The organism is Streptomyces sp. L2, assembly GCF_004124325.1.
Lineage (GTDB): Bacteria > Actinomycetota > Actinomycetes > Streptomycetales > Streptomycetaceae > Streptomyces.
In genome coordinates, this window is the sequence record NZ_QBDT01000001.1 from 6,674,373 (window position 1) to 7,135,745 (window position 461,373).

General features: G+C 73.1%; 385 protein-coding genes, 3 rRNA genes, 9 pseudogenes and 2 riboswitches (2 of these 399 running past the window's edge). Of the genes and pseudogenes, 187 read left to right on the plus strand and 210 right to left on the minus strand.

The window, feature by feature from the left end; all coding sequences use genetic code 11:
- The 3 genes in view from DBP14_RS29980 to DBP14_RS29990 are tightly spaced (at most 60 nt apart) and all read right to left on the minus strand, a layout consistent with a single transcriptional unit that may run on beyond the window.
- Positions 1 to 974 carry the 5' portion of an MFS transporter gene (locus tag DBP14_RS29980; protein WP_129310391.1) on the minus strand. Its footprint begins 382 nt before the window's first position, so 974 of the gene's 1,356 nt are visible here — the first part of the coding sequence; it begins with the start codon at positions 972 to 974; the stop codon falls past the left edge of the window.
- A 60-nt stretch (positions 975 to 1,034) separates the two neighbouring features.
- Positions 1,035 to 1,805, minus strand: a complete 771-nt coding sequence (locus tag DBP14_RS29985; RefSeq protein ID WP_129310393.1) for a glycerophosphodiester phosphodiesterase — start codon at positions 1,803 to 1,805, stop codon at positions 1,035 to 1,037.
- Complete coding sequence (locus tag DBP14_RS29990) at positions 1,802 to 2,455, minus strand: hypothetical protein (RefSeq protein WP_129310394.1); 654 nt, start codon at positions 2,453 to 2,455, stop codon at positions 1,802 to 1,804. The genes DBP14_RS29985 and DBP14_RS29990 overlap by 4 nt, the downstream gene beginning before the upstream one ends.
- 102 nt (positions 2,456 to 2,557) lie before the next feature.
- Between DBP14_RS29990 and DBP14_RS29995 the strand changes: the two genes are divergently transcribed.
- A complete protein-coding gene (locus DBP14_RS29995) occupies positions 2,558 to 4,066 on the plus strand; it encodes a PLP-dependent aminotransferase family protein (protein ID WP_129310396.1) in 1,509 nt (502 codons plus the stop codon).
- A 200-nt stretch (positions 4,067 to 4,266) separates the two neighbouring features.
- On the opposite strand, the gene DBP14_RS30000 is transcribed toward DBP14_RS29995, so the two are convergent.
- Together DBP14_RS30000 and DBP14_RS30005 are read right to left on the minus strand one after the other, a co-directional pair.
- Entirely contained in the window at positions 4,267 to 5,889 is a 1,623-nt protein-coding gene (locus tag DBP14_RS30000) for a hypothetical protein (RefSeq protein WP_129310398.1), read from the minus strand.
- Positions 5,890 to 5,929: 40 nt separating this feature from the next.
- Positions 5,930 to 6,124, minus strand: a complete 195-nt coding sequence (locus DBP14_RS30005) for a hypothetical protein (protein WP_037742059.1) — start codon at positions 6,122 to 6,124, stop codon at positions 5,930 to 5,932.
- A gap of 264 nt (positions 6,125 to 6,388) precedes the next feature.
- On the opposite strand from DBP14_RS30005, the gene DBP14_RS30010 reads away from it, so the two are divergent.
- Positions 6,389 to 6,781, plus strand: coding sequence for an ankyrin repeat domain-containing protein (locus DBP14_RS30010; RefSeq protein ID WP_129310406.1), 393 nt, complete (start codon positions 6,389 to 6,391; stop codon positions 6,779 to 6,781).
- A gap of 300 nt (positions 6,782 to 7,081) precedes the next feature.
- Complete coding sequence (locus DBP14_RS30020) at positions 7,082 to 8,500, plus strand: HEAT repeat domain-containing protein (RefSeq protein WP_129310408.1); 1,419 nt, start codon at positions 7,082 to 7,084, stop codon at positions 8,498 to 8,500.
- Between the two features lie 371 nt (positions 8,501 to 8,871).
- Here DBP14_RS30020 and DBP14_RS30025 read toward each other — a convergent pair whose 3' ends face one another.
- The 5 genes from DBP14_RS30025 to DBP14_RS30045 all read right to left on the minus strand — a co-directional run bounded on the left by DBP14_RS30025 (position 8,872) and on the right by DBP14_RS30045 (position 13,366).
- On the minus strand, positions 8,872 to 9,741 hold the full coding sequence (locus tag DBP14_RS30025) for a biotin-dependent carboxyltransferase family protein (RefSeq protein WP_129310410.1): 870 nt from the start codon (positions 9,739 to 9,741) through the stop codon (positions 8,872 to 8,874).
- 31 nt (positions 9,742 to 9,772) lie between these two features.
- Entirely contained in the window at positions 9,773 to 10,390 is a 618-nt protein-coding gene (locus DBP14_RS30030; RefSeq protein WP_129310412.1) for an allophanate hydrolase subunit 1, read from the minus strand.
- Positions 10,387 to 11,145 (minus strand): 5-oxoprolinase subunit PxpA, encoded by a 759-nt coding sequence (locus DBP14_RS30035; protein WP_129310413.1) that lies wholly within the window; start codon positions 11,143 to 11,145, stop codon positions 10,387 to 10,389. The genes DBP14_RS30030 and DBP14_RS30035 overlap by 4 nt, the downstream gene beginning before the upstream one ends.
- Positions 11,146 to 11,210: 65 nt before the next feature.
- Positions 11,211 to 12,041 carry a putative hydro-lyase gene (locus tag DBP14_RS30040; RefSeq protein WP_129312155.1) on the minus strand — a complete coding sequence of 277 codons (831 nt, stop codon included), beginning with the start codon at positions 12,039 to 12,041 and terminating at the stop codon, positions 11,211 to 11,213.
- 5 nt (positions 12,042 to 12,046) lie between these two features.
- Positions 12,047 to 13,366: an MFS transporter gene (locus DBP14_RS30045; RefSeq protein ID WP_129310415.1), complete on the minus strand. Its 1,320-nt coding sequence runs from the start codon at positions 13,364 to 13,366 to the stop codon at positions 12,047 to 12,049.
- 126 nt (positions 13,367 to 13,492) lie between these two features.
- Between DBP14_RS30045 and DBP14_RS30050 the strand changes: the two genes are divergently transcribed.
- The 4 genes from DBP14_RS30050 (at position 13,493) to DBP14_RS30065 (ending at position 21,689) form a co-directional block, all read left to right on the plus strand.
- Positions 13,493 to 14,188 (plus strand): GntR family transcriptional regulator, encoded by a 696-nt coding sequence (locus DBP14_RS30050; RefSeq protein ID WP_129310418.1) that lies wholly within the window; start codon positions 13,493 to 13,495, stop codon positions 14,186 to 14,188.
- Between the two features lie 55 nt (positions 14,189 to 14,243).
- Positions 14,244 to 15,770 (plus strand): hypothetical protein, encoded by a 1,527-nt coding sequence (locus tag DBP14_RS30055; RefSeq protein ID WP_129310420.1) that lies wholly within the window; start codon positions 14,244 to 14,246, stop codon positions 15,768 to 15,770.
- A 181-nt stretch (positions 15,771 to 15,951) separates the two neighbouring features.
- Positions 15,952 to 16,830 carry a hypothetical protein gene (locus DBP14_RS30060; RefSeq protein ID WP_129310422.1) on the plus strand — a complete coding sequence of 293 codons (879 nt, stop codon included), beginning with the start codon at positions 15,952 to 15,954 and terminating at the stop codon, positions 16,828 to 16,830.
- A gap of 38 nt (positions 16,831 to 16,868) precedes the next feature.
- Complete coding sequence (locus DBP14_RS30065) at positions 16,869 to 21,689, plus strand: hypothetical protein (protein WP_129310424.1); 4,821 nt, start codon at positions 16,869 to 16,871, stop codon at positions 21,687 to 21,689.
- 87 nt (positions 21,690 to 21,776) lie between these two features.
- On the opposite strand, the gene DBP14_RS30070 is transcribed toward DBP14_RS30065, so the two are convergent.
- Positions 21,777 to 22,310, minus strand: a complete 534-nt coding sequence (locus DBP14_RS30070) for a hypothetical protein (protein WP_129312156.1) — start codon at positions 22,308 to 22,310, stop codon at positions 21,777 to 21,779.
- A gap of 418 nt (positions 22,311 to 22,728) precedes the next feature.
- Between DBP14_RS30070 and DBP14_RS30075 the strand changes: the two genes are divergently transcribed.
- Genes DBP14_RS30075 through DBP14_RS30095 form a run of 5 tightly spaced genes read left to right on the plus strand, consistent with a single transcriptional unit; the run spans position 22,729 to position 30,534 of the window.
- Positions 22,729 to 25,449 carry a nitrate- and nitrite sensing domain-containing protein gene (locus DBP14_RS30075; RefSeq protein WP_129310426.1) on the plus strand — a complete coding sequence of 907 codons (2,721 nt, stop codon included), beginning with the start codon at positions 22,729 to 22,731 and terminating at the stop codon, positions 25,447 to 25,449.
- Entirely contained in the window at positions 25,446 to 25,880 is a 435-nt protein-coding gene (locus tag DBP14_RS30080) for a roadblock/LC7 domain-containing protein (protein WP_129310428.1), read from the plus strand. Before DBP14_RS30075 ends, DBP14_RS30080 begins: the two co-directional genes overlap by 4 nt.
- Before the next feature lie 9 nt (positions 25,881 to 25,889).
- Complete coding sequence (locus tag DBP14_RS30085) at positions 25,890 to 26,285, plus strand: DUF742 domain-containing protein (protein WP_129310430.1); 396 nt, start codon at positions 25,890 to 25,892, stop codon at positions 26,283 to 26,285.
- Between the two features lie 24 nt (positions 26,286 to 26,309).
- Positions 26,310 to 29,948, plus strand: a complete 3,639-nt coding sequence (locus DBP14_RS30090) for a hydantoinase B/oxoprolinase family protein (RefSeq protein ID WP_129310432.1) — start codon at positions 26,310 to 26,312, stop codon at positions 29,946 to 29,948.
- Positions 29,929 to 30,534 (plus strand): ATP/GTP-binding protein, encoded by a 606-nt coding sequence (locus DBP14_RS30095; protein ID WP_129310434.1) that lies wholly within the window; start codon positions 29,929 to 29,931, stop codon positions 30,532 to 30,534. Before DBP14_RS30090 ends, DBP14_RS30095 begins: the two co-directional genes overlap by 20 nt.
- 8 nt (positions 30,535 to 30,542) lie before the next feature.
- On the opposite strand, the gene DBP14_RS30100 is transcribed toward DBP14_RS30095, so the two are convergent.
- Positions 30,543 to 31,733: a lipid-transfer protein gene (locus tag DBP14_RS30100; RefSeq protein WP_129310436.1), complete on the minus strand. Its 1,191-nt coding sequence runs from the start codon at positions 31,731 to 31,733 to the stop codon at positions 30,543 to 30,545.
- Positions 31,730 to 32,176: a zinc ribbon domain-containing protein gene (locus DBP14_RS30105; RefSeq protein ID WP_129310438.1), complete on the minus strand. Its 447-nt coding sequence runs from the start codon at positions 32,174 to 32,176 to the stop codon at positions 31,730 to 31,732. Before DBP14_RS30105 ends, DBP14_RS30100 begins: the two co-directional genes overlap by 4 nt.
- Before the next feature lie 171 nt (positions 32,177 to 32,347).
- Between DBP14_RS30105 and DBP14_RS30110 the strand changes: the two genes are divergently transcribed.
- Complete coding sequence (locus DBP14_RS30110) at positions 32,348 to 32,884, plus strand: NUDIX domain-containing protein (RefSeq protein ID WP_129310440.1); 537 nt, start codon at positions 32,348 to 32,350, stop codon at positions 32,882 to 32,884.
- A gap of 10 nt (positions 32,885 to 32,894) precedes the next feature.
- On the opposite strand, the gene DBP14_RS30115 is transcribed toward DBP14_RS30110, so the two are convergent.
- On the minus strand, positions 32,895 to 35,279 hold the full coding sequence (locus tag DBP14_RS30115; protein ID WP_129310442.1) for a glycoside hydrolase family 31 protein: 2,385 nt from the start codon (positions 35,277 to 35,279) through the stop codon (positions 32,895 to 32,897).
- A gap of 214 nt (positions 35,280 to 35,493) precedes the next feature.
- Between DBP14_RS30115 and DBP14_RS30120 the strand changes: the two genes are divergently transcribed.
- Positions 35,494 to 37,461 carry an acetoacetate--CoA ligase gene (locus tag DBP14_RS30120; protein ID WP_129310444.1) on the plus strand — a complete coding sequence of 656 codons (1,968 nt, stop codon included), beginning with the start codon at positions 35,494 to 35,496 and terminating at the stop codon, positions 37,459 to 37,461.
- 138 nt (positions 37,462 to 37,599) lie between these two features.
- Entirely contained in the window at positions 37,600 to 38,493 is an 894-nt protein-coding gene (locus tag DBP14_RS30125) for a hypothetical protein (protein WP_129310446.1), read from the plus strand.
- 85 nt (positions 38,494 to 38,578) lie between these two features.
- Here DBP14_RS30125 and ptsP read toward each other — a convergent pair whose 3' ends face one another.
- Both ptsP and DBP14_RS30135 read right to left on the minus strand, forming a co-directional pair.
- Positions 38,579 to 40,249, minus strand: a complete 1,671-nt coding sequence (gene ptsP, locus DBP14_RS30130; protein WP_129310448.1) for a phosphoenolpyruvate--protein phosphotransferase — start codon at positions 40,247 to 40,249, stop codon at positions 38,579 to 38,581.
- A gap of 78 nt (positions 40,250 to 40,327) precedes the next feature.
- Positions 40,328 to 40,777, minus strand: a complete 450-nt coding sequence (locus tag DBP14_RS30135) for a PTS glucose transporter subunit IIA (RefSeq protein ID WP_129310450.1) — start codon at positions 40,775 to 40,777, stop codon at positions 40,328 to 40,330.
- A 577-nt stretch (positions 40,778 to 41,354) separates the two neighbouring features.
- On the opposite strand from DBP14_RS30135, the gene DBP14_RS30140 reads away from it, so the two are divergent.
- From DBP14_RS30140 to DBP14_RS30200, 13 genes are all read left to right on the plus strand, one after another.
- Positions 41,355 to 42,882 (plus strand): 16S ribosomal RNA (locus DBP14_RS30140).
- A 290-nt stretch (positions 42,883 to 43,172) separates the two neighbouring features.
- A 23S ribosomal RNA gene (locus DBP14_RS30145) occupies positions 43,173 to 46,294 on the plus strand.
- 91 nt (positions 46,295 to 46,385) lie between these two features.
- Positions 46,386 to 46,502: ribosomal RNA gene (gene rrf / locus DBP14_RS30150) — 5S ribosomal RNA — on the plus strand.
- Together the 16S, 23S and 5S rRNA genes form the textbook arrangement of a ribosomal RNA operon.
- 107 nt (positions 46,503 to 46,609) lie before the next feature.
- Positions 46,610 to 47,218 carry a CDP-alcohol phosphatidyltransferase family protein gene (locus DBP14_RS30155; protein WP_129310452.1) on the plus strand — a complete coding sequence of 203 codons (609 nt, stop codon included), beginning with the start codon at positions 46,610 to 46,612 and terminating at the stop codon, positions 47,216 to 47,218.
- Positions 47,219 to 47,332: 114 nt separating this feature from the next.
- The gene (locus tag DBP14_RS30160) at positions 47,333 to 49,828 is read left to right on the plus strand and encodes a mannose-1-phosphate guanyltransferase (protein WP_129310454.1); all 2,496 of its coding nucleotides are present in this window, start codon (positions 47,333 to 47,335) and stop codon (positions 49,826 to 49,828) included.
- Between the two features lie 147 nt (positions 49,829 to 49,975).
- The gene (locus DBP14_RS30165) at positions 49,976 to 50,893 is read left to right on the plus strand and encodes a DUF881 domain-containing protein (RefSeq protein ID WP_129310456.1); all 918 of its coding nucleotides are present in this window, start codon (positions 49,976 to 49,978) and stop codon (positions 50,891 to 50,893) included.
- Positions 50,890 to 51,222, plus strand: a complete 333-nt coding sequence (locus DBP14_RS30170; protein WP_003988855.1) for a small basic family protein — start codon at positions 50,890 to 50,892, stop codon at positions 51,220 to 51,222. Before DBP14_RS30165 ends, DBP14_RS30170 begins: the two co-directional genes overlap by 4 nt.
- Before the next feature lie 5 nt (positions 51,223 to 51,227).
- The gene (locus tag DBP14_RS30175) at positions 51,228 to 52,121 is read left to right on the plus strand and encodes a DUF881 domain-containing protein (protein WP_129310458.1); all 894 of its coding nucleotides are present in this window, start codon (positions 51,228 to 51,230) and stop codon (positions 52,119 to 52,121) included.
- Between the two features lie 190 nt (positions 52,122 to 52,311).
- A complete protein-coding gene (locus DBP14_RS30180; protein ID WP_206739379.1) occupies positions 52,312 to 53,142 on the plus strand; it encodes an FHA domain-containing protein in 831 nt (276 codons plus the stop codon).
- Between the two features lie 41 nt (positions 53,143 to 53,183).
- Positions 53,184 to 53,930 (plus strand): MerR family transcriptional regulator, encoded by a 747-nt coding sequence (locus DBP14_RS30185; RefSeq protein ID WP_129310462.1) that lies wholly within the window; start codon positions 53,184 to 53,186, stop codon positions 53,928 to 53,930.
- Positions 53,931 to 54,029: 99 nt separating this feature from the next.
- Positions 54,030 to 54,503, plus strand: coding sequence for a bifunctional nuclease family protein (locus DBP14_RS30190; protein ID WP_026253112.1), 474 nt, complete (start codon positions 54,030 to 54,032; stop codon positions 54,501 to 54,503).
- 220 nt (positions 54,504 to 54,723) lie between these two features.
- A complete protein-coding gene (locus tag DBP14_RS30195; protein ID WP_129310464.1) occupies positions 54,724 to 55,368 on the plus strand; it encodes a MerR family transcriptional regulator in 645 nt (214 codons plus the stop codon).
- A 54-nt stretch (positions 55,369 to 55,422) separates the two neighbouring features.
- Positions 55,423 to 56,916, plus strand: coding sequence for a DNA polymerase IV (locus DBP14_RS30200; RefSeq protein ID WP_129310466.1), 1,494 nt, complete (start codon positions 55,423 to 55,425; stop codon positions 56,914 to 56,916).
- A gap of 45 nt (positions 56,917 to 56,961) precedes the next feature.
- On the opposite strand, the gene DBP14_RS30205 is transcribed toward DBP14_RS30200, so the two are convergent.
- Positions 56,962 to 57,333 carry a PRC-barrel domain-containing protein gene (locus DBP14_RS30205; protein ID WP_206739380.1) on the minus strand — a complete coding sequence of 124 codons (372 nt, stop codon included), beginning with the start codon at positions 57,331 to 57,333 and terminating at the stop codon, positions 56,962 to 56,964.
- Between the two features lie 119 nt (positions 57,334 to 57,452).
- A riboswitch (glycine riboswitch) is annotated at positions 57,453 to 57,547 on the plus strand.
- Positions 57,548 to 57,721: 174 nt separating this feature from the next.
- On the opposite strand from DBP14_RS30205, the gene gcvP reads away from it, so the two are divergent.
- Entirely contained in the window at positions 57,722 to 60,607 is a 2,886-nt protein-coding gene (gene gcvP, locus DBP14_RS30210) for an aminomethyl-transferring glycine dehydrogenase (protein ID WP_129310470.1), read from the plus strand.
- Positions 60,608 to 60,688: 81 nt separating this feature from the next.
- On the opposite strand, the gene DBP14_RS30215 is transcribed toward gcvP, so the two are convergent.
- From DBP14_RS30215 to DBP14_RS30255, 9 genes are all read right to left on the minus strand, one after another.
- Positions 60,689 to 61,108: a TOBE domain-containing protein gene (locus tag DBP14_RS30215; RefSeq protein WP_129310472.1), complete on the minus strand. Its 420-nt coding sequence runs from the start codon at positions 61,106 to 61,108 to the stop codon at positions 60,689 to 60,691.
- A 28-nt stretch (positions 61,109 to 61,136) separates the two neighbouring features.
- Positions 61,137 to 62,252, minus strand: coding sequence for an ABC transporter ATP-binding protein (locus tag DBP14_RS30220; protein WP_129310474.1), 1,116 nt, complete (start codon positions 62,250 to 62,252; stop codon positions 61,137 to 61,139).
- Position 62,253: 1 nt separating this feature from the next.
- Entirely contained in the window at positions 62,254 to 63,111 is an 858-nt protein-coding gene (gene modB, locus DBP14_RS30225; RefSeq protein WP_129310476.1) for a molybdate ABC transporter permease subunit, read from the minus strand.
- Positions 63,108 to 63,926, minus strand: a complete 819-nt coding sequence (gene modA, locus DBP14_RS30230) for a molybdate ABC transporter substrate-binding protein (RefSeq protein ID WP_241741069.1) — start codon at positions 63,924 to 63,926, stop codon at positions 63,108 to 63,110. The genes modB and modA overlap by 4 nt, the downstream gene beginning before the upstream one ends.
- Positions 63,927 to 64,115: 189 nt before the next feature.
- Positions 64,116 to 64,511: a helix-turn-helix transcriptional regulator gene (locus DBP14_RS30235; protein WP_129310480.1), complete on the minus strand. Its 396-nt coding sequence runs from the start codon at positions 64,509 to 64,511 to the stop codon at positions 64,116 to 64,118.
- Between the two features lie 67 nt (positions 64,512 to 64,578).
- Positions 64,579 to 66,531: an APC family permease gene (locus DBP14_RS30240; protein ID WP_129310482.1), complete on the minus strand. Its 1,953-nt coding sequence runs from the start codon at positions 66,529 to 66,531 to the stop codon at positions 64,579 to 64,581.
- 335 nt (positions 66,532 to 66,866) lie between these two features.
- Positions 66,867 to 67,397 carry a universal stress protein gene (locus DBP14_RS30245; RefSeq protein ID WP_129310484.1) on the minus strand — a complete coding sequence of 177 codons (531 nt, stop codon included), beginning with the start codon at positions 67,395 to 67,397 and terminating at the stop codon, positions 66,867 to 66,869.
- A 255-nt stretch (positions 67,398 to 67,652) separates the two neighbouring features.
- Positions 67,653 to 67,856 (minus strand): DUF5999 family protein, encoded by a 204-nt coding sequence (locus tag DBP14_RS30250; protein WP_129312157.1) that lies wholly within the window; start codon positions 67,854 to 67,856, stop codon positions 67,653 to 67,655.
- Positions 67,857 to 68,136: 280 nt separating this feature from the next.
- Entirely contained in the window at positions 68,137 to 68,721 is a 585-nt protein-coding gene (locus tag DBP14_RS30255; RefSeq protein WP_129310486.1) for a hypothetical protein, read from the minus strand.
- 564 nt (positions 68,722 to 69,285) lie between these two features.
- Between DBP14_RS30255 and DBP14_RS30260 the strand changes: the two genes are divergently transcribed.
- Together DBP14_RS30260 and DBP14_RS30265 are read left to right on the plus strand one after the other, a co-directional pair.
- On the plus strand, positions 69,286 to 70,815 hold the full coding sequence (locus DBP14_RS30260) for a glutamate--cysteine ligase (RefSeq protein WP_129310488.1): 1,530 nt from the start codon (positions 69,286 to 69,288) through the stop codon (positions 70,813 to 70,815).
- A gap of 394 nt (positions 70,816 to 71,209) precedes the next feature.
- Positions 71,210 to 71,995 (plus strand): type II CAAX endopeptidase family protein, encoded by a 786-nt coding sequence (locus tag DBP14_RS30265; protein ID WP_129310490.1) that lies wholly within the window; start codon positions 71,210 to 71,212, stop codon positions 71,993 to 71,995.
- Between the two features lie 40 nt (positions 71,996 to 72,035).
- Here the strand turns inward: DBP14_RS30265 and DBP14_RS30270 are convergent, their stop codons facing one another.
- Positions 72,036 to 72,848, minus strand: a complete 813-nt coding sequence (locus DBP14_RS30270; protein ID WP_129310492.1) for a PhzF family phenazine biosynthesis protein — start codon at positions 72,846 to 72,848, stop codon at positions 72,036 to 72,038.
- 218 nt (positions 72,849 to 73,066) lie between these two features.
- Here DBP14_RS30270 and DBP14_RS30275 point away from each other — a divergent pair, with 218 nt between their 5' ends.
- Positions 73,067 to 73,711 (plus strand): PadR family transcriptional regulator, encoded by a 645-nt coding sequence (locus tag DBP14_RS30275; protein WP_129310494.1) that lies wholly within the window; start codon positions 73,067 to 73,069, stop codon positions 73,709 to 73,711.
- Between the two features lie 134 nt (positions 73,712 to 73,845).
- On the opposite strand, the gene DBP14_RS30280 is transcribed toward DBP14_RS30275, so the two are convergent.
- Entirely contained in the window at positions 73,846 to 74,274 is a 429-nt protein-coding gene (locus DBP14_RS30280) for an SRPBCC family protein (protein ID WP_129310496.1), read from the minus strand.
- A gap of 203 nt (positions 74,275 to 74,477) precedes the next feature.
- Here DBP14_RS30280 and DBP14_RS30285 point away from each other — a divergent pair, with 203 nt between their 5' ends.
- The 3 genes from DBP14_RS30285 (at position 74,478) to DBP14_RS30295 (ending at position 77,279) form a co-directional block, all read left to right on the plus strand.
- Positions 74,478 to 75,068 carry a Clp protease N-terminal domain-containing protein gene (locus tag DBP14_RS30285; RefSeq protein WP_241741300.1) on the plus strand — a complete coding sequence of 197 codons (591 nt, stop codon included), beginning with the start codon at positions 74,478 to 74,480 and terminating at the stop codon, positions 75,066 to 75,068.
- A gap of 69 nt (positions 75,069 to 75,137) precedes the next feature.
- The gene (locus DBP14_RS30290; protein ID WP_129310498.1) at positions 75,138 to 76,142 is read left to right on the plus strand and encodes an EamA family transporter; all 1,005 of its coding nucleotides are present in this window, start codon (positions 75,138 to 75,140) and stop codon (positions 76,140 to 76,142) included.
- 195 nt (positions 76,143 to 76,337) lie between these two features.
- Positions 76,338 to 77,279 carry an EamA family transporter gene (locus tag DBP14_RS30295; RefSeq protein ID WP_129310500.1) on the plus strand — a complete coding sequence of 314 codons (942 nt, stop codon included), beginning with the start codon at positions 76,338 to 76,340 and terminating at the stop codon, positions 77,277 to 77,279.
- Between the two features lie 95 nt (positions 77,280 to 77,374).
- Here the strand turns inward: DBP14_RS30295 and DBP14_RS30300 are convergent, their stop codons facing one another.
- Entirely contained in the window at positions 77,375 to 78,100 is a 726-nt protein-coding gene (locus tag DBP14_RS30300; protein WP_129310502.1) for a pyridoxamine 5'-phosphate oxidase family protein, read from the minus strand.
- A 35-nt stretch (positions 78,101 to 78,135) separates the two neighbouring features.
- On the opposite strand from DBP14_RS30300, the gene DBP14_RS30305 reads away from it, so the two are divergent.
- Complete coding sequence (locus tag DBP14_RS30305) at positions 78,136 to 79,467, plus strand: aminotransferase class I/II-fold pyridoxal phosphate-dependent enzyme (RefSeq protein WP_129310504.1); 1,332 nt, start codon at positions 78,136 to 78,138, stop codon at positions 79,465 to 79,467.
- Positions 79,468 to 79,713: 246 nt separating this feature from the next.
- Here the strand turns inward: DBP14_RS30305 and DBP14_RS30310 are convergent, their stop codons facing one another.
- A complete protein-coding gene (locus DBP14_RS30310; protein ID WP_206739382.1) occupies positions 79,714 to 80,652 on the minus strand; it encodes a DMT family transporter in 939 nt (312 codons plus the stop codon).
- 74 nt (positions 80,653 to 80,726) lie between these two features.
- Between DBP14_RS30310 and DBP14_RS30315 the strand changes: the two genes are divergently transcribed.
- Positions 80,727 to 81,629 (plus strand): LysR family transcriptional regulator, encoded by a 903-nt coding sequence (locus tag DBP14_RS30315; RefSeq protein ID WP_129310508.1) that lies wholly within the window; start codon positions 80,727 to 80,729, stop codon positions 81,627 to 81,629.
- A 34-nt stretch (positions 81,630 to 81,663) separates the two neighbouring features.
- Here DBP14_RS30315 and DBP14_RS30320 read toward each other — a convergent pair whose 3' ends face one another.
- The gene (locus DBP14_RS30320; protein ID WP_129310510.1) at positions 81,664 to 82,134 is read right to left on the minus strand and encodes a pyridoxamine 5'-phosphate oxidase family protein; all 471 of its coding nucleotides are present in this window, start codon (positions 82,132 to 82,134) and stop codon (positions 81,664 to 81,666) included.
- A 214-nt stretch (positions 82,135 to 82,348) separates the two neighbouring features.
- Between DBP14_RS30320 and DBP14_RS30325 the strand changes: the two genes are divergently transcribed.
- Entirely contained in the window at positions 82,349 to 82,987 is a 639-nt protein-coding gene (locus tag DBP14_RS30325) for a cysteine hydrolase (RefSeq protein ID WP_129310512.1), read from the plus strand.
- A gap of 4 nt (positions 82,988 to 82,991) precedes the next feature.
- Here the strand turns inward: DBP14_RS30325 and DBP14_RS30330 are convergent, their stop codons facing one another.
- The gene (locus DBP14_RS30330) at positions 82,992 to 83,495 is read right to left on the minus strand and encodes a Rieske (2Fe-2S) protein (protein WP_129310514.1); all 504 of its coding nucleotides are present in this window, start codon (positions 83,493 to 83,495) and stop codon (positions 82,992 to 82,994) included.
- Positions 83,496 to 83,609: 114 nt separating this feature from the next.
- On the opposite strand from DBP14_RS30330, the gene DBP14_RS30335 reads away from it, so the two are divergent.
- The 7 genes from DBP14_RS30335 to DBP14_RS30365 all read left to right on the plus strand — a co-directional run bounded on the left by DBP14_RS30335 (position 83,610) and on the right by DBP14_RS30365 (position 89,746).
- Positions 83,610 to 84,374, plus strand: coding sequence for a HipA family kinase (locus tag DBP14_RS30335; protein ID WP_129310516.1), 765 nt, complete (start codon positions 83,610 to 83,612; stop codon positions 84,372 to 84,374).
- Positions 84,371 to 84,820: a DUF3037 domain-containing protein gene (locus DBP14_RS30340; protein ID WP_129310518.1), complete on the plus strand. Its 450-nt coding sequence runs from the start codon at positions 84,371 to 84,373 to the stop codon at positions 84,818 to 84,820. Before DBP14_RS30335 ends, DBP14_RS30340 begins: the two co-directional genes overlap by 4 nt.
- A 146-nt stretch (positions 84,821 to 84,966) precedes the next feature.
- On the plus strand, positions 84,967 to 85,728 hold the full coding sequence (gene fabG / locus DBP14_RS30345; RefSeq protein WP_129310520.1) for a 3-oxoacyl-ACP reductase FabG: 762 nt from the start codon (positions 84,967 to 84,969) through the stop codon (positions 85,726 to 85,728).
- Between the two features lie 13 nt (positions 85,729 to 85,741).
- Positions 85,742 to 86,500 carry an SDR family oxidoreductase gene (locus DBP14_RS30350; RefSeq protein ID WP_129310522.1) on the plus strand — a complete coding sequence of 253 codons (759 nt, stop codon included), beginning with the start codon at positions 85,742 to 85,744 and terminating at the stop codon, positions 86,498 to 86,500.
- 188 nt (positions 86,501 to 86,688) lie between these two features.
- Positions 86,689 to 88,263, plus strand: a complete 1,575-nt coding sequence (locus tag DBP14_RS30355) for an ABC transporter substrate-binding protein (protein ID WP_129310524.1) — start codon at positions 86,689 to 86,691, stop codon at positions 88,261 to 88,263.
- A gap of 106 nt (positions 88,264 to 88,369) precedes the next feature.
- Positions 88,370 to 89,053 carry a uracil-DNA glycosylase gene (gene ung / locus DBP14_RS30360; protein WP_129310526.1) on the plus strand — a complete coding sequence of 228 codons (684 nt, stop codon included), beginning with the start codon at positions 88,370 to 88,372 and terminating at the stop codon, positions 89,051 to 89,053.
- 171 nt (positions 89,054 to 89,224) lie between these two features.
- Entirely contained in the window at positions 89,225 to 89,746 is a 522-nt protein-coding gene (locus DBP14_RS30365) for a tetratricopeptide repeat protein (protein ID WP_129310528.1), read from the plus strand.
- 52 nt (positions 89,747 to 89,798) lie between these two features.
- Here the strand turns inward: DBP14_RS30365 and DBP14_RS30370 are convergent, their stop codons facing one another.
- Positions 89,799 to 90,260, minus strand: coding sequence for a hypothetical protein (locus DBP14_RS30370; RefSeq protein WP_129310530.1), 462 nt, complete (start codon positions 90,258 to 90,260; stop codon positions 89,799 to 89,801).
- A 124-nt stretch (positions 90,261 to 90,384) separates the two neighbouring features.
- Positions 90,385 to 90,897 carry a DinB family protein gene (locus DBP14_RS30375; RefSeq protein ID WP_129310532.1) on the minus strand — a complete coding sequence of 171 codons (513 nt, stop codon included), beginning with the start codon at positions 90,895 to 90,897 and terminating at the stop codon, positions 90,385 to 90,387.
- 121 nt (positions 90,898 to 91,018) lie between these two features.
- Here DBP14_RS30375 and DBP14_RS30380 point away from each other — a divergent pair, with 121 nt between their 5' ends.
- The gene (locus DBP14_RS30380) at positions 91,019 to 91,930 is read left to right on the plus strand and encodes a Gfo/Idh/MocA family oxidoreductase (RefSeq protein WP_129310534.1); all 912 of its coding nucleotides are present in this window, start codon (positions 91,019 to 91,021) and stop codon (positions 91,928 to 91,930) included.
- Here the strand turns inward: DBP14_RS30380 and lnt (DBP14_RS30385) are convergent.
- Together lnt (DBP14_RS30385) and DBP14_RS30390 are read right to left on the minus strand one after the other, a co-directional pair.
- Positions 91,848 to 93,422 (minus strand): apolipoprotein N-acyltransferase, encoded by a 1,575-nt coding sequence (lnt, locus tag DBP14_RS30385; protein ID WP_129310535.1) that lies wholly within the window; start codon positions 93,420 to 93,422, stop codon positions 91,848 to 91,850. The two genes, DBP14_RS30380 and lnt (DBP14_RS30385), sit on opposite strands and share 83 nt — an antisense overlap.
- A gap of 75 nt (positions 93,423 to 93,497) precedes the next feature.
- Entirely contained in the window at positions 93,498 to 93,983 is a 486-nt protein-coding gene (locus tag DBP14_RS30390; protein WP_129310537.1) for a nuclear transport factor 2 family protein, read from the minus strand.
- 92 nt (positions 93,984 to 94,075) lie between these two features.
- Between DBP14_RS30390 and DBP14_RS30395 the strand changes: the two genes are divergently transcribed.
- Positions 94,076 to 94,687: a DUF4291 domain-containing protein gene (locus DBP14_RS30395; RefSeq protein WP_241741070.1), complete on the plus strand. Its 612-nt coding sequence runs from the start codon at positions 94,076 to 94,078 to the stop codon at positions 94,685 to 94,687.
- A gap of 30 nt (positions 94,688 to 94,717) precedes the next feature.
- On the opposite strand, the gene DBP14_RS30400 is transcribed toward DBP14_RS30395, so the two are convergent.
- Positions 94,718 to 96,772, minus strand: coding sequence for a restriction endonuclease (locus DBP14_RS30400; RefSeq protein WP_206739383.1), 2,055 nt, complete (start codon positions 96,770 to 96,772; stop codon positions 94,718 to 94,720).
- A gap of 192 nt (positions 96,773 to 96,964) precedes the next feature.
- Here DBP14_RS30400 and DBP14_RS30405 point away from each other — a divergent pair, with 192 nt between their 5' ends.
- On the plus strand, positions 96,965 to 97,699 hold the full coding sequence (locus DBP14_RS30405) for an SDR family oxidoreductase (RefSeq protein WP_129310541.1): 735 nt from the start codon (positions 96,965 to 96,967) through the stop codon (positions 97,697 to 97,699).
- Positions 97,700 to 97,722: 23 nt separating this feature from the next.
- Here DBP14_RS30405 and DBP14_RS30410 read toward each other — a convergent pair whose 3' ends face one another.
- On the minus strand, positions 97,723 to 97,902 hold the full coding sequence (locus tag DBP14_RS30410) for a hypothetical protein (RefSeq protein ID WP_129310543.1): 180 nt from the start codon (positions 97,900 to 97,902) through the stop codon (positions 97,723 to 97,725).
- Between the two features lie 302 nt (positions 97,903 to 98,204).
- Complete coding sequence (locus tag DBP14_RS30415) at positions 98,205 to 98,687, minus strand: helix-turn-helix domain-containing protein (protein ID WP_129310545.1); 483 nt, start codon at positions 98,685 to 98,687, stop codon at positions 98,205 to 98,207.
- A gap of 142 nt (positions 98,688 to 98,829) precedes the next feature.
- On the opposite strand from DBP14_RS30415, the gene DBP14_RS30420 reads away from it, so the two are divergent.
- A complete protein-coding gene (locus DBP14_RS30420) occupies positions 98,830 to 99,999 on the plus strand; it encodes a thiolase family protein (protein ID WP_129310547.1) in 1,170 nt (389 codons plus the stop codon).
- A 67-nt stretch (positions 100,000 to 100,066) separates the two neighbouring features.
- Here DBP14_RS30420 and DBP14_RS30425 read toward each other — a convergent pair whose 3' ends face one another.
- On the minus strand, positions 100,067 to 100,828 hold the full coding sequence (locus DBP14_RS30425) for a VTT domain-containing protein (protein WP_129310549.1): 762 nt from the start codon (positions 100,826 to 100,828) through the stop codon (positions 100,067 to 100,069).
- A 48-nt stretch (positions 100,829 to 100,876) separates the two neighbouring features.
- Here DBP14_RS30425 and DBP14_RS30430 point away from each other — a divergent pair, with 48 nt between their 5' ends.
- The 3 genes from DBP14_RS30430 (at position 100,877) to DBP14_RS30440 (ending at position 104,117) form a co-directional block, all read left to right on the plus strand.
- The gene (locus DBP14_RS30430; RefSeq protein WP_129310551.1) at positions 100,877 to 101,599 is read left to right on the plus strand and encodes a DNA alkylation repair protein; all 723 of its coding nucleotides are present in this window, start codon (positions 100,877 to 100,879) and stop codon (positions 101,597 to 101,599) included.
- A 341-nt stretch (positions 101,600 to 101,940) separates the two neighbouring features.
- The gene (gene tuf / locus DBP14_RS30435; protein WP_129310553.1) at positions 101,941 to 103,110 is read left to right on the plus strand and encodes an elongation factor Tu; all 1,170 of its coding nucleotides are present in this window, start codon (positions 101,941 to 101,943) and stop codon (positions 103,108 to 103,110) included.
- A 215-nt stretch (positions 103,111 to 103,325) separates the two neighbouring features.
- The gene (locus tag DBP14_RS30440; protein ID WP_129310555.1) at positions 103,326 to 104,117 is read left to right on the plus strand and encodes a fused MFS/spermidine synthase; all 792 of its coding nucleotides are present in this window, start codon (positions 103,326 to 103,328) and stop codon (positions 104,115 to 104,117) included.
- Positions 104,118 to 104,139: 22 nt separating this feature from the next.
- On the opposite strand, the gene DBP14_RS30445 is transcribed toward DBP14_RS30440, so the two are convergent.
- Positions 104,140 to 105,162 carry a hypothetical protein gene (locus DBP14_RS30445; protein ID WP_129310556.1) on the minus strand — a complete coding sequence of 341 codons (1,023 nt, stop codon included), beginning with the start codon at positions 105,160 to 105,162 and terminating at the stop codon, positions 104,140 to 104,142.
- 67 nt (positions 105,163 to 105,229) lie between these two features.
- A complete protein-coding gene (locus DBP14_RS30450) occupies positions 105,230 to 106,183 on the minus strand; it encodes a hypothetical protein (RefSeq protein WP_129310558.1) in 954 nt (317 codons plus the stop codon).
- A 70-nt stretch (positions 106,184 to 106,253) separates the two neighbouring features.
- Here DBP14_RS30450 and DBP14_RS30455 point away from each other — a divergent pair, with 70 nt between their 5' ends.
- The 9 genes from DBP14_RS30455 to DBP14_RS30495 all read left to right on the plus strand — a co-directional run bounded on the left by DBP14_RS30455 (position 106,254) and on the right by DBP14_RS30495 (position 125,959).
- Complete coding sequence (locus DBP14_RS30455) at positions 106,254 to 106,709, plus strand: DUF4442 domain-containing protein (RefSeq protein WP_206739384.1); 456 nt, start codon at positions 106,254 to 106,256, stop codon at positions 106,707 to 106,709.
- A 391-nt stretch (positions 106,710 to 107,100) separates the two neighbouring features.
- Positions 107,101 to 109,023, plus strand: a complete 1,923-nt coding sequence (locus tag DBP14_RS30460) for an RICIN domain-containing protein (RefSeq protein ID WP_241741071.1) — start codon at positions 107,101 to 107,103, stop codon at positions 109,021 to 109,023.
- Positions 109,024 to 109,214: 191 nt separating this feature from the next.
- A complete protein-coding gene (locus tag DBP14_RS30465) occupies positions 109,215 to 116,642 on the plus strand; it encodes a type I polyketide synthase (protein WP_129310561.1) in 7,428 nt (2,475 codons plus the stop codon).
- A gap of 1 nt (position 116,643) precedes the next feature.
- Complete coding sequence (locus DBP14_RS30470; protein WP_129310563.1) at positions 116,644 to 121,671, plus strand: type I polyketide synthase; 5,028 nt, start codon at positions 116,644 to 116,646, stop codon at positions 121,669 to 121,671.
- A gap of 98 nt (positions 121,672 to 121,769) precedes the next feature.
- Positions 121,770 to 122,024: an acyl carrier protein gene (locus DBP14_RS30475; RefSeq protein ID WP_129312161.1), complete on the plus strand. Its 255-nt coding sequence runs from the start codon at positions 121,770 to 121,772 to the stop codon at positions 122,022 to 122,024.
- Positions 122,025 to 122,027: 3 nt separating this feature from the next.
- Entirely contained in the window at positions 122,028 to 122,834 is an 807-nt protein-coding gene (locus DBP14_RS30480) for an alpha/beta hydrolase (protein WP_129310565.1), read from the plus strand.
- On the plus strand, positions 122,831 to 124,015 hold the full coding sequence (locus tag DBP14_RS30485; RefSeq protein ID WP_129310567.1) for a glycosyltransferase: 1,185 nt from the start codon (positions 122,831 to 122,833) through the stop codon (positions 124,013 to 124,015). The genes DBP14_RS30480 and DBP14_RS30485 overlap by 4 nt, the downstream gene beginning before the upstream one ends.
- 125 nt (positions 124,016 to 124,140) lie before the next feature.
- Positions 124,141 to 125,226 carry a class I SAM-dependent methyltransferase gene (locus tag DBP14_RS30490; RefSeq protein ID WP_206739482.1) on the plus strand — a complete coding sequence of 362 codons (1,086 nt, stop codon included), beginning with the start codon at positions 124,141 to 124,143 and terminating at the stop codon, positions 125,224 to 125,226.
- A gap of 85 nt (positions 125,227 to 125,311) precedes the next feature.
- Entirely contained in the window at positions 125,312 to 125,959 is a 648-nt protein-coding gene (locus DBP14_RS30495; protein ID WP_129310569.1) for a DedA family protein, read from the plus strand.
- A 91-nt stretch (positions 125,960 to 126,050) separates the two neighbouring features.
- Here the strand turns inward: DBP14_RS30495 and DBP14_RS30500 are convergent, their stop codons facing one another.
- Positions 126,051 to 126,578 (minus strand): gamma carbonic anhydrase family protein, encoded by a 528-nt coding sequence (locus DBP14_RS30500; RefSeq protein ID WP_129312163.1) that lies wholly within the window; start codon positions 126,576 to 126,578, stop codon positions 126,051 to 126,053.
- 151 nt (positions 126,579 to 126,729) lie between these two features.
- On the opposite strand from DBP14_RS30500, the gene DBP14_RS30505 reads away from it, so the two are divergent.
- Entirely contained in the window at positions 126,730 to 127,494 is a 765-nt protein-coding gene (locus DBP14_RS30505; RefSeq protein ID WP_129310571.1) for an acyltransferase, read from the plus strand.
- Positions 127,495 to 127,559: 65 nt separating this feature from the next.
- Here the strand turns inward: DBP14_RS30505 and DBP14_RS30510 are convergent, their stop codons facing one another.
- The gene (locus tag DBP14_RS30510) at positions 127,560 to 128,417 is read right to left on the minus strand and encodes an EamA family transporter (protein ID WP_129310573.1); all 858 of its coding nucleotides are present in this window, start codon (positions 128,415 to 128,417) and stop codon (positions 127,560 to 127,562) included.
- 109 nt (positions 128,418 to 128,526) lie between these two features.
- On the opposite strand from DBP14_RS30510, the gene DBP14_RS30515 reads away from it, so the two are divergent.
- Positions 128,527 to 129,099, plus strand: a complete 573-nt coding sequence (locus DBP14_RS30515) for an XRE family transcriptional regulator (RefSeq protein WP_129310574.1) — start codon at positions 128,527 to 128,529, stop codon at positions 129,097 to 129,099.
- Between the two features lie 19 nt (positions 129,100 to 129,118).
- On the plus strand, positions 129,119 to 129,682 hold the full coding sequence (locus tag DBP14_RS30520; RefSeq protein ID WP_129310575.1) for a YbaK/EbsC family protein: 564 nt from the start codon (positions 129,119 to 129,121) through the stop codon (positions 129,680 to 129,682).
- A gap of 22 nt (positions 129,683 to 129,704) precedes the next feature.
- Here DBP14_RS30520 and DBP14_RS30525 read toward each other — a convergent pair whose 3' ends face one another.
- Entirely contained in the window at positions 129,705 to 130,805 is a 1,101-nt protein-coding gene (locus DBP14_RS30525; protein ID WP_241741072.1) for a cation diffusion facilitator family transporter, read from the minus strand.
- Between the two features lie 72 nt (positions 130,806 to 130,877).
- Here DBP14_RS30525 and DBP14_RS30530 point away from each other — a divergent pair, with 72 nt between their 5' ends.
- Positions 130,878 to 131,237 carry a metalloregulator ArsR/SmtB family transcription factor gene (locus tag DBP14_RS30530; protein WP_129310577.1) on the plus strand — a complete coding sequence of 120 codons (360 nt, stop codon included), beginning with the start codon at positions 130,878 to 130,880 and terminating at the stop codon, positions 131,235 to 131,237.
- 54 nt (positions 131,238 to 131,291) lie between these two features.
- Here DBP14_RS30530 and DBP14_RS30535 read toward each other — a convergent pair whose 3' ends face one another.
- Both DBP14_RS30535 and DBP14_RS30540 read right to left on the minus strand, forming a co-directional pair.
- The gene (locus DBP14_RS30535) at positions 131,292 to 132,935 is read right to left on the minus strand and encodes an APC family permease (RefSeq protein WP_129310578.1); all 1,644 of its coding nucleotides are present in this window, start codon (positions 132,933 to 132,935) and stop codon (positions 131,292 to 131,294) included.
- A 203-nt stretch (positions 132,936 to 133,138) separates the two neighbouring features.
- Positions 133,139 to 133,546, minus strand: coding sequence for a CoA-binding protein (locus tag DBP14_RS30540; RefSeq protein WP_129310579.1), 408 nt, complete (start codon positions 133,544 to 133,546; stop codon positions 133,139 to 133,141).
- A gap of 144 nt (positions 133,547 to 133,690) precedes the next feature.
- Between DBP14_RS30540 and DBP14_RS37485 the strand changes: the two are divergent.
- The 6 genes and pseudogenes from DBP14_RS37485 to DBP14_RS30565 form a co-directional block, all read left to right on the plus strand.
- Positions 133,691 to 133,990 (plus strand): annotated as a pseudogene (locus DBP14_RS37485) (hypothetical protein); the annotation flags it as partial.
- Positions 133,991 to 134,416: 426 nt separating this feature from the next.
- Positions 134,417 to 134,758 (plus strand): annotated as a pseudogene (locus tag DBP14_RS37490) (hypothetical protein); the annotation flags it as partial.
- Entirely contained in the window at positions 134,755 to 135,297 is a 543-nt protein-coding gene (locus tag DBP14_RS30550; RefSeq protein ID WP_129310583.1) for a histidine phosphatase family protein, read from the plus strand. The pseudogene DBP14_RS37490 and the gene DBP14_RS30550, both read left to right, overlap by 4 nt.
- Before the next feature lie 52 nt (positions 135,298 to 135,349).
- On the plus strand, positions 135,350 to 135,976 hold the full coding sequence (locus DBP14_RS30555) for a YigZ family protein (RefSeq protein WP_129310584.1): 627 nt from the start codon (positions 135,350 to 135,352) through the stop codon (positions 135,974 to 135,976).
- Positions 135,977 to 136,095: 119 nt separating this feature from the next.
- Positions 136,096 to 137,259, plus strand: coding sequence for an exonuclease SbcCD subunit D (locus DBP14_RS30560; protein WP_129310586.1), 1,164 nt, complete (start codon positions 136,096 to 136,098; stop codon positions 137,257 to 137,259).
- A complete protein-coding gene (locus DBP14_RS30565; RefSeq protein WP_129310588.1) occupies positions 137,256 to 140,240 on the plus strand; it encodes an SMC family ATPase in 2,985 nt (994 codons plus the stop codon). The genes DBP14_RS30560 and DBP14_RS30565 overlap by 4 nt, the downstream gene beginning before the upstream one ends.
- Here DBP14_RS30565 and DBP14_RS30570 read toward each other — a convergent pair.
- Positions 140,223 to 140,714, minus strand: a complete 492-nt coding sequence (locus DBP14_RS30570; protein ID WP_129310590.1) for an Lrp/AsnC family transcriptional regulator — start codon at positions 140,712 to 140,714, stop codon at positions 140,223 to 140,225. The genes DBP14_RS30565 and DBP14_RS30570 overlap by 18 nt on opposite strands.
- 93 nt (positions 140,715 to 140,807) lie before the next feature.
- On the opposite strand from DBP14_RS30570, the gene DBP14_RS30575 reads away from it, so the two are divergent.
- Positions 140,808 to 141,284, plus strand: a complete 477-nt coding sequence (locus DBP14_RS30575; protein WP_129310592.1) for a rhodanese-like domain-containing protein — start codon at positions 140,808 to 140,810, stop codon at positions 141,282 to 141,284.
- Between the two features lie 71 nt (positions 141,285 to 141,355).
- Positions 141,356 to 141,871, plus strand: coding sequence for an immunity 21 family protein (locus DBP14_RS30580; RefSeq protein WP_129310594.1), 516 nt, complete (start codon positions 141,356 to 141,358; stop codon positions 141,869 to 141,871).
- Between the two features lie 24 nt (positions 141,872 to 141,895).
- Here the strand turns inward: DBP14_RS30580 and DBP14_RS30585 are convergent, their stop codons facing one another.
- Together DBP14_RS30585 and DBP14_RS30590 are read right to left on the minus strand one after the other, a co-directional pair.
- Positions 141,896 to 143,587, minus strand: a complete 1,692-nt coding sequence (locus tag DBP14_RS30585; protein WP_129310595.1) for a DUF885 domain-containing protein — start codon at positions 143,585 to 143,587, stop codon at positions 141,896 to 141,898.
- 33 nt (positions 143,588 to 143,620) lie between these two features.
- Entirely contained in the window at positions 143,621 to 144,124 is a 504-nt protein-coding gene (locus DBP14_RS30590; protein WP_129310598.1) for an Lrp/AsnC family transcriptional regulator, read from the minus strand.
- Between the two features lie 60 nt (positions 144,125 to 144,184).
- Here DBP14_RS30590 and DBP14_RS30595 point away from each other — a divergent pair, with 60 nt between their 5' ends.
- On the plus strand, positions 144,185 to 145,384 hold the full coding sequence (locus DBP14_RS30595) for a PLP-dependent aspartate aminotransferase family protein (protein ID WP_129310600.1): 1,200 nt from the start codon (positions 144,185 to 144,187) through the stop codon (positions 145,382 to 145,384).
- 81 nt (positions 145,385 to 145,465) lie between these two features.
- On the opposite strand, the gene DBP14_RS30600 is transcribed toward DBP14_RS30595, so the two are convergent.
- Positions 145,466 to 146,731, minus strand: a complete 1,266-nt coding sequence (locus DBP14_RS30600; RefSeq protein ID WP_129310602.1) for a GNAT family N-acetyltransferase — start codon at positions 146,729 to 146,731, stop codon at positions 145,466 to 145,468.
- A gap of 336 nt (positions 146,732 to 147,067) precedes the next feature.
- Entirely contained in the window at positions 147,068 to 148,498 is a 1,431-nt protein-coding gene (locus DBP14_RS30610) for a PLP-dependent aminotransferase family protein (protein ID WP_129310606.1), read from the minus strand.
- Positions 148,499 to 148,545: 47 nt separating this feature from the next.
- Between DBP14_RS30610 and DBP14_RS30615 the strand changes: the two are divergent.
- A pseudogene (locus tag DBP14_RS30615) lies at positions 148,546 to 149,379 on the plus strand (DMT family transporter); the annotation flags it as partial.
- Positions 149,380 to 149,418: 39 nt separating this feature from the next.
- On the opposite strand, the gene DBP14_RS30620 reads toward DBP14_RS30615, so the two are convergent.
- Both DBP14_RS30620 and DBP14_RS30625 read right to left on the minus strand, forming a co-directional pair.
- A complete protein-coding gene (locus tag DBP14_RS30620) occupies positions 149,419 to 150,249 on the minus strand; it encodes an alpha/beta hydrolase (RefSeq protein ID WP_129310608.1) in 831 nt (276 codons plus the stop codon).
- 135 nt (positions 150,250 to 150,384) lie between these two features.
- Positions 150,385 to 151,038 carry an NAD(P)-binding domain-containing protein gene (locus DBP14_RS30625; protein WP_129310610.1) on the minus strand — a complete coding sequence of 218 codons (654 nt, stop codon included), beginning with the start codon at positions 151,036 to 151,038 and terminating at the stop codon, positions 150,385 to 150,387.
- 119 nt (positions 151,039 to 151,157) lie between these two features.
- On the opposite strand from DBP14_RS30625, the gene DBP14_RS30630 reads away from it, so the two are divergent.
- Both DBP14_RS30630 and DBP14_RS30635 read left to right on the plus strand, forming a co-directional pair.
- Entirely contained in the window at positions 151,158 to 152,042 is an 885-nt protein-coding gene (locus DBP14_RS30630; RefSeq protein ID WP_129310612.1) for an RNA polymerase sigma-70 factor, read from the plus strand.
- A gap of 191 nt (positions 152,043 to 152,233) precedes the next feature.
- Positions 152,234 to 152,995, plus strand: a complete 762-nt coding sequence (locus DBP14_RS30635) for a GntR family transcriptional regulator (protein WP_129310614.1) — start codon at positions 152,234 to 152,236, stop codon at positions 152,993 to 152,995.
- Between the two features lie 701 nt (positions 152,996 to 153,696).
- On the opposite strand, the gene DBP14_RS30640 is transcribed toward DBP14_RS30635, so the two are convergent.
- Positions 153,697 to 154,854, minus strand: coding sequence for an ROK family transcriptional regulator (locus tag DBP14_RS30640; protein WP_129310616.1), 1,158 nt, complete (start codon positions 154,852 to 154,854; stop codon positions 153,697 to 153,699).
- A gap of 211 nt (positions 154,855 to 155,065) precedes the next feature.
- Between DBP14_RS30640 and DBP14_RS30645 the strand changes: the two genes are divergently transcribed.
- Positions 155,066 to 155,506: a hypothetical protein gene (locus DBP14_RS30645; protein ID WP_129310618.1), complete on the plus strand. Its 441-nt coding sequence runs from the start codon at positions 155,066 to 155,068 to the stop codon at positions 155,504 to 155,506.
- 90 nt (positions 155,507 to 155,596) lie between these two features.
- On the opposite strand, the gene mug is transcribed toward DBP14_RS30645, so the two are convergent.
- Positions 155,597 to 156,085 (minus strand): G/U mismatch-specific DNA glycosylase, encoded by a 489-nt coding sequence (gene mug, locus DBP14_RS30650; RefSeq protein ID WP_241741073.1) that lies wholly within the window; start codon positions 156,083 to 156,085, stop codon positions 155,597 to 155,599.
- A 74-nt stretch (positions 156,086 to 156,159) separates the two neighbouring features.
- Positions 156,160 to 157,602, minus strand: coding sequence for an adenylosuccinate lyase (gene purB, locus DBP14_RS30655; RefSeq protein WP_129310622.1), 1,443 nt, complete (start codon positions 157,600 to 157,602; stop codon positions 156,160 to 156,162).
- A 145-nt stretch (positions 157,603 to 157,747) separates the two neighbouring features.
- Here purB and DBP14_RS30660 point away from each other — a divergent pair, with 145 nt between their 5' ends.
- The gene (locus DBP14_RS30660; RefSeq protein ID WP_129310624.1) at positions 157,748 to 158,356 is read left to right on the plus strand and encodes a hypothetical protein; all 609 of its coding nucleotides are present in this window, start codon (positions 157,748 to 157,750) and stop codon (positions 158,354 to 158,356) included.
- 79 nt (positions 158,357 to 158,435) lie between these two features.
- Here the strand turns inward: DBP14_RS30660 and DBP14_RS30665 are convergent, their stop codons facing one another.
- The 6 genes from DBP14_RS30665 to DBP14_RS30690 form a co-directional block, all read right to left on the minus strand.
- On the minus strand, positions 158,436 to 159,284 hold the full coding sequence (locus DBP14_RS30665; protein WP_129310626.1) for an SGNH/GDSL hydrolase family protein: 849 nt from the start codon (positions 159,282 to 159,284) through the stop codon (positions 158,436 to 158,438).
- A gap of 450 nt (positions 159,285 to 159,734) precedes the next feature.
- Positions 159,735 to 160,754: a hemolysin family protein gene (locus tag DBP14_RS30670; RefSeq protein WP_129310628.1), complete on the minus strand. Its 1,020-nt coding sequence runs from the start codon at positions 160,752 to 160,754 to the stop codon at positions 159,735 to 159,737.
- Positions 160,751 to 162,094 (minus strand): hemolysin family protein, encoded by a 1,344-nt coding sequence (locus tag DBP14_RS30675; RefSeq protein WP_129310630.1) that lies wholly within the window; start codon positions 162,092 to 162,094, stop codon positions 160,751 to 160,753. Before DBP14_RS30675 ends, DBP14_RS30670 begins: the two co-directional genes overlap by 4 nt.
- A gap of 155 nt (positions 162,095 to 162,249) precedes the next feature.
- Entirely contained in the window at positions 162,250 to 162,675 is a 426-nt protein-coding gene (locus DBP14_RS30680; RefSeq protein ID WP_129310631.1) for a GNAT family N-acetyltransferase, read from the minus strand.
- Between the two features lie 152 nt (positions 162,676 to 162,827).
- Entirely contained in the window at positions 162,828 to 165,395 is a 2,568-nt protein-coding gene (locus DBP14_RS30685) for an FtsX family ABC transporter permease (RefSeq protein ID WP_129310633.1), read from the minus strand.
- Between the two features lie 4 nt (positions 165,396 to 165,399).
- Positions 165,400 to 166,311: an ABC transporter ATP-binding protein gene (locus tag DBP14_RS30690; RefSeq protein ID WP_129310635.1), complete on the minus strand. Its 912-nt coding sequence runs from the start codon at positions 166,309 to 166,311 to the stop codon at positions 165,400 to 165,402.
- A 191-nt stretch (positions 166,312 to 166,502) separates the two neighbouring features.
- Here DBP14_RS30690 and DBP14_RS30695 point away from each other — a divergent pair, with 191 nt between their 5' ends.
- Positions 166,503 to 166,739, plus strand: a complete 237-nt coding sequence (locus tag DBP14_RS30695; RefSeq protein ID WP_129310637.1) for a toxin-antitoxin system HicB family antitoxin — start codon at positions 166,503 to 166,505, stop codon at positions 166,737 to 166,739.
- A 4-nt stretch (positions 166,740 to 166,743) separates the two neighbouring features.
- Positions 166,744 to 167,118, plus strand: coding sequence for a fic family toxin-antitoxin system, toxin component (locus tag DBP14_RS30700; protein WP_129310639.1), 375 nt, complete (start codon positions 166,744 to 166,746; stop codon positions 167,116 to 167,118).
- A 25-nt stretch (positions 167,119 to 167,143) separates the two neighbouring features.
- Here the strand turns inward: DBP14_RS30700 and DBP14_RS30705 are convergent, their stop codons facing one another.
- The 4 genes from DBP14_RS30705 to bioB form a co-directional block, all read right to left on the minus strand.
- Complete coding sequence (locus DBP14_RS30705; RefSeq protein WP_129310641.1) at positions 167,144 to 167,839, minus strand: class I SAM-dependent methyltransferase; 696 nt, start codon at positions 167,837 to 167,839, stop codon at positions 167,144 to 167,146.
- 487 nt (positions 167,840 to 168,326) lie between these two features.
- Positions 168,327 to 169,061 (minus strand): dethiobiotin synthase, encoded by a 735-nt coding sequence (gene bioD / locus DBP14_RS30710; protein ID WP_129310643.1) that lies wholly within the window; start codon positions 169,059 to 169,061, stop codon positions 168,327 to 168,329.
- Position 169,062: 1 nt separating this feature from the next.
- Positions 169,063 to 170,343: an adenosylmethionine--8-amino-7-oxononanoate transaminase gene (locus DBP14_RS30715; protein WP_129310645.1), complete on the minus strand. Its 1,281-nt coding sequence runs from the start codon at positions 170,341 to 170,343 to the stop codon at positions 169,063 to 169,065.
- Positions 170,336 to 171,568, minus strand: a complete 1,233-nt coding sequence (bioB, locus tag DBP14_RS30720; protein WP_129310647.1) for a biotin synthase BioB — start codon at positions 171,566 to 171,568, stop codon at positions 170,336 to 170,338. Before bioB ends, DBP14_RS30715 begins: the two co-directional genes overlap by 8 nt.
- Positions 171,569 to 171,715: 147 nt before the next feature.
- Between bioB and DBP14_RS30725 the strand changes: the two genes are divergently transcribed.
- Positions 171,716 to 172,843: an 8-amino-7-oxononanoate synthase gene (locus DBP14_RS30725; protein ID WP_129310649.1), complete on the plus strand. Its 1,128-nt coding sequence runs from the start codon at positions 171,716 to 171,718 to the stop codon at positions 172,841 to 172,843.
- A 57-nt stretch (positions 172,844 to 172,900) separates the two neighbouring features.
- On the opposite strand, the gene DBP14_RS30730 is transcribed toward DBP14_RS30725, so the two are convergent.
- Together DBP14_RS30730 and DBP14_RS30735 are read right to left on the minus strand one after the other, a co-directional pair.
- Positions 172,901 to 173,125: a DUF397 domain-containing protein gene (locus DBP14_RS30730; RefSeq protein ID WP_129310651.1), complete on the minus strand. Its 225-nt coding sequence runs from the start codon at positions 173,123 to 173,125 to the stop codon at positions 172,901 to 172,903.
- A 10-nt stretch (positions 173,126 to 173,135) separates the two neighbouring features.
- A complete protein-coding gene (locus tag DBP14_RS30735) occupies positions 173,136 to 173,996 on the minus strand; it encodes a helix-turn-helix transcriptional regulator (protein ID WP_129310653.1) in 861 nt (286 codons plus the stop codon).
- A 223-nt stretch (positions 173,997 to 174,219) separates the two neighbouring features.
- Here DBP14_RS30735 and DBP14_RS30740 point away from each other — a divergent pair, with 223 nt between their 5' ends.
- Complete coding sequence (locus tag DBP14_RS30740; RefSeq protein WP_129310655.1) at positions 174,220 to 174,678, plus strand: ATP-binding protein; 459 nt, start codon at positions 174,220 to 174,222, stop codon at positions 174,676 to 174,678.
- 194 nt (positions 174,679 to 174,872) lie between these two features.
- Here the strand turns inward: DBP14_RS30740 and DBP14_RS30745 are convergent, their stop codons facing one another.
- The 3 genes from DBP14_RS30745 to DBP14_RS30755 form a co-directional block, all read right to left on the minus strand.
- Positions 174,873 to 175,346 carry a C40 family peptidase gene (locus DBP14_RS30745; protein WP_129310657.1) on the minus strand — a complete coding sequence of 158 codons (474 nt, stop codon included), beginning with the start codon at positions 175,344 to 175,346 and terminating at the stop codon, positions 174,873 to 174,875.
- Positions 175,347 to 175,349: 3 nt separating this feature from the next.
- Positions 175,350 to 175,573: riboswitch (cyclic di-AMP (ydaO/yuaA leader) on the minus strand.
- 366 nt (positions 175,574 to 175,939) lie between these two features.
- Entirely contained in the window at positions 175,940 to 176,248 is a 309-nt protein-coding gene (locus tag DBP14_RS30750) for a hypothetical protein (RefSeq protein ID WP_129312164.1), read from the minus strand.
- Positions 176,249 to 176,255: 7 nt separating this feature from the next.
- Positions 176,256 to 176,945 carry an ATP-dependent Clp protease proteolytic subunit gene (locus DBP14_RS30755; RefSeq protein WP_129310658.1) on the minus strand — a complete coding sequence of 230 codons (690 nt, stop codon included), beginning with the start codon at positions 176,943 to 176,945 and terminating at the stop codon, positions 176,256 to 176,258.
- Between the two features lie 97 nt (positions 176,946 to 177,042).
- Here DBP14_RS30755 and DBP14_RS30760 point away from each other — a divergent pair, with 97 nt between their 5' ends.
- The 8 genes from DBP14_RS30760 (at position 177,043) to DBP14_RS30795 (ending at position 183,993) form a co-directional block, all read left to right on the plus strand.
- Complete coding sequence (locus DBP14_RS30760; RefSeq protein ID WP_129310660.1) at positions 177,043 to 177,321, plus strand: type II toxin-antitoxin system Phd/YefM family antitoxin; 279 nt, start codon at positions 177,043 to 177,045, stop codon at positions 177,319 to 177,321.
- 301 nt (positions 177,322 to 177,622) lie between these two features.
- A complete protein-coding gene (locus tag DBP14_RS30765) occupies positions 177,623 to 177,925 on the plus strand; it encodes an urease subunit gamma (protein ID WP_129310662.1) in 303 nt (100 codons plus the stop codon).
- Positions 177,926 to 177,935: 10 nt separating this feature from the next.
- Positions 177,936 to 178,247, plus strand: coding sequence for an urease subunit beta (locus tag DBP14_RS30770; RefSeq protein WP_129310664.1), 312 nt, complete (start codon positions 177,936 to 177,938; stop codon positions 178,245 to 178,247).
- Entirely contained in the window at positions 178,240 to 179,961 is a 1,722-nt protein-coding gene (locus DBP14_RS30775; protein ID WP_129310666.1) for an urease subunit alpha, read from the plus strand. Before DBP14_RS30770 ends, DBP14_RS30775 begins: the two co-directional genes overlap by 8 nt.
- On the plus strand, positions 179,961 to 180,647 hold the full coding sequence (locus DBP14_RS30780) for an urease accessory UreF family protein (protein WP_129310668.1): 687 nt from the start codon (positions 179,961 to 179,963) through the stop codon (positions 180,645 to 180,647). Before DBP14_RS30775 ends, DBP14_RS30780 begins: the two co-directional genes overlap by 1 nt.
- A 170-nt stretch (positions 180,648 to 180,817) precedes the next feature.
- Positions 180,818 to 181,495, plus strand: a complete 678-nt coding sequence (ureG, locus tag DBP14_RS30785) for an urease accessory protein UreG (RefSeq protein WP_129310670.1) — start codon at positions 180,818 to 180,820, stop codon at positions 181,493 to 181,495.
- Positions 181,492 to 182,253, plus strand: coding sequence for an urease accessory protein UreD (locus DBP14_RS30790; RefSeq protein WP_129312165.1), 762 nt, complete (start codon positions 181,492 to 181,494; stop codon positions 182,251 to 182,253). The genes ureG and DBP14_RS30790 overlap by 4 nt, the downstream gene beginning before the upstream one ends.
- Positions 182,254 to 182,367: 114 nt before the next feature.
- Positions 182,368 to 183,993, plus strand: coding sequence for an alpha/beta hydrolase (locus tag DBP14_RS30795; protein WP_129310672.1), 1,626 nt, complete (start codon positions 182,368 to 182,370; stop codon positions 183,991 to 183,993).
- Positions 183,994 to 184,060: 67 nt separating this feature from the next.
- On the opposite strand, the gene DBP14_RS30800 is transcribed toward DBP14_RS30795, so the two are convergent.
- From DBP14_RS30800 to DBP14_RS30855, 12 genes are all read right to left on the minus strand, one after another.
- Positions 184,061 to 184,816: a lysophospholipid acyltransferase family protein gene (locus DBP14_RS30800; protein ID WP_129310674.1), complete on the minus strand. Its 756-nt coding sequence runs from the start codon at positions 184,814 to 184,816 to the stop codon at positions 184,061 to 184,063.
- A gap of 114 nt (positions 184,817 to 184,930) precedes the next feature.
- Positions 184,931 to 185,962: a hypothetical protein gene (locus tag DBP14_RS30805; protein ID WP_129310676.1), complete on the minus strand. Its 1,032-nt coding sequence runs from the start codon at positions 185,960 to 185,962 to the stop codon at positions 184,931 to 184,933.
- Positions 185,959 to 186,948, minus strand: coding sequence for a phosphatidylinositol-specific phospholipase C domain-containing protein (locus tag DBP14_RS30810; protein WP_164992438.1), 990 nt, complete (start codon positions 186,946 to 186,948; stop codon positions 185,959 to 185,961). Before DBP14_RS30810 ends, DBP14_RS30805 begins: the two co-directional genes overlap by 4 nt.
- A 170-nt stretch (positions 186,949 to 187,118) precedes the next feature.
- Positions 187,119 to 187,727, minus strand: coding sequence for an HAD-IA family hydrolase (locus DBP14_RS30815; RefSeq protein ID WP_129310680.1), 609 nt, complete (start codon positions 187,725 to 187,727; stop codon positions 187,119 to 187,121).
- Positions 187,728 to 187,786: 59 nt separating this feature from the next.
- The gene (locus DBP14_RS30820) at positions 187,787 to 189,007 is read right to left on the minus strand and encodes a cytochrome P450 (RefSeq protein WP_129310682.1); all 1,221 of its coding nucleotides are present in this window, start codon (positions 189,005 to 189,007) and stop codon (positions 187,787 to 187,789) included.
- A complete protein-coding gene (locus DBP14_RS30825) occupies positions 189,004 to 190,191 on the minus strand; it encodes a pyridoxal-phosphate dependent enzyme (protein ID WP_129310684.1) in 1,188 nt (395 codons plus the stop codon). The genes DBP14_RS30820 and DBP14_RS30825 overlap by 4 nt, the downstream gene beginning before the upstream one ends.
- Positions 190,192 to 190,200: 9 nt before the next feature.
- Entirely contained in the window at positions 190,201 to 191,415 is a 1,215-nt protein-coding gene (locus tag DBP14_RS30830) for a hypothetical protein (protein WP_129310686.1), read from the minus strand.
- The gene (locus DBP14_RS30835; RefSeq protein ID WP_129310688.1) at positions 191,412 to 192,122 is read right to left on the minus strand and encodes an SDR family oxidoreductase; all 711 of its coding nucleotides are present in this window, start codon (positions 192,120 to 192,122) and stop codon (positions 191,412 to 191,414) included. The genes DBP14_RS30830 and DBP14_RS30835 overlap by 4 nt, the downstream gene beginning before the upstream one ends.
- Positions 192,119 to 192,571 (minus strand): RpiB/LacA/LacB family sugar-phosphate isomerase, encoded by a 453-nt coding sequence (locus DBP14_RS30840; RefSeq protein ID WP_129310690.1) that lies wholly within the window; start codon positions 192,569 to 192,571, stop codon positions 192,119 to 192,121. Before DBP14_RS30840 ends, DBP14_RS30835 begins: the two co-directional genes overlap by 4 nt.
- Entirely contained in the window at positions 192,568 to 200,748 is an 8,181-nt protein-coding gene (locus DBP14_RS30845) for a polyketide synthase (protein WP_129310692.1), read from the minus strand. Before DBP14_RS30845 ends, DBP14_RS30840 begins: the two co-directional genes overlap by 4 nt.
- 10 nt (positions 200,749 to 200,758) lie before the next feature.
- Positions 200,759 to 205,408: a non-ribosomal peptide synthetase gene (locus tag DBP14_RS30850; RefSeq protein WP_129310694.1), complete on the minus strand. Its 4,650-nt coding sequence runs from the start codon at positions 205,406 to 205,408 to the stop codon at positions 200,759 to 200,761.
- Between the two features lie 355 nt (positions 205,409 to 205,763).
- Positions 205,764 to 207,176 (minus strand): hypothetical protein, encoded by a 1,413-nt coding sequence (locus DBP14_RS30855; protein ID WP_129310696.1) that lies wholly within the window; start codon positions 207,174 to 207,176, stop codon positions 205,764 to 205,766.
- 565 nt (positions 207,177 to 207,741) lie between these two features.
- On the opposite strand from DBP14_RS30855, the gene DBP14_RS30860 reads away from it, so the two are divergent.
- The 4 genes from DBP14_RS30860 to DBP14_RS30875 all read left to right on the plus strand — a co-directional run bounded on the left by DBP14_RS30860 (position 207,742) and on the right by DBP14_RS30875 (position 211,479).
- Complete coding sequence (locus tag DBP14_RS30860; protein ID WP_164992439.1) at positions 207,742 to 208,842, plus strand: ABC transporter ATP-binding protein; 1,101 nt, start codon at positions 207,742 to 207,744, stop codon at positions 208,840 to 208,842.
- Positions 208,839 to 209,609, plus strand: coding sequence for an ABC transporter permease (locus DBP14_RS30865; RefSeq protein WP_129310700.1), 771 nt, complete (start codon positions 208,839 to 208,841; stop codon positions 209,607 to 209,609). Before DBP14_RS30860 ends, DBP14_RS30865 begins: the two co-directional genes overlap by 4 nt.
- On the plus strand, positions 209,596 to 210,384 hold the full coding sequence (locus DBP14_RS30870) for an ABC transporter permease (RefSeq protein WP_129310702.1): 789 nt from the start codon (positions 209,596 to 209,598) through the stop codon (positions 210,382 to 210,384). Before DBP14_RS30865 ends, DBP14_RS30870 begins: the two co-directional genes overlap by 14 nt.
- A gap of 126 nt (positions 210,385 to 210,510) precedes the next feature.
- The gene (locus tag DBP14_RS30875) at positions 210,511 to 211,479 is read left to right on the plus strand and encodes a cupin domain-containing protein (RefSeq protein ID WP_129310704.1); all 969 of its coding nucleotides are present in this window, start codon (positions 210,511 to 210,513) and stop codon (positions 211,477 to 211,479) included.
- Here the strand turns inward: DBP14_RS30875 and DBP14_RS30880 are convergent.
- Positions 211,449 to 214,043, minus strand: a complete 2,595-nt coding sequence (locus tag DBP14_RS30880) for a helix-turn-helix transcriptional regulator (protein WP_164992440.1) — start codon at positions 214,041 to 214,043, stop codon at positions 211,449 to 211,451. The genes DBP14_RS30875 and DBP14_RS30880 overlap by 31 nt on opposite strands.
- 321 nt (positions 214,044 to 214,364) lie before the next feature.
- On the opposite strand from DBP14_RS30880, the gene DBP14_RS30885 reads away from it, so the two are divergent.
- Complete coding sequence (locus DBP14_RS30885; protein ID WP_129310708.1) at positions 214,365 to 214,583, plus strand: hypothetical protein; 219 nt, start codon at positions 214,365 to 214,367, stop codon at positions 214,581 to 214,583.
- An 83-nt stretch (positions 214,584 to 214,666) separates the two neighbouring features.
- On the opposite strand, the gene DBP14_RS30890 is transcribed toward DBP14_RS30885, so the two are convergent.
- From DBP14_RS30890 to DBP14_RS30930, 9 genes are all read right to left on the minus strand, one after another.
- Positions 214,667 to 217,852, minus strand: a complete 3,186-nt coding sequence (locus DBP14_RS30890; protein ID WP_241741074.1) for a BTAD domain-containing putative transcriptional regulator — start codon at positions 217,850 to 217,852, stop codon at positions 214,667 to 214,669.
- Positions 217,853 to 218,187: 335 nt separating this feature from the next.
- A complete protein-coding gene (locus DBP14_RS30895; RefSeq protein ID WP_129310710.1) occupies positions 218,188 to 218,724 on the minus strand; it encodes an isochorismatase family cysteine hydrolase in 537 nt (178 codons plus the stop codon).
- A gap of 81 nt (positions 218,725 to 218,805) precedes the next feature.
- A complete protein-coding gene (locus DBP14_RS30900) occupies positions 218,806 to 219,642 on the minus strand; it encodes a class II fructose-bisphosphate aldolase (RefSeq protein ID WP_129310712.1) in 837 nt (278 codons plus the stop codon).
- Complete coding sequence (locus DBP14_RS30905; protein WP_129310714.1) at positions 219,623 to 220,555, minus strand: 1-phosphofructokinase family hexose kinase; 933 nt, start codon at positions 220,553 to 220,555, stop codon at positions 219,623 to 219,625. Before DBP14_RS30905 ends, DBP14_RS30900 begins: the two co-directional genes overlap by 20 nt.
- Positions 220,552 to 221,574, minus strand: a complete 1,023-nt coding sequence (locus DBP14_RS30910; protein WP_129310716.1) for an ROK family protein — start codon at positions 221,572 to 221,574, stop codon at positions 220,552 to 220,554. The genes DBP14_RS30905 and DBP14_RS30910 overlap by 4 nt, the downstream gene beginning before the upstream one ends.
- On the minus strand, positions 221,567 to 222,517 hold the full coding sequence (locus DBP14_RS30915) for a sugar isomerase (RefSeq protein ID WP_129310718.1): 951 nt from the start codon (positions 222,515 to 222,517) through the stop codon (positions 221,567 to 221,569). Before DBP14_RS30915 ends, DBP14_RS30910 begins: the two co-directional genes overlap by 8 nt.
- A 76-nt stretch (positions 222,518 to 222,593) precedes the next feature.
- A complete protein-coding gene (locus DBP14_RS30920; RefSeq protein WP_129310720.1) occupies positions 222,594 to 223,499 on the minus strand; it encodes a carbohydrate ABC transporter permease in 906 nt (301 codons plus the stop codon).
- Positions 223,499 to 224,431, minus strand: a complete 933-nt coding sequence (locus tag DBP14_RS30925; protein ID WP_129310721.1) for a sugar ABC transporter permease — start codon at positions 224,429 to 224,431, stop codon at positions 223,499 to 223,501. Before DBP14_RS30925 ends, DBP14_RS30920 begins: the two co-directional genes overlap by 1 nt.
- 44 nt (positions 224,432 to 224,475) lie before the next feature.
- Positions 224,476 to 225,741 (minus strand): extracellular solute-binding protein, encoded by a 1,266-nt coding sequence (locus DBP14_RS30930; RefSeq protein ID WP_129310723.1) that lies wholly within the window; start codon positions 225,739 to 225,741, stop codon positions 224,476 to 224,478.
- A 157-nt stretch (positions 225,742 to 225,898) separates the two neighbouring features.
- Here DBP14_RS30930 and DBP14_RS30935 point away from each other — a divergent pair, with 157 nt between their 5' ends.
- Both DBP14_RS30935 and DBP14_RS30940 read left to right on the plus strand, forming a co-directional pair.
- Positions 225,899 to 226,687, plus strand: a complete 789-nt coding sequence (locus tag DBP14_RS30935) for a DeoR/GlpR family DNA-binding transcription regulator (protein WP_129310725.1) — start codon at positions 225,899 to 225,901, stop codon at positions 226,685 to 226,687.
- 144 nt (positions 226,688 to 226,831) lie between these two features.
- Positions 226,832 to 228,625 (plus strand): ricin-type beta-trefoil lectin domain protein, encoded by a 1,794-nt coding sequence (locus DBP14_RS30940; protein WP_164992441.1) that lies wholly within the window; start codon positions 226,832 to 226,834, stop codon positions 228,623 to 228,625.
- Positions 228,626 to 228,730: 105 nt separating this feature from the next.
- Here DBP14_RS30940 and rocD read toward each other — a convergent pair whose 3' ends face one another.
- The 8 genes from rocD to DBP14_RS30980 form a co-directional block, all read right to left on the minus strand.
- The gene (rocD, locus tag DBP14_RS30945; protein ID WP_129310729.1) at positions 228,731 to 229,957 is read right to left on the minus strand and encodes an ornithine--oxo-acid transaminase; all 1,227 of its coding nucleotides are present in this window, start codon (positions 229,955 to 229,957) and stop codon (positions 228,731 to 228,733) included.
- Positions 229,957 to 230,766 (minus strand): dimethylargininase, encoded by an 810-nt coding sequence (ddaH, locus tag DBP14_RS30950; RefSeq protein ID WP_129310731.1) that lies wholly within the window; start codon positions 230,764 to 230,766, stop codon positions 229,957 to 229,959. The genes rocD and ddaH overlap by 1 nt, the downstream gene beginning before the upstream one ends.
- A gap of 164 nt (positions 230,767 to 230,930) precedes the next feature.
- Positions 230,931 to 231,416, minus strand: a complete 486-nt coding sequence (locus DBP14_RS30955; RefSeq protein ID WP_129310732.1) for an Lrp/AsnC family transcriptional regulator — start codon at positions 231,414 to 231,416, stop codon at positions 230,931 to 230,933.
- A gap of 46 nt (positions 231,417 to 231,462) precedes the next feature.
- On the minus strand, positions 231,463 to 231,666 hold the full coding sequence (locus DBP14_RS30960; RefSeq protein WP_164992442.1) for a hypothetical protein: 204 nt from the start codon (positions 231,664 to 231,666) through the stop codon (positions 231,463 to 231,465).
- 70 nt (positions 231,667 to 231,736) lie between these two features.
- Positions 231,737 to 232,684 carry a cytochrome c oxidase assembly protein gene (locus DBP14_RS30965; RefSeq protein WP_129310736.1) on the minus strand — a complete coding sequence of 316 codons (948 nt, stop codon included), beginning with the start codon at positions 232,682 to 232,684 and terminating at the stop codon, positions 231,737 to 231,739.
- Positions 232,685 to 232,887: 203 nt separating this feature from the next.
- Positions 232,888 to 233,913, minus strand: a complete 1,026-nt coding sequence (locus DBP14_RS30970) for a 6-phosphofructokinase (RefSeq protein ID WP_129310738.1) — start codon at positions 233,911 to 233,913, stop codon at positions 232,888 to 232,890.
- Positions 233,914 to 234,164: 251 nt separating this feature from the next.
- Positions 234,165 to 234,893 (minus strand): glutamine amidotransferase, encoded by a 729-nt coding sequence (locus tag DBP14_RS30975; RefSeq protein ID WP_129310740.1) that lies wholly within the window; start codon positions 234,891 to 234,893, stop codon positions 234,165 to 234,167.
- Positions 234,894 to 234,915: 22 nt separating this feature from the next.
- Positions 234,916 to 236,154 (minus strand): MurT ligase domain-containing protein, encoded by a 1,239-nt coding sequence (locus DBP14_RS30980; RefSeq protein ID WP_129310742.1) that lies wholly within the window; start codon positions 236,152 to 236,154, stop codon positions 234,916 to 234,918.
- 152 nt (positions 236,155 to 236,306) lie between these two features.
- Here DBP14_RS30980 and def point away from each other — a divergent pair, with 152 nt between their 5' ends.
- Complete coding sequence (def, locus tag DBP14_RS30985) at positions 236,307 to 236,864, plus strand: peptide deformylase (protein ID WP_129310744.1); 558 nt, start codon at positions 236,307 to 236,309, stop codon at positions 236,862 to 236,864.
- Positions 236,865 to 236,876: 12 nt separating this feature from the next.
- Here the strand turns inward: def and DBP14_RS30990 are convergent, their stop codons facing one another.
- On the minus strand, positions 236,877 to 237,521 hold the full coding sequence (locus tag DBP14_RS30990; RefSeq protein ID WP_129310746.1) for a TetR family transcriptional regulator: 645 nt from the start codon (positions 237,519 to 237,521) through the stop codon (positions 236,877 to 236,879).
- A 183-nt stretch (positions 237,522 to 237,704) separates the two neighbouring features.
- Here DBP14_RS30990 and DBP14_RS30995 point away from each other — a divergent pair, with 183 nt between their 5' ends.
- The gene (locus DBP14_RS30995) at positions 237,705 to 238,934 is read left to right on the plus strand and encodes an acyl-CoA dehydrogenase family protein (RefSeq protein ID WP_129310748.1); all 1,230 of its coding nucleotides are present in this window, start codon (positions 237,705 to 237,707) and stop codon (positions 238,932 to 238,934) included.
- 82 nt (positions 238,935 to 239,016) lie between these two features.
- Here DBP14_RS30995 and DBP14_RS31000 read toward each other — a convergent pair whose 3' ends face one another.
- From DBP14_RS31000 to DBP14_RS31035, 8 genes are all read right to left on the minus strand, one after another.
- Positions 239,017 to 239,538, minus strand: a complete 522-nt coding sequence (locus DBP14_RS31000) for a cupin domain-containing protein (RefSeq protein WP_129310750.1) — start codon at positions 239,536 to 239,538, stop codon at positions 239,017 to 239,019.
- Positions 239,539 to 239,545: 7 nt separating this feature from the next.
- A complete protein-coding gene (locus DBP14_RS31005) occupies positions 239,546 to 240,760 on the minus strand; it encodes a cytochrome P450 (RefSeq protein ID WP_129310752.1) in 1,215 nt (404 codons plus the stop codon).
- The gene (locus DBP14_RS31010) at positions 240,757 to 241,821 is read right to left on the minus strand and encodes a type III polyketide synthase (RefSeq protein WP_129310754.1); all 1,065 of its coding nucleotides are present in this window, start codon (positions 241,819 to 241,821) and stop codon (positions 240,757 to 240,759) included. The genes DBP14_RS31005 and DBP14_RS31010 overlap by 4 nt, the downstream gene beginning before the upstream one ends.
- Positions 241,822 to 242,013: 192 nt before the next feature.
- Positions 242,014 to 242,247, minus strand: a complete 234-nt coding sequence (locus DBP14_RS31015; RefSeq protein WP_129310756.1) for a DUF6213 family protein — start codon at positions 242,245 to 242,247, stop codon at positions 242,014 to 242,016.
- Between the two features lie 25 nt (positions 242,248 to 242,272).
- The gene (locus tag DBP14_RS31020; RefSeq protein WP_129310758.1) at positions 242,273 to 243,658 is read right to left on the minus strand and encodes an NADP-dependent succinic semialdehyde dehydrogenase; all 1,386 of its coding nucleotides are present in this window, start codon (positions 243,656 to 243,658) and stop codon (positions 242,273 to 242,275) included.
- Positions 243,659 to 243,803: 145 nt separating this feature from the next.
- Positions 243,804 to 244,277, minus strand: coding sequence for an NUDIX domain-containing protein (locus tag DBP14_RS31025; RefSeq protein WP_129310760.1), 474 nt, complete (start codon positions 244,275 to 244,277; stop codon positions 243,804 to 243,806).
- Positions 244,274 to 245,812 carry an ATP-dependent DNA ligase gene (locus DBP14_RS31030; RefSeq protein WP_129310762.1) on the minus strand — a complete coding sequence of 513 codons (1,539 nt, stop codon included), beginning with the start codon at positions 245,810 to 245,812 and terminating at the stop codon, positions 244,274 to 244,276. The genes DBP14_RS31025 and DBP14_RS31030 overlap by 4 nt, the downstream gene beginning before the upstream one ends.
- Positions 245,813 to 245,852: 40 nt before the next feature.
- A complete protein-coding gene (locus tag DBP14_RS31035) occupies positions 245,853 to 246,878 on the minus strand; it encodes an NAD(P)/FAD-dependent oxidoreductase (RefSeq protein WP_129310764.1) in 1,026 nt (341 codons plus the stop codon).
- Between the two features lie 65 nt (positions 246,879 to 246,943).
- Here DBP14_RS31035 and DBP14_RS31040 point away from each other — a divergent pair, with 65 nt between their 5' ends.
- The 5 genes from DBP14_RS31040 to DBP14_RS31060 all read left to right on the plus strand — a co-directional run bounded on the left by DBP14_RS31040 (position 246,944) and on the right by DBP14_RS31060 (position 251,191).
- The gene (locus DBP14_RS31040; protein WP_129310766.1) at positions 246,944 to 247,516 is read left to right on the plus strand and encodes an XRE family transcriptional regulator; all 573 of its coding nucleotides are present in this window, start codon (positions 246,944 to 246,946) and stop codon (positions 247,514 to 247,516) included.
- Between the two features lie 102 nt (positions 247,517 to 247,618).
- Entirely contained in the window at positions 247,619 to 248,584 is a 966-nt protein-coding gene (locus DBP14_RS31045; RefSeq protein ID WP_129310768.1) for an NADPH:quinone oxidoreductase family protein, read from the plus strand.
- Positions 248,581 to 249,798 carry an acyl-CoA dehydrogenase family protein gene (locus DBP14_RS31050; RefSeq protein ID WP_129310770.1) on the plus strand — a complete coding sequence of 406 codons (1,218 nt, stop codon included), beginning with the start codon at positions 248,581 to 248,583 and terminating at the stop codon, positions 249,796 to 249,798. The genes DBP14_RS31045 and DBP14_RS31050 overlap by 4 nt, the downstream gene beginning before the upstream one ends.
- Positions 249,795 to 250,877, plus strand: coding sequence for an acyl-CoA dehydrogenase family protein (locus DBP14_RS31055; protein ID WP_129310772.1), 1,083 nt, complete (start codon positions 249,795 to 249,797; stop codon positions 250,875 to 250,877). The genes DBP14_RS31050 and DBP14_RS31055 overlap by 4 nt, the downstream gene beginning before the upstream one ends.
- 119 nt (positions 250,878 to 250,996) lie before the next feature.
- Complete coding sequence (locus tag DBP14_RS31060; RefSeq protein WP_129310774.1) at positions 250,997 to 251,191, plus strand: hypothetical protein; 195 nt, start codon at positions 250,997 to 250,999, stop codon at positions 251,189 to 251,191.
- A 37-nt stretch (positions 251,192 to 251,228) separates the two neighbouring features.
- Here the strand turns inward: DBP14_RS31060 and DBP14_RS31065 are convergent, their stop codons facing one another.
- From DBP14_RS31065 to DBP14_RS31110, 10 genes are all read right to left on the minus strand, one after another.
- Positions 251,229 to 252,470 (minus strand): phosphodiester glycosidase family protein, encoded by a 1,242-nt coding sequence (locus DBP14_RS31065; protein WP_129310776.1) that lies wholly within the window; start codon positions 252,468 to 252,470, stop codon positions 251,229 to 251,231.
- Positions 252,471 to 252,545: 75 nt separating this feature from the next.
- Positions 252,546 to 252,905: a DUF779 domain-containing protein gene (locus tag DBP14_RS31070; RefSeq protein ID WP_129310778.1), complete on the minus strand. Its 360-nt coding sequence runs from the start codon at positions 252,903 to 252,905 to the stop codon at positions 252,546 to 252,548.
- Positions 252,906 to 253,040: 135 nt separating this feature from the next.
- Complete coding sequence (locus DBP14_RS31075) at positions 253,041 to 254,888, minus strand: complex I subunit 5 family protein (RefSeq protein WP_347239677.1); 1,848 nt, start codon at positions 254,886 to 254,888, stop codon at positions 253,041 to 253,043.
- A 2-nt stretch (positions 254,889 to 254,890) separates the two neighbouring features.
- A complete protein-coding gene (locus tag DBP14_RS31080; RefSeq protein WP_129310780.1) occupies positions 254,891 to 255,238 on the minus strand; it encodes a sodium:proton antiporter in 348 nt (115 codons plus the stop codon).
- Positions 255,235 to 256,122: an MnhB domain-containing protein gene (locus DBP14_RS31085; protein ID WP_129310782.1), complete on the minus strand. Its 888-nt coding sequence runs from the start codon at positions 256,120 to 256,122 to the stop codon at positions 255,235 to 255,237. Before DBP14_RS31085 ends, DBP14_RS31080 begins: the two co-directional genes overlap by 4 nt.
- Positions 256,119 to 256,391 (minus strand): DUF4040 domain-containing protein, encoded by a 273-nt coding sequence (locus DBP14_RS31090; protein ID WP_129310784.1) that lies wholly within the window; start codon positions 256,389 to 256,391, stop codon positions 256,119 to 256,121. The genes DBP14_RS31085 and DBP14_RS31090 overlap by 4 nt, the downstream gene beginning before the upstream one ends.
- Positions 256,388 to 256,699 carry a monovalent cation/H(+) antiporter subunit G gene (locus tag DBP14_RS31095; protein ID WP_241741075.1) on the minus strand — a complete coding sequence of 104 codons (312 nt, stop codon included), beginning with the start codon at positions 256,697 to 256,699 and terminating at the stop codon, positions 256,388 to 256,390. The genes DBP14_RS31090 and DBP14_RS31095 overlap by 4 nt, the downstream gene beginning before the upstream one ends.
- Positions 256,696 to 256,959 carry a monovalent cation/H+ antiporter complex subunit F gene (locus DBP14_RS31100; RefSeq protein WP_129310786.1) on the minus strand — a complete coding sequence of 88 codons (264 nt, stop codon included), beginning with the start codon at positions 256,957 to 256,959 and terminating at the stop codon, positions 256,696 to 256,698. Before DBP14_RS31100 ends, DBP14_RS31095 begins: the two co-directional genes overlap by 4 nt.
- The gene (locus DBP14_RS31105; protein ID WP_129310788.1) at positions 256,956 to 257,429 is read right to left on the minus strand and encodes a Na+/H+ antiporter subunit E; all 474 of its coding nucleotides are present in this window, start codon (positions 257,427 to 257,429) and stop codon (positions 256,956 to 256,958) included. The genes DBP14_RS31100 and DBP14_RS31105 overlap by 4 nt, the downstream gene beginning before the upstream one ends.
- A gap of 225 nt (positions 257,430 to 257,654) precedes the next feature.
- On the minus strand, positions 257,655 to 258,518 hold the full coding sequence (locus DBP14_RS31110; protein ID WP_241741076.1) for a UbiA family prenyltransferase: 864 nt from the start codon (positions 258,516 to 258,518) through the stop codon (positions 257,655 to 257,657).
- A 727-nt stretch (positions 258,519 to 259,245) separates the two neighbouring features.
- Here DBP14_RS31110 and DBP14_RS31115 point away from each other — a divergent pair.
- The 3 genes from DBP14_RS31115 to DBP14_RS31125 are packed head-to-tail and all read left to right on the plus strand — an operon-like array spanning position 259,246 to position 261,889.
- Positions 259,246 to 260,337 carry a 3-oxoacyl-[acyl-carrier-protein] synthase III C-terminal domain-containing protein gene (locus DBP14_RS31115; protein ID WP_241741077.1) on the plus strand — a complete coding sequence of 364 codons (1,092 nt, stop codon included), beginning with the start codon at positions 259,246 to 259,248 and terminating at the stop codon, positions 260,335 to 260,337.
- An 8-nt stretch (positions 260,338 to 260,345) separates the two neighbouring features.
- Entirely contained in the window at positions 260,346 to 260,861 is a 516-nt protein-coding gene (locus DBP14_RS31120; protein ID WP_129312169.1) for an isoprenylcysteine carboxyl methyltransferase family protein, read from the plus strand.
- A complete protein-coding gene (locus tag DBP14_RS31125; protein ID WP_129310794.1) occupies positions 260,858 to 261,889 on the plus strand; it encodes an NAD(P)/FAD-dependent oxidoreductase in 1,032 nt (343 codons plus the stop codon). The genes DBP14_RS31120 and DBP14_RS31125 overlap by 4 nt, the downstream gene beginning before the upstream one ends.
- 27 nt (positions 261,890 to 261,916) lie before the next feature.
- Here DBP14_RS31125 and DBP14_RS31130 read toward each other — a convergent pair whose 3' ends face one another.
- The 3 genes from DBP14_RS31130 to DBP14_RS31140 form a co-directional block, all read right to left on the minus strand.
- Positions 261,917 to 263,602 (minus strand): hypothetical protein, encoded by a 1,686-nt coding sequence (locus DBP14_RS31130; protein ID WP_129310796.1) that lies wholly within the window; start codon positions 263,600 to 263,602, stop codon positions 261,917 to 261,919.
- 73 nt (positions 263,603 to 263,675) lie between these two features.
- Positions 263,676 to 265,307: an MFS transporter gene (locus DBP14_RS31135; RefSeq protein ID WP_164992443.1), complete on the minus strand. Its 1,632-nt coding sequence runs from the start codon at positions 265,305 to 265,307 to the stop codon at positions 263,676 to 263,678.
- An 11-nt stretch (positions 265,308 to 265,318) separates the two neighbouring features.
- Positions 265,319 to 266,257 (minus strand): DMT family transporter, encoded by a 939-nt coding sequence (locus DBP14_RS31140; protein WP_164992444.1) that lies wholly within the window; start codon positions 266,255 to 266,257, stop codon positions 265,319 to 265,321.
- A 182-nt stretch (positions 266,258 to 266,439) separates the two neighbouring features.
- On the opposite strand from DBP14_RS31140, the gene DBP14_RS31145 reads away from it, so the two are divergent.
- From DBP14_RS31145 to DBP14_RS31180, 8 genes and pseudogenes are all read left to right on the plus strand, one after another.
- A complete protein-coding gene (locus DBP14_RS31145; protein ID WP_129310802.1) occupies positions 266,440 to 266,844 on the plus strand; it encodes a hypothetical protein in 405 nt (134 codons plus the stop codon).
- Between the two features lie 73 nt (positions 266,845 to 266,917).
- Positions 266,918 to 267,937, plus strand: coding sequence for a YihY/virulence factor BrkB family protein (locus DBP14_RS31150; RefSeq protein WP_129310804.1), 1,020 nt, complete (start codon positions 266,918 to 266,920; stop codon positions 267,935 to 267,937).
- Between the two features lie 88 nt (positions 267,938 to 268,025).
- Positions 268,026 to 268,895, plus strand: coding sequence for a DMT family transporter (locus DBP14_RS31155; RefSeq protein WP_129310806.1), 870 nt, complete (start codon positions 268,026 to 268,028; stop codon positions 268,893 to 268,895).
- Positions 268,892 to 269,862 (plus strand): annotated as a pseudogene (locus tag DBP14_RS31160) (ABC transporter permease); the annotation flags it as partial. The gene DBP14_RS31155 and the pseudogene DBP14_RS31160, both read left to right, overlap by 4 nt.
- Positions 269,863 to 269,866: 4 nt before the next feature.
- Positions 269,867 to 272,625, plus strand: a pseudogene (locus DBP14_RS31165) (alkaline phosphatase family protein).
- Between the two features lie 181 nt (positions 272,626 to 272,806).
- Positions 272,807 to 274,009 carry an EfeM/EfeO family lipoprotein gene (locus tag DBP14_RS31170; RefSeq protein ID WP_129310808.1) on the plus strand — a complete coding sequence of 401 codons (1,203 nt, stop codon included), beginning with the start codon at positions 272,807 to 272,809 and terminating at the stop codon, positions 274,007 to 274,009.
- 206 nt (positions 274,010 to 274,215) lie between these two features.
- Positions 274,216 to 275,658 (plus strand): iron uptake transporter deferrochelatase/peroxidase subunit, encoded by a 1,443-nt coding sequence (gene efeB / locus DBP14_RS31175; RefSeq protein ID WP_241741078.1) that lies wholly within the window; start codon positions 274,216 to 274,218, stop codon positions 275,656 to 275,658.
- A gap of 234 nt (positions 275,659 to 275,892) precedes the next feature.
- A complete protein-coding gene (locus DBP14_RS31180; RefSeq protein WP_129310810.1) occupies positions 275,893 to 277,746 on the plus strand; it encodes an alkaline phosphatase family protein in 1,854 nt (617 codons plus the stop codon).
- On the opposite strand, the gene lgt is transcribed toward DBP14_RS31180, so the two are convergent.
- The 6 genes from lgt to DBP14_RS31210 all read right to left on the minus strand — a co-directional run bounded on the left by lgt (position 277,712) and on the right by DBP14_RS31210 (position 285,555).
- Positions 277,712 to 278,605, minus strand: a complete 894-nt coding sequence (lgt, locus tag DBP14_RS31185) for a prolipoprotein diacylglyceryl transferase (protein WP_241741079.1) — start codon at positions 278,603 to 278,605, stop codon at positions 277,712 to 277,714. The genes DBP14_RS31180 and lgt overlap by 35 nt on opposite strands.
- A 740-nt stretch (positions 278,606 to 279,345) precedes the next feature.
- A complete protein-coding gene (locus DBP14_RS31190) occupies positions 279,346 to 280,869 on the minus strand; it encodes an aldehyde dehydrogenase family protein (RefSeq protein ID WP_129310812.1) in 1,524 nt (507 codons plus the stop codon).
- Between the two features lie 56 nt (positions 280,870 to 280,925).
- A complete protein-coding gene (locus DBP14_RS31195) occupies positions 280,926 to 282,251 on the minus strand; it encodes a helix-turn-helix domain-containing protein (RefSeq protein ID WP_129310814.1) in 1,326 nt (441 codons plus the stop codon).
- A gap of 78 nt (positions 282,252 to 282,329) precedes the next feature.
- Positions 282,330 to 282,929, minus strand: coding sequence for an N-acetylmuramoyl-L-alanine amidase (locus tag DBP14_RS31200; protein WP_206739386.1), 600 nt, complete (start codon positions 282,927 to 282,929; stop codon positions 282,330 to 282,332).
- A 134-nt stretch (positions 282,930 to 283,063) separates the two neighbouring features.
- Positions 283,064 to 284,077, minus strand: a complete 1,014-nt coding sequence (locus tag DBP14_RS31205) for an acetamidase/formamidase family protein (RefSeq protein WP_129310818.1) — start codon at positions 284,075 to 284,077, stop codon at positions 283,064 to 283,066.
- Positions 284,074 to 285,555: an APC family permease gene (locus tag DBP14_RS31210; RefSeq protein WP_129310820.1), complete on the minus strand. Its 1,482-nt coding sequence runs from the start codon at positions 285,553 to 285,555 to the stop codon at positions 284,074 to 284,076. The genes DBP14_RS31205 and DBP14_RS31210 overlap by 4 nt, the downstream gene beginning before the upstream one ends.
- Positions 285,556 to 285,929: 374 nt before the next feature.
- On the opposite strand from DBP14_RS31210, the gene DBP14_RS31215 reads away from it, so the two are divergent.
- Positions 285,930 to 286,886 carry a DUF4232 domain-containing protein gene (locus tag DBP14_RS31215; RefSeq protein WP_129310822.1) on the plus strand — a complete coding sequence of 319 codons (957 nt, stop codon included), beginning with the start codon at positions 285,930 to 285,932 and terminating at the stop codon, positions 286,884 to 286,886.
- A 33-nt stretch (positions 286,887 to 286,919) separates the two neighbouring features.
- Here the strand turns inward: DBP14_RS31215 and DBP14_RS31220 are convergent, their stop codons facing one another.
- Positions 286,920 to 288,125 carry an ROK family transcriptional regulator gene (locus DBP14_RS31220; RefSeq protein ID WP_129310824.1) on the minus strand — a complete coding sequence of 402 codons (1,206 nt, stop codon included), beginning with the start codon at positions 288,123 to 288,125 and terminating at the stop codon, positions 286,920 to 286,922.
- A 103-nt stretch (positions 288,126 to 288,228) separates the two neighbouring features.
- On the minus strand, positions 288,229 to 289,674 hold the full coding sequence (gene xylB, locus DBP14_RS31225) for a xylulokinase (protein ID WP_129310826.1): 1,446 nt from the start codon (positions 289,672 to 289,674) through the stop codon (positions 288,229 to 288,231).
- 177 nt (positions 289,675 to 289,851) lie between these two features.
- Here xylB and xylA point away from each other — a divergent pair, with 177 nt between their 5' ends.
- Positions 289,852 to 291,018 (plus strand): xylose isomerase, encoded by a 1,167-nt coding sequence (gene xylA, locus DBP14_RS31230; RefSeq protein ID WP_129310828.1) that lies wholly within the window; start codon positions 289,852 to 289,854, stop codon positions 291,016 to 291,018.
- A gap of 189 nt (positions 291,019 to 291,207) precedes the next feature.
- Here the strand turns inward: xylA and DBP14_RS31235 are convergent, their stop codons facing one another.
- Together DBP14_RS31235 and DBP14_RS31240 are read right to left on the minus strand one after the other, a co-directional pair.
- Positions 291,208 to 292,545, minus strand: a complete 1,338-nt coding sequence (locus DBP14_RS31235) for an SWF or SNF family helicase (RefSeq protein ID WP_129310830.1) — start codon at positions 292,543 to 292,545, stop codon at positions 291,208 to 291,210.
- Positions 292,542 to 295,418, minus strand: a complete 2,877-nt coding sequence (locus DBP14_RS31240) for a DEAD/DEAH box helicase (protein WP_241741080.1) — start codon at positions 295,416 to 295,418, stop codon at positions 292,542 to 292,544. The genes DBP14_RS31235 and DBP14_RS31240 overlap by 4 nt, the downstream gene beginning before the upstream one ends.
- A gap of 213 nt (positions 295,419 to 295,631) precedes the next feature.
- On the opposite strand from DBP14_RS31240, the gene DBP14_RS31245 reads away from it, so the two are divergent.
- A complete protein-coding gene (locus DBP14_RS31245; protein WP_129310834.1) occupies positions 295,632 to 295,814 on the plus strand; it encodes a hypothetical protein in 183 nt (60 codons plus the stop codon).
- A 116-nt stretch (positions 295,815 to 295,930) separates the two neighbouring features.
- Here the strand turns inward: DBP14_RS31245 and DBP14_RS31250 are convergent, their stop codons facing one another.
- The 3 genes from DBP14_RS31250 to DBP14_RS31260 form a co-directional block, all read right to left on the minus strand.
- Positions 295,931 to 296,800, minus strand: a complete 870-nt coding sequence (locus tag DBP14_RS31250; RefSeq protein ID WP_129310836.1) for a hypothetical protein — start codon at positions 296,798 to 296,800, stop codon at positions 295,931 to 295,933.
- A 149-nt stretch (positions 296,801 to 296,949) separates the two neighbouring features.
- On the minus strand, positions 296,950 to 297,246 hold the full coding sequence (locus DBP14_RS31255; RefSeq protein ID WP_129310838.1) for a hypothetical protein: 297 nt from the start codon (positions 297,244 to 297,246) through the stop codon (positions 296,950 to 296,952).
- 309 nt (positions 297,247 to 297,555) lie between these two features.
- Positions 297,556 to 298,155 carry a class I SAM-dependent methyltransferase gene (locus DBP14_RS31260; RefSeq protein WP_129310840.1) on the minus strand — a complete coding sequence of 200 codons (600 nt, stop codon included), beginning with the start codon at positions 298,153 to 298,155 and terminating at the stop codon, positions 297,556 to 297,558.
- A gap of 151 nt (positions 298,156 to 298,306) precedes the next feature.
- On the opposite strand from DBP14_RS31260, the gene DBP14_RS31265 reads away from it, so the two are divergent.
- From DBP14_RS31265 to DBP14_RS31285, 5 genes and pseudogenes are all read left to right on the plus strand, one after another.
- Positions 298,307 to 299,167, plus strand: coding sequence for an MHYT domain-containing protein (locus tag DBP14_RS31265; protein ID WP_241741081.1), 861 nt, complete (start codon positions 298,307 to 298,309; stop codon positions 299,165 to 299,167).
- A pseudogene (locus DBP14_RS31270) lies at positions 299,151 to 301,702 on the plus strand (nitrate- and nitrite sensing domain-containing protein). Before DBP14_RS31265 ends, DBP14_RS31270 begins: the two are co-directional and overlap by 17 nt.
- The gene (locus tag DBP14_RS31275) at positions 301,699 to 302,136 is read left to right on the plus strand and encodes a roadblock/LC7 domain-containing protein (RefSeq protein ID WP_129310842.1); all 438 of its coding nucleotides are present in this window, start codon (positions 301,699 to 301,701) and stop codon (positions 302,134 to 302,136) included. The pseudogene DBP14_RS31270 and the gene DBP14_RS31275 overlap by 4 nt, the downstream one beginning before the upstream one ends.
- An 18-nt stretch (positions 302,137 to 302,154) precedes the next feature.
- Complete coding sequence (locus DBP14_RS31280) at positions 302,155 to 302,568, plus strand: DUF742 domain-containing protein (protein WP_129310844.1); 414 nt, start codon at positions 302,155 to 302,157, stop codon at positions 302,566 to 302,568.
- A 145-nt stretch (positions 302,569 to 302,713) separates the two neighbouring features.
- A complete protein-coding gene (locus DBP14_RS31285) occupies positions 302,714 to 303,316 on the plus strand; it encodes an ATP/GTP-binding protein (protein WP_129310846.1) in 603 nt (200 codons plus the stop codon).
- Between the two features lie 9 nt (positions 303,317 to 303,325).
- Here the strand turns inward: DBP14_RS31285 and DBP14_RS31290 are convergent, their stop codons facing one another.
- Entirely contained in the window at positions 303,326 to 303,754 is a 429-nt protein-coding gene (locus DBP14_RS31290; protein WP_129310848.1) for a PPOX class F420-dependent oxidoreductase, read from the minus strand.
- A 92-nt stretch (positions 303,755 to 303,846) separates the two neighbouring features.
- Here DBP14_RS31290 and DBP14_RS31295 point away from each other — a divergent pair, with 92 nt between their 5' ends.
- Together DBP14_RS31295 and DBP14_RS31300 are read left to right on the plus strand one after the other, a co-directional pair.
- Positions 303,847 to 304,260, plus strand: coding sequence for a roadblock/LC7 domain-containing protein (locus DBP14_RS31295; RefSeq protein ID WP_129310850.1), 414 nt, complete (start codon positions 303,847 to 303,849; stop codon positions 304,258 to 304,260).
- Between the two features lie 125 nt (positions 304,261 to 304,385).
- Entirely contained in the window at positions 304,386 to 305,330 is a 945-nt protein-coding gene (locus DBP14_RS31300; RefSeq protein WP_129310852.1) for a DUF6397 family protein, read from the plus strand.
- A gap of 13 nt (positions 305,331 to 305,343) precedes the next feature.
- On the opposite strand, the gene DBP14_RS31305 is transcribed toward DBP14_RS31300, so the two are convergent.
- Positions 305,344 to 306,207 carry an acyl-CoA thioesterase II gene (locus DBP14_RS31305; RefSeq protein ID WP_129312171.1) on the minus strand — a complete coding sequence of 288 codons (864 nt, stop codon included), beginning with the start codon at positions 306,205 to 306,207 and terminating at the stop codon, positions 305,344 to 305,346.
- Between the two features lie 25 nt (positions 306,208 to 306,232).
- Positions 306,233 to 308,746 (minus strand): DEAD/DEAH box helicase, encoded by a 2,514-nt coding sequence (locus DBP14_RS31310; protein WP_164992445.1) that lies wholly within the window; start codon positions 308,744 to 308,746, stop codon positions 306,233 to 306,235.
- Between the two features lie 145 nt (positions 308,747 to 308,891).
- Here DBP14_RS31310 and DBP14_RS31315 point away from each other — a divergent pair, with 145 nt between their 5' ends.
- Entirely contained in the window at positions 308,892 to 309,686 is a 795-nt protein-coding gene (locus tag DBP14_RS31315) for a metal-dependent hydrolase (RefSeq protein ID WP_129310854.1), read from the plus strand.
- A 14-nt stretch (positions 309,687 to 309,700) separates the two neighbouring features.
- Here DBP14_RS31315 and DBP14_RS31320 read toward each other — a convergent pair whose 3' ends face one another.
- The 4 genes from DBP14_RS31320 to DBP14_RS31335 all read right to left on the minus strand — a co-directional run bounded on the left by DBP14_RS31320 (position 309,701) and on the right by DBP14_RS31335 (position 314,439).
- Positions 309,701 to 309,964: a type B 50S ribosomal protein L31 gene (locus DBP14_RS31320; RefSeq protein WP_129310856.1), complete on the minus strand. Its 264-nt coding sequence runs from the start codon at positions 309,962 to 309,964 to the stop codon at positions 309,701 to 309,703.
- Between the two features lie 42 nt (positions 309,965 to 310,006).
- Positions 310,007 to 310,477 (minus strand): DUF5709 domain-containing protein, encoded by a 471-nt coding sequence (locus DBP14_RS31325; protein ID WP_129310858.1) that lies wholly within the window; start codon positions 310,475 to 310,477, stop codon positions 310,007 to 310,009.
- Positions 310,478 to 310,825: 348 nt separating this feature from the next.
- The gene (locus DBP14_RS31330; protein WP_129310859.1) at positions 310,826 to 312,607 is read right to left on the minus strand and encodes an ABC transporter ATP-binding protein; all 1,782 of its coding nucleotides are present in this window, start codon (positions 312,605 to 312,607) and stop codon (positions 310,826 to 310,828) included.
- Complete coding sequence (locus DBP14_RS31335; RefSeq protein ID WP_241741082.1) at positions 312,604 to 314,439, minus strand: ABC transporter ATP-binding protein; 1,836 nt, start codon at positions 314,437 to 314,439, stop codon at positions 312,604 to 312,606. The genes DBP14_RS31330 and DBP14_RS31335 overlap by 4 nt, the downstream gene beginning before the upstream one ends.
- Positions 314,440 to 314,740: 301 nt before the next feature.
- Here DBP14_RS31335 and DBP14_RS31340 point away from each other — a divergent pair, with 301 nt between their 5' ends.
- On the plus strand, positions 314,741 to 315,493 hold the full coding sequence (locus DBP14_RS31340; protein WP_129310861.1) for a L,D-transpeptidase family protein: 753 nt from the start codon (positions 314,741 to 314,743) through the stop codon (positions 315,491 to 315,493).
- 269 nt (positions 315,494 to 315,762) lie between these two features.
- Positions 315,763 to 317,319, plus strand: a pseudogene (locus DBP14_RS31345) (peptide-N4-asparagine amidase); the annotation flags it as partial.
- 81 nt (positions 317,320 to 317,400) lie between these two features.
- Here the strand turns inward: DBP14_RS31345 and DBP14_RS31350 are convergent.
- Positions 317,401 to 317,850: a MarR family transcriptional regulator gene (locus tag DBP14_RS31350; protein WP_129310865.1), complete on the minus strand. Its 450-nt coding sequence runs from the start codon at positions 317,848 to 317,850 to the stop codon at positions 317,401 to 317,403.
- 112 nt (positions 317,851 to 317,962) lie between these two features.
- Here DBP14_RS31350 and DBP14_RS31355 point away from each other — a divergent pair, with 112 nt between their 5' ends.
- On the plus strand, positions 317,963 to 319,780 hold the full coding sequence (locus DBP14_RS31355) for an ABC transporter ATP-binding protein (RefSeq protein ID WP_129310867.1): 1,818 nt from the start codon (positions 317,963 to 317,965) through the stop codon (positions 319,778 to 319,780).
- 51 nt (positions 319,781 to 319,831) lie between these two features.
- Complete coding sequence (gene mltG, locus DBP14_RS31360) at positions 319,832 to 320,719, plus strand: endolytic transglycosylase MltG (RefSeq protein ID WP_129310869.1); 888 nt, start codon at positions 319,832 to 319,834, stop codon at positions 320,717 to 320,719.
- 197 nt (positions 320,720 to 320,916) lie between these two features.
- On the opposite strand, the gene DBP14_RS31365 is transcribed toward mltG, so the two are convergent.
- Positions 320,917 to 322,005 carry an NAD(P)-binding domain-containing protein gene (locus tag DBP14_RS31365; protein ID WP_129310871.1) on the minus strand — a complete coding sequence of 363 codons (1,089 nt, stop codon included), beginning with the start codon at positions 322,003 to 322,005 and terminating at the stop codon, positions 320,917 to 320,919.
- An 81-nt stretch (positions 322,006 to 322,086) separates the two neighbouring features.
- On the opposite strand from DBP14_RS31365, the gene DBP14_RS31370 reads away from it, so the two are divergent.
- Positions 322,087 to 322,509 (plus strand): secondary thiamine-phosphate synthase enzyme YjbQ, encoded by a 423-nt coding sequence (locus DBP14_RS31370; protein WP_129310873.1) that lies wholly within the window; start codon positions 322,087 to 322,089, stop codon positions 322,507 to 322,509.
- Between the two features lie 42 nt (positions 322,510 to 322,551).
- On the opposite strand, the gene DBP14_RS31375 is transcribed toward DBP14_RS31370, so the two are convergent.
- The 5 genes from DBP14_RS31375 to DBP14_RS31395 all read right to left on the minus strand — a co-directional run bounded on the left by DBP14_RS31375 (position 322,552) and on the right by DBP14_RS31395 (position 327,073).
- Complete coding sequence (locus tag DBP14_RS31375) at positions 322,552 to 323,412, minus strand: PIG-L family deacetylase (RefSeq protein ID WP_129310875.1); 861 nt, start codon at positions 323,410 to 323,412, stop codon at positions 322,552 to 322,554.
- Between the two features lie 128 nt (positions 323,413 to 323,540).
- Positions 323,541 to 324,278: a class I SAM-dependent methyltransferase gene (locus DBP14_RS31380; RefSeq protein WP_129310877.1), complete on the minus strand. Its 738-nt coding sequence runs from the start codon at positions 324,276 to 324,278 to the stop codon at positions 323,541 to 323,543.
- A gap of 184 nt (positions 324,279 to 324,462) precedes the next feature.
- Positions 324,463 to 324,678 carry a DUF4177 domain-containing protein gene (locus tag DBP14_RS31385; protein WP_129310879.1) on the minus strand — a complete coding sequence of 72 codons (216 nt, stop codon included), beginning with the start codon at positions 324,676 to 324,678 and terminating at the stop codon, positions 324,463 to 324,465.
- A 169-nt stretch (positions 324,679 to 324,847) separates the two neighbouring features.
- Complete coding sequence (locus DBP14_RS31390) at positions 324,848 to 326,782, minus strand: DEAD/DEAH box helicase (protein WP_241741083.1); 1,935 nt, start codon at positions 326,780 to 326,782, stop codon at positions 324,848 to 324,850.
- Positions 326,783 to 326,869: 87 nt separating this feature from the next.
- A complete protein-coding gene (locus DBP14_RS31395; RefSeq protein ID WP_129310881.1) occupies positions 326,870 to 327,073 on the minus strand; it encodes a cold-shock protein in 204 nt (67 codons plus the stop codon).
- 258 nt (positions 327,074 to 327,331) lie between these two features.
- Between DBP14_RS31395 and DBP14_RS31400 the strand changes: the two genes are divergently transcribed.
- Positions 327,332 to 329,725 carry an NB-ARC domain-containing protein gene (locus tag DBP14_RS31400; protein WP_129310883.1) on the plus strand — a complete coding sequence of 798 codons (2,394 nt, stop codon included), beginning with the start codon at positions 327,332 to 327,334 and terminating at the stop codon, positions 329,723 to 329,725.
- 67 nt (positions 329,726 to 329,792) lie between these two features.
- Here the strand turns inward: DBP14_RS31400 and DBP14_RS31405 are convergent, their stop codons facing one another.
- The 9 genes from DBP14_RS31405 to DBP14_RS31450 form a co-directional block, all read right to left on the minus strand.
- A complete protein-coding gene (locus tag DBP14_RS31405; RefSeq protein WP_241741084.1) occupies positions 329,793 to 331,550 on the minus strand; it encodes a hypothetical protein in 1,758 nt (585 codons plus the stop codon).
- 263 nt (positions 331,551 to 331,813) lie between these two features.
- Positions 331,814 to 332,575, minus strand: coding sequence for a LuxR C-terminal-related transcriptional regulator (locus DBP14_RS31415; protein WP_129312175.1), 762 nt, complete (start codon positions 332,573 to 332,575; stop codon positions 331,814 to 331,816).
- Positions 332,576 to 332,944: 369 nt separating this feature from the next.
- A complete protein-coding gene (locus DBP14_RS31420) occupies positions 332,945 to 334,789 on the minus strand; it encodes a hypothetical protein (RefSeq protein ID WP_129310885.1) in 1,845 nt (614 codons plus the stop codon).
- Entirely contained in the window at positions 334,786 to 338,373 is a 3,588-nt protein-coding gene (locus DBP14_RS31425; protein ID WP_129312176.1) for a DUF5682 family protein, read from the minus strand. The genes DBP14_RS31420 and DBP14_RS31425 overlap by 4 nt, the downstream gene beginning before the upstream one ends.
- A 269-nt stretch (positions 338,374 to 338,642) precedes the next feature.
- Complete coding sequence (locus tag DBP14_RS31430; protein WP_129310887.1) at positions 338,643 to 339,812, minus strand: AAA family ATPase; 1,170 nt, start codon at positions 339,810 to 339,812, stop codon at positions 338,643 to 338,645.
- On the minus strand, positions 339,809 to 340,024 hold the full coding sequence (locus DBP14_RS36455; RefSeq protein ID WP_206739387.1) for a hypothetical protein: 216 nt from the start codon (positions 340,022 to 340,024) through the stop codon (positions 339,809 to 339,811). Before DBP14_RS36455 ends, DBP14_RS31430 begins: the two co-directional genes overlap by 4 nt.
- A complete protein-coding gene (locus tag DBP14_RS31440; RefSeq protein ID WP_241741085.1) occupies positions 340,021 to 345,024 on the minus strand; it encodes a hypothetical protein in 5,004 nt (1,667 codons plus the stop codon). Before DBP14_RS31440 ends, DBP14_RS36455 begins: the two co-directional genes overlap by 4 nt.
- Positions 345,021 to 345,875 carry a DUF4132 domain-containing protein gene (locus DBP14_RS31445; protein ID WP_129310888.1) on the minus strand — a complete coding sequence of 285 codons (855 nt, stop codon included), beginning with the start codon at positions 345,873 to 345,875 and terminating at the stop codon, positions 345,021 to 345,023. Before DBP14_RS31445 ends, DBP14_RS31440 begins: the two co-directional genes overlap by 4 nt.
- Positions 345,876 to 346,009: 134 nt before the next feature.
- Complete coding sequence (locus DBP14_RS31450; RefSeq protein WP_129310890.1) at positions 346,010 to 346,420, minus strand: DUF5997 family protein; 411 nt, start codon at positions 346,418 to 346,420, stop codon at positions 346,010 to 346,012.
- 58 nt (positions 346,421 to 346,478) lie between these two features.
- Between DBP14_RS31450 and DBP14_RS31455 the strand changes: the two genes are divergently transcribed.
- On the plus strand, positions 346,479 to 347,288 hold the full coding sequence (locus DBP14_RS31455) for a LysR family transcriptional regulator substrate-binding protein (RefSeq protein ID WP_129310892.1): 810 nt from the start codon (positions 346,479 to 346,481) through the stop codon (positions 347,286 to 347,288).
- 224 nt (positions 347,289 to 347,512) lie between these two features.
- On the opposite strand, the gene DBP14_RS31460 is transcribed toward DBP14_RS31455, so the two are convergent.
- On the minus strand, positions 347,513 to 348,997 hold the full coding sequence (locus DBP14_RS31460) for an MFS transporter (RefSeq protein ID WP_241741086.1): 1,485 nt from the start codon (positions 348,995 to 348,997) through the stop codon (positions 347,513 to 347,515).
- A gap of 363 nt (positions 348,998 to 349,360) precedes the next feature.
- Between DBP14_RS31460 and DBP14_RS37045 the strand changes: the two are divergent.
- Both DBP14_RS37045 and DBP14_RS37050 read left to right on the plus strand, forming a co-directional pair.
- Positions 349,361 to 349,945 (plus strand): annotated as a pseudogene (locus DBP14_RS37045) (LamG domain-containing protein); the annotation flags it as partial.
- Between the two features lie 193 nt (positions 349,946 to 350,138).
- Positions 350,139 to 350,678, plus strand: a complete 540-nt coding sequence (locus tag DBP14_RS37050) for a hypothetical protein (protein ID WP_241741087.1) — start codon at positions 350,139 to 350,141, stop codon at positions 350,676 to 350,678.
- A 79-nt stretch (positions 350,679 to 350,757) separates the two neighbouring features.
- On the opposite strand, the gene DBP14_RS31470 is transcribed toward DBP14_RS37050, so the two are convergent.
- Positions 350,758 to 351,234: an Lrp/AsnC family transcriptional regulator gene (locus DBP14_RS31470; protein ID WP_129310894.1), complete on the minus strand. Its 477-nt coding sequence runs from the start codon at positions 351,232 to 351,234 to the stop codon at positions 350,758 to 350,760.
- A gap of 233 nt (positions 351,235 to 351,467) precedes the next feature.
- Here DBP14_RS31470 and DBP14_RS31475 point away from each other — a divergent pair, with 233 nt between their 5' ends.
- Together DBP14_RS31475 and DBP14_RS31480 are read left to right on the plus strand one after the other, a co-directional pair.
- Positions 351,468 to 352,961, plus strand: a complete 1,494-nt coding sequence (locus DBP14_RS31475; protein ID WP_129310896.1) for an FUSC family protein — start codon at positions 351,468 to 351,470, stop codon at positions 352,959 to 352,961.
- A 405-nt stretch (positions 352,962 to 353,366) separates the two neighbouring features.
- Positions 353,367 to 354,401 (plus strand): lactonase family protein, encoded by a 1,035-nt coding sequence (locus DBP14_RS31480; protein ID WP_129310898.1) that lies wholly within the window; start codon positions 353,367 to 353,369, stop codon positions 354,399 to 354,401.
- Between the two features lie 81 nt (positions 354,402 to 354,482).
- On the opposite strand, the gene DBP14_RS31485 is transcribed toward DBP14_RS31480, so the two are convergent.
- From DBP14_RS31485 to DBP14_RS31500, 4 genes are all read right to left on the minus strand, one after another.
- Complete coding sequence (locus tag DBP14_RS31485; RefSeq protein ID WP_129310899.1) at positions 354,483 to 355,406, minus strand: hypothetical protein; 924 nt, start codon at positions 355,404 to 355,406, stop codon at positions 354,483 to 354,485.
- A gap of 177 nt (positions 355,407 to 355,583) precedes the next feature.
- Positions 355,584 to 356,567 (minus strand): BadF/BadG/BcrA/BcrD ATPase family protein, encoded by a 984-nt coding sequence (locus DBP14_RS31490; RefSeq protein WP_129310901.1) that lies wholly within the window; start codon positions 356,565 to 356,567, stop codon positions 355,584 to 355,586.
- On the minus strand, positions 356,564 to 357,241 hold the full coding sequence (locus DBP14_RS31495) for a uracil-DNA glycosylase (protein WP_129310902.1): 678 nt from the start codon (positions 357,239 to 357,241) through the stop codon (positions 356,564 to 356,566). The genes DBP14_RS31490 and DBP14_RS31495 overlap by 4 nt, the downstream gene beginning before the upstream one ends.
- 64 nt (positions 357,242 to 357,305) lie before the next feature.
- Entirely contained in the window at positions 357,306 to 358,391 is a 1,086-nt protein-coding gene (locus DBP14_RS31500; RefSeq protein WP_164992446.1) for a sialidase family protein, read from the minus strand.
- Between the two features lie 282 nt (positions 358,392 to 358,673).
- Between DBP14_RS31500 and DBP14_RS31505 the strand changes: the two genes are divergently transcribed.
- On the plus strand, positions 358,674 to 359,270 hold the full coding sequence (locus tag DBP14_RS31505; RefSeq protein ID WP_129310906.1) for a hypothetical protein: 597 nt from the start codon (positions 358,674 to 358,676) through the stop codon (positions 359,268 to 359,270).
- A gap of 232 nt (positions 359,271 to 359,502) precedes the next feature.
- Here the strand turns inward: DBP14_RS31505 and DBP14_RS31510 are convergent, their stop codons facing one another.
- Both DBP14_RS31510 and DBP14_RS31515 read right to left on the minus strand, forming a co-directional pair.
- The gene (locus tag DBP14_RS31510) at positions 359,503 to 361,506 is read right to left on the minus strand and encodes a HEAT repeat domain-containing protein (protein WP_129310908.1); all 2,004 of its coding nucleotides are present in this window, start codon (positions 361,504 to 361,506) and stop codon (positions 359,503 to 359,505) included.
- Positions 361,507 to 361,709: 203 nt separating this feature from the next.
- A complete protein-coding gene (locus DBP14_RS31515) occupies positions 361,710 to 363,380 on the minus strand; it encodes an acyl-CoA dehydrogenase family protein (RefSeq protein WP_129310910.1) in 1,671 nt (556 codons plus the stop codon).
- Between the two features lie 78 nt (positions 363,381 to 363,458).
- On the opposite strand from DBP14_RS31515, the gene DBP14_RS31520 reads away from it, so the two are divergent.
- The 3 genes and pseudogenes from DBP14_RS31520 (at position 363,459) to DBP14_RS31530 (ending at position 369,707) form a co-directional block, all read left to right on the plus strand.
- Positions 363,459 to 364,229, plus strand: a complete 771-nt coding sequence (locus tag DBP14_RS31520; protein WP_129310912.1) for a PaaX family transcriptional regulator C-terminal domain-containing protein — start codon at positions 363,459 to 363,461, stop codon at positions 364,227 to 364,229.
- Between the two features lie 290 nt (positions 364,230 to 364,519).
- Positions 364,520 to 364,774 (plus strand): annotated as a pseudogene (locus DBP14_RS31525) (hypothetical protein); the annotation flags it as partial.
- A 640-nt stretch (positions 364,775 to 365,414) separates the two neighbouring features.
- A complete protein-coding gene (locus DBP14_RS31530) occupies positions 365,415 to 369,707 on the plus strand; it encodes a cation-translocating P-type ATPase (RefSeq protein WP_129310914.1) in 4,293 nt (1,430 codons plus the stop codon).
- Here the strand turns inward: DBP14_RS31530 and DBP14_RS31535 are convergent.
- From DBP14_RS31535 to DBP14_RS31550, 4 genes are all read right to left on the minus strand, one after another.
- Positions 369,678 to 370,385 carry a TetR/AcrR family transcriptional regulator gene (locus DBP14_RS31535; protein ID WP_129310916.1) on the minus strand — a complete coding sequence of 236 codons (708 nt, stop codon included), beginning with the start codon at positions 370,383 to 370,385 and terminating at the stop codon, positions 369,678 to 369,680. The two genes, DBP14_RS31530 and DBP14_RS31535, sit on opposite strands and share 30 nt — an antisense overlap.
- A gap of 222 nt (positions 370,386 to 370,607) precedes the next feature.
- Positions 370,608 to 371,297 (minus strand): HAD-IA family hydrolase, encoded by a 690-nt coding sequence (locus DBP14_RS31540; RefSeq protein WP_129310918.1) that lies wholly within the window; start codon positions 371,295 to 371,297, stop codon positions 370,608 to 370,610.
- Between the two features lie 60 nt (positions 371,298 to 371,357).
- Positions 371,358 to 372,296, minus strand: a complete 939-nt coding sequence (locus DBP14_RS31545; RefSeq protein WP_129310920.1) for a M56 family metallopeptidase — start codon at positions 372,294 to 372,296, stop codon at positions 371,358 to 371,360.
- 206 nt (positions 372,297 to 372,502) lie between these two features.
- Positions 372,503 to 373,069 carry a DUF5134 domain-containing protein gene (locus DBP14_RS31550; RefSeq protein WP_129310922.1) on the minus strand — a complete coding sequence of 189 codons (567 nt, stop codon included), beginning with the start codon at positions 373,067 to 373,069 and terminating at the stop codon, positions 372,503 to 372,505.
- 177 nt (positions 373,070 to 373,246) lie between these two features.
- Between DBP14_RS31550 and DBP14_RS31555 the strand changes: the two genes are divergently transcribed.
- On the plus strand, positions 373,247 to 374,911 hold the full coding sequence (locus DBP14_RS31555) for an FUSC family protein (protein ID WP_129310924.1): 1,665 nt from the start codon (positions 373,247 to 373,249) through the stop codon (positions 374,909 to 374,911).
- A complete protein-coding gene (locus tag DBP14_RS31560; RefSeq protein WP_129310926.1) occupies positions 374,908 to 375,582 on the plus strand; it encodes a MarR family transcriptional regulator in 675 nt (224 codons plus the stop codon). Before DBP14_RS31555 ends, DBP14_RS31560 begins: the two co-directional genes overlap by 4 nt.
- A 38-nt stretch (positions 375,583 to 375,620) precedes the next feature.
- Here the strand turns inward: DBP14_RS31560 and DBP14_RS31565 are convergent, their stop codons facing one another.
- Complete coding sequence (locus tag DBP14_RS31565) at positions 375,621 to 376,013, minus strand: VOC family protein (RefSeq protein ID WP_129310928.1); 393 nt, start codon at positions 376,011 to 376,013, stop codon at positions 375,621 to 375,623.
- A 78-nt stretch (positions 376,014 to 376,091) separates the two neighbouring features.
- On the opposite strand from DBP14_RS31565, the gene DBP14_RS31570 reads away from it, so the two are divergent.
- Entirely contained in the window at positions 376,092 to 376,631 is a 540-nt protein-coding gene (locus DBP14_RS31570) for a GNAT family N-acetyltransferase (RefSeq protein WP_129310930.1), read from the plus strand.
- 69 nt (positions 376,632 to 376,700) lie between these two features.
- On the opposite strand, the gene DBP14_RS31575 is transcribed toward DBP14_RS31570, so the two are convergent.
- Positions 376,701 to 377,384: a glycerophosphodiester phosphodiesterase family protein gene (locus DBP14_RS31575; RefSeq protein ID WP_129310932.1), complete on the minus strand. Its 684-nt coding sequence runs from the start codon at positions 377,382 to 377,384 to the stop codon at positions 376,701 to 376,703.
- A 497-nt stretch (positions 377,385 to 377,881) separates the two neighbouring features.
- On the opposite strand from DBP14_RS31575, the gene DBP14_RS31580 reads away from it, so the two are divergent.
- From DBP14_RS31580 to DBP14_RS31590, 3 genes are read left to right on the plus strand one after another with little or no spacing between them, the layout of a single operon-like run.
- The gene (locus tag DBP14_RS31580; RefSeq protein ID WP_129310934.1) at positions 377,882 to 379,279 is read left to right on the plus strand and encodes a DUF6421 family protein; all 1,398 of its coding nucleotides are present in this window, start codon (positions 377,882 to 377,884) and stop codon (positions 379,277 to 379,279) included.
- A gap of 53 nt (positions 379,280 to 379,332) precedes the next feature.
- Positions 379,333 to 380,079, plus strand: coding sequence for an SDR family oxidoreductase (locus DBP14_RS31585; RefSeq protein ID WP_129310936.1), 747 nt, complete (start codon positions 379,333 to 379,335; stop codon positions 380,077 to 380,079).
- On the plus strand, positions 380,076 to 381,146 hold the full coding sequence (locus tag DBP14_RS31590) for a low specificity L-threonine aldolase (protein WP_129310938.1): 1,071 nt from the start codon (positions 380,076 to 380,078) through the stop codon (positions 381,144 to 381,146). The genes DBP14_RS31585 and DBP14_RS31590 overlap by 4 nt, the downstream gene beginning before the upstream one ends.
- A gap of 280 nt (positions 381,147 to 381,426) precedes the next feature.
- Here DBP14_RS31590 and DBP14_RS31595 read toward each other — a convergent pair whose 3' ends face one another.
- On the minus strand, positions 381,427 to 382,155 hold the full coding sequence (locus DBP14_RS31595; RefSeq protein ID WP_129310940.1) for a lysophospholipid acyltransferase family protein: 729 nt from the start codon (positions 382,153 to 382,155) through the stop codon (positions 381,427 to 381,429).
- 286 nt (positions 382,156 to 382,441) lie between these two features.
- Here DBP14_RS31595 and DBP14_RS31600 point away from each other — a divergent pair, with 286 nt between their 5' ends.
- From DBP14_RS31600 to DBP14_RS31620, 5 genes are all read left to right on the plus strand, one after another.
- Positions 382,442 to 382,879, plus strand: coding sequence for a thioredoxin family protein (locus tag DBP14_RS31600; RefSeq protein WP_129310942.1), 438 nt, complete (start codon positions 382,442 to 382,444; stop codon positions 382,877 to 382,879).
- 157 nt (positions 382,880 to 383,036) lie between these two features.
- Positions 383,037 to 383,546, plus strand: coding sequence for a flavin reductase family protein (locus tag DBP14_RS31605; RefSeq protein WP_129310944.1), 510 nt, complete (start codon positions 383,037 to 383,039; stop codon positions 383,544 to 383,546).
- Between the two features lie 218 nt (positions 383,547 to 383,764).
- Positions 383,765 to 384,550 (plus strand): electron transfer flavoprotein subunit beta/FixA family protein, encoded by a 786-nt coding sequence (locus tag DBP14_RS31610; RefSeq protein WP_129310946.1) that lies wholly within the window; start codon positions 383,765 to 383,767, stop codon positions 384,548 to 384,550.
- A gap of 54 nt (positions 384,551 to 384,604) precedes the next feature.
- Positions 384,605 to 385,567, plus strand: a complete 963-nt coding sequence (locus DBP14_RS31615) for an electron transfer flavoprotein subunit alpha/FixB family protein (RefSeq protein ID WP_129310948.1) — start codon at positions 384,605 to 384,607, stop codon at positions 385,565 to 385,567.
- A 215-nt stretch (positions 385,568 to 385,782) separates the two neighbouring features.
- The gene (locus DBP14_RS31620; RefSeq protein WP_129310951.1) at positions 385,783 to 387,102 is read left to right on the plus strand and encodes an aldolase; all 1,320 of its coding nucleotides are present in this window, start codon (positions 385,783 to 385,785) and stop codon (positions 387,100 to 387,102) included.
- A gap of 421 nt (positions 387,103 to 387,523) precedes the next feature.
- Here DBP14_RS31620 and DBP14_RS31625 read toward each other — a convergent pair whose 3' ends face one another.
- Positions 387,524 to 388,633: a LacI family DNA-binding transcriptional regulator gene (locus DBP14_RS31625; RefSeq protein WP_206739388.1), complete on the minus strand. Its 1,110-nt coding sequence runs from the start codon at positions 388,631 to 388,633 to the stop codon at positions 387,524 to 387,526.
- Positions 388,634 to 388,789: 156 nt separating this feature from the next.
- Between DBP14_RS31625 and DBP14_RS31630 the strand changes: the two genes are divergently transcribed.
- Positions 388,790 to 389,737: an ROK family protein gene (locus DBP14_RS31630; protein WP_129310955.1), complete on the plus strand. Its 948-nt coding sequence runs from the start codon at positions 388,790 to 388,792 to the stop codon at positions 389,735 to 389,737.
- A gap of 264 nt (positions 389,738 to 390,001) precedes the next feature.
- Here DBP14_RS31630 and DBP14_RS31635 read toward each other — a convergent pair whose 3' ends face one another.
- Positions 390,002 to 390,355 carry a hypothetical protein gene (locus DBP14_RS31635; RefSeq protein ID WP_129310957.1) on the minus strand — a complete coding sequence of 118 codons (354 nt, stop codon included), beginning with the start codon at positions 390,353 to 390,355 and terminating at the stop codon, positions 390,002 to 390,004.
- A gap of 185 nt (positions 390,356 to 390,540) precedes the next feature.
- On the opposite strand from DBP14_RS31635, the gene DBP14_RS31640 reads away from it, so the two are divergent.
- From DBP14_RS31640 to DBP14_RS31670, 7 genes are all read left to right on the plus strand, one after another.
- Positions 390,541 to 390,732 (plus strand): hypothetical protein, encoded by a 192-nt coding sequence (locus DBP14_RS31640; RefSeq protein WP_129310959.1) that lies wholly within the window; start codon positions 390,541 to 390,543, stop codon positions 390,730 to 390,732.
- Between the two features lie 143 nt (positions 390,733 to 390,875).
- Positions 390,876 to 391,919, plus strand: coding sequence for an NUDIX domain-containing protein (locus DBP14_RS31645; protein WP_129310961.1), 1,044 nt, complete (start codon positions 390,876 to 390,878; stop codon positions 391,917 to 391,919).
- A 196-nt stretch (positions 391,920 to 392,115) separates the two neighbouring features.
- The gene (locus DBP14_RS31650) at positions 392,116 to 393,930 is read left to right on the plus strand and encodes an ABC transporter family substrate-binding protein (RefSeq protein WP_129310963.1); all 1,815 of its coding nucleotides are present in this window, start codon (positions 392,116 to 392,118) and stop codon (positions 393,928 to 393,930) included.
- A 136-nt stretch (positions 393,931 to 394,066) separates the two neighbouring features.
- Positions 394,067 to 395,053: an ABC transporter permease gene (locus DBP14_RS31655; RefSeq protein ID WP_129310966.1), complete on the plus strand. Its 987-nt coding sequence runs from the start codon at positions 394,067 to 394,069 to the stop codon at positions 395,051 to 395,053.
- Entirely contained in the window at positions 395,046 to 395,954 is a 909-nt protein-coding gene (locus DBP14_RS31660) for an ABC transporter permease (protein WP_129310968.1), read from the plus strand. The genes DBP14_RS31655 and DBP14_RS31660 overlap by 8 nt, the downstream gene beginning before the upstream one ends.
- Positions 395,951 to 397,096: an ABC transporter ATP-binding protein gene (locus DBP14_RS31665; protein ID WP_129310970.1), complete on the plus strand. Its 1,146-nt coding sequence runs from the start codon at positions 395,951 to 395,953 to the stop codon at positions 397,094 to 397,096. Before DBP14_RS31660 ends, DBP14_RS31665 begins: the two co-directional genes overlap by 4 nt.
- Positions 397,093 to 398,154, plus strand: a complete 1,062-nt coding sequence (locus tag DBP14_RS31670) for an oligopeptide/dipeptide ABC transporter ATP-binding protein (RefSeq protein WP_129310972.1) — start codon at positions 397,093 to 397,095, stop codon at positions 398,152 to 398,154. The genes DBP14_RS31665 and DBP14_RS31670 overlap by 4 nt, the downstream gene beginning before the upstream one ends.
- On the opposite strand, the gene DBP14_RS31675 is transcribed toward DBP14_RS31670, so the two are convergent.
- The 3 genes from DBP14_RS31675 to DBP14_RS31685 all read right to left on the minus strand — a co-directional run bounded on the left by DBP14_RS31675 (position 398,127) and on the right by DBP14_RS31685 (position 401,315).
- On the minus strand, positions 398,127 to 399,170 hold the full coding sequence (locus DBP14_RS31675) for a protein kinase family protein (protein ID WP_129310974.1): 1,044 nt from the start codon (positions 399,168 to 399,170) through the stop codon (positions 398,127 to 398,129). The genes DBP14_RS31670 and DBP14_RS31675 overlap by 28 nt on opposite strands.
- A 10-nt stretch (positions 399,171 to 399,180) precedes the next feature.
- Entirely contained in the window at positions 399,181 to 399,897 is a 717-nt protein-coding gene (locus DBP14_RS31680) for an MBL fold metallo-hydrolase (RefSeq protein ID WP_129310976.1), read from the minus strand.
- 62 nt (positions 399,898 to 399,959) lie between these two features.
- Positions 399,960 to 401,315: a dipeptidase gene (locus DBP14_RS31685; RefSeq protein ID WP_129310978.1), complete on the minus strand. Its 1,356-nt coding sequence runs from the start codon at positions 401,313 to 401,315 to the stop codon at positions 399,960 to 399,962.
- 133 nt (positions 401,316 to 401,448) lie between these two features.
- Between DBP14_RS31685 and DBP14_RS31690 the strand changes: the two genes are divergently transcribed.
- Positions 401,449 to 402,690 carry a geranylgeranyl reductase family protein gene (locus DBP14_RS31690; RefSeq protein ID WP_129310979.1) on the plus strand — a complete coding sequence of 414 codons (1,242 nt, stop codon included), beginning with the start codon at positions 401,449 to 401,451 and terminating at the stop codon, positions 402,688 to 402,690.
- A 24-nt stretch (positions 402,691 to 402,714) separates the two neighbouring features.
- On the opposite strand, the gene DBP14_RS31695 is transcribed toward DBP14_RS31690, so the two are convergent.
- Positions 402,715 to 403,170, minus strand: a complete 456-nt coding sequence (locus DBP14_RS31695; RefSeq protein WP_129310981.1) for a nitroreductase/quinone reductase family protein — start codon at positions 403,168 to 403,170, stop codon at positions 402,715 to 402,717.
- A 146-nt stretch (positions 403,171 to 403,316) separates the two neighbouring features.
- Between DBP14_RS31695 and DBP14_RS31700 the strand changes: the two genes are divergently transcribed.
- Positions 403,317 to 404,009: a TetR/AcrR family transcriptional regulator gene (locus tag DBP14_RS31700; RefSeq protein WP_129310983.1), complete on the plus strand. Its 693-nt coding sequence runs from the start codon at positions 403,317 to 403,319 to the stop codon at positions 404,007 to 404,009.
- 37 nt (positions 404,010 to 404,046) lie between these two features.
- Here the strand turns inward: DBP14_RS31700 and DBP14_RS31705 are convergent, their stop codons facing one another.
- Complete coding sequence (locus DBP14_RS31705) at positions 404,047 to 405,084, minus strand: medium chain dehydrogenase/reductase family protein (protein ID WP_129310985.1); 1,038 nt, start codon at positions 405,082 to 405,084, stop codon at positions 404,047 to 404,049.
- A gap of 131 nt (positions 405,085 to 405,215) precedes the next feature.
- On the opposite strand from DBP14_RS31705, the gene DBP14_RS31710 reads away from it, so the two are divergent.
- From DBP14_RS31710 to DBP14_RS31720, 3 genes are all read left to right on the plus strand, one after another.
- Positions 405,216 to 405,914 carry a TetR/AcrR family transcriptional regulator gene (locus DBP14_RS31710; protein WP_129310987.1) on the plus strand — a complete coding sequence of 233 codons (699 nt, stop codon included), beginning with the start codon at positions 405,216 to 405,218 and terminating at the stop codon, positions 405,912 to 405,914.
- 82 nt (positions 405,915 to 405,996) lie between these two features.
- The gene (locus tag DBP14_RS31715; RefSeq protein WP_164992447.1) at positions 405,997 to 407,226 is read left to right on the plus strand and encodes a sensor histidine kinase; all 1,230 of its coding nucleotides are present in this window, start codon (positions 405,997 to 405,999) and stop codon (positions 407,224 to 407,226) included.
- On the plus strand, positions 407,223 to 407,888 hold the full coding sequence (locus DBP14_RS31720; RefSeq protein ID WP_129310991.1) for a response regulator transcription factor: 666 nt from the start codon (positions 407,223 to 407,225) through the stop codon (positions 407,886 to 407,888). Before DBP14_RS31715 ends, DBP14_RS31720 begins: the two co-directional genes overlap by 4 nt.
- 45 nt (positions 407,889 to 407,933) lie before the next feature.
- On the opposite strand, the gene DBP14_RS31725 is transcribed toward DBP14_RS31720, so the two are convergent.
- Together DBP14_RS31725 and DBP14_RS31730 are read right to left on the minus strand one after the other, a co-directional pair.
- Complete coding sequence (locus DBP14_RS31725; protein WP_129310993.1) at positions 407,934 to 408,203, minus strand: DUF6332 family protein; 270 nt, start codon at positions 408,201 to 408,203, stop codon at positions 407,934 to 407,936.
- Between the two features lie 300 nt (positions 408,204 to 408,503).
- On the minus strand, positions 408,504 to 409,994 hold the full coding sequence (locus DBP14_RS31730; RefSeq protein WP_129310995.1) for an MFS transporter: 1,491 nt from the start codon (positions 409,992 to 409,994) through the stop codon (positions 408,504 to 408,506).
- 85 nt (positions 409,995 to 410,079) lie between these two features.
- On the opposite strand from DBP14_RS31730, the gene DBP14_RS31735 reads away from it, so the two are divergent.
- Positions 410,080 to 410,475 carry a MarR family transcriptional regulator gene (locus DBP14_RS31735; RefSeq protein ID WP_129310996.1) on the plus strand — a complete coding sequence of 132 codons (396 nt, stop codon included), beginning with the start codon at positions 410,080 to 410,082 and terminating at the stop codon, positions 410,473 to 410,475.
- A 46-nt stretch (positions 410,476 to 410,521) separates the two neighbouring features.
- Here the strand turns inward: DBP14_RS31735 and DBP14_RS31740 are convergent, their stop codons facing one another.
- Together DBP14_RS31740 and DBP14_RS31745 are read right to left on the minus strand one after the other, a co-directional pair.
- Entirely contained in the window at positions 410,522 to 411,610 is a 1,089-nt protein-coding gene (locus DBP14_RS31740) for a DUF1152 domain-containing protein (protein ID WP_129310998.1), read from the minus strand.
- Complete coding sequence (locus DBP14_RS31745) at positions 411,607 to 413,040, minus strand: radical SAM protein (protein ID WP_129311000.1); 1,434 nt, start codon at positions 413,038 to 413,040, stop codon at positions 411,607 to 411,609. The genes DBP14_RS31740 and DBP14_RS31745 overlap by 4 nt, the downstream gene beginning before the upstream one ends.
- A 291-nt stretch (positions 413,041 to 413,331) precedes the next feature.
- On the opposite strand from DBP14_RS31745, the gene DBP14_RS31750 reads away from it, so the two are divergent.
- The 4 genes from DBP14_RS31750 to DBP14_RS31765 are packed head-to-tail and all read left to right on the plus strand — an operon-like array spanning position 413,332 to position 418,187.
- Complete coding sequence (locus DBP14_RS31750) at positions 413,332 to 414,564, plus strand: ATP-grasp domain-containing protein (RefSeq protein ID WP_164992448.1); 1,233 nt, start codon at positions 413,332 to 413,334, stop codon at positions 414,562 to 414,564.
- A 1-nt stretch (position 414,565) separates the two neighbouring features.
- Positions 414,566 to 415,816, plus strand: a complete 1,251-nt coding sequence (locus DBP14_RS31755) for an ATP-grasp domain-containing protein (RefSeq protein ID WP_129311004.1) — start codon at positions 414,566 to 414,568, stop codon at positions 415,814 to 415,816.
- Positions 415,813 to 417,189, plus strand: coding sequence for an MFS transporter (locus tag DBP14_RS31760; RefSeq protein WP_164992449.1), 1,377 nt, complete (start codon positions 415,813 to 415,815; stop codon positions 417,187 to 417,189). The genes DBP14_RS31755 and DBP14_RS31760 overlap by 4 nt, the downstream gene beginning before the upstream one ends.
- Positions 417,186 to 418,187: a GNAT family N-acetyltransferase gene (locus DBP14_RS31765; RefSeq protein ID WP_129311008.1), complete on the plus strand. Its 1,002-nt coding sequence runs from the start codon at positions 417,186 to 417,188 to the stop codon at positions 418,185 to 418,187. Before DBP14_RS31760 ends, DBP14_RS31765 begins: the two co-directional genes overlap by 4 nt.
- 28 nt (positions 418,188 to 418,215) lie before the next feature.
- Here DBP14_RS31765 and DBP14_RS31770 read toward each other — a convergent pair whose 3' ends face one another.
- Both DBP14_RS31770 and DBP14_RS31775 read right to left on the minus strand, forming a co-directional pair.
- Entirely contained in the window at positions 418,216 to 418,956 is a 741-nt protein-coding gene (locus tag DBP14_RS31770) for a maleylpyruvate isomerase family mycothiol-dependent enzyme (RefSeq protein ID WP_129311010.1), read from the minus strand.
- Positions 418,957 to 419,257: 301 nt separating this feature from the next.
- Positions 419,258 to 420,481, minus strand: a complete 1,224-nt coding sequence (locus DBP14_RS31775) for an MFS transporter (RefSeq protein ID WP_129312179.1) — start codon at positions 420,479 to 420,481, stop codon at positions 419,258 to 419,260.
- Positions 420,482 to 420,706: 225 nt separating this feature from the next.
- Between DBP14_RS31775 and DBP14_RS31780 the strand changes: the two genes are divergently transcribed.
- Positions 420,707 to 421,102 carry a luciferase family protein gene (locus tag DBP14_RS31780; protein WP_164992450.1) on the plus strand — a complete coding sequence of 132 codons (396 nt, stop codon included), beginning with the start codon at positions 420,707 to 420,709 and terminating at the stop codon, positions 421,100 to 421,102.
- Between the two features lie 75 nt (positions 421,103 to 421,177).
- On the opposite strand, the gene DBP14_RS31785 is transcribed toward DBP14_RS31780, so the two are convergent.
- The gene (locus DBP14_RS31785) at positions 421,178 to 421,984 is read right to left on the minus strand and encodes a DeoR/GlpR family DNA-binding transcription regulator (RefSeq protein ID WP_129311012.1); all 807 of its coding nucleotides are present in this window, start codon (positions 421,982 to 421,984) and stop codon (positions 421,178 to 421,180) included.
- A gap of 122 nt (positions 421,985 to 422,106) precedes the next feature.
- On the opposite strand from DBP14_RS31785, the gene DBP14_RS31795 reads away from it, so the two are divergent.
- Both DBP14_RS31795 and DBP14_RS31800 read left to right on the plus strand, forming a co-directional pair.
- On the plus strand, positions 422,107 to 422,988 hold the full coding sequence (locus DBP14_RS31795; protein WP_129311014.1) for an SIS domain-containing protein: 882 nt from the start codon (positions 422,107 to 422,109) through the stop codon (positions 422,986 to 422,988).
- A 22-nt stretch (positions 422,989 to 423,010) separates the two neighbouring features.
- Positions 423,011 to 423,868 (plus strand): class II fructose-bisphosphate aldolase, encoded by an 858-nt coding sequence (locus tag DBP14_RS31800; RefSeq protein ID WP_129311016.1) that lies wholly within the window; start codon positions 423,011 to 423,013, stop codon positions 423,866 to 423,868.
- Here DBP14_RS31800 and DBP14_RS31805 read toward each other — a convergent pair.
- A complete protein-coding gene (locus DBP14_RS31805) occupies positions 423,855 to 424,991 on the minus strand; it encodes a methyltransferase (RefSeq protein ID WP_129312181.1) in 1,137 nt (378 codons plus the stop codon). The two genes, DBP14_RS31800 and DBP14_RS31805, sit on opposite strands and share 14 nt — an antisense overlap.
- Before the next feature lie 82 nt (positions 424,992 to 425,073).
- On the opposite strand from DBP14_RS31805, the gene DBP14_RS31810 reads away from it, so the two are divergent.
- Both DBP14_RS31810 and DBP14_RS31815 read left to right on the plus strand, forming a co-directional pair.
- On the plus strand, positions 425,074 to 425,727 hold the full coding sequence (locus DBP14_RS31810) for an alpha-ketoglutarate-dependent dioxygenase AlkB (RefSeq protein WP_129311018.1): 654 nt from the start codon (positions 425,074 to 425,076) through the stop codon (positions 425,725 to 425,727).
- Between the two features lie 46 nt (positions 425,728 to 425,773).
- The gene (locus DBP14_RS31815) at positions 425,774 to 427,012 is read left to right on the plus strand and encodes an ROK family protein (protein ID WP_129311020.1); all 1,239 of its coding nucleotides are present in this window, start codon (positions 425,774 to 425,776) and stop codon (positions 427,010 to 427,012) included.
- A gap of 163 nt (positions 427,013 to 427,175) precedes the next feature.
- On the opposite strand, the gene DBP14_RS31820 is transcribed toward DBP14_RS31815, so the two are convergent.
- The 3 genes from DBP14_RS31820 to DBP14_RS31830 are packed head-to-tail and all read right to left on the minus strand — an operon-like array spanning position 427,176 to position 429,288.
- On the minus strand, positions 427,176 to 428,084 hold the full coding sequence (locus tag DBP14_RS31820; RefSeq protein ID WP_129311022.1) for a phosphotriesterase: 909 nt from the start codon (positions 428,082 to 428,084) through the stop codon (positions 427,176 to 427,178).
- Entirely contained in the window at positions 428,081 to 428,665 is a 585-nt protein-coding gene (locus tag DBP14_RS31825; RefSeq protein WP_129311024.1) for a DUF4865 family protein, read from the minus strand. The genes DBP14_RS31820 and DBP14_RS31825 overlap by 4 nt, the downstream gene beginning before the upstream one ends.
- A 32-nt stretch (positions 428,666 to 428,697) precedes the next feature.
- Entirely contained in the window at positions 428,698 to 429,288 is a 591-nt protein-coding gene (locus DBP14_RS31830) for a TetR/AcrR family transcriptional regulator (protein ID WP_129311026.1), read from the minus strand.
- Positions 429,289 to 429,453: 165 nt separating this feature from the next.
- On the opposite strand from DBP14_RS31830, the gene DBP14_RS31835 reads away from it, so the two are divergent.
- From DBP14_RS31835 to DBP14_RS31845, 3 genes are read left to right on the plus strand one after another with little or no spacing between them, the layout of a single operon-like run.
- Positions 429,454 to 429,744: an SHOCT domain-containing protein gene (locus DBP14_RS31835; RefSeq protein ID WP_129311028.1), complete on the plus strand. Its 291-nt coding sequence runs from the start codon at positions 429,454 to 429,456 to the stop codon at positions 429,742 to 429,744.
- Positions 429,741 to 430,490: an ABC transporter ATP-binding protein gene (locus DBP14_RS31840; RefSeq protein WP_129311030.1), complete on the plus strand. Its 750-nt coding sequence runs from the start codon at positions 429,741 to 429,743 to the stop codon at positions 430,488 to 430,490. The genes DBP14_RS31835 and DBP14_RS31840 overlap by 4 nt, the downstream gene beginning before the upstream one ends.
- Positions 430,487 to 433,048, plus strand: coding sequence for an ABC transporter permease (locus DBP14_RS31845; protein WP_129311032.1), 2,562 nt, complete (start codon positions 430,487 to 430,489; stop codon positions 433,046 to 433,048). Before DBP14_RS31840 ends, DBP14_RS31845 begins: the two co-directional genes overlap by 4 nt.
- Before the next feature lie 439 nt (positions 433,049 to 433,487).
- Here the strand turns inward: DBP14_RS31845 and DBP14_RS31850 are convergent, their stop codons facing one another.
- Together DBP14_RS31850 and DBP14_RS31855 are read right to left on the minus strand one after the other, a co-directional pair.
- Positions 433,488 to 434,072, minus strand: coding sequence for an ATP-binding protein (locus tag DBP14_RS31850; RefSeq protein ID WP_129311034.1), 585 nt, complete (start codon positions 434,070 to 434,072; stop codon positions 433,488 to 433,490).
- A 206-nt stretch (positions 434,073 to 434,278) separates the two neighbouring features.
- Entirely contained in the window at positions 434,279 to 434,602 is a 324-nt protein-coding gene (locus DBP14_RS31855; protein WP_129311036.1) for a hypothetical protein, read from the minus strand.
- A 306-nt stretch (positions 434,603 to 434,908) separates the two neighbouring features.
- Between DBP14_RS31855 and DBP14_RS31860 the strand changes: the two genes are divergently transcribed.
- Positions 434,909 to 436,033: a PLP-dependent cysteine synthase family protein gene (locus tag DBP14_RS31860; RefSeq protein ID WP_129311038.1), complete on the plus strand. Its 1,125-nt coding sequence runs from the start codon at positions 434,909 to 434,911 to the stop codon at positions 436,031 to 436,033.
- 15 nt (positions 436,034 to 436,048) lie between these two features.
- Here the strand turns inward: DBP14_RS31860 and DBP14_RS31865 are convergent, their stop codons facing one another.
- Together DBP14_RS31865 and DBP14_RS31870 are read right to left on the minus strand one after the other, a co-directional pair.
- Positions 436,049 to 436,513, minus strand: coding sequence for an SRPBCC family protein (locus DBP14_RS31865; RefSeq protein WP_129311040.1), 465 nt, complete (start codon positions 436,511 to 436,513; stop codon positions 436,049 to 436,051).
- A gap of 91 nt (positions 436,514 to 436,604) precedes the next feature.
- A complete protein-coding gene (locus tag DBP14_RS31870) occupies positions 436,605 to 437,429 on the minus strand; it encodes a DeoR/GlpR family DNA-binding transcription regulator (protein WP_129311042.1) in 825 nt (274 codons plus the stop codon).
- Positions 437,430 to 437,796: 367 nt separating this feature from the next.
- On the opposite strand from DBP14_RS31870, the gene DBP14_RS31875 reads away from it, so the two are divergent.
- Complete coding sequence (locus DBP14_RS31875; RefSeq protein ID WP_129312182.1) at positions 437,797 to 440,097, plus strand: hypothetical protein; 2,301 nt, start codon at positions 437,797 to 437,799, stop codon at positions 440,095 to 440,097.
- Between the two features lie 6 nt (positions 440,098 to 440,103).
- Here DBP14_RS31875 and DBP14_RS31880 read toward each other — a convergent pair whose 3' ends face one another.
- The 5 genes from DBP14_RS31880 to DBP14_RS31900 all read right to left on the minus strand — a co-directional run bounded on the left by DBP14_RS31880 (position 440,104) and on the right by DBP14_RS31900 (position 445,234).
- Positions 440,104 to 440,454, minus strand: a complete 351-nt coding sequence (locus DBP14_RS31880; RefSeq protein ID WP_129311044.1) for a hypothetical protein — start codon at positions 440,452 to 440,454, stop codon at positions 440,104 to 440,106.
- A gap of 53 nt (positions 440,455 to 440,507) precedes the next feature.
- Positions 440,508 to 442,943, minus strand: a complete 2,436-nt coding sequence (locus DBP14_RS31885; protein ID WP_164992555.1) for a right-handed parallel beta-helix repeat-containing protein — start codon at positions 442,941 to 442,943, stop codon at positions 440,508 to 440,510.
- A 166-nt stretch (positions 442,944 to 443,109) separates the two neighbouring features.
- Positions 443,110 to 443,715 (minus strand): hypothetical protein, encoded by a 606-nt coding sequence (locus tag DBP14_RS31890; protein WP_129311046.1) that lies wholly within the window; start codon positions 443,713 to 443,715, stop codon positions 443,110 to 443,112.
- A 225-nt stretch (positions 443,716 to 443,940) separates the two neighbouring features.
- The gene (locus DBP14_RS31895) at positions 443,941 to 444,765 is read right to left on the minus strand and encodes an MOSC N-terminal beta barrel domain-containing protein (RefSeq protein WP_129311048.1); all 825 of its coding nucleotides are present in this window, start codon (positions 444,763 to 444,765) and stop codon (positions 443,941 to 443,943) included.
- A gap of 43 nt (positions 444,766 to 444,808) precedes the next feature.
- A complete protein-coding gene (locus tag DBP14_RS31900) occupies positions 444,809 to 445,234 on the minus strand; it encodes a DUF6643 family protein (protein ID WP_129311050.1) in 426 nt (141 codons plus the stop codon).
- 285 nt (positions 445,235 to 445,519) lie between these two features.
- Here DBP14_RS31900 and DBP14_RS31905 point away from each other — a divergent pair, with 285 nt between their 5' ends.
- Positions 445,520 to 446,905, plus strand: a complete 1,386-nt coding sequence (locus DBP14_RS31905) for a TerD family protein (RefSeq protein ID WP_129311051.1) — start codon at positions 445,520 to 445,522, stop codon at positions 446,903 to 446,905.
- Positions 446,906 to 446,961: 56 nt separating this feature from the next.
- Here DBP14_RS31905 and DBP14_RS31910 read toward each other — a convergent pair whose 3' ends face one another.
- Entirely contained in the window at positions 446,962 to 448,137 is a 1,176-nt protein-coding gene (locus DBP14_RS31910) for a glycosyltransferase (protein WP_129311053.1), read from the minus strand.
- Positions 448,138 to 448,194: 57 nt separating this feature from the next.
- Between DBP14_RS31910 and DBP14_RS31915 the strand changes: the two genes are divergently transcribed.
- Positions 448,195 to 448,989 (plus strand): aspartate/glutamate racemase family protein, encoded by a 795-nt coding sequence (locus DBP14_RS31915; protein ID WP_129311055.1) that lies wholly within the window; start codon positions 448,195 to 448,197, stop codon positions 448,987 to 448,989.
- A gap of 83 nt (positions 448,990 to 449,072) precedes the next feature.
- A complete protein-coding gene (locus tag DBP14_RS31920) occupies positions 449,073 to 449,618 on the plus strand; it encodes a hypothetical protein (RefSeq protein ID WP_129311057.1) in 546 nt (181 codons plus the stop codon).
- A 312-nt stretch (positions 449,619 to 449,930) separates the two neighbouring features.
- Here DBP14_RS31920 and DBP14_RS31925 read toward each other — a convergent pair whose 3' ends face one another.
- The gene (locus DBP14_RS31925; protein ID WP_129311059.1) at positions 449,931 to 450,902 is read right to left on the minus strand and encodes an O-antigen ligase family protein; all 972 of its coding nucleotides are present in this window, start codon (positions 450,900 to 450,902) and stop codon (positions 449,931 to 449,933) included.
- 352 nt (positions 450,903 to 451,254) lie between these two features.
- On the opposite strand from DBP14_RS31925, the gene lnt (DBP14_RS31930) reads away from it, so the two are divergent.
- Together lnt (DBP14_RS31930) and DBP14_RS31935 are read left to right on the plus strand one after the other, a co-directional pair.
- On the plus strand, positions 451,255 to 452,865 hold the full coding sequence (lnt, locus tag DBP14_RS31930) for an apolipoprotein N-acyltransferase (protein ID WP_129311061.1): 1,611 nt from the start codon (positions 451,255 to 451,257) through the stop codon (positions 452,863 to 452,865).
- A gap of 81 nt (positions 452,866 to 452,946) precedes the next feature.
- Positions 452,947 to 453,432 (plus strand): NUDIX domain-containing protein, encoded by a 486-nt coding sequence (locus tag DBP14_RS31935; RefSeq protein ID WP_129311063.1) that lies wholly within the window; start codon positions 452,947 to 452,949, stop codon positions 453,430 to 453,432.
- 102 nt (positions 453,433 to 453,534) lie between these two features.
- Here the strand turns inward: DBP14_RS31935 and DBP14_RS31940 are convergent, their stop codons facing one another.
- The gene (locus tag DBP14_RS31940) at positions 453,535 to 454,335 is read right to left on the minus strand and encodes a DeoR/GlpR family DNA-binding transcription regulator (RefSeq protein WP_129311065.1); all 801 of its coding nucleotides are present in this window, start codon (positions 454,333 to 454,335) and stop codon (positions 453,535 to 453,537) included.
- A gap of 288 nt (positions 454,336 to 454,623) precedes the next feature.
- Here DBP14_RS31940 and DBP14_RS31945 point away from each other — a divergent pair, with 288 nt between their 5' ends.
- Positions 454,624 to 456,291 carry a sigma-70 family RNA polymerase sigma factor gene (locus tag DBP14_RS31945; RefSeq protein ID WP_129311067.1) on the plus strand — a complete coding sequence of 556 codons (1,668 nt, stop codon included), beginning with the start codon at positions 454,624 to 454,626 and terminating at the stop codon, positions 456,289 to 456,291.
- 87 nt (positions 456,292 to 456,378) lie between these two features.
- On the opposite strand, the gene DBP14_RS31950 is transcribed toward DBP14_RS31945, so the two are convergent.
- The 5 genes in view from DBP14_RS31950 to DBP14_RS31970 are tightly spaced (at most 26 nt apart) and all read right to left on the minus strand, a layout consistent with a single transcriptional unit that may run on beyond the window.
- Positions 456,379 to 457,836 carry an aminobutyraldehyde dehydrogenase gene (locus DBP14_RS31950; RefSeq protein ID WP_241741088.1) on the minus strand — a complete coding sequence of 486 codons (1,458 nt, stop codon included), beginning with the start codon at positions 457,834 to 457,836 and terminating at the stop codon, positions 456,379 to 456,381.
- On the minus strand, positions 457,829 to 459,148 hold the full coding sequence (locus DBP14_RS31955; protein ID WP_129311072.1) for an NAD(P)/FAD-dependent oxidoreductase: 1,320 nt from the start codon (positions 459,146 to 459,148) through the stop codon (positions 457,829 to 457,831). The genes DBP14_RS31950 and DBP14_RS31955 overlap by 8 nt, the downstream gene beginning before the upstream one ends.
- Before the next feature lie 26 nt (positions 459,149 to 459,174).
- The gene (locus DBP14_RS31960; protein ID WP_129311074.1) at positions 459,175 to 460,245 is read right to left on the minus strand and encodes an ABC transporter ATP-binding protein; all 1,071 of its coding nucleotides are present in this window, start codon (positions 460,243 to 460,245) and stop codon (positions 459,175 to 459,177) included.
- A gap of 5 nt (positions 460,246 to 460,250) precedes the next feature.
- Entirely contained in the window at positions 460,251 to 461,138 is an 888-nt protein-coding gene (locus tag DBP14_RS31965; protein ID WP_129311076.1) for an ABC transporter permease, read from the minus strand.
- Positions 461,135 to 461,373, minus strand: partial view of an ABC transporter permease gene (locus DBP14_RS31970; protein WP_129311078.1) — the end only. Its footprint extends 661 nt past the window's final position; 239 of the gene's 900 nt are visible here — the last part of the coding sequence; its start codon lies off the right edge, out of view; its stop codon occupies positions 461,135 to 461,137. Before DBP14_RS31970 ends, DBP14_RS31965 begins: the two co-directional genes overlap by 4 nt.

A 461,373-nucleotide genomic window follows, 5' to 3' on the forward strand; every position in this document is an offset into this window, starting at 1 on the left:
ATCGTTCGCTTCGCGCCGTACGTCCGGGCCAGCCGGCCCATCGCGAGCGCACCGGCCACCGCCAGGACCTGTACCAGCAGCACCGCCGTGATCAGCGTGGACTGCCCGAGCCCCAGTTCCTCGGAGCCGTAGACCGAGGCCTGGGTGATGACCGTCTGGATGCCGTCGTTGTAGATCAGGTACGCCAGCAGGAAGGCGAGCGTCAGCGGATGCCGGCGCATGTCCCGCACCGTCGCCGCCAGCTGCCGCAGGCCGGGGGAGGCGGCGCCGGCCGCGCGCTCTCCACGCGCGTGGCGGTCGCGCAGCCGCCGTAGCGGCACCAGCGTGAAGGCGCCCCACCACAGACCGGCGGAGGCCAGGCAGATCCGGACCGCCGCCGTCTCGGACAGTCCGAAGGAGCCGTGTGCCGAGTACAGGACCAGGTCGGCGACGAGCACCAGGGAGCCCGCCGCGTAGCCGAACGCCCAGCCGCGGGAGGAGACGGCGTCACGGTCCTCCGGCGGGGCGATCTGCGGCAGATAGGAGTTGTAGAGCATCGACGCCACGGACTGCGCCGCGTTGGCGACGACCAGCAGCACCCCGCCGAGCAGATAGCGGTCGCCGTCCAGGAAGAACATGCCCGTCGTCGCGGCGGCGCCGGTGTACGCCGCGGCCCCGAGCAGCGGCTTCTTGCGGCCGCCGCGGTCCGCCGCCGCCCCCACCAGGGGCATCAGCACGACCGCCACGATCACCGACAGCGACACGGAGTAGGCGAAGAACGAGCCCGCCCGCACCGGCAGACCCAGGGGGTGCACATAGCCGTCGGCGTCCGCCGCCGACTCGGCGACCGAGGTCAGGTAGGGGCCGAGGAACACGGTGAGGACGCTCGTCGAATAGACCGAGCACGCCCAGTCGTAGAAGTACCAGCCGCGCTGTTCGCGCCGCAGTCCGGCGGCCTCGTCGGCCGCCTGTGCCCGCACGGTTTTGGTGTCCACCCGTGCCCTCGCTTCCCCGCATGTGTGCCGTGCGAAGGCGCGGCCCCGGGTCCTGGGCGGTCAGACCCAGACGCCGCGGTCCTCCATGACCTCGCGCAACGTGTCGATGTGATCGGTCATGATGCCATCGACTCCCAGGTCCAGGAGCCGGTGCATCCGCTCCGGTTCGTTGACCGTCCACACGTGCACCTGCAGCCCGCGCGCGTGGGCCGCGCGCACGAAGCGGTGGTCGACCACGGGCACGCCCGACTGCGCCTCCGGCACCTGCGCGGCCACGGCGGACCGGCGCACCGCGGCCGGCAGCCCCCAGGACCGCAGCCGCAGTCCGAGCACGCCCCGGCTGCCGAACGACGTGGCCAGACGCGGTCCGGCCAGCCGCTGCGCCCGCAGCACACGCGCCTCCGAGAACGAGCCGACACAGATCCGGTCCCAGGCGTCCCTGCGCTCGACCAGCTCCAGCAGGGGCCGCAGCGCCGGCTCCGCCTTCACGTCCACGTTCCAGCGCACCGAGGGGAAGGCCTCCAGCAGCTCCTCGAAGAGCGGCACGGGCTCCTCGCCGCGCACGCGCGCGTGCCGTACGACGTCCCACGTCAGGTCGGCGATACGGCCCGCGCCGTCGGTCACCCGGTCCAGGGTGGCGTCGTGGAAGGCGACGAGCCGCCCGTCCGCCGTGGCGTGCACATCGGTCTCGATGTACCGGTAGCCGAGCGCCACCGCGCGCCGGAACTGCGCCGCCGTGTTCTCCAGCCCGTCGGCCGCACCGCCCCGGTGTGCGAAGGCGATCGGACCGGGATGGTCGAGGTACGGGTGGCGTATGAGGGTCGTCGTCACCGACGCAGTATCGCGCGCGCCGGGGTCCGCGCCGCAACGACCGTGCCTCCCGCCCCGGCCGCCGTCGCGGCGAACACCCGCAGGAACAGCTGGGCCAGCGGGCCGATCGACAGCGCGTACAGCAGCGTGCCGACACCGATGGTGCCGCCCAGGAGGAAGCCCGTGACCACCACGACGACCTCGATGCTCGTGCGCATCAGCCGGATCGACCGGCCGGTGCGCCGGTGCAGCCCCGTCATCAGACCGTCCCGTGGGCCCGGACCGAAGCTCGCCGCGATGTACAGGCCGGTCGCCGCACCGTTCAGCACGATGCCCGCCAGCAGCAGCGGGATCCGGACGGCGAATCCGTGCGCGTCCGGGACGAGGGCGAGGGTGCCGTCCATGGAGAGGCCGACCGCGAACACGTTGGAGACCGTGCCGAGGCCGGGGCGCTGCCGCAGCGGGATCCACAGGAGCAGCACGGCCGCCCCCACGACGATGGAGACGACCCCGATCGTCAGGCCGGTCAGCTTCGCGAGCCCCTGATGCAGCACGTTCCAGGGCTCCAGACCCAGGCCCGCCCTGACGAGAAGGGCCGAACTGGCGCCGTACAGCGCGAGCCCGGCGTACAGCTGGATCAACCGTCGTCCGATGTGGCCCTGCGTGGACACGACGTACCCCCCTGGGTGGTGGCGGTGGCCTGACGCATGACACTCTGTGGCTTGGGATGCGATGCCATCCATGGCCAATTCGGGGAAGGTGGACTGATCGTCATGGCGCAGTGGACCTCTGCGGTGGGTGCCGCGCAGCTCGCCCGGCTGCTCAACTCCCAGCAGGACCGTCCGGCCGGCCCGGGCACGCGCCGCCCGCCGGCCTACCGCGCGCTCGCCGACGGCATCCGGCTGCTGGTCCTCGAAGGGCGCGTCCCGGTGGCCGCCCGGCTGCCCGCCGAACGCGAGCTGGCTCTGGGGCTCTCCGTCAGCCGTACGACCGTCGCCGCCGCCTACGAGGCGCTGCGCACCGAGGGCTTCCTGGAGTCCCGGCGCGGCGCGGGCAGCTGGACCGCCGTGCCGGCCGGGAACCCGGTCCCGGCCCGCGGCCTCGAACCGCTGCCCCCGGAGGCGCTCGGTTCGATGATCGACCTGGGCTGCGCGGCCCTCCCGGCGCCCGAACCGTGGCTGACCCGTGCCGTGCAGGGGGCGCTGGAGGAGCTGCCGCCGTACGCCCACACGCACGGCGACTACCCGGCCGGGCTGCCCGCGCTGCGCGCGATGATCGCCGAGCGCTACACCGCGCGCGGCATCCCCACCATGCCCGAGCAGATCATGGTGACGACCGGGGCGATGGGCGCGATCGACGCGATCTGCCACCTGTTCGGGGGCCGCGGCGAGCGCATCGCCGTCGAGTCGCCGTCCTACGCCAACATCCTGCAGCTCATGCGGGAGGCGGGCGCGCGGCTCGTGCCCGTCGCGATGGCGGAGGGGCTCACCGGCTGGGACATGGACCGCTGGCGCCAGGTGCTGCGCGAGGCCGCGCCCCGGATCGCGTACGTCGTCGCCGACTTCCACAATCCCACCGGCGCCCTCGCCGACGAGGACCAGCGGCGCCGGCTCGTGGACGCGGCCCGCTCGGCGGGCACGGTACTGGTCGCCGACGAGACGATGACCGAGCTGTGGCTGGACGACGAGATCGGGCCCACGGGGATGCCCCGTCCGGTGTGCGGGTTCGATCCGGCCGGGTCCACGGTGATCACGGTCGGCTCGGCCAGCAAGGCGTTCTGGGCGGGCATGCGGATCGGCTGGGTGCGGGCGGCGCCGGACGTCATCCGCAGCCTGGTCGCCGCGCGTGCCTACGCCGACCTGGGCACCCCGGTGCTGGAGCAGCTGGCCGTGACCTGGCTGCTGAGCACGGGAGGCTGGGAACAGGCGCTGGAGCTGCGGCGCGGTCAGGCCCGCGAGAACCGGGACGCCCTGGTGACGGCGCTCCGCCGCGAGCTGCCCGGCTGGGAGTTCGAGGTCCCCCAGGGGGGTCTCACCCTCTGGGTCCGCGCCGGGGGGCTGTCCGGCTCCCGACTCGCCGAGGCCGGCGAACGCGTGGGCGTCCGCGTCCCCTCCGGGCCCCGCTTCGGCGTGGACGGCGCCTTCGAGGGGTACGTGCGGCTGCCGTTCACCGTCGGCGGCGCCGTCGCCGACGAGGCCGCGGCCCGCTTGGCCGCCGCGGCCCACCTGGTCGAACAGGGCGCCTCCCCTTCCACCGAGTCCCCCCGCACGTTCGTGGCATAAGGCGGCCGCCGGCCCCGGGCCCTCGTCCGCCGTCGGGTACGGTGCGGGTGCGCTGTGGCTGGTCGCGCAGTTCCCCGCGCCCCTTACGGGGCTACCCAGCTGCGGGCATGCGTGCCGCTGGGGGCGGCACGGGTGGGCGCAGCGGCACTGTGGCAGCGCCGGGAGGAGAAGCCCACCCCCGGCCCACCACGGCGGCAGCGCTATGCGGGTTCCGCGGCCACCGCTTCCGCAGGAACCGCTTCCGTGGCAACCGCCTCCGTAGTGACCGGCGTCGACTCCACCCCCTCCGCGTCCGCCGGCGTCGTGCGCGAAGGCAGCAGCGCCTCCACCGCCTGCCGGTCGGCCTCGCTGGTCGCGTCGTCGTAGGGGTCAGGTGTGCGCGGCACCTGCAGCCGGTGCACGGCCCCGCTGCCCAGCCGCGCGTACCCCCGCCCCGGCGGAACCTGGTCGAGCGGCGTCGTGTGCGGCCGCACCCCCAGCACGGCCCGCACCTGCGCGGCCGCCGCCGGCCCGAGCACGACACGCGCGCGCGTGTGCTGCCGTACCGCCTCGCTCAGCGCCTCCGCGCTGTCGAACTGCTCGGCCACCACCACGGTCACGTTCGCGGCGCGGCCGTGCCGCAGCGGCACCTGCAGCAGCGCCTGCGGATCCTTGCGCCCGTCCGCCGCCGCGAGGTGGGCGAACGCGGTCGGCCGGTCCAGCAGGAGCCACAGCGGTCGTCTGGTGTCCTCGGGCGGCGGATCGCCCGCCTGCCGGGCCTTGTTGACGGCGACGAGCCGGCGCTCGGTCTCGTGCGCGGCCCACTCCAGGCTGGCCACCGCCCCGGCCAGCCCGCACTCGACGGCCAGGACGCCGTCCCGGCCGGTCAGGCACGCGTACTCGCCGGTGCCGCCGCCGTCGACGATCAGCACGTCGCCGTGGTGGAGGGCCTGCAGGGCGATGGAGCGCAGCAGCGTCGAGGTGCCGCTGCCCGGCTGCCCCATGGCCAGCAGATGCGGTTCCGTGGAGCGGATGCCGGTCCGCCAGACCACCGGCGGCACGTCGCGCTGCTCCTCCCCGTAGGCGAGGGGAAGCGTGCGCGGCATCTCGGTGGGGTCGGTGAAGCCGAGCACCGTCTCGCCCGGCGCCGTCACGAAGCGCTGGGCGGCGATGTCGGTGGGCAGCGGGTCGAGGACGGTCACCGTGAGCTGGTTGCCCTCCTCGTCCCACGCGTAGTGGTACTCGCGGCCCCGGCCCGCCTTGGCGGCGAGCAGCTGCTCGACCCGCGCGCGGGCCTCGGGCTCGCCGTCCGGGAAGTACGCCGGGTAGCGGATCACGAGCCGCCCGACGCGCCCGGCGTCGTCGAACTCGTGCTCGGCGAACGCCTTTTCCCACTCCCCGCCGTGCGCGTACACCGGAGCCGGGTCCTCGGCGGTCGAGAAGTACGGGACGAGGGCCTCGTACAGGGACTGGAGCCGCTGGGCCTGCGACTCGTCGGGCCCGTCGGGTTCCGGCGGGGTGCGATCACGCCCCTGCCAGGCCGCCGCGCCCATCACCGTGACGGCGGCGAGCAGCGGACCGTACGGCACCAGTGCCACCACCAGGACCAGCGAGGCCACCAGGAACAGCAGCGGCCCGCGCTTGTCCTTGGGCGTCTCGGCCCATCTGCGCCGCCCGGCCGAGGCCAGTTGGCGCAGCCCGCGCGTGATGGTGATCAGCGGGTGGAGGACGTCGGTGGCGCTGTCGGCCGCCGTCCGGGCCAGCTCCCGGCTCCGGGCGATCTGCGTGCGGGCGGTCTGCGCGCTGCCGTTGCTCAGAATGCGGGGGAGAGGGCGGCGGGCCACGGCTGTCTCCTGTCGGTGGGTACGGGCAGGACGGGCGGTGTCAGAACTTGATTCCGCCGAGGAGGCTCGCCAGGCTCTCGCCTCCGGCCTTGATGCTCGGCGCGATGGCCGTACTCGCCAGATAGAAGCCGAACAGTGCCGAGACCATGGCGTGGGATGCCTTGAGGCCGTCCTTTCTGAAGAAGAGGAAGACGATGATGCCGAGCAGGACGACGCCTGAGATGGAGAGGATCATTTGCGATCTCCTGGTGTCGAGGGGGGACAGTCACCATGAGTTCTTCCAGGATCACAGAATGTATCTATACGACAAAAGGTGCAACTGGGTGATTTCTGCAGGTTTTCCCCCGGTCGGCGCAGTCGTGCGTGGGCCGGTTGAGCAGGGCACTTGCGCCCGGTGGCGTCTGAAGTGATCTTTACCTCCGGCACTTCGGCTCATGTACGACGCGAGCCAGTACCCTGGCGATTCACCCGAACGGTTGTAAGAGAGGCGGACCGGCCGATGAGCGAAGCCCCCGACCCCGAGGTCGTGGAGCTGGCGACCAAGATCTTCGACCTGGCCCGGCGGGGTCAGACCGAGGCGCTCGTGGCGTACGTCGACGCGGGTGTGCCGGCCGGCCTCACGAACGACCGCGGCGACTCCCTGGTGATGCTCGCCGCCTACCACGGCCACGCCGACGCGGTCCGTGCCCTGCTCGCCCGGGGCGCCGCGGCGGACCAGGTCAACGACCGGGGCCAGACCCCGCTCGCGGGGGCCGTCTTCAAGGGTGAGACGGACGTGATCAAAGCCCTCCTGGAGGGCGGGGCCGATCCCGGTGAGGGCACCCCCTCGGCTACGGACACGGCACGCATGTTCGGCAGGACGGAACTCCTGGAATTGTTCGGCGCACACTGATCCGAACGTTCCTACCAGGTACGACACGGAAAACGGGGGAGGCGGTAAAAGGCCGCCGGAAATACGGTCGCGGCAGCGGAAAGCGCCGGTCATCATGGCGATGTGATTCACGGACGCGATGGCTGGGCAGGTGTTGCCGCACCGCGCGGGCCGTGATGCGGTCCGCGAGGGCCACCGACGAGAGGCAGAGGAAGATGGTCTACAGCAAGCAAGAGACGGCGGGCGCCCCGACGTTGTGTCACGCGGCCAGGTAGTGCGTGGTCCCCGGTTGCGTCGACGCTTGATGTGAGGCTGTTTCCCATGTTCGATCCGGTCATAGCGCCCAGCGGAACGCTGCTCGGCCTGCTTCAGCGCGGCCGCGGCGACGGCACGCTGCACGCGCTCACCGCCCCCCGCGCGGAAGCCCTGGCGGCCCTGAACCACTGTGTGCTCCACGATCCACGCCACGACTGGCACGTGGAGAACCGCTCCCTGTACTGCGCGCGGCTCTACCTCGACCTGGACGGCGAGCTGGACGCCATCGAGGCGCACCTCTTCGACGCCGAGGACGTCCTCGACACCGACGAGTCCCGTACCGGCCTCGCCCTCGCCGTTCTCGGGCACCTCGCCTCCTACGGCCGGCGGGACGCGCTCGAACTGCTGCGCAGGTACGCCGCCCATGGCTCCAACTGGGCCTGGGCCCTGGACGAGCTGGCCCTGAGGGACGACGACGCCGCCCTGCGCGCCCTCGCGGCGCCGGTGCTGGCCCGCTTCCCCGCCGATCCCGAGGGCGAGGCCGAACTGGCCGCGGCCGTCCGCGACGCCTTCGAGCCCCGCCCCTGGCGGCTGTGGGCCGACGATCCCCGCGAATCGGTCGCCACGCGCGTGCGTGCCGCCCAGGAGACGGGCAATTTCGACCGCTGGCAGCGTCAGATGCGGCCCACCGGACCGCGCCCTGGCTGGAGCGTGAACGCCGTCTTCGAGTGGGCTCAGCAGGGCGTCGAACGCGGCGCCGCACTGCATGTCCCCGCCGCCCGCTGCCTGGTCGCCGTCGCCGGCCCCGAGGACCGGCCGGAGATCGTCCGGGCCGCCCGGGACGGCAGCGAGGGCGCCCGCTGCACCGCGCTGCGCTACCTCGCCGACAGCAACGACCCCGACGCCCTCGATCTCATCGAGGCCGCCGCGACCAGCGGACCGGCCGGCGTGGTCGAGGCCGCCGTCGACGCCTTCGAACGGATGCGCTGCGTCGCCGCCGTCGACCGCGCGCGCGGGTGGGCCCACCGGCCCGACGCCCTCGGCGCCGCCGCCGGACGCGTGCTCGCCTGCCGCGGCGGAGCCCGGGACAAGGACCTCGTCCTCGCCGCCCTCCGCGAGGCCGTACGGGGCGAGGGCCCCGACGCGCCGACCCTGTGGACCCTCGTCGACGGCGCCGGACGACTCGGCATCGCCTGCGCGGCCCCCGTGCTGCGCCACATCTACCGCGAGACGGCCTCCTCCCACCTCCGCGGCCGCGCCGCCCGCGCCCTGGCCGCCACCGATCCCTCCTTCGCCACCGGCTTCGCCGTCGAATGCCTCTGGGACTGCGAGGAGACCACCCGCGAACTCGCCGCCCGGCACGCCGAGACCGGCGACACCCGCGTCGTCGAACGCCTCCGCCGCCTCGCCGCCGACCCGGCCGAGGAAGCAGAGGTACAGACGGCCGTACGGAGCCGCATCACCCCGGAGGGCCCGGTGTCCTGACTCCGGGAAGCCGCGTGCCGGTCCGCCGTCAGACGCACCGCCGCCCGGCCCGGTCCCGCCGGGCGCTCCGCGGCCCCGGGCCCCGCCCTTACCGGACCCTACGGCGGAGCCGCTCACGAGACGCGTCAGCGCGCGGAGCGGCCCGGCTCCCGTGCGAGCGGCGGCTGCCTCGACGAGGGGCCTTGTCGCCCCGACCGGGCCCAGCGGGGACGCGAAACAGCAGCCAGACGTGACAGCGGGCGAAGGCGGCCCTCGGCCGTATGACGGCCGGGGCGCCGATGCCGCCGGTCGAGCGCGTGCGGCTGAGAACACCGCTCAGCGGTTGCGTCCCGGCCGGATCCGCCACCGTCGGTGAGAGGCCGGGTACGCGCTCAGCGGTGGCGTGCCGCCACGAAGCGGACCGGCGTGCCGGGCACCGCCTGGGCAGCGGCCGCGAGGTCGGCGGGCCGGACCACGGCGATCACCGGGTAGCCCCCGGTGGTCGGATGGTCGGCCAGGAAGACCACGGGGCGGCCGTCCGGCGGCACCTGGACCGCACCGAGCACCATGCCCTCACTCTCCAGTTCACCGGGCCGGGCCCGCTCCAGCGCGGGCCCCTCCGTCCGCAGGCCGATGCGGTTGCTCGCCGACGAGACCCGGTACCCACGCCCGGTGAACCCCCGTACGGCTTCCGGTGTGAACCAGTCGTCGCGCGGCCCCAGGGCGACCCGCAGCACCAGCTCGGCCGGCGGACGCGGCTGCGGCGCGGCGTCCACGCGCGCGGGCGGTCCGGACGGCCTGCCGAGCGGCAGCACCATGCCCTCGGCGAGCGGTGGCGGGCCGAGCCCGGACAGCAGATCGGTGGCCCGGCTGCCGAGAACCGGCTCCACGGCGACGCCACCGGAGACGGCCACATAGGCGCGCGCTCCCGCCGTGGCCGGTCCCACGTCGAGCACCTCACCGGCCGGGACGACGACCGGGGCGCCCCAGGCGGCGGGGCGGCCCCCCACCGTGACGGCACAGGGCGCGCCCCCGACCGCGACGGTCACCGTGGACCGGGGCCGCAGCGCGCACCCGGTGAGTGTCGTCTCCAGCACGGCCGCGTCCCGCGGATTGCCGACGAGCCGGTTCACGAGCGCCGCGGCGGCGGCGTCTAGCGCCCCGGAACGCGGCACGCCGAGGTGCGCGTACCCCGGCCGCCCGCGGTCCTGCACCGTGGTCAGCACCCCCGCCCGTACGACGACGAGCGCGCGGTCGGTCATGCGATCACCACCGCGACCGTGGACCGGCCGGTCATGTCGTCCCCACCGTCACGAACCGCACCCGGGTGCCGGGGGAGAGCAGGGCGGCCGGGGTGCGGGCGGGGTCCCACAGGGGTGCGTCCGTCGTGCCGATCAGCTGCCAGCCGCCCGGGGACGAGCGCGGGTACACGCCCGTGTACGGGCCCGCCAGGGCCACGGCGCCCGCCGGGACCGCCGTACGCGGGGTGGCCCTGCGCGGGACGTCGTACCGCGCGGGCAGGCCGGTGAGGTAGCCGAAACCGGGCGAGAAGCCGCAGAAGGCGACCGTGAACTCGGTCCCCGCGTGGATACCGGCGACCTCGTGCCCGGCCACCTTCCAGTGCGCTGCGACCGCGGCGAGGTCCGGGCCGTCGTAGCGCACCGGGAGTTCGACCAGCTCCCGCGCGCGCGGGGGAGCGGCCGGAACGGGGGAGTCGGTCAGTTCGGTTGTCCAACGGAGCAGGTCGTCGAGGCCGTCGAGCAGCACCGTACGGGCCGCCGGGACGATCTCGCGCACCCTCAGCGAGCCCTCGGCGCGGCGGCGCAGCAGCTCCGCGTGCAGGGCGCGCGCCTCCTCGGCGGTGGCGAGCTCCACGAGCAGCGCGTCGTCGCCGACCGGCAGCGTCCTCATGCGAACGCCTCCACCGTCACGCCCGCCGCCACCAGGTGCTCCCGCACGCGGCGGGCCAGCCGCACCGCGCCCGGGGTGTCCCCGTGCAGGCACAGCGAACGGGCGCGCACCGCGATGGACGCGCCGGAGTGCGCGGTGACCGTGCCGCCTCGCGCGAGCCCCACCGAGCGCTCCACGACGGCCTCGGGATCGCTCACCACGGCACCGTGCCGGCCGCGCGGCACCAGCGTGCCCTCGTCCGTGTAGGCGCGGTCCGCGAACGCCTCCGGCACGGCCGGCAGGCCCGCCTCACCGGCCAGCGCCAGCAGACGCGAGCCGGGCAGCCCCAGCACGGGCAGGCCGGCGTCCGCCAGGCGCACGCCGTCGACCACAGCACGTGCCTGCTCCTCGTCGTGCACCACCCGGTTGTAGAGCGCCCCGTGCGGCTTGACGTACGCCACGCGCGCGCCCGCCGCCCGCGCGAAGACCTCCAGGGCGCCGACCTGGTAGGCCACCTCGGCGGCCAGCTCGGCGGGCGGCACGTCCATCGAGCGGCGCCCGAAGCCGGCGAGGTCCCGGTAGGAGACCTGGGCGCCGATCGTCACCCCGCGTTCCACGGCCAGCTCGCACACCCGGCGCATGGTGGCCGCGTCCCCGGCGTGGAAGCCGCAGGCCACGTTGGCGCTGGTGACGACGGACAGCAGCTGTTCGTCGTCGGTCAGCCGCCAGCGGCCGAAGCCCTCGCCGAGGTCGGCGTTCAGATCGATCGTGCTCATCGGTCTTTCCGTGTCTCCATGAGTCGTGGTCCGTGGTCGTACGGGGGTGACGGCGCCGGCCGGGGTCAGTCCACGCCGACCACCCGGTACTGCTCGTCCCGGGCGTCGGTCAGGAACATCTGGCCCGGCCCGTGGGTGATCGCGAACGGCGGCCGGGAGGCCGTCACCGCCGCCTGCGGGGTCACCCCGCACGCCCAGAACACCGGGATGTCGTCCGGCCCCACGTCCACCGCGTCGCCGAAGTCCGGCCGGCCGAGGTCCGCGATGCCCAGGGCCGAGGGGTCGCCGCAGTGCACGGGGCCGCCGTGCACGGCCGGCAGCAGGCCGCTCTCCCGGATCGCCGCCCGCAGGTGCTCCGGCGGCACCGGGCGCATCGACACCACCATGGGCCCGCTCAGCCGGCCCGCCGGCCGGCACGGCCGGCCGGTCACGTACATCGGCACGTTGCGGCCCTGCTCCACATGACGGATGGGGACGCCCGCCCGGGCCAGCGCCCACTCGAAGGTGAAGCTGCAGCCCAGCAGGAACGACACCAGGTCGCCGCGCCAGTGCGCCCGGACGTCCGTCGGCTCCTCGACGAGCTCGCCGTCCCGCCACACCCGGTAGCGCGGCAGGTCGGTGCGCAGGTCGGCGCCGGGGGCGAGGACGGTCGTGACCGAACCCGCGTCCGTGACGTCGAGGACCGGGCAGGGGCGGGGGTTGCGCTGGCAGAACAGCAGCATGTCGTACGCCCAGTCCGCCGGGACCGCGATCAGGTTGGCCTGGGTGTGGCCCGCCGAGACGCCGGCCGTGGGGCCGGCCAGGCCCGCCCGGAAACGGGCCCGGGCAGTCTGCGGGCTCCACGCGCGCGCGTGCGGGTCGGCGAGGGTCACCGGACGGTCGTCGGTACGGTTCACCCGCGTCACGCCAGTTCCTTCCCGCGCGTCTCCGGCAGCCCGAGCAGCGCCAGGGCCGCGATGCCGTAGCCGATCGCGCCGAAGACGAGCGCGCCGCCCACGCCCCAGCTGTCGGCCAGGAAGCCGACCAGGGTGGGGAACACGGCGCCCACCGCGCGCCCCGTGTTGTAGGTGAAGCCCTGCCCCGTGCCGCGCACCTCGGTCGGGTACAGCTCGCTCAGGTAGGAGCCGAACCCGCTGAAGATGGCCGACATGCAGAAACCGAGCGGGAAGCCGAGCACCAGCAGCAGGGTGTCGGCGCCCTGCGGGATGTTCGCGTACACCAGGACGCAGATCGCCGAGAGCAGGGCGAACAGCCAGATGGTGCGGCGCCGGCCCAGCCGGTCGGTGAGGTGACCGCCGGTCAGATAGCCGAGGAAGGCGCCGGAGATCAGGAAGGTCAGGTAGCCGCCGGTGCCGACGACGGACAGGCCGCGGTCGGTCTTGAGATACGTCGGCACCCAGGTGGCCAGCGTGTAGTAGCCGCCCTGCACGCCCGTGGACAGCAGGCTCGCGAAGACCGTGGTGCGCAGCAGTCCCCGGGCGCCGTCCCGGCCGGGCCGGAAGATCGCGGTGAACGAGCCGCGCCGCGGGCTGTGTTCGCGGGCCGCCGTCGCCTCCGGGGCGTCGTGCACGCGGCGGCGCAGCCACAGCACGAGCAGCGCGGGGAGCGCGCCGGTCCAGAACATGACGCGCCAGGCCAGGTCGTCACCGGTGAAGGAGAAGACCAGCGTGTAGACGACGGCCGCGAGTGCCCAGCCGACCGCCCAGGAACTCTGGACCGCGCCCAGGGTGCGGCCCCGGTGGCGCGCGCTCGCGTACTCGGCGACCAGGACCGCGCCGACCGCCCACTCACCGCCGAAGCCGAGGCCCTGCAGGGCGCGGCAGACCAGCAGCGTTCCGTAGTCGGGCGCGAAACCGCAGGCCACGGTGAAGACGGCGTAGGTGCTCACCGTGATCATCAGCGCCCGGACCCGGCCCACCCGGTCCGCGAGCACGCCGGCCAGGGCACCGCCGACAGCGGAGACCACCAGCGTGACGGTGGTGAGCAGCCCGGTCTGGCCGCTGTCCAGGCCGAAGTAGGCGGAGAGCGCCACCATGCTCAGCGGCAGGGCGAAGTAGTCGTAGGAATCCAGGGCGTACCCGCCGAAAGCGCCGGCGAACGCGCGTCGGCCGCCCGGGCCGAGGGCGCGCAGCCAGCCGAAGGCGCGGTCCTGGTCGGCGCCTTCACCGTGCGCCGGGCGCACGCCGGAGGCCACGGGCGGGGGTGACGGGGTCATGCTCATGGGCACCTCGCAGAGGGGGACGGAGGGTGCTGGGAAACGAGCCGTGCGGAGCACCGTAGAGGATCGTTCAACGATCCTTCAATACCCCTGTTGTTTCGTTCCCGGGTCTGCGCTTGAATTCCGGGCATGGCAGAGCAGTTGACGGAACTGGCCGACGACCGGGCGCTCCTGGGGCGCACCAGCACCGCCGAGCGGGTCTCGGACATCCTCAGGAGCCGGATCGCCGAGGGCTTCTTCCCGCCGGGCACCCGCCTGTCGGAGGACAGCATCGGCGGGGCGCTCGGCGTCTCCCGCAACACCCTGCGCGAGGCGTTCCGGCTGCTCACCCACGAGCGCCTGCTGGTCCACGAGCTCAACCGCGGCGTCTTCGTCCGGGTCCCCACCGTCGAGGACGTCGAGGACATCTACCGCACCCGGGCCCTGGTCGAGTGCGCCGTCGTCCGGGGCCTCGGCGACCCGCCGTACCCGCTGGAGGAGCTGGCCGCCGCCGTCACCGACGGCCAGGTGGCGGCCGCCGAGAATGACTGGAAAGCGCTGGGCACGGCCAACATCCACTTCCACCGCGAGCTGGTCGCCCTCGCCGGCAGCGAGCGCACCGACGAGCTGATGCGCAGCGTCTTCGCCGAACTGCGCCTCGCCTTCCACGTCGTGGACCACCCGCGCCGGCTGCACGAGCCCTACCTCGTCCGCAACCGCCGGCTGCTCGAGGCCCTGGAGGCGGGCGACCGCCGGGAGGCGGAGCGGCTGCTGGAGACCTATCTCGCCGACTCCCTCCAGCGGGTCGTCGAGGTGTACCGGCGCCGGGTGGACGGCACCCCGTAGCGGCACCGGGACGTCGTTTGGGCCGTTGTCAGACCGAGGACCTAATCTGTGCACCGTGACTTCGCCTGCACCGACGGACCGTGTTCCGCCCCAGCTCAGCGCGGGGCCGCGCCCCGCTCCGGGGCCGGCCGCCGACGAGAGGCTGGCGCGGCGGCTGCGCGCGCTCGCCTGTACCGCGCCGCTGCACGACCTCGATCAGCGCAAGGCCAACCTCGCCGGTGAGTACTCGGTCTACGGCATGGCCGAGGTGGCCCTGGCCGCCATCGACCTGGTCACGCTGAACATGGACTTCGACACGGGCGCCGACCACGAGCAGATCGTCGCCCGGCTCATCCCGCGCATCGCCGCCCAGGCCCCGCGGCGGCCCGTCGCCGAGCACGAGCGCGTGGCCCGCTGGGTCCTGGAGAACCTGATCAACGTCGGCAGCGTGGACCGCGGCTTCCGCGCGGTGTACGGCACGTTCGCCCCCGACGGCACCTACGTCCGCCGGGACTACGACTTCAAGCTGATCGAGGAGGTCCCCGGCCCCGGCGGCACGGTCTACCTCCGCACCACCGACGAGGCCGTCAACGTGCTGGTGGGCGCCCTCGACACCGACGTCACCAGCGCCCAGATCGCCGCCGAGGTCAAGCTGGAGGTGCTGATCAGCCGCGGCCGCCTCGCCGACGCCCAGCTCGCCGCCGAACAGGCCCGCTACCGCACCGTGCAGTACTCCGAGACCTTGCGCCGGGCCCTGGACGCCACCCGGCGCAACGTGCGCGCGGTGGACTGGCTCAGCGCCGTCCCCGACATGATCGCCGAGGCCCTGGAACACGTCGCCGACCGGTACCGGCACGAGAACGCGATCCTCACCAACATCCGCAAGGCGCGCGACGAGACGGAGGACCCCGAGCACAAGCGGCGGGCCGCCGAGCTGGTCGACATCGTCAAGGACTGCATCCGCCGCCACACCCAGCTCCAGTCCCGCCTGCTGGAGGCGGGCCCCCTCTTCCGCGCCGAACAGGACCGGCAGGCCTTCGCCACACCCGCCGCGACCTCCGGCATCGACCTGTACGGCCATCTCGTCGCGCCGGCCCTGCCGTTGCCCCTGGAACAGGCGGTCCGGGTCACCGACGCCTTCTTCGCGCGCGGAACCGGGCCGCGCACGCCGGTGTCGGTCAGGGTGAGTGACCTGGTCGGGATACTGCTGACGCCGCCCCAGGAACGGGAGCACCTGGGCGCGGAGATGCCCGAGCCCGACCTCATCGCCACGCCGGACGACAGCCGGTTCAGCGAGGAGCAGCTGGCGTCCGCCATGGAACTGCTGGACCTGCCCGCCGACGCGCCGCGCAGACTGTCCGGGCTGCTCGCCGACGCCCGCGCGCAGGATCCCGACCTGCCCTATCTCGTCGCGCTGCTGGCCGTGCACGCGGCCAGCCCCCCGGTCGGCACCGCCTACCGGCAGGGCGAGGAGAAGCTGCTGTTCGCCGTGGACGACGGCACGGAACTGGACGACCCCGAGTTCGGCGGGGCCGACCTGATCGTCGGCACGGCCCTGCTGGACGCGGCGGGCATGGCGGCCGACCGGACGGAGGCCGCGTGAGGGACCTACCGGCGGCGCCCCCATCCGGCGCCGTACTCAAGACCGCCGCGCCCGCAGCCGGCGCCGTTCCCAAGGCTGCCGCGCCCGCGCCGCGCGCCGTTCCCAAGACCGCCGCGCCCGCGCCCGGCGCCGTACTCAACACCGTTCCGAACACTGTTCTGAAGACCAAGGAGCCCCGGCCGTGAGCGAGCATGTCGAGTGGACTGACACGGAGACGCCGGCGCCGTCGGTGTCCGCCGCCGTCACCCCCGCCGACGCCGCCGACGCGGCCCGGCTCGTCGCCTTCGGACTGCAGCCCAAACTGCAGCCCGCCCGCGACCAGGAGTACACCGAACTGCTCCGCCGCTACCGGGACGACCCCCCGTTCGCGCGGCTCGCCGACGCCGTCGCCGCCGGCCTGGGCCTCGTCGTACTGGAGGTGTCCCCGCGCGCGGGAATGGCCGTGACCGCCGCCGAGGACTCGGTGTTCGCCGTCCGCATGGGCGACTACGCGCGTCGCACCGCCGCCGACTCCGGAGACCGCTTCCTGCACGGCCTGGCCCATCTCGCGGTCGCCGCGCTGGCCTTCCCGCGCCCCGAGGACCTGGCCGACGACGCCTACATCGGCCGTATCACCGTCAACGGCGTCGACGCCTTCGTCCGGCAGGCCTGCCGCCGCCTGGAGGAACGCGCCGAGCAACAGGGCGAGAACACCGACCCCGCCACCGACGCGCCCGGCCTGGAAGCGGCCTGGCGGATCTGGGCGAGACGCAGCGCGACCGGTGCCACCAAGGACGCGCGCCGGCCCGCCGCCTCCACCACCGGCATCGTCGCCAAGGCCGCGGCCTTCCTCACCGACTCCGGCTTCCTGCAGCGCACCGGCGACGACAACGGCGGCACCTACCGCACCACCGCCCGCTACCAGCTCCAGGTCCGCGACATGGCCGGGGCCGCCGCCATGGCCGAACTGCTGGACCTCGGCGTCGTCCCGGTCACCGACGGCACCGCCAGCCTGCTGCCCGGCGAGGACTCCGACGACCTGGACCTGGTGGCCGGCGCCGGACTGCCGTTCCACTCCTGACCCACCGAACGTTTCGACCACACTGACGAGAGTCCGCCATGTACGAGCTGTCCCGGGTCCGCCTCTACTCCATCGGGCCCGCCGGCGCGCGCTACGCCGACACCGTGCTCGACCTGCGCGGGGTCGGCCAACCCGTGCCCGACCCCGCCCCCACCCAGGCGGAGTTCTTCGAGGAGGAGCCGGCCGGCCCGCCGCGCCGCCCCGCGCCCGCGGGCGTGCTGTTCCTGGAGAACGGCGGCGGCAAGTCAGTCCTGCTCAAGCTGATCTTCTCGGTGATGCTGCCGGGCCACCGCAACACCCTCGGCGGCGCCAGCTCCGGCGTGCTGCGCAAGTTCCTGCTGGCCGACGACTGCGGGCACGTGGCCCTGGAATGGCAGCACGTGCAGACCGGCGAGTGCGTCGTCGTAGGCAAGGTCAGCGAGTGGCGCGGGCGCCAGGTCTCGGGCGACCCGCGCAAGTTCGCCGAGGCCTGGTACTCCTTCCGGCCCGGCCCCGGCCTGAGCCTGGACAACCTGCCGGTCGCCGAGTCCACCGCCGTACGGCCGCCCGTCGAGGGCCAGTCGGGCGCCCAGGGCCGGCGGCGCACCATGAAGGGCTTCCGGGACGCCCTCACCGAGGCCGGCAAGGCCTACCCGCACCTGGAGGCGCACTGGGAGGAGATCCACGACCGCTGGATCGAGCACCTCGGCGACCTCGGCCTCGACCCCGAACTCTTCCGCTACCAGCGCGAGATGAACGCCGACGAGGGCGAGGCCGCCGGCCTCTTCGCGGTCAAGAAGGACTCCGACTTCACCGACCTGCTGCTGCGCGCCGTCACCGACACCCGCGACACGGACGGCCTCGCCGACCTGGTCAGCGGCTTCGGCGACAAGTTGGGCCGCCGGGCCGAGCTGATCGCCGAACGCGACTTCACCGCCGGCTCCGCAGATCTCCTAGGCCGGATCGTCGAGGCCGCCGAGACGCGGTCCCGCGCGCGTGACATCCACGCCGGGGCCGAGCGCCGCACCCGCACCCTGGCCCGCAGACTCTCCGCGCGTGCCGTGCGGGAACGGGTGCGGGCCGCCGACCTCGCCCAGCGGGTCACGGCCGCCGCCTACGCCGTCACCCACTCCGAGGGCGCCCGCGAGCGCAGTGCCCTGATCGCCGCCGAACTCGCCTACCGCCACGCCTCCCTGGCGCTGGCCGGCGCCGAGAAGTCCGCCGCCGCGCAGAAGCGGGAACTGGCCGACGCGCGCACCCTGCACGCCGCCTGGCAGGCCGCCGAGGCCGTACTGCGTCACCGCGCCGCCGCCGACCGCGTCGCGCGCGTGTCCGCCGCCATCCAGGAGGCCGAACGCGACGCCGCACCCGCGCTCGCCGCCCGCGCCAAGGCCGCCGTGGACCTCGTACGGGCCCTGCACGCGGCCGCGGAGGGCGCCGAGGCCCTCGCCGACGAGGACGAGGAGCGCTCCGCCGCGCTCCAGGAGGTCAGCGACGCCGCGTACCGCGACTCCACCGCCGCCGCCACCGAGGCGCAGCGCGCCCGCAGCGAGGCCGGGCACCTGCGCCAGCGCCTCACCGAGGTCGAGCAGGAGACGGCGGAGGCGGTCCGCGCGGGCTGGCTCGACGACAGCGCCCCGGACGCCGACCCCGCGCGCGCGGCGCTCGCCGCGAGCGACGCCGAGAAGAGCGCCGTGGCCGCCTGGGACACCGCCCGTGAAGCCGCCCGCAGGGCCACCGAGCACGCGCGTGAGGCGGCCGCCGCCGAGTCCCGCGCGGAGCTGACGGCGGCCCGCGCGTCGGACGCGGCTACGGCCGCCGAGCGGGCCCACGAGGCCGAGCGGCGGCTCGCCGAGGTCCTGGCGGCCGAGGAGCGCCTCGCGGAGCTGCTGAGCCTGCCGGGCGCCCCCGTGGCCGGCCGGGCAGGAGTGCCGGGCCCCCGGACGGCCGGCGACGGCGGCGCGGACCGGGGAACCACAGAGCAGGGCACCGCAGAACTCGATGCCCCGCGTGGAGGGGACGCGGGCGAACCGGCCCCGCGCGCACACGCGAACGCCACGGCCGCCCACGCGCGCGGAGACGCCGGAGCTCAGGGCGGCCCCGCCGCGGACGGCAGCCCGTACGGATCCACCGACGCGGCCCTCGGCGACGGCCCGCTCACCCCCGAGCAGTTGGACCGCTTCGCCGATGAGCTGCGCGACCTGCTCGACGCCGCCGTCACCTCGGCCGAGCGGCACCTGTTCGAGTTGCGTACGGCCGCCGCCGACGACGCCCGCATCCTCGGCGCCCTGGGCGACGGCGGGCTGCTGCCGCCCGGCCCCGACGTGCTGGCCACCGTCGAGTTCCTCGGCGAGCACGGCATTCCCGCGCTGCCCGGCTGGCGCTACCTCGCCCAGGCGGTGGACCCCGCCGACCACGCGCGCGTGCTCGCCGCCCGGCCCGAACTCGTCGACGGCGTCATCATCACCGACCCCGGCACGCACGCGCGTGCCCGCGACGCGCTCAGCGCCGCCGCCCTGCTGCCCCGCTCGGCCGTGGCCGTCGGCACGTCCGCCGCCCTGCTCGCCCCCACCCCGGCACCCGGCAGCGCTCCCGAGGACGTCTTCCTGGTGCCGCCGAACCCGGCCATGCACGACGAGCACGCCGCCGACGAGGAACGACAGGCCCTGCGCGTGCGGGCCGCCGACCGGGACGAGGAGATCCGCACCCTCGCCGCCCGGCTCGGCAAGGACCGCGAGCTGACCGCCCGGCTCACCTCATGGCGCACCGGCTGCCCCGCCGGCCGGCTCGCCGAACTCGCCGAGACCGCCCGCCAGGCCCGCGCGTTCGCCGAGGAGTCCGAGGCCGAACTCGCCGAGGCCCGCACCGCGCGGACCGAGGCCGACGAGGCCGGTGGCGAGGCCGTGCGGATCCGGGACGAGCGCCAGGAAGCCGCGCAGAAGGCCCGCCGCGCCGCCGACGCCCTCGCCGGACTCGCCTTCCGGCTCCGCGAACGGGCCGCTTGGCAGGTCCGGCTCCGTGAACTGGCCGACGAGGCCGCCGAGTCCGAGGACCGCGCCCAGACCTGCCTGGACCGCGCCCGCACCGCCGACGAGGACCGCCGCGCCGCCCAGCGTGCCGCCGACGACGCCCGCCGCACCGCCCGTGCGCTGCGCGCCGAGCGCTCCGAGATCGCCGGCGCCCCCGACGACGTGCCCGACGACGTGCCCGACGACGCCACGGACGCCCCGAAGGCCGCCCTCCCCGCCCTCCGCGAGGCCTACCGGGCCGCCTCCCAGGTGTACGAGAAGGTCGGCGTCGGTGCCGACCTGCGCGCCGAGCAGGCCCGCGCGGAGAGCGACGAGAGCGCCGCCCACGCGGAACTGGACCGGCTCAGCAACAAGGTCCGCGCCCGCGCCGAGCAGCTGCTGCGGTCCCCGGACGGCTCCGACGGCCCCTCCCGGCAGGCGGCGGCCGCGCGCGCCGAGGAACTGGTCCAGCTGTTGGAGACCCGCATGTCCTCCGCGAGCGAACAACTCGGCCGGCTGCGCGGCGAGGCCGAACGGCACGCCCCCGCGGCCGGCGAGGCACACACCGAACTGCCCGACGAACTCCTCCCGCGCGACGCCGAGCACGCCCAGGCCCTCCTGCGCACCGCCACCGCCGAACTCACCGCCCGCACCGAGGCGCTGACCGAGGCCCGCGCCGCCCACACCGAGCTGCTCCAGGCGCACCGGGCCGCCGAGGACGCGGCCGGCGGCTTCGACGAGATCGCCGCCATGCTCCGCGACCTGCTGCGCGAGCACGGCCCCGAGGAGGAGCAGGAGGAGACCGAGCCCTACCCCGGCAGCCCGGAGGAGGCACGGCACTCCGCCGCCGAGGCCCGCCGCTCGCTGCGCGGCTGCGCCGCCGACCTGTCCGCCGCCGAGACGGCCGTGCGCGAGGCGAGCGACGTCCTCGTCCGGCACGCCAACTCCACGCGCTACGAGCAGGTGCGCACCCCCGCCCGGCAGCAGATCCGCGAACTGCCCGCCTCCGCGCTGCCGGAACACGCGCAGAAGTGGGCCGACGCCTTCGCGCCCCGGCTGCGCGTCCTCACCGACGAACTGGCGCAGCTGGAACGCAACCGTGACTCGATCGTGGACCGGCTCCGGGGCCTCGTCGAGTCGGCCCTCGCCACCCTGCGCTCCGCCCAGCGCCTCTCCCGCCTCCCCGAAGGGCTCGGCGAATGGTCCGGGCAGGAGTTCCTGCGCATCCGCTTCGAGGAACCCGACCAGGCGACCCTCGCCGAACGTCTCGGCGAGGTCATCGACGACGCGACCCGCGCCGCGGTGAAGAAGAACTCCGACCTGCGCCGCGACGGCATGTCCCTGCTGCTGCGGGGTGTCGCGGCGGCGCTGCAGCCCAAGGGCGTGGCCGTGGAGATCCTCAAGCCGGACGCCGTGCTGCGCGCCGAGCGGGTGCCCGTCGGCCAGATGGGCGACGTCTTCTCCGGCGGCCAGCTGCTCACTGCGGCCATCGCCCTGTACTGCACGATGGCCGCCCTGCGCTCCAACGACCGCGGCCGCGACAAGCACCGGCACGCCGGAACCCTGTTCCTGGACAACCCGATCGGCCGCGCCAACGCGACGTATCTGCTGGAGCTTCAGCGGGCCGTGTCCGACGCGCTCGGCGTCCAGCTGCTCTACACCACCGGCCTCTTCGACACGACCGCGCTGGCAGAGTTTCCGCTGGTCATCCGCCTGCGCAACGACGCCGACCTCAGGGCGGGCCTGAAGTACATCAGCGTGGAGGAACACCTCAGGCCGGGGCTGCCGCGCGAGGCTTCCACGGAGGAGGCCGCGCACAGCGAGATCACGGCGACGCGGATGTACAGACGACCGGCACCGGGCGCCTCGTAGCGGCGGGGCGCGGCGGGGCGCGGCGGGCGGGTTGGGCCGCGGCGGCCTGCCGCGGCCTCCCGCAGCGGGCCGCGGGGCGCGCCCGTCTCAGGAGTGAGACAGCTGCCCGGAGCCGCCCCGGCGGCGTATCCGCTCCTGCTCCCGCAGAGCGGCCCGCTCCCGGCGGCGGGCGGCGCGCCGCTCCCGGCGCAGCGCGCGGGCCGTGCTGCTCGGCTCGGAGACCACCCCGTACCGCTGGTGCCACACCTGACGGGTCACCCACACGTCGACCGCGGCCCAGGTGGCCACCACCGTGCTGGCCACACCGCTGATCACCATGGGGAACGCCAGCCAGGACCCGGCCATCGTGCACAGGAAGGCCACCACGGCCTGGATGAGCGTCACCGCGGTGATCAGGACGGCCCGCACCGCCGCCGTACGCACCGGATCGGGCATCCGGTACCGCCGCGCCGGCTCCTCCACCCACAACGGCCGGTACCGCTCCCGCTGTTGCTCCCCAAAAGCCCGCTCGGCGGGCTCACACGCCGGAATCTCGCGATCCGGCACCCCCTGGGCCCACCGCACCGTCGAGCGCGCGGCCCCTCCGTCCTCGGGCGCCTCGTGCCGCTGAGCCGTGCCCATCACCTTGTCACTCCCCACCGCCGGAAGACCGCTCGCCCCGGTGTCCGAAGACCCCGACACCCACTGGCTGCCCGGCTTGCGCTGTTTTACGCCGCCGGGATGCGGGATGCGGCTCATGTGGCCGATTCCGCCCCCATTTCCCACAGAGAAGGACGAACGGCACCGTCTGAAGATTCCCGATCGGCGAAAGAATTCAGCCAACTGGCTTTCCATATCAGACCGTCCGGCCGTTTCCAGCCGCCGGTTTCACGGTGACCATCTCCCGCAATGCCCGGACAACTCGCCATCTCTCGCCGCTGTCAAGGACGTTCGCCCGTCGAGCGTGTCTTCGAGATAGCTGTGAGGCGGTAGTAGGCTCGCGCCGTTTGTTGACGAACATGTGCGCCCCCGGCCGGCGGGGGTCGAGCTGGGGGAGGCCATGCGCTTTCGCGGGAAGTCGATCCGCCGGAAGATCGTGGCGCTGCTTCTCGTGCCGCTGGTGTCCCTGACCGCCATCTGGGCCTTCACCACGGTACTGACAGGGCGTGAGGTCACCCAGCTCTTTCACGTCAACCACATCGTCCAGGACATCGGGTACCCCACCGAGGACACCGTTCGCGTCCTGCAGCAGGAACGCCGCCAGACCCTCGTGTACCTGGCCGACCCGCGCGCCGCCGACGCCCTCACCGCCCTGCACCGGACCCGCACGGCCACCGACCGGGCCATCGCCAGGGTCCGCGTGAACGCCAAGGACCACGATGTCCTCGACGGCATGGACGCGGACGACACCGAACGCCTCACCGCCGTGCTGGACGGCTTCGGCGGCCTCGACGCACTGCGCCACAGCGTCGAGCAGGGAACCGTCACCCGCGCCCAGGCCCTCGACCAGTACAACCGCCTCGTCGACCCCTGCTTCACCCTGCTCGCCGCACTCGACGGCGTCGACGACATCGACCTCAACCAGCAGTCCCGCGCCCTGGTCAACATCAGCCGCGCCCGCGACCTGCTCTCCCGTGAGGACGCCCTGCTCGGCTCCGCCCTCGTGGTCGGCCGGCTCTCCCGCGCCGAGACCCGCGACGTGTCCGACCTCGTCGCCCAGCGCCGCCTCCTGTACCGCATCAGCCTTCCGCTGCTGCCGGACACCGAGAGCGAACGCTACGAACGCTTCTGGCGCAATGCCACCAGCACCCAGCTGAGGGCCGCCGAACAGGACGTCATCGGCATCACGTCCGGCACTCCGCACGGCATCACCGCCAAGGACTGGGACACCGCCGCGGCGGCCGTGCTCGACGACCTCGGCACCCTCGACGACCAGGCCGGAGACCGCTTCCAGGACCGGATGCACCCCGTCGGCCTGCGCGTGATCGCCCAGGCGGCCGTCGCCGGCGTTCTCGGCCTGCTCGCCCTGGTCGTGTCCCTCGTGCTGTCCGTACGCATCGGCCGCGGCCTCGTCCGCGATCTGCGGCAGCTGCGCCTGGAGGCGCACGACGCGTCCGGTGTGCGGCTGCCCAGCGTGATGCGCCGCCTCTCGTCCGGCGAGCAGGTCGACGTCGAGACCGAGGTGCCGCGGCTGGAGTACGACCAGAACGAGATCGGCGAGGTCGGCCAGGCACTCAACACCCTGCAGCGCGCCGCCGTCGAGGCCGCCGTGAAACAGGCGGAACTGCGCGCGGGCGTCTCCGAGGTCTTCGTCAACCTCGCCCGCCGCAGCCAGGTGCTGCTGCACAAGCAGCTCACCCTGCTCGACACCATGGAGCGCAGGACCGAGGACACCGACGAACTCGCCGACCTGTTCCGCCTCGACCACCTCACCACCCGCATGCGCCGCCACGCCGAGGGCCTGGTGATCCTCTCCGGTGCCGCACCCTCGCGGCAGTGGCGCCGGCCGGTGCAGCTGATGGACGTCGTCCGCGCCGCCGTCGCCGAGGTCGAGGACTACGAGCGCATCGAGGTCCGCCGGCTGCCGCGGGTCGCCGTCACCGGGCCTGCCGTCGCCGACGTCACCCACCTGGTGGCCGAGCTTCTGGAGAACGCCACCGTCTTCTCGCCCCCGCACACCGCCGTGCAGGTCCTCGGCGAACGGGTCGCCAACGGCTTCACCCTGGAGATCCACGACCGGGGTCTCGGCATGACGGCCGAGGCGCTGCTGGACGCGAACCTCCGGCTCGCCGAGACTCCCGAGTTCGAACTCTCCGACACCGACCGGCTCGGCCTCTTCGTCGTCAGCCGCCTGGCCCAGCGCCAGAACGTCCGTGTCTCCCTGCAGCCGTCTCCTTACGGCGGCACCACCGCCGTCGTCTTCATTCCCGACACGCTGCTCACCGACGAGGTCCCGGACACCAACGGCATCGGTTTCCGTCTCGACCGGGACCGGCCCGCCAAGGAGGCCGAGGCAGCCGGTCGCGCCACCGGCCGGTCCCCGATGCCGCTGCAGCTGCCCGGCCTGCCGGCCACCCTGCTGGACGGCCCGGTCGAGCTGGAGGCCCCCGTCGACCTGGACGCCCTCGACGACTTCCCCGGTGCACTGACCGACGAGGACAGCGAGCGCGGCGGCCTGTTCCGCCCCCGCCGGTCCCTCGCCCGCGCCGACGACCAGCCCGCTCTCCGGGTGAGTGAACTTCATCAGTCCGCTCCCCGGCTCCCGGACGACGGGGCGGCCGGCGAGCGCGGTCCCGTACCGCTGCCCCGGCGCCACACGCCCAAGCTCGTCAGTTCGCACGGCAAGCCCGTCACGGACCAGCGCGCGAGGCGCGGCGAGTCCGAGGAGCCGGCCGCCGGGCCGCGCCGCCCGGACACGGGGGGACTGGCCCCGCTGCCCGCCCGCCGACGAGGCGAGTCCGCGCGGCGCACCGGACCGTCGGACAGGGCGGGGGAGGGGGAGCACCTCCCGGCCACCGGCGGCACGGACGCACAGACCGACGCCGACACCGGCTCGCTGCCCCGGCGCGTACGGCAGGCCAGCCTGGCCCCCCAGCTGAAGCAGGACTCCGAACGGCGTATCGACCCGCAGCCGGGGCCCGCCGACCGTGACGCCGACGAGGTCCGCAGCAGGATGGCCTCGCTCCAGCGGGGCTGGCAGCGCGGCCGCGAGGAGAACGCAGCGGGCGACAGCGCCCGCAACGGCACAGCACCAGGAACGACTAAGGGGGACGGTCGATGACCGCACCGAAGGCGACCGGCCACACGGCGACGAACAGGGGGGAGCTGAACTGGCTCCTCGACGAGCTCGTCGACCGGGTCGCCAGCATCCGCAAGGCCGTCGTGCTCTCGGGCGACGGCCTGCCCACGGGGGTGTCCAAGGACCTGACCAGGGAGGACGGCGAGCACCTGGCCGCCGTCGCCTCCGGTTTCCACAGCCTGGCCAAGGGCGTGGGCCGGCATTTCGAGGCGGGCAGCGTCCGGCAGACGGTCGTGGAACTCGACGACGCGTTCCTCTTCGTGACCGCCGCCGGCGACGGCAGCTGCCTGGCCGTGCTCGCGGACGCCGACTCCGACGTGGGCCAGGTCGCCTACGAGATGACGCTCCTGGTCAAGCGGGTCGGCGTACATCTGGGCACCGCTCCACGCACCGATCTGCCCGCGGGCGGGTAGTGGGATGACATGAGCGGTAACGGTCAGATGGGAAAGCACTGGTTCGACGACGAGGCCGGACCGGTCGTCCGTCCGTACGCCATGACGCGCGGCCGCACCACCAGTGCGGCCCAGCACCGGCTCGATCTGATCGCGGTGGTTGGCACGGAACCGGGCGCGGGCGACCCGGAGGCGAACCATGCGCTCTCCCCGGAACAGGTGGAGATCGTCGAACTGTGCCGCAAGGCGCCGCAGTCGGTCGCCGAGCTCGCCGCGGAACTCGACCTCCCCGTCGGCGTCGTACGCGTGCTCATCGGAGACCTGGTGCACGAGGAACTCATCCACGTGACGCGCCCGGTCCCCCCGGCGGAACTGGTGGACGAGAGTATTCTGCGCGACGTGATCAACGGCCTCCGGGCGCTGTGACCGGCGCGGAAGCGGAGAAGTGACGTGACAGGCTGGCAGTTCTGGGTCGACCGGGGCGGCACGTTCACCGACATCGTCGCGCGCCGCCCGGACGGCCGGCTGCTCACCCACAAACTGCTGTCCGACCGTCCCGCGCGGTACGCCGACGCGGCCGTGGCCGGCGTGCGCGAACTCCTCGACGGCTCCGCGGAGCCCGTCGACGCCGTCCGCATGGGCACCACGGTCGCCACCAACGCGCTGCTGGAACGCAAGGGCGAGCGCACCCTCCTCGTCATCACCCGGGGATTCGGCGACGCCCTGCGCATCGCCTACCAGAACCGCCCCCGCATCTTCGCCCGGCGCATCGAGCTGCCCGAACTGTTGTACGAACAGATTGTCGAAGCCGACGAACGCATCACCGCCGACGGTGCCGTGCTCCGGGCCCCCGACCTGGGCGCGCTGAGGCAAGAGCTCCAGCAGGCGTACGACGACGGGATCCGCGCGGTCGCCGTCGTCTGCCTGCACAGCCACCTCCACCCCGCTCACGAGCAGGCGATCGGCGCGCTCGCCGCGGACATCGGCTTCCCGCAGATCTCGCTGTCCAGCGAGGTCGGCCCCCTGATGAAGCTCGTTCCGCGTGGGGACACCGCCGTCGTCGACGCCTACCTCTCGCCCGTACTGCGCCGTTACGTGCGGCACATCGCCGACGAACTGCACGATGTGCGCCTGATGTTCATGCAGTCCAACGGCGGCCTGACGGAGGCCGGACAGTTCCGCGGCAAGGACGCCATCCTCTCCGGGCCGGCCGGCGGCATCGTCGGCATGGCCCGCATGTCGCAGCTCGCCGGATTCGACCGCGTCATCGGCTTCGACATGGGCGGCACCTCCACCGACGTCTCGCACTTCGCAGGCGAGTACGAGCGCGTCTTCACCACCCAGATCGCCGGAGTCCGGCTGCGCGCGCCCATGCTGGACATCCACACCGTCGCCGCCGGGGGCGGATCCGTCCTGCACTTCGACGGCTCCCGCTACCGCGTCGGACCCGACTCCGCGGGCGCCACCCCAGGCCCCGCCTGCTACCGCGGCGGCGGCCCGCTCACCATCACCGACGCCAACGTGATGCTCGGACGCGTCCAGCCGGCCCACTTCCCGGCGGTGTTCGGCCCGGACGGCGACCGCCCCCTGGACGCCGCCCTCGTCCACGACCGGTTCACGGCTCTCGCACGGGAGATCCGCGAGCGGACCGGGGACGACCGCACCGCGGAACAGGTCGCCGAGGGCTACCTGCAGATCGCCGTCGCCAACATCGCCAACGCTGTCAAACGGATCTCCGTGCAGAAGGGCCACGACGTCACCCGGTACGCCCTCACCACCTTCGGCGGGGCGGGAGGACAGCACGCGTGCCGGGTCGCCGACTCCCTCGGCATCCGCACCGTCCTCGTGCCCCCCATGGCCGGGGTCCTGTCCGCCCTCGGCATCGGCCTCGCCGACACCACCGCCATGCGCGAGCAGTCCGTCGAGGCCACCCTGGACGCCGCCGCCATGCCGGGCATCCGCAAGACCGCCGACGACCTGGAGGCCGCCGCCCGCGCCGAACTCGGTGCCGAGGACGTCCCCGAGGAGCACATCCGGGTCACCCGCCGCGCCCAGCTCCGCTACGACGGAACCGACACCACCCTCACCGTCGGGCTGTCCGAGCCGGACACCATGCTGCACGCCTTCGAAGAGCGTCATCGCGCCACGTACTCCTTCACCCTCGACCGCCCGGTCGTCGTGGAAGCCCTCTCCGTCGAAGCCACCGGCATCACCGAACCCCCCGATCTCTCCGCCCTCGCCCCGTACGAAGGCCGTCCCGCCGCCGCCGACACCGTCCGCCTCCACACCGGCGGCACCTGGCGCGACGTACCCCTCCACCGCCGGGAGGCCCTTCCTCCCGGCGAGACCGTCACCGGCCCCGCGATCATCACCGAGGCCAGTGCCACGACCGTCGTCGACGACGGCTGGCGGGTCACCGCGACCGACGACGGGCATCTGCTCATGGAACGCGCGGCGATTACGCAGAGTTCCGATCTGGGCACAGAAGTCGATCCGGTTTTGCTTGAAGTCTTCAACAACCTCTTCATGTCCATCGCCGAGCAGATGGGCGCCCGACTGGAGTCCACGGCCCAGTCCGTCAACATCAAGGAGCGGCTGGACTTCTCCTGCGCCCTCTTCGACCCCGACGGCAACCTGGTCGCCAACGCCCCCCACATCCCCGTCCACCTGGGCTCCATGGGAGCCGGCGTCCAGGAGGTCATCCGCCGCCGCGGCACCGCGATGCGCCCCGGAGACACCTACGCCGTCAACGACCCGTACCACGGCGGCACCCACCTGCCCGACGTCACCGTGATCACCCCCGTCTTCGACCGCGACTCCGCCGACGCCACGGAGAGTGACCCCGAGATCCTCTTCTACGTGGCCTCACGCGGCCACCACGCCGAGATCGGCGGCATCGCCCCGGGCTCCATGCCGGCCCACAGCCGCACCATCGACGAGGAGGGCGTCCTCTTCGACAACTGGCTGCTCGCCGAGAACGGCCGCTTCCGGGAGACCGAGACCCGCCGCCTGCTCACGGAGGCGGCCCACCCCTCCCGCAACGTCCCCACGAACCTCGCCGACCTGCGGGCGCAGATCGCCGCCAACCGCAAGGGCGTCGACGAAGTCCGCCGCATGATCGCCGAGTTCGGCCTCGACGTCGTCCAGGCCTACATGCGGCACGTGCAGGACAACGCCGAGGAATCCGTCCGCCGCGTCATCGACGCCCTCGACGACGGCGCATACGCCTACGAGACCGACTCCGGTGCCGTCATCCGCGTCCGGGTGAGCGTCGACCGGGCCGAACGCCGGGCGACCATCGACTTCACGGGCACCTCCGCGCAGCTGACCACCAACTTCAACGCCCCCCTCTCCGTCGTCAATGCGGCCGTTCTGTACGTCTTCCGCACCCTTGTCGCGGACGACATCCCTCTCAACGACGGCTGCCTGCGCCCCCTGGACATCATCGTCCCGCCCGGCTCGTTCCTCGCCCCGGAACCCCCCGCCGCCGTGGTCGCCGGCAACGTGGAGACCTCCCAGGCCGTGACCGGCGCCCTCTACGCCGCACTCGGCGTCCAGGCCGAGGGATCCGGGACGATGAACAACGTCACCTTCGGCAACGAACGCCACCAGTACTACGAGACCGTCGCCTCCGGCTCCGGAGCCGGAGACGGCTTCCCCGGCGCCGACGTCGTCCAGACCCACATGACCAACTCGCGGCTGACCGACCCGGAAGTCCTGGAGTGGCGGCTGCCCGTCCGGCTCGACGAGTTCGCCGTCCGGCGCGGCAGCGGCGGCGCCGGCCGGTGGCACGGCGGCGACGGCGCGGTGCGCCGCATCCGCTTCCTCGAACCCATGACCGTCTCCACGCTCTCCCAGCACCGCCGCGTGCCGCCCTACGGCATGGCGGGCGGCGCGCCCGGCGCGCTCGGCGCCAACCGGGTGGAGCGGGCCGACGGCACGGTCACCGAACTCGGCGGAAGCGGCTCGGCGGACGTCGCCCCCGGCGACGTACTCGTCATCGAGACCCCCGGTGGCGGCGGCTACGGCCGACCGTCGCCCGACCCCCATCAAGCAGGAGAAGAGAAGGATGATCTTCGGGCGTTCTGAGCGCGGCACGTCCCCGGTCGAGCCCGTCACGCTCAAGATCCTCGTGGCCGGCGGCTTCGGCGTTGGCAAGACGACCCTCGTCGGCGCGGTCAGTGAGATCAGGCCGCTGCGCACCGAGGAGTCACTGACCGAGGCCGGGCGCCCGGTCGACGACACCGAGGGCGTGGAGGGCAAGCACACCACCACCGTGGCCATGGACTTCGGCCGCATCACCCTGCGCGAGGACCTGGTGCTGTACCTCTTCGGCACGCCCGGACAGGAACGCTTCTGGTTCATGTGGGACGAGTTGTCCGAGGGATCTCTCGGCGCCGTGGTCCTCGCCGACACACGCCGTTTGGAGGACTGCTTCGCCGCCGTCGACTACTTCGAGCGGCGCTCCATCCCCTTCCTCGTGGGCGTCAACTGCTTCGAAGGGGCCGCCCGGTATCCGGCCGAGGCCGTCCGCCAGGCCCTCGACCTGGACGAGAACGTGCCCGTGGTGCTGTGCGACGCGCGTGACCGGGAGTCCGTCAAGGAGGTGCTCATCGGGGTCGTCCAGCACGCGATGGCGTACGCCTCGGAACGCCGTCAGGCCCTCACCAGCTGAGCCGCCGGTCAGCGTACGGCGATCACCGACGAACCGTGCCCGAACAGCCCCTGGTTGGCCGTGAGGCCCACCCGCGCCCCGCTCACCTGCCGTCCGGCCGCGGCGGTCCTCAACTGCCAGGTGACCTCGCACACCTGGGCGATGGCCTGGGCCGGCACGGCCTCGCCGAACGAGGCCAGCCCGCCACTGGGGTTGACGGGTATGCGACCGCCGGGGGACGTCGCGCCCTCCCGGAGCAGCTTGGCGGCCTCGCCCTCGCCGCACAGCCCCAGATCCTCGTACCACTGCAGTTCCAGCGCGGTGGACAGGTCGTACACCTCGGCCAGGGACAGGTCCTCCGGGCCGATACCCGCCTCCTCGTAGGCGGAGCGGGCGATGGAGGCCCGGAAGCCCTCGTCGGGAGCTGCCACCGCCACCGCGGAGTCCGTGGAGATGTCGGGGAGGTCCAGCACCGTGCTCGGGAACCGCGGGGTCACGGTCGCGACCGCCCGGAGCCGTACCGGACGGGCGACTCCGTGCCGGTGAGCGAAGTCCAGGCCGGACAGCACCAGGGCCGCACCGCCGTCGGAGGTCGCGCAGATGTCGAGCAGCCGCAGCGGATCGGCGACCACGGCGGATGCGGCGACTTCTTCGGCGGTGACCCGCCTGCGGTAGCGCGCGTACGGGTTCAGCGCCCCGAATGCGGCGTTCTTCACCTTGACCAGCGCGAAGTCCGCCGGCGTGTCCCCGTGCACCGCCATCCGCCGCCGCGCGTACAGCCCGAAGTACGCCGGGTTCGTCGCCCCCAGCAGACGGAAGCGCAGCCAGTCGGGGTCGTCCGGCCGGTCCCCGCCCGCCGGCCGGAAGAACCCCTTGGGCGCCGCGTCCGCCCCCACCACGAGCACCACATCGGCGAGCCCGGCCAGGATCTGGGCCCGCGCGGTCGCGATCGCCTGCGCCCCGGAGGCGCACGCCGCGTAGACACTCGCCACCCTGGCACCCTGCCAGCCCAGTGCCCTGGCGAACGAAGCACCCGCCACATATCCGGGATAGCCGCCACGCACCGTGTCCGCGCCCACGATCGAACCGACGTCCCGCCAGCGCAGCCCCGCGTCCGCCAGCGCCGCTCGCGCCGCCGCCGTTCCGTACTCGACGAAGCCGCGCCCCCACTTGCCCCAGGGGTGCATGCCCACGCCGAGCACCGCCACGTCCTCCGTCATGCCGTCACCCCCGCGGGCCGCCAGTGCCACGTCGTCCAAGTCGTCTCCGCGTCCTCGTACAGCACGCCGGGAACAGCCTCCACCTCCATGCCCACCGCCAGATCGGCGACGGTGACCCCGGGAACCGCCTGCCCCAGCACCACCATCCGCTCGGCCTCCAGCTCCACCGCGATCAACGCGTACGGCACCCACGGAAGTTCCGGATCGCTCACATAGGGTGACGGAGGGCGGTATCTGCCGTCGGTGTACGACCAGACGCGTCCCTTCCGCGACAGCGGCACCTCCTCCAGCGTGCCCCCCGTGCAGTGCGGATTGCGGCAGTGGACGTCCTCGCGCGGGAAGAACACCGAGGCGCAGGACGAACAGCGGGTGCCCAGGAGCCGGAACTCGTCCCCCTCGCCGGTGAACCATCCGGAGACCGCGGGCGTGCGTGTGCGCGGCAAAGCCCCTCCCTGACAAGCAAATCTGACGGGACGTCAGAAGTGTGCCACGGGCAACTGGAAATGGGCAGACCGTCCCGCCCGACCCCGGCCGCCCGCCCGGACCGGACGCTCTCGACCGGCAGAACCCCGATGACGGAAGACGCCCCTCCTCTGATCGGATACAGTCCGCGCGTGTCCGAAATTCAGCACTCAACGGCCAACTCCGCGCCGAACTCACACTGTTCGAGCTGCGGGGCGCTCTACGGCGAGCGTGTCACCGGCTGGCCCCGCACCTGCCCCTCCTGCGGAACCGTCGCCTACCGCAACCCCCTGCCGGTCGCGGTCGCCCTCCAGCCCGTCTACGACACCAAGGGCACGGCCCTGGTCGTCATCACCCGCACCATCGCACCCGCGCGCGGAGGCACCGCACTGCCCGGCGGCTACGTCGACGACCGCGAGGACTGGAAACAGGCCGTCGTCCGTGAGCTCACGGAGGAGACGGGCATCGACGCGGCCGCCCGTGAGGTGCGCCTCGCCGACGCCATGAGCTCACCCGACGGCCACCTGCTGCTGTTCGGACTGCTTCCGGAACGCCCGGCCGAGGGGCTCCCGCCGTCCGGCGCCACCGCCGAGACCGAGGGATGGCACCTGCTGCGCCGACCGGAGGAACTCGCCTTCCCCCTGCACACCCTCGCCGTGCGGGCCTGGTTCGAGGGCCGCTACGTCTGAGCCCGGCCCCTCAGCCGAGCCCACGCACACGCACCGGGCAGGGCGGCTCCGCCACGCCGTCCTCCCGCTCCCGTGCCACCACCACCCGACGGCCCTCACGACGGGCGACGTAGCGTTCGACCTCCGGCTCGTCCCACCCGTCTTCCGCGCCGCCTCCCGCACCGTCTCCCGCGCCCGGTACGACCAGCCCGCCCCCGGCCTGCCCCGGCTCCGGCGCCCACACCTCCAGCACCGGCCCGCCGTCCTCCCCGCGCACGGGAACGACCGCCCCCGCGCGGGCCAGCACCGGGATGCGCGACAGCGGCGCGTCCACGAGCACCCGCCCCGGCCCCTCGTACGCCACCTCCGTCGCCGTGTCGTACCAGCGCCCCCGCGGGAGGCACACCACACGACGGTCCACTCCCGGACCGAGCACCGGTGCCACCAGAAGGCCGTCACCGAGCAGGAAGGCGTCCTCGCAGTCACGCAGAATCCGGTCCTCCGGAGCTTCCCACCACAGCGGCCGTGCGCAGGGTGCGCCGGTACGCCGGGCCAGGTGCGCCAGCGTCATGAGGTACGGCAGCAGCCGACGGCGTCCGAGCAACGCCACGCGCGCGTGCGCCAGCACATCCGGACCGAACTCCCAGGGCTCCCCGCTCCCCGCGCGCCCACCCGCGTGCGTGCGGAGGAACGGCAGCCACGCGCCGAATTGCAACCACCGCAGGTACAACTCCGGTGACGGACGGCCGTCGGAGCCGCCCACATCCGCCCCCGAGAACGGCACCCCGCACAGCCCGAGCCCCAGCACGAGCGACAGGGACGCGCGCAACGCCGGCCACCCCGTCGCCAAACCGTCCGAACAGGCACCGCCATGGCGCTGCATGCCCGCCCAGCCCGACCGGGAGAACAGGAACGGCCGCTGCCGAGGGGAGGCAGCCCGCAGCCCCTCGTAGCCGGCCCGGGCCATGCAGAGGGCGTACACGTTGTGGGCCTCCCGGTGATCACCACCGCGGCCCTCCAGCGCGTGCCGCGCCGAACGCGGCAGCGTCGACCCACCGAAGGCGTGGAACGACGTCGGCTCGTTCATGTCGTGCCCGAAGCCCGCGACGCCCCGCCCCAGCCGCTCCTCGTACAGACCGCCCCACCAGTCACGTACGCGCGCGTGCGTGAAGTCCGGATACACCGACTCGCCGGCCCGCCCCAGGCCCCGCACTGTCCGCCCCGAGGCGTCCTGCACGAACGCGCCGGCCTCCGCACCACTGTCGTACACGCCGTCGCCGCGGGAGACCGGCACGGCCGGACCCACGGTGGCCACCAGCCGGACCCGGTCCCGGCGCAACTCTTCCGCCAGAAGCGGCAGATCCCCGAAGCGCTCGCGGTCGCCGGGGGACACCGGCCGCCCCACGGGGTGGACGGCGTCCAGATGGACGGCGTCCAGCGGCAGGGCACGCTCCCGGTAGCCCGCCACCATGCGCCGCACCTCCTGCCCGCCGCCGAGACCCCGCCGCGCGTGATGGTGGCCGAACGCCCACGACGGCGGCAGCGCGGCCGCCCCGGTCAGCGACGCCCACGTACGCAGCACACGCGCGGGAGTGCCCACCATGACCCAGCAGCGCAGCGGACCGCCGTCCATCCGCACCTCGCAGCACCCCACCTGGTCGTGCCCCGACCCGGCGCCCTCCTCGCCCTCCCGCAGCGTCACCGTGCCGTCCCACGGGCTGTCGTGGAACACGAGGTGGGCGCCGGCGTCGGCCACCACCAGATGCACGGGCATGGTCACGTACAGCGGATCGTCGCCGCAGCCGAACGCGCGGCCCGGAGCGGCGTTCCACAGCCGGTACGCCCCGGTCCGCAGCCGAGGCCCGCCGGCCCGGCCGCCCAGACCGAAGAACCGGGCGTCCGCCGCCACCTCGGACCGCTGCGTCCATCGCCCCGGACCCCCGCCGACCGGCTCCCACCAACGCGGCGGCAGGTCCCGCCGCAGCACCACCCCACCGGGCGTGCGCACCTCGACCGCACCGTGCCGGGAGACGACCACCGTCACCCGCTCGGCCACGACCCGCCGGCCGCCGTCCTTGTCCGGCTCCAGCACCGCCCGCGGGTCCGGCTCGGGGCACCCGCCGGCGAGCGCGTACGACGGCTCCGCACAAGCCCCGTCCCACCCCCAGAACACGGCCCCGTTGACCGCGACCTCGACCCGCAGCTCGGAGCGGGCGAAACGGATCACGCCACCGCCCGGCCCCGGCTCGGCCTCGACCACCGATCCCGGCACCCGAGCGCGCTCCGCACCCCGCGGCGCCAGCCCCGTGGCGTCGCTCCGCCGCATCCGCCACGCGGCCCGCACGGTGTGCCACCCCCGCGCCGCCCGCCCCGCACCGACCACACCCACCGAACGCACCAGGTCACGACCGTCCATGCCGCTCACCCTGTCACCGCCCGGCCCACGCGCGCGTGGCGTTCAGCAGCCGTTCATCCGGACCCCGCCAAGATCTTCACGACACCGACGATGTGGGATGTGCCCTGGTGCGGAAGTCGATCACGTGGCATCGTCCCTGTCAGCCGCGTCACGCGCACACCCCGGCACGTGCGCGGACCGACGCACACGACGCGCACAGTCCAGGAGCAGCCCGATGTCGACCGCCAACCCACAGCCGCTCTGGCAGCCCGATCCGCAGCGGATCGCGCAGGCACGGATCACTCGGTTCCAGGCCTGGGCCGCCGAGCACCACGGTGCCCCTACGGAAGGCGGCTACCCGGCCCTCCACCGGTGGTCCGTCGACCAGCTCGAGACCTTCTGGAAAGCCGTCACCGAGTGGTTCGGCGTCCGGTTCTGCACGCCCTACGCGCGCGTGCTGGGCGACCGTACGATGCCGGGCGCCCAGTGGTTCCCCGGCGGCACGCTGAACTACGCCGAGCACGCCCTGCGAGCCGCCGGTGAGCGGCCGGCCGAACCCGCGCTGCTGTACGTCGACGAAACCCATGAGCCGACCCCGGTGACCTGGTCCGAGCTGCGCCGCCAGGTGGGCTCCCTCACCGCGGAACTCCGCGCCCTCGGCGTGCGCCCCGGCGACCGTGTCAGCGGTTACCTCCCGAACATCCCCCAGGCGGTCGTCGCACTCCTCGCCACGGCCGCCGTCGGCGCCGTGTGGACCTCGTGCGCCCCCGACTTCGGCGCCCGCAGCGTGCTCGACCGCTTCCAGCAGGTCGAGCCGGTCGTCCTGTTCACCGTCGACGGCTACCGCTACGGCGGCAAGGAGCACGACCGCCGCGAGGTCGTCGCCGAGCTGCGCAGCGAACTGCCCACCCTGCGAGCCGTGGTCCACATCCCCCTCCTCGGCACCCCCGCCCCGGAGGGCGCCCTGGATTGGGCGGCGCTGACGGCGGCCGACACCGAGCCCGTCTTCGAGCCGGTCCCGTTCGACCATCCGCTGTGGGTGCTCTACTCCTCCGGCACGACCGGCCTGCCCAAGGCCATCGTGCAGTCCCAGGGCGGCATCCTCGTCGAGCACCTCAAACAGCTCGGCCTGCACTGCGACCTCGGCCCGGAAGACCGTTTCTTCTGGTACACCTCGACCGGCTGGATGATGTGGAACTTCCTCGTCTCCGGCCTGCTCACGGGAACCACGATCGTCCTGTACGACGGCAGCCCCGGCTACCCCGACACGGGCGCCCAGTGGCGCATCGCCGAACGCACCGGAGCCACCCTCTACGGCACCTCGGCCGCGTACGTCATGGCCTGCCGCAAGGCGGGCGTGCACCCCTCCCGCGACTTCGACCTCTCCCGGGTCCAGTGCGTCGCCACCACCGGCTCCCCCCTGCCCCCCGACGGGTTCCGCTGGCTGCACGACGAGGTCCGCGACGACCTGTGGATCGCCTCCGTCAGCGGCGGCACCGACGTCTGCTCCTGCTTCGCCGGAGCCGTGCCGACCCTCCCGGTGTACACCGGCGAACTCCAGGCGCCCGGCCTGGGCACCGACCTGCAGTCCTGGGACCCGAGCGGTGAACCCCTCGTCGACGAGGTCGGCGAGCTGGTCGTCACCAACCCGATGCCGTCCATGCCGATCCGCTTCTGGAACGACCCCGACGGCAGCCGCTACCACGACAGCTACTTCGACACCTACCCCGGCGTCTGGCGCCACGGCGACTGGATCACCCTCACCTCGCGCGGCTCGGTGATCATCCACGGCCGCTCGGACTCCACCCTCAACCGGCAGGGGGTGCGCATGGGCTCGGCCGACATCTACGAGGTCGTCGAACGCCTGCCCGAGATCAAGGAATCCCTCGTCATCGGCATCGAACAGCCCGACGGGGGCTACTGGATGCCGCTGTTCGTACACCTCGCACCCGGCGCGGTCCTCGACGACGGGCTGCTGAACCGCATCCGGCAGAGCATCCGCGAACAGCTCTCACCGCGCCACGTCCCCGACGAGGTCATCGAGGTGCCCGGCGTCCCGCACACCCTCACCGGCAAGCGCATCGAAGTCCCGGTCAAGCGCCTCTTGCAGGGCACGCCCCTGGCGAAGGCCGTCAATCCCGGCTCGATCGACAACCTCGGCCTCCTCGACTTCTACGAGGAACTGGCCCGCAAGCGCGCCTGAGCCCGCCGGCCCGCCCGCCCCCTCCGCAAGCGGCCCCGGACCCGGCGATGCCGGGTCCGGGGCCGCTCGGCGACGCCGTTGTCAGTGCCCCCGGTTACGGTGAGTGAGCATTGATCGACCGCGCACTTGGGGGAAACCATGGCGAACACCGCTCACGACACCATGCGACGCGTCCTGCGCCGCGAGATCGCCGGCACCATCGGCCTGATCACCGACGAACACGACTTCCACGCCATGCGGCGCTACCGCAGCTTCACCTTCACCGACCACACCACCTACCTCCAGCAGGTCGAGGCCCTCCTCAAAGCCCGCGCCGGCCAGGGCAACCACACCACACTGGCCCTCTTCGACCCCCAGGAGTACGCCGACTTCTGCGCGGCCACCGGCCTCGACCCCGAGGCCTCCACGAGCCGCACCCGCTTCACCGCCGAACTGGCCACCACCGGCGCCACCATCCCCTACGAGGGCCAGCCACTCGCCGCACTCCTCCCCGCCCTCGTCGACGAGGCCGTACGCCAGGCCACCTGGGAGTACGCCACCACCCTCCTGACCCGCCTCGGCCCCTGCCCCAGCTGCGGCGAGGACATCGGCCGCGCCGCCTTCAGCCGCGCCTCCGACATCCTGGTCCGCATCCTCGACACCGCCCCACCCTGCGACCGGCACATCGTCTGCAGCGTCTCCGGACCACCGGAGACACTCCTGTCCGTCCTGAACGCCGACGCCGAGACCGACGGCGGCACCCGCCTCGACGAGGCCGAGACCCTCGAATTCACCAGCGTGCTCGCTCTCGGCCTCGCCACCCGCAGCCCCGGCGGAATCGTCCTGCGTGCCAGCACGCCGCGCACCGCCGACCGCGTCTACGGATGGCGACTGCGCGGCGGCGGACTCGAACCGCTCACCGCCGCCGAGGTCTTCGACGCCTATTGCACCGACGTCGAGACCGGCGAACTCGTCTCGCCGGAACCCGGCGTCGACTACGGCACACCACCCGACCTCGGAGAGGAGAACACCACCCCGGGTCACCGTCACTGAACGCACCCGTGACCGAACGCACCAGGGGCGTCCCACCGAAGGCGGGGCGCCCCTGGACACCGGCACCGCAGGCACCGGCCCGACCTCACTCGCCGGACAGCACCGCCTGCGCGGCACCGCGCGCGTCCTCCGCGCTGTCCGTGGCACGAGCGGCCGCGGCGGCCCGCTCGCACTGCGCCAGCGTGTACTTCGCCAGCGTCGCCCGGACATAGGGAATCGACGCCGCACCCATGGACAGGGAGGTGACCCCCAGACCCGTCAGCACACACGCCAGCAGCGGGTCCGACGCGGCCTCACCGCACACCCCGCAGCTCTTGCCCTCGGCCTTCGCCGCCTCCGCGGCCAGCGCCACCAGGTCGAGCAGCGCGGGCTGCCACGGATCCTGCAGCCGCGACACCGCGCCCACCTGCCGGTCGGCCGCGAACGTGTACTGCGCCAGGTCGTTGGTCCCCAGCGACAGGAACTCGACCTCCTGCAGGATCGACCGCGCGCGCAGCGCGGCCGACGGGATCTCCACCATCGCGCCGAACTTGGCCCGCAGCCCGGCAGCACGGCACGCGTCCGCGAACGCCCTGGCGTCCGCACGGTCCGCCACCATGGGCGCCATGACCTCGAGGTAGACGGGCAGCCCCTCGGCGGCCCTCGCCAGCGCCGTCAACTGCGTGCGCAGGACCTCCGGATGGTCCAGCAGCGTCCGCAGACCACGCACGCCCAGCGCAGGGTTCGGCTCGTCGGCCGGCGTCAGGAAGTCCAGCGGCTTGTCCGCGCCGGCGTCCAGCACCCGCACCACGACACGGCCCTCGGGGAACGCCTCCAGCACCTGCCGGTAGGCGTCCACCTGCTTCTCCTCGGACGGCGCGTTCTTGCTGTCGTCCAGGAACAGGAACTCGGTACGGAACAGCCCGACACCCTCGGCACCGGCCTCCACCGCCGCCGGCACGTCCGCCGGACCACCGACATTGGCCAGCAGCGGCACCTTGTGCCCGTCAGCGGTGGCACCCGGCCCCGTCGAGGCGGCCAGGGCGGCCCTGCGCTCGGCGGCCGCCGCCTCCAACTGCGCCTTCTTCTCCTCGCTCGGGTTCACGAAGATGTCACCGGTGCTGCCGTCGACGGCGATCACCGTGCCCTCGGCCAGCTCACCGGCACCCGGCAGCGCCACCACCGCCGGAACACCCAGCGCCCTCGCGAGGATCGCGCTGTGACTGGTCGGCCCACCCTCCTCGGTCACGAAACCGAGCACCAGGGTCGGATCCAGCAGCGCGGTGTCCGCCGGAGCCAGGTCCCGCGCGACCAGGACGTACGGCTCGTCGCTGTCCGGCACACCCGGCATCGGCACGCCCAGCAGCCGGGCGACGATACGGTTCCGCACGTCGTCGAGGTCGGCCACGCGCCCGGCCAGGTACTCACCGGCACCGGCCAGCAGCTCCCGGTACGCGGCGAACGCGTCGTACACGGCACGCTCCGCCGTACTGCCGACAGCGATACGCCGCTCGACATCCGCCATCAGCTCGGGGTCCTGGGCCATCATGGCCTGGGCCTCCAGCACAGCCTGGGCCTCGCCGCCGGCCAGGTTGCCGCGCGCCATGAGGTCCGCCGCCACGGCTTCCACGGCCTTGCGTGCACGACCCTGCTCGCGCTCCGCCTCTTCCACCGGGATCTGCTTGGCCGGCGGTTCCAGGACCGCCGTTCCCATGTGCCGTACCTCGCCGATCGCCACACCGTGGCTCACACCGACGCCTCGCAGCGTTGTCTCCATCTCACCCGTCTCCGGTAGTGCGGCAGGTCCCGCCGCCGCCGTGGTTGTCCTGGGTGCCGTCGCGAGACGGCAGTGCTGTCAGTTCCAGACGAAGAGCTGGTCGCCGGTCTTCACATCGCCGCTCTCACTGAGGTCGGCGAGGGACTCGGCGGTGGCTTCCAGAGCGACGACGGGACACACCGGCGACTTCCCCGCCGACTCCACGGCGGCCGGGTTCCAGCGCACGACGCTCTGGCCCCGGGCCACGGTGTCGCCCTTGCTGACCAGCAGCTCGAAGCCCTCGCCGTTGAGCTGCACCGTGTCGATACCGAGGTGGGTGAGTACGCCGCGACCGTTCTCGTCGACCACGACGAAGGCGTGCGGATGAAGGGAGACGATGACGCCGGCCACGGGCGCCACGGCCTCGGAGGGCTCACGGACGGGGTCGATCGCGGTGCCCGGGCCGACCATGGCCCCGGAGAAGACCGGATCCGGCACGGCGGCCAGTCCGATGGCACGTCCTGCAAGAGGGGACGTCACGGTGGTCATGGGAAGCCTCCCAAGGAGTGGAGCTGCAGATGGGTCGTCCCTGTTTGTCCCGGACGGCGCACTGAGCAGCAGCGTATGTCATATGAAGTGGCGGTTCCGGATCGAAGCTACCAGCAAGTGGTCTAGACCACCAACCCCGCGGATTTGCACCCACTTCAGCGCCGCGTGTACAGTCGTACTCCTGCTTGAGGGAGAGCGGCGCGATCGAGCGTCCTCGCTCAGCAGCAACCAAACTCGTCAGATCCTATCCGGGGTCACTCTCTGCATGTCCGCAGATGAGTGGTCAGGGAGACGGAAAAAGCCTGGTAGAGTTTGAAACACCGAAGGGAAGCGCCCGGAGGAAAGCCGCGAGAGAGTCTCTCGGGTGAGTACAAAGGAAGCGACCGTTCCTTGAGAACTCAACAGCGTGCCAAAAATCAACGCCAGATATGTTGATACCCCGTCTCCGGTCATCACGACCGGGACGAGGTTCCTTTGAAATACACAGCGAGGACGCTGTGAACGGTCGGATCATTCCTCCGACTGTTCCGCTCTCGTGGTGCTCACCGGCTGAATTAATTTTCTGGCCGAGTAAACATTCACGGAGAGTTTGATCCTGGCTCAGGACGAACGCTGGCGGCGTGCTTAACACATGCAAGTCGAACGATGAACCTCCTTCGGGAGGGGATTAGTGGCGAACGGGTGAGTAACACGTGGGCAATCTGCCCTTCACTCTGGGACAAGCCCTGGAAACGGGGTCTAATACCGGATACGAGGTTCGGAGGCATCTTCGAACTTGGAAAGCTCCGGCGGTGAAGGATGAGCCCGCGGCCTATCAGCTTGTTGGTGAGGTAGTGGCTCACCAAGGCGACGACGGGTAGCCGGCCTGAGAGGGCGACCGGCCACACTGGGACTGAGACACGGCCCAGACTCCTACGGGAGGCAGCAGTGGGGAATATTGCACAATGGGCGAAAGCCTGATGCAGCGACGCCGCGTGAGGGATGACGGCCTTCGGGTTGTAAACCTCTTTCAGCAGGGAAGAAGCGAAAGTGACGGTACCTGCAGAAGAAGCGCCGGCTAACTACGTGCCAGCAGCCGCGGTAATACGTAGGGCGCAAGCGTTGTCCGGAATTATTGGGCGTAAAGAGCTCGTAGGCGGCTTGTCACGTCGATTGTGAAAGCCCGAGGCTTAACCTCGGGTCTGCAGTCGATACGGGCTAGCTAGAGTGTGGTAGGGGAGATCGGAATTCCTGGTGTAGCGGTGAAATGCGCAGATATCAGGAGGAACACCGGTGGCGAAGGCGGATCTCTGGGCCATTACTGACGCTGAGGAGCGAAAGCGTGGGGAGCGAACAGGATTAGATACCCTGGTAGTCCACGCCGTAAACGGTGGGAACTAGGTGTTGGCGACATTCCACGTCGTCGGTGCCGCAGCTAACGCATTAAGTTCCCCGCCTGGGGAGTACGGCCGCAAGGCTAAAACTCAAAGGAATTGACGGGGGCCCGCACAAGCGGCGGAGCATGTGGCTTAATTCGACGCAACGCGAAGAACCTTACCAAGGCTTGACATATACCGGAAACATCCAGAGATGGGTGCCCCCTTGTGGTCGGTATACAGGTGGTGCATGGCTGTCGTCAGCTCGTGTCGTGAGATGTTGGGTTAAGTCCCGCAACGAGCGCAACCCTTGTTCTGTGTTGCCAGCATGCCCTTCGGGGTGATGGGGACTCACAGGAGACCGCCGGGGTCAACTCGGAGGAAGGTGGGGACGACGTCAAGTCATCATGCCCCTTATGTCTTGGGCTGCACACGTGCTACAATGGCCGGTACAATGAGCTGCGATACCGTGAGGTGGAGCGAATCTCAAAAAGCCGGTCTCAGTTCGGATTGGGGTCTGCAACTCGACCCCATGAAGTCGGAGTCGCTAGTAATCGCAGATCAGCATTGCTGCGGTGAATACGTTCCCGGGCCTTGTACACACCGCCCGTCACGTCACGAAAGTCGGTAACACCCGAAGCCGGTGGCCCAACCCCTTGTGGGAGGGAGCTGTCGAAGGTGGGACTGGCGATTGGGACGAAGTCGTAACAAGGTAGCCGTACCGGAAGGTGCGGCTGGATCACCTCCTTTCTAAGGAGCACATAGCCGACTGCAAGCAAATGTCTTGCACGGTTGCTCATGGGTGGAACGTTGATTATTCGGCCGGTACCAGGGTCGAAGGCTTGCCAGTACTGCTCTTCGGAGCGTGGAACGCATGATCTTCGGACAGGGACCGGCCGGGCACGCTGTTGGGTATCTGAGGGTACGGCCGAATACGGCTGCCTTCAGCTGCCGGCCCCAGTGCACTCGAACCGTAAGAGTTCGGGGTGATGGGTGGCTGGTCGTTGTTTGAGAACTGCACAGTGGACGCGAGCATCTGTGGCCAAGTTTTTAAGGGCGCACGGTGGATGCCTTGGCACCAGGAACCGATGAAGGACGTGGGAGGCCGCGATAGTCCCCGGGGAGTCGTCAACCAGGCTTTGATCCGGGGGTTTCCGAATGGGGAAACCCGGCAGTCGTCATGGGCTGTCACCCACTGCTGAACACATAGGCAGTGTGGAGGGAACGAGGGGAAGTGAAACATCTCAGTACCCTCAGGAAGAGAAAACAACCGTGATTCCGGGAGTAGTGGCGAGCGAAACCGGATGAGGCCAAACCGTATGCGTGTGAGACCCGGCAGGGGTTGCGCGTGCGGGGTTGTGGGATCTCTCTTCTGTCGTCTGCCGGCGGCAGGACGAGTCAGAAACCGTTGATGTAGGCGAAGGACATGCGAAAGGTCCGGCGTAGAGGGTAAGACCCCCGTAGTCGAAACGTCAGCGGCTCGTTTGAGAGACACCCAAGTAGCACGGGGCCCGAGAAATCCCGTGTGAATCTGGCGGGACCACCCGCTAAGCCTAAATATTCCCTGGTGACCGATAGCGGATAGTACCGTGAGGGAATGGTGAAAAGTACCGCGGGAGCGGAGTGAAATAGTACCTGAAACCGTGTGCCTACAAGCCGTGGGAGCGTCGGAATGTGCTTGCACATTCTCGTGACTGCGTGCCTTTTGAAGAATGAGCCTGCGAGTTTGCGGTGTGTTGCGAGGTTAACCCGGGTGGGGAAGCCGTAGCGAAAGCGAGTCCGAACAGGGCGCTTCAGTAGCACGCTCAAGACCCGAAGCGGAGTGATCTAGCCATGGGCAGGTTGAAGCGGAGGTAAGACTTCGTGGAGGACCGAACCCACCAGGGTTGAAAACCTGGGGGATGACCTGTGGTTAGGGGTGAAAGGCCAATCAAACTCCGTGATAGCTGGTTCTCCCCGAAATGCATTTAGGTGCAGCGTCGTGTGTTTCTTGCCGGAGGTAGAGCACTGGATAGGCGATGGGCCCTACCGGGTTACTGACCTTAGCCAAACTCCGAATGCCGGTAAGTGAGAGCGCGGCAGTGAGACTGTGGGGGATAAGCTCCATGGTCGAGAGGGAAACAGCCCAGAGCATCGACTAAGGCCCCTAAGCGTACGCTAAGTGGGAAAGGATGTGGAGTCGCAGAGACAACCAGGAGGTTGGCTTAGAAGCAGCCACCCTTGAAAGAGTGCGTAATAGCTCACTGGTCTAGTGATTCCGCGCCGACAATGTAGCGGGGCTCAAGCGTACCGCCGAAGTCGTGTCATTCATACAAATAGCCCCAACGGGTGTATGGATGGGTAGGGGAGCGTCGTCTGCCGGGTGAAGCAGCACCGGAAGGTAGTTGTGGACGGTTGACGAGTGAGAATGCAGGCATGAGTAGCGATACAAACGTGAGAAACGTTTGCGCCGATTGACTAAGGGTTCCTGGGTCAAGCTGATCTGCCCAGGGTAAGTCGGGACCTAAGGCGAGGCCGACAGGCGTAGTCGATGGATAACCGGTTGATATTCCGGTACCCGCTGTGAAGCGTCAAACATCGAGCATCGTGATGCTAAGGCCGTGAAGCCGCCCTTGATCTCTTCGGAGTGATGGGGAGTGGTGGAGCCGCTGAACCAAGCGGTTAGTAGGTGAGTGATGGGGTGACGCAGGAAGGTAGTCCATCCCGGGCGGTGGTTGTCCCGGGGTAAGGGTGTAGCCCGAGTGGTAGGCAAATCCGCCACTCATACAGGGTGAGACCTGATGCCGAGCCGATTGTGGTGAAGTGGATGATCCTATGCTGTCGAGAAAAGCCTCTAGCGAGTTTCATGGCGGCCCGTACCCTAAACCGACTCAGGTGGTCAGGTAGAGAATACCGAGGCGTTCGGGTGAACTATGGTTAAGGAACTCGGCAAAATGCCCCCGTAACTTCGGGAGAAGGGGGGCCACATCCGGTGACGAGTCTTGCACTCCGAGCTGGGGGTGGCCGCAGAGACCAGCGAGAAGCGACTGTTTACTAAAAACACAGGTCCGTGCGAAGCCGTAAGGCGATGTATACGGACTGACGCCTGCCCGGTGCTGGAACGTTAAGGGGACCGGTTAGCTCACTTTCGGGTGGGCGAAGCTGAGAACTTAAGCGCCAGTAAACGGCGGTGGTAACTATAACCATCCTAAGGTAGCGAAATTCCTTGTCGGGTAAGTTCCGACCTGCACGAATGGCGTAACGACTTCTCGACTGTCTCAACCATAGGCCCGGTGAAATTGCACTACGAGTAAAGATGCTCGTTTCGCGCAGCAGGACGGAAAGACCCCGGGACCTTTACTACAGTTTGATATTGGTGTTCGGTTCGGCTTGTGTAGGATAGCTGGGAGACTTTGAAGTCCACACGCCAGTGTGGGTGGAGTCGTCGTTGAAATACCAGTCTGGTCGTGCTGGATGTCTAACCTGGGTCCGTGATCCGGATCAGGGACAGTGTCTGATGGGTAGTTTAACTGGGGCGGTTGCCTCCTAAAGGGTAACGGAGGCGCCCAAAGGTTCCCTCAGCCTGGTTGGCAATCAGGTGTTGAGTGTAAGTGCACAAGGGAGCTTGACTGTGAGACCGACGGGTCGAGCAGGGACGAAAGTCGGGACTAGTGATCCGGCGGTGGCTTGTGGAAGCGCCGTCGCTCAACGGATAAAAGGTACCCCGGGGATAACAGGCTGATCTTCCCCAAGAGTCCATATCGACGGGATGGTTTGGCACCTCGATGTCGGCTCGTCGCATCCTGGGGCTGGAGTCGGTCCCAAGGGTTGGGCTGTTCGCCCATTAAAGCGGTACGCGAGCTGGGTTTAGAACGTCGTGAGACAGTTCGGTCCCTATCCGCTGTGCGCGTAGGAGTCTTGAGAAGGGCTGTCCCTAGTACGAGAGGACCGGGACGGACGAACCTCTGGTGTGCCAGTTGTTCTGCCAAGGGCATGGCTGGTTGGCTACGTTCGGGAGGGATAACCGCTGAAAGCATCTAAGCGGGAAGCCTGCTTCGAGATGAGGACTCCCACCCACTTGATGGGGTAAGGCTCCCAGTAGACGACTGGGTTGATAGGCCAGATATGGAAGCACCGTGAGGTGTGGAGTTGACTGGTACTAATAGGCCGAGGGCTTGTCCTCAGACGCTCGCGTTCACTGTGTTGGTTCTGAAACCACGAACAGCCCCATACCCGCACGAGGGTGTGGTGTGGCGTTCACAGTTTCATAGTGTTTCGGTGGTCATAGCGTGAGGGAAACGCCCGGTTACATTCCGAACCCGGAAGCTAAGCCTCACAGCGCCGATGGTACTGCAGGGGGGACCCTGTGGGAGAGTAGGACACCGCCGAACTCCTTTTGAAGCTCCGGCTCTTGGGCACTGCCCAGGGGCCGGAGCTTTTTTGCGTTGAGGTAGGGTCGGGGAGCATCGTTGGCTCGTTTCGCACAGGAGGCCCCCGGGTGGAGGTCCAGGAGACCCGTGTCCAGACGGACCGGGTCCTCACCATCCCCAACATCCTCAGCATGGCCCGGCTCGTCGGCGTACCCGTCTTCCTGTGGCTGATTCTCCGGCCGGAGTTCGGTGGCCCCAAGAGCGACGGCTGGGCCCTCCTCGTGCTGGCGTTCAGCGGGGTCAGCGACTATCTGGACGGCAAGCTCGCGCGCCGCTGGAACCAGATCAGCAGCCTCGGCCGGCTCCTCGACCCCGCCGCCGACCGGCTGTACGTCCTCTCCACGCTGCTGGGGCTCACCTGGCGGGAGATCCTGCCGCTGTGGCTGACCGCCCTCCTGCTCGCGAGGGAGTTGGTCCTCCTGGTGATGGTGGGCATCCTCCGCCGGCACGGCTATCCGCCGCCGCAGGTGAACTTCCTCGGCAAGGCGGCCACGTTCAACCTCATGTACGCCTTCCCGCTGCTGCTGCTCAGCGACGGCACGGGCTGGATCGCGTCAGTCGCCGCCGTTTTCGGATGGGCGTTCGCCGGATGGGGTACAACCCTGTATTGGTGGGCAGGAGTGCTCTACGTGGTACAAGTCCGCCGTCTCGTTCGTGCGGACGCCATGGCCGATTGAGCTCGGCGATTGTCCGGACGTATCTCTCCGATGGCCTGCCGCGGAAAAGTACGCGACAATCTTGACGGGTGAAGTCGGCTAGACCGTCGTCTCTTGGAGGAGGACGCTTCCGACATGAAGGCCGTCGTGATGGCCGGAGGCGAAGGCACGCGCCTGCGCCCCATGACCTCAAGTATGCCCAAGCCGCTCCTGCCCGTGGCGAACCGCCCGATCATGGAGCATGTGCTACGGCTACTCAAAAGGCATGGGCTCTCCGAGACCGTGGTCACCGTGCAGTTCCTGGCGTCGCTCGTCAAGAACTATTTCGGTGACGGCGAGGAGCTCGGAATGGAGCTCACCTATGCCAATGAGGAGAAGCCACTCGGTACCGCCGGAAGCGTCAAGAATGCCGAAGAGGCGTTGAAGGACGACGCTTTCCTGGTGATCTCCGGTGATGCCCTGACGGACTTCGACCTCACGGACCTCATCAATTTCCACAAGGAGAAGGGCGCGCTGGTCACCGTCTGTCTGACCCGCGTGCCGAATCCGCTGGAGTTCGGCATCACCATTGTCGACGAGGAAGGCAAGGTCGAGCGCTTCCTGGAGAAGCCGACCTGGGGTCAGGTCTTCTCCGACACCGTCAACACGGGCATCTACGTCATGGAGCCCGAGGTGTTCGACTACGTCGAGGCCGATGTGCCCGTCGACTGGTCCGGCGACGTCTTCCCGCAGCTGATGAAGGAAGGCAAGCCGGTCTACGGCTATGTCGCCGAGGGCTACTGGGAGGACGTGGGCACCCACGAAAGCTATGTGAAGGCGCAGGCCGACGTCCTGGAGGGCAAGGTCAACGTCGATATCGACGGGTTCGAGATCTCGCCGGGCGTCTGGGTGGCCGAGGGTGCGGAAGTGCATCCCGACGCCGTACTGCGGGGGCCGCTCTACATCGGTGACTACGCCAAGGTCGAGGCCGGCGCGGAAATCCGCGAGCACACCGTCGTCGGCTCCAACGTGGTCGTCAAGAGCGGCGCCTTCCTGCACAAGGCCGTCGTCCACGACAACGTGTACGTCGGACAGCACAGCAATCTGCGCGGCTGCGTCGTCGGCAAGAACACCGACATCATGCGCGCCGCGCGGATCGAGGACGGCGCCGTCATCGGCGACGAGTGCCTCATCGGTGAAGAATCGATCGTTCAGGGCAACGTCCGGGTCTACCCGTTCAAGACGATCGAAGCCGGCGCCTTCGTCAACACGTCGGTCATCTGGGAGTCCAGGGGCCAGGCCAATCTGTTCGGGGCCCGCGGCGTCTCCGGCATCCTGAACGTGGAGATCACGCCCGAGCTGGCCGTACGGCTCGCCGGCGCGTACGCGACGACACTGAAGAAGGGCTCCACGGTCACCACGGCCCGCGACCACTCCCGCGGTGCCCGCGCGCTGAAGCGAGCGGTGATCTCGGCGCTCCAGGCCAGCGCCATCGACGTACGGGACCTGGAGAACGTGCCGCTGCCCGTGGCGCGGCAGCAGACCGCGCGCGGCAGCGCCGGCGGGATCATGATCCGTACCTCGCCCGGCGTGCCGGACTCCGTCGACATCATGTTCTTCGACGGCAACGGGGCGGACCTCTCCCAGGGCAGCCAGCGCAAGCTCGACCGGGTGTTCGCGCGCCAGGAGTACCGGCGGGCGTTCCCCGGTGAGATCGGCGACCTCTACTTCCCGGCGAGCGTCTTCGACTCGTACACGGGATCGCTGCTGCGGAACGTCGACACCACGGGGATCGAGGACTCCGGTCTCAAGGTCGTCGTGGACGCCTCCAACGGCAGCGCCGGCCTGGTGCTGCCCAGTCTGCTCGGCAAGCTCGGTGTGGACTCGCTGACCATCAACCCCGGCCTGGACGAGTCCAGGCCCACCGAGACGGCCGAGGTGCGGCGCAAGGGGCTGGTGCGGCTCGGTGAGATCGTGGCGTCCTCCGGTGCCGCGTTCGGCGTGCGGTTCGACCCCGTGGGCGAGCGGCTGTCGCTCGTCGACGAGAAGGGCCGGATCATCGAGGACGACCGGGCCCTGCTCGTCATGCTCGACCTGGTCGCCGCCGAGCGGCGCAGCGGACGGGTGGCGCTCCCGGTGACCACGACCCGGATCGCCGAGCAGGTGGCCGCCTATCACGGCACCCAGGTCGAGTGGACCACCACCTCTCCCGACGACCTCACGCGCGTGGGAGGCGAAGAGGGCACCATCTTCGGCGGCGACGGCAAGGGCGGCTTCATCATCCCGGAGTTCAGCAGTGTGTACGACGGCACGGCGGCCTTCGTACGGCTGATCGGGCTGGTGGCGCGGACGCAGCTCACCCTGAGCCAGATCGACGCCCGGATCCCGCGGGCGCACGTCCTCAAGCGGGACCTGGCGACCCCATGGGCCGTCAAGGGTCTGGTGATGCGGCGCGTCGTCGAGGCGGCCGGGGACCGCTCTGTCGACACGACGGACGGTGTCCGGGTCGTGGAGACCGACGGACGCTGGGTGATGGTGCTGCCCGACCCGGCCGAGGCGGTCACCCACCTGTGGGCGGAAGGGCCGGACGACGCGTCCGCGCAGTCCCTGCTGGACGAGTGGTCGGCCGTCGTGGACAGCGCCGGACGATAGGCCCCGCACGGCCGGACGATAAGCCCCGCACGGCCGCAGGACGGTACGGCCCGGCGTCCACGCGCGCGTGCCGGACAAGTGCCCCCAAGGGGGCCTGTCCGGCATGCCGGTGGGGCCGTTCGGAGGTACTCCCGGCGACATGCGACGATGTGCGGCATGCCGCAGCAACCCCCCGTTCGGAGCAGCCCCACGCGGCCGCGGCGTCCGGACGCCTCCATGTCGTTGATCACCAACGTCATGGACCACAGCCTGGACGACGGGTATGCCGAGGCCGCCGCCCGGAAGACGTCCGAGGACGGAGGCGGTCTGCCGAAGACCCTCAGGGCGAAGCTGGGCCTGGCCGTCGGTCTCGTCCTGACGGCACTCGTCGTCACCGTCGGGGCGGCCCAGGCGCACCACGCCGCGCCCGTGGTGGCCAAAGAGCGGACGGAACTGATCGACCGCGTCGACAGCGAGACGGCGTCCGCGGACAAGCTGCAGACCACGGTCGACAAGCTGCGTGACGACGTCAGCGCACAGCAGCGGGCAGCCCTGAAGCAGAGCGGCGGCAGCGCCCAGGCGGACCTCGTGGGCCTGTTGTCGGGCGCCACGGCCGTGCACGGCCCCGGTGTGAAGCTGGTCGTGAACGACGCCAAGGAAGCCAGCACCGGTGGCGACGGCACCAACCCGCGTGAGACGTCCGGTTTCTCCGACACCGGGCGGGTGCGCGACCGGGACATGCAGCGGGTGGTCAACGGGCTGTGGGCCTCCGGCGCCGAGGCCGTGTCCATCAACGGCCAGCGGCTGACGTCCCTGTCCGCGATCAGGGCCGCGGGAGACGCGATACTGGTCGACAACAGGCCGCTGGTGCCGCCGTACACGGTGCTGGCGGTGGGGGACGGGGAACGGCTGAGCACCCGCTTCCAGGACAGTGCCGACGGTCTCTACCTGCACGCGCTGGAGCAGAACTACGGCATCCGGGCCACCATCTCCACCGAGGGCGACGTCCGGTTGCCTGCGGCACCGAGCGTGATCGTACGCACCGCGCAGCCGACCACCGAGAAGACTGAGAAGGGCACATCGTGATCGCCGTACTGGGCCTCGTCGTGGGAGTCGTGGCCGGACTGTTGGTCCGGCCCGAGGTTCCGGCGGTCGTCGAGCCTTATCTGCCGATCGCCGTCGTCGCGGCGCTGGACGCCGTGTTCGGCGGCCTGCGGGCCATGCTCGACGGCATCTTCGACGACAAGGTGTTCGTGGTGTCGTTCCTCTCGAACGTGGTGGTGGCCGCGCTGATCGTGTTCCTGGGCGACAAGCTCGGTGTCGGCGCCCAGCTGTCCACCGGGGTCGTGGTCGTGCTGGGCATCCGCATCTTCTCCAACGCCGCGGCGATCCGCCGGCACGTCTTCCGGGCGTGAGGCCGATGAGCGAGAAGGACGAGCAGCCGGAGAACAGGCTGCGCAGGGAGCTGCCCGACGAGGTGCCCGCGCCCGCCCCGCGCGCCGAGGTCCCGGAACCGGCAGGGGGCGGGGACGACCGGGACACGCCCGGGGGACCCGGGAAGCCCGAAGGGGCGCCGGAGCCGGAGGAGACTCTGACCGGACGCGGACGGCTGCTGAAGGGCCTGTGGCCGCCGCGGCTCACCCGCGCCCAACTGATCGTCGCGCTCCTGCTGTTCGGCCTCGGCTTCGGTCTCGCCGTGCAGGTGGCGTCGAACAGCGACACCGACAGCGCGCTGCGGGGCGCGCGCCAGGAAGATCTCGTCCGCATCCTCGATGAACTCGACGACCGCACACAGCGTCTCCAGGACGAGAAGCAGGGACTCGAAAAGCAGCGCCAGGAGCTGCAGAGCAGCTCCGACCAGGCATCGGAGGCCCGCAGGCAGACGGCCGAGAAGGAGAAGCAACTCGGCATTCTGGCAGGCACCGTGGCGGCGCAGGGCCCCGGCATCACGATGACCATCGAGGACACGAAGGGGACGGTCCAGGCGGACATGCTGCTCGACGCGGTCCAGGAGCTGCGCGCGGCCGGCGCGGAGGCGATCCAGGTGAACGGCGTACGCGTGGTCGCCGGCACCTATCTGACGGACTCCGGCAAGAGCGTGAGCGTCGACGGGAACAAGATCAGTGCCCCGTATCGTTTCAAGGTCATCGGGAAGCCGCAGGACCTGGAGCCGGCGCTGAACATTCCCGGAGGCGTGGTGCAGACGCTGGAGAAGGAGCAGGCCACGGTGACGGTCGAGCGATCGACCAAGATCGTCGTGGATGCCTTGCGGCAGGCGAAGCGGCCTGACTACGCTCGGTCGTCCTCGCGGTGACCCGCCGGTGCATGGGGGGTGTCCGGCAGGGGCATGAGGTTGCGGGGGGTCGGCGCACCGAAGAGGTGGTGCGTGGTGGAAACTGTTTGGCGGATACGGACGTTGTGAGGATGTCCGGGTCGGCCGGTGTAGGCAATCAGGGTTCGTCCTGCCCCACGGGCGGGTCTGTTTCGGTCAAGGGGAATCGCCCGTGAAGTTGTTTGCGAAGTTGTTCGGCAAGAGCGCGCGAGAGGACAGCGACAACGCGACCGCTCGTCATCGCGCACAGCCTGACGCAGAGGGGCAGCGCCCCCTGTTCCGCGACCAGGTCGCTGGTCCGGGCGGTGACATTTCCGGAGGTCAGGGCGCGGCGTCTGTTGACCCTGCGCAGTCCGGCGGCATAGGTTTCGGGCAACCGTCAACCTCAAGTACGGGTGGAGGGTTTGGTCCCGGCCCGTACGCGTCCAATGCCCCGGCGGGGCAGCCGCGGCAGGAGGATCCGTCCATGTCGGTCCTGGTGTGTACGAGGTGCGGTAACCGCAACGCGGAGAACGCCCGGTTCTGCTCCAACTGCGGTGCGCCCCTGCGGGCGGGGGCGACGCCGGAGCGGCCGTCGGAGACGACGTCGACCATCTCCATCTCCGGCCTTGAGGCGTACGACGCCGAGGTGACCGGTCAGACGCAGATGCCGATGCTCTCCCCGGAGGCGCAGGCCGCGGTGGACGCACTGCCGCTGGGCTCGGCGCTGCTGGTGGTGCGCCGCGGGCCGAACTCGGGCAGCCGCTTCCTGCTGGACGGCGACCTGACCACGGCCGGCCGGCATCCGCAGAGCGACATCTTCCTGGACGACGTCACGGTCTCGCGCCGCCACGTGGAGTTCCGGCGCTCACCGGACGGCTCGTTCACGGTGGCCGACGTGGGCAGCCTGAACGGCACGTACGTCAACCGCGAGCGGATCGACCAGGTCGCCCTGTCGAACGGTGACGAGGTGCAGATCGGTAAGTACCGGCTGGTGTTCTACGCGAGCCGGCAGGGCATCTGACCGTCCCCCGGACCCGGTTCGGGGGACCCGAGGGAAGGTCCATGCTGCGATCACCGAGCGGCGGTGCCGGAAGTGGTACCGCCGCCAGGGACAGTGGGCTGATGAGCATCGGCACGGTGCTGAACGTGCTGCGTGACGAATTCCCCGAAGTCACCATCTCCAAGATCCGCTTCCTGGAGTCCGAGGGGCTCGTCGAACCGCAGCGGACCCCTTCGGGTTACCGCAAGTTCAGCGCCGGGGACGTCGAGCGCCTCGGTCACGTCCTGCGGATGCAGCGGGACCACTATCTGCCGCTCCGGGTCATCCGCGAGCACCTGGACGCCATGGAGCGGGGCGAGGCGGCCCCGCTGCCGCTGGTGGGGCGACAGCGGATCGGCGAGGCCGTACCGGAACCGTCCGAGGCGCCCGTGGCGCCCGCGGTGGCCAGAATCGGGCGGGCCGACCTGCTGGCCGCCGCCGGCATCGACGAGGGCACGCTCCAGGAGTGGGAGTCGTACGGGCTCATCGCCCCTGTGCAGGACGGGGCGTACGACGCGGAGGCGGTCACCGTGGCCTCGCTCGTCGCCGAGCTGGGCCGCTTCGGGATCGAACCGCGCCACCTGCGGGTGATGAAGGCCGCCGCCGACCGCGAGGCGGGCCTGGTCGACCAGGTGGTGGCCCCCCTGAAGCGCCACCGCAACCCGCAGACCAGGGCTCATGCCGAGGAGCGGACGAAGGAGCTGGCGGCGCTCGCCGTCAGGCTGCACGCGGCGCTGGTGACGACCGCGCTCGGGATCCGGCTGCCCTGACGAGGCCGCGGGGGCCCATGGTCCGCCCGCACGGCCGGATCGGCCACCTGTTCCCGGCCCGACTACCCAAACGTCCCGAGCACGGCCTAGGGTTGCTGTGTGAACGAGCTCGATGTCGTAGGTGTCCGGGTGGAAATGCCCTCCAACCAACCGATCGTGCTCCTGCGCGAAGTGGGAGGCGACCGCTACCTCCCCATCTGGATCGGGCCGGGGGAGGCGACGGCGATCGCCTTCGCCCAGCAGGGCATGGCCCCCGCCAGGCCGCTGACCCACGACCTGTTCAAGGACGTGCTGGAGGCCGTCGGCCAGGAGCTGACCGAAGTGCGCATCACGGACCTGCGTGAGGGCGTCTTCTACGCGGAGCTGGTGTTCGCCAGCGGGGTCGAGGTGAGCGCGCGCCCCTCGGACGCCATAGCGCTGGCCCTGCGGACCGGCACGCCGATCTACGGCAGCGACACCGTGCTCGATGACGCGGGCATCGCGATCCCGGACGAGCAGGAGGACGAGGTGGAGAAGTTCCGCGAGTTCCTCGACCAGATCTCGCCCGAGGACTTCGGCACCAGCAGCCAGTGACGGACGCGGCGGCACACGCCGACGCGATGGCACATGCCGACGGTCTTTGAGAGCGTCCTACGGCCCCCCGCGAGCGCATTCGGCTAGCCTTTCCCCGCGGTGGGACACGGGAAACCACTCCTAGGGTGATTATCACTCGGCGTGCCGAGTGTGGCGATCGTTGACGCACCCCCGGTGACTGCCTACCGTCGAGAGGGCAGGTCAAGTGACGGAGGTCGGCGTGAGAAGCAGCGGCGACGGTACGGCTGGGGGTGCCCCCGGACGCGTATTCGGGGAGAGCGGTCCGTACCCGCTTCACGGCAGCGCGGCCGATCACGCTCCGCAGCGACCGACGGCGGTGCCGAACGGCGGAGGGGCGGCGTCCATGACGTCCGAGCAGATCGGCTACCGGGGCCCCACGGCCTGTGCGGCCGCCGGCATCACCTATCGGCAGCTCGACTACTGGGCCCGCACGGGCCTCGTCGAGCCGAGCGTACGGCCCGCGTACGGGTCGGGCACACAGCGTCTGTACAGCTTCCGGGACGTTGTCGTCCTGAAGATCGTCAAGCGATTCCTGGACACCGGGGTCTCCCTGCAGAACATCCGGTCGGCCGTGCTGCACCTCAGGGAATGCGGCTTCCGCGACCTGGAGCGCATGACGCTGATGAGCGACGGCGCCACCGTCTACGAGTGCACGTCCCCGGACGAGGTCCACGCCCTGCTCCAGGGTGGTCAGGGCGTCTTCGGGATCGCCGTGGGCGTGGTCTGGCGGGACGTGGAGAGCGCCCTCTCCCAGCTGCACGGTGAGCGGATCGACACCGGGGAGACCCTCGTAGGTCCCAACCCGGCGGACGAGCTGGCCAGGCGGCGCAACCGGGCGGTCTGAAGGGCGCCACCCGGTACCGGGCCGTTGTCAGTGGTGTGGTGCAGCATCGGAGATGTGAGAAACGCGCCCACGATCCTGCATCTCGACATGGATGCCTTCTACGCCTCGGTGGAGCAGGCGGCGAAGCCGAGCCTGCGGGGGAAGGCCGTCGTCGTGGGCGGGCTCGGGCCGCGCGGAGTGGTGGCCACCGCGTCGTACGAGGCGCGGGTGTTCGGGGTGCACTCGGCGATGCCCACGGCCCAGGCGCGTCGGCTGGCACCGAACGCCGCGTACCTCGTGCCGCGGTTCGCGGTGTACCGGTCGATCAGCGAACAGGTGATGGCGCTGCTGGGGCAGCTGTCGCCGCTGGTGGAGCCGCTGAGCCTGGACGAGGCGTTCGTGGACCTGGAGGCCGGGGGAGCGGCCTGGGACGAGGAGTCGGCGCGACGGACCGGGGTGAAGCTGCGCGCGGACATCCGGGCGGTCACCGGGCTCACGGGGTCGGTGGGGCTCGCCGCGTCCAAGATGCTCGCGAAGATCGCCTCCGAGGAGGCCAAGCCGGACGGGCTGAGGCTGATCGAGCCGGGCTCCGAGCGGGCCCTGCTCGGGCCGATGCCGGTGCGGACCCTGCCCGGCGTGGGGCCGGCGACCGGCGACCACCTGCGGCGGGCCGGGATCACCACGGTCGAGGAGCTGGCCGAGGCGGGTGAGGACGAACTGGTACGACTGCTCGGGAACGCGCACGGGCACGCGCTGTACGCGATGGCGCTGGCGCGCGACGACCGGCCCGTGGTGTCCGACCGCGAGACCAAGTCGGTGTCCGTGGAGGACACCTACGACGTCGACATCCACGACCGGCTGCGGGTCGGCATGGAGGTGCGGCGGCTCGCGGAGCGGTGCGTGCGGAGGCTGCGCGAGGCCCGGCTGTCGGGGCGGACGATCGTGCTGAAGGTGCGGCGGTACGACTTCTCGACCCTGACGCGGTCCGAGACGCTCCGTGGGCCCACGGACGATCCGGCGGTCGTCCGGGAGGCGGCCGCGCGGCTGCTGGAGTCCGTGGACACGACGGGCGGGGTACGGCTGCTCGGGGTGGGAGTGACCGGGCTCGCCGACTACACGCAGGAGGACCTGTTCGCCCAGGCGGCGGGGGAGGGCGGGGCGGAGCCGGCGGAGGAGGTCGTGGCCGAGCCCTCGGCGGCGGAACTGGCGCCGGCCGCCGAGCGTCACTGGCGGGCCGGCCAGGATGTGCGGCACGCCGAGCACGGCCAGGGGTGGGTGCAGGGCAGCGGCGTCGGCAGGGTCACCGTGCGGTTCGAGACGCCGTACTCGGGGCCGGGGCGGGTCCGGACGTTCCCGGCGGACGAGGTTCTGCTGGAGCCGGCGGAACCGCTGCCGCTGGTTCCGGACGGCCCCCTTGCCTATCCACCCGCCCGACTCGGTACGTCGAACACCGACCGACACGGGGCTCCGCCCCGGGCCCCGTCACCCCACCCGCCCGAGCCCTCGACCGACACCCACGCAACGGAAACGCGCTCGACCGGGACGGCCGCGGTGCGCCGAGCCGGTTGAGGGGTAAAGGCCCGGCCGGGGCACGGGCGACCGGAATAGGGGTGGTCAGGGGTTTTCCGGGCCTGCCAGTTTGCCGAAGGTGTGGTCCGGGACGGAAGGGGGTGGGGCCACGTCCAGGCCGTAGTGGTGGTACAGCTGGAGTTCCTGTTCGGGGGAGAGATGGCGGCCGACGCCGAAGTCGGGGGCGTCCTTGATCAGGGCGCGGTCGAAGGGGACGTGCAGGGAGCCCTCGACCAGCTCGCTGGGCTCCAGGGGGACGAACGCGTCCCGGGAGAAGAGTCCGGTCCGTATGGCCGCCCACTCGGGCACACCGGTCGCGTCGTCGAGGTACACCTCGTCGATGGTGCCCAGTTTGGTGCCGGAGCGGTCGAACGCCTTGCGGCCGATCAGGTTGCGCGGATCGATGTCGGTCTGCACGGTCCTTCTCCCTCCACGTGGTCGCAACTCATCCGTAAGCACTACAAAAGAGCACATTCAAGGACGCGGCCACTCGAAGGCTCGTGCGCCGCACCCGCTGGTACCCTGGCAGCGGCTGCTGACCCCGCGCGGGAGAGTCCTCCGACCACTTCGGAGGCGCCGAAGGAGCAAATCCTCCCCGGAATCTCTCAGGCTCACGTACCGCACGGACGAGGTCACTCTGGAAAGCAGGGCGGGCGTCGACGGCTTCCGCTCTCACCGACGGTGAAAGCCGGGGCCTTCGGGCGCCCGGTGAAGCTCTCAGGTTGAGATGACAGAGGGGGAGGCCGTCGGGGTACCCGTGCCGGGGTGCCCCTCGAAGGTCGCGTCAGACCAGGAGGCCTCCGCAATGACCGCCCATCGCATTCCGCTCTCGGATCTCGAAGCGGGCATCCCCTTCGAGCAGCGCCACATCGGCCCGGACCACGAGGCGCGGGCCAAGATGCTCGCCCACGTCGGCTACGGCTCCCTCGACGAGCTGACCGCCGCCGCGGTCCCCGACGTCATCAAGAACGCCGACGCCCTGGACCTGCCGGGCGCCCGCACCGAGGCCGAGGTGCTCGAAGAGCTGCGCACCCTCGCCGACCGCAACCAGGTCCTCGGCTCCATGATCGGCCTGGGCTACTACGGGACGTTCACGCCGCCCGTCATCCTGCGCAACGTCATGGAGAACCCCGCCTGGTACACGGCCTACACGCCGTACCAGCCCGAGATCTCCCAGGGCCGCCTTGAGGCGCTGCTGAACTTCCAGACCGTGGTCGCCGACCTGACCGGTCTGCCCACGTCCGGTGCCTCGCTGCTCGACGAGGGCACCGCGGCCGCCGAGGCCATGGCGCTGTCGCGCCGCATGGGCAAGAACAAGAAGGGCCTGTTCCTGGTCGACGCGGACACGATGCCGCAGACCATCGCCGTGATCGAGACCCGCGCGGAGCCGACCGGCGTGGAGATCGTCGTCGCCGACCTCAGCGACGGCATTCCGGCGGACATCGCCGCACGCGAGATCAACGGCGTGCTGCTCCAGTACCCGGGCGCCTCCGGTGCCGTACGCGACCTCAAGCCCGTCATCGACCAGGCGCACGAGCTGGGCGCGCTCGTCACCGTCGCCGCCGACCTCCTCGCGCTCACCCTGCTGGCCTCGCCCGGTGAGCTGGGCGCGGACATCGCCGTCGGCACCACCCAGCGCTTCGGCGTGCCCATGGGCTTCGGCGGACCGCACGCCGGCTACATGGCCGTGCACGAGAAGTTCGCCCGCAGCCTGCCCGGCCGGCTCGTCGGCGTCTCCGTGGACGCGGACGGCCACAAGGCCTACCGGCTCGCCCTGCAGACCCGCGAGCAGCACATCCGCCGCGAGAAGGCCACCAGCAACATCTGCACCGCCCAGGTGCTGCTCGCCGTGATGGCCGGCATGTACGCCGTCTACCACGGCCCCGAGGGGCTGCGGGCCATCGCCCGGCGGACCCACCGGTACGCCACGATCCTCGCCGCCGGTCTGCGGGCGGGCGGCGTCGAGGTCGTCCACGGCGCCTGGTTCGACACCCTGACCGTCAAGGTCGCGGGCCGGGCCGCCGAGGTCGTCGGCGCCGCGCGCGAGGGCGGCGTCAACCTGCGCCTCGTGGACGGCGACCTCGTCTCGATCGCCTGCGACGAGACCACCACGCGCGCCCAGCTCCGCGCTGTGTGGTCCGCGTTCGGCGTGGACGGCGCCATCGACGCGCTCGACGCCGCCACCGAGGAGGTACTGCCCGAGGCGCTGCTGCGCACCGACGACTACCTCACCCACCCGGTGTTCCACGAGCACCGCTCCGAGACCGCCATGCTGCGCTACCTGCGCAAGCTGGCCGACCGGGACTACGCGCTGGACCGCGGCATGATCCCGCTGGGCTCCTGCACGATGAAGCTCAACGCGACCACCGAGATGGAGCCGGTCACCTGGCCCGAGTTCGGCCAGCTGCACCCCTTCGCCCCCGCCGAGCAGGCACAGGGCTACCTCACCCTCATCCACGAGCTGGAGTCGCGGCTCGCCGAGGTCACCGGCTACGACAAGGTGTCCCTGCAGCCGAACGCCGGATCCCAGGGCGAGCTGGCCGGCCTGCTCGCCGTGCGCGGCTACCACCGCGCCAACGGCGACGAGCAGCGCACCGTCTGCCTCATCCCGTCCTCCGCGCACGGCACCAACGCCGCCAGCGCCGTGATGGCCGGCATGAAGGTCGTCGTCGTCAAGACCGCCGAGGACGGCGAGATCGATGTCGAGGACCTGCGGGCGAAGATCGAGAAGCACCGCGACGAACTCGCCGTGCTGATGATCACCTACCCGTCCACGCACGGGGTGTTCGAGGAGCACGTCGCCGACATCTGCGCCCAGGTCCACGAGGCCGGCGGCCAGGTCTACGTCGACGGAGCCAACCTCAACGCCCTGGTCGGCCTCGCCAAGCCCGGCCACTTCGGCGGCGACGTCTCCCACCTGAACCTGCACAAGACCTTCTGCATCCCGCACGGCGGCGGCGGTCCCGGCGTCGGCCCGGTCGCCGTACGGTCGCACCTGGCGCCGTACCTGCCGAACCACCCGATGCAGCCGGAGGCCGGCCCGGCCACGGGCGTCGGCCCGATCTCCGCGGCCCCCTGGGGCAGCGCGGGCATCCTGCCGATCTCGTGGGCGTACGTCCGCCTGATGGGCGGCGAGGGCCTGAAGCGGGCCACGCAGGTGGCCGTGCTCTCCGCGAACTACATCGCCAAGCGCCTGGAGCCGCACTTCCCCGTGCTCTACACCGGCCCCGGCAACCTGGTCGCGCACGAGTGCATCATCGACCTGCGCCCGCTGACCAAGGCGACCGGCGTGAGCGTGGACGACGTGGCCAAGCGGCTCATCGACTACGGCTTCCACGCGCCGACCATGTCCTTCCCGGTGGCCGGCACGCTGATGATCGAGCCGACCGAGTCCGAGGACCTCGCCGAGATCGACCGGTTCTGCGACGCGATGATCGCCATCCGCGCTGAGATCGAGAAGGTCGGCGCCGGCGAGTGGCCCGCGGAGGACAACCCGCTGCACGGCGCGCCGCACACCGCGGCCGCGCTGGGCGGTGAGTGGGAGCACGCCTACACCCGCGAGGAGGCCGTCTTCCCGGCCGGTGTCTCGGCCGCCGACAAGTACTGGCCGCCGGTGCGCCGGATCGACCAGGCGTTCGGCGACCGCAACCTGGTGTGCTCGTGCCCGCCGCTGGACGCGTACGAGGACTGAGACGCCCCGCGCACAGCCCTGGCGGCTGAACTGCCGTTCGAGGCCCCCGTCCGGATCCGCCGGGCGGGGGCCTCGCCCGTGTCAGGCGGTGGCCAGCGCCACCTCGGTCGACTTGATCAGGGCGATCACGGAGGAGCCCACGAAGAGACCGAGGTCCTCGGCCGCCTCCTTCGTGATCGCCGCCGTGACCTCGGTGCCGTCCAGGGCGATCTTCACGGTGGCCATGACCTCGCCGATCGCGAGGTGGGTGATCGCGCCGGACAGCCGGTTGCGGATCGACAGGCCCTCGACCGGGCCGGTGGCGAGGGACACCTCGGTGGACTTCACCAGGGCGCGGACGGCCGAGCCCGGGGTGAGGCCGAGGTCCTCCACGGCCTCCAGGGTGACGGCCGCCGTGAGGTCGTGGCCGGCCGCCAGACGGATCTTGACGGTGGCCATGACCTCACCGGGGTGTACGGCGGTCACGGTGCCGGGGAGCTGGTTGCGGATGCTCAGGGTCATGGGCACCCACCGTACGGCTCGTGTCCGGTCAGGCCGGGTATGCGTGCGTCTGCGTCGCCTTGACGGTCGCCCAGACCGACGCGCCCGGGTGCAGGTCCAGCTCGGCGGCGGCGACCGTGGTGAGGTCGGCGGCGAGGGGAAGACCGCCGGTGAGATCGGCGCGGATCTGGTCGCCGTGCGTCTCCAGGCCGGCGACCTCGCAGCGCCACAGGTTGCGGGCGCTCGCCCCGGTCGGCCGGTCGCGGAACAGGGTGACCGCGCCCGGCGGGAACGCCACGAACACCGGCCCGGACAGGTCCTCGGTGGTGGTGATCACGGGGCCCGCGTCGAGCCGTACCGTGTGCCCGTCGGCGTGCCCGCGGTACAGGTTGAGGCCGACGAGCTGGGCGATGTAGTCCGTGCGCGGGCGGCGGGCGATGTCGGATGGGGCGCCCTCCTGCACAACGTGTCCGTCCTCGACCACGACGAGCCGGTCCGCCAGCACCATCGCGTCCAGCGGGTCGTGCGTCACGAGTACGGCGACGGCCTCGAACTCGGCGAGATGCCGGCGCAGCTGGGCCCGGATCTCCAGGCGCGTCCGCGCGTCCAGGGCGGCCAGCGGCTCGTCCAGCAGCAGCAGGCGGGGGCGGGTGGCCAGCGCGCGGGCCAGCGCGACCCGCTGCGCCTGGCCGCCGGAGAGACGGCGCGGCTTGGCTCCGGCGTGGCCGGCGAGGCCCATGCGCTCCAGCCAGACGGCGGCCTGCGCGCGGGCCTCGGCCTTGCCGGCGCCGTGGCAGCGCGGGCCGAAGGCCACGTTGTCCAGCGCGGACAGGTGTGGGAAGAGCAGATAGTCCTGGAAGACGACCCCGACCGGGCGGGACTCGGGCGGGGTGCGCTCCAGCGAGGCGCCGTCCAGCCGCAGATGGCCCTCGGTGAACGGGACCAGACCGGCGAGGGCGCGCAGGGCGGTCGTCTTCCCGGCCCCGTTGGGGCCCAGCAGCGCGACCACGTCACCGGGGGCGGCGGCCAGGTCGACGTCGAGCCGGAAGGAGCCGCGCTCGACCACGAGCCGGGCATCGAGTCCCTCAGCGCCGCATGCGGCGGCCGGGGCGCCGGTCGGGGGCGCGGCGTCCGCGGCGGACGTCACCTTGGGTGCTCGCGTCATGTCAGACCCCCGTCATCCAGCGGTCGCGCAGGCCCGCCAGCACCGCGATCGACACGGTGAGCAGGACCAGGCTGAGGGCGATGGCGGCGTCCGGGTCGTTCTGAAGAGCGAGATAGACGGACAGCGGCATGGTCTGGGTGCGGCCGGGGAAGTTGCCCGCGAAAGTGATCGTCGCCCCGAACTCACCGAGCGCGCGCGCCCAGGCCAGGACGGCGCCCGCGGCGATGCCCGGCGCGATCAGGGGCAGCGTGACCCGGCGGAACGCGGTGAACCGGGACGCGCCGAGCGTGGCGGCCGCCTCCTCGAAGCGGGGGTCGGCAGCACGCAGGGTGCCCTCGACGCTGATGACCAGGAAGGGCATCGCGACGAACGCCTCCGCGAGCACCACGCCCGTGGTGGTGAACGGCAGGGTGATCCCGAACCAGGCGTCCAGCCACTGCCCGATCACCCCGTTGCGGCCCAGGGCGAGCAGCAGGGCCACACCGCCGACCACCGGCGGCAGCACGAGGGGCAGGGTGACCAGGGCCCGCACGAGACCCCGGCCGGGGAATTCGGTGCGGGCCAGGAGCCAGGCGAGGGGCACGCCCAGGACGAGGCTCACCGCGGTCGCGGACGTCGCGCTGACCAGGGAGAGCCGGAGCGCCTGCCACACTTCGGCGCTGGTGAGCTGGTCCGGCAGGCTGTGCCAGGGCGCGCGGATCAGCAGCGCCAGCAGGGGCAGCAGCAGGAACGCCAGCGCCAGGACCCCGGGGAGCAGCAGCGGCAGCGGCACTCCGCGCCGGCCGCCGCGGCCACGTCGGCGCCGCGTCCCGCCGGGGAGGTGGCGGGCCGCGGCGCCGGGCTTGTCGAGCGAGGTCATGCCTTGAGGAATCCGTCCTCCGCCAGCACCTTCTGGCCCTCGGCGGACCGCACGAACGCGATGAAGGCCTTGGCGGCCGCCGCGTTCTTCCCGTTCTTCAGCCGGGCGATCGGGTAGTCGTTGACCGCCTCGGCGGACTCGGGGAACTCCACGCCCTGCACCTTGTCACCGCCCGCCTTCACGTCCGTCCGGTAGACCACGGCGGCGTCGGCCTCCTTCAGCTCCACCTTGGTCAGGGCGCTTTTGACGTCCTGCTCGTAGGAGACCGGCGTGAGCTTGAGGTGACTGGCGTCCAGGGCCTTCTGGGCGGCCGCGCCGCAGGGCACGGTCTTCGCGCACAGGACGACCTTGAGGCCGGACCCGGTGAGGTCCTTCAGGGAGGACACCTTGTGCGGGTTGCCGGGCACGGTGGCGATCTCCAGCTGGTTGCGCACGAACGTGACGGGAGCGCCGGCCGTGTCCTTCTCGCCCGTCACGATCGCCATCGTCTTAGGGCTGGCGGAGGCGAAGACGTCGGCGGGCGCGCCGCTGGTGATGTTCGCGGCGAGGCTGTCACTGCCGCCGAAGCTGAAGCTGACCTTGGTGCCCGGGTGCTGCTTCTCGAACTCCTTGCCCAGCGTCGTGAAGCCCTCCTGGAGGGAGGCCGCCGCGAACACGGTGACGGTGCCGGAGATCTTCCCGGAACCCGACGTGTCCGACGCGCCGGACGATCCGGAGTCGCCGGAGGAGGAGCAGGCACTGAGCGCCAGCAGGGCGGCGGCCCCGGCACCGGCCAGCTGCAGGGTCCGGATCCGGTGCACGGAACGGGTCGTCACGGAGGTACTCCTCGGCATCTGGGGAACAGCGTCGCGCCCTGCCACGGCCGGGTGCCGGCCGTGTGCCGATAATACTGCCGCATCTGCTACCCAGAAGTCTGCTGTCACATCGCATGAGCGATGTGCTGACGGTGGTGGGGTCGTATGTGCGTTTGTACGGCGCGGGGCCGAAGGCGGTGAGGGCGGTGCTCAGACCCGGTCGATATGTACGTTCGTCGACTTCACGCGGGCGGTGGCCTCCATGCCGACCTCCAGGCCGAGTTCCTCGACGGCCTCCCGGGTCAGCAGGGAGACCAGCCGGTGCGGGCCCGCCTGGATCTCCACCTGGGCGGCGACGTCACCGAGTTTGATCGCGGTGACGATGCCGGGGAAGGCGTTGCGTGCCGAGGTGTAGGGGGCGTCCTCCTCGGTGCCGGCCGCCTTGGCCAGCTCGACCGAGAACGCGGCGAGGTCGCCGCCGTCGATGAGCCGCCGCCCCGACTCGTCGCGATGGGTGGTCACCCGGCCGGCGTCGGCCCAGCGGCGGGCGGTGTCCGGGCTGACGCCGAGCAGCCGCGCGGCCTGACCGATCGTGTAGGACTGCATGCCGGTCACGATAGGCGGCCGGGGCGGCGGCCGCGGACCGGGGTGATCGAAAGATGTCCGGACCGACTCAGCCGGTGTGCACCCGCGGTCTCCTCTCCCGGTCCGGCTCCGCCTCGCGCAGTACCTCGCGGGTGACCGGGGCGACCTCGCCCTGGCCGAACAGGAAGAAGCGCAGGAAGTTCCGGAAAGGATTGCCCTCGGTCCACTCGAAGTAGATGTGCGGGGTGCGGCCGGTGAGGTCCCGGACATGCAGCAGGAGCGCGGCGAGGGCGTTGGGGATGGACGCGGACTCCACGGCCAGGATGCGGTAGCGCCCGTGCAGCACCTCGCCGCGCACGGTCAGGCACGCCTCGAACTCGGAGGGGTCGGTGACCGTGACCTCGACGAAGACGAAGTCGTCCTGCTCGGGCATGTCGTTGTCGGCCCGGATCTGCTCGATCTTGTCGCGGTACTCGGCCTTGTCGCGGTGGCCGGGGTCGTTGGCGATGAACCGCATCCGGCGGCTGGCCATGTCGCGGACGAAACGCTCCGCCATCGGGTCCATCGCCACGCTCGTCACCCGCAGCTCGAAGGCGCGGGCCAGCCGGGACAGCAGGGAGACCAGGATGATGCCCGCGATGAAGCAGGCACCGATCTTCACACCGTCCGGGCGTTCGATGACGTTCACGACGGTGGTGTAGAGGAACACCGCCGAGATGATCCCGAACCCGATGGTCCAGCCCCGCTGCCGCGCCTTGCGCGAGGCGATGGTCACCGCGATCGCCGCCGAGCTGATCAGCACCAGCACACCGGTGGCGTAGGCACCGCCCTGCTTGTCGACGTTGGCGTCGAAGATCCAGGTCACCAGGAAGGCGACCAGCGTGAAGACGATGACCATCGGGCGCACCGCCCGCGCCCAGTGCGGTGCCATGCCGTAACGGGGCAGATAGCGCGGCATGAGGTTGAGCAGCCCGGCCATCGCGGAGGCGCCGGCGAACCACAGGATGGCGATGGTGGAGATGTCGTAGACCGTGCCGAAGGCACTGCCGAGGTACTGGTGCGCCATGTAGGCGAGCGCCCGGCCGTTGGCCTTGCCGCCCGGCTTGAACTCGTTCTCCGGGATCAGCAGCGTGGTGATGAAGCTGGTGGCGATCAGGAAACAGCTCATGATCAGGGCGGCGGTGGTCAGCAGCTTCTTGGTGTCCCGGATCCGGCCCGCAGGACGCTCCTCGGTGTCGCCCTCGTCGCCCCGCACGTGCGGCATGACGGCCACGCCGGTCTCGAAGCCCGACAGGCCGAGGGCGAGTTTCGGGAACACGATCAGGGCGACGCCGACCATCACGAACACGTTGCCGTGTTCCGTGGTGAGCGCGCTCGTCCAGTCGGTGACGACATGCCCGGCGGTGATCACGTGCCACAGCCCGTCGAGCACGACGACGACGTTGAGCGCGAGGTAGACGCCGACCAGAGCGACCGCGACGCCGACGGCCTCCAGGAAGCCCTTGAGGAACACCGCGCCGAGCAGCGCCACCAGGAACAGGGTGATCAGCATCTGCTTGCCCTGGAGGAGGTCCGTCAGATGCGGGTTCTCCACCAGGTGGGTGGAGGCGTCGGCGGCCGACAGGGTGATGGTGATCAGGAAGTCGGTGGCCGCGAACCCCAGCAGGGTGAGGACGAACAGCTTGCCCTGCCAGAACGACAGCAGCCGTTCCAGCATCGCGATGGATCCCTCGCCGTGCGGGCTCTCCTCCGCCACGCGGCGGTAGACCGGCAGGGCACCGGCCAGGGTGACGATCACCAGCACGATGGTCGCCACCGGTGACAGCAGACCGGCAGCCAGGGCCGCGATGCCCGGCTGGTAGCCGAGGGTCGAGAAGTAGTCGACACCCGTCAGGCACATCACGCGCCACCAGCGCTGGCCCTGGTGCGGCGGCTCCGGCTCGGCGTGGGGGCCCGTGTGGCCGCCGTTCCTTCCCATGTCGGACAGCCCCTCCAGCATCCAGGCGCGCATGCGGCTGGGAGGGCGTTCGGTCGTGGCCATCGGCGTGCTCCTGGTGTGTGGCTCAGCTCTTTCCGGCCATCACACGGACGGCGGCACCAGCGTAAGCAGAGAGTGATGCGCGGGCCCATGGATCGGGGGCCCGGTGGGCGTCAATCCTGCGTTAAGAATGGCCCCCCACGAGGAACGGCGCATCAAAGGCGAAGGTCGGGGACCCGATTCCGGCTCGTACGACGGCCCGGCGGGCGCCTGGGCCCGGACGCGGGCCGCAGACACCGAGTGTCATCGTCGGACCGCCGCCGTGCTCAGGCCTGGACACCGCGAACACGCCCGGCGCGGCCGCGGGGTGGACCCGTATGGCGAGAACGGCGATGGTGTCACAGCTCCCTGATGTCCATCCGCCGGTGCCAGGCGTTGCGCCGGTGGACGGCCATCAGGGCCGACTCCAGCGGGGACGGCGGTACCGCGAGGACCGGGCAGACGGCGTGCGCCAGGCAGTGCCGCGACACCCGTCCGGAGAAGGCGCGCCGCAGTCCGCGCCGGCCGGCGCCCACGACCAGCAGGTCGGTGTCCCGGTCGGCGGTCGCCACCAGTGCGGGACCCGGCAGACCGCGGACCACGACGGGGTACGCCGTCACGCCCGGGCCGTCCTCGCCGAAGATCTCGTCGAGGACCGCGGCCAGCCGCTGTTTGGCGAGCCGCTGCCAGTCCTCGGTCAGCAGCCCGGAGGTGGCGGAGCGATGCGTGGCCGCGTCCCCGCCCGGCGGTTCCCAGGCCAGCACCGGCCACAGCTCGGCTCCCAGCCGGCGGGCCAGCACGGTGGCGCGGCGCAGAGCCGTGACGCTGCCGAGGGAGCCGCTGACACCGACCACCACCCGGGCGGTCGGCGAGGTGCCGTAACCGGACATGACACCACCCGTTCCTCGCGCGGTCCACGGGCTCCTCCCGCGGACGGGCTGCCGCGGGGCCTGTCTCCCGTTCCACCCTCCATCCCACTCCCGTGCGCCGGATCCGACCAGTCGATCTCGTCGGCGGCGCTGCGGCAGCGGACGGTCACGAGGAGTGGCCGCCCTTGGACATGCGTCGGGGCCGGTGCGCACCGATGGCGGTGCGGCCGGCCCCTTCGGATCACCGGGCGGAGCGGCGGACCGCCCGGGGCGCGCTCAGGCCGCCGTCATCACGTGCTCCGCGCCGAGCCGGTGCGGAGCGATGACCTGGCCGTCAGGCAGAAGCTCGCCGGTGTCCTCGAAGAGCAGGACGCCGTTGCACAGCAGACTCCAGCCCTGCTCCGGGTGGTGCGCCACGAGACGGGCGGACTCCCGGTCGGCGGATTCGGCTGGCGGGCACGGCGGCTGGTGCTGGCACATGGGTGGGATCTCTCGCTCTGTCGTGGTCATGTCCGTCCCCCGTTGTGATAAGTCGGTCGGAACCCAGTGTTGCCCTCAGGGCGTCATTCCGCAGGGATTTCGCAGCACCGCTCCTCACAGGTTCATGACGCGTCACCCGCGCGGACGGTTCAGTTCAACTGCACTGTCCCTTTGGGTGGTTCGGGGTGACCGGAAAGGGCTAGTCCACCCGGGCCCGGCGCACGTGTACCCCGCATCCCTCCCGGGAGGCGGGGTACACGCGTCGTCCGGACGGTCGGGGTCAGGCCGGCGAACCGAGGAGAGGGACGGGAGTGGCGCGGAGCGTGAGCACCGGCAGCAACTCGGTGACGTGGTGCGGGCGGTGGGCGAAGATGCCGGGCGGCGCGGGGGCGAGCGGGACGAGCAGGTCGGTGGCGGCCGGATGGCCCTCGGCGGCGTCCGCGGTGACGTCCCCGTGCAGCCAGAGCGTGAGCATGTACAGGCCGGGCACGGACAACAGCCGCGGCTGGTACGGCAGCGGCAGCGACTCGGCCTGCTGGAGGGCGCGCTCGGTCGAGGCCAGGTACGGGCCCTCGAAGAAGTGGGAGAACGCCCAGCCGTCGGGCGTCAGCATGGTCTCCGCCGCGGCCACGGCACGGTCGCCGCAGCGGATCAGGAAGCGCCAGCCGGCCAGCCGGGTCGCGGACAGACCCTGTGCGGTGATCCGGTCCAGCACGTGCACGGGCAACGGGAGCTCGGGTGTCGCGGGTCCCTGGGCGGCGCGCAGGGAGGGAGTTCGGGCCTCACGGACCGCGGTGGGGGAACCGAGGGCCGTACGGACGGAGCGCAGTGCGGGCGCGGGAGCAGGGGGCACGTGCAGCGGCATGGTGGGTCGCCTCTCGTTCGACAGGCGCGGCGGCGCGAGGAGGGTGGGGCGGACGGCGCTGTCAGCTCACGGGGAGGTCAGAGAGGCGGGGCCCGGTCGGAGAACGAGGGTGCGTCGGGGGGCCCGCCGTCCGTCGTCCGACGGCGGGAACGCGGCACGGCCAGGACCGGGTGCGCCAACCTTTCTGCCTTCCGAAGTTTATACGACACGTGTTCAGGCCCTGTTTCGTCTACCGGATTCCCGTGCACCCGGCAAGGGTCTATTCAGCCGCCGATTCGCGTTCCTCGTCCCGATTTCCCGACCCACGCCGCACGGTTGACCTCGGAATATGCCGCCGCCGCGGTCGGCCGAATGTCGTCGGCGTTTTTCACGAGACCCACGGGGCACCCGAAGATGCGTGATGCATCATGCCCCGTGAATGTGCCCCGCGGCACATTCCGACAGACTAGCGGGCACCGGGTCCGCGCGGGACGTTATCGATCGCATTCCCTGGGCATCATCCCACCGGACCCGGGACCCCGGCGGCCGGACATGCGGCTCGCCCAGCCGAGGAGGGACACGTCAATGGGCGAGAAGGTCGTGGCAGGCGAGTTCGACCTGTCCGATCGCGGGCGGTACCGCGAAAAGCTCCGTAAGTGCCTGACGGGGCTGGAGCGACTGCTGGTCGAGAAGCGGTTCGACCGCCCCAGGAACCTCATGGGAGTCGAGATCGAATTGAATCTCGCCGGTCTCGACGGCATGCCGAAAATGTTGAACGGCGAGGTACTGGAGCGGATCGCGAGCCGGGATTTCCAGACAGAACTCGCCATGTTCAACCTGGAAGTCAACATCGCCCCCCACCCACTGGGCGGCCGGGTATTCGACCGGCTCGCCGAGGAGATGCGCACCGCGCTCGCCTACGCCGACCGGAAGGCCGGGGAGGTGGACGCGGGCATCGTCATGATCGGGATTCTGCCCACCCTGGACCGGGACGACCTGGTCTCCTCCAACCTGTCCGAGGCCGACCGCTACACCCTGCTCAATGACCAGATCGTGGCCGCCCGAGGGGAGGAGTTCCTGCTCGACATCGAGGGCGTGGAGCACCTCACCTGCACCTCGAAGTCGATCGTCCCCGAGGCGGCCTGCACCTCCGTGCAACTGCATCTCCAGGTCACCCCCGGCCGGTTCGCCGACGTGTGGAACGCGGCGCAGGTGGCCTGCGCCGCGCAGATCGCCGTCGGCGCCAACTCGCCGTTCCTGTTCGGGCGCGAGCTGTGGCGCGAGTCGCGGCCGCCGCTGTTCCTGCAGTCCACGGACACGCGGGCGCCCGAACTCCAGGCGCAGGGCGTACGGCCGCGGACCTGGTTCGGGGAGCGGTGGATCACCTCCGCGTACGACCTGTTCGAGGAGAACCTGCGCTTCTTCCCCGCCCTGCTGCCCATCTGCGACGACGAGGATCCGCTGGACGTCCTCGACGCCGGCGGCATCCCCTCGCTCGCCGAACTCGTCCTGCACAACGGCACGGTGTACCGGTGGAACCGGCCCGTGTACGGCATCGCGGACGGTGTGCCGCACCTCAGGGTGGAGAACCGGGTGCTGCCCGCCGGCCCGACCATCACCGACGTCATCGCCAACGCGGCCTTCTACTACGGCCTGGTCCGCGCCCTCGCCGAGGAGCCGCGCCCGGTGTGGACCCGGCTGCCCTTCCAGGCGGCCGAGGCCAACTTCGACGCGGCGTGCCGCTACGGCATCGACGCGCGCTTCGTCTGGCCCCGGCGGGGACGCCACGGCGGTACGGCAGAGGTCGACGCGGTGACCCTGGTCCGCGACGAACTGCTGCCGCTGGCGTCCGCCGGGCTCGACGCGTGGGGGATCGAGGCCGCCGACCGGGACCTCTACCTGGGCGTCATCGAGGAGCGGTGCCGCCGCCGGGCCAACGGAGCGTCCTGGCAGGCCGCCACGTTCCACCGCGCCCTGGAACAGGGCCTCGGCCGGGACGCCGCCCTGGCCGCCACGACCCGGAGGTACGCCCAGCTGATGCACACGGGGGAGCCGGTGCACACGTGGCCGGTCGGCCTACCGGAGCCGGCACCGCTGGGCCGAGCGCTGGGCTGAGCCCGAGGACCGGCGCCGACGGCGTACGCGGCCGTGCGGCGGGCGGGGGCCGGCGGGCGTTGGCTTCCCGCCGTGGATACCGCCGGCCGGCACCGCGGGGGCTGAGCGCCGTCGCGGCGTGGAGTGGGGACGGGGTGGCGGTTGCGCTGGGTCGGTGTGGGCCGGTTCGGGGCGGGGGCGAGCTTCGGTGCGGTCGGGGTGGCTGCTTGTGAAGGGGCGCGGGGAACTGCGCGATCGGCCGCGAACTGCCGGCACCCGCCGGCGAACGCAAGCCACCCCGCCGAGTACCGCCCGCTGTGGGCCGTGCCCACTGTTCACACCCGGTGCGTTCGTCGGGGCGTTCGTTCTGGGATCCTTGCGGGCAAGGGTCGGGCCGGGTCGGTGGGAGGCAGGGGTGCAGGTGGGCGAGTCGGCGCTGGTGGAGAGCCCGCCGCGGCGGGTGCTGCGGGACGAGACGTTGCTCGTGCTCGGGCTCTCGCTCGGGGCGAGCGGGGTGTCGGCGCTGATCAGCTTCATCGGCTCGGTCACCAAGCCCGGCGGGCTCAAGGACCAGGCGGCCACCCTCAATGCCTCGGCCGCGCCCGGCCGCCCCTGGCTCGACCTGGCCTGGCAGCTCTTCGGCATCGCCACCGCACTGATCCCCGTCGCCCTCGTCGCCCACTTCCTGTTGCGCGAGGGCGGCAGCCTCCGCACCCTCGGCTTCGACCGCACCCGTCCCTGGCCCGACCTGGCCCGCGGAGCCTGCGTCGCCGCCGTGATCGGCAGCACGGGCATCGCCTTCTACCTGGCTGCTCGCGGCCTCGGCTTCAACCTCACCGTGGTGCCCGAGGCACTGCCCGGCGTGTGGTGGAAGTACCCGGTGCTGATCCTGAGCGCCGTGCAGAACGCCGTACTCGAAGAGGTCATCGTCGTGGGCTATCTGCTGCGCAGGCTCGGCCAGTTGGGCTGGACGCCGGGGACCGCGCTCGTGGCCAGCGCGGTCCTGCGCGGGTCGTACCACCTCTACCAGGGCATCGGCGGCTTCGTCGGCAACATGGTGATGGGCGTGGTCTTCGTGTACCTGTACCGCCGCTGGGGCCGCGTCGGCCCGCTCGTCGTCGCGCACTCCCTCCTCGACATCGGTGCGTTCGTCGGCTACGCCCTGCTGGCCGGCAAGGTGGGCTGGCTGCCGACGGCCTGAGCGGCGGGCCGGCCGGTCCGCCGCCCGGTGAGGCGCGCGGTCAGGCGCGCAGTTCGCCGTCGAGCACCGTGACCGCGTGCCCCGTGAGGAGCGTGCGGTCGCCGCGCAGGCCGGTGCGGACCAGCCCGGTGCGGCGGGAGGCCTGCAGCCCGGTGAGGTCGTCGCGGCCCAGGCGGCCCGCCCAGTGCGGGGCCAGGGCCGTGTGGGCGCTGCCGGTGACCGGGTCCTCGTCGATGCCGACGTTCGGGAAGAAGCAGCGGGAGACGAAGTCGTACCCCCGGGACGGGTCCTCGGCCCGGGCGGTCGCGATGATGCCGCGCGAGGAGTAGGCGGCCAGCGCCTTGTGGTCGGGGGAGAGACCCAGCACCGTCTTCTCGTCGGCCAGTTCGACCAGCAGGTCACCGACGTGCGGCCCGGTGTCGAACGCGGCGACCGGCTCCGCGCCCAGCGCGTCCGCGACGCCGGCCGGCGCCTCGACCGGGGTGAGCGGGGCGGTCGGGAAGTCAAGGGTGAGCCGGCCGTCGGCGGCGGGCGTGGCGGTGAGCACGCCGCTGCGCGTGGCGAACCGCACCGGACCCTCGTGAGCCCTGGTGGTGTGCAGCACGTGCGCCGTGGCGAGTGTGGCGTGCCCGCACATGTCGACCTCGGTGACCGGTGTGAACCAGCGCAGCGCCCAGTCCGCCTCGCCGCCGGCGGGCAGTCGGTGGGCGAACGCCGTCTCGGCGTGGTTGACCTCCATGGCGACGTTCTGCAGCCAGTCGTCCTCGGGGAAGGCGTCGTCCAGGAGCAGGACCCCGGCCGGGTTGCCGGCGAAGGGGCGGTCGGTGAAGGCGTCGACGATTCGGATGCGCATGGACGCGACGCTAGCGGTGCCCGCGGTCCGCGGACCAAGGCCAATGCGCAGGTCCTGGCCCGTTTCGCGGCGACCCTGCGGAAGGGGCTTGTCAGGCGATCGGTTCCGATATATCGTTGAGGCATCGCGAACGATACGCGATACGACACGACTGATCACCGAAGATCGAATGAATCGGTGACAGTCCTGACACGCACCACGGAAATGGAGTGATCACGATGCGTACGCACGGATACGAGCACGGACATCGTCACGAGGGCCCCGGGGCGCACGGCCACCATGGCCACCACGGCTTCGGCGGCTTCCCCGGTTCCGGTGGCTTCGAGGGCCGGCGGGCCGCGTTCGGGCCCTTCGGTCCGGGTGGTCCCGGCTTCGGGCCCGGCGGACCCTGGGGACCGCGAGGGCGCGGCGGACCGAGGGGGCGGGCGCGGCGCGGTGACGTGCGCGCCTCGATCCTGGCCCTGCTGAAGGAACGTCCCATGCACGGCTACGAGATGATCCAGGAGATCGCCGAGCGCAGCGGCGGCGCGTGGAAGCCGAGCCCCGGCTCGGTGTACCCCACCCTCCAGCTGCTGGAGGACGAGGGTCTGATCGCCAGCGAGAGCGAGGGCGGCAAGAAGCTGTTCTCCCTCACCGAGAGCGGCCGCAGCGCCGCCGAGGAGGGCCCGGAGGCCCCGTGGGAGGAGGCCACGCGCGGGGTGGACTGGGAGGCCCTGAGCGAGATCCGGCAGGCCGGCTTCGGTCTGATGGAGGCCTTCGGGCAGGTCTGGAAGACCGGGAGCAAGGAACAGCGCGAGAAGGCGCTGACCGTCATCAACGACGCCCGCAAGAAGCTGTACCTCATCCTCGCCGACGAGGACTGAGCCGTACGACGGCCCGCCCGTGGGGAGGCCGGTCCGCCCGTTGGCCGATCTCTACGACGGCCGGCCCGTACGACGGCGATGGCGCCCCGTGGAAACCTCCGCGGGGCGCCATCGGCTGCCCGGGTCCCGGAGCCTCAGGCCACCAGGCCGTCCAGCTTCCGCAGCGACTCGGTCAGCGCGGCCGTCGCCGAGTCCCTCAGCTTGCCCGCCATCAGCGAAACCGCCGCGCCCGTGAACTCGCCGTCGATGCGGACCGTCGTGGCCTCGCCGTCGGGCGTGAGCGTGTAGCGGGTGGCGACGGTCACCGCCATCGGACCCTTGCCGCGGATGGCGAACACCCGCGCCGGCTCCAGCTCCTCGATCGTCCAGTCGACCTCCGCCGGGAAGCCCATCAGCTTCATGTTCTCCTGGAAGGTCCCGCCCACCGCCAGAGCCTCAGGGCCGCCCTTGGGGAAGCTGGTGTGGGTGGCGTTCCACTCGCCGTACGCCGACCAGTCGGTGAGCTGGGCCCACACCTTCTCGGCCGGCGCCTGGATGCGTGCCTCCGCGCTGACTTCGGCCATGCGACCACCCCTTCGTCTCCGGCTACGGTGTCGCGGAACGTAGCCGCAGGGCCTCGAACATTCAATACTGATGAACTGTCAGGAAAGAGGAGATCGGCCGGATCTCCTCCCTGAGGATGAGATCCCTGACAAGGTTGTCCACTTCCTGCGGGACGCCAAGATGGTTCCCCTCGCGGATGACCGGGACGGCCGGGGCTGATGGGGTGGAGTACGTGCAACGCCGTACAGCCCGCCCGACCGCCCGCGACCAGGGCGGCCTCCGCCCGGATGACGATGCCGCGCTCAGTGCCGAGCTGGCGGCCGTGGTCGCCGGTGCCCGCAGGCGGGCCGTCCGGGACGGGGACCGGCAGGTCGACACCGCGCACCTGCTGCACTCGCTGCTGGAGACCGACCCGCAGGCCCGCGCCCTCGTCGGCGGCGCCCCGCAGCTCGCCCGGCTGCTCGGCTACCTCGTGCAGCGCAGCATCGGGTACGGGCTGCGCTGGCAGAGCGGAGTGGAGGACTCCGGCGCGATCAGGGTCGTAGACGAGCAGGCTTCGTACGGCGGTGAGGTCAAGGACGCCGGGGACTGGTCCCCGGTGGCCGCGGCCGCCATGACGGACGCGCTACGGCGCGCCGGGCAGCGCGGCGAGCCCCGCGCCTCCGGCACCGACCTGCTCGCCGCGCTCGTCGCGGACCCGCAGTCCCGTGCCGTCGAGGTGCTCGAACACACCGGTGTCCCGGCCGACGGCCTGCGCGCCCGGCTGGACGCCCTCGCGGTGGAGTACGCCGACGGCGGCCGGCCGACCTGCTGAGCGCTGCCCCGTCCACCACCTGAGACAGGTGTCAACGGGGATGACGCTCATGTCGTCCCCTGTCATCATGTGCCGGTGCGTACGTCTGAAACCAGTCAGGGCAGCCACGGCAAAGGCGTCGGGCTCGGGCTCGCCCTCGTGTCGGCGCTCGCCTTCGGCGGGTCCGGGGTGGCGGCCAAGCCGCTGATCGAAGCGGGCCTCGACCCGCTGCACGTGGTGTGGCTGCGGGTGGCCGGCGCCGCCCTCGTCATGCTGCCGCTCGCCGTGCGGCACCGCGCCCTGCCGCGCAGCCGTCCCGCCCTGCTGGCCGGATTCGGCCTGCTCGCCGTGGCCGGCGTGCAGGCCTGCTACTTCGCCGCGCTCTCCCGCATCCCGGTCGGTGTGGCCCTGCTCGTGGAGTACCTCGCCCCCGCCCTGGTGCTCGGCTGGGTGCGGTTCGTGCAGCGGCGGCCGGTCACCCGGGCCGCCGCGCTCGGTGTGGTCCTCGCGGCCGGCGGACTCGCCTGCGTGGTGGAGGTGTGGTCCGGGCTGAGCTTCGACGCGCTCGGCCTGCTGCTCGCCCTCGGCGCCGCCTGCTGCCAGGTCGGCTACTTCGTCCTGTCCGACCAGGGCAGCGACGCGGGCGACGAGGCGCCGGACCCGCTGGGCGTGATCGCGTACGGCCTCCTCGTCGGCGCCGCCGTCCTGACGGTCGTGGCCCGGCCCTGGAGCATGGACTGGTCGGTGCTGGCCGGTTCCGCGCGCATGAACGGCACCGCCGTCCCCGCCGGTCTGCTGCTCGCCTGGATCGTCCTGCTGGCCACCGTCGTCGCCTACGTCACCGGCGTGCTCTCCGTGCGCCGGCTCTCCCCGCAGGTCGCGGGGGTCGTCGCCTGCCTGGAGGCGGTGATCGCGACCGTGCTGGCCTGGGTGCTGCTCGGCGAGCACCTGTCCGCGCCGCAGATCGCCGGCGGCGCGGTCGTCCTGGCCGGAGCCTTCATCGCCCAGTCCTCCACCCCCTCCCGCAACGGACCGGATCCGGTCGCCTCGCGCGGCGCCGAACGCGAGTTGTCCGCCCGCGGAACGGCGGCATAGGGTGGCGCCCATGCCGTCGAACGCACTCGTCCTCCCGCCTCCGGCCGCCTGAGGCGGGCCTCCGGGACCCCTGCCCGCGCACTCGATTGATGCCGGGCCGGGCGGTGCTGCCCGCAGACGAAGTCCGTGCGCCCCGCCCAGCGGGACGCTCCCGAGCTTCCGCACCCGACGGTGCGTTTCTGCGGAGAGAATCCCTTGTCGAACGCTGTTTCCGGCCTGCCCGTGGGGCGTGGCCTGCTCTATCTGATCATCACCGGTGCCGCCTGGGGCACCGCCGGGGCCGCCGCCTCGCTGGTCTACCGCACCAGCGACCTGGGCGCCCTCGGCCTGTCCTTCTGGCGCTGCGCGCTGGGCCTGCTCCTGCTGCTGGCCGGCCGGGGTCTGCGCCCGCGCGTGCGGCCGGCCGCCGCCGAACCCCTGGGCCGCCGGATCGGCCGGGCCGTGGCCACCGGGGTGGGCCTCGCCGTGTTCCAGACCGCCTACTTCGCGGCCGTGGAGTCCACCGGACTCGCTGTCGCCACCGTCGTCACCCTCGGCGCCGGCCCCGTCCTCATCGCGCTCGGCGCGCGACTGCTCCTCGGCGAGCGGCTCGGCGCAGGGGGCGTGGCGGCCGTCGCCGGCGCGCTCGCCGGACTGGCCGTGCTGACCCTCGCCGGTTCCGCCACGACGGTGCGCCCGGCCGGAGTGCTCCTCGCGCTCCTCTCCGCCGCGGGCTACGGGGCCATGACCCTGCTGACCCGGTGGTGGGGCCGGGGCGGGGGCGCGGACGCCTCAGACACCACGGTCGGCGCCTTCGCGGTGACCACCCTCCTCCTGCTGCCGTTCGCACTGCATGAGGGCCTGCTCCCGCACACCGGCCACCCGGCCCGGCTGCTGTGGCTGCTGCTCTACATCGCGGCCGTGCCCACGGCCCTCGCCTACGCGCTGTACTTCGCGGGCGCCGCCGTCGTCCGGTCCGCCACCGTCTCCGTGATCATGCTGCTGGAACCGGTGACCGCGGCCGTACTCGCCGTCGCGCTGCTCGGCGAGCACCTCACGGCCGCCACCGTGACCGGCACCCTGCTGATGCTCGGCGCGGTGGCCGGCCTCGCGGTCGGCGAGGCCCGCGCGAACGGCCGGGAAGCGGCCCCGGTGTGACGGGAGTCTGCCCCGGTGTGACGGGAGTCGGCCCCGGTTTGGCGGGAGCCAGCCCTCGGTGTGGCGGGAGCCGGCCCCCGTGTGACCGGTGGCGGTCAGCGCGCCGCCGTCAGGTAGTCCGGCAGTTCGATGCCGGGCGTCAGGTCGGCGTTGGCGACCGGGGTGTCGTAGCCCTTGCGCAGCGGCACCACACCGGCCCAGTGCGGCAGGGCGAGGTCCTCGGGCTCGTCGTTGGCGCCGCCCGTGCGGACCTTGGCGGAGACCTCGTCGAGGTCGAGGCGGATCACCGCGGTGGCCGCCAGTTCCTTGCGGTTGGCCGGCCGGGAGTCGGCGGCCCGGCCCGGCACGACGTGGTCGACCAGCGCGTCCAGGGCGAGCCGCCGCTCCTCGGGGTCCGTGACCTCGTGGGCGACGCCGTGCACCACCACCGAGCGGTAGTTGACCGAGTGGTGGAAGGCGGACCGGGCCAGCACCAGCCCGTCGACATGGGTGACCGTCAGGCACACGGGAAGGCCCGGGTCCGCGTCCCCGGTCATCCGCAGCGGGCGCGAACCGGTGGACCCGTGGACGTACAGCCGCTCCCCGACCCGGCCGTACAGCGTGGGCAGCACCACCGGGGCGCCGTCGCGCACGAAGCCGAGGTGGCACACGTAGCCCTCGTCGAGTATCGCGTGCACCAGCTCACGGTCGTACGACGCCCGGTCCGCCGACCGGGTGGGCACGGTGCGGTCGGTCGGGGTGTAGGCGTCGCCGGACGGCGGCGGCGTTTCCCGGCTCGCTTCCCCAGCCGCGTCCCGGGTCGTCTCCTGGGTCCCCTGCATGGCGTTCTCCATTGCACTAGTGCATACTTGTGTTTGTGCTAGGAGAGTATCGGATCGAAGGTCGGGGCGCAGCCGAGATCGCGGCCGGCGTGGAGCGCGCGGTGGGCGCGGGGGAGCTGCGGCCGGGCCAAGGCCTGCCGCCCATGCGGGAGTTGGCGGACCGGCTCGGGGTGAACCCGAACACGGTCGCGGCCGCCTACCGCACCCTGCGGGAACGCGGGGTCATCGAGACCGCCGGGCGCCGGGGCAGCCGTATCCGCCCGAAACCGGCCACCACCGGGCGTGACCAGGCCCGCCTCGACGTTCCGGACGGCGTGCGGGACGTGTCCGACGGCAACCCGGACCCGGCGCTGCTGCCCTCCCTCGCGGAGGCGTTCGCGGCCGCCGCCGCGCAGAGCGACCGCGATCCCGTGCTGTACGGCGACGACCCCGTCGAACCCGAGCTGGCGCGCCTCGCCCGCGCCGCCCTGGACGCCGACGGTGTGCCGGACGGCCCCGTCGCCGTCGCGTCCGGCTCCCTCGACGCCGTCGAGCGGGTCCTTCTGGCCCACCTCAGACCGGGCGACACGGTCGCGGTCGAGGACCCGGGCTGGGGCAGTCTGCTGGACCTGGTCCCGGCGCTCGGGCTGCGCACCGTCCCGGTCGGTGTCGACGACGAAGGGCCCGTTCCCGGCGACGTCCGGCGCGCGCTGGCGTCCGGCGCCCGCGCCCTGATCGTCACCGACCGGGCGCAGAACCCGACCGGCGCCGCACTGACCGGGGATCGCGCGCACGCCCTCCGCGCGGTGCTCGGCAGCCACCCCGAGGTCCTGCTGATCGAGGACGACCACGGCCACGGCATCGTCGACGTGCCCCTGCATCCCCTCGCCGGCGTCACCCGCCACTGGGCCTTCGTCCGCTCCGTCGCCAAGGCCCACGGCCCCGACCTGCGTCTCGCCCTGTTCACGGGGGACGCCACCACCGTCGACCGGGTGCGCGGCCGGCAGCGACTCGGCCCGGGCTGGGTCAGCCGGCTGTTCCAGCGGGCCGTCGTACGGCTCTGGACCGACGGCGCGGTCGACACCCCCGCGGTGGCCGCCGCCTACGGCATCCGGCGGGAAGCCCTGATCCGTGCCCTCGCCGGGCACGGCGTCTCGGCGCACGGCCGCACCGGCCTGAACGTCTGGATCCCGGTCCCGAACGAGACGTCGGCGGTGGCGCGTCTCCTGCACGCCGGGTGGGCGGTGGCCCCGGGCGCCCGCTTCCGTCTGAAGTCCGGCGAGGGCATCCGCATCACGGTCGCGGGGCTGGCTCCGGAGGATGCGGGCCCCCTGGCGGAGGTGGTCGCGTCGGCGGTGGGACCGGCCCCGGCGCGGACGTACGTGTAGCGGCCGGCCCCCTTCGCCGACCGCGGCCCTTCGCCGGTCCGCCGCGTTCGCCGGGCGGCCACAATTCGCCGGTCGCCCATCGTTCACCAGTCAACCGCGTTCGCCGACCGCCACCCTTCGCCGGCCGGCCACCGTTCACTGGTCGGCCACGATTCGCCGGTCAGCCGCGTTCGCCGGTCAGCCTCGTTCGCCGACCGCCGCCCTTCGTCGGCCAGCCATCATTCGTCGGTCAGCCGCCTACGCCGGTCAGCCGCCCCGTCGGACCTGGGTCAGCGCCGCCCCGGCGATGACGATCACGGCGCCCACCGGTGTGGTCCAGTGCAGTGACTCCCCGAGCACCGCCACTCCCGCGGCCGTCGCGATGACGGGGATGAAGTAGGTGACCATCTGAGCCGTGGTGGGGCCGACCTCCGCCACCAGCCCGTACTGGATCAGCACCGCGAGTCCCGTGCCCAGCGCGCCGAGCGCGGCGACGGCCAGCAGCGGCACCACGGCGAAGTGCGCGGGGAAACTCGTGAACAGCGGGGTCACCACGGCGAGCTGGACCGTCGCGAGCAGCAGTTGCGCGCCCGTCATCGACAGGTGGGAGTTCCCGGTGCCGGCCAGCGTCCGCCGCACGTAGATCCAGCCGACCGGATAGCTCAGCGAGGCCAGCAGCGCCATCCCCGTCCCCGTGGCGTCCAGGCCCTGGAAACCCTGCCAGGCGCCGAGCACCGTCAGCACCCCGAGGAAGCCGAGGCCGAGCCCCGCGACCCGCACCCGGGTGGGCCGGTCCTCGGACAGTGCGACCAGCGACAGGATCATGCCCCACAGCGGTGACGTGGCGTTGCAGACGCCGGCCAGCGTGGACGGGATCGTCAGCTCGGCGAAGGCGAAGAGGGAGAACGGCAGGGCGTTGAGGAAGAATGCGGCGACCGCCATGTGGGCCCACGTCCGCCCGCCGCGCGGCAGGCGCTCCCGCTTCACGGCCATCGCCGCCGCCAGCACCGCCGTACCGAAGACCAGCCGCCCGAGGGTGACCTGGAACGGCGCGTAACCCTCCGTCCCCACCTTGATCAACAGAAAGCTGAAGCCCCAGATCAGCGACAGCGCGCCGAAGCGGAGACGCCAGTCGAGGCGCGGGCCGGGGACGGCCGGGGAGGGGGACCGGGGCGGGGCGGAGGAGGTGACGGTGCTGCTGCTCATGACGTCAACGATGCGGCCAACAATCTCGTAGCACAATCGAGATTTCCCACCGAATACCTCTTAGAATCACTTACATGTTGAACCTGGAGCGCCTGCGCACCCTCGACGCCCTCGCCCGGCACGGATCGGTCAGCGCCGCCGCCGAAGCGCTGCACGTCACCACCTCCGCGGTCTCGCAGCAGCTCGGCAAGCTGGAGCGGGAGGTCGCCCAGCAGCTCCTTGCCAAGAACGGGCGCGGTGTGCGGCTCACCGACGCCGGCCGGCTGCTGTCCGAGCACGCGGCCCGCATCCTCTCGCAGGTGGAACTCGCCCAGTCCGACCTGGAGGCGCACCGCGGACAGGTCGTCGGCGAACTCCGGCTCTCCGCGTTCCCCACCGCCGCCCGCGGCCTCTTCCCCACCGCGCTCGCCGGGCTCCGCGCCGAACACCCGGGGCTGCGGGTGCGCTCCAGCGAACTGGAACCGGAGAACGGCATCGCCGGCGTCGTGCGCGGCGACCTCGACCTCGCGGTCGTCCTCGACTGGTACAACAAGCCGATGCCCGTGCCCGACGGCCTGGTCAAGGCGCCCCTGCTGGACGACCCGGCCGACGTCGCCCTGCCCGTGGGGCACCGGCTCGCGGACCGGGAGGAGGTGGACCTCGCCGAGTTCGCCGAGGACGAGTGGATCACCTGGGGTGAGGGCGAGTTCTGCCACGAGTGGCTCATCTTCACCCTGCGCTCGAAGGGCGTCGAGCCGATCGTCGGCCACCGGGCCGGTGAGACCCACACCCAGCTCGGCCTGGTCGCCGCCGGACTGGGCGTGTGCATCGCCCCGCTGCTCGGGCGCGACCCGGTGCCGCCGGGGGTCGTCATGGTCCCGCTCGCCCAGCGCGTGCGCCGGCACGTCTACGTCGTCTGGCGGGCCGACGCCGACCGCCGCCCCTCCATCCGCGCCGCCGTCGGCGCCCTCAGGGCGGCGGCCCGGCAGTTCGGCTGAGCCCCACGGGCCTCCGGCGCCAGGTGCCGCAAGATCAGGAAGCGCCCAGCTTCCGGAAGTCCCAGGAGACGGTCTTCTCCGGCGTCAGCCGCACCCAGGCGTGCCGCCCGTCGTGCGGCATCTCGTCCAGGCCGAAGTTCTTGCGCGCGAACAGCGTCTCGGCGGTGTCCAGTTCGGCGCACAGCTCCCCGGTGCGCGGGGCCTCGCCCACGAACTCCACCCGCCCGGACAGCTCGACGCCGCGCAACTGGTCGTACTCCTCGCCCGAGTCGACCACGACCGCCACCCGCGGGTCGCGGCGCAACTGCGCCCAGCGCCTGCTGCGCACCACCGAGTACAGCCACAGCGACGCGCCGTCCCAGGCGAACCACAGCGCGCTGACGTGCGGTGCGCCGTCCGCCGAGACGGTCGCCACCCGGCAGGTCCGCTGCGCGGTGAGAAACGCGTCCAGCTCGCCCGGCGTCATCATGATCTTCCGGCCCCGGCGCTGTTCGGTGACGGTCATGCGGTCCCTCTTCTCCCACGTCGTGCCAGAGGCTTCCCTTGACTCCCGTACCGGAGCTGATCCTCTGACATCACGTCAGAAAAGGGAATGGGGCGTCTTCCCCTCGCACGCCCCGCTGGTTACGCTCGCCGCCCGCATCGTGTCGACAAGCCCGCGTGTACAGGCCGGTGCGGGCAAGCCCGAGTGGACAAGACCGTTCGGACAAGGGGGCGTCATGCCGTCGTACGACCGCCTCGGCGAGCTGCTCGATCCCGCCGGCACCGTCCTGCTCACCGTCGAGTGCCAGCAGGGGGTGGTCGGCCCGGACGGAGCGCTGCCCGACCTGGCCCGCGAGGCCCGGAGCGCCGTGGGCAACGTGGCCCGGCTGGTCGCCGCCGCGCACGCGAGCGGGGTCCAGGTGATCCACGCCGTCGCCGAACGCCGACCGGACGGCCGGGGCGCGAGCCGCAACGCCCGCCTGTTCCGCGCCGCCGAACGGCTGCCCGTGCGGCAGCTGACCGGCACCGCCGCGGTGCGCGTCGCACCGCCCATCGAGGTCGCGCGGGAGGACATCGTCGTACGACGGCTGCACGGCCTCTCCCCGGTCCAGGGCACCGAGGTCGACGCCCTGCTGCGCAACCTCGGCTGCCGCACGCTGATCGTCACCGGCGTCTCGGCCAACGTCGCGATCCCCAACGCCGTGTTCGACGCCGTCAACCGCGGCTACACCGCCGTCGTCCCGGCCGACGCCATCGCGGGCGTGCCCGCCGACTACACCGACGCGATGATCCGCAACACCCTCGCGCTGGTCGCCACGGTGACCAGCACCGAGGACGTGCTCCGCCATCTCGGACGGTCGCGCGGGACTGCCTGAGGGCTCAGGCCAGCGCGATCTCGTCGCCGGACACGGTGATCTTCTCGGCCGGCAGCGCCTGCGTCGCGGGGCCCTGTTTCACACTGCCGTCCTCGACCGAGAAGTGGCTCTTGTGGCAGGGGCAGATGATCGCGCCGTCGGCGATCGTGGTCACCGCGCAGCCCTGATGGGTGCACTTCGACGAGAACGCCTTGAACGTGCCCGCAGTGGGCTGGGTGACCACCACGCCGTGGTCCTTGAAGATCTTGCCGCCGCCCTCCGGGATGTCCGAGGTCTTGGCGAGCGAGGTGCTCCCGGCCGCGCCATCGGCCTGCGCCCCTGTCGAACCCGACGACCCCGTCGAGCCGGAGGACCCGGACGAGCCCGAGCCCGTCGTGACGCTGTTCGACGAGTCGGCGCCCGACCCGCACGCGGTCAGCGCGGCGGCGAGCCCCGCCGCTCCGGCCGCCGCCGCGACGACGGTACGGCGGGTCGGTCCCGGCGTGGGACGGGGCGATGCGCTGCTCATGACGGTTTCCCTTCGCGGAGCTTGCTCGTGATCCGCCCAGGGGTACGGGCCACGGGCACCACCCGTTCAGCGAGGACCCCGGATCCGCGGCCCGCACACCAGTAACCTGGGGCGATGCTCAAGGAAGTCACCGTGACCCGCTACATCACGCCCCTGCGTGAGGGCGGTTCGCTGCCGGGGCTCGTCGAGGCCGACGACTTCGGGACCTACGTCATCAAGTTCACCGGCGCCGGCCAGGGCCGCAAGACGCTCGTCGCCGAGGTGGTGTGCGGCGAACTCGCCCGCCGGCTCGGCTTCCGGATGCCCCGGCTGGTCACCCTCCACCTCGACGCCGTCCTCGGACTCGGCGAGCCCGAACAGCAGGTCCAGGAGCTGCTCAGGTCCAGCGGCGGCACCAACCTCGGCATGGACTTCCTCTCCGGCGTCCTCGGCTTCGACCCGCTGGCCTTCCCGGTGGACCCGGCGGAGGCCGGCCGGATCGTCTGGTTCGACGCGCTCGTCAACAACGTCGACCGCTCCTGGCGCAACCCCAACCTGCTGGTGCACCGCGGCGAGCTGTGGCTCATCGACCACGGCGCCACGATGATCTGGCACCACAACTGGCCCTCCGCCGCCGCCTCCGCGGCCCGCCCCTACGACGCCTCGGACCACGCCCTCGCCCGCTGCGCACCCGACGTCGCGGCCGCGGCGGCCGAGCTGGCGCCCCTGGTCACCGAGGACCTGCTCGCCGAGGTCACCGCCGCGGTACCCGACGCCTGGCTCGCCGACGAACCCGGCTTCACCGGCCCCGACGACCTGCGCCGGGCCTACGCGCGGCCGCTCCTCGCGCGGGCCGCCGTCGTCCATGAGCGCATCACCGGCATCGAGGAGGGCGCGTGAGCGAGCACCACATCCACATGGCCGGACATGTCGTCGAGCGCCACATCACCCGGGCGGGCCAGGGTGGCGACCGGGACGTGTTCGAGTACGCGCTGCTGCGGGTCGTACCCCGCGTCGAGCGGGGGGAGTGCATCAACGCGGGCGTGCTCGTCTACTGCCGCGCCCACGCCTACGTCGGCGCCCGCACCCACCTCGACGAGGCCCGGCTGCTCGCGCTCGACCCGCGGGCCGATGTGGCCGGGGTGCGGGCCGCGCTCGGCGCCGTCGAGCGCGTGTGCGAGGGCGGGGACGGGGCGGGGCAGGCGGCCCGCGACGACGCCGGGCGGCGCTTCCGCTGGCTGATCGCGCCGCGTTCCACGGTCCTGCGGCCGGGGCCGGTGCACACCGGGCTGACCGTCGATCCGGCCGCCGAGGCCGAGCGCCTGCTGGACCTCCTGGTGAGGTAATGGATCACACCGCCACGTGTGCCGTTGACACCGGGTGCCAAGGCTTCTAGCGTCACGTGCGGAGAAGGTACTAAGCGGTCGCTCACCGCATGACGAAGGTCCCGCCGGGGCCTGACAGGTTCTCTCAAGGGCGAGGAGAAGCAGCAATGTCCACCACTGAACAGCGGGTCGCGATCGTCACCGGCGCGGCGCGCGGCATCGGCGCCGCCACCGCCGTACGACTGGCCGCCGGGGGGCGCGCGGTCGCCGTGATCGACCTCGACGAGGCCGCCTGCAAGGACACGGTCGAGAAGATCACCGCGGCCGGCGGCAAGGCCATCGCGGTCGGCGCCGACGTCTCCGACGAGGCGCAGGTCGCCGCGGCCGTGGCGCGCGTCGCCGACGAGCTGGGCGCTCCGACCATCCTCGTCAACAACGCCGGCGTGCTCCGCGACAACCTGCTGTTCAAGATGAGCGTCTCCGACTGGGACACCGTCATGAGCGTGCACCTGCGCGGCTCCTTCCTGATGACCAAGGCCGTCCAGAAGCACATGGTCGACGCCGGCTTCGGCCGCGTCGTCAACCTGTCCTCGTCCTCGGCGCTCGGCAACCGCGGCCAGGTCAACTACTCGGCCGCCAAGGCCGGACTCCAGGGCTTCACCAAGACCCTCGCGATCGAGCTGGGCAAGTTCGGCATCACCGCCAACGCCGTCGCCCCCGGCTTCATCGCCACCGAGATGACCAAGGCCACCGCCGACCGCGTCGGCATGGGCTTCGACGACTTCAAGAAGGCCGCCGCCACCCAGATCCCGGTGCAGCGCGTCGGTGAGCCCGAGGACATCGCGAACGCCATCGCCTTCTTCACCGGCGAGGCCGCCGGATTCGTCTCCGGCCAGGTGCTGTACGTCGCCGGCGGACCGCTCGACTAGGGGATGACGGATCATGACTGAACTCCCCGAGCTCTCGGGACGCGCCGCGCTCGTCACCGGCGCCAGCCGCGGCATCGGCTACGGCATCGCCGAGGCCCTGGTCGCCCGCGGCGACCGCGTGTGCATCACCGGCCGCAACGAGGACGCCCTGAAGGAGGCCGTCGAGACGCTCGGCTCCGACCGGGTCATCGGCGTCGCCGGCAAGGCCCACGACCTCGACCACCAGAGCGAGGCCGTCGCCCGCACCATGGAGGCCTTCGGCCGCGTCGACTTCCTGGTCAACAACGCCGGCACCAACCCGGTGTTCGGGCCGATCGCCGACCTCGACCTGAACGTCGCCCGCAAGGTGTTCGAGACCAACGTCGTCTCGGCGCTCGGCCTCGCCCAGAAGACCTGGCACGCCTGGCAGAAGGACAACGGCGGCGCCATCGTCAACATCGCCTCCATCGCGGGCCTCGCGCCCTCACCCTTCATCGGCGCCTACGGCATCAGCAAGGCGGCGATGATCAACCTCACCCAGCAGTTGGCGCACGAGTTCGCGCCGAAGGTACGGGTCAACGCCATCGCCCCGGCCGTCGTCAAGACCAAGTTCGCCCAGGCCCTGTACGAGGGCCGGGAGGCCGAGGCGGCCGCCGCCTACCCGCTCGGCCGGCTCGGCGTGCCCTCCGACATCGGCGGAGCCGCCGCCTTCCTCACCTCCGAGCAGTCCGCCTGGGTCACCGGTCAGACGCTCGTCGTGGACGGCGGCCTCTTCCTCAACGCCGGCGTGTGATCACCACGTTCCGGGCGCCGCGCCTGCCATGAGCGGCGCCCGGAACGCCGTACAAGATCGGGACGTCCGGATGACAACGTAGTCATCGCGAAATCGATCAAGAACCCCTGTTCCAGGGGTGGTTCACGGCACGGGGCGCTGCGGTATGGTCTGCCGACCCTTGGTATGGCAGATCGAGGAGCGTGCGCGTGTTCAACCGGAACCGATTCCTGCGGAGAGTCGCGGCGATCGCGTCCATATCCCTGGTGGCCGGATGCGGTCTGCTGTCGAACGGCTCCGACAGCGAGGGCACGATCGTCGTGGGCACCACCAGCGCCCCGAGCACGCTGGACCCCGCGGCCTCCTGGGACGGCTCGTGGGAGCTGTTCCGCAACATCTACCAGACCCTCCTCGCCTACCCCAGCGGTGCGACCACCCCGCAGCCCGACGCCGCCGAGAGCTGCTCCTTCACGGACAACAGCAGCCGCACCTACCGCTGCACGCTGCGCGCCGGCATGAAGTTCGCCGACGGCGACGCGCTGGACGCCAAGGCCGTCCAGCACTCCATCGACCGCATCCGCACCATCAACGCCCCCAGCGGTCCGGCCGGGCTGCTCGGCAGCCTGGACAGCGTCGACACCAAGGGTGACCGCGAGGTGGTCTTCCACCTCAACAAGCCCGACGCGACCTTCCCGTTCGTGCTGGCCACCCCCGCCATGTCGATCGTCGACCCCGACGACTACCCCGCGAACTCCCTGCGCAAGGACGACAAGGTCTACGGCTCCGGCCCGTACCAGCTCAAGTCGTACGACGAGGGCAAGGAGGCCGTCCTCGTCCGCAACGACAACTACAAGGGCTTCGCCAAGCGGCAGAACGACGCGGTGACCATCCGCTACTTCCAGGACTCCTCCGAGATGGTCAAGGCACTGCGTGACAAGCAGATCGACGTGACCTACCGGGGCCTGGCCGCCGACGACATCATCGCCCTGCAGAAGCACGGCAACAGCGACCTGCAACTGGTCGACGGCGCCGGCATCGACATCAGCTACCTGGTCTTCAACCCCAAGGACTCCTGGGCCAAACAGCCGGCCGTCCGCAAGGCCGTCGCCCAGGTCATCGACCGCGGGGCGATCGCGCACAAGGTCTACAAGGACACCGTCGACCCGCTGTACTCCATGGTCCCCAAGGGCCTGACCGGTCACACCACCGGCTTCTTCGACGACTACGGCTACCCGAGCGTCTCCAAGGCCCGGTCGATCCTCAAGGACGCGGGCATCACCCAGAAGGTCCCGCTCACCTTCTGGTACACCACCGACCGCTACGGCTCCGAGACCGGCCTGATGTTCAAGGAGCTCAAGCGGCAGCTGGACGACTCCGGGCTGTTCACGATCACGCTCCAGAGCCGCCCCTGGAAGAGCTACGTGGTCGGCTACCAGAAGGGCGAGTACCCGGTGTTCGGCCGCGGCTGGTTCCCGGACTTCCCCGACGCCGACAACTTCATCGCCCCGTTCGTGGGGCAGCAGAACGCCCTCGGCACGCCGTACCCGGCGCCGGAGATCACCAACAAGCTGCTGCCGCACTCCCGCCGCGAGAGCGACCGCGGCCAGGTGGTCAAGGACCTGGAGCAGGCGCAGCAGATCCTGGTCAACGACGCCCGGTTGATCCCGCTGTGGCAGGGCCGGCAGTACGTGGCCGCCAGCGACGACATCTCGGGCGGCGAGCAGGCCCTCGACCCGTCGACGATCATGGAGATGTGGATGCTCCACCGCAAGACCAGCTGGTGACCCGGCGAAGCGCCCTCGCGGCACCGGTTGTCAGTGGTCGCCTGTAGGTTCTGAAGCCTGGAAGTGACCGCACACCGTGGTTGATTGACACCGTGAGGACGTTGACGTGACCGACATCGCCATGCTGCCCGAGTCCTGGCGCGGGGTTCTGGGTGACGAGCTGCAGCAGCCCTACTTCAAGGAGCTGACCGAGTTCGTCGAGGAGGAGCGGGCGAAGGGCCCCGTCTATCCGCCGCGCGAGGAGGTCTTCGCCGCGCTGGAGGCGACGCCGTACGACAAGGTCAAGGTCCTCGTCCTCGGCCAGGACCCGTACCACGGCGAGGGCCAGGGCCACGGCCTGTGCTTCTCCGTCCGGCCCGGAGTGAAGACGCCGCCCTCCCTGCGGAACATCTACAAGGAGATGCGTGAGGAGCTGGGCCTGGAGGTTCCGGACAACGGCTACCTGATGCCGTGGGCCGAGCAGGGCGTCCTGCTGCTCAACGCGGTGCTCACGGTGCGGGCCGGCGAGGCCAACTCGCACAAGGCCCGCGGCTGGGAGAAGTTCACCGACGCGGTGATCCGCGCGGTCGTCTCACGCCCCGACCCGGCGGTCTTCGTTTTGTGGGGCAACTACGCCCAGAAGAAGCTCCCGCTGATCGACGAGACCCGGCACACCGTGGTCAAGGGCGCCCACCCCTCCCCCCTCTCCGCCAAAAAATTCTTCGGCTCCCGCCCCTTCACCCAGATCAACGAGGCCATCGCCCACCAGGGCCACACCCCCATCGATTGGCGCATCCCGAACCTGGGCTGAAAGGCGCCCCGAGGTGCAGCGCCCCGAAGGGGCGCGGGGAACTGCGCGACCAGCCCCCACCGGCCCGCAGTCGGCCACCGGCCATCGCACAACGGCGCTGCCTGCCCCCGTTTCCCGGCGGAGCCATCTAGCCTCGGCCACGACACAACGGCCAACAGCCCGGAGGGCCCCGTGGCGGAGCGACAGGAGCGGACGGCGCCGGACACCGTGCCGACCCGGATCGGTCAGGTCGTGATGCTGCATCACGGCGGCGACCGCGAAGAGGCCCGCAGCCGCTTCCTGCGGCTGTGGGCCGAACTCGGCGAACACGGCGACCCCCTGCACCGCTGCACCCTGGCCCACTACCTCGCCGACACCCAGGACGACCCCGCCGACGAACTCGCCTGGGACCTGCGGGCCCTGTCCGCAGCCGAGGAACTGGCGGACGGCCGCTCCACCGCCGGCCCCTCGGAGCTGCGCGGCTTCTACCCGTCGCTGCACCTCAACCTGGCCGCCGACTACCTCAAGCTGGGCCGCTCCGAGGCCGCCCGCGCGCACCTGAACCGGGCCCGCCGCGCGGCCGGCGCCCTCACCGACGACGACTACGGCCACGGCGACGGCGTCCGCGCGGCCATCAGCCGGCTCGAACTGAGGCTGGACGACGACGGACCGCCCGGCGGCGAGTCCTGGGGCCGGCCGCGCCGCCCCAGCTGATGCACTCCGGCCGGTGTCCGCCGGCCCGGCTGACACCGGCCGACGGACACCCTCAGCGGCCGTACGCCTGCTTGCAGATCACCGCCTCGGGACTGTCCTGGTGCCAGCCGCCGTACTTCTTGCCGAGCGCGCACACGTCCGGGCCCGCGGGAACGGAGTGGGAGAGGCGCGGCAGGTCGACCCGAGCATGCCCCGAGTGCTCGGGGTGCTCCGGACGCGGCCGGGGAGGCGCGGGCGCGGCCGGCGGACGGTGCGCGGCCGGGGGGCCGGGCGCTGCCCGGTGCCCGGACGCGTGCTGTTCCCGGTGCGGGCCGACCATCTCCAGTGCCTCCTGGGCGGGTGCCTGCACCACGCGCGGCTCGGTGCTGCCGTCCGGCCGGGGCGCCGACGGCTGTACGGGCGCCGAGTCCGGCGCGGCTGCCGGGGCCGCCGGGCGCTGGACCGTCACACAGCCGGAGAGGGCCGAGACGGCCACGGTGACCAGGAGCGCTGCGGTCGTCGTCGTTCGATGCACCGCGCCACTGTGCTGGCTCGGCCCCCGACTCCGCACCGAAGACCGGAGGTTGCTGCCCCCGTACGGGTGATCTCGTACCCCGTACGAGGGGAACCGGCGTGCCGACGGTGACGTCTGCCGCTCCTCAGTCTCCGGTGGCGCCGTCGATCCGCTCCCGGATGAGGTCGGCATGGCCGTTGTGCCGGGCGTACTCCTCGATCATGTGGGTGTAGATCCAGCGGAGGCTGAACGCCTGCCGGGAGTTGTGGCTCAGCCCCTTGGAGAAGTCGTCGAGCGTGAGACCGTCGGTATGCCGGCGGGCGGTCGCGATCTGCTCCTGCCAGGTGGCGTGGGCCTCCTTCCAGGTGTCCGCCTCGGTGACGTGGAAGTCGCCGTCGCGGTCCTCCTCCGTGCAGTACAGCTCGCCCGGTTCCACGCCCAGCAGCACCTCGTGGAACCAGTACCGCTCCACCTCCGCCATGTGCCGGACCAGGCCCATCAGCGACATGGCGGAGGGTTCGACGGCCGCGGTGCGCAGTTGCGCGTCGGTCAGCCCGTCGCACTTCCAGGCGAGGGTCCGGCGGTGGTAGTCCAGCCAGCCGTCCAGCATGGCGCGCTCGCCCGCGTCGAGGGCGGGCTCTTCCCGTTCGATGGTCATGCCTGCATCATTTCCCAACCCACCGGCACCCACCACGCGTTTTCGCCGGGGGAGCGCCGGCCCGCGGTCCCCGTATGCTTCCCGCAGGGAACCCGCAGGCAACCCGGTAGGGGAGAAGCACGTGAAGGTCGGCTGCATCGGACTCGGGGACATCGCGCAGAAGGCGTACCTGCCGGTGCTGGCGAGCCAGGCGGGGGTCGAACTGCACCTCCAGACCCGCACGCCCGCCACGCTCGCCCGCGTCGCCGACACCCTCCACCTGCCCGGGGGACAGCGGCACACCACCCTGGACTCCCTGCTCGCGCAGGGCCTCGACGCCGCCTTCGTGCACGCGCCGACCGCGGTCCACCCGCAGATCGTCACCCGGCTCCTGGAGGCGGGCGTACCCACCTACGTGGACAAGCCACTCGCCTACGAACTGACCGACTCCGAGCGCCTGGTGGACCTCGCCGAGCAGCGCGGCGTCTCGCTCCTCGTCGGCTTCAACCGGCGGTACGCCCCAGGTTACGCGCAGTGCCTGGAGCATCCGCGTGAGCTGATCATCATGCAGAAGAACCGGGTGGGGCTGCCCGAGGAGCCCCGCTCGATGATCCTGGACGACTTCATCCACGTCGTCGACACCCTGCGGTTCCTGGTGCCCGGCCCGGTCGACGACGTCACCGTGCGCGCCCGCACCGAGGGCGGCCTGCTGCACCACGTCGTGCTCCAGCTCGCCGGGGACGGCTTCACCGCGCTCGGCGTGATGAACCGGCTCAGCGGCTCCACGGAAGAGATCCTGGAGGTCTCCGGTCAGGACACCAAGCGCCAGGTGCTCAACCTCGCCGAGGTCGTCGACCACAAGGGGCAGCCGACGCTGCGGCGGCGCGGCGACTGGGTGCCGGTGGCCCGCCAGCGCGGCATCGAGCAGGCCGTCCTCGGCTTCCTCGACGCCGTCCGCGCCGGCAAGGTGCTCAGCGCCCGGGACGCGCTGGCGACTCACGAACTGTGCGAGCGGGTCGTACGAGCGGTGCGGCCCCCGTCCTCCGCAGCCTGAGGGCCCGCATCCCCTCGGTGGCGCACAGCGCGGCCAGCACCAGCAGGGCGCCGTGCACCGGCCAGTCGCCGTAGCGGACGTACGGGGTGACGCCGTGCGCGAGCGGTACATCGTACACGCGCGCGGTGGACGCGTCCGTGCCGAGCCACGGGCCGAGACGCTGCCCGTCCGGGCCGTAGACGGCGGAGACACCGGTGAGGGTGGCGTGCACCATCGGACGGCCCGTCTCGGCGGCGCGCAGCGCGGCCAGCGAGGCATGCTGCTCCGGGGCCCAGCTGCCCTGGAACGACGACGTGGAGGACTGGCCGAGCAGCACGTCGGCACCGTCCTCGGCGAGATGCCGGCTCATGTCGGGGAACGCGGTCTCGAAGCACACGAGCGGGCCGACGCGCAGCCCGTGCCCGACGTCCATCACGACCTGCTCGGTGCCGCGCCTGCGGTCCTCGCCGGCCGCCTTGCCGACCGAAGTGGCCCAGCCGAGCAGCGAGCGGGCCGGGATGTACTCGCCGAACGGGATGAGCCGCATCTTGTCGTACCGGTCGCCGGTGAGGCCGTTCGGGCCGACCAGGATCGAACTCTTGTAGATGCCGGGCCGGTCGGAGCGCCGGGCGTCCACGTTGACCAGGATGTCGGCGCCGGTTCGCCGGGACAGCGCGGAGATCCGCCGGGCCAGGTCGGGCCGGTCGCCCAGGTCGAAACCGACGCTGGACTCGCCCCACACGATCAGGTCGACGTGCTGAGCGGCGAGCCGCCGCGTGAGCTGCTCCTCGCGGTCGAAGCGCTTCTCACCGCTGTCCTGTCCGCCCACGATGCCCGGCTGCACGATGGCGATCCGGACCCGCCCGTCCACGTCCGGGCGCGGTGCCCACGCCCAGGCCGCCGAGGTCGCGGCCGCCGTGGCGACCAGGGAGGCCAGCGCCGGCACCCGGGCCTCGCGCACCGAGACCAGCACCGCCGCCGCCACGTTGACCGCCACCACCAGGAAACTGAGCAGCCACACCCCGCCCACCGACGCCAGCCGCAGCGCCGGGCCCACCTGCCACTGGCTGGAGCCGAGCATGCCCCACGGCCCGCCGAGGCCCTGCCAGGAGCGGACCAGCTCCACCACCAGCCACACCGAGGGCAGCACCAGCAGCGCGGCCGCGCCCCGCCCGGGCGACGGCACCCCGCCGAGGAAGCGTCGGATCAGCCAGCCCCAGGGCGCCCAGAGCGCGCCGAGCAGGGCCGCTATCAGGAAGATGAACACGTGCAGGCTGGGCAGCAGCCAGTGGTGCACGGCCACCAGGAACCCGAAGCCGCCGCACCAGCCGTCGTACGCCGCCCGCCGTCCGGTCGGCGCCGAGCGGGCCAGCAGGATCCACGGCACCAGGGCGACGTACGCGAACCACCACAACGACGGCGCGGGAAACGCGAACACGGGCAGGGCCCCCGCCAGAGCGGCCACGCCGGAACGCCGCCACGGGGACGCCGACCAGCGCTCGAACACCCTCATACGGAGCCTCCCTACCCAGGGCTGACTCCAGTGTGCGCGCCGAAAGCGATCTACGACAGAGGGCGTGGCTACGGCTCAGGCCGGGTCGCCGGGGGTCCTGTCGGGCAGACGGCGCCACTTCTCCTCGACGACCACGGTGCGCAGCCGCCACCCGCCCTCGGTACGCAGCAGCCCGAAGTCGTACCGGCCGCCGCAGACGAAGTCCGGCGCCGAGGAGCCGTCGTCGGTCGCCGCCGCGAACCGCATCGGGTTGAGGTAGTCGGCGCGGACCCGCGCGGTGTCCCCGGTGTCGTGCTCCAGCACCCCGAACCTGAGCCGCCGGTTGACGATGAGGTGCTGCCGCATCGGGAACATCCCCAGGTTCTCGGCGAGCCACCCGGCGATCCGGACGGCGTCGCCCTCAATGCCGCCCGCCGAGCGGTAGTCGGCCCGGCCGTCCGCCGTGAACAGCCCCCGGTACGCCGCCCAGTCGCCGTCGTCGACGGCCGACGCGTACTCGGTGACCACCTCGTCCACGGCCAGCCGGTCCATCACGGTAGCGAGCTCCACGCGCTGCGTCATCGGCTCAGTGTTGGGCACCGGGGGCGGGGAACCAAGAGGGCATGCCGGAAATTCGGTGGTGGGAGCACGGGAAAGGGCGCGAACCTGTCCAGGTGAACGATCAGCCGGCGGCGACCGAACCGAAGTTCCGCGTCCGGGCCGCCCACACCGAGTCCACGCTCACCGTCTACCAGGCCTACCGCCCGGAGATCGGCGGCCCGGCGGCCCGCACCGGCCGCTTCCCGTCCTCCTGGAAGCGGGACCGGATGACGTGGATCAAGCCGTCCTTCCTGTGGATGATGTACCGCTGCGGCTGGGGCACCAAGGAGGGGCAGGAGACCGTCCTGGCCGTCGAGATCGACCGCGCGGGCTTCGAGTGGGCCCTGCGCCACGCCTGTCTGTCGCACTACGTGCGCGGGCTGCACGACGACGAGGCGGCGTGGAAGCGTGATCTGCGGCGGTCCCCGGCCCGCGTCCAGTGGGATCCGGAGCGGGACCTGCACCACAACCCCCTGCCGCACCGCTCGCTGCAGCTCGGTCTCGCCGGTGAGGCGACCGCCCGGTACGCCGACGAGTGGATCACCGGCATCGAGGACGTGACCCCGCTGGCCACGGAGATCCACGCGCTGGTGCGGGCCGGCGACCTGGACGGGGCGGCGCGGCTGCTGCCCGAGGAGCGGCCGTACCCGGTGCCGGACGAGGCCCTCGCACACCTGCGGGCGTAGGCTCCCGGTCCCGGGCGCGGTCCTGTGGGGCTACTCCACCTCGACGCCGTAGTCCCGCACGAGTTCCGCGAGGCCGCCCGCGTAGCCCTTGCCGCCGAGGACGAAGTCCCAGTCCCCGTTGGGCCTGCGGCGGAAGGACCCGAGGACCAGGGCGGTCTCGTGGGGCCGGCCGTCGGAGACGTCGAGCCGGCTCAGTTCGGTCATGCCCGGGTCGAGCAGCCGGATCTGGGCGTCGGTGAAGCCCGAGAGGTCGGCGTCCGGATCCACCTCCGGGTCGACGGCGGCCACGAGGACGAACCGGTCGGCCTCCGGGGGCAGCGCGTCGAAGGAGACACCCAGCGCGGCCCGGTCGGGCGCGGTGGCGGGCAGCGCGTGCACCGAGCCGTCCGGAGTCCCCGGGTTGTTGAAGAAGACGAAGTGGTCGTCGCTGAGGACACGGTTGCCGTGGCAGACGAGCGCGCACACGTCCAGGGCGACCCCACCGGTCCACAGCATGCCCAGGACGTTGTGGTCGGTGGGCAGCCGGGCGCCCGGACCCGGCGCTGACGGCGGTGCCGAGGGGTGGCTCCGCCCCTCGCCCAGGCGGCCGCGCAGCCCGTGCCGGTGCAGCAGGTCGACGAGTTCGGGGCCGGAGACGAGTTCCAGCGGCTTGCCGTTGGCGAACGTGTGCGAGCCGGGGCCGAAACCGGACGTCGTGACGAGGACGCCCTTGTTGGCGCCGGCGTGCTGCACGGTCCCGTACAGGTCACGCACGGCGGTGGGCGGCACGGTGTTGCGGTAGCGCTTCACCTGCACGACGATCTCGCCGCCACGGATCGGTGCCGGGTCCAGCGCCTTCACGTCCACCCCGCCGTCGTTGGAGCGCGTGGTCGTCACCGCCCGCATCCCCATGGCCTCGAAGAGCGCGGCGACGAGGTTCTCGAACGCGATCGGATCCATGTCGTACAGGTCCGGTTCCTCGTCGCCGCCATGGGCCGCGGCGCGGTTCCCGACGTCCTCGGGCCGTCTGCCCGGCCGTACGGCGGTGAGCTGGTCGGGACGGGCCGAGAGCTGCCCCCGCAGCGCGTCCGACAGACAGCCGGCCGCGTCCACCTGCGCGAGGTGCAGGTCACGGAACGAGGCACGCGACACCATGACGGTGGCCAGGACGATGTGGCCCGGCCGGCCCGTCGTGGGGTCATGACCGTCGACGAAGCCGTTCAGGGTCACCGACTCCAGCGCACCCGCGTCGTCGGCGGCGAAGAGTTCGTGCAGCACGAGGAGCACGCACTGGGCGAGCACCCCCCGGTACAGCGCCCGGCGCTGGCCGACGGGCCGAGCGGTCTCCTTGTCCTGGTCCAGCCCCGGCATGTAGCGAACGGACTTCACCTCGGGGACGACGTCGTACGCGGGCAGCTCCCAGTCCAGGACGAGCTGTCGCGCGGGCGCGTCGTAGGCCGCCGCCACCCGGCGCGGGAAGCCATCCGGCCACGCCGTCGACGCGTAGAGGGCGGCGGAGAAGTACTCGACCACGGAATCGGGGTCCCGGCGCCGCACGCCGTCGGTGATCGCGACGATACCGGCGTTGTGCCGCCGCACGTCGGCGAGCTGGGCGTCCGCCCACTGCTGGTACTCCCGCTGGTACGACGCCAGTTGCCGCTGGCGGTGGGCTTCCGCGGCCTGAGCGTCCTGCCAGTCCCGTTCGAACCGGGCCCGCGCCTCGGCCTGGGCCCGGCGGCCCACGCTCCAGCCGCTTTGGGTCTGGTAGCGCTGGAAGTCCGGCATGGGCACCGGCTGCGCCAACGGCCCCGGGGCGAACGGCTGGAGCTGCTCGGGCCGCATGAGGGCGGAGGCCCGGAAGGCCGGCGCTCGGCACCCCGAGGCGAGGAGCCCCTGCAGCGTGGCGACCCGCGCCTCCAGTTCCTCCGTGCGGCGCCGCGCCTCGGCCTGCCGGTAGTCGCGGTGGCTCTGGGCGGCTTGCCGCTGGTGAGCACGCGCTTGCTGTTCCTGCTGCCTTCGTCGCCGGGCTTCGGCCTCGATCTGGCGCTGCTGCTGCCGTTGCATCTCGGCCCAGACACCGACGAGACCGGACGAGCGACGACTCATGTGTTCCAGGCCCTCCCCAGGACGCCGGCAGCCGAAAGGCGCGGTGGCCGTCGCCTTGATCACCCCTTGGTTGTCCCCACAACCAGGCCCAACAGACCGACTCTACCCAGCAATCTCTGTCCCCGGCATCCACTCGCCCCCAGGGGTAGGCTCTCGATCTTGGGCGCGCGGTTCCCGGAGCAAGGAGGAGAGATGACACGTCCCGTCACCGTCGTCACGGGCGGCAGCCGGGGGATCGGCGCGGCGACCTGCCGGCGGCTCGCCGCGGACGGGCACGACCTCGTCCTCGGATACGTCCGTGCCGCCGAGGCCGCGGAGTCGGTGGCCCGGCAGGTGCGCGAGGCGGGCGCCCGCTGTGAGACCGTCCACGGCGACACCTCCGTCGAGGCGGATGTGGAGCGACTGTTCGAGGTGGCCGAGACGCGACTCGGCCCGGTGACCGGGCTGGTCAACAACGCGGCCGTGACCGGACCGCTCGGGCGGCTGGCGGACACCTCCACCGACGTGCTGCGCCGGGTCGTGGACGTCAACCTGATGGGCACGCTGCTGTGTTCACGCCGGGCCGCGCGGTCGATGACCGAGGGCGGGGCGATCGTCAACGTGTCGTCCGGTGCGGCGACCCTTGGCAGCCCCGGCGAGTACGTCCACTACGCGGCCACCAAGGCCGCCGTCGACGCCCTGACCGTGGGCCTCGCCAAGGAGCTGGGCCCGGACGGCGTACGGGTCAACGCGGTCGCTCCGGGCGTCGTCGACACCGAGATGCACGCGGAGATGGGCGACCCGGACCGCGCCCACCGGATGGCCGCGGCCGTTCCGCTGCGCCGCCCAGGGCGGGCCGAGGAGATCGCGGCGGCCATCGCCTGGCTGCTGTCACCAGAGGCGTCGTACACCACGGGGGCGGTGCTGCGGGTGGCCGGCGGGCGCTGAGCACGCGCACCCGGGCCCGCCCGTCACGCCGCCTCCACCACCTCACCGCGGATGGCCTCCGCCCACTCGACGACCAGCAGTTCGTACTCCGCGCGCTCCGGCACCGACAGGGTGCCGCCGGCGCGCAGCCACAGGGCGCGGATCTGCTCGTTGACCTCGGCAGCGGACCGCACGGAACCACGGGAGAGCACATCGGGGGACATGCGGGCAAGCCTAGGGGCAAGCACTGACACTGCGCTACCGCGCGGCTACGCGGACGGTATGGGCTTGGTCACCGCCGAGGCCGCGCGCGACGCCCGGCGCGCCCGCGGCGGTGACGGCCGCCGCGCGGGTCGGCCCAGCCCAGGCGGCATATGCCGGGCGGGTCGGGCCGGTCCGCGGGGCGCGCGTCGCGGGCTCGCGGATGTCCGAAACAGCGCGGGCGGGCCAGGCGGTCGGGTGCCGGCGGTCAGGCGCCGACGGCCGGGCGCCGGCGGCCGGACGCCGGCGCTCAGGGTGCTGACGGTCAGGTGCAGGCCGGCGCGGTCACCGGCCCTGAGACGGTCCAGCCCGGTGCCTGGGGGTGGGCCGTCAGGTCCTCGTGACGCACGTTCTCGCCACAGGCCGAGCAGGTGACCGCCGGCATCAGCTCGTGCCCGCAGACGTGCTCGATCACCATGGGGCGGTCGGCCGCTGTGCGCAGATGGCGGTCGCCCCAGGCCATCAGCGTCATCAGCACCGGCTCCAGCTCCAGGCCGGCCCGCGTGGGCCGGTACTCGTAGCGCTGCGGCCGTTCGCTGTAGGCGCGCTTGGTGAGGATCCCGGCGTCGGTGAGTCGCCGCAGCCGGGTGGCCAGGACGTCGCGCGGAGCGCCGGTGTTGCGCACCAGTTGGTCGAAGCGGCCGTTGCCCAGGCACACCTCCCGCAGGACCAGCAGGGAGTACTTCTCGCCGACCAGCGCGAGGGCGTCGGCGATGGAGCAGGGGCGCGGGTCTTTCTGGGCGGCCATGACGGCCAGTCTAGGGGCGTGGGGAGGCCGTGTTCCGTAGTGGGTTTGATTTTCCAACTCACGGGGCTATGGTGAGTTTGGATTTCCTACTCACTGGTAGTCGCCGGCGACCTCACGCCGGCCGTCGCGGGAGGCCCGCCCCATGCGAGACGCAGTCGTCGTCGAAGCCGTACGCACCCCCATCGGCAAGGGAAAGCCGACCGGCTCCCTGGCCCACGTCCACCCCGTGCGGCTCCTCGCGCACGCCCTGCGCAGCCTCGTCGAGCGCTCAGGGGTCGATCCGGCCCTGATCGACGATGTCATCGGCGGCACCGTCGACCAGGTCGGCGAGCAGGCCATGAACACGACCCGCTACGCACTCCTTTCGGCAGGCTTCCCCGAGACCGTCCCGGCGACCACCGTGGACCGCCAGTGCGGCTCCTCCCAGCAGGCCGTGCACTTCGCCGCCCAGGGCGTCATGTCGGGGGCGTACGACCTCGTCGTGGCCTGCGGGGTGGAGTCGATGAGCCGGGTGCCGATGTGGTCCAACGTGACCCACGGCTCGGACCCGTTCGGGCCCGGCATCGCCGAGCGCTACCCCGAGGGACTCGTGCCGCAGGGCATCAGCGCCGAACTCATCGCCGCCAAGTGGTCCCTCACCCGCGCGCGGATGGACGAGTTCGCGGCGACCTCGCACCACAAGGCCGCCGCCGCGTGGGAGGCCGGCCTGTTCGACGCCCAGGTCGCGCCGCTGGACGGCGTCTCACGCGACGAGTGCGTACGGCCCGGCACCACCCCGGAGATCCTCGCCGGCCTCAAGCCCGCCTACCACGACCCCGGCTTCGCCGAGCGCTTCCCGCAGATCGAGTGGAACATCACCGCGGGCAACGCCAGCCCCGTCAACGACGGCGCCTCCGCCGTCCTGATCACCTCCAGCGACACCGCGGCCCGCCTCGGGCTGCGCCCGCTCGCCCGCCTGCACAGCTTCGCCGTCACCGGTTCCGACCCGCTGCTGATGCTCACCGGCGTCGTACCGGCCACCGAGAAAGTGCTGCGCCGCGCGGGACTGACCCTGGACGACATCGACCTGTTCGAGGTCAACGAGGCCTTCGCCGCCGTGGTCCTGGCCTGGCAGCAGGAGACCGGCGCCGACCTCGCCCGGCTCAACGTCCACGGCGGCGCCATCGCCCTCGGCCACCCCCTGGGCGCCAGCGGCACCCGGCTCACCACCACCCTGGTCCACGCGATGCGCGAACGCGGCGCCCGCTACGCCCTGCAGACAATGTGCGAGGCGGGAGGACTCGCCAACGCCCTGATCCTCGAAGGAGTCTGAGCCAGAGAAGCCCTAGAAGCCCTCGCCGGCCCGGCGAGTCCATAACGGCGGCCGGCCCGACGGGCCGTCAGCGGTCCCGCAGGTGGTGGCGCTTGCGCCAGGCCACCACCACGCCGGACAGCGCCGGTACGGCGATACAGGCCAGCGCGATCAGGAAGGCCGGCGAGGTCGGGGCCGAGGCGCGGGCCCCGGCGACCGCGTACGCGGCGGTGTTCGGGATCGAGCCGAGCCCCGTGGCCACCAGGAACGGCAGCCAGCCCATCCGGGAGACCGCCGCACAGTAGTTGGCCGCGCAGAACGGCACCCCCGGGAACAGCCGGACCGCCAGCATGGAGCGGAAACCGTGCCGGCTGAGCTGCCCGTCGGCCGCCCGCAGCCAGCGCCCGCGCAGCAGCGGGCGCAGCGCGTCCTGCCCGAGCACCCGGCCCAGACCGAACGCCACACCCGCGCCGAGTACAGTGCCCGCCAGCGCGGTTCCCAGCCCGAGCTGTGAGCCGAACAACGCGCCCGCCGCCAGGTTCAGCAGCGGTCTCGGCACGAACGCCACCGTGCACAGCCCGTACGCCACCGCGAACACCAGCGCCGCCGCGGCACCGCTGAGCTGCGGCGGCCAGCCGTGCGTCAGCAGCCGCTGCGGCTCGAACAGCAGCACGCACACGCCGGCGCCCGCGAGGAGCGTCAGCAGCAGCGTCAGCCGGGCGTACGGCGACATGAGCGCGCGCGTGCAGCGCACGGCCAGGGCCGGTGGGAGTGCGCCGGCCGGCTGCGTGGCGGTGGCCCGGGGAGAGGCCGTGGCGGTGCCCCCAGAGCGGTTGGGTGCATCGAGCATTCGGTGACATTAACCGACGAACGTGTGTGATCGCCGTATGGTCGTCCCATGACCGTCACCGGGGCGGCCCCGCCGACCGTGCCGCACAGCGTGCTCGCCGACACCGTCGTACCGAGGGTGGCCGACGTGTACGCCGCCGCCGCGGACCCCGGGCGGGCCGGGGCCATGCGCGCCTACATGAAGGACGTCGCCCCCTTCCTGGGCATCCCCACGCCCGCCCGCCGGGCCCTGACCCGCACGGTGCTGGCCGGCACCCCGCGTCCCGGCGAGGCCGACTGCACGGCGATCGCCCTGCGCTGCTGGGCACTGCCCGAGCGCGAGTACCACTACTTCGCCGTCGACTACCTGCGCCGCCATGTGCCCCGCTGCTCCTCGGACTTCCTGCCCGTGGCCAGGCACCTCGTCACCACCGTGCCCTGGTGGGACACCGTCGACCTGCTCGCCGCCCATGTCGTCGGCCCGCTCGTCACGGCCGACCCGGCGCTCGCCGCCGTCATGGACACCTGGATCACCGACGACGACCTGTGGCTCGTGCGCACGGCCCTGCTGCACCAGCTCCGCCACAAGCAACGCACCGACACCGAGCGGCTGTTCGCCTACTGCCTGCTGCAGTCCGGGCACCCCGACTTCTTCGTCCGCAAGGCCATCGGCTGGTCCTTGCGCGAGTACGCCAAGAGCGACCCGGAGGCGGTACGGGGGTTCCTGGCGCGGGAGCGTGGCCGGTTCGCGCCGCTGACGGTCCGCGAGGCGCTGAAGAACATCGGCGCCTGAACACCCTCTTCGGGGCGCGGAGACCGGTGACGCGGAGATCGGTGGCGCGGAGATCGGTGGCGCGGAGACGGGTGGCGCGGAGACGGGTGGCTCGGAAAACCATTCGACGCCGGACGGGCCGTCGGCCATGATCAGTGGCATGTTCCGGTACGCCTTCCTCCTCGCAGCATCCGCAGTCGCGGATGCGCCGAAGGCTGCCGTCCCGATCCTCGTGGCCGCTGTCGACGGCGCCCGAAGCTGACCCTCTCCGGACTGTCCGGCGGACCCCGCAAGGGGAGGGTCGGCGAGTTCCCGGGGTCCGGCGATCTTCCTCACGACAGCAGAGACTTCGAGGTACACCCATGTCCAAAACGGCATTCGTGCGCACCAAACCGCATCTGAACATCGGCACCATGGGCCACGTCGACCACGGCAAGACCACCCTGACCGCCGCCATCACCAAGGTGCTGGCCGAGCGCGGCACCGGCACCTTCGTGCCGTTCGACCGCATCGACCGCGCCCCGGAGGAGGCCGCCCGCGGCATCACCATCAACATCGCGCACGTCGAGTACGAGACCGACACCCGGCACTACGCCCACGTCGACATGCCGGGCCACGCCGACTACGTGAAGAACATGGTCACCGGCGCCGCCCAGCTCGACGGAGCGATCCTCGTCGTCTCCGCGCTGGACGGGATCATGCCGCAGACCGCGGAACACGTGCTGCTCGCCCGGCAGGTGGGCGTCGACCACATCGTCGTCGCGCTCAACAAGGCCGACGCGGGCGACGAGGAGCTGACGGACCTCGTCGAGCTGGAGGTCCGCGACCTGCTCACCCAGCAGGGCTATCCGGGCGAGGCGGTCCCTGTCGTACGGGTCTCCGGGCTGAAGGCCCTGGAGGGCGACCCGCGCTGGACCGCGTCGATCGACGCGCTGCTCGACGCGGTCGACACGTACGTGCCGATGCCCGAGCGGTACCTGGACGCGCCGTTCCTGCTCCCGGTGGAGAACGTGCTCACCATCACCGGGCGGGGCACGGTCGTCACCGGCGCCGTGGAGCGCGGCAGGCTCCGCCCGGGGGACCGGGTGGAGGTGCTCGGCGCCGGGCTGGAGAGCGTGGTCACCGGCCTGGAGACCTTCGGCAAGCCGATGGACGAGGCGCAGGCCGGCGACAACGTGGCCGTGCTGCTGCGGGGCGTGCCGCGGGACGCGGTCCGTCGCGGGCACGTCGTGGCGGCGCCGGGGAGCGTGGTGCCGGCCCGGCGGTTCTCGGCGCGGGTGTATGTGCTGGGGGCCTCTGAGGGCGGTCGTACGACGCCGGTGTCGACCGGCTACCGGCCGCAGTTCTACATCCGTACGGCGGATGTGGTGGGGGACGTCGACCTCGGCGAGGTGGCCGTGGCCCGGCCTGGCGAGACGGTCGAGATGAGGGTCGAGCTGGGGCGGGAGGTGCCGCTGGAGCCGGGGCTGGGGTTCGCGATCCGTGAGGGGGGTCGGACGGTCGGTGCGGGGACGATCACCTCTGTGGGTTGACGGTCACCTCCGGCCGTGAGTGGTTCAGGTGCGTGGGGGACTGCGGGCCGGCTGTGGCTGGTCGCGCAGTTCCCCGCGCCCCTTGGGTGGGCTTGTGTGCCCGGCGTTCGAACGGCTCGGCTTGGTCGTGGCACAGCTACGGCGGGCGGGACAATGAGGGCGTGAGTGGAGCCAATGCTGTCGGTCGTGCCGTTGATGGTGGGTTTGCCAAGTTGATGCCCGATGTGGATCGGGAGCGGGCGTGGCTGTTGACTGTGGACGGGGCGCCGCAGTCGTATGTCGATCTCGACGACCCGACGCATCTGGAGTTCGAGTACGCGCGGCGGCTCGGGCATGTGCTGGACGGTCTGGACGGGCCCGGGCGGCCGCTGGACGTGCTGCACCTGGGTGGGGGAGCGCTCACGCTGCCGCGGTACGTGGCCGCCACCCGGCCCGGCTCCCGGCAGGACGTCGTCGAGGCCGACCACGCCCTGCTGGACCTGGTCGCCGAGCACCTGCCGCTGCCGCCGGGTTCGGACGTCGCGCTGCACGCGGCGGACGCCCGGGCCTGGCTGGAGTCCGCGCCCGACGACTCCGCCGACGTGCTGATCGCCGACGTCTTCGGCGGCTCACGCGTCCCCGCGCACCTGACCTCGCTCGCCTACGCCCGCGAGGCCGAGCGGGTCCTGCGCCCCGGGGGCGTCTATCTGGCCAACCTGGCGGACTCGGCGCCGTTCGCCTTCCTGCGCTCCCAACTCGCCAACCTCGCCGCCGTGTTCGACGAGCTGGTGTTGATCGCGGAGCCCGGAGTGCTGCGCGGCCGACGGTTCGGCAACGCGGTGCTCGCCGCGTCCCACCGGCCTCTCGACACCGCCGTGCTGGCCCGCCGTACCGCCTCCGACGTCTTCCCCGCCCGCGTCGAACACGGCGAGACACTGCGGGAGTTCATCGGCTCGGCCCGGACCGTCGGGGACGCCGACGCCGTCCCGTCACCCGAGCCGCCCGACGGGGCGTTCGGCATCGGATGACGGGCCGGCCCCGGCGACCGGGTCAGCTGGCCGTGGGGTCGCCGTGGAGGCGCACGGTGCTGAGGATCGTCATGATCGTCTTGGTGTCGACTTCCTTGTCCACGCCCTTGGCACCGTAGAAGTTCCACGACACGATGTCGCCGGCCGAGTTCTTGAAGCCGAAGGTGAGCGCCTTGCCGTCGCTCGCGCACTTGCCCTTCTGCGGGGTGTGGCTCGACCGCGCCCAGGCGTAGGCGCCCTTCACGCCGGACTTCGTCGTGTAGTCCTTGGCCTTCTTGTCGTAGGTGATGCTCTTCTTGTCCGGCTGCGTGTAACCGCCGTACACCCACCACGGAACCTCGCGGACGGCCGCGTCGCCGGGGGTCTTCGCGCCGCTCTCGCCCTTCGTGCCGACCGCGGCCAGGGCCGTGTCCTCGGTCCTGCCGTCCTTGTCGCTGTCGGTGGTGCACCACTTCGGCATGAGCTGGGCCGGCGCGGACATCATGACGAGCGGCTTGCCGTCGTCGGACTTGTCGTCGGAGAAGCCGATGGAGGTGCCCGGCGTCTCCACCTCCCAGTCGGCGGGGACGTCGAACGCGGTGCCCCAGCGCGGGTTCACGACGACCTTCCAGCCCGGAATGGTGGGCTTCTCGGTCTCGTTGCCGCGCGGGTTGTCCCCCGAGCCGGTTGCGGTCGCCGTCGGCTTGGGCTTCGGCTTGGGCGCCTGGCTCGACTGCTGATTGTCCTTGCCGCTGTCGGCCTCGTCGTGCTTGGAGCCGCCGAGGACCAGATATCCGGTCACACCGGCGGCCACGACCACGGCCGTGGCCGCGATGATCGCGATCAGCTTGGTACGGCCGCCACCGCCTCCGCCCTGGGGCGGCTGCGGCGCCTGCGGGGCGCCGACCGGCGCGGCCGGTCCCCACTGCTGCTGCCCGTAGGGCTGCTGCGGCTGCTGCTGGTAGCCGGGCTGCTGATACGGATTCGGCTGCTGGTAACCCGGCTGCTGGTACGGGTTGTTCTGCGGGTTCTGCGCGCCCCCGGGCGGCTGCTCTCCTGGCCACATGGCGAGTAACCCTAGTCGGGCCTCGGACACGGTTCGGTCACCGCCCCTTGTCAGGGACGTACCGAAATCAGCCGGCGGGCGGGTCGTAGAGGCGCACCGTCCGCATGATCTCGCGCACCGTCGCGTCCGGAACCTCGTCGGAGACGCCCTTGACGCCGACGAACGACCAGGACAGCAGCGCGCCGTCGGGGTCCCGGAAAGCGAACGTCGTCGCCTTGCCGTCGGTGGTGCACTTGTTCTTCTTCACGACGCCGGACGACTGCGAGGTGACGACGCTTCCGGTGATGCCGGACGCCGTGGTGTACGACGTGACCGGTCCGGTCGTGACCTTCTTGCGGTCGGGCTGGGCGTAGTCGCCGTACACCCAGTTCGCCGAGTCGTCGCGGGCGGCCTGCGCGGGGCTCTTGGCCTTGGCGTTGCCGCGGGTCCCGGTGTTCGCGAGCGGGGTGTAGTCCGTCGTGCCGTCCTTGTCCGCGTCCGTGCCGCACCACTTGTCCTGAAAGACGGCGGGCGCCTTCATGCCGACCAGGATCTTCTCGCCGGGGGCGGAGTCGTCGGTGACGTAGGTGATCCAGTCCTTGGAGCGCACCTGCCAGGTCGGGGGGACGTCGAAGGCGATGTCCGTGTCCGGGTTCACGACCGTCTTCCAGCCCGCGATCGTCGGCTTCGGACCGCTGTCCGCCCCACGCGGATTGCCGCTCGCCGAGGTCTTCGGCGAGGCGGAGGTGCTCGGTGACGCCGTGGCCGTGGGGCCGGGCCCGGCCTGGTCGTCGCCCTTGCCGCCGAGGAGCACGAATCCGGTCACGCCGGCCGCGACGACGACGGCCGCCGCCGCGACGACGGCTACGACCTTGGTACGGCCACCTCCACCGCCCGGCGGCGGCGTCGGTGCGCCCGAGACGGGCTGGGGCCACGTGGCGGGGGGTTGCCGGTCCCCGTACGGGCCGGCCTGCTGGTAGCCGGGCTGTAGGTACGGGTTCTGCTGTTGGCCGCCGGGTGGCGGCTGGTCCCCTGGCCACATGAGCGGAAACGATACAGCGATCATGGGGCGGCCCTGGCCCCCCGTCCCTACTCGTGAGTAACATGACGGCATGAGCGCAGACCAGATGTCGATCGGCGACCTCCTCGCCGCCACCGTTCCCATGGCCCGGACCCTGAACCTGGAGTTCCTGGAGACCACCCCGGACCAGGCCGTGGTGTCCCTGCCGGACCAGGCCGACTACCACAACCACGTGGGCGGCCCGCACGCCGGCGCGATGTTCACGCTCGGTGAGTCCGCCAGCGGGGCGATCGTGCTGGCCGCGTTCGGGGAGCAGCTCTCGCGGGCCGTACCGCTGGCCGTGCGTGCCGAGATCGCCTACAAGAAGCTGGCCATGGGCGCCGTCACGGCGACCGCCACGCTCGGGCGCCCGGCCGCCGAGGTCGTCGCCGAGCTGGACGCGGGCCGGCGCCCCGAGTTCCCGGTGACGGTCGAGATCCGGCGCGCCGACGGCGCGATGACGGGCGAGATGACGGTCGTCTGGACGCTGCGGCCCAACAACGCGTGACGCGAGGGGTTTTGCGCCCGTCCCGGCCGGGGCGGGCGCGGCGGCCGGGGACGGGGCGGGCGCGGCGGTCGGGGCCGGGACGGGAAGTTGGAGATTTCGTGTGCCGGTGCGCCGTTGTCGCGCACAAGTCGACCGTTCCGCGACCGGCGTATCGCATATGAGTGCGGATACCTGCGGTAACTCTCGCGGAATTTCCCGGATGTGAAATCGAGTCAATCGAACTTCTTGTTTCCTCTGCGGCGCGTGTGCGAAGGTGAGCCTCCCCACAGGAGGGGCAAAGGCCCGTACCGGTAAGGCCTGCTGCCCTGAAGGTATGCACCAATCACACCCCGCTTTCCGACAGGACGCCCCTTTTCGCATGGCCTCCTGCGACGGGAAAGGAAATGGTTCCGTGCAGTCCCGCTACCCCCCACGCCCCCCGTATCCGCCTGACTCAGGACCGCTCCCGGGAGAGTCCGACCGCGATCTCGTCGCCCAGCTGACCGGCCCCGCCGACAGCCGCCACCACGCCGTCGCCCTGCTGCTGGCCCGGCACTGGCGCGCCACCTGCGACTACGCGGCCGTCTGCCTGGCCACCACCGGCCCCGCGGCCCAACTCGCGGCCACCACCGCCTTCCACCACGTGCTCGGCCGGCTGACCGGCGGCACGGTCCGCGGGGCGCTGCGCCCGCACCTGCTCGTGGCCGTCCGCGAGACCGTCCGCACCTGGGCCGCGGACGACGTCATCTGCGCGGTCGTGCCGGAATTGCGCAAACCCACCGGTGGTCGCGGTCTGCGCGCGGCCCCGCCCGGTACGGCCGAAAGACGACATCTCGCCGCGCGCGCATTCAGGGCCCTTCCGGACGCTTCCCAATGCCTGCTGTGGCATACCGAGGTCGAGGCCGAACCCATAAACATACCCGCTGGTCTGCTGGGGGTCGAGACCGCCGCAGCGGAGTCCGCTCTGGAGCGCGCCCGCGAGCAATTCCGTACCGTCTGCGTACGGGCCCACCGAGAACTCGCGCCCACCAAGGAATGCCGTTTCTACAACCGGCTCCTCGACGTCTCCCTCCGCCGCGGCAGCCCGCTGCTCGCCGATGTGGGGGAGCACCTGACGGCCTGCCGCCACTGCCGGCACGCCGCCGATCAACTCGGCCTCTTCGAGGGCGCCCTGGACATCCTGCTCGCCGAGGCCGTGCTCGGCTGGGGCGCCCGCCGCTACCTCGCCGCCCGGCCCGGCCGCGGCGCACCCGAGGCGTGGACCGCCACCGCATCGCGCACCCCCTACGGGGAACCCGCCGGCCGGCACCGCACGGCGGCCCTCGGCGGCCGGCGCACGGCCGTGGCCGTCGGCGTGGGACTGGCCTCGCTCGCCCTGCTCGCCACCGTGCTCGTGGTCAGAAGCTGGTCGGATGACAACGGTGTCCCCGGGCCACACGCCACCTGGGGCGCACCCGCCGGCCATGCCCCCCGTCCCGGCGCCTCCACGGGCGCCTCCACAGGCACCCGCACCGGCCCCGGCACCGGCGGGATCCGGCCGTCGGGTGCCGATTCGTCGGCAGCCTCGGCCGGGGAACCGGTCCCACTCGCCCGCGGCACCCTGCGGAACCTTGACTCCGGGCTCTGCCTGGACCTGCCGGGCGACGGAAGCCGGCCCGGTGCGGAGGTACGGGAGGCGGCCTGCTCGACCGCCGGATCGCAGCAGTGGACGTACCAGGACGACGGTCTGCTCCGCAGCGCCCTCGATCCCCTGCTGTGCCTGGCCGCAGACCCCGTGGCCCGGCGCGTCACGGTGGCCGGCTGCGTCGTGCACGCCGGGGAGGTGGTATACGACGTCACGGTGCGCGGCGAGATCCTGCTCCGCGGGCACAAGGGGCTCTCCCTCGCCGTCACACCCGGGCACGTGGTGGTCGCCCGGCGGAACGGGTCCCGCGAGCAGCGGTGGGCGCTGGGCCCTGGCCTCGACGGCCTGCCGGGGGACTCCGCCGCGCCGGACACCACGCGCCCGACGGCCACCGGGCCGACCGCCCCGGGCGACGGGAACGAGCCGCCCGGGGAGGACGCGCTTCCCGGGGCGAACGGGCGTGCCGGACGGGACCGCGGAAAGGCCGGACAGGGAACGGAGCGGTCGGGGCGGGGACCGGAGCGGCCGCGGCAGTGGTTCACGCCCCGGATCGCGCAGGCCGGTGCCGACGACACGGTCCGGGCCGGCGGTGGAGGCGATCCCGGCTCGGGTCTTACGGCGGCTGCGCCTGGCCCGGTGACCGCCGCCGTCTCCCCGGTCACGCGGGCGGTGGCCGCCGCGCCGGCGGCGGTGGGCACCCTCCTCGGCTGAGCCGGAATTGCTCCGATTTCCGGCACAGGGAGGGTGATTCGGCGACTGGCCGAATCGGTTCCCTCGCACGGCAAAAGGGCGCGAACTTATTGACCCGTCAGTAGGTACTCGCTACTTTCCGGTGGCCGCCTACCGAGTGTCCCGCCGCACCAGCCCCCCACCGTGCAGTCTTGCCGATTCTTCGGAGCGTCATGACCTCCCCTGCGCGCGCCCACGACCTGATCCTGTGCCTCACCCCGTTCGGCCGGCCCGACTCCCGGCTCGCCGCCGCCGCGTGCGCCGCCGGCGGGTTCGCGGTCCTCGACCTGGGCTGCGGCGACCGAAGATCCCGCGAGGAACTGGCCCGTTTGAGACACGCCGTCCGGGACCCCTTCGGTGTGCGGGTGGCGGGGCGCTGCGCCTTGCGCCCCGCCGACCTCGACGGTGCCCCCCACACGGTGGTCCTCGGACCCGACGCCCCCTGGACCGTCCCCGAAGTGGTGGGGGAGTACCGGGTGCTGGCCGAGGTCACGGACCTGGCGCAGGCCCGTGCGGCCCTGCGCGCGGGGGCTCACGGGCTGATCGCGCGCGGTGGCGAGAGCGGCGGCCTGGTCGGGGAGCACAGCACCTTCGTCCTCCTCCAACAGCTCCTGGCGGAAAACGAGTTGGACCTGCCGGTCTGGGCCTGTGGAGGCATCGGGCCACGCACGGCGGCGGCGGCCGTGGCGGGCGGCGCGGCCGGAGTCGTCCTCGACAGCCAGCTGGCCCTGCTCAGCGAGTCCCGGGTCCCTGAGGCGACGCGCACGGTGCTGCGGTCCCTGGACGGTTCGGAGACGGTACGACTCGCCGGTCACCGTGTCCTGCGCCGTCGCGGACCGGACACGCCGCCCGAGCCCACCGATCCCGGTGCGGTCGCGGATTTACTGGCCACGGGCGAGCTGCTGCCCGTCGGCCAGGACGGATTCCTCGCAGCCCGGTTCGCCGAGTGGTGGGGCGATGCGCGGGGTGCCGTACGGGGCATGAGGGCCGCTGTCGAGGAGGCACTCACCGCACAGCCCGATGCCGCCGAACCGCCCGGCACCCCCGCGTCACCGGCGCAGAAGCCCGCGAAGGGGCACCGGAATTCGCGTCTCGCGGAGCCGCTCAGGACGGCGCCGGTCGCCGGGTCCGAACCGGTCACCGAGGCTGAACCGGTCACCGAGGCTGAACCGGTCACCGGGGCCGAGCCATGCGACACGGCCGAACCACCCAGCGCACTCGAACCCCCTGCCGTCCCAGCCCCCGGCGCTGCCCTGCGGCCCGGGTCGGTGATGAGTCGGGCGTTGGGGACGCGGTTGGGGGTCGCGCAGGGGCCGATGACCCGGGTCAGTGATCAGGCGGGGTTCGCCGCGGCCGTCGCCGAGGCCGGGGCGCTGCCCTTTCTCGCGCTGGCCCTCGCCGACGGTGAGCGGGCCCGGGCCATGCTCACGGAGGCCCGTGCCGTGCTCGACGGGCGGCCCTGGGGCGTGGGCGTCCTCGGATTCGCACCCGAGGAGATCCGCGACGCCCAGGTGGAGGCCGTACGGGAACTCCGGCCCACGCACGCGATCATCGCGGGCGGACGCCCCGCGCAGGCCGCCGCGCTGGAGCGGGCCGGGATCAGTACGTATCTGCACGTCCCCTCGCCCGGGCTGCTGCGGCAGTTCCTGGCCGCCGGGGCGCGGAAGTTCGTGTTCGAGGGCTCCGAGTGCGGCGGGCACGTCGGACCACGGGCGTCCTTGCCCCTGTGGGAGGCCCAACTCGCCGTCCTGACGGACTTCTTGACCGAGGCCGAACCGGACACCGCCACTGGACTGGAAATCTTCTTCGCCGGCGGTATTCACGACGAGCGGTCCGCGGCGATGGTCGCCGCCCTCGCCCATCCCCTGACCGCGCGGGGTGCCGCCGTCGGCCTCCTCATGGGCACCGCCTACCTGTTCACCGAGGAAGCCGTCGAGCACGGGGCCATCCAGCCCCTCTTCCAGCAGCAGGTGCTGACCGCCACCACCACCGCGCTGCTGCGGACCGCACCCGGCCACGCCACCCGCTGCGTCCCCAGCGCCTTCACCGCCGACTACCGCGACCGGGAAGCCGCGTTACGCTCCGGCGACAGACCCGACCGCGAGGTGTGGGAGGCGCTGGAACGCCTCAACGTCGGCCGGCTGCGTGTCGCCAGCAAGGGCCTGGAGCGTGGCACGGACGGCCGGTTGACCACCGTCGATGAGGAACGCCAGCTCAGCGACGGAATGTTCATGGCCGGCGAGGTCGCCGTTTTGCGCTCGGTGACCACCACCCTCGCCGCCCTCCACCACGCCGTCACCGACGGCGCCGCCGACTTCCTCGCCGCACGGGCCACGCGGCCGGCCGCCCGCCGGCACGCCGCGGGGGAGCGCGAGCCCGAGCCGCCCGCGCCGCTCGACATCGCGATCGTCGGCATGGCCTGCATGTTCCCCGAGGCCCCCGACCTCGCCACCTTCTGGGCACACGTCGTCGCCGGACGCGACGCAGTGACCGAGGTGCCGCCCGACCGCTGGGACGCCGCCGCGCACCACGGCAGCACCGCCTCCACCTGGGGCGGCTTCCTGCCCCGCATCCCCTTCGACCCGCTGCGCTACGGCATTCCGCCCGCCTCCCTCGGCTGCATCGAGCCGGTCCAGCTGCTGTCGCTGGAGGCCGCCCGCCTCGCCCTCGACGACGCCGGATACGGCAGCGGCGGGAGGGAGTTCGACCGCGAGCGGACCTCCGTGGTCTTCGGCGCCGAGGCGGGCAGCGACCTGTCCAACGCCGTCACCCTGCGCGCCGTCCTCCCCTCGTACTACGGCACGGTCCCCGACGCCCTCGACGAGCAACTGCCCCGGCTGACCGAGGACTCCTTCCCCGGCATGCTCGCCAACGTCATCTCCGGCCGGATCGCCAACCGCCTGGACCTGGGCGGCGCCAACTTCACCGTGGACGCCGCCTGCGCCTCCTCCCTCGCCGCGCTCGACGTCGGCTGCAAGGAACTCGTCACCGGAACCAGCGACCTCGTGCTGTGCGGCGGTGCCGATCTGCACAACGGCATCAACGACTTCGTCCTGTTCTCCTCCGTGCACGCCCTCTCCCCGACCGGCCGCTCCCGCGCCTTCGACGCCTCCGCCGACGGCATCGCCCTGGGCGAGGGCGTGGCCTGCGTCGTCCTGAAGCGGCTCGCGGACGCCGAACGCGACGGCGACCGCGTGTACGGCGTGATCAAGGGCCTCGGCTCCTCCAGCGACGGCCGCTCTCTCGGGCTGACCGCACCCCGCCCCGAAGGACAGCGGGCCGCGCTGCTGCGGGCCTACCGCAACGCCGGAGTCTCGCCCGCCCAGGTCGGCCTGGTCGAGGCGCACGGCACCGGCACGGTCGTCGGCGACCGCACCGAACTCGCGGTGCTCACCGAGGTGTTCGGGGAGGCGGGCGCCGAACCCGGCCGCTGCGCCCTCGGCTCGGTCAAGTCGCAGATCGGGCACACCAAGTGCGCCGCCGGACTCGCGGGCCTGATCAAGACCACCCTCGCCCTGCACACCGGCATCACCCCGCCCACCCTGCACCTGGACCGCCCCAACCCCGCCTGGACGCAAGGTGACAGCCCCTTCGCCTTCCACACCCGGGCCCGGCCCTGGGCGTCACCCGCGCCCGAACGCCTCGCCGGGGTCAGCGCGTTCGGCTTCGGCGGAACCAACTTCCACGTGGTCCTCGCCGCGCACGACACCGCCGTACCGCCGCGCCAGACCCTGGACGCCTGGCCCGCCGAACTGTTCCTCTTCCGCGGCAAGGACGGGGCGGCCGCCCACCGGACCGTCGAGGAGATCCTCCGGGCCGCCGAATCCGGCACCCACGCCTGGCGGCTGCGCGACCTGGCCCTCGCCGCCGCCCACCGCGCGGACGCCTCCCACGATCCCGTGCGGGCGGCGGTCGTGGCCCGCGACGTGACCGAACTGACCGGCAAGCTGCGCCGCGTCCTCGCCGGGGAGAGAGACCCGGCGGAGGGAATCCATCTCGCAGCGGAGACCGCGCCCAGGGATACCGTGCCCGGGCACAGCGCGGCCGGGGACATCGCCCCCGGCGACACCGTCGCCGGGGCAGACCTCCACCGCGGCGACACCGCGCCCGGGAACACCGCGCCCGGGCACACCGCGCCCGGGAACACCGCGCCCGGGAACACCGCCCCCGGCGACACCGCCCCCGGGGCAGGCCTCCACCGTGGCGCCACTACGGCCGCCCCGCCCCCCGGCGGCAAGGTCGCCTTCCTCTTCCCCGGGCAGGGCAGCCAGCGCCCCGGGATGCTCGCCGACCTCCTGGTCACGCTGCCCGACCTGCGGCACTACCTCCACCTCGGCCGCGCGCACGCCGACACCGTGTACCCGCCGGCCGCCTTCGACGACACCACCCGGGAACAGCGCCGGGCCGCCCTCACCGACACCCGCGCCGCGCAGCCCGCACTCGGCATCACCGGACTCGCCGCCCACGCCTTCCTCACCGCGGCCGGCGTCCGCCCGGACATGGCGGCCGGGCACAGCTACGGCGAACTGGTCGCCCTGAGCGCGGCCGGCGCCCTCGACCCCCAGGCCCTGCTCGACCTGAGCACCGAGCGGGCGGCGGCGATCCTCGCGGCGGCGGGCGACGACCCCGGCACCATGGCCGCCGTCGGAGCCGCGGCCGAGGCCGTGACGGACGTCCTGCGCGACGTCGGTGTACTCGGACCGGTGGTCGTCGCCAACGTCAACTCGCCCGAGCAGACCGTCATCTCGGGCCCCACGGAACAGGTCGCGACCGCTGTCCGGCTGTTGCGCGAGGCAGGGTTCGGGGCCCGGCGCATCCCCGTCGCCTGCGCCTTCCACAGCCCTGTCGTCGCCGGCGCGGCGAAACGGTTCGCCGGGGCACTCGCCACCACGGCCGTCCGGACACCCGAGTTCCCCGTCTGGGCCAACCGCACGGCAGCCCCGTACCCGGCCGACCCCGACGGCGTGCGGGCCGAACTCGCCGCCCAGATCGGCGCGCCGGTCGCCTTCGCCGCCCAGATCGAGGCGATGTACGAGGCCGGTGCCCGCGTCTTCGTCGAGGCCGGCCCCGGACGGGTCCTCACCCGGCTCGTCGGACAGATCCTCGGTGACCGCCCGCACCGCACCGTCGCCGGCGAACCCGACGCCGACAGCGGACTCGCCGGCTGGCTCGACGCCCTCGCGCAACTCGCCGTGGCAGGACAGCCCGTGCGCACCGACTGGCTGTTCCAGGGCCGCGACGCCGTCGACGCCCTGCGTACCCCGGCACCCGCACGGCCCGGCTGGACGGTCGACGGACACCTCGTCCGCACCGCCGACGGCGCCCTTCTCCCCGGCGCCCTGGCACCGGCCCGACGCGTAGAGGAGACGACTGTGACGACGAACCAGCCGAACGGCACCCCGGCCGACCGGGACGCGCTGATCTCCGAATTCCTGCGCACCAGCCGCGAGATGATCGCCGCCCAGCGGGACGTGATGCTGACGTACTTCGGGGCGGTCCCGGGGACGGCGATTCCCGCTCCCGCCCCCAAGCCCGCCTTGCCACCGGTGCAACCCGTGGCCGAACAAGCACCGTTGCCCGAACCGGCCGCCTCGTCCGTTGCGGCAGCCGCGTCCGCCTCCTCCGCCCCGGCGGGAGCCGATGACGTGTCACGCGTGGTGCTGGACATCATCAGCGAGCGCACCGGCTACCCCGTCGACATGATCGAGCCCGACCTCGACCTGGAGGCCGACCTGAGCATCGACTCCATCAAGCGGGCCGAGATCGCCGGTGAACTCGCCCAGCGCCTCGGGATCGCCGGCGGCGCGGACCTCCTCGACGACACCGAGCTGGAGAACCTCGCCAAGGCCCGCACGGCGGCAGCGGTGACGGCCTGGCTGACAGAACGGATGAGCGGGGGAGCAGGGGCCGATCGGGACGAGGGCGGACCGCTGGACGGCGTGACCCCCGGCGGTCAGGGCGCCGCGTCGCCGGGCGGGCCGGCCGCGGGCCTCCGGGGCGGTTCCGCGTCAGACCCCGGGAAGCATAACCCTGGGGAACACAGCCCCCAGGACGCGCCCGACCGGACCGCCGGCGCCGCTCCGCCCGGGGCGGCCCCCGTGCGCTGCGAGCTGCGCCCGGTGCCGCTCCCTCCGCCAGACCCCACGGCCGACTCGGTCACCGTCCTTTCCGGCGGACGGTTCCTCCTCCTCGGCGACGCCGACGGCGCGGGCGACGGCGACGGCACCGCCGACGAGGTCACCGCCCGGCTCGTCGCCCACGGCGCCGACGCGGTGAGTGTCGACCAGGCGGCCCTGCTGACCGACGGGGGCGAGATCGCGGGCGCCGGGGAGATCACCGGCGTCCTGTACCTCGGTGCCCTGCCCGATCCGGGCCTGCCGGTGCTGCCGGAAGCCTTCCCCGTGCTGAAGGCGGCCCTCGCCCTGCGCCCGCGGCTGCTGCTCGCCGCCCGGCACGCCGACGGGGACGCGGCCCTGGGGTCGGCCGGGCTGCCGGGCCTGTTCCGCACCATCGCCCGCGAGTACCCGGACACCGTCGCCCGGCTGGTCACGGTGAGCGACCCGAGTCCGGCGGCCGTGGCCGACGCGCTGATCGCCGAGCTGCTCGCCCCGCAGCAGTCCGCCCCGGTCGTCCTGCGTCCGGCGCCCGGTGTCCGCCACGGACTGGAACTGGTGCCGGTGCCCCTGGGCCCGCTCGCCTCCACCGGTGCCGGCCCCGCCGGGGTCGGCGTGGCCGAGGCGGAGGCGCTCGGCCTGGACCGGGATTCCGTGGTTCTGCTCGTCGGCGGCGCCCGGGGCATCACCGCGCAGTGCGCCGTCGCACTCGCCGCCGCCTCCCGCTGCCGTATCGAGCTGGCCGGACGTACGCCCGCGCCCACCGCACCCGAGGACCCGGGGACGGCGGCCGCGCGTACTCCCGTCGAACTGCGCGCCGCCCTCGCCGCCGGCGGCACGCGGACACCGGCCGAGGTCAACCGGGACGCCGGACTCCTCCTCGCGCAACGGGAGATCCGGGCCACCCTCGCCGAACTCACCGCACTCGGCAGCGAGGCCCGCTACCGCTGCGTGGACTTCCGGGACCGGGACGCCGCGCTCCAGGCCGTCAAGGAGATCCACGCCGAGCACGGCCGGCTCGACGGTGTCGTCTTCGCCGCCGGGGTCATCGAGGACCGGTTGATCGCCGAGAAGACACCGGAGTCCTTCCTGCGCGTCTACGGCACCAAGACCACCGGCGCGGCGGCCCTGCTCGCCGCGCTGGAGGAACTGCCCGCCGGGCCCGCCTTCACCGTGCTGTTCGGCAGCGTGTCCGCCGTCCTCGGCAACCGGGGCCAGGCGGACTACGCCGCCGCCAACGACGCCCTGGAGACACTGGCCGCCGACTGGGCGGCCCGCACCGGGCACCGCGCGCTCACCGTCCACTGGGGACCGTGGGCACCCACCGGCACCCACACCGGCATGGTCAGCCCGGAACTCGGCCGCGAGTACGCCCGGCGCGGGGTGCGGCTCATCGACCCCGACGAGGGGACCGCCGCCCTGCTCAGGGAACTCGCCTGGGGTGATCCGTCGGCCCGTGCCGTCGTCTACACCGCGTCGGGCTGGTGAGATGACCGGCCGTCACTCACCCGCCGCGCACGCCGCGGCGGTCGTCGGCATGGCGGTGCTGCTGCCCGGCGCCGCGGACCTCGACGTCTACTGGCGCAACCTCCGCGACGGCGTGGACGCGATCCGCGAGGTGCCCGAGGGGCGGTGGGACGCCGCCTACTACCGCCCCGGCTCCGCCACCGGGCCGGCCCTCGCCGACCAGGTGTACTGCCGGCGCGGCGGATTCGTGGACGGCCTGGCCGAGGTCGAGGTCACCCGGTACGGCATCATGCCCGCCTCGGTGCCCGGCACCGAGCCCGACCAGCTCATCGCCCTCGACGTGGCCGCCGCCGCGCTCGCCGACGCGGGCGGTGCCGATCGGCTCCCCGACCGCGACCGGATCGGCGTCGCCCTCGGCCGGGGCGGCTACCTCACCCCCGGCCTGGTCCGACTCGACCAGCGCGTGCGTACGGCAGGGCAACTCGTGCACACGCTCGGCGAGTTGCTGCCCGAACTGTCTCCTGCCCAACTGGACCGGGTGCGCCGGGCCTTCACCGACCGGCTCGGCGCGGACAGCCCCGAGTCCGCGATCGGCCTGGTCCCCAACCTCGCCGCCTCACGGATCGCCAACCGCCTCGACCTGCGCGGCCCCGCCTTCACGGTGGACGCCGCCTGCGCCTCCTCACTGGTCGCCGTCGACCACGCGGTCGGCGAACTCGCCTCCGGACGCTGCGACATGATGCTGGCCGGCGGGGTCCACCACTGCCACGACATCACCCTGTGGAGCGTCTTCTCCCAGCTCCGCGCACTCTCCCCGACCGAGCGCATCCGCCCCTTCCACCGCGACGCCGACGGCATCCTCATCGGTGAGGGCACCGGCGTCGTCGTACTGAAACGGCTCGCGGACGCGGAACGGGACGGTGACCGCGTCTACGCGGTGATCCGGGGCACCGGCGTGGCCAGCGACGGCCGTACCGCCGGACTCGCCAGCCCCGATCCCGGTGGGCAGGCCCGTGCGGTGCGCCAGGCATGGCGGGCCGCCGGCCTCGATCCCACGGCGCCCGGCTCCCTCGGCCTGCTGGAGGCGCACGGCACCGCGACCCCGGCCGGTGACGGCGCAGAACTCGCCACCGTGCGCGAGGTGTTCGGGCCGGGGACGGTGAACGGTGACGGGCGTGCGGTCCTCGGCTCGGTGAAGTCGATGATCGGCCACACCATGCCGGCCGCCGGAGTGGCGGGTCTGGTCAAGGCCGCCCTCGCCCTCCACCACGGCACCCTGCTCCCGACCCTGCACTGCGACGACCCCCACCCCGCCCTCGCCGCGACTCGTTTCCGCACGCTGGAGCGGGCCGAACCGTGGGAGACGGACCCCCGGCAACCGGTCCGGCGGGCCGCCGTGAACGCCTTCGGGTTCGGCGGGATCAACGCCCACGTGGTGCTGGAGGAGGCGCCGGGGGGCCGGCCGACGGTCCCTCTTCCCGGCCCAGTGACGCGCCCTCGGTCGGCAATCGAAACCGAACCGGCTCGCCCAGCGGTCGATCCGGCGCGCCCGGCAGTCGATCCGGCCCGCCCGGCCGCCGATCACCTGCCGGTTCGACCGGGAACCGGTCCGATGCGACCGTCAGCCATGATGACGTCGGCTCGTACGGCAACCGGTCCGACACCAGTGCGACCGGCAGTCGTCACGACACCGGCCCATCGGATCGAGGTGCGGGTCACCGAGCCCGAGCGGGTGCTGCTGCTCGCCGCCGACGGCGCCGACCGGCTGGCGGAGCTGCTGGACCGGGACGACACGGCCGTCCTCGGCTCCGGCCTGGACCCCGCACGGGCGCACTCCGAGGCCGGTCCGGCCCGGCTCGGGATGGTCGGTCCCACCGCCAAGCGGCTGGCCCTCGCCCGGCGCGCGGTCGCCAGGGGGCGGGCCTGGCACGGCCGAAACGACCTGTGGTTCCGGCCCGCACCGCTGCTGGGGCAACGACGACCGGAAGGCAAGCTGGCCTTCCTCTTCCCCGGCCTGGAAGGCGACTTCACCCCCCGCGTCGACGACATCGCCGCCCACTTCCACTTGCCGCCTCTCCGGGGTGCCGGCGTCGACGCCGGGGACGTGGGCCGGCACGGATTCGGTGTCGTCGGCGCCGGCCGGCTCCTGGACACGGCGTTGCGCCGCATGGGGCTGGTCCCGGACGCGGTCGCCGGGCACAGCGTGGGGGAGTGGACGGCCATGGCGGTCGCCGGACTGTACTCGGGCGCTCAGGTCGACGCGTTCATGGACGGGTTCGACCCCGACACGGTGACCGTCCCGGGCCTCGCCTTCGCCGCCGTGGGCGCCGGTGCCGCACGCGTGCGCGCCGAACTCGACACGGCGTGGGCCGGTTCCGGGATCGTCCTCTCCCATGACAACGCACCGCACCAGGCGATGGTGTGCGGACCGGACGAGGCAGTCGAGGAGTTCGCCGGGCACTTCCGCGCCCAGGGCGTCCTCTGCCAGGTCCTGCCGTTCCGCTCGGGCTTCCACACCCCGATGCTCGAACCGTACCTGGAGCCCATCAAGGCCGCCGCCGGCCGCTTCCGGCTGCATCCGCCGACCGTGCCCGTCTGGTCGGGGACCACGGCGGCGCCCTTCCCGGAGGCCGAATCGGCGGTACGGGAGCTGTTCGTACGGCACCTGCTGGAACCCGTGCGCTTCCGGCAGCTCACCGAGGCGCTGTACGCGGCCGGTCACCGCGCCTTCGTCCAGGCAGGACCCGGCCACCTGGCCTCCCTCGTCGACGACACGCTGGGGGACCGCGACCACCTGGCCGTCGCCGCGAACTCGCCGCACCGCGAGGGCATGGCCCAACTGCGGCGCGTGGCAACGGCACTGTGGACGGCGGGCGCCGCCGTGGCCCCGACCGTCCCCCACCCGACGACCCCGAGCGTCCCCCACCCGACGCCCCCGACCCTCACTCAAGCGACGGCTCCGACCAACTTGCGGCCGACGGCCCCGACCGCTCCCCGCGCCGCCGCCTCCGGCCGGCCGCCGGTCCGCCTCGACCTCGACGGCGCCCTCGTCTCGCTCACCGGACCGGACCTCGACGCCCTCCGGGCCGAACTGCGCCCGAGCCGACCGGCGGCGGGCCGGACAACGGGGCCCGGCGCATCCCCCCTCGACGACCTGGCCACCCGCATCCCGGCCGCCGCCGAGCTGACCGCACTCCTGCGGGAAACCGCGGACACAGCGGTGCACCTACTCACGGCACGCCGGGCCCGCCTCCCAGCCACCGCCCAGGCCACCACGCCGCCGGCCCCGGCAGCCGCACCGCCCGCCCCCGCAGCGCAGCCCCCGGCGTCTCCCGGCACCCCCGCGCAGCCCCCGACCTCTAGCGCCACCTCCGCACACGCCCCGGCGTACCCCGCCACCCCCGCGCACCCCCCGGCATCTCCCGCCCAGCCCCCCGCACCCCCCACCGCCGCCACCACCACCCAAACCCTGCGCATCTCCCCCCACTCCATGCCCCACCTCCTGGACCACTGCTTCTTCCCGCAGCGTCGCGGATGGCCGGATGTAGACGACCGTTGGCCGGTCGTGCCCGCCACGACGATCATCCGGCACATGATGGAGGCGGCGGAGCGAGCGGCCCCGGGGCTGACGGCGACCGCCGTGCACGGGGCCCGGTTCGACCGCTGGCTGACCGCCACGCCCCCGGCCGACGTCCAGGTGACCGTCGCCCGAGACACCCCGGACCGGGCCACCGTGACCTTCGGTCCGACCGCTCGCGCCGTGGTCGAACTCGCCCCACGGCACCCGGACCCGCCCCCGCCCCACCTCGCCGACGGCCTCGGCCCCGAACGCACCCCCCGGCACAGCGCAGCCCAGCTCTACACCGACCGGTGGATGTTCCACGGCCCTGCCTACCAGGGCCTCACCGACCTGACCGCGATCGGCGACCGGCACATCCGGGGAGTGATCACCACCCCCGCTGCGCCCGGGGCCCTGCTGGACAACGTCGGCCAGCTCCTCGGCTACTGGATCATGTCGACCCGCATCGAGCGGACCGTCGTCTTCCCCGTGCAGATGCGCCGGATGCGCTTCCACGGCCCGCACCCGGCGACCGGCACCCGGGTCGGCTGCCTGATCCGGATCACCGAACTCACCGACACCCTCCTGGAGGCGGACGCCGAACTCACCGTCGGCGGCAGGGTGTGGGCGGTGATCAGCGGCTGGCAGGACCGCAGGTTCGACAACGACCCGCAGACCCGGCCCGCCGAACGCTTCCCGGAGCGCCACACCCTCTCCGAGGCCAGACCCGAAGGCTGGGCGCTGGTGCACGAGCGCTGGCCCGACCTCGCCTCCCGCGAGCTGATCATGCGCAACACGCTGGGCGGTGCCGAACGCACCGAGTACGCCGGACGTCCGCCGCGCGGCCGCCGCCAGTGGCTGCTCGGCAGGATCGCCGTGAAGGACGCCGTACGGCACTGGCTCTGGAACCACGGCGAGGGACCGGTCTTCCCGGCGGAACTCCGGGTCGGCAACGACGAGTCGGGCCGGCCCCACGTCACCGGCGTGCACGGCCGCGTCCTGCCCCCGCTGGACGTCTCCCTCGCCCACCGCGCCGAGACGGGCGTGGCGATCGTACGGCCGCACAGCGCGCGGCCCGGACCCGGTATCGACGTCGAGGAGGTCACCCCACGCGACCCGGCGACCCTCGCCACCGCGCTCGCCCCGGACGAACTCCGGCTGCTGCACGCCCGGTGCGCGTCCGGGACCGACCCGGAGGCCGTGTGGTTCACCCGCTTCTGGGCCGCGAAGGAAGCCGTCGCCAAGGCCGAGGGCACCGGATTCGACGGCAGCCCCAGGGACTTCACCGTCCTGCGGGCCGCGGCGGACGGCAGCCGGCTGCTCGTCGCGGGCCGCATGTATCCGGCCTACACCGTGCACTGCGCGCCCGTGAGCTACCCGCCCGCCCTCCCGGCCCGCGACCTCGTGGTGGCCTGGACGACCGGCCCGGCGGACGTATCCGGAAGAGCGGACGTATCCGGAAGAGACGATGTGGAGGACCCCCACCGATGAACCCCACCCGCCTGACCCCCGCGCAGCCCACCGCGGACACCGCGGACACGTCAGACACCGCGGACACCGCGGCCACCGTGCTCGCCGACGTCACCGCCATGCTCCGCACCGTCCTGGAGGAGTACGGCGACGACGACGTGCTGATAGGGATGTCCACCACCTTCAACCGCGACCTGGAGCTGGAGAGCATCGACCTCGTCACCCTCGCCGGCCTCCTGGAGGAGCGCTACGGGAGGCGGGTCAACCTCGCCGAGTTCCTGGCCGGGATGGAGTTCGACGAGATCATCGAGCTGACCGTGGGCCGGCTCGTCGAGTACGTGGTGTGGAGCCTGAAGGCGCCGGAGGCGGGCTGAGCCATGGCCATGGTCGACACGGGCCGCATCCGGCTGCACGTCCAGCGCACGGGACCAGCCGACGGCCGCACCCCCCACGCCACCGTCGTCCTCGTCCACGGACTGCTCACCGACAGCCTGGCCAGCTACTACTTCACCGTCGCTCCGGCCTTCGCAGCCGCCGGCCTCGACGTGGTCATGTACGACCTGCGCGGACACGGCCGCAGCGAACGCCCGCGCGCGGGCTACACCCTGGACCACAACATCGACGACCTGGAAGCCCTCCTGGACCGGCTCGGCGTCAACGGTCCCGTCCACCTCGTCGGCAACTCCTACGGCGGCACGATCGCCTTCGGCTACGCGGCCCGCCACCCCGCGCGCGTGGCCGGGCTCACCCTGATCGAGTCCGAGCCGGCGACCACCGCCTGGGCGGGGAAACTGGGCGGCATCCTGCGCCGGGTACTGACCGAACTGGCCCACAACGAGCCGGACGTCATCGCCTGGATCACCGCCCACCGCGGCCACAACACCGCCCGCCTGGCCAAGGGCGCGGCCCGGCTCGCCCGCGAGACCACCCTCGGCCGGGACATCCCCGCCAGCCGCGTGCTGACCGAGGACGCGATCAGGGCCGTACGCTGCCCGGTCCTCGGCGTGTACGGCGGCGACTCCGACCTGGTGGAACTGGCGCCCCGCATGGCGGCGCTGCTGACGGACTTCCGGCCGGTCGTGCTGCCGGGCCACGAGCACTCGGTGCTGGTGGAGGCCGCCGGGACGGTCGGCGGCCACATCCTGGACCTGATCCGCTCCGTCGAGGGAGCGGGGGCGCGGTGAGCGGCTTTCTGTTCGTCGTCCCGCCGCTGGTCGGGCACATCAACCCGGCCGTGGGTGTCGCGGCCCGGCTCACCGCCGACGGGCACCGCGTCGCCTGGGCCTGCGCCGACCCCGCACTGGTACGGCGGCTCGCGGGCGCGGACGCCCACGTGTACGCCTGCGCCGGCCCGGTGCCGGGCGCCGAGGGAGCCGTACGACCGCCGGACCTGCGGGGCGCCGAGGCGCTGCGGTTCCTGTGGGAGTGGTACCTGCTGCCGCTCGCCGACGCCATGGCACCCGGTGTCCGGGCGGCCGTCACGGAGTTCCGGCCCGACGTGGTCGTCGCCGACCAGCAGGCCTTCGCCGGCGCCCTGGTGGCCGAGCGCCTCGGCGTCCCCTGGGCGACTTCCGCCACCACCTCGGCCGAGTTCACCGGCGCCTACGACGGGCTGCCCAAGGTCGCCGCCTGGCTGCGGAACCAACTGGCCGCCCTCCGCGCCCGGATCGGAACCCCGGCGGGCATCGCCGACCCCCGCTACTCACCCCATCTCCTGCTCGTCTTCAGCACCCCCGAACTCATCGGCCCCCAGGCGCCGTTGGGGGAGCGAATCCACTACGTCGGACCGTCCCTCGCCGACCGCCCGGCCGGACCCGGCTTCCCGTGGGAGTGGCTGGACCCCGGCCGCGCCAAGGTCCTGGTGACCCTCGGCACCGCCAACGCCGACGCCGGCGGACGCTTCCTCGCCGAGTGCGGCACCGCGCTGCGGGAACGCGCCGACCGGGTGCAGACGGTGCTCGTCGACCCCACCGCACCCCCGGCTGCCGGCGGCACCGACAAGGACGTGCTCACCCTGCCGTCCGTGCCCCAACTGCCGCTGCTGGAACGGATGGACGCGGTCGTCTGCCATGCCGGCCACAACACCGTGTGCGAGGCGCTCTGGCACGGCGTCCCGCTGGTCGTCGCCCCCATCCGCGACGACCAGCCCGTGGTGGCCGGCCAGGTCGTCGACGCCGGCGCGGGCCTCCGGGTCAGGTTCGGCCGGGTCACCGCGCCCCGCCTGGGCGCGACCCTCGACACCGTCCTGCACGACCCCGCCCATCGGGCCGCCGCCGCACGCATCCGCACCGCCTTCCGGGCGGCGGGCGGCGCCCGCACGGCGGCGAACCACCTCGCACGACTGGCAGCGGCCACCCACGGGTGAACCGGCCCGACCCGCAAGCCGACGCCGACCGCAAGCCGCCGCCGGACCGCACGCCGCCGACGAGAAGCCCCGCAGAGCCGATGACGAGGAACCCCGCAGAGCCGATGACGGACAACGGAGAGCCGATGACCGACCCCGAGAAGGACACCGACCGCGCCGACCACACCGCCCGGATCGCCGCCCTGCGCCCCGCCTACCAGGCCGACCTCGCCGCCGGGCCCGACCACTTCCTCGGCCCCCGGCGCACCACCTGCCCCTGGTGCTCCTCCGCACGGCTGACCACCCGCCTGCGCACCACCGACCTCCTCCAGCACAAACCCGGCCGCTTCACCCTGGACCACTGCACGGACTGCGGCCACACCTTCCAGAATCCCCAACTGACAAGCGAGGGACTGGAGTTCTACTACCGCGACTTCTACGACGGCCTGGGCGAACAGCGCATGAGCGGCACCTTCGGCGGACGGGCCGCGATGTACGTCGGCCGGGCCGAGGCGATGCTGCCGCACGACCCGTCACCGAAGATGTGGCTCGACGTCGGCACGGGCCACGGCCACTTCTGCGAGGCCGCCCGCACGGTCCTGCCCGGCACCGCGTTCGACGGGCTCGACTTCACGGAGGGTGTCGATCTCGCCGCCCGCGAGGGCCGCGTCGAGCACGCCTACCGGGGTGCCTTCCCCGACCTGGCACCCGACCTCACGGCCCACTACGACGTGGTCAGCATGTTCCACTACCTGGAGCACAGCACCGACCCCGACCGGGAACTGAGGGCCGCCCGCGAGGTGGTCCGCCCCGGCGGGCACCTGCTGATCGAGGTACCGGACCCGGAGAGCCGGTACGCCCGCCTCCTCGGCCGCTGGTGGCTGCCCTGGCTGCAACCGCAGCACCTGCACTTCATGCCGGTGGCCAATCTGCGGCGCCGCCTCGCCGACCTCGGTTTCACGGTGGTCGCGGAGCAGCACGCCGAGCCGCACGACCCGGTCGACCTCCTCGCCGCCGTCTGGCTGGCCCTGGACCACACCGCCCCGCGCGAGGACGCGCCCTGGCTGCCCGAGCCACCCGGCCGCCTGCGCCGGGCGCTGCGCACGGCCCTCCTCCTCGGCGGCGTGCCGGCCCTGGCCCTGGCCACCCTCCTCGACCGCCTCGCGGTCCGGCCCGTCTCCCACCGCCTCGGCCTGGCCAACGCCTACCGGCTGATCGCCCGCCGGATGTGACGCACGCGAGTCCGCCCACGAGCAACCCGACCGGGTAGCCTTGGCGTCTGACACGGCAGAGACGGCTACACGGGAGGAACGGGGCGTGCACGTCCAGGAATGGCTCGACTCGGTCCCCGCGGGCGCCGTCTACGCGATGGTGGCCCTGGTGATCGGTCTGGAGAGCCTGGGCATCCCGCTGCCGGGCGAGATCATCCTGGTCTCCGCGGCGCTCATGTCCTCCCAGCACTCCTCCGGGATCAACCCGATCGTCCTGGGCGCCTGCGCGACCGCCGGCGCGGTGATCGGAGACTCCATCGGCTACGCGATCGGCCGCAAGGGCGGACGTCCCCTGCTCGCCTGGCTGGGCGGAAAGTTCCCGAAACACTTCAGCGAGGGCCACGTGGCCACCGCCGAGCGCTCCTTCGAGAAGTGGGGCATGTGGGCGGTCTTCTTCGGCCGCTTCGTCGCCCTCCTCCGCATCTTCGCGGGCCCCCTCGCCGGCGTCCTCCACATGCCCTACTGGAAGTTCCTGACCGCCAACGTCCTCGGTGGCATCTGCTGGGCCGGCGGCACCACAGCCGTCATCTACTACGTGGGCGTAGTGGCGGAAGGCTGGCTGAAGAAGTTCTCCTGGCTGGGCCTGATCGTGGCGGTACTGATCGGCCTGCTCTCCATGCTGATCCTCAAACGCAAGGCCAAGAAGAACCAACCGACGTCCGAGGAACGGCAACCTGTAACCGCCGGGGACTGAAGTGCCCCGTCAGGGGCGCGGGGCTGTATCGATATGCGGCTCCGCCGCGTGGGCGCGACAAGCCACAACACACCCGCACCCGCCAGCCCCCCTACTCATGCACCCCCCGATGCGCCTTCCCCAACTCCGCGTACAAGGTGCCGTTGAGAGTAACCCCCTCACGCTCCTCCCTGCTGAGCTCGCGCCGCACCTTCGCCGGGACCCCCGCCACCAGCGACCCCGCCGGCACCACCATCCCCTGCGGCACCAACGCCTGCGCGGCGACGAGCGACCCCGCCCCGATCACCGCCCCGTTCAGCACGGTCGCCCCCATCCCGATCAGGCAGTCGTCCTCCACGGTCGCCCCGTGCACCACCGCGTTGTGACCGATGGACACCCGCTCACCGACGCTCACCGGAAACCCGGGATCGGCGTGCAGGGTCACGTTGTCCTGCACGTTCGCGTCCGCGCCGACGACGATCCGCTCGACGTCCCCGCGCACCACGGCCCCGTACCAGACGCTCGCTCCCGCGCCCAGCGTCACGTCCCCGATCACCGAGGCCGTGGGTGCCACGAACGCCTCCGGATCGATCCGCGGCTCCTTGCCGCCGATACCCACGACCAGCGCCTTGTGCGTCATCGCCGTCTCACCGTCTCCCCAGGTCCTGGTGTCCTCGCGTCCCGGTGTCCTCAGCGGCACGCGCGCGTACGCGCACAGTACGTCAGACATGGGGCAAAGATCACAGCAGCCCGCTCTCTCGCCCGAGGCAACCGATGAGTAACGTGAGCCCGTGCCCGAGCCCAAGAACACGTTCTCGTCCTGGCGACGCGGTCTCGCCCAGCGAGCCGTCCACGCGGCCTGGGCCTGGGCGCAGCGCCGGGGATCGGTCACGGCCGAGCACCCCGCGGGCTACCGCTTCGGTGCGATCGGGGAGTCGACCAGGCTCGCGTTCCCGCTGGGCACGGTCTTCGGCGAGCCGTGGATCCACCTGGGCGCGCACTGCATCATCGGCGAGCAGGTCACCCTCACCGCCGGTCTGATGCCCGACCTGGACCTCGGGCCCGAGCCGATCCTGCGCATCGGGGACGGGGTCGTCCTCGGCCGCGGCAGTCACGTCATCGCCGACACGACCGTCACCATCGGCAGCGACTGCTACTTCGGGCCGTACGTGTACGTCACCTCGACCAATCACTCCTACGACGATCCGGACCAGCCCATCGGCAAGCAGTGGCCCCGGATGGAGCCGGTGGAGATCGGCGCGGGCTGCTGGATCGGCACCGGCGCGGTGATCCTGCCGGGTGCGCGGATCGGGCGGAACGTGGTCGTCGCGGCGGGCGCGGTGGTGCGGGGCGCGGTGCCCGACCACGCCGTGGTGGCCGGGGCGCCCGCCAGGGTCGTACGGCGCTGGACGCCCGACGACGGCTGGCAGCCGCCGCTCAGGACGCCCGCCCCGGTGCCGATCCCCGACGGCACGACGCCCGAGCAGTTGCTGGCGCTGGCCGGCCTCGACGAGGACGGCATCGAGCGACTGGCCCGGCTGGAGGCCGACGGCTGAGTCGGGCGGTGGCGGACGGCTGGGCCGGCCGGCGGTCGGCGACTGAGTCCGTCGCCGGCCGGCGGTCAGCCGGTGGCCAGCAGCAGCGTGCCCAGCAGGGCGAGGCCCGCGCCCGCCGCCTGGACGGCCCGCAGCCGTTCGCTGAGGAAACCGCGCGCCGCCAGCGCGGTCACCACCGGGTACAGCGAGGCGAGCACGGCCGCCACGGTGACCGGTCCGTGGTGGGCGGCGACGGAGTAGGTGCCGTTGGCCGCCACGTCGGCGAGACCGACGAAGCCCAGCGCGGGCAGCGCGGACCAGGCGAGACCGCCCTCCGGCAGGGCTGCGGCACCCCTCCGGACGGACACGTACAGGGCGGCGCCGCCCGCCGCCACGTTCGTCAGGCGCTGCACGAACAGCGCCAGGAACAGACCGGTGAGCGTGGTCGAGGCCTCGGAGATCAGCACGAACACCGCGCCGAAGCCGAGGGCCGCGACCAGCGTGAGCAGGATCGTGCGCCGCTGCACCGCGGCGCCCCGCAGTTGTGGGCCGCCGGCCAGCACGACACCGGTGACCGCGACCGCGATCCCCGCGACCTGCAGCAGGCCCGGCCGCTCGCCCAGGAACAGGCCGACGCTCACGGGGACGGCCACGCTCAGCGTGGCGAGCGGGGAGACCACGCCCATGGGGCCGAGCGCCAGCGCCTTGTAGAAGGAGATCATGGCCACCGGGCCGACGAGCCCGGCGGCGAACGCGAACCACAGGCGGGGGCCGGCCTCGCTCCAGCCGCCGGTGGCGACCACGATCACGCCCAGGACGGCCGTCGCGATGGTCTGGGACACGACCACCACGGTCAGCGCGGGCGTACGTCGTGTGAGCAGTCCGCCGCCGAAATCGGCCAGTCCCCACAGGAGACTGGTGGTCAGGGCGAAGAATGCTGTCACGGCCCGCCTCGCAGTACAGTTCGGTGAACGATCAGGTGCATCACACGGTAGTTCACTGAATTGAACGCTGTCATCGAAGATATTTGACTTCTCGCATAATGGACGGAATGTGTCGGACCTCGAACTCCTGACCCAATCCCTGGCGCGCAACGTCAAGCACTGGCGCGCGGTGCGCGGCTTCACCCTCGATGTGCTCGCCGCCCGGGCCGGTGTCAGTCGCGGGATGCTCATCCAGATCGAGCAGGCCCGCACCAATCCGAGCATCGGCACCGTCGTCAAGATCGGTGACGCGCTCGGCGTCAGCGTCACCACCCTGCTGGACTACGAGCGGGGCCCGCGGGTCCGCATCGTCCCCGCCGACCGGGCCGTACGGCTGTGGCACACGGACACCGGCAGCTACAACCGGCTGCTGGCCGGCACCGAGGCGCCCGGACCACTGGAGATGTGGGACTGGCGGCTGATGCCGGGGGACAGCAGCCCCTCCGAACCGCACCCCGGCGGCACTGTCGAACTGGTCCACGTCCTCGCGGGTGAACTGACGCTCACCGTGGACGGCGAGGACCACCTCGTCCCCGCCGGAGCCAGCGCCTCCTTCGAGGCGAACACGCCCCACGTCTACGGCAACCGCGGCGAGGCCCCGATGGAGATGATCATGGCGGTCTCCGTGCCGCCCGTGGCCTGAGGCTTGTTAGCGTGCGGCCATGCGCGCACCGATCGGAAACTTCGACACCGCCACCCCCGCCCCGGACTGCCTCGACGCCCTGATCGCTCCCGTCGCCGACGCCGTACGCCACTGGCAGGGAGGCGTCCCCGCCGAGCGGATCCTCTACGTCGACACCGAACCGGAGTGGGCCGACACCGCCGTCTTCGTCGAGCACTACGGCAGCGACCTGGTGGAGCGGTCCGCGAACTGCGTGGTGGTCGCGGGCAAGCGGGGCGGCGGGACCACGCTCGCCGCGTGCCTGGTGCTGTCCACCACGCGGGCCGACGTCAACGGTCTCGTCCGCCGTCAACTGGGCGCCCGCAAGGCGTCGTTCGCCTCGATGGACACGGCGACCGGCGAGACCGGCATGGAGTACGGCGGCATCACACCGGTCGGACTGCCCTCCGGCTGGCCGCTGTTCGTGGACCCGGCGGTGATCGACCTGCCGTACGTCCTCGTGGGCAGCGGCCGCCGCCGGGGCAAGCTGCTGGTGCCCGGCAAGGCGTTCGCCGAACTGCCGGGAGCGGTGGTGCTGGAGGGACTCGGGCTCGGGCTCGCCTGAGCCGGGGCTTTCCCCGCCCGGTTCACGCCGTCAGATGGTGGGCCAGCGCCAGATGCGGGTCCGTCTCGCCCGGAGCCGGCGCCGGATCGGCGTGCACGAGGGCGGCCGTCAGCCTCGGCACGGCGTGCAGCAGCGCGTGTTCGGCGTCGACGGCGACCGCGTGCGCCTCCCGCACGGTCACGTCACCGTCCACCACGACCGCCAGCTCGGCCCGCAGCCGGTGCCCGATCCAGCGGAGCCGCAGTTCCCCCACCTCGCGCACGCCCGGCACGCCCCGCACGGCTCGCTCGGCCCGGTCCACCAGCTCCGGGTCGACGGCGTCCATCATGCGCCGGAACACCTCCCGTGCCGCGTCCCGCAGCACCAGCGCGATCGCGGCGGTGATCAGCAGCCCCACGACCGGGTCGGCCAGGCGCCATCCCAGGGCGGCACCGCCCGCGCCCAGCAGCACGGCCAGCGAGGCGAACCCGTCGGTGCGGGCGTGCAGCCCGTCGGCGACCAGCGCGGCCGACCCGATCTCGCGCCCCACCCGCATCCGGTACCGGGCCACCCACTCGTTGCCCGCGAACCCGACGAGGGCGGCCACCGCGACCGCCGGCACGTGCTCGACCGGCCGCGGGTCCAGCAGCCGTACGGCGGCCGTCCAGGCGGCGAAGGCGGCGGACACGGCGATGGTCAGCACGATCACGAGCCCCGCCAGGTCCTCCGCGCGCCCGTAGCCGTAGGTGAAGCGCCGGGTCGCCGCCCGTCGGCCCAGTACGAAGGCGATGCCCAGCGGTACGGCCGTCAGCGCGTCGGCGGCGTTGTGCACCGAGTCCCCGAGCAGCGCCACCGACCCGGACAGCGCGACCACCACCCCCTGGGCGGCGGCGGTCGCGCCCAGCACGGCCAGCGACACCCACAGCGCCCGCATGCCGCGCGCGGACGACTCAAGCGCCGTGTCCAGCTTGTCGGCGCTCTCGTGCGAGTGGGGGGCGAACAGATGGGCCAGCCGGTGCCGGAGGCCGGCGGCGGGGTGCGGACGGGGGTGGGCGTGCCCGTGATGATGGGCGTGCCCGTGATGATGGGCGTGCCCGTGACGATGGTCGTCGTGGTCGTGGCGGTGGGTGTGCCGGTCGGTCACGAGGGTCCCCTTCCCGTGGCGGTGTGGACGTACGGGCGTCCATCGAGCCATTATGTGCGTACGAGCGCACGCATGCACCTGTCACCTGCGCATCATGCGCACCCGCGCACACCCGGCGCGGAACACTTCACGCTCGCGGCGGAACTCCTCGCGCTGCTCGGCGACCGCACCCGCCTCAGCCTGATGCACGCCCTGACGGCGGGCGAGGCCGACGTCAGCACGCTCACCGGGGCCTGCGGCGCCGCCCGGCCCGCCGTCAGCCAGCATCTGGCCCGGCTGCGCCTGGCCGGCCTGGTGACGACCCGCAAGGAGGGCCGCCGCGTGGTGTACGGCCTCGCCGACGGCCATCTGCGCCGCCTGGTCGACGAGGCGCTGAACGCCGCGGACCACCGGCTCACCGAGCGGACCGGTGGAGGGGACGCCTCCTCATGACGGTGTCCCGCCGGCCAGGAGCGGCCGACGGGACACCGTCATGAGGAGCGAGGGTCAGTGCGCCGGGGCGTCCGTGACCACGACTTCCTCGATGTCACGCTGGATCTGCTCGGGCTTGGAGGCGGTGGCCTTGGCCCAGTAGTAGATGCCGATCGAGAAGGCCGCGACGACCGCGATGTCCCACCACAGGCCGATGTGGCCCTGGCCGCCGAAGCCGCCCTGCCAGGAGATCACGCCGATGCCCACGAGGTACGCCGGCAGCCACTGCGCGGCCTTGAAGTCCAGCCGGGGCGCGTCGGGCAGGCCCTTGCGGATGGCGTACCAGGCGTACGAGCCGAGCAGCACGTAGCCGAGCAGGATCGCGAAGCCGAGCCGCCACAGGGTGTCCCAGCCGGCCCAGTAGATGATCAGGTTGGCGACCACGAAGGACAGCGGCGAGATGATCTTGCCGCCGGGCAGCCGGTACGGGCGCTCGTGACCCGGCAGCCGGTCGGCGAAGACGCCGTACGCCAGCGGGGCGCCCGCGTACATCAGCACGCTCGCCGAGGTGATGAAGCCGACCAGCTGCTGCCAGCTCGGGAACGGCAGGAAGCAGATCACACCGGTGACGAACGACATGATCAGACCGAACCACGGCACACCGCGGGAGTCCGTCTTGGCGAACAGCTTCGGCGCGTAGCCGTTCTTGGCGAGGCCGAAGGAGACCCGGGAGGTGGCCGTGGTGTAGATCAGGCCGGTGCCTCCGGGAGAGATGATCGCGTCGACGTACAGGACGAAGCCCAGCCAGCCGAGGCCCACCATGGTGGCGAGACCGGCCCAGGGGCCGCTGATACCCGGGAAGTCGAGCTTGGCCCAGCCGTGCGCGAACGTGGCGTGCGGCAGCGCGAGGATGAACACGACCTGGAGCAGGATGTAGATCACGGCGCCGATCGCGACCGAGCCGAGGGTCGCGCGCGGCAGGTCCCGCTTGGGGTTGCGGCTCTCACCGGCCAGCTGGATCGCCTGCTCGAAGCCGAGCAGCGCGAAGATGATGCCGCTGGAGCTGATCGCGCCGAGGACGCCCTTGGCTCCGAACGGGGCGAAGCCCTCGGAGGTGAAGTTGCCCGGGTGGAAGTTGCCGATCGCGATGATGAAGATCGCCGCGAGCGGGACGGCGATCTTCCACCAGGTGGCGGCGCTGTTGGTGTGCGCCAGGGCGCGGACACCGAAGAAGTTGACGGCGACGAAGATCGCCATCAGGACGACAGCGGCGGTGAAGCCGCTGGTGCTGAGGGTGCCGTCGGCGTGCTGCAGCCCGTCGGCCCACTTCCAGTGCTTCGCGTAGCCGACCATGGCCTCGACCTCGATCGGTGCGACGGTCGCGGCCTGGAGCCAGGAGAACCAGCCGAACGACATGCCGGCCAGGCCGCCGAAGGCGTAGTGCGGGTAGCGGGCGGTACCGCCGGCGACCGGGAACATGCCGCCGAGTTCGGCGTGCACGAGTGCCAGCAGCACGATGGCCACCGCGCCGATCACCCACGAGATGATCGCCGCGGGGCCGGCCACCACGACCGCCTCCTGGGCACCGAAGAGCCAGCCGGACCCGATGATGGAGCCCACGGAGGCCCACATCAGACCGATCAGCCCGACGTCGCGGCGTAGACCGCCGCCCGGGTCCTTCGTGGCTACGGGCGCGGCTGCATGGTCGACATTCACCATGTACGAGTGGCCTCTCAGATCGTAAACACAGGATTAACGAGCAAGGACGCCACAGGCTAGGGAGACTTTCCCCGATACCAAAAGACTGTTTCCGAAAACTTGACCCAGGATCTTGCGTGTCTTGGGGGGAGTCTTCGCACAGGTCAGGGATGGAACCGAATGTCAATATTCAGCGGTGAATTGTGAGAAGAAGGTGAGACAGGCTATCCCAGGAGGGGAATTTCGATCGCCGGGCAGCGGTCCATCACCATGTCCAGACCGGCTGCCCGGGTCCGCTCCTGAGCGGCCTCGTCGACGACCCCGAGCTGGAACCACACCGCCTTCGCGCCCTTCGCCACGGCCTCGTCGGCGACCGCGCCGGCCAGCTCGCTGTTGACGAAGACGTCGACGACGTCCACCGCGAAAGGGACGTCCGCGAGGGAGGCGTAGCCACGCTCGCCGTGCACCGTCTCCGCCTTCGGGTGCACCGGCACGACCCGCTTGCCGAACCGCTGGAGCACCCGGGCCACCCCGTAGGCCGCCCGCCGCTGGTTCGAGGACAGGCCGACCACCGCCCAGGTGTCACCCAGCTCGGTCAGGATCCTGCGGATGGTCGCTTCGTCGCCGTACACGGCCGCCTCCTCGGGCTGCGGGGAACTGTCGTCCGGGCAACAGCGCCCCCGGGGCACTGATTCCCGCCGCCGGCGGCCCGGCACGGGGCCCGGAATCGGCGCGAGGTGCCCGCATCCGGCAGCCCGCGCGCTTACGCTCGCACTGTGCTGCGCATCCTCGACGCCCGAACCGGTGAGCCCGCCCCCGCCGCCCCCGCACGCCGGGGCCTGACCCGCGTCGAGGCGTACGTCCCCGGCCTCGACCTCACCGCCCTGCGCGTGCTGCTCACCGCGGACGTGCTGGTCCGCGCCCTCGAACTCGGCGGCACCCCCGTCTGGGCCACCCTCACCGCCCCCCACCACCTCGCCGAGCTGCGCACCGCCGCCACGACCCTCGGCATCCGCCCCTTCGAAGACGCCCACGACCCGGCCCCGACCCTGGGCGAGGCCCAGGTGGTCCAGGTGAGGGCGGCGGCTGCGGGGGAGAGCGCGGCGGAGGAGGCGCCGGAGGGAACGGCGCCCGCGCGCGGACCGGGCTCGGTGCTGGCGGTGGCGGCGGTGAGCTGGGAGGAGGGGCCGGCGCTCTCCGCGCCCACCTCCTCCGCGTCTGCGGGAGGCCCCCCGGCGGGGGGTCCCTCGTCGGGCGGCGGTCGGAAGTCGTCGGCGGGCGAGCCCCTGCCGGACGCGTCGGCCGAGTCGTCGGCGGGCGGGCTGGATGCGTCGGCCGAGTCCTCGGATGGCGGGCCCGGCAGGGCGCGCGAGTCGTCGGACGCGGAGGAGCGCCTCGCGGGGCACGGTCCGGCGGGCACTTCGGCCGGGTCGTCGCATCCCGGCGCCGTTCCCGCCCCCGTTCCCGGGCCGGAGTCGGTCGCCGCGCTCGGTGGCCGTCTCTCCGACCCCGCGGCGCTTCGGCTGGCCCTCCTCTCTGTGCCCCGGACGAGCCCGGTGCGCCTCGACGGGGAAGCCCTTCGGCAGGCGGGGGAGACCCTCGCGCGGTGGCGGGGGGCGGTGGCCGGATGGGCGCGGGAGCCGTCGCGGCCGGTGCCCGACGAGGTGCGGGGACGGTTGCGGGACGCCTGGGAGGACGATCTGGACCTGCCCGCGGTGCTCGCGGTCCTGCGGGACGTGGAGACCGCGTCCGGCCTGCCCGGCGGCGCCCGCTTCGAGACGTACGCCTACGCCGAACGCCTCGTGGCCCTCGATCTCCTGAGCGGCCTCGGGAGCCCCGCGTGATCGCGCGCGCGGGCGCGGGACCGCTGCGGCACCTGGTCGTGCTGCGGCACGCGAAGTCGGCGTGGCCCGAGGGCGTCGCCGACCACCGGCGCCCGCTGGCGCCGCGCGGGCTGCGGGACGCCCCGGCCGCCGGACGCGCCCTCGCGGAGGCCGACCGGCTGCCCGACCTCGCCGTGTGCTCCACCGCCGTCCGCGCGCGGGAGACCTGGGAACTCGCCTCCGCCGAGTGGGGCACGCCGCCCCCGGTGCGCCACGACCGCAGGCTGTACGCGGCCACCGTGGCGGACCTGCTGGACGTCGTGCACGAGACGCCCTCCGAGGTGGAGACCCTGCTGCTCGTCGGGCACAACCCCGGCCTCGCGGAGCTGGTCCTGGAGCTGGCCGGGGACGGTCTCGACGACACGCTCGGCCAGGTGCGCGCCAAGTTCCCGACCGCCGCCATCGCCGAACTCGCCTGGCGCGGCACCGGCTGGCCGGCCCTCGCCCCGCGCACCGCCCTGCTGACGTCGGTCACCGTGCCGCGCGGCAGGAAGAAGTAGGGCGCTCTCACCGCGGCCCGGGCACCGCTCCGGCACCGCATAGGGTGGCGGGATGCAGGACGAGTACCGCACAGTCGCCCGCGCGGGCGTGCACGAGACCGAGGTCAACCGCTCCCGCTTCCTGTGCGCCCTCGCCCCGGCCGCCACCGAGCAGGAGGCGCAGGACTTCATCGCCTCCGTCCGCAAGGAGCGCACCGACGCCACCCACAACTGCTGGGCGTACGTCATCGGTGCCGACGCGCGCGTGCAGAAGGCGAGCGACGACGGAGAACCGGGGGGCACCGCGGGCGTGCCCATGCTGCAGATGCTGCTGCGCCGGGACATGCGCTACGTCGTCGCCGTCGTCACCCGCTATTACGGCGGCGTCAAGCTCGGCGCGGGTGGCCTCATCCGGGCCTACGGCGGAGCGGTCGGCGAGGCCCTGGACGCGCTCGGCAGCCTCACCCGCCGCCGGTTCCGGCTGGCCACGGTGACCGTCGACCACCAGCGCGCGGGCAAGGTGCAGAACGACCTGCGCGCCACGGGACGCGAGGTCCGGGACGTCCGCTACGGCGAGGCCGTCACCATCGAGATCGGTCTGCCGGACGCCGACGTGGACGCCTTCCGGGCCTGGCTGGCCGACACGACGGCGGGCACGGCCGCCCTCGAACTCGGCGGCGAGGCCTATGGAGACGCGTGACAGAACAGGCATTTCGGGGCAATTGCCTTCATGGTCCCGGTGTATGACGGGCCGATAAACGGGCCGATACGGGAGTAACCGCCCGTGATGTCAGACCCGCCCGTTAGTCTTCGGGGATCATGAGGCTGCTGCACACTTCCGACTGGCATCTGGGCCGGGCGTTCCACCGCGTGAACATGCTCGACGCCCAGGCCGACTTCATCACCCACCTCGTCACGACCGTGCGCGAGCGCGACGTCGACGCGGTGGTCGTGTCGGGAGACGTGTACGACCGCGCGGTGCCCCCGCTGGCCGCCGTCGAACTCTTCGACGACGCCCTGCACCGCCTCGCCGCCCTCGGTGTGCCCACGGTCATGATCTCCGGCAACCACGACTCGGCCCGCCGTCTCGGCGTCGGCGCCGGACTCATCGACCGCGCGGGCATCCACCTGCGCACCGAACCGTCCGCGGCGGGCACCCCGGTCGTACTCCGGGACCCGCACGGGGACGTCGCGCTCTACGGACTGCCCTACCTCGAACCGGCCCTGGTGAAGGACGAGTTCGGGGTCGACAAGGCCGGACACGAGAGCGTCCTCGCCGCCGCCATGGAGCGCGTCCGCGCCGACCTCGCCGCCCGCCCGCCGGGCACCCGCTCCGTCGTCCTCGCGCACGCCTTCGTCACCGGCGGCCGGGTCAGCGACAGCGAACGGGACATCACCGTCGGGGGCGTGGCCGCCGTCCCGGCCGGCGTCTTCGACGGCGTCGACTACGTCGCGCTCGGACATCTGCACGGCTGCCAGACCCTCACCGAACGCGTCCGGTACTCGGGCTCCCCGCTGGCCTACTCCTTCTCCGAGGCCGAGCACCGCAAGAGCATGTGGCTCGTCGACCTCGCCGCCGACGGCTCGGTCGACGCCGAGCGCCTCGACTGCCCCGTGCCCCGCCCGCTGGCCCGCATCCGCGGCACGCTCGACGACCTCCTCGCCGACTGGGAACTGACCCGCCACGAGGACGCCTGGATCGAGGCCACCCTCACCGACGCGGTACGCCCGGCCGACCCCATGGCCCGCCTCACCGAGCGGTTCCCGCACACCCTCAGCCTGGTCTTCGCCCCCGAGCGCGCCCCCGAGGACCCCCAGGTCTCGTACGCCCGCCGGCTCGCCGGCCGCAGCGACCAGCAGATCGCCGAGGACTTCGTCGCCCACGTGCGCGGCGCCGGCCCGGACGAGCCGGAGGCGGCCGTGCTGCGCGACGCGTTCGACGCCGTCCGCGCCGACCACACCGTGCGGGAGGTGGCCCGGTGAGACTGCACCGGCTCGACATCACCGCCTTCGGGCCCTTCGGCGGCTCCCAGAGCGTCGACTTCGACGCCCTCTCCGCCGCCGGACTGTTCCTGCTGCACGGCCCCACCGGCGCCGGCAAGACCTCCGTCCTGGACGCCGTGTGCTACGCGCTCTACGGCACCGTCCCCGGCGCCCGCCAGAGCGGCCAGGGCCTCAACCTTCGCAGCGACCACGCCGCACCCGGCACCCGCACCGAGGTCCGCCTCGAACTGACCGTCGCCGGACGCCGCCTGGAGATCACCCGGCAGCCCCCCCGGGAACGCCCCAAGCTGCGCGGCACCGGCACCACCGTCGAGAAGCCCCAGACCTGGCTGCGCGGCTACGACGCCACGGCCGGCGCCTGGCGGGACCTCAGCCGCTCCCACCAGGAGATCGGCGAGGAGATCACCCAGCTGCTCGGCATGAGCCGCGAGCAGTTCTGCCAGGTCGTCCTGCTGCCCCAGGGCGACTTCGCCCGCTTCCTGCGCGCCGACGCCGAGGCCCGCGGTCGGCTGCTGGGCCGCCTCTTCGACACCCAGCGCTTCGCCGACGTCGAGAAGCGCCTCGCCGACCGCCGACGCACCACCGAGGCCCGGGTCCGCGAGGGCGACACCACCCTGCTCGCGGACGCGCACCGCATGCAGCAGGAGGCGGGCGACGCCATGGACCTGCCCGGCCTCGCCCCCGGCGAACCGGGCCTGGCCGAAGCGGTCCTCGGCGCCGCCGCCGTCGCCCGCAGCACCGCCCGCGAACGCCTCACCGTCGCCGAATGCCGCCTCACCGCCGCCGAGTCCGCGCACGCCGCCGCCCGGCGCGCCCTGGGCGACGTACGCGAACTCGCCCGGCTGCAGGCCCGGTTCGCCGAGGCGCGACAGCGCGCCGAGCGGCTCCAGGAGCGGGACGGCGAGCACCGCGCGGTACGGGACCGCATGGAGCGCGCCCGCAAGGCGGAGACCGTGGCCCCCGCGCTGGAACTGCGCGAGGCCGCGGCGGCGGAGCATCGCCGGGCCACCGAGGCGGAGGCCCGCGCGCGCGGGACACTGCCCGACCCGCACGCGGGCGCGGACGCGACCGGCCTCGCGGCCGCCGCCCGCCGGACCGCCGAGGAACTCGGCGGCCTGGAGTCGGCCCGCCGCGCCGAACAGCGGCTCGCCGCGCTCGCCGGGGAACGGACCGGACTCGACGACCAGGAGCGCGCCGACGAGGACGTCCTGCGCGAGGCCGACGCCTGGCTCGCCGACTGGGACCCCGCCCGTACGGCCCTCCAGTCCCGTATCGAGGCCGCGCAGGAGGCCGCCACCCGCGCGGAACAGCTCGCCGAGCGGCGTGAGCCCGCCCGCCGCCGCCTCACCGCGGCCCGCACCCGGGACGAACTGGCCGCCGGCCTGGAGCAGGCCCGGCAGCGGGCCCTCGCCTCCGCGCAGCGCGCCGTGGACGCCCGCACCCACTGGCTCGACCTCAAGGAACAGCGCCTGAACGGCATCGCCGCCGAACTGGCCGCCCACCTCACCGACGGCGAACCCTGCGCCGTCTGCGGTGCCACCGAACACCCGGCGCCCGCCCGCAAGGTCGACGGGCACGTCGACCGCGACACCGAGGAGCGCGCCCTCGCCGCGGTCCAGCGGGCCGAGGAGCAGCGCGCCGAGGACGAGCGGCGCCTCGGTGGTGTCCGCGAGGCCCTTGCCGCCGCCACCGCCGAGGCCGGCGACGCCCCCACCGCGCGGCTCGCCGCCGAGGCCGACGAACTGGAGCGGGAGTTCGCGCGCGCCCGCCGCGACGCCTCCGCCCTGCACGCCGCCCACGAGGAACTGCGCCGGGCCGAGCAGGAGCGCGAGCGCCGCCTCATCGACCGCCAGCAGGCCGCCGTGCGGACCGCCGCCCGCGTCACCCGGCGCGAGGCACTGGACCACGAACAGGTCACTCTGGAGCAGGAGTTGACGCAGGCCCGCGGTGGTGCCGGGAGTGTGGCCGCCCGCGCCGCCCAGCTGGAGCGGCGGGCAGCCCTGCTCACCGCCGCCGCCGACGCGACCCGCGCCGCGGAGGACGCCGCCCATCGGCTCAAGGACGCCGACGCCCGCCTCGCCGACGCCGCCTACCGGGCCGGCTTCGACACCCCCCGGGCCGCGGCCGACGCCCTGCTGGACGCCGCCGCCCACCGCGAACTGCAGCACCGGCTGGACGCCCGGCAGGCGGAGGAGGCCGCCGTACGGGCCGTGCTCGCCGAGGAAGGCACCGCGGCCGCGGCGGCACAGCCGCCCGCGGACCCGGCCTCCGCCGAGCAGGCCGCGGAGGGGGCGGAACAGCGGCTGCGCGAGGCCGTCTCCGAGCGCGACGCGGCGGCCCGCTGCCGCACCCAGCTCGACCGCCTCTCCGCCCGCGCCACCGAGGGCGTACGACGGCTCGCCCCGCTCCGGCAGGAGTACGACCGGGTGGCCCGGCTGGCCGCGCTCACCGCGGGCACCTCCGCCGACAACGAACGCCGGATGCGCCTGGAGTCGTACGTGCTGGCGGCCCGGCTGGAACAGGTCGCCGCCGCCGCGACCGTGCGCCTGCGGCGGATGTCCGCCGGCCGGTACACGCTCGTCCACTCCGACGACCGCAGCGGACGCGGGCGCAGCGGGCTCGGCCTGCACGTCGTCGACGCCTGGACCGGCCGCGAACGGGACACCGCCACTCTGTCCGGCGGCGAGACCTTCTTCGCCTCCCTCGCCCTGGCCCTCGGCCTCGCGGACGTCGTCACCGACGAGGCCGGCGGCGTCCGGCTCGACACCCTCTTCATCGACGAGGGCTTCGGCAGCCTCGACGACGAGACCCTGGACGAGGTGCTGGACGTCCTGGACTCGCTGCGCGAACGCGACCGCAGCGTGGGCATCGTCAGCCACGTCGGTGACCTCCGCCGCCGGATCCACGCCCGGCTGGAAGTGGTCAAGGGCAGAACGGGTTCCTCACTGCGGCAGCGGTGAGCGTCCCGGCTCCGCCCGTCCTGGCTCCGCCCGGCCCAGTGGGCGCCGGGGCAGGGGAGAGGAGTACACCACGCTCGTGGTGACCGAGCCCAGTGCGCCGATCCGGCCCGAGATCTCCTCCAGGTGGGGCATGGAGCGGGCGGCGACCTTGATCACAAAGCAGTCGTCGCCGGTGACGTGGTGCGCCTCCAGGATCTCCGGAGTCGTCGCCACCAGGTCGTGGAACGGCTTGTAGTTGCCGTTCGGGTACCTCAGCCGCACGAACGCCAGGATCGGCAGGCCGAGGCGCTCCAGGTCGACGACCGCACCGTAGCCCTGGACGACCCCGGCCTCCTCCAGCCGCCGCACCCGCTCGGTGACCGCGCTGGCGGACATCGAGACCGCCCGGGCGAGGTCGGCGAAGCTCACACGGCCGTCGCGCTGCAGGACATCGAGGATGCGCCAGTCGGTGGCGTCCGGGGAATACGCGGTCATCCCGGATGGATAGCAGGGGAAACCCCGGTACATCAAGGGGAACGCCGTGGAACCTCACTTCAGCGCCCGAGGCCGGCGCCATAGATTTTCCGCATGACCACAACCACCTCCGTGAACCCCGTCCTGCGCGTCGCCCCCTCCGCGCCAGCCGAGGCCGCCGCGTACTTCCGCGCGAGCCTCGCCTTCCACGCCGACGTCTCCGACGTGGCCGCCGCCCTCGGCGCGGACGGCGACCCGGGCTTCGTCGTGGTGGACACCCGCTCCACCGACGCCTGGGACCAGGGCCACCTCCCCGGCGCCGTCCACCTGCCGACCGCGCTCATACCCGAACAGGCCGGCCGGCTCCTCGACCCCGCCGTGCCCGTGGTCACCTACTGCTGGGGCCCCGGCTGCAACGGCGCCACCCGCGCCGCCCTCGCACTGGCCGAACTCGGCTACCGGGTCAAGGAGATGCTCGGCGGCTTCGAGTACTGGGCGCGGGAGGGCTTCGCGTACGAAACCTGGGAGGGCACGCGGCGGCGCGACGTGGACCCGCTCACCGCACCGGTCGACGGCGACTGCGGATGCTGAACTCGCGTGGCTCCGGGGCCTGTTGAGCAACAGGCGTATGGGAACGTCGCGTTCCGTGTAGGTTCGGGCCCATGGTACGATACGCGGATCCAGGCGCGCAGGAATGGGTGGAATCGGGCGGCGGTCCGCTCATAGCGATCCCCGAGACGGTCCTGCCGTTCTGGGTGGGCGCCGACAGCGCCGAACCGGCCACGGACTACGACCGCGCCTGCGAGGTCGACGGATACGTGGGCCTGCTCCCCGTCGGCGACAGCGCGGCCCTCGTCTTCGGCGACGAGCCCGCCGCGACCACCTATCTGCCCGAGCGGGGCACCTTCGTGCGCTGGTGCGCCGCCGACTCCGAGGCCGAACTGCTCGCCGGTGTCCCCGCCGCCCTGGACACGGCCGTGTGGCAGCCCGAGGTCCGCTGGCAGGTGCCCGGACCGGTGCTGCTGTTCGACTCGGCCTGGCCGGGCGGGGCCGCCGACCGCACCGGACACCTGCGGGTGCCGCTGCGGCCGGGACCCTACGCCGTGCGCGCCGGCTACGCCCAGCCCGGTCCGGAGACCTGGGTGGGGCTGGTGCAGCTGAGGAAGCTGCCCGAATGAGACCCCGCCGCGCGAACCCGCGGCTCAGAGCTGGGACAGCTCGTCCACCAGGTCGTCCAGGCCCAGCGAACCCTGGGACAGGGCCGCCATGTGCCAGGCCTTCAGGTCGAACGCCTCCCCGTGCCGCTCGCGTGCCTTCTCCCGGCCCAGCAGCCAGGCCCGCTCACCGAGCTTGTAGCCGATCGCCTGGCCCGGGATCGTCAGGTACCGGGTCAGCTCGCTCTCCACGAAGTCCGCGGGCCGGCTGCTGTGCGAGCCGAAGAACTCCTGCGCCAGCTCGGGCGTCCAGCGCTCACCCGGGTGGAACGGCGAGTCCGCCGGGATCTCCAGCTCCAGGTGCATGCCGATGTCGACGATCACCCGCGCCGCGCGCATCATCTGCGCGTCGAGGTAGCCGAGCCGCTCCTCCGGCTCCGTGAGGTAGCCCAGCTCGTCCATCAGGCGCTCCGCGTACAGCGCCCAGCCCTCCGCGTTGGCGCTGACCCCGCCGATCGTGGCCTGGTAGCGCGACAGGTCCTGCGCGACGTGCGCCCACTGGGCGAGCTGCAGGTGGTGGCCCGGCACGCCCTCGTGGTACCAGGTCGACACCAGGTCGTACACCGGGAACCGGGTCTGGCCCATCGTCGGCAGCCAGGTGCGGCCGGGACGGGAGAAGTCCTCCGACGGGGCCGTGTAGTACGGGGCGGCCGCACCGCCGGGCGGGGCGATGCACGACTCCACCCGCCGCACCCGCTCGGCCAGGTCGAAGTGCGTGCCGTCCAGGTCCGCGATGGCCCGGTCCATCAGGCCCTGCAGCCACTCCCGCACCTCGTCCACGCCCTCGATGTGCCGGCCGTGCTCGTCGAGGTGCGCGAGCGCCACCCAGGGCGTCTCGGCGCCGGGCAGGATCTTCTCCGCCTCCAGCCTCATCTCGCCGAGGATGCGGTGGAACTCCGACCAGCCGTACGCGTACGCCTCGTCCAGGTCCAGGTCGGTGCCGTTGAAGTAGCGCGAGAGGCGCGCGTAGCGCTCACGGCCCACGGTGTCCGCCGAGCCCTCGATGGCCGGCGCGTACACGTCCCGCATCCAGTCCCGCAGCTCCACCACGGCGGCGGTGGCCGCGCGGGCCGCCTCGTCCAGCTCCGCGCGCAGCGCGTCCGGACCCGCCGACGCGAACTCCTCGAACCAGCCGCGGCCCTGGCCGTCGGTGTCCGCCCACTCGGTGAGCTGGTCCACGAACGTCGCGGTCGGCCGGGGCGCCGCGTACAGCTTGCGGTCCAGGCCGAGGGACAGGGACTCCCGGTAGCCGGCGTAGGCGGCCGGCACCGCGCGCAGCCGCTCGGCGATCGCCGCCCAGTCCTCGTCCGTCCCCGTCGGCGTCACCGTGAAGATCTCCCGCACCATGTGGCCGGGCGTGTCCATGTTGCCGACCTTGCGCAGGTGCTCGTCGGCCTCGTGGACGGCCAGTTCGGCGGTCAGCCGCTCGCGCAGCAGCCGCCCGCAGCGGCGCTCCACCTCGCTGTCCGCGCCGGGCCGCCGCTCGGCCTCGTCGAGCCGGGCGAGCGTCGTCCGGGCCAGATCCGCCAGCGCCTGCTGACCGGTCGGTGAGTAATCGGGCAGCCTGCCCGAGCTCTCCTTCACCCCGAGATAGGTGCCGGTGACGGGGTCGAGGGCGATGAGTTCGTCGACGTAGGCATCGGCGACCTGACGGGGCAGCGGGCTCTGGATCTCAGACATGGCGCCCATCCTCGTACGAGGAGGATGGCTGCGTCACCCATGTATCGCTGATTCAGCTCTGGGCGTGGCCGGGGGCAGCATCGGCCCGCAGTCCCACTGCTGGAAGATCAGCCGGGTCTCCACCCGGGCCACTTCCTTGCGCGCGGTGAACTCGTCCAGGACCAGCCGCTGCAGATCGGCCATGTCCGCCACCGCCACGTGCACCAGGTAGTCGTCCGGCCCGGTCAGATGGAACACCGTCCGGGATTCCGGCAGCGCCCGGATCCGCTCCACGAACGGTCCCACCAGTTCCCGCCGGTGCGGCCGCACCTGCACCGACAGCAGCGCCTCCAGACCGCGCCCGAGCTTGGCCGGGTCCAGCCGCAGCTGGTGGCCCAGGATCACGCCCGAGCGGCGCAGCCGGGTCACCCGGTCCAGACAGGTCGACGGGGCGACGCCCACCTGCGTGGCCAGATCCCGGTAGGTGGCCCGGGCGTCGTTCTGCAACAGCCGCAGCAGGTGGAGGTCGACCGGATCCAGTACGACAGATTCAGCCATTCGCCGAACGTAGCACGGCGTTCGACGCGCGGGACCCGTTCGGTGTTCACCCTTCCGCCCATGGACTCACGCAGCTCCGGTGCCTACGACGACGTACGCGCCGCATCGAGAGCACTGGCCACCGAGGCCGTGCACGCCGGCCGCGACGACCTCGCCGGCCAGGGCCTGCACGTTCCGCCCATCGATCTGTCCACGACCTACCCGTCGTACGACAGCCGCGACGAGGCCGCCCGCATCGACGCGTTCGCCCTGGACGGCGCCGAGCCCGCCGGCCCGCCGGTGTACGGCCGGCTCGGCAATCCGACCGTGTCCCGCTTCGAGACCGCCCTCGCGCGACTGGAGGGCACCGAGTCCGCCGTCGCGTTCGCCAGCGGCATGGCGGCGCTGAGCGCGGTGCTGCTCGCCCGGTCCGCGATGGGCCTCAAGCACGTGGTCGCGGTACGGCCCCTGTACGGCTGCAGCGACCACATGCTGACCGCCGGACTCTTCGGCACCGAGGTCACCTGGACCGACCCGGCCGGCATCGGCGAGGCACTGCGGCCCGACACCGGTCTGGTGATGGTGGAGTCCCCGGCCAACCCCACGCTCGGCGAACTCGACCTGCGGGCCGCCGCCCACGCCTGCGGCACGGTCCCGCTGCTCGCCGACAACACCTTCGCCACGCCGGTCCTGCAGCGGCCCGCCGAGCAGGGTGCCCGGCTGGTGCTGCACAGCGCGACCAAGTACCTCGGCGGGCACGGCGACGTGATGGCCGGCGTGGTGGCCTGCGACGAGGAGATGGCGGGCGCGCTGCGGAAGATACGTTTCGCCACGGGTGGTGTCCTGCATCCGCTGGCCGGATATCTGCTGCTGCGCGGCCTGTCCACGCTGCCCGTCCGGGTGCGGGCGGCCTCCGCGAACGCCGCCGAGCTGGTCCGGCGGCTCGCCGCCGACCCGCGCGTGGAGCGCGTGCACTACCCCCGGATCGGGGGCGCGATGATCGCCTTCGAGGTGCACGGGGATCCGCACGAGGTCATCTCCGGCGTCCGGCTGATCACCCCGGCCGTGAGCCTGGGCAGCGTGGACTCCCTCATCCAGCACCCCGCCTCCATCAGCCACCGCATCATCGGCGCCGACGGGCGCGAGGACGCCGGCGTCGGCGACCGGCTGCTGCGGCTGTCGGTCGGCCTGGAGGACGTCGAGGACCTGTGGGCGGACCTGGACAACGCGCTGGGGGAGCGGGCCATCACGCCTGTGCCCCTGGGGGAGGCCGTGCGCTGACCTCCGCCGGGACGGCCCGGCGGCGATCTTCGCCGGGCCGTCCCGTCTCCCGTCCCGCGCTCTCCCTCCGGGCGGGGGACTTCAGTCGTGGCGCGCCGGTTCGCCCGGTCGCTCGCCGGCGGTGCCGTACGGCGGACGGGACGCGACCGGCGTGGCGTCCAGGCGGGCCGTGATGACCAGGGTGCCTTCCTCGATCTGGTAGTCCAGGGGCAGTCCGAGGCCGCGCATCGCCGCGACCATGCCGGTGTTGGAGGCCCGCGTGACGGCGTACACGTTCTCGCAGCCGGCCTGCACGGCCAGGGCCACCAGCCGTCCGAGCAGTTGGGTACCGATGCCGCGCCGCTGCCAGTCGTCCTCGACGAGCAGCGCCACCTCCGTCTCCTCGCCGTCCCACAGCAGGTGACCGAGGCCCACGATGCGGCCCGAGGTGGTCTGCGCGGCCAGGGTCCGCCCGAAGCGGGGGCTGAGCAGGTGGTTCAGGTAGCGGTCCGCGTCGGCGACCGGGCCGTGGTAGCGCAGGCGCAGGGTGTCGGGCGAGCACCGCTCGTGCATCGCGCGGGCCGCCGGCAGCTCACCGGTGTCCACGCGGCGCACGGTGATGTCGTTGCCCTCGGGCAGCGTCAGCACGTCCTTGCTCTGCGGGATCCGCGGACCCAGCCGGCTGTCCAGCTCCACCAGGGCACGGGCCCGCGCGAACTCCGTCGGCGTGAACGGCAGATAGGGCCGCTCCACGGTGAGCACGCCGCCCCCCGGCGCCCGCAGCCGGATGACGGTGTCCTCCAGCACTCCCTCGGCGGGCAGCGGTCCGGGCGCGGGGCCGGCGCCTGCCGGTACCGACCGGATGGTGCACCGGCCGAGCAACTGCCGTAGCGACAGCGGAAGTTCCGCGGTGTCCAGGGCGGTGCGCGCGGCCAGCCCCAGCACCCGGGTCGGGGCGTCCACCAGGTCGTGGGCGTCGGCCCGCTCGATCCAGGTGGACGTGCCCCCGGCCTCGGACACCGCCTCCCTGATTGCGGCCGCCGTCACCGTGTCCGGCGCACGGAGCAGGAACTCGTCGACCGTCCCGTCGGCCAGCGGATGCGTCTGCAGGCTCAGGATGTCGGCCCGGTGCCCGGCCAGCGCGCCGCACAGCGCGGCCAGCGAGCCCGGTTCGTCCCTGACGGTCGTCCGCATCCGCCAGAGCGTGCCGGCCCCGGCCGCGTCCGGCCGGGGCCCGGTATCGTCCGCCGGCGGCGCGTGCCCGTGCCGCCGTTCCCGCCAGGCGGCGGCGAGCCGGACGAGGCTCCGGCGCCGGCGGCCTGCGGCGTGTCCGTGCTGCTGGGATCCGTGGGGCATGTCTGCGGTCATGCCACCACTGTGAAGGAACGGTGTTGCGTGATCACGAACGATGTGTGACCGATGGGTAAAGGATGCTTACGCCCGTTTCGTTCTTCTTTCTACGAGCTCTCGCCGTCCCCTCGGCCGGCCGTCGAAGTCAGCGAGAAAGAGGCGCGGCGGTGGTGGGCCGGCAAGATCCGGGACAGGGTCCGAAGCCGGGTCCGAAGCCGGGTCCGAAGCCGGGTCCGAAGCCGGGTCCGGGACCGGGCCGCGCGCCGGGGGATGACGCCGGTGCGCGGCCCGGCGCTCCGAGGGTACGGGAGGCCGGCCGGGCCGTGGCCCCGGAACCGACGAAGTGATGACCGGTCAGCCGGCGAGTGCCTCGGCCATCAGGCGCACGCCCGTCCGGATGCGGGCCGGCGTCAGATGGGCGTACCCCAGCACCAGCCGGACCCCGGGCCCGTCGGCCGGGGTGTGCGCGCAGTCGCCGAGGGCGCGCACGGCCACACCCGCGTCCGCCATCCGTTGCACGAAGGCCGCCTCGGGGCCGTAGCGGTCGGGGAGTTCGGCGATGGCGTGCAGGCCGGCGGCGATGCCGGAGACCCGGGCCTGGGGAAAGTGCTCGGCGAGGGCGGCGACCAGCGTGTCGCGCCGCTCGCGGTAGGCCCGCTGGCACCGGCGCAGCTGCCGGTCGTAGTCGCCGCGTTCCAGGAAACGCGCGAACAGCGCCTGGTCGAGGGAGGGGTTGCCGAGGTCCATGGCCCGCTTGAGTGCGACGACCTCCTCGGCCAGGAAACCGGGCACCAGGAGCCAGCCCAGTCGCAGCCCGGGGGCGAGGGACTTGCTGACCGAGCCGGTGTAGGCGACCCGCTCCGGATCGAGGCCCTGCAGGGCGCCGACCGGGGCACGGTCGTAGCGGAAGTCGCCGTCGTAGTCGTCCTCCAGCAGCAGGCCGTCCACCGACCGCGCCCACGCCAGCAGTTCGGTGCGGCGCCGCGCCGAGTAGGCGATGCCGGTGGGGTACTGGTGCGCGGGTGTCGTCACCGCCGCCCGTACCCCGGAGGCCTCCAGTGGGCCCAGGGCCAGGCCGTCCGCGTCCAGCGGCAGCGGTACGGTGCGCATCCCGGCCGCCGCGTACAGGGCGCCGTGCTGCGGACTGCCCGGGTCCTCGACGCCGACCGCGCGCATCCCGCGCGCGTGCAGCGCCCAGCCCAGCAGGGTGGTCGCCTGGGTCACGCCGGAGACGACCACGATCCGCTCCGGATCGGCGACCACGCCACGGCGGCGGGCGAGCAGTTCGGCCAGGGCGGTGCGCAGCCGGGGCAGCCCGCGCGGGTCCGGGTAGCCGAGGTCGTGGTGCGGCAGGTCCGCGAGCACCGCACGCTGCGCGGCGCCCCACGCGGCCCGCGGGAACAGCGAGAGGTCCGGCGTACCCGGGACGAAGTCCGCGCGGGCGCCCCCGGGGCGAGGGGCGAGGTCGTGCGCCACGGGCCGGGCCGCCCGTACGGCGTCGCCCACCCAGGTCCCCGCGCCCCGCCCGCTGCGCAGATATCCCTCGGCCGTGAGCTGTTCGTACGCCTCCGTGACGAGGCCCCGCGACACACCGAGGTCGGCCGCCAGCTCCCGGCTCGACGGCATGCGGGTGCCGGACGTGAGCCGGCCCGAGCGGATCGCCTCGCGCAGCGCCGCCTGCAGGGCACGCCCACGCGCGCGTGCCGGTGCCGACGCGGCCGGCAGCAGCAGCTCCCACGCGGCCGTACCGGTGAGGCCGCCCGGATTGGTCCCCGATGACGTCATGGAAGTGGACCTTAATCCGGGCCGCCACGCTCCCTAGCGTCGCCGTCATGACCGACACCACCCGAGGATCCGTCCTCGCCGCCCTGGCCTGCGTGCTCGTCGGCGGCTCCTTCACCGCCAACAGCGTCCTCGGCGACTACCCGTACGCGGGCGGCCAGTTCCTGCGCTACGCCCTCGCCTGTCTCCTGCTCGTCCCGTTCGCCCGCCCTGGAGCGGGACGGCGGCTGCGCGCGCTCGGCCCGCGCGGCTGGGCCCGCATCGCCCTGCTGGCCGCCGTCGGCATGGTCGGCTTCAACCTGGCCGTCATCGCGGCCGAACGCGGTGCCGAACCCGCGGTGCCGGGCGTCTTCGTCGGCTGCGCACCGGTCGTGGTGGCCGTCCTCGTGCCGCTCCTCGACGGCCGCCGCCCGCGCCGGGCGGTCCTGTACGGCGCGCTGCTCGTCGCCGCCGGCGCGTTCACCGTGCGGGGGTGGGGGCACGCCGACGCCGCCGGAATCGCGTTCTCCGCGTGCGCGCTGGCCGGTGAGGCGGGCTTCGCGGTCCTCGCGGTGCCGGTGCTGCGGCCGCTCGGACCGCGGCTGCTGTCGGCGACGGTGTGCGGGGTCGCCGCCGTCGAGGCCGCGGCGGCGGGCTGCCTCCTCGACGGCACCGCCTGGCTGCGCCGCCCCGACGCCACCGAGACCGCCGCGCTGCTGTGGCAGGCGGCGATCGTGACGGTCGTCGGCTTCGTGTGCTGGTACATGGGGATGCAGCGGATCGGCGCCGAGCGGGCCACGCTGTTCTCCGGGCTCATCCCCGTGGCGGCCGCCTGCACCGCCCCGCTCGTCGGCACCGGTTCCTACGGGCCCGTCCAGGCCACCGGAAGCGCCTTGGTGGGTGCCGGGGTCGCGCTCGGTTCGGGTGCGCTCGGCCGGCGCCGGTCAGCGGCTGCCGTCGAGGATCACGCGGGCGACCAGGGCCGGGTCGTCGTTCATGGGGCAGTGCCCGCAGCCGGGCAGCCGCACCAGCCGGGCGCGGGGGATGATCCGCTTGGCCCGGATGCCCTGACGGCGCACCAGCAGCATGTCCCGGCTGCCCCAGCCGACCGTGACCGGCACGTGCGGCACGTCGTCGGTGAACCGGACGGTGCGGCCCGCCCGCAGAGTCGCCGCGAAGCCGGAGGCCTCCGCGAGCGCGAACGTCTCGGCGACCACCGCCTCGGGTGACCGGCGGCCCGGGCGGGCGTAGATGGTGCTGGTCAGTGCCGTACGGCCGGCCGCGGTGCGGGACAGCCGCTCCACCAGCCCGGGCGGCAGCCGCCGGGCGGTGCCCCGCATCGCGCGCAGCACGGAGAAGGCGTAGCGCCGCTCGGCCTGCGACCAGAATCCGGCCGGGGAGAGGGCCGTGACGGACCGTACGAGCTTCTCGCGGCCCAGTTCCAGGGCCAGCAGGCCGCCCAGCGAGTTGCCGGCCACGTGCGGGCGGTCCAGCTCCAGTGCCGTGAAGAGGGCGGCCAGCACGGCGTTGGTCGTCGGAAGGTCGTAGGCGAGACCGTCGGGCAGGGCGGGGGAGGCGCCGAAACCGGGCAGGTCGACGGCGATCACCTCGCGCTCGGTCGCGAGGATGTCCACCACCGGGTCCCAGACCTGCCGGTGGTGGCCGATGCCGTGCAGCAGGACCAGTGGCTCCCCGTGCCCCACGCGCGCGTAGGAGACGGTCACGTCCCGCGGGCCGTGCGGGGTGGGGACCTCGAAGGAGGCGGTGGCGGACATCGGGGTGCTCCTCGGCTGGGCTGCTGACGGAATCCGTAGACAGCTTGTCAGCAATTACTACCGACGGGTAGCCCCCGGTTCCAGTCCATCGGCCGCCCGTCGGCTCGCCCACGTTCCGCCGCGCGTAGCCGGCGCTCAACGTGCCCGGCGCACCTCGAAGTTGAAATCGGCGTGGCCGAGCTTCTGGAACAGGGTCATCCACAGCGGCAGCACCATCTCCATGGCCCGCGCCGCCCGGATCCCGCCGAGGTCCAGGACCCGCTCGGCCGGCCAGCCCAGCTCGCCCAGCAGCGCCGTCACCTCCGCCTTGGCGGCGGCGTCGTCCCCGCACACGAACAGGTTGTGCTCGCCCGGCACCCGCCCCGGGTCCACCATCACCTGGCAGTTGACGGTGTTCAGGGTCTTCACCACGCGCGCGTGGTGAAACGTGCGCTGGATGCTCTCGGCCACGCTGTCCGACTCCACCGGGTCCAGCCGCAGCAGCCCGCCCTCGAACGCCAGCGGATTGGACAGATCCACGACGATCTTCCCGTCCAGGTGCTCCGCGCGCGCCGCCTCCAGGGCCGTGAGCGCCACCCGGCCGCTCACCGCGACCACCACCACCTCGGACGCCTGCGCGGCCTCCGCGAACGTCCCCGCGCGGGCACGCCGCCCCGCGGCCGTCGCCCACTCCAGGACCACCGGGTTGTCGTTCGTCCGGGACCCGAGTGTCACCTCGTGCCCCAGCTCCACCAGTCTGCCGCCCAGCGTGCGGCCCACCTCGCCCGTGCCCAGCACCGCGTATCGCATCGGCCACCCTTCGCACCGGCCGCCGACCACCGGCGGTCCGCGGTCATTGTGATCCGGGACCGCCCCCGACGAGCCGATTCCGTCTGGACAGCGCAGGGCGTGTCGGATGGGATGGAGCAGTGACCGCGCACCCCCTGACCGACGTCTTCGAAGAACACCGGCCCCTCCTCATGGACGTCGCCTACCGCATGCTCGGGCGTGTCGCCGACGCCGAGGACGTCGTGCAGGACGCCTGGCTGCGCTGGTCCCGCGCCGACCGCGACGAGGTCCGCGCCCCGCGTGCCTATCTGGTCCGCGTCACCACCCGACTGGCCATCGACCGGCTGCGCCAGGTGCGGGCGCGCGGCGAGGCGTACGTCGGCCCCTGGCTGCCGGAGCCGTACGTCACCGAGTTCGGGGACACCGTCCCGGACACCGCGGAACGCGCCGTCCTCGCCGAGTCCGTGTCCCTCGCCGTCCTCGTCGTCCTGGAGACGCTGTCCCCGCTGGAACGGGCCGTCTTCGTCCTCCGGGAAGCGTTCGGCTACCCCTACGCGGAGATCGCCGCCCTGCTCGACCGCGGTGAGGCGGCGGTACGGCAGCTCGCCGGCCGGGCCCGGCGGCACGTCGAGGAGCGCCGGACGCGCTACGAGGCCGACCCTGCCCGGCGCCGGGACCTGACGGAACGCTTCCTCGCCGCCGCGGCCGGGGGCGACCTGGCCGGCCTGATGTCCCTGCTGGCCCCGGACGTCCGCCTCGTGGGCGACAGCGGCGGCAAGGCGAAGACACCGGTGCGCGTCCTGCACACCGCGGACAAGGTGGGCCGCTTCCTGATCGGCGCCGCCCGCAAGGACGGGCCGGGGCTCACCCTGCGGTACGTCGAGACCAACGCGGGCGTGGCGATCCTGGCCCTGGCCGGGGACCGACCCGACGCCCTGTTCCAGCTCGACGTCGTGGGCGGTCGTATCACCACCGTCTACATCATCCGCAACCCCGACAAACTGCGGTCCCTCGCCGACCTCTGAGGCGAGCGCGCCGGACGGTGTGCGAACAGCGCGTGAACGCTGCGCCGCACGGCGCCCGTACGGGGCCGGAACGATCGAGGATTGGTCTTGACCAAGGGTGAGGGCCGCCCTATGGTCGCAGAGAAGTGCAACAACCTTTAATAAACAAGGGCGCTAAAAGCCGCCGGACCACAGCTCTTGCGGAGGACAGGGTGGGGACCACGCAGCTGGAATCTGTGCCGGAACCGAAGTACTGGCATCTCAAGACCGTGCTCACCGAGGCGCTCGACTCCGAGTTCTCGGTCGGTGAGATCCTGCCCAACGAGCGAGATCTCGCCGCCCGCTTCGGCGTGGCCCGGGCCACGCTCCGCCAGGCCCTCGAACAGCTCGAACTGGAAGGCCGGCTGCAGCGTCGCCGCGGCGTCGGCACGACCGTCGCGCCCCCGCGGATGGGCGTCGCCGTCGGCTCCGAGCAGCACGCCTGGCCCGGCGCCGGGGACGACGCCTGGCAGGCCGTCGACTCCGAGCAGTCCGCGCCGCCCGCGGCCGTCGCCCGGGCCCTGGAGACCGGCTCCGACGAGCCCGTCCACGTCGTACGCCGGTCCAGGATGTCCCACGGCCAGCGGGTCGCCACCGACCTGCTGTACATCCCGGCCTCCTCGGTGCCCGACCTGTCGGCCATAGACGCCCCGTCCGGCGCGGCACGCGCGCGTGCGGTCCTGCGCGAGCTGCAGCGCCTGGAGCTGGAGGGCCAGGACCGCGCCGTCGAACTGGGCTCAGCCGCCGCGGACGACGCCAAGGACCTCGACCGGCTCCCCGGCGCACCCGTCCTGGTCGTCACCACCCGCTTCTTCGCCGCGGGCCGCACGGCCGCGCTGTCCGTCGCGACGTACCGCGCGGACACCTGCCGGCTGACCTTCGGCGACTCCGGAGGCGTGGAGATCCACCACGGCCCCGAACAGCGGGCTTCCTGAGCGACGCGGCATGCCCCCTGGGCCGGGGCGGCCCGTGAGACCGACGGCCCCGCTCGCCGACGACATGCCCCCTGGGCCGGGGCGGCCCATGAGACCGACCGCCCCGCTCGCCGACGACATGCCCCGCGGGCCCGCGCCTTGCTGCCCCGTTCGCCCGCGCGCCTGCGCCCTGCCGTCCCGTTCGCCCGCGCCCCGGAACTCCGCCGGGGCGCGGGGCGACTGCTCGGGCCGGGGCGCGGGCGCGTCTCCGGGCCGGGGGCGCTTCACGAACGAACTGGGGAAGCTCGGCATCACTGGCAGGCGACGCACTGGCGGGCGGCCACCGGCGGGCGGTCACTGGCGGTTGCCGACCGGCGGGCGGGCCACCGCCGGGCTGGTACCGGTGGGCGGCCACCGCCGGGCCGTCACCGCCGGGCTGTTGCAGGGGCGGTCACCGGCGGGCGGTCACCGGCGGGCTGTTGCAGGGGCGGTCACCGGCGGGCTGTTGCCGGGGCGGTCACCGGCGGGCGGTCACCGGCGGGCTGTTGCCGGGGCGGCCACCGTCGGACCGTCACCGGCGGGCGGTTACCTGCGGGCGGTTACGGGCGGGCCACCGACCGGCGGTCACCGCCGGCTGTCACGGCCGGGCGGCAACCGGCGGGGCGGCAACCGGCGGACGGCCGCCGCCAGGCTGTGACCGCCAAGGTGTCACCGCTCGGCCGTCACCGGCGGGCCGTCACCGTTCCCTCCACCGCGAACAGCTGCTCCTCGACGTGGTCGAGGGCCAGGCGCAGGGCGCCCGTGGCCACCGCCGCCTCGCCCAGCAGGGACAACGCCACCCGGGGCGGCCGCAGGCAGTAGCGGGCGAGTTCGCGGCGCAGCGGTTCCAGGACCCCGTCCAGGCCGGCCGCCCAGCCGCCGATCACCACCAGCTCGGGGTCGAGCGCCAGCACGAGCGCGGCCACGTCGTGGACGAGCCGCTGGATGAAGCGCTCGACGGCAGCACGCGCCCGCCGGTCGCCCTTGCGGGCCAGTGCGAACACCTCAGCGACCGCCTGCTCGTCCAGCGGATGCAGGGGCTCGTCGGTGGTCGACAGCAGCGTCTCCGGCGTCGCCTCCCGGCCCAGCAGATGCAGCGCGCCGATCTCGCCGGCCGCCCCGCCGTACCCCCGGTGCAGCCGGCCGCCGATCAGCGCACCTGCTCCCGGGCTCAGCCCGGCCAGGACCATCACCACGTCGTCCGACTCGGTCGCCGAGCCCTTCCAGTGTTCGGCGACGGCTGCCGCGTTGGCGTCGTTCTCCACCAGTACCGGGCACTTGAACGAACGGCTCAGCCGCTCGCCGAGCTTCAGCCCCGTCCACTGCGGCAGGGCGGTGCCGAGCCGCACCGTGCCGTCGGCCTCGACGATGCCCGGTGTGCCCACGCCCACGGCCCGCAGCGAACTGCGCGCGACCCCGGCCCGGCGCAGCAGCTCGGCGACCGCGCCGCGCAGCCGCTCCAGCCGCTCGTCCGCCGGGGCCGTCTCGTCGACCTCCTTGGCCTGCGCGCCGAGCACCCGGCCGTCCAGGTCGGACAGCAGCGCGGCGACCCGGTGCGCGCCGATCTCCAGGCCCAGCAGATGCCCCGCCTCGGCCCGGAACCGGAACCGGCGGGCGGGCCGCCCCTGCCGGCGGGTCGGATTCTCGTCGGCCGCCGCCTCCACGACGAGACCGCCCTCGATCAGCCCGTCGACCACGCCCTCCACCGTCGGCCGGGACAGTCCGGTCACCCGGGTGATCTCGGTGAGTGTCGCGCAGTCCGCGGCACGCAGCGCGTGCAGCACCACCGCGGAATTGATCCTTCGCAGCAGCGAGGGATCGCCACCGGTCAGCTGCCCCACCGTCCGTCCTCCCAGCTCGCGGGCGTGTTGGGCGGATCGTACTCGGCCGGGCCCGGACCGGCGAGTGCCGGGGCGCGCCGGCCGGGGCGCGGCGTGGGCCACCTCGCCGGGACAGGTGCCGGCGCGTGCCGCACGGCCCCGCGTGCCCTGGGTGCGCCGACGGTGCCTGACGGGCGGCCAATTGTCAGTGGTGCCCGGTTTACTGGGTCTCATGGACATCGCGAACTGTCTTGCTGTGATCGATCAGCTGTGCGACCGGGAGTTTCCCGTCGTGCACGGCCGGACCGACAGCGGCACGGGCGGGCCTGGTTACCTGATAGCCGAGTTACAGAGCAGTGGAGACTTCTACGAGGACGGTGGCGCCGGGCGCGAGGAGACGGAGGAGCAGTACGAGGCCGACCGGGACGCGCTGGGGGAGCGGCTCGCCGAACGGTGGGGACCGGCCGACGCGTTCAGCCTGTTCGGCGTGTTCCAGCGCGGCATGGAGGGGGAGGAGATGGACGAGCCATGGGGCACGCTCGCCGCGCACGTGCCCGACGTCCACCTGTGGCGCACGGAGAACGGACGGTGGATCGCGCTCGGGATATCCCAGTGGGACGACGAGCTGCCGTTCCAGCTGCTGGCGGTGGTCACCGAGACGGACCCGCCCTGACGGAGGACGTTCCGTCAGGGCATGCCGGACTCCTCAGGGCACCTGGACCCCGCAGGACAGATGGGGCTCCCTCAAGACAGGCCCGACCCCTCAGGACTCCGCCGTCTCCCGCAGCCGCGCGTACTCCTCGGCCATCGTCGCCGCCGTCCAATGGGCGTTCAGGCCACTGGGGTTGGGCAGCACCCAGACACGGGTGTCGCCGATGGTCCGCTCCTGCGGGCCCACCTGGGCCTTGCGCTCACCGAAGGCCGCCCGGTAGGCCGTCACCCCGACCACGGCCAGCCATCCCGGCCGCCACCGCGTCACCTTGCCGGCCAGCAGTCGCCCGCCCGCCACGTACTCCTCGGCCGTCAGCTCGTCGGCCCGCGCGGTGGCCCGTGCCACCACGTTGGTGATGCCGAGCCCGTACGACAGCAGTTCACCCTGCTCGGCCGGCGTCAGCAGTCTCGGGGTGAAGCCCGACAGGTGCAGGACCGGCCAGAAGCGGTTGCCCGGGCGGGCGAAGTGGTGGCCCGTCGCCGCCGTCATCAGCCCGGGGTTGATGCCGCAGAAGAGCACGCGCAGGCCGTCCGCGACCACGTCGGGGACGAGGCGGTCGCGGGCGGCCTCCAGTTCCGCCTGCGTGAAGCGGCGGGAACGAGCGGGCGGAGTCGTCAGAGGATCGCTCCGGGGGTGTAACCGGCGGCCTCCGGGTACTGCTTCAGGATCTCCTCGATCCGGCCGGTGACCACCCCGACCTGGCCGGCCGCAGCGCCGGTGAAGGACAGCTTGTCCGCCATCAGCGCGGCCAGCTGCTCGCGGTCCAGCGGGAGGCGCTCGTCGGCGGCGAGCTTGTCCAGCAGGTCGTTGCGCTCGGCGCCCTGCTCACGCATGGCGAGCGCCGTGGCGACGGCGTTCTCCTTGATGGCCTCGTGCGCGACCTCCCGGCCCACACCGGCACGCACGGCGCCCATGAGTACCTTGGTGGTGGCGAGGAACGGCAGGTACCGGTCCAGTTCGCGGGCGACGACGGCGGGGAACGCGCCGAACTCGTCCAGCACGGTCAGGAAGGTCTCCAGCAGGCCGTCCAGCGCGAAGAACGCGTCCGGCAGCGCGACCCGGCGGACCACCGAACAGGAGACGTCGCCCTCGTTCCACTGGTCGCCGGCCAGCTCGCCGGTCATCGAGGCGTAGCCGCGCAGGATCACCATCAGGCCGTTGACACGCTCGCAGGAGCGGGTGTTCATCTTGTGCGGCATCGCGGACGAACCGACCTGGCCCGGCTTGAAGCCCTCGGTGACCAGCTCGTGGCCCGCCATCAGCCGGATCGTCTTGGCCAGCGAGGACGGGGCCGCCGCCAGCTGCACCAGCGCGGTGACGACCTCGTAGTCCAGCGAGCGCGGGTACACCTGGCCGACCGAGGTGAAGGCCTGCGAGAAGCCCAGGTGCGCGGCGATGCGCTGCTCCAGCTCCGCGAGCCTGCCCGCGTCGCCGCCGAGCAGGTCCAGCATGTCCTGGGCGGTGCCGACCGGGCCCTTGATGCCGCGCAGCGGATAGCGGCCCAGCAGCTCCTCGACGCGGCCGTGTGCCACGAGCAGCTCGTCGGCCACGGTCGCGAACCGCTTGCCCAGCGTCGTGGCCTGCGCGGCCACGTTGTGCGAGCGGCCCGCCATGACCAGCTCCGCGTACTCGCCGGCCAGCCGGCCCAGCCGCGCGAGGACGGCCACCGTACGGTCGCGCACCAGCTCCAGCGAGAGGCGGATCTGCAGCTGCTCGACGTTCTCGGTGAGGTCCCGGGAGGTCATGCCCTTGTGCACGTGCTCGTGCCCGGCGAGGTCGTTGAACTCCTCGATCCGCGCCTTCACGTCATGCCGGGTGACCTTCTCGCGCTCGGCGATCGAGGCCAGGTCGACAGTGTCGAGGACGCGCTCGTAGTCGGCGATCGCCTCGTCCGGCACCTCGATGCCGAGGTCCTTCTGGGCCCGCAGCACGGCGAGCCAGAGCTGCCGCTCCAGCTTCACCTTCTGCTCGGGCGACCAGAGCGTGGCGAGCTCGGCGGAGGCGTAGCGTCCGGCGAGGACGTTGGGGATGCGGGGCTTGGCGGCAGCAGAGGTCACGTGTCCAGAGTCTACTGGCGGTTTGTGCAGGCCAGCGCCACGCCCCTGTTCGGCGGAAGCTACGAGACGCGGAACACGCTCGCCGGACGCGCTCGTTCCGGAGCCTGCTCTTCACTGTCATGTCCCCGTTCGTCACACTGACGCCGTGCCTCGAACAGCCACCGCCACCTCGTCCCGGCAGGTCCGCCGCCTCACCCTCATGGCGTTCTTCGGTCCGCCGGTGATCATCGGACTGTCCTTGCTGGCCGCCAATCCCGACGTGCAGACACTTGGTCTGATACTCGGGACCTTCGCGCTGATCGCGACTCTCGCGCTGATGATCATCGCGGCGCCCAACGGGTGGCTGATCCTGGGCGGGGTGATCGTGGGGATCGCCGCGCTGGCCGGGCCTGGACCGGTGCTGCAGGCGGAGGTGATGGCGCACCAGGGGCAGCGGGTGGAGGCGCGGGTCACCTCGGTGAAGACCTTCCAGGGCAAGAACGGGCCGGAGTACACCTGCCTTCTGGAGCGGGTGGACGGCAAACCGCTCCGGCACGCCGAGCTGGGCGACGGATTCTGCGACGGGCCGACGGAAGTCGGGCAGACCGAGGACGTGCTCGTCGACCCGCACGGCTGGACGGCGCCGGAGCCGGCCGACACGGACTACAGCGGGATCGACGTCGCCGCCTGGGCCGTGCCCGTGGTCCTGGTGCTCTTCGAGCTGCTGGTCTGGCTGTCCCGGCGGGTCGGCCTGCGCCGGTTCGAGGGCCGCTGACAGGAGGGCTGCTGACGCCGGGTCCCGGAGCACGCGGCCCGTCTCCCGGTGCCGCACGGCAGCCCGAGGAGACCGCGCGCTACGGCCCGATCCGACGCCAGTCCGTCACCGGACCGGGATCGGTGTCGTCCGCAGGGGTGATCCAGAAGGCTTTGCCCAGTTCGGCGCTGAACTGGGCGCCTGACCGGCCGTCCCCGGAGGAGCGTCCCGTCAGGCGCCGGCCTATCCAGGGCAGCAGGTGCTGCCGGGCGAACCGCGCGTCCGCCACTCGCCGCGACATCCAGTTCGGCGGGACGGCGGTCGGCATCGGCGCGTGCCAGTCGCTGTCCTCCGGGTCGTAGCCCAGCGTCTGCCAGACCGCCTCGGCGACCCGGCGGTGCCCCTCGGCCGTCAGGTGCAGCCGGTCCACGTCCCACAGCCGGGGGTCGCCGAGCGAGCGCGCCCCGTACAGGTCCACCACCAGCGCGCCGTGCTTGGCCGCCAGCTCCTCGACGCAGCCGAACAGCTCCTCCATGCGCGGCCGGAACCGCTCCAGCACCGGGCCCTGCCGGCCGGGGCTGCGCATCAGCACCAGCTGCTTGCAGGACGGGGCCAGCCGCTCCACCGCCTCGGTCAGCAGGCCCCGCACCCTGCCCATGTCGCACTTGGGCCGCAGCGTGTCGTTGAGGCCGCCGACCAGCGTGACGACGTCCGCGTCCATCGCCGCCGCCACCTCGACCTGTTCGGCGACGATCTGCCCGATCAGCTTCCCGCGCACGGCGAGGTTGGCGTAGCGGAATCCCGGGGCGCGGGCGGCCATCCGCTCCGCGAGGAGGTCGGCCCAGCCCCGGTAGGAGCCGTCGGGCAGCAGGTCCGACATGCCCTCGGTGAAGGAGTCGCCGACCGCGACCAGACTGGTGTGCGTGGGAGGTGTGGGAATCGTCTGCATGGCGACAGCGATGGTATCCCGGCTCCATACCCGCCGGTCGGTCGGCCCGACTGCGCCCCCTCGGGCTTGGCCCGGTGGACCCGAGCGTGCCCCCTCGGGCTTGGCCCGGTGGACCCGAGCGTGCCCCCTCGGGCTTGGCCCGGTGGACGCGAGTGCGCCCCCTCGGGCTTGGCCCGGTGGACGCGAGTGCGCCCCCTCGGGCCTGGGCTGGTGGACGCGAGCGTGCCCCCTCGGGCCTGGGCTGGTGGACGCGAGTGCGCCCCCTCGGGCCTGGGCTGGTGGACGCGAGTGCGCCCCCTCGGGCCTGGGCCGGTGGACCCGAGCTTGCCCCTCGGGCCTGGGCCCGGTCAGCACGAGTACGCCCCGTTCAGACTCGGCCCGGTCAGCCCGAGTGCGCCCCCGACCGGCCCGGTCAGCCCGAGCCTCACGCCCGGCCCGGCCGGCCGCCCCTCACGCCCCCGCCGGCTGTCCGAACAGCTCCCGCAGGACGTCCTCCATCGTCACCAGGCCCGCGAGGCGTCCGTCGGTGCCGAGGACGGCCGCCAGGTGGGTGCGGCTGCCGCGCATCGCGGTGAGGACGTCGTCCAGCGGGGTGTTCTCGCGCACCCGCGCGATCGGCCGCATGTCCCGCAGCTGGAACGCCACGTCACGCGGCGAAGCGTCCAGGGCGTCCTTGACGTGCAGATAGCCCACGATCCGGCGGCCGGAGTCGACCACCGGGAACCGGGAGAACCCCGAATCGGCCGACAGCCGCTCCACCTGCTCGGGCGTGACGCCCACGCGCGCGTAGACGACCCGCTCCAGGGGGACGATCACATCCCGCACCGGCCGGCTGCCCAGCTCCAGGGCGTCGTGCAGCCGCTCCTGCGCCCGGTTGTCGATCAGCCCGGCCTCCCCGGCGTCCTTCACGATCTGGGCCAGCTCCGCGTCCGAGAACGTCGCCGTGACCTCGTTCTTCGCGTCCACCCTCAGCAGGCGCAGCAACCCGTTGGCGAAGGCGTTGACCGTGAAGATCACCGGCCGGAGCGCCCGGGACAGGGTGACCAGCGGAGGACCGAGCAGCAGCGCGCTGCGCACCGGCTCGGCGAGCGCGATGTTCTTCGGCACCATCTCGCCCAGCAGCATGTGCAGGTACGTCGCCAGCGCCAGCGCGATCACGAACGACACCGCGTGGCCCGCGCCCACCGGCACGCCGACCGCGTGGAACACCGGTTCCAGCAGATGGGCGATGGCCGGCTCGGCGACCACACCGAGGACCAGCGTGCACAGCGTGATGCCGAGCTGGGCCGCGGCCAGCAGCGCGGACACGTGCTCCAGCCCCCACAGGACGCTCTTCGCGCGCCGGTCGCCCTCCTGCGCGAGCGGTTCGATCTGCGAACGGCGCACCGAGATCAGGGCGAACTCGGCGCCCACGAAGAACGCGTTGACGACCAGCGTCGCCAGACCGATCAGCAACTGTACGGCGGTCATCGCGCCCCCTTCGGGCCCTCGGGGCTCCTGTCGTCGTCCAGCGGCGCGTGCAGCAGCACCCGGGCCGCCCGGCGCCCCGAGGCGTCCACGACCTCAAGACGCCAGCCCGCCACCTCGACCGCGTCGCCGACCTCGGGTATGCGGCCGAGACCGGCGGCGACGAGACCGGCCAGCGTCTCGTACGGCCCCTCGGGCGCGCGCAGGCCGACCCGCGCGAGCTGGTCCGTGCGGGCGGCTCCGTCCGCCGAGTACAGCGCGCGGCCGTCCGTGTCGGCGCCGGCCGGGGCCAGATCGGGGGTCTCGTGCGGGTCGTGCTCGTCGCGCACCTCGCCGACGACCTCCTCGACGATGTCCTCCAGGGTCGCCACGCCCGCCGTACCGCCGTACTCGTCGATGACGACGGCCATGGTGCGCCGGCCCCCCAGCCGGTCCAGCAGCCGGTCCACGGTCAGAGACTCGGGCACGAGCAGCGGTTCGCGCATCACCTGGGCGACCATGCGGTGGCGCCGCTCCTCGGCGGGTACGGCCAGCACGTCCTTGATGTGGGCCGTGCCGACCACGGCGTCGAGGCTGCCGCGGTAGACCGGGAACCGGGACAGGCCGGTCGCGCGGGTCGCGTTCGCCACGTCCTCGCAGGTCGCCTGCATGTCCAGGGCGACGACCTGCACGCGCGGGGTCATCACGTTCTGCGCGGTGAGGTCCGCCAGGTTCAGCGTCCGCACGAACAGCTCGGCCGTGTCCGCCTCCAGGGCGCCCTCCTTCGCGGAGTGCCGGGCGAGCGCGGCCAGCTCCTGCGGCCCGCGCGCGGAGGCCAGTTCCTCGGCGGGCTCGATGCCCAGCCGTCGTACGAAGCGGTTGGCCGTGTGGTTGAGGTGGCTGATGAACGGGCGGAAGGCGGCGCTGAACCAGCGCTGCGCGTTGCCCACCCGCCGGGCCATGGCCAGCGGCGAGGAGATCGCCCAGTTCTTCGGCACCAGCTCGCCGACGACCATCAGGAACACCGTCGACAGCGCCGTACCCAGCACCAGGGCGGCGGACGTGGCCGTGGACCGGGACAGGCCGAGGGCCTGGAAGGGGCCCGCGAGCAGCTTGGCGATGGACGGCTCGGCGAGCATGCCGACCACCAGGTTGGTGACGGTGATGCCGAGCTGCGCGCCGGAGAGCTGGAAGGTCAGGTTCCGTACGGCCTTCAGGGCGCCCGCGGCACCGCGATCACCGCGCTCGACGGCCCGCTCCAGCTCCGCGCGCTCGACCGTCGTCAGGGAGAACTCGGCCGCCACGAACGCGCCACAGGCGAGCGAGAGCAGGATCGCCACCACGAGGAGGAGCACTTCGGTCATCGGGTCACCCCGGTCCCATGATCGGTCAGGACGGGGCGGAACGCGCGGTGTCGCGCACGGGGAGGATCGCCCATGGGCGGACGCTCACAACCTTTCATGAAGGGCCGAGTGCTCCCTCCATGGTAAAGGATGGGTAAAGAACCGGTGGGGCCGCCTCAGTCCGTGAGCGGCTTCACCCAGCGCCGCCACTGCGCCTCGGGCGCGTATCCGGCGGCCCGCCAGGCATGCTGCGCCCGCTCGTTGCGGACCAGCACCATGGCGTCCCCACGTCGGCCGCCCAGCCGTACGAACCGCTCCTCGGCGGCCGCCAGCAGGGCGGAGCCGACACCCCTGCGCCGCCGCCCGGGATGCACCGCGAGCCGGTAAAGATGGCAGCGCCAGCCGTCGAAGCCCGCGATCACCGTGCCGTACAGCTCACCGTCCAGCTCGGCGAGGAGCAGCGCCTCCGGGTCGCGGGCGAGGAGCCGTTCCACTCCGGCGCGGTCGTCGCTGATGCTGGTGCCCTCGGCGGCCGTCTTCCAGAAGGCGAGGACGGCGTCCAGGTCGTCGGGCCGGGCGGGGCGTATCACGGGCGGGCTCATACGGTTCACGGGATTCATGCGGTCCATGCGGTCAGCCCAGCACGGAGCGCCCACCGGGCCGGAAGATTTCCACCATGCGGACCGGAGCCCGGCGGACCGGAGGCTGAGCGGATCCGGACGCCCGGCAGACCGCCCGCCCCGGCATCCCGCCCTCACTCGTGCGCGATCGCCGCCAGCACGTTCATCCGCGACGCCCGCAGCGCGGGCAGCAGGGCCGCTACGACACCCACCACCGCCGCGCCGATCACCACCGCGACGATCGTGCCCCAGGGGATCGCCAGCGCCGTCAGCCCCCGCAGCGCCAGCACGCGCTGGACGCACACACCCCACACGAGGCCGAGGGCCAGCCCGAGGACGGCCCCGAAGACCGCGATCACCACCGACTCCAGCCGGATCATCCGCCGCAGCTGCCGCCGGCCCAGCCCGATCGCGCGCAGCAGCCCGATCTCCCGGGTGCGCTCCACCACCGACAGGGCGAGCGTGTTGACGACACCGAGGACCGCGATGACGATCGCGAGGCCGAGCAGGGCGTACACCAGGTACAGCAGCACGGCGATCTGGTCGTGGACGAGCTTCTTGTAGTCGGCCTGGTCGCGCACCTGGACCTGCGGGAACGGCTGGAGCGCCCGCTCCAGCCGGGGCCGTAGCCTGACCGGGTCGGTGCCGGGCGCGGCGTTGACGTAGAGCACGGAGTCCTGGCCGCCGGGGACGTACTTCTCGACCGTCGCGAGTCCGAAGAAGACGCCGCCCTGGGTGCCGAAGCCCTCGGCGGACTCCTGCTCGGTGAGCGCTCCGACCGTCAGCCGGGCGCTGCGCCCGCCCGGGAACTCGACCGGGAGCACGGTGCCGACGCCCACCCCGTGGTCCCTGGCGAAGTCCGCGTCCATCCCCAGGCGGCCGTCGGCCAGCGCCGCCGCCGAGTCCCCGCGCGCGTAGGAGACGTGGGCGACGTCGTCGAGCCGGGGCCCGTATCCGGCGGCGGTGGTCTCGACGCGCTTGCCGTCGGGCAGCCGGACGGCGATCGCGGTGAGCCGCTGCCGTACGACGAGTCCGACGCCGGGCGTGCCGGCCACCTCGCCGGTGACCTCTTTGGTGAACGGCGCGAAATTGGCGTTCTGGACGATGAAGTCCGCGCCCAGCGTCTTGTCGATCTGCCGGTCGAACGACGCCGACATGGAGGAACTCGCCACGGACATCCCGGCGACCAGGGCGAGGCCCACCATCAGCGCGGACGCGGTCGCTCCCGTACGGCGCGGATTGCGCAGGGCGTTGCGCTGACTCATCCGGCCCACCGAACCGAACAGCGCGGGGAAGGCCGCGCCGAGGACACGGATCACCGGCCGGACCAGCAGCGGGCCGCCGATGACCGTCGCGACCAGGGTCAGCAGCACGCCGAGCCCCAGCAGCGACGCGGCCGAAGCGGTCTTCGTGGCCGCCGCGCACCCGACCAGCGCCGCCGCGCCGGCCGCTCCGACCAGCGAGCCGACGACGCCCCGCACCTTCAACGGCTTGCCCACGCCCGCCACGTCGGCGTCCGAGAGCGCCGCCATCGGTGAGACGCCCGCCGCCCGCCGTGCCGGGAGGTACGCGGCGACGAAGGTGACGCCCACCCCGACGACGTACGCCACGACCGGGGTGCCCCAGCCGATGACCATCTCGGTGGTCTTCAGGTTCATCCCGAAGGCGCTCATCAGATGGATCAGCCCGACCGCGAGCCCGATCCCGGCCGCGAGGCCCAGCGTGGAGCCCACCAGCCCGAGCAGCAGCGCCTCCGTCAGCACGGACCGCCGTACCTGCCGCCGGTCGGCGCCGAGCGCGCGCAGCAGGCCCAGTTCGCGGGTGCGCTGGGCGATCAGCATGGAGAACGTGTTGACGATCAGGAAGACGCCGACGAGGACGGCGATGCCGGCGAATCCCAGCATCACGTACTTGATCACGTCGAGGAACGGGCCGAGGCTCGCCGCCGCCGACTTGGCCTGCTCCTTCGCGGTCCTCAGGTCGTAGTGGGCGGTGCCGATCGCCGCCCCGACGCGGCGCTTGAGCACGGCGTCGCTCACGCCCTCGGCCGCGTCCGCGGAGATGCTCGTGGCCCGGTCGGCGGAGCCGAGCAGTTCACGGCCGGCCACCGCGGGGTCCAGGAAGACGAGCGCGGCACCCGGGTTGGTCGTGGTGAAGGTCGCGATGCCGACGACCCGGACCCGGAAGCTGCCAGGCTGTGCCTGCACGGTCAGCGTGTCGCCGGTCCGGACGTGCTTCTTGGCGGCGGTGTCCGCGTCCAGCAGCGCCTCGCCCGCCCCGTGCGGGGCGTGCCCGGAGGTCAGCTTCACCGGGCTGCGGCGGGTGACGTACCAGGCGGCGGCGATGGTGGGGGCGCCGGTGGTCGGGCCGACGGACTTGTCGTGGCTGTCGACCACCACGATGTTCTGCACCGACACGTCCGCGTGGGCGGCCGCGACCCCGTCGACTCGCGCGACCCGGTCCCGCAGGGAGGCGGGCAGGGTCTGGACGGCTCCCGTCGGCACGGACGACTTCAGGTCCTGCTTCGGCGCCACCGTCACATCGGCCGCGGTGGAGGCGAACAGCCGGTCGAAGGTGCGGCTGACGGTGTCGGAGAAGATCAGACTGCCCGCGACGAACGCTACGGACAGCACGACGGCCAGCGCCGACAGCGCCAGCCGCCCCTTGTGCGCGAGGAAACTCCGCAGCGTCGCTCTGAGCACCGGGTCAGGCCTCCCGCGCGGTGCCGTCGGTGTCGTCGGCCGTGCCGGTCCCGTCCGTTCCCCCGAAGGACGCGTCGGCCGTGCTGGTCCCGTCCGTCCCCTCGAAGGGCGCGTCCGCCCCGCCGGTCGTGGCGCCCCGGCGGCCGCCGCCCGAGAAGAGGCGCATGCGCTCCAGCACGGCCTCCGACGTCGGCCGCTCCATCTCGTCCACGATCCGGCCGTCCGCCAGGTACAGCACCAGGTCGGAGTGGGCGGCGGCGCCCGGGTCGTGGGTGACCATGACGACCGTCTGCCCGAGGTCGTCCACCGCGCTGCGCAGGAAGCCCAGCACCTCCAGGCCGGCACGCGAGTCCAGGTTTCCCGTGGGCTCGTCGGCGAAGATCAGCTCGGGGCGTGAGGCCAGTGCGCGGGCGCAGGCGACGCGCTGCTGCTGGCCGCCCGACAGCTGGGCCGGGCGGTGCTTCAGCCGGTCCCGCAGCCCCAGCGTGTCGATGACCTGGTCCAGCCACGCCGGGTCGGGTTTCTTGCCCGCGATGTCCATCGGCAGGGTGATGTTCTCCGCCGCGTTCAGCGTCGGGATCAGATTGAACGACTGGAACATGAACCCGATCCGGTCCCGTCGCAGCCGGGTCAGCTCCCGGTCCTTCAGCCCCGTGATCTCGGTGTCGCCGAGCCACACCTGACCGGCCGACACGGTGTCCAGCCCGGCCAGGCAGTGCATGAGCGTCGACTTGCCCGAACCCGAGGGGCCCATGACGGCGGTGAACCGGCCGCGGGCGATGTCCACGTCCACCGAGTCCAGGGCGAGCACCGCCGTCTCGCCGGTGCCGTACGCCTTGGTCAGCCCGCGCGCCTGGGACGCGGTCCCGCCGTCCGGCGCGTGTCCCGGCGCGTGCTGCGCAGCAGGTGTGGACAAGTCCGCCTCCCGGTCGTCTCGACGTGCCCTCATCCTCGTCCCGACATCCTTCTCCCGGCCGAGCGTAGTGTGACCGGGCGCACACCCGGTATCCCCCAGGGGGCCGAGGGCGCACGGCACGCGTGTAAGGGGCATCCAGGTGCCCCCGGGCGCCCCTTGTCCTGCTAGCGCCTGAGCGCTAGCGTCGAGGTATGGCGAAGACCCAGCTGAACGTGCGCGTGGACGAGGACACCGCCCGCGCGGCCCGCGAACGCGCCCTGGCCCGCGGTATGAGCGTCAACCGCTACATCGAGGAGCTCGTCAGACAGGACGCCGGAGAGGCCGGCCGGACGTTCGTGGACGCCGCCGCCGACTTCATGAAGCAGTACGAGTCGGTGTTCGCCGAGGAGTTCGGCGAGGCACGCGGCGCGGGCGAAGGCGGCCGCTGATCCCTTGAGCGACCTCAGTATCGACCTCGCCTGGCTGCTCATGCTCGCCGAGCAGAAGACGCCCGGGGACCCGCAGGTGAGCGACTGGGGTGCCCTGGTCGCGGCCGTCGCGCGCCATCGGGCCGAGATATTCGACGTACCCGTCTACGACACCCCGTACGACCGCGCCGCCGCCCTGCTGCAACTGCTCGTCCACGTGCCGGCGCTGGAGCGCTCCAACGCGCTGTTCGCCTCCGCGGTCGCCTACGCCTATCTGGTCGCCAGCGGCCTGAAGGTCGTCACCACGCCCGAGCAGGTCCGCGATCTGGCCCGGCTGGTCAAGAGCGGAGAGGCGGGTGTGGCGGACATCGCGCGGGAACTGCGCCGCTGGAGCCTGTGATCCGTACGGCCGGGCCATCGCCCGGTCAGCGGCGGGCGGGTTCCGCGGGCCGCCAAGCGGTACCCAGCGTGCAGTACGACATGGGCAGCGCCGGGCCCTTCTCCGGCACCAGCAGCCGCCGGAGCGGCCCCAGTTCGAAGCCGGCGTCGCGCAGCGCGGCGACCGGGTCCCGGGCCACATGGCAGCCGCCGGCCAGCGCCGGCCACACCGTGCGGTCCAGGGTGCGCTGGGTCAGTGTCATCACGCGCCCACGGCCCCGCCCGTGCTCGAAGAACCGCACCTGGCCGCCGGGCTTGAGCACCCGCCGCACCTCGCTCAGCGCACGTGACACGTCCCGCACGCTGCACAGCACCAGGGACAGCACGGCCGCGTCGAACGCCTCGCTCTTGACCGGCAGGGCCTCCGCCGCGCCGGGCACCACGTCGACCGGAATCTGCGCGTGCACCGCCGACTCGACCGCCAACTGCCTGAGCAGCGGCTCCGGTTCGATCGCGACGACCTCCGAGACCGTGCCCGGATAGCGCCCGAAGTTCAGGCCGTTGCCCGCGCCGATCTCGATCACCCGCCCGGACAGCCCCGCGAGCAGCCGGGTCCGCACGTCGGCCAGGCCGAGCCGCGACTCGGCCCCCACGCTGAACCGCGCGTAGTAACGGGCGAACACCGGATGGTGGACGGGACCGTGCGCCACCTTGCCACCTGAGCCGGCGGACAACAGCCGCATGGCAACCTCCCGGAGGACGGGGCCTACACCCATTGTCCCCCGGAACACCCCACGGCACCCCCGGCCGGCGTCACTCGCCCGGTCCGGGGCCGAGCGGTGCCGCTCGGCGTGGCCAGGCGCCCCCGTGCCCACCCGCGCCGCGCCCGCGGCACTCGCCCGGTTCGGGCTGAGCAGTGTCGCTCAGCGGGGCCGGGTGCCACTGCGCCCGCCCGTGCCGCGCGGGCGGCGCCCGGTCCGGGGTCGTGCAGTGCCGCTCGGCGTGGCAAGGCGCCGCCGCGCCCGCCCGTGCCGCGCCGGCGGCACTCGCCCGGTTCGGGCTGAGCAGTGTCGCTCAGCGGGGCCGGGTGCCACTGCGCCCGCCCGTGCCGCGCGGGCGGCGCCCGGTCCGGGGTCGTGCAGTGCCGCTCGGCGTGGCCAGGCGCCCCGCGCCCACCCGTGCCGCGCCGGCGGCACGACTGCCCGCGGCCCGCGCGGGGCGGCGCCGAACCTACGGCGCTTCCGGTGCTTCCGGTGCTTCCCGGACCCGGAAGTCCTCCGCGTCCCACGTGCCGTCCAGCCGGGAGGCCAGCCACGTGGGTGCCGCGGTGCGGAAGGCGGCCGGGGGCAGCGCCGCCGCGCCGGCCGGGACCGCGCCGAGCAGCGGAGCGCCCGCGCACTCCGGCAGGTCCTCGACGTTGCAGCGGGACGCGAGGTCGGGCGAGCCGGGCCAGCTGCCGATCACCACTCCGGCCAGCTCCAGGTCGCGCGAGCGCAGCTCACGGGCCGTCAGCTCGGTCGTGTTCAGCGTGCCCAGACCGGCCGAGGCCACGACCAGCACCGGCGCGCGCAGCAGCGCGGCCGCGTCCGCCAGCGTGCCGCCCGCCTCGTCGAACCGCACGAGCAGACCGCCCGCGCCCTCGACGAGCACCAGATCGTGCTCGGTGGCCAGCTTCGCCGCGGCCTCGGCCACCTCCTGCGGACGCACCGGGGCCATGCCGGCCCGACGGGCCGCCGTGCCCGGCGCCAACGGCTCCGGGAAACGGCCCAGTTCGGCGATCGTGACCGGACCCGCGAGCCGTTCGACCTCCGCGGCGTCCCCGCGTTCGTCCGGGCCCACGCCGGTCTGCGCGGGCTTCAGCACGGCCACCGACCGGCCGGCCGCGCGCGCCGCGGCGGCGACCGCCGCGGTCGTGACCGTCTTGCCGACCTCCGTGCCCGTGCCCGTGACCACCAGTACCGGCATCTCAACCCTCCTGTGCCGCGGCGATCACCGCGCGCGCGATCCGTGCCACGTCCTCGTCCCCGGTGACGTACGGCGGCATCGTGTAGATCAGGTCGCGGAAGGGGCGCAGCCAGACGCCCTCCCGCACCGCGGCCCGGGTCGCCGCGGCCATGTCCACCTCGTGGTCGAGCTGGACCACTCCGATGGCGCCCAGAACGCGCACGTCCCGCACGCCGGGCAGCTCACGCGCCGGCGCCAGCCCGTCCCGCAGCCCCGCCTCGATCCGCTTGACCTCGGCCCGCCAGTCCTGGCCGAGCAGCAGTTCGATCGAGGCGCAGGCCACGGCCGCCGCGAGCGGGTTGCCCATGAACGTCGGCCCGTGGGCGAGCACCGGCACCTCGCCGCGCGAGATGCCGTCGGCCACCCGGGAGGTGCTCAGTGTGGCCGCCATCGTCAGATATCCGCCGGTCAGGGCCTTGCCCACACACATCACGTCCGGCGTGACGGCCGCGTGCTCCGCCGCGAACAGCGCGCCGGTGCGGCCGAACCCGGTCGCGATCTCGTCGAACACCAGCAGCACGTCGTGGGCGTCGCACGCCTCCCGCAGCACCCGCAGATACGCGGGAGAGTGGAACCGCATCCCGCCGGCGCCCTGCACCACCGGCTCCACGATGACCGCGGCCACCTCGTGCGCGTGCCGCTCGATCGTCTCGCGCAGATGATCGGCGTACGACTCCTCGTACTCGGCCGGGGGCGCGTCCGCGAACACCTGGCGCGGGAGTACCCCGGTCCACAGGTCGTGCATCCCGCCCTCGGGGTCGCACACCGACATCGGGTTCCAGGTGTCCCCGTGGTATCCGCCCCGCCAGGTGAGCAGCCGCCGCTTCTCCGGCCGGCCGAGCGAGCGCCAGTACTGGAAGCACATCTTCACCGCGACCTCGACCGACACCGAACCGGAGTCGGCGAGGAACACATGTTCAAGCCCGTCAGGCGACATGTCTACAAGGAGCTTCGCCAAGCGTACGGCGGGCTCGTGCGTGAGCCCGCCGAACATCACATGGCTCATCCGGTCGAGCTGGCGCCGCGCGGCCTCGTCGAGGACCGGGTGGCCGTAGCCGTGGATCGCCGACCACCAGGACGCCATGCCGTCGACCAGTTCGCCCGAGCCGTCCGCGAGCTTCAGCCGGACCCCGCTCGCCGACTCCACGACGAGCGGTTCTACCCGTCCGGGCATCGGACCGTACGGATGCCACACATGCCGCCGGTCCAGCTCCAGCAGCTCGGGCACGCCCAGGTCAGGCATTGGGCGCGAGGTCCGTCCCGGCGCCCCGGCGACGCACGGCGACCAGGTCGGTGCGCGGCTCGTTCACGGCCGCCGCCGACTCCGTGCCCGGCGCGGACTCCGTCGCCGTACCGCACACGTCCTGCCCCTCATGCGAGCCGCAGACGGACCCGCACCCGGCCTCCGCGTGCGACCCGCACCCGGCCTCGGCGTGCGATCCGCAGCCACCGCCGGCCGCCGTCACCCGGTGCTCGGGCAGCGTGATCTCCCCGGTGCCCTCCACCTCGAACCCGGCGTCCGCGATCATCTCCAGGTCGGCCTTGCCCGCCTGGCCCTCGCTGGTCAGGTAGTCACCGAGGAAGATCGAGTTGGCCAGGTTCAGGGCCAGCGGCTGCATCGTGCGCAGGTGGACCTCGCGGCCGCCCGCGATCCGCACCTCGACGTCCGGGCAGACGAACCGCACCATCGCCAGGATGCGCAGGCAGCGCTGCGGGGTGAGGTTCCACTCCTTGCCGAGCGGGGTGCCCTCGAACGGGATCAGGAAGTTCACCGGCACCGAGTCCGGGTCCAGCTCGCGCAGCGAGAAGACCACGTCCACCAGGTCCTCGTCGCTCTCGCCCATGCCCGCGATCAGCCCCGAGCAGGCGGACAGGCCGGCGCCGTGCGCCTTCTGCACCGTGTCCACCCGGTCGGCGTAGGTGTGCGTGGTCGTGATGTCCCCGTACGTCCCCTCGGACGTGTTCAGGTTGTGGTTGTAGGCGTCCGCGCCGGCCTCGCGCAGCCGCTCCGCCTGGCCGTCGGAGAGCAGCCCGAGGCAGGCGCACACCTCGACGCCCTCGTTCTGCTCCTTGATGGTCTTGATGGTCTCGGAGACCCGGTCCACGTCACGGTCCGTCGGACCGCGCCCGCTGGCCACCAGGCAGACCCGCTTGGCACCGCCGGCCAGGCCCGCGGCGGCGGCCTCGGAGGCCTCGCCGGGCTTGAGCCAGGTGTACTTCAGGATGTCGGCCTTGGAGCCCAGCCGCTGGGAGCAGTAGGAGCAGTCCTCCGGGCACAGGCCCGACTTCAGGTTGACCAGGTAGTTGAGTTTCACGCGCCGGCCGAACCAGTGCCGGCGCACCTTGCCGGCCGCGGCCACCACATCGAGCAGATCGTCGTCGGAGGTGGCGAGTACGGCGAGCGCTTCCTCGCGGGTCGGCAGCTCGCGCCGAAGCCCCTTGTCCACCAGCGTGTTCAGCAGGTCCATGAAAGTTGATCCTGTCCTACGGGACCGCTTCGGGCCAAGGAGAGTTTGCACAACAGAGATGCTTCGACGTGTGGGTATTGCCACACCCTGGGTGCCTGCCCGTGCCGCTAGTGTCTGTCCGCTACCTACAAAAGCCCCGGAGGACCCATGGCGTTCGGCTGGATCGACGAGCAGGCGGAGGCGCGGCGCCGGGCCGGTCTCGTACGGACCCTGCGCCCGCGCCCCGCCGACTCGCCGCTGCTGGACCTGGCGAGCAACGACTACCTGGGCCTCGCCCACCACCCCGAGGTCGCCGACGGGGCGGCAGCGGCCGCTCGGACCTGGGGCGGCGGCTCCACCGGCTCCCGGCTGGTCACCGGCACCACCGAGCTGCACACCGAGCTGGAGCGCGAGCTGGCGGACTTCTGCGGCTTCGAGGCGGCGCTGGTCTTCTCCTCCGGCTACGCGGCCAACCTGGCCGCGGTCACCGCGCTCGGCCCGCACGGCTCCCTGATCGTCTCCGACGCGGGCAATCACGCCTCGCTCATCGACGGCTGCCGGCTCGCCCGGGGCACCACCCAGGTGGTCGGGCACGCCGACCCCGAGGCCGTGCGCAAGGCGCTGGGCACGCACGACGGCGCGGCGATCGCCGTATCCGACACGGTGTTCTCGGTGGACGGCGACCAGGCGCCGCTGGCCGCGCTGGCCGACGCGTGCCGGGAGTACGGCGCCGGCCTGGTCGTGGACGACGCCCATGGACTCGGCGTGCTGGGCGACGGCGGCCGGGGCGCGCCGCAGGCGGCCGGGCTCGCGGGCGCGGACGACGTGGTCGTCACGGCCACCCTGTCCAAGTCGCTGGGCAGCCAGGGTGGCGTGGTGCTCGGTCCGGCCCGGGTGATCGGCCACCTGGTCAACGCGGCTCGCACCTTCATCTTCGACACCGGCCTCGCCCCGGCGGCGGCCGGCGCCGCCCTGGCGGCCCTGCGGCTGCTGCGCCGCGAGCCGGAGCGGGCCGCGCGGGCCCGCGAAGTCGCCGCGGAACTGCACGCACGGCTGACCGCCGCGGGTCTGGAGGCGGTACGTCCGGACGCCGCGGTGGTCTCCGTGCGGGCCCCGTCCCCGGAGCAGGCCGTGCGCTGGGCGGCGGACTGCCGTACGGCCGGGCTGGCCGTGGGCTGTTTCCGTCCTCCCTCCGTGCCCGACGGCATCTCACGGCTCAGGCTGACCGCCCGCGCGGACCTGTCCGGGGCCGAGATCGAACGCGCTGTACGAGTGATCGGCGAGACTCGACCATGAGTCGGCGTGACACGGCCGGGCGTCGCACGAGTGCCGACGGGGTTTCGTAGGGGCCGGTCAGTGGAGCGTGGTCAGGAAGCCCGCCCAGCTCTCCGGGGAGAAGAGCAGCGCGGGTCCGGCGGGACGCTTGGAGTCGCGCACGGCGAGCAGTCCGGCCCCGCGGCCGGAGTGCGGCCGGGCCGTCTCCACGCAGTTGTTCGCGCCCGTGCTGTAGCTGCTGCGCAGCCATCGCACGCCGTGCAGATCGGTGCTGGAAGGGACGTTCCGAGGCAGTGCGGTCATGGTGCCTCCTCTACGCGCCGTCACCTATCGCGGTGATGTAATCCACCGAGTCCTCGGGTGAAAGGGCGTGGATCCGAAGGGTGTTGAAGGCCTCCCCATACGCCTGGAGGTCTTCTTTCCGTTCCAGATAGAGGCTACTCGTCAACTGGTCCAGAACAACCACGTCCAGATCAGAAGTGCTCGGAAAGGAGAAGATAACGAAAGGGCCGGTGAGGCCGACATGCGCCCCGGTCGCGAACGGCAGTACCTGGAGCCTGACTTGGGGCAACTGCGCCGCCTCCGCCAGCCGCTTCAGCTGACGGGCCATCACCTCTGGTCCGCCCACCTCGCGCCGGAGCACCGCCTCGTCCAGCACCGCGCTCAGCCGCAGCGGGGGATCCGAGCGCAGCACGTCCTGCCGGGCCAGGCGCACCTCCACCAGCGCGTCCAGCCGCTCCTCGTCCAGGCCCTCCACCGCGGACCGGGTCACCGCGCGGGCGTACTCGGGGGTCTGCAGCAGCCCCGGCACCACCGTGGTCTCCAGGGTGCGCATGCCGCTCGCCTGCGACTCCAGGCTGATGAAGTCCCGGTAGGCCGGGGGCAGGATCCCCCGGTAGGCGTGCCACCAGCGGTGCCGGGCGCTCGCGTGCTCCGACCCCGCCAACCCCAGAAGTAACTCGCGCAGTTGCCCGTCGTCGACCCCGTAGGTGTCGAGGAGTAACCGCACATCGGCCGGTTTCACCCCGCTGGCGCCGGTCTCGATACGGCTCACCTTCGACTGGTGCCAGCCCACCAGGCGGGCCGCGTCACCACTCGTGAGCCCCGCCCCGGTGCGCAGCGCGCGCAGTTCGGCGCCCAGTTTGCGGCGCCGCACCGCGGGACCGTTCTGCATGGGCTCCTCCTCACTCGCCATTACTCCTTACGGGCCGCCCAAATACGCTCTGCCGTCGCAGAGTTCACCGCATCGAGCGACAGATATATGCATATCTTGGTGGATCGCTCCCCGTGACCGGTCCGGTGGTGGCAGTCTGACGAGGAAGCACCAGTCCGGGACCGTACTCGAACCAGCCGCTCCTTGTCGGACCGCGGCCCCGGGGGAAAGGGACGACGTCGCCATGGCAGACCACCTGGAAGCATCCGTCACTCTGCCGAGCGATCCCGCCTCGGTCTCCGCGGCCCGCGCCTACGTGCTGGGCACCCTCGCGGAGTGGGGCCTGCCGTCGGACACCGACGCGGCCGACACCGTGCGGCTCATCGTCTCCGAACTGGCCACCAACGCCGTACAGCACACCTTCGGGCAGTCACCCACGTTCACGGTGGACCTCGCCCTGGACCGTGACGAGGACCTGCGCATCGGCGTCACGGACAGTCACCCGCGCTTCCCGAAGAGACTCCCGGCGGCCGTCCAGCAGGACAACGGCCGCGGCATGGTCATCATCCGCTGGCTCACCGCCGAGTGCGGCGGCAGGCTCCGGGTCCGGCCCACGCGCGAGGGCGGCAAGACGGTGCTGATCGAACTGCCCTGGACGGCCCCCGCGGAACCGGTACCGGCCGCGGGCCAGCAGGAAACCTAGGGCGGGCCGGCGGGCGCTAAGGGCCGGCGGTATAGCACGCGCGTGCCCCCCGTCCGGGAGAGCGGGCGCGTGGCCCCGCCCGGGAGAGCACGGGCGCGGCCCCCCCGACAGGGAGAGCGGGCGCGTGGCCCCCGCCCGGGAGAGCACGGGCGCGGCCCCCTCCGGAGCCGCGCCGCTCACCGCATGGAGCCGGGTCAGCTGACCCGGCCGTACCAGACGTGGTTCGTCCAGAGTTTCTCCAGCTTCACCACTTCCCCCGTCCTCGGTGCGTGCCAGATCTTTCCCTTCCCGGCGTAGATGCCGACGTGGTAGACGCTGGATCCATAGTGAAAGAACACCAGGTCGCCCGGTTTTCGGTGGTCGGCCGAGACGTGGTGCGTCCGGTTGTACTGCTGCGCCGCCGTGCGGGGCAGCTTCTTGCCCGCCTTCTTGAACGAGTACAGCGTGAGCCCGGAGCAGTCGAACCTGCGCGGCCCGGTGGCCCCCCACTGGTACGGGGAGCCCTTCTTGGACGCCGCGACCCGGAGGGCCTTCGTCGCCATGGTGGCGGCCGAGGCGTCGGCGGACAGACCCGGCGCCACGATGGTGCCGCCCACGGCGGCGAGGGTGAGGGCAGAGGCCGTACCGGCACGTGCCATCAGCGACGGGACACGATTGAGCGCAGTCATGCGCAACCCTTCGTCAGCCGCCTGTGAAGGATGACCTGTCGGATTCGGGCTGGCGAAGTTGCCCGGTCGCGTTCTCGCGACTTCACCCCAAGGGCTGCGCGGCACATCCGCCCGTCTGCGACGAACGTCCGTGCCGGCGACCCGTCTTGCTCGGGTCCTCCACTCCTGCCGATCCACTCCTGTCGACCGGTCGTCCGGGCGGCGGCAGGACTCGGCGTCCGCCCGGACCGCCCCGCCGCTGCGGCGGGGGCTTGTCGTCAGTCAGGGATCTTCACTCACACGTGTCCGAAAATCCCAACGGAACCGCCCCTTTGTGGCGTTACTCACCACTCGCCCGTTCGGGTGGACTTCACTGTGTTCGAGACATCGTCAGGTGCCGTACGCGGCCCCGGACCTGGCCCAAAACCTTCGGCTGCGCCGAACGGCCCAATTCGGCGCGCAAGCCGGCCGACCCTCGAAAAAGACAGTAAAAATGCTGAAAATACGCCGGACGTGGGTCCGTCGTTCGGGCCGTTTCAACTCCGGCCCGAACGACGTGCCGAGGGGAGCTGCGGGACGGATCCGCCGAGCCTGGCATCGGCCGGCGGGACCGGTCAGCCCGGCCCGCCGGGCGGCAGGATGAGGCGTGCGGTGCGCCGCTCGCCGTCCAGCACGCGCATCGCCCGCGCCAGGGTCTCCCCGTGCGGTTCCGTCTCGCCGCGCCGGTGCATCAGGGCGAGCGCGTCCCGCAACTCCTCCGCCTTGCGCACCAGGGCCTGAGCGGCTCGCAGAGCGCGGTAGGTGTCGGCGTCCCGGGCCGGATTGACGCGGCCCAGCAGGTCGACCACGTCCAGGTACCGGTCGACCAGCTCACCCTCCGCGCGCGTCAGCGCGGGCAGAGGCGGGAGTTCCTCGGGCAGCACCGGCGGCTCACCGCGCGCCCGGAGTGCCCGGAGCACCCGGTGCGCCCGGAGCGGTCGGATCGCCCGGCGTACCCGGAACGGTCGGCGCGGCCCCGCGCCGCGGTACGACGCCGTCCACCAGGCCGTACTCCACGGCCGCCGGGGCGTCCAGCACGAGCACCCGTTCCAGATCGTCGCGGACCCGCTCCGCGCCGCGCCCGGTGTGCCGGGCGAGCAGTTCCTCCATCAGCGCGCGCACCCGGGCCAACTCCTCCGCCTGGATGGCCAGATCGCTCGGCATGCCCGTCACCGGCTCGGACAGGGAGGGCTGTTCGAGCACGATGCGCGCGCCCGGCAGAGCGAACCGTTTCCCCGGTGTCCCCGCCGCGAGCAGTACCGCCGCGGCCGAGGCGGCCTGCCCGAGGCAGTAGGTGGCCACGTCGCAACTGACGTACCGCATCGTGTCGTAGACGGCTGTCATCGCGCTGTGCGAGCCGCCCGGGCAGTTCAGGTACAGCGAGATGTCCCGGTCCGGGGCGGCGTGTTCGAGCTGCATGAACTGTGCCGTCACATCGATGGCGGCCGTGTCGTCGAGGTGGGTGCCGAGGAAGACGATCCGCTCGTCGAACAGCTTCGAGTACGGATCGAGCGTGCGGTGACCGGAGCGGGTGCGCTCGGTGAATTCGGGCAGGACGTGGCGGGCGGACGGTCGGGACATGCGTGTACCCCTCCTCGCGGCCGGGCCTCCGTCGGCCCCGCGGCTGTAAAAAATGTACAGGACGTACGCAACGTACGTGACGCGATAGGATGGGGGCATGGCCTACGAGATTCCGGTGACGCAAGCCAGGGCCGAGCTGGCCGACCTGATCAACCGGGTGGTGTACGGCGATGAGCGCGTCGTCGTCACACGGCACGGCAAGCCGCTCGTCGCGCTCGTCTCGGCCGCCGATCTCGAACGGCTGGACGCGCTCGACGAGCCGGCCGAGGAGCAGGTGATCAGCTCGGTGTCCGGGGTCCACGAGGTCAGGCCCGCCGCCCCGGAACGCCAGAGGTTCGGGATCGCCGCCGAGCACCGGGGACCTGGCGTGTCCTGAACGGGGCACGGGGCACGGGGTGCGAGGGGCGTGGCGTCGTCGGCGTACGTGCCGTCAATTCCCGTACCCGCGCCGCCTGTCCGGTATGGGCGAACCCAAGTCGCGGTCATCCGCCGCTCAAAGCCTGGTTAACGTCGTTGAAACTCCGGCGCCTTAGTCTGCCGATCCACGTCACCAGGGGTTTTTCTGCCCGGGTTGCCCCCGCTCGGGCAGTTTGTCTGTGTGTTACACCTGTCCCCGTCGCGGTGGCTGCGGCAACCGGACCCCGCACGGTCCGGAGCAAGGACCTGTGAGGTGGGACGTGCAACTATCTCCGCACGAGCAAGAGAGGCTGCTCATCCATGTGGCGGCCGACGTGGCCGAGAAGCGCCGGGCCCGCGGGCTCCGGCTCAACCACCCCGAAGCGGTCGCCCTCATCACATCGCACGTCCTGGAAGGCGCCCGTGACGGCCGTACCGTCGCCGAGCTGATGTCGTCCGGCCGCAAGGTCCTCATCCGCGACGAGGTCATGGACGGCGTCCCCGAGATGATCCACGACGTGCAGGTCGAGGCCACCTTCCCGGACGGCACCAAGCTCGTGACCGTCCACGACCCGATCGTCTGAGGGGGCCGCCGTGATTCCCGGAGAGCTGCTCTTCGCCGACGACCCCGTCCACTGCAACGAGGGCCGCGAGGTGACCAGCCTGACCGTCCTGAACGCCGCCGACCGGCCGGTTCAGGTCGGCTCCCACTACCACTTCGCCGAGGCCAACCCCGGCCTGGAGTTCGACCGAGCAGCCGCGCGCGGCAAGCGGCTGAACGTGGCCGCCGGCACCGCCGTACGCTTCGAGCCCGGCGTCCCCGTCGAAGTGGAACTCGTGCCCCTCGCCGGCGCCCGGATCGTGCCCGGACTGCGCGGGGAGACCGGAGGCGCGCTCGATGCCTGAGGTCTCCCGCGCCGCCTACGCCGACCTGTTCGGCCCCACCACCGGCGACCGGATCCGGCTCGCCGACACCGATCTGCTGATCGAGATCGAGGAGGACCGCGCCGGCGGCCCCGGCGGCAGCGGCGACGAGGCCGTCTTCGGCGGCGGCAAGGTCATCCGCGAGTCCATGGGCCAGTCCCGGGCCACCCGCGCCGACGGCACCCCCGACACCGTCGTCACCGGCGTCGTCATCGTCGACCACTGGGGCATCGTCAAGGCCGACGTCGGCATCCGGGACGGCCTGATCACCGGCATCGGCAAGGCCGGCAACCCGGACACCATGGACGGCGTCCACCCCGACCTCGTCATCGGACCCGAGACCGAGATCATCGCGGGCAACGGGCGGATCCTCACCGCCGGCGCCATCGACGCGCACGTGCACTTCATCTGCCCGCAGGTCGCCGACGAGGCTCTCGCCTCCGGCATCACCACGCTCGTCGGCGGCGGCACCGGACCGGCCGAGGGGTCCAAGGCGACCACGGTCACGCCCGGCCCCTGGCACCTCGCCCGGATGTTCGAGGCGATGGAGGCGTACCCGGTCAACGTCGGATTCCTCGGCAAGGGCAACACCGTCTCCCACGAGGCGATGTTCTCCCAGATCCGCGGCGGCGCCCTCGGCCTGAAGCTGCACGAGGACTGGGGGTCCACCCCGGCCGTCATCGACGCGGCGCTCACCGTCGCGGACCGGACCGGCGTCCAGGTCGCCATCCACACGGACACCCTCAACGAGGCCGGCTTCGTCGGCGACACCCTCGCGGCGATCGCCGGCCGGAGCATCCACTCGTACCACACCGAGGGCGCCGGCGGCGGGCACGCACCCGACATCATGACCGTGGTCTCCGAGCCGCACGTGCTGCCCAGCTCGACCAACCCGACCCGCCCGTTCACCGTCAACACCGTCGAGGAACACCTCGACATGCTGATGGTCTGCCACCACCTCAACCCGGCCGTCCCCGAGGACCTCGCGTTCGCCGAGTCCCGGATCCGGCCGTCCACCATCGGCGCCGAGGACGTCCTGCACGACCTCGGGGCGATCTCGATCATCTCCTCCGACTCCCAGGCCATGGGCCGCGTCGGCGAGGTGATCATGCGGACCTGGCAGACCGCCCACGTCATGAAGGGCAGGCGCGGCGCTTTGCCGGGCGACACCCGCGCCGACAACCACCGGGTACGGCGCTACGTCGCCAAGTACACGATCAACCCGGCCCTCGCCCAGGGCCTCGCCGGCCGGATCGGTTCGGTCGAGACCGGCAAGCTCGCCGACCTGGTGCTGTGGGAGCCCGCCTTCTTCGGGGTCAAGCCGCTCCTCGTGCTCAAGGGCGGCCAGATCGCCTACGCGCAGATGGGCGACGCCAACGCGTCGATCCCCACGCCGCAACCGGTGCTGCCCCGCCCGATGTTCGGCGCGATCGGCCGCGCGCCGGCCTCGAACTCGGTGAACTTCGTGGCACCGTCGGCGATCGAGGACGGGCTGCCGGAACGCCTTCGGCTCGGCAGGCGGTTCGTGGCGATCGAGTCCACCCGCACGGTCGGCAAGGCCGACATGCGGGAGAACGACGCCCGCCCGGACGTGCGCGTCGACCCCGACAGTTTCGCCGTGCGCATCGACGGCGAACTCGTCGAGGCCACTCCGGCCGTCGAACTTCCCATGGCCCAGCGGTACTTCCTCTTCTGATGGCCGCCTCTACGTCACGGGCGGCGCTGCTCGTCCTGGCCGACGGCCGGTTTCCCGCCGGGGGACACGCCCACTCCGGCGGGGCGGAGGCCGCGGTCAAGGCGGGCCGGATCACCTCGGCCGCGAGCCTGGAGGCGTTCTGCCGAGGGCGGCTGCACACCGCGGGGCTGGTGGCGGGGGCGCTGGCGGCCGCCGCCGCGCTGGGGTGCGATCCGCGGGAGCTGGACGCGGCGGCGGACGCGCGGACGCCCTCACCGGCGTTGCGGAGTGCCGCGCGGCGGCTCGGGCGGCAGTTGACGCGGGCGGCGCGGGCGAGCTGGCCTTCGGCCGGACTCGATGCTCTGGCGGGGGAGTTCCCCAAGGGGGCTCATCAGCCGGTGGTGCTGGGGGTGGCCGCGCGGGCGGCGGGGCTCGGGGCGGAGGATGCCGCGTACTGCGCGGTGTACGAGAGCGTGAGTGGGGCGGCGAGCGCTGTGGTGCGGTTGCTGAGCCTCGATCCGTTCGATGCGAGTGGGGTGTTGGCGCGGTTGGCGCCGGAGATGGACGGGGTCGTGGAGGGGGCGGTGTCGGCGGCGCGGCGGGTGGGGGTGGAGGGGGTTGCCGCTCTGCCTGCGGCGTCCGGGCCTCTGCTGGAGGTGGGGGCGCAGTGGCATGCGGGGTGGGGTGTGCGGTTGTTCGCCTCCTGAGGGGGCCGTCCGGGGGTTGCTCGCCCCCGCCGCCCCTTTCCTTCCCGACCTTCGGGGGCTGCGCCCCCGTGCCCCCCTATCGGCCTTCGGCCTCGTCCTCAAACGCCGGACGGGCTGATTTTCCCTCGTCCTCGAACGCCGGACGGGCTTGGTTTCACATGGAGTTCCCTATGCATCTTGATCACCTTCCGCCCGGCGCCGGTGCCGTCAGTGCTGATGCCCGGCGGCCCGACGGGACGCGGCGGGCCATGCGGATCGGGCTCGGGGGGCCCGTGGGGTCCGGGAAGACGGCCACGGTCGCGGCCCTGTGCCGGGCGTTGCGGGACGAGTTGGCGTTGGCCGTCGTGACCAATGACATCTACACCCGGGAGGACGCGGAGTTCCTGCTGCGGGAGGCGGTGCTGCCGCCGGAGCGGATCGCGGCCGTCGAGACCGGGGCGTGCCCGCACACCGCGATCCGGGACGACATCTCCGCCAATCTCGAAGCGGTGGAGGACCTGGAGGACGCGGTCGGGCCGCTGGACCTCGTGCTCGTGGAGTCGGGCGGGGACAACCTGACCGCGACCTTCTCCAAGGGGCTCGTGGACGCCCAGATCTTCGTGATCGACGTGGCCGGCGGCGACGACATCCCGCGCAAGGGCGGGCCGGGCGTCACCACCGCCGACCTGCTCGTCGTCAACAAGACCGATCTCGCGCCGTACGTCGGCTCCGACCTGGCCCGGATGGCCGCCGACGCCGAGGCGCAGCGGGCCGGACTCCCGGTCGTCTTCCAGTCGTTGCGCGCGGACAGCGGAGTCGCGGACGTGGCCGGCTGGGTGCGGGAGCGGCTCGCCGCGTGGGCGGCGTGAGGGCGGCCGGGGTCCGGGCGAGCGCCCGGGTCGTCGCGCGGTCCGACGGGCGCGGCGGTACGGCCCTGCCCGTGCTGGACGGCGAGGGGCCCCTGGCGCTCCGCCGCACCCGGGCGGCCGGCGGCGAGGCACGGGTCATGCTGGTCGGCGCGATGAGCGGCCCGCTGGGCGGCGACCACTTCTCGCTGGCGGCCCGGGTGGAGGCGGGCGCCCGGCTGTACGTCGGCTCGGCCGCCGCCACCCTCGCCCTGCCCGGGCAGACTCCGGACGCGGCGCGCTACGACGTACGGCTCGACGTGGCCGACGGCGCCGAACTGCACTGGCTGCCCGAGCAGTTGATCTCGGCCCATGGCAGCGACCTGTACGTCGGCACGCGGGCCGACCTCGCCCCCGGGGCCCGGCTCGTGCTGCGCGAGGAGCAGGTGCTGGGGCGGGCGGGCGAGGAACCGGGCCGGCTGACGAGTCGGCTGACGGTGCGGGTCGGCGGGAGGACCGTGCTGGACCAGGAACTCGCGTGCGGGCCGGGCGCGCCGGGCGGCTGGGACGGGCCGGCCGTGCTCGCCGGACACCGCGCGCTGGGACAACTGGTCGTCGTGCGGCCGGAATTCGCCGCACGTCCGGTGGACGCGAGGATGCTGGGGGAGGAGGCCGCCCTGATGCCCCTCGCCGGGCCCGCCGCCCTGGTCACCGCCGTCGCCGCGGACGCGCTGCTGCTGCGCCGACGGCTGGACGAGGCGCTGGCGCTGCTGGACCCGTAGCCCGCCCGGTCAGTCCGCTCAACGAGACCCCGCTCTCCGGTTATCGGATTGGCAAAGAACCGGTGCGGACCCCTGTGCGTGGGCTGTGCACGGCTGACAGTGTCTCGCCTGACCATGTACAGCCAATGGAGGGGGCAGGCCGACTTGAGGCACACCGTTGCGAAGAGCCGCTTGGGGGCGCTCGGTTCAGCCGGGGCGCTCGTCACCGCGACCCTGATAGCCGGGACGGTCTCGGCACCCGCCGCCGTCGCCGAGGCACGGCACGGCACGGGCGGTGCGGGCCACGGCGTCGAGATCGCCGCCGCCCGTGCCGCGAAGAAGGGCATCGACTGGCAGGCCTGCCCCGACGACTGGGGACTCGCCAAGCCGATCCAGTGCGGCTGGGTCACCGTGCCCGTGGACTACGCACGCCCGTACGGCAAGCAGATCAGGCTCGCCGTCGACCGCGCCGGAAGCACCGGCACCCCCCAGGAGCGGCAGGGCGCTCTCGTCTACAACCCGGGCGGCCCCGGCGGCTCGGGCCTGAGCTTCCCGCGCAGGGTCACCGGCAAGAGCGCCCTGTGGACGAAGGTGGCCAAGGCCTACGACTTCGTCGGCTTCGACCCGCGCGGCGTCGGCCACTCGGCGCCCATCTCCTGCATGGACCCGCAGGAGTTCGTCAAGGCGCCCAAGGCGGACCCGGTGCCCGACACCCGGGCCGACAAGAACGCGCAGCGCAAGCTGGCCCGCGAGTACGCGGAGGGCTGTGGCGAGCGAAGCGGCGCGATGCTGCCGTACATGACCACCCCGAACACCGCCCGCGACCTCGACGTCATCCGGGCCGCCCTCGGTGAGCGCCGGCTCAACTACCTCGGCGTCTCCTACGGCACCTACCTCGGCGCCGTCTACGGCACCCTGTTCCCGGGCCACCTGCGCCGCATGATCGTGGACAGTGTCGTCGACCCCGCGCGCTCCAACATCTGGTACCAGGCCAACCTGAACCAGGACATCGCCTTCGAGGGCCGCTGGAAGGACTGGGAGGACTGGGTCGCGTCCCACGACGCCGACTTCCACCTCGGCACGACCCGCGCCGCCGTCCAGGACAAGTGGCTCCAGCTGCGCGCCACCGCCAAGAAGCACCCCCTCGGCGGCGTCGTCGGTCCCGCCGAGCTGATCTCCTACTTCCAGAGCGCCCCGTACTACGACTCCGCGTGGGTGCCGGTGGCGACCACGTTCAGCAAGTACGTCGCCGGTGACACCGAGGCACTGGTCGACGCGGCCGCCCCCGACCTGTCGGACACGGCCGGCAACATCCGGGCGGAGAACAGCAACGCCGTCTACACGGCCGTGGAGTGCGCCGACGCCCACTGGCCCACCAGCTGGCACAAGTGGGACCGGGACAACACCCGGCTCAACCGGGACTTTCCGTTCATGACATGGGCCAATGCATGGATGAATTTGCCGTGTGCCCACTGGCCCGCCCGGCAGCACACCCCGGTCGAGGTGCGCACCCACCGGGGCCTGCCGCCCGTGCTCATCGTGCAGTCCACGCGTGACGCGGCCACCCCCTACCCGGGCGCCGTCGATCTGCACCGGCGGTTCAAGGGCTCCCGCCTGATCACCGAGGAGGGCGCGGGCTCGCACGGCGTGACCGGCCTGGTCAACCCCTGCATCAACGACCGCGTCGACGCCTACCTGCTCAAGGGCACGCTGGACTCCGCCGACGTGACCTGCGCACCGCACGCGACCCCCGAGCCGTAGCCCGGCCCGGAACCGCACGGCGAGGAGGGGCGGCCGGAACATCGGCCGCCCCTCTGCCGGTGCGGGGTCAGCTTCTCGGCGTCCGCGGGAACCGGCGACCCTTCCCGGACTTGCTCCGCCTCCCGCCCTTGCTCCGCTCCGCCTCCTCCGCCTCCCGCGCCTTGACGACGCCGGCGTACTCGTCGACGTACTCCTGCTCGGACAGCGTGAGGATCGCGTACATGATCTCGTCGGTGATGGCCCGCAGCACCGCCTTCTCGTCCTCCATGCCGGCGTAGCGCGAGAAGTCCAGGGGCTCGCCGAAGCGGATGACGACGGGGTGGATGTTCGGGATCACCTTGCCCGGGGGCTGCGCCTCGAACGTGCCGATCATCGCGCACGGCACGACCGGCACCCCGGCCTTCAGCGCCATCACGGCGACACCGACCTTGCCCTTGTAGAGCCGTCCGTCGTGCGAGCGGGTGCCCTCCGGGTAGATGCCGAGCAACTCGCCCTTGCCGAGTACTCCGAGCCCCTCCCGGATCGCGGCCTGCCCGGCCTCCTTGCCCGAGCGGTCCACCGGGATCTGCCCTGCGCTGCGGAAGAAGAACGCGGTGAGCCGCCCCTTCAGGCCCGGTCCGGTGAAGTACTCGGCCTTGGCGAGGAACGTGATGCGGCGTTTGAGGATCGCCGGCATCAGAAAGTGGTCGGAGAAGGAGAGATGGTTCCCGGCGACGATCGCGGCACCCGACTCCGGCACCCGCTCCAGCCCCTCGATCCGGGGCCGGAAGACCAGCCGGAGGAGAGGACCGAGCAACACGTACTTGAGCAGGTAGTAGAACACGGCTCACCCTTCACTCGTGTCGCCCGCAGCCGAGGCGACGATGCCGATCAGCATGCTCCACGCGGCCTCGGGTTCGTCGGCGCGCACCGGTCGGAGACGCAGGAGCTTGGGATGTTACGGCTTGTAGACGGTGGCGAGCACGATGCTCTGGTTGTTCGGGAGTGCGGTGATGCTGACCGGGTCGGCTGCGATGCCGGCGGAGCCGAAGGGGCCTGCGGGAGGTGCCCAGCCGGTCCAGGTGCCGTTGGGAAAGCGGCCGTTGTGGTAGACGCGGCCGTCGATGCCGACGGCGACCACCTGCGCCGAGCCGGCGTCGTACATGCCCGCGATGCTCACGGAGGTGGCGGTGAACGTCGACGCACCGCCGTACCCGTTCATCCGGGCGAATCCGGTGTACGCGCCGGAGGCCGAACGTATCTGGTGCCAGACCCAGTTCTCCGGGCCGAGCGCGACAAGCTGCGACGAGCCGTCCTGCATGGCGGTGATCGCCAGGTCGTGGGCCTGGAAACCCCGCTCGCCCGCGACCCCGGGCACCTCGCTCCAGTCGCCGAACGTGCCGTCCGGCCCGCGCACGACGAGGTAGAGCAGTCCGTCCGCGTGATTGACGGACAGCACCTGTGTGCTCCCGTCGGACATTCCGGCCAGGGCGACGCCGACGGCTGACCAGTCGGTTCCCGGGCTCCGGCCGGGTACCCGCTGGAACCCGGTGACCGTGCCGTCGGCTCGCCGGGTTTCGAGGTACAGGCCGTGGTCGGGCATGACGGCGGCGATCTGGGTGCTGCCGTCTCGCATGCCGGTCACCGCGACGTTGACGGGTGCCTGGTTCGCCGGGGTGTCCAGGGCCTGCCAGTCGCCCACCGTCCCTGTCGCGTTCTGCGCCGCCGTCCACGTCCCTCCTGCGGTGCCGACCGCGACGATCCGTGCCGTGTTGTCGGGCATGCCGGCGATCGCCTGGTCGTGCAGCGACGTGACGGGCGGTCCGAGAGAGGTGAACACCGGTCGGCCCTCGGCGCCCGGCACGGCGGAGAACCGCCGCCAACTGCCGTCGGGGTTGCGGGTGTTCTTCCACAACTGGTTACGGCTGAGGACGTTGCGTTCGATGATGGCGGCGATGAGCCGGCCGCCGGGCCAGTCCATCTCGATCACGCCGGTGTGGCCGTCATGGTGTTCAGGTAGTCCAGCAGGCGGGGATTCATTCCCTGGCCGCCGCCGTATCCGTTGGCGATGTCGGTGTAGGTGGCGCCGAACGGGGGGCAGCTGGCCGACAGCCCCGTGGAGTCGACGGTGTTCGTCGTGTCGCCGGCCACCTGCTGAAGCCGGGCCTGGATCTCGGACCACCGCGTGTCGAGGTCGCACTCCGTCCAGGGGATGTTCCCGGTGTCGAGGCCGGTGAGGCCGTAGCCGTCGACGCTGTTGCCGAACGAGGCCAGGACGATGTGGCCGCGGACCTCTCCGAGGGCAGGGGTGGCCGCGGTGCCGGTACCGGCGACGGACGGTGCCCAGAAAAGGCCCGGGTAGCGGGCCAGGTAGCCCCTGAAGATGCGGGCCCTGTCGGCCCCTGTCGTGGAGGACGGGTCGTCCGTGCAGTATCCGATGCCGGATCCGTAACCGCATTCCCCAGCCAGTTTCAGCATGATGGTCTCGCCCGGATGGGCGGCGAGAAACGCCCCTGCCTTGGTCAGGACGTCGTCGAAGTTCGCGTGCTCGTAGACGTTCGTGTGGTGGACGGCGAACGCCGTGCCGTTGTCGACGGCCCTGACGCGGATGTCGATCTCACGGATGCCGGCATTCAGCTGGGCGGTGAGCGTGTCGGCGCTGTCGCCGTGGTTCTCCTGGGTTTCCCAGTACCAGGGCGCGATGCCGCTGTGGATCGCGAGGGTGTCGTGCGTGCCGGGGATCGACATCTGCCCCAGCCCGACAGCATCGGGGACCTGGCTCATCCAGTCGGGGTTGCTCACGCTGGTGAGGCTGTTGAGCGCGCCGGACGAGGTACCGGGGGACCAGGGCAGATCGACCGCCGACGCGGACGAGGGCACGGCCAGCAGGCTCAAAAGGCCCGCCGCGACGAGGGCTTGCACAGTTCGTCTCAGCGCGCTGGGCAGGTACCGGCTCGGCCGGGATCTGGCGAACATGAGCTCCTCCTGGGGAAGGAAGGACTGCATCGGCTGCTGACGGGGTGTGCGGGAGCATGCGGGCGAGGTGAGGGCCGGTTCGGCACCTGCTCCGACGGAGCAGGACGTGACGGACGGCCCCCGCCTGGATATACGCCGGTACGGTGTGAGGGACAATCCTGTCGGCACGATTACGGTGCGGGACGACCGGGCACCGGGCCGCGACGCGGTGCGTCCGGCAGGAGACCGTGGTCGACCAGGGCCTGCCGGGTGGACCGGGACGAGGTGTGGTGAACGGCGCGACCGCCCAGCGCCAGGAGCGCGCGGACGTTCTCCTCCTTGTCGTCGACGAGTACCAGGTCGGGCACGGTGCGACCGGTCGCACGGGCGACGGCCTCGAAGAAGCGGGCGTCGGGTTTGCGGACCGCGAGATGGCACGAGGCGAAGACGTCCACGGCCGGCTCCTCGGGGATCAGACGCGTGGCGTCGGCTATCCACACCGGATAGTTGGAGCCGATGACGGTAGGGTGTGCGGCCGCGCAGTCACGCAGCAGCGCTCGCATCCCGCCGAGCCAGCGGTACCCCGCCCGCCGCAGCCGGTGGAACGTAGGCACGTCGACATCGACGCCGTGCGCGCGCAGACTGCCCCAGTAGGCGTCCTCGTCGATGTGGCCGCGTTCGAAGCGGTCGTAGACCTCCGGCGAGCGGGCTCGCTGGAATTCCTCGAAGGTGCAGCCGGCCGCCCGGGCGTAGGCGGTGCGGTAGGGATCGTGCAGCAACGTTCCCATGAGGTCGAACACGACGAGCACGCCGGGCGGCGGGCCCGCCCGGCGTGAGGACGGGCCCGGGTGTGGCGGTGTCACCGGACGTGGACCCGCAGGCCGGTGATCTGGTCGGCGCCGAGGTGGCCGGCCCGCCGCAGCGTGGCGTGGTCGGCTTCGACAAGGAAGTCGCCCTGGTCCAGTGCCTCGGTCAGGATCGCCACGGCGGCGCGGGCCAGCTGGGACCCGATGCACATGTGGGCTCCCCTGCCGAACGCGAGGTGCCGGTTGTCCCGGTCGCCGGGGCGGAAGGCGAGTGGGTCGGGGAAGAAGTCCTCGTCGAGGTTGGCGGAGCCCAGTACGAGGAGCACCCGCTGCCCGGTGCGGACCCGGTGGCCGGCGATGTCCAGTTCCGCGGTGGCGTAGCGGACGGCGAACCGGAACGGGCAGCTGAGTCTGACCGTCTCCTCGGTGTACTCCTCGGCGTTCCGCGCGTGGCCCGGCCCGCCGGCGGTACGGTCGGCGCCCGGGTCCGGGTAGCGCAGCAGAGCCTCGGTCAGCGTGGCGGCCAGGGGGTCCATCGTTCCGGTGATGATCTGGACGGCCACCGCCACGGCCACGGCCTCGCCGAGCCGGGGGTCGTCGGCGATCGAGCGGAGCGCCTTCGCGAGGAGCGTGCGGGGGGCGTCGAGAACCGTCTCCTGTACGGCGGCCCGCGCGCGGGCCATGGAGGCCCTGGCGTGGTGGGCGAGGTCGTCATCCAGGTGGGAGCCGGGTTTGGCCACATAGGCCATCAGCCCGTCGGTGGAGGCGGCGAGGGCGTCCATCTGCGCGAGGGTGGAGCCGAAGACCGACGCGAGCACGGCCAGGCAGTACGGTCGGCAGAACCGCTCGATCCAGTCGTCCGGTTCGCGCCTCTCGCGCAGATCGCCCAGCAGGCCGGCGCACGCCTCGCGCAGCCGGGGCATTACCGGCTGGAGCTGCTGGCGGCCGAACGCCGGCAGCAGACGGCGCCGTACCTCCGCGTGATGGCCGCCCCAGGCGCGGAAGAAGTCGATGACCGGACGGTGCAGTGCGATCTGACGGTCACTCAAGCCGGCCTGGACCAGGGGGTCGTGCTGGGGCATGTTGGTCAGCGCCGGATGCGTCAGCAGGTCACGGACGAGGGCGTAGGAGGTGACGACGAGGGCGCCCGTCCTCGGTTCCACCGATACCGCGTCCGCCGTCATCGTGTGCAGCGCGGCGCGGGGATCGGCCGCGGTGTAGTCCGCGAAGATCGGGTGTGTGGGGGCGTCCGGCCCGGTCAGGGCCCGCGTCACGAGCCGAGCCTCTCCGACACGCCGGGGCCGGCCGGTGCGGTGAACGGCCGGGAGCCGGAGACGACGACGGCGATCCTGGCGCCGGGGTCGAGCCGTGCCTTGAGCAGGCCGGCCAGCGAGATGTAGGCGGACTTCTCGCGCGTGTGGTCGAGTTCGATGCCGGCGTCCGCCAGTATCTCGTCCACGACGGGCCGCAGCCCTTCGACGTCCTGCGCGCCGACGGACCGCAGCTCGGTTCCCTCGGGCAGGTCCCGGCGCAACTGGGGCAGCGTCGCGACGGGGTTGGTGGACTGCAGGGTGGGCTCGTAGGGATCGTCGGGCAGCCGGAGGTCGTCCTCGCCGACCTCCTCGGCGCCGTTCTGCCAGGCCCAGGTGAGCGTGTCCGCGTCCGCCGGCTGGAAGAGCAGGTAGCGCCGCTCGGCGAGGACGCCCGAAGGGGTGTCCACGATGTCGCGCAGCCGCGAGAAGCCGACCTCGTACCCGAGCGGGCCGTAGCCGCCGGCGACCGTCTGCACGATGGTGTCGGTGTCCGGCACCGTCTCGTAGATGGCGGCGGCCAGGACGGATTTGCCCTCGAGTTTCCAGTCGAAGGGGGCCAGGTGCCGGCGTCCCGCTTCGGCGGCGGCCTTCTTCGCCAGCCCCGACAGTTCGGCGTAGGCGCAGTCCAGGGAGTAGACCGGCTGCTGGGGATCGGCCTCGACGTCCCCCAGCTTGTCGAGGTTGCGCTCGGGGACGTAGCCGGCGCAGGACACACCGGCCCGCTGGGCGTAGTGGCGGTAGGCCAGGGCGGTGTTGCCGGTCGAGTGGACCGAGACGTCGCGCAGGCCCAGTTGCTTGGCGGCCGCGAGCACGATGGCGGCTTCCAGGTCCTTGAAGGTGCCCGTGCCGAACCGGGTGCAGTCGATCAGGTGCACCTGGTCGACACCGAGCCTCGACTCCATCAGTGTGCTGCGGATGACGCGAGGCCCGACCCCGTCGTCCAGCGCGGGCTCGTAGTCGACCGGGACGAGGTCCGGGTAGCGCCAGGGCAGGCCACGCTCCGGCGCGACGAGCCGGGCGAACGGCCCGGGCTCGGGAAGCCGCAGCGCGAGGGCGCCGCCGCAGCCGTCGCAGACGTAGCGGGCGAGTTCGTCGGCGGACGGGGTCCGGTCCTCGCAGGCGGGGCAGTACAGGCGGATGGTCATGGAGTACACCTACTTGTCTCGTAGTTTCGGGGTGTGGTCGCTGAAGTCGAGGGTCGCTCTGCGGACGCGGACGGCTTCCAGGTCCATCAGCCGCAGTCCCGGACAGATCCGGACGATGTCGTCCAGCAGGTCGAAGGAGGAGTTGGGGTGCCGGATCGCGTAGAGGACGAGGTTGCGGTCGCCCCACCAGTCCCCGCTCCGTTCGGTGTGCCGGATGATCCGGCGCAGGGCTTCGGCGTCGGTCCAGGGGTTCATGAGGGCGGCGTGCCGCACCCACCAGCTGCCTCCGTGCGGCGAGGCCAGCAGGACGGCCACGTCCCGGTGGGAGCGGGCGGTGAAGACCCGGAGCATGGTCTCCGTCTCCGAGCACCCCTCGCCGGCGGCCCAGGGGTCCGTCGTGTCCGGCGGCTCGGTGCCGCCGAGACCGCTGTCGCCGAGCAGTCCGTCCGACAGGCGGCGCAGGGTCGCGACCTCCGTCGCCGCGTGCTCGCGCAGCCACGGCAGCCGGTCGGTGAGCAGGCGGCGGGCACTGGACAGGTACAGGGAGGACAGCAGCGCGTAGACGGCCCTGTGGTCGTCGTAGGTGGCGCCCCCGCTCTCGCAGCGCCGGCGCAGGAGCATCGCCGCGGCGAAGGCGTCGGGTGCGCACGGGTCGGCCTCGCCGCCTGCGGCCAGTGCTGTCAGAGCGGCCGTGGTCGTCCGGTGACGGAGCCGTCCGTCGACCAGTGCCTCGCACTCGCCCAGCGCGGTCCAGCCACGGGTGCCCCCTAGACCGAACTTCTCGGGACGTTGCAGGTGCGGGCCGTGCACCCGGGGCAGGGCCGTGGCGGTTGCCAGGAGGTGGACGACCTCCCGGGCCCTGAGCGTCGCGTCACGCCACAGGGTACCGACGGCCTCCTGGAAGGCCGGCAGGAGAGCGGGGTCGCCGCCGACCGGCCGGCTGAACATCACCGCGTGCAGGTCGGTGGCGTTCGTCCGCGCCCAGGAGCGCAGCCGGGAGGCGTCCCCCGAGCAGGTGACCAGGTCGAGGTACCTGCCGCCGCCGAGGTCGACTTCGGGCAGTGGCGCGCCGGAGGGGTTCCAGCACATGAGGTCCAGGTCGCTGCGGGCCGTCATCTCCGCGCGGGCGGTGCCTCCCCAGGTGGCGATCACCACGTCGGGTACGGCGTCGGTGAGCGCCCGCACGACCGACGCGGCGTCCTGGCGGACGTCGGCCGCGATCACCGGGCCGCTCCCAGGGTGCTGCCTCCGTCGTAGGTCAGGAGCTGACCGGTGAGGTGATGGGCGTGCGGGACCAGCCCGGCGAGGAAGTCCGCCAACTCCCCGGGGGTGACCAGACGGCCGCCGGGACGTGCCGGGTCGGCGGGGGCGTGCGGGTACTGCCGGCGCACCCGTTCTTCGTTGCGGCTCACGGTGACGGTGCCCGGAAGCACCCCGACGAGGCGGAGGCCCTCCGGTGCCCAGGCCGGCGCCAGGCTGCGGACCAGGCTCGCCACCGCGGCCTTCGTCGCGGCGTACAGCGGCTGCCGGGGGCGGGCCACCCGCGCGGCGTTGGAGGAGACGACGAGGCAGACACAGGTGCCGGGGCGGGGCGTTCGGTGCAGGACGTGCAGGACGTTGACGCAGCCGACGAAGTTGTCCCCGACGATCCGGTCGACGTCGTCCGGTTCCGCGTCCTCGACGGTCGCGGGGGAGACCGTGCCGAAGGCCAGCACCACGACGGCGGGCGGCCCCCAGCGCAGTACGGCGTCCCGGGCGGCGCTGGCGAGGGCCACGCGGTCCCGCACGTCGACCCGGTGGTGCGTGCCGGCCCGGCCGGGATCGTCGGCACGGTCGAAGGTGACGGTGCGGTACTCGCCGGCGAGCCGGTCCCGGACCGCCGCGCCGATGCCGCCGGTGCCGAAGACCCAGGCCGTGGGCGGGGCGGTCATCGCAGCGCTGCCGCGTGTTCGGCGAGGGCCTCGATGCGCTCGATCTTCGGCACCGAGCGGGCGGAGTCGAAGGAGTGGGTCAGCCAGACCTGCATCAGGGTCCTGGCGACGGCCGGCGGGGTGAGTTCCGCCCCCAGGGCCAGTACGTTGGCCGCGGAGTTGCGGCGCGCCTTCTCCACGCTGTACGTGTCGGTGCACCGAGCGGCCCGGATCCCTTGGACCTTGTTCGCCGTGATGCTCATACCGAGCCCGGTGCCACAGATCAGGACCCCCGAGTGGTAGCCGCCCCCGGACACCCGCAGCGCCGTCTCCCAGGCGATGTCGGGATAGTTCTCGGCGCCCGATCCCGGGGTGATCTCGTAGCCGTGACCGGCCTCTTGGAGTGTTTCGAGGACCGCCTGTGCCAACTGCTCGCCCATGGGGTCGTATCCGACGACGATCTGCTTCATGGCGTACTCCTGTGACCGCGGGTAGGGGATGGGACGGGGGTGTCCGACGTGGGCCGGGGTGCGGCGGAGCGCACCACGGCGGCCATGTCGTCGAGGGTTTTCGCTTTGAGTACCTGGCGCAGCGGTACGTCGTGTCCGAACGCCGTGCGGATCCGGGCGGCGACACGGGTGGCCGCGAGGGAGTCCCCGCCCAGGTCGCGGAAGCGGTCCCGTGGACCGATGGGCTCGTGGCCGAGGACCTCGCTCCAGATGCCGGCGAGGATCCGGGTGGTGGCGTCGCCCTCGTGCCGTACCGTGCCGGCCGGCTCCGGTTCGCCGGTAGGTCCCGGGGGCGTCGACGGGGGCGGGGAGAGGTTCGGGGAAGGGGCCCGGCCGGCCCCCCCGGGGTCGGGATCGGGGGCGGCGTCCAGGTCGGCGGGGTGGGCCCAGGTGCGGTGGCGTTCGGCGAAGTCCGCGGCCATGACGAGGAGATGCGGCTCGGCGGGAGCCGCGAGCGTCCGCCGGTACGCCTCCAGGGCGTGCTCGACGGCGAGCTCGTGGGCCTCGCACGCGCCTTCGTCGTCCGTGTGCCAGCCGTCCCAGCCGAGACTCAGCCACCGTGTGTCGCCTTCGCGTGACAGTCGGGTGGCCAGGCAGTCCAGGTGGGCGTTGGCCGCGGCGTAGGGGCCGAGACCCAGGCCGCCGAGGACGGCCGAGGTGGAGGAGAAGAGGACGACCCGTCCGACGTCCCTGCCGCGGAGGGCCGCCACCAGGTTGTCGGCGCCGACCGTCTTGGGGCGCATGATCGCCTCGGCGCGGCTCCAGGAGGTCTCCGCGAGCACGGTGGTGGCGTCCTCGTGCGTGACGCCCGCCGCGTGGATCACCGAGTCCAGCCGCCCCCATCGCGCGGCCGCCGCGTCGAGGAGGCGTGCCAGGCTGCCGGGCCGGGTCACGTCGACGTGGGCCGTCTCGACCGTGCTGCCGGTGGCGCGGAGGTCGGTGACGGCATCGGGGTTCCCCGGGTCGCCGGCAGCGGTCAGGGAGCGGCTCGCCAGGAGGATCCGGGCGTTGCCGGGTCGGGCGAGTTCCCGGGCCAGCAGCAGCCCGAGCCGGCCCGCACCGCCCAGGATCACGTGGGTGGTGCCGTCGGCGGGCGGCGGGATGACCGGTGGGGCCTCCATCCGCTGGACGTCGGGCGTCCACAGGTACCGGCCACGCAGGGCGACCTGACCGGCGGCCACGCCGTCGGCGAGCCGGGCGAGCAGGGCCGCGGTCCACGGTCGCCGGTGTGGTGCGCGGGTGCTGTCGTCGAGGTCGGCGTAGAGGGAGCGGGTGAGGGCGTCCTCCTGGCCGACGACGGTGACCAGGGCCGCCACGGCGGCTTGCGCCGGGTGGAGGTCCTCGTCCCCCGTGACGCAGAACGCTCCCGCGCCCACCGCGAACAGGGTGCCCGGCGACGCGGGGAACGCCGCCCGCCACGCACGGTGGGCCGCCAACAAGGGCGCCGGGGCAGGGGATTGGTCGGAGCGGATGGGGGCGGCGTCCAGTGTCCAGCCGTAGGCCAGACGGGCGGCGCGCACACCTTCGTCGGCCAGTACGGCGAACAGCCGCCGGTGATCCCCTTCCCGTGCGGGGTCGATCTCGTAGGTCCGCTCGCCGGTCCTGCGGAAGCCCGGGCCCGGGCGGACGGTCACGGCCGTACGGCCCCGCAGGGCGGCGAGGAGCAGCCCGTCGGCGTCCGCGTAGCAGATCCAGGTGTCCGCGTCCGGCCCGGGAACGGGCCCGTCCGGTGGCAGGCTCGTCCGCGTCCACTGCCGTACCCCGACGGTGGCCGACCCCGTCCGGGCCCGCCGTGCCCCTTCGGCCGGGCCGGCCTTCACGTGCCGCGGCGGGGTGGCGAGGCCGGTCGCATCGCCGGGTGCGTGCGCGGGCTCGTGCCAGTGCCGGTCACGCGCGAAGGGGTAGCCGGGGAGGGAGACGGTGCGGCCGCGGCCGACGGCCCCGACCCGGTCCCAGTCCAGCGGGACCCCTGCCTGCCACAGCCGGCCCAGACCGTCGAGGAGCGTAGCGCGCTCGTGCGCCGCCGGGCCGGGACGGCCCGGCAGGAGCGTGGCACGGGCACCGGTCGCACCCCGGGCGGCCGCGAGACGGGTCAGGACCTGCCCGGCTCCGACCTCCACGAGCGTCTGGTTCTGTCCGTCGTGCCGCAACTGGTGCTCCAGCGCGGCGCCGAAGAGGACCGGGGCCACGGCCTGGCGCGCCCAGTGGGCGGCCGTCGCCGCGTCGTCGCCGAGGGGCAGGCCGGTGACGGTAGAGACCAGGGTGAGACGCGGCGCCGACAGATCCAGTGTGCCGGCCAGACGCTCCAGTTCGTCCGCGGCCACCGCCATCGCCTCGGTGTGGAAGGCGCGCCGGGAGGCCAGCCCGAGCACCGCCCGGCCCTGCTCCCGGCACCACCGCGCGTACCGGGCCAGGGCGGCCGGTGGTCCGGCGACGACCGTGTCGTCGGGGCCGTTGACGGCGGCGACGGTGAGGCCGGAGGGCAGCTCGGCCCGTACCAGTGGCTCCGCGAGCCGGACGGCCAGCATGGCACCGGGGGCACACTCCTCCATGGCCCGGCCGCGGACGGCCACGAAGCGCAGGGCGTCCCGCAGCGTGAACACGCCCGCCACCGTGGCCGCGGCGATCTCGCCCACGCTGTGCCCGATGACCGCCGTGGGCCGTACACCCCAGCGTTCCAGCGTCGCGGAAAGGGCGTACATGACGGTGAACAGCGCCGGCTGGGCGTACCGGGTGGAGGCCAGCAGCCGGCGGCCCGAGGCGTTCCCGTACAGGACGTTCCGGACGTCGTATCCGGTCAGCGGCTCCAGAATCGCCGCGCACGTGTCGACGACACGGCGGAACTCCGGTTCGTGGGAGTAGAGATGACGCCCCATGCGCGCGTACTGCACGCCTTGGCCCGGGAAGAGGAACACGGTGCCGTCCCGCTCCGTGACGGGTGCCTCGATCCAGCGGCTGCCGGGCTCGGTGAGCCGGTAGGCGCGGAACGGGAAGTGTCTGCGGCCGTTGCGCAGGGTGTGCGCGGCGTCGGCGAGCCGGGACGGTCCCGCGTTCTCCAGCGCGGCGTCGAGACGAGCGGTGACCGCGCCCAGCTGCGTCCGGGTCCGCGCCGAGGCGAGCAGCAGGTGGGGGCGGGGGCCCGCGGGGGTCGTGTCCTCGGCGGGCGGCTGTTCCAGCACCAGGTGCGCGTTGGTGCCGCCGACACCGAGTGAGGACACGGCCGCCCGCCGGACCGAAGACCCCCACCGGCGCCTGCGTGCCGCCACCTTGAAGGGTGTGTGGGAGAGGCGAATACCCGGGTTGGCGCGGCGGAAGTTGACCGTCGCCGGCACCACACCGGTACGGACGATCATCGCGGCCTTGATGAGCGACACGACACCCGCGACGGTGTCGGTGTGTCCGACGTTGCCCTTGACCGAGCCCAGGAGAATACGGCCGCGCGGCAGATCCGGTTCGAGGGAGTCGTAGGCCTCCGCGAGCGCGGTCACCTCCAGTGGGTCGCCGAGCGGGGTGGCCGTCGCGTGAGCCTCGACGTATCCGATCTCGCCGGGCGTGAGGGCAGCGTCGGTGAGTGCGGCGCGGACGGCGTCGGACTGTCCGCGCACACCCGGTGCCGAGAAGGCGACCTTGGCAGCGCCGTCGTTGTTGACGGCGCTGCCCCGGATGACGGCGTGGATCCGGTCGCCGTCGCGCAGGGCGTCACCGAGCCGTTTGAGAACGACACAGCCCGCGCCTCCGGTGAACACGGTGCCCGCGGCCGCCGCGTCCAGGGGCCGGCAGTGGCCGTCCGGGGAGACCACGCCCCCCTGCTCGTACAGATAGCCGGCGTTCTGGGGCACGCGCAGCGAGACCGCTCCGGCGAGCGCCGTACGGCATTCGCCCGCCCGCAGGCTCCGCACGGCCAGGTGGACGGCGACCAGCGATGTCGAACAGCCGGTCTGGACCGTGATGCTGGGTCCGGTGAGGTCGAGTTTGTAGGAGACCCGGGGTGCGAGGAAGTCCTTCTCGCTGGACACCAGAACCTGGAAGGCCTCCAGGGAGCCGCCGAGCAGTGGGGCGAGACCCGTGTGCGGATCGAGCCGGAACCGGTCGGGCAGCAGATTGTTCAGGAGGTAGGCGTTGTGGCCGCTGCCGGCGAACACCCCGATGGGCCCCTCGGCCCGGGCGGGGTCCGTCCCCGCGTCCTCGAACGCCTCCCAGCAGGTCTCCAGGAACACGCGGTGCTGAGGGTCGAGCAGCCGGGCGTCCGCGGCGCTGTAGCCGAAGAATCCCGCGTCGAAGCGGTCGTGCTCGGGTACGTCACCGTGCGCCGAGACGTACGCCGGGCCATCCGTCGCCCCGACAGCCGCGCGTCCGGCATCGGTCGCGGGCGGGGTGATCAGCTCCGCCCCGGCCAGCAGGTGGTTCCAGAACGCCTCCGCGGTACGCGCCTGCGGCAGGCGGCAGGCCACCCCCACGATGGCGACCGGTTCGGTGCGACCGGCCGAGGGCACCGGCGTGCGGCCGGACGGGACGGGACCGGGGCGAGCCTGAGCCTGAGACGCCGACGCCCGCCCGATGCGGTCGGCCTGGGCGGCCACGGTGGCGTGCCGGAAGTACTCGGTCACCGGCAGATCGACGCCCAGCCGCCGCTTGACCATCGCACGCACCCGCATCAGGTGGAGCGAGTCGGCGCCCAGGTCCTGGAAGGTGGCGTCGGGCGTGATCCGGCGGATGCCCAGGATCTCCCGCCAGATGCCGGTCACCACGGCGAGGACCGAGCCGGAGCCGTCGACGCGGGTACGGCCGTCGTCGCACGGCTGCCCGGCGCGGCCGGCGTCTTCCGCGACGGGGCCTTCCGCTTCGGGGCCCTCCGCCTCGGTGTCGTCGGCGAGGGCGGCGGGGGCGGTCAGGGCGCGCCGGTCGATCTTGCCGCTCGGTGTGGTGGGCAGGGCGTCCGTCACGGTGAACGTGGTCGGCACCATGGTGGCGGGCAGCAACTGCTGGCAATGCAAGCGAAGTTCGGAGACGAGGTCGTCGGGCGCGTCGTGGCCGGGGACGACGAAGGCCGCGAGTCGCCTGTCGCCGGTGGCGCCGACCGGGGCGGTCACCGCCGCGGCGAGCACGTGCGGGTGGGTGAGGAGGGCGGACTCGACCTCGGCGGGTTCGACGCGATGGCCGCGAATCTTGACCTGGTCGTCGAGCCGTCCGTGGTAGCGGAAGGCGCCGTCCGCGCCGAGCGAGGCGACATCACCCGTGCGGTACAGGCGGACGCCGGGGAGCTGCCGCACCCACCCGGTGGGGAATCGTTCGGCCGTCAGTTCCGGCCGCCGTCCGTAGCCGAGCGCGAGCCCCGCGCCGCCCAGGCACAGTTCGCCACGCGCCCCCGGGGGAAGCAGCCGACCGCTGTCGTCGACCACGTACGCCACGCAGTTGGCCACGGGACGCCCGATCGGCGGGTCCTCGTCCCCGGCACCGCGGTCCACGGTCCAGGAGAGCGCGTCGATCGTCGCCTCGGTGGGACCGTAGAGGTTCGTCAGCCGTGCGGGCGAGGCGGCGGTGAACCGGCGGGCCAGTTCCGCGTCCAGCCGCTCGCCGCCGACGAAGACCTCGCGCAGTCGCGGACAGGAGGCCAGGCCGCCCTCGTCGAGGAGGGCACGCAGCATGGTGGGGACCAACTGCACCACGGTGACACCCGATGCGCGCAGCCGCGCCAGAAGGCGGCCCGGGTCGCGGTGCTCGTCCTCCTCCGCGCACACCAGCGTGGCGCCGGCCGCGAGGGGCACGAAGAACTCCCAGACGGACGCGTCGAAGCTCACCGGTGTCTTCTGCAGCACCCGGTCACCCGGCCCGAAGGAGAACGCGGACCGCATCCAGAGCATGTGGTTGACGGCGGCCCGGTGAGGTACGACGACACCCTTGGGCCGTCCGGTGGAACCCGAGGTGTAGAGGACGTAGGCGGCGTCGTCCGGGTGGACCGGGCCGGCGACGGGCGCGGCGCCGCCCCCCGTCGTGGCGAGCGCCTCCACCGAATCCAACGCGCAGACACGGACGTCCGGTTCGGTCAGCCAGTCGAGGTCCGTCGCCGGGCGGGCGTCCGTGAGGACGACGGGCGGACGGCAGTCGGTGATCATGGAGCGCAGGCGCTCCACCGGGTGGGCGAGGTCCAGTGGCAGGTACGCCGCACCCGACTTGAGCACGCCCAGGAAGGCGGCCACGAGTTCGGGTGAGCGGCCCATGGCCACGCCCACCGTGTGTCCGCGTCCCACGCCGTCCCGTACGAGCCGGGCCGCGACGGCGTCGGCCGCCGCGTTCAGCGTCGCGTAGGACACCGTACGGCCGCCGGCCACGACCGCGATCGCCTCGCCGTCCGCTTCCGCGCACCGTGCCACCAGGTCGTGCAGTCCGCACCGTTCGACCTCGGTGACGGGCCCCGCTGCCGCTTCCACCACCCGCCGGTCGGCCTCGGCCAGCAGGGGCAGTTCGGCGACCGTGCCGTCCGCGCACGCCACCGCCGCGCGCAGCCAGCGCAGGACGCGCTCACCGAGCAGTTCCGCGTCCCGGTCGGCCTCGGCGGTGCCGTCGGTCCACCACGTGTAGGTGGCGGGATCGCCGGGGTCGCCCACAAGGCTGAGCCGTCGGCCCGCCGCCAGCGGCACCGCCTCCTCGGGCGACATGCCGAACGTCATCAGCGGCACGTGCCGCAGAGCACGGCCGACGGCCGTACGCAGTTCGGGTACCCGGTCGGCGAGGTCCGCGGTGAGCGGTCCGAGGGCGGTGAGGGCGTGGACGCGGCGGGTCGTGCGGCGGACCGCGGCGTCGACGGGGTCGCCGGAGGAGACCTCCAGGACGTCGATCAGCAGGTTCGAGAGGACGCCGTGGCTGTCCGCGGCCTCCGCCCGCAGCTCCGCGCTGCTCCAGCAGAGATGGGTGGGACCCGTACCGCACGCGTCCGTGATGACGTGCAGGGCGGTGGCCACCGCGTGGGCGGGCTCGAAGCCGCGGTCCCCGAGGGCGTCGAGCAACGGCCGGTCGAGGACCAGGACCGCACCGCGGGGCCGCCCGGCGGCGCCGGAACCGTCTGCCGGCGCCGGGGACACCGACACCGCGGACCGCGCGGGGACGTCAGCGAGAGCAGGGAGGGGCCCGAGAGCACGGAACGCGCGGACCAACCCCGGCACACGGCGCCGTTCCCCCGGCGCCAGCCGCTCGCAGCGTTCCCGCACCGCCGCGGCCTCGGCCGTGGTGAGCGAGCGGAAGCACTCCCCGGGTTCCGGCCGGCGTGGCCGTGGCCGGTCACCACCGGTCAGCCCGGCGAGCGGCCGCAGGCGTATACGGACGTCCATGTCCCCGGTGGCGACGAGGAGTCGGTCGTCCTCGGCCGAGATCACCGTGCCGGGCGCCGCGGTGGAGGGCGTACCGGTGGTCTCCAACCGTTCGACGACGAACAGGCCGTCGGCCGTCAGCGCCTTCGGGGTGGCGACGGGATTGAGGGTGGGTCCGAACGTCAGTGACCTGACGAGGCGCCGGAGAACGTCGGCGGGCTGGTGCCAGTCCACGATCCCCGCCCCGGCGGGGCGGGACTGCAGGGAGGTGAAGGTGCGGGCGGACAGGTCCTGGGCCACGGCCCGCGCGGTGCCGTCGGCCAGCCGTCCGGCCAGTTCCGCGAAGGAGTCGACCGATGCCTCGAAGCAGCGGGTGTTGAGGCTGAAGGCGGTGTCGTCCGGGAGGACGGCGACCGGGCGCTGCACGAGCACGTCCCCGGCGTCGAGGTCGCCCTCCAGGTCGTGCCAGGTCACTCCGTGGGTGTCGGATCCCGCGGCGATGGACCACGTCGTGGTGTGGTACCCGGCGAAAGCCGGCAGCAGCGAGTCGTGGTAGTTGATCGCCCCGACCGCCGTCGCGGCCCGGATCGCGCCGGGGATCGTACGGCAGTTGACGATGTTGAAGAGGTAGTCGTGTGCCACGGGGGTGGGGGAGGGGTGCCCGGGTGCCCACAGGGTGGCGGGCAGATCCCGGGTACGCGCCCACGCGTGGAGGGCCGGGTCCTCGGTGAGTACGGCGGCCACCGCGTGTCCCCGGTCAAGGAGGTGCTGGACGCAGGCGCGGGCGAGGGGGCCGTTTCCGACGACGTAGGCGGTGAAGTGGGTCGGTCGCATGGTCGGGCCCTCACCTGCTCGTGGACGGGTGCGATGACGCCGGCGCTCGCAGGTGGCGGGCGAACGCGTCGCCCAGGGCCTGCACGGTGTGCCGGTGATGGAGGTCGCGGCTGTACTGGAGTTCGGTCACGAGCCGTCCGGCGCGGACGTACACACGGATCTGCAGCACGGACCCGCGCTCCTCGCGCGGACTGAAACGGTCTGTGACGGCCTCGGGGGCAGGCTGCCACCCACCTGTCCCTGCCTCGGTGACGTCGTGCGGGCCGAGGTAGTTGAAGCTGATGTCCGGGCGGGGCAGGGCGCTCATGCGCTGCCGCTCGGCGTCGGTGCCGAGGCGCCGCAGCATGCCGTAGCCGTATCCGTGGTGCGGCACGGCGTCGAGCAGTTCGCCGACGGAGTGCGGCAGCGCGGTGCGCGAGGTGTCGCCGGGCCGCAGCACGAGGGGGTAGTCGATGGACAGCCACCCGATCGTGCCGTGCAGCACCGTTCCGGGGCGCAGGCCGTGCCGGCCGTGATGGAGGACCCGCACCGACAGCGCGGGCAGCCCGCACCATTCGTGGTACGCGGCGGCGAACGCGGTCAGCAGCGACTGCTGGGTCGTGACGCCGTCCTGCGGGCCGGGACGGAGCAGCGCGCGCGTGTGCTCGCGGCCCAGTACGTGCTCGACGCTGTCCGCCGTACCGGCGAGGTTCGCACCGCTCGCGCGGTCGACGGGCAGAGGGGGCACCCCGGCGAGGTCCAGCGCCTCCCAGAACCCGGTCCCGCCGGTCAGCGCCGGATCCGTCGCGGCCGCCGCCACCTCGTGCGCCCAGGAGGCGAACGTCAGCGACGGATGTGCCGGCGTCGGCTTCTCGGGGAGGCCGGCTCGGAGCCGTTCGTAGGCGTCGGTGAGTTCGTCCAGGAGGAGCCGGAAGGACCAGGCGTCCATCACCAGGTGGTGGGCCACCACCAGGACCCTGGGCGGCGCGGGGCGCGGCAGCCGTATGACCACCACCTTGACCAGCGGTCCGTCGTCGAGACGCAGCGTGCGCTGGTGCCGGCGCACCTCCGCGCGCACGGCGTCCTCGGCGCCCCGCGGCGTGCGGGGCAGGTCGGCGGTCACCAGGGTGACCCGCGGCCGGTCCGTCACGGTCTGCCGCCGGCGGCCGTCCTGCCGGGCGAAGGACAGCCGCAGGGCGTCGTGCCGCCCGGCGACCGTCCGCAGGGCCGCGTCGAGCAGGCCCGTGTCGAGGTTTCCGGCGACGTAGAGCCCGGCCAGGTTCGCCCAGTTGTGGTCCGGACGGTGCCGGGCGAAGAAGTCGTGCTGCATGGGGAGCAGGGGAACAGTGGCGCCGGTGGCCGGGGCCGCCGGGGCCGTGTGTGCCGGCCGCCCCGTGGTGACGGCGCGCGCGGCGATGGCGGCGAGGGTGTCGCCCCGGAGCAGTGCGGAGGCGGGCAACTCCAGGCCCTCGGCCCTGGCCCGGGCGACCACCCGGATCGCGGAGAGGGAGTTTCCGCCCAGTTCGTGGAAGGTGGAGCCTGGGGCGACGCGGGTGGTGCCCAGCACCTCCTGCCAGATACGGGCCAGGGCGTTGCCCGCGGTGTGGTCGGTGCCGGTGTTGTCGGCGTCGTGCGGTCGGCCGGTGTCGCCCCGGGCCGCGTCGTCGGTGGGGGTCTGCGCAGGCGGGGCGGGCAGGGCGCGCCGGTCGGTCTTGCCGTTCGGTGTCGTCGGCAATGCGTCGACGAGGGTGAACGAGGCCGGCACCATGACGGCGGGCAGGACCTGCCGCGCGTGACGTCGTATGCCGGGGACCGGGTCGTCGTCGGCGCCGCCGGCACGGCGGGCGTCGCGGGCGGGTACGACGAACGCGGCGAGCCGGGCCTCGCCGGTGGCGTCGCGGACCGTGGTCACGGCGGCGGCGCGGACGTCCGGGTGAGCCAGCAGGGCGGCCTCGATCTCGGCCGGCTCGACGCGGTGTCCCCGCACTTTGACCTGGTCGTCGAGCCGTCCGTGGAAGCGAAAGGCGCCGTCGGGCCGGAGCGAGACGAGGTCGCCGGTGCGGTACAGGCGCAGGCCGGGGAGTTCGGGGACCCAGCCGGTGACGAAGCGTTCGGCCGTCAGCTCCGGCCGCCGCCAGTAGCCCAGGGCCAGTTGGACGCCCGCCAGGCACAGTTCACCGCGTACTCCGGGGGGCACCAACCGGCCCCTGTCGTCCACGACGTACGCCGAGGAGTTGGCCACCGGGGGCCCGATCAGCGAGGCGTCGTCGACGCCCTCGACGCGGCGGGCATTGGACCAGACGGTCGCCTCGGTCGGCCCGTAGGCGTTGTAGATCTCGCAGTCGAAGGCCTCGCGCAGGCTTCGCACGGTGTCGGCGGGCACCGGTTCACCGCCGATGAGCAGGTGCTTCAGGCCGCGCAGACGCCTTCGCCACGCGGGATCGGCGGCCAGGGCGGTGGCCAGCGTCGGTGTGCACTGCAGATGGGTGACGTGGCGCCCGCACAGTTCCTCGTCGACCGCCGCGGGATCATGGGGTGAGCCGAGCTGCACCTGGGCGCCGGTGGACAAGGGCCAGAACAGTTCCAGGAGGGCGATGTCGAACGAGACGCTGGTGACGGAGTGGAAGGCGTCGCCGGGGCCGCATCCGATCAGGCGATCGAAGGCCCGCACGACGTTGACGGCGGCACGGTGGGGTACGACGACGCCTTTGGGCTGTCCTGTCGATCCGGAGGTGTAGATCAGGTAGGCCGGGTCCTCGGGGCCCGCCGGCACGTGCACGGACACGGGTGCGGGTGCCTGCGTCGGCGCAGGCGCGGCGAGCGCCTCGACGGTTTCGAGCACCGAGACGCCGACGCCGAGTTCGTCCAGCCAGTCCAGCCGGGCCGCCGACCCGGGGTCGGTCAGCACGACCGAGGGCCGGCAGTCCGTGACCATGAACCGCAGCCGTGGCACCGGGTAGGTCAGGTCCAGCGGGACGTAGGCCGCGCCCGACGCGAGCACCCCCAGCAGAGCCGCCACGAGTTCGGGTGAGCGTCCCATGGCGACCCCGACCACGTGGCCGCGGCCGACCCCGTGCGCCGCGAGTCGCCCGGCCACCGCGGCGGCGGCCGCGTCCAGCGTCGCGTACGGCACCGTACGGCCGTCTCCCACGATCGCGGCCGCGTCACCGGCCGCCTGTGCGCGGCGGCGCACCAGATCGTGCAGCCCGACCGCGTCGATCGCCATGACGGGGCCCTTGACCGAGTCGACGACGTCCCGGTCGGCCGCACCGAGCAACGGCAGGTCTCCCACCCGGCCGTCCACAGCCGTCACCGCTCCACGGGCCAGGGCGTCGACGGCGGCGATGACGCGGCGGGCGTCGTCGGGGCCGACCGCGCGGCTGTCGCGTTCGAGTTGGCCGGCGATGTGCGGCTCGGTGCGTTCCACGGCCAGGGTGAGGTCGAACTCGGCGGGGCGGGGCGGTCCGGGGATGCGGCGCGCCACGATGCCCGGGAGGTCCAGGGTGTGGTGCGGGACGTTCTGGAAGGCGAACAGCACGCTGAACAGGGCCGTGTTCGTCTGCTCGCGCAGGGATCCGGAGGCCGCGAGCACCCGGTCGCCCTCCAGCGGGAGGTGCGCCAACGCGTCGAAGTGTGCGCTCTCGACGCTCTCGGCCAGAGCCCGGAATGACATGTCGTCCCGCACGTCCACGGCGAGTGCGCTGGTGTCGAGGAACAGTCCGACGGTCCGCTCCTCCTCGTCCGTCCGGTTCGAGGTGGGGTAGCCGAGGACGACACGCGGCCTGCCGTGCAGCCGGGAGAGGGCCAGCGCCACCAGCGCGGCGGTCACCACGAACCGGGTGGTGTCGAGCAGCGCCGCCAGCCGGGTCACCGCCTCGGTCGCGGCGTCGCCGAGCGCGAACGGCTCGGCGGCCAGGCGCGCGGGTCGATCGGTGGCGCCGGACACGACGTCGTGCCGGTCGAAGACGAAGGGCGCGTCCGGCCCAGCGGCCAGCAGGACGTCCGCCCAGTACGCGATGTTGCGCCGGCGGGCGGCCGGGTCGAGACGTCGCGCCTCGGCTTCGACGTGCGCCCGGTAGGAGGTGCGGGAGGCGACGAGGGCCGGCTCCGCGTGCCGGAGCGCGGGCGTGCCCGATCGTGCCGAGCGGTAGGCGGCCGAGAGGTCCTCCAGCAGCAGGGCGACGGACCAACCGTCGAACACCAGGTGGTGTACGAGGACCAGTACGACGGTCGTGTTCGCGTCTTCCCGCAGGACGTGCACCCGCAGCAGGGGCGGCCGCCCGAGGTCGAACGGCTGCTCCGCCATGCGGCGCTGCCAGTCGGCGGTGAACGCCTCGCTCCCGGAACCGGTGGCGGTCTCCGCGTACGGCGCGCGGGTGTCCACCGTGAACGGGCAGCCCATCGGGGGCCCGACCTCCTGGACGGGCCCTTCGTCGGTGAGCCGGAAACCGGTGCGCAGCGCCTCGTGCCGGGCGATCACCTCGTCGAAGGCGGCCTGCAGCGCGCTCAGGTCCAACGGGCCCGTGAGCCGGTGGGCCAAGGAGAGGGTGTAGGCGCCCGGGTCCTCGTGTGTCTGGGTGTGGAGCCAGATGGTGCGCTGTTCCACGGACAGCGGGAACGGGCGGGGCCTCGTCGCCGGGTACGGCTCGCGCGGGTCCGCGACCACGGGGACTTCGGTCATCACCTGCTCCTTGCTGCGTTCGTGCGGGATGGGGACGGCCGTGACACCACGGCCTCGGAGGGGGGACCCCGACGGGTGCGGGAGCAGCCGAAGCCGCCACCCGCACCCGTCAGGTGCGCAGGGTCAGATGACCTCGTGCATGAAGAGGGAGCCGGTGACGGTCTCCAGGCCCTCGACGGTGGCCAGAACCTCGTCGATGATGTGCGCCATGGTGCTTCTCCTTCTGTGAGGGGAACCGTGTGGTTCCGTCGGGCGGACGGGTCGTCCCGTCCGCCGTGATCCGTCCGGTGCCGACGGGGTCGGCGAACGGATCCTCCGGGCGGCCGCCCGGAAGTCTGTGGGGGTGTGGCGGGGCTCAGCGCACCGCGAACCCGGGCACCCGGGACCGGTCGCCGGTGAGGCGGACGTCGAGCACACAACGGCCGCCTGCCACCAGCCGGGCCAGTTCGGGTGAGGATGTGAGGGCCGCCGCCTGCACGCGCCGGACCAGTTCCCCGGCCGCTTCGGGCAGCAGCGCCGGTGAGAAGCCCACGGCCGCCAGCAGGACCAGCCGCTGTGCGCCGCCGTCCGTCCCCGGCTCCAGCGTGCAGGAGGCCAGCGGGGCGGCTCCCGGGCTCTGGCTGAAGGCGGGGATCCGGCTGGCGAGGGGCACGCGGGCGATCTCGGGGATGCGTTCCAGCGCCTCCCGCAACGGGTAGGCCCGACAGGCCGGCAGCGGATCACCGCCGCCTTCCACCACGGGGGTGCGGGCCGTGCGGCCGACGAGGATCACCGAGATCTCACCGGGTTCGCAGGGGGATTCGCGTCGCTCGACGAGATCCCCGGTCTCGTAGCGGACGAAGGGCTGGCACTGGGAGAAGGGGTGCAGCTCGGTCAGGACGAGCCGGCCCACTCCGCTGCCGACCGGGGTGTCGTCGGTGAGGGACAGCACCTCCGGGACGACGTGCGCGTCGAAGTGGAACAGGTCGCACGTGCCGCAGAGCGTCGCGCCGCCGATCACCTCCGACATGCTGTAGCGGTGCACGACCTGACCGGAGGGGGCCAGGGCGGACCGGATCGCCCTGCTCTGGGCACGGGAGAGGTAGTCCGCCACGCTGGTGACCCGCTGCACCCGGTCCGGTTCCAGCGGGCCGCCGTCCGCGACGGCGGCGGCCAGCAGCATCAGGTCGTCGGGCGGCCCGCTCACCTCGTACGCGCAGGTGTCGAGGTCGGGGAAGAGGCGGGGGGAGCGCAACAGGGCGACGGACCGGGCGACTTCGGATGCCGTGAGGACGCTGAGCGACATGCGCCGCTGGGTGCCGTCAGCGGCGCCCAGGGTTCCCCCGTGGTGCCGTGCGGTCAGGGTGGTGAAGTGGACAACGGGCCGGGCCGGTCGACCGGTCAGCTCCTGCGCCCTCGCGCTCAGCCCGGTGCGGAACTCGCCGAAGGCGGCGATCTCCTGGGCGCTGCGGTACCTCCTGACCGGAGTGCCGGTGGTGGTGCCCGTGCTGTGGATGAGGACGTCGGGGGAGCTGTCCGGGTGGAGCATCTCCTCGGTGTGGTGCGCCAGGTCGGCACGGGTGAGGACGGGCAGGCCGACCAGTCCGGCCACGGTCACCGGCTGTTCCGTACGGCCGGGCCAGCGGTCCCGGTAGAAGGGGACGCGGGCGGCGTGCTCGATAGTGCGGGGCAGCAGCTTGTCGCGCAGGGCCGTCTTGCGGCCGTGGGCCGGGGCTTCCCGGCCGGCCCGGCCGGCTGCGGCTTCGTCCGTGCTCGTGGGTGCGTTCATGGTCGTGGCTTCCCTGCCTCTCACGGGGTGGTGCCGGACCCGCCCGGTGGTGTGCCGTGCGGACACACAGGGAGGGCGGGCTGGTTGTGAGCCGCATGCCGGCACCACCTGTGATGGGCTGTGCGGTGACCGGAAGGAGCGGGTGTTCCGTCGTTCCGGTGGACCGTGCGGCGATGACCACAAGACTGCTCGGCCGCGCCGGCCGCGCGCATCCGTCGGTCGACCGGTCACACCGGTGCGGAACGCCCGGAGCGGCCACAGCCCTTGCCCCAGGCGGACCGTGGGGAACGACAGACCGGAGCGACCCGCGGCGGGGGGCCGTCGTCATCGGCAAGGGCATCCGTCAAGCCGTGGTCGGAGGGCTTGACGGCCTCGGTTCGGGCCGCCCTGGGAAGGCATTCCGACGGCGTCGACCGTGACGGCCGGCAGCCGTGGGGCGCCGGCCGGGACCGCGTCCGGCCGGGCGCGGCCGGTCGTTCGACGGATGCCCGGGCGGGGCGCGGTTCGCATAGTGGGCAGGGGGCTGTCAGTCGCCTCCTCCTCCGCTGACTCGAAGAGGTCCACTGTGGAACCACCGAACCGGCAGACGACCCTGCCGCCCGACGACCGGCGGGACACCGGTGCCCGCACCGCGTCCGCGACCGGTGCCCGGCGTTCGCCGGACGGGCCGCTGTCCTGGGGCACGGGGAGCGGGACGTCCGCCCCCGAGGTGCTCGGTGTCACCGACGTCGCGCGCTCCTTCCGTACCCGGCGCAGAACGGTGGACGCGCTCAACGGCGTGAGCCTGTCCGTCGCCGCGGGAGAGCTGGTGGGCCTCCTCGGCCTGAACGGCGCCGGAAAGACGACGCTGTTGAAGATCGTGTCCACGCTGCTGCTGCCGAGCTCCGGAAGCGTGCGAGTCTGCGGTCACGACGTGGTCCGCGAGCCTCGGGCGGCCCGCCGGCGCCTGTCCGTCGTACTCGGCGGCGACCGCGGTCTCTACCTGCGCCTGTCGGCCCGGGACAACCTGGAGTTCTTCGCGATGCTCACCGGGCTGCACCGGCGTGAACTGGCCCGGCGCACGGAGCAGGCACTGGAGTTCGTGCACCTCGCACACGTCGCCAAGACCCCCGTGGAGACGTTCTCCCGCGGCATGCGCCAGCGCCTGCACCTGGCCATCGGCATGGTCACGCGTCCGGATCTGCTGCTGCTCGACGAGCCGACCGTGGGGCTGGACCCCGTCGAGGCCCAGAACGTCAGGGCGGCCGTGGCCGCCATGCGCGCCGAAGGCACCGCGATCGTCCTGACCAGCCACTATCTTCACGACATCGAGCAGTTGGCGGAGCGAGTGGTGGTGCTGCACCAGGGCCGCGTCCTGCACGACCTGCCCCTGCCCCGGCTGCTGGAACGGGCCAGGACCGCGGCCGTCGTGACCATCGGCGGCCGGGGTACGGCGCCGCGACGGCCCGCGGACTCCACGGGCGGCCTCATCCGGGTGGAACGGCTGGAGCAGCACGACACCGGGTGGACGATGGTGCTCCAGCTGGCGTCCTGGACGCCCTCCTCACTGCGCGAACTGGCCGACGCCTGGCCCGACCAGCAGATCCTGGACGTCAGGGTCGCCCCTTCCGGCCTGGAGCAGGTCTTCTTCGACCTCGCGGACGGCACGCGGGCGGAGGCGTCGTGACCGCCCTGCGAGGCGCGGCGCCGATCCTGGCCGCCGCCCGTCTGCAACTGCGCGGTACCGCCTGGCTGTCGATACTGATCGGCGCCGCGGTCCAGCCGGCCACGTACGTCACCATCACCCTGGCCGCCCACGGGACGTCCGCGCTCGACCGCCCCACGATCGTCCTCGGCAGCGGGCTGCTCAGCGCCTGGACGGTCACACTGTGGCAGGCCGGCATGGTTCTGCGCCGCGAGTTCTGGGCGGGCACGCTGCCCGCCATCTGTTCCCGGTCCGCCGGCCTCGGGCCGGTCCTGGTGGGGAAGACGCTCGCCGCCGTCGGCCTGTCCGTCACCCTGACCGCCGCGTCCGTCGCGGTCGTGGCCGCCGTCGAGGGCCACCCCCTGGCCATCGCGCGTCCCGGCGTCTTCTGCCTCGCCCTCGTGGCCGGGTTCGCGGCGACGCTGCCGCTGGGCCTGCTGGTCTCCTGTCTCTTCCTGCTCACCAGGTCGGCGATCCGGGTCGCCGAGACCCTGCTGTACCCGGTCTTCATCCTCGGCGGCCTGCTGATCCCGCTGGACCGGCTGCCCGCGTGGCTGCGTCCGGTGTCCGGCGCGCTCAGCCTGCACTGGGCCCAGCAGTTGCTGACCGGCGCCGCGGCGGGCTCGGTGCCCGCGAGCGGCTGGGCCGGTCTGGCGGTCACGGCAGCCGTGTACACCGTGGCCGCTCGCCTCGCCTTCCGGCGGGTGCTGCGCCGGGCCCGTGAGGAGGGCACCCTTGAGATCTTCTGACGTGATGTTCGCGCTGGGCCGCACGGTACGCGTCGGCGTCCGGGAGTACCTGGTCGAGCAGCCTCCCAGGGTGCTGGCCGGCGCCGTCGCGCCCCGCGCGGTGCTCCAGGTGGTCTTCCTGACCGTCCTGGGCCAGGCCGTGGCCGGCCCCGGAGGTGCCGTCGCCGCGGGCCTCGGGGCCTGTGCCTTCGCCATCGTCACGGCCACCGTGGTCAAGGCCCCGGACGTGCTGATCAACGAACGGCACCAGGGAACGCTGCACCGCCTGCGGCTGACCGAACTCCCGCTGCCGGGGCTGGTCGTCGCGCGGTGGGTGGTCTACGGGATCGAGGGTTTCGCCTCGGCGGTGCTGGCCGTTCCGCTGGTGGCCCTGATCACCGGCGACGGGCGGGTCCTGCGCGCACTGCCCGCCCTGCTGCCCCTGTTCGCGGTGGTCGTGGTGACGACGAGCGGCTACGGACTGGCGGTCGCCGTCCTCGCGCTGGGCAGGCGGGCCGACGTCTTCCTCGCCAACATGGCCTCCTATCTGGTGCTCGCCCTCGGCGGCGTGCTCGTCCCGCTGGCGCCGGGGACCCTGCGGGCCCACCTGGGCGCGCTGCTGCCCCTCTCCCACGGCGCCGCCGCGCTGCGCCACGTGGTCGAGTCGGGCCGGCCCGCCTGGCCCGACGTCCTCGCAGAGCTGCTGGTGGGGCTCGCGTGGTGGACGCTGGCACTCGCCGGAATGCGGATCCAGGCCGCACGGTCCCGCCGCCTCGGCAGCGACTTCCGCTTCTGACGCCCACCACCGAGCGCGTGCGACACCTGTGCGCCGCGCCCTGACCGGCACGTTCACCACCCGCGCGCCGCGCCACGGCACCGGAACCGGTGCACCCCTGATCAGGACCACTCGAGGAGATGACCCATGTCCGTACACACCCTGTCCGAGCTGGTCGGCGACACCGCCGCGTTCCGGCGGACCCACTGGCGGCGCACGCCCGCGGTGTTCCGGCCCGCGACGGCGCCGCGACCGCCCATGACCCTCGCCGACCTCGACGCCGTACTCTCCTTCGGCGCGCTGCGGTCGTCGTACGTGGAGCTGGCCCGCGCCGACAAGATCATCCCGCCGGAGGCCTACTGCGGTCCGCGCACGGTGAACCAGCGCGTCCACGACGGATTCGCGGACGGCGGCAAGATCCGGGACCTGGTACGGGACGGCGGCACGCTGCTGCTGCGCTGCGTCGACCAGTGGCACGCCCCGACGGCCGCTCTCACCGGCGCCCTGGCCAAGGAGCTGGGCCGCAAGGTGGAGGCGTTCTTCTTCGTCACGCCGCCCGGCCGCCAGGGCCTGCGCATCCACCGGGACGACGCCGATGTCTTCGTCCTGCAACTCAACGGGAGCAAGAGCTGGCACGTCCACGCCGGACCGGCCGACGGCGACTGGGCGCCCGGGCCGCTCCGGCAGGACGGTGGCCCGGCACTGCTGTCCACCGATCTCCACGCCGGCGAGGTCCTCTACATCCCCCGGGGGTACGCACACCACGCCACCGGAAGCCAAGGCCTGTCCGCCCATCTGTCGCTCACCGTCCGGGAAGTGGGCGGAGTCCACCTCTACAAGGCCCTCCAGCAGGCCCTGCTGGAGGGGCACCGCATCACTCCGCGGCCGGCCGACGACGCGGCGCTCCTCGACGAGGCGTCCGTCATGCTCAGGCACCTGAAGGACCGGCTGACCACGCTCTCCCCTGACGACCTCCTCTCCCGCGCGCGGGCGTCCCTGCTCGCCGACGAGACCGGGCACACCAGTCCCGGGCTGGACGACCTCGCACGATCCCTGGAGCCGTCGGCGGACGCGGCCGCCCCGGATCAGGAGAAGGGCAGCAGCTCGTGCAATTGATGACGCGAGGTGATGCCCAGCTTGGGAAACACCTTGTGCAGGTGGTAACTGACGGTGCGCTGGCTCAGATAGAGCTGGGCCGCGATCTCGCTGTTGCGCATCCCGCGGGCCGCGTACGTCGCGATCTGCAGCTCCTGCGGCGTCAGGGCGCATGCGGGGCGGGCCGGTCCGTCCGGCTCCACGGACTGCTTGCGCACCCCCGCGGCACGCAGTTCACCGCGAGCCTGCTCCGCCCAGGGGGTGGCGCCCAGCGACTCCAACCGGTCCACGGCAAGCCGCAGTTGCTCCCGCGCGTCGATCACCCGGCGTTGCCGGCGCAGCCAGTTGCCGTACAGCAGCCGCACCCGCCCCTGGGCGAAGGGCGCCGACGCCGCGCTCGCCAGTGCCTTCTCGAACGCGGGCTGGGCGCCGTCACCGGCGAGCAGGGCCCCGGCCCGGTCCAGCCCCGCGACGTGCGGACCACCGCGCCCGCCCCACGCGTCCACCGCCGACTCGAACCGGGCCATCCACACGCGGGCCTCGTCCTCCCGGCCGGTGCGCAGCGCCACCTCGATCAGGTCGGGATAGACCAGCAGTGCGACGGAGCCGTGCGCGGCGGGCGAACCCGCGGTGACGACGTCCTGGAAGTGGTGGAACGCGTCCTGGCTCCGCGACTCCGCCAGTGCCGCGAGGCCGCGGGCCCACTGGGTGACGGCCCGCGTCGAGGTGCGGGCGTCACCGCCGGCGAGGGCGGCCGTCGCGTGGTCGCGGTGCGCGGCGAGGTCGCCGCGCACGGCGGCGAGCCAGGCCAGCAGGGCGTGGAAGGCCCCGGCCGGCCCGGACCTTCCCGTGCGCGCACACTCCGTGAGGCCCCGCTCGCCGTGTGCGCGGGCCTGGGACCACGCACCCGTCAGCAGTTCCCCCGCCGACAGTTCGTACAGGACTCCCGGCAGGGCGGCCACGGCGCCGGCACGTTGCAGCAGCTCCAGGTGGCGGCGCAGGTACGGGACGTCCGGGGTGGTGAGACCCGGCAGATGGGGCCGGGGCCCGGGCAGCCAGCACCAGGGCACGGGGGCGTCGTCCGCCGGCGGCACCGGCGTCGCGAGGAGCGGGCGTACGGGATCCCCGGCGCGGCCGTCGGTCCATGAGGACCGGGCGGCGAGCGCCGTGAGCCGGTGACGGAGCCAGGGGTCCGCGTCGTCCGGCGCGGTGGGGACCGAGGCCGCCGCAGGCCCGGAACCGGGCGCCGCCTCCGCGCCCTGCCACACCAGTGCGCGCACGTAGTCGAGTCGGGCCCGGTCGGCAGTGGTCTCGGCGAGGGCATACGCCTGTTCGAGGAGCGCGGCGGCCCGAACGGTGTCGGCGGCGGCCCAGGACGAGGCCGCGGCCTCGGTCAGGCACCGCAGGCGCAGCGCCGGGCACGCGGCGAGTTCGGCCGCCCGGCCCAGCAGCTCCGCCGCGGCCGCGGCTCCCGGGGCGGCGTTGCGGGCCAGCTCGGCCACGGCCTCGGCGACCGTGTCATCGGTGCCCAGTGTGGCCTCCGCGAGGTGCAGGACCCGGCCGGTGCTGCCGGGTTCGGCGGCCCGGGCGAGGCTGAGGTGGGCGGCCCGGCGTTCACTCACCGCGGCGCTCTGGTAGACGGCCGAACGGACCAGGGGATGACGGAACCGCACCTGGTGCCGGTCGAGTTGGAGGATGCCCTCGGCCGCGGCCGTCCCGAGCGCGGCGGTCCCGGCGTCCTGGTCCTCGCAGGCACCGAGAACGGCACAGAGGTCTCCGTCGTGGGAGGCCGCCGCGAGCAGCAGGCAGCCGCCGGGATCCGCCGTGTCCGTGCGGAAGACGCGCCGGAGGCGCTCGGTCAGCTCAAGCAGCCGCGGCAGCGGTACCGAGCCGTCCAGTTGCCCCGCGCTCAACGCGCGGGGCAGCTCCACGAGGGCCAGCGGATTGCCCCGCGCCTCGGACAGCAGCCGGGCCCGCACGCCTTCGGCGGCCGTGGGAGCCGAGATCGCGAGCAGGGCCCGGGCGGCCTCCGCGTCCAGCGGCCCCACGCGCATCTCACCGATGTGGGGAGCGGGAAAGGACGGCGTCGTGTCGCGTGCGGCGAAGAGCAGTCCCACGCCCTGCACGTCGGCCAGTCGGCGCGCCGCGAAGGTCAGCGTCCGCGCTGACGCGGGGGCGAGCCGGTGGGCGTCCTCCACGACGAGCAACACGGGAGTGCGGGCGGCCGCGGTGGCCAACAGCGTGGACGTGCCGAGCGCCACGAGGAAGCGGTCCGGGTCGCCGCGGTCGTGGCCGAGGGCCGACCGCAGGGCCGCCGCCTGCGGTTCGGGCAGTGCCGCGAGATCGGCCAGCAGAGGACTCAGTACCTGGTGCAGGGCGGCGAACGGAAGGTCGCTCTCCTCCTCGACGCCGGCGGCCCGCAGCACCCTGACACCCTCACCGGTCTCGCGCAGGACGGTGTCGAGCAACGCGGTCTTGCCGATGCCGGCCGGGCCGCGCAGCACGAGCGCACCGCTGCGCCCGGCCCGCACCCCGGACACGAGGCACGCCAGTTCCCTGCGTTCACGCTCACGACCGACCACCATGGGGAACTTCCTTTCCGGTACGGATCGAGGCGCGTGCCCGGGACGCGAACCAGCCGTCAGCGGGACCTCGCAGCGCCTCCTCGCATCACCCCGGTGCGACTCCATGAGGTTCCGGGCGGAACCCGCTCATGGACGACGGGCGATGGCGCCATCGTGCGGATCCTCGATCTACGTCCGCTGTACGGCGGCTCTACACCGGCGTCCGTGCCCGGCGCCGGCCCCGCCGGCGAGGTGTCCGTAGATCGGACGTAGATCGCCCCGTGCCACGGTGAGAGCGCTTCGGCAGCACGCCGAGCGCCACGGAAGGTGAGGGGACGCAGTATGAACGCCGTGTACATGGCCATCGAGCGCACGATCGGATCCTCGGCCCGGGCCAAGGCACTCGCCTGCCTGGTGAGCGCCCTGGCGGTGGCCGGGCTCCTGCTCGGAACGGCAGCGGCGTCTGCGGGCACGACGGCCCACGGGCGGCAGCACAGCATCGCGGGTGGAGGGATCGACGACTGGAACAACACCGTCTCCGTGCAGCCTGCGATCAGTTAGGGCCTCTCGTGCGGATCATGCCGGGCTCCCGGCCCTGATCCGGCTTGATCCGAACGAAGGAACCCGGGCGACGTACTCCGGCGTCACGAGGCGACGGTTCCGGGTCGCAGGTCGTCCAGCTCACGCAGCAGGGCCGCCACCTGAGCGCCGTCGGGCAGGCCGAGTTCGGCGAAGACCGTGGCGGCCTCCCGCAGCCGGGGCTCCGCCTCCTCGGTCCGCCCCAGGTCGCACAGCGTCCGGGCCAGCGCTACCAGCGCGTGCGCGCGGTCGCGTTCGGCCCGTTCGTCCCCGAGCCGGGCCACCGCCTGTTCGGCCGCGGTCAGCGCGTCCGGGAGGCGGCCCATGGCCCGCAGGGTCTCGGCCAACCGGTACTGAGCCTGCGCCTCCCGGGTCCGTAGCTCCAGCGTCCGGCACATGCCCACGCACTCCAGGTAGCGGTCCACCGCGTCGTCGTACCGGCCCATGCGGTGCATGCACAGGCCCAGGACGGACAACGCGTAGGCCACGCCTTGGTGGTCCGCGGTGGCCCGCAGCTCGGTCAGGGCGCGCTCGCACGCCGCGACGGCTTCTTCGACGCGCCCGCTGTGCAGCCGCGCCAGCGCCGCGTTGACCGTCGTCACCAGCTCACCCGACTGCTGTCCCAGCTCGCGGGACAGCGCGGCGGACTCGTCGAGACGCTCGAGGGCGTTGTCGTAACGGTGCTCCAGGAGGGCCACCAGCCCCGTGTCGTTGAGGGTCTGGCAGAGAATGGCCGTGTCTCCCGTCCGACGGCAGGAGGCCTCGGCGATGGCCAGGTGGTGCTTGGCCAGGGGGAACCGGGTGCTGTGCACCGCGAAGTTCCCGCACAGGAAGTGGGCCCGGCCCACGGTCCGGCGGTCGCCGCGCGCCTGAGCGGCCTCCGCGACGGCCGTGGCCGCCCTGACCAGTTGCTCCCGCTGCAGGTAGGGGCCGAACGCCGTCAGCGCGATCAGCAGGTCGACCGCCGTACGCAGCAGAACGCCGCTGTCCGCCGTTCCCGCCGGTGCGGGGACCCCCGAACCGTCGTGCGCGGAAGAACCCACGCACTCCCGGGCGGCTGTGTGCACGGCGGAGAAGATGCCCTCCGACTCGGCGGCCACCCAGGCGCGGGCGGCCCGCACGTCGTCGAACGACAGCCCGGCCGACCGGCTCGGGCTGAGCGTGGCCGCGACGGCGTCACCGGGGACCGCCCTCTGGAACGCTCTTGCCGCGGTGGCCAGCAGGAAGTCGAGCAACGGCGCCAGCGCCCCCAGGCGCTCGGCCGCCGTCGCCTGTCGTCGGCCGAAGACCCGGAGCAGGTCGTGCAACCGGTAGCGCCCCGGGCGGCGCGTCTCCACGAGGGAGACGTCCACCAGGGACTCCAGGAGTTCCTCGGCCTCTCCCTCGCCCAGCTCCAGTACGGCGGAGGCCGCGGGCAGCCCGATATCGGGTTCGCACACCGCTGCGAGCACCCTGAAGGCCCTGGCCTGCGCCTCGGTCAGCTGTTGGTAGCCCATTTCGAAGACCGCCGCCACGGTCAGGTCCTCCACCCGCAGCGCGCTGAGGCGCAGCGACTCGTCGGCCAGTCGCGCCGACAGCGATGCCGTCCGCCAAGCGGGCCGCGAGGCGAGCCGGGAAGCGACGATCCGGACCGCCAGCGGGAGCAGGCCGCACCTGCGCACCAGTTCCCGGGCGGCCGGCCGGTCCTCGGCGATCCGCTCGGGGCCGGCGATCCGCTCCAGCAGGGCGATCGCCTCGTCCGTGTCGAAACCGGGCAGGGTGACCCGGGCGGAAACCGGCAGACTCCACAGTTTCGACCTGCTGGTGACGAGGACCGTGCAGCCGTCCGACCCCGGAAGCAGGGAGGAGATCTGCGCGGTGTCGCTCACGTCGTCGAGCACGATCAGCGTCCGCCGGCCGCTGAGCAAGGAGCGCAGGAGCGCGGCGCGTTCGTCAGGGCTGTCCGGCACCGACCGCTCCGCCACACCGAGCGCGGTCAGGAAGCCGGCGAGCACGTCGCCGGGATCGGTGGGGGTCGGCTGGCCGCCGCGCATGTCCGCGTACAACTGGCCGTCCGCGAACGACGTGCGCACCGCGTGGGCCGCACGGACCGCCAGCGTGGTCTTCCCGACCCCTCCCATCCCCGTGACCACGACGACCACCGGCCCGTCGGCGTCCCGCGGGACCAATGCCTCGGCCAACTGGTCGAGCACCGCCGCGCGGCCGGTGAAGTCCGCGGGGAAAGGCGGCAGTTGCGCGGGTACGGGCAGCACTCCGGCCCGAGCCCCGCCGGTCGGGTCCGGCGGGGAAGAAGGTGCGCCGGGCTCCCGCGGGTCGGGCCGGCCGCCGTCCTCCCGCGGACGCGCCGGGACACTCGCCCCGTCCACGTCCGGCGTGCCCGCCGACGGCTCCTCGACCGGGGGAGCGGAGCCGGCCTCTGGTCCCGCGGCCCGGTGCCGTGCTTCCCGCCCGGCCCGCACCGGCCGCGGCCGGCCCGGTTCCTCGGCAGGCCCGGCGGACCCGTCGTCGGACAGCAGTTCCTGGAAGAGATGGCGCAGTTCGTGGCTGGGGTCGACGCCCAGTTCGCCGACGAGGTGCCCGCGCAGCCGGTGGTAGGCGGCCAGCGCGTCGGCCGGCCGACCCGCCGCGCGCAGAGCCCGCATGTACAGTGCGTGGAACGGCTCGCGCAGCGGATGAGTACGCGTCAGGGCACCCAGCTCGGAGACCGCCAGAAGGTGGCCGCCCTGCCGCAGCATCACATCGAAGTGCTCCTCCAGCAGAGTGAGCCGCAGTTCCTCGAGTCGGCCGCGCTGCTGCTCCGCATACGGTCCGGGCACACCGATCAGTGGCTCGCCCCGCCACAGGGCGAGGGCCTGCCCGATGCACTCGTCCGCCTCCGTCAGCCGGCCCGACGCACGATGCCGGGCGGCCTGCCCCGTCAGGCACTCCGCCCACAGCGCGTCCACGTCCTGGGGCAGGACGACCAGCCGGTAGCCGTCCCCGACGGACACCAGGGTCCGGGGCCGCGACCTGGGCTCGGCGAAACTCTGCCGCAGTCGCCAGGCATACGTGCGGATGGTCGCCGAGGCCGACGCGGGCGGATCCTCCCCCCAGACCGCGTCGATCAGTTCCACGATCGAGGCCGGGCGCCCGGAGCGCAGCAGCAACGCCGTGAGCATGGCCTGCTGCTGGGGCGACCCGAGCCTGAGGTTCTCCTCCTCCCGCATGGCCCGTAGCTGACCGAGAACGCTGAAGCGAATGTTTTGCGACATGACACCTTTCGCGCCGCGAACCACCTGCTGGATCGCGACGTGTTCACCCGCCCCCCGTGGACGGCAACCGGCCGCCCACCAGTTGGACGTCCTTCGAAGGCGCCCGGTTCACCGCGATTCCTACGGTTGTGGCCCTACACACACGCGAGGTTACGGTCGGCCTCACCCGGGGAGAAAGATTTTCGCCTCGCTTCAGCCTGGCGCCGAGCCCGTGCGCGCAGGAAGCGCGACCGCACTTAGAGATCTCTGCAGCTACTTGAGCAGGTAGGAGAACACGGCTCACCCCTGGAGCCGGTCGGCTGCGCGTGCGCTGTGACCGCGGGCCCGGGACGGCGCTACGCCCACAGTTCGTCGCTGACGCACACGTGCGCGCCCATGTTCCGCTCCATCATGCGGAGCGCGGCGTCGGCGAGATCGGAGTGGATGTGGGCGACCGCGTCGCGGGGCACGGCGACCTGGAAACCGCGGATGTGCGCGTCCAGCGCGGAGTAGAGCACGCACTGCTCCGTCACCTGACCGCACAGGACGAGCCGGTCGACGTCCTGCTCGTGGAGCACGTGGTCGAGCGGAGTCTGGAAGAACGCGGAATGGCGGGCCTTCACGACGAAGAGCGAGGAGTCGTTTGGGCGCAGCGGCCGGACCAGGGCGGCGTGCGGCCCGGAGAGCGCCCGGTCGAGGAGTTCGCCGTGGTGCGAGCGCCACTCCCCGAAGTTGTCGTTGACGTAGATCACGGTGGCCCCGTCGCGCCGGGCCCGTTCGAGGAGCTCCGTCAGCACCGGCACCACGGTCTCCACCGAGGGAAGCAGCAGCTCGGCGTCCGCGTGGTCGTAGGTGTTGATCATGTCGATGACGATCAGCGCGGTCTTGCCCATGCCGCACAGGTTCCCACCGGCCGTCGGCCCAGACGCGCAACCGGGCCGACGATCCGGTGGTCAGCGGTCAGCGGTCAGCGGTCAGCGGCCGGCGAGCACGCCGAGCAGCCGTGCCACCTCGGCCGCGACGGCGTCGCGGGCCGGTCCCAGGTACGTGCGGGGATCGGCGACCCCGGGCGCGGCCGCCAGACGCGCCCGCACCTCGGCGGTGAAGATCTTGTTCAGGTGGGTCGAGATGTTCACCTTCGTCATCCCGGCCGCGACGGCCCTGGCCAGGTCCTCGTCGCCGACGCCTGAGGAGCCGTGCAGGACGAGCGGTACGTCCACGGCCGTGCGCAGGCTCGCGATGAGACCGAGGTCCAGGACGGCGTCGCGGGTGAGCATCGCGTGCGAGCTGCCCACGGCCACCGCCAGCGCGTCCACGCCGGTCGCCCGGACGAACGCCCGGGCCTCCTCGGGGTCGGTGCGCACCCCGGGGGCGTGCGCGCCGTCCTTGCCGCCGACCTCGCCCAGCTCGGCCTCCGCCCACACACCCGCCTCGTGGCAGTGCGCGACGACCTTCCGGGTGGCGGCGAGGTTCTCCTCGTACGGCGACTTCGAGGCGTCGAACATCACCGAGGTGAAGCCGAGCCGGACCGCCTCGTGCACGAGGTCCTCGGACTCCGCGTGGTCGAGGTGGACGGAGACCGGCACGGCCGACCCGCGGGCCAGGGCGAGGGACGCGAGCCCGATCGGGGCGAGGCCCCCGTGGTACCGGGCGGTGTTCTCGCTGATCTGCAGCACCACCGGCAGACCGGCCCGCTCGGCGCCCGCGACGATGGCCTGGGCGTGCTCGATCTGGACGACGTTGAACGCGCCGACGCCCGAGGAAGCGGCCCGCGCGGGTCCGGTGATGCGGTCAGTGGACACGAGGGGCATGGGTTCTCTCCACGGAGACGGTGGTACGGAATTGCTCGTAGACGGCTTGGTCGACCTCTCCGGCGACGGGCCGGGCGACCGCGGCGGCGGACAGGGCGACCGCCTCCGCCAGCGTCCGCTCCCAGGGCCGGCCGAAGTGCAGCCCGGCGGCCAGCGCGGCGACGCACGCGTCCCCGGCGCCGGTCGGGTTGCCGGACACGGTGCGCGGGGGTGCGGCCCGCCAGGTTCCCTCGGGGGTCACGGCGTACAGGCCCTCGGGGCCGCGGGAGGCGACGACGGTCCGGGCACCCCGGGCCCGCAGCGCCCCGGCGGCCGCGGCCACGTCCGGCTCGCCGGTGACCTCGGTCAGCTCGGCCTCGTTCGGCTTGATCACGGTCGGGCCCGCGGACAGCGCGGCGGGCAGCGCCGGGCCGCTGGTGTCCAGCACGGTCGCCGCCCCGGCCTCGCCGCCCAGCCGGACGAGGGTGGCGTAGGCGTCCGTCGGCAGACCGGGCGGCAGGCTGCCGGAGAGGACGACCACGGTCGCCTCGCGCGCCAGCTCGGTGAACCGGCCGACGAAGGACGCCCAGACATCGGGGCCCACCTCGGCGCCGGCCGTGTTGAACACGGTGGCGTCGCCGTCGGCGCGGGAGACGACGGTGACCGTGCGCCGGGAGTCGGCCCACATGGGCACGAGTTCGTCGCGCAGTCCGCTCGCGCGCAGCCCGTCCCGGATGAGTTCGCCGGTGGGGCCGCCCGCGAGCCCGGTGACGGTGACGGGGACGTCCAGCGCGGCCAGCACCGACGCCACGTTGACGCCCTTGCCGCCGGCGCGCTGGTGGGTCGTGCGGACCCGGTGCGAGGAGTTCGGCACCAGGGCGTCGACGACATAGGTGACGTCCAGTGCGGCGTTCAGTGTCACGGTGAGGATCACGGCCGGGTCACTTCCTGTCGCTCTCTCCCGGCGCCGGGTCCGGCGGCGGGTCCGGCAGCGGGTTCCGCGCCAGGTCCGGCGGCGGGGTCGTGACCCACGGCCTGCCAGGCGAGGAGGCCGGCGCCCAGGCAGCCGGCTCGGTCGCCCAGCCCGGCGCGGACCACCGAGGGCCGCGCCTGGAACGTCAGCCGCCGCTCCAGGCGTGCACGCAGCGGGGACAGCAGCAGCTCCCCCGCCTCGGCCAGCCCGCCGCCGACGACGATCCGCTCCGGCGCGAGCACCGTGCTGAGCAGGGCGAACGCCGCGGCGAGCGCGTCGGTGGCCGTGTCCCACACGGCCACCGCGTCGGGGTCCCGCCGCGTCACCAGCGCCGCGACCTCGGCGGCCCCGGTGACGCGACGCCCGGAACGCGCGGTGTAGGCGGCGGCGACGGCGGTGGCGGAGGCGACGGTCTCCAGACAGCCCCGGGAGCCGCAGGCACAGGCCCGGCCGTCCGGATCGACGACGACATGGCCAAGTTCGCCCGCGTGACCGAGGCCCCGCAGCACACGGCCGCCGGAGACGAGGGCGGCGGCGATGCCGGTGCCGACCGGTACGAACACCACGTCGGAGATACCGCGCGCGGCCCCCACCCGGGACTCGGCGAGCCCGCCGGCCCGCACATCGTGCCCGAGGACGACCGGTCGTCCCAGGGCCTCGCCGAGCCGCTCCGCGAGCGGCAGGTCACGCCAGCCGATGTTGGCCGCGTGCACGGCGAGACCGGCGGATTCGTCGACGACGCCGGGGACGACCACCGCCGCGTGGCGCACGGAGTGGCCGAGGCCCTCCGCGCGCTCGGCGAGCCGGACCAGCGCGGCGGCGATCGCGGCCACCACGGCGCCGGGACCGGCGTGCCGGGGCGTCGGCAGGTGCAGGAGCGTGAGCGGCGAGAGCGTACGGTCCAGCAGCGCGCCCTTCATCGCCGTGCCGCCGACGTCGAGCGCGATCACGCAGTCGGCCGGAGCCGTCGCGTCAGCCATCGCTGTTCCCGAGGATCACGGAGCGGGTCAGGTTGCGGGGGCGGTCCGGGTCCAGTCCGCGGGCCTCGGCGACGAGGACGGCCAGGCGCTGGGCGCGGACCAGGTCGGCCAGCGGGTCCAGGCCGCCCGCCGCCTCGTCCGAGCGGGCGACGAACGTGCCGCCCACCCGCTCCACGTCGCCCGCCAGCCCCTTCGGCACCGGGCCGAACACCCAGGTGACGCGGCCGGGGCCGGTGATGCTGATCGGCCCGTGCCGGTACTCCATGGCCGGGTACGACTCGGTCCAGGCGCCCGCGGCCTCACGCATCTTCAGCGCGGCCTCCTGCGCCAGGCCGTAGGTCCAGCCGGTGCCGAGGAACGTGAACTGCCCGGCGCCGGTCAGCTCCGCGCCCAACGGCTCGGCGAGCGCCGTCTCCGCGTCGGCGACGGCCTGCTCGACCGGGCGCACGTGCACCGGCAGGGCGCCCTCGGCCTCCAGGTGGGCGCGGAGCAGCACCAGCGCGCCGGTGGCGAACCGGGTCTGGACGACCGACCGCTCGTCGGCGTAGTCCAGGACGGCGACCGCGTCGGCCAGGCGCATGACGGGCGTGGCGGGGTCGGCGGTGAGCGCGGCGGTGGGCACCTTGCCCCTCAGCGCGCCGAGCACGTCCAGCACCTCGGTCGTCGTACCGGACCGGGAGATCGCCACCACGCGGTCGTAGGAGCGGTCGCGGGGGAACTCCGAGGCGGCGAACGCGTCGGTCTCGCCGTGCCCGCCGGTCTCCCGCAGCACCGCGTAGGCGTGGGCCATGAACCACGAGGTTCCGCACCCGATGACGGCGACGCGCTCACCGCGCCGGGGGAGGACCTCCGGGAGGGCGGCGCCGGCCGCGGCGGCCCGGCGCCAGACGCCGGGCTGCGAGGCGATCTCGGCCGAGGTGAGGGAGGTGTCCTGGGAGGACATGGGCAGGGGTCCCTTCCTGTGGGAGAGGAGCGGGCGCCCGCGGGAGGGGGATCGCGCGGGGCCGTACGGACGGGTGCTACTTGACGGATCCGGCCGTCAGGCCGGAGACCACCTTGCGCTCGATGAGGGCGAAGAGGACGACGACCGGCACGATGGCGATCACCGAGCCGGCGAAGAGGTAGTTCCACTGCACGGTGTAGTTGCCGATGAAGCTGTTGATGCCGACGGTGAGCGGCTGGCTCTCCGGGACGGTCGAGAGGGTCAGGCCCATCACGAACTCGTTCCAGGCGGCGATGAAGGTGAAGATCATCGCGGTGACCACGCCGGGCAGCGCCAGCGGCAGCGTGATCCGGACCAGGGCGCCGACGCGGCTCAGCCCGTCGATCATCCCGGACTCTTCCAGGGCGACCGGGATGGAGCCGATGTAGGCCGTCAGGATCCAGATGGCGAACGCCAGGTTGAACGCGGCGTTGCACAGGACCAGCGTCCACGCCGAGTTGAGCATGCCGAACTGGTAGAACTCGCGGTACAGGCCCACCAGCAGGGACGTCGGCTGGAACATCTGGGTGACCAGGACCAGCAGCAGGAACAGCTTGCGGCCGCGGTAGCGGGTCCGGGCCGTGTAGTACGCGGCGGGCAGCGCGACCAGCAGGACCAGCAGGGTGGAGCCGAAGGCGACGAGCAGGGTCACCCGCAGGTTCGCGCCGAGGTTCGACTCGTGCCAGACGTCGATGAAGTTCGACCAGGCGAAGTGGTCCGGCAGATACGACGGATCGCGCAGTTCGTCGGCCGGCCGGAGCGCCGTGATCACCATCTCGGCGTACGGCAGGAGGAAGACGGCGGCGAGCAGCCAGGCCACGGAGGCGATGACGAGCGTGCGCGGGCGCGGTCCACGGCGTGGCCGGGAGGCGGCCCGCGCCTTCGGTGTGCTGCGGTTCGCCGCGGCGGTGCGGGCCGCGGGGGCGGCGGTCTGCTGGGCCATCAGCTCTCCTCCTCGTTCCAGCGGCCGGCCTTCAGGAACGCGACCACCATGATCACGACCAGGGCGAAGTTGACGACGGACATCGCCGCGGACTCGCCGATGTCGGAGTCCTTGAGCTGGTACATGAAGACCGTGGTGGTGGCCGTGTCACTGGCCGGACCGCCGTGGGTCATGCTCCAGATGACCGGGAACGAGTTGAAGACGTTGATCAGGTTGATGACCACGCCCACCAGGAACGCCGGGCGCAGCAGCGGGAGCGTGATCCGCCAGTAGGTCTGCCAGGTGCCGGTGCCGTCCACCCGTGCGGCCTCGTACACCTCCTCCGGCACGGTCTGCAGACCGGCCAGCAGGGTGTACGTCGTGAACGGCAGGGAGACGAAGACGGCGACGAACATCATCCACGGCCAGGCCGTGCTGGGCTCGCCGAGCCAGTCCTTGGGACCGTCGATCAGGCCGAGGTCGGTCATCAGAGTGTTCAAGACGCCGGCGGTCTGGTTCAGCATCCACTTGAAGCCGATGGCCGTCATGACCACGGAGGCCGCCCAGGGGGCGATGAGCGCCCAGCGGGTGACGCGGCGGCCGGGGAACCTCTGGTTGAACAGCTGGGCCAGCGCCAGCGAGACCACCATGGTCACCGCCACGACGACCAGCGTCCAGACGACGGTGGCCAGCAGCACGGAGGACAGCGAGGACTCGTCGAAAAGCTTCTCGTACTTGCCGAATCCGGCCGAGCCGCGGACGAATCCGCTGATGCTGATGCGCAGGAACGAGGTCCGCACCATCTCGACGACGGGCCAGACGACGACCAGCAGGATGAGCAGGACGGCGGGGCCGATCCAGGGGAGCGGTCCGAGCCGGGCGAACCCGGAGCGCCGGGGCGTGCCGGCGCTCCGGGCGCCGCGGGCCGGCGAGGTGGACGAGTGGGTGGACACGAGGACCTTCCGGTGTCTGCGGTCGTGCGGGGTGGACGAGCGGACTACTGGTCGGCCTTGGCGGCCTCGGCCGACTTCTGCAGGTCGCCCAGGACCTTCGCGGGGTCGCCGTCGACCGCAGTGCCGCCGTTCTTCTTGATCTCGGCGGAGACGGCGTCCCAACTGGTGTCGCCCAGCGGGTAGAAGACGGCGTCCGGCAGCTGGGCGAAGAACGGCTTCAGGTCGTCGTGCTTGCCGTTCGACCGCATCTCGGCCAGCGTGTCCTCGGTGACCGGCATCAGGTTGTAGGTCTCGTCGAACTTGAGCGTGTTCTCCTTGGAGTACGCGAAGTCGAGGAACTTCCTGATCTGCGCCTGGTGGCCATTGTCCTTGAACGCCATCATCCAGTCGGCGACACCGAGCGTGGACTTCAGCGGGCCGGTCCTGCCCGGGATGGGCGCGGTGCCGTAGTCGATCTTGCCGTCCTTCGCCATCTGGATCAGGGACGGGTGGCCGTTGAGCATCGCGGCCTTGCCGGCGGCGAAGTCCGCGAAGGCGGTCTTGCGGTCGGTGGTGGCGGGGTGGGCGTAGGTCAGGCCGGGGTCGACGAGGTTGGACTTCAGCCACTTGAACGTATCGATGTTCTGGGGGCTGTTCAGCGTGTACGCGCCGGAGGAGTCGGTGTAGCCGCCGCCGTTGCCCAGCTCCCAGATGAGGCTCTCGCCCTGGGCCTCCTCGGGGCCGAGCGGCAGCGCGTACGGCGTGACCCCGGGGACCTTCGCCTTGATCTTCTCGGCGTCGGCCTTCAACTCGGCCCAGTTCTGCGGCGCCTTGGCGATCCCGGCCTTCTTGAAGATCGCCTTGTTGTAGAACAGGGTGCGCGACGAGGACACGAACGGGATGCCGTACTGGACCCCCTTGACCTCGCCCGCCTTCGCGAAGCTGTCGATCAGGTCGGCCTGGGTTCCCACCGACAGCACGTCGTCCGCCTTGTACAGCAGGTCGTCGGAGACCTTGTCGGCGTAGCCGCCCGTCTGGAGGACGTCGGGCATGTTGCCGCTCTGGATCATCGTCTTGACCTGGGCGTCGATGTCGTTCCAGTTGATGACCTGGACGTCCACCCTGATCTTGGGGTTGGCGGCGGTGAACCTCTTCGCCACGTCCTTCCAGTAGAGCGTGGAGCTGTTGGACGCCTTGTCGCCGTAGTCCGCGGCGACCAGCTTGAGCGTCACGGTGCCGTCCGCCGATCCGCTCCCGCCGCCACCACAGGCGGAGAGGGTGAGCGCGCCCACCGCGCAGGCGACGGACAGGGCGAGTACGCGCTTGTTCATGGCAAAGACCGCCTCTTTCACGAACCGGTAGTGGTCCCTGCTGGGGGACTGATGCACGAACGGTGGCCCACATGCGCAGTTGATGTCAAGAGTTGTTTGTTTCTCGCGACTTCCATGCATGATTGAGCAAGCCACCCGTTCGTGAGGAGTTCAGACCATGTCCAAGCCCGACCGCTGGAACGCCCTGATGGAGCTGATGGCCGCCCATGGGCGGGTGGATGTGGAGGAAGCCGCGGTCGCGCTCGACGTCTCCACCGCCACGATCCGCCGTGACCTCGACGAACTCGCCGAGCAGCAGATGCTGGTGCGCACCCGCGGGGGCGCGATCGCCCACGGGGTCTCCTACGAACTGCCGCTGCGCTACAAGTCGTCCCGCCACGCGTCCGAGAAGCAGCGCATCGCGGCCGCCGCCGCCGACCTGGTCGGCGAGGGCGCGGTGGTCGGACTCAACGGCGGCACCACCACCACGGAGGTCGCCCGCACCCTCGCGGTCCGCGCCGGCGGGCTGGAGGCCGGCGGCACATCACCCGCGCTCACCGTGGTGACCAACGCGCTGAACATCGCCGGCGAACTCGCCGTACGGCCGCAGATCAAGATCGTGACCACCGGCGGAGTGGCCCGGCCGCAGAGCTTCGAACTGGTCGGCCCGCTGACCACCGGGGTCCTCGACGAGGTCGTCCTCGACGTGGCGGTGCTGGGCATCGACGGGATGGACGCGCACCTGGGGATCATGGCCCACCAGGAGGACGAGGCCGGCGTCAGCAGGCGCTTCGCCGAGCGGGCGCACCGGGTCGTGGTCGTCGCGGACTCCTCGAAGCTCGGGCGGCGCGCCTTCGCCCGCATCTGCGGTCTCGACCGGGTCGACACGCTGGTCACGGACGCCCGGATGTCCGGCGAGATGACGGACCGCCTGACGGAGGCGGGCGTCAGGGTGACCGCCGTCTGACCGAACGGTCACCCGCCGGCTCTTGACGTGCCCCTCGGCTTGGCGCACTCTTTGGCGGAACCTGCGCGATGCTGCATGGAATCAATCACATTCTTGCAAAGCTTCCCTCGCGCATCCCTCTCGCTCCTCTTCCTGGAGACCCCCATGAGACGGCGCCAACTGGCCGGTACGGCCGCAGCTGCCGCGGTGATCGCCGCCGGCACCCTGTTCATCGCACCGACCACGGCACAGGCGGACCCGGTGGCCGCCAACACGAGCACCCCCATCGGCGTCAAGCCCATGATGGGCTTCAACGACTGGGCCCGGTTCACCTGTCAGGCCCAGGCCCGGCTGGACGGAACGACGGACGGCTACTCCTTCCAGCAGTTCATGGAGGACCAGGCCGAGGCCATGAAGGACACCGGCCTCGTCGCGGCCGGCTACAAGAACCTCACCGTCGACGACTGCTGGATGCAGCGCACCTCGGCCGGCTACCTGCACGGAGCCACCCACTGGGGCAGCAGCAGCCAGCCCGGCTTCGACTACGAACTCACCGGCTACGCCGACCACCTGCACAGCCTCGGCATGGACGCCGGCCTCTACACCACCTCCGGCGCCAACACCTGCCAGGGCGTCCCCGGCGGCATCATGGGGCACGAACAGGCCGACGCCGACTCGCTGGCGTACTGGGGCATCGACTCGATCAAGGTCGACAACTGCGGCACCACCTACGACAACCGCCAGGCGGAGCTGACGAAGTTCGCGAAAGCCCTGGACACCGCCACCGCGAACAAGACCCGCAAGATCCTCCTAAACGAGTCCGCACCCGCCGGCGCCGGGCCCGGCTCGTCCGAGAAGTACGACGAGATGGACTGGGTCCGCGGCCTCGGCCAGATGTGGCGCATCGGCCCGGACATCTCCGTCTGGCACGCCAACACCAGCAACGCCTGGAACTGGCCGCACGGCGGCGACTACTACGAGGGCGGCGTCTACCAGAACTTCCTCGACGACGTCCCCCTCGCCCGCTACAACAGCCCCGGCAACGTCAACGACGCCGACATGCTGCTGATCGGCGACAACAACCAGCTCACCCTGCCCGAGCAGCGCACCCAGTTCGCCGTCTGGTCGGCGCTGGGCTCCCCGCTCATGCTCAGCACCGACGTGCGCAAGATGGCCGCCGACCCGACGGCGTACGCCGAGCAGCTCGCCATCCTGAAGAACCAGGACATCATCGGCGTCGACCAGGACGACCTCGGCGCGGGCGGCTACCTCGTCGCCCACACCCCGTCGGCCACCTCCGGCATCGACGTCGTCGTCAAGCCGCTCGCCGGCGGCAAGCGGGCCGTGGTCGTCGTCAACAAGAACGCCTCGGCCACCACCTACCGGCTCGACCTCGGCAAGGTCGGCTTCGGCAACCTCGGCTGCACGCGGACCGCCCGTGACCTGTGGAAGCACACGAACACCGGCGTGACCGACTCGATCACGGCGACGATCGGCTCCCACGACAACGTGATGTACACGATCGACCCCGGCACCTGTGGCGGGGCCACCCCGACCGGGCAGATCCAGCCGCCGCAGACCGGCTTCCAGCACGAGGCCCTCTGCCTGGACGCCTACGGCTCGACGGCCGGCAGCAAGGTCGCCCTGTACGACTGCCACGGCGGCGACAACCAGGCCTGGATCCGCAACGCCAACGGCACCATCGCCAACTACCGGAGCAAGTCCCTGTGCCTGTCCGGTGACGGCACCGGCCTGACGCTGGCGAACTGCGACGCGTCCGACGCCAAGCAGGTGTGGAGCTATAACCGGGCGGGGCAGCTGCGCAGCAACGGCGTCTGTCTGGACGTCAACGGGGGTGCCGTCGGCGACAAGAGCGCCGCCGTCACCACCTACACCTGCGGCGCGCACCAGCCCAACCAGACCTGGAGCGCCCCCTTCGCCACCCCTCCCGCCGCCTGAGAGGACGAGGCACGCGGCCACCACGGCCGAACGGCGTCCGTCGACGGACCACTCCGCCGACGGGCGCCGTCCCGCGTCTCACGACGCCCGGTCTCACGCCCCGGGTCAGCCGCTCGCGCCGAGCACCTTCTCCAGCGAGGCCAGCGCCGAGCGCAGTTCCTCGGCCGTGATCGTCAGCGGCGGGGCCAGCCGGATCGTCGAGCCGTGCGTGTCCTTGACGAGGATCCCCTCCCGCATCAGCCGTTCGCTGATCTCGCGGCCCGTACCGATGGCCGGGTCGACGTCGACACCCGCCCACAGCCCGCGCGAGCGGAAGCCGACCACGCCCTTGCCGACCAGCTCGGTCAGCCCGCCGCGCAGGATCACGCCGAGCTCGGCCGCCCGCCGCTGGTACTCGCCGGTCTCCAGCAGTTCGACCACCGCCGTGCCCACCGCCGCGGCCAGCGGGTTGCCGCCGAACGTGGAGCCGTGCTCGCCCGGGTGCAGCACACCCAGCACCTCGCGCCGGGCCACCACTGCCGACACCGGCACGATGCCGCCGCCCAGCGCCTTGCCGAGCAGCAGCACGTCCGGGACGACGTCCTCGTGCTCGACGGCGAGGGTGCGGCCCGTGCGGCCGAGTCCGGACTGGATCTCGTCCGCGATGAACAGGCAGCCCTTGCGCCGGGTCAGCTCCCGCACCCCCGCGAGGTAGCCCTCGTCCGGGATGATGACGCCGGCCTCGCCCTGGATCGGCTCGATCAGCACCGCGGCCGTCGTCTCGTCGACCGCCTCCTCCAGCGCGGCCAGGTCGTTGTAGGGCACGATTTTGAAGCCGGGCGTGAACGGCCCGAAGCCGGCCCGGGCCGTCTCGTCCGTGGAGAAGCTCACGATGGTCGTCGTACGGCCGTGGAAGTTCTCCGCCGCGACGACGATCGTTGCCCGGTCGGCGGGGACGCCCTTCACGTCGTACGCCCATTTGCGGGCCACCTTGATGCCGCTCTCCACCGCCTCCGCGCCGGTGTTCATCGGCAGCACCATCTCCAGGCCGGTCAGCTCCGCGAGCCGCTCGGCGAACTCGGCGAGCCGGTCGTTGTGGAAGGCGCGGGAGGTCAGCGTCAGCCGGTCGAGCTGCTCGTGGGCCGCCTGGACCAGCGCCGGGTGCCGGTGGCCGAAGTTGAGGGCCGAGTAGCCGGCCAGCATGTCGAGGTAGCGGCGGCCGTCGACGTCCTCCACCCAGGTGCCCTCGGCGCCGGCGACGACCACGGGCAGCGGGTGGTAGTTGTGTGCGAGGACCGGCTCCTCCGCACGGATCAGGTCGGCGGACGTGCGCGTGCGCGCGGGTGCGGTCATCAGCGGATCTCCTGGGTGCAGCACTTGATGCCACCGCCGGCCTTGTGGAACTCCGACAGGTCGACGGGGACGGGGACGTAACCTTGGCCGGCCAGGCGCTCGGCCAGCGCCTCGGCCCGGGGGGCGATGAAGACGTGGCGGCCGTCGGACACCGAGTTCAGCCCGAACGCCATCGCGTCGTCGCGGGTGGCGAGCACGGCGTCCGGGTACAGCCGCCTCAGCACCTCGCGGCTCCCGGGCGAGAAGGCCTCCGGGTAGTACACGATGTTGTCGTCGTCCAGCACGAACAGCGCCGTGTCCAGGTGGTAGAAGTACGGGTCCACCAGGGTCAGGCTGACCACGGGATGGCCGAGGAACTCCTGTGCCTCGCGATGGGCCTCACGGGAGGTGCGGAACCCGGTGCCGGCGAGCACGTAGCGGCCGGTCCAGACCAGGTCGCCCTCGCCCTCGGACACCGACTCCGGCCGGTGGACGTCGTAGCCCGCCGCCTTGAACCAGGTGTCGTAGTGGAGCGACTCCGGACGCCGCTCGGGCGCGTGGAACAGGGAGCCGAAGACCCGGCCGCCGACCATGAACGCCGCGTTCGCGGAGAAGACCATGTCCGGCAGGTCCGGCGCCGGCTCGACCGCCTCGACGGTATGGCCGTGGGAGCGGTAGGCGCCGATCAGCGCCTGCCACTGCTCCTGGGCGAGGTCCACGTCGACGGGTGTGTCGGGATGCATCCAGGGATTGATCGCGTACTGCACGGCGAAGTGTCTGGGTTCGCAGACCAGGAAGCGCCGAGCGCGCGGCACACGACGTTCGAGCACAGAGGGTTCCCTCCGCTTTCTGTGTGTCACCAAGGGGTGACACCAACGGTAAGAACCCGGGCCGGGCCGCGACAAGAAAGGAATACTGCGCACCTGCGCAGGATTGCTGCGTCTTCGCGGGACGGGACGCAGGACTTCTGCGCATCGTGCGGTTCAGCCCGAGGTCATTGCGGTGCGGCCTGCGTGGCCCCCGCCTCCGGACTGTCCGGCAGCAGGTGGGACAGCACCATCACGCTGATCGTCTTGCGGATGAACGGCTCGGCGCGGATCCGCTCCAGCACCTCCTCGAAGTGCTCCACGTCCCGCGCCCGCACGTGCAGCAGCGCGTCCGCGCCGCCGGTCACCGTCATGGCCGCCGTGATCTCCGGATGATTGCGGACCACCCCCGCGAGCCGCCGGGGCGGGGCCGCGCCCTCGCAGTACACCTCGACGTACGCCTCCGTGCGCCAGCCCAGCGCCGAGGGCTGCACCGTCGCGGTGAACCCGGTGATCACCTCTGTCTCCCGCAGCCGGTCCACGCGCCGCTTCACCGCGGTGGACGACAGCCCGATCGCGGCACCGATCTCGGCGAAGCTGGTCCTGGCGTTCGCCATCAGGGCGTTGACGATCCTCCGGTCGAGATCGTCGAACGAGACGTTCCTGCTGTTCATGCGGGCACTGTAGTGACCCCGGGCCGGACTGGTCGCGCGGACCGCCCTACGACTGGGTGACGACCATGGCGAGCGTCAGCAGTCCCAGCACCACCCAGCCGAACCACAGCCAGCCGTTGCTGCCGAACGCGACCGTGTAGGCCGTCACGACGACGAGCCCGCCGACGGTCAGCGCCCCCATCGTCTTGGTGGAACCGTGCGTGGAGCCGTGCGTGGAGCCGTGCAGAGAACCGTTCGTGGAACCGGGCATCGCGACACCCTCCTCATGGGCCGACCCCACCATGGTGCCGCGACTCCCGCCCCAAGGGCATACCCCGTACTCAGCCCTCGCGCGCGCGGAGCGCGGCCAGATAGGCGTTGTACGCCTCCAGCTCCTTGTCACCGTCCCGGTCGGCGGCCCGGTCCTTGCGCTTGGCCTGCCGCTGCTCGGAGCCGTACCACTGGAACAGCAGCGCGATCAGCACCAGCACCGAGGGGACCTCGCTGAACGCCCAGGCGATGCCGCCGGCCGCGTTCTGGTCGGCCAGCGCGTCGATGCCGAGCGAGGCCGACGGGTGCTTGAAGGTCTCCACCATCGGCGTCGACGCCATCATCAGCGCGATACCGAAGAACGCGTGGAACGGCATGCCCGCGAACAGCTCCAGCATCCGCATCAGGTACCCGGGCCGGTGCGGGCCCGGGTCGACGCCGATGATCGGCCAGAAGAACACCACACCCACGGCGAGGAAGTGCACCATCATCGCCACGTGCCCGGCCTTCGACCCCATCAGCAGGTCGAACAGGGGAGTGAAGTACAGCCCGTACAGGCTCGCGATGAACAGCGGGATCGTGAACACCGGGTGGGTGATGATCCGCATGTACCGGCTGTGCAGCAGCGCCAGCAGCAGCTCACGCGGCCCCTTGCGGCCCTTCCCGGCGGTCGGCAGCGCCCGCAGCGCGAGCGTGACCGGGGCGCCGAGCAGGATCAGGATCGGCGACAGCATGCTGATCACCATGTGCTGCACCATGTGCACGCTGAACATGACCATGCCGTAGTCGTTCAGCCTGGTGCACATCATCAGGGCGACGGTCAGCACGCCGATGACGTACGACACCGTACGGCCCACCGGCCAGGCGTCTCCCCGCCGCACCAGCCGCACCACACCCCACGCGTACAGCCCGAGCCCGAGCAGACAGCCGACGAGGAAGAACGGATCCGCCGACCACTGGAGCCCCCGTCCCAGCGTGAACGGCGGCAGATCCATCACCATGCCGTGCCCGTGATCCATCCACCGGCTCCATTTCGAGGGGGGTTGCGCGACTTGTCCGCCCCAAGACTAGAACCAGCTCCGCTCCCCTCTTCGACCGGGTCCCGCTTCAGCGCCCCCAAAGGGGCGCGGGGCTGTATCGGTGTGCGGCTCCGCCGCGTGGGCGCGAACAACCACGACGCACCCGCACCCGGCAACGAAACGGAACCCCTACGGCGCGCCCCCTAAAGAACGCACTCCGCTTCCTCATACCGCGCGGCCGGCACGGTCTTGAGAGACTCCACTGCCTCCGCCAGCGGCACCATCACGATCTCGGTCCCCCGCAACGCGGTCATCCCCCCGAACTCCCCCCGATGCACCGCCTCCACCGCATGCCACCCGAACCGCGTCGCCAGCACCCTGTCGTACGCCGTCGGCGTCCCACCCCGCTGCACGTGCCCGAGGATCACCGGCCGGGCCTCCTTGCCGAGCCGGTGCTCCAGCTCGACCGACAGCTGCCGCGCGATCCCCGCGAAGCGCTCGTGGCCGTAGATGTCCTTGCCACCCTCGTCGAACTCCATGGAGCCGGGCCGGGGCTTGGCGCCCTCCGCCGCGACGACGATCGCGAACCGCTTGCCCGCCTCGAACCGCGCGCCGACCTTCCGGGCCAACTCGTCGATGTCGAAGGGCCGTTCGGGTACGACGATGGCGTGGGCGCCGGCCGCCATGCCGGAGTGCAGGGCGATCCAGCCGGTGTGCCGGCCCATGACCTCCACGATCAGCATGCGCTGGTGGGACTCGGCGGTGGTCTTCAGCCGGTCCAGGGCCTCCGTGGCGACGCCCACCGCGGTGTCGAAACCGAAGGTGACGTCGGTGACGGCGATGTCGTTGTCGATGGTCTTGGGCACGCCCACGATGGGCAGCCCGTTGTCCGACAGCAGGCGGGCCGCCTTCAGGGTGCCCTCGCCGCCGATCGGGATGATCGCGTCCAGGCCGAGCTCGGCGACGTGCCCCCGGGCCCGCTCCACGCCGTCCCGCAGATGCTCGGGACGGACCCGGGAGGAGCCGAGGATGGTGCCGCCGCGGGCCAGGATGCCGCCCACGGCGTCCAGGTCGAGCTTCAGATAGTCGCACTCCAGGAGGCCCTTCCAGCCGTCCCGGAATCCGATGACCTCGTCGCCGTGGTCGACGACGGCGCGGTGCACGACGGACCGGATGACGGCGTTCAGGCCGGGGCAGTCGCCGCCTGACGTGAGGACACCAATGCGCATAGCCCGATTTACCTTCTCAACGTGGGCCGGAAAAACCGGACCACGTCGTCCGGCGGGTTCCCGGCCACCCTACCGGCGTGAGGGGGTGGGTCCGTAGCGGGCGTCCGCCTGCTGGACGTGCCCGCACATGTGAGCGGACAGGCCGTCAGGCGGGCCCACCACGAGCCTGCCGGAACCCGCTGAAGCGCTGCTGAGACGCCGCTGAGACGCCGCTTGCGCGGCGGCCGGGAGGCGAGCCGGACGAAGGGCGATCACGCAGGCTGCTGCGCGGCGGCGATGCGCTCGCCCCGCAGCGCCTCGTACCACCGGTCGTCGATCGGCGGCAGCGCGTTGACGTCCAGCGCCAGCTTCAGCAGCAGGTCGGCGATCTGCGGGTTGCGGGCGAGCACCGGGCCGTGCATGTAGGTGCCGAAGACCGTCCCGTTGTACGCGCCCTCCGTGCCGTCCCCGGTGCCGTTGCCCCGGCCCAGCCGGACCTGGGCGAAGGGGCGGGCGGTGGGACCGAGGTGGGTGACGCCCTGGTGGTTCTCGAAACCGGTCAGCTGGGGCAGGCCGAGCTGCGGGTCGATGTCCCCGAGGACATCGCCGACGCACCGCTCGCCCTCGCCGCGCACCGACACCACGTCGAGCAGGCCGAGGCCGGGCTCGCGCTGGCCGAGGTCGTTGATGAACTCGTGCCCGAGGATCTGGTAGCCGGCGCACACCGAGAACAGGATCGCGCCGTTCTCCACCGCCCGGTGCAGATGGCCGTCGCGGCGCAGCCGCTCGGCCGCGAGCCGCTGCGGCCGGTCCTCGCCGCCGCCGATCAGGTAGATGTCACCGGAGGTCGGGATCGGCTGGTCACTGCGCACATCGAGCCGGGCCACGTCCAGGCCCCGCTGCCGCGCCCGGCGCTCCACGACGAGCGCGTTGCCCTGGTCGCCGTAGGTGCTCAGCAGGTCCGGGTAGATCCACACCAGCCGCAGTTGGTTGTCGCTCATGAGGTGATCGTCCTTCTCCTGATCAGTTGCCGACGCGGCGGCGCAGGTCCTGGAACGCGGTGTAGTTCGCGATGACCTCGATACGTCCCGGCGGGGCCGTCTGCACGGCCTGGTCGAGGTTCTCGCAGACCTGGAAGTGCTGGTTCGCGACCTCCAGGCGCACCGCGAGGTCGAGCTTGCGGTCACCGATGACGAAGATCGGGTGGCCGGTCAGCCGCGTGTAGTCGACGTCCCACAGCCAGGACGTGTCGGTGCCGTCGGCCCCGCGCGCGTTCACGGACAGGATCACCGGGGTGGGCGGCGGATCGATCAGGGAGAACGTCTCCAGCCAGCCGGCCGGGTTCTTCGCCAGCAGCAGCCGCAGGTCACGCCCCTGGAACTGGACGACGTCGTACCGCCCGGCCACGGCCTGCACCTGGTACATCCGCTCCAGGGCGACCTGCGGGGGCACCCCGAACACGGCGGCGACGGCCGCGGAGCTGGCCGCGTTCGCCTTGTTGGCCCGGCCCGGCAGCTGCAGGTGGATCGGCCAGGCGGACCCGTGCGGGTCGAGGACGTGGTCGCCGTTCAGGGCCCAGCTCGGCGTCGGCCGGCGGAAGCCGCACTCACCGCAGAACCAGTCGTCGCCGGGGCGCTGCATCACGCCGCCGCAGGACGGGCAGGACCAGGCGTCGTCCTTCCACATCTGGCCGGCGGCGACCCAGATCACGTTAGGGGAGGAGGAGGCGGCCCACACCACGAGCGGGTCGTCGGCGTTGGCGACGATGACCGCCTTGGACCCTGCCAGCCCCTCGCGCCAGTTCTCGGCGAGCATCCGGGTCTCGGCGGCGCGGTCGAGCTGGTCGCGGGAGAGGTTCAGCAGGGCGATGCACTTCGGGCTGGTGTCCCGGGCCACACCGGCGAGGTACTTCTCGTCGACCTCGATGACACCGAACTTCGCGTCCGAGCCGCCCGCGAGCGCGGAGGTGATACCGGCCGGCATGTTGGCGCCGAGCGCGTTCGACACGACCGGGCCCGCGGCGCGCAGCGCCTCCGCGATCAGCCGGGTGGTCGTCGTCTTGCCGTTGGTCGCCGACACCAGGACGACGTCCAGGTGCTGGGCGAGCCGGGCGAGCAGGTCGGGGTCGAGTCTCAGCGCGACCCGGCCACCGATCACCGACCCGCTGCCGCGCCCCGCGGCGCGCGATGCCGCAGCGACCGCCTTGCCCGCGGTCACGGCCAGCTTGGCCCGCGGCGAGAGCGGGTCCGAGTTGCCTGCCATCAGTTCTCGATCCTCCTTGCGTACGCGCCGCGCCTGAAGCTCGTCCGGCACGTGGTGTGTGCGTGAAGCCTATCGAGATCCGTATCCACACCCGAATCCCGGCCCGTACCCGCGCGGCTCGTGCGGGCCGAGGGAACCGTACCCTTGCCGCCATGCGACACGGTTCCATTCCGGGCGCCCGCGGGCGAGTCCGTCCTCTTTCCCTGCTCGGTGACCCGGTCCTGCGGGAGCCCTGCCGGGACGTCACCGATTTCGGCCCCGAACTGGCGGACTTGGTGGAGGACTTGTTCGCGACCATGTACGCGGCGCCGGGAGTGGGCCTGGCCGCGAACCAGATCGGGGTCCCGCTGCGGGTCTTCGTCTACGACTGCCCGGACGACGAGGACGTCCGCCACGTAGGGCACGTGGTGAACCCGCGGCTGGTGGCGGCCGACGGCGTGGTGCTCCGCGGCCCGGAGGGCTGCCTGTCCCTCCCGGGCCTGGAGGCGGGCACCGAGCGGTACGACCACGCGGTGGTCGAGGGCCGCACGGTGACGGGGGAGCCGGTCACCGTGCATGGCACGGGCTTCTTCGCGCGGTGTCTGCAGCACGAGTGCGACCACGTGGAGGGCCGGCTGTACGTCGATCACCTCACGGGGTGGCGGCGCCGCAGGTCGGCGAGGCAGATCACCCGGGCGCCGTGGCACCGGGCGAGTGCGGGGCAGCTCTAAAGGCTCCGGGTGTCAGAAGCCGGGGCCGCCGACGCGGTCTCCGGCCGCCGCGAGGCGGCCCCACAGCAGGTCGGCCAGGGACCGCACCAACTCGCTCCGGCCGCACGGCCGCTCCCCGAGCCACCAGTCGCCGGCCGCGTGCATCATGCCGACGATCCCGTGCCCCCACACCCGCGCCAGCTGCTGGCTGCCGGGGCCGAGGTCCAGCCGCTCCTCGATCACCTGGGCCAGTTCCTCGCCCATCCGCCGCAGCAGCGGGGCCGAGTGCTTGCCGAGGTCGAACCCCTGGTCGCTGCCCGCGCTGCCCTCGGAGGGGTGCATCAGGAACCGGTACACCTGGGGCCGGGCCTCGATCGCGGCGAGGTAGGTGTCCAGCGTGGACTCCACCCGCTCGCGCCGGTCGGCGGGAGCGTCCAGCGCCGCCCGCAGCGAGTTCAGCAGGGCGTCGGTGTGCCGCTTGGCCAAGGCCGCGTAAAGGCCGCTCTTGTCCCCGAAGTGGCGGTAGAGGATCGGCTTCGTGATCCCGGCTTCCGCGGCGATGGCGTTCATCGACGCCTGCGGTCCGTCGCGCAGCACCACCCGGTCCGCGGCCTCCAGCAACTCGCGCCGTCGGCGGTCGGCGGACCGCTGCTGATCGGTCCGCTGTGTGGTGTTCATGTGCTCTCCCCACCCATGCTGTTTCGGTGACGCCAGCGCAAACTAGCACTGACGGGGCCCCTGACATCGAACGGGATGCCGAGGCGGAGGCCGAGGCGTCATCGGGAGTTGACTTTTCCTACTGGTGAGTAACAGACTGGTGTTACCGTTAGTAACAACGCTTGCATCGCCGCTGGAGGGGTCATGGCCGAGTTCACCATGGAGCTGAACGACGAACAGAAGGAAGTCCGGGACTGGCTCCATGGCTTCGCGGCCGACGTGATCCGCCCCGCCGCCGCCGAATGGGACGAGCGCGAGGAGACTCCCTGGCCGGTCATCCAGGAGGCCGCGAAGGTCGGCATCTACTCCCTCGATTTCTACGCCCAGCAGTACTTCGACCCCACCGGGCTCGGTATCCCGATGGCGATGGAGGAGCTGTTCTGGGGCGACGCGGGCATCGCCCTCTCCATTGTGGGCACCGGCCTGGCCGCCGTGGGCGTTCTCGCCAACGGTACCGAGGAACAGATCGGCACGTGGATCCCGCAGATGTACGGCGACGCCAACGACGTCAAGGTCGCCGCGTTCTGCTCCTCCGAGCCCGACGCCGGCTCCGACGTCGCCTCCATGCGCACCCGCGCGGTGTACGACGAGGCCAAGGACGAGTGGGTGATCAACGGCACCAAGACCTGGGCGACCAACGGCGGCATCGCCAACGTCCACGTCGTCGTCGCGGTCGTCGACCCCGAGCTGGGCTCCAAGGGGCACGCGTCCTTCATCATCCCGCCGGGCACCGAGGGCTGCTCCCAGGGCCAGAAGTTCAAGAAGCACGGCATCCGCGCCTCCCACACCGCTGAGGTCATCCTCGACAACGTCCGCGTGCCCGGTTCCTGCCTGCTCGGCGGCAAGGAGAAGCTGGACGAGCGCCTGGCCCGGGCCCGCGAGCGGGCGAAGGCCGGCGGCGGCGAGCGCGTGAAGAACGCGGCGATGGCCACGTTCGAGGCCTCGCGGCCGGCGGTGGGCGCGATGGCCGTGGGCACGGCCCGGGCCGCGTACGAGGTCGCCCTCGACTACGCCAAGACCCGCGAGCAGTTCGGCCGGCCGATCATCGACAACCAGGGCGTCGCCTTCCAGCTGGCCGACATGCGGACGCAGATCGACGCTGCGCGGCTGCTGGTGTGGCGGGCGTCGTGGATGGCCGTGAACGGGAAGCCGTTCACCGCGGCCGAGGGGTCGATGTCGAAGCTGTTCGCGAGCGAGACGGCGAAGAAGGTGTCCGCGCAGGCGATTCAGATTCTGGGGGGGAACGGGTATACGCGGGAGTATCCGGTGGAGCGGATGCATCGGGATTCGGCGATCTACACGATCTTTGAAGGGACCAGTGAGGTTCAGCGGCTGGTGATTGCGCGGACCTTGTCCGGGATGGCTATTCGGTAGCGCCGTGGGGGTTCTGTGCGATTCGGGCTGACGGTTCGTCGTGGCTTGTCGCGCAGTTCCCCGCGCCCCTGGGTGGGTGTCCTCACCGGTGTCTCAGAGGTGTGAGTTGCTCTATGTCGTACTTGCTTCGAAGGGCCTCGATCGCCTCGTGATCCGGGGGGCCGCCCTCGCTCAGGATCTCCAGTAGTTCCTCGAAGTAGCGCTCGTGGTCGGGCGGGGGGCTGGCCTGGAAGAACATCCTTGCCGGGGTGTTCGTCGGGTTGGCGAAGGCGTGGGGGCAGCCGGGGGGGACGACGATGAGGGTGCCCGGGGTGGCCCGGACCACGCGGTTGCCCGAAGTCGACTCCCAGCGCTGCCAGTTGTCGGGGGTGCGGACGCGGGGCTCGAAGGCGAGGACGTCCAGTTCACCGTCCAGGACGTAGAACAGCTCCTCGCTGCGGGTGTGCACATGGGCGCCCACGTCGAAGCCGGGCGGGACCTCCACCTCGAAGGTGGAGGCCGTCCGGGAGTGGGTGCCGGTGACCTTGAAGGTCACGCGCTGGGCCGGTGCCTGGACGACGCGGCCGTGGCCCGGCGGGACGAGCAGCCCCTCGGTCGTCGTCATCGCGGGCTCACCACGCCACCGGGAGGGCCTCGGGACCGCGGATCAACGCGCCCTTCTTGAACGGCACCTGGTCCGGGTGCACCGCGAGCCTCAGGCTGGGGATCCGGTCCAGCAGGGCGTCGACGAGGAGTTCCGACTCCAGGCGGGCCAGCATGCCGCCGGGGCAGTAGTGCGGGCCGAAGCCGAAGGCCACGTGCGGGTTGGGGCTGCGGGTGACGTCGATCGTCTCCGGGTCGGGGAAGACGTCCGGGTCGCGGTTGGCGGCCAGGTAGGAGACGTAGATGGCGTCGCCCTCGCGGATGAGGGTGCCGGCGATCTCCACGTCCTCCAGCGCGATCCGGGACAGGCCGACCGCGTTGCGGTGCGGGATGTAGCGCAGGAGTTCGTCGATGGCCCGGGGGCGGACCCCCGGTTCCGAGCGCAGGCGTTCGGCCAGGTCCGGGCGGGTGAGCAGCAGGTGGAACATCTGGCCGCTGTTGTTGGTGACCGCCTCGCCGCCGATCTGGAGCAGCACCGCCAGGCCGACGGCCTCCTCCATGGTGATCTCGTCGCGGCCCACGGCGGCGCCCAGCAGGGAGGTGACGTCCTCGGCGGTGCTGCCCGCGCGCCGGCCGATCAGGTCGGTGAAGTAGGCGCTCATCTCGCGCTTGGCCTTCTCGCTGACCTCCTTGCCGTGCGCGGAGGACAGGATCAGCTGGGTCCAGGTGTGCATGCTCTGCCGGTCCGCGGCCGGGACGCCCATCAGCTCGCAGATCACCGCGATGGGGAAGGGGCTGAGCACCGCACGGGTGAGGTCGGCGGGCGGTCCGTCCTGGAGGAGTTCGTCCACGAGCTCGTCCAGCATGCCGCGCGCCTTGCCGCGGATGCGTTCCACGCCCTTCGCGGTGAACGCGGCGGCGACCGAGCGCCGTAGCCGGGTGTGGTCGGGCGGGTCGAGGAAGCCGACCGCGCCCCGGTCGGGGATGAAGTGCGGGGCGAGCCGGGTGACCTGCCGGCCCATGACCGCCTCCCGGCTGAAGCGGGGGTCGTTGGTGACCAGCCGTACGTCGTCGTACCGGGTGACCAGCCAGGCCCAGCCCTCGCCGTTGGGCAGCTGGATGCGGGTGACCGGACCCTCGTCCATCAGCTCGGTGAGCACCGGGTCGAAGTCGGTGCCGGACAGGTCGGCCGCCGGCCAGTGCCGGACCGGGGGCAGGGTCTCGGTGAGCGGTCCACTTGTCATCGCGGGTCTCCGTCCGCGCTGGTCCAGCGGCCGACGGTCATCTCGGCCGTGATGCCGGGACCGAACCCGGCGAGCAGCCCGCGCGCCCGGTCCGCCGCGCCGCCCTCGTCGAACAGCCGGCGCAGCGCGTCCAGGACCACGGCGCTGGCGATGTTGCCGTACTCGGTGAGCGTGGACCGGCTGAACCGGAACGCGTGCGGATCGACCTGGAGGAACGTGCTCAGGTCGTCGAGTATTCGGGGGCCGCCGGCGTGGATGATGTAGAAGTCCAGGTCGGACGCGTCCCAGCCGTGCGTGCCGGCCAGGTCCTTCAGCGCCGGGGCGAGCGGCTCCATGGTGGTGGGCACCCGCTTGTCGAGCATGAAGTGGAACCCGGTCTCGCGGACGTCGTACGCGATCCACTCCTCGGTCTTCGGGATGAGGTACGAGCCGTTGCGCTCCAGGTGGACGCCGGTGCCGCCGCGGCCGCGTACGACGGCGGAGGCGATGCCGTCGCCGAACAGGCCGTTGGACAGCAGCGAGCCGACACCGAGGTCGGTGGGCTGGTAGCACAGCGAGCAGAACTCGCAGGCCACGATCAGCACGTTGGCGTCGGGGTACGCCGTGCAGAAGTCATGGGCCCGGTTGATCGCCGCGCCGCCGGCCGCGCAGCCCAGCTGGGCTATGGGCAGTTGCCGGGTGGTGCTGTCGAAGTCCATCGAGTTGATCAGCCAGGCCGTGAGCGAGGGCATCATGAAGCCCGTGCACGACACGTAGATGATCACGTCGATGTCGGTGGTGAGCAGTTCGGCGTCGTCGAGCGCCCGCTGGACCACCGCCGGCACCCGGGCCTTGGCCTCGGCCTCGTAGACCTTGTTCCGCTCCTGGAAACCGGGATGTCGCAGCGTCTCCTCGATGGGCTGCACGATGTGCCTGGTGCGCACGCCCGTGTTCTCTATCAGCCTGAGCGCCAGCGGCAGTTGTGGGTGGTCCGCGTGCCGGGAGCGGGCCAGCTCCAGCGTCTCCTCCATCGTGATCACGTGCTCCGGAACCGACACCGAGGGTCTGCACAAAGTCGCCATGAACCGTCCCTGCTTTCTGGGTTCCGGCAGGCGTGCGCCCGCCGGTCAGAAGGTGGTTCACCTCAGGAGGTGCTCCACCCACGATCACCCGGCAGGGCGAAGATCTCTCGCCGGACTACTCCAGATCGGGGACACGGTGTCGCACACGTCACGTGCGCCGGAGGGCGGACGAACAGGCCCGGACCGGCGGAACTACGGCGCCCCGCTGCTGTGCGCGATGCAGGCCACGTCGATACGGTCCGCGAGTTTCGCCAGCTCGATGGTCAGCGCGGCCACCGTGTCCTCGTCCAGGCCCTGCTCCCCGGCCTCGACCAGCCGCAGCCACCGCCCACCGACCGTCCGCAACAGCTTGCTCACGTCCGACGCGGAGACCTGCAAGGTGCCGCGGTCGTCGACGATCAGAGGGAGAGTCACTTCGCGGTTCACAAACGGGATGGTAGCCGCGTGGTCGTCACGCACCCTGCCAAACCGTGGTGATGTTGCAGAACTCCCGGATTCCGTGCCCGGACAGCTCACGCCCGTAGCCCGAGCGCTTCACCCCGCCGAACGGGAACGCCGGGTGGGAGGCGGTCATCCCGTTGACGTACACGGCACCCGCCTCCAGATCGCGCGCGAACCGCTCCAGCTCGGTCTCGTCCCGCGTCCACACGTTCGAACTGAGGCCGAACGGCGAGTCGTTGGCGATGAGCAGCGCCTCGTCCAGGTCGCCTGCCCGGTACAGCGTGGCGACCGGCCCGAACGCCTCCTCGCGGTGGATACGCATCTCCCGGGTGATGCCGGCCAGCACCGTCGGCGGGTAGTACCAGCCGGGCCCGTCCGGCCGCTGCCCGCCGCACAGCACCTCGGCGCCGCCCCGGCGGGCGTCGTCGACCAGTTCCTCCAGGTCGGTGCGCCCCTGTTCGCTGACGAGCGGCCCGACCTCGGTGTCCTCCTCCATCGGGTCGCCGACCTTCAGCGCCTTCATGCCCTCGGTGAAGCGCGCGGCGAAGGCGTCGTACACGTCCGTGTGCGCGATGAACCGCTTGGCGGCGATGCACGACTGCCCGTTGTTCTGCACCCGCGCGGTCACCGCGACCTGAGCCGCGCGGTCCAGGTCGGCCGACGGCATGACGACGTACGGGTCGCTGCCGCCCAGCTCCAGCACCGTCTTCTTGATCATCTCCCCGGCGGTGGAGGCGACCGCCCGGCCCGCGGGCTCGCTGCCGGTGAGCGTCGCCGCCTTGACCCGCTCGTCGCGCAGGATGTCGTCGACCGCGCCGGAGCCGATCAGCAGCGTCTGGAAGCAGCCCTCCGGGAAGCCCGCCCGGTGGAACAGATCCTCCAGGTAGAGGGCCGTCTGGGGCACGTTGGAGGCGTGCTTGAGCAGGCCCACGTTGCCCGCCATCAGCGCGGGCGCGGCGAAGCGGATCACCTGCCAGAGCGGGAAGTTCCACGGCATCACCGCGAGCACGGGCCCGAGCGGGCGGTAGCGGACCCGGACCCGGGAGGCACCGGAGTCCCGTACGTCCACCGCGTCCGGCTCCTCGTCGGCCAGCAGACCCTCGGCCCGGTCGGCGTACCAGCGCATCGCCTTGGCGCACTTCGCGGCCTCCGCCCGGGCCTGCTTGACCGGCTTGCCCATCTCCGTGGTCATCACCCGGCCGATCTCCCGCTGGTCCTCGTCCAGCAGGTCGGCGGCCCTGTTCAGCAGGCGGGCACGCTCGGCGAACGTGCTCGTCCGGTAGGTGCGGAACGTGGCCTCGGCGAGCTGGAGCCGGCGTTCCAGCTCCTCCTCACCCATCGGCTCGTACGTCTTGAGCGTCTCGCCGTTCGCCGGGTTCACCGTGGCGATGGGCATGGCTGACCTCCCTGGGAGCGGGCTTGCTTCGACCTTCGCGCGCGCGGGCGCCCGCCGCAACGCGTGGGCCGCTGTCGCGGTGGTGGGCCGTTGTGGCGGCCCACCGCGTCGGGTGGCACGTTCTCGCGGCGGCGCGCCGTCGTCGTCAGGCCGAGTGCTCCGCCAGCCGGTCCAGAAACGCGGCCTGCGCCGTGATGATCACCTCGCGGGCCCGCCCCAGACCGAACCAGGCCACCCGGTCCAGTTCGGGGAACTCCTGGATCCGCCCGGAGCGCGGTGGCCACTGCATCGTGAACGTGCCGGGCTCGATCGCCGCCGGGTCCACCTCGCCCTCGACCGCCCAGGCCGTCACGATCTTGCCGCTCTTCTGCACCACCTCGCCCAGCGGTACGGCCTCCCCGTCGGGCGGTGCCAGCCCCAGCTCCTCCCGGAACTCGCGGCGGGCCGCGTCCCAGGCCGGCTCGTCGGCCTCGTACTCGCCTTTGGGGACGGTCCAGGCCCCGGCGTCCTTCTTCGCCCACAGCGGTCCGCCCATGTGCCCGAGCAGCACCTCCAGCCCCTCCCCGCCGCGCCGGAACACCAGCAGTCCCGCACTGCGCTTCGTCGCACGCACCGTCACGGTGAGACCTCCGGGTGGGCCGCCAGCAGGGCCTCCACCGTATCCGCCTCCTCGGGGCGTTTGTCCTCGCGGTAGCGCACCACGCGCGCGAACCGCAGGGTGACGCCGGCCGGGTAGCGGGAGGAGCGCTGCAGTCCGTCGTAGGCGATCTCGACGACGAGTTCGGGGCGCACGGTGACCCCCCAGCCGTGCTCCCGCACAGCCAGCTCCTGGAGCCGCCCGGTCTGCCAGGCGAGCAGGGCGTCGGTCATTCCCTTGAAGGTCTTGCCGAGCATGGCGAAGGTGCCGTCCGGGTTGCGGGCGCCGAGGTGCAGGTTGGAGAGCTTCCCGGTGCGCCGGCCGTGGCCCCACTCGGCGGCCAGCACGACCAGGTCGAGGGTGTGGATGGGCTTGACCTTCAGCCACGAGGCACCGCGTCGGCCCGCGCTGTAGGGGGCGTCGAGCGCCTTGACGACCACGCCCTCGTGGCCCCGGGCCAGGGTGTCGGCGAGGAACCGTTCCGCCTCGGCGGTGTCCTCCGGCCCCGACGCCACCGTACGGCGCACCCGCATCGGCTCGGGCACCAGCCGCGCCAGCACCGCGTGCCGTTCGGCGAACGGCAGGTCCAGCAGATCCCGGCCGTCGACCGACAGCGCGTCGAAGAAGACGGGGGAGACGGGGACCTCCCCGGCGGCCTTCGCCACGTCCGTGCGGGAGCCGACCCGGCCGGCCGTCTCCTGGAAGGAACGCGGCCGGCCGTCGGCGCCGAACGAGATCACCTCCCCGTCCAGGATGAACCGCTCGCCCGCCAACCCCAGCGCGGCGTCCGTCACTTCGGGCAGCCGGGCGGTGATGTCGTCCAGCGTCCTGGTGTGCACGTGGACCGTGTCGCCGTCCCGGTGCACCTGCACCCGGATGCCGTCCAGCTTCTCCTCCACCGCGCACGCGCCGAGCTTCTCGACCGCCTCGGCGACCGAGGAGGCGCTGTGCGCGAGCATCGGCAGCACCGGACGGCCCACCGTCAGCCGGAACCGCTCCAGCGCCGGCGGCCCCTCGGCGAGGAGCGCGCCGGCCACCGACTGCAGCGAACCGGCGAGCATCACCGCCCGCCGCACCGCCGCCGGATCCGCGCCGGTCGCCCTTGCGAGACCCTCCACGGCGACGGCGTCCAGCGCGCCCTGGCGGACCTCGCCGGTGAGGAGGCCGAGCAGGAAGCGCTGCTCGGCCTCGGTGGCCAGGGCCATCAGCTCGCCGACTCTCCGGGAGCGTTCCGCCTGCGAGCCGGGGCCGGACACCTTGCCCAGGTCGGTGAGGCGGGCGTCGACGTCCCGGACGGTGAGGGTCGGCTGGGCCGCCGGCTCGACGGGGCGGGCCAGTACCTTCCAGCCGACGCCGAGGCGTCCCTGCGGGAGGCGTCCCGCCAGGTAGGGGATGACGATGGGCGCGTCGTCGGGGGTGGCCTCCCGGAAGAGGTCGGCGAGGAGGTCTGTCTTGCGGGTCCGGGACGCCGTTGCTGTGACTTCTTGGGAGACTTGGGCCAGCCGGGCTAGCAACATGGGTCCAGGGTGCACCAGGGGTGGGGTGGCCGCGCGGTTTTCAGCTGCGGGTGCGTTGTGGTTGCTCGCGCCCACGCGGCGCCGGCCGCATATCGGATACAGCCCCGCGCCCCTTCGGGGCGCTCTCGTCCAGGTCCGTGAACAGGAGCTCTGCGTTGATCGCCGCTCCTGCTCTGTAGCCCCTGCTTGCCGCGTTGATGACCTGTTCCGCGTAACCGCTGGTGTTGCCTGCTGTCCAGAGGCCGGCGACGGTGGTCTGGCCGCGTTCGTCGATGACCGGGTAGGCGCCGAAGGGGGTGTCGTGGAGGTCGGCGCCGAGGCGGACGAGGAGGTCGTTCTGGGGGACGGCGTGCGGGGCGGCGTAGAGGACCTCGCGGTCGTGGACCGCGCCGTCGGTGAGGCGGAGGCCGGTGAGGCGGTCCTCGGTGACGACCAGGGCCTCGACCTCGCCGGGTACGACGGTGACGCCGGCGGTGGCGAGCCGGCGCAGGTCGTCGTCGGTGAGGGCGGCCTCGGGCACCTGGTGCAAGAAGAGGCGTACGTCCTTGGACCACTGGGTGACCATGAGGGCCTGGTGCACGCTCATCGGCGTGGTGGCGAGGACGCCGGTGGGCAGGTCGCGGGCCTCCCAGCCGTGGCAGTACGGACAGTGGATCACGTCCCGGCCGAACCGCTCGGCCAGGCCGGGCAGCGGCGGCAGCTCGTCCCGCAGGCCCGTGGCGACGACCAGCTGCCGGGCCCGTATGGTGCGCCCGGTCGCCAGGGTCACGGCGAAGTCCCCGTCGCGGCGGGCGTCCACGGCCCGGTCCCGGACCAGTTCGACGCCGTACCGGGCGATCTCCTCGCGGCCGATCGCCAGGAACTCGGCCGGGGACATGCCGTCCCGGGACAGATAGCCCTGCATGTGCGCGGCCGGCGCGTTGCGCGGTTCGCCCGCGTCGACGACCAGGGTGCGGCGCCGGGCCCGGCCCAGGACCAGGGCGGCGGACAGCCCGGCCGCGCCGCCTCCGACCACGACGACCTCGTACCGGCCGCTGTCGGTTTCCCGCGTGCTGTTTTCGGTCATGCGGCGAGGGTCACGCGTACGTCGGCGGATTGACAAACGTGTTTGCCGATTCTGCAATGAACCTCATGACGACCGAAGACGTACTGGCCGGCGTCGGCCCCCGGCTCCGGCGCCTGCGCAAGGAGCGCGAGGTGACCCTGGCCGCGCTGTCGGAGACCACCGGCATCTCCGTGAGCACCCTGTCCCGGCTGGAGTCGGGACTGCGCAAGCCGAGCCTGGAGCTGCTGCTGCCGATCGCGCAGGCCCATCAGGTCCCGCTCGACGAACTGGTCGGAGCGCCGGCCGTGGGGGACCCGCGGGTGCGGGCGGAGCCGATCGTCCGGGGCGGCCGCACGCACTGGCCGCTGACCCGCCAGCCCGGCGGACTGCAGGCCTACAAGGTCCTCGAACCGCGGCGCAGGCAGGAGCCGGAACCGCGCACCCACGAGGGGTACGAGTGGCTGTACGTGCTGGCCGGACGGCTGCGGCTGGTGCTCGGCGAGCATGACGTGGTGCTGACGGCGGGCGAGGCGGCCGAGTTCGACACGCGGGTGCCGCACTGGTTCGGATCGACGGGGGAGGGGCCGGTGGAGTTCCTGAGCCTGTTCGGGCCGCAGGGGGAGCGGATGCACGTGCGGGCCCGGCCCCGCAGGACGTGACGCGGGGAACGGATTCCGGGCGCCTGTTCCCTGATGAGCAAGCGACCGCTTAGTATGCGATCGGAAGCCGGTCAGACGAACGCAGTCCCGTGGAGGCCCCGCATGCAGGCATGGCACGTGCACGAGAACGGTGAGCCGAGCGAGGTGATGCGCCTCGCCGAGGTGGAGCGGCCCGTGCCCGGCGCCGGACAGGTGCTGCTGCGGGTGCGCGCCGCCAACGTCAACTTCCCCGACGCCCTGATGTGCCGGGGCCAGTACCAGGTGCGGCCGCCGCTGCCCTTCACGCCCGGTGTGGAGATCTGCGGCGAGACCGAGGACGGCCGCCGGGTGATCGCCAACCCCGCGCTGCCGTACGGCGGCTTCGCCGAGTACGCCGTCGCCGACGCGGCCGCCGTCCTGCCGGCCCCCGGCTCGCTGGACGACGCCGAGGCCGCCGCGCTGCATATCGGCTACCAGACCGGCTGGTTCGGCCTGCACCGCCGGGCCCGCCTGGAAGCCGGCGAGACCCTCCTCGTGCACGCCGCCGCCGGCGGCGTCGGCAGCGCGGCCGTCCAGCTCGGCAAGGCCGCCGGAGCCTGTGTGATCGGCGTGGTCGGCGGTGCGGCGAAGGCCGCCGTCGCCCGCGAGCTGGGCTGCGACGTGGTGGTCGACCGGCACGCCGAGGACGTCATCGCGGCCGTGAAGGAGGCCACCTCGGGCCGCGGCGCCGACGTGATCTACGACCCGGTCGGCGGCGACGCCTACGCCCAGTCCGCCAAGGTGGTCGCCTTCGAGGGCCGGATCGTCGTCGTCGGGTTCGCCAGCGGAAGCATCCCGAACCCGGCGCTCAACCACGCCCTCGTGAAGAACTACGCCATCCTGGGCCTGCACTGGGGCCTGTACAACACCAAGAACCCCAAGCTGGTCGGGCAGTGCCACGAGCAGCTCACCGAACTGGCCGCCCGGGGCGCGATCAAGCCGCTGATCAGCGAGCGGGTCCCGCTGGACCGGGCCGCGGAGGCAGTGCAGAAGGTGGCCGACGGCCGGTCCAGCGGCCGGATCGCCGTCCTGACGGAGGAGTCCGCATGAGCGACGGAGACCGCGTGAGCGACGGAGTCCGCAACAGCGACGCCGAGGAACTGCGCAGCCGTACACGGGAGTTGCTGGCGGCGCATCCGCCGGCCGGGACCGACCGCCTGGACTTCCTGCGGGCCCGGTTCGACGCCGGACTCGCCTGGGTGCACTACCCGGAGGGCCTCGGCGGACTCGGTGCCCCGCGCTCCCTCCAGGCCGTCGTGGACGCCGAACTGGAGGCCGCGGGCGCCCCCGACAACGACCCCCGGCGCATCGGCATCGGCCTCGGCATGGCCGCCCCGACCGTCCTCGCCTACGGCACCGAGGAGCAGAAGCGGCGCTACCTGCGCCCGCTGTGGACCGGGGAGGAGGTCTGGTGCCAGCTGTTCAGTGAGCCCGGCGCCGGCTCCGACCTGGCCGCGCTCGGGACCCGCGCGGTCCGGGAGGGCGAGGAGTGGGTGGTCAACGGGCAGAAGGTGTGGACCTCCAGCGCCCACGTCGCCCGCTGGGCCATCCTCATCGCCCGCACCGACCCGGACGTCCCCAAGCACGCCGGGATCACCTACTTCATCTGCGACATGACCGACCCGGGCGTCGAGGTGCGGCCGCTGCGCCAGATCACCGGCGAGGCCGAGTTCAACGAGGTGTTCCTCACCGACGTCCGCATCCCCGACTCCCGCCGCCTCGGCGCGGTCGGTGACGGCTGGCGGGTCGCCCAGACCACGCTGATGAACGAGCGCGTCTCCATCGGCGGCATGCGGCTGCCCCGCGAGGGCGGCATGATCGGCCCCGTCACCAGGACCTGGCGCGAGCGGCCCGGACTGCGCACCCACGACCTCCACCAGCGGCTGCTGAAGCTGTGGGTCGAGGCCGAGGTATCCCGTCTCACCGCCGAGCGGCTGCGCCAGCAACTCGCCGCCGGCCAGCCCGGATACGAGGGCTCCGGCATGAAACTCGCCTTCGCCCGGCTCAACCAGGAGATCAGCGGCCTGGAGGTGGAACTCCGGGGCGAGGAGGGCCTGCTGTACGACGACTGGACCATGCGCCGCCCCGAACTGGTCGACTTCACCGGCCGGGACGCCGGGTACCGCTACCTGCGGTCCAAGGGCAACAGCATCGAGGGCGGGACCAGCGAGGTCCTGCTGAACATCGTCGCCGAGCGCGTCCTGGGCCTGCCCGCCGAGCCGCGCACCGACAAGGACGTCGCCTGGAAGGACCTGGCCCGATGAGCGCACAGCCCGACCTGCTGTACTCGGAGGAGGAAGAGGCCCTGCGGGCCGCCGTCCGCGACCTGCTCGGGGACCACTGCGACGCGGCCGGCGTGATCACCCGCGCCGAGTCCGGCGCGCCGCACGACCTCGCCCTGTGGAAGTCCCTCGCCGACGGCATGGGCCTGGCCGGCCTGCTGGTGCCCGAGGCACAGGGCGGCCAGGGCGCCACCTACCGCGAAGTCGCCGTCGTCCTGGAGGAGTTGGGCCGGGCCGTCGCCCCCGTCCCCTATCTGACCAGTGCCGTGGTGGCCACCGAGGCCCTGCTGGCCTGCGGGGACGAGGAGTTGCTCGGCCGGCTGGCATCCGGTCGGACCATCGGCGCCCTCGCCCTCGGGCTGCACCTGGCACCGGGCGCCGCCTTCCCGGCCGTACCCCTGGACGGTGGCCGTCTGCACGGGGTGCTGACCGGCGTCGCCGACGCGGCAGCCGCCGACGTGCTGCTCGTCCCGGCCGACGACGGCGGGCTGTACGCCGTGGCCGCCGAGGAGGTGACCGTCACCCCGCAGGTCTCCCTGGACCTCACCCGGCCGGTGGCCCGGGTGCTGCTCGACGGCGCGGCCGGCCGCCGGATCGGCGACGCCGAACCCGCAGTACGCCGTGCCCTGCGCGCCGCCGCCGGACTGCTCGCCTCCGAACAACTGGGCCTCGCCGACTGGGCGCTGACCGAGACGGTCCGCTATCTGAAGGAGCGCAAGCAGTTCAACCGGCCCGTCGGCGGCTTCCAGGCGCTCAAGCACCGGCTCGCCCAGCTGTGGCTTGAGGTCGTGAACCTCCGGGCCGCCGCCCGCGCCGCCGCCGACGCGCTCACCACCGGCGAGGACACCGACCTCACGGTCGCCGTCGCCCAGGCCTACGCCGCCCCCGTCGCCGTACGCGTCACGGAAGAGGCGCTGCAGCTCCACGGCGGGATCGGGATGACCTGGGAGCACCCCGTCCACCTGTACCTGAAGCGGGCCAAGGCCGACTCGATCGCCTACGGCACCGCGGGCGCCCACCGGGAGGCACTGGCCGCACTGGCCGGCATCCCGTCGCCCTGAGCGGACCACCGGCCGGAACACCACACGATCGGCGGACATGTCAGCCGCCCGGACGAACCCTCCGCTACGCCACACTTACGGCCGAACGCCGCTAAAGGGGCGTGGCGGAGGAGGTTCCGATGGCCATTTCCATCTCTGTGGTGCTGCTGCTCCTGATCCTGGCCGTGATCTTCATGCGCAGCGGTGCGCTGAAGGTGTCCCACGGGCTGGTCTGCATCCTGCTCGGCTTCTACCTGGCGAGCACGAGCATGGCGCCCACCATCAACAGCGGGCTCACCGCCACGGCCGACCTGGTGAGCAGCCTGCGGCCCTGACCGGCCGACCGGTCGTCAGGACACGGCCGAGTGGTCGTCAGGACGTGGAGAACACCCCGATGCCGTTCGCCACGGGCCGTTCCGCGCCGCCGCTCGGATGGTTGCGGACCGTCACCCGGCTCGCGGCCGGCGGACGGGCCACCAACTCCGAGGAGCCGCCGCCGTCGAAGTTGAACGCGTCCGACGCGCCCAGCGTCCGCAGCGTGTCCGCCTCCTCGGCGATGGTCATGCCGGTGCGGTACGCGGAAGCACCGTCCAGTGCGAGAAGGAACAGCGTCCGTCCGCTGCTGCTGAAGCCCGCTGCGGTCCGTACGGCCGAGACGCTGTCGTCGAGTCCGGGCAGTGCCTGGCCGTCGCGCAGCACCGGGTAGCCGCCGATCGCGAACACGAACGGCACCCCGCCCGTCGCCGGCACCAGCTCGTGCCGCACGGTGACCTGCTCGCCCGGGGACAGCTTCCGCAGCTCGTCCGCGCCGGCCTCGCGGCCGAGCAGCACGGTGGTGTCCGCCGGTACCGCTCCGCTGCCCGGGTGGTCCGACGTGGACACCACCCGGCCGTCACGGACCGTCACCTCGTAGGTGTCCGTGGTGCATCCGTCAGCGCGGCTGGTGTCCGTGCCGCAGACGGCACGCTCCCGGGAGACGCTGCCCCACAGGGACGTGTAGGCGCCGACCGAGTTCTGCGGCAGCGCGTACTGGTTGAGGCCGCCCAGCGTCAGCTGCCCGTCCGGTGTGGCGACGGCACCGGAGAGGGTGAGGCGGTCCAGGCGGGCACGCCGGTCGGTGCCCATGCCGAGGACGTCCGTCGTGGCGGTGCCCGGCGGCAGCGCCGGCCCGAACCGCTGGGCCCTGGGCACCGCCGCCTTCAGCGCCTGTCCGTGTGCCACCGCCGGGCCCACGCTCGCGCCGGTCGCCTCGACGCCCGGGTGCTGCGTTTCGCTGATGTCGAAGAAGTCGCCGTTGACACCGGCGACCGCGCCCGCCGCGTCGGCCAGCCCGGAGACGGTGGCCCGGGCGGCCACCGCCCCCGGGTACAGCAGGTCCAGGCTCACGTGCGGGTTGGCCAGGTCGACCGTGAGGAGGTGGGCGTGCGCCTCACCCGCGCCGGCGTCGATGTCGAACTGCCGGTAGGTGATCCCCGGCGCCAGGGTCGTCCCGTCCGACGCGGCCCCGGCCGGTGCCGCCCCGACGAGGGCCACGCCGGCCAGAGTGCCGAACGCGGTGAGGATCGTGAGTGCTGTTCTGCTCGCTGCCAGTCGTCGTCTTCGCCGGTGGGTCACCGTCACTCCTGATGTCTCGTCAACTGTCCGGGGGGACAAGGGCAGTGGACCAGACGGGAGCGGCCGGCGCGCTTTCTAGGCGTCGACTACGCGAGAACGGGTGAGAAAACGCACCCCCTCGGGCGCCTCCAGCGAGAAGCCGCTGCCCCGTCCGGGTACCACGTCGACGATCAGCCGGGTGTGGCTCCACACCTCGTACTGGCTCCGCGACATCCAGAAGGTGACGGGCTCCTCGACGCCGTCGACGGCCAGCTCGGCCAGCAGCACGTCCGAGCCGCCCGTACGGAACTCCCCGTCCGGATAGCACATGGGTGCGCTGCCGTCACAGCAACCGCCCGACTGGTGGAACATCAGCGGACCGTGCTCGGCGCGCAGCCGCCGCACCAGAGCGGCGGCCTCGGGTGTCAACTCGACACGCGGAGTCTTCTCGTCCATCGTCACCGTCCTGGGCGTGGGAAGCGTCGAGCACCGGACCGGCCCCAGTCTCACGTGCCGTCAGGGACACGTCCAGAGCGGCCCCGTGGGCGCCTGAGGCACGACGGGACATCGCGGCAGGGGTCATCGGGGCGATCAGCGCAGCGGCAGACCCACCAGCGCGGCGAGACCCGCCACCCCCAGCGCCAGCCAGGCGACGTAGTCGCCCACGTGCCCGGAGTGCAGCCGGCGCAGCCCCGCGAGGGCGGCCGCGCCGGGCCGGAGCAGGGCCCGGAACGCCGGACCGGGGCGGGGGAACCAGATCGCCAGGCAGGCGAGGGCCACCGCGAGGGCGGCCGACAGGACGTCCAGGAGGACTCCGGCCAGGGTCCAGTCCGTGTGCAGCGTGAACGGCACCCGGTGCGGCGCGGAGCCGGTGAGGGCCCGGGCGATGTAGCCCGCCGGGTCGGTGAAGTCGAGTGCGGCGTGCCCGAACGCGGCCCCGCTGTGCGGGAGCAGCCCGATCACCAAGGAGCCGAGGACCAGGACGGTGATCGCGGCGAGCATGGTGCGCGGAACCTCGTGCAGTTGCTCCGTCTCCCGCGCCTCGTGCGTGCCGGTGGTCCGCTCCCCGTCGCCCTCGCCGTCCTTGCCCTCGTCGTCCTCCGGCACCGGGCCCCACCCCAGATGGACGCGCAGGCCCGCGCGCAGCACCGCGGCACCCGTCACGGCGGAGACGAGCACGAACACCCCCGTCACCCACGGATAGCCGGCGACGCTGAGGGCGTCCTCGCTCACCGCCTTGCCGAGCCCGGTGCCGAACGGCGGCAGTCCCGCGAGCCCGAGGGCCGCGGCGAAGAACAGCCACGCGGTGACCCCCCTGCCGCCGCGGCCGTGCAGGACCAGCTCGTCGACGTTCCCCTCCCGAGCCAGCAGGATGCCCACGAGCAGGAACAGCGCGGCCTTCACCCCCGCGTGGCCGGCCACGTACAGCGCGGCGCCGGCCGTGCCGTCCGGGTCGAGCGAGGCGAACCCGAGCGTGAACAGGCCGACGTGCGCGATCGTCGAGTAGGCCAGCAGCCGCTTGAGGTGCCGTTGCGGGAAGCACATCAGCGCGCCCACCACCGCCGTCAGCGTGCCGAGGACCAGGAACACCCGGCGGATGTCGTCGTGCGGCAGGGCCGAGCCGAACACCACCCAGTACACCCGGGCCGCGCCGTACAGGCCCAGTTCCACCATCACGCCCGAGAACAGCACGCACACCGGAGCCGGGGCCACCGCGTGCGCGTCGGCGAGCCAGAAGTGGAAGGGCACCATGGCGGCCTTGACCAGGAACCCCGTGACGATCAGGACGAAGGCCGCCACGACCAGGGCGTCCGGCCGCTGCCCTGCCAGTCTCGCGCCGAGCTGCGGCAGCCCGAGCTGCCCGAGCCGGGAGTACAGGATGCCCACCCCGGCCAGCGACAGGTAGGCGCCCAGCGAGTTGACGATGGCGAAGTTGAGGCCGCCCTGCACCGCCGTGGCGTCCTCGATCTTCAGGCCGGTCAGGGCGTAGGCGACCGCGCCCATCAGCTCGAAGAACACGAACATGTCGAAGACGTCGCCGGAGAGGCAGAACCCCGCCATGCCCGCCAGGAAGAGCAGCATCAGCGCGTGGAAGTAGCCGCGCACGGCGTCGTAGTAGCGCCAGCTGAACAGCAGCGCACAGCTCACCAGGGCGCCGATCAGGAGGGCGAGGCCGGCGCTCATGGTGTCCGCGGTGAGGGGGATGCCCACGCCGGTGTCGTGCGCCGGCCGCCAGGCGCCGATCCAGGCGACCGTGCGGCCCCGCGCGGCCTGGAACAGCACGGCCGCGGCCGAACCGGTCACGGCGAGGGCGCAGCCCGTGGCGAGCAGGTCGAGCGCCGGGCGGGGCAGCCGGCTGCCCGCGGCGACCAGCAGACAGGCGACGACGATCGGCAGCGCGATCATGAAGGGCAGCAGGTGCGCCGCGGTGTCGGCCACGCTCAGCCTCGCAGGGCGACGAGCTCGTTGGGATCGACCGTGCGGTGCCGCTTGTTGACCTGGATGGCCAGGGCGAGCAGGAGCGCGGTGACGGTGGCCGAGACGACGATGTCGGTGAGGGTCATGGCCTGCACCACCGGGTCGACGACGTTCCGGTTCGGCTTGGTGGTCGAGCCGAACACCGGCGCGGTGGCGCCCTGCTGGTAGCCGACGGCGAGCAGCAGGACGTAGGTGCCGGACTGGCACACCGACAGGCACACGATCGCGTGGACCATGTTGCGGCTCCGGCAGATGCCGTACGCCCCGGCCAGCATCAGCCAGGCCGCGACGCAGTAGGGGTAGATGCTCATCGGCCGCCCTTCTCCTCGGTGCCGCCCCCGTCGTGCCCCTCGTCCCTCTCGGTCCCGTCGCTGTCGTCGTCCCCGTCGGCCCGGTCGTCCTTGTCGCCGTCGCCGTCGCCGTCGCCGTCCCCGTCGCCCCCGTCGTCGTCCTCGTCGTCCCGGGCGGCGACCGAGACGGTGAGGTCCTCGGTGAAGAAGTGGGTGAGCAGCACGACGATCCCGCAGGCGACCTCCACCCCGACGAGCGCGTTCAGCACCGGCACCGTCCCCGCGGAGATCAGGCTGCCGAAGGATCCCAGCGGCAGTACGTTCTCCAGGAACGCGGTGCCGACGAGGATCCCGGCCAGGCCCAGCACGGTGAACATCCCCGCGCCGAGCGCCTCCCCGACGTCGAACACCTCCACCGGCCGCAGCCGTTCCAGCGCGCGGTAACTGCCCGCCAGGTACAGCAGATGGATGCCGGTCGCCAGCACCACACCGCCCTGGAAACCGCCGCCCGGTGTCACCTGTCCGTGCGCCACCACGTCGAAGCCCACGATCAGCGTGACCGGCAGCAGCACGTACCCCGTCAGCCCGGTCGCCTCCAGCGTCCGGCCGGTGCGCGGGCTGCGCCGCTCGCTCTCGCGCTGCGCGGGCCGCAGCAGCGCCGCCGCGCCGACCACCGAGCCGAGCAGGATCGTCTCCTCGCCGAGCGTGTCCAGGGCGCGCTGGTCGAAGTTGACCGCCGACACCACGTTCGCGGTGACGTGCTTCACCGCCGCAGGCACCGCCAGGTCCCGGTAGAGGTGGACGTCCGTCCCGAACGCCGGCATCCGCAGGAACGCCAGGACCAGCAGCGCCGCCAGTGCCGATGCGGCGACCAGATAGACGGCGACCCGGCCGCGCTCGCTCACTCGCCGTCCTTCCCGCCGTCGAGGCCCTCGCCCCGCTGGTCGCGGCGGATCCGGCGGATGCCGAGCATCACCATCAGCGGCACCACGGCCGCCCCCACCCCGAGCTGGGACAGCGCCACGTCGGGCGCCTGCACCGCCACGAACAGCACGGTCAGGGCCAGCCCGTACACCGACAGGGTGACCGCCTGCCGCTCGGGCGCGTGGGTGCCGACCACCGCCGCGCCCATCGCGGCGACCAGGGTGAGCGCCACCGCGATGATCGCGGTCATGACGGCGATTCCTCGTCGACGAGACCGGTGCGCTGGGCCACCACCCGGGCGGTCGCGGCCTCCAGCACCGGCGCGCTCAGCGCGAGCAGAGCGACGATCAGGATGTCGAGGCCCGCGGTCAGCCCCCAGCCGTTCTCCAGCACCAGCGCCACCGCGATCAGGGGGGCGCCGAGCGAGGTGGCGGGGGTGAGGAAGTGCAGCCGGTTGTAGACGTGCCGCATGGCGAGCGCGGCCAGCGCCGACGCCACCACGACCACCGTCCCGGCGGTCTCGCAGACCACGGCGGCGACGTGCGCGGGCCCGCTCACGAGTCCTCCGCGGGCGGCGCGAGCAGCCGCGTGAAGACCAGCGTCCCGGCGAACGACACCAGCACCATCACCAGCGGCACGATGAGGTACGACGGCTGCTCCAGCCCCTGGATCAGCAGGAGCAGGAAGAGCACGGCCACCGCGCCGCCGATCTCCAGCCCGATCAGCCGGTCCACCGGCTCCCCGCGCACCGCCAGCAGCGCGGCGGGCGGGAAGCCGCCGGCCAGCAGCGCCAGCGCGCCGATCTGCCACGCGTTCACCGGCCGACCGCCTTCTCCACCAGCGACGTCTTTCCGGACAGCGAGTGCACCACCAGCCGGTGCCGCTCGGGGTCGTCGTCGATGACGAACGTGCCGGGCGTCGAGCACAGGGTGACGGTGGCCAGCGCCCGGCGGGCCGCCGCCACGGGTTCCGGCTCGTCGTGCGGCAGCCCCACCTCGCGCACCCGCCCCGGCGCGTCCGCGTCCCCGGCGTGCCGGACGGCTGTCCAGAACACCCGCGCGGTGTCGCCGAGCACGGAGAGCGGCAGCGCGGCGGCCCACCGGAGCCAGCCGGCCCGCGGCCGCCAGCGGCCACCGACGGCTCGGCGCCCGGCGACGGCGGCGACGGCCGCCGGCAGCCCGCAGGCCGCCGCGACCACCAGGTCCGGCACGGTGACCGACGACAGCGTCAGCAGCCAGACGCCGACGGCCGCACCCCACCACCAGACGAGCTCGACAGCCCCGGCCATCGCCACACCTCCGCCGCCACTCGTACGTCCGCCTCCCGCACGGCGCCCGCGGCCGAGTAACGCTCACCGCCGCCACACGGCGGGCACCGGCGGACCCCGCCCCGCGACCGTCCACCATCCTGGCGAGTCCCGCCGCCCGCCCCGCGCAACGACGACGGGCAAGTCACCCGAATGCCGGTCGCCGCGGCGGCGGCACGGGCGGCCCGGGTGGCCGCCGGCCGGCGGTCAGGTCATGTCCGAGCCCCGGAGCAGCAGTTCGGCCACCGCGAGGCCGGCCACCACGATCGCCGACCGGAACGGCCACCGGCCACGCGCCGCCGACGGCACGGCCGTACCCGCGACCGCCACGCCCCCGGCCACCACCGTCAGCACCCAGTCCGCCCCGGTGACCCCTCCCGGCCGCCCCGTGGCGATGACGACCAGGGCGGTCAGCATGACGAACGGGGCCAGGCAGCGGCAGCCCGGCCGGCCCAGCCGCTGCGGCAGCCCGCGCACCCCCGTCGCGAGATCGTCCTCGATGTCCGGCAGCACGTTCACCAGATGGGCGCCCACGCCCAGCAGCGCGCCCGCCGTCAGCACCCACCAGGCGGGCGGCGCCGGCGCCGGCAGCCCCAGGGTGACGAACGCCGGCAGTGAGGCGAAGCCCACGGCGTACGGCAGCGGGGAGAACACCGTCCGCTTCAACCGCAGGTTGTACGACCAGCCGGCGGCCACGCCCACCAGGTGTACGGCTCCGGCGGCACCGCCGCTCAGCAACGACAGCGGCACGCACAGCGCCAGGGCCGTCCCGGCCGCGACGGCCACCGCCCGACGCGGGAGTTCACCGGTGCCCACCGGCTTGTCGGGGCGCCCGCAGGCCCGGTCCCGCCCGGCGTCCGCCGCGTCGTTGGACCAGCCGACGGAGAGCTGACCGGCCAGCACGGCCGCGGCCACCGCGGCCGACCCCGCCGGCCCGCGGCCCGCAGCGGCGGCCAGCGCGGTCACGAACACGGTCACCGCGACGGCCGGCTCCAGGTGACAGGACCGCAGCAGCAGCACCGGGACCCGGTGTGTCGTAGGGGAGAGAACCCCAGACGGGTGGAGAGACACGTACGCACGGTAGCCGGGCGCCCGGGACGAGGAAGACATGAGCGACATGCGTGTCCCCGCAATCAACACCCCGACCGCTTCCGGCCCCGCCCCCGTCGCGTCCGCTTCCGCGGCGTCCGGGCCGGCGGGGCCCCCTCGCGCGGCTTCGGCATCCGCCGCGCCCGCCCCGCACGCGCAGCAGGCCGACACCGGACTGGACCCGGCCGCCCCGGCCGTCCAGGTCCGGGCGGCAACTGCACCGACGGCTCCCCTTGCCCATGCACCCGCGCCCGTACCGGTCGCTCCGGGCTCCCCGTTCGGCCCGGCGACCGCGGCGGCCCCGGCGTCTCCCTTCCGCACGGAGTCCGTGGCGGCCCCGGCCGCTCACGGGCAGTTGGCCGCACCGACGGCTCCTCCTGCCAATGCGCCCGCGCCCGCACCGGTCGCTCCGGCCTATCCGCTCGGTCCAGCGTCCGTGTCGGCGCCCGCGTCTCCGCTCGGCACGGAGCCCGTGGCGGCCCCGGCGCCGCCGCCCGCTCAGGGGCAGGCGGCCACTTCGACGGCTCCTCCTGCCAATGCGCCCGCGCCCGCACCGGTCGCTCCGGCCTATCCGCTCGGACCGGCGTCCGTGTCCCTCCCGGCGCCCCCGCTCGCCCCCGCTCCCGGCCCTGCCCCCATGCTCGCCGGTGCCGCAGTTCTCGCTCCCGCCCCAGGGCCCTCTCCCGTCGTGCTGCCGGGGAGGACGAGTGTGCCGGCGCCGGCGGGGAGTGTGATCGCTGCCGTCCGTACCGCGCTGCCGCCGTACCGGTACGCGCAGGAGGACCTCACGGAGGCGATCGGTGACCTGTGCCTGCCCGCGGGGGCCGATCGCGCTCTGCTGCGGCGCCTGCACGCCTCGGCCGGGGTGCGCACGCGTCATCTCACCCTGCCGATCGAGCGGTACGCCACGCTGGGCGACTTCGGCCGCAGCAACGGCACCTGGCTGGCCGCCGGCCTCGACCTCGCCGAGGAAGCGCTCAGCGGCGCGCTGAAGGAGGCGGGGCTGCGGCCGGCCGACGTCGACCTGCTGGTGTGCACCTCCGTCACCGGCGTCGCCGCGCCCTCCCTGGACGCCAGGCTCGCCGGACGCCTGGGGCTGCGGCCCGACGTCAAGCGGCTCCCCCTGTTCGGCCTGGGGTGCGTGGCGGGCGCGGCCGGACTGGCCCGGGTGCACGACTACCTGCGCGGGCACCCTGACGACACCGCCGTCCTGCTCGCCGTCGAACTGTGTTCCCTGACCCTTCAGCGGTGCGACGACTCCCGTGCCAACCTCGTCGCCGGCGCGCTGTTCGGCGACGGCGTGGCGGCGCTCGTCGCACGAGGCAGCGCCACCGGCGGCGGAGGAGGCGGCGGACCGGAAGCGGCCGGACCGTCGGTGGTCGCCACGCGCAGCCACCTGTACCCGGACACCGAGCGGCTCCTCGGCTGGGACATCGGCGCCGGCGGTTTCCGCGTGGTCATCGACGCCGGTGTGCCCGGCATCGTGCGCGACCACCTCGGCCGGAACCTGCGCGCCTTCCTGGCCGAACAGGGCCTGACCACCGACGACATCGGCACCTGGGTGTGCCATCCCGGCGGCCCCAGGATCCTGTCCGCCGTCACCGAGGCCCTCGCCCTGCCCGGCCACGCCCTGGACTCCGCCCGGAACTCCCTCGCGACGGTGGGGAACATGTCGTCCGTCTCCGTACTCCACATCCTGCGGACCCTCCAGGACGCTCCCCGCCCGCGGCCCGGTACCTGGGGGCTGCTGGTGGCCATGGGCCCCGGTCTCTGTTCCGAACTCGTCCTGCTGCGCTGGTGAGTGATCCCATGCCCTGGTACACGCTGCTCGTCCTCGCGGTCGGCGCGGAGCGCGTCGCCGAACTCGTCGTCGCCCGGCGCAACGCCGCCTGGACCCGGTCCCGCGCCGGGGTGGAGCACGGCCGGGGCCACTACCCGGTCATGGTGGCCCTGCACTCCGCCCTGCTCGGCTGCTGCCTGTTCGAACCGGCCCTAGCCCACCGGCCGTTCGTCCCCGCCCTGGCCTGGCCCATGCTGGCGCTCACCGTCCTGGCCCAGGGCCTGCGCTGGTGGTGCATCGGCACCCTCGGCCCGTACTGGAACACCCGGGTCATCGTCGTACCCGGCGCCCGCCTGGTCGCCGCCGGACCGTACCGGTACCTGCGCCACCCCAACTACGTCGCGGTCGTCCTGGAGATCGCCGCCCTGCCCCTCGTGCACTCCGCCTGGCTCACCGCCACGGCGTTCACCCTCGCCAACGCGCTGCTGCTCACCGTCCGCGTCCGCTGCGAGAACGCGGCCCTCACCCTGGCGGAGCCCGCGTGAGGCGCCGCCCCGACCTGCTGATCGTCGGCGGTGGGCCGGCCGGCCTCGCCACCGCCCTGCACGCCGCGCGCGCCGGCCTCGACGCCGTCGTCGCCGAGCCGCGCCCGGCGCCCGTCGACAAGGCCTGCGGCGAGGGCCTGATGCCCGGCGCCGTCCGCGCCCTCACCGCCCTCGGCCTGGACGTCCCCGGCCACCCCCTCACCGGCATCCGCTACGTGCAGGGACCCCGCGGGGTCCAGGCGGCGTTCCGGGACGGCCCCGGCCTCGGCGCCCGCCGCACCGGTCTGCACGGCGCCCTGCACCGCGCCGTCCTGGACGCGGGGGTGACCGTACTGCCGCTGCGCGTGGCCGAGGTACGCCAGGACGCGACGGGCGTGACCGTGCCCGGCGCGGGGCTGCGCGCCCGCTGGCTCGTCGCCGCCGACGGCCTGCACTCGCCCGTGCGCCGCGCCCTCGGCCTGGACGTGCCCACCCGGGGACCGGCCCGGTACGGGCTGCGCCGGCACTACGCCGTGCCCCCGTGGTCGCCGTACGTCGAGGTGCACTGGGGAGCGGACGCGGAGGCGTACGTCACCCCGCTCGGCCCCGGGCTCGTCGGCATCGCCCTGCTCACGGCCCGGCGCGGCTCGTTCACCGGCCAGTTGGCGGGCTTTCCCGACCTCGCGGCCCGCCTGCCGCCGGGCACGGCCGTCACCCCGGTGCGCGGAGCCGGGCCCCTGCGCCGGCGCGCCCGTACCCGCGTCCACGGGCGGGTCCTCCTCGTCGGCGACGCCGCCGGATACGTGGACGCCCTCACCGGTGAGGGCATCTCCCTCGCCCTCACCGGGGCCCAGGCCCTGGTCGCCAACCTGCTGCGCGGCACCCCGGCCCGCTACGAGTCGGACTGGGCGCGGGCGACCCGCCGGCACCGCCTGCTCACCGAGGCCCTGCTGAGAGCCCGTCAGCAGCCCGCGCTCGCCCCGCGCATCATGCCCACGGCCGCCCGCCTGCCCCGCCTCTTCGGGGCGGCGGTGAACGCGCTGGCCTGACGCGGGGGCATCGCGGTCGCGGCCGGTTCAGTGCCGTGGGTCCGGCGGCGGGAGGCGGGCGGTGCAGCCGTCGGCGTCGTCGAGGGCCGCGTCGGGGAGGCCGTCCGCGTGCCACGACGGCACGTACGACATCGGCAGCGGCGGCACCTGCCAGCCGGCGGCCGCCCACTGCACGAACGGGTACGCGGTCAGGTGGGCCGAGTCGACCGGCTCGCCGGTGAGGACGGCGGCGATGTCCCGGCGGTCGTTCGCCCGGGCGCTCAGCGTGCCGTGGAACCCCTCCACCTCGATGGTCGTCACGTCGGCGAGGTGGCCCGGGGGCACCGCGGCCGCACTGGCGGTGGGCAGGAAGGCCACCACCCGCACGTGCGGCACCGGGCAGAGCATCGTGTCCCGGTACCGCGGCCCGTTCCGCATCACGGACCGGACGAACGGCTCGTCCGCGCTCACCGTGGAACCGGTCCGCAGCCGGGTGAGCGCGGTGAGCGTGCGCATCGCCCAGCCCAGGCCGATGCCCCAGCCGCTGTCCGCCGCCCGCGCCGGGTAGTGGATCCGGGCGGGCCGGACCAGCGGGCTCAGCAGCACCAGCGTGTCGATGTACGGGTGGGGGTGGGCGGCCAGGTAGGCGCGGGCGATGAACGTGCCCTCGCTCTGCGCGACGATCGCCACGCTGCGGCCGCTGCGCCGGTGCACCGTGTCGATCTGCCGGGCCAGCCGGTCGGCGAGCACGCGCAGCGACTGGTGGGTGGCGTTCGGCCCGTACGGCAGGGGAGCGCCGTCCGGGTACTGGCCCCGGTAGGAGTAGAACGTGAAGTCCAGCGAGGGCGGATAGCCGGACATGTCGGTGCCGGTGTACGTGCTGCCGTAGCCCTGGAGGTAGATCACCTGCCGGCCGTGGGCGGGGGACAGGTGGTCGGCGTCGAGGCTGTTGACCGACGGGTTCGGCGGCGCCTGCTGCAGACCGACGATCTGGCTGCCGGAGCCCAGGACGACCGTGGGCACCAGCACCATCGCGAGCGGGGTGACGAAGGCGCGGACGACCGGTTTGCGGCGCGTCGCGACCGTGCGGACCAGCCAGGCCCACAGCCCGGCGTTCACCAGTCCGGCGGCGAACGCGGCCGGGACGGACCAGGTGCCGGGCGCGGCGCTCACCGCCGTGGAACCGGCGGTGAGGGACAGGAACGCCAGCACGTCGATGGCCACGCTGACCGGTGAGGGCGGATGGCGCCACCAGCCCGGGACGATACCGGCGCGGTTCGCCACGAGGGCGGTGAGCCCCAGCGGCAGCAGTGAGCTGAGCACGAACCAGGACAGGCTGGTGGCCGCGCCCATCGCGGCGAGGGTCGCCCACGGCCAGAGCAGGACGACGAGCAGCAGCACGGACAGCGCGTTCGCCGTCAGCAGGCGCCGCAGCGGGGGCCGGGCGGGTCCCGGCGGCCAGGCGAGCACGATCAGCGCGGTGTTCAGCACCGTACGGAACACGACCAGGGCCGCCAGCTCGCCGCCGAACGCGGCCCACGAGTCGTGGTAGACGAACACCCAGCGCAGATCGTGGTACACCCCGAACGGCGGGGGCGCCGTGACCTGCGGAGCCATCCCGGCGATCGACGTCACACCGGCCGCGCGCAGGCCCGCGACCTCGACCGCCGGCAGACCGGCGGCGAGCAGCATCAGCGCCGCCGCGCCCAGCCGGCGCCGCAGTGACTCGTCCACACCGAGTGGGGTATCCCGCGCGGGAAGGGGCTGAACCTGGCCGGCGGCGACCGGCCCAACCGCGGCGCCGGTGTCACTCCTCCTCGCCGGCGACGACCCGCGCCGAGGCGTCCGCGGTGGCCACGTCACGCGGATAGGTCCGCATCGCCACCAGGCCCAGCGCGCCCGCGCCGACGAGAGGGAGGAGGAACAGCAGCAGCGTGTACTGCAGCGCCTCCGGCCCGTCGAAGACGTGCGCCGACACCCAGCCGAACAGCGTGGGCGCCGCCGCCTGGCCGAGCGTGCGCAGCATGGTGCGCACGCCCTCCGCCCGGCCCCACAGGTACGGGTGGACGATGTCGAGGCGGGCGGCGTCCAGCGGCGGGTTGGCAGCGCCGAGCAGCGCCGTGCTGCAGATGAGCAGCGGCAGCGCGAGGGCGAAGTCGGTGCTGTGCAGGGCGGGAGCCGCCAGCAGCGGCAGGGCGAGCAGACACACGGTCGGGACCAGGACACGGGCGTTGGCGCGGCCCCGGCCCAGCAGCCGGTCGGCGACCCGGCCGCCGAGCAGCACTCCCGCGAGCGCCCCGGCGCCGACGATCAGCACCAGGATGCCGGCCACCGCGGTGCTCACCCCGTAGTGCTGCGTGGTGAACAGGGAGGCGAAGGACCGGAGTCCGGCGAAGAAGAAGTAGCCGAGAGCCGACGCGATGATCACGACGAGGTTGGTGCGGATCCGCAGGACGTAGCCGACGGCCTGCCACAGCGGCATGGTGCGCGGATCACGGCGCAGGACCAGGCGTGGATCGGGTGCGACGCCGCTCTCGCGGACGGCCTGCCCGGCGAGGTCGCGGTCCGGCGCCGGATCGTCCCCGGTGTCGGTGTCGCTGCCCCTGCCGGTGCCTGTTTCGGTTCCTGCTACGGCGTCGGAGCGGGCGTCCGCGGTCTTGCCCCGACCAAGGTCAGGATCACGGCCGAGGGCACGATCACGGTCAGGGTCACGCTCACCGTCGCCGGCCGCCGGCCCGCCCCCCGCGGAGCCCCCGGCCGCATCCCCTTCCGCGTCCGCGGCGGCCACCTCGCGCGCGTCGAGGATGTCCTCCTGCCCGGCGCGCAGCCGGCTCTGGCCGCCGCGCGCCGGTTCCGGCAGCCGCGCCACGGCCCACACCAGCAGCGCCCCGGGGACGACCAGCCACCAGAACGCGAACCGCCAGCCGAGCGCGGACCCGACGGCACCGGAGACGGCGAAGCCCACTCCGGTGCCGACCAGTTCACCGGCCAGGATCGTGCCGTAGATCCGGGCGCGCTCCCGGATGGGGAAGAAATCGCCGATGAGGGAGGCGATCGTCGGACCGGTGGTGGCGGTGACCGCACCCAGCGCGGCCCGGGAGACCAGCAGCCACAGGTACGAGGGGGCCAGGGCGGACAGCGCGGTGGCCGCCGCCCACAGCGCGGTGCTGACGGCCAGCAGCCGGGTGCGCCGCACCCGGTCGGTGAGGACGCCGACCGGCAGGGTGCACAGCGCGGAGACCAGGGACACCACCGACGCGAGGAGCCCGATCTGGGTGTTCCCGATGTGGAAGGCCGCCTTGAGCGGGCCGGCCATGGTCGAGAGCGTCCCCTCGTCGGCGCCGTCCAGGCCCAGCGCCGCCCCCAGGACGAGGACGACCCGGGCGCGGGCCGCTCCGCCCAGCGCCTCCACCAGCCGGTGCCGGATACCGCCCAGCACGGCACCGGCCCTCATCGGCCGGCCCGCTCGCAGGGTCCGTCGCCACCGGGGGCTCCCTGCTCCTTACGCCCGGCCGCGCCGGCGAGGAGCGGGGAACGCGTCAGCACGACGACGGCGGCTGCCACGACCCCCGCCGCCACGACCGACAGGGCGATGTAGACCCCGCCGCGGACCTCCTCGCCGAAGACGACGACGCCCCACAGGATCGCCACGACCGGATCGGACATCGTCAGCGCGGGCTGGCTGGCCAGCAGCCGCCCGGCGTGCATCGCGGACTGCAGGAGGAACATCGACCCCGCCCCGGTCACGATCATGGCGTACGGCTGCCAGCCGGCGAACAACGCGCCGGCGCCGTGGTCGAACGTCACCGTCATGCCCTTGATCAGCGCCGCGGTGAAACCGAAACCGCAGCCCGCGGCCACGCCCAGCAGGGCCGCCTTGCGGGCGCCGGGACCGGTCAGGCGGGCCCACGCCACCGCGGCGGCGACCACGGCCACGTTCACCGCCGAGGCGAGCACCCACATCAGCCAGGTGACGTGTGCGCTGGAGCCGCGGGACGGGGACAGGAAGAACAGCAGCCCCGCCAGCCCGGCGATCATCAGGGCCGAACTGCCCCACTCCCGGACCCCGAGGCGGCTGCCGAACACCAGCGACGACAGGACGAGGGTGAAGGGCAGCTCCAGCAGGAGCACCGGCTGCACCACGGACAGTTCACCGTGTCCCAGCGCCGCCGCCTGCAGCAGGAACCCGACGATGATCGAGGTGACGCCCCCGAGCCACACCCGCCGGTGCAGCAGGTGCCACACGAGCCGCAAGCTGAGCGTCTCGCTGTCCGGCTCGTCCTGGGCCGCCTTGCGCTGCAGCACCGAGGCGACGGCGTTGGCGATCGCCGCCAGCACGGCCAGGGGCAGGCTCAGCACGGCGCCTCGGACACGCGGAGCCTCCTCCATCCGACGGAACTTCTTCGCACGCCTCACGCGTGACCGGGTAAGGAGCGGCCGAATCATGACAGACAGAAAAAATGCCTGCGCAGAGTATCGGCCGCACCCTCGCCCGCGGCGTTTCGCCACGGCCCGGCGGGAGACTCCGGACAGAGAGCGCACGTGCCGCCCACCCGCCGGCAGGAGACCCCATGAGGAAGTGGAAGAGGACGAGGAGACGCAGGAAGGAGCGCCCGGCGGAGATCATCCGCCTGGAGCTGTGCGACCTGTGCGGGGCGACGTTCGCCGAAGGCGAGGCGGTCCAGGGATTCGTGCCCGACTCCTCCGCCGTCAGCCCGGGCAACGACTGCTGGGACGGCCTCAGGCGCATCACGGCGTGCGGCCCCGCCCACTTCGCCGCCCTGCGCGAGAACTACCGGCACCGCCCCTTCACCCAGGAGGAGCTGTGGGCGGCGAAGATCGACCGCGCCCTCACCGAGGGCCCGCCGGTGCTGAGCCTGCTGGAGCTGGGCTGCCGCACCGGTCTGCACGAGCCCGACATCCGGCGCGCCATCGCCTGGCACAACGAGCACCTGCCACCACGGACCGACCTATGATCGCTGCGCCGCGTCGAACCGCACCACCGGCGCAGCCGACCGGACTGCGGTGAGACGGCACGGGGCGTGACGCATGGACTTCCTGGAGCGGGTGGACGGCTACCAACGCCGCCACCGCTGGATCGGCCTGCCGCTCGCCGTGGTCTACAAGTTCTACGACGACCAGGCGCTGTACCTCGCCTCCCTGCTCACCTACTACGGTTTCCTCTCGCTCTTCCCGCTGCTGCTCATCCTCGTCGCCGTCCTGAACACGCTCCTGAGCGGCAATCCCGACCTGCAGCACCGGGTGCTGGACTCGGCGCTGGGCGAGTTCCCGGTCATCGGTGACCAGCTCGGGGAGAACATCCACTCCTTCCACAGCAGCGGCGTCGCCCTCGCCGTCGGTATCGCGGGCAGCCTCTACGGCTCCCTCGGCGTCGCCCAGGCCGCGCAGTACGCCCTCAACAAGATCTGGGCGGTCCCGCGGCACGCCCGCCCGGACCCCCTGCGCTCACGCCTGAAGGGCGTGGTGTTCCTACTGCTCCTGGCGTGCGGGCTGTGCGCCCTGACCCTCCTGTCGGTGGCCGCCTCCCAGAAGTACCTCTTCGGGGTGAGGCTGCAGAACGGCAGCTGGACCTGGATCGCCGCCACGGCGGGTTCGATCTGCCTCAACACCGCTCTGCTGCTGGTGAGTTACCGGCTGCTGACCCACCGCAGACTCCCGCTGCGCCGGCTGACCGGCGCGGCCGTGGGCGCCGCCTGCGCCTGGCAGGCGCTGCAGTGGGTCGGCTCCTACTACGTCAGCCACGTCCTGCGCGGGGCCACCGCCACCTACGGCCTGTTCGGCATCGTCCTGGGCCTGCTGGCCTGGCTGTACGTGGCGGCGCTGATCTTCCTCACGGCGGCCGAGGTGGACTCCGTACGGATCATGCGGCTCTGGCCGCGCAGCCTGATGACGCCGTTCACCGACCGGGTGCACCTCAGCGCCGGTGACCGCCGCGCCTATCGGTCGTACGTCACCACCGAGGCGTTCAAGGGTTTCCAGAAGATCAGCGTGCACTTCGACCCGCCCCCCAATCCGCTGCACGGCGAACCCCCGGAGGACGGGCCGTGACGGCGCGAGCCGGGCGGGGCAGACGGGGCGGGCGGGACGGGGTGGCACGGGGGGCCGGTAGCAGCACGGGACACGACGGGTAGCGCGCATGATCTATGTCTTCGGCCTGGCCGCCGCGTGCGCCCTCGGCATCGGCTTCGTGCTCCAGCAGCACGCCGCCGAACGGGCGCCCGTCGGCGACGTCCTGCACTTCCGCCTGCTGTGGGACCTTGCGCACAGCCGGATGTGGCTCGGCGGCATCGCCTGCATGGTCGTCGGGCAGCTGCTGAGCGCGGTCGCGCTCGGCAAGGGCGAGCTGTCGCAGGTCGAGCCGCTGCTGGTCACCAACCTCCTGTTCGCGTTCGCCCTGGCCAGCCGGCTGAGCGGCCAGCGCCTCGGCTCGTCGGGCTGGGTCGGCGTACTGCTGCTCGGCGGGGGAGTGGCCGCGTTCACCCTGGCCGGCAGGCCCAGCGCCGGAACCGCGGAGGACATCGGGACCCTCCGGCGATGGCTGGTCATCGGCGTGGTCATCGGCCTGGCCCTCCTGCTGATCGCCACCGCCCGTCACCTGCCCCTGTTCGAGGAGCCACCGCTGCTGGCCACCGCCGCCGGCCTCCTCTACGGCTTGCAGGACGCCCTGACCCGGGTGTCCATCGACGTCTTCGGCAGTCAGGGGCTCCTCGCCCTGCTCGTCCGCTGGGAGCCGTACACCCTGATCGCGCTCGCCGTCACCGGTCTGATGCTGGTGCAGAGCGCCTTCGAGGCGGGGCCGCTGCGCATGTCGCTGCCGGCGCTCACCGCGGCCGAACCGCTCGCGGGCATCGCCTGCGGCATCGGATTCCTCGGCGACCAGTTGCGCACCGACGTCGCCGCGCTCGCCTGGGAGGCGGCGGGGCTGAGCGGCATCGTCGTCGGCGTGTTCGTCCTGGCGCGCCATCCGGCGATGCCCGGCCAAGTGCCCGCCAGGGAAGCGGACTAGCGCCCGTCCTCGTCATCCTGCTGCTGGTGGCCGGACTGGCCTGTTCCAGCACGGCCGGCGGGTTCGTGGCGGTCGGCGACCGGCCACTGGTGGGCCTCGACGGCCACGCGCTGGCCCCGTCGGACGCGGCCGGGAAGGTCCTCCTGGCCTGGCTCTGCGTGCTCGCCCCCACCCTGGCCCTGGCCGGCGTCGGCCTCCTCGGGTCGGTCACGCTGGGGGCCCGATGGGCCTGCTGCTGCCCGTTGCCGTCGCGCTCGCACTGCAGCTCGCCCAGTTGCTGCCGCTGCCCGTCGCCGTGCGACTCGCCCTGCCCAGCTACGCCTTCGTCGCCCGGAACGGCCTTTTCACCGACCTGGTGCGGACCGGCCCCCTGCTGATCTCCAGCGCCGTCAGCCTGACCTGGGCCGTCCTCGCGACCGCGCCGGCCCATCTGCTGTTCCTGCGGCGCGACTTCACCCACGCGGTCCAGGCCGGTGCCGGGCGCCGCGCACGTGCCGCCGCGCTCCTGGCACCGGCCGCCCTGGTCGCCCTCACCGTCGTGGTCGTCGCCGCCGCGATCCCGTCCGCCGGTTCCGGCATCCGGCAGGACAAGGTGCAGCGGTCGCTCGCCACGGCCTTCGCCCACCTCTACCGGGTGCAGGCCCGCCAGTTGCACCGCCCCGACGTCACCGAGGCGCGGCTGCGGGCCACCGCCGCGTGCACCAAGGGGGCCGGCCGGCTCGCCGCCCAGGGACCGGGCAACGACTGGCGGTGCGTCGTCTCCTGGCACCTGCCCGGCGTCGACGCCACCGGACAGGCCGTCTACCAGCTGGACGTCACCGCGGACGGCCGGTTCGTCGCCGACGGCGACGGACCGAAAGAGGTCAACGGCTACTTCCCGGTGCACACCCCGGCCGGGGACGCGCCCAACCCGCTCTGGCAGTTCGACGGCACCGTCGATCTGCTCTCCACCATCTCGAAGGGATGAGTCCATGCAGGTGACACGCCGTCGCAGGCGGGCCGAACAGGCGCGGTCCGGCTTTCCCGGAAGACGCGTCGGCCGCCGCCGTACACCCCTCCTGACGGCAGGGGTGACGGCGCCCGCCCTGACAGCCGCCGGCACGGCCTTCGCCCAGACCCACCGGTTCGGCACCGACCAGGTCGGCCAGGTCACCGCGCGGGGCCGGGTCGTCTCCAGCGACCAGTACATCGCCCCGTACGGGGAACGCCTGGTCATCGACGAGGGCAAGATCATGTCGTCCGAGGTCAGTCCGGACGGCACCCACCTCGCGGCCTCGGTCACCGACGGCGGGGCCGCGCTGGCCATCGTGAACCTGAAGACCTGGAAGACCCAGCAGCTCGTCGGCGCCTCCGCGTCGGCGGACCTGCGCATCGCGAGCAACTCCGTGGGCCAGGAAGGCCCCGTCTACTCGCCCGACGGCACGCAACTGTGGCTCGGCCAGACCGACGGCTACACCCGGTTCACCGTGCGTCCCGACGGCAGCCTCGCCGACCCGGTGTCCGTGCCCGTTCCGGCTCAGGGCGCCCGGCACGCGCTCGTCGGCCAGGCGGTGTTCTCGTCCGACGGATCCACCGTCTACTCCGCCGTCAACGGCCAGAAGCGGTCGTCGCGCTCGACGCGGCGACCGGCGCGATCGAGCGGAGCTGGGCCGTGGGCAACGCCCCCCGCGACCTGGTCAAGGCCGGCGGCAAGCTCTACGTCGGCAACGAGGGCGGCCGCCCGGCGAAGCCCGGTGACACCACGCTCAACTCCTGCGGCCCCCAGGTGCCGGCCGACCCGAAGACGGGCGCCACCACCACCGGCACGGTCGGCGTCATCGACCTGGCGAACCCGGACGCCGCCGTCACCGGCATCGACGTAGGCCTGCACCCGACCGCGCTGTACGCGAGCAAGGGCGCGGTGTTCGTCACCGACACGGCCGGCAACGACGTGTCGGTCATCGACACCGCCCGCGACAAGGTCGTACAGACCATAGCCACCCAGCCCTGGCCGGAGGCCTCCGTCGGCTACGAGCCGGACGCGGTGACGCTCACCGGCGACGGCCACCTGCTCGTCACGCTCGGGCGCGCCGACGCGGTCGCCGTCTACCGGTACACCACGGCCCAGGAGCCGGTCAGCTACGTCGGCCTGCTCCCCACGGACTACTTCCCCGCCGAGATCGCCACCGTCGGCGACCAGGTCGTCGTCTCCAACACCCGCGGCATGGACGCCCGCCGGGCCGGCCACGAGGCCGGGCACGGCACCCACGACACGACGTCGAGCGTGCAGCGGTTCACGCTGCCCGACGACAGCGTCATCCGGTCGCAGACGGCCAAGGTCTTCCGGCAGAACGGCTGGAGCCACGGTGCCGTCACCACGAGCAAGGGCGGACACCCCGCGAAACCGGTGCCGGTGCCCGTGCGGCTCGGCGACCCCTCGACGATCAGACACGTCTTCCTGATCGTCAAGGAGAACCGCACCTACGACCAGCTCTTCGGTGACATACCGGAGGGCGAGGGCGACCCCTCGCTGGCCGAGTTCGGCGAGAACGTGACCCCCAACCAGCACGCGCTGACCCGTCAGTTCGGCCTGTACGACAACACCTACGACATCGGCACCAACTCCGCCGAGGGCCACAACTGGCTGATGCAGGCCGACGACCCGGAGTACACCGAGTCCTCGGCCGGCGAGTACGCGCGCAGTTACGACACCGAGGACGACGCCCTCGGCCACCAGCGGACCGGTTTCCTGTGGACCGGGGCGCAGGCCGCCGGCCAGTCCGTGCGCGACTTCGGCGAGTTCCAGCAGTTCCTTGCCAAGCCGTCGGGCGCGAGCTGGCAGAACCTGTACTGCGACGCGAAGACCATGGCGGCCACCGGGCAGGACACCGCCTACCCGCTGAACTCGTCCTCGCCCATCCCGTCGCTCGACTCCGTGTCGGTGCACGGGTTCCCGAAGTTCGACACGAGCGTCCCGGACATCTACCGGGAGCAGGTCTGGAAGCGGGACTTCGAGAAGAACGGGCCGGCGAACCTCAACATGTTCTGGCTCTCCAGCGACCACACCGGCGGCCCGGCGAGCGCCCCCGCCCAGGTCGCCGACAACGACCTCGCCACCGGCAGGATCGTCGACGAGATCTCCCACAGCAGGTACTGGAAGGACTCCGCGGTCTTCGTCGTCGAGGACGACTCCCAGGCCGGCCTCGACCACGTCGACGGCCACCGCGCCCCGATCCAGATCATCAGCCCCTGGGCCCGGCACGGCAGCGTCGACAGCCTCTACTACTCGCAGATCACGATGATCCGGACCATCGAGCAGATCCTGGGGATTCACCCGATGAACCAGAAGGACAGCGCGGCCACCCCCATGCGCGCGGCCTTCACCCGCCACCCGGACCCGAGGCCGTTCACGGCGCTGCCCAACCGGATCCCGCTGACCGCCGGCCTGAAGACCCCGCCCGCCTGTGGCGTGGACACCCCCGCACCGCAGAACCCGGCCGCGGCCGCGGTGCCCGCCGCGAAGGTACCGGCGGCCGAGCGGGCGCTCGCGGCCACGTGGCAGACGTGGAAGTCGCGCCAGCGGCTCACCGGCCCGCACGCCGTGCCCGACTACGCCAACCCCGCGCAGATGAACCACTTCACCTGGTACGAGACGCACAACTGGACCGAGCCGTACCCCGGCGAGCGCAGGATCTTCGCGCCGAAGGACGTACCGGGCGCCTACCTCCCGTCGTCGGAGTCCGACGGCTGAACCGGTACGACGCCCCGGGCCGGTGCCGGTGCTGTTCCCGGGACCGGCCGGGGCGTCGTCCGTCCGGTGAATCCACGGGGAACTCTTGGCATCCGTCCCGTTCGGGCGGGTGTTCGCCGATCGCGGCTGCGTAGCATGAGCGGTCGCAGCACGTGTTCCGCGTCGTCCGGGAGGCTCGAACATGCCCGTGTCCGTCCGCAGGCCACCGCCGGCGGCACGTCTGTGGACGGGGGGCGCGCTGCTCCTCGCCCTGGCCCTGCTGGGCACGGTGCTCGCGCTGACCGGCGGCGCGACGCACGGCGCGCGTGCCGACGGCGGCCCGACGCACACCACCGTCGAGGTGTCGCCGAGCCGGTGCGGCCGCGGCTGGACCCGCCCCGTGCCCGGCGTCCAGGTCTTCGACCTGCGCAACACCTCCGACGCGGCCGCCGAGGTGTATTTGGAGGACCCGCGGAGCGAGGCCGTGTACGGCGAGGTGGAGGGCGTCGGCCCAGGTACGACACGGGAGTTGACCGTGCGCATCGGAAAGGGGTCGTACGCGTTCAAGTGCGTGCCCGACGACGCCGACGCCGTCACCGGGCCCACGGTCCACGTCACCGCCGGCACGATCGGTCCGAGCGCGGCCCCGGTCACCGAGCACGATCTGATCCCGCCGGCGATCGGCTACCAGAAGTGGGTCGGCCACGGTCTCGACGAAGTGGTCCGGCTGACCCGGAGCCTGCGCGCCGCGATCGACCGCGGGGACCTGGCGGCGGCCCGCACGGCATGGCTGCCGGCCCACCTGGAGTACGAGCGGCTCGGGGCCGCCTACGACGCCTTCGGTGCCGCTGACGCACGGATCAACGGCACGGACGCCGGACTGCCCGACGGCGTCCACGACAAGGACTTCACCGGCTTCCACCGCGTCGAGTACGGCCTGTGGCACGGCCAGTCCGCGCACGCGCTGCGAGCGCCGGCGGCCGCCCTGCTCACCGCGGTCACCGCGCTGCGCGACGACTGGGCCGAGACCCGCATGGACCCGGCCCAGCTCGGGCTGCGGGCCCACGAGATCCTGGAGAACACCGTTCAGTCCGAGCTGACCGGCCGCACCGACTTCGGCAGCGGCAGCAACCTCGCCACCGCCCGCGCCAACCTCGACGGAACCCGCGAGGTCCTGTCCCGGCTGCGCCCCCTGCTCACCACCCGGTACGCCGGTCTGCCCGGCCTCGTCCGCCGGCTGGACCGCGCGCGGCACACCCTGGACGCCTTCCACCACGACGGTGAGTGGACCCCGCTGGACCGCCTGGGCCGCGACGACCGCGAGAAGGTGAACGCGGTCCTCGGCGACCTGGTGGAACGTCTGGCCTCGGTGGCCACCCTGTGCGATCCGCGGAGGACGGTATGAACGGGCGGGCCGGGAACGCAGAGGGCACGCCCTCGGCGGGCGCGGGCGCGGGCCGGGGAGGGGTGTCCGGGCGTGACGGCGTGCTCCCGGCGGGCGTGGGCCGGGGAGGGGTGTCCGGGCGTGACGGCGTGCTCCCGGCGGGCGTGGGCCGGGGAGGGGTGTCCGGGCGTGACGGCGTGCTCCCGGCGGGCGCGGGCCGGGGAGGGGTGTCCGGGCGTGACGGCGCGCTCTCGGCGGGCGCGGGCCGGGGAGGGGTGTCCGGGCGGGACGGCGCGCTCCCGGCGAGCACGGGCCGGCGTGGGGTGTCCGGGCGGGACGGCGACACGGACGCCGTGCTCGCGGCCGGTGCGGGCCGGGAGATGCGGGCCGGTGGCGCCGGCGACGCGGACGGCGTGCTTCCGGCCGGTGCGGGCCGGGGAGCCCGGGCCGGTGGCGTGGGCCGGCGCGGCTTCCTGCGCGGAGCGGCCCTCGCGGGCGCGGGGCTGGCCACGGGCGGCGCGGCCGCGCCGGGCAGCGCACCCGTCGCCGTTGCCGGTTCGGGTGCCGGACCAGTGGCGCCCTTCCACGGAGCGCACCAGCGGTCGGCCATCGCCGCCCCCCGCCGGGCCACCGCCTTCGTCGCGTTCGACGTGACCGCCGTGAACCGCGCCGAGCTGACCGACGTCCTGCGCACGCTGACCGAGCGGGCCCGCTTCCTGACCTCGGGCGGCACCCCTTCCCCGGAGGGCATCACGGCCCCGCCGCCGGACTCCGGGATCCTGGGCGGCAGTCTCCCGTCCGGCGCGCTGGCGGTGACCGTCGGCGTCGGCGCCGCCCTCTTCGACGACCGCTTCGGCCTGACGGCCCGACGCCCGCGCCGGCTGACCACCATGCCGTCCTTCCCGGACGACGACCTGAACCCCGACTGGTGCCACGGCGACCTCGCCGTACAATTGCACGCCGACGACCCGGACACCGTGCTGCACGCCCTGCGCGACATCGCCCGGCACACCCGGGGCGCTCTCCAGGTCCGCTGGCGCCTCGACGGCTTCAGCAGCCCGCCCCGCCCGTCCGGCACCCCGCGCAACCTCATGGGGTTCAAGGACGGCACCGCCAACCCCGACGCCGGAGACGGCCGCGCGATGGACCGGCTGGTGTGGGTCGGCAAGGGCGCGGGCGAGCCCGGCTGGGCGGTCGGCGGCAGCTACCAGGCCGTACGGCTGATCCGGATGCTCGTCGAGTTCTGGGACCGTGTCTCCCTCGGCGAGCAGGAGCGGATGTTCGGCCGGTCCCGGGAGTCCGGCGCGCCCCTGGACGGTGACGCCGAGCACGACACCCCGCACTACGCCGACGACCCCAAGGGCGACGTCATTCCGCTCGACAGCCACATCCGGCTCGCCAACCCGCGCACGCCCGGGACGGCGGACCAGCGCCTCCTGCGCCGGGCCTACAACTACGACCGGGGCATGGACAGCAACGGCAACCTCGACATGGGCCTGCTGTTCTGCTGCTACCAGCAGGACCTGGCCCGGCAGTTCGAGACCGTGCAGAAGCGCCTCGCGGGCGAGCCGCTGACCGACTACATCACGCCGTTCGGCGGCGGCTACTTCTTCACCCTGCCCGGGGTACGCGACCACGCGGACTGGTACGGGCGAACGCTGATCACTTAGCAGACTCCCAGCGATCAATTTCGGCCGAATGGGTCAATGGACGGTCAAGAATTGGCCTGGCTTCCCTGACCCGGTGTTCACTCGCGGGCCATCATGGCTCAGCCGGTACGCCGTATCACCGGTTGAAGATCCCAGACCGTACGACGCAGTGACGTTCATGCAGTGGCATTCATGCAATGACGTTCATGCAGTGATGTTCATGTGGTGACGTTCATGTCCGGAGGGTGAATCAGCATGGCCAGCAGGGGAAGACGAGCAGTGCTACGGAGCCTGGGGGCGCTCACCGGCGCCGCCGCGCTCACCGTTCTCGGCGGGGCCGCGCCCACCTGGGCCGCCGCGCCCACGGGGCACCACGGGCACCACGGACCCGCGCGGACGGCCACGCCGATCAAACACGTGGTCGTCCTCTTCGACGAGAACATCTCCTTCGACCACTACTTCGCCACCTACCCCAAGGCGGCCAACACCGACGGGACGCCGTTCACGGCGTCGAAGAGGACACCGAAGCACATCGACACCCTGGCCAACGCCGGACTGCTGAAGAAGAACCCCAACCAGTACCCGCCCAAGCGGCTCGGCCCGGCGCAGGCCATGACGTGCGACCAGAACCACTCCTACGGGCCCGAGCAGTACGCCTACAACGGCGGTAAGGCCGACCGGTTCGTACAGAACACCGAGGTCGACAAGTGCAGTGGCGGCCTGTTCGGCGAACCCGGACTGGCCATGGACTACTACGACGGCAACACCGTCACCGCGCTGTGGAACTACGCCCAGAACTACGCCCTCAGCGACCGTTCCTACAGCTCCAACTACGGCCCCTCCACCCCCGGCGCCATCAACGTGGTCTCGGGCCAGACCCACGGCGTGATCTCCACGGACCCGGCGTCCGGTACCGAGAACCCCAAGCAGACCTCCACGCCCGACCCGTACGCCGTCAAGTCCCCGGACGCCCACGGCGTCGGCACGATGATCAACGACCCGGACCCGGCCTACGACGACTGCGCCGGCAAGAACCACACGAGCGGTGACGCGCTCGCGGCCATGCGGGGCAGGAACATCGGCGACGTCCTCAACGCCAAGGGCGTGAGCTGGGGCTGGTTCCAGGGCGGCTTCCGCCCCTCCACCCCCTGGGACGGCAAGCAGAGCCACTACGCGAAGTGCGACACCACGCACGCCAACGTCGGCGGCGCCCCGGTCGTCGACTACAGCCCGCACCACGACCCGTTCCAGTACTACAGGTCGACGGCCAACCCGCACCACCTGCCGCCGCAGAGCGTCGACGAGATCGGCCACGCCGGACAGGCCAACCACAACTACGACCTCACCGACCTCCACGCCGCGCTGAAGGCGGGCAAGCTGCCGGCCGTCAGCTTCGTCAAGGCGCCCTCGTACCAGGACGGCCACGCCGGCTACTCCGACCCGATCGACGAACAGCACTTCCTCGTCGACCAGATCAACGCCGTCCAGTCCTCCCCGCAGTGGAAGTCCACCGCCGTCGTCATCGCCTACGACGACTCCGACGGCTGGTACGACCACGCCTACGTCGCCCCGCGCAACGGCTCGACGGACACCACCCCCGGCTCCAACGGCAAGGCCACCGACAGCCCCGCCTGCCAGGCCGGTCCCGCCGCCGCGGGCGGATACCAGGACCGCTGCGGCCCCGGCACCCGCCAGCCGCTGCTCGTGGTCTCGCCGTACAGCAGGGTCAACAAGGTGTCGCACACCCTGACCGACCAGGCGTCGATCATCCGGTTCATCGAGAACAACTGGCACACCGCGCGGATCGGCGACCACTCCTTCGACGCCACGGCGGGCTCGCTGGCCGGCATGTTCGACTTCCGTCACCCCAACGGCAAGCAGGTGCTCCTCAACCAGGACGGCTCGGTCAGGTCGGTCGGCCCGATCCGCCCCGTGGCACCGGTCGCCGCCCGCATCGACCCGGGCCCGGCGATGCAGACCGCCGCGGCGGTCTCGGACGCCTCCCCGTTCCCCGCGGTACCCGTGGGCATCGCCGCGGGCGCCCTCGTGGCAGCGGGCGCCACAGGAACGTTCCTCACTCTCCGCCGCCGGCAGCGCGACACGGCCTGACGGCCGCCGCCGCGTCACCGTCATCGTCGTCCGCGTCCGGCCGGGGCACGTCGCCCTCCGGGCGCGGACGGCGGGTGGCGACCAGATACACGAGGGCGCCCGTGAACAGCGCCAGGGACACGTAGTCGTTCAGCCGCAGGCCCAGGAAATGATTGGCGTGGTCGATCCGCAGGGCCTCGATCCACGCCCGCCCGGTGGTGTACGCGAGGACGTAACACGCGAACAGCCGCCCACGCCGCAGCCGCTGGTGGTGCCGGGCGTCGAGCCAGAGCAGCAGCGCCACGACACCGAGATCCCACAGGCACTCGTACAGGAAGGTGGGGTGGTACAGGGCGACGGTGGGGGAGTCGGCCGGGCGGTGCGCCGGGTCGATGTACAGCGCCCACGGCAGATGCGTGGGCCGGCCGTACAGCTCCTGGTTGAAGTAGTTGCCCCACCGGCCGATCGCCTGCGCCAGCACCAGGCCGGGAGCGACCGCGTCGGCGAAGTCGGCCAGCCGGATGCCGCGCCGGCGGCAGCCCAGCCAGGCGCCCACCGCGCCCAGAGCGACGGCACCCGGGATGCCCAGACCGCCGTCCCAGATGTACAGCGCGTGCAACGGCTGCTTCCCGGCCGAGAAGTACAGCTCAGGGTCCGTGATCACGTGGTACAGCCGCCCACCGAGGATCCCGAACGGCACCGCCCAGACCGCGACGTCGGCCACGTCGTCCTTCCGGCCGCCCCGCGCCTCCCACCGCCGACCGGTGAGCCACACGGCGGCGAAGATGCCGGCCAGGATGCACAGCGCGTACGCGCGAACCGGCACCGGCCCGAGGTGCCACACCCCCTGCGACGGGCTGGGCAGGTACGCCAGGATCATCGACAAGACCGTTCTGCGCGCGCGAGACCGGCCCGGGGCCGGAGGAGACCCACACGACAATACAGACCCCGAAAGAACGCCCACCGGACCGCCCGCCCCCGCTCAGACACCTCCCACGGCCGCCGCTCCTCTGCCCCGCGCTGGGAACCAACCTGAAAGGGTGCCCCGCATGGCCGAGAGGCCTGTTCGCCTGCACCGCATCGAGCCCCGCGGTGAGTATGCGTGTGACTCCTCCGGCCTGCTGACACACCCAGGTGGGCTTGCCCTGTGGAGGTGATTCCTCCTGACTCTCAAGTGCCGGTGTGGCACTTGAATTGAGCGTCGGCTTGTGTCGCGGTCCTGGTGCCGTCGGGCGCCAGGTACTGCCCGGCGGGGACGTGCGCCGCCCTGGCCTTGCGGAGGTTGAATGTGCCTCCGGTGCCGTCGAGTCGCTGTCATAGACCTCGACCGTTCCCGCTCTGTCCGCGGGGCAGGTGGGCATCTTGACCGAGAGGCGGGGGCCGTCGATCCGGACGCCCACACCGCACACCGACCCCGCTAGTATCAACGCCCATTTGGGGTGCCTGCGCGGCTCGTTCAGTGTCGCACCGGACGGGCGGCTGTTTCGTGAGGCGTCGGGACCTACATCGGCGCCGCGAAACAAATGCAGCTGCGGTCGAAATTCGCTTCACAGCTCAGGTCGAGTGTGACGAGGGCGCCTGCCGGGCAACTTGCCTGGTCAGGCGCCCTTGTATGAGTCTCTAGAAGAACCCCAGCTTCTTCGGGGAGTACGACACCAGCAGGTTTTTCGTCTGCTGGTAGTGCTCCAGCATCATCTTGTGCGTTTCGCGGCCGATGCCGGACTGCTTGTAGCCACCGAACGCCGCGTGGGCCGGATACGCGTGGTAGCAGTTCGTCCAGACGCGGCCCGCCTGGATCGCCCGGCCCGCGCGGTAGGCGGTGTTGATGTCCCGGGTCCACACGCCGGCCCCGAGCCCGTACAGGGTGTCGTTGGCGATCTTGACGGCGTCGTCGAAGTCGTCGAAGGAGGCCACCGAGACGACCGGGCCGAAGATCTCCTCCTGGAAGACCCGCATCCGGTTGTCGCCCTCGAAGATGGTGGGCTGGACGTAGTAACCGCCCTTCAGCTCGCCGTCGTACTCGACGCGTTCGCCACCCGTGAGGATCCTGGCGCCCTCCTGCCGGCCGATGTCCAGGTAGGAGAGGATCTTCTCCAGCTGGTCGTTGGAGGCCTGGGCGCCGATCATCGTGTCGGTGTCGAGGGGGTGACCGGGCTTGATCCGCCGGGTGCGGGCCACGGCCGCGTCGAGGAATTCCGTGTAGTGGCCGCGCTGGACCAGAGCCCGGGACGGACACGTGCACACCTCGCCCTGGTTGAGCGCGAACATGGTGAAGCCTTCCAGCGCCTTGTCGCGGAAGTCGTCGTCGTGCGCCCAGACGTCGTCGAAGAAGATGTTCGGCGACTTGCCACCGAGTTCCAGGGTGACCGGTTTGATGTTCTCCGAGGCGTACTGCATGATCAGCCGCCCGGTCGTGGTCTCCCCGGTGAACGCCACTTTCGCCACCCGCGGACTCGACGCGAGCGGTTTGCCCGCCTCCACCCCGAAGCCGTTGACGATGTTGAGCACGCCCGGCGGCAGCAGATCGGCGATCAGGCTCATCCAGTAGTGGATGGACGCCGGGGTCTGCTCGGCCGGCTTCAGGACGACCGCGTTGCCGGCCGCGAGCGCCGGCGCGACTTTCCAGGCCGCCATCAGGATCGGGAAGTTCCACGGGATGATCTGCGCGACCACCCCGAGCGGTTCGTGGAAGTGGTACGCCACCGTGTCGTCGTCGACCTCGCCCAGCGACCCCTCCTGGGCCCGGATGGCGCCCGCGAAGTAGCGGAAGTGGTCGATGGCGAGCGGGATGTCGGCCGCCAGCGTCTCCCGCACCGGCTTGCCGTTCTCCCAGCTCTCCGCCACCGCGAGCGGTTCGAGGTGGGCCGCCATGCGGTCGGCGATCTTCAGCAGGATGTCGGAGCGCTCCGTCACCGACGTGCGGCCCCACCCGGGAGCCGCCGCGTGCGCCGCGTCCAGCGCCCGCTCCACGTCCTCGGCGGTGCCGCGCGCGATCTCGGTGAACGGCTGCCCGTTGACCGGCGACGGGTTCTCGAAGTACTGCCCCCGCGCCGGCGGCACGTACTCGCCGCCGATGAAATGGTCGTAGCGCGCCTGGTAGGAGACGATCGCGCCCTCGCTGCCGGGCGCCGCGTAACGGGTCATGCTGGTCTGCCTCCCCGGTGAAGCGCTGCCCGCCGTCGGACAGCTCTCGCGGGAGGCTAGGCGCGCGGACGTTGCGAGGACGTTGCACCCGGCTGCTGTCCGCGAGCGCGGCCGGCCGCAGCGGTGAGCAAAGGCGCCGCCAGCTCCGTCTCAAGGGCTGCCAGGCGGGCCCGTGCCGGCGCGGTGGGCCGGACGGCCGCCAGCGCACGCCACACCTCCACGTCGTCCTCGCCCCACGGCGCGTGCGCCCAGTCCGCGAGCAGATCGGGGTCGCGGTGCGCGATCAGCGCCGCCCGCAGACCGTCGGCGAGGCGGCGCCGCAGCCGTACGACCGCCGGGGCCTGCGAGCCCGGCAGCAGCGGACCGGCGTACTCCTCCACCGCCGCGGTCAGCGCGCCCGTCTCCAGCCGCCGCTCCACGACCGTGGCGTCGCACTCCACCGCGGCCGTCAGCCGGTACGGCCGCGAGGCGAGCAGGCCCGGCCCCAGCAGCCGTCTCAGCCGGGCGAGTTCGGCGCGCAGCGTCACCGGTGTCACTGACTCGTCCGCGTACAGCGCGCACAACAGCTCGTCACCGGTCAGGCCCTCGGGATGGCGGGCGAGCAGGACCAGCAGTTCGCTGTGCCGGCGGCTGAGCCTGATCCGGTGTCCGTCCTCCAGGCGCAGCACGGCCTCGTCGCGGCCGAGAGCGCTCAGCACCGGGGTGCCGGCGGCGCCGGGCGGCGGGGCGAGCAGGGCGAGCTGCGACTCGGCCGCCCGCGCCACCGCCCGCACGAAGCCCAGACTGTGCGGGTGCGCCAGCCCGTCCCCGCCGGTGATGTCGACGGCGCCGAGGACCCGGCCGGTGCGCGGATCGTGGACCGGCGCGGCCGCGCAGGTCCACGGCTGCACCCGCCGGATGAAGTGCTCCGCGGCGAACACCTGCACCGGCCGGTCCACGGCCACCGCCGTGCCCGGCGCGTTGGTGCCCACCGCCGCCTCCGCCCAGCGGGCCCCCGGCACGAAGTTCATCCCGTCCGCCCGCCGCCGGGTCGCCGGATGCCCTTCGACCCACAGCAGCCTGCCGTGCGCGTCGCACACCGCGAGGAGATGCTCCCCGTCGGCCGCGAATGTGCCCAACAGCTCCCGGAACAACGGCATCACCCGGGACAGCGGATGCTCCGCGCGACAGGAGCCGAGGTCGCCGTCGGACAGCTCCACGGTCGCGGCGCCGTCCGGCCCGACACCGGCCCGCGCGCTGCGCCGCCACGACTCCGCCACCACGGACCGCACCGGGCGCGGCACCGTGCCCACCGTGGTGAACGTCTCGTGCGCGTGGCGCAGCACCCGCACCCGCTCGGCCGGGTCGGCCCCCGGTTCCAGGGCCACCCATGGATCGGACAACTCGGCCTCCCCGGACGGTGTACGGCAGGCACCATCGTCACGCCCGGCGTCCGCGCGGACAACCGGTCCGACGCCGGCCTAGGCGAAATTGACCAGTCTGATGTAGCGGACCCAGTCCCAGTAGGGCCCCGGATCGGTGTGGTCGGTGCCGGGCACCTGGATGTGGCCGATGATGTGCTCCCTGTCCTTCGGAATGCCGTACTTGGCGCAGACGGCAGCCGTCAGCTTCGCCGACTGCTCGTACAGGGCGTCGGTGAAGTACGCGGGCTGGTCGATCCAGCCCTCGTGCTCGATGCCGATGCTGCGGGTGTTGTAGTCCCAGTTGCCCGCGTGCCAGGCGATGTTCGCCTCGCGCACGCACTGGGCGACGTGTCCGTCGGCCGAGCGGACCAGATAGTGGGCGGACACCGCCTTCTGCGGGTTCCGGAAGATGGCGAGGGTGTCGGTATAGGTCTCCTGGGTGACGTGGATGACCACACGGTCGATCGAGTAGGAGGACGGCCGGTTCGACGCCGTGTAGTTCGACGCGGTCGCCGGCTGCCACTCGGCCGGCGGATAGTCGACGGCCTGCGTCTGCGCACCGGCACGGGAGGCGGGGAGCAGTGCGTACGGGACGGCGGCGAGGGCCGCGCCCTTCAGGATGCGGCGTCTGCTCAGCTGCGGTCTTGCCCGGTCCATGTCCATCGTGGGGTGCCTTTCGGGGGGCAGGGGTGGGGGGAGGGGTTCACCTGCGAGGCGTCACCTGCGGCGGGGTCGGGGCCTGCGTCAGGGAACGGGGTCGGGGACTGCGTCAGGGACGGAGCGGGACTGCGTCAGGGACGGAGCGTCCGGGCCGTCTCCCGCAGTCGTGCGTGCACGCCGCGGTAGGTCTCCCGCGCGGGCAGCCACTCCTTGCGGAGCTTGGCCACGCACGTGTAGTTGGTGTCGCACACGTTGGCCAACGGTGATTCGACGGTCTGGGTTGCGAACTGATACGCGTCCAGCTCACTGAAGCCGTAGTCGCGCACCAGCCACTGCACCAGGTCGAGCTGCGATATCCGGAACGCGTCCTCCAGCGGGCGCGCCGAACCCGTCGAGATGATGTGTGTGTCCGATTCCAGCCGGGGCCACGGCGTGACGACGTCCTTGAGCAGGTCGACGATGACCACTGTGTTCATCGCGCACTCCACCGCCACGCCGCACGTCTCGCCCTCCCCCTGACGGGCATGCCCGTCACCGAGGCTGAGCAGCGCCCCGTCGACGTTCACCCCCAGGTAGCAGGTGACGCCGGCGCGCATCTCAGGCGTGTCCATGTTGCCGCCGTGCGCGTCCGGTACCAGCGCCGAACGCACCTCCAGGTTGGCGGGCGCCACGCCCACCGTGCCGTGCATGGGCTCCAGCGGCAGCTCCACCTCGATGTCGCTGTCCCGCGCCCGGAACAGAGCGGTGCGCCGGGTGCGGTCCAGCTGCCAGATCCAGACCCGCTCCTCCAGGGGCGGCTGCAGCGACGCCGTGGTGTGCGTCGACGTCAGCGCGCCGAAGAGGGGGACCGTGGTGGACGCGGCCCAGTCCCGGGCCGGTTCGACGGACACGAAGTGCACCGCGACGGTGTCGCCCGGCTCGGCGCCCTCGATGTGGAAGGGGCCGGTCTGCGGGTTGAGGAACGGGAACTCGCAGACCTGCGACACGAGGTCCTTCTCCGAGCGCACCCGGCCGGCGAAGCAGTCCTCCGTGTACAGGTCTAGGACCGTGCCGGGCGCGATCCGCGCCACCGGGGGCGCGCCGCCGAAGGTCCACGCGTACGCGTCCGGTTCCGGGCGCACGGTCAGGATCCGGGGGTCGGTCATCGTGGAACGGTTCCCTTCTGGTCGGGGTGGGACGCCGGTTCGTCGAGGTGGACCCGGGCCGTCTCGGCGACCCGGTCGGGGTGACGGCGTATCAGCGCCAGCAGGACGACGACGCCCAGCGCCATCCAGACGCCGACGATCGGGCCGGCGTACGACACCGGGGCGGTCAGCTCGGTGACGAAGTCGAACACCGGGAGCCCGGCCGCGGTCAGCAGGGCGGGGACGAACGCCGCGATGCCCAGCACCGGGAACAGCAGGTGCCGTACCGGCTTCAGCGAGGCGCGGCCCCCGCGCAGGAAGTGGCCCGCGCAGGCGAGGTTCACGACGATGTAGACGCCGATGACGACGGTGACGATCACCGTGGCCAGCAGCAGGAACGCGGTGATGGGGTCGTAGCCGAAGCCGAGCCCGAGGACGGCGCCGACCGCCACCACGGTCTGCACCACGATGCCGGCGACGGGGGAGCGGTGCCGCGGGTGGAGCGTGGCGAGCAGTGCCGGGAAGACGCGGATGCGGGCCAGCGCGAAGGCCGTCCGGGTCGAGACGTTGGCGCAGGCGTTGGCGTTGGCGATCGTGGAGTTGACCACCGCGAGGAAGACCAGCACCCAGAAGAAGCCGAAGGAGGCCCGGGCGACGCCTTCCCAGGACGCGCCGCCCGACGCGCCGAAGCCGGCGAACTTCTCCGGACCGAAGTACACCGTCATCGCGTAGGTCGTGACCACGTAGAACAGGCCGATGCCGAGGGCCGCTCCGAGGACCGCGCGATGCATGGTCCGCCGGGGGTCGCGGGTCTCCTCGGCGAGCGGAGCCGCCGCCTCGAACCCGGCGAACGCCAGCACGGTGTACACGGACCCGGCGAAGACCCCGCCGATCCCCGAATAGCCGTCCGCGGTGTGCGACGTGCCGAACACCGACAGCGTGTTGCCCCCGCCGGCCTTGATGACGAGCCAGCCGGCGAACACGAGGAGGACCAGGATCTCGAAGACACCCAGCACCGTGCCGAACCTCGCCGAGGCACGGACGCCCAGGTAGCCGGCGGCGGCGATCACGGCGGCACCCGCGAGCGACCAGGGCCACCAGAGGTCCGCCGGGTAGGCGGTCCACTCCTCGTGCAGCGTGCCCGCCGTGGTGAAGCCGAGCTGCAGGAGCAGCAGTGGCGGAACGAGCATCTCCACGAAGACGTAGCCCCAGCCGACCAGGAAGCCCACGGCCGGGTGCAGGCCGCGCGCCGCATATGTGGCCACCGAGCCCGCGGCGGGCAGCTCTCGGGCCAGCTCGGCCACGCACGAAGCCGTGAACAGACAGGCCACCAGAGCGATCAGCACGGACAATGGGAGGCTGCCGCCGGCGAAGGCCGCCCCGGACGGGATGGACGCGGCCACCGCGGCGGCCGGCGCCATGGCCGTGACGCTCTGGAACAGGACCTCGCGCAACCCGATGGCATCGGGCCGCAGCGCCTCTGTCGTCTCACCCCTCATCTGTTCCCCCATCAGATCCGACGGACCGTCAATGTGCTTGTCTTTACTCCCTGTTATCGAAGCTCAGTCGGCCCACAGGAACCGCCGGACGGCTGTGCCTCACGTGAATCACGGTACGGCTCGGGCGGGTTGGGCAGAAGGGCGCGCCGCGGATCCGTGGACAACGAGCCGATTGTGGAAAACTCGGCCACTCGATCGGGTGAAGCCCATCCGGTGTGCGGCCGTTGTGGCCCTCGTGCGCGGCCCTCGTGCGCGGCTCGGTGCCGGGCGCTCGGTCCCGCTGCGGCACGGCGAGAGGCCCTTGTGACGGGGCTGTGACCGGAAGCATGGCTTCCACCACAGACCCCGGGCTTCCGGCGTGATCGACTCGGCGGATGAGTCCCCTCCGCCTCCGGCCCACGGCTGCCGCCGCTCTGTCCCTCGCCGCACTCGGCATGCTGTCCGCCTGCGGCCGGGAAACAGCTGTCGGCGCCGGTGACCGGCCTGCCTCCGTTGCCGGAGCCGGTGACCCATCCGCCTCCCTCGGAGGGGCCTGCGGGACCCACCAGGCGGGAGCACCGTCCGCGTCCCAGCCGCCGGCGGCACCGCCCGACTCCTCCCGTTCCTCCGCCCAGGAGACGAACGGGGTGCGGATGACCGGCCCGGGCGACCGTGCCGGCGGCTGCGCCGGGTTCCAGGTCACCAACCACGAGGACGTGACCCTCACCTACACCGTCACGTTCGGGTTCCGCTCCGCGTCCGGAGGCCTGAGGGATACGGCGACCCGGGTCCTCGCCGGTGTGAAGCCGGGCCGAACCGTCAGCGGAACGCTCGGCCGCGGCAACACGACCGCCTCCGACTGGTCCGGAGTGGACATCGTCAAGGTGCGCAGCGTCCCGACCGCCGAGGCACCGGCGCCGGGCGGCCCCTGTCCGGCGTCCGGGACACGGCTGTACGCCGACGACGGCGACGCGGCGATGGGCCTGCGCGTCGTCACGCTCCACCTGGAGAACTGCGGCAGCACCCCGTACCACCTGGCCGGCTACGCCAGGATCAGCCCCCTCGGACTGGACCACAGGGTGGTGCCCGGCGTCCGGATCCTCCACGGCGGCTCCGCCGTTGCGCAGGGCACGGGAGCCGACGGCCCGGCGCGTCCACTGACCCTGGCGCCGGGGGAGCGCGCGCACGCGGGACTGGTCTGGCGCAACACGGTTCTCGCCGGCACCCCGGTGAACGCCCCCTACGTCAGGGTCTGGGCGAGGCAGGGCGCGCGGCCCGTGACCGTGACTCCGGAACTGGACCTCGGGACGACGGGGAAGCTCGCGATCGGGCCCTGGAAGAGGGACCGGTGAGAGGAAACGCCCAGGCCCCGGCCGGGGCGGGGGTCAGCGGGCGGCCACCGAGGCGGGGTCGTCCAGCACGGCCCGGACGACCGAGTGGGCGGCGCCCAGCAACGGGCCCTCGGACCCCAGCGCGGACACGGCCACCGGGCACGCCGGCCCCGCAGTGCGGTCCCGCAGCTCGGTTTCCAGGGCGGGCAGCAACCAGGGCGAGAGCCCGGCGAGGGCGCCCCCGAGCACAACCGTCTGCGGGTCGAGCAGATTGACCGCCCCGGTCAGCGCGACGCCGAGCGCCTGACCCGCCTCCCGCAGCGCGCGCCGCACAGCCTCGTCGCCGTCGTCCGCGCGCTCCGTGAGCAGGCCGGCGAGGTTCCCGCGCGGCCGCAGACCGGCCGCACGGAGCACCGCCACCTCGCCCGCGTACTGTTCCAGGCAGCCGCGCCCCCCGCACGGGCACGGGAGCCCGTCCGGCCGTACGGGCACATGGCCCAGCTCCCCGGCGAACCCGCGCGTGCCCCGCAGCACCTGACCGTCCACGACGACCGCCGCCCCGATGCCGATCTCCGCCGAGACGTGCAGGAAGTCGCGGGGGGTGGCCGCCCCGAGCCACAGCTCGGCCAGCGCGCCGAAGTTCGCCTCGTTGTCCACGGTCAGCGGCACATCGCGGGGCAGCAGGGCGCCGAGATCCGTGTCGTACCAGTCGAGGTTGGGCGCCCGGACGACGGTACGGCCGTCTCGGGCGACGAGCCCGGGTACGGCGACCGCCATCCCCGCCGGCCACAGGCCCTGCCGCTCCGCGTCGACGACGACCCGCTGGACCAAGGCCGTGAGCTCCTCGGTCACCGGCCTGGGATCGCGGCCCCGGTTGGTTCCGTTCCGCACCGCCCGCGCGCGGACGGCGCCGCGCAGGTCCACCGCGCACACGGCGAGATGGTCGACGCCGATCTCCGCGCCGATCCCCGCCGGGCCGCACCCGCTGAGCGCGAGCGCCGACCCCGGGCGGCCCACCCGGCCCGGACGTTCGGGGCCCAGTTCCTCCAGCAGGCCCGAGCGGATCAGCTCGTCCACGAGCGTCGACACCGCGGCGCGGGTCAGTCCGATGTGTGAGGCGACCGCCGCCCGGGACAGCGGTCCGTCCGCGCGGACGGCGTGCATCACGCGGGCGAGATTGCGCCTGCGCATGCCCTGCTGGGTGTCTGGCAGGGCACGGCCGGCACCCGGCGGGCGTGCCTCGTGCAGCGGTGCGGTCATGCTGTGCGTCAGTCCTCGGTGTCTGCGCCGTGCCCGGCCCCGCGCGGTGCCCGCGGCCGAGCCGAGCGGTTGTTCCGCCGGCTGATAGGGTCGTCGGCCCGGCTCACGGGGAGTCCGTCCCCCGTTCCAGCAGGGGGGCCGCGTCGGAGAGTACCCCGGCGATCCGCTCCAGCGCCGGGCGGTCCCGCTCCACGGCCGGCAGGACCGGACCGGCGGCCGTGTTCCAGCGCCGGGCGACCGCGGCCGGGTCCTCGCCGGTCAGCAGTCCGGCCGCCTGCGCCGCGGCACCCAGGGCGACCAGTTCCCTCGCCTCGGGCACCTGCACCGGCCGCCCGGACAACCGTCGTACGGTCTGCTGCCAGGCCGCGCCCCGGGCGCCCCCGCCGATCAGCAGCAAGGGGGTGCTGCGGTCGGCGTCCTCGTCGAGCACCAGGTCGAGCGCGCCGAGCAGCGAGTGGACCGCGCCATCGTAGGCGGCCTGAAGCACCTGGCCGGCGGTGGTGTCGTGGCGGAGCCCGTGCAGCAGGCCGGAGGCGTTCGGCAGGTTCGGTGTGCGTTCGCCGTCCAGGTACGGCAGCAGGGTCACCGAGGTGCCGGGCTCGACGGCCTCGCGGTCCAGGCCCAGCAGGGCGGCCATCCGGTCCACGGCCAGCGTGCAGTTCAGGGTGCAGGCCAACGGCAGCCAGTCCTCGCGCGCGTCGGCGAAGCCGGCCACGGTGCCGGTCGGGTCGCCGGGGCGGCGCCGGGAGACGGCGTACACGGTCCCCGAGGTGCCCAGGCTGAGCACCGGGGTGCCCGGACGCAGGCCGAGCCCCAGCGCCGCCGCCGCGTTGTCGCCGGTGCCGGCCGCCACCAGGGTGCCCTTCGAGAAAGGCAGGTCATGGCTGTCGCGCACGGTGCCGGCCACCTCGCCGGGCCGCACCACCCGGGGCAGCAGGGCAGGGTCGAGCCCCACGTGCGCGAGGGTCTCCTCGTCGTACGCCTCCGTGGCCGACGCCCACCAGCCGGTTCCGGACGCGTCGCCGCGGTCCGTCGTGCCATGCCCGGTGAGCCGCTCGGTGAGGTAGTCGTGAGGCAGCCGTACCGCCTTCGTCGCGCCGACCGCCTCCGGTTCGTGCTCGCTGAGCCAGGCCCACTTGGCAACGGTGAACGATGCCCCCGGCACACTGCCCGCGCGGTCCGCCCAGCCCTTCGGACCGCCCAGCTCCTCGACCAGACGGCGGGCCTGGGGCGCGGACCGGACGTCGTTCCACAGCAGCGCCGGGCGCACCGGCTCGCCCCGCGCGTCGAGCGTGACGAGGCCGTGCTGCTGGCCGCCGATCGACACGGCGGACGCCTCGCGCGCGGCGTCACCGCACTGGCCCAGCGCCGAGCACAGGGCCTCCCACCACTGACGTGGGTCGCTCTCGCGGCCCGCCCCGGAGGACACGGTGTGCGGCGCCTGCCCGCGGGCGACGACCCGCCCCGTGGCCGCGTCGACGACCAGCGCCTTCGTGGACTGGGTCGACGTGTCCACACCGACGACGAGTGGTCCCTCGGCTGCTGACATCGGGCTCTCCCTCTTCCGCGGCTGTGCCGGATCTGGTGCGTGTCTCGCAGGCGCCTTGTCGACAAAGACATCTTGACTCTTCCCGGGGGCGCGTCCGCATACTAATTTGTAAACGGCCATGACGAAATAGTCGTCAGCAACCTCCACGCAACGTCGTCAGCAGCAAGGAGCCGCGGCATGAGCTACCAGCCCACCCCCTCGGACAGGTTCACCTTCGGTCTGTGGACCGTCGGCTGGCAGGGGCGGGACCCGTTCGGCGACGCCACCCGCAGCGCCCTCGACCCGGTCGAGACGGTGCGGCGCCTGGCCGCGATGGGCGCCCACGGGGTCACCTTCCACGACGACGACCTGATCCCCTTCGGGGCCTCGGACGCCGAGCGCGAGTCGCACGTCAAGCGCTTCCGCCAGGCCCTGGACGCGACCGGCATGACCGTGCCGATGGCCACCACCAACCTCTTCACGCACCCCGTCTTCAAGGACGGCGCGTTCACCGCCAACGACCGCGACGTACGCCGCTACGCGCTGCGCAAGACGATCCGCAACATCGACCTGGCCGCGGAGCTGGGCGCGAAGACGTACGTCGCCTGGGGCGGCCGCGAGGGCGCCGAGTCGGGCGCCGCCAAGGACGTACGCGCCGCCCTCGACCGCATGAAGGAGGCCTTCGACCTCCTCGGCGAGTACGTCACCGCCCAGGGCTACGACCTCCGCTTCGCCATCGAGCCCAAGCCGAACGAGCCCCGGGGCGACATCCTCCTGCCCACCGTCGGGCACGCGCTGGCCTTCATCGAGCGCCTGGAGCGGCCCGAGCTGTACGGCGTCAACCCGGAGGTCGGCCACGAGCAGATGGCCGGACTCAACTTCCCGCACGGCATCGCCCAGGCCCTGTGGGCGGGCAAGCTCTTCCACATCGACCTCAACGGCCAGTCCGGCATCAAGTACGACCAGGACCTCCGCTTCGGCGCGGGCGATCTGCGGGCCGCGTTCTGGCTGGTCGACCTGCTGGAGAGCGCCGGCTACGACGGCCCGCGCCACTTCGACTTCAAGCCGCCGCGGACCGAGGATCTCGACGGCGTGTGGGCCTCGGCCGCCGGGTGCATGCGCAACTACCTCATCCTGAAGGAGCGTTCGGCGGCGTTCCGCGCCGATCCCGACGTCCAGGAGGCCCTGCGCGCCGCGCGCCTCGACCAGCTCGCCCTGCCGACCGCGGCGGACGGCCTGCGGGCCCTGCTCGCCGACCACACCGCTTTCGAGGACTTCGACGTGGAGGCGGCGGCCGCGCGCGGCATGGCCTTCGAGCACCTCGACCAGCTGGCGATGGACCACCTGCTGGGAGCGCGGGGCTGACGGCACGCGCGCGTGGGGCAGCGTCAGGGGTGCCTCACGCGCGCGATGCCGCGTGAGTACCTCGTGCCTCACGCGGGCGTCCCCCTCCAGGGGCACACGGTCTTGCTGCGTCGTCGCCGCATTGCCGTCGGTGGTGTTGCCGCACGTCGTCGTGCGGCGGCCGACAGCCGCACGTCCGCCGTCGCGCTCTCACATGCCGTCCGGCCCCGGCTCCTTCTCCGAGACGAGCCGCGCCGTCGCCAAGGCGGTCGACGGGTCCCGGTCCGGGTCTCCCGCAGGGGCCCAGCGGCCGTTCTCGTCGCGGTACGGCCACCAGCGGCCGTCCTGTCCCAGGCGCAGCTGGGCCGGCTCTCCGGGCACGGTCCAGTGGTTGCCGTGCACCTGGAACGGCGGCCGCTCGTCCGCCTCCCAGGCCTCTTCCAGAGCCGCACGCGCGCGTGCCAGGGCGTCTCCCGTCACCTGCCACTCCTCGTCGAGCATCCCCAGGGCCGTCACGCCTCCCACCCGCCAGGCCCTGACGGCGACCGCCAGGCCTTCGCGGCCACGCCCCGACCCCTCGGCGAGCCGGTCGGCGACCGTATCGGGCGGCGCCCCGTCGGCGAGGCGCACGGCGTCCTGAGCCGCCGGCAACTCGGCCGGCGAGGGAGCCTCCGGAACCTGCCCGAACAGCCGGTACGCCTCTACGGTCGTCCGCCTGGCCAGGTGCTCCAACGCCGCCGGGTCGACACCGGGCGCCGGCGGGGCCCCGGTGTCGAGGGACGGCGGCACACCGGGCGTGTCCGGCAGCGGGGGCAGGGCCGGCAGCGGCGGCAGGATGCCGGCCGCCGCCCAGGCCTCGGCCGCGTCCACGCCGTCGGCCTCCGTCTCTGCCCCCGTCTCCGTCTCGGCCCCTGTCCCCGTCCCCGTCTCTGTTGCGCTCTCCGACGGTGTCTTCCGGGGTGCTGTGCTGCGCACGTGCAGCTCCTGCAGGAACGTTCCCCTTTCCCGGCCGCGCATCAGCAGAAGCGCGAAAGGATCCTCGTCGAGCAGCCGCGCCACCTGGAGACACAGGGCGGCCGTGTGCCCGCAGTGGTCCCACGCGTCGCAGTCGCACTCCGGCTCCAGCTCACCGATCCCGGGCAGGAGGTCGACACCGCTCACCGCCGCGTCCTCGATGAGGTGCGGGGGCAGCTCCCGGTCGAGGAGCGCGGCCAGGTGCCCGGCCTGCTCCACCGCATGGTCCAGAAAACGGACCCACTGCTCCTCCGACAGCTGCGGCACCAGGATGTCCGCGCGGTGAGCCGTGTTCCTGGCATCCCGCACCACGGCCGTGACGCGGCCCGGGCGTACCGTCACGGCGCCTACGGCACCCGCCCGCGCGAGCCTGCGCCCCGACTTCACGGCGGCCCCGTCCAGGGCGCCGTCCTCCAGCGCCCGCAGCCAGGCGAGCCCCCACCAGCTCTGCGCGAACGCGCGCCCACGCGCGGGCGGCAGAACGGGAAACGTGCACACCGGATCGCGGTCGTGCTCCTGCTGGTCGTGACTCATCGTGCCTCCCCGCGCAGTTCCACCAGTGCGGCCAGTTCCGCGTCCGTCAGTTCGGTCAGTTCTGCCGGACCGGTCCCGCCGGAGCCGAGCACCGCGTCCGCCAGCTCCCGCTTGCGTCCGAGCATCTCCGCGATGCGGTCCTCCACGGTGCCCTCGGCGATCAGCCGGTGCACCTGCACCGGGCGGGTCTGCCCGATGCGGTACGCGCGGTCCGTCGCCTGTGCCTCGACGGCCGGGTTCCACCAGCGGTCGTAGTGCACGACATGGTCGGCCCGGGTGAGATTGAGCCCTGTCCCCGCCGCCTTCAGGCTCAGCAGGAACACGGGCGCGGCGCCGTCCTGGAACCGGCGTACCAGGGCCTCGCGCTCGGCGACCGGGGTGCCGCCGTGGAGCAGCTGCGAGGGCACCCCACGGGCCGTCAGATGCCGTTCCAGCAGGCGGGCCATCCGCACGTACTGCGTGAACACCAGCACGCCCGAGCCCTCCGCGAGGATCGTGCCGAGCAATTCGTCCAGCAGTTCCAGCTTCCCGGACCGTCCGCCGAGCACCGGATCGTCTTCCTTGAGGAACTGCGCCGGGTGATTGCAGATCTGCTTGAGACCGGTCAGCAGCTTCACGATCAGGCCCCGTCGGGTCATGTCGTCGGTGTGCGAGATCCGGTCCAGCGTCTCGCGGACCAACGCCTCGTACAGTCCCGCCTGTTCGGGGGTGAGCGACACCGGGTGATCGGTCTCGGTCTTCGGTGGCAGTTCCGGCGCGATGCCCGGGTCCGACTTGCGGCGTCGCAGCAGGAACGGTCCCACGAGCCGGGCCAGTCGTTCGGCGGCGGCGGGATCCCGGGCGCCCTCGACGGGCTGCGCGTACCGTGCGCGGAAGCCGGCGAGGCGGCCCAGCAGTCCCGGTGTCGTCCAGTCCAGGATCGCCCACAACTCCGTCAGGTTGTTCTCCACCGGGGTGCCGGTGAGCGCCACGCGTGCGCGTGCGCCGAGGGAACGCAGCGCCCTCGCCGTCGCCGAGTACGGGTTCTTCACGTGCTGCGCCTCGTCGGCGACGACCATGCCCCACGGCACGCGGCCGAGCCGCTCGGCATCCAGGCGCATCGTGCCGTAGGTCGTCAGGACGAACTCCCCGTCGGCCGGGGTGCCGGCGTCGCGCCCGGACCCGTGGAACCGGCGCACCGGGACGCCGGGAGCGAACCTCTCGATCTCACGCTGCCAGTTGCCGAGGAGGGACGCCGGACAGACCACGAGCGTGGGACCGGCCGTCGAGGCGTCGGCCTGCCGGTGCAGATGGAGAGCGATCAGCGTGACCGTCTTGCCCAGCCCCATGTCGTCGGCCAGGCAGCAGCCGAGCCCCAGGGCGGTCGTCCGGGCCAGCCAGCCGAGGCCGCGCAACTGGTAGTCCCGCAGTGTGGCGGCCAGCCCCGGTGGCTGCGTCACGGACTCCGCCGACTCCGGCTGGGCGAGCCGCTCCCGGAGCCGTGCGGCCCATCCCGTGGGCCGCACCGCGACGCGTCGGCCGTCGACCTCGGTGGAGCCCGTCAGAGCGGCTGCCAGTGCCTCCACCGGTGTGACGGAGCGGTGCTCCCGCGCGCGGGCGCGATGTGCCTCCCGCGGGTCGAGCAGCACCCATCCGTCGCGCAACCGCACGAGGGGGCGCTGGGCCTGCGCGAGCCGGTCGAGTTCCTCCCGGGTCAGCTCGTGGCCGTCGAGGGTGAAGCACCAGCGCAACGCCAGCCGGCTGTCGCTGGGGAGGAACGAGGGCAGGGCCGCCCCCTCCTTCCCGGTCGACGTCCCGTCCTCGGCCGGCCCGAAGGCTGCCTGAGTCGTGAGCCCGCGGGACAGCGCCGCGGGCCAGTGCACGTCGACCCCCGCGGCGTCCAGGGCCTGCCCTCCCGCGCCCAGCAGTTCGGTGACCTCGTCGTCGGCCAGGTCCAGGACGTCGGGGACGGCCGCGGACAGCAGCGGTGTCAGGGCCGGCCAGGCGCGGGCGGCCCGGCGCAGGGCCAGCAGCGTCCGTGTCCGCGCGTGCGCGCCGAACGCCTCCCGCGTGTGGGGGGAGTCGGCCCACAGGTCGGCGGCATCCGCGAGGGCGGAGGATCCACTCGTGCCGTGCACCTGTGGGACCACTCGGAACCGCACGGCATCGGCGTCCGCGGCCTCGTGCAGTCCCTGCGCTTCGACGCGCAGGGAGAGCCGTACGCCCGCCTCGTGGCACGCCGCGATGTCGTCGGCCCACGCGCGCAGTCCCGGCAGGGACCGCGGTTCGTGGGCGGCGTAGGCGGCGGTGCCCGTGACCATCGCCGCCGCGGAGGAGCGCGGTAGCGTGTCGGCGATCGCGTCCAGGAAGGCGCGGAGCAGCCGTTCCGGACGGGGCAGCCGGGGCGATGTGCCCGCGCCGAGCGGTACGGCGTGCGCCTGAGGCGGCATGGCGGCGGCGAGTTCCCGGACCAGTCCCCCGTCGCGCGCGGACAGCGGCCCCACCCGCCAGGCGTCGTGATCACCGGGGGAGAGGCCGGGCAGCAGCAGGCCGCGCGCCAGGAAGTGCAGGGCCAGCTGACCGGCCGTCGCCCAGAAGGCGGTGGACGGGGGGCTCGCGGGATCGGTGCGCGCCCGGGTGAGCAGCGGCAGGGCAGTTCGCACCGGCAGGAGCAGCGCGGGCAGGGTCACCCGCTCGACAGCCGTCCCTCCCCGGACGGGCAGGATCACGTCAAGGTCCTCGTACGGCTCGTGCGCGGAAGCCGGAGGTTCCCCGCCGTCGGGCCGCCAGAAGGCCATCCGGCCCGCACGCGCGGGTTCGGACGGCAGGAACACGGTGCAGCAGTGGGTCAGTCGGGACAGCTCGGAGGATGGTGCCGTGGGAATCCTCTGCACAGCCGGTCTGCACTCCTCAAATTTGACTACCAGATGAGAGTCGCCGAGGCTACAGCACGACGGCCGTGCACCCCGCATGCTGGTCCGGTGACCCGTATCACTCCCGTACGGGTGGATCTCAGGGTCGTCTCAGGGTCCCGATGCGGAACCGTGTGGATCCGGAGCCCGTTTTCACAGCAGAGAGCGGCAGTGGCCGCGAAGGAGGCGACGCTCATGTCGAAGAACGCGAAGATCGCCGCAGGAGGTGTGGCGGTCGGGCTCATCCTGCTGATATGGCTGCCCTGGTGGGTGGCGTTCCTGATCGTGGTAGGAGTCCCGGCGGCCGCGTACCTCACGCTGGATCCCTCCCAGCGGCGCAGGCTCCGTCGCGTTATGCGCAAGGAAATCGGTCGCTGAGGCTGAGGCTGAGGCTGAGGGCCGGCAGGCCGGCCCGGAGGCGCCTGCCACGGCCCGGCACGCGCTCCTGAGCCGTCCAGGACCGTGCGCCCCCGGGCGCGCCCGGTGCCCCGGGCTCAACTGGGCCGTACGGCCATCTTGTCGAGCGCCTCCAGCAGGCCGGGCAGCTCCGGTCCCCGGCCCACCGGCAGGACCTCGCCGGGCTGCTCGTCGAGCAGGACGAACGCGATGTCGTCCGTGCGGGCGACCATGGACCAGCCTGGGCCGTCGGCGCGCAGCGTGCGGGCGTCGCCGGGGGCGAACGACGAGCGCACCCGGCCGAGCGGCGGCGGGGTGTCGACATAGCCCCGCGCCTCGGCGAGCACCCGGCGCACGCCGCTGCGCTGCCCCTTCGGAGCGTCCTCGCCGCCACCTGCCGGAGCCTCGGCCGCTCCGACTGCCTCGGTTGCCTCGGTTGACTTGGCGGGGTCGGCCGCTGCCGGGAAGTCGCCGTCCTTGATCTGCTCGCGCCACACCGCCCACTGCAGCGCGATCTCGTCGGCACCGAGGCGCCGCTGTGCCGGACCCCAGGTGCCGGTGTCCGGAGGGGTCAGGGCGGGGCGGTCCGTGAGGTCCGGCCCGGGATCGTGCGGCGCCGGCACGCCGGGGGCGGCCACGGCGACCGCGAGCGGCCAGCCCGGCAGTGCGCCGACGACCGTGCGCTCGTCCGGCGACAGTTCGTACTCCATGCCGCAGTCCCACGAGGCGATCGCCACCGCGACCAGCGAGACGTCGTCGATGACGACCGTCCAGCGGGCACCGTCCCCGTCCTGGCCCAGCACCAGCCCGTACCCGTCGGCGCGCGGCGCCAGCCCGAGGGCCGCGCAGGCCTCCGGATAGTCGTCGCCCAGCACGCTCGGAAACTGCGCCGGCGTCAGCAGCACCGCCGTGAGCACGTACAGCGCGTCGTCTGCGGCGGCGACGGGCTCATCGTCCGTCCCGGCCATCCCTGCCTCCAGTGGTTCGTCCGTCGGCGCGCACCCTAATGCGAGCGCAAGGCGCTTGTCACGACTGGTCACACCACGCGGAGCTGCAGGTTTCCACCTGGACGGGGGCGAATCGACCTCGGTGGAGGCTCCTCTCTCAGTCGGCTCTCTCAGGCGGCCGGCAGCCCGAGGAGATCCCGGGCCACCGCCCCGGGCGGCTCGTCGCGTTCACGCGCCAACGCGATCACGGCCCGGCACGCCAGTTCGTTCACGCCGAACGACAGCGCCTCCGGAGACACCCAGCCCGCCGCCTCGTCGATCCGGTCCTGGTCGTCCTCCGCGCAGGCTGCCACATAGACGGCCGCGGCCTCGAACAAGTTGTGCGCACGTCTCTCCCGAGCGCTCACCGACTCCGCACGCGTGGAGGCGCGCCACCGGGCGGCGTACTTGCGCATTGTGTCGAACATACTGACCACATTCCCCGTGGGAGAGCCCGGCACTGATCGCCCATCCACTTTTCTTTCACAGGGATTTGGCGATGTGGCGGCAGCGGCGGAACAGCGGGCCCCAGCGTCAATCGCCGCTCGCCCCCGACCCGGGTCGACACGCAAACGCTCACCGCGACGCTCGCGCCCACTGAGCATGCCGTTCGAATTCCGGAGCCCGCGGCCCAGGCTCACCACGCCACCCTTCAGTGCCGTCGGCAATGTCCCGCCACACGTACGCGCGCGGGCTGGACTCGGCGGCAGCCGGGCGGTACCGAGCGGCGTGGGCGGTCAGTCCTCACGTACCGCCAGTGCGAGGAACCGGGCGTCCTCGTCGACGTACAGCGTCAGGCGCCAGCCCGCGCCGGCCAGCAGCGGCCCGAGCCGGGGCTCGGCACGCAGGTCGTCCGGGGTGATCTGTCTCCCCTGACGTGCCGCCAGGGCGGCCCGGCCGATGGGGTGGAACAGTGCGAGTGTGCCGCCCGGCCGCACCACCCGGGCCAGTTCCCGCAGGTTCTCGCCGGGCTGCGGCAGGTGCGCGATGAGGCCGGCCGCGAACACCGCGTCGAGGGACCGGGAGCGGAACGGCAGCGCGGCCACGTCCGCGAGCAGCAGGCGCCCCTCACGGTCCCGGCCCGCGCGTACGGCGGCCTGGAGCATCGCCGGGGTCAGATCGGCGCCCACCACTACTCCGCCGGCCCCCACCGCGGCGCGCAAAGGCGGCAGCGCCCGGCCCGTGCCGCAGCCCGCGTCGAGCACCCGGTCACCCGCGCGCAGCCCGAGGCAGGCCACCGCGGCGTCGTAGGCGGGCCCGTCGTCGGGGAACCGGGCGTCCCAGTCGGCCGCCCGGGCGGTGAAGAACTCCTGGACGTGCGTGTGGTCGTCGCTCATGACCGCATCATTCCTCACCGGTGAGAGGGACGTCCTTGTGCGCATGTTCGAGCGGGACGCGATCGTTCCGTCGCCTCTCTGTGTCAGATTCCAACACCTTTCGAAATGCGCCCCCTTTGTGCCCCCGTGCCCCGGCTAGCGTCCCGGGGCCATGGGACACCTGGACCACGCCGCCTTCGGCTGGCTGACCCCCGTGCTGTCGTACGTGATGGCCTGCACGGGCGCCGCACTGGGACTGCGCTGCACCGTCCGCGCGCTCGGCGCCTCCGGACGCTCGCGCCGCAACTGGCTCGTCACCGCCGCCTCCGCGATCGGGACCGGCATCTGGACCATGCACTTCGTGGCCATGCTTGGCTTCCGCGTGAGCGGCACCGACGTCCGCTACGACGTACCGCTGACCATCCTCAGCCTGCTCGTCGCCATGGCCGTCGTCTGCGCCGGCGTGTTCGTCGTCGGCTACAGCCAGGACCGCAACCGGGCGCTCGTCCTCGGTGGTCTCATCACCGGGCTCGGCGTCGCCAGCATGCACTACCTGGGCATGGTGGCGGTGCGGCTGCACGGCGACGTGACCTACGACCCGGTCCTCGTCGGACTGTCGGTGCTGATCGCCGTGGTGGCCGCGACCGCGGCCCTGTGGGCGGGGCTCAACATCAGGTCCCCCCTCGCGGTCACCGTCGCCTCGCTCGTCATGGGCGCGGCCGTCAGCAGCATGCACTACACCGGCATGTTCGCGGTGAGCGTGCGCGTCACCCCGTCCGGCGAGGCCCTGCCCGGGGCCACGGCGATGCAATTCATCTTCCCCCTCGCCGTCGGCCTCGGGTCCTACCTGTTCATCACCTCCGCCTTCGTCGCCCTCTCGCCCACCACGGACGAGCGATCGGCGTCCGCCTCCGCACAGCGGCCCGTGCGGAACGCCGCCCATGAGCAGGCCTCCGCCTCACCTGCCCGGCCCGGCGCCGGAGCGTCCCCCGACCCACGTACCGAGCGAGGAGGCCATGCGCCCACCCCGTGACATACCGGCCACCGGCACCCGCGTGCCGCCGGCGCACCGCCGCGGCCGGCGCGCGCACGCCGGACCACCCGCGGACGAAGACATCCAGCGCACCCTCGGAACGCTGCCGGACGGCGCGCGCCCACGGTCGAGGCGGTGGCACACACGCCCCCGGACCGTGCGCGCCAAGGTCGTCTGCCTGCTCATGGTGCCCGTCGTCTCCCTCCTCGGCCTGTGGGGCTACGCCGCCGTCAGCACCGCACAGGACGTGGCCGGGCTGCGCGCGTCCCGGCGGGTCGACGCCGAACTGCGCACGCCACTGGCCGCAGCCGTCGCCGCGCTGCAGGCCGAGCGTGCCGATGCCGTGCGCCGGGCCACTGCCCGGGACGCCGACGGGACCAGTGACTACGAAGGGCTCGCCGCCCGCACCGACCGGGCGGTGGCCGCGCTGCGGCTCGGTGACGACGGCACCGTCGCCGACAGCCAGGAACTGCCCGCCCCCGTCTCGGGGCGCCTGAAGGCCTTCGTCACCGGTGCCGAGCGCCTCGGCGCGCTGCGGAAGGCCGTACTCGACCACACGGCAGGATGGGACACGGCCTACGCGCAGTACACCCGCACCATCGCGTCGGCGTTCGCCGTGGACGGCGCGCTCACCGGCATCCAGCAGGCCGACATCGGCTCCCACGCGCGCGTACTGCTCGAATTCTCCCGCGCGGAGGAGGCGTTGGCCCAGGAGGACGCCGTCCTCGGCGGCGCACGCCTGGCCCGAGGCCTCCAGGGCGAGCGGCTGCGGCTCTTCACCGGGGCCGTCTCCACCCGCCGCACCTTCACGGACACGGCTGTCGGCGACCTGCCGGGCCCCCAGCGGTCCGCGTGGCGCGACCTCGCCCACAGCGGCGCCCTCCCCGCGCTGGACAGTGCGGAGGACCGGATCCTCGCCGCGCGGCCCGGCGCCGCCGCACTCGACGCGGTACCCGGTCCGGCCTGGAACACCGCCCACGCGCGCGTGACGGAATGCGGGCCATCGCGACCGGCACCGGCCGGGCCGTCGCGGGGAACTCGGACCCCGTCACGCGCGGGCTGCTCACCCCGGCCGGCGCCGCCGTACTCCTCGGGCTCGCCGCCGTCGCCGCGTCACTCGTCATCTCCGTACGCATCGGCCGCGGCCTCGTCGTCGAACTGGTTAACCTGCGCGACGACGCTCTGGAGATCGCCCGCCGCAAACTTCCCGAGGCGATGCGCAGGCTGCGTGCGGGCGAGGAGATCGACATCCAGGCCGAGGCGCCCTCAGGACCGCCCGCGGAGGACGAGACGGGCCAGGTGGCGGAGGCCCTCACCACCGTGCACCGGGCCGCCCTGCACGCCGCGGTCGAGCGCGCCGAACTCGCCGGCGGCATCTCCGGAGTCTTCGTCAACCTGGCCCGGCGCAGCCAGATCCTGGTCCACCGCCAGCTCGGGCTGCTGGACCGCATGGAACGACGCTCGGACGACCCCAGCGAGCTGAGCGACCTCTTCCGGCTCGACCACCTCACCACCCGCATGCGACGCCACGCTGAGAGCCTGATCATCCTCTCCGGAGCGGCACCGGGCCGAGCCTGGCGCATGCCGGTGTCCCTGACGAACGTCGTCCGCGCCGCGGTGTCCGAGGTCGAGGACTACGCGCGCGTGGAGGTACGCCGCCTCCCCGAGGCGGCCGTCATCGGCACGGCGGTCGCCGACCTCACCCACCTGCTCGCCGAACTCGTCGAGAACGCCGCCCAGTTCTCCCCGCCGCACACGCGCGTGCGGGTCACCGGCGAACCCGTCGGCAACGGCTACGCCCTCGAAGTCGAGGACCGGGGCCTCGGCATGGGAGGCGAAGCCCTCGCCGAGGCCAACCGGCGCATCGAGCAGTCCGAGACCCTCGACCTGTTCGACAGCGACCGCCTCGGCCTCTTCGTGGTCAGCAGACTCGCCTCCCGGCACGGCATCAGGGTCCACCTGCGGACCTCTCCCTATGGCGGTACGACCGCCGTCGTCCTGCTCCCCACGGCGCTCCTGCACATCGCGCCGACGGAACGTTCATCCCCGGGCGGGGCACAGGCGCTGGCGGACCGGCACCGGGCGTACGCGCACGTGCCTCGTGCCACCCCGCCCGGGGACGCCATCCCCGCCCAGGGGCACCGTCCCGCCCTCGCGGTCACCGCCCCCGCACCGCAGACGGAATCGCCGACCGCACCGCAGACGGGGCCGTCGACCGCCACGAACCAGCCGCCACCCCCGGGAGTCGCCACCTTGAGGCCGCATCGCCCACCGAACGACCCCGAACCACCCGACGGCCTGCCCCGCCGGGTACGCCAGGCGAGCCTCGCCCCACAACTCCGCCACCCGCCGGCCGACCACCCGCCGGCCACTTCCGCTCCGGGCGCCGACGATCCGCGCACCCCCGAACTCGTACGGGACCGGATGGCCGCCTACCGAGACGGCTGGGCGCGCGGCGGCGGCAGGCGACCCGGCCGCGGCACCACCACGGGCCCGGAAGCGGGCAGCGACATCAGTGAAGGAGACGGCGCATGATCCACGACCCGAACCCGGGGGCCGCCCAGCGGTCCGGCGAGGTCGACTGGCTGCTGGACGACCTGGTGGCGCGGGTGCGCGAGGTACGGCACGCCGTCGTCCTGTCCAACGACGGTCTGGCCGTCGGCGCCTCGACCGGCCTCGAACGCGCGGACGCCGAGCACCTCGCCGCCGTGGCGTCGGGCTTCAACAGTCTCGCCAAGGGCGCGGGACGCCACTTCGGAGCAGGGAGCGTACGCCAGACCATGGTCGAGATGGACGACGCCTTCCTCTTCGTGGCCGCCGCCGGCGACGGCTCCTGCCTGGCGCTGCTCACCGCCGCCACGGCGGACATCGGCCTGGTCGCCTACGAGATGGCACGCCTGGTCAAGCGCGTCGGTGAACACCTGGGCACGGCACCGCGCGTCGCGGCCCGGCCGCCGGCCGCCGGATGAACCCGGAGGGCGGCACGCATGACCGAGGACAGGACCGGCGTCCCCCTGGAGCCGGGCAGCCAGTGGTACGACGGCGAGGCCGGGCCCCTGGTCCGCCCGTATGCCATGACCGGTGGACGCACCCGGCCCGGCCCCACCGGAGTGCGCTTCGACCTCATCGCCCTGGTCACCCTGGACCCCGGTGCTCCCGCGATCGGTCTCGACTCCCCGTTCGGACCCGAACACCGCACCCTCATCGGCCTGTGCCGCACGGAGACCCAGTCCGTCGCCGAACTCGCCGCCGACGCAGACCTCCCGGTGGGAGTGGTCAGGGTCCTCCTCGGCGACCTCCTGGAACTGGGGTGCGTCACCGTCAGCCGCCCGGTGCCTCCGGCGCACCTGCCCGACGAACGGATTCTGCGCGAGGTCATCGCCGGACTGCGGGCCCTGTAGACGGGCGTCCGCGACCACCAGCGAGGACGCCGCCTCCGCACCGTGCCCCCCACCCCGCCGTCTGAGCTCCGCCGCCCGCCCCCCGCCCTTCACGTCCCGAGCACGCCGACATCGACGAACCCCCGCCCACCCGAGAGAAGTGATCATGGTCTCCGAGCAGCACGGCCCCGGCGGCGACACGTCCGCCCTGGCGCTGAAGATACTGGTCGCCGGCGGCTTCGGCGTCGGCAAGACGACCCTGGTGGGCGCCGTCAGCGAGATCCGCCCCCTGCGCACCGAGGAACTGCTGAGCGAGGCGGGACAGTCCGTGGACGACACGGACGGAGTGGACCAGAAGGTGACCACCACCGTCGCCATGGACTTCGGCCGCATCACCATCCGCTCCGGTCTCTCGCTGTACCTCTTCGGCACGCCCGGACAGGACCGCTTCTGGTTCCTGTGGGACGAACTCTCGCAGGGCGCGCTCGGTGCCGTAGTCCTCGCGGACACCCGGCGGCTGGAGGACTGCTTCCCGGCGGTCGACTACTTCGAGCACCGGCAGATCCCGTTCGTCGTCGCCGTCAACTGCTTCGCCGGGGCCCGCACGTACGGCGCTCCCGACGTCTCCCGCGCCCTCGACCTCGACCGGGGCACACCCGTCGTCCTGTGCGACGCCCGTGAACGCGACTCCGGCAAGGACGTCCTGATCCAGCTCGTCGAGTACGCCGGGCGGATGCACACCGCCCGGCTGCTCGACTCGGTCGGCTGACCGCGTTCCTCAGTCCGCGATGCCCCGCACCGCCAGGGCCTTGTCGATCGTCATCCGGACCAGCAGCTCGCCCGGAACTCCGTTGCGCTCGCCGAACTCCCCGGCGCGCGCCTCGCCCATGTAGCGTGCGGCGATCCGGGTGGCCCACAGGCGCACCTCGTCCAGTTCCTCCGACAGCCGGGCGCGACCGCTGAGCACCACGAAGCCGAACGGCGGTCGGTCGTCGTCCACGCACAGGGCGATCCGTCCGTCACGGGCGAGATTGCGCCCTTTCACGGTGTCCTTCCCGGTGTTGAACACCACCTCGTCCCCGTCGAGCAGAAACCAGACCGGGGCGATGTGCGGGCTCCCATCGGCGCGAACGGTGGACAGCTTGCCGGTGCGGGTGCCGTGCGAGACGAACGCCCGCCATTCCTCGTCGGTCATCTTCCGTGCCATGCCCCCATCCTCCTTGCTCCGGACGCGGGTCGTGGGGAAGGCTTGCGGACAGATCCTCCAGCCAGGGGGAGACGGAACACGGGGAGATGAACATGGCGCAGAACCAGGGACTCGGCTGGCTTCTCGACGATCTGACCGAGCGGGTGGACCACGTGCGGCACGCGCTGGTCCTGTCGAACGACGGACTGGTGACGGGATCGAGCACGGGCCTGCGCCGGGAGGACGCCGAGCATCTGGCCGCCGTGGCGTCGGGTCTGCACAGCCTGGCCAAGGGGTCCGGACGCCATTTCAGCGCGGGCAGAGTACGCCAGACCATGATCGAGTACGACGACGCCGTCCTGTTCGTGACCGCGGCCGGCACGGGCAGTTGCCTGTGCGTGCTCAGCGGCGCCGAAGTCGACATCGGGCAGATCGCCTACGAGATGACCCTGCTCGTCAACCGGGTCGGCGAACACCTCGGTGTGGACGCCAGACAGCCCGAACACACGCCCACCACAGACCTCTGACCTGCCGGTTCGTTCAGTCCTCCGGAGTTATCCACAGGCCCGCACGGGATCCGCCCGGGCGGCTACCGTGTGTGTACGGCGATCGCACAGGGCGTGAGCCACCGACTCCACGGGGGAGTACGACCATGTCCGCAGAGATCACTGCCCCAGCCCGGCCCCTCACCTGGGGGCCCAGCCGCGCCGCGCGTGAACTGGGACTCAGGCGGAGCGAGTTCGACCTCGCCGTCCACCTCGGCCTCATCCGGACCGTGCCCGACGAAGGCGGCGCCGGGCGCGGTCGTATCGAGCGGGCCGAGGTCGACAGCCTCCTCGGCCAGGACGGCTTCCCGGGCACGGTCCGCGAGCGCGTCGAGGTCGTCGGCGTCACCCAGGGCGCCGCGCTCATGGAGATGCCCGCCGGTAGGTTCAGCCGGCTCGCCCGACTCGGCCTGCTCGTCCCGGTCCGCTTCTACCTCAACCGCTACCGCGCCGTGGTCTGGCTCTACCTCGCCGAAGAACTACGCCAGTTCGCGGCCGACGGCGCCAACGCGTCCCTCCTCAAGGGCCCGACGCCCGAGCCGCTGCGGGGCCGGCTCGCGGCCGGAGTGGACCTGCGCGCCCGCAACTGGCGAGGACGGCAGCTCGGGTTCCTGCTGCGTCAGGCGGACGACGACCCCTGGCAGCGGGCCGGCGCCTTCGCCGCCTTCCTCGACCCCGTCGAGGTCGCGGACGTCGTCAGGGACCCTGACGAGCGGGCGCGTCTGCACCGGTTCCGGCCCGGCCCGCCCGGCCACGGCGCACCCGGTTCCCCCTCCGCCCACCTCGCCGAGGCGATCACGACCGCCGCCGACCCCGACGAGATCGGCTGGCTGCGCAGCGCCCTGGCCCAGGAGATCCGGGAAACGCGTGCCCATCGGCCCTCTCCTCACCCGGCAGCCCCGCAGGACGACCGGCCGGAACGCACCGCCGCGGCGCGGACGAGGCCCGCCCGGGGCGCCACCCCTGGGCGGCCGGCGCCCACCGCGCCGGTCCCGCCCCGAGGGCTGCGGGCCTGGCTGCGGCGGAGAGGTCCACGTCCCGCCGCCGTCTGACGGAACCGGGCTACTACTGGGCCCGGAACAGGCCCTCCTGGACGACCGAGACGAGCAGGCGCCCCCGCAGGTCGTAGATGCGGCCTCGTGCCAGACCGCGGCCGCCGGTGGCGATCGGCGACTCCTGGTCGTACAGGAACCACTCGTCGGCCCGGAACGGCCGGTGGAACCACATGGCGTGGTCCAGCGAGGCCATGTCGAAGCTCCGCGGCCCCCACAGCGGCTCGACCGGGATGCGGACCGCGTCCAGCAGGGTCATGTCGCTGGCGTAGGTCAGCGCGCACGTGTGCACCAGCGGGTCGTCACCCAGCGGTCCCACCGCACGCATCCACACGGCGCTGCGGGGCTCGGCCCCCCGCACCTCCTCGGCGTTCCAGCGCAGCCGGTCGACGTACCGGATGTCGAACGGCTGGCGGCGCGCCATCCGCTCCAACTGCTCGGGCAGAACACCCAGATGCTTGCGGACCTCGTCCGTGACCGTCGGCAGTGACTCCGGGTCCGGCACCTCGCGGGGCGGCAGCTGATGCTCGAACGAACCTTCCTCAGGTTTGTGAAAGGAGGCGGTCAGATTGAAGATCGTGCGGCCCTGCTGCACGGCCGTGACCCGGCGGGTCGTGAACGACCGCCCGTCCCGGACCCGTTCCACCTGGTACACGATGGGCACACCCGGCCGGCCCGGACGCAGGAAGTACGCGTGCAGCGAGTGCACCGGGCGCTCGCCGTCCGTGGTGCGGCCGGCGGCGACCAGGGCCTGGCCCGCCACCTGCCCGCCGAAGACCCGCTGCAAGGACTCCTGCGGGCTGCGGCCGCGGAAGATGTTGACCTCGATCTGCTCCAGGTCGAGCAGGTCGACCAGCCGCTCGGCCGGGTTCGTCATCGTCATCGGTGAGAGTCTCCTGTGCTCACAGCTGGCCGACTTCGGTGACACGGACGACCGCACGGCCCTCGGCGTCGGAGGCCGTCAGGTCGATCTCCGCGCTGATGCCCCAGTCGTGGTCGCCGCTGGGGTCGTCGAAGATCTGCCGGACCCGCCACAGCCCGTTCTCCGGCTCCTCCTTGATGACCAGCAGCTTGGGGCCCCGCGCGTCCGGGCCGGTGCCGAGATCCTCGTAGGCGTCCCAGTACTTGTCCATCGCCGCGCCCCACGCCTCGGCGTCCCAGCCGGCCTCGGCGTCCAGCTCGCCCAGTTCCCCGACCTGGTCCAGGGCCGCCAGCTCCACGCGGCGGAACATCGCGTTGCGGACCAGGACCCGGAAGGCGCGCGCGTTGGCCGTGACCGGCTTGACCTCGTCGGCCTTCTCCTGGGCCTCCTCGGCGGTCATCTCCTCCGGGTTCGCCAGCTGCTCCCACTCGTCCAGCAGACTGGAGTCGACCTGGCGCACCATCTCGCCGAGCCATTCGATCAGGTCCTGCAGATCCTCGGACTTGAGGTCGTCCGGGATCGTGTGGTCCAGGGTCTTGTAGGCGCTCGCGAGGTAGCGGAGCACGATGCCCTCGGTGCGGGCCAGCTCGTAGAAGGACACCAGCTCCGTGAACGACAGGGCCCGTTCGTACATGTCCCGGACGACCGACTTGGGGGAGAGCGGGTGGTCGCCGACCCAGGGGTGGCTCTTGCGGTAGGTGTCGTAGGCGTGGAAGAGCAGTTCCTCCAGCGGCTTGGGGTGCGTGACGTCCTGGAGGCGCTCCATCCGCTCCTCGTACTCGACACCGTCCGCCTTCATCGCGGCCACCGCCTCGCCGCGCGCCTTGTTCTGCTGGGCGACCAGGATCTGCCGCGGATCGTCCAGGGTGGACTCGACGACCGACACCATGTCCAGCGCGTACGACGGCGACTCGGGGTCGAGCAGCTCGAACGAGGCGAGTGCGAACGTGGACAGCGGCTGGTTCAGCGCGAAGTCCTGCTGGAGGTCGACCGTCAGGCGGACGATGCGGCCCTCGGCGTCCGGCGTGTCGAGCTTCTCCACGATCCCGCCGTCCAGCAGGGAGCGGTAGATCGCGATCGCCCGCCGGATGTGCCGCAGCTGCTGCTTGCGCGGTTCGTGGTTGTCTTCCAGGAGATGACGCATCGCGTCGAAGGCGTTGCCGGGCCGGGCGATGACGGACAGCAGCATGGTGTGCGTGACCCGGAACCGCGAGGACAGCGGTTCCGGCTCGGCGGCGATCAGCTTCTCGAAGGTGGTGTCGGACCAGGCGACGAAACCCTCCGGAGCCTTCTTGCGGACCACCTTGCGGCGCTTCTTCGGATCGTCGCCCGCCTTGGCCAGAGCCTTCTCGTTCTCGATGACGTGCTCGGGCGCCTGCGCGACGACAAGACCCGCGGTGTCGAAGCCCGCCCGGCCGGCCCGGCCGGCGATCTGGTGGAACTCGCGGGCCCGCAGCGTCCGCACCCGGCTGCCGTCGTACTTGGTCAGCGCCGTGAACAGCACCGTGCGGATCGGCACGTTGACACCCACGCCGAGGGTGTCGGTGCCGCAGATGACCTTCAGCAGGCCCGCCTGCGCGAGCTTCTCCACCAGGCGCCGGTACCTGGGGAGCATGCCGGCGTGGTGGACACCGATGCCGTGCCGTACGTAACGGGACAGGTTGCGGCCGAACTTGGTGGTGAAGCGGAAGTTGCCGATCAGATCGGCGATCTGCTCCTTCTCCTCGCGCGAGCACATGTTGATGCTCATCAGCGCCTGCGCCCGCTCCACGGCCTGCGCCTGCGTGAAGTGCACGATGTAGACCGGTGCCTGCCGGCTCTGCAGCAGGTCGGTCAGGGTCTCGGTGAGCGGCGTGCGCTGGTATTCGTAGGAGAGGGGCACCGGGCGGGTCGCCGAGCGGACCACCGCCGTCGGACGACCGGTGCGGCGGGTGATGTCCTTCTCGAAGAACGAGACGTCGCCCAGCGTGGCCGACATCAGGATGAACTGCGCCTGCGGCAGCTCCAGCAGCGGGATCTGCCAGGCCCAGCCCCGGTCGCCCTCCGCGTAGAAGTGGAACTCGTCCATCACCACCTGGCCGACGTCCGCGTGCTTCCCGTCGCGCAGCGCGATCGACGCCAGCACCTCGGCGGTGCAGCAGATCACCGGCGCGTCGGCGTTCACGGACGCGTCACCCGTGAGCATCCCGACGTTCTCGGTGCCGAACAGCTTGCACAGCTCGAAGAACTTCTCCGACACGAGCGCCTTGATCGGCGCGGTGTAGAAGGTGACCTCGTCCCGGGCCAGCGCCGCGAAGTGGGCGCCCGCGGCGATCATGCTCTTGCCGGAGCCGGTCGGCGTCGACACGATCACGTTCGCCCCGGACACCACCTCGATCAGCGCCTCCTCCTGGTGGGGATAGAGGGTGAGACCGCGCTCCTGGGCCCACGACTCGAAGGCTTCGTACAGGGCGTCGGGGTCGGCGGTCGGCGGCAGCTGATCGATGAGGGTCACGCCCCCATCTTGCCTGCCCTCCCGGTCAAGGGGGGAATCGGCTGCGGGCCCGAAGATCACGGCAGCTACGCTGTGTCGCCGACGGAGCGTCAACGCACCCGGTCAACTGGACAGCGGCACACGAGGAATGGGGCGGGAAGCGGCCATGATGGGACCAGCACACTCACTGTCGGGCGCCGCGGCCTGGCTGGGCGTCGGAGCGGCGGCGGCCGCGGCCGGGCATCCGATGCCCTGGCCGGTGCTGCTCGTCGGCGCCCTGATCTGCGCCGGAGCCGCCCTCGCCCCGGATCTCGACCACAAGGCGGCCACGATCTCCCGGGCCTTCGGCCCCCTCTCCCGCTGGGTCTGCGAGATCGTCGACAAGCTGTCGTACGCCGTCTACAAGGCGACCAGGAAGCCGGGGGACCCCCGTCGCTCCGGCGGCCACCGCACGCTGACCCACACCTGGGTGTGGGCGGTCCTCATCGGCGGGGGCTGCTCCGCGGCGGCGATCGCCGGAGGCCGCTGGGCGGTGCTGGCGATCCTGTTCGTGCACATGGTGCTGGCGATCGAGGGTCTGCTGTGGCGTGCGGCGCGCGGCTCCAGCAGCGACATCCTGGTCTGGCTGCTGGCGGCGACCAGCGCCTGGATCCTCGCCGGGGTCCTGGACAAGCCGGGCAACGGCTCCGACTGGCTGTTCACCGCGCCCGGGCAGGAGTACCTGTGGCTGGGGCTGCCGATCGTGCTGGGCGCGCTGGTGCACGACATCGGGGACGCGCTGACCGTCTCCGGCTGCCCCATCCTGTGGCCGATCCCGCTCGGCCGCAGGCGCTGGCACCCCCTGGGCCCGCCGAAGGGCATGCGCTTCCGGGCGGGCAGCTGGGTGGAGCTGAAGGTGCTGATGCCCGTGTTCATGCTGCTGGGCGGCTGGGGCTGCGCGGCGGCCCTGAACGTGATCTGATTCGCCGCCCGCGGTCAGGTCGCGTCGCCCGGATCCGCGCCGCCGTAGCGGCGCTCGAAACGGGCGATACGTCCCTCGGTGTCGACCGTGCGGGCCTTGCCCGTGTAGAAGGGGTGGCTCTCGGAGGAGATCTCCACGTCGACGACCGGGTAGCTGTGGCCGTCGTCCCACTCGATGGTCTGCTCGCTGCGCGCCGTGGAACGGGTCAGAAACGCGTAGCCGGCGGCGCGGTCGCGGAAGACCACCGCGTGGTAGTCGGGGTGCTTGTCCTGCTGCATGGCGGCTCCTCGGGCGGTGCGGTAGGGCGGGGGAGGCCCGGTTCAGCCGGAGACGCTGTCCTCGTCGACGATGTGCATCGCGGCCTCCTCGGCGGAGGCCGCCGCCCCGTCGATGCCGACGTCGGTGGCGACGAGTGCGCTCTCCTCGTCCTCGTGGGCGCCCTCGTCGGGGGCGACGAGCCGGCCGGAGCGGAGGTGGCCGACCTCGTTGTCCAGCGGCTCCCCGTCGGTGCCGTCGCAGTCACCGATGCCGTCGCCGTCCGGCACCGCGGCGTCCGGAAGCTCCTCGGCGAGCCGCTGGTCCAGGGTCTCCCCGGTCAGGCGTTCGCGCGCCGTCACACCGGTGTGCTCCACCGCCCACGGCCGTTCGGGAGGGGACCAGCCCCGGTCGAGGGGGTCGGAGACACCGTCGGTGTCCAGGGTGTCCTCCACGTCGAGGACACCCGAGTCCTCCCGGATCTCGGACGTATCGGGCTGGTATACGTCGTCTCCCCATCCGTCGGCGCTGTCCACGGGTACCTCCAGCTGGTGAGGACGGCCTCATGCCCCGGAACGGGGCGGCGGGCCGCCGGCACGCCCGGCCCGGGACGCACGCCGCGCGAACCGGACGGTTCCCCGGCGCCCCCGAACCGGTGCCGCCTTCCAGCCTTCCACCCGAGCTCACCACCGCGCAACGGCAGGAACCCGGGCCCGGCCCGGGACACCGCCCCGGCCCGGCCGGCGGCCACCCGCACGCCCTCGGCCCACCGGCTGCCGTCCGCACATGCCCGGTCCGGCCAGCAGCCGCCCGCCACCCGCACGCCCCCGGACGGCCCTCCCGCGCGAGGCGCCCCGCGCCCGCGGACGGGGGCGCCCCCTGCCTCACCCGTGCCAGGACCGCCACAGCGCCGCGTACGGGCCGTCCGTCGTCACCAGCTCCTCATGGCTGCCCAGCTCAGTGATGCGGCCGTTCTCGACGACGGCGATCACGTCGGCGTCGTGGGCGGTGTGCAGGCGGTGGGCGATGGCGACGACCGTGCGGCCGTCGAGGACGCGGGCCAGGGAGCGTTCCAGATGACGGGCCGCCCGGGGGTCGAGGAGGGACGTCGCCTCGTCCAGGACCAGCGTGTGCGGGTCGGCCAGCACCAGGCGGGCCAGCGCGATCTGCTGGGCCTGCGCCGGGGTCAACGCGAGCCCGCCGGAGCCCACCTCGGTGTCCAGGTCGGCGTCCAGCGCCCGCGCCCAGCCGTCCGCGTCGACCGCGCCCAGGGACGCCCACAGTTCGGCGTCGGACGCGTCGGTCCGGGCCAGCAGCAGGTTGTCGCGGAGCGAGCCGACGAACACATGGTGCTCCTGGTTGACGAGGGCGACGTGCGAGCGGACACGTTCCGCCGGCATCCGGGACAGTTCCGCACCGCCCAGGGTGATCCGGCCGTCCCGGGGCGCGTAGATGCCCGCGAGCAATCGGCCCAGGGTGGACTTGCCCGCGCCGGACGGGCCGACCAGGGCGAGGCGGGTGCCCGGGGCGACCCGCAGCGACACCTCGCGGAGCACGTCGACGCCCTCGCGGTAGGCGAAGTGCACCCGGTCCGCGTGCACCTCCCGGCCCTCGGGGGCCGGCGAGGCCGCCCCGGTGTCCGCTTCGATTTCCCGCACGCCGACCAGCCGGGCCAGCGACACCTGGGCGACCTGCACCTCGTCGTACCAGCGCAGGATCAGGTTCACCGGGTCGACGAGCATCTGGGCGATGAGCGCGCCCGTCGTCAGCTGCCCGACCCCGATCCAGCCGTGCAGCACGAACACACCGCCCACCATCAGCACCGAGCCGAGGACGGTGACGTGGGTGACGTTGATGACCGGGAAGAGCACGGACCGCAGCCACAGCGTGTAGCGCTCCCAGGCCGTCCACTGCTTGATCCGCTGCTCCGACAGGGCGATGCGCCGGGCGCCGAGCCGGTGCGCCTCGATGGTGTGCCCGGCATCGACCGTCTCGGCGAGCGCGGCGGCGACGGCGGCGTAGCCGGCGGCCTCGGAGCGGTATCCGGCGGGCGCCCGCTTGAAGTACCAGCGGCACCCCGCGACCAGCACCGGCAGTGCCAGCAGGACGGCGGCCGCGAGCGGCGGTGCCGTGACGACCAGGCCGCCCAGCAGCAGCAGTGCCCACACCACACCGATCGCCAGTTGGGGCACGGCCTCCCGCATGGCGTTGGCCAGCCGGTCGATGTCCGTGGTGATGCGGGACAGCAGGTCGCCCGTGCCCGCCCGCTCCAGCACGCCCGGCGGCAGCCCGACGGAGCGCACGAGGAAGTCCTCACGCAGGTCGGCCAGCATCCGCTCGCCGAGCATCGCGCCCCGCAGCCGCACCTGCCGTACGAATACGGCCTGCACGGCCAGCGCGAGCACGAACAGCCCCAGGGTCAGGCCGAGATGAAGCTCCCGGGCCCGGTCCGACACCCGCTCGACCAGGTCGCCGAGCAGGTAGGGGCCGGCCATCGAGGCGACCACGGCGACGGTGTTGACGCCGACGAGGAGCAGGAAGGGCCGGCGGTGTCGGCGGAACAGCTCGGCCACGTAGGCGCGCACCGTCGCGGCGGCACCGACGGGCAGGGTGGTGGCGGTCGTCGGGGCCGCCGGGTCGTACGCCGGTGGTGCGACGCCGATCATGCGCTCTCCTCGATCTCTGCCAGCTCGCCGAGACCGGCCGGCAGGGCGTCCCCGCCGGCCGTGTCCGCCGAGCCGAGTCCGTCGTCCGTCACGCCGAGTTCGCCCTCGGTCTCCCGCGTCACCACGGCCCGGTACCGGGGCTCGGTGGCGACCAGTTCGCGGTGCGCGCCGACCGCCACGACCTCGCCCTCGTGGACCAGGGCGACGCGGTCCGCGTGGTCGAGCAGCAGCGGCGAGGAGGTGAACACGACCGTCGTACGCCCCGACCGCAGCTGTCGCAGGCCCTCCGCGATCCGTGCCTCGGTGTGCGAGTCGACCGCGGAGGTCGGCTCGTCCAGGACGAGCACTTCGGGGTCCGTCACGAGGGACCGGGCCAGCGCGAGCCGCTGCCGCTGGCCCCCGGACAGCGAGCGACCGCGTTCGGTGATGCGGGAGTCCATCGCGTCGGCGGCGCCGAGCGAGCCCTGCACGAGCGCCTCCAGCACGTCGTCGCACTGGGCGGCCGCAAGGGCGTCCTCGGCCCGCACGGCACCGGAGGCCGGCACGTCGAGCAGGTCGCGCAGCGTGCCCGACAGCAGCACCGGGTCCTTGTCCTGGACCAGGACCGCGGTGCGGGCGCAGTCGAGGGGGAGCTCGTCCAGCGGCACCCCGCCGAGCAGAACCGAAGGGCCCGCCTCCCGGGGGTGCCCGCCCAGCCGTTCGGCGAGCCGGCCGGCGGCGTCCGGGTCCCCGCACACCACGGCGGTGAGCCGCCCGGCCGGTGCGAGCAGACCGGTGGCCGGGTCGTACAGCTCACCCCCGGGCACCTCGGGTGCGCGGGAGCCTCCGGCGTCCGTGGACCGGTCCAGCGACAGCACGCGGGCCGCCCGCTTGGCGGAGGGCCGCGAGAAGGAGTAGGCCATGGCGATCTCTTCGAAGTGACGCAGCGGATAATTGAGGATCATCACCGCGCTGTAGACGGTGACCAGCTCGCCGACCGTGATCCGGCCCGCGCGGGCCAAACCGATGCCGTGCCAGACGACGGCGATCAGCAGCAGCCCGGGCAGCAGCACCTGGATCGCCGAGATGAGCGACCACATCCGAGCGCTGCGGACCGCGGCGTGCCGTACTTCCTGCGAGGCGCTGCGGTAGCGGGCGAGGAACAGTTCCTCACCGCCGATGCCGCGCAGCACCCGCAGACCGGCGACGGTGTCCGAGGCCAGCTCGGTGGCACGGCCCGCCTTCTCGCGCTGGACGTCGGCGCGGCGCGTCGCCCGGGGCAGCAGGGGCAGGACGGCGAGCGCCACCACCGGCAGGCCGGCGGCGATGAGCACGCCCAGCGCGGGCTGGTAGAGGAGCAGGGCGACGCAGACCACGATGACCGTCGTCGCGGCCGCGGTGAACCGGGAGACCGCCTCGACGAACCAGCCGATCTTCTCCACGTCACCGGTGGACACGGCCACCACCTCGCCGGCCGCGACGCGCCGGGTCAGCGCGGACCCCAGCTGGGCCGCCTTGCGCGCGAGCAGTTGCTGCACGCGGGCCGCGGCGGTGATCCAGTTGGTGACCGCGGTGCGGTGCAGGAAGGTGTCGCCCACGGCGATACCGGCCCCGCACAGGGCCATCAGAGCACCTGTCAGGGCGAGCCGGGAGCCCGAGCGGTCGAGGACGGCCTCGACGGCCAGACCGACGCAGAAGGGCAGCGCGGAGACGGAGACGAAATGGAGCAGGCCCCACGCCAGCGACTTGAGCTGGCCGCCCAGCTGATTACGCCAGAGCCACCACAGGAATCTGGGCCCGGAACGTGCGTCCGGCAGGCCCGGGTCGGGATACGGAAGGTCTTGGATCTGCATGACGTCCCAGGGACTCGTCTCAGTTCAGGAGCGGCGAACGGAAGAACGGGGAATGGAAGAACCGCGAACGGAAGAACGTGGGTGAACGAAGGGGAAGAGAAAGGTTCGCCTCGCGGAGCGGTGAATTTCAAACGGTTTTCCGTGATCCGGCGTGGAATCGCCGGTCGCCCGCCGCCGGTCGCCCGTCGCCCGCCGACAGCGCACGCCGCGCCGGCCGACGCGCCCCAAGGCCGTGCCCGCCGACACGACGAATGTCCAAAACTTCGCACAATCGACCGGTCTGTAATGCCACCATGGACGGGTGCAGATCGACAGTGTGCGGCGTGCGGCGGCCGCGGCGGCGGCCCTGGGAACCCTGGTGGCCTGTCTCTCGGGGTGCGGCGGAGCGGAAAGCGGCGCCGCCGGCACCGCCGGTCCGGGCGCCGAACCCGCCCACGGCGCCACCGTGTCGAGCGCCCCCACCGGTGACCCCACCCGTATCCCGGGCGTCGGCGACCGGCTGTACCGGCGGATTCCCGCCGACGCCGGCCAGGTCGTGACCGTCTACGGCCAGAACCGGAAGTCGGCCGATTCCACGGTCGTGCTGTACTCCCGGCGGGGCACCACCTGGCGGCCGGAGGCCAGTTGGCCCGCCCACAACGGACGTAAGGGCTGGACCACGGATCACCGTATGGGCGACCAGCGCAGCCCCGTCGGCGTGTACACCCTGTCCGCGGCGGGCGGCGTCCTCGACGATCCGGGCAGCAAACTGCCGTACGACCAGGACGAGGACGCCTACACGCCCCCGGCCGCGTGGGGCGAGACCCATGAGCACGACTTCGACTACGTCATCGCCATCGACTACAACCGCGTCAAGGGCACCCCGCCGCACGACGGCACGCTTCCCTGGGGTGCGGCCAAGGGTGGCGGCATCTGGCTGCACCTGGACCACGGCGGCGGCACCTCGGCCTGTGTCGGGCTCTCCGAGGACGCCATGCGGTACTTGCTGCGGACGCTCGACCCGGCCCGCCACCCGGTGATCGTGATGGGGGACAGGCGGGAACTGGACGCCTGACCGGGCTCTCGGCGCACCCGTCCGGGCCGTGACGCCGGACGCCTCATTGCGGTGGTGGCCCTGTTCGCCGTAGAACACCGCCCATGAGAAGTCGGATAGTCATGTCCATGCTTACCGGAGCGACCCTCCTGGCGAGCGCCCTCCTCGGCACCGGTTCCGCGACCGCACAGGCAGCGCCCGGTCATGCAGCGTCCGCCCAGGCGGCGTCCGCCCATGCCGCGACCGGTCGGGCCGGGCACCCCGTCGCCGCCTCGGCGAGCCCCGCGCCGGCCGACCCGCCGGCAGAGTTCGGTACCGACTGGCACGACCCGGTCACCGCCGCCCCGCCCGTCGACCGGCCGCACTCCAAGTCCTGCAGCATCACTCTCGCCGACGTCCAGTTCCGCGACTTCACCCCCTACCGCGGCACGTACACACCGCCGCGCGGCTGCGGCGACCACTGGAGCAAGGTCGTCCTGCGCCTCGACGGCTCGGTGAAGGGCCGTCAGTACGACCGGCTCGGCTACCTGCACGTCGGCGGCGTCGAGATCCTGCGCACCTCCACGCCCGAACCGTCGGCGGACGGCATCGCCTGGCACGTCGAGAAGGACGTCACCCGCTACAGCGACACCTTCCGCAGCGCCCAGGACGTCGAGATGCTCATCGGCAACGTCGTGAACGACACTTACACCGGTGTGATCGACGTCAAGGCGACCCTGACCTTCTACGCGGGCCACCCGGAGGCCCCCGCGCCCGACCGCGTCCTGACCCTCGCCGACACCCCCGACGGCACCACCCTCACCACGCCGCGCAACAGCGAACGCATCGTCGCCGAGGTGTACGCCACCGGATCCGGCGGCGGCTGCGAGGAGTTCTGGTACCTGACAGTGGCCGACCCGGCGTCGTACTCCTGCAAGGCCGCCCACGGGCCGTACCGCGAGGTGCAGATCAAGGTCGACGGGCAGTTGGCGGGAATCGCCTCGCCGTTCCCGAACGTGTGGACCGGCGGCTGGTCCAACCCCTTCCTCTGGTACGTCGTCCCGGCCCCGCGCGCCTTCGACGTCAAGCCCCTCACCTACGACCTCACGCCGTTCGCCGGGCTCCTGAACGACGGCCGCGCGCACCGCGTCGAGGTCTCCGTCGTGGGCGTGCCCGCGGGACAGGCCGGGTGGAGCACCCCGGTGAACGTCCTGGTCTGGCAGGACGCCCACCACGCCCGCGTCACGGGCGGGCTCACCGAGGACCGGGCGGGAGACCTCGCCAACGCGTCGACGTACACGCCCGGTACGGAGAACCGCGTGGACACCCGGGCCGGTCACCGGCTCACGACCGCCGGCTACCTCGACACCTCGCACGGCCGGGTGACCACCACCGTCACCCGGACGCTGGCCGACATCTCCGTGCACCGCTGGACGGACGGCGAGAACACGGACGGACTCGATGCCACCTGGACCGACGACGAGGCGGTCACCGTCGGCGGCCCCGGAGCCCGGTATCCGGCGGGGCACGGGTCGGGCAAGCAGGTGCCCCGGACCACCCGCACGCACCTCACCTACACCCTGAACGGCACCATCACCCTCGGCACGGACAACCGGCTGCGCACCGTGCTGACCCTCGGCGACCGGGCGGCGGTCGACGAGCGTGCCGGTGGCCGGCGCACCGCGTGGTCTTGGCTCGACGACACCTACACCGGCGACGCCGCGTTCACGCTGGACGTCCCGCGGGACCAGCGGCACGCGGTCGGCACATCGAGCGAGCGGTACCGCGACTACGGCTCGGACGGCTGCTACGACCACACACTGAGCACCGCGCAAGGAGCGCTCACGCAGGACCTCCGCCGCTGCTGAGACGCACGGACCGGTGCTCGGCGGAGCCTGGGCCGGGGCACCCCGCCCGCGCGGGCCGGACGGGGTGCCGGTCCGGCACTCTCAGCAGCGCTTGGCCAGTTCTCCGTCGATCAGCGCCTCCAGCAGGCCGCCGAGCACCGTCCGCTGCTCCTGCGAGAGCGGTGCGAGGATCTCCTCGGCCGCCGACCGGCGGGCGCCGCGCAGTTCCCGCAGGGTCGCGCGGCCCTCGTCGGTCAGCTCGATCCGGGTCACGCGCCGGTTCGTGGGGTCGGCCACCCGCCGCACCTTGCCGCTCGCCTCCAGCCCGTCGACCAGAGTCGTCACCGCGCGCGGCACCACCTCCAGGTGCTCGGCCAGGTCGGCCATGCGCGGGGCGGCGCCGTAGTGCGCGAGGGTGCGCAGCAGACGGGACTGGGCCGGGGTGACGCCCAGGTCGCGACGTTCCAGATGGCGCTTCTGGATGCGGTGCACCCGGCGGGTCAGCCGCAGCAACTGCTCGGCGAGCACGCTGTCGGGGTCGGGGGTGGTCATGCGGGAACAATATCAGGATGCCGTTCATTGTGAGTATAGGTAACAATGGGCTACGATCCGCCAGTCATCGCCGGCCGTCCTCGTGCCGACGCCCGCATTCCCGTAGGAGCCCATGCATCCCGACCGTGAAACCTCCTGGACACCGCCCGCCGACGCCGGGGAGCAGCCCCGGCAGGTGCGCCGCATCCTGAGGCTCTTCCGCCCCTATCGCGGCCGCCTCGCCGTCGTCGGCGTGCTGGTAGGCGCCTCGTCGCTGGTCTCGGTGGCGACGCCGTTCCTGCTGAAGGAGATCCTGGATGTCGCCATCCCGCAGGGCCGCACCGGCCTGCTGAGCCTGCTCGCGCTCGGCATGATCCTCAGCGCGGTCCTCTCCAGTGTCTTCGGCGTGCTCCAGACGCTGATCTCCACGACCGTGGGCCAGCGCGTCATGCACGACCTGCGCACCGCCGTCTACGGCCGTCTGCAGCGCATGTCGCTCGCCTTCTTCACCCGCACCCGCACCGGTGAGGTGCAGTCCCGCATCGCCAACGACATCGGCGGCATGCAGGCGACCGTCACCTCCACCGCCACCTCCCTGGTCTCCAACATCACCAGCGTCGTCGCCACGATCGTCGCGATGATCGCGCTCGACTGGCGGCTCACCGTCGTCTCGCTGGTCCTGCTGCCGGTGTTCGTGTGGATCAGCCGCCGTGTCGGCAGGGAACGCAAGAAGATCACCACCGAGCGGCAGAAGCAGATGGCCGAGATGGCCGCGACGGTCACCGAGTCGCTGTCCGTCAGCGGCATCCTGCTCGGCCGCACCATGGGCCGCTCCGACTCCCTGACCAGATCCTTCGCCGAGGAGTCCGAGGGCCTGGTCGACCTCGAGGTGCGCTCGAACATGGCCGGCCGCTGGCGCATGGCCGTGATCACGATCGTGATGGCCGCGATGCCCGCCGTCATCTACTGGACCGCGGGCCTCGCCCTCCATCTCGGCGGCCCGCAGGTCTCGCTCGGCACGATCGTCGCCTTCGTCTCGCTCCAGCAGGGCCTGTTCCGCCCGGCCGTGAGCCTTCTGGCGACCGGCGTCCAGATCCAGACCTCCCTCGCGCTCTTCCAGCGCATCTTCGAGTACCTGGACCTGCCGATCGACATCACCGAACGCGAGCGGCCCGTCCACCTAGACGAGGTCAAGGGCGAGGTCCGCTTCGAGGGCGTCGAGTTCCGCTACGACACCGAGAGCGGCGGCGCGCCGGTGCGCCCCGTCCTCGCAGGCATCGACGTCACCGTTCCGGCGGGCGGCAGCCTGGCGCTCGTCGGCCCCACCGGAGCGGGCAAGTCCACGCTCGGGTACCTGGTGCCCCGCCTCTACGACGTCACCGGGGGCCGGGTCACCCTGGACGGCGTCGACGTGCGCGACCTCGACTTCGGCACTCTCGCCCGCGCGGTCGGCGTCGTCTCGCAGGAGACGTACCTCTTCCACGCGTCGGTCGCCGACAACCTCCGCTTCGCCAAGCCGGACGCCACCGACGAGGAACTGCACGCGGCGGCCCGGGCGGCCCAGATCCACGACCACATCGCCGCGCTGCCCGACGGCTACGACACGGTGGTGGGCGAGCGCGGCCACCGCTTCTCCGGCGGCGAGAAGCAGCGTCTGGCGATAGCCCGCACCATTCTGCGCGACCCGCCGGTCCTCATCCTCGACGAGGCCACCAGCGCCCTGGACACCCGCACCGAAGCCGCCGTCCAGGACGCCATCGACGCCCTGTCGGCCAACCGGACGACTCTCACCATCGCCCACCGTCTCTCCACCGTCCGCGATGCCGACCAGATCGTCGTCCTCGACGCCGGGCGGGTGGCCGAACGGGGCACGCACGAGGAGTTGTTGGAGCGGGACGGCCGGTACGCGGCCCTGGTCCGCCGGGACGCGAGACTGGAACCGGCGAGCTGACGAGCAGACGATATGCCGGGTTTGTGACGATGTGCGCGTTACCGTGCCCGCATGCAGATGAACACTCCGCCACGCGGCACGATGCGCCTGACGCGCCGGGGCAAGCTCGTCCTCGCCGTGGCCGGCGCCGTCCTGGCCGGCACCGCCGTGGCGGTGCCGCTGCTGACCGTGCACAACACCCCGCGTGAGGTGGCGAAACCGGTCACCCTCGTCGTCCCGGAGGGCTGGCGCGCGGGCCAGATCTACGACGCCGTCGACAAGGCCCTGAAACTGCCGCCGGGCAGCACCCGCAAGTCCGTGGGCAAGGCCGGCCTGAAGCTGCCCGGCGAGGCCGAGGGCAACCCGGAGGGCTACCTCTTCCCGGCGACGTATCCCGTCCCGAAGGGTGCGACGCCCGAGTCGATGCTGCGGTCCATGGTCGACACCGCCAACCAGAAGTTCAGCGCGGCGCCGGTCGCGGCCGGGGCACAGCAGAACCCGATGGACCTCTACCAGACCGTCACCATCGCCAGCATCGTCCAGGCCGAGGCCGACACGAAGGCCGACATGGGGAAGGTGGCCCGCGTCATCCTCAACCGCCTGCAGCGCGGCATGCCCCTGCAGATGGACTCCACCCTCAACTACGCGCTCAACCGCAGCACCGTGAACACCAGCACGGACGACACGCGGATCGAGAGCCCGTACAACTCCTACCAGCGGATGGGATTGCCGCCCACCCCCATCGACAACCCCGGTGAGGACGCGATGGCGGCCGCGCTGAACCCGCCGCCGGGCGACTGGCTGTATTTCGTCACGGTCAAGCCGGGCGACACCCGCTTCACCGCGGACTACGCGCAGCACATGCGCAACGTGGCCGAGTTCAACGCCCGGCACCAGCCGCAGACACAGAGCCCCAGTGCCACTGCTCCCCGGACCCCGACGGCCTCACCGGGACGGTGACGGGCGCTCGCCGAGGGGCGGCCCGGCGCTTCCGGCCGGCGCCGCGCCGACCGGTCGGCCGTCATGCCCGCCGACCGCCATGCCCGTGGATGGCGTCCACCCGTCGGCGGTCATTTACGTGGGCCGGTCCGTCCGTCGGCCGTCCCGCCCGTCGGAGTCACGTCGTGACGTCCCTCGGCCGTGACGGTCGTGGGCCCTCACGCGGCCGCCAGCGGCTCCGCGGCCAGTAGTTTCCTGATGTCGCGGGCCGCCGCGCGTCCGGCGCGGTTGGCACCGACGGTGCTGGCGGACGGCCCGTAGCCGACGAGGTGGACACGGGGATCGCGCACCGCGCGGGTCCCCTCCACGCGGATCCCGCCGCCCGGCTCCCGCAGTCCCAACGGCGCCAGATGGCCGAGCGCGGGCCGGAAGCCGGTAGCCCACAGAATGACGTCGGCGGCGACCCGCCGGCCGTCCGGCCCGTCGCCCCACTCCACCCCGTCCGGAGTGATCCGTTCGAACATCGGCTGCCGGTCCAGGACCCCGTCCGCCAGCCCCTGCCGTACGGCGTCGGTGAGGGGGAGCCCGGTGACCGAGACGACGCTCCTCGGCGGCAGCCCCCGCCGCACCCGGTCCTCGACCAGCGCCACCGCCGCTCGTCCCGCCTCCTGGTCGAACGGGCCCTCCCGGAACACCGGCGGCCGCCGCGTCACCCAGGTGGTGGACGCCGCGTACGGGGCGATCTCCAGCAGATGCTGGGTGCCGGACGCGCCGCCGCCCACCACGACGACCCGCAGCCCGGCGAACTCCTCCGGTCCCGCGTACTGCGCGGTGTGCAGTTGCCTCCCGCGGAAGGACTCCTGGCCCGGATAGCGGGGCCAGAACGGGCGGTCCCAGGTGCCGGTGGCGTTGACAAGTGCCCGCGCCGACCACATGCCGTCCGAGGTGTCGACGAGCAGCCGTCCGCCGTCTCCCTCGCGCACGGCGCGCACCCGCACGGGGCGCCGTACCCGCAGCCCGAAGGCCTTCTCGTACCGGTCGAAGTACTCGCGGATCACCTCGGCCGAGGGCCGGTCCGGATCGGCGCCCGTCAGTTCCATGCCGGGCAGGGCGTGCATCCCGTGCACCTTGCCGTACGTCAGTGCCGGCCACCGGAACTGCCAGGCGCCGCCCGGGCCGGGGGAGTGGTCGAGGACCACGAAGTCGCGCTCCGGCACGAGACCGGTGCGCCGCAGGTGGTAGGCGCCGGCCAGCCCGGCCTGACCGGCGCCGATGACGACTGCCTCGACCTCACGCGTTTCGTTCACGCTTCTACCAACCAGCGGCCGTCCGTGGATCTTCCCGGCGCCGCGGCGTGTGAAAGCCCGCCCATGGGTGAGGATGAGGACATGTCCGATGCCTTCACCACCCGCACGCTGAACATCGCCACCGGCTCCCGGGAGCGGGTCGTCGACCTCACCCGGGACTGCGAGGACTTCCTGAGCGAGGCGGCGGCCGGGCGCGACGGCCTGCTGAACCTCTTCGTCCCGCACGCCACCGCAGGCATCGCGATCATCGAGACCGGCTCGGGAAGCGACGACGACCTCCTTGCCGCCCTGCACAGCCTCCTGCCCGCCGACGACCGCTGGCAGCACCGCCACGGCAGCCCCGGCCACGGCCGCGACCACGTCCTCCCCGCGATCGTCCCCCCGCACGCCACACTCCCGGTGATCGCGGGCCGCCTGGAACTGGGCACCTGGCAGTCCGTGTGCCTGGTCGACACGAACCGGGACAACCCCGACCGTCACGTGCGGCTGAGCTTTCTGGGCTGAGCCGGTCCTCTCAGTCTGCGGAAGACGGGTGCCGGCCGGGGCTCAGCGCAGGCCGGCGAAGAGGTCGTTCTCGGGGAGGGGGGCGCCCGTGGTGTCATGGACCCTGACGAACGTCTCCACGCCCATGAGCTGTGTGAACCTCTCCTTGCCCATTCGCAGGAAGAAGATGTTCTCGCCCTGGCTGGCATGCGCGGCCAGGGCGTCGAACTTCTGGCCGCCGAACTCGGTCGTGTCCACCCACGTGGTGATCTCCTCGTCGGGCAGGCCGATCTCGGGCATCGCTCCGGCCTCGGCAGGATCCGGCTGATCCGGCTGGTCCGTGTGATCCGGCTCCTCCCACTCCGCGCCGAACTCGCGCATGATCTTCCCGAATTCCTGCATCATCGAGCGCGGGGCGGTCGTCCAGTACACCTTCGGTGCCATCCCGGTGAGCGACAGCGCGGCCATGGTGATCCGGTTGGCCTGGATGTGATCGGGGTGGCCGTAGAAGCCGTTCTCGTCGTAGGTCACGACGACATCAGGCTGGTGACGCCGCATCAGCTCGGCCAGCCGCGCGGCCGCCTCGTCCACGGGCGTGCTCCAGAATGAGCCGGGCGCGGTGTTGGCCGGCCAGCCCATCATCCCGGAGTCGGCGTACCCGAGCATTTCGAGGTGACTGATGCCCAAGACCTCGCAGCTCGCTTCGAGTTCGGCTCGCCGCATCTCGGCGACGGCGTCGGGATCGTGCCCGGGTTCACCCGGCTTGGCACCGCCGGGGCCGTCGCCGCACGCGCCGTCGGTACAGGTGACGAGCACGGTGCGGATGCCCTCCGCCGCACAGCGGGCCAAGACGCCCCCGGTGCCCGTGGCCTCGTCGTCGGGGTGAGCGTGCACTGCCATCAGCGTCAAGGGCCGGTCAGCCATGAGATCCATCCCTGGTCGGTCAAGTGGTAGGTGCCAGTGTGCGGCACAGCGGTACCCGACCGCCCGCAGCCCGCCGGGAGCCACGGCCGGGGATCACCTCCCGGACGGCGCGCGTGTGAAGCGGTGCCTCACACCGGTTTGCGCCACACGGAGATGTGCTTCGTCGAGTCCTGGCCGAACGGTGACCCGTTCCAGTCCGCGACGCGTCGTTCCAGTTCGAGCCCCGCGATCCGGGCCATCAGGTCCAGCTCGGCCGGCCACGCGTACCGGTGACGGGAGTTGTCGCGGCGGTAGCGGCCGTCGTCACCACGGGTGAGGTGGTGCGAGACGAGGAGCTGCTCGACCAGGTCGAAGGTGTCGAAACCGAGGTGCCGCTCGGACACGTCGAACGGCACCGCGACCTGCCCGGGCGGCAGGAGCCGCAGGGGCGGTACGCCCAGTTCGATGACGAAGCGGCCACCGGGGGCCAGGTGACGTGCGGCGTTGCGGAAGCACTCGACCTGTTCGTCCTGCGTGAGCAGATTCGAGATGGTGTTGTAGACGAGGTAGACCAGGGTGAACTCGCCCGGGACGACGGTGGTGGCCATGTCCCCGATGGTGACCGGGAGCGTGTCCTCGCCGACCTTGCCCCGCAGAACCGCCGCCATGTGCGGGGACAGCTCGATGCCCACGACCGGTACGCCGCGTTCCCGGAGCGGGACACCCACCCGCCCGGTTCCGACGGCCAGCTCCAGAGCCCTGCCGTCTCCGGCGAGTTCGGCGAGGAAGTCGACGGTCGGCCCGAGGACGGCGGCCGAGGACATCTCGGTCTCCTCGGCGTCGTAGCGGTCGGCGTTCGCGCGGGTCCACAGCTCACTGCTCGTCACGGGCGGCCACTCTGCCGGACCGGGCGGGACGCTGTCGAAGCATTTGCGTGCCGCCCGCGCCGGGGCTCGCCGGGGAACCTGCCCCGGCCGCGACCGGCGGGTGCCTACGTGGTGGGGCGGCACAGGTTCCGTACGTACGAGCCGGCGGAGCGTCCCGCTCCCTGTGCCGCCAGAACCGCGGCCGTCAGCGGCGCGGGCGCTCGAGGGTGAGCAGCAGGCCCTCGACCGCACCGGGCCCTATACGGCCCTTGACGTCGGCGGACGTGATCGCCTTGAGGGCCCAGCCGTCCTCGGCGTGCTTGTTCAGAACCTTCTCCAGCTTGTCGCTGTCCAGCGCGTCGCCGATCAGCGACTCGCGGAAGGTGACGACCTTGTACTCGAGGGCGGCGGGGTTGCTCATGGCTGGGACCTTTCCTGGGATGGATGGACCGGTTGGGCGAACCGGCACAGCCAATCACCTTTCGGCGGCGCCGCACACCGTGGGGGCCGGGTCAGTGCGGCGAGCACCGTACGCCCGGCTTCGTCCGGGGGGGCGGACCGGGCGCACCGGACCTCCCGAGGCCGGGGGCTCAGGCGCCGCCGGACGCCGAACGCCGGCCGGATGCGCGGCGGGCCCTGCCGGATGCGGCACCAGAGCCGGAGCGGGCACCGGAGCCGGAGCCTGCACCAGAGCCGGAGCGGGCACCGGAGCCGGAGCCTGCACCAGAGCCAGAGCGGGCACCGGAGCCTGCACCAGAGCCAGAGCGCGCACCGGCACCGGAGGCGGCACCGGACGCCGTACCGCTGCTTGCCCGCCGACCGGAGGTCGCACCGGACGCCGTACCGCCGCCGGTCCGACGGCCGGAACGGCTGCCGCCCGAGCCCGCCGCACCGGCGGCCGCGGCCGTGGACTTGCCGGCCCCCGACCGGCGGCCGGAGCCGCGCCCGCCGCCCGCGGACGGCTGGGCGGCCCCGGCCACCCCGGCGGCAGCGGCGTCAGCGGTCCCGCGCGTCGAGCCCTGGTCCCTCGTTCCCCCAGTCCGGCGCGCCGAGCCCTCGTCCCTCGCTCCCGCCGCGCCCCGGCGGCCCGCGCCCTGGGCGCTCGTACCGGTACCGCCGCCGCCCGCCGTCTCCGCACCGCCGGCCCTGCGGCGGCGGCTGGACCGCCTGCCCGGCTCGGCACCGGCCCTCCGCTCCCGGCGGGGCGCGGGCAGGGTGGCCGGCTGGGGCACCTCGATGGTGACGGGCACGCCGGACGGTTCACGGGCGCCGGTGATGGTGGCCAGTTCCGCGTCGCCGGACGTGACGCGTGCCGTCCTGGCGCGGATGCCCGCATCGGAGATGAGCCGGGTGACGTCCCGCTTCTGCTCGGGCAGGACCAGTGTGACCACGCTGCCCGAGCCCCCGGCGCGGGCCGTACGGCCGCCCCGGTGCAGGTAGTCCTTGTGGTCGGCGGGCGGATCGACGTTCACGACGAGGTCGAGGTCGTCGACGTGGATGCCGCGCGCCGCGACGTTGGTGGCCACCAGCGCGGTGACCTGCCCGTTCTTGAACTGCTCCAGGGTGCGGTTGCGCTGCGGCTGGCTGCGGCCCCCGTGCAGCGCCGCCGCGCGGACACCGACCGCCAGGAGCCGCTTGGCGAGCCGGTCGGCGGACCGCTTCGTGTCGAGGAAGAGGATGACCCGGCCGTCCCGAGCCGCGATGCGCGTGGTCACGGCCTTCTTGTCGGTCTCGTCCAGGACGTGGAGCACGTGGTGCTCCATGGTGGTCACCGCGCCCGCGGACGGGTCCACCGAGTGCACGACGGGGTCGGTCAGGAACCGCTGCACCAGACGGTCGATGTTGGCGTCCAGCGTGGCCGAGAAGAGCATGCGCTGACCGTCGGCCCGCACCTGCTGGATCAGCTTGGTGATCTGCGGCAGGAACCCCATGTCGGTCATCTGGTCGGCCTCGTCCAGCACCGTGACCCGCACGTCGCCGAGCACGCAGTCCCCGCGCTCCACCAGGTCGTTGAGCCTGCCCGGAGTCGCCACGAGCACCTCGGCGCCGCGCCGCAGCGCACCGGCCTGCTTGGTGATGGACAGCCCGCCGACCACGGTGGCCAGGCGCAGGTTCACGGCCGTGGCGTAGGGGGCCAGCGCGTCCGTCACCTGCTGGGCCAGCTCACGGGTGGGCACCAGCACGAGGGCGAGCGGTGCCTTGGGCTCGGCCCGCAGCCCGGCGGTGCGGGCCAGCAGGGCCAGCCCGAACGCGAGGGTCTTGCCGGAACCGGTGCGCCCGCGCCCCAGCACGTCACGCCCGGCGAGCGAGTTCGGCAGCGTGGCGGCCTGAATGGGGAAAGGGGTGGTGACACCCTCGGCGGCGAGGGCCTTCAGCAGCGCCTCGGGCATCGCCAGACCGGCGAAGTCCTCGACGGGGGGAAGCGCGGGCGTCGTGTTTTCCGGCAGCCGGAATTCCCTGGGCGACGACGCGGACGGTGACGGCGACGAGGCGCGCCGGTTCGACTTCTGGGGCCTGCGGGACATGCGGATATCTGCCTTCCTGGAAACAGCGCAAACCGGGGCCCGCACCATCAAGGTGCGAACCCCGGTGAGCGAAAACGCCGCCGACGATCAGGCGGGGAGGATGTTCTCCGCCTGCGGGCCCTTCTGGCCCTGCGTGACGTCGAAGGAGACCCGCTGGCCCTCCTGCAGCTCACGGAAGCCCTGGGTGGCGATGTTCGAGTAGTGGGCGAAGACGTCCGGGCCGCCGCCGTCCTGCTGAATGAAACCGAAACCCTTTTCGGAGTTGAACCACTTCACGGTTCCCTGTGCCATGACTTTCTCCTTCTGTAGGCAGAGGCCCCATCCGGAGATGCCGGAAAACAAATAATGCGCCCAAAGGAGAAACATTCCCGTCAGGCGCACATAGGTTCATGGGTACCACAACTGCAACCCCGAAAGCGTAGCACAGCGGCCCGGTGCGGCCAGGCTTTCCCGGCTCCTCCGGGCGAGGCGGACTGGGAATCGGCCGAAGATCCTTCTACCGTGGGGTCCGCCTCCCCCTGTGGGGGCCGACGACGTGAAGGGGGCCCGGTGGAAGCCGAGTTGGGGACACTCGCCGCGCAGGGGGCCACGGCCCTGATCGGTCTGATGGCCGCGGACGGGTGGACACACCTCAAGCAGGGGACACGCCGGCTCACCGGGTGGCTCTCCCGCCGGGGCGCCGGGGAGGAGGAGCTGGACGCCTCCCGGGAGGAGCTGGACGAAGCCCGGCAGCGGGGCGACGAGGACGAGGTGACGCCCCGCCTCGCCGCCGCGTGGGAACGGCGCCTGCACACCATCCTGAGCGAGGACCCCGAGGCGGCCGAGGAACTGCGGCGGCTGCTGGCCGACCTCCTGCCGACCGCGTCGTACGACATCACCTTCGACGTCTCGTCCACCGGGCCGGCCGGTCCGGGTACCCGGCCTGATCACATTCCCGCCCTGACCGGCGGCTTCAGCAACCGCGTCAGCGAACTGGAGCGGATGGACACCCTCTGCGGCGCACCCGGCCGGGTGAACCTCGCCGTGCTGGCCGGTCTGCCCGGCGTCGGCAAGACCGCGTTCGCCTGCCGCTGGGCGGACAAGGAACGGGACCGCTTCCCCGACGGCCTCTTCTACGTCGACTACGCCGCCCTCCGCGACGAGTCGGCCGTCGGCGCGGCCATGGGCGCCGACGTCTCCCAGGCCCTCTCCGCGATCCTGAAGGCGCTGCTGGGCAGTGACGAACACGTCCCGGCGACGCTCGCCGAGCTGACCCGCAGCTATGTCTCCGCCTCCCGTGACCGCCGCATCCTCGTCCTCATCGACAACGTCACCCTGCCCGCCCAGGTACGGCCCCTGATCCCCAGCGGCCCCGGCAGCACGGTCCTCGTCACCAGCCACAGCAGGTTGGGCGAACTGGTGGCCGTCGACGGAGCCCACCTCCTCGCGCTGAAGCCGCTCGACACGGAGGGCGGGCTGCATCTCCTCGCCGACCGCTGCGGCGAACAAGCGGTGGCCGCCGAACCGGCCGCCGCCGCACACCTCGTCGACCTGTGCGGCGGCCTCCCCGTCGCACTGCGGATCGTCGCGGCCCGCCTGCTCACCGACGACTCCCTGACCATGGCCGACCTGGCCGCCGAACTCGACGACGAGACCGAACGGCTCGACGGCATGGCCCTCCCCGGCGGCACCCACTCGGTCTCCGCCGTCCTCGGGCCGTCCTACCGGTTGCTGCCGCCCGGCCCCGCCCGCATGTTCCGCCTGCTCGGCTGGCTTCCGGCCGGTTTGTTCGACGCCGGGACCGCGGCCGCCGCCGCAGGCGTCGACACCCGCACCGCCCGGCGGCTGCTGCGCGAACTCGTCGTCGCGAGCCTGCTGGACACCGAACGCGACGGCCGCTTCCGCCTGCACGACCTGGTCCGCCTGTACGCCCGCGAGCGTGCCGAGGCCGAGGAGCTGCCCGCGGAGCAGGCGGCCCTCGTCGCACGCGTGGCCACCCACTACCTCGCCCTCGTCTCCCTCGCCGACCGGGCGGTACGCGCCGACCGCCTGCGCGTCGCCGACCCGGCCGGCCTGCTCACCGGGGCCACCGACCCCTTCGCCGGTGCCGGCCGCCCCTCCGCCCTGACCTGGCTCGACGCCGAGTGCCCGGCGATCCTCGCCGTGCTGCGCGCGGCCGTACGACACGGTCTGCACGACATCGCCTGGCCGCTGTCCGAGGCCTTCACCGTCCTCTTCCTGCACCACCGCTACCTCGGTGCGTGGAAGGAGTCCCTGGAACTCGGCGCCGAGGCGGCCGCCGCGGCCGGAGCGGTGGCCGGCGAGGCACGCCTGCGCAGCCTGCTCTCCCGGCCCCTGACGGACCTCGGCGACGACGCCCGCGCCGGCGCCGAACTGGACCGCGCCGTGGCCCTCGCCGAGACCACGGACCACCACCTGCTGCGCGCGTCCGTCCAGGAATTCCTCGGCCGCCACCTGGACCGGTGCGACCCGGCCCGCACGGTCGAGACGTACCGCTACTGCCTCGACCTCAACCGCCTCGCCGGTGACCGGCGCGGCGAGGCGCTGGCCGCCCACTTCCTCGGCTGCGCCCAGGACGCCCGGGGCGACCACGCGAACGCCCTGGTCACCCTCACCGGCGCGCACGAGGCTCTGCTGCACCTCCCCGAACCCGATCACCGCATGGCGGCACGGACCCTGCTGGCCCTCGGTCTCGTCCACGACCACCTGGGCCACGAGGAAGCGGCATTCCACGCGCTGCGCACGGCGGCCGGCACCCTGCGGGACCAGCACGCGACCCACTACGAAGCGCGGGCACTGCTGGCCCTCGCCGACCTCGCCCAGCGGACGGGCCACGATCCCGGCCTGGTGCGGCAGTCGCTCACCCGCGCCGTGGAGATCCACGAGGCGAGCGGCAACCCGCTCGCGGACGAGCTGCGCCTGCGGCTGGCGGCCCTCGGCTGACCGTGCGCGCGGTGATCGGGGGGATCGGGGGTGGTGATCGTGTGTGCGGTGATCGGGCGGCCGGTCCTCAGGTCGCGTGCGGCGGCGCCGGGCGCACCCGCAGCACCACGTCCTCGTCCCGCACTCCGTCGATCCGCAGGGTCACCAGGGCGTCGGCCGGCACACGGCCCTGCCGCACATACGCGTAGACGACGGCCGCCACGAGTCCGGGCGGCGCCGCCGGTCCGGTCACGGCCGCTTCCACCACCCGTCCGTCCCGCAGCGCCACCAGATGCCCGCCGCCCCGCACCGCCGTCACCGCCAGGAGGGCGCCGGGCAGCTCCGCGAGCGTGCCGCGCAGCCAGGCCAGCGCCTCGGCCCGGCTCCCGGCATGCTCGGACCGCTCGACGACCGACGCGCTCTCCAGCAACCCCCGGTCCCGCTCGGCGTCCGAGCAGGCGAGGTGCGCGAACGAGGCCGCCGGGCCCGCCGCCTGCTCCTCGGCATCCAGACCGCCGTGCGTGAGCGCGTATGCCGCCGCCGGGAACCTCCGCACCGAGACCACCTCGTCCCCGGCCTCCGTCACCACCACCCACGAGGTGACCGGTCGCGCGTCCAGGGCCGCCGCGGGCGGGCCAGGCGACGTCGGCGGCGCGGTCGCCGGCTCGGGCAGGCCGAGCAGGTCGTACACGGCCGTACGGAGCCGCGCGAGCGCGCTCCCCGGTGCGTCGAAGGCCCGCCGCGCGACCTCCGTGTACCGGTCGGGCGTGTGCTCCCGTACGACGCTCTCGACGCGCGCTCGCAGATCGTCGCCCGGACCGAGGCGTGGGGCGGCGGCCGCCAGGTCGTGTACGGCGGTTCCGGGCACGGAGTCGGCCCCGAACGCCGCCAGCAGCACCGGGGTGCCGAGGGCGGCGCCGTACAGCGTCACCGAGCCGTGATCGCCGACGACGACGTCCGCCGCGACGAGCGCCGGGCGCCAGGCGTGCACCGGCGGCACCAGGATCAGGCCCGCGTCCAGGGCAGCGGACTGCAGCGCCCGGATCTGCCAGGAGCCGTGGGCCGACCAGACGTTGGGGTGGATCACGGCGGCGACCTGGTACGTGTCACGGGGGAGGGCGCCGAGCAGCCGGACGGGCAGGTCGGGGTGCGCGCCCAGGAGCGAGGTGGGCCCCCAGGTGGAGCTGAGGACGACGAGACGCTGGTCCTCCGCGACCCCCAGCGCTTCGCGGTACGACCGCCGGTGCGCACGGCCGGCCAGCAGATCGTCGAAGCAGGGGTCGCCGAGCAGGAGGGTGCGGCCGGCGGTCTTGGGGTGGGCGGCGAGGAGCTGCCGCTCCTGGTCCGGGTGCGAGACGGCGAGCCAGGCGCGGCCCGATTCGAGGAGGGCGTCCGGTACCAGGCCGGACAGCCGGTCGTGCGGGCCGCGCGAGTCCGGCACCCGCTTCTGGAAGCCCACGCCGTGCGGCAGCACCAGGACCGGGTGGTCGCCGTCGGGTATCTCCAGGTTCTCGCTGGCCGTGAGCAGCAGGTCGGGCCGGATCCCCGCGAGCTGCTCCCAGGGTATGACCCGGCACCCGGAGGCGTGCAGGAGGTCCAGCACGCCCGAGGCGAACGCGGAGGTGGGGTCGTAGGCGAAGACGACGCTCACCCGCGGGTCGTCACGCACGAGCGCGGGCAGCGATTCGAGCACGCGCACGGTCGAGGTGACGGTACGGGCGGCGACGACGAGGGTCCGCTCGGCCGGGAAGGTGCGCCAGCGCTCGGCGTCCGGGCCTACCGGAACCCGCAGGAAGGGCAGGGACACCGGCGGGGACAGCGGGGACAGGCGACTACGACCGGACAACACGTCCGCCCCCGCACCCCAGGGCTCCTACAGTTCGCGGTTCGCGGTTCGCGGTTCGCGGTTCGCGGTTCGCGGTTCGCGGTTCGCGGTTCGCGGTTCGCGGTTCGCGGTTCGCGGTTCGCGGTTCGCGGTTCGCGGTTCGCGGTTCGCGGTTCGCGGGCACGGTTGCCGTATCAGATGACAAGTTGGGTGACAACCCTTCAGGTACGAGCGCCGCAGGTGAACCGGTCCACCGTAACGAATCGGGAGGTGCCGGCCCAGGGCTACGCCGGACGGGACGCCGGGACCAGGCCGAGCCGCTGGGCGCGCAGCACGGTGCTGACCCGGTTGCGGGTGCCGAGCTTGCGGTAGATGTTCTCGACGTGCTTGTGCACCGTCCGGGCCGAGATGCCCAGGCGGCGGCCGATGGAGTCGGCGGTGAGGGCGTCGGTGAGCAGCAGCAGGACAGTCGTCTCGCGGGGTGTCAGCGCGCAGTCCGCCGCCCGTTCGTCCAGCTCCGCCGCCGGTCCGGCCGACCGCCACTCCACCAGTAGCTGCCGCTGCCGCTCCACCCCGCCCAGCAGCGGCTGCACCCGCTGGGCCATGTCGAGGTGGTCGTCGGTGAAGTCACGGCCGGAGCGGTAGACGAGGCACCCGGTGATCGGTGCGGTGGTCCCCGGCAGGGGCAGAGCCAGTACCTGGTGGACGCCGAGGGCGTCACCGAGCAGGCGTGCGGTCGGGCTGTGCGGCCAGGACCGGCCCACGACCCGGAGCGCGGTGAGCGGGACCCGGTCCGGCCGGGCGGCGTAGTGATCCGCGAACGGGTAGCCCGCGCGGACCAGGCCCAGCTGGTCGTCCCCGAGCCGGGCCAGCTCGGCGCCGGCCGCGTCAGGTGCCGTACCGACCGTGCCCCGGCGTTCGCTCCACTCGTCCAGCTTGTAGATCACGGCCTCCCCACCGCACAGCTCGGTGAGGGCGCTGCCGAGCAGGGGCCACAGGCGCTCCGGTTCCCGTTCGTGGAGCGCCGCCACAGCGATCGCGGCCATCCGTTCGTAGGCCCTGTCCAGCCCTCGTCCCACGTGTTCCTCTCCGGGTGTGCCGTCCGTCCCGCCGCCGACCCCGTCCGTAGAGCGTACGTACTTGTACGCATACCCGTGCCGCTCCGGGGCGGAGCAGAATGCCTCCAGGCGGCGGCCGACCTGCTCGGACGCGCGCCGGAGGCATGCCGGGCGGGCCGCCGGCACGGGGGAACGGCGGCCCGCCCGGTGTGTTCTCGGGAACCTCCCCCAAGTGGCGCCCGAGCCGGCACGAACGCGCCCGAAGGGGCGCGGGGAACTGCGCGACCAGCCCCCACCGGCCCGCGGAACCGTCCCCCAGTCCCTCCCGGCTTGCCCCGGCTCCCCGGCAAGGGCGCCTCACCCGCCCCAGGCCGCCGCGCACAGCGCACGGTCCACCGCGTCGGTGTAGTGGGCCGCCGCCAGCCAGGCCCGGGCGAAACGGTCCGGATCGGCCGGCCGCAGGCGGCCGAAGTGATCACGGTCCCGCTCAGCCGCCGCCGCGTTCAGTTCCTCCAGGATGTCGCCGGCCGTCGCGAGCCCGTCCCGGCTCAACCGCCGCGCGTCGGCGCCGGTGCGCCCGGGAAAGGACAGCACACGCCGGCTGCCCGAGGCCGCCTGGTGGACGCGGCGCCGCAGCAGGTGCACCGGCGCCTCGGCCGGCGCGGGAGCGAGGGCGTCGGCCGGCGCTGCCGGCCGCTCGGCCGGCAGGTCCGCGCGCAGCAGCCGGTCCAGGCCGAGGTCGAGGCGGGTGCCGTCGAGGGTCGGGTGCTCGCTCGCCAGGAGCTGGGCGCGGGCATGCGAGGCCGGGGCGAGCCGGGCGACGATCCGCAGCCGGCTGCCCCGCGCGGCGGACAGCAGGCGCAGGTTGTCCCGGTGCGGGAGCGCCGGATGGTCGTGCGCGGCGGTCAGCCGCAGCGGAACACCGCCGCAGTCGGCCAGCAGACAGTCACCCGCCGCCTCCCGGACCGCGCCGGCGAGTGTGACCTCGATGAACAGCAGGTCTGGGCCGTCCTCGCTCATGGCCCGCGCGACCTGGTCCGCTACGGGCACCGCCCACAGCCGGTCCAGTGGCTCCGCGCGCCATTCCGCACCGGACGCGCGCACCGCCCGTACACCCGCGCCCGCACCGAGCCGCCCGGTCGGCGACACCGTGGCCCCCGACACCGCGAGCCCAGCCCGGGACAGCTCACGGTGGGTCAGGGCCGTGTCCCCGACGCGTACGGCCCGGTCGGCGGCGCCCGCCGCCCGGCCCGCCCCGCCCGGCGCCACGTCCGCCACCTGGTACAGGCGGCCCTCCGCGTCGGCGGTCCAGGTGACCGCGCCCGCATAGCCACTCGCCGTGAGTACCGGCTCGGAGAAGAGGCCGTACAGCCGCAGTGAGCCGTCCGGACGGTACGGCTGCCGCACGCTGCCACGCAGCCCGGCCAGCTCCGCCCCCTCGGCCCGGGGGACGCGGTGGGCCGTGGACAGCACCTCGCGGAGTGCCGCGACGAGGTCGGCCAGGCGGTACGCCGGGTCGGCGGCGCGGGCCGCGCGCAGGGCGGTGACCACGGAGACGGCGGAGGCGGCGGCCCGGGGCAGCCCCGCGAGCCGCGCGGTGTGTCCGGCCCGCAGCAACTCGGCCTGGAGCACCGCTCCGGAACCGTCCGCGCCGGCCTCCAGCACGGCGCTCGCGGCGCCGTGGATCGCGCGGGCCGCGGAGCGCTGTTCCGGCGTGGCCGTCTCACGCGGTCCGTTCGCCTCGGCCGGTATGTCCGGACCGCCCGCCTCGGGATTCCCGGAGCCGGAGGCCGCGTCCGCTGCTGAATCCGGGTTCGTGCGCGATGCCGTGAGGGGTGCCGTGCGTGATGCCGTGTCGGGTCCCGTGCGCGGTGCCGTGTCGGGTTCCGCCGTTGCTCCGGCGGCGGGTTCCTCTTCCGCTATCGGCGCCGCCGACGCCGCCGCGGCGCGGTGCAGGCAGTCCGGGGCGAGCAGGCAACCGCAGCGCACGGCGTCCGCGCTCGTCACCGAGCCGCCGGGGGCCTGGAGTTCGACGTGCGTGCTGTCGTCGACGGCGATGCGGACGGTGTCGCCGTCGTGGACGACCGGCCGGTCCGCGAGCTTGGCGACGCCCGCGTCGAGCCGCTTGCGCAGCCGGGGCGACAGCGCGGCGACCAGTTCGGCGGTCACCGAGGGGGCGACCGGAGGCAGGCCCGGGCTCATACGGTCTTCTCCCTTACCCAGCGGGCGAGTTCGAGCGGGCTGAGGGCCGCGACGGGCATGCCGGCGGCGACCAGCTGCCCTGCCACGCCGGTCGAGTACCGGGGGCGGCCCGCGTCGTCGAGGCTCGCGCAGCCGAGCACCTGACAGCCGGCCCCGACCAGCGCGCGGACCTCGGCGAGCAGCCCGCCGAGCGGAAAACCCTCCTCGAAGTCGCTGACGACCACGACGAGCGTGCGGGACGGCACCGTCACCAGTTCCCGGGCGTGCCGCAGCCCGGCCGCGATGTGCGTGCCACCGCCCACACTGACCTCCAGCAGCAGCGACAACGGGTCGTCGACGTGGCCGGTGAGGTCGACGACCTCGGTGGAGAACGCCAGGAAGTGCGTGGAGAGCGTGGGAACTCCGGCGAGGACAGAGGCCGTCAGCGCCGCCCAGATCGTGGACGCCTCCATCGACCCTGACACGTCGGTGACCAGGATCAGCCGCCAGTCCGCGGCCCGCTTCGCCCGGGCGCGGAACACGGGTCGCTCCGGAATCACCTGGACCGAACCGTCCGGGGTGCGGCGCGCCGTCGCCAGGTTGGCGCGCAGCGTGCGGGGCAGGTCGAGGCCCCCGCCCGGGCGCCGGCTCGGGCGCAGCAGGGCGGTGCCGTGCAGGGCGGGGCGCAGCCGGGTGGCGAGCTCCCGGGTCAAGGCCTCGACCAGGTGCCGGACCAGCGGACGCAGCGCGGCCAGCCGGGCCTCGGGCAGGCCGCCGGCGTGGCGGAGCACCGAGCGCAGCAGATCCACCGAGGGCCGTACGGTGTCCGGGTCCAGCTCGGCGAACACGTCCTGCCGGCCCGTCGCCGCGGCCGCCGCCAGCACCTCTTCCCGAACGCCCGGTCCGAACAGCGCGGCCAGCTCCTCCGACCACTCCCGCACACCGGGATACGGCGCCTCGCGTCCGCCGCCGCTCCCCGGGCCGACGAGGTCGCCCCGGCTCCCCTCGCCGCGCCCGCTGCCGTACAGCTCGTCCAGAGCCGTGGCCAACGGCCGGGCGGAGGAAGGAAGTTCCTCGCTGCGGCGGCCCAGTACGAGGCGCCAACGGTCGGCGGGGGCGAGGTGGCGCCCGGCTGTCGAGCCGACCGGGGTGCCGGGGAGTCCGGCGGGGACCGCGGGTTCGGTGCGGGCGGATGCCGCGGCCCGCGGGGACGACGGCCCCGGACCCCGGGCATCGACGGCGGGGGGAGTCAGCTGTGCCTGCGGGGGTGCGGGCGGCAGCAGGCCCAGTGCGGCGAGAGCCTCGCGTGCGGCGAGGTCGGCGCGGGCCCAGGTGGCCAGGGCGAGCGGGTCGGCGGGTCCGGTGTCGGCCAGGCGCGCTGCGCCGAGCCGCTCCTCCACGGTGGCCAGGAGCCGGTCGCGGGCCGCGGGGCTGAGGGCGTCGAATCCGCCGCGCAGCGCCGGCAGCCGGTCCAGGAAGTCTTGGTCGGGCAGCTCCGCCACCCGGTTCAGCAGCGGCTCCAGGGCGGGTGCCGCGGACTCCAGCAACGGGCCCGCCGCGGTGAGCAGTCCGGCGAGGCGCGCGGTGAGCGCCGACCAGGACGCGGTGTCGTGGGCGCCGTCCACCCAGGACGCCACCCGGTCGCCGAACCTCCGCGGATCGTCCTGCCCGAGCAGCACGCGTACGGCCCCCGCGGCGCCGCGCATCAGCGGGGAGCCGTCGGCGGCCAGCCGGGCCAACGCGTCGGTCAGCCGGATACCACCCACCAGGTCGGCCCGGTGGGCGAGTTCGAGGAGGGCCCGGGCGTCGGCGGGGTCCTCGGACCCGGTGAGCCCGTCCACCTGGCGCACCGCGGCGGCGGTGAGCGACTCGGCCACGGCGGCCGCCCGCGCCGTACGGTGCTCATCGGCGTCCAGCCCGGCGATGTGACCGGCCCGCAGCCGGTCCAGCAGGGCCAGCCCGGAGAGGAGTTCGGGCAGGGTTCCGGAGTCGGGCAGCACCTTCGCGGTGTCGGTGAGCCGTTCGCCGGTGAGGCCCGGCAGACCGCATTCCGCCGCCTCCTCCAAGCCCCGCAGGGTCTGGGCGGCCGTCGGACCGCCCTCGTCGCGCTCGTCACGCCACCGTTCCCGCAGCAGGCCTTCGACCGCCTGGGCGGGGGTGACCCCGCGGATGCTGACCGCCGTCAGTACAGCCGCCGTGGCCGGGGTCCAGCGCACCTCCCAGCGGGACGTGAGGGCCTCGGCGCCACCCGTGCCGGCGACCGCCTTGGGCTCCGCGTACGGCACGCCGCACACCGTCAGCCGGCGCAGCAGGAGTTCGCGGCGGCGGTCGAGGCCGGAACGGAGCGGGTCGAGCCGTAGGTCCCGCGCCGAGCCCGGGCCGCTGTCCCCCGGCCCCGGGAGTCCCAGCGTGGACAGTTCCGCCTCCACCGCCGGCACCAGCCCACTGCGCGGCGCGCCCGGCGCCGGACGGCCGGCCCGCGTCCCGACGAGCACCGTCTCCAGTGCCCGCGCGACGGCCCGTCCCCTGCCGTACGGCTCGCCCTGCGCGAGGACCGTCTGCACCGCCTCCACCAGCTCACCCCGGCCCGCCGCGGGGAGCCCGCGCAGCCGGGCCAGGTCCCCGGCCAGCCGTACGATCTCCCGCGCGTCGGCGGGCCCCGACGGGTGGCCGAGGGCGCGCAGTTCCGCACAGATCCGTACGGCCGCCCTGGTCAGCACGTCCTCCAGCGCGGTGGGATCCCCCGCCGACTCGAGCACCATGTGCTGCCACTCGGGGTCCCGGATTCCCGCAGGGTACCCGGACCGGGCGTCCAGCAGCGCGTAGGTGTAGGGAATGAGCGACGTGGTCCACGCTGGGCGCGGTGCCGCACTCCGCCCGGTGCCGTCGGCATCGCGAGGCTGGCCACCGCCGGTCCCGTCGCCGGCGCCTTCCTCCCCGAGAGGCAGCAGGAGGGCCGGGGCGTGGAAGGCGCCCACCACCACCGCGGCACGCTCGCCGTTCGCCGTGGCCCCGGCCAGACAGGACCGCATCCACTGTTCCCGCCGCAGATCCAGCTCCGGTACGCCGCCCGAGGCGACGGCGTCCTGGCGCAGCGCCCAGCCGGTGAGCAGCGCTGCCCGCCGCAGCGCCTCCGGTGGGGAGCCGGGGGCGGTGGCCTCGACGAGCCGGTCCCACAGGTCGTCCCCGGGGCGCCCGGTCAGGCGGGCGCGGAGCGCGGTGGCGAGACCGGGGGCCGCGGGCGGGCGCGGGGAGCCTTCCCGCTCACCCCATGCCCGGTCCGTGAGCGGCAGGTCGCAGGCGATCACGGGCACGTCCCGGCGCGCCGCCCACCGCACCGCCGCCAGCTCGGGCGAGAAGTCGGCGAACGGGTAGAAGGCCGGGCCCGTCTCCCCGCCGGCGCAGGCGGCGGCCAGCGCGACCGGCGCCCGGGTGTCCTCATGGGCCAGCCACGGCAGCCAGTCCTGCAGTTCCGCGGGGAGTTCGACGAGCAGCACGTCGGGCTCCGCCGCGTCCAGCAGCGCCGGCACGGCAGCGGCCAGGGAGGGCGCGTGGTGGCGCACCCCGATCAGGTAGGGCGCCCCCGGGGCGGTGAGGGCCGCCACAGCCGCTTCCGGAGTGGTGGTGGCGGACGCGGGCCTTCCGTGCGGGGCGTTGGCCGGGGCGGCGGCTTCCGGAGTGGTGGAGTCGGCGGACGCGGTCGTTTCGCGTGGGGCGTTGGCCGGGGCGGCGGCTTCCGGCGTGGTGGGGTCGGCGGACGCGGTCGTTTCGCGTGGGGCGTTGGCCGGGGCGGCGGCTTCCGGCGTGGTGGGGTCGGCAGACGCAGTCGTTCCGCGCGGGGCGGCGGCTTCCGGGGAGGTGGGGTGCACGGTCGTCAGCCCTCCAGGACCGTGCGCAGGTCCCACAAGGTGCGCCAGGTGGCGGAGCCCTGCTCCGCGCGGCGCCGCACGGGACCGTCCCAGTAGCCGCGCAGCCGCGCCGCGTCGGCCGGGTCGTCCTTGCGTACGACGCCGAGCAGGTGGCCCGGAAGCAGCCCGAGGACGTCGCGGTCACCGGGGAAGTAGGCTGCCGCCAGTCCGAGGGCGCCCGCCACGGACACGGCCTCGGCGGTGCTCATCACCGTGGACGGACGCTCCACCTCCCAGCCCTCCGCCGACCGCCCCTCCCGCAGGTCCCGGAAGGCGGTGACCAGGGCCTCCAGCACCGCGTCGTCGACCTGGAACGGCGCCCCGGCCCGCTCCACCGACGCCCTGGCCTGCCCCCGGACCAGCGCGGTCTCGGCGTCGAGATCGGGGATCGGGCCCACCGTCTCGAAGTTGAAGCGGCGCTTGAGCGCGGCGGACATCTCCGAGACGCCCTTGTCCCGCAGGTTGGCCGTGGCGATGAGACTGAAGCCCGGCGCGGCGTGCGCCGAACCCTCCTCGGTGCCGGCCAGTTCGGGCACGGCGATGCGCCGCTCGGAGAGCAGGGACACCAGGGCGTCCTGCACCTCCGGCAGACAGCGGGTGACCTCCTCGACACGGGCGATGGATCCGCGGGTCATCGCGGTGAGCACCGGAGACGGCACGAGCGCCTTCCGGCTGGGGCCCTGCGCGAGCAACAGGGCGTAGTTCCAGCCGTACTTGAGCTGGTCCTCGGTCGTGCCCGCCGTTCCCTGCACCACCAGGCCACTGGTGCCGCACACCGCGGCTGACAGCAGCTCCGACAGCATGGACTTGGCGGTGCCGGGCTCACCGACGAGCAGCAGCCCCCGCTCACCGGCGAGCGTGACGACGCACCGCTCCACCAGCGCCCGGTCACCGACGAACTTGCCCTCCACCACCAGCCGGCGCGGCACCCCCTCGGGCGCCTGGGCGTCGTCGGGCAGCCGCAGCGCCTGTCGGCCGCTACCCATGACGAACGTGACGACGGCCCTCGGCGTGAGACGCCACGCGGGCGGCCGCGGCCCGCTGTCGTACGCGGCGAGAAAGGCCAGTTCGGCGGCGAACCGGTCCTCGGGCGGCACGATCTGCCGCATCGGGTCGGGAGCGAGAGCGGTGGTCATCGGCGTGGATCCTTCGGGGTGGCGCGGAGGTGGGTGGCGAGGGCGGAATCGGTGCGGAGGGAACCGGCGCCCGAGCCGGACGAGCCCGAGCCGGACGAGCCGGAGCCGGACGAGCCCGAGCTGGACGTGCCCGAGCTGGACGTGCCCGAGCCGGAAGAGCCCGAGTCGGCCGGTCCGACCGCCGGGACAGCTGTCGTACGTGTGCTGTTCATCGGCGCCGCCCCTTCCGGGTCGCCCGGGTCGTCAGTTCCTCGTACGCCGGGGCGTCACCGGACGCGACACGGGCCCAGGCCCGTGCGAACAGCTCCGGGACCGGGAGCAGCGGCAGCGTGCGTCCGTGGTCCAGGACCGGGTACAGCCCCTCCTTCCAGGTCTCCACCGGCAGCGCGGGCGACTTCAGGTCGCGCCAGCCGCCCGGCAGGAACAGGGTCCGTCCGGCGCGCGGCCGCTGGGCCTCCACGACCAGCTCGGTGGCGGCCAGTTCGGCCCGGGCCCGCTTCAGGCGGGCGGGCTTCCAGCCGGTCCAGCGGGCGCAGTTGCGGTCGGTGGGGTCGGGCAGCGCCAGCAACTGCAGGTAGAGCGCCGCGGCGTCCTCGCCCAGGCCGTGGGCCGCGGCGACCTCGGCGACCAGCGTGGGCACGGAGGCCGTGGGGTCCTGGGCGTAGCCGCCGGTGCCGTCGAGACCTGCCGTGACGGCCCGGGCCAGTTCCTCGCCGAGCACGGTGCGCAGGGTCCGCAGGCCGTCGCCGCGCGCCGGGCCGGCCAGGCCTTCGAGCAGCCCGAGGACGGCGTCGTCGGGGCCGGTGAGCGCGGCCGGGCGGACCTGCACGCTCTCGGTGCCGCGGTACCAGGGGCGCAGCACGATCGCGTCGCCTATCCGGGTCAGTCCGTGTGCGTCGCCGCCGCCGGACTCGGGCAGGCCGTGGAGCCTGCGGAGTTCCACCGCGGTGGAACCGCCCTTCTCGGTCCAGTCGACGTCGAGACCGAGGAGCAGCTCCGGGTCGGTCAGCCGGCGGCGCAGCGCGGCGAGCCCCTCCGGCAGGGCGGCGCGCAGCGGATGGCCGTACGGCAGGACGTAGGCCAGCGCGGCGAGAGAGGTCACCGCGGTGCTCAGCGATCCCCGGCCGGGCACGGCCGACGGGTCCTCCGGGGCGAGGTTGCCGTCCTTGTCGGGACGCAGCACCGTGGTGCGGCTCAGCCACCGTGTCCGGGACGGGTTGAGCACCTCCTCCGTGTAACCGATGCCGGCCAGGTCGGCGGCGCGTTCCTCGGGCACCCGGACGAGGGAGGCGAGCCGCTCGGCCCACACCCGCCCCGCGGCCTCCGTGTCCGGACCGCTGGTCCACAGGTCCGCGGGATCCGCCGGCAGCAGCGCGCCGAGCAGGGACCAACGCTCGTCGGGAGTGAGCGAGTTGAGCCGGGCGACGGCGAAGTCACGCTGGCGCGGCTTGAGTCCCAGCAGGGACATGCCCTCGGCGTCCGGCTCCGGTACGAGGCCGCCGAGCAGCACCGCGGCCTGCAGGGGGCCGAGCCCGCCGCGCGTGGCCGTCACCAGCCGCTCGGGCGCCTCGGCCTGCCAGGGCACCGCTCCCTTGTCCCGGGCCAGGCGGGTGACGGTCCTGAGGTCCGCGGCGGAGAGCGTGGCGGTGTGCCGGGTCTCCTCACCGAGGGTGAAGTGGGCGACGGCGCCGAACGCGCCGGACGGGTCGTGGTCCAGGGCCAGCCAGTTGACCCGGCCGTGCTGTGACTCGATGTTCTGGCAGCCGAGGATCACCACGGTCCTGCCGTCCAGGCGCAGCACCTGGCCGGCGCGGTCCTGCCGGTCGTGCGGCTCGCTCAGCACGATCTCCCGCAGTGTGCCGTCGGCCTCCGCGAGCGGCCCCTCGGCCACCGCCTCCAGCAGCAGGAGCAGGGGTTCGCGCCCGCTGTCGGCTACGGCGGGGGACACGGCACGGTAGGCGATCGGGCGCAGCACCCTCAGGAGGGGCGGCCAGACCGCGGTGTTGTCGGGAACCGTGTGGTCGTCGGTGCGCCAGCCATCGGTGAGGGTGCGGGTCTTCTCCTTGGGGGGCAGCGGCTTGCCGTCGGCGGGCCCGCCCGACAGCACGTGGTTGACGGCGCGGATCTGCCGGAGCGTGATCCACTGCTCCCCGTGCCACCAGCCGTGCAGTCCGGTGATTCCGCCGAGGGCCTCGCGCAGGGCGCGGTCCTGGCCGTGTTCCGGGCGGTAGTCGGCGAACATGCCCTCGGTGCGGTTGCGCGGCTGCCGGGGCCGCTCCCGCACCGGCGCGGCGAACGCCTCGGCGGACTCCGTGACGCGCAGGGCCGAGCGGACCAGAGCCGCGACGCCGGTGAGCAGGGGGCCGTCGGTGAGGTCTGGCAGGGCGCGGGCCACCGCGTCCCGGGCGACCTTCTCGACGGGCGGCACGGCGGACCTGGCGGTCTCGTCGGAACCGGCGTCGGCCAGCGCCTGCCGCCGCTGTGCGAGCGCCTCGGCACTGGTGCGCAACACCTCGGCCGCGCGCCCGTCCGTGAGGGCGCGCAGCAGTGCCGAGCCCCGCTCGTCCCGGGGACGCAGGGCGTGCCAGTACGGGAGCGGGGGCACGAGCCGCGTCCCCGCCGCGTACTCGTTGTTCCCGCTGTCCGGCAGCACCCGGCCCAGTTCGCCCGAGGCGGCGGTGTCGTCGGGTGCGAACAGGGCGACGTGCCGGAAGAACCGGACCGCGACCGGCCCGGCGCCGCCGGGCAGCCGCAGCGCACCCAGCGGCACGGGCGCCTGACCGGAGGCGTCCACCAGCACGGACACGGTCCGGCCGTCCGGCGTGCCCGCGGTGCGGCGGGCCGTGTCGCCCTCGCCCTCGGCGCGCACCCAGCGGCCGAGCACGGTGCCGTCCGTGCCGAACGGGCTGCCCTCCAGGCCCGGTTGCAGCGGCAGCACTTCGCACAGGCTCTGCAGCAGCCGGGCGTCGTCCCGGATGCCGGCCCGCAGCGGCGCGGGCAGGGACGCCCGGCCGTGCGTGCCGGTCGCCGGGTCGTACTCCAGCCAGACCGCCTCGCGGCCCTGTGCGCCGAGCCGCCAGCAGCCGGTGCCGTCCCCGGCGATGTGGCGCCCCGGCGGCAGCACCGTGTCCCCGGCGTGCAGGGTGCGGCCCCCTGTGGCACGGCCGCCGTCCGGCAGCGGGATCGACGGGGCGACCGTCTCGTTGCTCGACCACCACGAGGGGATCTGGTCCCCGCCGAGTTCGAACACGTCGGCGGGCCGGGCGGACCAGTAGCCGTACTGCTTGCTGTCCTGCCGCCACATCACCAGCAGTTCCCCGTCCACGTACCGGAACCGGGGGCGCTGCCAGCGGTCCAGTGCGTGCGGCACCCGCAGTTCGTGCTCCAGCAGCACCTCCTCGGGTCCGACGACGACGGCCCGGTCGCCGCGGGCGAGGATCAGCGCGGGCCAGGCGTCGTGGTGGGTGAGGGTGTCGTCCTGACCCTTGCGGGTCCTGGCGTCGAGCAGACGCAGCGCCTCCTCCAGTGCCGGCCAGCCCAGCTCGTCCAGGATTCCCGCGCGCAGCGTGCGGCCGAGCAGCGGTGCGACCTCGTGCCCCGCGACACGCGCGACGGCGGCCGGGTTGACCTCTGCGGCGACCGGCCGGAACGGCCGCAGCCGGTCGAGCGCGGCCCGCGCGCCGGGCAGTCCCACCGCGCGCAGGTAGTCCTCGGCGGCCTCGTCCAGCCACTCGCGCAGCACACCGGAGAGCACCGGATGGGCGGCGAGGGCCTTCAGTTCGGCGGAGCCGAGCCGGGCGGAGTGTCCCGTGCTCTCCGTGTCCAGCGCCTGGTGCAGCAGGCGCCGCAGGCGCGGGTCAGCGCCGGTGGCCACCAGATCACGGCGGCCGGCCCGGGTGTCCGTCAGCCAGGCGGAGACGGGCAGGTGGACCCGCACGTCGGCGCCGGGCACCGCGAGCGGAACGCCCCGGGCCACGCACAGGTCGAGCAGGTCGAGATCCGCGCCCGCGTGCCAGCGGCCGGTGAACAGGTCGACCGGCCGGCCGTCGGCCACCAGCCGCGGGGCCATCCGCTTGACGAGGGCGAGGGTGGCGGGCGAACGGTCGGCGTACGAGCGGCCGTGCTTGCGGAACGTGGCCCACCGGCTCAACCAGTCCGCGGCGTCCGCGGATCCTGCCTCGGGGGAGTCGCCGCCGGCCTCGGTCAGTAGCCGGTCCGCCCCGCACTCGGCGAGCAGGTCCAGCCAGAACTCGTCGTCCTCCACCGCACGGCCCAGCCCGGCCGGCATGATCTCCAGCAGCCGGGCGCGGACCGCCGGCCGCCGTTCGGCGAGGACCGGCAGGACGGCGCGGTAGGCGTTCCAGAACGACGCGGGCGCGCGGACTGCGGCGGGCGAGGCGATGAGGTCGGCGACGAGCGCGCACTCCTCGGTGACCCGGTCGAGACCCGCCGCCTTGATCAGCCCGCGCGCGTCCTGCGGCAGTGAGGCGTACGGCGGCATGCCCGCCGCGCAGCGCTCCACCGTCAGTTGCCTGAACTGTGCCCACGCCGTGGCCGGGGTGAGCCGCCGGGAGAGGTCCTTCACATGCTCCTTGAGCGCCTTGACGGTGAGCGCCCCGGCGAAGGCGAACTCCAGGAACACCGCCCGCTGCCGCTCCTCGTCCACCGTGAGCGCGTGCACCCGCTCGGCCTCGCGGGCCTTGCCGAAGAAGGCGGCCGCGTACGTGGTGTTCTCGTGCTGGAGGAAGACCCGGGCGGCCTGCTCGTAGAACGTCGGCAGGAAGTGCGGCACGGCCCGGCCCAGCCGTTCGCCCAGCGCCTCGAAGCCCTCTTTCGCGGTGCCCGGACGGGACTTGGCCTGCCGGGCCAGCCGCTCGACGTCCTTGACGAGGGCGAGCGCGTGGTGCCCGTTCGCCGGGTCGTTGACCAGCGCCCAGGCCGGGAAGCCCAGGGTCACCCGGCGCACCTGACCGACCTCGGGCGCCTCCGGCTCCCGGGACATGCCGAGGAACTCCAGCGCCAGGTCCTCGGCCTCGCCGAGCGTGCCGGGCACCAGCCGGACCACCCGGCGGTCGTCCAGGGCGGGATGCGTGTACGTGCGCACGGTGAGGCCGTCGGCGTCCTCCCGCGCGGAGGTGCCCGGCGGCAGGACGGCACCGGCGTCCAGCAGCGTGGCGACGATGGTCTCGTCGTATCCGGTGATGCCCGTCATGCCGCCTGCTCCTCGTCCTCGATGACCCGCCCGGCGTACAGCGCGGCGGCCATGCGCATGCCCTCCGACCAGGCGACCGGCCCGACCTGACCGAGCTTCAGCACCCGGCCCGCCGGGTCCGACCACACCAGCGGACCCGTCTCGGTCTCCTCGTAGCCCTCGTAGTCGCCGATCCAGACGCGGGCCTCGATGCCGCGCCCGTCCTCCAGGACCGGGCACACCGCGTGCCCGCCGCGCACCCGGTAGCCGAGCTGGGCCGCCCTGCCGTGCAGGAAGCGCAGCTCCTTGAACGAACCGCCCGCGTACTCGTCGACCTGCGTGCCCTCGGCGTCGACGGCGGCCGGCCGGTGCCAGACTTCACGGAAGAGCTGCTGGGCGCGCTGCTCCACGCCGAGTTCGACGGCGAACTCGCGCAGCTCCTCCAGGTCGTCGAGGAGGACGGGGTGCGGGATGCGGACCAGGTCGGGGGCGATGCGGACGGTGTCGCCATCGAGGTCGACCAGGCCGAGGCCGCGTCCGGTCCCGGCGTCGCGCAGGAACCCGGCGACCCGGCCGTCCTCCCCCGTGACGACGACGTCGCGGAGGGCGGCCTGCCAGGCGGGATCCGGCCACACCCGGGTGACGACGTCGAGCGGTACCGGCAGCGAGCGGACCATCCACCGCTCCACATCGGCCAGGCACCGGCGTTCGTGCCGATCCAGCCACTCGACGAGCTGCCTGAGGCCCACCACCGCCGGTTCGTCGGCGATCTTCGAAGGCACCGACTTCAGCCGCCGCCCGGCCGCGTTGCGGCAGACCACCTTTCCGCCGTCGAGGGCGACTTCGTAGTCGCCGGCCGACACCCACCCCATCCGTGCCTCCCCGCACCGCAGTGATCAACTGTCGGGAACTGTAAGGGAGACCACTGACAACGCGGCCGGGCCCAGGGAGAGACGTTTCGCCTCCCGGGCACGGCCGCGCTACGGGGTTGAGGAGCCGGCGGACGTCAGTCCCGCCCGCCGCCCCGCTCCGCCTTCTGCTGCTTCTCCTTCTGCGCGTCCTTGAGCCGGGCCGCCTCCTTGCGGACCTCGGCCTGGGTGGCGCGCTCCTTCTCCAGCCACTCGGGCCGCTCCTGCTTGAGCGCCTCGATCTGCTCCGTGGTCAGCGCCTCGGTGACGCCGCCGCGCGCGAGGCCCGCGATGGAGACACCGAGCTTCGCGGCCACGACCGGACGCGGGTGGGGGCCGTTGGCACGCAGCTCCCGCAGCCACGCGGGCGGCTCGGCCTGCAGCTCGTTCAGCTCGGCGCGCGTGACCACACCCTCCTGGAACTCGGTCGGGGTGGCGGGGAGGTACACACCCAGCTTCTTCGCCGCGGTCGCGGGCTTCATCGTCTGGGTGCTCTGCTGCGAACTCATGCGGTCCAGCGTATCGGCCGCGTGCCCGCCGGCCGACCACGGCCGGTAACCTGGCCAGGTGACAGGCTCGCAGGAATCACCGTCGTTCCGGCTCGCGTACGTCCCCGGAGTGACGCCCGCCAAATGGGTGCGGATCTGGAACGAACGCCTGCCCGGCATCCCGCTCACCCTCACCCAGGTCCCGGCCCCCGACGCGGACGGCGTGCTGCGCGCGGGCGACGCGGACGCCGCCTTCGTACGGCTGCCGGTGGACCGTACGTACTTCAGCGCGATCCCCCTCTACACCGAGACCACCGTGGTCGTCGTCCCCAAGGACCACCTGATCACGGCGGCCGACGAGGTGACGCTGGCCGACCTCGCCGACGAGGTGCTGTTCCACCCCCTGGACGACGTCTTCGACTGGGCCGCGCCTCCCGGGGAGCCCGCCTTCGAGCGCCCCGCCACGACACCGGACGCCGTCGAACTCGTGGCGGCGAACGTCGGTCTCCTGGTCGTCCCGCAGTCGCTGGCCCGCCTGTACCACCGCAAGGACCTCACCTACCGCCCGGTCGTCGACGCCCCGCAGTCGAGCGTGGCCCTCTCCTGGCCCGAGGAGGCCACCACCGACCTGGTGGAGGACTTCATCGGCATCGTCCGCGGCCGCACCGTCAACAGCAGCCGCGGCCGTACGGCGGCGCAGGCCACGGCGGAGAAGCCGCCGGGCAAGCGGGCCGAGCAGAGCAGTGGTGGCGGCCGGCAGAAGCAGGGGGCGCGCAAGCCCGGGACGACGGGTTCGGGAGCGGCGAAGTCGACGGGCGGCAACCCGCGCGCCCGCGCGAAGAGCGGCAAACCCCCGGCGAAGCGGGGCCGGCCGCGCAGGAGATCGTAAGGGCACCGGACCTTGGGCCCGCTCCACGGTGAAGCGTCCCCGGATTGCCCGGATTGTCCGGATCTCCGGGATCTCCGGGATCTCCGGGACCCCGAAACCCTCCGGATCCCCGGGACTCCCCGGGTTCTCCAGGTTCCCCTGGCTCGCGAAACCTCCGCAGCGACGGTGTCCCGCCGGACACGCCCGTGCGCGCCGGACCCCTGCCAGAGTCCCCGGCAGCCCGCTCAGTGTGTCGGGTCCGGCTCCTGTGACGGCGCCCGTTCCGCCGTGGGCGGGGCGGGTTGCGGGTGGGTGCGGCGTTCGTGGAGGTCGGCGATCGCCAGGGTCAGTGCGATCACGATGATGCCGACGGCCGTGAGCAGCCCGAGTTGCAGGGCCGCGGAGGGGGTGCCGCGTCCGGCCAGATGGGCGAAGTAGACCGCGCCGACGACGGCGATGCCGGCCGCCGACCCGATCCGCTGGGCGGTCACCAGGACGCCACCCGCGGCCCCCGCGCGGCGCACCGGAACGCGGGCCAGGGTGAGGGTCGTGTTGGGGGAGATCGTCACCCCTGAGCCGATCCCGGCGACGAGCAGGGGCAGCGCCGTCGCCCACGCCACTCCCCGCCCCGGCACCACCTCCACGGCGCCGACGACCGCGAGCAGCCCCACGGCCACCCCGCCCAGCCCGACGATCACGAGTCTGCGTCCGTGCCGTACGACCAGCCGCCCCCCGGCGGCGGCCCCGACCGCCGAACCGACCGCGAACGGCAGCGAGGCGAGTCCCGCCGCGAGGGCGCTGTATCCGACGCCGTTCTGCAGGAACAGGGTGTAGACGAAGAAGACCGTGGTGAAACCGGCGAAGTACACCAGGTTGAGCAGCACGCCGAGCGTGAACGACCGTACGGAGAACAGCGTCAGGTCGAGCAGTGGGGCCCGCCCGTGCCGCCCCTGGCGCCGCTCCCACGCCCAGAACGCCGCCAGCAGCAGGGCGGCCAGGGGCAGCAGCGCCCACTTCAGGCGGCCGCTCCACTCCTGCTCCTGCACCAGCGGCAGCATCAGGGCCAGGACGCCCGTGCCGAGGAGCAGCACGCCGGGCAGGTCGACGCCGTCGCGCTCGCCGGCGGACCCGGGCGAACGGGGCAGCAGCCGCAGCGCCGCCACGAACGCCGCCATGCCGATGGGCACGTTGACGTAGAACACCCAGCGCCACCCGTCGCCGGTGCCGAAGGCCTCGATCAGCAGGCCGCCGGCCGGGGGTCCCACCGCCGTGGACAGCCCGACGACGCTGCCCAGCATCCCGAACGCCCGGGCCCGTTCGGCGCCCTGGAACATCTGCTGGATCAGCCCCGTCGTCTGCGGGGCGACGATGCCCGAGGCGGCACCCTGGAGCAGCCGGAACAGCACCAGCCAGCCCGCGCCGGGCGCCAGCCCGCACGCCACCGACGCGAGGGTGAACAGTGCGAGCCCGAACAGGAAGGCCTCCCGCCGCCCGCGCAGGTCCCCGAGCCGGCCCGCCGGGACGAGGACGAGGCCGAAGGTGAGGGCGTAGCCCGACACCACCCACGACAGATCGGCCGCGTCGGCGCCCAGGCCGCGCTCCATCGACGGCAGCGCCACGTTCACGATCGAGCTGTCGAGCAGCGTCATGAAGCCTGCCGTCAGACAGACCGCGAGTGCCCGCCACCGCCGCCGGTCGTCGGTGGCCCGCGAGGGCCGCGCCATCGTCATGCGATCACGCTACGCAGTCACCGGCCGTCGAGCCCGGTAGGCGTGCCGCCGGTGCCCCGGGAAGACCCACGAACCGCGTGTTCCATCCCAACCGGCTGTCGCTCATCAGTTCGTATGACTGAAGTGTGACTGACTATGATCACCGCGATCATCGACTGTCAGGCCGGTCGTCGCGGACCGGCCGGGGGAGGGGACATCATGGCCCGAGGGGTCAGCAGACGCGGATTGCTGGGCGGGGCCGCGCTCGTGGGGGCCGGAGCGCTGGCGGGCGTGGTGCAGAGCGCCGGTACGGCCGTGGCGGAGGCGCCGCTGGACACACCGTTCACGCCGGTGTCGGTGCCGCACCTGCTGCAGGCCGAGCAGATGGTGCAGTACCAGCGGCTCCTGGCCGCCGGTCACCTGCCGAGAGGTCTGGCCGGTCACTGGCCGCTGGACGGCACGGCCGCCGACCGGTCCGGCTTCGGCCGTTCGGTCACGCTCGGCTCCGGTGCGACCTGGACCGGGCTGCGGGCCGGCGGGGAGTTGAGCCTGGACGGCACCTCGGGCGCGTACGCGACCACGGGTTCGGTGCTGGACACCACGGCGCCCTTCACGGTCTCCGCCTGGGTGCGGCTGTCGGACACGGCCAGTCTCGCCACGATGTACACGGCGGTGAGCCAGGACGGCACGACGGCCAGCCGCTTCCTGCTCCAGTACGACGACACGGCCGGCACCTGGGCGTTCAAGGTGCGCAGCGCCGACCAGAGCACCAAGGTCTCCGCCGTGGCGGCGGCCCCCGCCGCCCTCGGGAAGTGGACCCATCTGACCGGCGTCTGGGACGGCACGCGGATCCACCTCTACGTCGACGGCGTGCCGGCGGGCAGCGCGGACACGACCCTGTCCTGGGCCGCGACGGGCGGCTTCAGCATCGGGCGCGCCACGTGGGACGGCGCCCCGGCGAACCGCTTCGACGGCGCGATCGGCGACGTACGTGCTTACCAGCGCGTGCTGACCGCCGACGAGGTCGCCCTCATCAGCGGCCGTACGGCCCGCGCCAACAACGTCTACCTGATCGGCTCCCCGTCGTCCCTGGCCTGGGGGGGCACCCGACGATCCGGCGACCTGGATCTCCCGCGCCCGCTGCGCGTCCTTCGTCACCAAGGTGCTCGAACACACCTACGGCTGGGCGACGGACGACTACCTCACCACGTACTTCAAGGAGACCGTCCCGGAGGCCGCCGACTACCGGAAGGCGTTCGCCGAGGGCACGGCCGGCCCCCGCTTCCGGCGCGTCGAGAAGGTCACCGACCTGCGGCCGGGCGACCTGATCGCCATCGACTACAACGGCCAGGTCCCGGACAACACCGGCCACATCGTGATGGTCCGCGAGGTGAAGGGCACCTTCAGCGGTACGGCCGACTTCTCCGGGGAGACCCAGTACGCCGTCGAGATCGTGGACTGCACCTCCGACCCGCACGGCGTCTACGGCCTGACCACCTACGCGACCTACCCCGACACCCGGATGGTCAGCGACGTCGACGGCGACAACTTCCAGGGCGCCGGCATCGGGCACATGATGTTCTACGCCTCCGACGCCACCGGAGAGTTCTCGCGGTACCGGTGGAGCGTGAACACCAGCAAGACCACGGCGCAGACCCTCACGGTCGCCGACCGGCCGATCGCCGCGGCACGGGTGGTCTGACCGGCCGATCGGCCCGACGCGGGTGGTCTGACCGGCCGGACGACACCCGGGGCGCCCCGGCGCGCCGCCGGTCTCCGGATCAGCCGCGCGCCGCGCGTCCGACCGACTCCACCAGCGGCAGCAGCCGGTGCGGCACGCGCTCGCGGAGGGCCACCTCGGTGCGGGTGCGCACCACGCCGGGCATGCTGATCAGCTTCTGGATGACGTCCTCCAGGTGGGCGTTGTCCCGGCCCACCACCCGCGCCAGCAGGTCCCCGCCGCCGGTGATCGAGAACGCCTCGACGATCTCCGGTACGGCGGCCAGCGCGTCGCCGACGTCGTCGAGGTGGCCCTGCGTGACCTCGATGTGCACGAACGCCAGCACCGGGTGGCCCAGGGCGGCGGGGGAGAGGGAGGGGCCCGTGCCCGTGATGACACCGTCCCGCTCCATGCGGTCCAGGCGGGCCTGGAGCGTGCCGCGGGCGACCCCGAGGACGCGGGCGTACTCCCGCACGCTGGTGCGCGGCTGCTCCAGCAGCAGTCGCAGGATGCGGGTGTCGAGCTCGTCCACGACCATGACGCACGACTGTACCAATGGCCCAGCGATCCGCGCGGCGAGTGGGCCGCCCGCCCTGGTCCGTTGGCCTCGCACGTGCCGACCATCTCCTTGGGCGACTGGGCCAATGGCACAGTGATTCAGGGACGAGTTGAGCCAAGGGCCCCCAAGGTGCTCTCATGGAGTCGTCGATGGCGCTGCGGAATCCCGCGGCGCCTTTTTCGTGCGGGTTGACCATCGAGGGGCGGGCAGCAGTGCTGAAGAGGGTGTTCGTGGCTCCGGATCCGGGGCGGGCGCGGTCGCGGTTCGCCGCGCGGGCCGTCCTCGGCATCGGGCTGGCGGTCGTGGTCTGCGGACTGACCGGCCAATCCCTCGTCGGCGCGGTCACCGGCGGCCTCGCCGCGCTCCTGGCCCTGTTCACGGTCACCGACGCCACCGTGCGCGGCCAGGCGGTCACCACCGCCCTGCTGCCCGCCGCCGGACTGCCCGTGCTCGCCGCCGCGGCCGAGCTGCACGCCCACCCGGTCGCCCGTGACCTGGCCCTGCTCGCCGTGGTCGGCGCCGGTGTGTACGCCCGCCGCTGGGGTCCGCGCGGCCACAGCCTCGGCGTCTTCGCCTTCATGACCTTCTACGTCGCCGAGTTCCTGCACGCCACCCCGGGCCAGTTGCCCGGCCTGTGCGCCGCCGTCCTGCTGTCCGTGCTCAGCGCGGCTGTGGTGCGCTTCGGGGTCTGGTGCTACGAGCGCCGGGTCCCCCCGGCCGCCGTACCGGCCCCGCCCGCCGGCCGCGGCCTGGCGCGCGTGACCACCCGGCAGGCCGTGCAGGCGACCGCGGGCGCCGGTTTCGCCCTGCTCGTCGGCCAGCTCGTCTCCGGCCAGCGCTGGTACTGGGCCGTTGGCGCCACCTGGTGGGTGTTCGTGAACACCGCCTCGCGCGGCGAGACCCTGGTGCGCGGCTTCCGCCGGGTCATGGGCACCGTCATCGGCATCGTGCTGGGCGTCGCCGTCGCCGTCCCGGTGCACGGCGCGCCCCTGCCGACGGTGGTCCTCGTCGCGGTCGCGGTGTTCGGCATCTTCTACACGGCCGCCGTCTCCTACACCTGGATGATGCTCTGGGTGACCGTGCTGGCCGAGTCGCTGTACGGCCTGCTCGGCGTGCTCAGCCCCGGCCTGCTCGCCCTGCGCCTGACCGAGACAGGGGTCGGCGCGCTCGGGGCCGTGCTCGCCGTGCTGTTCGTCCTCCCGGTCACGACGCATGTCACCACCGACGCCTGGATCCAGCGCGCCCTGCGCTGCGTGCACGCCTGCACGGCCGAGGCCGCCGCCCGCCTCGCGGGCGACCCCGACGCCGACCCGGCGCCGCGGGTGGCCGAGCTGGAACAGCTCCTCGGTCGGGTACGGCTCTCCGTCGCCCCGCTGGTGCACCCGCTGAACATCGCGCCGGCCCGCAAGCGGCGCGCCCGCCAGGTCCTCGCGCTGCTGGACGACTGCGCCCGCGAGGTGCGCGGCCTGGTCGCGGTCGCGGCCGACCCCGAGGCGTCCCACGACGCCCGGCTCGCCGCCGCGTGCTGGCGGGTCGAGGCGGCGGTCGAGTCCCTCACCACGGGCGGCGCCGACCACGTCCACAGCCCTGCCGAACCGCCCGCCGAGCCCGCGCTGGCCCACCTGCACGGCCTGGAACGCGCCCTGTCCGACCTCGCGGAGCCGCTCCGAGCACGGTCGGCATCGTCACCCCTGATCGGAGCCTGAGGAGCCGGCCAGGAGCCGCCACGGGCCGACCACGAGCCGCCGCGAGCCGGCCGTGAGTCGGTCACGAGCCGCCGCGAGCCGCCGGGAGCTGGCCATGAGTCGCTGGGGGTCGGCCGCGAGCCGCCGTGCGTTGGCCATGAGCCGCCGGGAGCCGCCCATGAGCCGCTGCGAGCCGCCACTGACCGCCCACTAACCGCCCGCGAACCGCCCGCGAACCGCCCGCGAGCCGGCCATGAAGCGGCCGTGCGATCGGGCCGCGAACCGGCCGTGCGATGGGGCCACGAACCGGCCGTGCGATCGGGCCGGCCGAGTTCCTGGCGAGGCCGATTCGCTCGTTTGGTCTAGACCTTGGGTGATCGGCTGCTACCGTCGGCCCCGGAACGGCTCGACCGAGAGGGGACGACGGTGGCAGAGGGCGACAGGCGGCAGGGCAGGGCGTTCATCGGCTCGTTCACGGCGGCGGGCGGCCCCGGCCTGGTGACGGCCGAGGTCCGGCCCGACAACGGCGCCCTCACCCCCACCACCAGTCTCCGCACCGTCCCCGACCCCTCCTACCTCGCCCTCTCGCCCGACGGTGCCATGCTCTACGCGGTCAGCGAGACGGCCGAGGGCGAGGTCGCCGCGTTCCGCGTGGACGGCGACGCCCCCGAACTCGCCGGACCGTCCGTGCCGGTCGACGGCAGCGGACCCACCTACCTCGGCCTCTACGCCGGACACGTCCTCACCGCCAACTACGGCTCCGGCAGCGTCACGGCCGTACCGGTACGCCCCGACGGCACCCTCGGAACGGGACCCTCCGGACTGCTCCAGCACAGCGGCTCCGGACCGCACGACCGCCGGCAGCGCGGCCCGCACGCCCACCAGGTGCAGGCCGACCCCACCGGCCGCTGGGCTGTCAGCGTCGACCTCGGCACCGACTCCGTGCGCGTCTGCACCCTGGAGGACGGCGCCCCCGTCCTGCACCGCGAGATCGCGCTGCGCCCCGGCTGCGGCCCCCGCCACCTGGCCTTCCACCCCGACGGCGAACACGCCTACGTGGTCAACGAACTCACCCCGACCGTCACGGTGTGCCGCTGGGACGCCGACGCGGGCTCCCTCAAGCCGCTGACCGAGGTCCCCGTCCTGGCCGGCGCCCCGTCCGGCGACGCCTACCCCTCGGGCATCGTCGTCTCGCCCGACGGCCGCCACGTGTGGACGGCGACCCGCGGCGAGGACGTCCTGTCCACGCTCGCCGTCGAGGGCGACGGGCTGCGGCTGACCGGCACGGTTCCGTGCGGCGGCCACTGGCCCCGCGCCCTCACCGAGCACGCCGGCCTCCTCTACGCGGCCAACGAACGCTCCGGCGACGTCACCTGGTTCACCGTCGACGAGAGGACGGGTCTGCCCCGCTACGACGGCTCCGTGCGGGTCACCGCGGCCTCCTGCGTGATCTTCGGCTGAGCCGGGCCGCCTTCGGACACCCGAAGGGCCCGCTCCGTCAGGCGGAGCGGGCCCGGGACGCACGAGCGCCGAGTCCTGCGGTCAGCGGACCGGCGTGCCCTGCTGTTGCTGCGGGCTGATCCCCAGGGTCGTCGTGTACTGGGCGAGGGCCAGCTTGCCGATCGCCGGGTAGGCGCCGAGCGGCTCGGCGGTGGAGCAGCCCGCCTCCTCGGCGGCGGCGGCCAGCAGATCGGGGTCGATCTCGGGGCCCACCAGGTACGGCGCGAGCGCGAGCTGCGTCGAACCGGAGGACCGCAGCTGCTCGGCGACGGAGGAGATGGAACCCTCCTGGTCCAGGGCCGCCGCCATCACCGGCACGGCCAGCCGCGCGGCGAGCAGCATGCCGGTGATACCGGCCGCCTGCACGGCCTCCTCGCCGCCGACGGAGGCCAGGATGATGCCGTCGGCCGCGGTCGCCACGGTGAACAGACGGGCGCGGTCGGCGCGGGCCAGACCCGCCTCGGACAGGCGCACGTGCAGGGCCTCGGCGAGCAGCGGGTGCGGACCGAGCACATCGGTCAGATCGGCGGCCACCCGGCTGTCCATCACCGACTGGCGCACCTGCCGCAGCAGGGCGCTGTCCGGGCCCGCCAGGAGCGGGACGACGACGGCGACCGGGCCGTCCGGCTCCTTGGCCGCCACACCGGCGGCGACGGCCTGCTCGTAGCGGGCGGTGCGCTCCGCGGCGGCGTGCGTCAGCACGGCCCGCAGCGTCGGGAACTCCGCGTCGTCGCCGTCCAGGTAGCCGATCCGGGCGTCCAGGCCGGGCAGCTCCGAGCGGGCGATGCTCACGACCTCCTCGGCGAGGCCGCGCGTGGCGGCGCTGGGCACGCCGGGCACCGCGAGGACGAACGCGGGCGCGCCCTCGGGAGCCACCAGCGGTTCCGGCCGGCGGTGCCGTCCGGGCTGGCGGGGTCGCGGCATTCGTACAGGCAGGCCGGACGCGGGCCCAGTGGGGGAGCTCATGGCGCCGCATGTTACTAACTTTCTGGGCTCCCCTGTTCGGGGAGGGTGCAGGTGAGGGGTATCCGTCCGGTTTTGTCTGATGAGTTACGTACGGATGACACATGATTCCGACACATGCCGGACACATGGGCCGACACGGGACGATCCGGGGCCGGCATCCGGGCCGGACCGGCCCGTTCAGTCACCCGGCGCGGGGACCACGCAGAGCATCGCCGGTTCACCCGGCAGGGTGAACCGCCCGGCCGCCAGATCCGTCGCGATCCGTACGGCGCCGTGCAGCGGATCGCCCTCGGCCGGCACCTGCCGGGCGTGCGGCAGTCTGGTCGCCAACTCCTCCCGCAGGGGTACGAGGAGGGCGTCTCCCATCTTGAACAGGCCCCCGGTGAGGGCGACTTCGGGGCTCCCGGCGGCCGGGCACACGGCGGCGGCGGACTCGGCCATGTGCCGGGCCGCCGCACGCAGGATCCCGGCCGCGACCGGGTCGCGGCCGGCGCACTCGGCCACCTGCGGGGCGAAGGAGGCGAGGACGGCAGGACGGTCGGAGCGCGGATACAGCAGTCCCGGCAGGCCGTTCACCGGCCCGAACCGCTCCTCGGCGCGGGACAGCAGCGCGGCGGAGCCGCCGTCGCGGCCGTCGTGGGCGCGCAGCGCGGCCTCCAGCCCGGCCCGCCCGATCCAGGCGCCGCCGCCGCAGTCGCCCAGCAGATGCCCCCAGCCGTCCGCCCGCCGCCAGCCCGTCAGGTCCGTGCCGACCGCGATCAGGCCGGTGCCGGCGGCCAGCACCGCGCCTGGCCGGGGGCCCAGCGCGCCCACGTAGGCGGTGACGGCGTCCGCGGCGAGCGCCACCGTCCGCACCCCCAGCTCCCGGCTGAGCGCGCCCGGCAGTTCGGCCCGCAGCGCGTCACCGAGACTGGCGAACCCGGCGGCGCCCACCACGGCCGCGTCCAGGCCGCTCACCCCGGCCTCCTCGGCCAACGCGCGGGCGAGGGGCACCAGTTGCTCCATCAGATGGGCGGGGTCGATCCCGCGCCCGCCCGTCCGGACCGGCTCCTTCGACGCGCGCGGCGCGGACGGCTCCCGCCCCGGCACGCCGAGCACCACCCGGAGCCCGGAGCCACCGGAGTCGACGGCCAGGTAGCCGCTGCGGGCGGGGCCGGTCACGGCAGACGCCAGTCCACCGGCTGCCCTCCCTGCTGGAGCAGCAGCTCGTTGGCCCGGCTGAAGGGCCGGGACCCGAAGAACCCGCGGTCCGCCGACATCGGCGACGGGTGCGCGGACTCCACGGCCGGCAACCGGCCAAGCAGCGGACGCAGGTTCCGGGCGTCCCGCCCCCACAGGACGGACACCAGCGGCTTGCCGCGCCCGGCCAGCGCCCGGATCGCCTGCTCGGTGACCTGCTCCCAGCCCTTGCCGCGGTGGGCGGCGGGACTGCGCGGCGCCGTCGTGAGCGCCCTGTTGAGCAGCAGCACCCCCTGCCGCGTCCACGGCGTGAGGTCGCCGTTCGACGGCTGGGGCAGGCCCAGGTCCGTGTTCAGCTCCCGGAAGATGTTGATCAGGCTCGGCGGCAGCGGCCGTACCTCGGGGGCCACCGAGAAGCTCAGGCCCACCGCGTGTCCGGGGGTGGGATACGGGTCCTGACCGACGATCAGGACCCGTACGTCGTCGAAGGGCTGTTGGAAAGCCCGCAGGACGTTCGGCCCGGCCGGGAGGTAGGTGCGCCCCGCGGCGATCTCCGCGCGCAGGAAGTCACCCATCGACGCGATCTGCCCGGCCACGGGTTCCAGGGCCTTCGCCCAGCCCGCTTCGACGATTTCATGCAAGGGTCGTGGTGCCACGGGCGTCACCCTACTGCCGTACACCGGGCGGCGATCAAACGGCGTCCGCGGCGCGGGACCGCTGTCAGGCGATCACCGCCGCCCGCACGCACAGCACGTCCGGCAGGTGCGACGCCAGCTGCTGCCAGCTGTCGCCGTCGTCGGCCGAGGCGAACACCTCGCCGTTGCGGTTGCCGAAGTACACGCCCGCCGGATCCGCGTCGTCCGTGCAGAGCGCGTCGCGCAGCACCGTGCCGTAGTGGTCCTCGTCCGGCAGGCCCGCCGACAGCGGCTCCCAGCTCTTGCCCGCGTCCGACGTGCGGAAGACCCGGCAGCGGTGGTCGGCGGGCACCCGGTCGGCGTCCGCGTTGATCGGGAAGACGTACGCCGTGTCGCCCCGGTGCGGGTGGGCGGCCGCCGCGAAACCGAACGTGGACGGCAGGCCCGAGCCGATGTCGGTCCAGTGCGCGCCCGCGTCGTCGCTGCGGTACACCCCCCAGTGGTTCTGCAGGTACAGCCGGTCCGGGTCGGCCGAGTCCCGGGCGACCTTGTGCACGCACTGGCCGAACTCCGGGTTCGGATCCGGCAGGAACACCGCGGAGACACCGGAGTTGGACGGCGCCCAGCTCGCCCCGCCGTCGGTGGTGCGGAACACCCCGGCGGTGGAGACGGCCACCGTCACGGCACGCGGGTCCCGCGCGTCGGTGAGCACCGTGTGCAGCCCCTCACCGCCACCGCCCGGCACCCACTGCGCGCGCGTGGGGTGCTCCCACAGCGGGCGCACCAGCTCGAAGCTCTCGCCGCGGTCCTCCGAGCGGTACAGCGCCGCCGGTTCCGTGCCTGCGTAGACCACGTCCGGTTCGGCGGCGGCCGGGTGCAGCTGCCAGACCCGCTCCAGCGAGGCGCCGGTGTCCTGGGGGAACTTGACCGCCGGCCGGGCCGGCTCGGTCCAGGTGCGGCCCAGGTCGTCCGAGTGGAACACGGACGGGCCCCAGTGCGCGCTGTCCCCGCCCGCCAGCAGCCGCGGGGTGTCGCCCCGGGTGTCGATGGCGACCGAGTAGACGGCCTGCGCGTTGAAACAGGGACGGTCGTCGAACTCCCAGGCGCCCTCTCGCCGCCGCCCGATGAACAGACCTTTTCGGGTGCCCACGGCGAGCAGTACCTCGGTCATGCCGATCACCTCCGGGACGTCTTCGTCCGGGTCGTCGTCAGATATCGGCCAGTCTGCACCCCACCACTGACAGCGGCCCCCGGAGCGCGCGTCACCGCAGGTCACAACGGTGACGCTGGGCGGCCGCGGAGATCGGCCGGATCCGCTCGGCGCATGTGCCCGCGCGAACGGGGCGACTCGTGCGACCGTCGGGGAGACGGCTCGGCGTGAGCAGGGGGGCGGGTCCGCCCGTAAGGGAGGGCGGTCCGGTCGGTCGGTGCGCTCGTGAGGAGGATGCCTTTGATGGCGTTCCGTGGTCCGAAGTCCCGTGGTCCGACGGTGTGGCTGTGGCGCTGGCGGCGCAATCCGCTCAGGCGCCGGGCCGACGTGGTGGAGGCGTGGGTGGTGCTGGGCGCCTGGCTGCTGACCGTCCTGGTCGCTGTGGCGGCGGGACTGGCGGCGGCCCGGTCGGTGGAGCACGGCCTGGCCGCGGAACGCGCCACGTGGCGCCTGGCCGTCGCCCGGGTGGTCCAGAAGGCCCCCGGGAAGCACGCGCACCAGCGCACGACCGCCGGCGAGCGGGTTTGGACCACGGTCCGCTGGACCGTGGCCGACGGCTCCGCCCACACCGGCCGGGTCCGCGTCGCACCGGGCAGCCGGGCCGGCACCGCGGTGTCCGTCTGGACCGATCCGCGAGGGCACCTCGTCACCCGGCCCGCCACCGTCTCCGAGGCCCGCCTCCGAGCCGTGCTGATCGGCGGCCTGGTCGGGGTGAGCGGGGCCGCCGTCCCGTTCGTCGGCGGCATGATGCTGCGCCGGCGGCTGGAGCACCGGCGCATGGCCGGCTGGGACGCGGAATGGGCCCGCCTGGGCCCCCAGTGGGGACGCATGACCGGCTGACACTCCGCGCCCCGCAGGGCCGGGACCGAACGCCGTGCCGGGGCCGGCCTTCATCGACCGATGCGCTGCCCGGGGATCCGCGGCAGCCGCTCGCGGGAACGCCGCCGCGATGTCCGCTATGTCGCCCAGCGTGGTCGCCTCGAAGCCCCGCACGTCGACCAGCTCGACCGCGGCTCCGGCGCCCGCCCGGCGCCCGCGAAGCGCAGTGGCTCGCCGGGCCCCCGGCCGCCGCCTACAGCGCCGCGATCACCTCGCGGCACGCTCCCAGCAGCGCCTCGTCCTCGGCGATGTCGTGGCTGCCGTGGCCGGTCTCCCGTGCATTGTGGCGCCGGACGGCGGCGAGTTCCGTCGCCACCAGCTCGCGTAGCGGAGCGGCGGGCGGACCCATCTCGGCCAGGCAGCCGACGATCGGGCGGCGCGCGGTGGGGTCCTCCGTCCAGGCGGTCCGCAGCACGGGGAGCACGGGCTCCGGGTCCCGTTCGATCCACCACCACGCGCAAGCGGCCCACGCACGCTCCGCCGCGGGCCCGGACTCGGCGACCCGGCGCAGTTCCGGCAGGGCGGTTCGGGCGGCGGGGCCCAGTCTGCCCAGCACTTCGGCGGCCGGACGGCGCCTTCCGTGCCGGCGCTCTGCCAACTCCCGGCGAAGAGAGGGGAGTACGGCGTTCGCGTCGCCCTCCGCCGACCACAGGGCACTCGCCGCGGCGGCGGCGTGCCGGGTGTGCAGGAACCGCCGCAGCAGCGGCGCGGCCTGTGCCGCCGCCCCCAGCGTCTCCAGGGTCTCGATCGCCGGCCCGGCGATGCCGTCGAGCCCACCCGGCCCGTCGGGTCCGCCGGACAGCAGCCGCAGCACCTCCGGTACGGCCTCCCGGTCCCCGACGGCGCCGACGGCCGCCAGCAGCGGGCGGGCGAGCCGGGCGGCCGCGGGGTCGTCCAACGGTATGAGGCCGAGCCGGCGGCGCAGCGCCGGGGCCAGCGGAGCCGCCGCGCGGCCCAGGGGCACCACCTCGCACCCCAGGTCGACCGGTACGGCCGTGCTGTCCAGGACCTGGGCGAGAACGGGGACGGCCCGCCGGTCCCCGCTCCTGGACAGGGCTCTGAGCGGGCCGCCCAGCGTCGGCGGGCCGCCGTGCCAGCGCTGCGTCCACAGGTCGGGCCGGGCGGTGACCAGGGTGTGCAGTGCGTCCGCGGCGGGTGCGGCCAGGCCGAACAGCTCGGCGAGGACCGAGACCGCGGCATCGCGTAACCAGGCGTGGTCCGAGGCGAGTTGGGCGCCGAGGAGGGACACCGGGCGGCGGTGGTCCGCGCGCAGGCCGCGGAACAGCCCCGCCGACATCCACACCCCGTTGCCCCGGTCCCTGGGGTCGGGGCTGGTCAACTGCCCGGTAAGCAAGGCGATCCGGTCGTCCACCCGGTCACCGAGCGCGCTGTGCAGGGTGCGCAGCAGACGCGAACCCTCCTCGTCGGAGGGCCGCAGCCGCCGTATCCGCGCCACCAGCGTGTCCTCCTGCGGCCCGCCGGACTCGGCGGCACGCTGTGCGGACCGCTCCCGCAGCAGCCGTACGGCCGTCGGCACCAGGCCGGCAGGCAGCCGGTCGGGGGCCACGCAGGCGAGCTGGCCGAGCGCGGCGAGCCGCAGTCCCGGGCCGTAGGGCGGGGCGCTCCGCGCGGCCAGAAGTTCCACCGCGGGGGCCGCGTGGCCCGGATGCCGGCGGGCGAACAGGCCGACGGCCTCGGTGACGGCGAGCAGGATCGCGTCGTCCCGCTCGACCAGGAGGCGCTGCCGCAGCAGGTCGAGCACCCGCGCGGGTTGGTCGTCGAGGAACTGTACGAGAGCGCTTGCCGCCGCCCTTCGCACGCGCGCGTCCGCGTCTGAGGCGAGCGGTACGAAGGCCTCGGCGCCCGAGGACACCGCGTACCGCGCCGGCGCGCCCCCGCCCGCTGCTCCCGTGCCTTCCGCGCCTCCCGTGCCGATGCTGGCCAGCAGTTCGACGATGCCGGCCCGGTCCGGCACCTCCGCACGCGCGACGACCGAGAAGAGGAAGGGCACGCAGGCCAGCGTCGAGTCGTACACCCTCCCCTCGTGGTGCACGGCGCCGTACAGCCCGTCGAGCGCGGTCTCCCGCTCGACGGCGTCCGCGGAGGCCAGCCCCCGCAGGAGGGGCGGCACGTCCTCCGCACTGCCGTACGCGTGCCGCAGCGAAGCCCAGTCGACCTCGTCGATCCCCGTGAACACGTTGTCCTCCCCAGGCGAGTGCCACTGATCGCGAGTGTGCACCACACCACTGACAACGAAGCGGAGCCGCGCGCTGACTGTGTGCGATCCGTCATCGGTCACCGGCCAACCGCGTCGCCGGCACAACACGCCCGGGAGGGAGGTGTTTTCGGCCGGGCGAGGCCGCGCAAGGGGGCGCGCGCCCAGGGGAGGGGCGGGGCCGGTCAGCCCTCCCGGACGGGCAGGGCGCGGTCCAGGATCGAGCCGAGATCGGCCCCCGCGGGGAGGGTGCCGAAGGCGTGGCCCCAGTCGCCGCCCAGACGGGTCGCGCAGAACGCGTCGGCCACCGGGTGCGGGGCGTCCCGCACCAGCAGCGACGCCTGCAGGGCGAGGGCCATGCGCTCGACGAGGCGGCGGGCGCCCACCTGGTCCGTTTCGGCCAGTTGCCGCCTCAGGGAGGTCACCGTCTCGTCCAGGCGGGTGTCGGCCCCGCGCGCGAGGGCGAGTTCGGCGAACAGTGCCTCGGCGGTGTCCGGTTCCCGGCCCAGCGCGCGCAGCACGTCGAGCGCGTTGACGTTGCCCGAGCCCTCCCAGATGGAGAGCAGCGGGGCCTCCCGGTAGTGGCGCGGCATCCCGGAGTCCTCGACGTAGCCGTTGCCGCCCAGGCATTCCAGCGCCTCCGCCGTGAACGCCGGACCGCGCTTGGTCACCCAGTACTTGCCGACGGCGGTCGCGATCCGCCGGAACGCCTTCTCCCCGGCGTCCCCGCGCACCGCCCGGTCCGCCGCACCGGCCAGCCGCAGCGTGAGGGTCGTCGCCGCCTCCGACTCCAGGGCGAGGTCGGCCAGGACGTTGCGCATCAGCGGCTGGTCGATCAGCCGCGCGCCGAACGCGCCGCGGTACCGCGCGTGATGACCGGCCTCGACGAGCGTCTTGCGCATCAGCGTCGCCGAGGACATCACGCAGTCAAGGCGGGTGCAGTTGACCATCTCGATGATGGTCTTCACGCCGCGGCCCTCCGCACCCACCAGCCAGGCCACCGTGCCGTGGAACTCCGGCTCGGAGGAGGCGTTGGACCGGTTGCCCAGCTTGTCCTTGAGCCGCTGGATGCGGAACGGGTTGCGGCCGCCGTCCGGGAGGATGCGCGGCACCAGGAAGCAGGACAGGCCGCCGGGCGCCTGCGCCAGCACCAGGAAGACGTCGCACATCGGAGCCGACGTGAACCACTTGTGCCCGCGCAGCGTGTACACACCCGCCTCGGCGGTGGGCGTGGCCACCGTGGTGTTCGTCCGGACGTCCGAGCCGCCCTGCTTCTCGGTCATCCCCATGCCGGCCAGCAGACCCGGCTTCTCCGTCGGCACCCGCAGCTCCGGGTCGTACTCCCGGCTGGTCAGCAGCGGCTCGTACACCTTGGCGAGCTCCGGCGTCGCGCGCAGCGCGGGGACGGCCGCGTACGTCATCGACGTCGGACAGCCGTGCCCGGCCTCGGTGTGCCCCCACACCAGCCCGCCGGCCGTACGTGCCACGTGGGCGCCCGGACGGTCGTCCGCCCACGGCGCCCCGGCCAGGCCCTCGGCCACGGCGGTGCGCATCAGGTGGTGCCAGCTCGGATGGAAGTCCACCTCGTCGACCCGGTTGCCGTACCGGTCGTGAGTGCGCAGCTCCGGCTCGTTGCGGTTGGCCAGCTCGCCCCACTCCTGCGCCTGCGCGCTGCCGGCCCGCAGCCCGAGCCGCCGGACGTCCTCCTCCGCCCAGCCGGCACCCTCCCGGCGCAGGCCCTCCAGCAGCGCACGGTCGTCCGAGGCGTCGTACGGCGGCAGGGGCGGGGCCTGGTTGGTGACCTCGTGGGTGGCGTACGGCGACGAGGACGGCGACTGCGCGGAAGTGGAGACCATACGGCCATGTTGCACTCTCGCTGCGACCGTAGCAAGAGTGCAACACATAGCCGGGAGGGGGACGTACAGTACGTGCCCATGCGGACGAACGTGGCGGTGGAGACGGACACGGCCGGCCTGCGGCCGCTGTCGGCGCGGTCGGTCGTGCTGAGCCTGCTCCTGGGCACCCATCCGCCGCGGCTGCCGGTGAAGGACCTGGTCCGGCTGGTGGAACCGTTCGGGGTCGGCGGCTCCACCCTGCGGGCCGCGCTGAGCCGGATGGTGTCCGCCGGTGACCTGCGGCGCGCGAACGGCGTGTACGGCCTCAGTGACCGGCTGCTGGCCCGTCAGCGCCGGCAGGACGACGCGGTGCGTCCCCGCACGCGCGCGTGGGACGGCGAATGGGAGATGGTCGTGATCACCGCGACGGGCCGCGAGCCCGCCGAACGCGCCGCCCTGCGCGCCCGTCTGACGACCCTTCGGCTGGCCGAACTCCGCGAGGGCGTGTGGCTGCGCCCGGCCAACCTCGACCGGCCGCTGCCGGGGGAACTGGCGCGGGTGGCGCAGACGTACACCGCGCGACCGGACGAGTCTCCGCACGAGTTGGCGGCGCGCCTGTGGCCGCTGGAGGACTGGGCGGCCACCGCGCGGACCCTGCTGGCCCGGGTGGCCGGCTCCCGCGACCCTGCCGACTCACTGACCGCCTTCGCGGCGGCCGTACGCCACCTGCTCACGGACCCCGTACTGCCGGCCGGACTCCTGCCCCCCGACTGGCCGGGCGAGGCCCTCCGCGCCGCGTACGCCGGCTACCGGGCCGAACTGGCCGCCTCGGCGGGGCTGGGCGGAGGGGAGGACGGCGGAACGTCGTGACGCGCACGCGCACGCGCACCCGTGCCGATGCCTGGGGCGAGCGTGCACGGGGCGGCATTCGCTGGGGGCCGTGGGCCGGGGGCCCGAGGCTGGGGCTGGGGCCGGGGCCGGGAGCCGTGGGCCGGCCGGAGGAGTGGCCAGGAGTGGCCTCTGATCGGTTCGGCTCGGCTGTCGTAGGGGCGTGGGGCTGGCCGCCTCCTTCGCCGAGAAGGGCGCGATGACCAGGTGGGATGACCCACGCCGTTGCGGGCACTCGGTGGGCACCACTGGTGATCCACCCGAGGAGAGTCATGGCTGAGCAGAAGTCGTCGTCGGCCCTCACGGCGCCCCTGCGCGGCGCGGCCTCGGCACTGCGGCGGGTGCCCGGCGCCGGCCCGGTCGGCAGGGCGGCGGAGGAGACCCTGGACAGGATCGGCGCCGTCTCGCCACGGGGACGCCGGATCGCGGTGTACGCCGGGGCCGGGGTGCTCGGCGTGACGGGCGTGGTCGAATGGCCGGTCGCGCTCACCGGCGCGGCGGTCGCATGGCTCACCCGGCCACGCCCGGAAACAGAGCGGGCGGCCACGGACGTGGGGGAGGAGCGGACGCCCACCGACACGGCCGAACCGGCCGAGCGGACCCAGGGCGAGACGCACGGACCAGTCGAGCGCACGCCCACCGACACGGCCGAACCGGCCGAGCGGACCCCCGCCGAGAAGGCGGCCATCCAGCAGGCCGTCATGGACAAGGCTGTCACCGAGGGAGCCGTCGAGGAGAAGGCCGTTTCGCGCGGCCGGGCCGAGCGGACGGAGCCCGCGCACGACCTCGGCAGTGCGGCACTCAGGTCGTCGAGGACGAATACCGAGCCCACGGCGCCCGCCCAGGCCGGCGCCACCGGCGGCAGCGGACACGCCGGCGGCGGCCAGGCAGGCCATACCGGCGACTCAAGCGACGTCCGCGACCCCGGCGCCACCCCGTCCGGCAGCCCCAGCCACCCGAAGCCGACGGCCACCGACGACACCCACGAGGCCCATGACACCGGCGTCGGCACCAGCAGCAGTAACGCCACCGGCGCCACCCCGCCCCCCAGCCACCACAAGCCGGAAGTCGCCCACGACGACGCCCCGCCGCCCTCGCCCAAACACGCCACCGGTCCGCTCGGTCCGACCGCGCGGCCCGGCCGCACCGTGCTCTGAGGAGGCCGTGGTGCTCGGACTGCTGACGGCACCCTCCGCCGCCGTACGAGCGGCGGAAGCGCTTCCCGGGGCGGTCGCGCGGGCGGCCGTCCCCGCTGTCGGGCTGGCCGCGGGGGCGGTGGCCGGAACCGCGCGGGCCGGGGTGCGCGGCGCGGACACGGCGGGGCGGGTGGCCCGGGTCGCCCGCGGCGCGCTCTCCGGCGCGGGCGCGCCCTGGCGGTCCGGTGCGCGGGCGCACCTGCCGCTGCGGCCCGCCGAGCCGGAGCGGGTACGGCGTGCCGGCGGGACCGGCCGGCTGGCCCGCCGGGTCGCCTCGGCGCTGGCCGAGCACCCGGATGTCGTCTTCGCGTACTGGGACCAGGGGCTCGCCCGCCTGGTGGTGAGCGTGACCGAGGAGGAGGCCGCAGACCGGGTCATGGACCGTGCGACCGACCTCGCCGCACGGCACGGGCTGGGGCTGGCCGGGGGTGATCCCGAGGAGCCGACGCACCCGGCCGACCCGGCCGGGGTGCGCGCCGCGGCGGCCACCCTCGGCGCCGACGTCCTCGGCATCGCCGCCGGGTTCACCGCGTACGCCCTGCGGCTGCCGCCCTCGCCGCGGGTCGTGACGGCCGCGGTCACCCTGCTGCGGGAGAACCCGCGCTTCCGGTCCTTCCTCCGCGCGCGTGTCGGCGCGTCCCGCACCGACCTGCTGCTGGCCTGCGCGAACGCCGTCGCGCAAGGCGCCGGCCAGACGCCCACCTCGCTGGTGCTCGACGGCACCCTGCGCGCCTGCCAGCTCGCCGAGACGGTGGCCCGCGCGGCCGCCTTCGACGCGGTGCACGACGACCTGTGCGCGCCCGGGCGGATCAGCGTCGCCGCCGACGGCTGCCCGCGCCCGCCGCTGCGCGAGTCGCCGGCCCAGGAGTACGCCTCCCACGCCTCCGCGGGCAGCCTGCTGGGCGCGGCGGCCACCCTCCTGGTCAAGCACGACGGCACCGAGGCGGCGGAGGCGGTGCTCGCCGGCTCGCCCAAGGCCGCCCGGTACGGCCCCGCCGCGTTCCACGCCGTACTGAGCACCGCGCTGTCCCGCACCGGCGTGCTGGTGCGGGACCCGGAGCGGCTGCGGCAGCTGGAGATGGCGCACACCGTCGTCCTGCACCCGAGCGCGCTGCGCACGGCGGACGGCGAGGCCGACCCGTGGACCGAGGCCGTGCTGGACGCGGCCCGCCGGGCCGGCCTGCGCGTCGTCCTCGTCGACGACCCGGTGCTGGAGGACTTCACCGGCCTCGCCGACGAGGTCGTCGACGCCCGGCGCCCGCTCGACGACGTGGTGTACGGGGTGCGCGGCGACGAAGGGACCGTCCTCACGGTGGTCCGGATGCGGTCCGCCACCGAGCACGACGTCCTCGCCGGGCTGCGCGGCAGTGACGTCGCCGTCGCGCTGACCGACCAGGACGGTGCCGTCGTCTGGGGCGCGGACCTCCTCGCCCCGCACGGTCTGCCCGACGCGTGGCGGGTGCTGACCGCGGTCCCGGCAGCCCGGACGGTCGGCCGCCGTGCGCAGAGCCTGGCCCGGTCCGGCGCAGCGCTCTCCGGGCTCCTCGTCGCCATCGGCGAGTCCCGCAGCGGCCGCGGCGTCCTGCCCGGCCTGCGGCACGCCCCGGTCGACGCCGGCGCCGCGACCGCCCTGCTGTCCGGCGCCCGCTCCGCCCTCGGTGTGGCCGCCGCCCGCGCCCCGCACCCGCGCCCCCGCGTGCACTGGCACGAACTGGAGGCGCGGGAGGCCAGGCAGCGTCTGGGCGACGACCCGGCCGCCGAACCCTCCGCCTTCGAGCAGGCGACGTCCGGGGCCCGCACGGCCGCCCGCACCGCCGTACGGCATCCCGTGCTGGCCCCCGCCCGGTGGACCGTGCGGCTCGGCCGGGCCGTCCGGGAGGAACTGCACGACCCGCTCACCCCGGTCCTCGCCGTCGGCTCCGCCGCGTCGGCGATCCTCGGCTCCGTCGTGGACGCCCTGCTCGTGGTCGGCGCCCTCGACCTGAACGCCCTCGTCGGCGGCGTCCAGCGGATGCGCGCCGAGCGGGCGCTGTCCGGGCTGCGCGCCGAGCAGAAGCGGAAGGCGCGCGTCGCACCCCCGGAGGAGGAGGCACCCGCCGGCGGCACCCGCACCGTGGACGCGGGCCGGTTGCGGCCCGGCGACGTCATCGAGCTGAAGGCGGACGACGTCGTGCCCGCCGACGCCCGGCTGCTGTGGGAGGACGGCCTGGAGATCGACGAGTCCGCGCTGACCGGGGAGTCCCTGCCGGTGCGGAAGCAGACCGCCGCCACCCCGCACGCGGTGGTCGCGGACCGGCGGTGCATGGTCTTCGAGGGCACGACCGTGGTGGCCGGCAGCGCGCACGGCGTCGTGGTCGACACCGGGGACAGCACCGAGGCGGCCCGCGCCGTCCACCTGGCCGCCCGCACGCCCCCGGCCGGCGGCGTCCAGGCCAGGCTGCAGGAACTCACCCGCAAGGCGCTGCCATTGACGCTCGCCGGCGGCGCCGCCGTGACCGGTCTGGCCCTGGTGCGCGGCACTCCCATCCGGGAGGCGGTCAGCGGCGGGGTGGCCGTCGCCGTGGCCGCCGTACCCGAGGGGCTGCCGCTGGTGGCCACGGTCGCCCAGCTGGCGGCCGCCCGGCGGCTGAGCCGGGGCGGCGTGCTGGTGCGCACCCCGCGCACCCTGGAGGCGCTGGGCCGCATGGACACCTTCTGCTTCGACAAGACGGGCACCCTCACCGAGAACCGGCTGCGCCTCGTGCGGCTCGGCACCGCCGACGGCACCGTACGGCCCGTGGACGACGCGGCCGCCGCGGACACCCTGCGGTCCGCCGCGCGCGCCTGCCCGGTGGTCGACGGCGGCTCCGACCGCCCGGTGCACGCCACCGACGAGGCCGTCCTCGACGCGGCCGGACCCGACCCCGACTGGACCCAGCTCGACGGCCTGCCGTTCGAGGCCGCCCGCGGCTACGCGGCCGCCGTCGGCCGCACGGCCGACGGCCCGCGCACCCTCGTGGTCAAGGGCGCGCCGGAAACCGTCCTGCCCACCTGCGCGGACCTCCCCGGGCACGCCACCGCGGCGGCGCACGCGCTGGCCGGCGACGGACTGCGCGTCCTCGCCGTGGCCCGGCGCCGTCTGACGGACGGCGAGACCGAGGCGGACGTCCTCGAAGCACCCCTGGAAAACCTGGAGTTCGCCGGTCTGCTGGCCCTGTCGGACGTACCCCGCGAGACGTCCACGGCGCTGGTGCGGGGCCTGCGCGAGGAAGGCGTACGGCCGGTCATGCTCACCGGCGACCATCCGCAGACCGCCCGCGCCGTCGCCCGCGAACTGGGCTGGCCGGAGGAGACCGAGGTCGTCACCGGGGACCAGCTCACCGCCGCCGACCGCTCGGCCCGCGCCCGGATGCTCCGCGACGCCGGTGTCGTCGCCCGGGTCGCGCCCGAGCAGAAGCTCCAGGTGATCGAGGCGCTGCGGGACGCCGGCCGGGTCGTCGGCATGGTCGGCGACGGCGCCAACGACGCCGCCGCGATCCGGGCCGCCGACATCGGCGTCGGCATCAGCGCCCGGGGCTCCGCCGCCGCGCGCAACGCCGCCGACATCGTCCTCACCGACGACGACCTGACCGTCCTGATCGCCGCCGTCCGCGAGGGCCGCGCCCTGTGGCACAGCGTCGCCGACGCCATCGCCATCCTCATCGGCGGCAACGCCGGCGAGGTCGGCTTCGGCATCATCGGCACTCTGCTGTCGGGCCGGGCTCCGCTCTCCACCCGGCAGATGCTCCTGGTGAACCTCTTCACCGACCTGTTCCCGTCGATGGCGGTCGCGGTGACGGAGGACGCCGAACCGACCGACATAGCCGCCCCCGAGGACGCGGCCGGCGGAGTGCTGGGCGAGACCCTGATCCGGCAGATCCGCCACCGCGCCCTGACCACCTGCCTGGGTGCCCTCACCGCCTGGCTGATCGGCCGCTTCACCCCGGGCACGGCCCGCAGGACCGGCACGATGGCCCTGTGCGGCGTGGTCGGCACCCAACTGGCCCAGACGCTCCTCGACCGCCGTGACAGCACCCTGGTCCGGATCACGTCCCTCGGCTCCGCCGCGGCCCTCGTCGCCGTGATCCAGACGCCGGGACTCAGCCGCCTCCTCGGCTGCACGCCGCTGGGCCCGGTCGCGTGGGCGGGCGTCGCCGCGTCGATCGCCGTCGCCCTCGCGAGCGGCCGGGCCCTGCCCCGCCTGGAGGAGACGGTCCTACGACTGCTGCCGACGGGCCGGCCCTGAGCGCGGACCGGGATCCTTCCGTCCGCTGTGCCGTTCCTCCGTGGCGAAGAACCGCGACAGGTCCCGCTCCCGCGTCCCGGTGTCACGCTCGGGCGGCACGCCCAGCTCCCAGTCGAGCCCGTACCGCCGGAACAGCTCGGCCCGCAGCTCCGGCACCGGCATCGGCACGCCCGGCACCAGGGCCGCGAACACCGCACCCATCAGCAGGGCCCGCAGCATCGGGTAGTCGGCGGCCAGGTCGGGGGAGCCGTACCGGGCGACCGTGTCGGTGAGCAGCTCCGACAGCCGCCGCTGCTCCGGGCACCGCACGAAGCCCTCGGCCTGCAGCAGGCCCGCCATGTGCTGGCGCATGAGCACGGGCCGGTCACGGGCCAGGCCCAGGATCGCGTCGATGGCCCGGGCCAGCCGCTCCCGGCCGTCCTCGGTCCGCGGCTCCCGTTCCAGCGCCTCCTCCAGCGTGCGGTGCATCAGCCGGTGGACGGCGGACTGCACGAGCTGGCGTTTGCCGGGGAAGTAGTACGACACCAGCCCGCGGGCCGAACCGGCCCGGTCCGCGATGTCGCCCAGCGTGGTCGCCTCGAACCCCCGCTCGTCGACCAGCTCGACGGCGGCCTGCAGCAGCCGCTCGCGGGAACGCCGCCGCAATTCTTCATTGACCGATGCGCTGCGCGGGGACATCCTGTAACTCCTGCGTTGACTGGCTGCCAGCCAACCATACTCACCGCAGGGGGCCCGCCGTGCGCGGAGCCCGCACCACGGTCCGGTCCGTCCGGGGCGACACGGGGGATCGCCCCGGACGGCCGGCCACCGGGCCGGGGGCCCTGGCCTCGCATAACGGCCACTCAGCGCTCGCTCAGCGGCCGGCTCGCCGGGTCGTTCACCGGTCGCTCGCCGGGTGGCTCACCCCACCAGCTCCAGCACCGGTCGCAGGGCGTCCGGCCGGCGCGTCACCGGCAGATGGTCCACGAAGTGCACGCGGCAGCCAAGCGCGGCCGCCCCACCGTCCGCCTCCCTGCTGTCCCCGACCATCACCACCTGCCGGGGATCGGCGCCGAGAGCCGCGCAGGCGGCCTCGAACAGCCTCGGATCCGGCTTCTGCACGCCGTGCTCGTACGACAGCACATAGGCGTTCACGTACGGGTCCAGGCCGTGCTCGCGGAAGACCGGCCGCAGGTCCCAGCCGATGTTGCTGACCACTCCGACGCCGATCCCGCGCTCGCGCAGCGTGCGCAGCACCTCGGCGGCGTCCGGGTAGGGCGACCAGGCGGACGGCAGCATGTGGCGGTCGTACAGCAGGTCGTGCAGCTTCGGGTCGGGCAGCGGCACCCGCCGGGACAGGCCGGTGTACGTCGCCCGGTGCAGCTCGGCGCTCTCGTCCCGGACCGCCCAGAGCGGGGCCAGGGAGTCCGGCAGTTCGGCCGGTGCCGCCCCGCCGGGCAGCGCCCCGGCCGCCTCCAACGCCCCCGCCGTGGCCGCAACTTCGGGATCGGAGAGCACCAGGCCCGCCTCGTGCAGTCCGGCGCGCAGCCAGGACTCCGTCGACTGGATACGGAAGAGGGTGCCCGAGAAGTCGAACAGCACGGCGGTCATGCGCCGGACTCTACCCGGGCTCCCGCGTGCCCCGGGCCGTCAGCACTCCGGTGCCCGCCGTCAGCGGCCCAGTGCCCGCAGCCCCGGGACGAACGCCACCAGGACGGGGAGCGCCGGGACCAGTGCGGCCGTCGCCGTCAGGCGCAGCCGGCGCAGGGCGGGGAGCCGGTCCGGGGGAGTGAGCAACCGGTGCACCCGCCGCGGCACTTCGGCGTGCGGAGCCGGGGCGGGCCCGAACACCCCCCGGTCCTCGTTGAGTTCGACCAGGGCCAGCGCGGTCGTCAGACGGCCGAAGCGCCGGGAGGCGGTGTCGTCGGCGGCCAGTTCGACCAGCCGGTGCATCTCGTCACGGAACGCGGCGAACACCGGCACCTGCGGGAACCCGCCGGCCAGCGCGGCCGAGCAGTGCAGCAGCCAGTCGTGCCGGGCCCGCGCGTGCCCCTGCTCATGGGCGAGCAGGGCGTCCAGCCGGCGTCCCCTCAGCCGGCGCAGCGCGGCCGTCGTGACGACCAGCCGGGGCGTCGCGCCGGGCAGCCACCAGGCGTCGGGCCGCTCGCCCTCCAGGATGACCAGCCGGCCCCCGGCAGGCTCCTCGCCGGGCAACAGTGGGGCACGCACCAGGAGTTCGGCCCGCCGCGCCCGCCGCCGGGCCCGGGACCGTACGACCTCCCGCACCAGCATCGCCAGGCTCCAGAGGGCGCCGCAGAGCAGGGCCACCGCGGTCGCCGCCGCCCAGGGACCGGCCGTGCCGAGCGCGTAGGCGTCCACGACCGCGTGCGGAGCCGTCGCGAACACCTGCCCGCGCACCGCCTGCCACGCCGCCGCCGCGCTGAGCGTCATCGACAGCCCGCAGCACAGCAGTACGGCCGCCACGACGCACTGCCACATCCACAGCGCGACCACCGGCTCCCGGTCCGCCCAGTCGGCCCGCGCGAGCAGCCTGGGCCCGGCCACGGCGGTCAGCGCGCCGAGCAGCAACAGGGCCACGGGGACCATCATGGGCAGCACCCTATGAGCGCGGGGCCCCCGGCGGTACGGCGCACGGCGGCGAAGTGACGCAGGCAACGCCGGGCGCGCCCAGCGAGGGGGGTGCGGGCTGCGTCGCCGGGTGCGGGTCCTTCGTGGCTTGTCGCGCAGTTCCCCGCGCCCCTCGGGTGGGCGAGCCGCAGCTTCCTCAAGGGGCGCGGGGACCGCAGGGCCGTCGCTCACATCGTCAGAAGCATCGCGACCATGGCGATGCCCATCGACAGGCGGCAGGCGCGCGACAGTTCCGGACGGTCGCCCCAGCGCACGGCCGCCGGCCCGGTCGCCGCGGTCACCGGCCCGGTCGCCGCAGCCGCAGGGACCAGGCGGGCGCCGGCCAGCAGCACATAGCCGGCGAAGTAGAGGAGGAGGACGCCGGTCACCGGGGCGGCCCCGGCGGCGCCGTGCACATGGTGCGCACCGGAGACGGAGGCCATCACCAGCGACATGTAGACCATCGCGGAGGTGCCCACCAGGTGGTGCAGGTGGTGCGGGCCGGTGCGGGCGGCCCACAGGGCGCGCAGCGCGGCCACGGCGAACACGGCCGCGTACACCGGCCACGCCCACCTCGGTGGACTGAACACCGCCGCGGGGACGGCCATCGCGGCCATCCCGAAGCCCATCAGCGCCTCGCCGCCCGCGGCACGCCGCTGCTCCTCGACCTCGCTGCGCATGCGCAGCAGACAGTACGCACCGGTCGCCGCGCAGAGCGCGACCAGCAGCCAGCTCGCGGACACCGGTCCGTGCACGCGCGTCCTCCCCCGCTCGACGGTCCGTCCGGGGAAGCGATGCCCGCGCGGGGCGGGGCACACGCGAGCGCAAGGGTGTACACGGGGAGCATGCGGCGGAGCACGGCAGGTGAGGGCTGGTGCGGACGCGATCAGAAGTAATGTTTTACGAGTAAAACACATGCTAAATTCGAAGGTATGAGCAACGCGACCCGCCACCGTCTTCCCCTCGCCGGGGTGCTCCGCCTCGGGCGGCCTTCGGACATCTGGTTCAAGCCCGCGCTCAGCGCCGTCGTCGCGGTCGCCCCGCCCACCCTCGCCCTGCTGGCCCTCGGCCGCCTCGACCTGGCCATGTACACGATGGCCGGGTCGCTGTGCGCGCTCTACGGCCACAACCGGCCCTACGCCGCCCGGGCCCGGGCGCTCGCCGGGGTGGTGCTCGGCATGGTCGCCGGCCTCGCCGTCGCCCTGGTCGCCGCGTCGCTCACCACCGACGGCGTCCTGCTGGTCACCGTGGGCGCCCTCATGGCCGCCGTGCAGAAGGCCGCCTGCGACGCGACCCGGATCGGTCCGCCCGGACACGTGGTCCTCGTCTTCATCAGCTCCGCCTCGCTGTTCGTGCCCCAGACCCTCGGCCAGGTGCCCGGTCACGTCGGACTGGCCCTGGCGGCGGGCGCCTGGGCCTGGCTGGTCTGCATGGCCCCGGGCCTGCTCCGCCCGCACGGCCCCGAGCGCCGGGCCACCGCGCGGGCCCTGAACGCCGCCGCCGCGTACGCCGCCACCGGCGCCACCGGCGAGGGGCACGCCGGAGCGCGCGCCACCGCCGCGGCCGCCGTGCACGCCGCCTGGCAGTCGCTGCTCGCCGCCGGCGCGCGCCCCGACCGCACCCGGCGCGCCCTCGAACGCCTCCTCGTCCGCGCCGAGGTCGCCCTCGCCGCCCCCGCCGACACCGACCCCGGACGACTCCGCGCCTGGGCCCGCGCCCTGCGCGGCACCGGACGGGTGCCCCGGGCCGAGATCCTGCCGGACGCCGCCGACGAACTCCTCGGCGTGGACGCCGAACTCGCCGCGCCCCGGCGCCCGCTGCGTCACGTCCTCGCCCCGCTCGCCCCCCTGGCCGCGCGGACCGCGATCGGCTGCGCCCTCGCCGGATACGCCTCCCTCGCCCTCGGTGTCGGCCGCCCCTACTGGGCCCTGGTCACCGCGGCCTCCCTCTACCAGGCCAACGTCAGCCTCACCTGGAACCGGGGCGTCCAGCGCGTCGTCGGCAACGTCCTCGGCGTCCTCGTCTTCGCCGCGGTGGCCCCCCTCGCCCATCTGCACCAGGTGCTCCTGGTGCTGTGCTGCCTCGCCTTCAACTTCGGCGCGGAGGCGCTGATCGGCCGCAACTACTGGCTCGGCACCGTGTGCGTCACGCCGATGGCCCTGCTCGTCACCGAGTTCGCCCGCGCCCAGGACCCAGGCCGGCTCATCACCGAGCGGGTCGTGGACACCCTCGTCGGCGCGCTGGTGGGCTTCGTCGCGGCCGTTGCCGTCACCAACCGGCGGGCCGGCGACCGCATCGAGCACGCGCTGGCCGCCGTGGACCGCGCCCGCGAGCACGCCGCCCGTCTGCTCGCCGCGCCGCACCCGGCACCGCGATCCCTGGAGTCCGCGCGTCGCGCCCTCGCCGCCGCGGCGGCCGACCTGCGCGCCGCGGCCGACGCCGCGTCCGGCGAGTGGTGGCAGCGGGCCCTGCCCGAGGAGCGGGTCGTGCTCGCCGAACGGTCGGCACACCGTACGCTCGCGGCGACGGCGCGACGCCAGGGTCTCGTGCCGTCGACCGGGAACACGGGCAGCACGACGGAGGACGTAAGGCCATGACGGCGACCAGCGGACAGCCGGAGGCGGACAGCGGCGCGGGCGGGGAGCGGCCGGCCCCCGAACGGGCCGCGGCCGAGGTGCCCGGCGCCGGCGGTGCGGAGGGCGGGGAGCCGGGGACCGGACCCCGCCGATCTGGCGGACGTGCCCCGCGCGGGCAGGCCGGCGCCCAGGGCGACACCGTGGCCGCCGTCGTCCGGCAGTGGCGGGCCGTGCACCCCGGGCTGGACACCGGGCCCATGGAGGTCATCGGCCGCATCAACCGCTGTGCCGCCCTCCTCCAGCAGGCCGAGGACGCCCCCCTGCGCCGGGCCGGGCTCAGCCGGCCCGAGTTCGACCTGCTCGGCGCGCTGCGGCGGACGGGCCACGAGCTGACGCCGGGGGAGCTGGCCCGGGAGACCTTCTCCTCCGGTGCCGCCGTCACCAAGCGGCTCAAGCAGCTGACCGAGCGCGGCCTGGTCGAACGGCGCGGCGACACCCGGGACCGCAGGGTCGCCCACGTCCGCCTCACGGACTCCGGACGCGACCTGGTGGACGGCATCCTCCCCGAGCAGCTCACCTACGAGACGGCCGTGCTGTCGGTCCTCGCGCCCCAGGGCCAGGACGAACTCGCCGCACTCCTCGCCGACCTGCTCACCCGTCTGGAGGGCACGATGGGCGCCCTGCGGAGCTGACGGGCACCGTCCTGACGCGAACGCAAGGCCGCGTACGCCTAGATCCCCGGCCGGTACCGGATGGGATGGTCCGCCGGGACCTCCACCAGCACGATGGGGACGCCGTCCGGGTCCTCGATCCACATCTCGATCAGACCCCACGGCTCCCGCACCGGCGGCCGTACGATCCCCACCCCTTTCGCCCGCAGTTCCTCGTGCGCCGCGGCCACGTCCTCGACCTGGAGCCAGAGCCGGACGGCCGGCGACGGCGGGGTCTGAGAGCGCCCGGAGACCTCCAGGTAACCGCCGCCGAGGAAGTAGACGGTCCCGCGCTCGGGACCCGTACCGAACTCGCGGTAGACCGGCAGGCCCAGCCGCTCCCCGTAGAAGGCACGGGACCGCTCGGGGTCGGTGGGCCGCAGAAGTGTCCGGCTGCTGAGTACATGCACCATGCATCCGCACGTTAGCGCCACAGTCCGCCGGAGTTACCCTCAACCTGGCTCAGCCGCGCCCGAGATCGGAGACCACCCATGGGGACCGCCGCCACCGCACCCACCTTCCGCGATGCCACCGACACGGACGTCGACGCGCTCGTGGCGCTGATCGAATCGGCCTACCGCGGCGATTCGAGCCGGGCGGGGTGGACCACGGAGGCGGACATCCTCCAGGGACAGCGGACCGACCCCGAGGGCGTGCTCGCGGTGATCAAGTCCCCCGAGAGCCGGCTGCTGACCGCCGAGTGTGACGGGCGGCTGGTCGCCTGCTGCCAGCTGGAGCACCGCGGCGAGCACGCGTACTTCGGGATGTTCGCGGTCAGCCCCACCCAGCAGGGCGCCGGGCTCGGCAAGGTCGTCATGGCCCAGGCGGAGCGGGTGGCCCGCGAGACCTGGGGCGTCACCGAGATGCACATGACGGTGATCTCCGTGCGCGAGGACCTGATCGCCTGGTACCAGCGCCGCGGCTACCGCCGTACGGGACGGATGACCCCGTTCCCGTACGGCGACGAGCGCTTCGGCATCCCGCAGCGCGACGACCTCCAGTTCGAGCTGCTGGTCAAGCAGCTCGCCTGATCGTTTCGGCGTGGCAGGGCGCCGTGCGCGTCGCGGTCCCGCACCGTGACGCGACCGGACGCTCCGGCCCTACGCCGTGAAGCGGCCCGTGCGTTTGATCTCCGGGTAGTCGGTCGTCGCCCCGTCCAGCTGGAGGGCGCGGACGAGCCGCAGGTGGTCCTGGGTGTTGACCACCCAGCCGAGGATCCTCAGATCCGCGGCGCGCGCGTGCTCGACGACCTCCAGGGTGAGCCGCCGGATGTTGAGGACGAGGGTCGCGGCTCCCACCGCCGTCGCCCGCTCCACCACGTCGGTGCCGTAGCGGCTCGCGATCAGAGCGGTGCGCACCCCCGGCACCAGCCGGGCGATCTCGGCGATGGCCTCGTCGTGGAACGACGACACCTCCACCCGGGAGACCAGGTCCCGCCCGTGCATGACCTCGGCCAGCGCGCGGGCCGCCGCCACGTCCTTGATCTCCGCCTGGAGGGGCGACCGGACCGCGTCCAGCACCTCCTCGAAGACGGGGACGCGCTCTCCGCGCCCGGCGTCGAGAGCGCGCAGTTCGGCGAGCGTCTTCTCGGCGATCGGCCCGGTGCCGTCGGTCGTACGGTCCACTTCGGCGTCGTGCATGACGACGAGGGCGCCGTCCTTGCTCAGATGCAGATCGAGTTCGATCAGGTCGAGGCCGGCCGCTTGCGCGGCGACGAAGGAACGGAGGGTGTTCTCGGGCTCGACACCCATGACTCCGCGGTGACCGATGGTAAGGAAGTTCAAGGTTCAACTCGCTTCCGTCGACGGCGGCTCGGCACACCCGCGTCAGGCGACGGGACGTCGTCGTCCGCGAGGCAGGTTGGCAGCCTAATGGCCGGGTCCCGCGATGCAGCCGCGCTTGCGCGGGACATCGGGGCACGGGGCGGGCGGTACCTGGCTCGTATGCGCCGTGCGGTCACCCTGGCGTGGGCGAGTCCCCGGGAGATTGACCGCCGGCCGGCCGTCGGCCCGGTCGTCCCGGACCAGGCATGGCCGAGACCCGCACCCGTCGCGGCCCCCGTCACCCGACCGGCCGAATGCCGACCGTCCCCGGGCCGGCCGCCGTCCGCCGTGACCGCACCCACGCGCGCGACGGAAGTGAGCGCCGTCACGGTTTGACACAGGAAAAACGCCGGTGACCATGCGAATACACAGGATATTTTCCTGAGACCCCTCTTGCTGGGAGGAACCCCGTATGCCTACGGTGTCCTTACGCGAGCTTCTCCCGTGGAGGATGGGTCATGACGGAAATTCTTGTGCAGGCGGGTGCGGAGGGACAGGTTCCTTCGCTGACCAGGGTGGTCGAGCACCCGGCCTGGCCCGTGCTCAAGGATGCCGTGGAGCAGATCCGGCCATGGCAGTCCAAGGACGGGTCGATCGACTTCGACGCCGAGGGCGCCCCGGAGCGGGCCGACGCCGAGGCGGCCGTACGCCGTGTCGTCGAGGCGGTCGAGCAGCTCTCCCCGCTGCTCCCGCACGACGCCGCCTACCACGAGGCCCTCGTCAAGGACCTGCACCGCTGGGCCGAGGGCGGCTTCGAGGTCCCCGACTTCCTGGACTCCCTCCTCGCCTTCCAGCCCGCCGCGCACCGCGCCGACGGCCTGCAGCACCTCGTCGTCTTCCCGATGTACACGCAGAACGGCAACCCGGACCGCAACCTGGAGGCGGTCGTGCTGCGCATGGTCTGGCCCGACTGGCTGGCCGAGCTGGAGCGCACCCGCTACGACAACCCGCTGTTCTGCGGCATCACCTTCGAGGACTTCACGGCCGGGTACGACACCAACTCCGCCGTCCTCTTCCCCGAGACCATCGCCGTGCGCGAGGCGCCGGAACGATTCTCCTGGGGCGGTATCTTCTGCGACCGCGAGGCCGCCCGCTTCCGGCGGGTCACCGACGCCGCCGTGAACATCCTGGGCCTGAACCTGCCCGAGGACATCGCCGCGATGGTGCACGACCAGAAGCGCTCCGAAGAGGCCTTCGTGCTCTGGGACATGGTCCACGACCGCACCCACAGCCACGGCGACCTGCCGTTCGACCCCTTCATGATCAAGCAGCGTCAGCCGTTCTGGATGTACGGCCTGGAGGAGCTGCGCTGCGACCTCACCGCCTTCAAGGAGGCCGTCAGGCTCCAGGCGGACGGCGTCCCGCAGGCCCGTGACGTGCAGTACGCGGTGCTCTTCGACCGCATGTTCCGCTTCCCCGTCACCGGCGACCGCGTCCGCAACTACGACGGCCTCGGCGGGCAGCTCCTCTTCGCCTACCTGCACAAGCACGACGTCGTCCGCTGGACCGACAACAAGCTCTCCATCGACTGGGAGCGCGCCCCGCAGGTCACCAACCAGCTGTGCGCCGAGATCGAGAAGCTCTACAAGGACGGCATCGACCGCCCGAAGCTGGTGCACTGGTTCGCCGGCTACGAGCTGGTCTCCACCTACCTCGCCCCGCACCCCGGCTCCAAGTGGGCCAAGGGCCCGGACGCCCTGGACCTGACGCTGCCGCCGCGCAAGCTGGTCGACGACGTGCTTCCGGACGAGTTTCCGCTCAGCATGTTCTATGAGGCCCTGTCCAAGAAGCTGAAGAACGTGATCGCCTCCACCAAGGGCATCACGGCGGACGGCGCCGAGCGGCTCGCCGCGTGAGCGACCGCGCCATAGTCCAACGCGTGCAGGACACGGTTCAAGAGGGGAAGAACATGGGGAACGGGTCTCTCAGCGGTGCGGTGATCGCGGTGGCGGGCGCGGGCGGTCCTGCGGGCCGCGCGGCGCTGATCCGGCTCGCCGAGGCCGGCGCGACGGTCGTCGGCTCGGACAACAACCCGGAGCGCTTGGCGGAGGCCGTGGACGCGGCCCGCTACGCGCGCGGCGGCGCCACGGTCACCGGTGAGACGGTCGACCTGCTCGACCTCGGCTCGGCCCGCGAGTGGGCCGCGCGCATCGAGAAGGACCACGGCCGCGTCGACGGCCTGGTGCACCTGGTCGGCGGCTGGCGCGGCGGGGCGAGCTTCGCCGGCACCGACCTCGCCGACTGGGACCTGCTGGAGAAGCTGCTCGTCCGCACGGTGCAGCACACGTCCCTGGCGTTCTTCGACGGCCTGCAGCGCAGCGACCGCGGCCGGTACGTGCTGATCAGCGCCGCCGGAGCGTCGAAGCCGACCGCCGGCAACGCCGCCTACTCCGCCGCCAAGGCCGCGGCCGAGGCCTGGACTCTCGCCATGGCCGACGGTTTCCGCAAGGCGGGGGGCGAGCAGGGCCCCGGCTCGGCGGCTGCCATCCTGGTGGTGAAGGCGCTGGTGCACGACGCGATGCGCGCCGAACGCCCCAACGCGAAGTTCGCGGGCTTCACGGACGTCAAGGACCTGGCCGAGGCCGTCGAGGGCGTCTGGAGCAAGACCGCCGCCGAAGTGAACGGAAACCGTCTGTGGCTGACCGAGAAGCCGTGAACCCCCCCAGGACCGACGCGCGTCGCCACCACGACCCGGAGGTCCGCGGTTTCGCCAGTGACAACTACGCGGGCGCGCACCCGGAGGTGATGGCCGCCCTGGCCCTGGCCAACGGCGGCCACCAGGTGTCGTACGGCGAGGACGACTACACCGAGAACCTCCAGGGCATTGTCCGGAGCCACTTCGGGGCCACCGCGGAGGCGTTCCCCGTCTTCAACGGCACCGGCGCGAACGTCGTCGCGCTCCAGGCGGTCACCGACCGCTGGGGCGCGGTGATCTGCGCCGAGAGCGCGCACATCAACGTCGACGAGGGCGGCGCCCCCGAGCGCATGGGCGGCCTCAAGCTGCTCACCGTCCCCACCCCGGACGGCAAGCTCACGCCCGAGCTGATCGACCGGCAGGCGTACGGCTGGGACGACGAGCACCGGGCGATGCCCCAGGTCGTGTCGATCACCCAGAGCACCGAACTCGGCACCCTCTACACGGTGGAGGAGATCCGCGCGATCTGCGAGCACGCCCACGCCCACGGCATGCGCGTGCACCTGGACGGCTCCCGGATAGCCAACGCCGCCGCCTCGCTGGACGTGCCCATGCGCACGTTCACCAACGCGGTCGGCGTGGACATCCTCTCGCTGGGCGGGACGAAGAACGGCGCGCTGTTCGGCGAGGCCGTCGTGGTGATCAACCAGGACGCCGTACGGCACATGAAGCACCTGCGCAAGCTGTCCATGCAGCTCGCCTCCAAGATGCGCTTCGTGTCCGTGCAGCTGGAGGCGCTGCTGGCGAAGGACCTGTGGCTGCGCAACGCCCGCCACGCCAACGAGATGGCCCAGCGGCTCGCCGAGGGCGCGCGTGGCGTGCACGGTGTGGAGATCCTCTACCCCGTGCAGGCCAACGGCGTCTTCGCCCGGCTGCCGCATGAGGTGACCGAGCGGCTGCAGAAGCGGTTCCGGTTCTACTTCTGGGACGAGGCCGCCGGCGACGTGCGCTGGATGTGCTCCTTCGACACCACGGAGGACGACGTCGACGCGTTCGTGGCGGCGCTCAAGGAGGAGATGGCGCGCTAGGTCCTGTCGTCAAATTCCCGCCGTCCGCCCGGAGGGCGGGCCTCGCGCCCGCCGCGATGGGGGCACCTCCCGCGCGAGCGAAGCCGAGCGTGGGGGAGGCTGATGTCGCCGTAGATGCGTGCTCTGGGGGCCCCGGCCGGAGGCTGGGGGAGCGTGCATGGCGTCGCGGGGCAGGCGGGAAATCTGACGACAGGGCCTGGGCACGCCGGGACGGTGCACGAAAGGCGATCACCCGGGGAGCCGACGGGCCTCGGGTGATCGCCTTTTGCCGTACGCCGTCTCAGTGCGCCTGGGCCGCCCGCAGCTGTTCCTGGGTCGGGGCGGTGCCTCCCAGGTGAGCGGGGAGCCACCAGGAGTCCTCCGGGCCCTTGGGGCGCACCGGGTACGCCCGCTGGGCGGCCTCCAGCAGCTCCTGGACGCGCTCGCGCAGGCGGCGGGTGATGGCGCCCGCGTACTGGTCGCGGGGCGCCTCGACCGGCTCGCCGACCCGGACGGTGATCGGGGTGTGGCTGCGCTTGAAGTTGCGCGGGTGCCCCTTGGTCCACAGCCGCTGCGTGCCCCACACCGCCATCGGCACGAGCGGGACGCCGGCCTCCTGGGCCAGCCGCGCCGCACCGGACTTGAAGCTCTTCAGCGTGAACGACTGCGAGATCGTGGCCTCCGGGAACACCCCGATGATCTCGCCCGAGCGCAGCGAGTCCAGCGCGTGCGCGTAGGCCGCCTCGCCCTGCCCGCGGTCCACCGGGATGTGCTTCATCCCGCGCATCAGCGGGCCCGACACCTTGTGCCGGAACACGGACTCCTTCGCCATGAAACGCACCAGGCGCTTCTGCGGCAGGGCGGCCAGACCGTCGAAGATGAAGTCCAGGTAGCTGATGTGGTTGCTCACCAGCACGGCACCGCCCGAGCGCGGGATGTTCTCCGACCCCTTGCAGTCGATCTTCAGGTCCCAGACCTTGAACATCGTCTTCGCGAAACCGATGACGGGACGGTAGACCAGCTCTGCCATGGGCGGGACGGACCCTTTCTGCTCTGCTCGGGAAAGGGGCTCCCGGCGGGAAAGTTACGCAGCCGTAGGTTTTACGGCGTCTCGCAGATCGTGCCCGAAGAACGAACGGGGGACCAGTCCTGGTGCCCGTGGCCGGGGAGATCCTCGTCACGTCGTCCCCGGGCCGCGCCAACCCCGGAACCGCACGCGAGTGCCGGCGGGACCACGGGCCGGACAGCGGGAATCATCCCGCGACCGGGCATGCTTTCCGTCGGGGACGACATGTCACGGGAAGCGAGGGTGTGCGGTGCGCGGGCGGAACGACGGCGAGCGGCTCCGAGCGGAGGGGAACACGGACGGGAGCAGGGGGCCGAGTGGCGCTGGGGGCGAGCGGCTCGGGGCGGACGAACTGGGGGCCGCGCTCGGCGAGCGGGCCACTCTCGTGCAGTTCAGCAGCGCCTTCTGCGCGCCCTGCCGGGCCACCCGGCGCGTCCTCGGCGAGGTGGCCGCGATGGTCCCGGGCGTGGCCCACGTCGAGATCGACGCCGAGGCCCACCTGGACCTCGTACGCCGCGTACGGCTCGTGAAGACGCCCACCGTGCTGGTGCTCGACGCGGACGGCCGGGTGGTGCGACGCGCCGCCGGGCAGCCCCGCACGGCGGATGTGATCGCGGCCCTCGGCGAGGCCGTGGGCGGGCCGGAGAGCGGCCGCGCGGGCACCTCCCGCTCGTCGGGACCGGCTTGACGGGGCCCGCCCCTCGTCGTCAGCCTGACCCCATGCCGATCGAACTCCTTCTCTTCGGACGGGTCCACGTCGATCTCCTGCGCACCGCGAGCGCGGCCTGTCCGAGCCGGTGAGCAGCAACGGACACCGACGTCACCTCCCGCAGAAGGACAAGTCCATGACGGCCCTGCACGACCCGGGCACCATCCAGCTCGCCTCGCCCGACCTGCTCCGCGCCACCTTCCGGCGGCACGCCGCCGGCGTCGCCGTGATCACCGCCCGTGGTGCCGCCGGGCCGGTCGGCTTCACCGCCACCTCCGTGACCTCCGTCTCCGCCGACCCGCCGATGATCTCCTTCGGCATCGGCACGGGCGCCTCCAGCTGGCCCGCCGTCGCCGGGACCGACCACGTCGGCGTCCACATACTCGGCGAGCACCAGAGCGAGCTGGCCGCCACCTTCGCCCGCAGCGGCGCCGACCGCTTCGGCGCGCCCACCGCCTGGCGGGAGGGCCCGGAGGGCGTACCGGTGCTGGACGGCGTGCAGGCCTGGCTGGTGTGCCGGATCACCGCCCGCGTGCCGGCCGGCGACCACCGGATCGTGCTCGCCGAGGTGGTCCTCGGCGACGCCGGCGGCGACGGCCGTCCGCTCCTCTACCACCAGGGCCGCTTCAACGGTCTGCGGGATTGATCACGCCCCTCCCGTCCTGCGGAGCCGTCGAGTTCCGGTTACGCTGCGTTGCGAAGGTCACAGTTCAAAGCGCTTGCTTAGCGGGCAGGAACTGGGTGTACTGACGAGTAATATTTCGGTCGGAGCGCGCGGACGCCCCGACCGGGATCGGCCGCTTCAGGCGCCTATGCTGCCTGCAAGAGGCAGCCAGGAAATGACGATGCAGTAGGAGAGCCGGCGTGAGCTTGAGGATCGTTGTCACTGTGAAGTACGTGCCCGACGCCACTGGCGACCGGCACTTCGCCGATGACCTGACCGTCGACCGCGACGATGTGGACGGTCTGCTCTCCGAGCTGGACGAGTACGCGGTGGAGCAGGCGCTGCAGATCGCGGAGAACGCGGACGACGCCGAGGTCACCGTGCTGACCATCGGTCCGGAGGACGCCAAGGACGCGCTGCGCAAGGCCCTGTCGATGGGCGCCGACAAGGCGATCCACGTCGAGGACGACGACCTGCACGGCACGGACGCCATCGGCACCTCCCTGGTGCTGGCCAAGGCCATCGAGAAGGCCGGCTACGACGTGGTCATCTCCGGCATGGCCTCCACCGACGGCACCATGGGTGTCGTGCCCGCGCTGGTCGCCGAGCGCCTGGGCGTCCCGCAGGTCACCCTGCTGTCCGAGGTCTCGATCGAGGACGGCACCGTGAAGGGCCGCCGTGACGGCGACGCCGCGAGCGAGCAGCTGGAGGCGTCCCTCCCGGCCGTCGTGTCCGTCACGGACCAGTCGGGCGAGGCGCGTTACCCGTCCTTCAAGGGCATCATGGCCGCCAAGAAGAAGCCGGTGGAGTCCTGGGACCTGTCCGACCTGGACATCGAGGCCGAAGAGGTCGGCCTGGAGGGTGCGTTCACCAAGGTCGAGGCCGCGGCCGAGCGTCCGGCCCGCACGGCCGGCACGATCGTCAAGGACGAGGGCGAGGGCGGCAAGCAGCTCGCCGAGTTCCTCGCGAGCCAGAAGTTCATCTGAGCCCGCACCCGCTGACCGCCCCTCATACCTCGCAAGCAGGAGAGAAGAAGTCCCATGGCTGAAGTCCTCGTCTACGTCGACCACGTGGACGGTGCCGTCCGCAAGCCCACCCTGGAACTGCTGACCCTGGCCCGCCGCGTCGGCGAGCCGGTCGCCCTCGCCGTCGGCAACGGCGCCGCCGACACCGCCGCCGCGCTCGCCGAGCACGGCGCGGTGAAGGTGCTCACCCACGACGCCTCCGAGTACGGCGAGTACCTGGTCGTGCCGAAGGTGGACGCCCTGCAGGCCGCCTACGAGGCCGTGTCCCCGGCCGCCGTGCTGGTCCCGTCCTCCGCCGAGGGCAAGGAGATCGCCGCCCGCCTGGCGCTGCGCATCGGCTCCGGCGTCATCACCGACGCCATCGACCTGGAGGCCGGCGACGAGGGCCCGGTAGCCACCCAGTCGGTGTTCGCCGCGTCCTTCACCACCAAGTCCCGCGTGATCAAGGGCACCCCGGTCATCACCGTCAAGCCGAACTCGGCCGCCGTGGAGGCCGCCCCGGCCGCCGGCGCCGTCGAGGCGCTGTCGGTGTCCTTCTCCGAGAAGGCGACCGGCACGAAGATCACCGGCCGTACCGCCCGTGAGTCGACGGGCCGTCCGGAGCTGACCGAGGCCGCGATCGTGGTCTCCGGTGGCCGCGGTGTCAACGGCGCGGAGAACTTCTCGGTCATCGAGGCCCTCGCCGACTCTCTCGGCGCGGCCGTCGGCGCCTCGCGTGCCGCGGTGGACGCCGGCTGGTACCCGCACACCAACCAGGTCGGCCAGACCGGCAAGTCGGTCTCCCCGCAGCTCTACATCGCCAACGGCATCTCCGGCGCGATCCAGCACCGGGCCGGCATGCAGACCTCGAAGACCATCGTGGCCGTCAACAAGGACGCCGAGGCCCCGATCTTCGACCTCGTCGACTACGGCGTCGTCGGCGACCTCTTCGACGTGGTCCCGCAGCTGACCGAGGAGATCAAGACCCGCAAGGGCTGATCCTCCCTCCGCCGTCAACGGCGTACGAGGCCCCCGTGACCTGCGCGGTCACGGGGGCCTCGGTGCATCCTGGAGGCGTCCGGGCACGGTGGCGAGGAGGGTGCCCACCGGCTGCCGACCAGTCCCCGGACGGGTGTTGACCAGCGGGAACCACCCCGGATAACTTCATTCTACGGATTGTTGATTCCGCACAGCGGAAAAATGGAGGGTGTGGGATGGGTCAGGGCCAGCACGAGCAGGGCCGGGAGCAGAAGGTCGCGACGAGCCTCGCGGGCGCCGTCAGCGAGGAGATCAGCGCCTCCCTCGCCCCCGTCGACGCGGAGCTGGAGCGCCGCTATCCCGGCGACCCCGGCACCCGGCAGCCCGTCCACACCGTGTACGTCCCCGGAGACGCCTTCGCCGCCGACACCCTCCGCTCCTGGGGCGACCAGGCACTCGCCGCCCTCGACGAACACGCCCCGGACGCCGCCTCGTTCGCCGCCGTGCTCGGCCTGTCCGACGAGCTCGCCGAGCCGGTCTACTCCCGCGTCCGCGCCAAGCTGGAGCGCGAGCCCGTCGAAGACCTGCGCGTCGACTTCGAGGACGGCTACGGCCCCCGGCCGGACGCCGAGGAGGACGAGGCGGCCGCGCGGGCCGCCCGGCTGATCGCCGAGGCGTACCGCAACGGCACGGCAGCGCCGTACATGGGCATCCGCATGAAGTGCATGGAGGCCGCCGTACGCGACCGGGGCATCCGCACCCTCGACGTGTTCCTCACCACCCTGATGGAGGACGGCGGACTCCCCGACGGGCTGGTGCTGACCCTGCCGAAGGTGACGTACGCCGAACAGGTCACGGCCTTCGCCCGGCTGCTGGAGGCGTTCGAGAAGGTCCACGCCCTCGAACCCGGGCGCCTCGGCTTCGAGATCCAGATCGAGACCAGCCAGTCCATCCTGGCCACCGACGGCACGGCCGCCGTCGCCCGGATGATCCAGGCCGCCGAGGGCCGCGCCACCGGACTGCACTACGGCACCTTCGACTACAGCGCCTGCCTCGGCGTCTCCGCCGCCTACCAGGCCAGCGACCACCCGGCGGCCGACCACGCCAAGGCCGTCATGCAGGTCGCCGCGGCCGGCACCGGCGTACGCGTCTCGGACGGCTCCACCAACGTCCTGCCCGTCGGCCCGACGGCCAAGGTCCATGACGCCTGGCGGCTGCACTACGCCCTCACCCGGCGCGCTCTCGCCCGCGCGTACTACCAGGGCTGGGACATGCACCCCGGTCACATCCCGACCCGCTACGCGGCCGTCTTCGCCTTCTACCGCGAGGGCTTCGAGCAGGCCGCCGGCCGCCTCTCCCGGTACGCCAACCGGGCCGGCGGCGACGTGATGGACGAGCCCGCCACCGCCAAGGCCCTCAGCGGCTACCTGCTGCGCGGCCTCGACTGCGGCGCCCTCGACATCGCCGAGGTGGCCCGCCTCTCCGGCCTGACCCGCGCGGACCTGGAAGGCTTCGCCTCCCCTCGTCGAGGCGACCTGACAGCCTCCACCAAGTAGCCCCGCCGAGCATCTGCCGCCCCGCATCCCGGACCCCGCTGAGCGGGCACGCCGGGAACGCGGGGCGGTGGCACGTCGCCACCGAGCCGCACCCGGCGGGCAGGGGTGCACCACCGCTCCCCCGGAGGGGCTGTGCTGCGAGCCGGCTGAGCCGGTCGGCCGCAGCCGCTCGGGGGGTAGTGGAGCGCGACGGTTCGACCCGAACGGGTTGCGGGTGCGCGCCGGCTCAGCCGGTCGGCGCGGCCGGCCGGAGCGGCGGGTGGGGTGCGCAACCACTTCGCCGGTGGGGCTGGGAGCGCAGGTGGCTCAGCCGGTCGGCCGCAGCCGCTCGGAGCCGGTGGGATTCGATCGCCATCCCGCGGGCGGTGGCGCGCCGTGGCCCGGGGGCCGCCCGGAGTCGGCGGCGGTCGCGCCGGGCGGCTCAGTCCGCGGGCGGGAGTTCGCCCGAGCCGCGGGTGATGAGGTGGGTCGGGAGTTCGATGCGCTCCGGGGACACGGGGGTGCCGTCGAGGCGGCGGAAGAGGCGCTCGGCGGCCGTGCGGCCGAGGGCGGCCGCGTCCTGGGCGACGACCGTGACCCCCGGACGGAGCAGGTCGGCCAGTTCGATGTCGTCGAAACCGACCAGCGCGACCGGGCGGGACCGCTCGGCGAGGACGCGGATGACGGTGACCGTGACCCGGTTGTTGCCCGCGAAGACCGCCGTGACGGGCGAGGGGCCCGTCAGCATCTCCTCGGTGGCCCGGCGCACCCGCTCGGGGCTGGTCGTGCCGAGCGACATCCAGCGCTCGTCCACGGCTATCCCCGCGTCCTCCATGGCGGACCGGTAGCCGCGCAGCCGCTCGGCGGCGGTGTGGATGCGCGGCATGTCGCCGATGAACCCGATCCGGCGGTGGCCGTGCGCGATCAGATGGGCCACGCCGTCGCGGGCGCCCCCGTGGTTGTCGGCCAGGACGACGTCCGCGTCGATCTTCCCCGCCGGACGGTCCACGAACACCGTCGCCACGCCCGCCCGGATCTCCGGCTCCAGATACCGGTGGTCGTCTCCGGCCGGGATCACCACCAGCCCGTCCACCCGCCGTGCGCACAGGGCCAGCGCCAGCTCCTGCTCGCGCTCCGGATCCTCGGCGCTGGAGCCGTTGATCAGCAGCGCGCCGTGCGAGCGGGCCACCTCCTCGACGGCGCGGCTGAGGGGGCCGTAGAACGGGTCCGCGAGGTCCTCCAGGACGAGGCCGATGCTGGCCGTGCGGCCCTTGCGCAGCACGCGGGCGCTGTCGTTGCGGCGGAAGCCCAGCGCGTCGATCGCCTCCTGCACACGGCGCTCGGTGTCCGGGGTGACGCCGGGCTCGCCGTTCACCACCCGGGAGACCGTCTTCAGGCCCACTCCGGCCCGCGCCGCCACGTCCTTCATCGTCGGACGGTTGCCGTAGCGGGTCCCGGAGAGGTGGTCTGCGCGGCGGGTGGTCTCGGGCACGATGCGGCGTCCTGTCCTGTCGTCCGTGCAGGCCCCACTGGGTGCTCTGCGTCGATCCATGGGCTTGTATGAGGATGTGGCGTCGAGCATAGAGCCTGGACAACGTTGTCAGCTGCGCGAGAGACTGTCCACCGCTGTCCTGGGCCCGCGCCCCCACCGCGACCGGCCTGCTGCTTCGCTTCCATACGCACGGTTGAACGGGGAGATCTGACTCTGATGCACACGGACCTGGTGGCGGCCCTGGACATCGGCGGCACCAAGATCGCCGGCGCGCTCGTGGACGGCCGCGGCCGGATCCACGCCCGCGCCCAGCGCCCGACGCCCGCGCGACAGGAGGGCGACACGGTCATGCGGGCCGTGGAGGAGGTGCTCGGCGACCTCGCCGGGTCGCCCCTGTGGGGACGTGCCGCCTCCGTCGGCATCGGCAGCGCCGGACCCGTCGACGCCTCGGCCGGCACCGTGAGCCCCGTCAACGTGCCCGGCTGGCGCGGCTTCCCGCTGGTGGAGCGGGTGCGTGCGGCGACCGGGGGACTGCCGGTCGAGCTGATCGGCGACGGCGTGGCGATCACGGCCGCCGAGCACTGGCAGGGCGCCGCCCGCGGCCACGCCAACGCGCTGTGCATGGTCGTCTCCACGGGCGTCGGCGGCGGCCTGGTGCTCAACGGGCGGCTGCATCCCGGCCCGACCGGGAACGCCGGGCACATCGGGCACATCAGCGTCGACCTCGACGGCGACCCGTGCCCGTGCGGCGCGCGCGGCTGTGTCGAGCGCATCGCCAGCGGACCGAACATCGCCCGCCGCGCCCGGGAGCAGGGCTGGCGGCCGGGCCCCGACGAGGACGCCTCCGCCGCCGCGGTGGCGGCCGCGGCCCGGGCGGGCGACCCGGTCGCGGTGGCCTCCTTCGAGCGGGCCGCGCAGGCGCTGGCCGCCGGCATCGCGGCCACCGCGACCCTCGTCGAGATCGACATCGCGGTGATCGGCGGTGGCGTGGCCAAGTCCGGCGACGTGCTGTTCACACCGCTGCGCAAGGCCCTGACCGACTACGCGACCCTGTCCTTCGTCCGTCACCTGGAGATCACCCCCGCCCAGATGGGCACGGACGCCGGCCTGGTCGGCGCGGCCGCAGCCGCCCTCGCCCGCCGGACGGACACTGCCCCGGTCTGACGGCGGCCGGCAGGAACGTTCCCGCCGCCCGGCCGGCGGACCCGGCAGGAGGAACGCTCCCGCCTGCGGGCCGACGGACCGGCCCGTACGGCCCCGGCACCGGGCTGACGGACACGACCGGCAAGAACGTTTTCGCTGCCGCTCCCGCTGCCCTGCCCCTGCCCGCGGGCCCGGCCCGTACGTCCTCCGCGTCCGCCCGACCGAACCGTCTGCAGGAACGTTCCCGCCCCCGCTGTCGACGGAACCCGGTCGGACGCGGTCCGTTCACCGGAACTCGTGGACCACGGCGATCGTGCCGACGATGTGGGTGTTGAACTCGGCCAGCTCCTCGGCCGGCACCCACAGCTCCAGGATGGTCTGGCCGCCCGCCTGCCGGACCGGGTAGCGGGAGACGAACTCCCTGTCGACCTCGAACCGGGTCACGAACCCGGCACCGTCGTGCTTGACGTTCCAGTCGCGGGCGATCCTGATCGCGTAGTCCTCGTTGAGGACCGGGTAGAAGATCGGCTGCTCCGGCAGGCGGGGTGGCCAGGCCCGCCACTCCAGCTCGCGGACGAGCTCCAGCTCGGCGGGGCCGGTAGGACGCCAGAGGGTCGTCGTCGGGCGGGGGCCGGTCATGCTGCCGCTCTCCTGGTGGGGCCCGTCGCCGGGCCGGACGGGCGGGGTCCGCACGCTACCGGCGGGCCGGGCCGGTGATCCACTTGTTTGCGGGCGGGTGGTGCGGCCGGTGGCCGGAGCGCACGCCGTGGGTCTCACGCCGACGGGTGCGTGACCCCGCGGCCGCGCGCACAGTTGATCCCGGCATGAAGAAGCGCAGCATGCTCGCCCTCGCCACGCTCGCCACCGGGTTCGTCGTGGCCGCCGTCACCCCGTCCCACGCCGCGGACCACGCCCCCAAGGACGACCTCAAGATCTCCGGCACGCTCGACGACGTACAGCAGCTCGTCAGCCAGGACAGCCTGGCCATCGACGACAACGCCCTCGGGCAGCAGTAGCAAGCCCGTACGTCACGCGGCCCGGTGCCGGCGCCCCGCCACGGGGTGCCGGCACCGTCGTTCCCGGCGCCCTCAACTGGACGTGGTTTCCGTGGCAGGGTGGAGCGGGCAAGCCCCAGGGGGCCAACAGAAGAGGGGGAACCGTGACCGTCGTCTGGATCAACGGCGCGTTCGGTGCGGGAAAGACCACCACCGCACGGGAACTGATCGAACTGATCCCGCACAGCACGCTCTTCGACCCGGAGGTCATCGGCGGTGCGCTCCGGCACCTGCTGCCGGCCAAACGCCTCGCCGAGGCCGGCGACTACCAGGACCTCCCGGTCTGGCGCCGGCTCGTGATCGACACGGCGGCCGCCCTCCTCGCAGACCTGGGCGGCACCCTCGTGGTCCCCATGACCCTGCTCCGCCAGGAGTACCGCGACGAGATCTTCGGCGGACTCGCCGCCCGCCGGATCGCCGTACGGCATGTGCTCCTCGCCCCGGCTGAAACGATCCTGCGTGAGCGGATAGCGGGCCGCGAGATCCCGTCGGACCTGTCCGACGGCGAGATACGGGTGCGCCAGTGGTCGTACGACCACATCGAGCCCTACCGCGCCGCCCTCGCCTCCTGGCTCACCGCCGACGCCCACCTCGTCGACACCAGCGCGCTCACGCCGTACGAGACCGCCGTCCGCATCGCCGGGTCCGTCGGTTCCGGGGACGTGGCCCCGTGCGAGATCGTGCAGACCCCGGAGCCCACCGCCGAGACCCTCGCGGCCGGGGTCCTCCTCTTCGACGAGCAGGACCGGGTGCTGCTCGTGGACCCCACCTACAAAGCCGGCTGGGAGTTCCCCGGCGGAGTGGTCGAGCGCGGCGAGGCCCCGGCCCGCGCCGGCATGCGCGAGGTCGCCGAGGAGACCGGGATACTGCTGCGGGAGGTGCCCCGGCTGCTCGTCGTGGACTGGGAACGGCCCGTACCCCCGGGCTACGGCGGCCTGCGGCTGCTGTTCGACGGCGGCCGGCTGGACCCCGCCGCGGTCGGCCGGGTGCTGCTGCCGGGCCCCGAACTGCGCGACTGGCGCTTCGTCACGGAGCAGGAGGCCGCCGGCATGCTGCCCCCCGTGCGCTACGAGCGGCTGCGCTGGGCGCTGCGCGCCCGGGAACGCGGGGCCGTACTGTATCTGGAGGCGGGCGTACCGGTCGGCTGACGGACCGTCTGAACGGGGGATTTTGCCCGGTCTGGGTCCTTCCGAGACACAAGCGAGGGTGAATTGTCGCCGTCCCGGAATGAACGGGAACCCGAAGAACGTACAGAAGCGTTCTACCGTCGTTGCGCAGCTCAGTTTCCTCGCGGCCCACCGGCCGCCGTGAACAGGCCGGGCATCCGCCGGCCGGAGGAGGGACATGCGCGCGCGATCCTCGGCCCTCACCAAGGGACTTGTACTGGCCGCCGGGCTCACCCTGGTCCTCGGCGCCTGCAGCGGCGGCGGGGGCGGTTCGTCGCCCGGGAACGGCCACGCGGGCCTCACGTCCTGCGCCGAGCAGGGCCAGGCCAACACCTGCAACTCCGGCCCCACGAAGGCCGGCGGCACCTTCACCTATGTGCTGGAGAAGAACATCCAGCAGTGGAACGTCCAGGACACCAACGGCAACACCTTCGAGAACGGCGAGGCCCTGCAGGTCGTCCTGCCCTCGGTGTTCGTCCCCCAGCCCGACTTCACCGTCAAACTCAACACCGACCTGGTCAGCTCGGTGAGCCAGACGAGCACCAGCCCGCAGACCCTCGTCTACAAGATCAACCCCAAGGCGTCCTGGAACGACGGCACGCCGATCACCGCCGACGACTTCGTCTACTACTGGCGCACCAACAACGGCAAGGACTGCCCGCCGCCGCCCGCGAGCGACTCCACGCAGACCAAGGGCTGCCTGCCGCAGTCCACGGCCGGATACGACCGCGTCAAGTCCGTCACCGGCTCCGACGGCGGCAGGACGGTCACCGTGGTCATGGCGAAGCCCTACTCCGACTGGAAGTCCCTCTTCGGCGCCGGCTACCCCCTCTATCCCGCGCACGTCGCCGAGAAGCTCTCCGGCGCCAAGCAGGGCGACGCCGCCCACATGACGGCCGCCCAGCTCACCCAGGGCTGGCAGTACTTCCAGAAGACCCCGCCCAGCAAGTACCCGACGGCGGGCCCGTACAAGATGCAGAGCTGGGTCGACAACGACCACGCCACCTACGTCCCCGACCCCAGGTGGCGGGGCGCGCACAAGGCCACCCTGCAGCGGCTGATCTTCAAGGTCATCACGGACGCCACCCAGGAGCCGATCGCGCTGCGCAACAACGAGGTGCAGGGCATCTACCCGCAGCCCGAGGTGGACCTCGTCAACCAGGTGAAGTCCATCCCGAACGTCACCTACACCATCGGCAACGGCCTGACCTGGGAGCACTTCGACCTCAACCTGCACAACCCGGTCCTCGGCAAGTACGCGGCGCTGCGCCGGTCGATGTTCACCGCGATCAGCATCAAGGACATCGTCGCCAAGACCGTCGGCCAGTTCGACCCCGAGGTCAAACAGCTCGGCAACCACAACTTCGTCCCCGGGCAGGCCGGGTACAAGGACCTCGTCACGCCCACCGGGCAGGGCTCCGGTGACCTCACCAAGGCGAAGAAGTACCTCACCGACGCGAAGTTCACCGGCGTGGGCAGCGCCCTGAGGACACCGGACGGCAAGGCCGTCGGGCCGTTCAACTGCCGCTACACCACCGGCAACCAGATCCGGCAGAGCGAGTGCCAGATCCTGCAGAGCGACCTGGCGAACCTCGGCATCAAGGTCACCATCAAGCCGATCGGCGCCGCCGACCTCGGCACCGTCCTGACCGGGCACCAGTACGACATCATCGTCTTCGCCTGGGTCGCCGCGCCCTTCCCGACCTCCGGCGCCCAGCAGAACTGGGTCACCGGAGGCGGCGGCAACTACGGCGGGTACAGCAACAAGAAGGTCGACGCGCTCGTCGCGCAGGCCGTCGGCGAGACCGACCCGGCCAAGGCCGCCCAACTGCTCGACCAAGCCGACCAGATCATGGTCGACGACGCCTACGTCCTGCCGCTGTACCAGAAGCCGACGTTCCTCGCCGTGCAGACGCGGTTCGTGAACATGCGGAACAACTCGACGAACGTGGGCCCGGCGTACAACACCGGCGAGTGGGGTCTGAAGAAGTGACCCGCCCGGCCGTCTGAACCGAACCGCCGGACGTCACCAGCCCCGTCCCGGCCCCGGCAGCCCCGGGGCCGGGACCGGAGCAGCGCCCCCGTCGCCGTACGGGGGGCCCGGCCCGCCCGTTCGAGGGAGGAACCGCATGCTCGCCTACACCGTGCGCCGCATCCTCGTCTCCATACCCGTCCTGATCATCTCGACGTTCATCGTGTTCCTGGTCGTCATCAACGCAGGCGACCCGGTCGCCAACTTCGCCACCTCGCGGCAGCCCGCCCCCAGCAAGGCCGCCGTCGCCGCGTTCGCCCGGCACGTGCACGCCGACCAGCCGGCCGTGGAACGCTACTGGAACTGGATCACCGGAGTGCTGCACGGCGACTGGGGCCCCTCCGTACAGCCCAACCTGGACATCGGCCACGACCTGTTCACCCGCTTCCGGGTCACCGTCACCCTCGTGGCCGCCGCGATGCTCATCGCGCTCGTCCTCGCCGTGCTGTTCGGCGTGTTCAGCGCGCTGCGCCAGTACAGCGCCGCCGACTACACCATCACCTTCTTCGGCTTCCTGTTCCTCGCCATGCCGGTGTTCTGGTTCGCCGTACTCCTCAAACAGGCCGGCATCTGGTTCAACGAACAGACCGGCAGCCAGTTCCTCGGCACCATCGGCGAGAAGTCGCCGTACCTCGAATCCGACACCTTCTGGAACGCGTTCACCGACCGCATCGGGCACCTCGTCCTGCCCACCATCACCCTCGCCCTGGTCTCCTTCGCCTCCTGGACGCGCTACACCCGCGCCTCGATGCTGGAGGTGATGGACAGCGACTACGTCCGCCTCGCCCGCGCCAAGGGACTGCGCCGGGGTCGCGTCCTCGTCCGGCACGCGCTGCGCACCGCCCTCATCCCGCTGGCCACCGTCACCGCCCTCGACATCGCGATCATCCTGGGCGGCGCCGTCGTCACCGAGACGATCTTCCAGTGGCACGGCATGGGGGAGATGCTCGTCCAGTCCGCGACCACCGTCGATGTCTACCGGACCATGGCCTGGCTGCTGCTGTCCGCCGTCGTCGTCATCGGCTTCAACCTGGTCGCCGACCTCCTCTACGCCGTACTCGACCCGAGGATCCGCTATGACTGAGACCGAGGAGAGCACCCAGCCGGGGCACGTGGACAGCGAGTTCACCGTACGGCAGCGCACCCAGACCCAGCTCGTGCTCCGCCGCTTCCTGCGCCACCGGGCGGCCATGATCAGCCTCGCCGTGTTCCTGCTGATCCTGCTGTGGGCGTTCATCGGGCCGCACCTGTGGCACTACTCGTACGGCAAGTACACCCCCGACAACTCCCAGCCCCCGTCCCTCAAGCACCCGTTCGGCACCAACGCCACCGGGTACGACTCCTACGCGCAGGTGATGCGGGGCACCCAGACCTCGCTGAAGATCGCCCTACTCATCGCGCTGGGCTCCACCGTGCTCGGCGCGGTGTGGGGCGCGGTCGCCGGCTTCTACCGGGGCCTCGTCGACGCGGTGATGATGCGGATCGCCGACCTGGTGCTCACCCTGCCGCTGCTCGCCATCGCCCTCGTCATCTCCTCCCGCAGCGGCGGCTCCTGGTACTGGATCGCCCTGGTCATCGCCGGACTGACCTGGGCCTACGTCTCCCGCGTGGTGCGCTCCACCGTGCTGTCGCTGCGCGAGAAGGAGTTCGTGGAGGCCGCCCGCGCGCTCGGCGCCTCGGACGCCCGGATCATCTTCCGGCACCTGCTCCCCAACGCGCTAGGCCCGATCATCGTCAACGCCACGGTCCTGGTGGCCACCGGCATCCTCACCGAGACCGCCCTGTCCTTCCTCGGGTTCGGCGTCCAGCCGCCCGACACCTCCCTCGGCCTGCTGGTCGCCCAGGCCCAGACGGCCGTCGACACCCGGCCCTGGCTGTTCTATATACCCGGCGCCTTCATCATCGCCATCGCCCTGACCATCAACTTCATCGGCGACGGGCTGCGCGACGCCTTCGACCCCCGGCAGCAAAGGGTGCGACAGTGACCGTCATCGGCCAAGGAGAAGAGTCCGGCGCGATCCTCGACGTGACCGGCCTCAGCGTCGAGTTCCCGACCGAGGACGGAACCGTACGGGCCGTACGCGGCGTCGGCTACCGGCTGGAGCGGGGCGACTCGCTCGGCATCGTCGGCGAGTCCGGCTCCGGGAAGTCCGTCACCGCCCTCGCCGTGATGGGGCTGCTGCCCCGCACGGCCCGGGTGGGCGGCTCCGTCCGGTTCGACGGCCGGGAACTGCTCGGACTCTCCGACAACCGGCTCTCCGACGTCCGGGGCAGCGGCATCGCCATGGTCTTCCAGGACCCGATGACCTCCCTCAACCCCGTCTACACCGTCGGCTACCAGATCACCGAGACCCTGCGCCGGCACCGGCCCGGCCTGACGAACCGCGCCGCCCGCGAACGCGCCGTCGAACTCCTCGCCACCGTCGGCATCCCCGGCCCCGAGCGGCGCGTCGACAGCTATCCGCACGAGATGTCCGGCGGGATGCGCCAGCGCGTCGTCATCGCCATCGCCATCGCCAACGACCCCGACGTCATCATCGCCGACGAGCCGACCACCGCCCTCGACGTCACCGTGCAGGCCCAGATCCTCGACGCCCTGGAGACCGCCCGCGCCGAGACCGGCGCCGCCCTCGTCCTCATCACGCACGACCTCGGCGTGGTCGCCGGCCACACCGACCGGGTCGCCGTGATGTACGCGGGACGCGTCGTGGAGACCGGCGCCGTCGAGGACATCTTCTACACCCCGCGCATGCCCTACACCCTGGGCCTGCTCGGCTCCCTGCCCCGCCTCGACCGGGAGGAGGAGCGCCTGACCCCGATCAGCGGCTCCCCGCCCTCCCTGCTCAGCCTGCCGCCCGGCTGCCCCTTCGCCCCCCGCTGCCCGATGCGCCGGGACGTCTGCGACAGCACCGAGCCCGCGCTGCGCCCGGCCGGGTCCACCGCACACCTCAGCGCCTGCCACTTCGCCGACGAGCTGGCCGGCACCGGAGCCGGCGAGGTCTTCGACGCGGCCGGCGCCGACGCCGAGGCGCTGGCCCGCTTCGCCGACACCACCGTGACCCGCCCCCGCCCCCGCCCCCACCCCCATACCGGCACCGGCACCGGCACCGAGGAGGACCCCGCATGACCGCGCCCGCCGCGCTCCTGCCGCCGCTGCCCGGCCACGGCGGTACCGGCGCACCCGTCCTCCAGGTCCGCGACCTCGTCAAGCACTTCCCGGTCATGTCCCGCGGCGTGATCCGCCGCCGTGTCGGCGACGTGCACGCCGTGTGCGGCGTCTCCTTCGACCTGTACGAGAACGAGACCCTGGGCCTGGTGGGGGAGTCCGGCTCCGGGAAGACCACGGTCGCCCGCACGCTGCTGGGCCTGGAGCGCGCCACCTCGGGCCGGGTGCGCTACGGCGGACACGAGCTGACCGAGCTGAGCAGGCGCCGCATGCGGCCGCTGCGCCGCGAGCTGCAGATCGTCTTCCAGGACCCGTACGCCTCCCTGGACCCCCGGATCTCCGTGCACGAGATCGTCGCCGAACCCCTGCGCATCCACGGCCGCTACGGCCCGAACGGCGCCGGCGAGGTGCGGGAGCTGCTGCGGCTGGTCGGCCTCAACCCCGAGCACGGCAACCGCTTCGCGCACGAGTTCTCCGGCGGGCAACGCCAGCGGGTCGGCATCGCCCGGGCGCTGGCCCTGCGCCCCAAGGTGGTCGTCCTGGACGAGCCGGTCTCGGCACTGGACGTGTCGATCCAGGCGGGCGTCCTCAACCTGCTGATGGACCTGCAGAGCGAACTGGGCCTGTCCTTCCTGTTCGTGGCGCACGACCTGTCGGTGATGCGGCATGTGGCCGGCCGGGTCGCGGTGATGTACCTGGGCCGGCTCGTGGAGATCGCCCCGGCCCGGCGGCTCTTCGCCCGTCCCGCGCACCCGTACACCCAGGCCCTGGTGTCCGCGATCCCGCTGCCCGACCCGCGCAAGGAACGCGCCCGGAAGCGGATCATCGTCCAGGGCGACGTGCCGAGCCCGGTCCGTCCGCCGAGCGGCTGCCGCTTCCGCACCCGCTGCCCCAAGTTCGCCCAGCAGCTCACCGAGTCCGAGCGCACGGCCTGCGTGGAAGAGGTGCCGGCGCTGGTCGACCGGGGCGGCGGCAACCCCGTGGCCTGCCACTACGCCGAGAGCATCGAGCTGTTGTAGGCGCGGCGCAGCTCCTGCTCCGGATACGGGGTCAGCCGGCTGTCGTGCACCAGCCGCCGGCTGAAGTCACCCATGATCACGGCGAGCGGCGCGAGACGGGCCAGCAGATCGGCGGCGGCCGGGGGGACTCCCTCGGGGCGGACACCCGAAGCCCAGGCCCGGACGTGCTCGTCCCGCTCCTCCCGGCCGTACCCGTACAGCTCGGCGGCGAGCCGGATGACCAGGTGGTTGGCGGTGTAGACGCGGTCGTAGTCCCGGTGCCGGCCGAAGAACTGCCGTTCCGCGTCGTCCAGTCGGAACCCGGAACCGAGAGCGAGCCCGAAGTCGGTGAGGTACAGGGCGCGGCCGTCGGTCAGGATGTTGTCGAAGTGGGCGTCGAGATGGAGCAGTCCCAGGGCGTGCAGCGCGTCGGTCAGCGCGGTCAGGCCCCGCGCCACCCGCAGGCAGGCCGCGTCGGCCCGGTCCGAGCGGAGTTCGGCGCCGAACCAGTCGCCCAGGCTGTGCGGGAGGTACTCCAGGAAAAGCGCCAGACTAGCGGAGGCCGACCGCAGCCCCTCGACGCGCGCCCGTGCCTCGGGCCCCCAGTAGGCCACCGCCCGCTCCACGTCGGCCAGTTCACCATGCAGCGGCTGGGGCTCCTCGGGCAGCACGCGCCAGTGGTGCAGCAGCGGGAAGCCCGGGAAACCGCCGTTCAGCGCGTGCGCGGTGGTCAGCGTGTGCGCGGCCAGCTCGCGCCAGGCGGTGTAGCCGGGGCTGCCGATGCCGTAGTGGCAGTACGGCGGCAGCCCGAACAGGTTGGCGGTGGACCGCTCGTTGCCGGGCCGCCGCTCCAGGTCGGTCAACGGCACCCGCTTCACGAACACCGGGCGATCGTCCACCGTCAGCCGTACGGATCTGCCGCCGATGCCGGTGCCGAGGGGCTCGGCCTGAGCCAGCCGGGCGGCCAGCTCGCGGTCGTCCAGCCGGGCGAGGGAGGAGGCGATCCGGGCGTGGGCGGCGAAGCGCTTGGCGGTCATGCCCCCATGATCAGCCCCCGGCGGCCCGCCTGTCCGCCGCTTTCCGCAGGGCCGCCCCGGCCCCGCCCACCACCGGCTCACCGTGCCCGAAGCACGCCACGTCCACGTCCAGCTCCGCCAGCCGGTGGAAGGACGCGAGGAGTCGGTCCTTGTCCAGGTTGAACACACCCGGGATCACGGAGCCGTCGACGGGGGACGCGGCCACCGTGTCACCGGTGAACAGCACGCCCTCGCCGGGGAGCAGAAGCGCGATGCTGCCGTCCGTGTGGCCCGGGACGTGGAGCACCCGGGCGCCGCCGCCGAAGTCGAGCACCTCGCCGTCGGTGACGGGTGTGACCCGCTCCAGAGGCGTCGGCTCACCCTGGGGCAGGTGCCGGGCCACCTCGGCCCGGATCGGCCGCTCCCAGTCCTCCAGGCGTGGTTCCGGGCCCGGGAGTTCGCCGGTGACGAAGGGCGCGTCCCGGGGATGGGCGAACACCTCGGCGCCGCTGAGTGCGGCCAGTTCGGTGGCCCCGCCGACGTGGTCCTCGTGGAAGTGGGTCAGCACGATCCGCCGTACGTCCCTGGGCGAGCGGCCCATCGAGGCGATCGCGTCGGCGATCGGCCGGCCCGATCCGATCGTCCCGGAGTCGATCAGCGTCAGCGCGTCGTCGTCGTGCCAGAGATAGGCCTGGCCGACGGTGAAGCGCAGGAGGTGGAGGCGGGGGCGGAGCTGGATGACGTCCATGCGCCGACCGTAGGCAGCGCCCCCGCCGGGCGGCGAGGGCGCTCTGCCCGTGGCAGAAGGGTTCAGCTCGCGGCGTAGTTGCGCAGGAAGAGGGCCTCGGCGACCGACAGCCGCTCCAGCTCCTCGGGGGAGACGCTCTCGTTGACCGCGTGGATCTGCGCGTCCGGCTCGCTCAGCCCGATCAGCAGGATCTCGGCCTGCGGGTAGAGGCCGGCGAGGGTGTTGCACAGCGGGATGGAGCCGCCCTGGCCGGCGTACTGCATGGTCTCGCCCGGGTAGGCGACCGCCATCGCGTCGGCCATCGCCTGGTAGGCCGGGCTGGAGGTGTCGGCGCGGAAGGGCTGGCCCTGGCCGATCTGCTCGGTGGTGACCCGGGCGCCCCACGGGGTGCGCGCCTCGATGTGGGCCTGGAGCAGCTTCGTCGCCTCCGCCGCGTCCACGCCCGGCGGCACCCGCAGGCTGACCAGCGCGCGGGCCCCGGCCTGCACCGAGGGGGTGGCGCCGACGACCGGCGGGCAGTCGATGCCGAGGACCGTGACGGCCGGGCGGGCCCAGATGCGGTCGGCGACCGATCCGCCGCCGATCAGACCGACCCCGTCGAGCACCTTGGCGTCCCCGCGGAACTGCTCCTCGGTGTACTCCAGGCCCTCCCAGCGGGCGCCGGCGTCCAGACCGTCGATCGTGGTCGAGCCGTCCTCGGCGCGCAGCGAGTCCAGGACCCGGATCAGAGCGGCCAGCGCGTCCGGGGCGGCGCCGCCGAACTGGCCCGAGTGCAGGTTGCCGGCGAGGGTCTCGACCTGCACGCGGAGCAGGGTCATGCCGCGCAGGGTGGTGGTCACCGTGGGCAGGCCGACCCGGAAGTTGCCCGAGTCGCCGATCACGATGGTGTCCGCCGTCAGCAGGCCGGGGTGCTGCTCGGCGTAGCGCTCCAGGCCGCCCGTGCCCTGCTCCTCCGAGCCCTCGACGATGACCTTGACGTGGACCGGGACACCGCCGTCGGCCTTCAGGGCGCGCAGCGCGAGCAGGTGCATGATCAGGCCGCCCTTGCAGTCGGCGGTCCCGCGGCCGTACCAGCGGCCGTCACGCTCGGTCAGCTCGAACGGCGGGGTGGCCCAGCCGGCCTCGTCCAGCGGGGGCTGCACGTCGTAGTGGGCGTAGAGCAGAACCGTTTTGGCGCCCTCCGGGCCCGGCAGGTAGCCGTATACCGACTGGGTGCCGTCCGGGGTGTCCAGCACGGCCACGTCGGTGAAGCCCTCGGCGCGCAGGGCGGTCACGATCCAGTTGGCGGCGCCCTCGCTCTCGCTCCTGGGGAACTGGTCGAAGTCCGCTACCGACCGGAAGGCGACCAGCTCGGTCAGCTCCGCCTTCGCCCGGGGCAGCAGCGAGGCGACGGTCTCGGCGACCGGATTCGACGACATGGGCACGCTCCTCGTAGGTGCGACGTTGAACTGGTGAGGTACCCCGATCCTCCCACAGCGGCCGGTGACGACGGCCGCCGTAGGATGCGGGGGACAGGTAGCGGCAGCGGCTTGATCGGAGCAGTAGACCAACGTGAGCGGCGAGAACTCTTCGGCGGACGACGTGCAGCGGGTGTGGGACGTCGTCGTGGTGGGCGCGGGTCCCGCGGGGGCCTCGGCGGCCTATGCGGCGGCGGTCGCGGGGCGGCGGGTGCTGTTGCTGGAGAAGGCCGAGCTGCCCCGCTACAAAACGTGCGGCGGCGGCATCATCGGCCCCTCGCGCGACGCACTGCCCCCGGGCTTCGAGCTGCCCCTCCAGGACCGGGTGCACGCGGTCACCTTCTCGAACAACGGACGTTTCACCCGTACCCGCCGTTCCCGGCAGATGATGTTCGGGCTGATCAACCGGCCCGAGTTCGACCAGCAGCTCGTGGAGCACGCGCAGAAGGCCGGCGCCGAACTGCGCACCGGCGTCACCGTGCAGCGCGTCGAACAGCACGGCTCGGCGGTGCCGGACCGGCGGACGGTCGCCGTGGTGCTGCAGGGCGGCGAGACGGTGCTGGCCCGCGCGGTCGTCGGCGCCGACGGCAGCGCCAGCCGGATAGGGGCCCACGTCGGCGTGAAGCTGGACCAGGTCGACCTCGGCCTGGAGGCGGAGATCCCCGTCCCGGAGACGGTCGCCGAGGACTGGAAGGGCCGGGTGCTCATCGACTGGGGCCCGATGCCCGGCAGTTACGGCTGGGTGTTCCCCAAGGGCGACACCCTGACGGTCGGGGTGATCTCGGCGCGCGGTGAAGGCGCCGCCACCAAGCGGTACTTGGAGGACTTCGTCGCCCGGCTGGGCCTCGCCGGGTTCGAGCCGAGCATCTCCTCCGGGCACCTGACCCGCTGCCGTGCCGACGACTCGCCGCTGTCCCGCGGCCGGGTGCTGGTCTGCGGCGACGCGGCCGGCCTGCTGGAGCCCTGGACCCGCGAGGGCATCTCGTTCGCGCTGCGCTCGGGCCGGCTGGCGGGGGAGTGGGCGGTCAGGATCGCCGAGGCGCACGACGCGGTGGACGCCCGGCGCCAGGCCCTGAACTACGCGTTCGCGATCAAGGCGGGGCTCGGCGTCGAGATGAGCGTCGGCAAGCGCATGCTGGCCGTGTTCGAGCGCCGCCCGGGCATCTTCCACGCCGCCCTCACCGGCTTCCGCCCGGCCTGGCGGGCGTTCCGGGACATCACGCAGGGGTCGACCTCGCTCGGCGAACTGGTCCGTTCCCACCCCATCGCCCAGCGTGCCCTGACCGCGATGGACCCGCGGCCGGCCGCTCCCGCGGAGGACCCGGCCGCGTCCTGAGGACGGCAGCCCCGGCGCGGGTGGTCACTCGCCGACGGTGATCCGGAAGACCGGGTGGTCGGCGGCGGCCGCGAGCAGTTCCTCGTCCGAGGACGCGGCCGTCACCCCCGGGAAGTACTGCTTGACCTGCCAGCCCCACTTCGCCAGGTAGGAGCGCAGCACCGGCAGCTTCTGCGCGTCGGGCAGTTCCACGGCGGTGAACCGGCTGACCGAGCGTCCGACCCGCAGCTCGCCGCCGCCGGCCACGCGCATGTTGCGCACCCACTGGGACAAGCCGCGCGCCGACACCAGGTACTGCCCGCCGTCGTGGCTGAGCGGGTTGACCGGGATGCGCTGCGGCGTGCCGCTCTTGCGGCCGCGCACGGACAGTTCGGCGCTGCCGGCGAAGCTGAGCCCGTGCCGCGCGAGCCAGCCGACGAACCCGTTCACGCGGACGCTCATCGGGCTGCCCTTGACGTAGTACGGCGTAGACGACGACATGGTGACCCCCACTGTTTGGGAGAGCGGTGCTCTCGCTCGACTCCAGTGTGGGGGAGGCGGCGTCTCAATGCAAGAGCAGTGCTCTCTTTTTTGGGCGCTGCTCACATTCGTGTGCAGCGCTCTTGCCCCGTGGCAGACTGGCCGGCATGAGCAGCGCACAGGGCGCCCGCGCGCGGGCCAGGACCGAAGTCACCGCCGCCATCAAGGACGAGGCCCGCAGACAGCTCGCGGCGGACGGCGCCACCAAGCTCTCCCTCAGGTCGGTCGCCCGCGCGCTGGGCATGGTCTCCTCGGCGCTGTACCGCTACTTCCCGAGTCGCGACGACCTGCTGACCGCGCTGATCATCGATGCCTACGACTCCCTCGGCGAGGCGGCCGAGGCGGCACACGCCACGGTCCCCGAGGCCGACCACATGGGCCGCTGGACGGCCGTCTGCGAGGCGGTCCGCGGCTGGGCGCTCGCCCACCCGCACGAGTACGCCCTGATCTACGGCTCCCCGGTCCCCGGCTACTCCGCCCCCGAGACCACGATTCCGGCCGCCGCCCGCGTCGGCCTGCTCCTCATCGGCATCGTCCGCGACGCCCACCTCGGCCCCGGGCTGGCCGACCTGCCGCTGCCCGCCGACCTGCGCCCCGACGCCGAGCGGATGGCCGGCGACCTCGCGCCCGGCCTGCCCCCCGAGGCCGCGGTGGCCCTGGCGGCGGCCTGGGCCCAGCTGTTCGGCCTGGTCGGGTTCGAGCTGTTCGGCCAGTTCCACGGGATCGTCGAGGACCGGGAGCCCTTCTTCCGCCACGCGGCCACCCGGCTCGCCGAGGGGGTGGGCCTGCCCCGTCCGTGACGGCAGCCAGGACCATCCGTGGGCTGACGGCACCGCCCTACGCCTCGGGAACCAGGACGACCTTCCCGGCCACCGTCCCCGACTCGGCCAGCCGCATCGCCTCCGCCACCTCGGTCAGCGGCAGCTCGGCGGCGACGCGCGCCGTCACCTCGCCGCGTTGCAGGGCGTGGAACACCTCGGTGAGATCGGCGCGCAGCCGGGCCCGGAACCGGTCCTTGCCGAGGGCGCGCCCCGCCCACACGTTGAAGAAGTACGCGTGCCGGCCGTTGGGCAGCGCGTTCCACAGCCACACCCGGCCGAGGATCCTCAGCACCGGCCACTGCTTGGAGCCGCTGTCGTCCCGGGTCGTGGCACTGCCGTAGGAGACGAGTGTCCCGCCGGGCGCCAGCAGCCGCCAGGAGTCGACGACGCTGCGGCCGCCGAGGTGGTCGAAGACCGCGTCGACCCCGCCGGGGGCCAGTTCCCGCACGCGCGCCGGGACGTCCTCCGTGCGGTAGTCGACCGGGGTCACGCCCAGCTCGCGCAGGGCGTCGTGGTGCCGGGCGGACGCCGTGCCGATCACCCGCAGCCCGGCGGCGAGGGCGAGCTGGACCAGGACCGTGCCCACGCCGCCGTTGGCGCCGTGAACGAGGACGGTCCCTCCCTCACGGACACGGGCCTTCCCGTGCAGCATCTGCCAGGCGGTGATCCCGTTGGCCACCAGCGTCTCCGCCTCCACCGCCCCGATCCCTGGCGGCACCTCCACCGCGTCGGCCGCGTCCAGCACCACGTGACTGGCCCAGCCGCCGACCTTGACCAGGGCGGCCACCCGCCGGCCGACGAGGCCGGGCGCGACGCCGGGGCCGGCCGTCAGGACGGTGCCGACCAGGTCGTAACCGGGGACGAAGGGGAAGGGCGGCTGGTCGTAGTAGCGGCCCCGGCGCATCTGCTGCTCGGCGAAGGACACCCCGGTCGCCTCCATCCGGACCACTATCTGTCCGACACCCGGAACGGGCACCTCCCGGCGGCGCAGCCGCAGACCCTCCGGCTCGACCACGCCCGGCAGGACGACCTCGACGAGTTCCTTGTTCTCCATGACGACCTCCGGGAAGAGCCGGCTACCGCCTGTCCGCTAGGTAGCCTCGCTTGCGTTAGAACCTATAACTAACATGACTGTGTATGCTCTTGGTGTCAAGCGATAACGTGACGGCGAGGAGCGTGAACACGATGGCGGCAGGTCCCGTGAGCCCCCGTGCGCGGTACCGCACCCAGGTGCGGGAGGAGATCAAGGCGCGGGCCTGGCAGCAGATCGGCACGGCCGGGGCGTCGGGCCTCTCCCTCAACGCGATCGCCAAGGAGCTGGGCATGAGCGGCCCGGCCCTCTACCGGTACTTCGCCGGCCGGGACGACCTGATCACCGAACTGGTCCGGGACGCCTACCGCGACCTGGCCGGCACCTTCCGTGCCGCCGCCGACACCGGCGAGGGACTGGCAGGCCTCGCGCACGCCCTGCGCCGCTGGGCCCTGGCGGACCCCCAGCGCTACTTCCTCGTCTACGGCACGCCGGTCCCCGGGTATCGCGCGCCCGACGACATCACCGGCATCGCCCAGGAGATCATGGCGGCCCTGCTGGACGTGTGCGTGGCCGACGGGGCCGAAACGGAGGGGGCGGAAGCCGGGGGAGCGGCGGGCCAACCCGGCGACGCGGGCGAACCCGGCGACCCGCTCGTGTCCCACCTCGCCGAGCACCGCGGCTGGGCCGGCGACCACCCGGCGCCGCCCGCCGCCCTGCGCCGCGCCCTGTCCTTCTGGACCCGCCTGCACGGAGTCCTGTCCCTGGAACTGGCGGGCCACTTCACCGGCATGGAGTTCGACCCGGAGCTGCTGTTCGGCGCCGAACTCGCCGGGCTGACGGGGAAGCGCTGAGGGCGCGGGCGGCCGTACTCCCCGGGGAGTATCCGTGATCACCCCGCCCGGCTGACGCCCGCGCGGGCCGCCGCCGTCTAGCGTGGCGGTCATGGAAGAGCAGTCCGGCCACGGCCCCGCGCGCTGGTGGCGCTACGGCCCCCCGTGGTCGCAGCACCCCGACGGCCCGGCGCCGGGGCGCACCCGCTGGCCCTGGCGCTCCACCGCACTGCTCACCGCGTTCGTCCTCGTCGGCTCGAACTTCGCCGCGCACGCGCAGACGCACCGCCAGCCCCTGGACGGCTGGGCGCGCGTCCTGCTGCTCGCCGCCACGCTTCCGCTGCTGTGGCGGCAGCGCCACCCGGTGTCCGTCGTGTTCGGCGTCGCGGCGGCCACCCTGGTCTATCTGTGCGCCGGCTATCCGTACGGCCCGGTCTTCGTGGCCGTCGCCGTGGCGTGCGTCAGCGCCGTCGCCGCCGGGCACCGCCGGGCCGCGTGGACCGCGGTCGGTCTGCTCTGGGCCGGCCACGCCGTCGTCGCGGTGTGGCTCTACCGATGGCTGCCGCCGTCGGACGACCCGGCGGCGACCCTCACCCAGGAGGTCGTGGTCGGCACCTGGGTACTGGCCGTCGTCGCGATCTCCGAACTGGCCCGCGTACGGCGCGAGCAGTGGGCCCGCGAACGCGCGGACCGCGCCCAGGCGGCCCGGCGCCGCGCGGACGAGGAACGGCTGCGGATCGCCCGCGAACTGCACGACGTCCTCGCCCACAGCATCTCCGTCATCAACGTGCAGGCCGGGGTGGGCCTCGCCCTGCTCGACAGCGACCCCGAGCAGGCGCGCGAGGCGCTCACCACCATCAAGGCCGCCAGCAAGGAGGCGCTGGGCGAGGTGCGTCAGGTCCTCGACACCCTGCGCGCCCCGGGCGCAGCGCCGCGCGCCCCCGCACCCGGCCTGGACCGGCTGCCGGAACTCGTGGAGCAGGCGGCGGCCACCGGACTGACCGTGCGGGTCGAGGGCGAGCCGCCCCGGCTGCCACCCGGCGCCGACCTCGCCGCGTTCCGCATCGTCCAGGAGGCGTTGACCAACGTCGTACGGCACTCCGGTTCCCGGCACGCGCGCGTGCGGTTCGAGCACGACGGGGACCGGCTGCGGCTGCTGGTCGACGACGACGGTCCGGCGACCGGGGCGGACGCGGGCGGCAGCGGCAACGGGCTGGCCGGAATGCGGGAGCGGGCCGCCGCGCTCGGTGGCACGATCGAGGCGGGCCCGCGCCCGGACGGCGGCTTCCGGGTGCTCGCCGTACTGCCGTCGCACACCAGGGAGGACCAGTGATCCGGGTACTGCTCGCCGACGACCAGTCGCTCGTGCGGGCCGGCTTCAGGGCACTGCTCGACGCGCAGCCCGACATCGAGGTGGCCGGGGAGGCCGCGGACGGCGAGGAGGCGCTGCGCGCGGTGCGTGAACAGCGGCCCGATGTCGTCCTGATGGACATCCGCATGCCGCTGCTGGACGGACTGGCCGCCACCCGGAAGATCACCGGGGAGCCCGGTCTGGCGGACGTGAAGGTGGTCATGCTCACCACCTTCGAACTCGACGAGTACGTCTTCGAGGCGATCCGCTCCGGCGCCTCCGGCTTCCTGGTGAAGGACACCGAGCCGGCCGAACTGCTGCGCGCGGTACGGGCGGTGGTCCAGGGTGACGCACTGCTGTCGCCGGGTGTCACCCGCCGTCTCATCGCCGAGTTCGCGGCCCGCTCCAAGGAACCCGCGGCGGCGGACGCCCTCGCCGGTCTCACCGAGCGGGAGCGCGAGGTGATGGCCCTGGTCGGCATCGGCCTGTCCAACGAGGAGATCGCCCGCCGCCTGGTCGTCAGCCCCCTCACCGCCAAGACCCATGTGAGCCGCACGATGGTGAAGCTGGGCGCCCGCGACCGCGCCCAACTCGTCGTCCTCGCCTACGAGTCGGGTCTCGTGCGCCCCGGCTGGCTGGGCTGAGTGGCGGGCTCGGCCGAGTGGCGCGGCTCGGCCGAGTGGCCCGGGTCAGCTGACCGGCCCGGCTCGCCCACCGGCCCGCCGGAACCGCACCAGCACGCTGACCACCCGGGCCGCGAACAGCACGGCCCCGAGGGCCAGTCCCAGGCGGAGCAGCACCGCCTCCAGCAGGTGCGGGAGTGCGAACAGCAGCGCCGGCCCCGCGACGGCCCCGAACACCACGGCCGCCGCGAAACCGGCGCTGAGCAGCGCGTATCCGATCTCGACCGTCGCCGCGTCCTGCTCGGCCTTGCGGCGCCGTCCCCCGTACTCGTCCATCGGACCAGTGTCACAGGGGCGCGCCCGACGGGGCAACCGGCCCTAGGCCCTGTCGTCACATTCCCCCCCAGCCTCCGGCCGGGTGGTGCCCCCAGCCCCGCGACGCCATGCACGCTCCCCCAGCCTCCGGCCGGGGGGACCCCCAGAGCACGCACCTACGGCGACATCAGCCTCCCCCACGCTCGGCTTCGCTCGCGCGGGAGGTGCCCCCATCGCGGCGGGCGCGCGGCCCGCCCTCCGGGCGGACGGCGGGAATTTGACGACAGGACCTAGCCGGACGCGAGTTCCGCGCGACTGGCGTCAGTCGCGGACGGGCACTCGTTCGACGGGCGTCTCCTCCGCAGCGGACCGGGCGACCACGACCGACGGTGTGGTACGGCGGCTGCGCAGGCCGGTGAGGGTGATCAGCAGGCCGGCCACGGCGATGCCGGTGACGACCATGAAGCCGGGACGGTAGCTGTCCAGGACGCCCTGCGGGGTGGCGTGCGCGGGTGCCCCCGCGGTGACCACGGCCGTCACCACCGCGAGGAAGACCGCGCCGCCGACCTGCACCGAGGTGTTGAGCAGGCCCGAGACCATGCCCTGTTCATGGTCCTCGACCCCGTTGGTGGCCTGGATGTTGAGCGAGGGGAAGACCAGCGCGCAGGCCGCCCCGATCAGCAGCATCGACGGCAGGACGACCGCCGCGTAGACCGGGTCGAGGTCGACGCGCAGGAACAGGGCGTAGCCGAGCACCATCAGGGCGAAGCCCGTGGCGATGAGACGCGGGGTGCCGAAGCGGTCGACGATCGCACCGACCTTCGTCGACGACACCGCCACCAGCGCGCCCGCCGGCAGGAACGCGAGCGCGGTGTGCAGCGCCGACCAGCCGAGCAGGGACTGCATGTACAGGGTGGTCAGGAACTGGAAGCCGACGTACGACCCGAAGAAGGCCACCGCGCCGAGCTGGGCGCGGACCTGGCTGCCGGAACGCAGCACCCCGAGCCGGACCAGCGGGCTCGGCGAACGCCGCTCGACGAGGACGAAGGCGGTCAGCAGGACGGCGACGGCGAGGAACGACAGCAGCGTGCGGGCGGACGCCCAGCCGTCCTCGGGTGCGCGGACGACGGTGAACACCAGCAGCAGCATGGAGGCGGTGCCGAGGATCGCGCCGGGGATGTCGTACCCGTCGTGGTTCTTCTCGCGGGCGCTGCGCGGCAGCAGCTTCAGGCCGGCGGCGAGGGCGACGAGGGCGATGGGCGCGGGCAGCAGCATCGTGAAGCGCCAACTCGCCTCCGTCAGCAGGCCGGACAGCACCAGGCCCATGGAGAAGCCGGTGGCCGCGCAGGTGGTGTAGATGGAGAGCGCGCGGTTGCGCAGCGGGCCCTCCGGGAACGTCGTCGTGATGATCGACAGGCCCGCCGGCGCCGTGAAGGCCGCGCTGAGGCCCTTGATGAAGCGGCTGGCGATCAGCAGCGGACCGGAGTCGACCAGCCCGCCCAGCAGCGAGGCGAGCGCGAAGACGCCGAGGGCCACCAGGAACACCTGGCGCCGGCCGAGCAGGTCGGCGGTGCGGCCGCCGAGGAGGAGCAGCCCGCCGTATCCCAGGATGTAGCCGCTGACGATCCACTGGAGCGTCGACGTGGACAAGTGGAGGTCGGAGCCGATGGAGGGCAGGGCGACGCCAACCATCGACACGTCGAGCGCGTCCAGGAACATCGCGGCGCAGAGCACGAGCAGCGTGCCCCAGAGCCGGGGGGTCCAGCGCACCGCCGAGGAGGGCGCGGTGGGAGTGGTGAGCGGAGAGGTCATGCCGGAGACATTACATGTGCATGCATGAAATGCAAACGCATTTAATTACGATGCAACAAAGCGCTTTCTCTGCTACGGTGCGCTCATGGCGGCGAACAGGGCCGAGCAGGCGCTCGTGGAGCAGTGGCGGGACATCCTCGCGCTGCACGCCCGCACCCAGTGCGAGCTGGACCGGGTGCTGCACGGACACGGCCTGTGCGCCAGCGACTTCGAGGTGCTCGACCTCCTCTCCGAGGGCGTCGCCGCCGACGGCGGCTGCGCCTACCGCGTCCAGGAGATCTCCGAGCGGATCCACCTCAGCCAGAGCGCGCTGTCCCGGCTGGTCGGCCGCCTGGAGAAGGACGGCCTCGTCGAGCGCGCGATGTGCCCCGAGGACCGCCGGGGCGTGCGGGTGGCCCTCACGGAGAAAGGCCGCGCACTGCACGGCAGGGTCCTGCCGGTGCAGCGCGCGGCACTGGCCCGGATGCTGGCGGAGACCTAGTACGGCCAGCTCCCACGTGTGCTCGGTCCGTCAGCCCCTCGGTCCGTCAGTCCACCAGGGAAAGCAGCGGGAAGGCGTCGACGCCGGGACGGTGCCGGGCCAGCAGATCGCGGACGTGCTCGGTCACGCGCCAGTCGTAGCCCAGGGACTCGATGGCGCAGCGCACGCTCACGTACCGGGCGCCGGGGTGGCCGGCCCGCTGAACCTGGAGCCAGGCGTCCAGTTCCCCCAGGAAGGTCCCCCGGTCGATGCGATCCCGCGTGACGTGCCGACGGACGGCCTGCCGGCGCTCGCGCGCGACCTCGTTGAATCCATACAGCTTCAGACTCACCTCCTCCGCGCCCGCCAGGGTGGCCGGACGAGCGCTCAGCAGGCCCCGGGCGAGGGGGTTGTGCTCCAGGGCCCGTGACAGCGGCAGGCTCCACACCCGGCCGCTGCGATCGGTGAGGGGGAGCGCGCCGGACCTCGTGAGACAGGGGCCGCGCAGACCGGCGGCGGCCGCGGCGAGCAGGGCGCTGGCCTCCGACGGATGCCAGCGCAGGACGTCCGCCGCCCACGGGGGAAGGGTGGGTCCGAGGCCGCTGCCCGCACCGGGGAGGCGGGCCAGAAGGGTTTCCTCGGGCACTTCGCCGTCGAGGCCGGGGCCGGTGACGTGGACGGTGGTTCGGACGCCCGCCAGCCGGCACGCCGCGAGCGCGAGCGCGTCCAGCAGGGGGCTGGCGAGGGTGGGTTCGTCGCCGTGGGCGAGGACGTCGCCGCCCACGTCCACGACGCTGACGCGGTCGGCGCCGAGTGCCCGAGCGGTCCGCCCGATCTGATCGGCGAGGCCCTCGACTCCCTCGTGGGGGTCGAGGAGCGCGAGGCGGGTGGGCAGGTGCCCCGCGAGCCGGGGCAGGGTGGAGACGCGTGGTGCGACCGGCCTGGTGCCGGTGGTGACGAGCGCTACCGGCAAGGCATCGTGGTCGAGGCCGGTGAAGTCGTGCGCGGCGAACGGCCCCGGAACCGGATCCACGCTGGGACGCTCCCAGCCGTAGGTGAGGACGACCGCGTCGGCCCCGGCGCCCGTGCTTGTGTGGACGAGTGCGGTGCCGACCGGGTCACCGCCGCCGCCCGCCGCGATGAACAGCTCCGTCACGAAGCCGCTCGCGCGGTACGGATGCCCGAGATGCCGAGCGTCGTGCCCATGTGCTTCCGGGCGCGCTTGTTCTGCTCGTGCAGGCGCTCGTAGTACGCGCGGTCGAGCCGGACGACGGTGTCGGAGAAGAACATCCAGGACAGGATGTCGCGGTACTTGAAGCCCCGCGGGGTGAGCTGGACGCGGCGGCCCAGGCGGCGCAGGAGTCCGGTCTCCTCGGCCGCGTCCAGGATCGGCTCCCACAGGTGGGCCTTCTCCTGGTAGCCGAAACGGTCCAGTTCGGCGAGGTCGAGGTCGAAGGTGTCCAGGACGAGGCGCTTGCGGATCAGCTCCTCGTCGTCGAGGACGAAGCCGGTGACGGGCCGCAGGGTGTGGGCGCCGGCCCGGCGGATGTACTCCGCCACTTCGGACATGGACGGTTTGACGGAGCCCATCATGTAGTCGAGGACGCCGGTGTAGGAGCGGGCCCCGACGCCGAGGCCGAGCAGCGGCACGCCGTGGAAGGTGAGCACCTTCTGCCGGTAGCCGCCGCGGCCGAGCTTCTTGTAGCGGACGGAGCCCTCCTGCACGTAGCCGTGGTCGGTGAAGACCTGGCGGGCGTAGTCGTAGCGCTCGTACAGGTTCGGCGACTGCGCGTACTGGTAGGCGCCGGTCCGGGAGAACCAGGCGTCCGGGCGGACGGTCAGGAAGTACGTGCTGATCGTGGTCGGTTCGAGCTTGGCGAGCTCGTCGACGGACGTCCGCCACGTCTCGTCGGTCTGGCCGGCGAACCCCATGATGAGGTCGGTCGACAGGTCCGGCAGACCCTTGTCGTGCACGATCTCGACGGCCTGGCGGATGACCCGCTCGCCCGCCTGGCCCCGGCCGGCTTCACGGATCTCCTTCGGTACGAGGGACTGGATCCCGATGTTGGCCCGGGTCAGGCCGAGGTGCAGCAGGCCCTCCAGGGTGCCGGGATCGCTGACGATCGAGTCCGGGGTGGCCTCGATCGCCACTTCCTCCACGGTGGAACGCCAGTTGGGGTACACCTCGTCCAGCGTGCTGAACAACTGCTCGAAGTGGCGCAGGGACAGCAGGCTCGGGGTGCCGCCGCCGATGTAGACCGTGCGCAGCCGGCGGGCGCGGATGATGTCGGCGTGGTCGCGCAGTTGCGTGCAGAGCGCGTCCATGTACGCCGTGTAGACGTCGGTGTCCTCGCTGATGACGGTGTACAGATTGCAGAAGCCGCACTTGTAGCGGCAGAACGGCACGTGCAGGTACAGGTTCAGCTCGGGGACCTGATACAGGCTCAGGTCCCGCTCCCAGAGGTCCTCGACGGTCCACCGGCCCTCCAGCGGCCGGTAGGCGGAACGGGACGGATAGGAGTAGTTGTACGGCGGGATGACGCCCTGTCGGATGTAGTCGGTGAGCTGTGCGGCGTAGCCGGTCACGCGAAGCGGCCCCTCTCGTGCACGTACGACGGCTGGGTCGCACGAAAGTCAATCCGTGACCGGCGGCGGTCATCCAGGCCCGGTTTCCACGAACCCCGGGGTGGTGGGAGCGCGCCCTCCTGTGGGATGGTCCGAACTCCCGTGGAGTGGTCGCTTCCGCAAAGCCGGGCCCCTAGGATCCGGCCCCCGGCCGGGGCTGGAGGTTGCTACAACGGTTGTCGTGAAATCGCCCTCCCGCTCTGGTTGTTACGTTCATGGCCCGGGCCCGCCGGCTGCGGTCTACTGCGCGGCGTGAAAAGGATCCTGCTGATCGAAGCGCTCGCAAACTCAGGCCCCTATCTGCTGGACGCCGCCCGCGCACTCGGCGCGCACGTCTTCGTCGCCACCCACGAGGACGTCTGGGAGAGCTACCCCGCCGCCCTGCGCGAGAAGATCCACGGCACGGTGTTCACCGACCTCACGGACCCGGGCCGGGCCCTGTCGGATCTGACCGCGTTCGCCGGGACGACGCGGATCGACGCGGTGGCCGGCTGCTGGGAGTTCTTCACACCGCTCGTCGCCCACCTGGCAAGCCGCCTGGACCTGCCCGGCAACGACCCCCTGCGGGCCCAGGCGTGCCGGAACAAGGCGGCCATGGCGCGGGCCTTCCGGACGGGCCGGGTGCCCGCGCCGAGAACCGTCAGCGGGTACACGACCGCTGAGGTGACCCGTGCCCTCGACCGTCTCGGCATCGGGTTCCCGGTCGTCGTCAAACCCGCCGAGCAGGGCGGCTCCTGGGGCGTCAGCGTAGTCACCGGACACGAACAGCTCGACGCCGCCGTACGGCACGCCCAGTCCTGGCCGGTCGCCGCGCCGCACGGCCTGGCCCTGGACCAGCGCGTCCTCGTCCAGGAATACGTCCCCGGGCCCGAGTTCAGCCTCGACACCGTGGTCTGGCGCGACGAGTACTTCCACCTCCCCGTGGTCGAGAAGCACACCACCGACGGCGCCTACCGGGCCGAGACCGGACACACCTGCCCGGCGCCGCTTCCGCCCGCCACCCTCACCGCGGTCCGGGCGGCGGCCGAACGGGCTCTGCGGGCGCTCGGCATCCGCAACGGCGTCGCGCACACCGAACTCAAGATCCCGCCCGAGGCCGGTCCCACCGTCATCGAGGTGGGCGCACGCCTCCCCGGAGACCACCTCGTGCACGTCGTCCGCCACGCCTCCGGCATCGACGAGGCCCGGGCCTACCTCCAGGCCGTCCTCGACGAGAAACCGGACATGCCCGAGCCCCGGGAAGGGGCGTGCGCCATCCGCTTCCTCACCCCGCCACGGGCGGGCACCTTCCGCGGCGTGACCGTCCCCGGCCGGCCCGCCGGCCTGATCGGCCGGCACATCACCACCGAGCCCGGCGCCACCGTCGGCGGCGCCCACGACAACTCGGCCCGCCTCGGCCACCTGGTGTTCACCGCCCCCACGCCCGCCCAGGTCAAGGCCCACGCCGCCCACGTACTGGCCCACACCCGCATAGAAGTGAGCTGACATGCAGCGCATCGCCTTCCTCCGGTCCGCCCACATCAAGCGGGCCGACCCGTACATCCACGGCATCGCCCCCGTACTGACGGCGCTCGGCGCCGAGGCCCGCCTCTTCCACACCCACGGCGACTGCGATCCCCGGCTGTTCCCGGGGACCAGCGAGCGGCTCGACCCCGCCGCGACCCCGGACGAGTTCGTCGCCCGCGTGCGCGCCTGGGGAGCGGACGCCGCCGTCTCCATCTCGCTGCCGGACGAGAACGCCCTGCGCGACGCGGTCGTCAAGGCCAAGCTCGAAGCCGCCGGTGTCCGCACCGTCATGACGCCCCTCGCCGCGACGCGCGTCCTGTGCGACAAATGGGAGACCAAACGGGTCCTGAACGCGCACGGCCTCCTCACCCCGCCCGGCGTCCTGGTCGACAGCGACCTCCTCAACGGCCGGGCGCTGCCCGTCCCGGCCTACCCGGACGCCGTCCGCCTCGCGGCCCACGACCTCGGCCATCCCCTCCTGGCGAAGCCGCTGTGGGACTCCACCAGCATGGGCATCGAGTTCCTCCCCGATCCGGCCGCCCTCGACCGCTACCTGGCCGCGCGGCCGGCGGCGCACGCCGTCCTGGAGAAGTGCGTCACCGGACGGCTCTGCTCGGTCGACATCGTCGGCGCCGGAGGCCACTACACGGTCATGCCCCTCGTCCGGACCGGCACCGCGGGCGGCCCCCCGGCGTTCACCTTCGAGGACCTGCGATACGTCGACCCCGCCGAGGGCGACGACTTCGCGCCCACCGCCCGGCGCCTGGTGGACCTGTGCACGGAACTCGGCGTCGAGGGGTCCGTCAACGTCGACATGATCCACGCCGACGGCGAGTACCACGTCCTGGAGATCAACCCCAGGATCGGTGGCGCCACCACGCTGTCCATCGCCGCCAGTGGACTCAACACCTTCGTCGCCCTCCTCGCCATCCTCGACGGCACCTGGCCCACCCGCACCGAGGCGCCGGCCGAGCGCCTCGCCGTCGAATGCCTGACCGCGAACCCCAGCCCCACCCTCCTTGACGAACTCGGCGCCCGCGTCGACCTCGTCACCTGCCACGACCTGGTCATCGACGGCCACGACCACGGCGGCATCCTCACGTTCACCGTGGAACCGGGCGACGAGCGGCGGGTGCTCAAGGAACTCACCGAGCTGTGCGCGCAGACCGGCTTCATCCCGGCCCCCATGCTCGACAAGATCCGCCGCCTCCTGACCCGCGCGGCCCGGTGAGCATCCCCGCCGGCAGGCGTCCGGCGCGCCACAGCGAACCACCGGACCGTGGCCGTAGCCGAGCCGTACGCCCGGACGGCCGCCGTGACCGGCGCCGTGCCCTGTTCCCGGACGGCCGCCGGGGACGGCGGGCGCGGGCCGGGCTGCCCGACCTCACCGGAGCGGGCCGCCTCGTCGCCGCCCACGCGGTCGACAGCCTCGGCACCGGGCTCGTCTTCGCCTTCACCGTCGTCTACCTCACCCACACCACCCACCTCCCCCTCGACCGGATCGGGGCGGCCCTCACCGTGGGGAACCTCCTCGCGCTGCCCGCCCCGGCACTCGGCGGAGTCCTCCTCGACCGCCTCGGCCCGAAGAAGGTCGTCGCGCTCGCCAACCTCGTCTGCGCCGCCGGATTCGCGGCGTTCCTCGCGGTGCGCCCGGCGTGGCAGATCAGCCTCGCCTACTTCGTGGTGCAGGCCGGTATCAACCTGTACTGGACCGCCGCCCGCAACCTGGTCCCCCTGGCCTGCGTGCCCGGCGAGGAGCGCCTGTGGTTCGGGTTCATCTCGTCCCTGCGCAACCTCGGCATCGGCGCGGGCGCGGCCGCGTCCGCGCTCGCCCTGGCCCTGTTCGGACCGGGCAGCCTGTCCGCCCTCATCGCAGTGAACGCGGGGACGTTCCTGTGCGCGGCGCTGCTGTACCTCACCTGGAAGCCCGCGAGGGACCCGGCCACGCCGGACACCACCGGCCCCGCCGACGACGGCGGGGCCGTCCGGCAGGGGACCTGGAAGGAAGTGGCGCGGGACGGCCGCTACCTGCTGCTCGTCGCGGCCAACCTGGCCTTCGTCCTCGCGCAGATGGTCCCCCCGGTCCTGCTCGCCGTGTACGTCACCGGCACCCTGCACGCGGGTGCCTGGATCCCCGGCACCCTCCTGGTCGTCAACACGGTCGCCGTCGCCGTCCTCACCCCGGCCATCACCCGACGCTCGGCACGGCACGGCCCGGACCGCGCGATCGCCGGCGGTTTCCTCGTCGCCGTCGGCTCCTTCGGCCTCTTCGCCGCACCCCTCGCCTGGACGGGCGCGCCCGGCTGGGCCGTGCCGGCAGTCCTCGCGGCGGCGATGCTGCTGTTCACCCTCTCCGAGATCCTCAGCTCTCCCGCGCTCAACGAACTCTCCGTCGCCCGCGCTCCCGCCCGGGGCAACGGCCGCCACCAGGCCGCCTTCCAGCTGTCCTGGTCCGTCGGCGGCGCCGCCGCTCCCGTCGTGCTCACCGCGCTCCTGAGCCGGCAGCCTGCCCTGCCGTGGCTGCTCCTCGCCCTCCTCAGCGTGCTCGCCGTCCCCGTCGCCCGCGCCCTCGCCCCACCCGACCCGGAGGAACCCCAGCCGTGAACCTCACCTGCGTCCACGACATCGCAGACGTCCCCGCCGCGGAGTGGGACGCCCTGGACACCCCGGCCGGTCTCTACCTCTCCCACCGGTGGCTCGCCGCCCAGCAGCGGGATCCCACCGCCCACGTCCGCTACGCCCTCGTCCGCGAGGCAGGCCGGCTGATCGCCGCGGCGCCGATGCACGTCGTGGACACCGAGCCCAACGACCTCTACCGGGTGCACGAGCTCGTCGCCGGCCGCGCGCCGGCCAGGACCCTGCTCGCGGGAGCCCGCCGCGGCTACCTCAACGGCCCGCTCCTGCACCCCGGTCTCAGTCCGTGCCGGCGGCGCGCGGCACTGAACCGGCTGGTGTCAGCGGCCGGTTCGCTCGCCGCCGCCCAGGGAGCGCGGCCCTGGTGGCTGTACGTCACCGACCCGGCCGCCGCCGAACTCGCCGACGCGTGCGGCACCGAGCCCGTCCAGGTGGGCCAGGACGCCCGCATCCCGCTGCCCGGCACCACGTTCGACGACTACCTCGCGGGCCTGCCCTCCAAGCGGCGCGTCGCCGTCCGCCGCGAACGCCGCGCGTTCGCCGAAGCCGGGTACGAGCTGCGCATCCTGCGACTGTCCGAGTGCGCCGACACGGCCGGCGCGCTCCTCGCCCAACTCCAGGCGCGTCACGGCCATGCGGTCGACCCCGACGCCATGGCCCGGCTGCTGCGCGACCAGGCGGACGGCATGGCCGACAGCGGGATCGTCCTCGCCGCCCACGCCGGCGCGCACATGGTCGCCTTCAGCCTCTTCTACCGCCACGCGGACACCGTCTGGCTCCGGGCCACCGGCTACGACTACGCCCGGCTGCGCGCCGCGCACGAGTACTTCAACCTGGTCTACTACCTCCCCATCGAGCACGCCTACGCGCACGGCGCGACCGCACTCCATGTCGGCATGGAGTCCCTCCGGGCCAAGGCCCTTCGAGGAGCGGTGATTTCCCCGCTGTGGGCGGTCGAAGGGGCTTGAGAGCGGCGAGAGCCGTGAGGGCGGGACGCTAGATCTGCGAGGTCTCCCGCCACAGGTCGGCCAGCGCCCGGTCACCGGTCACCGTGGGCACCGTCGCCCTGTTCCACAGGGCCAGGTACAACCGGCCCGCGGGTCCGGACAGTTCGGCCTCAGCCTCCTCGGACGCGTCCCGCGAGGTCACCGGCGGCTCGGCGGACAGCCGTACGGTCCACACCGCGTTCGGACCCGCGTCGGTCGCGCGGACGCGCAGCACGCGCGGCGTCTCCGTCCGGACCCGGCTCCTGGGGCGGGCGTGGAAGCCGCGCAGCAACTCGTCGATGCCGTCGGCCGCGAAGTCGGTGGCGACGGGGGCCGGTGTGCCGCCCCGCGCGGCCTCGGCGTCGTACCGGTGGACGGTGGTCTCGTGCGCCTGACGCCGGGTCCAGAACGCCAGTGGCGAGGGGCAGGGCGCCGGATGGAAGGTCCAGCAGTCCAGGTCGGCCGGTGCGGCGGCCAGCGTGTCGACCAGCCGGCGGTGACCGTCCCGGTACCAGCCGATCAGGTCGGCGCCGTCCAGGTCCGGGAGGTCACCGGCCGGGCGGGGCTCCGTGTGCCCCTCGGCGACGAGCTCGGTGGCCCAGCGGTGCACCGCGCCCGTGTGCCTGAGCAGGTCCCGGACCCGCCATCCCGGGCACGTCGGGACCTCGGCGCCGGTCCCCGCCTCCTCGGCGGCTCCGCCCAGCAACCGCCCTTCCTGGTCCAGCGTCTTGAGGAACTCCGCAGTCTCCATGGAGCAGAGTCTGCCGGACGAGCGGACGAGAGGACGATCATTTTCGGCAGGGCTGTGGCCGGCCGGCGAGGGTGGCTTCCGCCCCGGGCCGCCCGGGCGCGGCCTGCCGCCACCCGACTCCCCGTGTGAAGCGAGCCGGTTGTGCATCTTCGGTGCCCCGTCCGTGCCGCCACGCGGTCTCCCACCGTGCGGGACGGAGAGGGCGATCGGCAGATGAGGGTGCCGCTCGTACCGGCCTGCCGCCCCGCCGCACGACCCCGTGCCGTGCCGTCCGCCTCGGATCTGATGCGCCGGCCGTGGCTCAGCCGGCCAGCGCCCTGCGCGTCGACGCCCCGATCAGCGCGGCCGTGGCCGCCAGTGCGGCGACGCTGGTGAGGGCCGCGGGGAGGGACAGCCAGTCGGCCATGAAGCCGATCGCCGGGGGTCCGAGGAGCATGCCGCCGTAGCCGAACGTGGACGCGACCGCGACGCCGGACGGACCTGCCAGCACGCCGGCCCGTTCCACGGCGACCGGGAACAGGTTCGCGAGTCCGAGTCCCGTGACGGCGAAGCCCGCCAGCGCCACCCACACGGAGGGAGCGAGGGAGCCGAGCAGCATGCCCGCCGTCGCCGTGGCGCCGCCGGCGATCACCGTCCGGGTCCGGCCCAGGCGTTCCAGCAGGCTCGTCCCGCTCAGCCGGCCGATCGTCATGGCGAGCGCGAAGCAGGAGTAGCCGGCCGCCGCGAGAGCCGGGGACGCGCCCAGGTCCTGCTGGAGGTGCAGGGCGCCCCAGTCGGCCATGGCGCCCTCGCCGTAGGCCGTGCACAGGGCGACCAGGCCGAGGACGACGACCAGGCCGCGGGTCCGGCTGCCCCCGGGGCGCCCCGGGCCGCCGGCCAATCCCGCCCCCGGACGGTCCGACCGGGCGACCGGGTCCGGCACGTCCGGTCGGCTCGACGGGGCTCGCCGGTCCGGCGTGGCTGGGGCCTCCTGCCGTAGCAGCGTGCGGCCGGCGACGGCTGTGACCAGCAGGGCGACGACTGTCAGGCCCAGCAGGTGCCGGGCCGGGGAGAGGGCGCCCGCGACCAGCCCGCCGACGCCCGCGCCGAGCATGCCGCCCAGGCTGAACGCCGCGTGGAAGCTCGGCATGACGGGCCTGCGCAGCGCGGCGATCAGATCCACGGCGGCGCTGTTGAACGCCACGTTGACGCCGCCGTAGGCCGCTCCGAAGAGCAGCAGCACACCGCCGAGTGCCGGTGCGGAGCGGGTGAGCGGGGGCAGCGCCACGCTGAGGGCGAGGACGGTCATCCAGGCCACGGTGACCGGATGGCTGCCGTAACGGCGGCACAGCCGTCCGGTCAGCGTCATGGTGAGCACGGCGCCCGCCGAGACGCCCAGCAGGGCGAGCCCGAGCGTGCCGGCGGAAGCGTGCGTCTGCTGTTTGATGTCGGGGATGCGGACGACCCAGCCCGCGAAGACGAAGCCGTCCAGGGCGAAGAAGGCGGTGATCGCCGCCCGGAGCCGAGTGAGGCCGTTGCCCGGCACGACGCTGTGCGATCGGGTTTTGTTTATTTGCGGCACAAAAGGAGCCTAGGTGCCGCCTGAAGGTGAGGCAAGGGGGTTCCACCGGGGTCCCCGGTAGGCGCCCGGTGACCGCCGCCGCACGGTGCGTGGCAGCGTGGGGCGGCTTGGCGATCCACCGCGTGCAAAGGTCGGTCAATCCTTGTTCACCTGCTGGTTGCGGGCGGGTGAGCGGTCCATGATGGGCGCATGACGTTGGCCTCGCGCGCGTTCGCGCAACTGGCGACCTGGCCGGACCTGCGACAGGCCGTCCCGAGTTGTGGCCTGGGACAGGCGCTGCGCTCGGCCGACGGCGAGATAGTCCATTTCCACTCCGGCCGCGATGTCGATCTGCGGCTGACGCACCGGGCCATCCGGCGGTTCGCCGAGGATCTCAGGGGCGCGGGGGCGATCCGGATCGTGCCGGGGTCGCAGTGGGTGACGCTGCGGCTCGACGCCGCGAGCGACGTCGATCTGCTGCTCACCCTGATGAGCGTGGCGCTCCAGGCGCGGCTGAGCTGGCCCGACCCGGCCGGCGGACCGGCCGCCGGCTGCAACGACCAGCGCGGCGCGGGCTTCGTGACGGCGGAACACAGCGGGTTCTGACGCCCCGTCGGGGTATGGCGTGCCGCCGGGGTGTGACACCCCGCCGGGGTGTGGCGCGCCGCCGCACAGGACCGCTCACACCGTGAGGACCCGGAGGCCCGCCTCCTCGAAGGCGTGCACGGTCTCCGGCCTCACCGCCGCGTCCGTGACGAGCGTGTCCACGGCGTCCGTCGCGCAGATCCGGGCGAACGCGCGCTGCCCCAGCTTGCTGGAGTCGGCCGCGACCACCACGCGCGCGGCACGTTCGCACAGCAGCCGGTTGATCGCCGCCTCCGCCTCGTCGTGTGCCGCCGCGCCGTGGGCCGCGTCGAAGCCGACGACTCCGAGCACCGCCACGTCGAGCGTGATCTGGCCGAGCACCCCGTCCGCGAGCGGACCGATCAGCTCGTACGACTGCGGGCGCGCGACCCCGCCCGTGAGCACGATCTTGAACTGGGGGCGTACCGCCAGCTCGTTGGCGATGTTGAGCGCGTTGGTGACGATCGTCAGCGCGGGCGCACCGGTCCCGAGGTCGCCGCGAGCCGCCCCGGTGCCCAGATCTCCGCGCACGGCGAGGGCGCGGGCCACCTCTGTGGTGGTCGTGCCCCCGGTCAGCCCCACGGTCTCGCCCGGCGCGACGAGCTCCGCCACCGCCTTGGCGATCCGCTGCTTCTCGGAGGCCCGGCGGGCCGTCTTGTAGCGCAGGGGCAGCTCGTACGACACCCCGTGCGCCACCGCGCCGCCCCGCGTGCGCACCAGCATCTGCTGCTCGGCGAGCTGGTCGAGGTCCCGGCGGATGGTCGCCGCCGACACCGACAGCCCGGCCGCCGCCTCCTCGACGTCCAGCCGGCCGCGCTCGACGAGCAGTTCCAGCAGCGCCTTCCATCGGGCGTCCCGGGACATCCGCCGCCTCCGTTCTCCCTGTGTGGCGACCCTAGCGCACCAGGCCCCCGGAGCCGCTTGCTTGATTCTGCTCGAAAGTTCGCTATATCTTGCAGGAATAATCAACATGGGGAGAGTCTGGGATGACCTACGTCGAGGACGAGCTGAACAGCCAGCCCGAGTGCTGGACGCGTGCCGCCGAGGAGACGGCGCGCCACGCGGGAGCGCTGCCCGCCGCGGGGGAGCGGGTCGCGATCGTCGGGTGCGGTACGTCCTACTTCATGGCGCAGTCCGCGGCCGTGCTGCGCGAGACCGCCGGCCAGGGCGAGACCGACGCGTTCGCCGCCTCCGAGTTCCCGCACGGACGGCGCTACGACCGGGTCGTCGCCCTCACCCGCTCCGGCACCACCACCGAAGTCCTGGACCTGCTCGCCCGGTTGCGGGGCACCACCCGGACCACGGCGGTCACCGCGGACCCGGACACCCCCGTCCGGGCGGCCGCCGACGACCTCGTCGTGCTGGACTTCGCCGACGAACGCTCCGTCGTGCAGACCCGGTTCGCCACCACCGCCCTCACCCTGCTCCGCGCGCACCTCGGCCTGCACACCGACTCCGTCGTCGCCGACTGCCGTACGGCCCTGGCGAAGCCGCTGCCCGAAGGGCTCGTCGGCCGCACGCAGTTCAGCTTCCTCGGCCGCGGCTGGACGGTCGGGCTGGCCAGCGAGGCCGGCCTGAAGATGCGCGAGGCCTCGCTGTCCTGGACCGAGGCGTACCCGGCCATGGAGTACCGGCACGGCCCGATCAGCGTCACCACCCGGTCCACCGCGACCTGGATGCTCGGCGAGGCACCCGACGGACTCGCCCAGCAGGTCCGCGACACCGGCGCGCTGTGGGTCGAGGGCACGCTCGACCCGCTCGCCGAACTCGTCCGCGTCCAGCGGCTCGCGGTCGCGGTGGCCGCCGCCCGCGGTCTCGACCCGGACCGCCCCCGTCACCTCACCCGCTCGGTGATCCTCGCCCCGTGACCCGCCCCGAAGGGAACCAGCCGTGCCCCTAGCGACCACCGGCGAGCTGATCACCCGGGCCGCCGAGGCCCGCTCCGCCATCGCCGCCTTCAACATCATCACCCTGGAACACGTCGAGGCCGTCATCGCCGGCGCGGAGGCCGCCGGCGCCCCCGTGGTCCTCCAGGTCAGCGAGAACGCCGTCAAGTTCCGCTACGGCCGGCTGGCGCCCCTGGCCCGCGCCGCCGTCGCCGCCGCCGAACGGGCCGACGTGCCCGTCGCGCTGCACCTCGACCACGTGCAGAGCGACGACCTGCTGCGCCAGGCGCCCGGCGCCGGGTTCAGCTCGGTGATGTACGACGCGGCCCGCCTCCCGTACGCCGAGAACCTCGCCGCGACCCGGGCGGCCACCGACTGGGCGCACAGCCAAGGCCTGTGGATCGAGGCCGAGTTGGGGCAGGTCGGCGGCAAGGACGGCAGCCTCCCCCTCGACGCCCACGCGCCCGGCGCCCGCACCGACCCCGACCAGGGGCGGGACTTCGTCACCCGCACCGGCGTCGACGCCCTGGCCGTGGCCATTGGCAGCGTGCACGCCATGACGACCCGCAGCGCGGCCCTCGACCACGTCCTCCTGAGGCGGCTCTCCGCCGCCCTGGGCGTCCCGCTCGTCCTGCACGGCTCCTCCGGGGTACCGGACGACGGCCTGGTCGCCGCCGTCGCCGACGGCATCGCCAAGGTCAACGTCGGCACCGCCCTCAACGTGGCCATGACCAGCGCCATCCGCACGTTCCTCGCCGCCCACCCCCAGGCCGTCGACTCCCGCAAGTACCTCAGCGTGGGCCGCGAGGCGATGGCCCGGGAGGTGACCCGGATCATCGGCGTCCTGACTACCGCCCCCTGACCGCCCGCAGTACGACGAACTTCCGGTCGCTCGCGACCAGTTCGCTGTTGCCGAACAGCCGCCTCAGCTTGACGTGGTAGCCCAGGTGCCGGTTGCCGATCACCCACAACTCGCCGCCGGGCCGCAGCGCGCGCCGCGCACCGGTGAACATCCGCCACGCCGTCGCGTCCGTCGTCGCCTGGTGGGAGTGGAACGGCGGGTTGTTCAGCACCAGGTCCGCACTGCCCGGCGCCACGCCGGCCAGCCCGTCCCCGACCCGGAACTCGGCGTGCCCCGGCACCCCGTTCGCCTTGTACGTCGCCTCCGCCGAGGCCACCGCCTGGAAGGACTCGTCGACGAACAGCACCTCGGCGCCCGGGTCGGCCAGCGCCATCGCCGTACCCACGACGCCGTTCCCGCACCCCAGGTCCACCACCCGGCCGGCACCCGGGCCGGCCGGCAGGTGCTGGAGGAAGAACCGGGTGCCGATGTCGAGCCGGTCGGCACAGAACACCCCCGCGTGGTTCACGACCGTACGCCCGGACGCCGGGCCGATCCCCTCCGGGAGACGGTACGTGTACGGCCACGGGTTCGCCGGCCGCTCCAGCGACGGGTCCGGGGTGCAGAAGATCAGCCGGGCCTTCTGCCGGGCCAGGGAGGTGCGGGTCGGACCGAGGATCCGCTCGAACAGCTGGAGCGTGGAGGTGTGGATCTCCTTCACCATCCCGGTGCCGATCACCACCGTTCCCGCGTGCACGGCGGGCGCCAGCCGCAGCAACTGGTCCTCCAGCAGCGCCAGGCTCTTCGGGACCCGCACCAGCAGTACGTCCACCCGCTCCGGCGGCGGATCCTGCGTGGTCAGCAGCCGCACCGCGCTGGGCTCGACGCCGGCCCGTGCCAGGTTCGCCCGCGTCGACTCCTGACTCAGGAAGGACTCGGTGACCTGGTACGGCCGGTGCGCCGCGAGCGCCGTGACCAGGGCACCCCAGCGGTCGCCGACCACCACGACCGCCCCCGACAGCGGCACGCCCTCCTCGGCGAGGTGCCGCAGCAGATACGCGTCGGAGGCATCCCAGGCGCGCAGCTGGTCCTTCGGATCCGCGGGAAACCGGGCCAGCTCGTACTCGCCCCAGGGCGTCGTCATACGGTCGTTCATCGTGCGTCCAGGCTAGCCGAGCCGCAGCTCAGCCCCGCCCGGCCGGCCCGGCGCCGGGGACGATGGACGCATGGACGACGGTGAGCTGTTCCCCCGGACGCGGGCCCGGGTCGCGGCCGGCGCCGTGCACGCGCCGCACTGGCTGGGCGCGGAGCGGCAGGCCGACCTGCTCGGCGCGTGCCGGGAGTGGGCGCGGCCCCCGGCCGGCCTGCGCACGGTCCGCACACCCGGCGGCGGCACCATGACCGCCCGGCAGGTCTGCCTCGGCCGGCACTGGTACCCGTACGGCTACGCCCGCACGGCCGTGGACGGCGACGGCGCCCCCGTCAAGCCCTTCCCGGCCTGGCTCGGCGAACTCGGCCGCCGCGCGGTCGCCGACGCGCTCGGCCCCGAGGCGCTGCCGCCGGAGCCGTACGACATCGCGCTGATCAACTTCTATGACGGCGACGCCCGCATGGGCATGCACCGCGACAGCGACGAGGAGTCCGACGCCCCCGTGGTGTCCGTGAGCCTCGGCGACACCTGCGTGTTCCGCTTCGGCAACACGCGTACGCGGACGAGGCCGTACACGGACGTGGAGCTGCGCAGCGGCGACCTGTTCGTCTTCGGCGGCCCGGCCCGGCTCGCGTACCACGGGGTGCCGCGCGTGCTCCCGGGCACCGCACCGCCCGCGCTGGGCCTCACGGGACGGCTGAACATCACCCTCCGGGTGAGCGGGTTGTAGCCGGGCACGGCCACCGGGGTTTGCGGATCATGACAGACTCGCCTCCATGAGCGGCAAGGCGGACCCCCGGGCGGCGGGGGAAGGGACCACGTCGAGGGGGCGGCTGGACCGCGGGCGCGGAGCCCTCGGACCCGCGCTGGAGCTGGTGCACACCGGGCGGGCACCGACCCGGGCCGTGCTCACCGCCGAACTCGGCGTGACCCGGGCGACGGCCGGAGCGGTCGCCGCCGAACTCGAGGCGCTCGGGCTGATCCGCGTGGACGCCCGGCCGGGCGCCGCGGCCGGCTCGCAGGGCCGCCCCTCGCACCGGCTGGAGGTCGCCGAGGACGGTCCGGTCGCGCTCGCCGCCCAGGTCCACGCCGACGGGTTCCGGGCCGCGCTCGTCGGTCTCGGCGGCCGGATCGTCGCCACCGCGCCCGGCTGCGAGACGATCGAACCCGACCCGGCGAAGGTGCTCGGCTCCGTCGTCGAGGCGGGCGCCGACCTGCTGCGCACGACCGGCCGGCGCTGCGTGGGCGCCGGACTGGCCGTGCCGTCCGCCGTCGCCGAACCCGACGGTCTCGCCCTCAACCCCCTCCACCTGGCCTGGCCCGTGGGCGCTCCGGTCCGTCGGCTCTTCGCCGAGTGCGTGCGCGCCGCCGGGATCGCCGGTCCGGCGTTCGCGGGCAACGACGTCAACCTCGCCGCGCTCGCCGAACACCGGCACGGCGCCGGCCGGGGCGCCCGGGACCTGCTGTGCGTGGCCACCGGGCACCGCGGCGTCGGCGGCGCACTGGTCCTCGACGGCCGCCTGCACACCGGCAGTTCGGGCCTCGCCCTGGAGGTCGGGCACCTCACCGTCAACCCCGAGAGCCGCCCCTGCCACTGCGGCGGCCGCGGCTGCCTGGACGTCGAGGCCGATCCCCTCGCCCTGCTCATCGAGGCCGGCCGCGCGCCGGGACCCGAGGTGTCCCTGCTCCAGCAGGCCAACGACCTGCTGCGCACCCAGTACGCCGACCCGGCCGTCCGGCGCGCCGCCGAGGCCCTCATCGACCGCCTGGGCCTGGGCCTGGCCGGGCTGGTGAACATCCTCAACCCCGACCGCATCATCCTCGGCGGCCTGCACCGCACCCTGCTCGACGCCGACCCCGAACGGCTCCGCGCCGTCGTCGCCGACCGCAGCCTCTGGGGCCAGAGCGGCGGCGTCCCGATCCTCCCCTGCACCCTGGACCACAACAGCCTGGTAGGCGCCGCCGAACTGGCCTGGCAACCGGTCCTCGACGACCCCCTGGGAGCGCTGCGGTGAGGGCACCGGTGGAACTCGGGGGCGTGTCCCCGAGCGCGGACGGGGCGAGCTGGTCCGCGCGTCGGCCGAGCTGATCCGTAGGCCGGCCGAGCAGATCCGCGCGTCGGCCGCGCTGGTCCGCACGTCGGCACCGGCGCCTCGGCCTGAAGAGGGCTCGGGCCCGTCAGCCCCAGTCCACCCCGAACGCCTGCCCCGGATGCACCCCGAGGATCCGGTCCACGAGTTCCGCGCCCACCGCGTCCGCCAGCCTGGGCCGCACCCGGCGCAGCAGGTACGGCATTCCGGGGCCGCCGTCGACCGAGCGGGCACCGGCGGTCACCGTGTCCCCGCCGAGCAGGAGCCGGTCCCCGAACCCGGCCTCGGCCAGGGCCCGTACGGCGTCCGGCATGCGCCAGTCGGTGGCGTGGTTCGCCCGGGACGGGCCGTCGAACGCCAGCCAGCAGCCCGACTCGGCCGCCTGCCGCTGGACGACGAGGTCGGGGGAGCGGTTGAGGTGACCGAGGATCACCCGGTGCGCCGGTACCCCCAACTCGCCGCACAGCAGGTCGAGGACGTCCAGAGCGCCGGTTCCCAGCTCCAGGTGGACGGCGATCGGGGCGCCGGTGGCGTGGTGCGCCTCGGCCGCCGCGCCCATCGTCCAGCGGGCGTGCGCGTCGAGCCCGTGGAAGCCGCCCGCCACCTTGATCAGCCCGGCCCGAACGCCGGACGTCCCGATGCCCTCGGTCAGTTCGGCGACGAACACCTCGGCCAGCCGCCCGCGCAGCCCCTCCACCACCTCGGGCAGGTAGTGACCTGCCTGGTGCAGCCCCGTCGCGCAGACCACGTGCACCCCGGCGGCCCGGGACAGCCGGGGCAGGTCCGCCGCCCGTCGTCCCATCCCGTACGGCGTCCACTGCACGACGGCACCGCCGCCCGCCCTCCGGAACGCGTGCAGCTCGGCCCGCGCGGCCGAGGCGTCGTTCAGCTCCTGGCCCGGCAGCTGCGCGCTGCTGAGGAAGAGATGGTCGTGGGCGTCGCACAGACCCAGCTCCCCGGGTCGTACGTCACCGAGGACCGTGCGGACGCGTGTCACCACTGGCGGCCGCGCGGCAGGCGGTCCCGGCCGGGGGCGGAGACATGCAGGACCTGGAAGAGGTCGCCCTCGGCCTTGGGAGTGTCGTGCTCCCAGAGGGAGAAGTGCACCAGTTCCCAGCGGTGCGGATCCACCGCCGTCGCGGCGAGCACCGCACCGTCCTCGCCGGCCAGCCGGCGTGTCTCGGCGACGGCCTCCTCCATCAGTACGGCCAACTCGACGCCGTCCGGCACCGGTTGCCGCCGTCGTACGGCGAACGCCGTGAGGCCGGGTGCGCCGCGGCCCTCCTCGTGGGCGAGCCCGGTCCACTGCCGCACCGCGGGCCGTCCGAAGTCGCCGACCAGCCGCTGGAAGGCGCCGCCCCACAGGAAGCGGTTCATGCCCTCCACGCTGTTCCACAGGTAGAACGGCGTGTACTGGTTCACCGGTGAGCCGTGCCTGCCGCGCTCCCGCATCAGGTAGGTCTTGAGGCCGAGCCCGTCCCAGTCGTCGAGCAGGTGCCCGACCCGGGCGACCCGGCCCCGGATGATGTCCATGTCGTAGTCGGCGGGGAGGGTCAACTCGTACTGCATGGCGTGCATGAGGAAGCCTTTCTCCGGGGCGGAGGGTCAACTCAGTTCGTCTGCGGGCAGGTTCGGGGCGCCAGCAGGGACAGCAGGCCCCGGACGCCCGCGTCGAACGCGGCGGGGGAGCCGGCGGCGCGGGCCAGGACGTAGCCGCCCTGGACCGTCGCGAGGACGGCGGCGCCGATCTGCCCGCCGTCCAGATCGGGCGCGAACTGCCCGTCCCGCTTGCCCTCTTCGACGATCGCCGCGATCCGGTCGCGGATCGCCGCGATCGTCTCGTCGACCGGTGCCCGCAGCTCCTCGCTGGCGATGACGTCCGGGTCCATGGTCAGCCGGCCGATCGGGCAGCCGCGCAGCACGTCGCGCTCGCGCAGCAGGTACGCCTCGATCCGCTCGTACGGCGTCCCGGGCCCGTCCAGAACACCCTCCGCCGCGGCCCGGAGTTCCTCCGCGGTCCGGCGGATCGCCGCCAGGGCCAGATCCGGCTTGCCCTTGAAGTGGTGGTACATGCTGCCCTGGCCGGCCTCCGCGCGCTCCAGGATGGCCTTGGGGCTCGTGCCGACGTAGCCCCGCTCCCACAGCAGCTCGCGCGTGGACTCGATCAGTCGCTCCGGGGTGCTCATGCCGCAACTGTACATACTAGTAGTTACAATCCGCCAGTCTCCTGGGAGCAGCCAGGACGGAGCCATGTACTCCCCGGGAGGTACGCACAGTGCCGCCGGCCGCACGACGACCCGGACCCCCTGCCGGAGGGAGCCTCGGGACATACCCCAAGACCCTGCGGACGACGGAGATGAACCGACATGCAGACCCTGGCGAACTGGGACGGCGGACCCGGCCCGTGGATCCTGTTCTTCCCGCTGATCTGGGCGGCCGTCGGGATCGGCGCCGTCACCCTCCTGCGCCGCACCGCCTGGCGCGGCCGGGGCGGCCCCTGGCGGACCGTGGACGGCGGCCGCCCGGCCGGTGACTCGCCGCTGGCGGTCCTCGGCCGCCGCTTCGCCTCCGGCGAGATCGACGAGGACGAGTACTGGCGCCGGCTGTCCGTCCTGGAGGAGCAGTTCGGCCGCACCGGCAAGGGCGGTGCGGCATGACCACGGCGACCGCGCTGCGGACGGCCGCCCGGGTGGCCGGCGCGGTGAAGGTGTACGGCGGTGGCGACACCGCCGTACGCGCCCTGGACGGCGTGGACGTGGACTTTCCCGCCGGCCGCTTCACCGCGATCATGGGCCCCTCGGGCTCCGGCAAATCCACCCTCATGCACTGCGCCGCCGGCCTCGACACCCTCACCTCGGGCGCCGCCTACATCGGCGACACCGAACTCGGCGCGCTCGACGACCGCCGGCTGACCCTGCTGCGCCGCGACCGGGTCGGCTTCGTCTTCCAGGCGTTCAACCTGGTGCCGACGCTGACGGTCGAGGAGAACATCACGCTGCCGCTGGACCTGGCCGGCCGGCGCGGCGACCGCGAGTGGATCGACGCGCTCGTCGACGTCGTCGGACTGCGCGACCGGCTGCACCACCGGCCCACCGAACTCTCGGGCGGCCAGCAGCAACGCGTCGCCGTCGCCCGCGCGTTCGCGGGCCGCCCCGACGTCGTCTTCGCGGACGAGCCGACCGGCAACCTCGACTCCCGCTCCGGCCAGGAGGTCCTCGGCCTCCTCGGCCGGGCCGTACGGCGGACCGGCCGCACCGTCGTCATGGTCACTCACGACCCGGTCGCCGCCGCGCACGCGGACGAGGTGCTCTTCCTCGCCGACGGGCGGCTGGTCGACCGGATGCCGTCGCCGACCGCCGACACGGTCCTGGACCGGATGAAAGCCTTCGAGGTGGGGTCATGAACTCCTCGTTCCGCATCGGCCTCACCTCGCTGCGCACCCACCGGCGGCGCTTCGCCGGCACCTTCTTCGCCGTATTCCTGGGCGTCGCCTTCCTGGCCGGCACCCTCGTCATGGGCGACACGCTGCGCGCCAGTTTCGACACCATGTTCGGTGAGGCCACCAGCGGCACGGACGTCGTCGTGCGCGGCGCCGACGCCATCACGACTCCGGGAGAGGCCCAGGGCGTACGACGGCCCGTCGACACGTCGCTGGTGAAGACCATCGAGCGCGTTCCGGGCGTGGCCGCCGCCGCACCGGACATCCAGGGCGCGGGCCAACTCGTCGGCTCCGACGGCAAGCCGGTCGGCGGTCAGGGCCCGCCCACCGTCGCGGGCAACTGGATCACCGACAAGCAGCTCAACCCGTACCGGCTGGCCGAGGGCCGCGCCCCCGCCCGGTCCGGCGACGTGGTGGTCAACCGGGGTGCCGCCGAGAAGGGCGGCCTCAAGATCGGCGACACCACCATCCTGCGCACCCCGGACCCCGTACGGGTGAGGATCGTCGGTCTCGCCACCTTCGGCGGGCAGGACGGCATGGCCCAGGTGACCTACACCGGCATGACCCGGGCCGACGCCGAGAAGTACCTCACGGCGCGGCCGGGGCAGGCGGCGAGCATCGAGGTCCGGGCCGTGCCCGGCGTCGGCCCGCAGGATTTGGTGAAGCGGCTGGCCCCGGTGCTGCCCGGGGGAGTCGAGGCGATCACCGGTCAGCAGGCGGCACAGGAGAACACCGACATGATCTCCAGCCAGTTCCTGACCCTCTTCACGACCCTCCTGCTCGTCTTCTCCGGCATCGCCCTGCTCGTGGCGACCTTCTCCATCCACAACACGTTCGCCATCGTCGTCGCCCAACGCGCCCGTGAGAACGCCCTGTTGCGCGCGCTCGGCGCCTCCCGCCGGCAGGTGTCCGCAGCCGCTCTCGCCGAGGCGGCCGTCGTCGCCGTCGCCGCCTCACTGGCCGGACTCGCGGGCGGCATCGGCATCGCCGCCGGCCTCCAGGCGCTCTTCCCGGCGATCGGATTCCCCTTCCCCGGCGGCACCCTGGTCCTCACCGCCCTGTCCATGACCCTGCCGCTCGCCGTCGGCGTGGCCGTCTGCCTGGGCTCCGCACTGCTGCCAGCCGTACGCGCCGGACGCACCGCCCCGCTGGCGGCCCTGCGCGAGACGGCCGTCGACTCCTCCGGAGCCTCACGCGGGCGCACGGTCGCCGGCACGGCCCTCGGGGCGGCGGCCCTGCTGACGACGCTCACCGGCGTCCTGGACACCCCGTCCGTATGGCTCGCGGCGCTCGGCGCGCTGCTCGCCCTGGCGTCCTTCGTGGTCCTCGGCCCGGTCGCCGCCTCCACCGCCGTACGACTCCTCGGCAGCCCGCTGGGCAGGCTGCGCGGGGTCACCGGCCGACTCGCCCGCCGCAACGCGCTGCGCAGCCCCCGGCGGACCGCCGCCACCGCGAGCGCGCTGATGATCGGCGTGGCCGTCGTGTCCCTGTTCACCGTGTTCGGTGCCTCGCTGAAGGCAACCATGGACCGGACGGTGTCCCGGTCCTTCGCGGGCGACGTCGCCGTCAGCGCCCCGTCCTTCGGCGCGGGCGGCAGCGGGCTGAGCCCCGGGCTGGCTCCCGCCCTGCAGCGGCTGCCCCAGGTCGGTACCGCCGTCGGACTCGGCCGTGGTGTCGCCGAGGTCGACGGCAGGGGCAGGGCGCTGACCGTCACCGACCCCGCCGCGCTCGCCCGCACCTTCGACCTCGGCACCGTCACGGGCTCCCTGCGCCACCTCGGCACCGACGGCATCGCGCTCACCCGGGCCGAGGCCGGCGAGCAGGGCCTGCGCACCGGGGACAGCGCACGCCTGACCTTCACCGACGGCAGCACCAAGGTGTTCACGGTCCGGGCGGTCTACGGCCAGTCGGAACTCGCCGGCGACTACGTCATCACCCGGGCCGCGTGGGCCCCGCACCGCACCCAGGACTCCGACAGGCTGGTCGCCGTCACCTTCAAGCCGGGGGTGAGCACCGGCGCGGGCAAGGCCGCGGTGCGCACGGTGGCCGACCGCTACGGCAACCCGGAGGTGCAGACTCGCGCGGAGTACGCGCAGTCCTCGGCCGGCGGGATCGACATGATGCTGACGCTGGTCTACGCGCTGCTCGCCCTCGCGGTCGCCATCGCCCTGCTCGGCATCGCCAACACCCTGACCCTCGCGGTCCACGAGCGCACCAGGGAACTGGGGCTGCTGCGGGCCGTAGGCCAGACCCGCGCCCAGCTCCGGGCCATGGTCCGCTGGGAGTCGGTCCTGGTCGCCGCGTTCGGCACGGCCGGCGGGCTCGGTCTCGGCGCCTTCCTCGGCTGGGTCCTGGTACAGGCCTCCGACGGCGCGAGCGACACCGCGTTCGCCTTCGCGCTGCCTCCGGCCCGCCTCGCCGTCGTAGCCCTCATCGGCCTCCTCTCAGGCGCCCTGGCAGCCCTCCGCCCGGCGCGCAGAGCAGCCCGGTTGGACGTGCTCCGAGCGATCGCCACGGACTGAGGGGGGCGCGGGTGGGCACGGAACCGCCCGAGACCTTCCCGGCCGGACCGCATCAGCACACTCCCGGCCCGGCGGACACCCACCCGGCCCGGCCGGGCCCGGCGGCAGGAGGTCCGGCGGCGGGCCCGGCCGCGAGGGGAAGGCACGAGCGGCCCGCGACCGGCCGCGCCTCCGAGGCCGGCGGCCAGGCCCGACGCCCGGCCGGGCCGAGAAACGCCCGGCCGGCTTCAACACCTTTCGGCCCTGCTGAACACCGCGCGGGCGGCGGGTCGTCGTGACCCGCCGCCCGCGCGGTGTTTCAGCGGTCTCACCGGCTGCGCGCTGCAGGCGGCTTCCCGGGCGTGGGGCGCGTGCGGCGGACCTCCGGCCCGACCGCAGGCGCGCCTCGCCGCTCACCCGCCCCGGGCGCCTCGCTCCCGCCCGAGCGCCGCAGGCGGTCTCAGCCCGGGACGGCCGACCGGGCGGGCGTGGGGGCCGCGGCCTCGGCGTGGGCGACGGCCGGGGCCGCGGCCGGTACGGTGGCCGGGGTCGGCTGGACCTCGACGAAGCGCGGGGCGGACGGCTGCGCCTCGGTGCGGCGCGGGGTGCGGGCCGGCTGCCTGCGGGCCACGGGTGCGGCCGGCAGGGTGAACCAGACGGTCTTGCCGCTGTCGCCGTCCGGACGCGCGCCCCAGCTCTCGCTCATCGCGGCGACCATCGCCAGCCCCCGCCCGCAGGTGGCCATCGGCGCGATGTCGGCCGCGTCGGACACCTCGGCCACCACCGGAAGGCGCGGATCGTGGTCGCGCACCGACACCGTGAGCCGGTCGGGGCGCAGCTCCAGCTCGACCGTGCACGACTTGTCCGGCTGGGCGTGCCGGTGCACGTTGCTGAGCAACTCGGTCACACCGAGCGCGGCGCGGTCTATCAACGGGTCCATATGCCAGTAGCGCAACTGCGCAGATACGATTCTGCGGACCTGGCCGATCCGCGACGGCAGGGCTTGGAGCTCCACCGTGCAGTGCCTGCTTGGGTGACTGATCACGGCTGCGACTCCCCGATGCAGAGGTCCGGACGAACCGGAGGAACACGGAGAACAACGGATCCAGCAGGGAGCTTGCGTCCAAACGTCCGCCTGCTGTCATGGCCGGCGGGCTGGTTCGCAGCGTTATCGCCGGTAAACCCAGAGTGACGTGAGACCAGCGTGACGTAGCGCACGCGCTCCCGCAACTCGCCACGACGGCGGGCCGCTCAGCCGCCACGTCCGGCGGCCCGGCGCACCGCCTCGATGAACCGCCGCGCGGCGGGCGGCCCCGGCTCGCCCGGAGCGGGGTCGTGGTCGCCCAGGGTCAGCAGGTACCGCTTGCCGTTGAGGTCGGCCAGCGCGCGGTCGTCCGCCGCGAACCACGGTTTGGACGCGCGCACCGCCTGCACGGGCGCGCTGTCGATCTCACTGCCGTAGCTGGTGAGCAACTCCAGCCTGCCGTCGTTGATCCGGACCTGTCCGGCCCGGGTGAGCGAACGCAGCCGTTTGCCGATCCGCACGCCCATGGCCGTGAACTCCGGCTCCGCCATTCCTCGCCGCCCCCTCGCGCGTCTCCCTGCGTGATCCAGTGTGCGCCCCGTGCGGGACGACCGTCCCGTCCGGAGCAGTCTGCTCCGATGCGGCGTGCTGCACCAGTACGCGCGGGGCAGGTGCGACGAGCGCCCGGAGCACTTGGCCGAATGCGCCCCCGAATGTTTCGTACGCCTGTGCCCCAGGCCGGTCTTGGGGTGGCTCAAAGATACGTTTATGCAGGTGGGAAGTGGTGCTAAGGGTGCTTATGATCGAGGTGTCGGCCGCGCGCAGCGCCGTCGGCGACCACCCTAAGGAGCACCGCCGTGAGCCCCGTCCCCCAGATCCGCACCGGCGACACCCTCGACGTCGACCGCAGCGACGTCGCCTACCGCGACTGGCTGAAAGAAGCCGTCCGCAAGGTTCAGGCCGACGCCAACCGCTCGGCGGACACCCACCTGCTGCGCTTCCCGCTGCCCGAGCACTGGGGCATCGACCTGTACCTGAAGGACGAGTCGACGCACCCGACCGGCAGCCTCAAGCACCGCCTCGCCCGCTCGCTGTTCCTCTACGGCCTCTGCAATGGCTGGATCCGGCCGGACCGGCCGGTGATCGAGGCGTCCAGCGGTTCCACTGCCGTCTCCGAGGCCTACTTCGCCAAGCTGATCGGCGTGCCGTTCATCGCGGTGATGCCGCGCACGACGAGCGCCGAGAAGTGCCGTCTGATCGAGTTCCACGGCGGCCGGTGCCACTTCGTGGACGACTCCCGGAAGATGTACGAGGAGTCCGCCCGCCTCGCGGTGGAGACCGGCGGCCACTACATGGACCAGTTCACCTACGCCGAACGGGCGACCGACTGGCGCGGCAACAACAACATCGCCGAGTCGATCTTCCGCCAGCTGGAGCTGGAGCGGTATCCCGAACCCGCCTGGATCGTCGCCACCGCGGGCACCGGCGGCACCTCCGCGACCCTCGCCCGCTACGTCCACTACATGCAGTACGACACCCTCGTCTGCGTCGCCGACCCGGAGAACTCCTGCTTCTTCGAGGGCTGGACCACCGGCGACCCGGACGTCGGCTGCGACTGCGGCTCCCGCATCGAGGGCATCGGCCGCCCGCGCATGGAGCCGAGCTTCGTGCCCGGCGCCATCGACCGCATGATGAAGGTGCCGGACGCGGCCAGCGTCGCCGCCGTGCGCGCCCTGGAGCGGGCCATCGGCCGCAAGGCGGGCGGCTCCACCGGCACCGGCCTGTGGAGCGCGCTGAAGATCGTCTCCGAGATGGTCGCCCAGGGCCGCACCGGCAGCGTGGTCACCCTGCTGTGCGACCCCGGCGACCGCTACCTCGACAAGTACTACTCGGACGCGTGGCTGGCCGAACAGGGCCTCGACATCACGCCGTACACCACCGCCATCGACACCCTGCTCGCGACGGGCAGCTGGCCGGACTGACGCCGCGGCCGGAACCTAACCGGCGAGCCGGCGCTCCAGGGCGCGGGCCGCGTCCCGGAAGGCGCGGCCCACGCCCGGACGGACCAGGCGCCACAGAAGACGGAACGCGGCGGTCCCGTCCAGAGCGAAGGTCATCCGGATCCGGGTCCCGCCGGCGGCCGGGGTGAGCTGCCACTCCTCGACCCAGGCGCGGGCCCCCGGCGCGTTGGTCACGTCGACGCGGTACGCGTACACCTCCGGTGCCTTCGCCACCAGCACCGACTCCTCGAAGCGGGTACCGCCCCGCAGCCGGACCTCGCGCCCGCCCTCGGTCGGACGGGCCGAGGTCACCGCCGAGAACCACTCCGGCCAGCCGGACACGTCCTCGGCGAGCGCGCGGAACACCGCCTCCGGAGCGGCGGCGACGTCCCGGGTGAACACGAGCCGTACCGGCGCGGTCCCGACGAAGTCGATCCCCACCGGGCGCAGACGACGAGCCATGAACGACGACACCCCCTGTGCAGTCCCTTGAACCGCCCGAGTCCCTCGGCAGGACCGGGAGACGACGGGGCTCAGGGTAGCTGGCGGGCCGTCAGATGTCGTCGTCCTCGGTCTCGCCCGCCACCACCAGCCGCAGGTGCTCGGAGATCTCCGCCCGCGCCTCGCCCGGCAGCCCGGCGTCGGTGACCAGCGTGTCCACCTGCTCCAGGGCGGCGAACGAACTCAGGCCCACCGTGCCCCACTTGGTGTGGTCGGCGACCACCACGACCCGCCGCGCCGACTGCACCAGCCGCCGGTTGGTCTCGGCCTCCGCGAGGTTCGGCGTGGACAGGCCCGCCTCCAGCGATATGCCGTGTACGCCCAGGAAGAGCAGGTCGAAGTGGAGACTGCCGATCGCCTGGTCGGCGACCGGTCCCACGAGCGAGTCGGACGGCGTGCGCACCCCGCCGGTCAGCACCACCGTGGCCGCGCCCTGCCGCTGCCCCGAGGTGCGCTGCGCCGCGTGGAAGACGTCCGCGACCCGCACCGAGTTCGTCACCACGGTCAGCTCGGGCACCTCCAGCAGGTGCTGAGCCAGCGCGTACGTCGTCGTACCGCCGGACAGGGCGATCGCCGTGCCCGGGCTGACCAGGCGGGCGGCGGAGCGCGCGATGTCCTCCTTGGCGGTCAGCTCCAGACCCGACTTGGCCTCGAACCCCGGCTCGTGCGTGCTCGCCTCGACCACCGGCACCGCGCCGCCGTGCACCTTCTCCAGCACACCCTGGCGGGCGAGCGCGTCCAGGTCGCGGCGCACGGTCATGTCCGACACGCCGAGCTTGCGGGTCAGTTCGTTGACCCGCACACCGCCCCGGCGCCGGACCTCGTCCAGGATCAGGGCGCGGCGCTGCTCCGCGAGGAGGTTCTGATTCTCGCTCACGTACGCTCCGGTCCTTTCGCCGCCAGCCGTCCGACACACCCGTCACACCTGCCGCGACCAGGGTGTTCGGCCGTCCCCGGTGTGGGGGCGTCCCATCTTTTCACGTGGGGGCACCGGTTGCGCCATTACCCGGCACGAGGTGATCGTGCCAGTCGCCCCGCGACGGGCCGGCCGGTGTCACCCGGATCGGGGAGATTCCGCGCCGGGAGCTGCGTTCCGCCCCGCAACCGGAGGATCCTGGTGCCCGCACGGGCAGGAGGCCTCAAGGAGCGTCACGGGGGAAGTGCGGACAGTGGAGCGTGCGCAGGAACGCGGCGCGGGGCGGCGGACGAGCGGCCCGGCCGGGCGGCCGGCCCCGGAGCCCGACCTGGAACTCCTCGTCCACGGCGTCGGCGGCACCACCCCGCAGAAGATGCTCGGCGACCCGCGCACCGTCCGGATCACCGGCGACGACACGGCCGCGATCTTCCGGCGCGCCGAGGACGTCCACGCGGAGGACGTCCACGCCGAGGCGGTTCACACCGGTGACGTCCACGCCCAGATCCGGCCCGGTGGCCACCGCGACGGGCCGGTGCGGGAGGCGTACGTCTGGTGCAACCTCACCTCCGGCGACTCCACCCGCGCCCTGTGGCTGTTGCTGCTGCCGTTCATGGTGGTCAACCTCGCGCACTGGATGCGCCCCGCGGCCCCCGGCCGCCCGCGCGCCGTCCGGCTCTACGGCCTCCTCGTGCGGCTGACCGCGCTCACCCTGACCGTCCTGCTCGTCGCCGCCGCCTGCGAAGTCGCCCTGGACCTGGTGGCCTGGCAGTGCGCCGGTACGGCCGCCTGCGCCGGACGCCACTCCTGGCTGGCCTTCCTCACGCCCGGCGCCACCGGCGGCCCCTGGTGGAGCGCGCCCGGCCGCCGGCTCGCCCTCGCCGCCGTGGCCCCGGCGGCCCTCACCGCCCTGCTGTGGTACCTCTCCCACCGCACCTGGAGCGCGTACGAGTCTCACCAGCCGATGGCCCGGGACCCCGAACCCGACCCGGACGGCAGCGCGCTGGCCCGGCCCGGCTTCTGGTACGGCCGTCGCCTGGTGGCCCGGCTGCGCGCCGCGCACACCGCGGCCGGGCTGCTCACAGTCGCCGCCGCCGTCACCGCGCCCGCCGCCCGCTTCGACCACCGGACCGGCGGCCCGGCGGCACTGGACGCGCTGAGCTGGGCGCTCACCGCCGCCCTCGGCGCCGGGGCGCTCGCCGTGACCGGCGTGGTCTGCCGACGCGGCCGCAGCGAGCGCAGCCCCGACCGCACCCTGGACCGCCGTCTCGTCCGCCTGCTGCCGCTCGGCGCCCTCGCCGTGCTCCTGCTCGCCCTGCTGTACGCCGGCTGGTCCCGGCCGGGCTGGCGGTCCGCAGGCCGGCTGCCCGGCGACGCGGCGTTCGGCACCCTCATGCTGGTCCAAGGACTGCTGGTCGTCGTCCTCGGCGCCGTCGCCCACAGGCTGTACCGCCGCGACCCCGACCCGCGCGCCGGGATGCGTGGTCTCGGCGGACCGGCCGTCGCCCTGCTCGCGTGCGCGCTCGGCGGTGTCATCTCCGGCGGTCTCGCCCAGCGGGTCGCCGACTGGCTGGACGGCACCCGGGCCGGCCTCGACGGGCCGGCGCTGCTGCTGACCTGGCAGGCGTCCACCATCCCGCCCGTGCTGGCGGTGCTGCTGGTCCTGGCCGCCGTGCTGGCCGTGCGCACCGCTCGCCGCAGCCGCGCCGAACGCGTGCGGGTGCGCCAGGAGCACCCGGGGGAGCCGGAGTACCCGGCCCGCACCCGCGCCATCGCCCACGCGCGGGCCATGGCTACCCTCACGGACCGCGCCCCGCTCGTCGTCACGGTCCTGTCCGCCGCCACCCTGCTGCTGGGCGCCGCCGCCCTGTCCGGCGCCCTGGCCACCGGGCGCACACCCGACGGCGCGGCCCGCAGGACGTTCACCGCCGTCCAGGGTGTCGCCGAGACGTCACAGGCGCTCGGCTCCTGGCTGGTCGGCCTCGGCTTCCTGACCTTCGTCACCTGGGGCCGGCGCGCCTACAAGGACGCCTCCGCCCGGCGCACCATCGGCATCCTGTGGGACGTCGGCACGTTCTGGCCGCGGGCCGCCCACCCGTTCGCCCCGCCCTGCTACGCCGAACGCGCGGTCCCCGACCTGACCTGGCGGATGGCGACCTGGACCGAGCGGACCGGTGGCCGTCTGGTCCTCTCCGGCCACTCCCAGGGCAGCGTCCTCGCCGCGGCGGCCGCCTGGCAGCTGACCCCGTCCGTGCGCCGCCGGGTCGCCCTGCTCACCTACGGCTCCCCACTGGAACGGCTCTACGGCCGATGGTTCCCCGCCCACTTCGGGCCGCCCGCGCTCAGCGCCCTGCACCGGGAGATCGCCTGCTGGCGCAACCTGTACCGGCGCACCGACCCCATCGGCGGCCCGGTCCGGCTCCCCGACGACCACGGCCCCGACGTGGACCACGCCCCGCTGAAGGACCCCCTCGCCTACGGCCGCACCGCCGAACACCCGCTCCCGGCCCCGGTCCTGGGCCACTCCGACTACCAGGCCGACCCCGTGTTCGCGCGCGTACGCGGCCGGCTCCTGGCCCGGCTGCACCCGGAGCTGCCCGCCCAGCGCCCCGAACCGGAACCGCCGGGCTGACTCCGGTCAGCCGAAGTGCTCGACGTACTCCAGGACGACTCCACCGGTGTGCCGGACGGTGGCGTTGCGGCCGGTGGGGACCTGGTTCGGGCCGTCGACGATCTCCCCGCCGTGTTCCCGCAGCAGCGCCGGCAGCCCGTCCAGGTCGTCCACGAGGACCGTGCTCTGCGTGGCCCGGAACGGGGCGAGCGCTTCCTCGCCCCCCGCGACGACCAGGAAGCCGCCGATGCCGGCCACCTCCACGCCCCGGTGGTGGAAACGGGTGCGGGTGTCCTCACCCGTCAGGGCGCGCAGCGCCGGCAGCGCGGCGTCGAGGTCGTCGACGTAGAGCCGGGCGAGCGTGGCCAGCACCTTCATACGGGATCCTCCAGGAGCGTGAGCGGTCGTCGGGTGGCTGGGGCAGACGGGCCCTAGGGCAGGTCCGGCAGGTCGTCGGCGTACAGCAGAGTCAGGTCGTCGGTGCTCGGGTCGTCGAGCTGGGCGACCCGGCTCGCGTGCCGCTCGACCATCGCCTCGAACGTCTGCCGTGCCGTGCGGCCGTTGCCGAACGCGGGCCCCTTGGGGAGCGCCGTGAAGTACGTCAGCAGCGCCTCGGACGCGTCCGGCGCGATCCGGTACTCGTGCTCGTCGGCCTGCTGTTCCACGATCCGCAGCAGTTCTCCGGGGCCGTAGTCGCCGAAGGTGATGGTCCGGGAGAAGCGGGAGGCCACACCGGGGTTGACGGACAGGAAGCGTTCCATCTCCGCCGTGTACCCGGCGACGATCACCACGACCGCGTCCCGGTGGTCCTCCATCAGCTTCACGAGCGTGTCGATGGCCTCCTTGCCGAAGTCCCGGCCGGCGTCCTCGGGGGAGAGCGCGTACGCCTCGTCGATGAACAGCACGCCGCCGTGCGCCCGCTGGAAGGCCTCCTGGGTGCGGATCGCGGTCGAGCCGATGTGCTCCCCGACCAGGTCCACCCGGGACACCTCCACCAGGTGGCCCTTCTCCAGCACGCCCAGGGAGGCGAGGATCTCGCCGTAGAGCCGGGCGACCGTCGTCTTGCCGGTGCCGGGGGAGCCGGTGAACACCAGGTGCCGCTTGACCGAGGCCGCCTTCAGGCCGGCCCGCTGCCGGCGCCGGCCCACCTCGATCATGTCGGTCAGCGCCCGTACCTCCCGCTTGACGCTCTCCAGACCCACCAGCGCGTCGAGTTCACCGAGGACGGCCTTCGACGTCCGGGCCGGCTCCGGCTCGGAAGCCGCCACGAGAGGCTCCTGTTCCGTGCTGCGCTGTCCCGGGATCGCACCCAGCAGCCCGGCCGGCCGGGACGCCGTCTCCACCGCCGTCTCCCGGGCGGCCGGGGGCCGCGGGCCGCCGCTCTCGTCGCTCGTGCACTCCTCCACCACCGGGCCCGACCCGGCCACCCCGTCGGGGCCGCCGTCCGCGAACTCGTAGCCCCCGCGGGCGCACCGCTCCGTGCGGCACTTCCTGAGCGTCGTGCGGCAGCCGTCGATCACATGGAAGCCGTAGCCCCCGCTGCCCGTGACACGGCAGCCCAGGAAGCTGCCCCGGCCGCCCGCCGAGACGTAGAAGCCCGCCTCGGCGGGGGAGTCGACCGTGCACCGCTCGATGACCGGGTCCGCGCCCTTGGTGACGATCACCCCGGTCTGCGTGCCGTCCACGGTGCAGTTGTTGAGCGTGCCGCCGCTGCCGTGGTCACGGAACCAGGCGCCGGTGGCCGCCTCCCGGATCCGGCAGTCGTCGAGCTGCGCGGTCGCGCCGTCGCTCACCGACACCGCCGTGTTGCGCACCTGAGACAGATCGCTGTCGACGACGTCCGCGCGCGAGCCGCGGTCCAGCACGAACAGGGCGTCCGGCACGTCGTGCACCCGGCACGAGTCGAGCACCACCGTGGCCCCGTCGCTCACCCACACCGCCGGGTAGTCGCCGGTGCTGTCGAAGATCTCGCACTGGTTGGCGTCCACCCGGGTGCCCGGATCCCACACCGACAGGCCGTTGCGCCCGAACTGACGGACCGTCGTCCGGGTCAGGGTCAGCACCGAGCGGGAGCGCAGGTCCACCGCGTTCTCCGGGATGTCGTGGATCCGGCAGTCGGCCAGCGTCAGCACCGCGTCGGTGTCCAGCGTGACCCCGTCGGCGGTGGTGCGGTGCACGTCGCAGTCCGTCAGCTGCGCCATGGCCGCCTGGGTGACCTGCAGCCCGGCGCCCCGGACCTCGTACACCTCGCAACCGAACGCCTCCAGCGCGGAGTTCTCGCCGGTCACCGTCAGCCCGGTGCCCGAGGCGTGGTGCACCCGGCAGCGCTCCAGCCGGGGCCGGGCACCGCCGCGGACGGCGACGCCCGCCTGCCCGGCCGCGACGACCTCGCACTCCTCGAACACCCCGCCCGCGCCGTCCAGGACGGCGATGCCGATGCCGGCCGGGTTGTCGACCGTGCAGCGGCGCACGGTCGGCCGGGCCCCGCCGCGCACCTCGACGCCGGCCGCGGACCGGGTGACGATCCTCAGGTCGTGCAGCTCGGGCGTGCCCTCCTCGACGAGCAGCGCGGGCGCGGCCGCGTCCTGGCCCTCGACATGCAGGTCCCGCACCACGGCCGAGGCGCACACCGTCAGCGGCACCCCGTCGGCCGGCGCGATCCGCACCGAGCCCGGGGAGCCCTCCGGTCCGCGCAGCGTCACCGCCCGCTGGACGACGAGGTTCTCCCGGTAGGTGCCGGGTGCGACGGTGAGGACGTCGCCGTCGGCGGCGGCCTCCAGGGCGGCGGCGAGCGACGCGTACTCACCCGTGCGGCGCCGCCACCGCGATGTGCCGGTGTGCGTCACCTGGACCGTGCCCTGTGCCATGGCGTTGCCGTGCCCCCACCTCGTCGTACCGATGACTCGTTCGCCGCCGGGGCGCCAGGAACGCGCCGCGGCGGGTTTGTCCACGCGCGGGTCGTCGCCGAAAGCGTCTCGGCCGGTCCACCGTAGCGTGCGCGCGGACCATGGGTTGACCAGAGGCTTCAGGCCGTCAGCTGCCGGTGCCTGCCTTGCCCCAGTCCGGGCCCGCCCGGTCCCAGGCCCGGTCCCAGCCCGCGTACCGCCGGCGGACCATGCGCCAGACGATCAGCCGGCGGACGCTCTCGACCAGCCCGCCGACCGCCAGGGCCGCGCCGAGCCCGGCCAGCACGGCGTGGGTCGTCGCCGTGGCGGGATCCAGCGGGCGGGTCGCTATCTGGCCGCGCGTGTCCGTCCAGACCTGGAAGTGGTCGCCCTGGCGCGGGGACTTGAGGGCGGCCAGGACCGGGCCGCGCCGCTCGCTGCCGTCCGGCGCGCGCCAGTCGGCGAGGACGCGGCTGCGGATGCGGCGTGCGGTGGCGGAGTCCGGATCGTTCGCCGCGGGAGCGCCGCCCAGCCGGCGCACCACCGTGGCCGTCACGAGGTGGCGGGCGTGCCGCTGCTCCCGCACGGACCGCTGCAGGGAGTTCTGGGCGGCGGCGCCGACCAGGGATCCGGTCAGCGGTGCGGCCACGGCGATCAGCAGCAGAGCCACGAGGGCCACCCACGCCTCGGTCAGATCGGTCGCGCGGCGCAGCGGATTGCGCCGCCAGCGCCACAGGCCGGTGATCACCCGCACGCTCCCGCACCCCCTTCCCGCTCGTGAAGGCCCCGGCCTCAGCCGCCCGCCGCCGACGCGTCGAGCAGTGCGCGGCATCCCCTGTGACCGGGACCTCTCATGAACTTCTCACAATCACGCAACGACCGGGGCCCGTCTTCGGGTTCCCGGTCGCGGCACTCGTTCGGGGTGTCTTCCCGCGGCTGTCGCGGGGGTCTCGTCCGGGGTGTGGAGTCCGGCGGCCGGCTACGCGAGGATCCGCACCGGGTCCCCGACTCGGATGACGCCGGGGGAGAGGGGCACCAGGTTCTGACCGAACAGGAGGCTCTGTCCGAACCGGCGGTAGCGCGCCAGCGTCCGCAGCGGTTCCCGGCCGCGGACGCCCGTGTCCTGGCCGGTCGTCGTGACGACGCAGCGCGCGCACGGCTTGGTCACCCGGAACTCGACCTCGCCGACCGCGAGGCGCGACCAGTCGTCCTCGGCCCACGGCTCGGTCCCGGCGACGACCACGCTCGGCCGGAAACGGTTCATGGGCAGGGGGCCCTCGGCCGCGCGATCGCCCGCGGCGATCAGGGAGTTCAGCGAGTCCAGGGAGGCGACGGTGGTCACCATCAGGGGGTAGCCGTCGGCGAAGCTCACCGTCTCGCCGGGCCGGGCGAAGTCGGGGTCGAGCGGGCGGCGGGCGGCCGGGTCGTCCATGTGGACCAGCCGCGCCCCGGCCCCCAGATACGTGGAGCACCAGGCATGGGCGGCCTCCGCCGCCGGCACCGCCTCGACCTTCGTGCCGAAGATGTCCACCGGCACGGTCACGGTGGGCTCCGGCACGGCCACCGCCAGCGGCTCGTGTCCGGGCGCGGACAGCCGGATGCCGCCGCCGGGCATCGGCTCGGCGGCGGCCAGTGCGAGGCGCGGCTGCTCCCGCTGGGTGACGACCTTTCCCCCGTCGTCGATCAGCACCCAGCGGCGGTCACCGGCCAGGCCCCATGGCTCCACCACGGCCTCCCGGGGCGAGAAGCCCCGGAGCGCCTTGACCGGATGGACGTGGATCGACTGCAGCTCGGCGTACCCCATACGGCCATCGTGCCAGGCGGCGCCGACAGCCGGGGCGCGCCGGTCAGTAGCCGCGGTACTGCTGGTTGTTGTACGGGTCCTGGTATGGGGCCTGCGGTCGCGGTGCCGCCGGACGCATCGCCTCGTACCCCGTGCCCGGGGCCATCGGGCGCTGCTGCGGGGCCTGCGGTCCCGGATAGCCGCGCGGCGCGCTCGCCTGCTGCGGGATGTACGCCGTGGGCGCCTGCTGCAGCGGCTGGGGCGTCATCTGCGGATAGCCGTAGGCCGGAGCCTGCGAGGGGCCCGCGGGGAGGGCGGGCAGCGCCGACGGCAGGGCGGGCAGGCTGCTGCCCATGTCGTAGGCGGCCGGGACCCGGATCGGGGCGATCTGCGGGGTGCCCCGCTCGGCGACGAGCGAGTCGTAGATCGGGGTGTCCGGGAAGGAGGCGGAGTAGTAGCCGCCACCATAAGTGGAGCGGGGGGAGGTCATGGCACATAAGTTAAGCCCACGATGTGCTGGTTGGGGAGACCGATAAGAGGGTTGTTTTCCGTGTCGCCAGTGAGTTGGGATCCCCAATCCGAGCGAACTTGGCAAAAATGGACGTCGAACACGGTTTGATTCGTGTAAAGCCCGAGCTCCTGGCGGGTTACCGGCGGTTGACCGGTGATCTTCGTGTGCCGTTCGCACGCGTTCCGCGGCCGACGGGAATAGGTTGAGCGGGTAGGGATGACCGGGACGGCCGGGCGCCGACACCTGATGGGGGCGGACATGTCAATGGCGAAAGGATCGAATGCGCCGGTGCCGACCACGGCCCTGCGCGTCGAATTGGGCTGGCGCTCCGGTGCCGGCGTACCCGACGCGGACGCCTCGGCGCTGCTGTTGGCCGCCGGAAAGGTGCGCTCCGACGGCGACTTCGTCTTCTACAACGAGCCCGCGCACACCTCCGGAGCGGTCCGTCACGAGGGCAAGCGGACGACCGGCGGCCGCGTCACCGACACTCTTTTTGTGGACCTCGCGCGCGTGGAGGGCGCCATCGAGCGCGTCGTCCTCGCCGCGTCCGCGGACGGGGGCACCTTCGGCCAGGTCCCGGACCTCTACATCGAGGTGAGCGACGCGGCCGCCGGCGGTGTCGTCGCCCGCTTCGACAGCCCCGGCGCCACGGCCGAAACCGCGTTCGTGCTCGGCGAGTTCTACCGCCGCCAGGGCGGCTGGAAGTTCCGGGCCGTCGGCCAAGGCTACAGCAGCGGACTCGAAGGCCTCGCGACGGACTTCGGCATCACCGTCGACGAGCCGCAGCACACCGCACCGGCCACCGCTCCGACCGCCCCTCCTGTCCCGCCACCTCTGACGACACAGGCGCCGGCCACCCCGGCCCCGGCTCCCGTCACACTGCCGCCGCCCCCGCCCGGTGCGACGCCTGTCCCGCTGCCCCCGCCCCCGGCCGGTGCGACCCCCGCCCCGCTGCCGCCGCCCCCGAACACCCGGCCCGCTCCCGTGCCCCCGCCGCCCCCGGCCGCCCCGGCAGCGCCCGCCGCCCCGGTCCGTCTGTCCAAGGTCACCCTCACCAAAGCCGCCCCCTCGGTCTCGCTGGCGAAACAGGGCGGCACCTCCGGCACCATGCGGGTCAACCTCAACTGGCAGACCCGCAAACGCTTCGGCGGCCGGTGGGGCGCCGGGGGCGGTGACCTCGATCTGGACCTGTGCGCCCTGTACGAACTCGCGGACGGCCGCAAGGGCGTCGTGCAGGCCCTCGGCAACGCGTTCGGATCGCTGCACCGGCCGCCGTACATCCACCTCGACGGCGACGACCGCACCGGCGCCGTCGCGAGCGGCGAGAACCTCACCATCAACCTCGACCACCGCGGCGACTTCCGGCGCATCCTGGTCTTCGTCACCATCTACGAAGGAGCCACCTCCTTCGCCGACCTGCACGCCACGGTCACTCTCCAGCCGCAGCACGGCGCACCGGTCGACTTCTCCCTGGACGAGTGCACCGTCCCCTCCACGGTGTGCGCGCTCGCCCTCCTCACCAACACCGGCGGCGACCTCGTCGTCCAGCGGGAGGCGCGGTACCTGGTGCCGGAGCGCGGGGTGAGTCCGCAGCGGACCATAGACCGCTCCTACGGGTGGGGCATGAACTGGACGCCCGGCCGCAAGTAGCCGCCGGGGCGACGGCGGCCCGGTGACCCGGTGCCCCGCGGTGTGCGGACGCCGGGTCAGCCCTCGTCCGGCACGGCACCCGGACGCGCGTACGTCCGGCCCTTCCAGGCGGCCCCGCGCCCCCGGTAGTGCTGCACGGCCGAATCGACCGTCATGAGGAGATAGAGGAACGCGGTGAACGGCAGCAGCGGGGCGAGCCACAGCGGCTGCCCGTAGTAACGGAGCATCGGCAGGTACGTCGCCGTCATCACCGCCCACGCCAGCGCACCGGCCGCCATCGTCGCCGCACTGCCCGCGACCGCGCCCGCCACGACCGCCGCCGGCGGCACCAGGTACACCAGCGCCAGACCCGCGACCGTGCCGAGGAGCAGCAGCGGGTTGTGCCGCAGCTGCGCGTACGCGCTGCGCGAGACCATCCGCCACAGGTCGTGCAGCCGCGGGTAGGGCCGCACGCTGTCCACCCGCTCGGCCAGCCCCAGCCAGATGTGTCCGCCACCGCCCTTCACCGCGCGCGCGAGCGCCACGTCGTCGATGACGGCGTGCCGGATGGCGTCCGGGATCCGCGCCCGCTCGGCCGCGCCGGCGCGCAGCAGCACACAGCCGCCCGCCGCGGCCGCCGTCCGCGACCCTCGCCGGCCGATCCACCGGAACGGGTACAGCTGCGCGAAGAAGTAGACGAACGCCGGCACCACGAGCCGCTCCCACAGGCTCTCCACCCGCAGCCGGGCCATCTGCGACACCATGTCGAAGCCCCCGGTGCGGGCTGCCGCCACCAGCGTGCGCAGGCTGTCCGGCGCGTGCGCGATGTCCGCGTCCGTCAGCAGCAGGAACTCGGGCTCACGCGCGCGTGCCAGACCGATGCCGTGCCGCACCGCCCACAGCTTGCCCGTCCAGCCCGCCGGCGGCTCACCGGGGGAGCCCACCGTGAGCGGCAGCCCCCCGGTCCGCGCGGCCAGCTCGCGGGCCACTTCACCGGTGCCGTCCGTGCTGCCGTCGTCGACGAGGAAGACCTCGGCCCGCCCCGGATAGTCCTGCGCCAGCAGCGAGGGCAGGCTCAGCGGCAGCACCTCGGCCTCGTCCCGCGCGGGGACCACGACGGCCACCGACGGCCACACCCCCGGATCGTCTCGGGGCGGCAGCCGCACATCGGTGCGCCAGAAGAAGCCCTGACAGAGCGACAGCCACAACCAGGAGAGGAGGGACACGACGGCGATCCACACGATGGCGCTCACGGGCGCAGTCTGCCCCACGCCACCGGCCCGAACCGGCTCATCGACTATCGTGGCCGGGTGAAGATCGCGCTCATGGACTCCGGAATCGGCCTCCTCCCCGCCGCCGCCGCGGTACGCCGGCTGCGGCCCGACGCGGAGCTGGTGCTGTCCTGGGACCCGGACGGCATGCCGTGGGGCCCGCGCACCCCCGAGGACATCACCGAGCGGGCCATCGCCGTGGCCGAGGCCGCCGCCGCGCACCGGCCCGACGTGCTGATCGTCGCCTGCAACACGGCCTCCGTGCACTCCCTGCCGCAGATGCGCGCGCGGTTCGAACCACAGCTGCCGATCATCGGCACCGTCCCGGCGATCAAGCCGGCCGCGGCGGGCGGCGGGCCCGTGGCCATCTGGGCGACCCCCGCCACCACCGGGAGCGCCTACCAGCGCGACCTGATCGACCGGTTCGCCGACGGTGTGACCGTCACCGAGGTGCCCTGCCCAGGGCTCGCGGACGCCGTGCACCACGCCGACGAGGCGGCCGTCTCCGTCGCCGTCGCCGCCGCGGCCGCCCGCACCCCCGACGACGTGACCACCGTCGTCATGGGCTGCACCAACTACGAACTGGTCGCCGACCGCATCCGCGCCGCCGTCCAGCGGCCCGGCCGACCGCCGCTCATCCTGCACGGGTCCGCCGGCGCCGTCGCCGCCCAGGCGCTGCGCCGTATCGGAGCGGAGCCGCAACCGGACGCCCCCGCGGAGACCGCGCTCACCGTGCTGCTCAGCGGACGTGAGGCGGAACTGCCCGACACCGCGCTGAGCTACGCGGAGGGGCGGCTGCTGACCGCCGTCGGCCCCCTCGCCGACCGGCGCTGAGAGACGTACGGCCGCTGGGCCGCCCGGAGCAGTCACGCCGCGGAACGGCTCCCGCGCGGTGAAAGCTGAGTAACCTCGTAGACATGAGGGACCACTCGCGTACCGAGGACGCCCCGCACCCCGACATCTGGACCGGACGCGCCACCAACCGGGTCCAGTGGCTGCTCGCGCTGGTCGGCGCGGCCTGCATGGCGCTCGGCGTCGAGCTGGCCGTCGACTCGGCGTGGACCTCGGGGGTCGCCCCGCTGGTGATGTCCGTGGTGGGCTGCATCGCGGCCGGACTGCTGGTCCTGTTCGGCACCCTCGCCTTCGTGCACGTCGACCTCCGGCTCGACCGGGAGTCCCTCGAAGTGCGCTGCGGCCACATCGGGCTGCCGCGCCGCCGCATCCCGCTGTCCCAGGTGGTCGGCGCGGACTTCACCGCCCACGTCACGCCGCGGCACTGGGGCGGCTGGGGGTACCGGTGGCTTCCCGAGAAGGGCACGGCGGTCGTCGTCCGGCGCGGCGAGGGCATCGTGCTGAGCCTGTGGGACGGACACACATTCACCATCACCGTGGACAACGCGGAGTCAGCGGTGCGGGTGATCAGGGCCCGCCTGCGCACGATCACACCGGGGACGGCGCGCTGAGGGATTCGGGCGGGCCGGGGGTGGGGTTCCCGCACCGGTGCTGAGAGGGTGCGGTCGGCCGCAGCTGGGGTACGGGGTGTCACTTACCGGCGCTGCCAGGGTGCCTCCCCCACTCTCGGCTTCGCTCGACCGGGGGGACCCCCACCGCCCACCCGTGCCGCCCTGGGGTCCCCCCAGGCACTTAAGACTCTGGGGGAGACACGCATGCCCGCAGCTAGGGGGTGTAGCGGCGCGTGCCCGCGGGCTTGGGCGATCCGTGTAGCGGCGCGTGCCCGCGGCTAGGGCGATCCGTGTAGCGGCGCGTGCCCGCGGCTAGGGCGATCCCGGGGTGTCCGGGGCGGTCCATGGGCGGGATGTTGCCCAGCCTGCCAGGAGGCCCACGCCCGCGGTCACCGCTGTGAAGCTCAGGGCGTCGCCCAGCATGGCGAGGGCGGCCACGGCTGTCAGGGCCGCGCCCGCGGTGAGGGCGATCGGGGTGGAGCGCGGGGTGCGCCACAGGGCGTAGAGGATCCAGGCGAAGGCGGCGGCGAGCAGGAGGACCCCCGGCACGCCCTGTTCCGCCGCCTGCTGGAGCGGGGCCGAGTGCGGTTTGCCGTCGGGCTGGAGGAGCTGGGGCACGGCGGGGCTCAGCTCGCCGAAGCGGCCCGGACCGACGCCGAGGCCGGTGTTGCGGTGGGCCAGCCGGAGGGCGTCCTGCCACAGCTGGACCCGCTGCGGGGTGAGCCGTCCTTCGAGGGCCGAGCCGAGCCCCTCGGGCAGGATGCCGCCGGCGACGGCCCAGGTCACCGCCGCCACCAGGGCCGAGGCCAGGCCCAGGCCCGCGATCCCGGGGCCCCGGTGCCGCATCGACCCCGCGGCGAGGGAGCACAACAGCACAGCCGCCCCGGCCGCGCAGCCGCCGGCCGAACCCAGGGCGGCACCGGACAGCGCGATCCCGGCGGCGAGCAGGCGCAGGCCCAGCCGCAGCGCGGGCGATCGCGCGGCCCAGGCGGCGCAGCAGGCAGCGCCCGTGGCCAGCGCCAGCAGCGCCGCCGTGGCACCGGCGTGCCCGAGCGGCGCGGCGAACCGGGGGCCGGGGGAGAGGTCGGGCACCGTGACGGCGAGGGCGAGTCCGGCGAGCGATCCGGCGCAGGGCGCGGCCACCGGAAGCAGCGCGCCGGAGATCCGGCCCGCCGCGTATCCGGCGGCCACGGCGAGCACCGCGAGGAGCATGCCCTCGGGCCGCCCGTCGTGGACCGCCGCCGTGATCAGGGACCAGGCGGCGCAGATCCCCAGCAGGATCATCCCCGCCCCGTCGGAAACGTTTCGTCTGGCGCTGTCCGCGTCCGCACCGGCCGCGGACGTCATCCCCGTCGACCCCACCCGTCGCCTCTCGTACCCGGTCCCCCGACCGCCTGCCCCGTCCGTTTGCCACGACCGCTCGGTCCACCGCCGGGTCCCCCGACCCGTCGCGGGCCCCCGCCGTGCACACCGGGACTCGGCCGCACCGCTGAGGCTGGCCCACACCGTAGCGGCTGATGACCGGTTTGTGGACGAGTTGAGCAGGAAGATGACGGTTCCCGCACGGATCCCGGGCCGGGGGCCGCCGTACGGTCCGCGCTGTCGGCGGCAAGGTCACCCGCCGTACACTCCCGGGGTGACCGTCACCGCCCCTCCCGTGGACCAGGACCGACTCGGGCCGCCGCCCTCGCCCGCCGGGCGCGGCCGGCGCCTGCTGCTGCGTCTGGCCCCGGCCGCCGCCTCCGCCCTGTGCGGCGTGCTGCTCTACGTCAGCTTCCCGCCGCGCCACCTGTGGTGGCTGGCCCTGCCCGCCTTCGCCGGCTTCGCCTGGGTGCTGCGCGGCCGGACCTGGAAGGCGGCGTTCGGTCTCGGCTACCTCTTCGGCCTCGGATTCCTGCTCCCCCTGCTGGTGTGGACCGGCGTCGAGGTCGGCCCCGGTCCCTGGCTGGCGCTGGTCGCCGTCGAGGCGCTGTTCATCGCCCTCGTCGCGGTCGGCGTCACCGCGGTGTCCAAGCTGCCGGCCTGGCCGCTGTGGGCGGCGGCCGTCTGGATCGCCGGCGAGGCCGTACGCGCGCGCGTACCGTTCCGCGGCTTCCCCTGGGGCAAGATCGCGTTCGGTCAGGCGGACGGTGTGTTCCTGCCGCTCGCCGCGGTGGGCGGCACCCCCGTGCTCGGCTTCGCTGTCGTCCTGTGCGGGTTCGGGCTGTACGAGGCGGGGCGCGTGCTCGTCGAGGGCCGGCGGACCCGGGCCCTGCGGCGCGGGGCCGCGGCCGCCGCCGTACTGAGCGTCGCCGTGCCCGTAGTGGGAGCCGTCGCCGCCCGTTCCCTGGTGAGCGACAAGGCCGAGGACGGCACCGCCAGGGTCGCCGTCATCCAGGGCAACGTGCCCCGCTCCGGACTGGAGTTCAACGCCCAGCGCCGCGCCGTGCTCGACTACCACGCGCGCGAGACGCTCAAGCTCGCCGCCGACGTCAAGGCCGGCAAGGTCGCCAGGCCCGACTTCGTGCTGTGGCCCGAGAACTCCTCCGACATCGACCCCTTCGCCAATCCCGACGCGGCCGCCGTGATCGACAACGCGGCCAAGGCGATCGGCGCGCCCATCTCCGTCGGCGCCGTAGTCGAGAGGGACGGCAAGCTGCTCAACGAGCAGATCCTCTGGGACCCGGTCAAGGGCCCGACCCAGACCTACGACAAGCGGCAGGTGCAGCCCTTCGGCGAGTACCTTCCGCTGCGCCCGCTGATCGGCGCCGTCAACAAGAACTGGACCAGCATGGTCCGCCAGGACTTCAGCCGGGGCAGCAAGCCCGGCGTGTTCGACATCGACGGCGCCAAGGTCGGCCTCGCCACCTGCTACGAGGCCGCGTTCGACTGGGCCGTCCGGGACACCGTCACCCACGGCGCCCAGATGATCTCCGTACCCAGCAACAACGCGACCTTCGACCGCAGCGAGATGACCTACCAGCAGCTAGCCATGTCCCGCGTCCGGGCGGTCGAACACAGCCGCACCGTGACCGTGCCGGTGACCAGCGGCGTCAGCGCGGTCATCATGCCGGACGGGAGGATCACCCAGAAGACCGGCATGTTCGTCCCCGCCTACCTGGTGCAGGACGTGCCACTGCGGACCTCGAAGACGCCCGCCACCCAGCTCGGCATCCTGCCCGAGATGGCCCTCGTGCTCATCGCCGCGGGCGGACTCGGCTGGGCGGTCGGCGCGGGGATCCGCGGCCGGCGCACGGCCGGGAAGTAGCCGTACGACACCGGGTCCGCTGCCGCGCGTGCGCCCCTGATCCCCTACGGAGGCCGTGGACCCGCCCGTTAGGGTCGGTCCATGGCTACTCCTGACTTCATCCGCACACTGCGGTCGACGGCCGGCCGGCAGTTGCTGTGGCTTCCCGGGGTCACGGCGATCGTCTTCGACGACGACGGAAGAGTGCTCCTCGGCCGCCGGACGGACACCCGCAGGTGGTCGGTGATCGGCGGCATCCCGGAGCCGGGGGAGCAGCCGGCGGCCTGCGCCGTGCGGGAGGTCTTCGAGGAGACGGCCGTGCACTGCGTCGCCGAACGGGTCGTTCTCGTCCAGGCCCTGAAGCCGGTCACCTACACCAACGGCGACGTCTGCCAGTACATGGACATCACCCTGCGCTGCCGGGCCGTCGGCGGCGAGGCCCGGGTCAACGACGACGAGTCGCTGGAGGTCGGCTGGTTCGCCGTCGACGCGCTGCCCGACCTGAACGAGTTCGGCCGCTTCCGGATCAAGCAGGCCCTGTCCCCGGCCGAGGCCCCCACCTGGTTCGACCCGGCCACCCCCGCCTGACAAGGCCGGACCGCCCCCGCCGCCTGAGAAGGCCGCACCCACGTCCTGCGGCCTGTCCGCGCCCGAGCGCCGACGGGCCGCACGTCGCTCCCGTAGCTCCCGTCAGACGGTGATCACCTTGACGCCGGCCTCCGTGAGACGGTCGACCGTGTCGGAGGGAATCCCCTTGTCCGTCACCAGCACATCGAGGGCGGAGAGGTCGCAGATCCGGGCGAAGGCCCGCCTGCCGATCTTCGAGGAGTCGGCCGCGACCACCACCCGCTGGGCACGCTCGGCGAACAGCCGGCTGATGCTCGCCTCGTCCTCCTGGTGCGTCATGACACCCAGCCGGGGATCGATCCCGTCGACTCCGAGCACGGCCACGTCCAGCGCGATCTGGTGGAGCACCCCGGCGGTCAGCGGCCCGACCAGCTCGTACGTCTGCGGACGGGCCACGCCCCCGGTCAGCACGATCTTGATCTGCTGCCGCACCGTCAGCTCGCTGGCGATGTTGAGCGCGTTGGTGACCACGGTCAGCCGGGGCGCGTCGCCCGAGGGGCGGTCCGGCTGCCGGCCGCCGGCCACGCGCAGCGCCAGGGCCCGCCCGACCTCGGTGGTCGTCGTCCCGCCGTTGAGCCCGACCACGGCTCCCTCGTCGATCAGATCGGCGACCGCGGCGGCGATCCGCTGCTTCTCGGAGGCGTTCCGGGAGGACTTGTAGCGCAGCGGCAGCTCGAAGGAGACGCCGTGCGCGACGGCCCCGCCCCGGGTCCGGACGAGCATCTGCTGTTCGGCGAGTTCGTCGAGGTCGCGGCGGATGGTCGCGGCGGAGACGCCCACCGTCGACGCGGCCTCCTCGACGTCCAGCCTGCCGTTCGCGGCGAGGAGTTCGAGAAGCGCGTTCCACCGCTCATGTTTGGACATCCCCCGGGCTCCCTTCCGCGTGAGCACAGAGTGTACCGCTCAGTAGTAAGCGCGTACGGTGCGCGGGGACCCCCTTGCTCCGCCCGCGACGCCCTTGCTCCGCCCCGCGACCCCTTGCTCCGTTCGCCGCATCAGGTTCCCCGGATGTGACCTCTCCCATTGCGGTCCCCGGCGGGTGCGGTGAACCTCTCGTGAACGAGTTCCGGAAGAACTGTTATGCCGGGCTCACCGAGCGGTCTCCCAGATATCGGACAGCATCGTTCGGCATCGAGGACAGGGAAGCTTTTGATGAGTACACAGCACCCGGTGGCGTCGGCGGCACTGGTGAGCGCGGCCCGGTCGGGAGACCCGGCGGCCCAGGACGCCCTGGTCAGCGCGTACCTTCCGCTGGTCTACAACATCGTGGGGCGGGCTCTGGACGGCTCGGTCGATGTCGACGACGTCGTCCAGGAGACGATGCTGCGCGCCCTGGACGCGCTGGGCGGGCTGCGTACTCCCGAGAGTTTCCGCTCCTGGCTGGTGGCCATCGCCATGAACCAGGTCCGGGCCCACTGGCAGGGCCGGCAGGTCACCCCGGGCGCCGTGGAGGACGCCGGGGACGTCGTGGACCCGGGCGCCGACTTCGTGGACCTGACCATGGTGCGGCTGCAGCTCACCGGCCAGCGCCAGGAGACCGCGCGGGCGACCCGCTGGCTGGAGCCCGACGACCGGGGGCTGCTGTCCGTGTGGTGGCTGGAGTGCGCCGGTGAGCTGACCCGGGCCGAGGTCGCCACGGCCCTGGAACTGACCCCGGAGCACACGGCGGTCCGGGTGCAGCGGATGAAGGCGCAGCTGGAGGCGGCCCGGGTGGTGGTGCGGGCGCTCGACGCACAGCCGCCGTGCGGGGAACTGCGGGGTGTGCTCGCCGCCTGGGACGGCCGGCCCTCCGCGCTGTGGCGCAAGCGAATAGCCCGGCACGCCCGCGGCTGCGTGCGCTGCTCCGGGCTGTGGAGCGGGCTGATGCCCGCGGAGGGGCTGCTGGCCGGCCTGGCGCTGGTCCCGGTGTCGGCCGTGCTGCTCGCGAAGATACGATCCGCCGCCGCGGGCGGCGGGATGACCCTGGCCGGCTCCACGTCCCCGTTCGACGCGACCGCCGAGCACACCGCACTGGGAGCTGACGCCGGTCCGGGCGCCGGGCATCGCGCGGGCGGGGGCGGCCGGGCCGGCGCCCGTGGCGAGGCCCGCCGACGGCGGCGCAACCGCCGCCGCGTCGCGGGCGCCGCCTTCGTGGCGGCCTGCCTGGCGGGCGGCGGCCTCTGGTACGCCGGCACGTACTCCGGGACCGGGCACGATGCCGCGGACCGCACCGCGGGTGACCCCGTCGTCGACCTCTCGGCACCCAGCGCCGACGCGATCTCACCCTCGGCGTCGGCCTCGGCCTCCGCCTCTCCGTCGCCGTCCGCGTCGAAGTCCAAGAAGCCGACACCGTCCAAGAGCCCCCGCACGGCCAGGAAGAAGCACACCGCCACTCCTACCCCGACCCCGCGGCGGACCCGGACACCGGTCGCCGCGCCGCCGGCCCAGTCGGCCCCCTCCGACACCGTGTCGCAGGTCGTGGCCCTGGTGAACAAGGAGCGCGCGACCGCCGGCTGCGGGCCGGTCACGGAGAACGCGCAGCTGGAGAAGGCGGCACAGGGCCACTCCGACGACATGGCCGCCCGCAACTTCTTCGACCACACCAACCCGGACGGCGCCGACCCCGGGCAGCGCATCACCGCCGCCGGGTACCGCTGGTCCACGTACGGCGAGAACATCGCCATGGGCCAGCAGACCCCGCAGGCGGTGATGGACGCCTGGATGAACAGCCCCGGCCACCGCGCCAACATCCTCAACTGCTCCTTCAAGGACATCGGCGTCGGTGTGCACCGGGGCTCGGGCGGCCCGTGGTGGACCCAGGACTTCGGCGCCAAACTCTGACCGGCCGCGGGCCCGGCACAGCAGGACGTGCTTGGCCTGTCCGCGGCCGGCTCACCACATGACGTGCCTGCCGGGCCGCGGACGGGCTCACAGCATGACGTGCTTGACCTGTGTGTAGTCCAGCAGCCCGGTGAGCGAGAGGTCGCTGCCGTAGCCGGAGTGCCGTACCCCGCCGTGCGGCATCTCCGAGACCGTCGTGCCGTGCGTGTTGACCCAGACGATGCCCGTCGCCAGGGCGCGGCTCGCCCGCATCGCCCGGTCGTGGTCACGGGTCCACACACTCGCCGCGAGGCCCTGCGGGACGGCGTTCGCCAGACGGAGGGCCTCGGCCTCCTCGCGGAACGGCTGCACGGTGACGACCGGGCCGAACACCTCCCCGCGGACGACCTCGTCCTCCTGCCGGACCCCGGCGACCACCGTGGCCCGGTGGAAGAAGCCGGGGCGGTCCACGGCCGTGCCGCCGGCGACCACCTCGGCGTGGCCCGGCAGGCGCTCCAGCACGCCCCGCACCGAGGCGAGGTGGGCCGCGCTCGCGAGCGGCCCGAAGTCGGTGTCCGGGTCGCCGGGGCCGCCCGGCCGCAGCGCGCCCGCCCGGTCGGCGAAGGCCCGCAGGAACGTGTCGTGGATCCGGTGGTGGACGAGGACGCGGGTGGCGGCCGTGCAGTCCTGGCCCGCGTTGTAGAAGGCCAGGGGCGCCAACTGAGCGACGGCGTCCTCGAGATCGGCGTCCTCGTGGATCACCACCGGTGCGTTGCCGCCCAGTTCCAGATGGGTCCGCTTGAGGTCCGCCGCGGCCGCCGCGGCGATCTCCTGCCCGGCCCGCACACTGCCGGTGACGGCGACCATCCGGACGTCCGGGTGGGCGACCAGCCGGCGCCCGGTGTCCCGGTCGCCGCACACCACGTTCAGCACACCGGGCGGCAGGTGCGCGGCGGCCAGCCGGGCCAGCAGCGCGGCCGACGTCGGCGTGGTCTCCGACGGCTTCAGGACGACGGTGTTGCCGGCGGCGAGCGCCGGGGCGACCTTCCACACGGCCATCATCAGCGGGTAGTTCCACGGAGTGATCTGCGCGCAGACCCCGACCGGCTCCCGGCGCAGCACGGAGGTGCGGCCCGGTGTGTACTCGGCCGCGGCGGCGCCCGGCAGGTTCCGGGCCGCCCCAGCGAAGTACCGCAACACGTCCACGATCGCGGGCAGTTCGTCCGCCAGGAACAGGGCGCGCGGCTTGCCGGTGTCGGTGATCTCGGCCCGTGCGACCGTGTCCGCCTGCCGCTCCAGCGCGTCGGCGAGGTGCAGCAGCGCGGTCTGCCGCTGCGCGGGGGTGGTGGCCGCCCAGCCGGGGAACGCGTCCCGCGCCGCCCGGCACGCGGCTTCGACGTCCTCGGCGCCGGAGAGGGGCGCCGTGCCGTGCGCCTGTCCGGTGGCCGGGTCGACCAGGGGCAGGGTGGCTCCGGAGGCGGCCGGTACGTCCTCGCCCCCGATGTGGTTGAGGACGGTGGTCGGCGGTGCCGGCCGGACGGTGGTGAGGGATGCCTGGTCAGCCACGGCGCAGCGCCTCCTCGGCGGCGGCGCGGCCGGTGCGGACGGCGCCCTCCATGTACCCGGCGACCCACTGGTCGGATCCGCACACGTAGAACGGCGGTTCATGGGTGCCGTGCAGCGGTCCTACGGCCATGACCTCGCCCGGCGGCCACTGGGTGACGTAGCCCTGCGTCCACGGGTCGCTGCCCCACAGCCGCAGGTGGCAGGCGGCCGGCCGGAGTGCCTCGTCGCCGAACATGGCGGCCACCTCGGCCAGCAGTTCCGGGGTGCGCAGCTGGGGCGGGGTGCCCAGCAGGACGCCGTAGCGCTCGGGCGGGACCAGGGCGGACAGGACGCCCTCGTTCTGCGGCCAGGTGCTGCCGAGCACCCCCTCGGACTCGGACAGTCCGCTGAGGCCGGCCTCGCGCCAGAACGGCCGCTCGTACACGGCGGCGAACTTGGCGGCGCAGGCCTGCCGTTGGCGGTGCAGGGAGCCGAGCCGGGCGTCGCTCACGCCGCTGATCCGGACGGAGCGCAGCGGTCCCACGGGCAGGGCGCTCACCACGGCTTCCGCGGTGAGGACCTCGCCGGTGACCAGGCGCACCGTGCAGTGGCCGGGCCGGACGTCGAGGGCGGCGACCGGCGAGCCGAGCCGGACGCGCGGCCCGAGGTCCCGGCCCATCACCTCGGCGAGCGTGGCCGAGCCGGCGGCGAGCCGCAGTCCCTCCCAGTCGTCGTAGTCGTAGTCGCCCGTCCCGGACGCGGGGACGGCCGCGCTCTTGCGCAGGGCGGCCAGCAGCGAGATCCGCTCGTACGACCCTCCCGCCAGGGCCAGTTGACCGATGTCCCACAGCCGGACCACGGCGGGTGAGGCGTGCCGGGAGCGCAGCCAGCCGGCCACGGACAGCCGGTCCAGGGCTTCCGCGTCGGGGTGGGACCAGGGGTCGTCGGGGTCGACGGTGGCGGCCAGCGCGCTGAACTCGGCGCCGAGCCGCTCGTGTCGGCCGGCGTCCCCGGGACCGAACCAGTGCGGGGGCTCACCGGCCGACCGCCCCTCGGGGGTCAGCCGGGTGATCCGCCCCGGCTCGTCGACATAGCTGGGGACCAGGTCGAGCCCCAGCTCCTTCGCGAGCCGCAGATAGGCGGTGTGGCCGTGGCCGACCACCTCGCCGCCCAGTTGGACGGTGCGGCCGTCGGGCGTGCGGGTCTGCTCGACCCGGCCGCCGACCCGGTCCCGGGCCTCCAGGACCAGTACGTCGGTGCCGGCGGCGGCCAGGTCCCGGGCGGCGGCGAGCCCGGCGAGTCCGGCGCCGAGCACGATCACGTCGTGATGCATCAGCTTCGCTTTCTTCGGGGGCGGGGTCAGGCCAGGACCAGGCAGTGCTCGGGCCGCCAGCCGAACTCCACCGTCTCGCCGCCGCTCCAGCGGTCCTCCATGCGGGCCCGGGCCGTGTTCTGCTCCAGCACCGACAGCGTGACGCCGGGGGCGAGTTCGATGAGGTAGGTGGTGGTGGGGCCGCTGTAGACGGTCTCGCGGAGCACCCCGGACAGCACCGACATGCCCGGCTCGAAGTCGGACAGCCAGATCTTCTCCGGGCGCACGGACACGCTCACCGGGGCGCCGTCCGTGATGCCGGCGCGGGCGCCGACCGGCAGCGCCGGACCTTGCTCCAGGGCGACCTCGCCGCCCCGGTAGGTGCCGGTCATCAGGTTGGAGGTGCCCATGAAGGAGGCCACGAAGCGGGTGGCGGGGTGCTCGTAGACGTCCTCGGGGGTGCCGCACTGCTCGATGCGGCCGTCGTTCATCACGGCGATCCGGTCGGACATGGTCAGCGCCTCGTCCTGGTCGTGGGTGACGAACACGAAGGTGATGCCGACCTCGCGCTGGATCTGCTTCAGCTCCACCTGCATCTGCCGGCGCAGCTTCAGGTCGAGCGCGGCCAGCGGCTCGTCGAGGAGCAGCACGGCGGGCCGGTTGACCAGCGCGCGGGCCAGGGCGACGCGCTGGCGCTGGCCGCCGGAGAGGGTACGGGGCTTGCGGCCGGCCAGACCGTCGAGCTGCACCAGCTCCAGCATCTCGCCGACGCGCTGCCGGATCTCCGCCTTGGCGACACCGTGGCGCTTCAGGCCGAAGGCGACGTTGTCGGCGACGCTGAGGTGGTCGAACAGGGCGTAGCTCTGGAACACGGTGTTGACGTTGCGCCGGTTGGGCGGCAGCGCGGTCACGTCCTCGCCGGCGAGCAGCACCGAGCCCTCGGTGGGGTCGCTGAACCCGCCGATCATGCGCAGCGAGGTGGTCTTGCCGCACCCCGAGGGGCCCAGCAGGGAGTAGAAGTGGCCGGCCTCGATGTCGAGGTCGAGGTCGCGCACGGCGTAGGAGTCGCCGAACCGCTTGGAGACGCCGTCGAGGCGGACGGCGGGGGTCGCGTCCATGGATGTCACTCCCCGGAGAGGATGTCGAGGCCGCCGCGGCGGCCGAAGAGGCGCGGGATGAACAGGGCGAGGGCGATCAGGCCGATGGATCCGGCGAGCATCAGCGTGCCGACGGCGTTGATCGTGGGCTGCACCCCGAAGCGGATCGCCGAGTAGATCCGGACCGAGAGCGGCTGGGGGTCGACGCCGGTGGTGAAGTAGGCGAGGACGAAGTCGTCGAAGACGAGCGCGAAGATCAGTACGGCGCTGGCCAGCACGGCGGGCAGCAGCGCCGGCAGCGTGACCAGGCGGACCGCCTGCCACCGGGTGGCGCCGAGGTCCATCGCGGCCTCCTCCACCTCGGGATTGAGCGCGGCGACCCGGGAGCGCAGGATCACGGTGACGTAGGAGATGGAGAAGGTGATCTCCGCGAGCATCACCGTGCCGGTGGACAGCGTGATGCCGAGGCCCTTGAACAGCAGCATCGAGGCGACCCCGGTGACGATCTCCGGGGTGATCAGCGGCACGAGCATGACCAGGCCGGCCAGGGAGCCGAGCCGGGTGCGCGAGCGCACCAGCCCGAGGGCGAGCGCCACCCCGAGGAGGACCGAACCGGCCATCGCCACCAGGGAGATGCGCAGGCTCGTGCCGAGGGACGACAGGAGCACGTCGTCGTGGACGAACGCCCGGTACCAGCGCAGGCTGAACCCGCCGAACACGGTCAGGGACTTCTTGGAGTTGAAGGAGAACAGCGTCACCACGGCGATCGGCAGGTAGAGCAGCGCGAAGAACAGCGCTGTGACGGCGATCAGCAGACGCGGCCTGCGCTCGGCGCGGCCCCGCCGGGACCGGGAGCGGCCGCGGACGGCCGGACGGGCGGGGGCGGCTGCGGAGGTGGGGCGGAGCAGGGTCATCGGGTCGCCTCCGCCTCGTCCTTGCGGGTGCGCCGCAGGTAGCCGAACATCCCGACCAGCAGGACGAGCATCAGCAGCATGGTGAGCGCGGAGCCCAGCGGCCAGTTCTGGCCCTGGAAGAATTTGTCCTGGATGAGGTTGCCGATCATGATCTGGTCCGGGCCTCCCATGAGCTGTGCGCTGACGAAGTCGCCCATGGCGGGCAGGAAGACCAGGACGAGCCCGGCCGCCGCGC

Coding starts and splice junctions, on each gene's coding strand:
- DBP14_RS29995 (WP_129310396.1), top strand. CDS start 2,558: ATGGCGCAGTGGACCTCTGCGGTGGGTGCCGCGCAGCTCGCCCGGCTG.
- DBP14_RS30005 (WP_037742059.1), bottom strand. CDS start 6,124: ATGATCCTCTCCATCTCAGGCGTCGTCCTGCTCGGCATCATCGTCTTC.
- DBP14_RS30010 (WP_129310406.1), top strand. CDS start 6,389: ATGAGCGAAGCCCCCGACCCCGAGGTCGTGGAGCTGGCGACCAAGATC.
- DBP14_RS30020 (WP_129310408.1), top strand. CDS start 7,082: ATGTTCGATCCGGTCATAGCGCCCAGCGGAACGCTGCTCGGCCTGCTT.
- DBP14_RS30025 (WP_129310410.1), bottom strand. CDS start 9,741: ATGACCGACCGCGCGCTCGTCGTCGTACGGGCGGGGGTGCTGACCACG.
- DBP14_RS30030 (WP_129310412.1), bottom strand. CDS start 10,390: ATGAGGACGCTGCCGGTCGGCGACGACGCGCTGCTCGTGGAGCTCGCC.
- DBP14_RS30035 (WP_129310413.1), bottom strand. CDS start 11,145: ATGAGCACGATCGATCTGAACGCCGACCTCGGCGAGGGCTTCGGCCGC.
- DBP14_RS30045 (WP_129310415.1), bottom strand. CDS start 13,366: ATGAGCATGACCCCGTCACCCCCGCCCGTGGCCTCCGGCGTGCGCCCG.
- DBP14_RS30050 (WP_129310418.1), top strand. CDS start 13,493: ATGGCAGAGCAGTTGACGGAACTGGCCGACGACCGGGCGCTCCTGGGG.
- DBP14_RS30065 (WP_129310424.1), top strand. CDS start 16,869: ATGTACGAGCTGTCCCGGGTCCGCCTCTACTCCATCGGGCCCGCCGGC.
- DBP14_RS30070 (WP_129312156.1), bottom strand. CDS start 22,310: ATGGGCACGGCTCAGCGGCACGAGGCGCCCGAGGACGGAGGGGCCGCG.
- DBP14_RS30075 (WP_129310426.1), top strand. CDS start 22,729: ATGCGCTTTCGCGGGAAGTCGATCCGCCGGAAGATCGTGGCGCTGCTT.
- DBP14_RS30080 (WP_129310428.1), top strand. CDS start 25,446: ATGACCGCACCGAAGGCGACCGGCCACACGGCGACGAACAGGGGGGAG.
- DBP14_RS30085 (WP_129310430.1), top strand. CDS start 25,890: ATGAGCGGTAACGGTCAGATGGGAAAGCACTGGTTCGACGACGAGGCC.
- DBP14_RS30095 (WP_129310434.1), top strand. CDS start 29,929: ATGATCTTCGGGCGTTCTGAGCGCGGCACGTCCCCGGTCGAGCCCGTC.
- DBP14_RS30100 (WP_129310436.1), bottom strand. CDS start 31,733: ATGACGGAGGACGTGGCGGTGCTCGGCGTGGGCATGCACCCCTGGGGC.
- DBP14_RS30115 (WP_129310442.1), bottom strand. CDS start 35,279: ATGGACGGTCGTGACCTGGTGCGTTCGGTGGGTGTGGTCGGTGCGGGG.
- DBP14_RS30120 (WP_129310444.1), top strand. CDS start 35,494: ATGTCGACCGCCAACCCACAGCCGCTCTGGCAGCCCGATCCGCAGCGG.
- DBP14_RS30125 (WP_129310446.1), top strand. CDS start 37,600: ATGGCGAACACCGCTCACGACACCATGCGACGCGTCCTGCGCCGCGAG.
- ptsP (WP_129310448.1), bottom strand. CDS start 40,249: ATGGAGACAACGCTGCGAGGCGTCGGTGTGAGCCACGGTGTGGCGATC.
- DBP14_RS30135 (WP_129310450.1), bottom strand. CDS start 40,777: ATGACCACCGTGACGTCCCCTCTTGCAGGACGTGCCATCGGACTGGCC.
- DBP14_RS30160 (WP_129310454.1), top strand. CDS start 47,333: ATGAAGGCCGTCGTGATGGCCGGAGGCGAAGGCACGCGCCTGCGCCCC.
- DBP14_RS30165 (WP_129310456.1), top strand. CDS start 49,976: ATGTGCGGCATGCCGCAGCAACCCCCCGTTCGGAGCAGCCCCACGCGG.
- DBP14_RS30175 (WP_129310458.1), top strand. CDS start 51,228: ATGAGCGAGAAGGACGAGCAGCCGGAGAACAGGCTGCGCAGGGAGCTG.
- DBP14_RS30185 (WP_129310462.1), top strand. CDS start 53,184: ATGCTGCGATCACCGAGCGGCGGTGCCGGAAGTGGTACCGCCGCCAGG.
- gcvP (WP_129310470.1), top strand. CDS start 57,722: ATGACCGCCCATCGCATTCCGCTCTCGGATCTCGAAGCGGGCATCCCC.
- DBP14_RS30215 (WP_129310472.1), bottom strand. CDS start 61,108: ATGACCCTGAGCATCCGCAACCAGCTCCCCGGCACCGTGACCGCCGTA.
- DBP14_RS30220 (WP_129310474.1), bottom strand. CDS start 62,252: ATGACGCGAGCACCCAAGGTGACGTCCGCCGCGGACGCCGCGCCCCCG.
- modB (WP_129310476.1), bottom strand. CDS start 63,111: ATGACCTCGCTCGACAAGCCCGGCGCCGCGGCCCGCCACCTCCCCGGC.
- DBP14_RS30235 (WP_129310480.1), bottom strand. CDS start 64,511: ATGCAGTCCTACACGATCGGTCAGGCCGCGCGGCTGCTCGGCGTCAGC.
- DBP14_RS30240 (WP_129310482.1), bottom strand. CDS start 66,531: ATGGCCACGACCGAACGCCCTCCCAGCCGCATGCGCGCCTGGATGCTG.
- DBP14_RS30245 (WP_129310484.1), bottom strand. CDS start 67,397: ATGTCCGGTTACGGCACCTCGCCGACCGCCCGGGTGGTGGTCGGTGTC.
- DBP14_RS30250 (WP_129312157.1), bottom strand. CDS start 67,856: ATGTGCCAGCACCAGCCGCCGTGCCCGCCAGCCGAATCCGCCGACCGG.
- DBP14_RS30255 (WP_129310486.1), bottom strand. CDS start 68,721: ATGCCGCTGCACGTGCCCCCTGCTCCCGCGCCCGCACTGCGCTCCGTC.
- DBP14_RS30260 (WP_129310488.1), top strand. CDS start 69,286: ATGGGCGAGAAGGTCGTGGCAGGCGAGTTCGACCTGTCCGATCGCGGG.
- DBP14_RS30270 (WP_129310492.1), bottom strand. CDS start 72,848: ATGCGCATCCGAATCGTCGACGCCTTCACCGACCGCCCCTTCGCCGGC.
- DBP14_RS30275 (WP_129310494.1), top strand. CDS start 73,067: ATGCGTACGCACGGATACGAGCACGGACATCGTCACGAGGGCCCCGGG.
- DBP14_RS30280 (WP_129310496.1), bottom strand. CDS start 74,274: ATGGCCGAAGTCAGCGCGGAGGCACGCATCCAGGCGCCGGCCGAGAAG.
- DBP14_RS30300 (WP_129310502.1), bottom strand. CDS start 78,100: ATGCAGGGGACCCAGGAGACGACCCGGGACGCGGCTGGGGAAGCGAGC.
- DBP14_RS30310 (WP_206739382.1), bottom strand. CDS start 80,652: ATGAGCAGCAGCACCGTCACCTCCTCCGCCCCGCCCCGGTCCCCCTCC.
- DBP14_RS30315 (WP_129310508.1), top strand. CDS start 80,727: ATGTTGAACCTGGAGCGCCTGCGCACCCTCGACGCCCTCGCCCGGCAC.
- DBP14_RS30320 (WP_129310510.1), bottom strand. CDS start 82,134: ATGACCGTCACCGAACAGCGCCGGGGCCGGAAGATCATGATGACGCCG.
- DBP14_RS30325 (WP_129310512.1), top strand. CDS start 82,349: ATGCCGTCGTACGACCGCCTCGGCGAGCTGCTCGATCCCGCCGGCACC.
- DBP14_RS30330 (WP_129310514.1), bottom strand. CDS start 83,495: ATGAGCAGCGCATCGCCCCGTCCCACGCCGGGACCGACCCGCCGTACC.
- DBP14_RS30335 (WP_129310516.1), top strand. CDS start 83,610: ATGCTCAAGGAAGTCACCGTGACCCGCTACATCACGCCCCTGCGTGAG.
- fabG (WP_129310520.1), top strand. CDS start 84,967: ATGTCCACCACTGAACAGCGGGTCGCGATCGTCACCGGCGCGGCGCGC.
- DBP14_RS30350 (WP_129310522.1), top strand. CDS start 85,742: ATGACTGAACTCCCCGAGCTCTCGGGACGCGCCGCGCTCGTCACCGGC.
- DBP14_RS30375 (WP_129310532.1), bottom strand. CDS start 90,897: ATGACCATCGAACGGGAAGAGCCCGCCCTCGACGCGGGCGAGCGCGCC.
- lnt (WP_129310535.1), bottom strand. CDS start 93,422: ATGAGGGTGTTCGAGCGCTGGTCGGCGTCCCCGTGGCGGCGTTCCGGC.
- DBP14_RS30390 (WP_129310537.1), bottom strand. CDS start 93,983: ATGACGCAGCGCGTGGAGCTCGCTACCGTGATGGACCGGCTGGCCGTG.
- DBP14_RS30400 (WP_206739383.1), bottom strand. CDS start 96,772: ATGAGTCGTCGCTCGTCCGGTCTCGTCGGTGTCTGGGCCGAGATGCAA.
- DBP14_RS30405 (WP_129310541.1), top strand. CDS start 96,965: ATGACACGTCCCGTCACCGTCGTCACGGGCGGCAGCCGGGGGATCGGC.
- DBP14_RS30410 (WP_129310543.1), bottom strand. CDS start 97,902: ATGTCCCCCGATGTGCTCTCCCGTGGTTCCGTGCGGTCCGCTGCCGAG.
- DBP14_RS30415 (WP_129310545.1), bottom strand. CDS start 98,687: ATGGCCGCCCAGAAAGACCCGCGCCCCTGCTCCATCGCCGACGCCCTC.
- DBP14_RS30420 (WP_129310547.1), top strand. CDS start 98,830: ATGCGAGACGCAGTCGTCGTCGAAGCCGTACGCACCCCCATCGGCAAG.
- DBP14_RS30425 (WP_129310549.1), bottom strand. CDS start 100,828: ATGCTCGATGCACCCAACCGCTCTGGGGGCACCGCCACGGCCTCTCCC.
- DBP14_RS30430 (WP_129310551.1), top strand. CDS start 100,877: ATGACCGTCACCGGGGCGGCCCCGCCGACCGTGCCGCACAGCGTGCTC.
- tuf (WP_129310553.1), top strand. CDS start 101,941: ATGTCCAAAACGGCATTCGTGCGCACCAAACCGCATCTGAACATCGGC.
- DBP14_RS30440 (WP_129310555.1), top strand. CDS start 103,326: ATGCCCGATGTGGATCGGGAGCGGGCGTGGCTGTTGACTGTGGACGGG.
- DBP14_RS30445 (WP_129310556.1), bottom strand. CDS start 105,162: ATGTGGCCAGGAGAGCAGCCGCCCGGGGGCGCGCAGAACCCGCAGAAC.
- DBP14_RS30450 (WP_129310558.1), bottom strand. CDS start 106,183: ATGTGGCCAGGGGACCAGCCGCCACCCGGCGGCCAACAGCAGAACCCG.
- DBP14_RS30455 (WP_206739384.1), top strand. CDS start 106,254: ATGAGCGCAGACCAGATGTCGATCGGCGACCTCCTCGCCGCCACCGTT.
- DBP14_RS30465 (WP_129310561.1), top strand. CDS start 109,215: ATGACCTCCCCTGCGCGCGCCCACGACCTGATCCTGTGCCTCACCCCG.
- DBP14_RS30470 (WP_129310563.1), top strand. CDS start 116,644: ATGACCGGCCGTCACTCACCCGCCGCGCACGCCGCGGCGGTCGTCGGC.
- DBP14_RS30475 (WP_129312161.1), top strand. CDS start 121,770: ATGCTCCGCACCGTCCTGGAGGAGTACGGCGACGACGACGTGCTGATA.
- DBP14_RS30480 (WP_129310565.1), top strand. CDS start 122,028: ATGGCCATGGTCGACACGGGCCGCATCCGGCTGCACGTCCAGCGCACG.
- DBP14_RS30490 (WP_206739482.1), top strand. CDS start 124,141: ATGACCGACCCCGAGAAGGACACCGACCGCGCCGACCACACCGCCCGG.
- DBP14_RS30500 (WP_129312163.1), bottom strand. CDS start 126,578: ATGACGCACAAGGCGCTGGTCGTGGGTATCGGCGGCAAGGAGCCGCGG.
- DBP14_RS30520 (WP_129310575.1), top strand. CDS start 129,119: ATGCGCGCACCGATCGGAAACTTCGACACCGCCACCCCCGCCCCGGAC.
- DBP14_RS30530 (WP_129310577.1), top strand. CDS start 130,878: ATGCACCTGTCACCTGCGCATCATGCGCACCCGCGCACACCCGGCGCG.
- DBP14_RS30535 (WP_129310578.1), bottom strand. CDS start 132,935: ATGGTGAATGTCGACCATGCAGCCGCGCCCGTAGCCACGAAGGACCCG.
- DBP14_RS30555 (WP_129310584.1), top strand. CDS start 135,350: ATGCAGGACGAGTACCGCACAGTCGCCCGCGCGGGCGTGCACGAGACC.
- DBP14_RS30560 (WP_129310586.1), top strand. CDS start 136,096: ATGAGGCTGCTGCACACTTCCGACTGGCATCTGGGCCGGGCGTTCCAC.
- DBP14_RS30570 (WP_129310590.1), bottom strand. CDS start 140,714: ATGACCGCGTATTCCCCGGACGCCACCGACTGGCGCATCCTCGATGTC.
- DBP14_RS30575 (WP_129310592.1), top strand. CDS start 140,808: ATGACCACAACCACCTCCGTGAACCCCGTCCTGCGCGTCGCCCCCTCC.
- DBP14_RS30580 (WP_129310594.1), top strand. CDS start 141,356: ATGGTACGATACGCGGATCCAGGCGCGCAGGAATGGGTGGAATCGGGC.
- DBP14_RS30585 (WP_129310595.1), bottom strand. CDS start 143,587: ATGTCTGAGATCCAGAGCCCGCTGCCCCGTCAGGTCGCCGATGCCTAC.
- DBP14_RS30590 (WP_129310598.1), bottom strand. CDS start 144,124: ATGGCTGAATCTGTCGTACTGGATCCGGTCGACCTCCACCTGCTGCGG.
- DBP14_RS30595 (WP_129310600.1), top strand. CDS start 144,185: ATGGACTCACGCAGCTCCGGTGCCTACGACGACGTACGCGCCGCATCG.
- DBP14_RS30600 (WP_129310602.1), bottom strand. CDS start 146,731: ATGACCGCAGACATGCCCCACGGATCCCAGCAGCACGGACACGCCGCA.
- DBP14_RS30610 (WP_129310606.1), bottom strand. CDS start 148,498: ATGACGTCATCGGGGACCAATCCGGGCGGCCTCACCGGTACGGCCGCG.
- DBP14_RS30620 (WP_129310608.1), bottom strand. CDS start 150,249: ATGTCCGCCACCGCCTCCTTCGAGGTCCCCACCCCGCACGGCCCGCGG.
- DBP14_RS30625 (WP_129310610.1), bottom strand. CDS start 151,038: ATGCGATACGCGGTGCTGGGCACGGGCGAGGTGGGCCGCACGCTGGGC.
- DBP14_RS30645 (WP_129310618.1), top strand. CDS start 155,066: ATGGACATCGCGAACTGTCTTGCTGTGATCGATCAGCTGTGCGACCGG.
- DBP14_RS30665 (WP_129310626.1), bottom strand. CDS start 159,284: ATGCAGACGATTCCCACACCTCCCACGCACACCAGTCTGGTCGCGGTC.
- DBP14_RS30670 (WP_129310628.1), bottom strand. CDS start 160,754: ATGACCGCCGTACAGTTGCTGATCGGTCTGGCGACGCTGGTCGTCAAC.
- DBP14_RS30675 (WP_129310630.1), bottom strand. CDS start 162,094: ATGACCGAAGTGCTCCTCCTCGTGGTGGCGATCCTGCTCTCGCTCGCC.
- DBP14_RS30680 (WP_129310631.1), bottom strand. CDS start 162,675: ATGAGCCCGCCCGTGATACGCCCCGCCCGGCCCGACGACCTGGACGCC.
- DBP14_RS30695 (WP_129310637.1), top strand. CDS start 166,503: ATGGCGAAGACCCAGCTGAACGTGCGCGTGGACGAGGACACCGCCCGC.
- DBP14_RS30705 (WP_129310641.1), bottom strand. CDS start 167,839: ATGCGGCTGTTGTCCGCCGGCTCAGGTGGCAAGGTGGCGCACGGTCCC.
- bioD (WP_129310643.1), bottom strand. CDS start 169,061: ATGCCGGTACTGGTGGTCACGGGCACGGGCACGGAGGTCGGCAAGACG.
- DBP14_RS30715 (WP_129310645.1), bottom strand. CDS start 170,343: ATGCCTGACCTGGGCGTGCCCGAGCTGCTGGAGCTGGACCGGCGGCAT.
- bioB (WP_129310647.1), bottom strand. CDS start 171,568: ATGGACCTGCTGAACACGCTGGTGGACAAGGGGCTTCGGCGCGAGCTG.
- DBP14_RS30725 (WP_129310649.1), top strand. CDS start 171,716: ATGGCGTTCGGCTGGATCGACGAGCAGGCGGAGGCGCGGCGCCGGGCC.
- DBP14_RS30730 (WP_129310651.1), bottom strand. CDS start 173,125: ATGACCGCACTGCCTCGGAACGTCCCTTCCAGCACCGATCTGCACGGC.
- DBP14_RS30735 (WP_129310653.1), bottom strand. CDS start 173,996: ATGCAGAACGGTCCCGCGGTGCGGCGCCGCAAACTGGGCGCCGAACTG.
- DBP14_RS30740 (WP_129310655.1), top strand. CDS start 174,220: ATGGCAGACCACCTGGAAGCATCCGTCACTCTGCCGAGCGATCCCGCC.
- DBP14_RS30745 (WP_129310657.1), bottom strand. CDS start 175,346: ATGACTGCGCTCAATCGTGTCCCGTCGCTGATGGCACGTGCCGGTACG.
- DBP14_RS30755 (WP_129310658.1), bottom strand. CDS start 176,945: ATGTCCCGACCGTCCGCCCGCCACGTCCTGCCCGAATTCACCGAGCGC.
- DBP14_RS30760 (WP_129310660.1), top strand. CDS start 177,043: ATGGCCTACGAGATTCCGGTGACGCAAGCCAGGGCCGAGCTGGCCGAC.
- DBP14_RS30775 (WP_129310666.1), top strand. CDS start 178,240: ATGCCTGAGGTCTCCCGCGCCGCCTACGCCGACCTGTTCGGCCCCACC.
- DBP14_RS30780 (WP_129310668.1), top strand. CDS start 179,961: ATGGCCGCCTCTACGTCACGGGCGGCGCTGCTCGTCCTGGCCGACGGC.
- ureG (WP_129310670.1), top strand. CDS start 180,818: ATGCATCTTGATCACCTTCCGCCCGGCGCCGGTGCCGTCAGTGCTGAT.
- DBP14_RS30795 (WP_129310672.1), top strand. CDS start 182,368: ATGTACAGCCAATGGAGGGGGCAGGCCGACTTGAGGCACACCGTTGCG.
- DBP14_RS30810 (WP_164992438.1), bottom strand. CDS start 186,948: ATGTTCGCCAGATCCCGGCCGAGCCGGTACCTGCCCAGCGCGCTGAGA.
- DBP14_RS30825 (WP_129310684.1), bottom strand. CDS start 190,191: ATGACCATCCGCCTGTACTGCCCCGCCTGCGAGGACCGGACCCCGTCC.
- DBP14_RS30835 (WP_129310688.1), bottom strand. CDS start 192,122: ATGACCGCCCCGCCCACGGCCTGGGTCTTCGGCACCGGCGGCATCGGC.
- DBP14_RS30840 (WP_129310690.1), bottom strand. CDS start 192,571: ATGAAGCAGATCGTCGTCGGATACGACCCCATGGGCGAGCAGTTGGCA.
- DBP14_RS30845 (WP_129310692.1), bottom strand. CDS start 200,748: ATGCGACCGACCCACTTCACCGCCTACGTCGTCGGAAACGGCCCCCTC.
- DBP14_RS30850 (WP_129310694.1), bottom strand. CDS start 205,408: ATGACCGAAGTCCCCGTGGTCGCGGACCCGCGCGAGCCGTACCCGGCG.
- DBP14_RS30855 (WP_129310696.1), bottom strand. CDS start 207,176: ATGAACGCACCCACGAGCACGGACGAAGCCGCAGCCGGCCGGGCCGGC.
- DBP14_RS30875 (WP_129310704.1), top strand. CDS start 210,511: ATGTCCGTACACACCCTGTCCGAGCTGGTCGGCGACACCGCCGCGTTC.
- DBP14_RS30880 (WP_164992440.1), bottom strand. CDS start 214,043: ATGGTGGTCGGTCGTGAGCGTGAACGCAGGGAACTGGCGTGCCTCGTG.
- DBP14_RS30885 (WP_129310708.1), top strand. CDS start 214,365: ATGAACGCCGTGTACATGGCCATCGAGCGCACGATCGGATCCTCGGCC.
- DBP14_RS30890 (WP_241741074.1), bottom strand. CDS start 217,852: ATGTCGCAAAACATTCGCTTCAGCGTTCTCGGTCAGCTACGGGCCATG.
- DBP14_RS30895 (WP_129310710.1), bottom strand. CDS start 218,724: ATGGGCAAGACCGCGCTGATCGTCATCGACATGATCAACACCTACGAC.
- DBP14_RS30900 (WP_129310712.1), bottom strand. CDS start 219,642: ATGCCCCTCGTGTCCACTGACCGCATCACCGGACCCGCGCGGGCCGCT.
- DBP14_RS30910 (WP_129310716.1), bottom strand. CDS start 221,574: ATGGCTGACGCGACGGCTCCGGCCGACTGCGTGATCGCGCTCGACGTC.
- DBP14_RS30915 (WP_129310718.1), bottom strand. CDS start 222,517: ATGTCCTCCCAGGACACCTCCCTCACCTCGGCCGAGATCGCCTCGCAG.
- DBP14_RS30920 (WP_129310720.1), bottom strand. CDS start 223,499: ATGGCCCAGCAGACCGCCGCCCCCGCGGCCCGCACCGCCGCGGCGAAC.
- DBP14_RS30930 (WP_129310723.1), bottom strand. CDS start 225,741: ATGAACAAGCGCGTACTCGCCCTGTCCGTCGCCTGCGCGGTGGGCGCG.
- DBP14_RS30935 (WP_129310725.1), top strand. CDS start 225,899: ATGTCCAAGCCCGACCGCTGGAACGCCCTGATGGAGCTGATGGCCGCC.
- DBP14_RS30940 (WP_164992441.1), top strand. CDS start 226,832: ATGAGACGGCGCCAACTGGCCGGTACGGCCGCAGCTGCCGCGGTGATC.
- rocD (WP_129310729.1), bottom strand. CDS start 229,957: ATGACCGCACCCGCGCGCACGCGCACGTCCGCCGACCTGATCCGTGCG.
- DBP14_RS30955 (WP_129310732.1), bottom strand. CDS start 231,416: ATGAACAGCAGGAACGTCTCGTTCGACGATCTCGACCGGAGGATCGTC.
- DBP14_RS30960 (WP_164992442.1), bottom strand. CDS start 231,666: ATGCCCGGTTCCACGAACGGTTCTCTGCACGGCTCCACGCACGGCTCC.
- DBP14_RS30965 (WP_129310736.1), bottom strand. CDS start 232,684: ATGGATCACGGGCACGGCATGGTGATGGATCTGCCGCCGTTCACGCTG.
- DBP14_RS30970 (WP_129310738.1), bottom strand. CDS start 233,913: ATGCGCATTGGTGTCCTCACGTCAGGCGGCGACTGCCCCGGCCTGAAC.
- DBP14_RS30975 (WP_129310740.1), bottom strand. CDS start 234,893: ATGAGCGACAACCAACTGCGGCTGGTGTGGATCTACCCGGACCTGCTG.
- DBP14_RS30980 (WP_129310742.1), bottom strand. CDS start 236,154: ATGGCAGGCAACTCGGACCCGCTCTCGCCGCGGGCCAAGCTGGCCGTG.
- def (WP_129310744.1), top strand. CDS start 236,307: ATGCGACACGGTTCCATTCCGGGCGCCCGCGGGCGAGTCCGTCCTCTT.
- DBP14_RS30990 (WP_129310746.1), bottom strand. CDS start 237,521: ATGAACACCACACAGCGGACCGATCAGCAGCGGTCCGCCGACCGCCGA.
- DBP14_RS30995 (WP_129310748.1), top strand. CDS start 237,705: ATGGCCGAGTTCACCATGGAGCTGAACGACGAACAGAAGGAAGTCCGG.
- DBP14_RS31000 (WP_129310750.1), bottom strand. CDS start 239,538: ATGACGACGACCGAGGGGCTGCTCGTCCCGCCGGGCCACGGCCGCGTC.
- DBP14_RS31005 (WP_129310752.1), bottom strand. CDS start 240,760: ATGACAAGTGGACCGCTCACCGAGACCCTGCCCCCGGTCCGGCACTGG.
- DBP14_RS31010 (WP_129310754.1), bottom strand. CDS start 241,821: ATGGCGACTTTGTGCAGACCCTCGGTGTCGGTTCCGGAGCACGTGATC.
- DBP14_RS31020 (WP_129310758.1), bottom strand. CDS start 243,658: ATGCCCATCGCCACGGTGAACCCGGCGAACGGCGAGACGCTCAAGACG.
- DBP14_RS31030 (WP_129310762.1), bottom strand. CDS start 245,812: ATGTTGCTAGCCCGGCTGGCCCAAGTCTCCCAAGAAGTCACAGCAACG.
- DBP14_RS31035 (WP_129310764.1), bottom strand. CDS start 246,878: ATGACCGAAAACAGCACGCGGGAAACCGACAGCGGCCGGTACGAGGTC.
- DBP14_RS31040 (WP_129310766.1), top strand. CDS start 246,944: ATGACGACCGAAGACGTACTGGCCGGCGTCGGCCCCCGGCTCCGGCGC.
- DBP14_RS31045 (WP_129310768.1), top strand. CDS start 247,619: ATGCAGGCATGGCACGTGCACGAGAACGGTGAGCCGAGCGAGGTGATG.
- DBP14_RS31050 (WP_129310770.1), top strand. CDS start 248,581: ATGAGCGACGGAGACCGCGTGAGCGACGGAGTCCGCAACAGCGACGCC.
- DBP14_RS31055 (WP_129310772.1), top strand. CDS start 249,795: ATGAGCGCACAGCCCGACCTGCTGTACTCGGAGGAGGAAGAGGCCCTG.
- DBP14_RS31060 (WP_129310774.1), top strand. CDS start 250,997: ATGGCCATTTCCATCTCTGTGGTGCTGCTGCTCCTGATCCTGGCCGTG.
- DBP14_RS31070 (WP_129310778.1), bottom strand. CDS start 252,905: ATGGACGAGAAGACTCCGCGTGTCGAGTTGACACCCGAGGCCGCCGCT.
- DBP14_RS31080 (WP_129310780.1), bottom strand. CDS start 255,238: ATGAGCATCTACCCCTACTGCGTCGCGGCCTGGCTGATGCTGGCCGGG.
- DBP14_RS31090 (WP_129310784.1), bottom strand. CDS start 256,391: ATGACCGCGATCATCGCGGTGGCGCTCACCCTGGTCGCCGCGATGGGC.
- DBP14_RS31105 (WP_129310788.1), bottom strand. CDS start 257,429: ATGGCCGGGGCTGTCGAGCTCGTCTGGTGGTGGGGTGCGGCCGTCGGC.
- DBP14_RS31120 (WP_129312169.1), top strand. CDS start 260,346: ATGCCCTGGTACACGCTGCTCGTCCTCGCGGTCGGCGCGGAGCGCGTC.
- DBP14_RS31140 (WP_164992444.1), bottom strand. CDS start 266,257: ATGGAGGAGGCTCCGCGTGTCCGAGGCGCCGTGCTGAGCCTGCCCCTG.
- DBP14_RS31145 (WP_129310802.1), top strand. CDS start 266,440: ATGAGGAAGTGGAAGAGGACGAGGAGACGCAGGAAGGAGCGCCCGGCG.
- DBP14_RS31150 (WP_129310804.1), top strand. CDS start 266,918: ATGGACTTCCTGGAGCGGGTGGACGGCTACCAACGCCGCCACCGCTGG.
- DBP14_RS31155 (WP_129310806.1), top strand. CDS start 268,026: ATGATCTATGTCTTCGGCCTGGCCGCCGCGTGCGCCCTCGGCATCGGC.
- DBP14_RS31170 (WP_129310808.1), top strand. CDS start 272,807: ATGCCCGTGTCCGTCCGCAGGCCACCGCCGGCGGCACGTCTGTGGACG.
- DBP14_RS31180 (WP_129310810.1), top strand. CDS start 275,893: ATGGCCAGCAGGGGAAGACGAGCAGTGCTACGGAGCCTGGGGGCGCTC.
- lgt (WP_241741079.1), bottom strand. CDS start 278,605: ATGATCCTGGCGTACCTGCCCAGCCCGTCGCAGGGGGTGTGGCACCTC.
- DBP14_RS31190 (WP_129310812.1), bottom strand. CDS start 280,869: ATGACCCGTTACGCGGCGCCCGGCAGCGAGGGCGCGATCGTCTCCTAC.
- DBP14_RS31200 (WP_206739386.1), bottom strand. CDS start 282,929: ATGGACCGGGCAAGACCGCAGCTGAGCAGACGCCGCATCCTGAAGGGC.
- DBP14_RS31205 (WP_129310818.1), bottom strand. CDS start 284,077: ATGACCGACCCCCGGATCCTGACCGTGCGCCCGGAACCGGACGCGTAC.
- DBP14_RS31210 (WP_129310820.1), bottom strand. CDS start 285,555: ATGAGGGGTGAGACGACAGAGGCGCTGCGGCCCGATGCCATCGGGTTG.
- DBP14_RS31215 (WP_129310822.1), top strand. CDS start 285,930: ATGAGTCCCCTCCGCCTCCGGCCCACGGCTGCCGCCGCTCTGTCCCTC.
- DBP14_RS31220 (WP_129310824.1), bottom strand. CDS start 288,125: ATGACCGCACCGCTGCACGAGGCACGCCCGCCGGGTGCCGGCCGTGCC.
- xylB (WP_129310826.1), bottom strand. CDS start 289,674: ATGTCAGCAGCCGAGGGACCACTCGTCGTCGGTGTGGACACGTCGACC.
- xylA (WP_129310828.1), top strand. CDS start 289,852: ATGAGCTACCAGCCCACCCCCTCGGACAGGTTCACCTTCGGTCTGTGG.
- DBP14_RS31235 (WP_129310830.1), bottom strand. CDS start 292,545: ATGAGTCACGACCAGCAGGAGCACGACCGCGATCCGGTGTGCACGTTT.
- DBP14_RS31245 (WP_129310834.1), top strand. CDS start 295,632: ATGTCGAAGAACGCGAAGATCGCCGCAGGAGGTGTGGCGGTCGGGCTC.
- DBP14_RS31250 (WP_129310836.1), bottom strand. CDS start 296,800: ATGGCCGGGACGGACGATGAGCCCGTCGCCGCCGCAGACGACGCGCTG.
- DBP14_RS31255 (WP_129310838.1), bottom strand. CDS start 297,246: ATGTTCGACACAATGCGCAAGTACGCCGCCCGGTGGCGCGCCTCCACG.
- DBP14_RS31260 (WP_129310840.1), bottom strand. CDS start 298,155: ATGAGCGACGACCACACGCACGTCCAGGAGTTCTTCACCGCCCGGGCG.
- DBP14_RS31265 (WP_241741081.1), top strand. CDS start 298,307: ATGGGACACCTGGACCACGCCGCCTTCGGCTGGCTGACCCCCGTGCTG.
- DBP14_RS31275 (WP_129310842.1), top strand. CDS start 301,699: ATGATCCACGACCCGAACCCGGGGGCCGCCCAGCGGTCCGGCGAGGTC.
- DBP14_RS31280 (WP_129310844.1), top strand. CDS start 302,155: ATGACCGAGGACAGGACCGGCGTCCCCCTGGAGCCGGGCAGCCAGTGG.
- DBP14_RS31285 (WP_129310846.1), top strand. CDS start 302,714: ATGGTCTCCGAGCAGCACGGCCCCGGCGGCGACACGTCCGCCCTGGCG.
- DBP14_RS31290 (WP_129310848.1), bottom strand. CDS start 303,754: ATGGCACGGAAGATGACCGACGAGGAATGGCGGGCGTTCGTCTCGCAC.
- DBP14_RS31295 (WP_129310850.1), top strand. CDS start 303,847: ATGGCGCAGAACCAGGGACTCGGCTGGCTTCTCGACGATCTGACCGAG.
- DBP14_RS31300 (WP_129310852.1), top strand. CDS start 304,386: ATGTCCGCAGAGATCACTGCCCCAGCCCGGCCCCTCACCTGGGGGCCC.
- DBP14_RS31305 (WP_129312171.1), bottom strand. CDS start 306,207: ATGACGAACCCGGCCGAGCGGCTGGTCGACCTGCTCGACCTGGAGCAG.
- DBP14_RS31315 (WP_129310854.1), top strand. CDS start 308,892: ATGATGGGACCAGCACACTCACTGTCGGGCGCCGCGGCCTGGCTGGGC.
- DBP14_RS31320 (WP_129310856.1), bottom strand. CDS start 309,964: ATGCAGCAGGACAAGCACCCCGACTACCACGCGGTGGTCTTCCGCGAC.
- DBP14_RS31330 (WP_129310859.1), bottom strand. CDS start 312,607: ATGATCGGCGTCGCACCACCGGCGTACGACCCGGCGGCCCCGACGACC.
- DBP14_RS31335 (WP_241741082.1), bottom strand. CDS start 314,439: ATGCAGATCCAAGACCTTCCGTATCCCGACCCGGGCCTGCCGGACGCA.
- DBP14_RS31350 (WP_129310865.1), bottom strand. CDS start 317,850: ATGACCACCCCCGACCCCGACAGCGTGCTCGCCGAGCAGTTGCTGCGG.
- DBP14_RS31355 (WP_129310867.1), top strand. CDS start 317,963: ATGCATCCCGACCGTGAAACCTCCTGGACACCGCCCGCCGACGCCGGG.
- mltG (WP_129310869.1), top strand. CDS start 319,832: ATGCAGATGAACACTCCGCCACGCGGCACGATGCGCCTGACGCGCCGG.
- DBP14_RS31370 (WP_129310873.1), top strand. CDS start 322,087: ATGTCCGATGCCTTCACCACCCGCACGCTGAACATCGCCACCGGCTCC.
- DBP14_RS31375 (WP_129310875.1), bottom strand. CDS start 323,412: ATGGCTGACCGGCCCTTGACGCTGATGGCAGTGCACGCTCACCCCGAC.
- DBP14_RS31385 (WP_129310879.1), bottom strand. CDS start 324,678: ATGAGCAACCCCGCCGCCCTCGAGTACAAGGTCGTCACCTTCCGCGAG.
- DBP14_RS31390 (WP_241741083.1), bottom strand. CDS start 326,782: ATGTCCCGCAGGCCCCAGAAGTCGAACCGGCGCGCCTCGTCGCCGTCA.
- DBP14_RS31395 (WP_129310881.1), bottom strand. CDS start 327,073: ATGGCACAGGGAACCGTGAAGTGGTTCAACTCCGAAAAGGGTTTCGGT.
- DBP14_RS31415 (WP_129312175.1), bottom strand. CDS start 332,575: ATGGCCGCGATCGCTGTGGCGGCGCTCCACGAACGGGAACCGGAGCGC.
- DBP14_RS31420 (WP_129310885.1), bottom strand. CDS start 334,789: ATGAGCCCGGGCCTGCCTCCGGTCGCCCCCTCGGTGACCGCCGAACTG.
- DBP14_RS31430 (WP_129310887.1), bottom strand. CDS start 339,812: ATGACCACCGCTCTCGCTCCCGACCCGATGCGGCAGATCGTGCCGCCC.
- DBP14_RS36455 (WP_206739387.1), bottom strand. CDS start 340,024: ATGAACAGCACACGTACGACAGCTGTCCCGGCGGTCGGACCGGCCGAC.
- DBP14_RS31440 (WP_241741085.1), bottom strand. CDS start 345,024: ATGACGGGCATCACCGGATACGACGAGACCATCGTCGCCACGCTGCTG.
- DBP14_RS31445 (WP_129310888.1), bottom strand. CDS start 345,875: ATGGGGTGGGTGTCGGCCGGCGACTACGAAGTCGCCCTCGACGGCGGA.
- DBP14_RS31450 (WP_129310890.1), bottom strand. CDS start 346,420: ATGAGTTCGCAGCAGAGCACCCAGACGATGAAGCCCGCGACCGCGGCG.
- DBP14_RS31460 (WP_241741086.1), bottom strand. CDS start 348,997: ATGACGATGGCGCGGCCCTCGCGGGCCACCGACGACCGGCGGCGGTGG.
- DBP14_RS31470 (WP_129310894.1), bottom strand. CDS start 351,234: ATGGTCGTGGACGAGCTCGACACCCGCATCCTGCGACTGCTGCTGGAG.
- DBP14_RS31485 (WP_129310899.1), bottom strand. CDS start 355,406: ATGAGCTCCCCCACTGGGCCCGCGTCCGGCCTGCCTGTACGAATGCCG.
- DBP14_RS31500 (WP_164992446.1), bottom strand. CDS start 358,391: ATGACCGAGGTACTGCTCGCCGTGGGCACCCGAAAAGGTCTGTTCATC.
- DBP14_RS31505 (WP_129310906.1), top strand. CDS start 358,674: ATGGCGTTCCGTGGTCCGAAGTCCCGTGGTCCGACGGTGTGGCTGTGG.
- DBP14_RS31515 (WP_129310910.1), bottom strand. CDS start 363,380: ATGGTCTCCACTTCCGCGCAGTCGCCGTCCTCGTCGCCGTACGCCACC.
- DBP14_RS31520 (WP_129310912.1), top strand. CDS start 363,459: ATGCGGACGAACGTGGCGGTGGAGACGGACACGGCCGGCCTGCGGCCG.
- DBP14_RS31535 (WP_129310916.1), bottom strand. CDS start 370,385: ATGTCCCCGCGCAGCGCATCGGTCAATGAAGAATTGCGGCGGCGTTCC.
- DBP14_RS31540 (WP_129310918.1), bottom strand. CDS start 371,297: ATGACCGCCGTGCTGTTCGACTTCTCGGGCACCCTCTTCCGTATCCAG.
- DBP14_RS31545 (WP_129310920.1), bottom strand. CDS start 372,296: ATGATGGTCCCCGTGGCCCTGTTGCTGCTCGGCGCGCTGACCGCCGTG.
- DBP14_RS31555 (WP_129310924.1), top strand. CDS start 373,247: ATGAGCAACGCGACCCGCCACCGTCTTCCCCTCGCCGGGGTGCTCCGC.
- DBP14_RS31560 (WP_129310926.1), top strand. CDS start 374,908: ATGACGGCGACCAGCGGACAGCCGGAGGCGGACAGCGGCGCGGGCGGG.
- DBP14_RS31565 (WP_129310928.1), bottom strand. CDS start 376,013: ATGGTGCATGTACTCAGCAGCCGGACACTTCTGCGGCCCACCGACCCC.
- DBP14_RS31570 (WP_129310930.1), top strand. CDS start 376,092: ATGGGGACCGCCGCCACCGCACCCACCTTCCGCGATGCCACCGACACG.
- DBP14_RS31580 (WP_129310934.1), top strand. CDS start 377,882: ATGACGGAAATTCTTGTGCAGGCGGGTGCGGAGGGACAGGTTCCTTCG.
- DBP14_RS31585 (WP_129310936.1), top strand. CDS start 379,333: ATGGGGAACGGGTCTCTCAGCGGTGCGGTGATCGCGGTGGCGGGCGCG.
- DBP14_RS31595 (WP_129310940.1), bottom strand. CDS start 382,155: ATGGCAGAGCTGGTCTACCGTCCCGTCATCGGTTTCGCGAAGACGATG.
- DBP14_RS31605 (WP_129310944.1), top strand. CDS start 383,037: ATGACGGCCCTGCACGACCCGGGCACCATCCAGCTCGCCTCGCCCGAC.
- DBP14_RS31615 (WP_129310948.1), top strand. CDS start 384,605: ATGGCTGAAGTCCTCGTCTACGTCGACCACGTGGACGGTGCCGTCCGC.
- DBP14_RS31620 (WP_129310951.1), top strand. CDS start 385,783: ATGGGTCAGGGCCAGCACGAGCAGGGCCGGGAGCAGAAGGTCGCGACG.
- DBP14_RS31625 (WP_206739388.1), bottom strand. CDS start 388,633: ATGGATCGACGCAGAGCACCCAGTGGGGCCTGCACGGACGACAGGACA.
- DBP14_RS31630 (WP_129310955.1), top strand. CDS start 388,790: ATGCACACGGACCTGGTGGCGGCCCTGGACATCGGCGGCACCAAGATC.
- DBP14_RS31635 (WP_129310957.1), bottom strand. CDS start 390,355: ATGACCGGCCCCCGCCCGACGACGACCCTCTGGCGTCCTACCGGCCCC.
- DBP14_RS31640 (WP_129310959.1), top strand. CDS start 390,541: ATGAAGAAGCGCAGCATGCTCGCCCTCGCCACGCTCGCCACCGGGTTC.
- DBP14_RS31650 (WP_129310963.1), top strand. CDS start 392,116: ATGCGCGCGCGATCCTCGGCCCTCACCAAGGGACTTGTACTGGCCGCC.
- DBP14_RS31655 (WP_129310966.1), top strand. CDS start 394,067: ATGCTCGCCTACACCGTGCGCCGCATCCTCGTCTCCATACCCGTCCTG.
- DBP14_RS31660 (WP_129310968.1), top strand. CDS start 395,046: ATGACTGAGACCGAGGAGAGCACCCAGCCGGGGCACGTGGACAGCGAG.
- DBP14_RS31670 (WP_129310972.1), top strand. CDS start 397,093: ATGACCGCGCCCGCCGCGCTCCTGCCGCCGCTGCCCGGCCACGGCGGT.
- DBP14_RS31675 (WP_129310974.1), bottom strand. CDS start 399,170: ATGACCGCCAAGCGCTTCGCCGCCCACGCCCGGATCGCCTCCTCCCTC.
- DBP14_RS31680 (WP_129310976.1), bottom strand. CDS start 399,897: ATGGACGTCATCCAGCTCCGCCCCCGCCTCCACCTCCTGCGCTTCACC.
- DBP14_RS31685 (WP_129310978.1), bottom strand. CDS start 401,315: ATGTCGTCGAATCCGGTCGCCGAGACCGTCGCCTCGCTGCTGCCCCGG.
- DBP14_RS31695 (WP_129310981.1), bottom strand. CDS start 403,170: ATGTCGTCGTCTACGCCGTACTACGTCAAGGGCAGCCCGATGAGCGTC.
- DBP14_RS31700 (WP_129310983.1), top strand. CDS start 403,317: ATGAGCAGCGCACAGGGCGCCCGCGCGCGGGCCAGGACCGAAGTCACC.
- DBP14_RS31705 (WP_129310985.1), bottom strand. CDS start 405,084: ATGGAGAACAAGGAACTCGTCGAGGTCGTCCTGCCGGGCGTGGTCGAG.
- DBP14_RS31710 (WP_129310987.1), top strand. CDS start 405,216: ATGGCGGCAGGTCCCGTGAGCCCCCGTGCGCGGTACCGCACCCAGGTG.
- DBP14_RS31725 (WP_129310993.1), bottom strand. CDS start 408,203: ATGGACGAGTACGGGGGACGGCGCCGCAAGGCCGAGCAGGACGCGGCG.
- DBP14_RS31730 (WP_129310995.1), bottom strand. CDS start 409,994: ATGACCTCTCCGCTCACCACTCCCACCGCGCCCTCCTCGGCGGTGCGC.
- DBP14_RS31735 (WP_129310996.1), top strand. CDS start 410,080: ATGGCGGCGAACAGGGCCGAGCAGGCGCTCGTGGAGCAGTGGCGGGAC.
- DBP14_RS31755 (WP_129311004.1), top strand. CDS start 414,566: ATGCAGCGCATCGCCTTCCTCCGGTCCGCCCACATCAAGCGGGCCGAC.
- DBP14_RS31770 (WP_129311010.1), bottom strand. CDS start 418,956: ATGGAGACTGCGGAGTTCCTCAAGACGCTGGACCAGGAAGGGCGGTTG.
- DBP14_RS31780 (WP_164992450.1), top strand. CDS start 420,707: ATGACGTTGGCCTCGCGCGCGTTCGCGCAACTGGCGACCTGGCCGGAC.
- DBP14_RS31785 (WP_129311012.1), bottom strand. CDS start 421,984: ATGTCCCGGGACGCCCGATGGAAGGCGCTGCTGGAACTGCTCGTCGAG.
- DBP14_RS31795 (WP_129311014.1), top strand. CDS start 422,107: ATGACCTACGTCGAGGACGAGCTGAACAGCCAGCCCGAGTGCTGGACG.
- DBP14_RS31805 (WP_129312181.1), bottom strand. CDS start 424,991: ATGACGACGCCCTGGGGCGAGTACGAGCTGGCCCGGTTTCCCGCGGAT.
- DBP14_RS31810 (WP_129311018.1), top strand. CDS start 425,074: ATGGACGACGGTGAGCTGTTCCCCCGGACGCGGGCCCGGGTCGCGGCC.
- DBP14_RS31815 (WP_129311020.1), top strand. CDS start 425,774: ATGAGCGGCAAGGCGGACCCCCGGGCGGCGGGGGAAGGGACCACGTCG.
- DBP14_RS31825 (WP_129311024.1), bottom strand. CDS start 428,665: ATGCACGCCATGCAGTACGAGTTGACCCTCCCCGCCGACTACGACATG.
- DBP14_RS31830 (WP_129311026.1), bottom strand. CDS start 429,288: ATGTACAGTTGCGGCATGAGCACCCCGGAGCGACTGATCGAGTCCACG.
- DBP14_RS31835 (WP_129311028.1), top strand. CDS start 429,454: ATGCAGACCCTGGCGAACTGGGACGGCGGACCCGGCCCGTGGATCCTG.
- DBP14_RS31840 (WP_129311030.1), top strand. CDS start 429,741: ATGACCACGGCGACCGCGCTGCGGACGGCCGCCCGGGTGGCCGGCGCG.
- DBP14_RS31845 (WP_129311032.1), top strand. CDS start 430,487: ATGAACTCCTCGTTCCGCATCGGCCTCACCTCGCTGCGCACCCACCGG.
- DBP14_RS31855 (WP_129311036.1), bottom strand. CDS start 434,602: ATGGCGGAGCCGGAGTTCACGGCCATGGGCGTGCGGATCGGCAAACGG.
- DBP14_RS31865 (WP_129311040.1), bottom strand. CDS start 436,513: ATGGCTCGTCGTCTGCGCCCGGTGGGGATCGACTTCGTCGGGACCGCG.
- DBP14_RS31880 (WP_129311044.1), bottom strand. CDS start 440,454: ATGAAGGTGCTGGCCACGCTCGCCCGGCTCTACGTCGACGACCTCGAC.
- DBP14_RS31885 (WP_164992555.1), bottom strand. CDS start 442,943: ATGGCACAGGGCACGGTCCAGGTGACGCACACCGGCACATCGCGGTGG.
- DBP14_RS31895 (WP_129311048.1), bottom strand. CDS start 444,765: ATGGGGTACGCCGAGCTGCAGTCGATCCACGTCCATCCGGTCAAGGCG.
- DBP14_RS31900 (WP_129311050.1), bottom strand. CDS start 445,234: ATGACCTCCCCCCGCTCCACTTATGGTGGCGGCTACTACTCCGCCTCC.
- DBP14_RS31905 (WP_129311051.1), top strand. CDS start 445,520: ATGGCGAAAGGATCGAATGCGCCGGTGCCGACCACGGCCCTGCGCGTC.
- DBP14_RS31920 (WP_129311057.1), top strand. CDS start 449,073: ATGAGGGACCACTCGCGTACCGAGGACGCCCCGCACCCCGACATCTGG.
- DBP14_RS31925 (WP_129311059.1), bottom strand. CDS start 450,902: ATGATCCTGCTGGGGATCTGCGCCGCCTGGTCCCTGATCACGGCGGCG.
- DBP14_RS31935 (WP_129311063.1), top strand. CDS start 452,947: ATGGCTACTCCTGACTTCATCCGCACACTGCGGTCGACGGCCGGCCGG.
- DBP14_RS31940 (WP_129311065.1), bottom strand. CDS start 454,335: ATGTCCAAACATGAGCGGTGGAACGCGCTTCTCGAACTCCTCGCCGCG.
- DBP14_RS31945 (WP_129311067.1), top strand. CDS start 454,624: ATGAGTACACAGCACCCGGTGGCGTCGGCGGCACTGGTGAGCGCGGCC.
- DBP14_RS31955 (WP_129311072.1), bottom strand. CDS start 459,148: ATGCATCACGACGTGATCGTGCTCGGCGCCGGACTCGCCGGGCTCGCC.
- DBP14_RS31960 (WP_129311074.1), bottom strand. CDS start 460,245: ATGGACGCGACCCCCGCCGTCCGCCTCGACGGCGTCTCCAAGCGGTTC.
- DBP14_RS31965 (WP_129311076.1), bottom strand. CDS start 461,138: ATGACCCTGCTCCGCCCCACCTCCGCAGCCGCCCCCGCCCGTCCGGCC.